The organism is Pantoea sp. JZ29, from assembly GCF_035190385.1.
GTDB lineage: Bacteria > Pseudomonadota > Gammaproteobacteria > Enterobacterales > Enterobacteriaceae > Pantoea > Pantoea stewartii.
The window spans coordinates 1786362-2247734 of record NZ_CP045241.1 but is presented as its reverse complement, the minus strand read 5'-3'; the positions used below and the strand labels follow the sequence as shown (position 1 = coordinate 2247734).

The 461373-nt window shown below is 53.7% G+C and carries 410 protein-coding genes, 3 tRNA genes, 1 other RNA gene, 8 pseudogenes and 1 other annotated feature (2 of these 423 running past the window's edge); of the genes and pseudogenes, 203 read left to right on the top strand and 219 right to left on the bottom strand.

What is annotated here, in order from left to right; translation table 11 throughout:
* Positions 1-521, bottom strand: partial view of a GlxA family transcriptional regulator gene (locus GC090_RS10430; protein WP_324019681.1) — the 5' portion only. Its footprint begins 451 nt before the window's first position; the window shows 521 of its 972 coding nt (coding positions 1-521); it begins with the start codon at positions 519-521; its stop codon lies off the left edge, out of view.
* A 134-nt stretch (positions 522-655) separates the two neighbouring features.
* Between GC090_RS10430 and GC090_RS10425 the strand changes: the two genes are divergently transcribed.
* Positions 656-1324 (top strand): cysteine hydrolase family protein, encoded by a 669-nt coding sequence (locus tag GC090_RS10425; protein ID WP_324019680.1) that lies wholly within the window; start codon positions 656-658, stop codon positions 1322-1324.
* 273 nt (positions 1325-1597) lie between these two features.
* Here GC090_RS10425 and GC090_RS10420 read toward each other — a convergent pair whose 3' ends face one another.
* A complete protein-coding gene (locus GC090_RS10420) occupies positions 1598-2143 on the bottom strand; it encodes a GNAT family N-acetyltransferase (RefSeq protein ID WP_324019679.1) in 546 nt (181 codons plus the stop codon).
* Positions 2144-2213: 70 nt separating this feature from the next.
* Here GC090_RS10420 and GC090_RS10415 point away from each other — a divergent pair, with 70 nt between their 5' ends.
* A complete protein-coding gene (locus tag GC090_RS10415) occupies positions 2214-2606 on the top strand; it encodes a VOC family protein (protein ID WP_110267504.1) in 393 nt (130 codons plus the stop codon).
* 132 nt (positions 2607-2738) lie between these two features.
* Positions 2739-3374, top strand: a complete 636-nt coding sequence (locus GC090_RS10410) for an aspartate/glutamate racemase family protein (RefSeq protein WP_262959071.1) — start codon at positions 2739-2741, stop codon at positions 3372-3374.
* Positions 3375-3401: 27 nt separating this feature from the next.
* Here GC090_RS10410 and GC090_RS10405 read toward each other — a convergent pair whose 3' ends face one another.
* Entirely contained in the window at positions 3402-4502 is a 1101-nt protein-coding gene (locus GC090_RS10405; RefSeq protein WP_324019678.1) for an NADH:flavin oxidoreductase/NADH oxidase, read from the bottom strand.
* Positions 4503-4786: 284 nt separating this feature from the next.
* The gene (locus tag GC090_RS10400; protein WP_033741649.1) at positions 4787-5098 is read right to left on the bottom strand and encodes a YdgH/BhsA/McbA family protein; all 312 of its coding nucleotides are present in this window, start codon (positions 5096-5098) and stop codon (positions 4787-4789) included.
* 583 nt (positions 5099-5681) lie between these two features.
* On the opposite strand from GC090_RS10400, the gene GC090_RS10395 reads away from it, so the two are divergent.
* The 3 genes from GC090_RS10395 to GC090_RS10385 all read left to right on the top strand — a co-directional run bounded on the left by GC090_RS10395 (position 5682) and on the right by GC090_RS10385 (position 8495).
* On the top strand, positions 5682-7295 hold the full coding sequence (locus GC090_RS10395; RefSeq protein ID WP_205950175.1) for an alkaline phosphatase: 1614 nt from the start codon (positions 5682-5684) through the stop codon (positions 7293-7295).
* A gap of 211 nt (positions 7296-7506) precedes the next feature.
* The gene (locus GC090_RS10390; protein WP_324019677.1) at positions 7507-7926 is read left to right on the top strand and encodes a hypothetical protein; all 420 of its coding nucleotides are present in this window, start codon (positions 7507-7509) and stop codon (positions 7924-7926) included.
* Positions 7927-7931: 5 nt separating this feature from the next.
* A complete protein-coding gene (locus GC090_RS10385) occupies positions 7932-8495 on the top strand; it encodes an RNA polymerase sigma factor (protein ID WP_205955424.1) in 564 nt (187 codons plus the stop codon).
* 55 nt (positions 8496-8550) lie between these two features.
* On the opposite strand, the gene malG is transcribed toward GC090_RS10385, so the two are convergent.
* From malG to malE, 3 genes are read right to left on the bottom strand one after another with little or no spacing between them, the layout of a single operon-like run.
* Complete coding sequence (gene malG / locus GC090_RS10380; protein WP_283786692.1) at positions 8551-9441, bottom strand: maltose ABC transporter permease MalG; 891 nt, start codon at positions 9439-9441, stop codon at positions 8551-8553.
* Positions 9442-9450: 9 nt separating this feature from the next.
* Positions 9451-10989, bottom strand: coding sequence for a maltose ABC transporter permease MalF (gene malF / locus GC090_RS10375; RefSeq protein WP_324019676.1), 1539 nt, complete (start codon positions 10987-10989; stop codon positions 9451-9453).
* A gap of 58 nt (positions 10990-11047) precedes the next feature.
* The gene (malE, locus tag GC090_RS10370) at positions 11048-12232 is read right to left on the bottom strand and encodes a maltose/maltodextrin ABC transporter substrate-binding protein MalE (protein WP_172912504.1); all 1185 of its coding nucleotides are present in this window, start codon (positions 12230-12232) and stop codon (positions 11048-11050) included.
* A 365-nt stretch (positions 12233-12597) separates the two neighbouring features.
* Between malE and malK the strand changes: the two genes are divergently transcribed.
* The 3 genes from malK to malM all read left to right on the top strand — a co-directional run bounded on the left by malK (position 12598) and on the right by malM (position 16066).
* A complete protein-coding gene (gene malK / locus GC090_RS10365; RefSeq protein WP_205950178.1) occupies positions 12598-13731 on the top strand; it encodes a maltose/maltodextrin ABC transporter ATP-binding protein MalK in 1134 nt (377 codons plus the stop codon).
* A 16-nt stretch (positions 13732-13747) separates the two neighbouring features.
* Entirely contained in the window at positions 13748-15049 is a 1302-nt protein-coding gene (locus GC090_RS10360; protein WP_324019674.1) for a maltoporin, read from the top strand.
* A gap of 96 nt (positions 15050-15145) precedes the next feature.
* A complete protein-coding gene (gene malM, locus GC090_RS10355; RefSeq protein ID WP_039340339.1) occupies positions 15146-16066 on the top strand; it encodes a maltose operon protein MalM in 921 nt (306 codons plus the stop codon).
* 560 nt (positions 16067-16626) lie between these two features.
* On the opposite strand, the gene malQ is transcribed toward malM, so the two are convergent.
* Positions 16627-18681: a 4-alpha-glucanotransferase gene (gene malQ / locus GC090_RS10350; RefSeq protein WP_324019673.1), complete on the bottom strand. Its 2055-nt coding sequence runs from the start codon at positions 18679-18681 to the stop codon at positions 16627-16629.
* Between the two features lie 5 nt (positions 18682-18686).
* On the bottom strand, positions 18687-21089 hold the full coding sequence (gene malP / locus GC090_RS10345) for a maltodextrin phosphorylase (protein ID WP_324019672.1): 2403 nt from the start codon (positions 21087-21089) through the stop codon (positions 18687-18689).
* A 279-nt stretch (positions 21090-21368) separates the two neighbouring features.
* On the opposite strand from malP, the gene malT reads away from it, so the two are divergent.
* On the top strand, positions 21369-24071 hold the full coding sequence (malT, locus tag GC090_RS10340; RefSeq protein WP_324019670.1) for an HTH-type transcriptional regulator MalT: 2703 nt from the start codon (positions 21369-21371) through the stop codon (positions 24069-24071).
* A gap of 36 nt (positions 24072-24107) precedes the next feature.
* On the opposite strand, the gene GC090_RS10335 is transcribed toward malT, so the two are convergent.
* The 3 genes from GC090_RS10335 to GC090_RS10325 all read right to left on the bottom strand — a co-directional run bounded on the left by GC090_RS10335 (position 24108) and on the right by GC090_RS10325 (position 27232).
* Positions 24108-25340, bottom strand: a complete 1233-nt coding sequence (locus GC090_RS10335) for an MFS transporter (protein WP_058701896.1) — start codon at positions 25338-25340, stop codon at positions 24108-24110.
* Between the two features lie 120 nt (positions 25341-25460).
* On the bottom strand, positions 25461-25898 hold the full coding sequence (locus GC090_RS10330) for a GNAT family N-acetyltransferase (RefSeq protein ID WP_054687733.1): 438 nt from the start codon (positions 25896-25898) through the stop codon (positions 25461-25463).
* Complete coding sequence (locus tag GC090_RS10325; RefSeq protein ID WP_110267494.1) at positions 25895-27232, bottom strand: glycoside hydrolase family 10-like protein; 1338 nt, start codon at positions 27230-27232, stop codon at positions 25895-25897. The genes GC090_RS10330 and GC090_RS10325 overlap by 4 nt, the downstream gene beginning before the upstream one ends.
* Before the next feature lie 113 nt (positions 27233-27345).
* Between GC090_RS10325 and GC090_RS10320 the strand changes: the two genes are divergently transcribed.
* From GC090_RS10320 to GC090_RS10305, 4 genes are all read left to right on the top strand, one after another.
* Complete coding sequence (locus GC090_RS10320; protein ID WP_072193741.1) at positions 27346-27510, top strand: DUF2256 domain-containing protein; 165 nt, start codon at positions 27346-27348, stop codon at positions 27508-27510.
* Positions 27511-27653: 143 nt separating this feature from the next.
* Entirely contained in the window at positions 27654-29984 is a 2331-nt protein-coding gene (locus GC090_RS10315) for an FdhF/YdeP family oxidoreductase (RefSeq protein ID WP_033741674.1), read from the top strand.
* 304 nt (positions 29985-30288) lie between these two features.
* Positions 30289-31002 (top strand): MgtC/SapB family protein, encoded by a 714-nt coding sequence (locus GC090_RS10310; RefSeq protein ID WP_033741675.1) that lies wholly within the window; start codon positions 30289-30291, stop codon positions 31000-31002.
* A gap of 253 nt (positions 31003-31255) precedes the next feature.
* Positions 31256-31789 carry a C40 family peptidase gene (locus tag GC090_RS10305; protein WP_006119158.1) on the top strand — a complete coding sequence of 178 codons (534 nt, stop codon included), beginning with the start codon at positions 31256-31258 and terminating at the stop codon, positions 31787-31789.
* A gap of 772 nt (positions 31790-32561) precedes the next feature.
* Here the strand turns inward: GC090_RS10305 and GC090_RS10300 are convergent.
* The 11 genes from GC090_RS10300 to GC090_RS10250 form a co-directional block, all read right to left on the bottom strand.
* Positions 32562-32948: a hypothetical protein gene (locus GC090_RS10300; RefSeq protein ID WP_058701894.1), complete on the bottom strand. Its 387-nt coding sequence runs from the start codon at positions 32946-32948 to the stop codon at positions 32562-32564.
* Positions 32949-33173: 225 nt separating this feature from the next.
* Positions 33174-33584, bottom strand: a complete 411-nt coding sequence (locus GC090_RS10295; protein WP_058701893.1) for a VOC family protein — start codon at positions 33582-33584, stop codon at positions 33174-33176.
* Positions 33585-33735: 151 nt separating this feature from the next.
* Complete coding sequence (locus GC090_RS10290; RefSeq protein WP_324019665.1) at positions 33736-34182, bottom strand: NUDIX hydrolase; 447 nt, start codon at positions 34180-34182, stop codon at positions 33736-33738.
* A gap of 44 nt (positions 34183-34226) precedes the next feature.
* Positions 34227-35423 (bottom strand): ABC transporter substrate-binding protein, encoded by a 1197-nt coding sequence (locus GC090_RS10285; protein ID WP_324019664.1) that lies wholly within the window; start codon positions 35421-35423, stop codon positions 34227-34229.
* 4 nt (positions 35424-35427) lie between these two features.
* On the bottom strand, positions 35428-36447 hold the full coding sequence (locus tag GC090_RS10280) for a CobW family GTP-binding protein (protein WP_324019663.1): 1020 nt from the start codon (positions 36445-36447) through the stop codon (positions 35428-35430).
* A gap of 20 nt (positions 36448-36467) precedes the next feature.
* The gene (locus GC090_RS10275; RefSeq protein WP_006119159.1) at positions 36468-36752 is read right to left on the bottom strand and encodes a hypothetical protein; all 285 of its coding nucleotides are present in this window, start codon (positions 36750-36752) and stop codon (positions 36468-36470) included.
* Between the two features lie 12 nt (positions 36753-36764).
* The gene (locus GC090_RS10270; RefSeq protein ID WP_033741687.1) at positions 36765-37511 is read right to left on the bottom strand and encodes an SDR family NAD(P)-dependent oxidoreductase; all 747 of its coding nucleotides are present in this window, start codon (positions 37509-37511) and stop codon (positions 36765-36767) included.
* A gap of 9 nt (positions 37512-37520) precedes the next feature.
* A complete protein-coding gene (locus GC090_RS10265; RefSeq protein WP_006119161.1) occupies positions 37521-38294 on the bottom strand; it encodes an SDR family NAD(P)-dependent oxidoreductase in 774 nt (257 codons plus the stop codon).
* A gap of 9 nt (positions 38295-38303) precedes the next feature.
* Positions 38304-39671 carry an MFS transporter gene (locus GC090_RS10260; protein WP_324019660.1) on the bottom strand — a complete coding sequence of 456 codons (1368 nt, stop codon included), beginning with the start codon at positions 39669-39671 and terminating at the stop codon, positions 38304-38306.
* Positions 39672-39700: 29 nt separating this feature from the next.
* The gene (locus GC090_RS10255) at positions 39701-40576 is read right to left on the bottom strand and encodes a polysaccharide deacetylase family protein (RefSeq protein ID WP_033741691.1); all 876 of its coding nucleotides are present in this window, start codon (positions 40574-40576) and stop codon (positions 39701-39703) included.
* Positions 40577-40595: 19 nt separating this feature from the next.
* Positions 40596-41972: an amidase family protein gene (locus tag GC090_RS10250; protein WP_324019658.1), complete on the bottom strand. Its 1377-nt coding sequence runs from the start codon at positions 41970-41972 to the stop codon at positions 40596-40598.
* Positions 41973-42256: 284 nt separating this feature from the next.
* On the opposite strand from GC090_RS10250, the gene GC090_RS10245 reads away from it, so the two are divergent.
* Positions 42257-43300 carry a GntR family transcriptional regulator gene (locus GC090_RS10245; RefSeq protein ID WP_205958469.1) on the top strand — a complete coding sequence of 348 codons (1044 nt, stop codon included), beginning with the start codon at positions 42257-42259 and terminating at the stop codon, positions 43298-43300.
* A 122-nt stretch (positions 43301-43422) separates the two neighbouring features.
* Here GC090_RS10245 and GC090_RS10240 read toward each other — a convergent pair whose 3' ends face one another.
* The 5 genes and pseudogenes from GC090_RS10240 to GC090_RS10220 all read right to left on the bottom strand — a co-directional run bounded on the left by GC090_RS10240 (position 43423) and on the right by GC090_RS10220 (position 48607).
* Entirely contained in the window at positions 43423-44073 is a 651-nt protein-coding gene (locus GC090_RS10240) for a hypothetical protein (RefSeq protein ID WP_050504985.1), read from the bottom strand.
* Positions 44074-44217: 144 nt separating this feature from the next.
* The gene (locus tag GC090_RS10235; protein WP_006119165.1) at positions 44218-44607 is read right to left on the bottom strand and encodes a RidA family protein; all 390 of its coding nucleotides are present in this window, start codon (positions 44605-44607) and stop codon (positions 44218-44220) included.
* Between the two features lie 9 nt (positions 44608-44616).
* Positions 44617-45948 carry an NAD(P)/FAD-dependent oxidoreductase gene (locus tag GC090_RS10230; RefSeq protein ID WP_054633748.1) on the bottom strand — a complete coding sequence of 444 codons (1332 nt, stop codon included), beginning with the start codon at positions 45946-45948 and terminating at the stop codon, positions 44617-44619.
* A 23-nt stretch (positions 45949-45971) separates the two neighbouring features.
* Positions 45972-47443: pseudogene (locus GC090_RS10225) on the bottom strand (aldehyde dehydrogenase family protein).
* Positions 47444-47476: 33 nt separating this feature from the next.
* Complete coding sequence (locus GC090_RS10220; RefSeq protein WP_324021563.1) at positions 47477-48607, bottom strand: alanine racemase; 1131 nt, start codon at positions 48605-48607, stop codon at positions 47477-47479.
* Positions 48608-48700: 93 nt separating this feature from the next.
* Between GC090_RS10220 and GC090_RS10215 the strand changes: the two genes are divergently transcribed.
* The 4 genes from GC090_RS10215 to GC090_RS10200 all read left to right on the top strand — a co-directional run bounded on the left by GC090_RS10215 (position 48701) and on the right by GC090_RS10200 (position 51754).
* Positions 48701-49615 carry a LysR substrate-binding domain-containing protein gene (locus GC090_RS10215; RefSeq protein ID WP_006119169.1) on the top strand — a complete coding sequence of 305 codons (915 nt, stop codon included), beginning with the start codon at positions 48701-48703 and terminating at the stop codon, positions 49613-49615.
* 334 nt (positions 49616-49949) lie between these two features.
* Positions 49950-50513 carry a fasciclin domain-containing protein gene (locus tag GC090_RS10210; RefSeq protein WP_006119170.1) on the top strand — a complete coding sequence of 188 codons (564 nt, stop codon included), beginning with the start codon at positions 49950-49952 and terminating at the stop codon, positions 50511-50513.
* Positions 50514-50555: 42 nt separating this feature from the next.
* Entirely contained in the window at positions 50556-51110 is a 555-nt protein-coding gene (locus GC090_RS10205; RefSeq protein ID WP_033741702.1) for an RNA polymerase sigma factor, read from the top strand.
* Positions 51107-51754: an anti-sigma factor gene (locus tag GC090_RS10200; protein ID WP_039340315.1), complete on the top strand. Its 648-nt coding sequence runs from the start codon at positions 51107-51109 to the stop codon at positions 51752-51754. Before GC090_RS10205 ends, GC090_RS10200 begins: the two co-directional genes overlap by 4 nt.
* A gap of 10 nt (positions 51755-51764) precedes the next feature.
* Here GC090_RS10200 and GC090_RS10195 read toward each other — a convergent pair whose 3' ends face one another.
* Positions 51765-53408, bottom strand: coding sequence for a methyl-accepting chemotaxis protein (locus GC090_RS10195; protein ID WP_324019648.1), 1644 nt, complete (start codon positions 53406-53408; stop codon positions 51765-51767).
* Between the two features lie 828 nt (positions 53409-54236).
* Here GC090_RS10195 and kup point away from each other — a divergent pair.
* On the top strand, positions 54237-56105 hold the full coding sequence (gene kup, locus GC090_RS10190; protein WP_033741705.1) for a low affinity potassium transporter Kup: 1869 nt from the start codon (positions 54237-54239) through the stop codon (positions 56103-56105).
* A gap of 59 nt (positions 56106-56164) precedes the next feature.
* Here the strand turns inward: kup and GC090_RS10185 are convergent, their stop codons facing one another.
* On the bottom strand, positions 56165-56788 hold the full coding sequence (locus GC090_RS10185) for an FMN-binding negative transcriptional regulator (protein WP_050504986.1): 624 nt from the start codon (positions 56786-56788) through the stop codon (positions 56165-56167).
* Positions 56789-56885: 97 nt separating this feature from the next.
* On the opposite strand from GC090_RS10185, the gene GC090_RS10180 reads away from it, so the two are divergent.
* Positions 56886-57302, top strand: coding sequence for a GFA family protein (locus tag GC090_RS10180; RefSeq protein ID WP_324019644.1), 417 nt, complete (start codon positions 56886-56888; stop codon positions 57300-57302).
* Positions 57303-57307: 5 nt separating this feature from the next.
* On the opposite strand, the gene GC090_RS10175 is transcribed toward GC090_RS10180, so the two are convergent.
* Together GC090_RS10175 and hipB are read right to left on the bottom strand one after the other, a co-directional pair.
* Entirely contained in the window at positions 57308-58411 is a 1104-nt protein-coding gene (locus GC090_RS10175) for a HipA domain-containing protein (RefSeq protein WP_324019642.1), read from the bottom strand.
* Positions 58411-58650, bottom strand: coding sequence for a type II toxin-antitoxin system antitoxin HipB (gene hipB / locus GC090_RS10170; RefSeq protein WP_033741710.1), 240 nt, complete (start codon positions 58648-58650; stop codon positions 58411-58413). The genes GC090_RS10175 and hipB overlap by 1 nt, the downstream gene beginning before the upstream one ends.
* A gap of 112 nt (positions 58651-58762) precedes the next feature.
* Here hipB and GC090_RS10165 point away from each other — a divergent pair, with 112 nt between their 5' ends.
* Positions 58763-59215, top strand: coding sequence for a GNAT family N-acetyltransferase (locus GC090_RS10165; RefSeq protein WP_324019637.1), 453 nt, complete (start codon positions 58763-58765; stop codon positions 59213-59215).
* Positions 59216-59253: 38 nt separating this feature from the next.
* On the opposite strand, the gene GC090_RS10160 is transcribed toward GC090_RS10165, so the two are convergent.
* On the bottom strand, positions 59254-61632 hold the full coding sequence (locus GC090_RS10160; protein WP_039340306.1) for a glycoside hydrolase family 3 N-terminal domain-containing protein: 2379 nt from the start codon (positions 61630-61632) through the stop codon (positions 59254-59256).
* 21 nt (positions 61633-61653) lie between these two features.
* Positions 61654-63033, bottom strand: coding sequence for an MFS transporter (locus tag GC090_RS10155; protein WP_164481968.1), 1380 nt, complete (start codon positions 63031-63033; stop codon positions 61654-61656).
* Positions 63034-63554: 521 nt separating this feature from the next.
* Between GC090_RS10155 and GC090_RS10150 the strand changes: the two genes are divergently transcribed.
* Positions 63555-64187, top strand: a complete 633-nt coding sequence (locus GC090_RS10150; RefSeq protein ID WP_006119202.1) for an acyl-homoserine-lactone synthase — start codon at positions 63555-63557, stop codon at positions 64185-64187.
* Here GC090_RS10150 and GC090_RS10145 read toward each other — a convergent pair.
* Positions 64159-64908, bottom strand: a complete 750-nt coding sequence (locus tag GC090_RS10145; RefSeq protein WP_039340302.1) for a helix-turn-helix transcriptional regulator — start codon at positions 64906-64908, stop codon at positions 64159-64161. The genes GC090_RS10150 and GC090_RS10145 overlap by 29 nt on opposite strands.
* A 610-nt stretch (positions 64909-65518) precedes the next feature.
* Here GC090_RS10145 and GC090_RS10140 point away from each other — a divergent pair.
* The gene (locus tag GC090_RS10140) at positions 65519-66412 is read left to right on the top strand and encodes an SDR family oxidoreductase (RefSeq protein ID WP_033741719.1); all 894 of its coding nucleotides are present in this window, start codon (positions 65519-65521) and stop codon (positions 66410-66412) included.
* A 50-nt stretch (positions 66413-66462) separates the two neighbouring features.
* Here the strand turns inward: GC090_RS10140 and ampC are convergent, their stop codons facing one another.
* Complete coding sequence (gene ampC, locus GC090_RS10135) at positions 66463-67605, bottom strand: class C beta-lactamase (RefSeq protein ID WP_110267479.1); 1143 nt, start codon at positions 67603-67605, stop codon at positions 66463-66465.
* 336 nt (positions 67606-67941) lie between these two features.
* Positions 67942-69123, bottom strand: coding sequence for a glycosyltransferase family 4 protein (locus tag GC090_RS10130; protein ID WP_058708124.1), 1182 nt, complete (start codon positions 69121-69123; stop codon positions 67942-67944).
* 269 nt (positions 69124-69392) lie between these two features.
* Between GC090_RS10130 and hpxO the strand changes: the two genes are divergently transcribed.
* Positions 69393-70550, top strand: coding sequence for an FAD-dependent urate hydroxylase HpxO (hpxO, locus tag GC090_RS10125; protein WP_039340296.1), 1158 nt, complete (start codon positions 69393-69395; stop codon positions 70548-70550).
* Between the two features lie 34 nt (positions 70551-70584).
* On the opposite strand, the gene dcp is transcribed toward hpxO, so the two are convergent.
* The 5 genes from dcp to guaD are packed head-to-tail and all read right to left on the bottom strand — an operon-like array spanning position 70585 to position 78572.
* Positions 70585-72627: a peptidyl-dipeptidase Dcp gene (gene dcp, locus GC090_RS10120; RefSeq protein WP_324019626.1), complete on the bottom strand. Its 2043-nt coding sequence runs from the start codon at positions 72625-72627 to the stop codon at positions 70585-70587.
* A gap of 60 nt (positions 72628-72687) precedes the next feature.
* Positions 72688-73464, bottom strand: a complete 777-nt coding sequence (xdhC, locus tag GC090_RS10115) for a xanthine dehydrogenase accessory protein XdhC (RefSeq protein ID WP_054633734.1) — start codon at positions 73462-73464, stop codon at positions 72688-72690.
* Positions 73461-75818: a xanthine dehydrogenase molybdopterin binding subunit gene (gene xdhB, locus GC090_RS10110; RefSeq protein WP_324019625.1), complete on the bottom strand. Its 2358-nt coding sequence runs from the start codon at positions 75816-75818 to the stop codon at positions 73461-73463. Before xdhB ends, xdhC begins: the two co-directional genes overlap by 4 nt.
* Positions 75808-77247 carry a xanthine dehydrogenase small subunit gene (gene xdhA, locus GC090_RS10105; RefSeq protein WP_033741730.1) on the bottom strand — a complete coding sequence of 480 codons (1440 nt, stop codon included), beginning with the start codon at positions 77245-77247 and terminating at the stop codon, positions 75808-75810. Before xdhA ends, xdhB begins: the two co-directional genes overlap by 11 nt.
* The gene (guaD, locus tag GC090_RS10100) at positions 77244-78572 is read right to left on the bottom strand and encodes a guanine deaminase (protein ID WP_058701872.1); all 1329 of its coding nucleotides are present in this window, start codon (positions 78570-78572) and stop codon (positions 77244-77246) included. Before guaD ends, xdhA begins: the two co-directional genes overlap by 4 nt.
* 381 nt (positions 78573-78953) lie before the next feature.
* Between guaD and ydfG the strand changes: the two genes are divergently transcribed.
* A complete protein-coding gene (gene ydfG / locus GC090_RS10095; RefSeq protein ID WP_033742210.1) occupies positions 78954-79700 on the top strand; it encodes a bifunctional NADP-dependent 3-hydroxy acid dehydrogenase/3-hydroxypropionate dehydrogenase YdfG in 747 nt (248 codons plus the stop codon).
* A gap of 28 nt (positions 79701-79728) precedes the next feature.
* Here the strand turns inward: ydfG and GC090_RS10090 are convergent, their stop codons facing one another.
* The gene (locus tag GC090_RS10090) at positions 79729-80055 is read right to left on the bottom strand and encodes a YnfA family protein (RefSeq protein ID WP_033742212.1); all 327 of its coding nucleotides are present in this window, start codon (positions 80053-80055) and stop codon (positions 79729-79731) included.
* 156 nt (positions 80056-80211) lie between these two features.
* Between GC090_RS10090 and GC090_RS10085 the strand changes: the two genes are divergently transcribed.
* Positions 80212-80511, top strand: a complete 300-nt coding sequence (locus GC090_RS10085; RefSeq protein ID WP_232368641.1) for a DUF1283 family protein — start codon at positions 80212-80214, stop codon at positions 80509-80511.
* A 45-nt stretch (positions 80512-80556) separates the two neighbouring features.
* Entirely contained in the window at positions 80557-80853 is a 297-nt protein-coding gene (locus GC090_RS10080) for a DUF1161 domain-containing protein (RefSeq protein ID WP_324019623.1), read from the top strand.
* A gap of 88 nt (positions 80854-80941) precedes the next feature.
* On the opposite strand, the pseudogene GC090_RS10075 reads toward GC090_RS10080, so the two are convergent.
* Positions 80942-82404 (bottom strand): annotated as a pseudogene (locus tag GC090_RS10075) (MDR family MFS transporter).
* 377 nt (positions 82405-82781) lie between these two features.
* On the opposite strand from GC090_RS10075, the gene GC090_RS10070 reads away from it, so the two are divergent.
* Genes GC090_RS10070 through osmV form a run of 4 tightly spaced genes read left to right on the top strand, consistent with a single transcriptional unit; the run spans position 82782 to position 86217 of the window.
* Positions 82782-83498, top strand: coding sequence for an ABC transporter permease (locus GC090_RS10070; RefSeq protein ID WP_006119222.1), 717 nt, complete (start codon positions 82782-82784; stop codon positions 83496-83498).
* 14 nt (positions 83499-83512) lie between these two features.
* The gene (locus GC090_RS10065; protein WP_324021561.1) at positions 83513-84424 is read left to right on the top strand and encodes a glycine betaine ABC transporter substrate-binding protein; all 912 of its coding nucleotides are present in this window, start codon (positions 83513-83515) and stop codon (positions 84422-84424) included.
* A gap of 9 nt (positions 84425-84433) precedes the next feature.
* Positions 84434-85081 carry an osmoprotectant ABC transporter permease OsmW gene (gene osmW, locus GC090_RS10060; RefSeq protein WP_006119224.1) on the top strand — a complete coding sequence of 216 codons (648 nt, stop codon included), beginning with the start codon at positions 84434-84436 and terminating at the stop codon, positions 85079-85081.
* Positions 85081-86217, top strand: coding sequence for an osmoprotectant ABC transporter ATP-binding protein OsmV (osmV, locus tag GC090_RS10055; protein WP_039340279.1), 1137 nt, complete (start codon positions 85081-85083; stop codon positions 86215-86217). Before osmW ends, osmV begins: the two co-directional genes overlap by 1 nt.
* A 109-nt stretch (positions 86218-86326) precedes the next feature.
* Here the strand turns inward: osmV and bioD are convergent, their stop codons facing one another.
* From bioD to GC090_RS10040, 3 genes are all read right to left on the bottom strand, one after another.
* Positions 86327-87025, bottom strand: coding sequence for a dethiobiotin synthase (gene bioD, locus GC090_RS10050; RefSeq protein ID WP_054633728.1), 699 nt, complete (start codon positions 87023-87025; stop codon positions 86327-86329).
* A gap of 115 nt (positions 87026-87140) precedes the next feature.
* A complete protein-coding gene (locus GC090_RS10045; protein WP_033741739.1) occupies positions 87141-88358 on the bottom strand; it encodes a sugar metabolism global transcriptional regulator Mlc in 1218 nt (405 codons plus the stop codon).
* A 118-nt stretch (positions 88359-88476) separates the two neighbouring features.
* Entirely contained in the window at positions 88477-89379 is a 903-nt protein-coding gene (locus GC090_RS10040; protein ID WP_324019618.1) for a LysR family transcriptional regulator, read from the bottom strand.
* Positions 89380-89477: 98 nt separating this feature from the next.
* Here GC090_RS10040 and GC090_RS10035 point away from each other — a divergent pair, with 98 nt between their 5' ends.
* The 6 genes from GC090_RS10035 (at position 89478) to GC090_RS10010 (ending at position 93914) form a co-directional block, all read left to right on the top strand.
* A complete protein-coding gene (locus GC090_RS10035; protein ID WP_033741741.1) occupies positions 89478-90725 on the top strand; it encodes a multidrug efflux MFS transporter YnfM/SxtP(Kp) in 1248 nt (415 codons plus the stop codon).
* 164 nt (positions 90726-90889) lie between these two features.
* Entirely contained in the window at positions 90890-91147 is a 258-nt protein-coding gene (locus GC090_RS10030) for a hypothetical protein (RefSeq protein ID WP_033741742.1), read from the top strand.
* Between the two features lie 203 nt (positions 91148-91350).
* Positions 91351-91896: a cytochrome b561 gene (cybB, locus tag GC090_RS10025; RefSeq protein WP_006119234.1), complete on the top strand. Its 546-nt coding sequence runs from the start codon at positions 91351-91353 to the stop codon at positions 91894-91896.
* 165 nt (positions 91897-92061) lie between these two features.
* Positions 92062-93246 carry a sugar transporter gene (locus tag GC090_RS10020; protein WP_039340269.1) on the top strand — a complete coding sequence of 395 codons (1185 nt, stop codon included), beginning with the start codon at positions 92062-92064 and terminating at the stop codon, positions 93244-93246.
* Between the two features lie 220 nt (positions 93247-93466).
* Positions 93467-93790 (top strand): hypothetical protein, encoded by a 324-nt coding sequence (locus GC090_RS10015; RefSeq protein ID WP_006119236.1) that lies wholly within the window; start codon positions 93467-93469, stop codon positions 93788-93790.
* Between the two features lie 25 nt (positions 93791-93815).
* Positions 93816-93914: a YoaK family small membrane protein gene (locus tag GC090_RS10010; protein ID WP_015700245.1), complete on the top strand. Its 99-nt coding sequence runs from the start codon at positions 93816-93818 to the stop codon at positions 93912-93914.
* Positions 93915-93916: 2 nt separating this feature from the next.
* On the opposite strand, the gene GC090_RS10005 is transcribed toward GC090_RS10010, so the two are convergent.
* Together GC090_RS10005 and GC090_RS10000 are read right to left on the bottom strand one after the other, a co-directional pair.
* Positions 93917-94183 carry a DksA/TraR family C4-type zinc finger protein gene (locus tag GC090_RS10005; protein ID WP_006119238.1) on the bottom strand — a complete coding sequence of 89 codons (267 nt, stop codon included), beginning with the start codon at positions 94181-94183 and terminating at the stop codon, positions 93917-93919.
* Between the two features lie 100 nt (positions 94184-94283).
* Complete coding sequence (locus GC090_RS10000; protein WP_039340267.1) at positions 94284-95879, bottom strand: ABC transporter substrate-binding protein; 1596 nt, start codon at positions 95877-95879, stop codon at positions 94284-94286.
* Positions 95880-96006: 127 nt separating this feature from the next.
* Here GC090_RS10000 and pepT point away from each other — a divergent pair, with 127 nt between their 5' ends.
* The gene (pepT, locus tag GC090_RS09995; protein ID WP_033741746.1) at positions 96007-97260 is read left to right on the top strand and encodes a peptidase T; all 1254 of its coding nucleotides are present in this window, start codon (positions 96007-96009) and stop codon (positions 97258-97260) included.
* Positions 97261-97300: 40 nt separating this feature from the next.
* On the opposite strand, the gene GC090_RS09990 is transcribed toward pepT, so the two are convergent.
* Complete coding sequence (locus GC090_RS09990) at positions 97301-98983, bottom strand: methyl-accepting chemotaxis protein (RefSeq protein ID WP_172912536.1); 1683 nt, start codon at positions 98981-98983, stop codon at positions 97301-97303.
* A gap of 171 nt (positions 98984-99154) precedes the next feature.
* On the bottom strand, positions 99155-100672 hold the full coding sequence (locus GC090_RS09985; protein ID WP_324021500.1) for a carboxylesterase/lipase family protein: 1518 nt from the start codon (positions 100670-100672) through the stop codon (positions 99155-99157).
* Positions 100673-100858: 186 nt separating this feature from the next.
* Between GC090_RS09985 and GC090_RS09980 the strand changes: the two are divergent.
* Positions 100859-101292: pseudogene (locus GC090_RS09980) on the top strand (DoxX family protein).
* A 32-nt stretch (positions 101293-101324) separates the two neighbouring features.
* Here GC090_RS09980 and GC090_RS09975 read toward each other — a convergent pair.
* Together GC090_RS09975 and GC090_RS09970 are read right to left on the bottom strand one after the other, a co-directional pair.
* The gene (locus GC090_RS09975) at positions 101325-102665 is read right to left on the bottom strand and encodes a 2-oxoadipate dioxygenase/decarboxylase HglS (protein ID WP_054633717.1); all 1341 of its coding nucleotides are present in this window, start codon (positions 102663-102665) and stop codon (positions 101325-101327) included.
* Positions 102666-102732: 67 nt separating this feature from the next.
* Positions 102733-104073 (bottom strand): MFS transporter, encoded by a 1341-nt coding sequence (locus GC090_RS09970; protein WP_033741755.1) that lies wholly within the window; start codon positions 104071-104073, stop codon positions 102733-102735.
* Between the two features lie 314 nt (positions 104074-104387).
* On the opposite strand from GC090_RS09970, the gene GC090_RS09965 reads away from it, so the two are divergent.
* Positions 104388-105308 carry a LysR substrate-binding domain-containing protein gene (locus GC090_RS09965; protein WP_033741756.1) on the top strand — a complete coding sequence of 307 codons (921 nt, stop codon included), beginning with the start codon at positions 104388-104390 and terminating at the stop codon, positions 105306-105308.
* Here the strand turns inward: GC090_RS09965 and smrA are convergent.
* Entirely contained in the window at positions 105305-105871 is a 567-nt protein-coding gene (gene smrA, locus GC090_RS09960) for a DNA endonuclease SmrA (RefSeq protein ID WP_033741758.1), read from the bottom strand. The two genes, GC090_RS09965 and smrA, sit on opposite strands and share 4 nt — an antisense overlap.
* Before the next feature lie 318 nt (positions 105872-106189).
* Here smrA and GC090_RS09955 point away from each other — a divergent pair, with 318 nt between their 5' ends.
* Together GC090_RS09955 and uspE are read left to right on the top strand one after the other, a co-directional pair.
* Positions 106190-106930, top strand: a complete 741-nt coding sequence (locus GC090_RS09955) for a fumarate/nitrate reduction transcriptional regulator Fnr (RefSeq protein ID WP_006119246.1) — start codon at positions 106190-106192, stop codon at positions 106928-106930.
* Positions 106931-107048: 118 nt separating this feature from the next.
* Positions 107049-108002 (top strand): universal stress protein UspE, encoded by a 954-nt coding sequence (gene uspE, locus GC090_RS09950; RefSeq protein ID WP_006119247.1) that lies wholly within the window; start codon positions 107049-107051, stop codon positions 108000-108002.
* Between the two features lie 46 nt (positions 108003-108048).
* Here uspE and pntB read toward each other — a convergent pair whose 3' ends face one another.
* Both pntB and pntA read right to left on the bottom strand, forming a co-directional pair.
* On the bottom strand, positions 108049-109437 hold the full coding sequence (gene pntB / locus GC090_RS09945; RefSeq protein ID WP_324021497.1) for a Re/Si-specific NAD(P)(+) transhydrogenase subunit beta: 1389 nt from the start codon (positions 109435-109437) through the stop codon (positions 108049-108051).
* 3 nt (positions 109438-109440) lie between these two features.
* Entirely contained in the window at positions 109441-110973 is a 1533-nt protein-coding gene (gene pntA, locus GC090_RS09940; protein WP_205950217.1) for a Re/Si-specific NAD(P)(+) transhydrogenase subunit alpha, read from the bottom strand.
* Between the two features lie 533 nt (positions 110974-111506).
* Here pntA and ydgH point away from each other — a divergent pair.
* Together ydgH and GC090_RS09930 are read left to right on the top strand one after the other, a co-directional pair.
* Positions 111507-112460: a DUF1471 family protein YdgH gene (gene ydgH, locus GC090_RS09935; protein ID WP_006119253.1), complete on the top strand. Its 954-nt coding sequence runs from the start codon at positions 111507-111509 to the stop codon at positions 112458-112460.
* Positions 112461-113317: 857 nt separating this feature from the next.
* Positions 113318-114706 carry a basic amino acid/polyamine antiporter gene (locus GC090_RS09930; RefSeq protein WP_205955336.1) on the top strand — a complete coding sequence of 463 codons (1389 nt, stop codon included), beginning with the start codon at positions 113318-113320 and terminating at the stop codon, positions 114704-114706.
* Here GC090_RS09930 and GC090_RS09925 read toward each other — a convergent pair.
* Positions 114703-115113, bottom strand: a complete 411-nt coding sequence (locus GC090_RS09925) for a hypothetical protein (RefSeq protein WP_006119255.1) — start codon at positions 115111-115113, stop codon at positions 114703-114705. The genes GC090_RS09930 and GC090_RS09925 overlap by 4 nt on opposite strands.
* 174 nt (positions 115114-115287) lie before the next feature.
* Between GC090_RS09925 and rstA the strand changes: the two genes are divergently transcribed.
* The 9 genes and pseudogenes from rstA to GC090_RS09880 all read left to right on the top strand — a co-directional run bounded on the left by rstA (position 115288) and on the right by GC090_RS09880 (position 124308).
* Positions 115288-116013, top strand: coding sequence for a two-component system response regulator RstA (gene rstA / locus GC090_RS09920; RefSeq protein ID WP_006119256.1), 726 nt, complete (start codon positions 115288-115290; stop codon positions 116011-116013).
* Positions 116010-117311, top strand: a complete 1302-nt coding sequence (gene rstB, locus GC090_RS09915) for a two-component system sensor histidine kinase RstB (protein ID WP_324021495.1) — start codon at positions 116010-116012, stop codon at positions 117309-117311. Before rstA ends, rstB begins: the two co-directional genes overlap by 4 nt.
* Before the next feature lie 413 nt (positions 117312-117724).
* Positions 117725-118600 carry an MrpH family fimbial adhesin gene (locus tag GC090_RS09910; RefSeq protein ID WP_324021493.1) on the top strand — a complete coding sequence of 292 codons (876 nt, stop codon included), beginning with the start codon at positions 117725-117727 and terminating at the stop codon, positions 118598-118600.
* Between the two features lie 222 nt (positions 118601-118822).
* Positions 118823-119188: pseudogene (locus tag GC090_RS09905) on the top strand (ATP-binding protein); the annotation flags it as partial.
* Between the two features lie 413 nt (positions 119189-119601).
* The gene (locus tag GC090_RS09900) at positions 119602-120477 is read left to right on the top strand and encodes an MrpH family fimbial adhesin (RefSeq protein ID WP_324021491.1); all 876 of its coding nucleotides are present in this window, start codon (positions 119602-119604) and stop codon (positions 120475-120477) included.
* A 218-nt stretch (positions 120478-120695) separates the two neighbouring features.
* Positions 120696-121061, top strand: a pseudogene (locus GC090_RS09895) (ATP-binding protein); the annotation flags it as partial.
* Positions 121062-121079: 18 nt separating this feature from the next.
* A complete protein-coding gene (locus GC090_RS09890; RefSeq protein WP_058701851.1) occupies positions 121080-122567 on the top strand; it encodes a carboxypeptidase M32 in 1488 nt (495 codons plus the stop codon).
* 167 nt (positions 122568-122734) lie between these two features.
* The gene (asr, locus tag GC090_RS09885) at positions 122735-123220 is read left to right on the top strand and encodes an acid resistance repetitive basic protein Asr (RefSeq protein WP_006119259.1); all 486 of its coding nucleotides are present in this window, start codon (positions 122735-122737) and stop codon (positions 123218-123220) included.
* Positions 123221-123498: 278 nt separating this feature from the next.
* On the top strand, positions 123499-124308 hold the full coding sequence (locus GC090_RS09880; protein ID WP_006119261.1) for a trypsin-like serine peptidase: 810 nt from the start codon (positions 123499-123501) through the stop codon (positions 124306-124308).
* Between the two features lie 76 nt (positions 124309-124384).
* Here the strand turns inward: GC090_RS09880 and hrpA are convergent, their stop codons facing one another.
* Positions 124385-128284, bottom strand: a complete 3900-nt coding sequence (gene hrpA / locus GC090_RS09875) for an ATP-dependent RNA helicase HrpA (protein ID WP_324021489.1) — start codon at positions 128282-128284, stop codon at positions 124385-124387.
* A 247-nt stretch (positions 128285-128531) separates the two neighbouring features.
* Here hrpA and azoR point away from each other — a divergent pair, with 247 nt between their 5' ends.
* On the top strand, positions 128532-129131 hold the full coding sequence (azoR, locus tag GC090_RS09870) for an FMN-dependent NADH-azoreductase (protein WP_006119264.1): 600 nt from the start codon (positions 128532-128534) through the stop codon (positions 129129-129131).
* 72 nt (positions 129132-129203) lie between these two features.
* Here the strand turns inward: azoR and GC090_RS09865 are convergent, their stop codons facing one another.
* From GC090_RS09865 to GC090_RS09855, 3 genes are read right to left on the bottom strand one after another with little or no spacing between them, the layout of a single operon-like run.
* The gene (locus GC090_RS09865; protein WP_033741770.1) at positions 129204-129524 is read right to left on the bottom strand and encodes a YdbL family probable chaperone protein; all 321 of its coding nucleotides are present in this window, start codon (positions 129522-129524) and stop codon (positions 129204-129206) included.
* Positions 129525-129535: 11 nt separating this feature from the next.
* On the bottom strand, positions 129536-129724 hold the full coding sequence (locus GC090_RS09860; protein WP_006119266.1) for a YnbE family lipoprotein: 189 nt from the start codon (positions 129722-129724) through the stop codon (positions 129536-129538).
* Positions 129721-132342: a YdbH family protein gene (locus GC090_RS09855; protein WP_324021487.1), complete on the bottom strand. Its 2622-nt coding sequence runs from the start codon at positions 132340-132342 to the stop codon at positions 129721-129723. The genes GC090_RS09860 and GC090_RS09855 overlap by 4 nt, the downstream gene beginning before the upstream one ends.
* Positions 132343-132495: 153 nt before the next feature.
* On the opposite strand from GC090_RS09855, the gene GC090_RS09850 reads away from it, so the two are divergent.
* A complete protein-coding gene (locus GC090_RS09850; protein ID WP_006119268.1) occupies positions 132496-133488 on the top strand; it encodes a 2-hydroxyacid dehydrogenase in 993 nt (330 codons plus the stop codon).
* A 32-nt stretch (positions 133489-133520) separates the two neighbouring features.
* On the opposite strand, the gene GC090_RS09845 is transcribed toward GC090_RS09850, so the two are convergent.
* Positions 133521-133796, bottom strand: a complete 276-nt coding sequence (locus GC090_RS09845) for a putative hemolysin (RefSeq protein ID WP_006119270.1) — start codon at positions 133794-133796, stop codon at positions 133521-133523.
* A 183-nt stretch (positions 133797-133979) separates the two neighbouring features.
* Here GC090_RS09845 and GC090_RS09840 point away from each other — a divergent pair, with 183 nt between their 5' ends.
* The gene (locus GC090_RS09840) at positions 133980-134636 is read left to right on the top strand and encodes an MgtC/SapB family protein (RefSeq protein WP_324021485.1); all 657 of its coding nucleotides are present in this window, start codon (positions 133980-133982) and stop codon (positions 134634-134636) included.
* 481 nt (positions 134637-135117) lie between these two features.
* On the opposite strand, the gene GC090_RS09835 is transcribed toward GC090_RS09840, so the two are convergent.
* The 7 genes from GC090_RS09835 to GC090_RS09805 all read right to left on the bottom strand — a co-directional run bounded on the left by GC090_RS09835 (position 135118) and on the right by GC090_RS09805 (position 145658).
* Positions 135118-135870, bottom strand: coding sequence for a DUF3658 domain-containing protein (locus GC090_RS09835; RefSeq protein WP_324021483.1), 753 nt, complete (start codon positions 135868-135870; stop codon positions 135118-135120).
* A 217-nt stretch (positions 135871-136087) separates the two neighbouring features.
* Positions 136088-137167 carry a DUF2891 domain-containing protein gene (locus GC090_RS09830; protein ID WP_282499044.1) on the bottom strand — a complete coding sequence of 360 codons (1080 nt, stop codon included), beginning with the start codon at positions 137165-137167 and terminating at the stop codon, positions 136088-136090.
* A 190-nt stretch (positions 137168-137357) separates the two neighbouring features.
* Positions 137358-138815, bottom strand: a complete 1458-nt coding sequence (gene tldD, locus GC090_RS09825) for a metalloprotease TldD (protein ID WP_324021481.1) — start codon at positions 138813-138815, stop codon at positions 137358-137360.
* Between the two features lie 17 nt (positions 138816-138832).
* A complete protein-coding gene (locus GC090_RS09820) occupies positions 138833-140182 on the bottom strand; it encodes a TldD/PmbA family protein (protein WP_324021479.1) in 1350 nt (449 codons plus the stop codon).
* Positions 140183-140208: 26 nt separating this feature from the next.
* Positions 140209-141465, bottom strand: coding sequence for a thioredoxin family protein (locus GC090_RS09815; RefSeq protein ID WP_324021477.1), 1257 nt, complete (start codon positions 141463-141465; stop codon positions 140209-140211).
* 19 nt (positions 141466-141484) lie between these two features.
* Entirely contained in the window at positions 141485-143185 is a 1701-nt protein-coding gene (locus GC090_RS09810; protein WP_324021476.1) for an ABC transporter ATP-binding protein/permease, read from the bottom strand.
* Between the two features lie 28 nt (positions 143186-143213).
* The gene (locus GC090_RS09805) at positions 143214-145658 is read right to left on the bottom strand and encodes a TonB-dependent siderophore receptor (RefSeq protein ID WP_324021474.1); all 2445 of its coding nucleotides are present in this window, start codon (positions 145656-145658) and stop codon (positions 143214-143216) included.
* Positions 145659-146336: 678 nt separating this feature from the next.
* On the opposite strand from GC090_RS09805, the gene GC090_RS09800 reads away from it, so the two are divergent.
* The 6 genes from GC090_RS09800 (at position 146337) to ttcA (ending at position 152050) form a co-directional block, all read left to right on the top strand.
* On the top strand, positions 146337-146870 hold the full coding sequence (locus GC090_RS09800) for a sigma-70 family RNA polymerase sigma factor (RefSeq protein ID WP_309299389.1): 534 nt from the start codon (positions 146337-146339) through the stop codon (positions 146868-146870).
* Positions 146871-146880: 10 nt separating this feature from the next.
* Positions 146881-147837: a FecR family protein gene (locus GC090_RS09795; RefSeq protein WP_324021472.1), complete on the top strand. Its 957-nt coding sequence runs from the start codon at positions 146881-146883 to the stop codon at positions 147835-147837.
* A 173-nt stretch (positions 147838-148010) separates the two neighbouring features.
* Positions 148011-148790, top strand: coding sequence for an energy transducer TonB (locus GC090_RS09790; RefSeq protein WP_324021470.1), 780 nt, complete (start codon positions 148011-148013; stop codon positions 148788-148790).
* A 51-nt stretch (positions 148791-148841) separates the two neighbouring features.
* Entirely contained in the window at positions 148842-149594 is a 753-nt protein-coding gene (locus tag GC090_RS09785; protein ID WP_282498858.1) for a MotA/TolQ/ExbB proton channel family protein, read from the top strand.
* A gap of 26 nt (positions 149595-149620) precedes the next feature.
* Positions 149621-150055, top strand: coding sequence for an ExbD/TolR family protein (locus GC090_RS09780; RefSeq protein WP_282498859.1), 435 nt, complete (start codon positions 149621-149623; stop codon positions 150053-150055).
* A 1059-nt stretch (positions 150056-151114) separates the two neighbouring features.
* A complete protein-coding gene (gene ttcA / locus GC090_RS09775; protein ID WP_054633709.1) occupies positions 151115-152050 on the top strand; it encodes a tRNA 2-thiocytidine(32) synthetase TtcA in 936 nt (311 codons plus the stop codon).
* A 54-nt stretch (positions 152051-152104) separates the two neighbouring features.
* Here the strand turns inward: ttcA and GC090_RS09770 are convergent, their stop codons facing one another.
* From GC090_RS09770 to GC090_RS09760, 3 genes are all read right to left on the bottom strand, one after another.
* Positions 152105-152233, bottom strand: coding sequence for a hypothetical protein (locus GC090_RS09770; protein ID WP_255421282.1), 129 nt, complete (start codon positions 152231-152233; stop codon positions 152105-152107).
* 288 nt (positions 152234-152521) lie between these two features.
* Positions 152522-153505, bottom strand: coding sequence for a zinc transporter ZntB (gene zntB / locus GC090_RS09765; protein WP_006119281.1), 984 nt, complete (start codon positions 153503-153505; stop codon positions 152522-152524).
* A 116-nt stretch (positions 153506-153621) separates the two neighbouring features.
* Positions 153622-155241, bottom strand: coding sequence for a peptide ABC transporter substrate-binding protein (locus GC090_RS09760; RefSeq protein ID WP_324021467.1), 1620 nt, complete (start codon positions 155239-155241; stop codon positions 153622-153624).
* A gap of 154 nt (positions 155242-155395) precedes the next feature.
* Here GC090_RS09760 and mpaA point away from each other — a divergent pair, with 154 nt between their 5' ends.
* Positions 155396-156103: a murein tripeptide amidase MpaA gene (gene mpaA / locus GC090_RS09755; RefSeq protein ID WP_039340227.1), complete on the top strand. Its 708-nt coding sequence runs from the start codon at positions 155396-155398 to the stop codon at positions 156101-156103.
* Here mpaA and ycjG read toward each other — a convergent pair.
* Positions 156078-157061: an L-Ala-D/L-Glu epimerase gene (ycjG, locus tag GC090_RS09750; RefSeq protein WP_006119286.1), complete on the bottom strand. Its 984-nt coding sequence runs from the start codon at positions 157059-157061 to the stop codon at positions 156078-156080. The two genes, mpaA and ycjG, sit on opposite strands and share 26 nt — an antisense overlap.
* Positions 157062-157213: 152 nt before the next feature.
* On the opposite strand from ycjG, the gene tpx reads away from it, so the two are divergent.
* Positions 157214-157717 (top strand): thiol peroxidase, encoded by a 504-nt coding sequence (gene tpx, locus GC090_RS09745; RefSeq protein ID WP_006119290.1) that lies wholly within the window; start codon positions 157214-157216, stop codon positions 157715-157717.
* A gap of 42 nt (positions 157718-157759) precedes the next feature.
* On the opposite strand, the gene tyrR is transcribed toward tpx, so the two are convergent.
* The 7 genes from tyrR to pspA all read right to left on the bottom strand — a co-directional run bounded on the left by tyrR (position 157760) and on the right by pspA (position 163572).
* Positions 157760-159331: a transcriptional regulator TyrR gene (tyrR, locus tag GC090_RS09740; RefSeq protein ID WP_058701845.1), complete on the bottom strand. Its 1572-nt coding sequence runs from the start codon at positions 159329-159331 to the stop codon at positions 157760-157762.
* Positions 159332-159555: 224 nt separating this feature from the next.
* The gene (locus tag GC090_RS09735) at positions 159556-160617 is read right to left on the bottom strand and encodes a YcjF family protein (protein WP_110267459.1); all 1062 of its coding nucleotides are present in this window, start codon (positions 160615-160617) and stop codon (positions 159556-159558) included.
* Entirely contained in the window at positions 160614-162011 is a 1398-nt protein-coding gene (locus GC090_RS09730) for a YcjX family GTP-binding protein (protein ID WP_058701843.1), read from the bottom strand. Before GC090_RS09730 ends, GC090_RS09735 begins: the two co-directional genes overlap by 4 nt.
* Positions 161992-162240 carry a phage shock protein PspD gene (pspD, locus tag GC090_RS09725; RefSeq protein ID WP_324021465.1) on the bottom strand — a complete coding sequence of 83 codons (249 nt, stop codon included), beginning with the start codon at positions 162238-162240 and terminating at the stop codon, positions 161992-161994. The genes GC090_RS09730 and pspD overlap by 20 nt, the downstream gene beginning before the upstream one ends.
* 54 nt (positions 162241-162294) lie before the next feature.
* Positions 162295-162645 (bottom strand): envelope stress response membrane protein PspC, encoded by a 351-nt coding sequence (gene pspC, locus GC090_RS09720; protein ID WP_324021464.1) that lies wholly within the window; start codon positions 162643-162645, stop codon positions 162295-162297.
* Positions 162642-162869, bottom strand: coding sequence for an envelope stress response membrane protein PspB (pspB, locus tag GC090_RS09715; protein WP_006119299.1), 228 nt, complete (start codon positions 162867-162869; stop codon positions 162642-162644). Before pspB ends, pspC begins: the two co-directional genes overlap by 4 nt.
* A 37-nt stretch (positions 162870-162906) precedes the next feature.
* A complete protein-coding gene (gene pspA, locus GC090_RS09710) occupies positions 162907-163572 on the bottom strand; it encodes a phage shock protein PspA (protein ID WP_006119300.1) in 666 nt (221 codons plus the stop codon).
* Positions 163573-163735: 163 nt separating this feature from the next.
* Between pspA and pspF the strand changes: the two genes are divergently transcribed.
* The 8 genes from pspF (at position 163736) to GC090_RS09670 (ending at position 172604) form a co-directional block, all read left to right on the top strand.
* Entirely contained in the window at positions 163736-164749 is a 1014-nt protein-coding gene (gene pspF / locus GC090_RS09705; RefSeq protein WP_033741793.1) for a phage shock protein operon transcriptional activator, read from the top strand.
* A 345-nt stretch (positions 164750-165094) separates the two neighbouring features.
* A complete protein-coding gene (gene sapA, locus GC090_RS09700) occupies positions 165095-166723 on the top strand; it encodes an ABC transporter substrate-binding protein SapA (protein ID WP_039340216.1) in 1629 nt (542 codons plus the stop codon).
* A complete protein-coding gene (gene sapB / locus GC090_RS09695; protein WP_324021463.1) occupies positions 166724-167689 on the top strand; it encodes a putrescine export ABC transporter permease SapB in 966 nt (321 codons plus the stop codon).
* Positions 167676-168566: a putrescine export ABC transporter permease SapC gene (gene sapC, locus GC090_RS09690; protein ID WP_033741800.1), complete on the top strand. Its 891-nt coding sequence runs from the start codon at positions 167676-167678 to the stop codon at positions 168564-168566. The genes sapB and sapC overlap by 14 nt, the downstream gene beginning before the upstream one ends.
* The gene (sapD, locus tag GC090_RS09685) at positions 168566-169561 is read left to right on the top strand and encodes a putrescine export ABC transporter ATP-binding protein SapD (protein ID WP_006119309.1); all 996 of its coding nucleotides are present in this window, start codon (positions 168566-168568) and stop codon (positions 169559-169561) included. Before sapC ends, sapD begins: the two co-directional genes overlap by 1 nt.
* 1 nt (position 169562) lies before the next feature.
* Positions 169563-170366, top strand: coding sequence for a putrescine export ABC transporter ATP-binding protein SapF (gene sapF / locus GC090_RS09680; protein WP_039340210.1), 804 nt, complete (start codon positions 169563-169565; stop codon positions 170364-170366).
* Positions 170367-170507: 141 nt separating this feature from the next.
* A complete protein-coding gene (gene fabI / locus GC090_RS09675; RefSeq protein ID WP_006119311.1) occupies positions 170508-171296 on the top strand; it encodes an enoyl-ACP reductase FabI in 789 nt (262 codons plus the stop codon).
* A 198-nt stretch (positions 171297-171494) separates the two neighbouring features.
* Positions 171495-172604 (top strand): carboxymuconolactone decarboxylase family protein, encoded by a 1110-nt coding sequence (locus tag GC090_RS09670; RefSeq protein ID WP_324021559.1) that lies wholly within the window; start codon positions 171495-171497, stop codon positions 172602-172604.
* Here GC090_RS09670 and GC090_RS09665 read toward each other — a convergent pair.
* From GC090_RS09665 to GC090_RS09655, 3 genes are all read right to left on the bottom strand, one after another.
* The gene (locus GC090_RS09665) at positions 172601-173497 is read right to left on the bottom strand and encodes a LysR family transcriptional regulator (RefSeq protein ID WP_324021557.1); all 897 of its coding nucleotides are present in this window, start codon (positions 173495-173497) and stop codon (positions 172601-172603) included. The two genes, GC090_RS09670 and GC090_RS09665, sit on opposite strands and share 4 nt — an antisense overlap.
* Before the next feature lie 253 nt (positions 173498-173750).
* Complete coding sequence (locus GC090_RS09660) at positions 173751-173888, bottom strand: hypothetical protein (RefSeq protein ID WP_162835482.1); 138 nt, start codon at positions 173886-173888, stop codon at positions 173751-173753.
* Between the two features lie 228 nt (positions 173889-174116).
* Complete coding sequence (locus GC090_RS09655; RefSeq protein ID WP_324021460.1) at positions 174117-175703, bottom strand: PTS transporter subunit EIIC; 1587 nt, start codon at positions 175701-175703, stop codon at positions 174117-174119.
* A gap of 251 nt (positions 175704-175954) precedes the next feature.
* On the opposite strand from GC090_RS09655, the gene GC090_RS09650 reads away from it, so the two are divergent.
* The 5 genes from GC090_RS09650 (at position 175955) to pdeR (ending at position 184975) form a co-directional block, all read left to right on the top strand.
* On the top strand, positions 175955-178258 hold the full coding sequence (locus GC090_RS09650; RefSeq protein WP_039341548.1) for an FdhF/YdeP family oxidoreductase: 2304 nt from the start codon (positions 175955-175957) through the stop codon (positions 178256-178258).
* 111 nt (positions 178259-178369) lie between these two features.
* Positions 178370-180301, top strand: a complete 1932-nt coding sequence (locus GC090_RS09645) for an exoribonuclease II (RefSeq protein WP_324021458.1) — start codon at positions 178370-178372, stop codon at positions 180299-180301.
* Between the two features lie 182 nt (positions 180302-180483).
* Positions 180484-182550, top strand: a complete 2067-nt coding sequence (locus GC090_RS09640; RefSeq protein WP_033741806.1) for a carbon starvation CstA family protein — start codon at positions 180484-180486, stop codon at positions 182548-182550.
* Positions 182543-182833 (top strand): YbdD/YjiX family protein, encoded by a 291-nt coding sequence (locus GC090_RS09635; protein ID WP_039340200.1) that lies wholly within the window; start codon positions 182543-182545, stop codon positions 182831-182833. The genes GC090_RS09640 and GC090_RS09635 overlap by 8 nt, the downstream gene beginning before the upstream one ends.
* A 156-nt stretch (positions 182834-182989) precedes the next feature.
* Positions 182990-184975: a cyclic di-GMP phosphodiesterase gene (gene pdeR, locus GC090_RS09630; RefSeq protein ID WP_039340199.1), complete on the top strand. Its 1986-nt coding sequence runs from the start codon at positions 182990-182992 to the stop codon at positions 184973-184975.
* A gap of 12 nt (positions 184976-184987) precedes the next feature.
* Here pdeR and GC090_RS09625 read toward each other — a convergent pair whose 3' ends face one another.
* On the bottom strand, positions 184988-185854 hold the full coding sequence (locus tag GC090_RS09625) for a crotonase/enoyl-CoA hydratase family protein (RefSeq protein WP_033741810.1): 867 nt from the start codon (positions 185852-185854) through the stop codon (positions 184988-184990).
* A 269-nt stretch (positions 185855-186123) separates the two neighbouring features.
* Complete coding sequence (gene araD, locus GC090_RS09620; protein WP_006119322.1) at positions 186124-186822, bottom strand: L-ribulose-5-phosphate 4-epimerase; 699 nt, start codon at positions 186820-186822, stop codon at positions 186124-186126.
* A gap of 344 nt (positions 186823-187166) precedes the next feature.
* Here araD and osmB point away from each other — a divergent pair, with 344 nt between their 5' ends.
* Positions 187167-187382: an osmotically-inducible lipoprotein OsmB gene (gene osmB, locus GC090_RS09615; RefSeq protein WP_006119323.1), complete on the top strand. Its 216-nt coding sequence runs from the start codon at positions 187167-187169 to the stop codon at positions 187380-187382.
* Between the two features lie 80 nt (positions 187383-187462).
* Here osmB and yciH read toward each other — a convergent pair whose 3' ends face one another.
* The 5 genes from yciH to pgpB all read right to left on the bottom strand — a co-directional run bounded on the left by yciH (position 187463) and on the right by pgpB (position 191083).
* A complete protein-coding gene (gene yciH / locus GC090_RS09610; protein ID WP_006119324.1) occupies positions 187463-187786 on the bottom strand; it encodes a stress response translation initiation inhibitor YciH in 324 nt (107 codons plus the stop codon).
* The gene (gene pyrF, locus GC090_RS09605) at positions 187783-188496 is read right to left on the bottom strand and encodes an orotidine-5'-phosphate decarboxylase (RefSeq protein ID WP_006119325.1); all 714 of its coding nucleotides are present in this window, start codon (positions 188494-188496) and stop codon (positions 187783-187785) included. Before pyrF ends, yciH begins: the two co-directional genes overlap by 4 nt.
* 206 nt (positions 188497-188702) lie before the next feature.
* Complete coding sequence (lapB, locus tag GC090_RS09600; RefSeq protein ID WP_006119326.1) at positions 188703-189872, bottom strand: lipopolysaccharide assembly protein LapB; 1170 nt, start codon at positions 189870-189872, stop codon at positions 188703-188705.
* A gap of 6 nt (positions 189873-189878) precedes the next feature.
* Positions 189879-190190, bottom strand: coding sequence for a LapA family protein (locus tag GC090_RS09595; RefSeq protein ID WP_033741817.1), 312 nt, complete (start codon positions 190188-190190; stop codon positions 189879-189881).
* A 128-nt stretch (positions 190191-190318) separates the two neighbouring features.
* Positions 190319-191083 (bottom strand): phosphatidylglycerophosphatase B, encoded by a 765-nt coding sequence (pgpB, locus tag GC090_RS09590; RefSeq protein ID WP_033741819.1) that lies wholly within the window; start codon positions 191081-191083, stop codon positions 190319-190321.
* 229 nt (positions 191084-191312) lie between these two features.
* Here pgpB and ribA point away from each other — a divergent pair, with 229 nt between their 5' ends.
* The gene (gene ribA, locus GC090_RS09585; RefSeq protein WP_006119329.1) at positions 191313-191906 is read left to right on the top strand and encodes a GTP cyclohydrolase II; all 594 of its coding nucleotides are present in this window, start codon (positions 191313-191315) and stop codon (positions 191904-191906) included.
* A 33-nt stretch (positions 191907-191939) separates the two neighbouring features.
* Here the strand turns inward: ribA and acnA are convergent, their stop codons facing one another.
* From acnA to topA, 5 genes are all read right to left on the bottom strand, one after another.
* Positions 191940-194621 carry an aconitate hydratase AcnA gene (gene acnA, locus GC090_RS09580; RefSeq protein WP_324021456.1) on the bottom strand — a complete coding sequence of 894 codons (2682 nt, stop codon included), beginning with the start codon at positions 194619-194621 and terminating at the stop codon, positions 191940-191942.
* A gap of 402 nt (positions 194622-195023) precedes the next feature.
* The gene (locus GC090_RS09575; protein WP_226374488.1) at positions 195024-195170 is read right to left on the bottom strand and encodes a YciX family protein; all 147 of its coding nucleotides are present in this window, start codon (positions 195168-195170) and stop codon (positions 195024-195026) included.
* Positions 195171-195206: 36 nt separating this feature from the next.
* Complete coding sequence (locus tag GC090_RS09570; protein WP_006119333.1) at positions 195207-195365, bottom strand: YmiA family putative membrane protein; 159 nt, start codon at positions 195363-195365, stop codon at positions 195207-195209.
* A 495-nt stretch (positions 195366-195860) separates the two neighbouring features.
* Positions 195861-196835, bottom strand: coding sequence for an HTH-type transcriptional regulator CysB (gene cysB / locus GC090_RS09565; RefSeq protein WP_033741825.1), 975 nt, complete (start codon positions 196833-196835; stop codon positions 195861-195863).
* Between the two features lie 189 nt (positions 196836-197024).
* Complete coding sequence (gene topA / locus GC090_RS09560) at positions 197025-199622, bottom strand: type I DNA topoisomerase (protein WP_006119337.1); 2598 nt, start codon at positions 199620-199622, stop codon at positions 197025-197027.
* A 371-nt stretch (positions 199623-199993) separates the two neighbouring features.
* On the opposite strand from topA, the gene GC090_RS09555 reads away from it, so the two are divergent.
* Entirely contained in the window at positions 199994-200242 is a 249-nt protein-coding gene (locus tag GC090_RS09555; protein ID WP_033741829.1) for a DUF2498 family protein, read from the top strand.
* A gap of 28 nt (positions 200243-200270) precedes the next feature.
* Here GC090_RS09555 and sohB read toward each other — a convergent pair whose 3' ends face one another.
* Entirely contained in the window at positions 200271-201317 is a 1047-nt protein-coding gene (sohB, locus tag GC090_RS09550) for a protease SohB (RefSeq protein WP_324021454.1), read from the bottom strand.
* 173 nt (positions 201318-201490) lie between these two features.
* On the opposite strand from sohB, the gene GC090_RS09545 reads away from it, so the two are divergent.
* The 3 genes from GC090_RS09545 (at position 201491) to GC090_RS09535 (ending at position 204585) form a co-directional block, all read left to right on the top strand.
* Positions 201491-202252: a YciK family oxidoreductase gene (locus tag GC090_RS09545; RefSeq protein WP_324021452.1), complete on the top strand. Its 762-nt coding sequence runs from the start codon at positions 201491-201493 to the stop codon at positions 202250-202252.
* Positions 202252-202842, top strand: a complete 591-nt coding sequence (gene cobO, locus GC090_RS09540) for a cob(I)yrinic acid a,c-diamide adenosyltransferase (RefSeq protein ID WP_054633695.1) — start codon at positions 202252-202254, stop codon at positions 202840-202842. Before GC090_RS09545 ends, cobO begins: the two co-directional genes overlap by 1 nt.
* A 429-nt stretch (positions 202843-203271) precedes the next feature.
* Positions 203272-204585: a CitMHS family transporter gene (locus tag GC090_RS09535; protein ID WP_039340186.1), complete on the top strand. Its 1314-nt coding sequence runs from the start codon at positions 203272-203274 to the stop codon at positions 204583-204585.
* A gap of 88 nt (positions 204586-204673) precedes the next feature.
* Here GC090_RS09535 and rluB read toward each other — a convergent pair whose 3' ends face one another.
* A complete protein-coding gene (gene rluB / locus GC090_RS09530; protein WP_006119347.1) occupies positions 204674-205558 on the bottom strand; it encodes a 23S rRNA pseudouridine(2605) synthase RluB in 885 nt (294 codons plus the stop codon).
* Between the two features lie 1078 nt (positions 205559-206636).
* Between rluB and GC090_RS09525 the strand changes: the two genes are divergently transcribed.
* Positions 206637-207278 carry a hypothetical protein gene (locus GC090_RS09525; RefSeq protein WP_006119348.1) on the top strand — a complete coding sequence of 214 codons (642 nt, stop codon included), beginning with the start codon at positions 206637-206639 and terminating at the stop codon, positions 207276-207278.
* 5 nt (positions 207279-207283) lie between these two features.
* Here the strand turns inward: GC090_RS09525 and GC090_RS09520 are convergent, their stop codons facing one another.
* Positions 207284-207904, bottom strand: coding sequence for an L-threonylcarbamoyladenylate synthase (locus GC090_RS09520; protein ID WP_039340183.1), 621 nt, complete (start codon positions 207902-207904; stop codon positions 207284-207286).
* Between the two features lie 12 nt (positions 207905-207916).
* Positions 207917-208801: an RNase RNM gene (rnm, locus tag GC090_RS09515; protein ID WP_324021450.1), complete on the bottom strand. Its 885-nt coding sequence runs from the start codon at positions 208799-208801 to the stop codon at positions 207917-207919.
* 154 nt (positions 208802-208955) lie between these two features.
* Positions 208956-209058, top strand: a sequence feature (Trp leader region).
* A 23-nt stretch (positions 209059-209081) separates the two neighbouring features.
* Between rnm and GC090_RS09510 the strand changes: the two genes are divergently transcribed.
* From GC090_RS09510 to GC090_RS09485, 6 genes and pseudogenes are all read left to right on the top strand, one after another.
* Positions 209082-210644, top strand: a complete 1563-nt coding sequence (locus GC090_RS09510) for an anthranilate synthase component 1 (protein ID WP_058701825.1) — start codon at positions 209082-209084, stop codon at positions 210642-210644.
* A pseudogene (gene trpD / locus GC090_RS09505) lies at positions 210644-212237 on the top strand (bifunctional anthranilate synthase glutamate amidotransferase component TrpG/anthranilate phosphoribosyltransferase TrpD). The gene GC090_RS09510 and the pseudogene trpD overlap by 1 nt, the downstream one beginning before the upstream one ends.
* Before the next feature lie 2 nt (positions 212238-212239).
* Positions 212240-213601 (top strand): bifunctional indole-3-glycerol-phosphate synthase TrpC/phosphoribosylanthranilate isomerase TrpF, encoded by a 1362-nt coding sequence (gene trpCF, locus GC090_RS09500; RefSeq protein ID WP_058701822.1) that lies wholly within the window; start codon positions 212240-212242, stop codon positions 213599-213601.
* A 44-nt stretch (positions 213602-213645) separates the two neighbouring features.
* Positions 213646-214836, top strand: coding sequence for a tryptophan synthase subunit beta (gene trpB / locus GC090_RS09495; protein ID WP_033741842.1), 1191 nt, complete (start codon positions 213646-213648; stop codon positions 214834-214836).
* Positions 214836-215639 carry a tryptophan synthase subunit alpha gene (gene trpA, locus GC090_RS09490; protein WP_054633692.1) on the top strand — a complete coding sequence of 268 codons (804 nt, stop codon included), beginning with the start codon at positions 214836-214838 and terminating at the stop codon, positions 215637-215639. The genes trpB and trpA overlap by 1 nt, the downstream gene beginning before the upstream one ends.
* Before the next feature lie 149 nt (positions 215640-215788).
* Complete coding sequence (locus GC090_RS09485; protein ID WP_006119359.1) at positions 215789-216103, top strand: BON domain-containing protein; 315 nt, start codon at positions 215789-215791, stop codon at positions 216101-216103.
* Positions 216104-216150: 47 nt separating this feature from the next.
* Here GC090_RS09485 and ompW read toward each other — a convergent pair whose 3' ends face one another.
* Positions 216151-216783: an outer membrane protein OmpW gene (gene ompW, locus GC090_RS09480; RefSeq protein ID WP_205953220.1), complete on the bottom strand. Its 633-nt coding sequence runs from the start codon at positions 216781-216783 to the stop codon at positions 216151-216153.
* A 252-nt stretch (positions 216784-217035) separates the two neighbouring features.
* On the opposite strand from ompW, the gene GC090_RS09475 reads away from it, so the two are divergent.
* From GC090_RS09475 to yciA, 4 genes are read left to right on the top strand one after another with little or no spacing between them, the layout of a single operon-like run.
* Positions 217036-217452 carry a YkgJ family cysteine cluster protein gene (locus tag GC090_RS09475; protein WP_033741845.1) on the top strand — a complete coding sequence of 139 codons (417 nt, stop codon included), beginning with the start codon at positions 217036-217038 and terminating at the stop codon, positions 217450-217452.
* A gap of 27 nt (positions 217453-217479) precedes the next feature.
* On the top strand, positions 217480-218214 hold the full coding sequence (locus GC090_RS09470) for a YciC family protein (protein ID WP_039342998.1): 735 nt from the start codon (positions 217480-217482) through the stop codon (positions 218212-218214).
* 56 nt (positions 218215-218270) lie between these two features.
* The gene (locus GC090_RS09465; RefSeq protein WP_006119363.1) at positions 218271-218810 is read left to right on the top strand and encodes a septation protein A; all 540 of its coding nucleotides are present in this window, start codon (positions 218271-218273) and stop codon (positions 218808-218810) included.
* Between the two features lie 60 nt (positions 218811-218870).
* On the top strand, positions 218871-219293 hold the full coding sequence (gene yciA, locus GC090_RS09460; RefSeq protein WP_033741850.1) for an acyl-CoA thioester hydrolase YciA: 423 nt from the start codon (positions 218871-218873) through the stop codon (positions 219291-219293).
* Between the two features lie 103 nt (positions 219294-219396).
* Here the strand turns inward: yciA and tonB are convergent, their stop codons facing one another.
* Positions 219397-220167: a TonB system transport protein TonB gene (gene tonB, locus GC090_RS09455; RefSeq protein WP_324021443.1), complete on the bottom strand. Its 771-nt coding sequence runs from the start codon at positions 220165-220167 to the stop codon at positions 219397-219399.
* 198 nt (positions 220168-220365) lie between these two features.
* Between tonB and GC090_RS09450 the strand changes: the two genes are divergently transcribed.
* Both GC090_RS09450 and GC090_RS09445 read left to right on the top strand, forming a co-directional pair.
* Positions 220366-220662, top strand: a complete 297-nt coding sequence (locus tag GC090_RS09450; RefSeq protein ID WP_006119366.1) for a YciI family protein — start codon at positions 220366-220368, stop codon at positions 220660-220662.
* 40 nt (positions 220663-220702) lie between these two features.
* Positions 220703-220876 (top strand): hypothetical protein, encoded by a 174-nt coding sequence (locus tag GC090_RS09445; RefSeq protein WP_006119367.1) that lies wholly within the window; start codon positions 220703-220705, stop codon positions 220874-220876.
* A 29-nt stretch (positions 220877-220905) separates the two neighbouring features.
* On the opposite strand, the gene GC090_RS09440 is transcribed toward GC090_RS09445, so the two are convergent.
* Positions 220906-221079 carry a YciY family protein gene (locus tag GC090_RS09440; RefSeq protein WP_006119368.1) on the bottom strand — a complete coding sequence of 58 codons (174 nt, stop codon included), beginning with the start codon at positions 221077-221079 and terminating at the stop codon, positions 220906-220908.
* A 162-nt stretch (positions 221080-221241) separates the two neighbouring features.
* Between GC090_RS09440 and cls the strand changes: the two genes are divergently transcribed.
* Positions 221242-222702, top strand: coding sequence for a cardiolipin synthase (gene cls / locus GC090_RS09435; protein ID WP_033741857.1), 1461 nt, complete (start codon positions 221242-221244; stop codon positions 222700-222702).
* Positions 222703-222746: 44 nt separating this feature from the next.
* Positions 222747-223070 (top strand): HI1450 family dsDNA-mimic protein, encoded by a 324-nt coding sequence (locus GC090_RS09430; protein WP_006119371.1) that lies wholly within the window; start codon positions 222747-222749, stop codon positions 223068-223070.
* A 47-nt stretch (positions 223071-223117) separates the two neighbouring features.
* Here the strand turns inward: GC090_RS09430 and oppF are convergent, their stop codons facing one another.
* From oppF to GC090_RS09395, 7 genes are all read right to left on the bottom strand, one after another.
* The gene (oppF, locus tag GC090_RS09425) at positions 223118-224116 is read right to left on the bottom strand and encodes a murein tripeptide/oligopeptide ABC transporter ATP binding protein OppF (protein WP_039343011.1); all 999 of its coding nucleotides are present in this window, start codon (positions 224114-224116) and stop codon (positions 223118-223120) included.
* Positions 224113-225126 (bottom strand): ABC transporter ATP-binding protein, encoded by a 1014-nt coding sequence (locus tag GC090_RS09420; RefSeq protein WP_006119374.1) that lies wholly within the window; start codon positions 225124-225126, stop codon positions 224113-224115. Before GC090_RS09420 ends, oppF begins: the two co-directional genes overlap by 4 nt.
* Positions 225127-225137: 11 nt before the next feature.
* The gene (gene oppC / locus GC090_RS09415) at positions 225138-226046 is read right to left on the bottom strand and encodes an oligopeptide ABC transporter permease OppC (protein ID WP_006119376.1); all 909 of its coding nucleotides are present in this window, start codon (positions 226044-226046) and stop codon (positions 225138-225140) included.
* A 14-nt stretch (positions 226047-226060) separates the two neighbouring features.
* A complete protein-coding gene (gene oppB / locus GC090_RS09410; RefSeq protein ID WP_006119378.1) occupies positions 226061-226981 on the bottom strand; it encodes an oligopeptide ABC transporter permease OppB in 921 nt (306 codons plus the stop codon).
* Positions 226982-227066: 85 nt separating this feature from the next.
* On the bottom strand, positions 227067-228707 hold the full coding sequence (oppA, locus tag GC090_RS09405) for an oligopeptide ABC transporter substrate-binding protein OppA (protein WP_039343014.1): 1641 nt from the start codon (positions 228705-228707) through the stop codon (positions 227067-227069).
* Positions 228708-228862: 155 nt separating this feature from the next.
* Positions 228863-230482, bottom strand: a complete 1620-nt coding sequence (locus GC090_RS09400; protein ID WP_324021440.1) for an ABC transporter substrate-binding protein — start codon at positions 230480-230482, stop codon at positions 228863-228865.
* A gap of 585 nt (positions 230483-231067) precedes the next feature.
* Positions 231068-231715 (bottom strand): YchE family NAAT transporter, encoded by a 648-nt coding sequence (locus GC090_RS09395; protein WP_006119393.1) that lies wholly within the window; start codon positions 231713-231715, stop codon positions 231068-231070.
* A 425-nt stretch (positions 231716-232140) separates the two neighbouring features.
* On the opposite strand from GC090_RS09395, the gene adhE reads away from it, so the two are divergent.
* A complete protein-coding gene (adhE, locus tag GC090_RS09390) occupies positions 232141-234825 on the top strand; it encodes a bifunctional acetaldehyde-CoA/alcohol dehydrogenase (protein ID WP_324021439.1) in 2685 nt (894 codons plus the stop codon).
* A 239-nt stretch (positions 234826-235064) separates the two neighbouring features.
* On the opposite strand, the gene tdk is transcribed toward adhE, so the two are convergent.
* A complete protein-coding gene (gene tdk / locus GC090_RS09385) occupies positions 235065-235685 on the bottom strand; it encodes a thymidine kinase (RefSeq protein WP_006119396.1) in 621 nt (206 codons plus the stop codon).
* Between the two features lie 406 nt (positions 235686-236091).
* On the opposite strand from tdk, the gene hns reads away from it, so the two are divergent.
* A complete protein-coding gene (gene hns / locus GC090_RS09380) occupies positions 236092-236499 on the top strand; it encodes a histone-like nucleoid-structuring protein H-NS (protein WP_033741865.1) in 408 nt (135 codons plus the stop codon).
* 92 nt (positions 236500-236591) lie between these two features.
* Here the strand turns inward: hns and GC090_RS09375 are convergent, their stop codons facing one another.
* The 5 genes from GC090_RS09375 to rssA all read right to left on the bottom strand — a co-directional run bounded on the left by GC090_RS09375 (position 236592) and on the right by rssA (position 242104).
* On the bottom strand, positions 236592-237599 hold the full coding sequence (locus GC090_RS09375; protein WP_006119398.1) for an NAD-dependent epimerase: 1008 nt from the start codon (positions 237597-237599) through the stop codon (positions 236592-236594).
* Positions 237600-237613: 14 nt separating this feature from the next.
* A complete protein-coding gene (locus tag GC090_RS09370; RefSeq protein WP_006119399.1) occupies positions 237614-238954 on the bottom strand; it encodes a UDP-glucose dehydrogenase family protein in 1341 nt (446 codons plus the stop codon).
* A 24-nt stretch (positions 238955-238978) separates the two neighbouring features.
* Entirely contained in the window at positions 238979-239881 is a 903-nt protein-coding gene (galU, locus tag GC090_RS09365; protein WP_324021437.1) for a UTP--glucose-1-phosphate uridylyltransferase GalU, read from the bottom strand.
* A 195-nt stretch (positions 239882-240076) separates the two neighbouring features.
* Positions 240077-241093, bottom strand: a complete 1017-nt coding sequence (gene rssB / locus GC090_RS09360) for a two-component system response regulator RssB (protein ID WP_039343034.1) — start codon at positions 241091-241093, stop codon at positions 240077-240079.
* 99 nt (positions 241094-241192) lie between these two features.
* The gene (rssA, locus tag GC090_RS09355) at positions 241193-242104 is read right to left on the bottom strand and encodes a patatin-like phospholipase RssA (RefSeq protein ID WP_172912560.1); all 912 of its coding nucleotides are present in this window, start codon (positions 242102-242104) and stop codon (positions 241193-241195) included.
* A gap of 97 nt (positions 242105-242201) precedes the next feature.
* On the opposite strand from rssA, the gene GC090_RS09350 reads away from it, so the two are divergent.
* From GC090_RS09350 to xthA, 6 genes are all read left to right on the top strand, one after another.
* Entirely contained in the window at positions 242202-242657 is a 456-nt protein-coding gene (locus GC090_RS09350; RefSeq protein ID WP_006119404.1) for a YchJ family protein, read from the top strand.
* A gap of 56 nt (positions 242658-242713) precedes the next feature.
* A complete protein-coding gene (gene purU, locus GC090_RS09345) occupies positions 242714-243562 on the top strand; it encodes a formyltetrahydrofolate deformylase (RefSeq protein ID WP_006119405.1) in 849 nt (282 codons plus the stop codon).
* Positions 243563-243706: 144 nt separating this feature from the next.
* Positions 243707-243791: transfer RNA gene (locus GC090_RS09340), tRNA-Tyr, on the top strand.
* A 35-nt stretch (positions 243792-243826) separates the two neighbouring features.
* Positions 243827-243911, top strand: a tRNA-Tyr gene (locus GC090_RS09335).
* Between the two features lie 41 nt (positions 243912-243952).
* Positions 243953-244080: non-coding RNA, RtT sRNA (locus GC090_RS09330), on the top strand.
* A gap of 265 nt (positions 244081-244345) precedes the next feature.
* Positions 244346-245152: an exodeoxyribonuclease III gene (xthA, locus tag GC090_RS09325; RefSeq protein ID WP_054633684.1), complete on the top strand. Its 807-nt coding sequence runs from the start codon at positions 244346-244348 to the stop codon at positions 245150-245152.
* 39 nt (positions 245153-245191) lie between these two features.
* On the opposite strand, the gene GC090_RS09320 is transcribed toward xthA, so the two are convergent.
* The 3 genes from GC090_RS09320 to GC090_RS09310 form a co-directional block, all read right to left on the bottom strand.
* A complete protein-coding gene (locus GC090_RS09320) occupies positions 245192-245482 on the bottom strand; it encodes a YnjH family protein (RefSeq protein ID WP_006119407.1) in 291 nt (96 codons plus the stop codon).
* On the bottom strand, positions 245482-247398 hold the full coding sequence (locus GC090_RS09315; protein WP_324021435.1) for a DNA topoisomerase III: 1917 nt from the start codon (positions 247396-247398) through the stop codon (positions 245482-245484). Before GC090_RS09315 ends, GC090_RS09320 begins: the two co-directional genes overlap by 1 nt.
* Positions 247399-247645: 247 nt before the next feature.
* Entirely contained in the window at positions 247646-248197 is a 552-nt protein-coding gene (locus GC090_RS09310) for an NAD(P)H nitroreductase (RefSeq protein WP_006119410.1), read from the bottom strand.
* A gap of 172 nt (positions 248198-248369) precedes the next feature.
* On the opposite strand from GC090_RS09310, the gene sppA reads away from it, so the two are divergent.
* The 3 genes from sppA (at position 248370) to pncA (ending at position 251959) form a co-directional block, all read left to right on the top strand.
* Positions 248370-250235, top strand: coding sequence for a signal peptide peptidase SppA (gene sppA, locus GC090_RS09305; protein WP_164482011.1), 1866 nt, complete (start codon positions 248370-248372; stop codon positions 250233-250235).
* Positions 250236-250320: 85 nt separating this feature from the next.
* Positions 250321-251334, top strand: coding sequence for an asparaginase (gene ansA, locus GC090_RS09300; protein WP_033741878.1), 1014 nt, complete (start codon positions 250321-250323; stop codon positions 251332-251334).
* A 16-nt stretch (positions 251335-251350) separates the two neighbouring features.
* Entirely contained in the window at positions 251351-251959 is a 609-nt protein-coding gene (gene pncA / locus GC090_RS09295; RefSeq protein ID WP_006119415.1) for a bifunctional nicotinamidase/pyrazinamidase, read from the top strand.
* A gap of 84 nt (positions 251960-252043) precedes the next feature.
* Here the strand turns inward: pncA and GC090_RS09290 are convergent, their stop codons facing one another.
* Positions 252044-252325 (bottom strand): YeaC family protein, encoded by a 282-nt coding sequence (locus GC090_RS09290; RefSeq protein WP_006119416.1) that lies wholly within the window; start codon positions 252323-252325, stop codon positions 252044-252046.
* Between the two features lie 2 nt (positions 252326-252327).
* Positions 252328-252738 (bottom strand): peptide-methionine (R)-S-oxide reductase MsrB, encoded by a 411-nt coding sequence (msrB, locus tag GC090_RS09285; RefSeq protein WP_006119417.1) that lies wholly within the window; start codon positions 252736-252738, stop codon positions 252328-252330.
* Positions 252739-253078: 340 nt separating this feature from the next.
* Here msrB and gapA point away from each other — a divergent pair, with 340 nt between their 5' ends.
* Both gapA and GC090_RS09275 read left to right on the top strand, forming a co-directional pair.
* A complete protein-coding gene (gapA, locus tag GC090_RS09280; protein WP_006119418.1) occupies positions 253079-254077 on the top strand; it encodes a glyceraldehyde-3-phosphate dehydrogenase in 999 nt (332 codons plus the stop codon).
* Between the two features lie 72 nt (positions 254078-254149).
* Positions 254150-255025, top strand: a complete 876-nt coding sequence (locus tag GC090_RS09275; RefSeq protein ID WP_039343042.1) for a D-hexose-6-phosphate mutarotase — start codon at positions 254150-254152, stop codon at positions 255023-255025.
* A gap of 7 nt (positions 255026-255032) precedes the next feature.
* On the opposite strand, the gene GC090_RS09270 is transcribed toward GC090_RS09275, so the two are convergent.
* Both GC090_RS09270 and GC090_RS09265 read right to left on the bottom strand, forming a co-directional pair.
* Positions 255033-255884 (bottom strand): aldo/keto reductase, encoded by an 852-nt coding sequence (locus GC090_RS09270; RefSeq protein ID WP_324021431.1) that lies wholly within the window; start codon positions 255882-255884, stop codon positions 255033-255035.
* Positions 255885-255957: 73 nt separating this feature from the next.
* Positions 255958-256707 carry a MipA/OmpV family protein gene (locus tag GC090_RS09265; protein ID WP_006119421.1) on the bottom strand — a complete coding sequence of 250 codons (750 nt, stop codon included), beginning with the start codon at positions 256705-256707 and terminating at the stop codon, positions 255958-255960.
* A 422-nt stretch (positions 256708-257129) separates the two neighbouring features.
* Here GC090_RS09265 and yeaG point away from each other — a divergent pair, with 422 nt between their 5' ends.
* From yeaG to GC090_RS09235, 6 genes are all read left to right on the top strand, one after another.
* Positions 257130-259064, top strand: coding sequence for a protein kinase YeaG (gene yeaG / locus GC090_RS09260; RefSeq protein ID WP_006119423.1), 1935 nt, complete (start codon positions 257130-257132; stop codon positions 259062-259064).
* A 93-nt stretch (positions 259065-259157) separates the two neighbouring features.
* Positions 259158-260432 carry a YeaH/YhbH family protein gene (locus GC090_RS09255; protein WP_324021429.1) on the top strand — a complete coding sequence of 425 codons (1275 nt, stop codon included), beginning with the start codon at positions 259158-259160 and terminating at the stop codon, positions 260430-260432.
* Between the two features lie 248 nt (positions 260433-260680).
* Positions 260681-262408, top strand: a complete 1728-nt coding sequence (locus GC090_RS09250; protein ID WP_033741886.1) for a potassium/proton antiporter — start codon at positions 260681-260683, stop codon at positions 262406-262408.
* Between the two features lie 77 nt (positions 262409-262485).
* Positions 262486-262719 (top strand): DUF1480 family protein, encoded by a 234-nt coding sequence (locus GC090_RS09245; RefSeq protein WP_054633678.1) that lies wholly within the window; start codon positions 262486-262488, stop codon positions 262717-262719.
* Between the two features lie 379 nt (positions 262720-263098).
* Positions 263099-264565 (top strand): undecaprenyl-phosphate galactose phosphotransferase WbaP, encoded by a 1467-nt coding sequence (wbaP, locus tag GC090_RS09240; protein ID WP_033741889.1) that lies wholly within the window; start codon positions 263099-263101, stop codon positions 264563-264565.
* A 121-nt stretch (positions 264566-264686) separates the two neighbouring features.
* Positions 264687-265880: a multidrug effflux MFS transporter gene (locus GC090_RS09235; protein WP_033741891.1), complete on the top strand. Its 1194-nt coding sequence runs from the start codon at positions 264687-264689 to the stop codon at positions 265878-265880.
* Here GC090_RS09235 and dadX read toward each other — a convergent pair.
* Positions 265873-266943: a catabolic alanine racemase DadX gene (dadX, locus tag GC090_RS09230; RefSeq protein WP_006119432.1), complete on the bottom strand. Its 1071-nt coding sequence runs from the start codon at positions 266941-266943 to the stop codon at positions 265873-265875. The genes GC090_RS09235 and dadX overlap by 8 nt on opposite strands.
* Positions 266944-266962: 19 nt before the next feature.
* Positions 266963-268264, bottom strand: coding sequence for a D-amino acid dehydrogenase (locus GC090_RS09225; RefSeq protein ID WP_006119433.1), 1302 nt, complete (start codon positions 268262-268264; stop codon positions 266963-266965).
* Positions 268265-268765: 501 nt separating this feature from the next.
* Between GC090_RS09225 and GC090_RS09220 the strand changes: the two genes are divergently transcribed.
* Entirely contained in the window at positions 268766-270301 is a 1536-nt protein-coding gene (locus GC090_RS09220) for a SpoVR family protein (RefSeq protein WP_058701813.1), read from the top strand.
* A 39-nt stretch (positions 270302-270340) separates the two neighbouring features.
* Here GC090_RS09220 and fadR read toward each other — a convergent pair whose 3' ends face one another.
* Complete coding sequence (gene fadR, locus GC090_RS09215; protein ID WP_033741897.1) at positions 270341-271060, bottom strand: fatty acid metabolism transcriptional regulator FadR; 720 nt, start codon at positions 271058-271060, stop codon at positions 270341-270343.
* Positions 271061-271425: 365 nt separating this feature from the next.
* Here fadR and dsbB point away from each other — a divergent pair, with 365 nt between their 5' ends.
* Positions 271426-271956, top strand: a complete 531-nt coding sequence (gene dsbB / locus GC090_RS09210; RefSeq protein ID WP_039343052.1) for a disulfide bond formation protein DsbB — start codon at positions 271426-271428, stop codon at positions 271954-271956.
* Between the two features lie 41 nt (positions 271957-271997).
* Here dsbB and GC090_RS09205 read toward each other — a convergent pair whose 3' ends face one another.
* From GC090_RS09205 to GC090_RS09195, 3 genes are all read right to left on the bottom strand, one after another.
* Complete coding sequence (locus GC090_RS09205; RefSeq protein ID WP_033741898.1) at positions 271998-272444, bottom strand: cysteine cluster protein YcgN; 447 nt, start codon at positions 272442-272444, stop codon at positions 271998-272000.
* Between the two features lie 63 nt (positions 272445-272507).
* Positions 272508-273167: a fumarylacetoacetate hydrolase family protein gene (locus GC090_RS09200; RefSeq protein ID WP_058701812.1), complete on the bottom strand. Its 660-nt coding sequence runs from the start codon at positions 273165-273167 to the stop codon at positions 272508-272510.
* Between the two features lie 295 nt (positions 273168-273462).
* A complete protein-coding gene (locus GC090_RS09195) occupies positions 273463-273738 on the bottom strand; it encodes a YcgL domain-containing protein (protein ID WP_006119443.1) in 276 nt (91 codons plus the stop codon).
* Between the two features lie 154 nt (positions 273739-273892).
* Between GC090_RS09195 and minC the strand changes: the two genes are divergently transcribed.
* The 3 genes from minC to minE are packed head-to-tail and all read left to right on the top strand — an operon-like array spanning position 273893 to position 275710.
* Positions 273893-274591, top strand: coding sequence for a septum site-determining protein MinC (minC, locus tag GC090_RS09190; RefSeq protein WP_006119444.1), 699 nt, complete (start codon positions 273893-273895; stop codon positions 274589-274591).
* A gap of 33 nt (positions 274592-274624) precedes the next feature.
* Positions 274625-275437: a septum site-determining protein MinD gene (gene minD / locus GC090_RS09185; RefSeq protein ID WP_006119445.1), complete on the top strand. Its 813-nt coding sequence runs from the start codon at positions 274625-274627 to the stop codon at positions 275435-275437.
* Positions 275438-275440: 3 nt separating this feature from the next.
* Positions 275441-275710, top strand: a complete 270-nt coding sequence (minE, locus tag GC090_RS09180; RefSeq protein ID WP_006119446.1) for a cell division topological specificity factor MinE — start codon at positions 275441-275443, stop codon at positions 275708-275710.
* A 49-nt stretch (positions 275711-275759) separates the two neighbouring features.
* Here minE and rnd read toward each other — a convergent pair whose 3' ends face one another.
* The 6 genes from rnd to GC090_RS09150 all read right to left on the bottom strand — a co-directional run bounded on the left by rnd (position 275760) and on the right by GC090_RS09150 (position 282482).
* Complete coding sequence (rnd, locus tag GC090_RS09175; protein ID WP_033741901.1) at positions 275760-276881, bottom strand: ribonuclease D; 1122 nt, start codon at positions 276879-276881, stop codon at positions 275760-275762.
* A gap of 99 nt (positions 276882-276980) precedes the next feature.
* Positions 276981-278657: a long-chain-fatty-acid--CoA ligase FadD gene (gene fadD / locus GC090_RS09170; RefSeq protein ID WP_152999658.1), complete on the bottom strand. Its 1677-nt coding sequence runs from the start codon at positions 278655-278657 to the stop codon at positions 276981-276983.
* A gap of 206 nt (positions 278658-278863) precedes the next feature.
* Entirely contained in the window at positions 278864-279457 is a 594-nt protein-coding gene (locus GC090_RS09165) for a Slp family lipoprotein (RefSeq protein ID WP_324021426.1), read from the bottom strand.
* A 60-nt stretch (positions 279458-279517) separates the two neighbouring features.
* Positions 279518-280216: a tRNA (adenosine(37)-N6)-threonylcarbamoyltransferase complex dimerization subunit type 1 TsaB gene (tsaB, locus tag GC090_RS09160; RefSeq protein ID WP_006119451.1), complete on the bottom strand. Its 699-nt coding sequence runs from the start codon at positions 280214-280216 to the stop codon at positions 279518-279520.
* 44 nt (positions 280217-280260) lie between these two features.
* The gene (locus GC090_RS09155; protein ID WP_110267436.1) at positions 280261-282171 is read right to left on the bottom strand and encodes a DNA repair helicase YoaA; all 1911 of its coding nucleotides are present in this window, start codon (positions 282169-282171) and stop codon (positions 280261-280263) included.
* 143 nt (positions 282172-282314) lie between these two features.
* Positions 282315-282482 carry a hypothetical protein gene (locus GC090_RS09150; RefSeq protein ID WP_006119453.1) on the bottom strand — a complete coding sequence of 56 codons (168 nt, stop codon included), beginning with the start codon at positions 282480-282482 and terminating at the stop codon, positions 282315-282317.
* A 151-nt stretch (positions 282483-282633) separates the two neighbouring features.
* Here GC090_RS09150 and GC090_RS09145 point away from each other — a divergent pair, with 151 nt between their 5' ends.
* Complete coding sequence (locus GC090_RS09145; RefSeq protein ID WP_006119454.1) at positions 282634-282978, top strand: RidA family protein; 345 nt, start codon at positions 282634-282636, stop codon at positions 282976-282978.
* A 16-nt stretch (positions 282979-282994) separates the two neighbouring features.
* Here GC090_RS09145 and GC090_RS09140 read toward each other — a convergent pair whose 3' ends face one another.
* Entirely contained in the window at positions 282995-283177 is a 183-nt protein-coding gene (locus GC090_RS09140; protein WP_006119456.1) for a YoaH family protein, read from the bottom strand.
* A gap of 108 nt (positions 283178-283285) precedes the next feature.
* Here GC090_RS09140 and pabB point away from each other — a divergent pair, with 108 nt between their 5' ends.
* The 4 genes from pabB to GC090_RS09120 all read left to right on the top strand — a co-directional run bounded on the left by pabB (position 283286) and on the right by GC090_RS09120 (position 288537).
* On the top strand, positions 283286-284644 hold the full coding sequence (pabB, locus tag GC090_RS09135; protein ID WP_324021424.1) for an aminodeoxychorismate synthase component 1: 1359 nt from the start codon (positions 283286-283288) through the stop codon (positions 284642-284644).
* Positions 284645-285208 (top strand): CoA pyrophosphatase, encoded by a 564-nt coding sequence (locus tag GC090_RS09130; protein WP_324021422.1) that lies wholly within the window; start codon positions 284645-284647, stop codon positions 285206-285208. It begins immediately after the preceding gene.
* Positions 285209-285393: 185 nt separating this feature from the next.
* Positions 285394-286758 (top strand): L-serine ammonia-lyase, encoded by a 1365-nt coding sequence (locus tag GC090_RS09125; RefSeq protein ID WP_033741913.1) that lies wholly within the window; start codon positions 285394-285396, stop codon positions 286756-286758.
* A gap of 216 nt (positions 286759-286974) precedes the next feature.
* On the top strand, positions 286975-288537 hold the full coding sequence (locus GC090_RS09120; RefSeq protein ID WP_324021420.1) for a cyclic di-3',5'-guanosine monophosphate phosphodiesterase PdeD: 1563 nt from the start codon (positions 286975-286977) through the stop codon (positions 288535-288537).
* Between the two features lie 62 nt (positions 288538-288599).
* On the opposite strand, the gene GC090_RS09115 is transcribed toward GC090_RS09120, so the two are convergent.
* The gene (locus tag GC090_RS09115; protein ID WP_324021418.1) at positions 288600-290168 is read right to left on the bottom strand and encodes a TerC family protein; all 1569 of its coding nucleotides are present in this window, start codon (positions 290166-290168) and stop codon (positions 288600-288602) included.
* Positions 290169-290669: 501 nt separating this feature from the next.
* Here GC090_RS09115 and manX point away from each other — a divergent pair.
* From manX to GC090_RS09095, 4 genes are all read left to right on the top strand, one after another.
* The gene (manX, locus tag GC090_RS09110) at positions 290670-291641 is read left to right on the top strand and encodes a PTS mannose transporter subunit IIAB (protein WP_039343077.1); all 972 of its coding nucleotides are present in this window, start codon (positions 290670-290672) and stop codon (positions 291639-291641) included.
* 43 nt (positions 291642-291684) lie between these two features.
* Positions 291685-292485: a PTS mannose/fructose/sorbose transporter subunit IIC gene (locus tag GC090_RS09105; RefSeq protein WP_033742216.1), complete on the top strand. Its 801-nt coding sequence runs from the start codon at positions 291685-291687 to the stop codon at positions 292483-292485.
* Between the two features lie 15 nt (positions 292486-292500).
* Positions 292501-293346 (top strand): PTS mannose transporter subunit IID, encoded by an 846-nt coding sequence (locus GC090_RS09100; RefSeq protein ID WP_006119465.1) that lies wholly within the window; start codon positions 292501-292503, stop codon positions 293344-293346.
* Positions 293347-293419: 73 nt separating this feature from the next.
* Positions 293420-293878: a DUF986 family protein gene (locus tag GC090_RS09095; protein WP_324021416.1), complete on the top strand. Its 459-nt coding sequence runs from the start codon at positions 293420-293422 to the stop codon at positions 293876-293878.
* Here GC090_RS09095 and rlmA read toward each other — a convergent pair.
* The 5 genes and pseudogenes from rlmA to GC090_RS09070 all read right to left on the bottom strand — a co-directional run bounded on the left by rlmA (position 293875) and on the right by GC090_RS09070 (position 297009).
* Positions 293875-294684, bottom strand: coding sequence for a 23S rRNA (guanine(745)-N(1))-methyltransferase (rlmA, locus tag GC090_RS09090; RefSeq protein ID WP_006119468.1), 810 nt, complete (start codon positions 294682-294684; stop codon positions 293875-293877). The two genes, GC090_RS09095 and rlmA, sit on opposite strands and share 4 nt — an antisense overlap.
* 136 nt (positions 294685-294820) lie before the next feature.
* On the bottom strand, positions 294821-295030 hold the full coding sequence (gene cspE, locus GC090_RS09085; RefSeq protein WP_001062678.1) for a transcription antiterminator/RNA stability regulator CspE: 210 nt from the start codon (positions 295028-295030) through the stop codon (positions 294821-294823).
* Between the two features lie 36 nt (positions 295031-295066).
* Positions 295067-295185, bottom strand: a pseudogene (locus GC090_RS09080) (DUF2627 domain-containing protein).
* 529 nt (positions 295186-295714) lie between these two features.
* On the bottom strand, positions 295715-296719 hold the full coding sequence (locus tag GC090_RS09075) for an MBL fold metallo-hydrolase (RefSeq protein ID WP_324021415.1): 1005 nt from the start codon (positions 296717-296719) through the stop codon (positions 295715-295717).
* 17 nt (positions 296720-296736) lie between these two features.
* Positions 296737-297009 (bottom strand): YebO family protein, encoded by a 273-nt coding sequence (locus GC090_RS09070; RefSeq protein ID WP_185199370.1) that lies wholly within the window; start codon positions 297007-297009, stop codon positions 296737-296739.
* Positions 297010-297227: 218 nt separating this feature from the next.
* Between GC090_RS09070 and GC090_RS09065 the strand changes: the two genes are divergently transcribed.
* Positions 297228-297467 carry a YobH family protein gene (locus GC090_RS09065; protein ID WP_033741931.1) on the top strand — a complete coding sequence of 80 codons (240 nt, stop codon included), beginning with the start codon at positions 297228-297230 and terminating at the stop codon, positions 297465-297467.
* 31 nt (positions 297468-297498) lie between these two features.
* Here GC090_RS09065 and kdgR read toward each other — a convergent pair whose 3' ends face one another.
* Positions 297499-298293, bottom strand: a complete 795-nt coding sequence (kdgR, locus tag GC090_RS09060; protein ID WP_006119473.1) for a DNA-binding transcriptional regulator KdgR — start codon at positions 298291-298293, stop codon at positions 297499-297501.
* A 184-nt stretch (positions 298294-298477) separates the two neighbouring features.
* On the opposite strand from kdgR, the gene GC090_RS09055 reads away from it, so the two are divergent.
* Positions 298478-299851, top strand: coding sequence for an MFS transporter (locus tag GC090_RS09055; RefSeq protein ID WP_039343096.1), 1374 nt, complete (start codon positions 298478-298480; stop codon positions 299849-299851).
* 37 nt (positions 299852-299888) lie between these two features.
* Here GC090_RS09055 and htpX read toward each other — a convergent pair whose 3' ends face one another.
* The 4 genes from htpX to GC090_RS09035 form a co-directional block, all read right to left on the bottom strand.
* Positions 299889-300770: a protease HtpX gene (gene htpX, locus GC090_RS09050; protein WP_033741934.1), complete on the bottom strand. Its 882-nt coding sequence runs from the start codon at positions 300768-300770 to the stop codon at positions 299889-299891.
* Positions 300771-301015: 245 nt separating this feature from the next.
* A complete protein-coding gene (gene prc, locus GC090_RS09045) occupies positions 301016-303061 on the bottom strand; it encodes a carboxy terminal-processing peptidase (RefSeq protein WP_033741935.1) in 2046 nt (681 codons plus the stop codon).
* Positions 303062-303080: 19 nt separating this feature from the next.
* On the bottom strand, positions 303081-303785 hold the full coding sequence (proQ, locus tag GC090_RS09040) for an RNA chaperone ProQ (RefSeq protein WP_006120309.1): 705 nt from the start codon (positions 303783-303785) through the stop codon (positions 303081-303083).
* A gap of 96 nt (positions 303786-303881) precedes the next feature.
* Positions 303882-304382: a free L-methionine (R)-S-oxide reductase MsrC gene (locus GC090_RS09035; protein ID WP_039343102.1), complete on the bottom strand. Its 501-nt coding sequence runs from the start codon at positions 304380-304382 to the stop codon at positions 303882-303884.
* 209 nt (positions 304383-304591) lie between these two features.
* On the opposite strand from GC090_RS09035, the gene yebS reads away from it, so the two are divergent.
* The 3 genes from yebS to rsmF all read left to right on the top strand — a co-directional run bounded on the left by yebS (position 304592) and on the right by rsmF (position 309953).
* Entirely contained in the window at positions 304592-305836 is a 1245-nt protein-coding gene (gene yebS / locus GC090_RS09030) for a membrane integrity lipid transport subunit YebS (protein WP_033741942.1), read from the top strand.
* The gene (locus GC090_RS09025; protein ID WP_033741944.1) at positions 305805-308444 is read left to right on the top strand and encodes a PqiB family protein; all 2640 of its coding nucleotides are present in this window, start codon (positions 305805-305807) and stop codon (positions 308442-308444) included. Before yebS ends, GC090_RS09025 begins: the two co-directional genes overlap by 32 nt.
* A gap of 81 nt (positions 308445-308525) precedes the next feature.
* Positions 308526-309953 (top strand): 16S rRNA (cytosine(1407)-C(5))-methyltransferase RsmF, encoded by a 1428-nt coding sequence (rsmF, locus tag GC090_RS09020; RefSeq protein WP_039343108.1) that lies wholly within the window; start codon positions 308526-308528, stop codon positions 309951-309953.
* Positions 309954-310097: 144 nt separating this feature from the next.
* On the opposite strand, the gene GC090_RS09015 is transcribed toward rsmF, so the two are convergent.
* The 3 genes from GC090_RS09015 to GC090_RS09005 all read right to left on the bottom strand — a co-directional run bounded on the left by GC090_RS09015 (position 310098) and on the right by GC090_RS09005 (position 314061).
* Positions 310098-310316 (bottom strand): DUF1272 domain-containing protein, encoded by a 219-nt coding sequence (locus GC090_RS09015; protein ID WP_185199368.1) that lies wholly within the window; start codon positions 310314-310316, stop codon positions 310098-310100.
* A 79-nt stretch (positions 310317-310395) separates the two neighbouring features.
* Complete coding sequence (locus GC090_RS09010) at positions 310396-311775, bottom strand: MFS transporter (protein ID WP_054633658.1); 1380 nt, start codon at positions 311773-311775, stop codon at positions 310396-310398.
* A gap of 255 nt (positions 311776-312030) precedes the next feature.
* Complete coding sequence (locus GC090_RS09005; protein WP_054633657.1) at positions 312031-314061, bottom strand: choline transporter; 2031 nt, start codon at positions 314059-314061, stop codon at positions 312031-312033.
* Between the two features lie 258 nt (positions 314062-314319).
* Here GC090_RS09005 and betI point away from each other — a divergent pair, with 258 nt between their 5' ends.
* From betI to GC090_RS08975, 6 genes are all read left to right on the top strand, one after another.
* Positions 314320-314913 carry a transcriptional regulator BetI gene (gene betI, locus GC090_RS09000; RefSeq protein WP_006120302.1) on the top strand — a complete coding sequence of 198 codons (594 nt, stop codon included), beginning with the start codon at positions 314320-314322 and terminating at the stop codon, positions 314911-314913.
* 17 nt (positions 314914-314930) lie between these two features.
* Positions 314931-316403 carry a betaine-aldehyde dehydrogenase gene (betB, locus tag GC090_RS08995; RefSeq protein ID WP_006120301.1) on the top strand — a complete coding sequence of 491 codons (1473 nt, stop codon included), beginning with the start codon at positions 314931-314933 and terminating at the stop codon, positions 316401-316403.
* A gap of 23 nt (positions 316404-316426) precedes the next feature.
* A complete protein-coding gene (gene betA / locus GC090_RS08990) occupies positions 316427-318109 on the top strand; it encodes a choline dehydrogenase (protein ID WP_205955367.1) in 1683 nt (560 codons plus the stop codon).
* A gap of 405 nt (positions 318110-318514) precedes the next feature.
* Positions 318515-318859, top strand: a complete 345-nt coding sequence (gene mdtJ, locus GC090_RS08985; protein ID WP_205955368.1) for a multidrug/spermidine efflux SMR transporter subunit MdtJ — start codon at positions 318515-318517, stop codon at positions 318857-318859.
* A complete protein-coding gene (gene mdtI, locus GC090_RS08980) occupies positions 318846-319175 on the top strand; it encodes a multidrug/spermidine efflux SMR transporter subunit MdtI (protein WP_033741950.1) in 330 nt (109 codons plus the stop codon). The genes mdtJ and mdtI overlap by 14 nt, the downstream gene beginning before the upstream one ends.
* A gap of 309 nt (positions 319176-319484) precedes the next feature.
* Entirely contained in the window at positions 319485-320618 is a 1134-nt protein-coding gene (locus tag GC090_RS08975; protein WP_033741951.1) for an acyltransferase family protein, read from the top strand.
* A 42-nt stretch (positions 320619-320660) separates the two neighbouring features.
* On the opposite strand, the gene GC090_RS08970 is transcribed toward GC090_RS08975, so the two are convergent.
* On the bottom strand, positions 320661-320855 hold the full coding sequence (locus GC090_RS08970; protein ID WP_006120296.1) for a hypothetical protein: 195 nt from the start codon (positions 320853-320855) through the stop codon (positions 320661-320663).
* 548 nt (positions 320856-321403) lie between these two features.
* On the opposite strand from GC090_RS08970, the gene GC090_RS08965 reads away from it, so the two are divergent.
* The gene (locus GC090_RS08965) at positions 321404-322948 is read left to right on the top strand and encodes a methyl-accepting chemotaxis protein (RefSeq protein WP_324021408.1); all 1545 of its coding nucleotides are present in this window, start codon (positions 321404-321406) and stop codon (positions 322946-322948) included.
* A 56-nt stretch (positions 322949-323004) separates the two neighbouring features.
* Here the strand turns inward: GC090_RS08965 and GC090_RS08960 are convergent, their stop codons facing one another.
* The 4 genes from GC090_RS08960 to copC form a co-directional block, all read right to left on the bottom strand.
* Positions 323005-323463, bottom strand: a complete 459-nt coding sequence (locus GC090_RS08960; RefSeq protein WP_058701798.1) for an MEKHLA domain-containing protein — start codon at positions 323461-323463, stop codon at positions 323005-323007.
* A 357-nt stretch (positions 323464-323820) separates the two neighbouring features.
* Positions 323821-324168 carry a YebY family protein gene (locus tag GC090_RS08955; protein WP_324021406.1) on the bottom strand — a complete coding sequence of 116 codons (348 nt, stop codon included), beginning with the start codon at positions 324166-324168 and terminating at the stop codon, positions 323821-323823.
* 28 nt (positions 324169-324196) lie between these two features.
* Positions 324197-325072 carry a copper homeostasis membrane protein CopD gene (copD, locus tag GC090_RS08950; protein ID WP_033741956.1) on the bottom strand — a complete coding sequence of 292 codons (876 nt, stop codon included), beginning with the start codon at positions 325070-325072 and terminating at the stop codon, positions 324197-324199.
* A 4-nt stretch (positions 325073-325076) separates the two neighbouring features.
* Complete coding sequence (gene copC / locus GC090_RS08945) at positions 325077-325451, bottom strand: copper homeostasis periplasmic binding protein CopC (RefSeq protein ID WP_033741957.1); 375 nt, start codon at positions 325449-325451, stop codon at positions 325077-325079.
* A gap of 150 nt (positions 325452-325601) precedes the next feature.
* Between copC and GC090_RS08940 the strand changes: the two genes are divergently transcribed.
* Positions 325602-325832, top strand: coding sequence for a DNA polymerase III subunit theta (locus GC090_RS08940; protein WP_006120290.1), 231 nt, complete (start codon positions 325602-325604; stop codon positions 325830-325832).
* Positions 325832-326500 (top strand): exodeoxyribonuclease X, encoded by a 669-nt coding sequence (gene exoX / locus GC090_RS08935; RefSeq protein WP_033741958.1) that lies wholly within the window; start codon positions 325832-325834, stop codon positions 326498-326500. Before GC090_RS08940 ends, exoX begins: the two co-directional genes overlap by 1 nt.
* On the opposite strand, the gene GC090_RS08930 is transcribed toward exoX, so the two are convergent.
* A complete protein-coding gene (locus GC090_RS08930) occupies positions 326484-328556 on the bottom strand; it encodes a prolyl oligopeptidase family serine peptidase (protein ID WP_033741960.1) in 2073 nt (690 codons plus the stop codon). The genes exoX and GC090_RS08930 overlap by 17 nt on opposite strands.
* 117 nt (positions 328557-328673) lie before the next feature.
* Positions 328674-329318, bottom strand: a complete 645-nt coding sequence (locus tag GC090_RS08925) for a tellurite resistance TerB family protein (RefSeq protein ID WP_324021401.1) — start codon at positions 329316-329318, stop codon at positions 328674-328676.
* A gap of 172 nt (positions 329319-329490) precedes the next feature.
* Between GC090_RS08925 and purT the strand changes: the two genes are divergently transcribed.
* Positions 329491-330669: a formate-dependent phosphoribosylglycinamide formyltransferase gene (purT, locus tag GC090_RS08920; protein ID WP_205956619.1), complete on the top strand. Its 1179-nt coding sequence runs from the start codon at positions 329491-329493 to the stop codon at positions 330667-330669.
* A gap of 37 nt (positions 330670-330706) precedes the next feature.
* Here purT and GC090_RS08915 read toward each other — a convergent pair whose 3' ends face one another.
* Both GC090_RS08915 and zwf read right to left on the bottom strand, forming a co-directional pair.
* Complete coding sequence (locus tag GC090_RS08915) at positions 330707-331345, bottom strand: bifunctional 4-hydroxy-2-oxoglutarate aldolase/2-dehydro-3-deoxy-phosphogluconate aldolase (protein WP_033741962.1); 639 nt, start codon at positions 331343-331345, stop codon at positions 330707-330709.
* 189 nt (positions 331346-331534) lie between these two features.
* Positions 331535-333010 (bottom strand): glucose-6-phosphate dehydrogenase, encoded by a 1476-nt coding sequence (gene zwf / locus GC090_RS08910; protein ID WP_006120280.1) that lies wholly within the window; start codon positions 333008-333010, stop codon positions 331535-331537.
* 803 nt (positions 333011-333813) lie between these two features.
* Between zwf and pyk the strand changes: the two genes are divergently transcribed.
* Together pyk and GC090_RS08900 are read left to right on the top strand one after the other, a co-directional pair.
* Positions 333814-335256 carry a pyruvate kinase gene (pyk, locus tag GC090_RS08905; RefSeq protein ID WP_033741964.1) on the top strand — a complete coding sequence of 481 codons (1443 nt, stop codon included), beginning with the start codon at positions 333814-333816 and terminating at the stop codon, positions 335254-335256.
* Positions 335257-335340: 84 nt separating this feature from the next.
* A complete protein-coding gene (locus tag GC090_RS08900) occupies positions 335341-336573 on the top strand; it encodes an MFS transporter (RefSeq protein ID WP_033741967.1) in 1233 nt (410 codons plus the stop codon).
* Positions 336574-336601: 28 nt separating this feature from the next.
* Here the strand turns inward: GC090_RS08900 and lpxM are convergent, their stop codons facing one another.
* From lpxM to znuA, 3 genes are all read right to left on the bottom strand, one after another.
* Positions 336602-337576, bottom strand: a complete 975-nt coding sequence (gene lpxM, locus GC090_RS08895; RefSeq protein ID WP_039343145.1) for a lauroyl-Kdo(2)-lipid IV(A) myristoyltransferase — start codon at positions 337574-337576, stop codon at positions 336602-336604.
* Between the two features lie 113 nt (positions 337577-337689).
* Complete coding sequence (gene mepM / locus GC090_RS08890; protein WP_033741971.1) at positions 337690-339021, bottom strand: murein DD-endopeptidase MepM; 1332 nt, start codon at positions 339019-339021, stop codon at positions 337690-337692.
* Positions 339022-339035: 14 nt separating this feature from the next.
* Positions 339036-339983: a zinc ABC transporter substrate-binding protein ZnuA gene (gene znuA, locus GC090_RS08885; protein WP_039343147.1), complete on the bottom strand. Its 948-nt coding sequence runs from the start codon at positions 339981-339983 to the stop codon at positions 339036-339038.
* Positions 339984-340060: 77 nt separating this feature from the next.
* On the opposite strand from znuA, the gene znuC reads away from it, so the two are divergent.
* Together znuC and znuB are read left to right on the top strand one after the other, a co-directional pair.
* Entirely contained in the window at positions 340061-340816 is a 756-nt protein-coding gene (gene znuC / locus GC090_RS08880) for a zinc ABC transporter ATP-binding protein ZnuC (RefSeq protein WP_033741975.1), read from the top strand.
* Positions 340813-341598, top strand: coding sequence for a zinc ABC transporter permease subunit ZnuB (gene znuB / locus GC090_RS08875; RefSeq protein WP_033741977.1), 786 nt, complete (start codon positions 340813-340815; stop codon positions 341596-341598). The genes znuC and znuB overlap by 4 nt, the downstream gene beginning before the upstream one ends.
* Here znuB and ruvB read toward each other — a convergent pair whose 3' ends face one another.
* From ruvB to aspS, 6 genes are all read right to left on the bottom strand, one after another.
* Positions 341599-342603: a Holliday junction branch migration DNA helicase RuvB gene (gene ruvB / locus GC090_RS08870; protein WP_006120271.1), complete on the bottom strand. Its 1005-nt coding sequence runs from the start codon at positions 342601-342603 to the stop codon at positions 341599-341601.
* An 8-nt stretch (positions 342604-342611) separates the two neighbouring features.
* Positions 342612-343226, bottom strand: coding sequence for a Holliday junction branch migration protein RuvA (gene ruvA / locus GC090_RS08865; RefSeq protein WP_006120270.1), 615 nt, complete (start codon positions 343224-343226; stop codon positions 342612-342614).
* A 96-nt stretch (positions 343227-343322) separates the two neighbouring features.
* Positions 343323-343850 carry a crossover junction endodeoxyribonuclease RuvC gene (gene ruvC / locus GC090_RS08860; RefSeq protein ID WP_033741979.1) on the bottom strand — a complete coding sequence of 176 codons (528 nt, stop codon included), beginning with the start codon at positions 343848-343850 and terminating at the stop codon, positions 343323-343325.
* Positions 343851-343886: 36 nt separating this feature from the next.
* Positions 343887-344630: a YebC/PmpR family DNA-binding transcriptional regulator gene (locus GC090_RS08855; protein WP_006120268.1), complete on the bottom strand. Its 744-nt coding sequence runs from the start codon at positions 344628-344630 to the stop codon at positions 343887-343889.
* Between the two features lie 268 nt (positions 344631-344898).
* On the bottom strand, positions 344899-345330 hold the full coding sequence (gene nudB, locus GC090_RS08850) for a dihydroneopterin triphosphate diphosphatase (protein WP_054633641.1): 432 nt from the start codon (positions 345328-345330) through the stop codon (positions 344899-344901).
* Entirely contained in the window at positions 345330-347111 is a 1782-nt protein-coding gene (aspS, locus tag GC090_RS08845; RefSeq protein ID WP_033741983.1) for an aspartate--tRNA ligase, read from the bottom strand. Before aspS ends, nudB begins: the two co-directional genes overlap by 1 nt.
* A 220-nt stretch (positions 347112-347331) precedes the next feature.
* On the opposite strand from aspS, the gene GC090_RS08840 reads away from it, so the two are divergent.
* From GC090_RS08840 to cmoB, 4 genes are all read left to right on the top strand, one after another.
* Positions 347332-348153 (top strand): DUF72 domain-containing protein, encoded by an 822-nt coding sequence (locus GC090_RS08840; RefSeq protein WP_324021398.1) that lies wholly within the window; start codon positions 347332-347334, stop codon positions 348151-348153.
* Positions 348154-348205: 52 nt separating this feature from the next.
* Positions 348206-348601, top strand: coding sequence for an MAPEG family protein (locus GC090_RS08835; RefSeq protein ID WP_324021396.1), 396 nt, complete (start codon positions 348206-348208; stop codon positions 348599-348601).
* Between the two features lie 80 nt (positions 348602-348681).
* A complete protein-coding gene (cmoA, locus tag GC090_RS08830; protein ID WP_039343163.1) occupies positions 348682-349410 on the top strand; it encodes a carboxy-S-adenosyl-L-methionine synthase CmoA in 729 nt (242 codons plus the stop codon).
* A complete protein-coding gene (gene cmoB / locus GC090_RS08825) occupies positions 349407-350375 on the top strand; it encodes a tRNA 5-methoxyuridine(34)/uridine 5-oxyacetic acid(34) synthase CmoB (protein WP_006120261.1) in 969 nt (322 codons plus the stop codon). The genes cmoA and cmoB overlap by 4 nt, the downstream gene beginning before the upstream one ends.
* A gap of 3 nt (positions 350376-350378) precedes the next feature.
* Here cmoB and GC090_RS08820 read toward each other — a convergent pair whose 3' ends face one another.
* Positions 350379-351002, bottom strand: a complete 624-nt coding sequence (locus GC090_RS08820; RefSeq protein WP_006120260.1) for a LysE family translocator — start codon at positions 351000-351002, stop codon at positions 350379-350381.
* 146 nt (positions 351003-351148) lie between these two features.
* Here GC090_RS08820 and GC090_RS08815 point away from each other — a divergent pair, with 146 nt between their 5' ends.
* Positions 351149-352246 (top strand): glycerol dehydrogenase, encoded by a 1098-nt coding sequence (locus GC090_RS08815; protein WP_033741989.1) that lies wholly within the window; start codon positions 351149-351151, stop codon positions 352244-352246.
* A 3-nt stretch (positions 352247-352249) separates the two neighbouring features.
* On the opposite strand, the gene GC090_RS08810 is transcribed toward GC090_RS08815, so the two are convergent.
* Together GC090_RS08810 and cutC are read right to left on the bottom strand one after the other, a co-directional pair.
* Entirely contained in the window at positions 352250-353095 is an 846-nt protein-coding gene (locus tag GC090_RS08810; protein WP_058701778.1) for a hypothetical protein, read from the bottom strand.
* A 243-nt stretch (positions 353096-353338) separates the two neighbouring features.
* The gene (gene cutC, locus GC090_RS08805; RefSeq protein WP_033741990.1) at positions 353339-354091 is read right to left on the bottom strand and encodes a copper homeostasis protein CutC; all 753 of its coding nucleotides are present in this window, start codon (positions 354089-354091) and stop codon (positions 353339-353341) included.
* 86 nt (positions 354092-354177) lie between these two features.
* Here cutC and GC090_RS08800 point away from each other — a divergent pair, with 86 nt between their 5' ends.
* Positions 354178-355320, top strand: a complete 1143-nt coding sequence (locus tag GC090_RS08800; protein ID WP_039343170.1) for a MalY/PatB family protein — start codon at positions 354178-354180, stop codon at positions 355318-355320.
* Here GC090_RS08800 and GC090_RS08795 read toward each other — a convergent pair.
* Positions 355317-355877: a VOC family protein gene (locus tag GC090_RS08795; RefSeq protein WP_006120255.1), complete on the bottom strand. Its 561-nt coding sequence runs from the start codon at positions 355875-355877 to the stop codon at positions 355317-355319. The two genes, GC090_RS08800 and GC090_RS08795, sit on opposite strands and share 4 nt — an antisense overlap.
* A gap of 630 nt (positions 355878-356507) precedes the next feature.
* Here GC090_RS08795 and argS point away from each other — a divergent pair.
* Positions 356508-358238, top strand: coding sequence for an arginine--tRNA ligase (gene argS, locus GC090_RS08790; RefSeq protein ID WP_006120253.1), 1731 nt, complete (start codon positions 356508-356510; stop codon positions 358236-358238).
* A 322-nt stretch (positions 358239-358560) separates the two neighbouring features.
* Positions 358561-359256 carry an aquaporin Z gene (aqpZ, locus tag GC090_RS08785; protein ID WP_205950397.1) on the top strand — a complete coding sequence of 232 codons (696 nt, stop codon included), beginning with the start codon at positions 358561-358563 and terminating at the stop codon, positions 359254-359256.
* A 98-nt stretch (positions 359257-359354) separates the two neighbouring features.
* Here the strand turns inward: aqpZ and flhE are convergent, their stop codons facing one another.
* The 17 genes from flhE to otsB all read right to left on the bottom strand — a co-directional run bounded on the left by flhE (position 359355) and on the right by otsB (position 378786).
* Entirely contained in the window at positions 359355-359747 is a 393-nt protein-coding gene (gene flhE / locus GC090_RS08780; protein WP_324021393.1) for a flagellar protein FlhE, read from the bottom strand.
* Positions 359744-361837, bottom strand: a complete 2094-nt coding sequence (gene flhA, locus GC090_RS08775; RefSeq protein WP_033741997.1) for a flagellar biosynthesis protein FlhA — start codon at positions 361835-361837, stop codon at positions 359744-359746. Before flhA ends, flhE begins: the two co-directional genes overlap by 4 nt.
* Positions 361830-362981 (bottom strand): flagellar biosynthesis protein FlhB, encoded by a 1152-nt coding sequence (flhB, locus tag GC090_RS08770; protein ID WP_162285809.1) that lies wholly within the window; start codon positions 362979-362981, stop codon positions 361830-361832. Before flhB ends, flhA begins: the two co-directional genes overlap by 8 nt.
* Before the next feature lie 190 nt (positions 362982-363171).
* Complete coding sequence (gene cheZ, locus GC090_RS08765; RefSeq protein ID WP_324021391.1) at positions 363172-363813, bottom strand: protein phosphatase CheZ; 642 nt, start codon at positions 363811-363813, stop codon at positions 363172-363174.
* A 9-nt stretch (positions 363814-363822) separates the two neighbouring features.
* A complete protein-coding gene (cheY, locus tag GC090_RS08760; RefSeq protein WP_006120246.1) occupies positions 363823-364212 on the bottom strand; it encodes a chemotaxis response regulator CheY in 390 nt (129 codons plus the stop codon).
* A gap of 39 nt (positions 364213-364251) precedes the next feature.
* Positions 364252-365301 (bottom strand): protein-glutamate methylesterase/protein-glutamine glutaminase, encoded by a 1050-nt coding sequence (locus tag GC090_RS08755; RefSeq protein WP_006120245.1) that lies wholly within the window; start codon positions 365299-365301, stop codon positions 364252-364254.
* On the bottom strand, positions 365301-366173 hold the full coding sequence (gene cheR, locus GC090_RS08750) for a protein-glutamate O-methyltransferase CheR (RefSeq protein ID WP_006120244.1): 873 nt from the start codon (positions 366171-366173) through the stop codon (positions 365301-365303). Before cheR ends, GC090_RS08755 begins: the two co-directional genes overlap by 1 nt.
* Positions 366174-366255: 82 nt before the next feature.
* Complete coding sequence (locus GC090_RS08745) at positions 366256-367932, bottom strand: methyl-accepting chemotaxis protein (protein ID WP_039343223.1); 1677 nt, start codon at positions 367930-367932, stop codon at positions 366256-366258.
* 109 nt (positions 367933-368041) lie between these two features.
* Complete coding sequence (locus GC090_RS08740; RefSeq protein WP_054633636.1) at positions 368042-369604, bottom strand: methyl-accepting chemotaxis protein; 1563 nt, start codon at positions 369602-369604, stop codon at positions 368042-368044.
* Between the two features lie 254 nt (positions 369605-369858).
* Positions 369859-370356, bottom strand: coding sequence for a chemotaxis protein CheW (gene cheW / locus GC090_RS08735; protein WP_006120241.1), 498 nt, complete (start codon positions 370354-370356; stop codon positions 369859-369861).
* 23 nt (positions 370357-370379) lie between these two features.
* Positions 370380-372371: a chemotaxis protein CheA gene (cheA, locus tag GC090_RS08730; protein WP_205953259.1), complete on the bottom strand. Its 1992-nt coding sequence runs from the start codon at positions 372369-372371 to the stop codon at positions 370380-370382.
* A gap of 11 nt (positions 372372-372382) precedes the next feature.
* Positions 372383-373642, bottom strand: coding sequence for a flagellar motor protein MotB (motB, locus tag GC090_RS08725; protein WP_033741999.1), 1260 nt, complete (start codon positions 373640-373642; stop codon positions 372383-372385).
* On the bottom strand, positions 373639-374526 hold the full coding sequence (gene motA, locus GC090_RS08720; RefSeq protein ID WP_006120238.1) for a flagellar motor stator protein MotA: 888 nt from the start codon (positions 374524-374526) through the stop codon (positions 373639-373641). Before motA ends, motB begins: the two co-directional genes overlap by 4 nt.
* A 131-nt stretch (positions 374527-374657) precedes the next feature.
* Positions 374658-375236 (bottom strand): flagellar transcriptional regulator FlhC, encoded by a 579-nt coding sequence (gene flhC / locus GC090_RS08715; protein ID WP_033742000.1) that lies wholly within the window; start codon positions 375234-375236, stop codon positions 374658-374660.
* Positions 375236-375586 (bottom strand): flagellar transcriptional regulator FlhD, encoded by a 351-nt coding sequence (gene flhD / locus GC090_RS08710; RefSeq protein ID WP_006120236.1) that lies wholly within the window; start codon positions 375584-375586, stop codon positions 375236-375238. The genes flhC and flhD overlap by 1 nt, the downstream gene beginning before the upstream one ends.
* A 978-nt stretch (positions 375587-376564) precedes the next feature.
* On the bottom strand, positions 376565-378001 hold the full coding sequence (gene otsA, locus GC090_RS08705) for an alpha,alpha-trehalose-phosphate synthase (RefSeq protein WP_033742002.1): 1437 nt from the start codon (positions 377999-378001) through the stop codon (positions 376565-376567).
* Positions 377998-378786 carry a trehalose-phosphatase gene (gene otsB, locus GC090_RS08700; protein WP_054633632.1) on the bottom strand — a complete coding sequence of 263 codons (789 nt, stop codon included), beginning with the start codon at positions 378784-378786 and terminating at the stop codon, positions 377998-378000. The genes otsA and otsB overlap by 4 nt, the downstream gene beginning before the upstream one ends.
* Positions 378787-379632: 846 nt before the next feature.
* Between otsB and pmrA the strand changes: the two genes are divergently transcribed.
* The 6 genes from pmrA to GC090_RS08670 all read left to right on the top strand — a co-directional run bounded on the left by pmrA (position 379633) and on the right by GC090_RS08670 (position 385590).
* Entirely contained in the window at positions 379633-380319 is a 687-nt protein-coding gene (gene pmrA, locus GC090_RS08695; protein ID WP_033742008.1) for a two-component system response regulator PmrA, read from the top strand.
* On the top strand, positions 380316-381383 hold the full coding sequence (gene pmrB, locus GC090_RS08690; protein ID WP_324021387.1) for a two-component system sensor histidine kinase PmrB: 1068 nt from the start codon (positions 380316-380318) through the stop codon (positions 381381-381383). The genes pmrA and pmrB overlap by 4 nt, the downstream gene beginning before the upstream one ends.
* A gap of 388 nt (positions 381384-381771) precedes the next feature.
* Positions 381772-382311: a peptide-methionine (S)-S-oxide reductase MsrA gene (msrA, locus tag GC090_RS08685; protein ID WP_006120229.1), complete on the top strand. Its 540-nt coding sequence runs from the start codon at positions 381772-381774 to the stop codon at positions 382309-382311.
* Positions 382312-382508: 197 nt separating this feature from the next.
* Positions 382509-382596 (top strand) — tRNA-Ser (locus GC090_RS08680).
* Positions 382597-383927: 1331 nt separating this feature from the next.
* The gene (locus tag GC090_RS08675; protein ID WP_324021386.1) at positions 383928-384095 is read left to right on the top strand and encodes a hypothetical protein; all 168 of its coding nucleotides are present in this window, start codon (positions 383928-383930) and stop codon (positions 384093-384095) included.
* A gap of 7 nt (positions 384096-384102) precedes the next feature.
* Entirely contained in the window at positions 384103-385590 is a 1488-nt protein-coding gene (locus GC090_RS08670; RefSeq protein ID WP_324021384.1) for a glucosyltransferase domain-containing protein, read from the top strand.
* Positions 385591-386179: 589 nt separating this feature from the next.
* On the opposite strand, the gene GC090_RS08665 is transcribed toward GC090_RS08670, so the two are convergent.
* The 4 genes from GC090_RS08665 to GC090_RS08650 all read right to left on the bottom strand — a co-directional run bounded on the left by GC090_RS08665 (position 386180) and on the right by GC090_RS08650 (position 390502).
* Entirely contained in the window at positions 386180-386368 is a 189-nt protein-coding gene (locus GC090_RS08665) for a hypothetical protein (protein ID WP_262959153.1), read from the bottom strand.
* Positions 386369-386773: 405 nt separating this feature from the next.
* Complete coding sequence (locus GC090_RS08660; RefSeq protein ID WP_324021383.1) at positions 386774-386941, bottom strand: hypothetical protein; 168 nt, start codon at positions 386939-386941, stop codon at positions 386774-386776.
* A 627-nt stretch (positions 386942-387568) separates the two neighbouring features.
* Complete coding sequence (locus GC090_RS08655) at positions 387569-388516, bottom strand: sulfonate ABC transporter substrate-binding protein (RefSeq protein WP_324021382.1); 948 nt, start codon at positions 388514-388516, stop codon at positions 387569-387571.
* Positions 388517-388612: 96 nt separating this feature from the next.
* Positions 388613-390502: a sigma-54-dependent Fis family transcriptional regulator gene (locus tag GC090_RS08650; RefSeq protein ID WP_324021380.1), complete on the bottom strand. Its 1890-nt coding sequence runs from the start codon at positions 390500-390502 to the stop codon at positions 388613-388615.
* A 274-nt stretch (positions 390503-390776) separates the two neighbouring features.
* On the opposite strand from GC090_RS08650, the gene ssuD reads away from it, so the two are divergent.
* The 5 genes from ssuD (at position 390777) to GC090_RS08625 (ending at position 397704) form a co-directional block, all read left to right on the top strand.
* Positions 390777-391949, top strand: coding sequence for an FMNH2-dependent alkanesulfonate monooxygenase (gene ssuD, locus GC090_RS08645; RefSeq protein ID WP_039343204.1), 1173 nt, complete (start codon positions 390777-390779; stop codon positions 391947-391949).
* Between the two features lie 15 nt (positions 391950-391964).
* Positions 391965-393377 (top strand): FAD/NAD(P)-binding protein, encoded by a 1413-nt coding sequence (locus GC090_RS08640; protein ID WP_110267411.1) that lies wholly within the window; start codon positions 391965-391967, stop codon positions 393375-393377.
* 71 nt (positions 393378-393448) lie between these two features.
* Positions 393449-394858, top strand: a complete 1410-nt coding sequence (locus tag GC090_RS08635; RefSeq protein ID WP_033742023.1) for an LLM class flavin-dependent oxidoreductase — start codon at positions 393449-393451, stop codon at positions 394856-394858.
* Positions 394859-395054: 196 nt separating this feature from the next.
* The gene (locus GC090_RS08630; RefSeq protein WP_054633624.1) at positions 395055-396509 is read left to right on the top strand and encodes an MFS transporter; all 1455 of its coding nucleotides are present in this window, start codon (positions 395055-395057) and stop codon (positions 396507-396509) included.
* The gene (locus tag GC090_RS08625) at positions 396502-397704 is read left to right on the top strand and encodes an acyl-CoA dehydrogenase family protein (protein WP_205950341.1); all 1203 of its coding nucleotides are present in this window, start codon (positions 396502-396504) and stop codon (positions 397702-397704) included. Before GC090_RS08630 ends, GC090_RS08625 begins: the two co-directional genes overlap by 8 nt.
* A gap of 79 nt (positions 397705-397783) precedes the next feature.
* Here the strand turns inward: GC090_RS08625 and phoH are convergent, their stop codons facing one another.
* The 5 genes from phoH to putP all read right to left on the bottom strand — a co-directional run bounded on the left by phoH (position 397784) and on the right by putP (position 404114).
* Complete coding sequence (gene phoH, locus GC090_RS08620; protein ID WP_006120221.1) at positions 397784-398572, bottom strand: phosphate starvation-inducible protein PhoH; 789 nt, start codon at positions 398570-398572, stop codon at positions 397784-397786.
* A gap of 578 nt (positions 398573-399150) precedes the next feature.
* The gene (gene efeB, locus GC090_RS08615; protein ID WP_110267410.1) at positions 399151-400437 is read right to left on the bottom strand and encodes an iron uptake transporter deferrochelatase/peroxidase subunit; all 1287 of its coding nucleotides are present in this window, start codon (positions 400435-400437) and stop codon (positions 399151-399153) included.
* Between the two features lie 2 nt (positions 400438-400439).
* Positions 400440-401561 (bottom strand): iron uptake system protein EfeO, encoded by a 1122-nt coding sequence (gene efeO / locus GC090_RS08610; protein ID WP_033742027.1) that lies wholly within the window; start codon positions 401559-401561, stop codon positions 400440-400442.
* A gap of 50 nt (positions 401562-401611) precedes the next feature.
* On the bottom strand, positions 401612-402439 hold the full coding sequence (efeU, locus tag GC090_RS08605; protein ID WP_033742028.1) for an iron uptake transporter permease EfeU: 828 nt from the start codon (positions 402437-402439) through the stop codon (positions 401612-401614).
* Between the two features lie 190 nt (positions 402440-402629).
* The gene (gene putP, locus GC090_RS08600) at positions 402630-404114 is read right to left on the bottom strand and encodes a sodium/proline symporter PutP (RefSeq protein WP_033742030.1); all 1485 of its coding nucleotides are present in this window, start codon (positions 404112-404114) and stop codon (positions 402630-402632) included.
* A 441-nt stretch (positions 404115-404555) separates the two neighbouring features.
* Between putP and putA the strand changes: the two genes are divergently transcribed.
* Entirely contained in the window at positions 404556-408500 is a 3945-nt protein-coding gene (putA, locus tag GC090_RS08595; protein ID WP_324021376.1) for a trifunctional transcriptional regulator/proline dehydrogenase/L-glutamate gamma-semialdehyde dehydrogenase, read from the top strand.
* 210 nt (positions 408501-408710) lie between these two features.
* Here the strand turns inward: putA and GC090_RS08590 are convergent, their stop codons facing one another.
* The 9 genes from GC090_RS08590 to GC090_RS08550 all read right to left on the bottom strand — a co-directional run bounded on the left by GC090_RS08590 (position 408711) and on the right by GC090_RS08550 (position 417429).
* Positions 408711-409790: an acyltransferase family protein gene (locus tag GC090_RS08590; RefSeq protein WP_164482088.1), complete on the bottom strand. Its 1080-nt coding sequence runs from the start codon at positions 409788-409790 to the stop codon at positions 408711-408713.
* A gap of 402 nt (positions 409791-410192) precedes the next feature.
* Positions 410193-411275 (bottom strand): acyltransferase family protein, encoded by a 1083-nt coding sequence (locus GC090_RS08585; RefSeq protein ID WP_164482089.1) that lies wholly within the window; start codon positions 411273-411275, stop codon positions 410193-410195.
* A 237-nt stretch (positions 411276-411512) separates the two neighbouring features.
* On the bottom strand, positions 411513-412265 hold the full coding sequence (gene tcyN, locus GC090_RS08580; protein ID WP_006118892.1) for an L-cystine ABC transporter ATP-binding protein TcyN: 753 nt from the start codon (positions 412263-412265) through the stop codon (positions 411513-411515).
* Positions 412262-412930, bottom strand: coding sequence for a cystine ABC transporter permease (gene tcyL, locus GC090_RS08575; RefSeq protein WP_033742036.1), 669 nt, complete (start codon positions 412928-412930; stop codon positions 412262-412264). The genes tcyN and tcyL overlap by 4 nt, the downstream gene beginning before the upstream one ends.
* Complete coding sequence (gene tcyJ / locus GC090_RS08570) at positions 412930-413730, bottom strand: cystine ABC transporter substrate-binding protein (protein WP_033742037.1); 801 nt, start codon at positions 413728-413730, stop codon at positions 412930-412932. The genes tcyL and tcyJ overlap by 1 nt, the downstream gene beginning before the upstream one ends.
* 132 nt (positions 413731-413862) lie before the next feature.
* Complete coding sequence (locus GC090_RS08565) at positions 413863-414849, bottom strand: D-cysteine desulfhydrase (protein ID WP_324021374.1); 987 nt, start codon at positions 414847-414849, stop codon at positions 413863-413865.
* A 191-nt stretch (positions 414850-415040) separates the two neighbouring features.
* Positions 415041-415544 carry a flagella biosynthesis regulatory protein FliZ gene (gene fliZ / locus GC090_RS08560; protein WP_039342604.1) on the bottom strand — a complete coding sequence of 168 codons (504 nt, stop codon included), beginning with the start codon at positions 415542-415544 and terminating at the stop codon, positions 415041-415043.
* Between the two features lie 50 nt (positions 415545-415594).
* On the bottom strand, positions 415595-416317 hold the full coding sequence (locus tag GC090_RS08555) for an RNA polymerase sigma factor FliA (protein WP_133745289.1): 723 nt from the start codon (positions 416315-416317) through the stop codon (positions 415595-415597).
* Between the two features lie 143 nt (positions 416318-416460).
* Positions 416461-417429, bottom strand: a complete 969-nt coding sequence (locus GC090_RS08550) for an HNH endonuclease signature motif containing protein (protein ID WP_324021372.1) — start codon at positions 417427-417429, stop codon at positions 416461-416463.
* Positions 417430-417771: 342 nt separating this feature from the next.
* Here GC090_RS08550 and GC090_RS08545 point away from each other — a divergent pair.
* From GC090_RS08545 to GC090_RS08515, 7 genes and pseudogenes are all read left to right on the top strand, one after another.
* Positions 417772-417900 (top strand): annotated as a pseudogene (locus GC090_RS08545) (sugar phosphate nucleotidyltransferase); the annotation flags it as partial.
* Positions 417898-418089, top strand: coding sequence for a dTDP-4-dehydrorhamnose 3,5-epimerase family protein (locus GC090_RS08540; protein ID WP_226374530.1), 192 nt, complete (start codon positions 417898-417900; stop codon positions 418087-418089). The pseudogene GC090_RS08545 and the gene GC090_RS08540, both read left to right, overlap by 3 nt.
* Positions 418089-418955, top strand: a complete 867-nt coding sequence (gene rfbD, locus GC090_RS08535) for a dTDP-4-dehydrorhamnose reductase (RefSeq protein ID WP_054633615.1) — start codon at positions 418089-418091, stop codon at positions 418953-418955. Before GC090_RS08540 ends, rfbD begins: the two co-directional genes overlap by 1 nt.
* A 12-nt stretch (positions 418956-418967) precedes the next feature.
* Complete coding sequence (locus GC090_RS08530) at positions 418968-419810, top strand: WcbI family polysaccharide biosynthesis putative acetyltransferase (RefSeq protein ID WP_324021370.1); 843 nt, start codon at positions 418968-418970, stop codon at positions 419808-419810.
* A 427-nt stretch (positions 419811-420237) separates the two neighbouring features.
* Entirely contained in the window at positions 420238-421380 is a 1143-nt protein-coding gene (locus tag GC090_RS08525; RefSeq protein ID WP_324021369.1) for an ATP-grasp domain-containing protein, read from the top strand.
* A gap of 9 nt (positions 421381-421389) precedes the next feature.
* The gene (locus GC090_RS08520; protein ID WP_033742051.1) at positions 421390-422499 is read left to right on the top strand and encodes a Gfo/Idh/MocA family protein; all 1110 of its coding nucleotides are present in this window, start codon (positions 421390-421392) and stop codon (positions 422497-422499) included.
* Between the two features lie 33 nt (positions 422500-422532).
* The gene (locus GC090_RS08515; protein ID WP_110267402.1) at positions 422533-423639 is read left to right on the top strand and encodes an FkbM family methyltransferase; all 1107 of its coding nucleotides are present in this window, start codon (positions 422533-422535) and stop codon (positions 423637-423639) included.
* Positions 423640-423881: 242 nt separating this feature from the next.
* Here the strand turns inward: GC090_RS08515 and GC090_RS08510 are convergent, their stop codons facing one another.
* From GC090_RS08510 to GC090_RS08485, 6 genes are all read right to left on the bottom strand, one after another.
* Positions 423882-425024 carry a DegT/DnrJ/EryC1/StrS family aminotransferase gene (locus GC090_RS08510; RefSeq protein ID WP_039342620.1) on the bottom strand — a complete coding sequence of 381 codons (1143 nt, stop codon included), beginning with the start codon at positions 425022-425024 and terminating at the stop codon, positions 423882-423884.
* 76 nt (positions 425025-425100) lie between these two features.
* A complete protein-coding gene (locus tag GC090_RS08505; protein WP_324021366.1) occupies positions 425101-428574 on the bottom strand; it encodes a glycosyltransferase family 2 protein in 3474 nt (1157 codons plus the stop codon).
* A gap of 130 nt (positions 428575-428704) precedes the next feature.
* A complete protein-coding gene (locus tag GC090_RS08500) occupies positions 428705-432397 on the bottom strand; it encodes a glycosyltransferase (protein ID WP_324021364.1) in 3693 nt (1230 codons plus the stop codon).
* 185 nt (positions 432398-432582) lie between these two features.
* Complete coding sequence (locus tag GC090_RS08495) at positions 432583-433488, bottom strand: flagellin N-terminal helical domain-containing protein (protein ID WP_039342628.1); 906 nt, start codon at positions 433486-433488, stop codon at positions 432583-432585.
* A 179-nt stretch (positions 433489-433667) separates the two neighbouring features.
* On the bottom strand, positions 433668-434597 hold the full coding sequence (locus GC090_RS08490; protein WP_006119482.1) for a flagellin N-terminal helical domain-containing protein: 930 nt from the start codon (positions 434595-434597) through the stop codon (positions 433668-433670).
* Between the two features lie 402 nt (positions 434598-434999).
* Positions 435000-435929, bottom strand: a complete 930-nt coding sequence (locus GC090_RS08485; RefSeq protein WP_006119482.1) for a flagellin N-terminal helical domain-containing protein — start codon at positions 435927-435929, stop codon at positions 435000-435002.
* A gap of 252 nt (positions 435930-436181) precedes the next feature.
* On the opposite strand from GC090_RS08485, the gene fliD reads away from it, so the two are divergent.
* From fliD to amyA, 4 genes are all read left to right on the top strand, one after another.
* Positions 436182-437579 carry a flagellar filament capping protein FliD gene (fliD, locus tag GC090_RS08480; protein WP_058708341.1) on the top strand — a complete coding sequence of 466 codons (1398 nt, stop codon included), beginning with the start codon at positions 436182-436184 and terminating at the stop codon, positions 437577-437579.
* Between the two features lie 14 nt (positions 437580-437593).
* The gene (gene fliS, locus GC090_RS08475; RefSeq protein WP_054633605.1) at positions 437594-438004 is read left to right on the top strand and encodes a flagellar export chaperone FliS; all 411 of its coding nucleotides are present in this window, start codon (positions 437594-437596) and stop codon (positions 438002-438004) included.
* The gene (gene fliT / locus GC090_RS08470; RefSeq protein WP_033742064.1) at positions 438004-438363 is read left to right on the top strand and encodes a flagellar protein FliT; all 360 of its coding nucleotides are present in this window, start codon (positions 438004-438006) and stop codon (positions 438361-438363) included. The genes fliS and fliT overlap by 1 nt, the downstream gene beginning before the upstream one ends.
* A 104-nt stretch (positions 438364-438467) precedes the next feature.
* Positions 438468-439949, top strand: coding sequence for an alpha-amylase (gene amyA, locus GC090_RS08465; protein ID WP_033742066.1), 1482 nt, complete (start codon positions 438468-438470; stop codon positions 439947-439949).
* A gap of 82 nt (positions 439950-440031) precedes the next feature.
* Here the strand turns inward: amyA and yedD are convergent, their stop codons facing one another.
* The gene (gene yedD / locus GC090_RS08460; protein WP_006119487.1) at positions 440032-440490 is read right to left on the bottom strand and encodes a lipoprotein YedD; all 459 of its coding nucleotides are present in this window, start codon (positions 440488-440490) and stop codon (positions 440032-440034) included.
* Positions 440491-440731: 241 nt separating this feature from the next.
* Here yedD and GC090_RS08455 point away from each other — a divergent pair, with 241 nt between their 5' ends.
* Complete coding sequence (locus tag GC090_RS08455) at positions 440732-441055, top strand: DUF6388 family protein (RefSeq protein ID WP_006119488.1); 324 nt, start codon at positions 440732-440734, stop codon at positions 441053-441055.
* A 130-nt stretch (positions 441056-441185) separates the two neighbouring features.
* Here the strand turns inward: GC090_RS08455 and iraP are convergent, their stop codons facing one another.
* The gene (iraP, locus tag GC090_RS08450; protein ID WP_006119490.1) at positions 441186-441482 is read right to left on the bottom strand and encodes an anti-adapter protein IraP; all 297 of its coding nucleotides are present in this window, start codon (positions 441480-441482) and stop codon (positions 441186-441188) included.
* A 175-nt stretch (positions 441483-441657) separates the two neighbouring features.
* On the opposite strand from iraP, the gene GC090_RS08445 reads away from it, so the two are divergent.
* Positions 441658-441897, top strand: a complete 240-nt coding sequence (locus GC090_RS08445; protein ID WP_033742070.1) for a DinI-like family protein — start codon at positions 441658-441660, stop codon at positions 441895-441897.
* 37 nt (positions 441898-441934) lie between these two features.
* On the opposite strand, the gene GC090_RS08440 is transcribed toward GC090_RS08445, so the two are convergent.
* Positions 441935-442201 carry a hypothetical protein gene (locus GC090_RS08440; protein WP_006119493.1) on the bottom strand — a complete coding sequence of 89 codons (267 nt, stop codon included), beginning with the start codon at positions 442199-442201 and terminating at the stop codon, positions 441935-441937.
* Positions 442202-442450: 249 nt separating this feature from the next.
* Here GC090_RS08440 and GC090_RS08435 point away from each other — a divergent pair, with 249 nt between their 5' ends.
* Complete coding sequence (locus tag GC090_RS08435; RefSeq protein ID WP_006119494.1) at positions 442451-442648, top strand: hypothetical protein; 198 nt, start codon at positions 442451-442453, stop codon at positions 442646-442648.
* 255 nt (positions 442649-442903) lie between these two features.
* Here the strand turns inward: GC090_RS08435 and GC090_RS08430 are convergent, their stop codons facing one another.
* On the bottom strand, positions 442904-443194 hold the full coding sequence (locus GC090_RS08430) for a hypothetical protein (protein WP_033742072.1): 291 nt from the start codon (positions 443192-443194) through the stop codon (positions 442904-442906).
* Positions 443195-443952: 758 nt separating this feature from the next.
* Positions 443953-444264: a flagellar hook-basal body complex protein FliE gene (gene fliE / locus GC090_RS08425; RefSeq protein WP_006119561.1), complete on the bottom strand. Its 312-nt coding sequence runs from the start codon at positions 444262-444264 to the stop codon at positions 443953-443955.
* A gap of 233 nt (positions 444265-444497) precedes the next feature.
* Between fliE and fliF the strand changes: the two genes are divergently transcribed.
* From fliF to GC090_RS08350, 15 genes are all read left to right on the top strand, one after another.
* Entirely contained in the window at positions 444498-446216 is a 1719-nt protein-coding gene (gene fliF / locus GC090_RS08420) for a flagellar basal-body MS-ring/collar protein FliF (RefSeq protein ID WP_033742074.1), read from the top strand.
* Entirely contained in the window at positions 446213-447205 is a 993-nt protein-coding gene (gene fliG / locus GC090_RS08415) for a flagellar motor switch protein FliG (protein WP_006119564.1), read from the top strand. Before fliF ends, fliG begins: the two co-directional genes overlap by 4 nt.
* Positions 447198-447893, top strand: a complete 696-nt coding sequence (fliH, locus tag GC090_RS08410) for a flagellar assembly protein FliH (protein ID WP_033742075.1) — start codon at positions 447198-447200, stop codon at positions 447891-447893. The genes fliG and fliH overlap by 8 nt, the downstream gene beginning before the upstream one ends.
* On the top strand, positions 447893-449254 hold the full coding sequence (fliI, locus tag GC090_RS08405) for a flagellar protein export ATPase FliI (RefSeq protein WP_033742076.1): 1362 nt from the start codon (positions 447893-447895) through the stop codon (positions 449252-449254). The genes fliH and fliI overlap by 1 nt, the downstream gene beginning before the upstream one ends.
* A 28-nt stretch (positions 449255-449282) precedes the next feature.
* Positions 449283-449726, top strand: coding sequence for a flagellar export protein FliJ (gene fliJ / locus GC090_RS08400; protein ID WP_033742078.1), 444 nt, complete (start codon positions 449283-449285; stop codon positions 449724-449726).
* Positions 449723-450991: a flagellar hook-length control protein FliK gene (locus tag GC090_RS08395; RefSeq protein ID WP_324021360.1), complete on the top strand. Its 1269-nt coding sequence runs from the start codon at positions 449723-449725 to the stop codon at positions 450989-450991. The genes fliJ and GC090_RS08395 overlap by 4 nt, the downstream gene beginning before the upstream one ends.
* Before the next feature lie 129 nt (positions 450992-451120).
* A complete protein-coding gene (fliL, locus tag GC090_RS08390) occupies positions 451121-451606 on the top strand; it encodes a flagellar basal body-associated protein FliL (RefSeq protein ID WP_006119574.1) in 486 nt (161 codons plus the stop codon).
* Between the two features lie 4 nt (positions 451607-451610).
* Positions 451611-452618 (top strand): flagellar motor switch protein FliM, encoded by a 1008-nt coding sequence (gene fliM / locus GC090_RS08385; protein WP_006119575.1) that lies wholly within the window; start codon positions 451611-451613, stop codon positions 452616-452618.
* Positions 452611-453024 (top strand): flagellar motor switch protein FliN, encoded by a 414-nt coding sequence (gene fliN, locus GC090_RS08380; protein ID WP_006119577.1) that lies wholly within the window; start codon positions 452611-452613, stop codon positions 453022-453024. Before fliM ends, fliN begins: the two co-directional genes overlap by 8 nt.
* Before the next feature lies 1 nt (position 453025).
* Positions 453026-453424, top strand: coding sequence for a flagellar biosynthetic protein FliO (gene fliO / locus GC090_RS08375; RefSeq protein WP_033742082.1), 399 nt, complete (start codon positions 453026-453028; stop codon positions 453422-453424).
* Positions 453424-454155 (top strand): flagellar type III secretion system pore protein FliP, encoded by a 732-nt coding sequence (fliP, locus tag GC090_RS08370; protein ID WP_033742230.1) that lies wholly within the window; start codon positions 453424-453426, stop codon positions 454153-454155. Before fliO ends, fliP begins: the two co-directional genes overlap by 1 nt.
* Before the next feature lie 26 nt (positions 454156-454181).
* Positions 454182-454451, top strand: a complete 270-nt coding sequence (gene fliQ / locus GC090_RS08365) for a flagellar biosynthesis protein FliQ (RefSeq protein ID WP_033742083.1) — start codon at positions 454182-454184, stop codon at positions 454449-454451.
* Positions 454451-455236, top strand: coding sequence for a flagellar biosynthetic protein FliR (gene fliR, locus GC090_RS08360; protein ID WP_006119583.1), 786 nt, complete (start codon positions 454451-454453; stop codon positions 455234-455236). Before fliQ ends, fliR begins: the two co-directional genes overlap by 1 nt.
* A gap of 627 nt (positions 455237-455863) precedes the next feature.
* On the top strand, positions 455864-456499 hold the full coding sequence (gene rcsA, locus GC090_RS08355) for a transcriptional regulator RcsA (RefSeq protein ID WP_006119584.1): 636 nt from the start codon (positions 455864-455866) through the stop codon (positions 456497-456499).
* 136 nt (positions 456500-456635) lie between these two features.
* Positions 456636-458342: a methyl-accepting chemotaxis protein gene (locus GC090_RS08350; protein ID WP_324021357.1), complete on the top strand. Its 1707-nt coding sequence runs from the start codon at positions 456636-456638 to the stop codon at positions 458340-458342.
* Positions 458343-458448: 106 nt separating this feature from the next.
* Here the strand turns inward: GC090_RS08350 and dsrB are convergent, their stop codons facing one another.
* Together dsrB and GC090_RS08340 are read right to left on the bottom strand one after the other, a co-directional pair.
* Positions 458449-458643, bottom strand: coding sequence for a protein DsrB (gene dsrB / locus GC090_RS08345; RefSeq protein ID WP_006119586.1), 195 nt, complete (start codon positions 458641-458643; stop codon positions 458449-458451).
* A gap of 62 nt (positions 458644-458705) precedes the next feature.
* Positions 458706-458864 carry a YqaE/Pmp3 family membrane protein gene (locus GC090_RS08340; RefSeq protein ID WP_006119587.1) on the bottom strand — a complete coding sequence of 53 codons (159 nt, stop codon included), beginning with the start codon at positions 458862-458864 and terminating at the stop codon, positions 458706-458708.
* Positions 458865-459170: 306 nt separating this feature from the next.
* Between GC090_RS08340 and GC090_RS08335 the strand changes: the two genes are divergently transcribed.
* The 3 genes from GC090_RS08335 to GC090_RS08325 all read left to right on the top strand — a co-directional run.
* Positions 459171-459401, top strand: a complete 231-nt coding sequence (locus tag GC090_RS08335; protein WP_033742085.1) for a DUF2525 domain-containing protein — start codon at positions 459171-459173, stop codon at positions 459399-459401.
* Positions 459402-459766: 365 nt separating this feature from the next.
* Positions 459767-460552: a mannosyl-3-phosphoglycerate phosphatase-related protein gene (locus GC090_RS08330; protein WP_289367336.1), complete on the top strand. Its 786-nt coding sequence runs from the start codon at positions 459767-459769 to the stop codon at positions 460550-460552.
* 40 nt (positions 460553-460592) lie between these two features.
* Positions 460593-461373, top strand: partial view of a glycosyltransferase family protein gene (locus GC090_RS08325; protein ID WP_033742089.1) — the 5' portion only. The gene runs 440 nt beyond the window's last position; the window shows 781 of its 1221 coding nt (coding positions 1-781); its start codon is at positions 460593-460595; its stop codon lies beyond the right edge, outside the window.

Below are 461373 nucleotides of genomic sequence, written 5' to 3'. Positions count from 1 at the left end.
TGCAGGCAGCAATCAAGACCGGCGGCCGTCCCGGCAGAGGTAACCAGCCTGCCGTCATCCGCATCCTGATACAACACATCTTGCATCAGCTTGATTTTGGGAAAATGCTGCGCGAAATACGGTGCTGCGCTCCAGTGTGTAGTCGCTTTGTGTCCATCCAGTACGCCAGCCTCTGCTAATACAAACGCACCCAGGCACAACCCCACGACCGTAGCACCGCGCTGTCGTGCCATTCGTATCGCATGCAGCATAGCGTCCGACGGACGCTCCTGTGGGCTACGCCAGGAGGGAACAATTAAGACATCCGCGTCTGTTGCATCTTCGAGCGTCAACTCACTTTTCAGCATAAAACCCGCACAGGTACGGATTAAATCACCGCTGGCGGTCTCGGCTGCGCAAACCCGCAGGTTAAAAGCGGGCAGGCCATGTTCGGTACGGTTTTCAAAAACCAGACAGGGCACTGAAAGATGAAAAGGACTGATGTCATGAAAAGCCAGTACAGCGATATTTTTGCACGACATGATCATTCTCCATAACGATGGCCCAATACTTTCGTGCGTTGTCTTTCGGGACGCTGTTGCTGAGATTATCGTCGGGTGAAGATGGTGTCTACGGCTTTACGCTCTGTAGAGCCACTAATCTGAGGAATTTGGCTATGACCGTTTCCGCTTTACCTCAACGCGCGCTTATTGTCATTGATGTACAGAATGAATATTTCAGCGGCGCGTTGCCGATTGAATATCCACATCCGCAACATTCACTGGAAAACATCGCGATTGCCATGGACAGGGCGAGTGCGGCAAACATACCGGTAATCGTGGTACAGCATACTGCGCCCGCAGAATCACCGCTTTTTGCGATTAACAGCGATGGCTGGCAGTTGCATCCCGTTGTCGCTTCACGTCCCCGAGCGCTTCTTTTGAGTAAAAATCGGGCCAGCGCTTTTACCGGAACGGGACTGGCGCACTGGTTAGCCGATCACGCCATTAACACGCTGACGGTAGTGGGCTATATGACTCACAACTGCAATCTTTCTACCATTAATCATGCGTGGCATAACGGCATTGCTGTGGAATACCTCAGTGATGCTTCAGGTTCAGTTCCTTACCAAAATCAGGCAGGGCGCGTGAGTGCAGAAGAGATTCATCGGGTATGCTGTGTAGTGCTGCAGTCAAACTTTGCGGCCGTGCTGACTACTCAGCAGTGGACAGCCTGCATTGAGAGCGGCACCGTACCGGTGCGCGATAGCATTCTGCGCTCCAACCAGCGCGCCCGGGGGGGGCTGTGTGATGCAGCGCCATGCCTGGACGGAAATGTGGTCTGAAAGCAATACCGGTGACAGTGGTAAATGCCTTCGACTGTTACTGTGTCAGGGACACCACCTCAGGCGGCCCGTCCAGTAAAAACGTAGAAACCAGCAAATGCACCCTCATGCAGAATCCCATTTACACGGGTTCTGCGTGTGAATCGACAATCATCGCGGGGCGCCTTTCAGCAAGTCGTCTTGACAAATCCTCTGGCGATCACCGTTACGATAAGTACACATCCTGGTGCGTTCTCATTCGTCTGCGCACAGGTTAATTAGCAGCTCACCCTGCTAATATTTACGTTCCGCTGAGGCCTGCCACTGCTCACGCGTGATCGCATAACACAGGCTTGGCGGGGCATTTTCGACGTCATAAATCTCTTTGATGTAGCGCAACCCGCTTTTCTCCAGCACGTGAATTGACGCCTGATGATGACGTCGTACCGAGGCGGTCACGGACGCCAGCCCCAGCTCGTTGAAGCCGTAATCCAGGGCAAAACGTGACAGCTCAGTAGCATAACCTTTACCCCATGCCTGGGTGTCAAAGCGATAGCCGAGATTATTGGTCAACTCACCGGCAAACTTACGTACGCTCAACCCACCAAAGCCAATCAGCGTATCGGGCGCATCTCGCGTCGATATCGCCCAGCTTTCAAACCCGTACCGTTCAAAAGCGGCCAGCCTCTCGGCCAGCTTCTGCTGCGCGAACGCCAGGCTCGGATACGGGCCCGCCGGGTTAAACGTGTTGGTCGCAGGATCGCCATAAATACGGAACAGATCCTTGTCGTCGGAAGGGCGCATAGCTCTGAGCAACAAACGTGCTGACTGCAGAAACATTATAAACCTCACTGTTATGTCGTTATCCACGCTCACTATTAATAGCCTTTTTACAGAATCAGGAGAAGCAATGGTGATACAACAACTGCGCATTGCGCGCCCGGTCAGTGACCTGACCGCGAGCGCAGACCTGTACTGCACTGGCCTTGGATTGCATAAACTGGGGGAATTCAGGGACCATGACGGATTCAGCGGCATTATGCTGGGCGATAAGACCTTGCCCTGGCATCTGGAGTTTACGTCTTGTCAGCACCATCCTGTCCAGCCCGCGACAACGGTTGACGATCTGCTGGTGCTGTATCTGCCGGACGCGGCGTGCTGGCAGCAACGTTGTCAGGCAATGACGCGTGCCGGGTTTACTGAAGTGACGTCTTTTAACCCGTACTGGGCAAAAAACGGCGCAACCTTTCAGGACAGGGACGGCTATCGGATCGTTATCCAGCATGCCGCATGGCAGGCCTGACGGCATAAGTAATAAGCAGGCGCTACCACACGGGCTGGTGGGTTGGCGTGCGGCTCTCTCTTACAGAGGAGACGTTTGAATCTGGCGTCGCCCATGGCATGATGAAAACCTGTTTTTACGCCGAGCCCACACATGATCGCCATTGCCTGTTTACATACTGCGGCCAGCAATATTTGCATCTTTGACGATGCAGCGAGCCAGTTGCCGTCGGGAGATCTGCAACTGAGTCATCTGGTGATGCCGCACCTGCTGGCGGAGGCCGAAGCCAGTGGCGGACTGACGCCTGAACTTCATGCACGGATCGGCGCGTTGCTGGCGAGTCTGCAACCCCATTTTGACGCCATTCTGATGACCTGTTCCACGCTCGGACCGGTGGCTGAAAGCTTTACAAACGCATCTTCGCCGTGCGTGGTCTGGCGCACAGACAGCATGCTGGCAGAGGCGGTCCGCGAAAATCCCAGGCAAACGGTCGTGCTTTGTGCGGCTGAATCCACGCTGGGCGCCACGCGGGCACTGTTTCACGGTGTCAACGGGTGGGCAGAGGTCGTTCTGATTCCGGGGGCCTGGCAGAAGTTTAAAGCGGGGGATCAGACCGGCTATCTTGCCTGTGTAACAGAAGCGGTTGAAGCGGCCTGGCAGCAGGGCGCGGAGCAGGTTGTGCTGGCGCAGACGTCAATGGCACCGGCGGCGGCGCATTTCGCATCAACACGTCAGCCCCTGACCGGCCCGCATCTGGCGCTACAGCGTTGTCTTCAACACTATCAGTAAGGCCGCACGCCGTGCGGCCATAACGGTTTACTCGTCCGGCGTCAGTGTTCCTTTTGCGCCGTGAGGTTCAGAACGCAGATACTGCGGCGGCGCTTTCACCGTTGCATCGAATGCGGCAGCGGCGTGCCATGGCCAGCGTGGGTTATAAAGCATACCGCGCGCCAGCGCGACCAGATCCGCTTCCCCCTGCTGCAAAATATCTTCGGCTTGCTGCGGCTCGGTAATTAAGCCTACCGCAATCACCGGGATACCGATTTGCTGACGAATATCCCGCGCGAAAGGGACCTGATAGTTCGGGCCGACGCTGATCTGCTGCTGTTCTGACAGGCCCCCGCTGGAAACGTGGATATAGGCGCAGTTCAGCGCTTCCAGCTGTTGCGAAAAGGCAATGGACTGGCTTACATCCCAGCCGCCCTCAACCCAGTCGCTGGCAGAAATACGCACGCCCACCGGAATGGCGGCCGGGACGGCCTCACGTACTGCTTTAAAGACCTCAAGCGGAAAACGCATTCGGTTCTCCAGTGAGCCGCCGTATTCATCATTGCGGGCATTGGAAAGCGGCGACAGAAACTGGTGCAGCAGATAGCCGTGCGCGGCATGCACCTCAATGAGTTCAAGGCCAAGACGAACGGCCCGCTTTGCCGTAGCGACAAACGCCTCTTTGACACGCGCCAGCGCGCTGGCGTCCATTGCCCTGGGCGGATGATCGCCTTCACTGAACGGCAGGGCGGAAGGGGCCACGGTTTGCCAGCCACCGTTCTGAGGCGAGATGTGTTCGCCGCCTTCCCACGGCACGTCGCAGGATGCTTTGCGCCCGGCATGACCCAACTGAATACCAATCGGCATATCGGAATAGCGACGGATGTCCGCTAATACCGCCGCCAGTGCGGCTTCGGTTTCATCATTCCATAACCCCAGGTCGCCGTAGGTGATACGACCAATATCTTCTACCGCGGTCGCTTCAATGATTAACAGTCCAGCCCCTGAAAAGGCGAGCTGCCCCAGATGGATACGATGCCAGGCGGTTGCGCAACCCTCTTCAGCGGAATACTGACACATTGGCGCAATAACAATTCTGTTATCGAGCGTTAATTCACCGAGTGAAAAAGTGGAAAACAGCGTGCTCATAAAAACCTCATGTCTGAGAATCAATACGTTGAAAAACTATAGTGGCTGAATGCAAAACAGGGGCGACAGGCGGCAAAACAATTTATCCCTTAACTGATATTAGTTACATCATACAGTTAAGTTTCTGATTTACACCGCACGATGAGACACCGGAGAAATGTTTAAAAATGCAGACTATGCCGGCGTTGGCAGCAGGAAAAGGATCAAAAAACCCTGCTGTTATCATCCGGATAATCAGCAGGGTTCGGAAGGGCTAAAAACGCGTTGCGAAGATGGAGATGTCACTAGTGTGCTCTCTGCAATGCCTTCTCATCCAGCGCATACAGGGTCGCGGTCGCTTCCAGAATATGCTGCTGGTCATTACCGGGTTTGTGAGAATCAACCTGGGTAATGTGGTAACCCACAGCACCGGCCTCGGTGGCTTTGCGCAGCAGCGCATCAGTCACTTCCTGCATTGAGGTCGCCCAGGTCACCGTCGTTACGCCCATCGGGGTGATGGCATTTTTTTCTTCCTGAGATAAGCCGCTACGGATAAACACAGGGCTGACTGTCTGAGGAGAGAAGATAGACAAAAGATCCTGAACAAGTGCTTTCATTTTAATGCTCCTGAATATCGGAATGTATCGCTATCACGGGCAAACGACGCGACAGTGATCGTTACGGGTTTGCTATGTGCTTACGTTTTATTGCCGTGTTAAATACTGTCGGCAGAAGTTATCAAATACCTTTTCAAGTAAATGAATTTGGCTTTTCTTGCTAATCAGAGGCTTATGAAAGCTTCCGCCACACTTGAGCTGAAATTTGGCAGGATTTTTGTGTCTGCTTACAGGTTGTGAAATTAAGACACAAAATCCCAACGTCAAATTAACAAACAAAGTCGGCACGCCCTGGCATTAACGTTGGGTCATCCGTGTGCTCACTTACAGAGCTTTACACAGCACGCTTTCTGCAGCAGGTTTTTTAAAGTGATGCCTCAATGCATTGATATAAAAGCTTTTTATCCGTTACGCCGCAAGCGATGGTCAGACAGGGGGGAAACAGAGGGGGATTTTCTTCATAAAACTGTCACACGTCGCCGTAATACTGCGCAGCCATCAATGTTACAAACAGACATTGTTTGACATGGGTTGAAACCTGGCTTGTCTGTCAGGGGCTTGCCGCAATGATAGGGAGAGTTTTATGTCACGCAAACCACGTCTTTACCGTACCGCTGCCGCGTTTTCTCTGGGTAAACTCAGTCTGCTTATGCTGGCAATGGGCGGTATGACCGCCAGCTCCGCCGTGCTGGCGGCAGAAGTGAAAGCCAAAAATGTGATTATCATGATTAATGACGGGGCAGGCTGGGGCACCTGGGATGCAACAGCCTACTGGCAGTATGGCAGCCGTGAAAGTACGCCGTATGCCGCGTTTCCGGCAAAATATGCCATGACAACCTATCCCCTGAATGCCTCAAAAAAAGCCACGCACAATAATGCCTCTCTGGTTAATTACGATCCGCAGAAAGCCTGGGATACAACCCGAACAGATAATAAGGATCTGCCGTTCAGGGGTTACGACTATCTGGCGGTGAATCCAACGGACAGCGCCGCCGCCGGCACAGCGCTGGCGTCAGGAATTAAAACCTATAACAATGCCATCAACGTCGATAACAACGGACAACCGGTTGATTTTGTCACACTAACGGCGAAAGCCATGGGCAAAGCGACAGGCGTCGTCACCAGCGTGCCATTCTCTCACGCCACGCCCGCCGCCTTTGGCGCACAAAACGCGTCGCGTAACGATTATCACGCGATTGCGAAACAAATGCTGACGTCAGGGAAACTGGATCTGATTATGGGAACCGGTTTGCCGGGCTTTAACGCCAACGGCACCGACTGTCAGCATCTGGCTTCAAACGAAACCACCGTGGGGTGCGGAGAAGATGCGCACCGTTACCTGTCTGAAGCTGACTGGACATTGCTCAATGCTGGCAAGCTGGCCCCTGCGGGTGGTCAGCCGTGGAAAGTGGTGCGCAGTACTGAGGCGTTTGCCCGCCTCGCCAGTGGCGCGCTGGTTCATAGCGGCCCGTTACTGGGATCGCCGAACGTTGCCCCCAACGGCACGTTGCAGCAGGGCCGTCAGGCCGCCATTGTTGGTAAAGATGCGGCGAATCCGTCCGGGGATGCGTTTATTGCCACGGTACCGACCCTGAATACGATGACCCGGGGAGCCATTCAGCACCTGAGTAAAAACCCCGACGGCTTTTTTATGATGGTCGAAGGCGGTGCGACTGACTGGTCCGCGCATACCAGCAATGCCTGTAGCGAAAAAGGCGACTGGGGGAATTCCTACAACCCTAACTGCGTCGGCGTGGAATATGGTCGCCTGATTGAAGAAAGTGCAGACTTCAACAACGCTGTGGCCTCCGTGATTGAATGGGTAGAGAAAAACAGTAACTGGAACGAGACGCTATTGATCGTGACGACCGATCACGACAACGGCATGCCAATGGGACCCGATGCGCAGAACATCCCTTTCCAGGCCGTCATTAATAAAGGGAAAGGCATGATGCCCGGCATCTCATTCCGTCCAACCGGCAACCATTCCAACGCGCTTGTGCCGCTGTGGGCAAAAGGCGTTGGGGCCGATGCCTTTGCGGAGCGCGTGCGTGGCATCGATGCGGGCTATGCTAAGCATGTAGGCTACAACCAGGGCGACTATATTGATAACACCGACGTTTTTACCGTTGTGAAGGCGGTGCTTGAAGGCAGGGCGGTCGAAAAAGTGACGCCTGACCAAGTAAGTAAATCATGATGTGACGTTGTCACCATGAGCGGGATTTTCTGTCCCGTGGTTTTAACCTCTTGCCCGTTGCCGGTCGGCCTGTGCTGATCGGCAGCGCGGTTTTATGCCAGAACTGACCGCCACCTTTCACACTCAACAAATTTTTTTTAACGAGCCAGCAATATTTTGCGGGCTCATTCGTCTACCTCATCATGTTAATCACTGCTGAGGTCATACAACTATGAGAAATGTCGATAATCACCCGTTTCACCCTTCTCGCGGCATTGGCAGGCACCGCCTGCCAAAGGCGTTCATTGTCGGGGGCGTGTTAATTGTCGTGCTGTGTCTGCTGGTCATGACACTATGGAATGCCATACTGCCTGCCATTACAGGCGTTAAAACAATTGGTTTCTGGCAGGCCGCCGGACTGCTGTTGCTGTGCCGGATTCTGTTTGGCGGCCTGGGCATCAGACCGGGGATGTTTGGCAAGGCGCGGCGGCGCATGCATGAGCGCTGGATGCAGATGACACCGGAAGAACGGGATGAATTTATGAAGCAACGGCGTGAAGGGTTCGGCCATCGTGCTCACCACCGTCGGGACAGATGCCGGGAAGAGCAGCCACCGTCTGCGGACACTCATTCTGACACCCGGACAGAGTAATGACGATGAAGGCCAGCGCATTGCAAACCGCATCACTGGTAAAAGCGCTTGAACGCTGCAAAACAAAACTCCACGCTTTTATCCGGGGTCGCATCGCCGTTCGCGATGAGGCTGAGGATATTTTGCAGGAAGTGACCTGTCAGCTGATCGGGGTAGAACAACCTGTAGAGAATATCTCGGCGTGGTTGTTTCGGGCGGCGCGTAATGAAATGACCGACCGGGCGCGTAAGAAACGAGAACTGCCGCTTTTTCCTTATGAGCAGGATGATGATGAGGAGGAGGCGGTAGACGTCGAACTGGCGGAAACCCTGTTTGGCACGCCGCAAACGCCCGAAGACGATTATCTCCGGGGGCTGCTTTGGGAAGCCCTGGAAGCGGCACTGTCTGAACTGCCGCCAGCGCAGTTCGAGGTGTTCGATAAAACAGAACTGCAGGGCATAAGTTACAAAGCACTGTCTCACGCCACCGGCGTAAGCGTTCAGACTCTGTTGTCGCGCAAGCACAAAGCCGTGCTGTATCTGCGTATGCGACTGCGTGCCGTTTATGACGATCTGACAGACGACAATTAAAAAAGGCGGCCAGTGGCCGCCAACACGAGCACAGCAGTGGCAAATGATGAAGCTGTCAGCCTTTAACGCCACCGGCGGTCAGGCCATTAACCAGCCAGCGTTGCGCCAGCAAAAACACCAGGGTAATCGGAATGGCAGAGAGCACGGCAGCGGCAGCAAAATCCCCCCACAGATAATTTTGCGGATTGAGGTACTGCTGCATCCCGACGGCCAGGGTATAGCTGTTCACGTCGCGCAGCAGTAAAGACGCTACCGGCACTTCCGTCACGGCGGCAATAAAAGCCAGAATAAACACGACGGCTAAAATGGGCACGGACAGCGGCAGCAGCACCAGACGAAATGCCTGCCACGGCGTGGCACCGTCAAGGGCAGCGGCCTCCTCCAGCGATCGGTCAATCGTTTCGAAATAGCCCTTAATCGTCCAGACATGCAGCGCAATACCGCCCAGATAGGCGAAAATCACACCGCCGTGAGTATTCAGGCCGATAAACGGTACGTATTGTCCAATGCGATCAAACAGGGCATAGAGCGCCACCAGGGACAGTACCGCCGGGAACATCTGAAAAATCAGCATGCCTTTCAACATGCTGGCGCGGCCTTTAAAGCGCATACGAGCAAAGGCATAGGCGCAGGTGGTCGACAGCGCCACAATGCCCAGTGCGCTGATCGCGGCAATTTTCACGGAGTTCCAGAGCCACAACAGCACCGGAAAGGGCGGCGGCGTAACGGAACCGTCGGCGTGCTGGACGCTGAACCCCAGCGCCAGCCGCCAGTGCTCCCACGAGATCTGATCGGGGATCAGGCTGCCGGTGGCAAAGTTACCGGCGCGCAGCGAGATGGCCACGACCATCAGCAGCGGAAAGACGATTGCCGCGATAAACGTCAGCAGCAGCAGATGCGTCAGAAGCAGACGCAACCGTTGCGATTTGGGTTGCACCATAGCCATAACGTCTCCTTAATCAAATTTCATTCGGACAGCTTTCAGATTCAGCACCGCCAGAGCGCCAACCAACAGGAAAATCAGCGTCGCAATCGCGGCCGCCAGACCAAAATCCTGCCCGCCGCCGCCTTCAAACGCGATGCGCCATGTGTAGTTCACCAGCAGGTCGGTGTAACCGGCCGGTGTGGTCGTGCCGAGTCGGTCAGGTGCGCCATTGGTCAGCAACTGAACCAGTACAAAGTTATTAAAGTTAAAGGCAAAACTGGCAATCATCAGCGGCGTTAACGGCTTCAGCAGCAGCGGCACCGTAATTAAAAAGAAATTTTGCAGCGGGCCCGCACCGTCCATCGCAGAGGCTTCATACAAATCCTCTGGGATCGCTTTCAGCAGTCCCATGCACAGGATCATCATGTAGGGGTAACCCAGCCAGGTATTCACAATGATCAGCATCGTGCGGGCCAGCGTCGGATCGCTAAACCATGCCGGTTTGATCCCAAACAGCGTACTGAGCAGCACATTGATTTCGCCGAAGCTCTGATTAAACAGCCCTTTGAAAATCAGGATGGAGATAAACGCGGGCACGGCATACGGCAGAATCAGCAGGACGCGATAAATCGCTTTGCCTTTCAGCGCCTCCCATTGCACCAGACAGGCCAGCACCATGCCGACAGCGACCGTCAACACCACCGTCAGTAAGGAAAAGATCATCGTCCAGCCGAAAATCGCCAGGAAGGGCTTTTGAATCCCCTCATCGGTAAACACCCGCACAAAGTTTTTCCAGCCCGCGCTTACGGTGAAGCCGGGACTTAACTGTTCATTTCCCCATTGCCCCTGCGCAGTGATCGCCTGGTAGAAGCCCGTTTCGGGGTTTGCCCGATAGCGAAGGCCGCTTTGCTGATTTTTCAGCGTGTCACCATCCACCACCTGATACAGCGGACGTGTGCCGGAAAACTGACGCAGCGAACTCATCACCAGTTCACGCCCATCCGGCATTTCAGCGCGGATCTTCCCCAGGGCCTGACGATGCGTCGTAATGACACGGAGCGACGCGCGCGTTCCGTCTGGAATCGGCCCACTGACCATCTTCAGGTTTCCGACCGCCGCAAAGGAAAAGGGCGCGGAAACCCAGGACTGATTATCTGCGCTGTTCGTCAGGACCAACTGCCAGCGATCGTTTACCGCAAACAGCGAAAAATTCAGACCTGCGCCGTCCTGATAGTGTCGGCTGAGTAAGACCTGCTCCGCCCGTTCCTGACTCAGCTGATGGGTGCTGCTGTAGTTGGTGAAAGCAATGCCCACCGTGCAGGCCAGGGGAAACAACACAAACAGTGTCATTCCGGCCAGGCCCGGATAAACATAGCGCCAGGCGTAAGCCCGGCGCTGGCTGTAAATCCCGATCCCCAGTCCGCTGATCACCAGCGTGAGCAGGGCGAACAGGTATTCCCCCTGGGCGTACATCAGCACTAACAGGTAGCCGACCAGCAGGCAGCACATGCCCACCACCAGACCTTTCAACAACGAACGATGCCGTCCCGCTTGCGGTTTTTCTGACATGACCCGATTTCCTCAACGGCAAGAGGCGGACCCGTTTTACCGGCCCGCTTTATAAGGTTTATTTATTCAGACGTGACTGCGCATCCTTTAGCGCGGCATCGACGGTTTGCCGACCGCTGAGGGCGTTAAGCGTGGCGGTGCGCATGGCGTACCAGAAGGCCGCCATCTGCGGAATATTGGGCATAATCTCGCCGTTTTGCGCATTGTTCATGGTGGCGGCGATACGGGTGTCTTTTTCCAGTTTTTGCTGGAAAGACTTCAGCGCCACCGCGCCCAGGGGTTTGTCTTTGTTGACGGTTTCCAGACCCGCATCCGTCAGCAGGTAGTTTTCCAGAAATTCTTTTGCCAGCTCTTTATTAGGGCTGGCCGCATTGATGCCGGCGCTCAGCACGCCAACGAAAGGTTTAGACGGTTTACCGTTTAACGTTGGCAATGCCGCAACGCCGTAGTGAATACCGCTTTTATCAATATTGCTCCAGGCCCAGGGGCCGTTAATCGTCATGGCCGTCTGGCCTTTATTAAAGGCGGCTTCAGCAATGGAATAGTCGGTATCCGCATTCAGGACCTTTGCCTTGACCTGATCGACCAGAAACTGCAAACCGGCTTTCGCCCCGGCACTGTCGACGCCCGTGTTGTTGACATCGTAATGGCCCGCGTTTCCTTGATAGGCATAAGCGCCACCGGCGGCCAGCAGAGGCCAGGTGAAATAGGGTTCCTGCAGATTAAACATGATGGCGCTTTTGCCTTTTGCGCGCAGTTGCTTATCCAGCGCGGCCATCTCTTCCCATGTTTTCGGCGGCGTTGGCAACAGATCTTTGTTATAAATCAGCGACAGTGATTCCACCGAGACCGGATAGCCGATCAATTTGCCATTGTAGCGAACCGCATCCCAGGTGAAGGGGAAGATCGTTTGCTGAAAGGTCGCGTCCGGCGTGACTTCGGCTAATAAACCCGACTGGGCATAGCCGCCAAAGCGATCGTGCGCCCAGAAAATAATATCCGGGCCATCACCCGTTGCGGCAACCTGGGGGAATTTTTCTTCCATCTTATCCGGATGTTCGACGGTGACGTGGATACCGGTTTCCTGCTCAAACTTTTTCCCCACCTCGGCCAGGCCGTTATAGCCTTTGTCACCGTTGATCCAGATGACCAGTTTGCCTTCTTCAATTTTTGCCATGGCTGAGGCCGAGAACAGCACAGCCGCAAGGGCTGACAGAGCCAAAATCTTTGCGCCGGTTTTCATCTTTAACACTCCATCCTGTTAGCGGAAACACATCTGTTGCCTGCGCCACATTGTGGGTGTTCTGTCGGGCTTCTCATCCTCCTGCGGTCTACGCCTGCGCCAGCCGGGCCGTGATCGCCGTAGCAAAATAAGCGCGTTATCACGGTACAGCTCACACAATGGCCCCCACCAGACTGCGTTATCCATCACAAAAAACGGCGCGATGGCACGCAGTCCGTCAAGGTCGCCATGTTCTCCTCCTCCCGGCTCCTCCCCCAGCAAAAGCGCGTTTGCGGAGGATGTGACGGGGTAAGGCTCTGCGCATAGTAAACGCCAGAATTTTCCGCTGCCGTGCAGGCCGCATTCGTGAGTGAGAGGAAAGCACTATGGCAAGCGTCGTATTACGCAATGTCACCAAAGCCTGGGGCGACACGGTGGTGTCGAAGAACATTAACCTGGAGATGGCTGAAGGGGAGTTCGTGGTCTTTGTCGGGCCGTCGGGGTGCGGCAAATCCACACTGTTACGCATGATCGCCGGGCTGGAAACCATCACCAGTGGAGAATTGTTGATCGGCGATCGGCGAATGAATGATGTCCCACCCGCTGAACGCGGGATCGGGATGGTGTTTCAGTCCTATGCGCTTTATCCCCATCTCTCTGTCGCTGAAAACATGTCTTTCGGCCTGAAGCTTGCGGGCGTGAAGAAAGCAGACATTGAACAGCGCGTGACGCAGGTCGCCGAAGTGCTGCAACTGGTACATCTGCTTGACCGCCGCCCCAAAGCGCTCTCCGGCGGGCAACGTCAACGTGTGGCCATTGGCCGCACTCTGGTGGCAGAGCCGCGCGTCTTTTTGCTGGATGAACCGCTCTCTAATCTGGATGCCGCGCTGCGGGTGCAGATGCGCATCGAGATCGCCCGTCTGCATAAGCGCCTCGGACGCACGATGATTTATGTCACCCACGATCAAATCGAAGCGATGACGCTGGCCGATAAGATCGTCGTGCTGGACGCCGGACGCGTCGCACAGGTTGGCCGACCGCTGGAGCTGTATCACTATCCGGCCAACCGCTTTGTCGCAGGGTTTATCGGCTCGCCCAAAATGAACTTTCTGCCCGTCAAGGTCACGGCGACCGCCATTGAGCAGGTGCAGGTGCGCCTGCCCAATAACCAATTTGTATGGCTGCCGGTCGACAGCACCGGTGTGCAGGTCGGCAGCAACATGTCTCTGGGCATCCGTCCCGAACACCTTCTCTCCAGCGAGATCGCCGACGTTACGCTGGAAGGTGAAGTCCAGGTTGTCGAGCAACTGGGACATGAAACGCAGATCCACATCCAAATCCCCGCCATCCGTCAAAACCTGGTGTACCGCCAGGAGGACGTGGTGTTGGTAAAAGAGGGCACCACGATGGGTATTGGCTTGCCGCCCGAGCGTTGTCACCTGTTCCGCGAGGACGGAAGCGCGTGCCGCAGGCTGCATCAGGAACCCGGTGTTGAGCCCGCCAAATACAAAAAGCAATAACCTCAGGAGATCGAAAATGTTAACTCTGCGCAAGCTTTCCCTCGCCGTGGCCGTGGCGACAGGCACGCTGTCTGCGCCGCTTATGGCGGTGGATTTTTCCGGTTATGCGCGCTCCGGCATCGGCTGGACCGGTAGCGGCGGCGAGCAGCAATGCTTTCAGGCAACCGGTGCACAAAGTAAATACCGCCTCGGCAACGAATGCGAAACCTACGCGGAACTGAAGCTGGGTCAGGAAGTGTGGAAAGAGGGCGATAAGAGCTTCTATTTTGACACCAACGTGGCGTACTCGGTTTCTCAGCAAAATGACTGGGAATCCACCTCACCGGCGTTTCGTGAGGCCAATGTCAAAGGCAAGAACCTGATTGATGCGCTGCCGGGTTCTACGATCTGGGCCGGTAAGCGTTTTTATCAACGCCACGATGTACACATGATCGACTTCTACTACTGGGATATTTCGGGACCGGGGGCGGGCCTGGAAGATGTCGATCTGGGATTTGGAAAGCTTTCTTTTGCGGCAACCCGTTCCTCAGAAGCGGGCGGTTCGTATACATTCTCCAGCGATCGAATCCGCAATTACGCCACCAGCACAGCTGACGATGTCTTTGACGTGCGGCTGGCCGGACTGGAAACCAACCCCAATGGCGTGCTTGAGCTGGGCGTGGACTATGGTCGTGCCAATGCCCGTGACGGTTATCGCCTGGACGAGGGCGCCTCAAAAGATGGCTGGCTGTTCACCGCAGAACATACCCAGAGCATGCTGAAGGGCTACAACAAGTTTGTGCTCCAGTACGCCACGGACGCGCTGACGTCACAGGGCAAAGGGTTAGCGCAGGGCAGCAATATCAATAACAACGGCCGGCTGTACCGGATCCTGGATCACGGCGCAATCTCGCTGGCAGAGCGCTGGGACATGATGTACGTCGCGATGTACCAGAACACCGACCTCGATAACAACCGGGGCAACGAGTGGTACACCGTGGGCGTGCGGCCAATGTACAAATGGACACCGATCATGAGCACCCTGCTGGAAGTCGGCTATGACAACGTGAAGTCTCAGGAGGTCGGCGAGCGCAATGGCCAGTACAAAATCACGCTTGCCCAGCATTGGCAGGCAGGTGACAGCATCTGGTCGCGCCCGGCGCTGCGTCTGTTTGCGACCTATGCCAAATGGGACGAGAAGTGGGGCTACAGCAAAGATGCGGCGGGCGATCTCACTACGCTGGCCGCACGTGACAGCAGTGGCAACGGCCTGTTCACCAACAGTCGTGGCAACAATGACGAGTGGACCTTTGGCGCCCAGATGGAAATCTGGTGGTAAGGCGATCCCCGGTTAACGTTCTCTAACCGCATTCTTTTTTTCTGGTAGCGGCTGCTATTGCCTGGCGGTGCCGCTGCCGGTTCTGCGAGGTTCACAATGAAAATGCATAAAGTCGGATTAGCGCTGAGCCTGAGCGCAATGCTGCTGGCAGGGCACAGCGCTACTGTCCGCGCCGAAATCAATCTGATGCCGCAGGATGTCTCTGCCGCACCACACTTTTCACAAACGAGTCTGCAAAGCCTGACCTGGCAGCCGCTGGATACTTCACGCGCTCAGGTGACAGTGCTTGATGGCAGCCATTCACGATGGAATGTCCCGGGGATGACGGGCCCGGTCGCGGCTTACAGCCTGCCTGCGACGCTGGGAGAGCTGACCATTACCCTGAGCAGCGAGGTGCAGAACAACCAGGTATTTGCCCCCAATGTGCTTGTCCTGGATGAACATCTCCGTCCGGCCGCCTGGTTTCCGAGCCGCTGGTTTACCTATCAGCAACCCGGCGTAATGGCCGCTGACCGGCTTGAAGGCGTAATGAAACTGACGCCCGTGCCGGGGCAGCAGAAAATCTATCTGTTAGTGTTCACCACAGAAAAGGATCTGACACAAACCACTACGCTGTTGGATCCGGCAAAAGCCTATGCCAGGGGAACCGGCCACGCGGTGCCGGATATTCCCGATCCCGTTGCCCGCCATAGCCTCTCGGGCAGGCTAAAAATCAACGTCAGCACCAGTTCCGCCTCCTCGATACTGGTCGGGCCGCTGTTTGGCGCTTCCCGTTCAACGCCCGTGACGGTCGGACAAACACAACCTGCCGTGCAGGCCGCGCAACCCACTGCTGCGCCTGACACAAAATCGCAGCCCCTTGTCACCGATACCGAAAGCTATTTTAACCAGAGCATCAGGCAGGCAGTGGCCCAGGGCAATATTGATAAAGCGCTTAAACTGCTCGACGAAGCAGAGCGGCTCGGTTCACCTTCCGCACGAAAAACATTTATCAGCAGTGTTAAAGGCAAGGAGTAATCACTCCACAGTGCTGATTTGCTCCACCTGGTGCGCTGAGGCGCACCTTTTTTTGTCAGTCAGAGAAGTAAATACGAATGTCGGCCGGAAAATTGAACGACTATTCGAAATGATGACATGTTAAGCCATGCTGAAATACTCTCGATGGGTTGTCTTTTTCTGAGGCGGGCCTGCAACTTTCACAATAACTTTGAAGACCTTGAGGATTATTTATCGTTTCACGCGCGGGTGTGGTTCCAAAGTGATTAGGCGTCTGAAAGTAAATATGCTGCCGTCCGTGTGTCACAGAGCATTTCGGGCAACTTTTATATTCAACGTTGTTTTTGACTTTGGGAAGCCCCCTGTTTAAAGCAAGACCGCAACACTCACAGCAACCGATCATCGCACCCTCTCAATATATTAATAAATCTGATTAATATCTTTGCCAGTGTGCAAGTTTCGGTCCAAAGGTAAATTGAACCCGGCCACAGAAATGACATATGAAGCGTAGCCAACACCCAAATTCATTTAACAGTCCATATCGGCATTGTATTTTGGTTGATATGGACCGCATTATTTTCTTATCCGCGCTTCTGCGTCATGGTCGCCAGCAGCCCGTTAATCCGCGCATCGGCAAACATCGCCTCCAGCGGCAGGCTGAGCTTACGTCGCCAGTTCGGATAGGTCTCCACCGTGCCGGGTACATTGACCGGAGAAGCCATATCCAGCCAGTCTTCGGGCTGCAAGCCCAGCAGGGCGCTGTTGCAGTCAGCCAGATAGTAATGAAGCGCGGTATTCAACACCAGACTCATGCGCGGGCTGTTGGCCTGCACCAGTGCGCCGTTCTTCAGATAACCCTGGCGCTGCAGGCTCTGCAACAGCGCCGCGCGGGCTGTCCTGCGCTGGCGATGGAGCCCGGCCAGCACCGCGTTGTCAGGATAGAGTCCCAACTGGCTGCCGAGCGTCAGATCGTCGTGTTGCCACCAGCCGCGCAGCGTTGGCATATCATGGGTGGTGGCTACCGCCATGGCCTGCGCAGGCCATGCGGCAGGCGGACGAAAGGCGCGTTCAGCGGTTCGTTCAAAGTAGAGCACTTTGTAGGAGTAAACGCCGGCATCACGCAGTTTCGCCACGATGGTATCCGGTACTGTACCCAGATCTTCTCCGATCACCATGCAGCGGTGACGCTGGCTTTCCAGCGCCAGAATGGCCAGCAAATCGTCGACAGGATAGGTCACATAGGCACCTTCCGCTGCCGTTTCACCCGCCGGAATCCACCACAGACGCAGTAACGCCATCACATGGTCAATACGCAGTGCGCCACAGTCACGCATATTCGCACGCAGCAGGGTTATCCAGGGTTCGTATGCCCGGTCATACAATTCCCCGGGATGCAGCGGCGGTAATCCCCAGTTCTGGCCCAGCGGTCCCAGAATATCCGGCGGCGCGCCCACGCTGGCCGCCAGGCAATACAAGGCGCGCTGGCTCCAGGTTTCAGCCCCATTAGCGGCCACGCCGACGGCGAGATCCCGATAAAGCCCCAGCGTCATCTGTAGCCGCTGGCTGTCCTGCCAGCAGGCCGCAAACTGTCGGGCGGCAAGCCATTGTAACCACTGATAAAAACGGATCTCATCGCCGTGTTCGATGCGAAAGGCGTGCACGGCGGCGCTGTCCGGCTGTTGATACGCAGCGGGCCAGGTATCCCAGCCGTGACAGGTTGGATCCTGACCCACAAACCAGGCCTGTAAGGCATCGAAAATGCCCTGATGCAGCAGGCTTTCACCACCCTGAAGGACAAACGCCTCGAATGCGACAACCTCACTGTCCTCGTTATCACGCTGCAAAAACTGCGCCCATGCAAACCGCAGTGCGGTGAGCTTGAGCGACGCGACAGCGGGATAATCCACCCATTGTGCCGCGCGGGCGCGCTGGAGAACGTCCTGCGTTTCTGCCGCGAGCCACCAGGCCTGTGCGGCGGCGCTCAGCGTAAAATCAGCCACATCGGGCACGCTGATATACAACACATTCAGCCAGCGCCGGGAAGAGGGACTGTAAGGACTGGCCTGATCGGGCAGCGCGGGGAACAGCGCATGTAACGGATTCAGACCGATAAAGGCGCCGCCTCGCTGACCGGTCTCGTTCACCAGTTGCCGCAGATCGGCAAAATCGCCCATGCCCCAGTTGCCCGCTGAGCGCAACGAATAGAGCTGCACACAGGTTCCCCAGCGCCTGCGCCCCTTAAGCAACGCCTCCGGCGCATAGCAACGTGACGGCGTCACAATTATCTGGCAGATAACCCGTTGCATGCCTTGCGTCAGGCGCAATTGATGGTAGCCATCAGGCAGTTCCGGTAAGCACAACGGTTTATCCGGCTCACATTGCCCCGACCAGTGCTGCCCGTATTCGCTTGTTAACTGCCAGCGCGTGGGACCGGTCAGCACAGGCGTTAACACTATCGGTTTACCCTGCGCGATAACCCATACGGGGGGCAATGGTGTGGATGGGGCCGACTCGCGCGCCATCGCCGTCAGCAAACGCTGACGCGTGAGGGCAGAAACCGTCTGCACCGTTCCATGCGCATCCACATATTCCGTTGCAATGCGGCCCGTCTCCTGAGGGGGGTGAAAAGGCGTCATTGTAATTATCCTTTACGCTGCCAGATGCGCTGCTGGTAATGGCGAATCGCACGGTCCGCACTGAACATTCCGCAGCGGGCGGTATTCAGGATGGCTGCGCGCGTCCACGCCTGCTTATCGGCCCATAAGGCTTCGGCACGTTGCTGAGCATTCAGATAGTGACGGAAGTCAGCCAGCACCCGCCAGGGATCGCCGTTCTCAGGACCGAGACTGTTTAACAGCAGGTCAAACGCGTGCGTATCGCCCGCGCTAAAGGTGCTGTTTTCCAGCGCCTGTAAGGCCTGGTCGAGTTGGACGTCGTTGGTGCGCCACTGAACAGGATCGTAATGCCCGGCCTTCAGCGCCTGCACCTGCTCCACGGTGTGGCCAAAGATAAAGATATTGTCTTCACCGACCTGTTCGGCAATTTCGACGTTGGCACCATCGAGCGTACCTATCGTAAGCGCGCCGTTCAGGGCCAGCTTCATATTGCCGGTGCCGGACGCTTCTTTGCCCGCCGTTGATATCTGCTCTGACAGGTCCGCGGCAGGGATCAGCCGTTCAGCAACAGAAACGTTATAGTCCGGAATAAACACCACTTTCAGGCGATCGGCCACGCGCGGGTCGTGATTTATGACCTCAGCAACCTGATTAATGGCGTAAATGATGTTTTTGGCCAGCGCATAACCGGGTGCCGCTTTGGCCCCGAAGATCACCACGCGCGGACACAGGTTCGCCTGTGGATCGCGACACAGCATCTGCCAGAGGGCAATGATATGCAGCAGCGTCAGATGCTGCCGTTTGTATTCATGCAGTCGCTTGATTTGCACATCGAACATCGCCGCGGGATTAACGACAATGTCGGTCCGCTCAGCAATCCACGCGGCCAAATCCTGCTTGTTTTGCTGCTTGATCTGCTGATAGTCGGCACAAAAACCGGCGTCATCCACCCAGTTTTCCAGAGAGGCGAGCGCGTCCAGATCGTTGATCCACGGCCGCTTCAGCGTGTGGCTTATCAGGCGGGCAAGGCGGGGATTGCACTGGTTGATCCAGCGGCGTGGCGTAATGCCGTTAGTGACGTTATGAAACTTATCAGGCCATAGTGCGACGTATTCCGGGAACAGTTCTTCTTTGACGAGTCGGGAGTGCAGCGCGGCGACGCCATTTACGGCAAAGCAACTCATTACACACAGGTTAGCCATGCGGAGTTGCTTATGATGTACGATCGCCAGTCGGGCCCAGACCGCGTCATCGCCCGGCCAGCGTGCATCCACTTCTGCCTTTAGCTGGGCATTGAGGCGGTGGATGATCAACATATGGCGCGGCAGCAGGGCGCGGACGATGCCGGTATCCCAGCACTCCAGCGCTTCAGGCAACAAAGTATGGTTGGTATAGGCAAATGTGCGCTGGGTGAGGGTCCAGGCGCTGTCCCAGCTGAATTGGTGCTCATCGATCAGCAGCCGCATCATTTCGGGGATCGCCAGCGTGGGATGCGTGTCGTTTAGCTGAATCACTTCGTAATCGGCCAGGCTGTCGAGCGAACGGCCCGCCTGCAGGTGGCGGCGAAGGATATCAGCCAGCGAACAGGCGCACTGAAAATACTGCTGCATCAGGCGGAGTTTTTTGCCGGCCTGATGATGGTCGTTAGGGTAAAGGACTTTCGTCAGCTTCGCCGCATCCATGCCCCGTTTTTCAGCCCGCATAAACGCCCCGTTGTTGAAGGTTTGCAGGTCAAATGGCTGCGCATGCGTGGCCTGCCACAGCCGCAACGGCTGCGTCACGCCATTTTCAAAGCCCACCACCGGCAGATCCCAGGCTTCGCCCTTGAGGTAAAACGCGGGCTGCCAGCGGATTGTGCCGTTTTCGTTGCTGACTCTGCCGCCTAAGCCCACCTGGACATCCCGCCGGGCATTGTACGTAAACCAGGGATAACGCTCGCGCTGCCAGTCGTCGGGTTGTTCATCCTGCGCGCCGTCGACAAAACGCTGACGAAACAGACCGTACTGGTAATTCAGGCCATAGCCGGTAGCGGGCTGACCGACAGTGGCCATCGCGTCCAGAAAGCAGGCTGCCAGACGCCCTAAGCCGCCATTACCCAGCGCCGGATCGCGCTCGTTTTCCAGTACGTCACTGAGTGACACATCCCATTGCGATAAGGCGGCAGCGACAGCGTTATACCAGCCCAGGTTGAGGAGGTTATTGCCGGTCAGTCGTCCGGTCAGAAACTCCATCGACAGATAATTGACATGGCGTTGATCGCCGGAAGCGGGCCGGGCAGGGAGCGCGCGCAGCATTTCAGCCAGCGCACCACTCAGTGCGTGCCACCACTGATGCGGCGTCATCTCGTGTGCCTCTTGCAGGCCAAACTGTTGCCACTGGCGCGCCAGCGCAGCGTTAAAAAGCGATTGATCAAAGGGATGCTGTGTCATAGCCGAAAATCCTGTTTTAAGGAGAAAAGGGAATAACCCATAGTGTGCTTTTGCGTTTCGGCGCGCGCCTCCTCCCGGCAGAATTTCGCGCAGGCGGAGCCGCAGGGTGGAGAGCCTGAGGGAAGTCCGAAAGTTTTACTTAAGTGTGATTAGATTCGCTTTTGTGAAGATTCACTTAAGCGTCTGCTTGCTTTATCAGGAGGGATAGCTGAACGTGTGAAGAATAATTACGAAGCGTAAAAAAATGATGCGCCGAAGCAAATGGAGAAGCGTGCGTCTATGTTAATTCCCTCAAAACTCAGCCGTCCTGTCCGGCATGAAACCACGGTGAAACGCGAGCGACTGATACGAAAATTATCCGCCGCCGGTAACTATCGCCTGGTGCTGGTGACCAGCCCCGCTGGCTACGGTAAAACCACCTTGATCTCCCACTGGGCAGCCGATAAAGCCGAGCTGGGCTGGTATTCCCTGGATGAAAGCGACAACCAGACGGAGCGCTTTGCGGATTATCTGGTAGCGGCCCTGCAGCAGTCCACGCAGGGATGCTGCCGCCGTAGTGAAGTGCTGGCGCAGAAGCGGCAGTACGTCAACCTTAACGCACTTTTTACCCAACTCATTAACGATTTGCAGGAATGGCATAAGCCGCTGTGGCTGATCATTGATGATTACCATCACATCACCAATCCGGCGATTCATGATGCCATGCGCTTCTTTCTACGCCATCAACCTGAAAACGTCACGCTGGTCGTGCTCTCGCGTAATCTGCCGCAGTTAGGCATTGCCAATCTGCGCGTGCGCGAACAGCTGCTGGAACTCAGCAGCCAGCAACTGGCCTTTACCCATCAGGAAGCGCAGGCGTTTTTTGCTGCCCGGCTGCCCGCACCGCTGGCGTCCGACGAAACCGGGCGCCTGTGCGATGACGTCGCAGGCTGGGCAACGGCTCTGCAGCTGATCGCCCTGTCGGCCCGGCAGGGCGCAGGCGCGGCGCAGCATTCGGCCCGACGTCTGTCGGGTATTAATGCCAGTCACTTAAACGACTATCTGGTCGAGGAAGTGCTGGATAACGTGACGTTGCCCACCCGCCATTTCCTGTTAAAAAGCGCGCTGCTACGTTCGCTCAATGCGGCGCTGATCGCCGAAGTCACCGGTGAGGAGAACGGCCAACGCTGGCTGGAGGAGATTGAGCGCCAGGGGCTGTTTCTGCAACGCATGGATGATTCCGGTCAGTGGTTCAGCTATCACCCGTTATTTGGCAGCTTCCTGCAACAGCGCTGCCAGTGGGAGCTGGCTGCAGAGCTTCCCGCCCTGCATCGTGCGGCGGCAACCAGCTGGATGGCGCAGGGCTTTCCGGGTGAAGCCATTCATCATGCGCGCGCCTCAGGCGATGCTGAGATGCTGCGGGACGTGCTCATTGAGCACGCCTGGTCTCTGTTTAACCAGAGCGAGCTGCCGTTACTGGAATCGTCGTTGAAAGCACTGCCCTGGAGTATGCTGCTGGCGCATCCCAACCTGGTGTTATTGCAGGCCTGGCTGATGCAGAGCCAGCACCGCTTCACAGAGGTGAACAGCCTGTTGGCCCGGTTTGAGCAGGAGAGCCGTTGCGAAATCGATGCGGTCCTGCGCGGCGAGTTTAACGCGCTACTGGCGCAGGTGGCGATCAATGACGGTAATGCGGATGAGGCCGAGCGTCTGGCGATGCTGGCGCTGGACGCGCTGCCTGAAAGCCGCCACTACAGCCGGATTGTCGCGACCTCGGTGCACGGCGAAATTCTGCATTGTAAAGGCGAACTCAGTAACTCGCTGGCGCTGATGCGCCAGACGGAGCATATGGCTCGCCGGGAAGATGCCTGGCACTATGTGCTGTGGAGCCTGATTCAGCAAAGCGAGATTCTGTTTGCCCAGGGCTTTCTGCAAACCGCGTATGAAACCCAGGAGCGGGCCTTCGCGCTGGTAAAGGCACAGCATTTGTCTCACTTCCCGTTGCATGAGTTTCTGCTGCGCATCCGCGCCCAACTGTTATGGGCCTGGGGACGGCTGGATGAGGCGGAGCAGGCCGCGCGCGACGGCATGAAAGTATTACAGGGTTTTCAGCCGCAGCAGCAGATCCAGTGCCTGGGCTTACTGGTGCAGAGCGCCATCGCCCGTGGCAACCTTGATAACGCGCGCACCTTATTAAATCGCCTGGAGAACCTGCTGAACAACGGCCGCTGGCATCATGACTGGCTGGCCAATGCAGATAAAGTGCGGGTGCTGTACTGGCAGATGACCGGCGACTTGCAAAGCGCGCGTGACTGGCTGCGTCAGACGCCAAAACCGGCCAGTGCCAGTAACCATTTTTTACAGGGACAGTGGCGTAACGTGGCGCGGGCGCAGATTCTGCTGGGGCAGTACACTGAGGCCGAGGTGATTCTGGACGAGCTGAATGACAACGCCCGGGCGTTGCAGCTAATGAGCGATCTCAACCGCAATTTGCTGTTGCTGAATCAGATCTACTGGGAAACGGATCAGCGCGCAAAGGCCCAGCAGGCTTTACTCAGTGCGCTCAATCTGGCACGCAGCACCGGCTTTATCTGCCATTTCGTTGTGCAGGGTGAAACTATGGCGCAGCAGCTCCGTCAGCTGTTACAGCTGAATACACTTGATGAGCTGGATCACCATCGGGCGCGGCGCATCCTGAACGAGATCAACAAATATCACCGCCACAAGTTTGCGCATTTTGATGAAGGCTTTGTCAGCCGGTTGCTGAACCATCCGGACGTACCGGAGCTGATCCGCACCAGCCCACTGACGCAACGTGAATGGCAGGTGCTGGGATTAATCTATTCCGGCTACAGCAACGAGCAGATCGCGGCCGAGCTGGATGTGGCCGCCACCACCATCAAAACCCATATCCGCAACCTGTATCAAAAACTGGGCATCACCCATCGGGCGGAAGCGATGACGCAGGCGCAGTCGATGCTGAAAATGATGGGGTACGTGTAAGAAAAGCAACAGGCAGCCGGGTGCTGCCTGGACGTTTTACGCTTTTTTGTTTCGCGTGTCAGGCATCAGTAAGGTCACAAAGCCAAGCAGCGGTAAAAAGCCACAGGCGTTGTATACCGTGGTAATACCGTACCAGTCCGCAAATTTCCCCAGTGCGGCCGCGGCGATACCGCCAATCCCAAACATCGTGCCAAACATGATCCCGGCCACCATGCCCGTGCGACCCGGCAGCACCTCCTGGGCATAGACGACCAGCGCGGCAAACGCCGATGAAAACACCAGGCCAATGCAAACGGTTAACACCGCGGTCCAGAACAGGTTGGCGTGCGGCATCAGGAGCGAGAAGGGAATGACGCCCAGAAAAGAGATCCAGACCACCGCCTTACGTCCGATACGATCGCCCACCGGGCCGCCAACCAGCGTCCCAATCGCCACCGCGGCCAGAAAGGTAAACAGGTAAATCTGGGCTTCCGGCACCGGTAACTGGAAGCGCTCAACCAGATAAAAAATGTAGTAGTTGCTGATCGAGGCGATATAGGTGAATTTAGCCAGTAACAGCACGCCCACAACGGACAGCGCCAGCTTCACATCGCGCGACGACAGGGCGCGTAGTGACCGCTGGTTGTGCTTTTTCATGTGGGCATGACCGTGCTTCACCGTCCAGCGGCTGATACCTGACAGAATGATGACCGCAAACAGCGCGATCAGCATCAGCCAGCCCACCGCCAGCTGTCCGTGCGGGATGATCAGCATCGCGGCGACCAGCGGCGCAAAAGCGGTACCGACATAGCCGCCGACCTGGAAGGTGGACTGTGCCGTCCCAAATTGCCCGCCCGAAGCCATCCGTGCCACACGCGACGCTTCCGGATGAAACGTGGCTGAACCTACGCCGATAAGCGCCGATGCCATCAACACCACTGAGAAATGCGGCGCGATGGCCAGCAGCCCGATGCCGATGAGTGTCGCAACCATACCAGACGGCAGTAGCCAGGGCTTGGGATGTTTGTCGGTATAAAGACCAATCCACGGCTGCAGCAGCGAGGCGGTCATCTGATAAATCAGCGTGATCAAGCCAATCTGGGCGTAGCTGAGCGCGAAGTTGGTTTTCAGCAGCGGATAAATGGACGGCAGCATGGCCTGGATAAAGTCATTACAGCAGTGGGAAAAGGCCACTGCGCCCAGTATCGACATCACAATTTTCTGACTGTCATCAACGTTGGCGGCCAGTCCGGGCTGACTGGTTTTCACTTCACTTGAGTATTGAGACATGCGCATTTCCGTGTGGGAGGACTTTACGTTTATTGACGTATATTACGCCACGCAGCGAATGCGGTGCTGACAAAAGTGCTATTTTGGGCTGAATAGTAAAATATTTGTTAATGATTTGCGTCAGAGGGCTTTGATCAGACACACAGAAGCGGGCTTATCGACATAAGCGCCGTAAGGGGCGGTTTCCTGAAAATGGCAACGATGATAAAACGCCACTGCGCGGGTATTCACCCGGCGCGTTGAGCACCGCAGCGCGCGATAGCCGCGCGCGCGGGCAATCTGCTCAAGCGCGGCCAGCACGGCCGCGCCCGTACCGGGGATATCGCGGGTGGAAAACATGCGCTTCAGTTCGGCTGTCTCAGAGGAGACATGCACCAGCGCCCCACAGCCAATTGCCTTGCCCTGGCTGTCACGGGCCAGCACCCAGGTCGCCGCCTCAGGCGCGCTGAAGTGCTGTGTCCCCGCATCGCCAGTAAGGGCAGACAGTTCCGCTGACAGCCGGGCCGTCAGGACCTGTAACGCCGGGGTTGCTGCCTCGACAACCGCCACGGTTATCACGGCTGTTGCCCCCAGCGGCTGCGCAGGTAATTCACTGCTGGCTGCGTTTGTGGCTGATTCAGGTAGTCTTCCCGGAACAAAATCGTGCCGCTGACCTGCGGCAGGGAAGCGTTAAGGTCAAGCTGCCGTTTCAGTTCCGGCACGCCGCCCTGAATCGTCCATTCCGGCTCGTTTTTGGCGGGCACCCCGACTTTGTATAAGGCGATACCGATGTACAGACGCGTTTTAGTCGGCTTAACAACGTTAGCCCACCAGTTCGCCAGCACATCGTAACGGGCGGCGCTGCGTGAGAAGGGCCAGTAAATCTGGGGCGCAATATAATCCAGTAAGCCGTCCTGTACCCAGCGGCGCGTATCCGCATAGGACTCATCGTAGGCCGCCGCGCCGCGCGTATCTGAGCCGGCAGCATCGTGCGAACGGTTACGCCAGACGCCCGCCGGGCTGACGCCGAACTCCACCTGCGGCTTGAGCTGCTTGATCGTGTGAGAAACCTGCTCGATCAACAACTGTGTATTATGCCTGCGCCAGTCTGCCTTCGAGGCAAAGCCCTGACCGTATCGAATAAACGTCTGACTGTCGTTCAGGGGCGAGCCGGGCGACTCGGCGTAGAAGTAATCATCAAACTGCACGCCATCGATATCGTAGTGTTTTACAACTTCAGCCACGATGCTGGTTATCCAGTCACGCACATCCGGAATGCCGGGATCGAGCACGTAACGATCCCCCGACGTGCGAATCCAGTCACGATGCAGAACAAAGACGCTGGCAGGCTGCTGTGACAGGGTGCGGTTCAGCTCGGCGACCGTTGAGGGTTTGGTATTCACGGAAACGCGGTAGGGATTAAACCAGGCATGCACGCGCATACCGCGCTTATGGGCTTCATCCAGCATAAACTGCAAAGGATCAAAGCCTGGGTTCTGACCTGTTTCGCCTGTCATCATGTCTGACCAGGGCAGGATCTTCGATGCCCACAGTGCGGTGCCATCCGGTTTGACCTGAAAGAACACCGTATTGATTCCCAGGCTTTTCAGCTTGTCGAGTTTATCGGTCAGCGCACGCTTTTGCTGACTGACGCGCAGCGCCTCATCGCGGATATTCACCGAGGCGATCGGTGGCCAGTCGAGACGGGAAACCGTCGTCAGCCAGACGCCGCGTACAGGCACATTCTCCCGCACCGGTTGGCTGGTTACCGGCGGTTTACTGACGGTCGGAAAGGGCGTGACCAGCGATTTTGGCGGTTCCGACGAACAGCTGGCTAATAACAAAGCCGAGGCGGCGAACAGGCCGGCTCGGCGTCCCGTACGGGCGCGATAAACGTCGCGAAAAGTGGCGATGATAAACTCCGTGTCGCGTAGTCCTTAACTGGAACAGTATTCTGATCCTATTTGGCGTAAAGTCAATCAACCCGGCCTGTCTATACTTATCACCTGATGACAGGGGGCAGACGATGCACACTTTTAAAGGAAATAAACAGGGGCTACCGGTGCGCTACTGCAGGCAGTGCCATAAACCCATGACCTGGCGTAAAAAGTGGGCAAAATGCTGGGATCAGGTACTGTACTGCTCTGAACGTTGCAGGCGACAGCGTCGAAATACCGCTGACGGAGCATAACATTTTCGCGCGCCGCCTGGCTTTGCCGCCTCGGTGAAACATTTAGCAAAAGTTAACCTGAATTTTACACGACTGTTCTCACGCGCCGTTGCGATTACTGTACCAGGCTTAATAAAAACAAAAACAGTCAGTCTGGAGCAGCAATGAAAGAGCAAAACAGGACGGAAGGTGTGAAACCCTATGATGGCGCAGCGGGCGGCTGGGGTGCCCTGAAAGCGGTAGCAGGGGCGATTCGTGGTCAAATGGCCGTGAAACAGGACGTGATTGCCTTATTTAAAGTTAACCAGCCTGAAGGCTTTGACTGTCCCGGCTGTGCCTGGCCCGATCCCAAACACACGTCCTCCTTTGAGTTCTGTGAAAACGGCGCGAAAGCGGTGTCATGGGAAGCCACCAGTAAACGCACGACACCTGAGTTTTTCGCGGCCCATCCGGTCAGCGAATTGTGGCAGCGCAGCGCTTACGAGCTTGAAGGCGAAGGCAGGCTGACGCATCCAATGAAATACGATCCGGTAACGGATACCTATCAGCCCATCGAGTGGCAAACCGCCTTCAATGAAATTGGTGAGCGGCTGCGCAGTTATCACAATCCCGACAGCGTGGAATTTTATACCTCAGGACGTGCTTCCAACGAGGCCGCCTTTCTGTGGCAGCTGTTTGCCCGCGAATTTGGCACCAATAACTTCCCCGACTGTTCCAATATGTGCCACGAGCCAACCAGCGTCGGCTTACCTGAATCGATTGGCATCGGCAAAGGCACGGTAGAGCTGGATGATTTTGACCATTGCGATCTGGTGATCTGTATCGGTCATAACCCCGGTACAAACCATCCGCGCATGCTGGCCACGTTGCAGGAGGTGTCGAAACGCGGTGCGAAAATCGTCGCGATCAATCCGTTGCGCGAACGGGGACTTGAGCGTTTTACCGCCCCGCAAAATCCGGTACAGATGGTGACGCTGAGTTCAACGGAACTGGCGTCAACCTATTACAAAATCCGGGTTGGCGGTGATGCGGCCATGCTTAAAGGCGTGATGAAGTGCCTGATGGCGATGGATGAAGAGGCCAAAACCCGCGGCAATCCTGGCGTGTTTGACGCCGCGTTTATCGCTGAACATACGCAGGGCCTGGATGCCTTAAAAGCCGACCTTGAGGCGACGGACTGGGCGCATATTCTTAACGTTTCGGGTATGTCACGCGAACAGATTGAGCATATCGCGCAGCTTTACGCTAATGCTGAACGCACGATCATTTGCTATGGCATGGGAATTACTCAGCATCAGTACGGCACGCAGAACGTGCAACAAATTGCGAATCTGCTGCTGTTACGCGGCAATATGGGCAAGAAGGGCGCGGGCATTTGTCCGTTACGCGGTCACTCGAATGTGCAGGGCGATCGTACCGTTGGCATCACCGAAGTTCCCTCCGAAAGCCTGCTGAAGCGCATCGAAGCGGTCTTTGGTTTCACGCCACCGACAAAACACGGACACAGTGCCGTTAAGGCCGTTCAGGCCATTCGCGATGGTGAGATAAACGCGCTGCTGTGCCTGGGCGGTAATCTGGCCGAAGCCATGTCGGATCCACAGCAAACCTTTGCTGCGATGCGCAAGCTGGATATGGTGGTGCACATGGCCACCAAACTGAACCGCTCGCATTTGTTGCTGGCAAAACACAGCTATCTGTTCCCGGTGCTTGGCCGCACCGAGATTGACCAGCAACAGTCTGGCGCACAGAGCGTGACGGTTGAAGATTCCATGTCGATGGTGCACGCCTCACGCGGCACGCTCGATCCGGCGTCGCCTCATCTGAAATCCGAACCCGCGCTCATCGCGGGCCTGGCCAAAGCCACGTTGCCGGACACGGTCGTGGACTGGGACACGTTGACAGGCGACTACAGCCTGATTCGTGACGCCATCGAAGCGGTGATTCCGGGTTTTGACAACTTCAACGAACGTATTCAGCAGCCGGGCGGGTTCCGTTTACCGAATGGCGCGTCTGAACGTGTCTGGCATACGCCATCGGGCAAAGCACAATTCCTGGTGATGGAGGGCATCAATGAAGATCCGCGCTCGTTGAAATGTCATGATCTCGTTCTGACGACACTGCGCAGTCACGATCAGTACAACACCACGCTCTACGGGCTGGATGACCGCTATCGCGGCGTTTCAGGCCGCCGCGACATTCTGTTTATCAGTGAAAACGAGGCGGAGAAAAAGGGCGTTCGCATGGGCGATCAGGTTAACATCATTGCGCTGGACCCGGACGGCAATCCCACTCATCGCCGTCTCGATAATCTAACTATCGCAGTGCATGATATGGCCGAAGGATCGGTAGCGGCCTATTATCCTGAAGCTAACGTGTTAATTCCCTTAGACAGTTACGACACAAAAAGCGGTATTCCCTCCTATAAAAGCACACCGGTGAGGATGGAGCTGGCCCGCGCCGACGTGCCGGTTGAGGCGTCCGCAACGCGCCGTTAAACGTCCGTCCAGCTAAACCAATCCTGAACGAAGCGCCATCTGAGTGGAAATCCGCCCTCAGATGGCTATACAATCGCCGCGAATTTTACGCAAGAGGCAACCTACATTGGACACAAGTCCCGAACGATTACACCAGGCTTCTGCAGTAAGATAGTTTTGGCTGTCTTAACTGCACGTTAAGACGGCGGCTGTATCAACATCCTTCCCTGACGTGATGCGCTTTGCATCAACGCCCGCTGTAATCCATTTTATTCATCTTTGTTTTTCCGTACTGCGCCTGCCGCGCGGCGGAGAGAGGTTTATCATGGACTGGAAAATCTTTTTACTGCGCGTATCGGCCGCGCTGATTCTGGGTGCGCTCATCGGCAGCGAACGTCAGCTGCGTCAACGCATGACCGGCTTACGTACTAACGCGCTGGTCAGCACCGGCGCCTGTTTGTTCGTTCTGATGACGCAGTGTGTTCCCGGCATTGCCACCGACGCCACTCGCGTTGCCGCCTATGTGGTTTCCGGTATCGGCTTCCTGGGTGGCGGTGTGATTATGCGCGACGGATTAAACGTTCGCGGCCTGAATACCGCCGCCACCTTGTGGTGTACCGCGGCCGTCGGCGTCCTGTGCAGCATGGGGTTGTTACTCGAAGCCGCGATAGGTTGCATGGTGATTCTCTGTGCCAACATTCTGTTGCGTGAACTGGCGCTGGGCATTAATCGCCAGTCCATCGTGTCGGCCGACGAGGCAGTACAACATTACAAAGTGCAGATCGTTTGTCTGGCGCAGGATGAAGTTCAGGTGCGCAGTTTGATGCTGCATAGCCTGGGCAACAGCGGCCTGCGCCTGCAATCGCTCCACAGTGAAGATTTGGATCCGCCACATCGCATGGAAGTGAATGCCGAAGTGATGGGCCAACCCAGCATGACCGGACAGCTGGAAAGTCTGGTAAGCCGCATTAGCCTGGAGAAAGGGGTCAGTTCGGTGCGCTGGCAGGTATGCGGTCTGGATGCGAGCGAAAACGGATAGCACAAAAAACAGGCGCTGCTACGTGAATTCTGATAAAAGAGCAGGGGAGTTATGCGTCAGATTTCGCGTAGCGTTGTTATTTATTCGCGAAAATCCGTTTCCAGGTGCGCTTTTTTACGCTATATAAAGAGAGCCTGCCGTTTGAGTGTAAGGTTAAGTAAAGCAGAGCGTAGATATTTCTATAAGCGATTGAATGGGTTATAAAAGCCCTTAGCGTTGCTCACCTTGTTATCTTTACTGTGCGGATTATTCGATGAAGCGTAAAACCTCATTCTTTTTTCTTTCCGGCCTTATGCTCCTGCTTTCTGGTTGCAGTCATCATCACTCAGATGAACCCGAGGACACCGCCGCCGCCGACGCATCGCAAAACCCGGATTTGATTCCTATCGTCGCGGCGTTGCATGACCAAATGCACACCTGGCATGATACGCCGTACCAATGGGGCGGCACACAGCTGTCTGGCGTGGATTGCTCGGGCTACGTCTGGCGAACCTTGCACGATCGTTTCAATCTGCCAATGGACCGCGTCACCACAGCCGATCTGCTGCATATGGGCGTTCGTGTCACACCGGAACATCTGCAACCAGGCGATCTGGTGTTTTTCCGCATTGGTGGCGGCATGCACGTAGGCTTCTACGATACGGATAATCAGTTTATTCACGCGTCGGCCAGCAAGGGCGTGATTCGCTCATCACTGAACAACCCATACTGGAAATCGGTTTATTACCAGGCGCGTCGTCTGACGCGAGAATACGGGGCGCAGGTGACACTGAACAGAGCCAGCTAAGCGTGAATTATGCCAGGCAACGCTACGTGAAATCTGCCAATCCAGCACAGGGATAAGCGCCAGTTTTTTACGTAGCGTTGTTGTGATTTGTGGGTACAGAAGCGGACAAAAAGAAGCGGTGAGGCAGGAAAGGCGTAAACGGGCTGGCTGAGTGCGTAACTGGATATCTCATTTAACATAATATACATTATGCGTACTTTTATACATCAGGCTCCGATATGGGTTGTTCTGCGTCTTTTCCGGTTTTGCACCATTTTCTCTGCTTTTTCGCTTTGTCTTCGCTTCGCCTGATTATGTGCTCTCATATCTCGTCTTCAGGCCACATCAAAATCTGATGCCGTGCGCGTTGCCAGTTTAAGCAGATAACCGAGTCACCGCTGCAACTCATGTCTGTCACCCGAAACGCGCATCAGCCGTTCTTGATGACAACTCACCTGACGTTGAGAAAACATCTTACAGGCAGTGAATACCGGAAAGCGGCGACGTGATGTTTTGCCTGGTTCCATCGCTGAGGCTGATCAGCCACGAACTGACCTCTGCAACCTGAACTGACGCGGCTACGTAAAAATTAGCGTACTGAGGTACCGAAATCCCCACAACATTCACCCATATCGATTAATACGAAACGCTGTCTGATATCGGTACCCACAGATCTATGATGCCTGATGAAGGATATTAAAAGCCAACCCAGGGCCTGGCCCCGAATTTAGCAGTTTGCAAGGTGCTCACGTTGACTATTAACATCTCCATTGGCCTTCCAGGCAATGAATATTTAAGGATGTTTGAAAATTTGCGTCACATAAAACTGCGCGGATAATTGCGAGACGGGTTGCGGCAAAAGCGGATCAAAAAACAGACCATCGTGGTAAGCAATCCAGTGACGTGTCCCGGTTTTAACGTTATTCCAGCGACCATGAAAAATACCACAATCCGTCGGTACGCTGGCCCCGTTGTGTCTTTTATACGATACGTTCTCTAATCCCTTATAACCCAGAAATCTTTTCATTTGCGCGAGATTGACACGTTTCTTCTTGTCGCAGAAGCCATTTTCCATAGCAATTGACAACATCTCATCATAACTTTTTTGATGTAATCGGGCCATAACCGCGATACCACATCCTTCGTCGTCTGATGGCTGTTTAATATGCAAATACGTCATTTTAGGTTCTCCTTAACGCAATAGCTGATGTGAATTAACTAATATCGGCTTCTAAAGACGTTTCTTGAAAAAAATAACGATGTCGCGGTGTAATCACAACGCGTGTTATCAAAATATGGCGTGCCTCGAAAAAAGACCGCCCTTTTCTTTTTTATTCTGCGTTTAATGAGCATAGAGAGTGATGGTCAGTCTCAATTAACGTTACCGGACAAGGCAAGTGCCTGTTTATGGCCGATGCACGCTGTCCTCAAATATCGCCAGGTTTTCCTTCGCTTCCGCGTACTGATAAGACGTCAGTTCAATCTGATTTCCGTCAGGATCGCAAAAATAAACGGACATCGACACCTGATGATCGCTGACTGTATAAGGTATGGATTGCGCGACCAGGATGCGTAATAACTGACAGAAACACGTGGCATCCAGGCTAAATGCCACGGTGTTACCCGGCGGCTGATGGGTTCTTAAAAACAGCGATATTACGGCAGCATTATTTTTCAGCACCAGTGGACCGCCCTGCGTAAACCAAAACAGCAACGATTCATCGCGTGAAAAACCCAGCACCCGTTTATACCAGTGTTCTGCTTTCTTCAGGTCATGCACATAAATATGGACGTGGTCGATCTTGAGTAAGTTCACTTTCACCTCTTTGGTCAGGCGTAAAGAGAACCAGCATTAAACAGATTATGCCGTGATGCAAAAGCACGCGCACATAATAGCCTGCTATTTAACATAAATCAGAATTGCAAAAAAAAACGAGGCGAATTAATCAGAGCCGGTCAGAATGCATTCAGGTATATTGCAGAGGCAACAGGCTCATAATATTGGCGGGATAAACCGTTTCGGTTGTTTCACTGAGTGCTTTGAAGGTCCACCAGCGCGAACTGGCAATGACTGATTTCTCATTTTCACTCCAGCCCAGTGTGTTAATTTCGTTCCCTGCGGCAGTAACAATAAAGAACCGCTCATGTGCCTGCACGATCTCGCCCGAAGGCAGCGTCATGGCAAAGCATCGCTCACCGACAGACGGACCCACATCGGCCCGGTGAATGCCGGTTTCTTCATACAGTTCCCTGACCGCCGCCTGCTCAAAAGATTCGCCCTGCTCTACGCCGCCGCCGGGCGTTGCCCAGTATGCGCTGCCCGCCAGCGCATACTGCGAATGCACAAAACGAAACAGCAACACCTCATGGGAAGCATTCAGGATCAGTAACCGGGCCGAGCGGCGCGTGCGCATAGTCTCTTCCTTTTATTGGTGGCGTGCTCACGGATAAAGATTTTTCAACGGGGCCGCAAAAAATCCTGCCAGCGGCGCGTCAGATAGTTATGTTCATCCATCACGGCGTTCCAGACGGCAATGTGGCTCATCCGTTGCTCGTAACTTCCGCCATCGCGCACTTCCCCCTGGGGAATCAGCGGTGCGCCCCAGGCATCCAGCAGCACTTCGCGTGCGGGTTGACCACCGTACCAGAAATCCCATTCCGCTGCCGACAGATGCGTCCGGCTGCGTTCCGCGTTAGAAATGTAATAACCCTGCCGCGCCATGACCGCACCGGGCCAGCCAGACTGCCACCAGTTAAGGTAGTCGTAGGCCGCATCTTTGATTTTGCCGGTCGCACAGCGTGAAAGCGACATGCCGCCGTACCACGCACGGTAGCCTTCACGTGGTCGCGCCATTTTATAGCCGCGCTGATGGAAATGATGACGAAAATAGATGGGTGCCCAGAGACTTTGTACTTCAACCTGCTGATTGGCAATCAGGTCGCATGCCTCATCCTGCGATGCCCAGAAGGCCGCAAAATGGCCGTTACGGTGAAGGCGCGCCAGCTGTTGTGTTAACAGGTCGATCTCATCAAGCGTCAGATTACCGATATTCGCAAAGCGTGCCAGCCCGGCCCCCTGCATGGCCAGCGCCGCATCAATACCGCCCATGGCCGCATCTTCCTGTAGCGCCACCTGCCCCGTCAGCGAAGGATGTACCAGCCAGCCCCAGCTCTCTTCCTGCTGTTGCAGCACCGCAGGCAGCCGGTCGGCATGATAGGCAAAACTGTCCACGTTATGGGTAAGCGGCAACATGCTGATATGGTCACTCGCGTGGCTGCCTAAATGCATATCGCGCTGAACATACAGTCGCTCCGAAGGTACACTGCCATCGGCTAACGGCAGATCGGGACCTAGCCTGCCGGTTTTGGCCAGCGGCGTAATCTCGTCCCAGTATGTCAGTCGCTTGATTTCCAGCGGCTGGATTGCCCGGGCAGGCCAGACAAAATCGATATTGTGAAACCACTGATCGTAAAGGTCATAACTTTCCGGATGCATGACCGCAATGCGCTGGGCATCTTCCACGCTGTGCAGCAGATACTCGATGCGAATCCCCAGATCGCTTTCCGCACGGACACGCAACATTTCAAGCAGCGTGACCGAGGTGCCCAGTACGCGCAATGTCAGTTGATCGTTAACTTTCGCCGCAGCGTTCATTGTTTTACTTATCCTTTACCGCCTGCTGAAAACGGTTGAATCCCTGTTTCAGTCGCTCGGGATCCAGTCCGCGCAGAATAAACACCAGTTTTGAGGTATCGACATCGCCGGGCCAGTCATTCAGGTGAACGGGCGGATGTAACGTATGCTGTACGCCATGAATCACAACGGGTGAACTGCTGCCGCTGAAACGTAAGATGCCTTTCATTCTCAATACAGACTGACCATGGCTATGTAACAGCATTGACAACCAGATAGCAAACGCGGGCCAGTTCAGGGCGTTCTCTAAGGTGATCACGCAGGTTTGCGTAAGCGGATGCGGATTCTCGTCATGGGGTGCAAGACGATAACCGGACGCACCGGCTGCGCCAAGCCAGCGAAACCGCTGTTGCCCGCTGCCTTTTGCCAGGCGCAGGCCAAATAAGGGGTCCGGATCGGCCAGCGCCTGCACGGTGTCACTCAGTTCCGCCATAGGGTTCAGTCCGGCAATCCAGGCCTGAAGCGCCACGCGTTCGGTCTGTCCGATACGGTCGCATTTGCTGAGCAACAGCTTATCCGCCGCGCTGACCTGGGCTATCCATTCCGGTTGATGCATCGACTGCTGCCGGGCATGCTCGGCATCGACCAGCGTCACCAGCATGCCCTGACTGAAGTGATGTTTAAGCTGGGGATCGTGCAGCAATGTTGAGAGGATGGGCGCAGGATCGGCAAGGCCGGTGGTTTCCAGAATGACCTGGCTGAACGGCGGCAGCATGCCGCGCACGCGCCGTTCATAGAGATCCAGTAACGCCGTTTTCAGTTCGCCGCGAATCTGGCAACAGACGCAGCCGCTGGGCAGCAGCACCGTATCGGGCGCGACTTCATTCAGCAGATGATGGTCGATGCCCACCTCACCAAATTCATTAACCAGCAATGCAACGTCGTTCAGATCTTGCTGCGCCAGCCAGCCTTTCAGCAGCGTGGTTTTGCCGCTTCCCAGGAAACCGCTCAGGATATGCAGCGGCAGTTTTTGATCGTGCAGCATAGCCGCTCCTCTTGTATGCCTTACAGCGCCGCCAGCCAGGCTTCATCCAGTGGATCAAGCGGGCGTTTGGTGATCTTCTCGACCTCTTTCCACAACAGGTCCAGTGAATTCACCATCACCTGCTGACCGGTTGGGCTGGAGAGCACCCAACTGGCATGAAACTCAGTCAGCGTGAGCCGCCAGGGTTTAAGCGTTCGGTTGAGCAGCGCCAGCTGCTTTAACCGCAACTGGCGCTGGGGCAGATCGTTTTGTAGCGCATCGCTCCATTGCGGACCGCTGTCCAGTAAACCACAAACGCCGCACATATCGGCTTCTCCTCAGGGCATGACATCGCCGGAATTAGGGCCAAGCGTCTGGCCAACAAACAGGTTACCGCCGGGCTCACTTGCCAGCAGTAACGCTACCGGCGCGACCTCTTCCGCCCGGCCAAAACGTCCCAGCGGCAGTTCGGCTGCCTTGGCCGTTTTCCATGCCTGATTGATGCCATCGATAAGCGGCGTTTCAATCGGACCGGGCGCGATGGCGTTCACCAGCACATTATCTGCGGACACCTCCAGCCCCAGCGAGCGGGTAAAGCCTAATACGCCGGCTTTGGCCGCCGCATAATGGCTGAGTTCGGCACCACCTTTGATACCGAGCTGCGACGCGATGTTGATCACCCTGCCCCAGCGCTGTGCCAGCATGGACGGCAACGCCCGTTGCGTCGCCAGGAAGACACTACGTAAATCCACAGCCATCATCTCTTCCCACATGGGTAGCGTGATATCGGTACAGCGCGCCTGGGTCAGCATTCCGGCGTTATTCACCAGAATATCGATTCCGTCGAACTGCGCCAGGCAGGCATCCACGCCCGCCGTGGCACCTTCCACCTCGCCGACATCGGCCACAATGCCAAAACACGGCACGCCAGACTGGCGACAGTGATCAACCACCGTCTTGAGCTTTGTACTGTCGCGGTCAGTGAGTATCAGATGGGCACCTTCGCGGGCGAACAGCATCGCGATGGCCGCCCCGATGCCGCTGGCCGCGCCGCTGATTACACAACGTTTCATCCTGAGTTGCATGGGTTCTCCTTAATCCGGCCAGCGAACGGTGAGTCCACCGTCGACAATCAGACTCTGTCCGGTGAGGTAACTGCTCTCGTCGCTGGTGAGAAACGCGATGACTTTCGCCACTTCCTCGGCGCGTCCGACGCGGCCCAGCGGAATCGCCTTCGCCGCCTTCGCCAGCCCTTCCGGGCCAAGCGAATTATCCTTATCCAGCGACTGCGGCGTTTCAATCAGCCCGGGGATGATGGCATTACATCGCACCCCGCGCGGCGCGAGTTCGACGGCCAGCGAGCGGCAAATGCCGGGCACCGCCGCCTTCGCGGCGGCATAGTGCGCATGCGCCTGCCAGCCATATACACCGCCCGCAATCGACGACACCGCAACCAGGCTGGCCCCCGACTGAAGGTGGGCGGCAGCGGCACGGAACAGGCGCATCACGCCGGTCAGATCGACATTGAGCATCTCATCCCAGCGTGCGTCGCTCATCTCCTCAATCTCTGCCCGACGCAGAATGCCCGCATTGGCGACGACCGCGTCAAGCCGTCCAAAGTGCTGTACGCCTTGCGCAATAAACGCGTCCACCGAGTCGGTGGATCCGACGTTAAGCGGCAGCCAGAGCGCGTCACCGCCCGCCGCTTCAATCTGCGCGGCCGCGACGGCCGGATCGTGGGGATCCTGCGGATAATAGCCCGCTATCACCCGCACGCCTCTCTGGGCATACAGCGTTGCCAGCGCCAGTCCAATCCCACTTGCGGCTCCGCTGATCGCGGCAACCGGGGCTGTGTTTGCATTCTGCATAGGGTTTCCTTAGGCCTGAGGTTGAGTGGAGGCGGCGATGTGCGTATTCAGTTGCGTGACCGGCCGGGCGAACAGAATAATGATGCCCGAGACAAAGCACGGAACCGCACCAAACCACAGTGCCGCCTCCTGCCAGTGTCCACCCTGACTCAGCACTGAGGTAGTGCCGACACCGGCCACAATTGCGCCCACCGGTCCCATCGCCATAATTAATGCGCCCGCAGTAGCACGAATGGCGGTCGGGAAACTTTCACTGATAAAGAACAGTGCGGCCGCATACGGACCAATCAGGAAAAACAGACCGACGCTGTACAGGGCCACGATGATGGCAAAGTTGTCCGGGCAGAACAGCATCGCGGCAAAGGCGATACCGCCCAGCATCCAGCCGGCCGCGATGGTGTTGCGACGACCGATGCGGTCACCGAGCCAGCCGTGTGCCAGATAGCCGCAATAGCCCACCAGGTTAGACAGAATCAGGATCAGTAAAGAGTTATTGAATGAGACCGCGTGGGTTTTGGTAATTACCGTGGTGCCCAGCACGCTGAAGATCTGAATGGCGAACCAGTTCAGCAAAATGGCAACACCCAGTACCAAGGTTGAGCGCAACGCCGTGCCGCGAAATGCCGAGGCAAAACCTGACTTCGGCTGATCTTCATACGGAACCTGATAGTCGTCTGCGACCTGGCGTGCATCTTTCTCTTTACCCTGCTCCCGCAGCGTTTTGATTTTCTTCTGCACTTCAAACTGAGGCGTTTCTTTCAGCTTCAGCGCCAGTAGCGCGATCACCAGCGACGGAAAGGCTGCGAAGATAAAGCTGCCCTGCCAGCCGATAATCGGCAGCAGAATCGCGGTCAGCGCCGAGGCCACCAGCGCACCGACCGGCCATCCGCCCTGCACCAGGCTGTAGACAAATCCCTTCCGTTTGTTGAGTTTGGGATCGTCCAGCGCAGTATAGAGTTCTGATAAATAGGTGGCGTTAACCGTTTGCTCTGCATAACCCAGACCGGCAACGGAGCGAATGGCGGTCAATGCGCCCTTACCCCATAATCCCCCTATTGCGGTCAGCAGCGAACACAGGGCCGCGCCTCCCACGGTAATAACGATGCCCATGCGCCGTCCCAGGCGATCCACCAGCGGGCCAATGGCCAGAGCGATCACTGCCCCACCAAACGCGACCCAGGTAGCAATTTCAGACTGTTCAACTTCGCTCCAGCCAAAATGACCGCCGATCTCCGGCAGCAAGGTGCCGAAAAGGATGAAGTCATAGACGGCGAAGATCCAGGCGAAGAAGGCGATCCATGTAGCGAATTTGACATCCCTGGTGGTTAACTGCTGGGGCTGCCAGCCGTTAACGGATTTTTTTTTGTAGATGCTCATGTCGTGATCACTCTGCAAGAGGAAAAGGCTTAACGCGGCTGGCGCGCTAAGAAGTCGTCGGCAATTTCGTCGAAAGTGACGAAACGCACGCCCTGGTGACTCTGGATGTACTTAATCAGGCGTTCCAGCATCAGCAGCACCTGCGGACGGCCTGATACGTCGGGATGAATCGTCATGGTAAAGACGGCATAGTCGTTTTCGCGATATACCCAGTCGAACTGATCGCGCCAGATCTCCTCCAGATGGCGCGGATTGACAAAACCGTGGCTGTTCGGTGACTTCTTGATAAACATCATGGGTGGCAGATCATCCAGATACCAGTTAGCGGGGATCTCCACCAGGTCGGTCTCTTCGCCGCGCATCAGCGGCTTCATCCAGGTGTCCGGATGCTGGCTGTAGTCAATTTTGGTCCAGCTGTCGCCTACGCGAACGTAGTAAGGATGAAAGTCGTTGTGCATCAGGCTGTGATCGTATTTGATGCCTTTTTTCAGCAGCAGCTCATTGGTCACATTGCTGAATTCCCACCAGGGCGCGACGTAACCGGTTGGACGTTTACCCGCAAGCTGCGTCACCAGTTCAATACTGCGATCCAGCACCGCCTCTTCCTGCGCGGGCGTCATGGCAATCGGGTTTTCATGGCTGTAGCCATGCACGCCAATCTCGTGGCCGGCGTCAACCACCGCTTTCATCTGCGCCGGGAAGGTTTCGATTGAGTGGCCGGGAATAAACCAGGTGGTGCGCAAATTATGTTCAGCAAACATTTTCAGCAAACGCGGTGCGCCCACTTCTCCGGCGAACAGCCCGCGTGAGATATCGTCAGGGGAATCTTCCCCGCCGTAAGAGCCGAGCCAGCCGGCAACAGCATCCACATCCACACCAAATGCACATAAGATTTCTTTCGCCATCTTTTCTTCCTCTGGAGCGTTAAGCGCAGACCGAATCGTCTGCGGTAAAAAGACCTGCCAGTCGGCTGGCAGCGTGAAGGAGCCGGCGATCTTCGCCAGCCGGTAGAGAGAAAAGCAGACTGGTATGCAACCCACGGTCATCGGTACCGCTCGGCAGGGCGATGCCCGGCATATCCAGCAGGCTGCCCGGCATGGTCAGGCGCAGCGTGGCCACGTTGGTCTGGGCGAACAGCGCGCTGTCCTGCATCAGCGGACCCAGTTCCGGTGCGGTATGGGCCACCGTGGGGGTGATCAGTATTGCGCCCGCCAGCTCCGCCGCCAGGGCCTGTTGCCACTGCTGACGTTGGGTCAGAAAGGTATCGAGCACGGCCGGGTCCTGCTCGCTGGCGGCAAGCAGACGTTCGCGCACTCTGGCATCCATGCGTTCTGCGTCAGGTGAGGCTAATAAGAGGCGATGCAGCAACCAGGCTTCGCGCCCACCCGGCCAGCCTTTTTCAGCGATCCAGTCAAGCGCCTGCGTAAACGCGGTAAGCGGCTGGCGGTCAATGGCAAAGCCGGCCGCGTCGAGACGATCCAGCATTCTCAGGCCGTTATCGCGAACGGCGGGCTGGCATGTCATGAGGAGCGCGTCGTCAACCCGGAAACGGGGTTCAGGAAAGGCGGTGGTATCCGGACCGCACAGGATGTCATCAAGAGCGATAGCATCCCGGACGCTGCGGCATAACGGGCCGAGGGTATCCAGCGAGCGGGCCAGCGGAAAAACGGCGTCCATGGCATAACGGCCACGGCTGGCGCGGTAGCCCGTAATGCCGCTGAATGCGGCCGGAATACGAATGGATCCGCCGGTATCGGTGCCAAACGCGATACAGGCCAGGCCTTCCGCGATTGCCCTGCCTGCCCCGCTGGACGATCCGCCCGGCGCGTGCAGGCTGCCCGCTGATGACCGGATAACCGGTGTACCAAACGCGGGATTCAGGCCGAGTCCGGAAAACGCAAATTCGCTGAGATTGGTTTTGCCGATCGTGACCATGCCCGCCGCCGCGCACCGGGCAACGACGGGTGCATCCTGTCGGGCGGGCGAAACGTGTTGCCGGGTGGCCGAACCGGCGGTGGTCTGGCAGTCCTGAAGGTCGAACAGGTCTTTCCAGGCCACCGGAATTCCATCCAGTGGACTCAACGGCTGGCCCTGCCGCCAGCGCTGCATAGAGGCTTCGGCCTCTTCACGGGCGCGCGCCGGGGTGAGCGAAATAAACACCGAAGGTACATTTTCTGCGGCGGTCAGGCAGGCCTCAGTAAACGCCAGAGGTGAAAGGCGGTGCTGTGCATAAAGCGCACTGATTCCCAGCGCATCGATCTGACCCTGAATGTATAACTGACGGACGGTATCTGGCTGCACACGCTTACCTTTAAATGTATATTGCAATTTAATGTACATTTTAAGATAGCAATAACGATGCCAGGAAAAGGACTGTTAAGTTACATATTTGTGATCTTATCGATCATAAAATAATTTAAATCAGTAATAACAAAAGCTTAAATTGGGAGTGGTGACGGACATTTGTGCAGGCGGAGTAAAATCCTGTCTTTGTATTAAATGTACTAATTTATTTATGATCCATTTTAGAGCGCTGTGCACTAACGCAGTGCTGTGCGCGGGCAGCCGTCGTTATTTCCTCAGATGTGATAATCTGGCGGGCAGGATGGGAGCGGAAAAAGACAATGCGAAACATAATGAATGGAGCAGACATGGATGACGCCGGTTCTGCGCGTTATGAAATCATCCGCCAGGTGCTGCTTAACGTGCTGCAGCAAAACGCTGTTCCTAAAGGCCTGGTGTTGCTGGAAGGTCCGTTAGCACAGCTGTTCGGCACCAGCCGCGTGCCGGTCAGGCGGGCGTTAAGTATGCTGCATGAACAAGGCTGGATTGCCCGCTTTGAAGGCCGGGGCTTTATCGTGGCCCGTGACGACGAAGACGTCGAACCCGTGCGCATTGCCCTGACGCGCGAACTGTTGGGGCTGGCGCATCATGAGGAACTGGTCGACACCCGCAGTACGGGTGAAAAAGTGCTGGAGCACCTCCAGGGTGTGCTGTCGACCGCGATGATCTTTGGTTGCTATCAGGTGGATGAGCAGGACGCGGCACACTATTACACCACCAGCCGGGGCGTGATTCGTGAGAGCTTAATGCGCCTGCGTGATAAAGGCCTGGTGGAAAAAGAACCCTATTCCCAGTGGCTTACCGGTCCGTTAACGGCGCGCGAGCTGGGCGACCATTTTGAAATCCGGGCCAATCTTGAACCCGCAGCGCTGCGTAAAGCAGGCGAACGGCTGGACGTCGACTGGCTGAAGTCGCGGCTGGATAACGCGAAAAAATCGCAGGGTAAGCAGTTAACGGCCATTGAACTGGAAACCCTGGAAGAAGATCTGCACATTCGCTGCCTGGAGCCTGCCGGTAACAAGCTGATGATGCAGATACTGCGACAGCACCAGTCGCCCTTTATCGTCACGCGCATTTTCTATGACCTGCTGCGTATCCCTGTCGACAGTGCCATGCTGGATGAACACTGCCTGGTCTATGAATTTTTGCTGAAACGGAACTGGGAACTGGCGGCCGCCTGCATGAAGGATCATCTGGAGCGCGCGCAGGTTCGCACGTTGCAGCGGCTGAAAGTGTTATCTGTGCTGCCTGTTCCGGCCTTTCCGGATTTTATGGCACGGCGCTAGTCGCTTATAAAGGTGACGCTGTCACGTAAAAAGCGACGTCTTCTCCTCCTGTCACACTAGCCCGTCACCGGTTCCCTCTTCAGTGCTGAACGCGTCATGTCGGACATGGTGACTCAGCCTCTTTACCGACGCGCGTAAAACGCTTGAAAAACAGTCACCGGTGCGCTGACCGCCAGCGGCTGAAGCGGAAAACCGGTCGCCAGGCGGGAAGGATGAAACTCGCCCTGAATATGCTGATACAAGTGCGACGCACGTTCTGCTCTGAGGCTACCGTCCCAGCGCAAAAACTGTCCCCAGAGCGGCATATTACGGTAGCGGTCCGTGACCGGCATGGCCGAACGCAGGTACGCGGGCGGAAACAGCCGACGATAGCGGTGATGATGGTAGAGCCACGACAGCCCACGAAGGGTTTTTATCGCGGGCGTGAGGGTCACTATCTGCGCCAGTAAACCGCACAATTCGCGCTGACGCGCGGCGACCTCGCTGTCACACAGGGGCGAAACCGTTCCGTCAGTGCGGTCAAAATGAATGCGTGCGGACCGATCCGTTTCCAGACTGAATGAGAAACAGCCCGAACGCCCCACCACATCGGGTGGGGCAACAGGCGGCCGGGATTGCCAGACAGCCAGCGTATACTCAGCATCTTTATCGGGGTTGTGCCGCAGGCCGCGAATATAGTCTGACCAGGCAGGAAGCTTACGATCGAACCGCCGCCCGCACCCCAGACGAATAAAAATGTTTGTGTAATCCATAATCGCGTTGGCCAGCGGCATGCCTGTGCCTGACGCCACCCAGGTCGCGAAACCGGTATCCTGAAGAATTCTGCGGTGAGCTTCATGCCTGGCGGCCTTCTCCTGACGAGCATATGCGCATTTTACCATCCCTTAGGGCGACGCGCCGCGGGCAAAGCGCGCCGTTCAACGCGTCTGCACCGCCGTCGCTTCAATCTCTAACAGGACACCATAATGCAGTCCGGAAACCGGCACCACAGCGCGGGCGGGTTTCCAGCTCCCCAGCCACTGCGCGTAAAGCGCATTAAAATCATCCCATAATGCGATGTCAGCCAGATAGACTCTGACCATCACCAGTTGCGATCGGGTAAGGTTCTCCTGGCGCAGGCAGGTATCCAGACTGGCAAAGACCTGCAGGACCTGATCGGCAAAGGGCGCGGCGCTGAGCATCTCCCCTGCGGGCGTGGCCGGTAACAGACCCGAAATAAACATCATTCCTGCCCCCAGACAATAGTGGGAGTAATGACCGGGATGCGGCTGGTCATTGATATCACGCGCCTGCAATCGCTGAAGCATATTTTCTCCTTACATCATGCCAGGTTGTTTCAGGGCGCTGCCATCGCGGAAACGGCTGTAACGGAACGCCGTGGGGTCCACGATGGGATCATCCCCGGTCACCAGATCGGCCGTCAGGCGGCCGGCACCGGGCCCGATGCCAAAGCCATGCCCACTGTAGCCCGCCGACAGAACCAGACCGGGAAGCTGTGGCACGGTGGAGATGACCGGTATATCGTCAGGCATACAGTCGATGACGCCGCCCCAGGCCTGCGTGACTCGCAGCCCGGCCAGCGCAGGATACTCACGGCCGATGGCCATCAGCCCCTTTTCTACCACGCCGTCCGACACCGTCGGGTCCAGAATGCGGATTTTTTCAAAGGGAGACGGGCGCTCCATTGACCAGCGCGCCAGCGACTCCGGTCCCTGTAAAAAGGAGGTCAGGCGGATTTTGGTTTCCAGATTGAGCCGACGTGCTTTGTATAACGGGAAGAACTGACGGGCATATTTCAGCCCCTGAATGCCGGGCTCAAGACGACCCGTGCCGGACAGTGCGATGGTATAACCGCCGTCCGATCGTGGCCGACAGGCAAACGCATCCGTATAGAAAGGCCGGGTAATCACCTGTTCGACGGGATAAGTACGAAACGCACTGCCGATGACATTACCTGCAGGTAAATCGATGCCGTGCCGGCGACAAAACAGCGATGTCCAGGCACCTGCGGCGCAGACCACGCGCGAGGTTTTAATCAGACCTCTTTCCGTGATCACCCCGCTCACCTGACCTGCCGAAATATCCAGCCCGCGCACCGCACAGCGCTGAAACAGAAAGGCGCCTTTTTTCACCGCCGCCTCCATCAGGCCTGGCGCGGCGAGTGCGGGATCGGCATAACCGTCATCGGGTGAATGCACGCCGCCTTTCCACGCTGTGCGGCTACCGGGCGTCATGGCTTTTGCCTCTGCGGCATTGAGAATCTGGCTACGAATACCGTATTGCTTCGCCATTTTCCCCCAGTTATCCCAGTTGCGGATGTCCTTTTCCGTGCACGTTGCATAGACCAGCCCGGTGGCGCGGAACCCCACGTCCATGCCGATTTCCTTGCTCAGCTCATGCCAGCGTTGCAGCGCATGCAGGATCAGCGGGATCTCCCGTTCATCCCGGTTAAGCTGGCGGCACCAGCCCCAGTTACGGCTTGACTGTTCAGCCCCGACCAGGCCCTTTTCGATCACCGCCACCCGATAGCCTTTTTGGGTGAGCGCCCAGCAGGTTGCCGCGCCGACAATGCCTGCCCCAATAATCACTACATCCACCGAGTCGGGAAAATGCGTACTGTCCTGAACCAGCCTGAGCGGTGCGGGCATAATATCTGCTCTCCAGCGAAAGATTAAAAATCGATTAATACACTTTTATAGCGCTGACAGGCTTCAAAGGCCTGGCGGCCCAGATCTTTACCAAAGCCGGATCCCTGAAAACCGCCGGTAGGGATAATGAAATCCCAGGTGCGGCGATAGCGGTTAACCCACACCGTGCCGCTGTCCAGCGCGCGCATTAAGCGCATCGCCCGTGGCATGTTCAAGGTGTGGACGCCCGCGCACAGACCAAAGACCGCATGCTGCGCCAGCGCCAGGGCTTCTTCCTCATCGGTAAAGGTCTGAATGGTCAGCACCGGTCCAAAAATCTCTTCGTGCAACGCCACGTTATCCGGGCCGACGTTCTCCAGCAGTGTGGGCTGCCAGAACCAGCCTTCTTTCGTATTGTCGTAGCGTTTTCCACCCACCAGCACCCGCGCCCCCTGAGCGACGGACTGCGCAATAATCGTGGCCACTTTTTCACCCTGGCGTGCGTCAATCAGCGGACAATACCGTGTTGACGCGTGCCAGGTCATGCCGGGCACGGGTTTCTGACAGCGTGCAATCAGCTTTTCTGTCACACGTTCAGCAATGCCTTTTTGAATAATCAAACGTGTTCCGGACACGCAGGCCTGACCGGCATTCACTGTGAATCCCAGAAAGAGGCGCTCGGCAATCTCGTCGGCGTCACCGGCGTCATCAAAGACCAGCTGCGGGCTTTTGCCGCCCAGCTCCAGCGTGACCGGTTTAGTGCCGTGCAGGGCCGCCTGGCTCATAATCGCCGCACCGGTGGCAGTGGAGCCGGTAAAGGAGACCTTGCGCACCAGCGGATGCGTTACCAGCGCATTACCGGTGACCTTGCCGCTGCCCTGGATCACATTCAGCACACCGGATGGGATCCCCGCCTGCACCGCCAGTTCGGCCAGACGGGCCGTTGAAAACGGCGTCAGTTCAGACGGCTTCAGCACCACCGCGTTGCCTGCCGCCAGAGCCGGGCCGCATTTCCAGGAAGCCATCGACAGGGGAAAATTCCACGGCGTGATTGCGCCGATCACCCCATAGGGCTCAGGCACCAGCATGCCCAGGCTACTGTGCTGCGTTGGAAACACGTCACCGCTGTATTTGTCCGCGCATTCGGCATAAAAACGCAGGGCCGCCGCGGTAAAGGGGACTTCGATATTGCGCGCATCGGTGACGGGCCGGGTCGATCCGACGGCTTCCAGCTGCGCCAGGTATTCACTGTCTTTTTCGATTAAGTCTGCCCAGCGCGAGAGGGCTGCACCCCGTTCTCGTGGCGAACAACCCGACCAGCCGCTCCTGATGCGCCGTGCTTCGGCCACGGTCACGGCATCGTCGACGGTAGGGCATCCGCCTCATGGATCTCTGCATAATGCTGACCGTCAGAAGGCCGTTTAATGCCCATAGCCTGACCGCTGGCGGATACAAATTGTCCGTCGATAAAGTGTCCGCTGGACAGGTGAACGTCATCGGGGTTGAAATCAGTCATACGTGCCTCTTAAAAAAAGAAAGGATCGGGACATCACCAGCCGGTGACGCGATGCCAGACTTCGTGTTTCCCGCTCTGGCTGTCCATCACCTGATACCGGGTGTGCATTCCGGCAGTGGCGCAGGCGTGATTGGGCAAAATCCGCAGCCGGGTCCCGAGCGAGAAATCCGTGACCTGGTGACCGCTGTCGGGCGGAATGGCGATAATGCCGTGTTCCTGATTGGTGGACGACAGCAGGAGTCCGGTGGATCGCCCTTCGCTGTCACATACCAGGCCGTAGGCATAGTCGGTTTTTTGCGAGGCGGTACCACGGTCGCGCGACATCGCCATCCAGCCTGCATCGACAAACAGCCAGCCTTTCTCAGCGTTGTGGCCAATTACCGTGGTGACAACAGAAAGCGCGATATCGTCGGCGGTGCAGACGCCGAGGTTGGTCATAAACAGATCGAAAGTGGAAAACACCCCGGCGCGCACTTCCGTTACCCCGTCTAAATCCCTTACGGCATGGGCCGTGGGCGTCGATCCCACGCTCAACACCGGACAGGTCACGCCAGCCGCGCGAAGGCGCTTAGCCGCTTTGATGGCGGCCTGGCACTCCGCCCGTGCCGCCTGTGCAATCTCGTCCTGCGTACGACAGTGATACGATTCCCCCGCGTGAGTTAACACTCCTTCGACATGCATTCCGTTCTGCTGCAAATACGCGCCAATGTCGGTCAGGGCGCTGTCGTCCGGTTTTATGCCGCCCCGATGACCGTCGCAGTCAATCTCGATAAACACGCTAAAGGCCACCTGATGCTGCTGCCCGTATGCAGATATGGCCTGCGCCTGTGTCAGACTGTCGAGCAGAAGATGCACCTGGGCACCCTGACGAAGACAGGCCGCGATGCGCGGCAGCTTGTCCGGCGCAATCCCCACGGCATAAAGGATATTGCGGTAACCTGCGGCAGCAAACGCCTCGGCTTCAGCCAGTGTGGACACCGTGGCCGGTGAAGCCCGGTCACGCAGTAGCCAGGGGGCCGACTGTACCGTGCGTAGCGTTTTCAGATGGGGGCGAATCTGACAGTGCAGGCTATCAATATGATCGTAGAGCCTGCGGATATTCCGCCTGAACTTTACTTTGTCCAGCAGCAGATACGGCGTTGTCAGTGAGGGATCGTTAAGCATCATTGTCTGTCCTGAGGGATTTACTGGATGCTCTCATCAATGCATTTAGTTTAAAATGCAGACACACCCAATTAATGATTAGGTTTGAACCTAATGATCAACAGTGACGATCTGCGGTTTTTTCAGGTGATCTCCGCCAGCGCGACCCTGGCCGCCGCCGCCCGCTATCTGGATATCACACCACCGTCCGTGACCCAGCGGCTGCAGCACATTGAACAAAAAATGGGCATCAAGCTTATTTTGCGTCCGGCAAAACGGATCATTCTGACCGACGAAGGTGAAGCGTTATTAGCACGCGCGCGGCTGATTTTGCATGAGCTGGACCAGCTACAGGATGTGATTGACCAGACCCGAAACCGGATAAGCGGCACGTTGCGGGTACTGGCTCCGCTGGGATTTGGCTCGGAATATATCGCGCCCTTGCTCTCCGATTATGTTGACCAGCATCCCGATCTCAGCGTGGATCTGATGCTGTCAGATAACCCGAACTGGATGCAGGCCGATAAATGGGACGTGGCTATCTATATTGGCAACCTGCGGGACTCGTCGTTGTACAGCACCCGAATTGCACCTAACCGCCGCGTGCTGTGCGCTTCGCCGGATTATCTGCAGCGCCACGGTGTGCCCACGCATCCCGCTGAACTCACGCAGCACCACTGTCTGGTTATCCGTGAAAATGCTGAGGACGTGACTCGTTGGGTGTTTGCGCATCAGCATGACCCGGTCACCGTCAAAATTACGCCCCGTCTGGCAAGTAACGATGGTCGGGTGATTAAACGCTGGGCCCTGCAAGGCAAAGGGATTATGGTGCGCTCAATCTGGGACATCAGCAGTGAAATTAAACAGGGGCGACTGGTCCCACTCCTGCCTGAATTTATGCTGCCGCCCGCCGACATTGCCGCGCTGACCAGCATGCCAGAAATCAAACGCCTGCCCCGTACTCAGGGCTTTATTACGTTACTGAAAACCACCTTTAGCGCGCCGCCGTGGATGCAGAACGAACAGTAAGCCACAGGTCTTGTTGGGGGGACAGGTGTGCTTCGCGGTCCATAAGGCTTATCAGCCGCTCACGCCAGCTGTTGCGAACGGCATGAGGTCTGAAGCACACAGGAAACGGGTTGAGTGTGCTTGAATCGCTTTGTGTTAGTGACGGTATCGCCTGGCCGGACAGCCCGTGAAAATTGTGCTTAAACGGCCAGGCGTGCTTGACCGTACCCGTGCGCCCGCCTCCAGCGGATAAATCTTCGTAAAAAAAATTATTTTTTTCTGCATCCAGTGACGCCCCTGCTCTCGTATCTCTCTTTGCAAGACACTTACCCACTCTCTCTTATGAGGATTTACGATGAAAAAGTTCTTCGCTGTTGCCGTAGTTTCAAGCGCATTCCTGTTTACTGCCGCCTCATTTGCCGCAATGGAGTCGGGCTCCGTGATGGTCGGTGGCGCTGCGATGTACCCTCAGAAAAATATCGTTGAGAATGCGGTGAATTCGAAAGATCACACCACGCTGGTGGCGGCGGTGAAGGCGGCCGGTCTGGTTGACACACTACAGGGTAAAGGGCCGTTTACCGTCTTTGCCCCAACCAATGCCGCGTTCGCGAAACTGCCCGCCGGTACCGTCGATAATCTGCTTAAGCCGGAAAACAAAGCGCAGTTGACCAGCGTCCTGACCTACCATGTTGTGGCAGGCAAATACGACATGAAAGCGCTGGAGAACAAGATTAAGCAAGGCGGCGGTCATGCTGAACTGAAAACCGTTAACGGCCAGCCGTTGTGGATTATGAATAATGGCCCACACAATATTCAGCTGAAAGATGCACAGGGTAACGTGGCTAATATCAGTACGTATGACGTCAACCAGAAAAACGGCGTGATAGATGTGATTGATACCGTATTAATGCCAAAGTAATTCTCTATACTCAAACGGAAAATCACATCATTCAGGATGATTATGGACAAGGTGCGGGCAGTGGAGCAGGTAACCCTGATGCAGGCGATCGTGAAAGGCGATCGCCTGGCGTTCGAAAAACTGTATCGGCAAACCTCGCCGCACCTTTTTGCCATTGCCTTACGGATGTTGCGCCATCGCCCCTGGGCGGAAGAAGTGCTGCATGACTGCTTTCTCACCATCTGGAGCAAAGCGGAGACCTATGATCCAGCGCTGAGCGCGCCGATGACCTGGATGACGCAGATCGTTCGTCATCGTTGTATTGACTGGTTACGTAGCGGACAGGCGCGCATGGCCAGTACAGAAGAACCGCATGATGATGCCCTGCTGGTCGTCGATACCGACGAACCGGACAGCAGGCCCGATGATGCCCAGGCTGCGCGCCTGCGTCGCTGTATGGAAAACCTTAGCAGCGAGCAACGGCAGAGCGTTACGCTGGCCTATTATCAGGGCATGTCACACAGCGATATTGCTCACTGGCTACAGCAGCCGGTAGGTTCGGTGAAAAGCTGGATCCGCCGTGCCATGGCCCACCTTCGGGAATGTGTCGGACTATGAACAGACAACAACGTGACGATGCACTCTCTGCCGAGTACGCCATTGGTACGCTGCGTGGCCCTGCCCGGTTACGCTTTCAGACGCGCCTGCTGACCGAGCCAGAGCTGGCCGAACAGGTTGCCAAATGGCAAACGTTACTCGCTGGGCTGGACAGTCAACTGATACCCGAAATCCCGCCGGATCGGGTCTGGAAGAAAATTGTCCTGAATCTGCCCGCAAAACCCTCTGCCCGCCCTGCCCGCCGCGCCGCACTGGGCTGGATGGTAGCGGCGGCCATTGCGGTCCTTGCCCTTTTTTCCTGGCGCATGTTTTACGTGCCAGAGTTTACCCCGCTTACCGTCATGAGTGACGCTCAGCAACACAGCCAATGGGTGGTCAGCGCCGACCACGATTTAACCCAGTTACGGGTGACGCCATTGCAACCGGTAACGGCTGACAGCCACACCAGCCTGCAGTTATGGCTGATTCCAACAGGCAGTCGTCCCATTTCGCTGGGGTTACTTAACGCTGAACAGGCCACCCAACTGGCACTGAAACGGCAAGATTCCCTGAAAAACGCGGTGGTCGCCATCAGCCGGGAGCCGCGGGGCGGCTCACCGACCGGGCAACCCACCGGGCCCGTACTCTACAGTGGTAAAATATAGGCCCGACACATCAGAAATGTTGCCAGTTTGCGTCCTGATTTGATGCCGATGCGCTCGCCATCGCGAAGGCGGGTTTGAGCGGCGCCACCGTGCGCGCCTGTACAGCGGGAGCCTCGGTCAGCACGAAGGCGGCAACAAGATCATTCAGTGCGCCTGCCTGATCCATCAGCGAGCGCGATGCTGATGACGCTTCCTGCACCAGCGCGGCGTTCTGTTGCGTAACGTCATCCATCTGATGCACAGCCTGATGGACCTGACTGATGCCCAGCGACTGCTCCTGAGACGCAATGGCAATCTCATCAACCAGATCGGTGACCTGGCGAATTGCATCATTCATGCGCCCCATATTTTCCCCGACCTGCTCTGCCTGGCTGACGCCCGTTTCCACATAACGCATCGACGATTCGATCAGATCTTTAATCTCCCGTGCGGAGGCCGACGAGCGTTGGGCAAGATTACGCACTTCACCGGCCACCACGGCAAAGCCACGCCCCTGCTCGCCGGCACGGGCGGCCTCAACGGCGGCGTTGAGTGCCAGGATATTGGTCTGAAACGCCACACCTTCAATCAGCGCGATGATGGCGGTGATTTTCTCCGAACTCTGTTTAATATCGGTCATGGTGCCTAACATGGTGTGCACTTTGTCAGAGCTGTCACTGGATATCTCACGCGCGTTTTTAGACAACTGGCTGGCAAGACGGGTATTTTCAGCCGTCTGACGAACCGTTTCGCTCAGTTCAGACATGCTGGCCGCCGTTTCCTCAAGCGACGCGGCCTGCTGTTCGGTTCGTGAGGAGAGATCTTCGTTACCGGCTGAAATTTGCGACGAGGCCGTGCTGACCGAGTGGGCGGACCGTTCGACGGCAGACAAAGACTGCGCCACATTCTCCACCAAAGCATTAAATGCTTTTGCCGTTAACCCGATTTCATCTTTACGTGCGTCATCGGCACGCAGCGTTAAATCAAGCCGCTCGCTGGCGTGCTCCATGGTTGTGCGCATACCATTCAGATGGCGACGAATGCTTAATATAGTACGAACAGATAACGCGCCCAATATCAGGATAATGACGCTGGAACCGGCGATTAAGGCCCATAAGGTTTGATGATAAACGCGGTTATTCTCTTTTTGAAAAGCCGCGCCCACCTGCACATTAAACTGCAGTTGGTTCTGATAACTTTCAATGAGATCACGGATAGACTGCCCCACGCCGTCCGGGCCTTGCAACGCGGAAAGAGAATGAGCGTCATCATGCGAACGCGAGTATTCAAGGAAGGCAGGTAAGCGCGTCTGGATCTGTTTAATCAGTGCCAGCGCATGTTCACTTAACTGCTTATCCTGATCGTTGGTAATTTCATTTTTTAAATAGAACAGTGTCAGGCCTTTCAACGTATCCATCTTCGCAGCGATTTCTTTTTCGAACTCAACCTGCTTAGCCGAATCTTTGGCACTCTGGTGGCGGTAAAGCGATACGTTAACCCGATTACTGCCGTTGACCATTTTATCAAGGTCTACAATTGAAGGTAGCGTGTTGTCTTGCACGTACTGAAAACGCGACTGAAAGCCTGCTAACACCATGATGACGATCACTACCATCGCGACCATGGCGGCGGAGAGTAGAGAAAACGTCAGGAAAAGTCGCTGTGTAATAGTCATATTAAAACCCCGAATATTAAGACGGTAATTCTGTAAGTAATGCTGAATAACGCCAGCAATAAATATATCGACGCTTCAGGCATTAGCATTAATGTCAGATGGTGCTGTGTCGCAAAGATATCAGGGCAACACGTTTATTTTCATAAAAACAGATTAGCCCGCTGAATGAGAGTTTGACTATTAAAGGCAGAAAGGAAAATTAAAAAGAAGAAGTGATAATGATTAAAAATAAACAAAATTTATTTTCAGCCATCGTTTATCCAACCTTATTTAAAACGACACACGACATTAATCAGTAAAAGTTGGCTAAAGACAGCGCAAAATCGTCTTCACTCCCTGCCCACGACACCGTATTTGTCTTTTATTTTTTGAAATTAATTAGCCTTAAAAAATCGCCTGCCGCATTAATCATAAATAAGGACTATTAAAAAATATTTTTTTAAAACGGCAGAGGCTGCGTGGTGTTTCCTGTACGGGCTGATTACACTTTGAGGAACTGTTCTGAGCGTGCTCGGACGCGTCCGCATGCTGTTACGAGGGAGGCAGCGTTGAGATGAGACCTTATCCGCGTGTGTTGACCTGGCAGGCGAATCACGCGTCAGGGGGAAACGGTAGCGGTAAAGGGTCAGCGTCAGGCCTCACTGCCGGATAAATCGACAGTTGTATAAAAATGCCGTAAAAATAAAGCGTAAAGCTGTAAAAATGCAGTACATAACATCACCAGCTACTCCCTAATTCACAGCAAAACGCGTAATGTCATGCTCAGCGTCAACCGGTGTAACTGTCGGTTTGAAGCTTATGATGACGTGAAATACAACAGGACATTAAATGGCCCAGTCTGAAAAGCAATCCCTTCCAGCCGGTATGCTGGCAGCAGCAGGGATCGTATTTGGTGATATCGGTACCAGCCCGCTTTATACCTTAAAAGAGTGTCTTTCTATCCTTCCTTCTGGCGCGGTCACCGAAGAAGCCGTGATGGGCTTTCTGTCGCTGATCTTCTGGGGACTGATGCTGATTGTGACGGTAAAATATGTCATGTTCATCATGCGCGCCGATCACGATGGCGAAGGGGGAATACTGACCTTAATGTCGCTGGCCCGGCAAAATGTTGGCGCCACGCTCAGCCGCGTCATTGTGCTTGCCGGTTTGACGGGCGGCGCCTTTTTTTACGGCGACGGCATTATCACGCCGGCCATCTCAGTGCTGTCTGCCGTTGAGGGGATCGAGGTTGTTGCACCCGCGCTGGATCGCTATATCGTGCCGCTGGCTGTGGTGATTCTGACCCTGTTATTTGTGATTCAAAAACACGGCACTGAACGGGTCAGCCGCGTCTTTGGGCCGATTATGCTGGTGTGGTTTATCACCCTGGCGATACTGGGCGTGCACGGAATTCTGATGAATCCCCATGTTCTTCATGCGCTCAACCCGGCATTTGCGCTGAAATTTCTGCTGAATCATGAAGCCCTCTCTTTCGCAGCTTTGGGCATGGTGGTGCTGGCGGTGACCGGTGCGGAGGCCCTGTATGCTGACATGGGACATTTGGGGAAAACCCCCATCAGGCTGGCGTGGCTGATCATTGCCCTGCCTGCTCTGGTGCTGAACTATTTCGGTCAGGGGGCGCTGGTGCTGGCCAGTCCTGCCGCGATACAAAACCCGTTTTATATCCTGGCCCCGGTCTGGGCGCAGATTCCGTTAATCATTCTGTCGACGCTGGCCACCGTTATTGCGGCTCAGGCGATCATTAGTGGGGTTTATACCCTGACACATCAGGCAATTCGTCAGGGCTTTTTGCCGCCGATGCGCGTCATTTTCACCTCGGCAACCGAATCGGGACAAATCTACATTCCGGTAGTGAACTGGTTACTTTTCGGTGCGGTGACCGTCGTCATCCTGGCCTTCCGTCAGTCCTCGGCCCTCTCTTCGGCGTACGGCATCGTGGTGACCGGCACCATGGTTCTGACAGCCTGCCTGGCCGGTATCGTCGCCTTTAAAAACTGGAAATGGCCACTGCCCGTGGCGCTGGTTTTCCTGCTCTGTATGTTGGCGATCGACGTTCCGTTGTTTATTTCCAACCTGATGAAACTGCTGTCGGGCGGCTGGGTCCCCGTGTTGCTGGCGATGACGATGCTGATGCTGATGCTGATCTGGAGCGGAGAGCGTTCAAGGCTCATTCGTCGTCTGACTGACGATCCCGTCAGGTTAAAAGCCCTGATTAGCTCGCTGGAGGCTTCGCCCCCGATGCGGGTTGGCGGTACGGCAATTTTTCTGACCCGCAAAGAGTATGAAATTCCGCAGGCGCTGCTGCATAACCTGAAACACAACCGGGTGCTGCATGAGCGGACGGTTCTTCTGCATATCAAAACGGTTGACCTGCCGCGTGTTCATAACCAGAAGCGCATCGCGCTACGTCAGCTTTCGCCGTCCTTCTGGCAGGTGACGGCCGAATACGGCTGGCATGAACGGCCTTCCATGAAAGATGTGTTGCACCTGTGCGGGCTGGAAGGATTTGGCTGTACGTTAAATGAGGCGTCGTTTTTCACCTCTCACGACACGCTGGTGATGAAGAAACGACGCGGTCTGGCACATGCCCGTGGTGCCATCTTCCATTTCTTCCAGCGCAATGCGTTACGTGCCCATGAACAGTTTATGATCCCGCCAAACCGCGTCATTGAGCTGGGTGGGCAAAAAGAGTTTTGATTGACGTACCCGGGCAGCCTCTTCATGTGACGCTGCCTGGTTTATTCTCTCCTCAGCCTTTACGCGCCGTGGTGACGGGTCAGTACGTCTGGCCGGAAGCGGCTCAGCCAGTCCTGAGCAAAGCGCGCATAATCCGCATACGCACCGCCCTGGGCAGCCAGTTGCTGGAAAACATTAAGCTGTTCGGGTGGACGGCGATGCTGCCCAAGCTTCAGCGTGCCGCTGATGTGGCTAATCTCTATCCTGACACCGGTGATGCCCTGCATCAGTTTTTGTTGATAATCATCGGGAAGCCGTTGTTTATCCTGCCTCAGGCCCGGTTGAAACGCGGCTAACATTCTGTCCAGCGACTGGCCCAGTTCCGCCTGCGTCATCAGCCTGCTGATGCCTTTCACGCTGACGGCGGCATAGTTCCAGGTTGGAACGGCAGGTGAGGCCAGATAGTAATCCGTACTGATAAAGGCATGCGGACCCAGAACGCTCAGCAGGCACGGCTGCTGCGCCAGCGCAACCCGTTGCGGATTATTGCGTGCCAGATGTGTTTCAAGAACGTTTTCACCGTTGAAGCAAAACGGAATATGGCTGATTTGCAGATCGCTGCTCACCAGGGTTCCAAACGTGTGCTGCGTGAGAAAATGTCTGCACTCTTCCGGCGTCATGCTGGTGTCTTTTACGTTAAGCATTCACAATATCCTGGCTGAATTCCCTTTCGTCTTTATGCCATTAACCCCTCATCTCTGTCACGCTGCGAAACGTGACAGGATGAAAAAGGAGCAAGCGATGTCAGAAATCACTTCAGGACAGTGCCACTGTGGTGCGGTTGCGTTTACTGTTGAACTGCTGGATGGACTGAATAAGGCCCGACGCTGTAACTGTTCATTTTGTCGGATGCGCGGTGCCGTGGTGGTGTTTGCCCCTGCTTCGGGGCTGACGATCCACAAAGGGAAAGCGGCGCTGAGTGAATACCGCTTTAATTCCGGACAGGCGGTGCATTATTTCTGCTCGGTTTGTGGTATTTACACCTTCCACCAGAGCCGCTCTAATCCCGAACAGTTCGGGGTTAACGCGGCGTGCCTGACAGGCGTTTCCCCTTTTGATTTCGCCTCCGTTCCCGTGACGGATGGCATGAACCATCCCAAAGATGGGGGCAAAGGCGGCGTGGCGGGACATCTGATTTACCAGCCGGAAACGTCATGATCCCTTCAGGTCAGCGAACGGACCTGTTCGAGCATCAGCAATGAATGGCTGAAAATCGCATCGGCCACCACCAGAGAAACCTCTTCTGGCAGGCTGTCACGTACCCGGATCATCGCAGCCGGTAAAGCAGACACAAAGCCATTCAGGATAGCGTGCATCTGCTCCTCACTGAACCGCACGCTGCGGGCACTGGCCAGAAAGTGTGAGGGCGCGATCTGCGTGATGCGATGCAGCTTGCCCGCCGGGCCAGTGACACCAAGGGGTAACTGGATGTCATCGCGGTCCATTTTGCGCTGAGAGCGCGCGGGCCAGGCGGAGACCAGACACCGAAACGGTGCCAGCCGAAAACTCCCCTCGCGCTCGATGAACAATCTGATATGTCGGGCATCCAGACTGGTGATGCCTGTTAACCACTGAAATACCAGGCAACGCATTATCGCTTCGCGATCGGTAAGCGCGCTGCGCGATCCCATCAGTAATCCCATCAGTGCCTCAAGGCCCGGACCGCCCGATTGTTCATGACTGCATGCGGGCGAGAATCCCAGCGCCTGGCACAGGTTTTCGGTGGGAAGGCGGTAGCAATGCGTCCGGTCCGCATTCCAGCGACGGTCGTCACGCGTGATGCACAATTGCCAGCCCCCGCCTTCCTGGCGAAGCGGCCTGGCATCCGGTACAGGCAGGCCCAGTTCACGCGCCAGCGCAAGACACAGAAAGGCGTTGTCGCTGTCGGCATGTGCGCTGGCCATGTCGGACATTATGGATTCGTCATCCAGCTCAACGGGCTGCTGGTTTACCGGCAGCATGATGAGTGCACCCGGTAACCGGTATCCCACTTTTTGCAATACGGCGAAAACCCCACAGGATTTTGTCTGGAAAGCTTCGTTCTTTTCCTTTTCTGTCAACGGGATGGGGCTTAGTAGGTTTTCGAAGAAATAGCTCACCCTGACTGAGTGGTGGGCGGCGCGTTGCAGCGGCAGTGACAGTGAGAGAGGCCGGGTGAGCGGATGCTGAAGCCAGCTGGCAGCGTACTGGAAGCTCAGCGTCCCGTCATGATGCTGCATTAACGTTCCGACCCGCTCACCGTTCATCCAGGCGATGAGTTTTGCCATTACCAGGCATCCTCCGCTGGCGTGGTCGGGGGCGTTTTGATCTGCAGCGCCAGAGCAATATCCAGCGCCTGCAAAATTTTAAACAGCGTTTCCAGTGAGGTAGACTCAGGATAATTTTCAAAATGAGACAGCGTTGCCTGTTTCAGGCCCACGCGTTTGGCCAGGTCGGTTTGGGTCCAGCCCTGCTGCTGACGCAGGCGTTTCAGCTGATTAGCTAACTGCCGGGGACTGTAAATCATCTTGCGCGCTCCATCATTCATCAGAATTTATCCCTTGGAGGGGATATTTATAGCGTAGATGCCCCTTTTGATAACGGCAATATTATCCCTTACAGGGGATATAAGGACAAAAATGTGCAGGCCCGTTAACACCACTTTTTCGCTGACCGTGACTCACACGCTGAGTGAGCAGGACAAGCAGGATCTCTTTACCGGGCTGCGTGCCTGGAATCATCAGTTTATTGACACGGCGTTATGGGGACCGCTGTCGGTCATGTGTCGTCACGATCAGGGGCCGTTACAAGGCGGGCTGGCTGGCAGCATTAAAGGCCGCTGGCTGTGTATTGATTACCTGTGGGTCAGTGAAGCCCAACGTGGTGCGGGCCTGGGCGGTGAGCTGATTCGTGCTGCGGAACAGGCGGCTGTGGCCAGAGGCTGCCACAGCGCACAAGTGGATACCTTTAGCTTTCAGGCCCTGCCCTTTTACCAGAAACAGGGCTATGTCCTGAAAATGTCGCTGCCGGATTTTCCCGAAGCCGGTATGCAGCGTCATTACCTGACGAAAACGTTGTGCGAGCACACCTAAACGCGCCTGCCCATCCGCTTAATGGGCAGGCGAAGGCCTCAGTCGGCAACGTTGACCGAGCAGGTGCTTAACATCCGCCAGTGTGTCGGCAGCACACGCGTTTCTCCCGTTACCGTTACGGTGCTGACGCCATGAATATCACGGCACGAGGAACCTGTCTGCAACTCGAACTCACCCGGTTCGACAATACGTTTACCATCGCCACGGGTAAAGTTGAGCATATCGACAGGAAGCGTAAAGCACAGTTCGGCTGACGCGCCTGGCGCCAGCGTGACGCGCTGAAACGCTTTCAGTTCCTGAAGCGGGCGTACCCGGCTGGCGATTCTGTCACGAACATAGAGCTGGACCACTTCACTGCCCTGCCGTTCCCCCCGATTGGTCACGGTGATCCGCAGGCGGATCTCGCCATCGATCGCGACCTGATCCTGTTCAGGCTGAGGCGCGCCCCAGTCGAACGTCGTCCAGCCCAGACCGAAGCCAAACGGATAGCGTGCGCCAAAATGAAACGCGATGGGCGTTCCACCGCTTTTCAGTTTGTGGTTGTAATAGAACGGCATCGCGCCGACGTTTTTCGGGATACTGACCACCAGTCGCCCCTGCGGTTCTGCCCGCCCCGTCAGCACATCGGCAATCGCCCAGCCGCCTTCCTGGCCCGGCGCCCAGGCGAGCATAAAGGCCGCGACCCGCTCCTCCAGTCCTTGCAGGTTGTAAGGTCGCCCACCCGTCATCACCACAATCAGGGGCTTACCTGTGGCGGCCAGCGCCTCCAGCAGCGGCTGCTGAACGCCGGGCAGAGTCAGGCTGTCGGTATCCGATCCTTCGCCTACGGTGCCGCTTTGAAACAGCCCCGCCAGATCCCCCACGCAGGCAATCACGACATCGCTTTGTCGGGCAACCTCAACCGCCTCGTCAATCAACCCGGTATCCTGAGACACCGGCGACTGCTGCATTGGTTTCGCCCCGCTGTCACCCGGGAAAACCGGCGCACCGGCGGTGCGGGTTTCAATGATATGGCACCCTTTGGCATAGCGGACCTGCTGCTCACCCAGATAGTGTTGCAGTGCGGCCAGCGGCGTAGTGACCTGTGATGTTTCTTCCAGCATATCGCTGATGATCAGGTGAACCGGAAAACTGTAGCCGCTCAGCAAAGCCAGCGGATCGTCAGCACAGGGCCCGACTACCGCCACGCGCGCGCCGGTTTTCAGCGGCAGAATCCCGTTATTTTCCAGCAGCGTAATCGACTGTGTGGCGACCGTACGCGCTACCTGACGGGTTTCCTCGTGCTGAAGACAAATGTCCGCTTCACGGATGTATGGATCGTCGAATAACCCCAGGCGAAATTTTTCTGTCAGGATACGGCTGACAATACGGTCAATCGTCTCCATCGACAGCAGTTGACGGGATACCGCCTCGGCCAGATGACGCGCGCAGTCATCCTTAGGCAGTTCGACATCCAGACCGGCATTAAACGCCAGTGCCGCCGACTCCGCCGCATCCTGCGAAATGCCGTGATGCTGATGTAGCAAACTGACGCCACCATAGTCCGCCACGATAAGGCCATCGAATCCCCACTGCTCCCGAAGCACGTCGGTCAGTAAAAAACGATCGCTGTGGCTGGGTTGATTATCGATGTCATGGTAAGCGGGCATGACCGAGCCGGCATTAGCCAGCTTTACGGCCATTTCGAACGGCAGCAGGAACGTGTCGTTCAGTTCGCAAAAACCGAGATGGACAGGCGCATGATTGCGCGCACCTTCGCTAAATGAATGGCCTGCATAGTGTTTGAGCGTAGCCAGCAGATCGCGCCGCTCGCCCTGTAAACCTTCGACATAGGCCGTTGCCATCACGCCCACCAGCCAGGGATCTTCTCCAAAGGTTTCTTCCGTTCTGCCCCAGCGGACATCCCGTGACACATCCAGTACCGGAGCCAGCCCCTGCTTACAGCCAACGGAACGCGCTTCGGCACCAATATGCTGTGCCGCCCGTTTCACCAGCCCGGCATCCCAGGTAGAACCGTAGTTAAGCGAGGACGGAAAGAGCGTAGCGCCTTTGCAGAGTAAACCCACGAGGCACTCCTCATGAAACAGGGCCGGGATGCCAAGGCGCGAGCCTTCAACCAGGTCGCGTTGTAAACGGTTCGCGGCACGCACGCCAGTGACGGCATCAACAATGTGCGTGCCCAAAGGACGGGTAATCTGACCAACGCCGTGCGTTAACCGCGCCTTCAGGATGGTGTGTTCGCTGACGCCCGTGAAGTCATCGCTCAAATCGCTTCGCGGCTGATGATTGCCCTGTTCATCCAGGATGAGCCAGTAGGCGTGCATCTGGGCGAACTTCTCTTCGGCCGTCATGCGCGACAACAGATCGTCTACGCGTACGTCAATGGGCTGATGAGGATCCTTATACATCTCGGTCATGTTTCTCTCCTTTCGCTGAGATCAAATTGTGTTTTCAGCATCGTGTCGGGCTTCTGCGGCGCGTTTTGCCGCCAGCGCTTCGGCAATCGCATTGACTCGCGGGCTGTTAAGTTGATAGAAAAAAAGCAGAAGCAGCATGGCGATAAACAGCACGCCGGGGATGATGTTATGCATCAGGTTGATGGTGGTAATGACCTGGGGTGACTGTGCAGCGACGCCGGGTTGGTAGTGCACCAGACCGAGGATCCAGCCCACGACGGCACCGCCCATGGCCAGGCCAAATTTGATGGCAAATAAGGCGGTTGAGAAAACCAGGCCGTCGAGACGTCTGCCGCTGCGATGTTCTTCATAATCCACGACGTCAGAAAACATATTCCATTGAACAGGCGTGGTCAGATTCTGAACAAAGCCAAAAACAATATTCAACCCAATGATTAACCAGACCTGGGACGGTGGAATTAAATAAATGACCGTCAGAAAGAAAACAAAACTGACAAGACAGACCTGATAAGCACGAATGCGGTCGAATTTTCCTAATATACGTTCTGATAAAAATGCACCGCATAATGCGGCTATCATGCCCGTCACAATAAAAGTAAAGACCAGGTCAGGTCGCCGTAAGACATAATTCATGTAATACAGGGTCGATGAGCCGCGCGTCACGACGGCGGTCAGGAGCAGGATGTTAAAAATAATAATGATGCGCCACTGATTGTTTTTAGCGAGCAGCTTGAGATCCGACCACATTGACCCCGCTGTATCGTTGTGGGGTAAATAACGCTCACGCGTCATAAAGAAGCAGCAGTAGATTAACACCACGCCCAGAAATCCCATCAGGCCCATGGCGTAAAGGTAACCCTTTGCCTTGTCTCCCTGCCCCAGCCATTCGACCAGCGGCAGGCCGATCACCGTGACCACCAGTCCGCCGATAAACGCACAGGCAAACCGCCAGGATTGCAGCGAATGGCGCTCGCGTGGATCCAGGGTCAAGGCTCCGGGCATCGCGCAGTAAGGCACATTGACAGCAGAATAAATAAAACTGAGAATTGCATAGGTGACGCAGGCATAGACAATTTTGGCGGTCGGGCCGGCATCCGGCACGTAAAAGGTGATCAGGCAACTGACGCCGAACGGAATCGCGAACCACATGAGCCACGGGCGAAAACGGCCATGACGGGTTCGGGTACGATCGACCAGTGCCCCAATACAGGGATCGACAAACGCATCGGCCAGGCGCACCACTAAAAACATGGTGCCCATAATCGCGGCCGGTAAGCCGAACACATCCGTGTAAAAATAGGCCAGAAATAAGGTGGCGGTTTGCCATACCATCGAACTGGCGGCATCACCGATGCCGTAACCCAGTTTTTCTTTCGTTTTAAGCTCAGAGGATATAGTCATTATAATTCGCCTTATAATTCGGTAATTACCTGTCTTAATCAGCTATCCCTGGCCCACGCGCAGGCAGGCCCGGCTCAAGTATTAGTAAACTGCGCCAGGTCAACAATTACCGAAATTAACAGCCAAATTATGATTTTTAGTTTTTTCTGTGGTTTGTGATACAGGACATATTGATTACTCTCTAATATAAAATTTTACGCGAACCGGGGATGAAAAATAGCGATGCGCATCTGGCATTAATCTGTTAAATGCCCCTTTAGCACAAACCGACTGGGAAAATATGCATTTTTGAAATAGTATTGTTTAGTTACTATTTGTATTGTGTTCTGCCGCGTTATGACAAATAATATCCCTTCAGGGACAGTTTTACCGCTTGAGACGCTTTATCCTGCCCATTGACAGACAGAAAACGACGCCATTCGCTCGAATAATGGTTAATTAACTGAACGTCATAGTGAAAAGCTTGTAAAATCAGTGCAGGATAACCGCGAGGGCCGCAGTAACTTTTAAGAGGAAATGGAATGCTTGAACTGTTTGACGTCAGTTACGAAGAACTGCAAACCACCCGTTCAGAAGAACTTTATAAACTTCGCAAGAAAACATTTAGCGATCGTCTGGGATGGGAAGTCATTTGCAGTCAGGGAATGGAGTCCGATGAATTTGATGGGCCCGGTACACGTTATATTCTGGGAATCTGCGAAGGACAATTAGTGTGCAGCGTACGTTTTACCAGCCTCGATCGTCCCAACATGATCACGCACACTTTTCAGCACTGCTTCAGTGATGTCACCCTGCCCGCCTATGGTACCGAATCCAGCCGTTTTTTTGTCGACAAAGCCCGCGCACGCGCGCTGTTAGGTGAGCACTACCCTATCAGCCAGGTCCTGTTTTTAGCGATGGTGAACTGGGCGCAAAATAATGCCTACGGCAATATCTATACGATTGTCAGCCGCGCGATGTTGAAAATTCTCACTCGCTCTGGCTGGCAAATCAAAGTCATTAAAGAGGCTTTCCTGACCGAAAAGGAACGTATCTATTTGCTGACGCTGCCAGCAGGTCAGGATGACAAGCAGCAACTCGGTGGTGATGTGGTGTCACGTACGGGCTGTCCGCCCGTCGCAGTCACTACCTGGCCGCTGACGCTGCCGGTCTGATAAGATCCAGTTCTACACCCAGTCTGATAGCCTGTCGGGCGTTACTGACGCCCAGTTTCACGACCACATTCTTGATGTGAAACTTCACGGTACTCACAGAAATGCCCGTAATAGCGGCAATCTCAGCATAGGTTTTGCCCATACTCGCCCAGTACAACACCTCATTTTCACGCGAGGAAAATATCGTTTTGTCCGCGCTCTGATTTAACGCCGGGGCTCGCTCGCCTTCGGTACCGGCCAGGCGGTACATCTGCTCGTTAAAATCAATCAGCAGCATCTGCATCGTGCCCTGTTCGGCAGCAAGGCGTTGCTCCAGCGCAGCCTGATCGTTGCCTTTAATGATCACGGACAACAGAGCAAGGTTGTTCATGTGGTCATGCAGGACATAGGTAAAGCCGTTAACGATGTTGTATTGCTTGGATAAAGAGAAAATTTTGGTGAACCGCAGGTCGGACATCAGCGTAATATTCTCATCCCAGGCAAACGGCGAGGTGCGTTTAAAGGCCGTGAGAATAACCGGATCGGTCAGCTGAAAGTTGTTAGCGCGGTATAACCTAATCCATTCGTCAGGATAACTGGAAATAATCAGAACATTTGAAGGATTTTTTTTGCTCACAACAGTGTAAGCGTAATCCGGACTACCCAGCGGAGATAACTTTCTCTGTATGTAAGTCTGAAGCGTATCCGTTATTGTTTGATTTTCAAGGAAAAAAGAAAACATTCAGGCTCCATGCTGCTTCTTTTACTTAACGTGGACTTAACCTGCACTATAGTACAGGTAAGATGATACTTAAGAGTAACTTACAATGAATCATTCAGAGGTTACAATGGCTTCAGTTGTTTAGCGGTAAAAAAAAACCTGACCTGTACGGCCAGGTCGCTAAAACAGCCAACACCAGGGAAAACGTCCGGCCAGACGTCACAAAATATAAAGTGATGCTGGCCGGGACACTCATAGTAACATCTTTGAAACATTTGTACAAACATTCACGGTTACTCAATCTGCAGCAATTCTCCCCCTTAATGACTGTTAATACAATCTCTTATTTTCTCCCGTAATAACTGCTAGTTTCTCAGCTACTTAGGCGCTATTCCTCTTTCGTGCACGCCCTCTCTGTTTCCTGTCAGACTGGTCTGCGCCCCTGAATGCGGCCCCTCTAGCCCTATATTCCACTGTTTCCGCTGCGCTTATCGGTAAATTCAGGGGATTAAAAACGTCTTTTTGCCGTTTTTTAACTGCCTGAGCACAAATAATAAGCATTTGAATGTGACAAAAATCACATCTGTGCCAGGCTTAAGTTCTCTGACACGACTGTTTAAGGAGCTTACGCATGACAACGTCAAATAAGGCTATTCTCGATCCCGATCGTTTCCCGAAGCCGCCGTTCAGACAGCAGCCGCAGCAGGCACCCGGCCTGGCGAGCGAAATGGACCCGCCACCCGACCACGGTGAAACCAGCTATCGTGGTCACGGTCGTCTGACTGGCCGCAAAGCACTGATCACAGGGGGAGATTCCGGTATCGGTCGCGCTGTGGCCATCGCCTATGCACGTGAAGGTGCAGATGTGGCAATTAACTATTTGCCAGAAGAAGAGTCCGATGCGGCTGAAGTGATTAAACTGATTGAAGCCGAAGGCCGTAAAGCCGTCGCCATTCCCGGCGATCTGCGCTCTGAAGCCTTTTGCCAGAAACTGGTGAATGAAGCCGCCGACAAACTGGGCGGACTGGATATTCTGGTCAATAATGCCGGACGCCAGCAGTTTAATGAATCCATTCGTACGCTGAGCACCGAAGATTTCGATGCCACCTTCAAAACGAATGTTTACGCGCCCTTCTGGTTAACAAAAGCGGCGCTGGCTCACCTGCCGCGCGGTGCAGCGATTATTAATACCTCGTCTGTGCAGGCGTTTAAACCCAGCGATATCCTGCTGGATTATGCGCAGACCAAAGCCTGTAATGTGGCCTTTACCAAAGCGCTGGCAAAACAGCTGGGGCCGGAAGGCATCCGCGTGAATGCCGTTGCGCCAGGTCCGTACTGGACACCGCTGCAGCCCAGTGGCGGCCAGCCGCAGGAAAAAGTGGAACAGTTTGGTGCTGATGCGCCACTGGGCCGTCCCGGTCAACCGGTTGAAATCGCACCGCTCTATGTCACTCTGGCTTCCGATGAGTGCAGTTTTGCCTCCGGTCAGGTGTGGTGTTCAGACGGCGGTACAGGCACTGTGTAACGCATCGATCTCCGTCGATATGATGGCCGCCCTGTGCGGCCATTTTTAGTTCAGTCCGATGCCAGCATAGCCATGATGGCAACCGCCGCTTTGATACGCTCCGGATTGGGATAGTTTTTATTGGCCAGCAGGATTACCCCGCTGTTTTGTTGCGGGACGAACGCGATATAGGCACCAAAGCCCTTTGTGGAGCCGGTTTTATGCACCCAACTGGCGCGATCCATGGGTTGAGCCGGGTTCAGAATGGTCGCGGGCTGTGTGGACAGCGCGGCCTGAGTGTCACTGGCGGTAACGATCGTCTGGCTGTCAATGGGCCAGGGGTAAATTTCCCACCCCAGCCCCTGATACCGTTCACCTGCGCGCAGGTAACGAGACTGCGCGGTCAGAATGCCATTTCGCAATGCCGTATTCCCGGACGACAATCCATTGGGATTCGCATTGGCCTGCATAAAAGCCATCATGTCGCGCGCGGTGGACTTCACGCCGCTGGTCTCTGCTGAGAGCATACCCGGCGAGACGCGTACCGGTTTACCGTCCTGATAACCCCAGGCGTAATCAAACATCATCGACGGGGGCACCGTATAAAAGGTGCGTGTCAGCCGCAACGGCGTGATAACGTCCTTTTGCATCGCCTCCTCAAATTCCCCCTTCACCATCAAATAGCCCAGCAGACCAATACTGACATGAGAATAGTGACGCTGTGTACCCGGCGCGGCGTCCGGTTGCCACTGCTGCGCGTAAGCCAGTAGTTCATCCTGACTGGTTACCTCATCGGGCAGATGTAACGGCAGTCCGCCTGCGCTGTAGGTGGCAAGATGGACCATCCGTCGGCTTTGCCACTGCGGGCCGTTTAACGCGGGCCAGTAGCGGGAGACCGGATCGTTCAGACGCAGCGCACCGTTACGAATCAGCACGCCCGCCAGCACGCCCGTGAATGTCTTACTGACGGACCCCAGTTCGAACAGCGTATTTTCTGTCACCCGGCGTTCGCTCGCGGTATCGGCCACACCAAAGTTAATGTACTGAGGGCGACCTTTATACAGCACGCCGACCGACATGCCGGGAATGCCCTGCTGCGCCATCAGCGGATCAATCACGCTTTTTACCCGTTCGGCGATGGTCTGAGACGACAAGTCAGCCGCCTGGGCGCTGGCGGTAAACGCAATCAGTAATGCAGTGAGAAAAGATTTCATCAGTACTCATTCAGGTGACAGGTTATTGACACTGTGCCGCACAGGATTGCACACAGAGCTGTGCCTGAGTACTGCAGTCACTTGAGTTTCGCGTATTACAATGAGATTGCTCAACATAACAGCGAGTCTGACAGCTGGAGAGATCACATTTCGCCGCGACGGGCGTGAGTTGCGGCAACGGTGTGCGAGGGGGAAACGTGTGAGCGGGCTGCGCCAGGGCGCTGCTGCCCATGAAGCAGGTCAGCAACAGAGCATACAAGTTTTTCATAACCGATCTCCAGAGATATGCGTCAGACAAGTATGATGACTCTGACGCATAACGTCTGGTAAATCTTGCTAAATTGAGAGCGCGGGCGGATGTTCCACGGCCTGGACCACGCCACGGCGATAAATATCGTTCAGTCTGGCGCAATACTGACGCGGATCGTGCTGCTGCTTGATGCGCAGAATCGCGCCCTCGCCTTTTTCCGTTAACTGCTGTGGCTGCGCAAGAATGTCCAGCAGGGTTGTCTTAATGCCGTCTATTAATGCCCGACGTAGCCGGTGTTTCTCGGCTTCGCTGTTGACCTGATATTCGCGGTCATCGTTGAGTTCGCCATCAATCAGCCAACCGGCGGTGGGCGGATTAATTTCAGGCAACGCACGAACGTTACTGGTCAATACCGGACAGCCGCTGGCCTGCATTTCCAGTACGGAAAACCCGTAGGTTTCCTGCCAGGTCGGCAGCAACCCCACATCGCTTTGCTGGAACAACTGCATCAGTTCACGATTATCCTTGCGGGAATGGTGCGTGAAGCAGGCATGGCGCTTGATGCGATCTTCAATGTCCCGATAAAAGGCGTCGTTATCCTGGAAAGCGCGATGGGCAACATTATGACGTTTCGTCAGCTCACCAATCAACTGAACGTCGAGTTGGCCAGCATCAATCTGTCCCGTTTCAATCAGCTCACTGATGGCCAGCACGACTTCTGCGCCGCCTTTACGGTAAAACTCGTTGCCAACAAACACCAGGCGGAGTTTATCGCTTTGCCGTGGGCGCTTCTGTTGCGTAAACAGGGTTTGCGGTGGATGCATCACCAACGTTTTTGCGCGAATTTTCGCGGCGACATCGGGTTTAAACAGCTTCATCTGAATATGTAAGGTGGCATCGGAAATGGCGATCAGGCCAAAACAGTTATCCTTGAGCAAATACGGAATCAGTTGTTTGAGTTCAGGATTATCCTGCTTGGCGACGCCCGCTACAGGTAGAACACGCGGCAACTCAGTTTCGAAGGTCGCGACCCAGTTCATGGGCGTAATGGCGACTTCATTAAACAGATGCAGGATATCGGGCTTCTCCCCTATTGCGAAGGGCACGGGGACAAACACAAAGCGTTTATTCTTCTTGAGTAAACGTGTACGCAGCGGATTGAGGAAATAAAACAGATTGCGTTTTTTCAGGTTGATGTAGTGATTGTCCGGATTCACCAGGATATTGCGCTGCTCCGGATAGTGCGTATTGCTGATGCCAATTTTCATGAAAGATTCCGAAGTCGTTGTCGTAGGGCGTGATCTATATCACGCTCTGAATTGCATGTTTCATAGGCAACATCTTAAAAGCGCGTGGTTTATGTGGTTTACAGAATATTCCTGCACTGGCGCGGTGCGGCCTTTTGCACGGTTTGCGTGCAGGCTGGAAAGATTATTCCTCAATATCAGTGAGTTGCGCCCTGTTCATGCGGGTTGCCGCCTTTTCATCGCCTGGAACAAAAATTGCAAGATATGACGCAATGCAAAGGAGAGAACATATGAAAGCGATCGTTATCGGTGGCGGAATGGGCGGCATGACGGCGGCCCTCGCGCTGGAGCAACAGGGTTTTCAGACGGAAGTCTATGAGGCGGTAAAAACCATTCGGCCCGTCGGCGCTGCGATTTCGGTCTGGCCAAATGGCGTGAAATGCCTGAATTCGCTGGGCCTGAAAGACAAAGTCCGCGCGCTGGGCGGTAATATGGCCTTTATGGCCTATAAGGATGCATTGTCGGGTGAAACCCTGACACGGTTCAGTTTATCGCCGCTGGTGCAGCAGGTAGGTGAATTCCCCTATCCGATTGCCCGCGCCGAGTTGCAGGCCATGCTACTGGATGCCTACGGCCGCGACAGAGTGCATTTTGGTAAACGTATCGTGCAGGTGGAACAGCACGCCACGGGCGTTGTCGCCACCTTCGAAGACAACAGCCAGGCTGAAGGCGATTTTCTGGTCGCGGCAGACGGCACGCACTCTGTTGTGCGGGACTATGTGCTAGGGGAAAAGCTGCCACGCCGTTACGCGGGCTATGTGAACTGGAACGGTCTGGTGAACATTGATGAGTCCATCGCGCCTGCGGACCAGTGGACAACCTTTGTAGGGGATGGCAAGCGCGTATCGTTAATGCCGGTAAGCGGAAACCGCTTTTACTTTTTCTTTGATGTCCCGCTGCCTGCGGGGCTGGAACAGGACCGCACTACCGCGCGTGACGATTTGCGCCGCTATTTCAGCGGCTGGGCAGCCCCGGTGCAAAAACTGATTGCGGCCATTGATGTGGACACCACCAACCGGGTTGAAATTCACGATATCGAGCCGTTTCAGCGCTTCGTGAAAGGCCGGGTGGTGCTGCTTGGCGATGCCGCGCACAGCACCACGCCGGATATTGGTCAGGGCGGCTGTGCCGCGATGGAAGATGCCATTGTACTGGCTTCAGCCCTGGCTGCGCATTCGCTTGGCATCGAAGATGCGCTGCTACGTTATCAGGCGCGCCGCGTTGACCGTGTCAAAGACCTGGTTCTGAAAGCGCGCAAGCGTTGTGATATCACGCATGCAAAAGATCCGGTGATGACGTCGGAGTGGTATCAGTCATTAAGAAATGAAACCGGCGAGCGCGTACTGGCGGGCTTGTGCGAGACCATTGAAGGCGGTCCGCTGGGGTAAAAAAACAAAGGGCGGATTCTCCGCCCTTTGTTGCTCAGTCGGCCAGGCCGCGATTTTTTAACATCGGCTCAAGCTTCGGTTCGCCCCCGCGCCAGGCTTCATATAACGCTTTGAGATCACTGCTGTTGCCGCGAGACAGGATTTGCTGGCGGAAAATATCGCCATTTTTGCGCGTCAGCCCGCCGTTTTCGACGAACCACTGGTAGCCGTCATCCGCCAGCATCTGCGTCCAGATATAAGCGTAATAACCCGCGGCATAGCCACCGCCCCAGATGTGCTGGAAATAGCTGGAGCGATAGCGCGGCGGGACGGCCGCCATATCAAGATCATCACTGCGCAGCGCCTGTTGCTCGAATCCGTCAACGGACTGTACCGGCTGACCGCCATCCAGGCTGTGCCAGTGTAGGTCCAGCAACGCGGCGGCCAGCAGCTCGCTCATCTCGTAGCCTTTATTAAACTTGCCCGCCCTGATGATTTTTTCATGCAGCTCGGCGGGCATCGGCTCACCCGTCTGGTAATGGCGGGCATAATGACGAAACACCTGTGGCTCGCTGGCCCAGTGCTCGTTGATTTGTGAAGGGAATTCAACAAAATCACGTGGCGTAGCTGTGCCGGACAGGCTGGGATAACGCTGGCTGGCAAACAGGCCGTGCAACGTATGCCCGAACTCATGAAACAGGGTTATCACCTCATCCCAGCTCAGGAGCGCGGGTTCCCCCTCCGCGGGTTGCGTGTAGTTGCAGACGTTGTAAATCACGGGTTTGCTGTCGAGGAGGGTGGACTGATTAACAAAGTTGCTCATCCAGGCGCCACCGCCTTTACTGTCGCGTTTGAAGAAGTCCGTGTAAAACAGCGCAAGCCCACTCCCGTCAGCATCGAAAATTTCGTACACCTGTACATCCGGATGGTAAACCGGCAGATCGTGACGTTGCGCGAACGTAATACCATAAAGCTGCGTGGCCGCCCAGAAAACGCCCTGTTCCAGTACCGTGTTGAGCTCAAAATAGGGCTTGATCTGATTCTCATCTAAATCGTACTGCGCTCGCCTGACCTGCTCGGCGTAGAAATTCCAGTCCCAGGCGCTGAGGGTAAAATCCCCCTGCTGCTTGTCGATCGTTTGCTGAATCGCCGCGGCTTCGTGTTCGGCCCTTGCCCGGGCGGCAGGCACAATATTACGCATAAACGCCAGAGCGGCCTCGGGCGTTTTGGCCATCTGATCCTGCAGTTGCCAGGTCGCAAAACTGGCGAATCCTAACAGCCTCGCCTGTTCGGCACGCACCTGTGACAGCCGAAGCACTAACTGTCGGGTATCGTTATCATCGTTTTTCTCACTGCGCGTCAGGGCCGCATGAAACAGGGCCTGGCGCGTTGCGCGCACCTTCAGCGATTGCAGCGCGGGCTGTTGCGTCGTGTTTTGCAGCACCAACAGCCACGCGTTTTCCAGACCGCGCGCCTTCGCGGCGGCCCTGGCGACGGCCAGATCGGACGCGCTCAGACCGGCTAACTGTTGCACATCCTCGACGACCAGACCGCCGGCCTTCGTGGCCGCCAGCAGCTTATTCGTGAACTGGGTACTGAGCCGCGCCGCCTCCTGATTCAGGGTTTTCAGTTGCTGTTTCTGCGCTTCGGGCAGATTGGCACCGGCAAGCTGAAAGCGCTGCCAGAGAATTTCTACCAGACGTCTGGATTCGGCATCCAGTTGGTTTCGTTGCACATAGACCTGATCGATGCGTGAAAACAGCGGACGATTCAGCATGATCTCATCATTAAGCGCGGTCAGTTGCGGCGTAATCTCTTCATCGATCTGTTGTAAATAGGGGCTGGTATTCGCCGAGGTCATGGCATTAAACACCAGGCTTACCCGGGTCAGCAGTTGGCCACTTTTCTCCAGCGCTTCACAGGTATTCTGAAACGTCGGGGCATCAGCGGATGTCGCAATGGCCAGGACTTCCTGACGTTTCTCTTCGATACCGGCCTGCAGCGCGGGCAAAAAGTCCGTTTCCTGAATCTGGTCAAACGGTGGCGTGTGATAAGGCAGACTGCTGACGCTAAAGAAAGGGTTTTGACGGGCGTTCATAGGCGCTCCTGATAGTCTACACAGTGTTTCATAGTGGCAGGTCGCCTCGGGCAGAACAACCTATCCGCGTTGTTGCTGGTACACCGCAATTATCTCACCCGCAATCGCCACGGCGATTTCGGCGGGCAGTTTCCCTTTTACATCGGGTAAGCCCACCGGGCAGCGCAGGCGCGCCAGCCGGACGTCGTCGATGCCTTTGCCGGCCAGACGATAGCGAAAGCGCTGGCTTTTTGTCTGCGAGCCAATGACGCCCGCGTAATGGAAATCTCCCCGCTTGAGAATGGCTTCACAGAGCGCCAGATCCAACGGATGGTGGTGCGTCATCACGATATAATAGCTGCCAGCGGGCGCCTCAGCCACTGCGTCCAGCGGATCGTCAGGCTGCTGGATGCGCACCCCGGGCGGCACGGATAAAAAAACATTTTCCCGGCTGTCAATCCAGTTAATGTGACAGGGTAACGTTGCCAGCACATTCACCAGCGCCTGGCCCACATGGCCCGCGCCAAACACCAGGATTTCCGGCTGTGCCTGCAACAGGGGTTCGAATAACATGGTGGTCATGCCGCCGCAGCACTGGCCCAGCCGTGCCCCCAGACTGAAATCCTCTGTGTGCGGGCTGGCCTGCCCGCTTTCCAGCAGTGCGCGGGCCTGCGCGATACACTGAAATTCCAGATGTCCGCCGCCAATTGTTAAAAAGGTTTCCTTCGCCGTCACCACCATTTTAGCGCCGCCGTCCCGGGGCACCGAGCCACGATCGCGCAGCACAGTGACCAGTACGCAAGGCTGGCGCGTTTCACGGAGATGGTGCAGGATGCTTATCCAGTCATGGAAAATCATCCGCGCCTCCCGGCCATACGCTGTGCGCCCCAGAATACCCGCTCCGGCGTAGCAGGCGCGTCCAGCCCCGGATGTTGGCGATAGTCCGCGAGACTGGCGACCGCATCCTGTAATGCGCACCAGGCGGCGATCCCCAGCATGAAAGGCGGCTCGCCCACTGCCTTGGAATGGAATACCGTATCCTGCGGATTCTTACGGTTTTCGGCCAGTGTGACGCGCATGTCGGCGGGCACATCGCTGATTGCCGGAATTTTGTAGCTGGCCGGACCGTTCGTCATCAACTGGCCTTTGTCATTCCAGACCAGTTCCTCACAGGTCAGCCAGCCCAGCCCCTGCACGAAGCCGCCCTCGACCTGACCGATGTCAATGGCTGGATTCAGTGAGGCCCCGACATCATGCAGAATATCCGCCCGTAATAACCGGTATTCGCCCGTCAGCGTATCCACAATCACTTCGCAACAGGCGGCCCCGTAAGCGAAATAGTAAAACGGTTCGCCCCGACCAGCCTGACGATCGTAGTGGATGCCAGGCACACGATAATATCCCGTCGCGGAGAGCGGCACCTGATTAAGCCAGGCAAGCTGGGCGACCTGAGCGAACGTGTAATAGTGATCGCCTGCGCGCACCACGCCGTTGTTGAAACTTACCGCCTCGGGGAGACAGTTATGCAGCGAACACAGCATAGTGCGCATGCGTTCACGCAGGATTTCCGCCGCATTTTGCGCCGCTTTGCCGTTCAGATCCGTACCACTGGAAGCCGCGGTCGGCGATGTATTGGGCACTTTGCCGGTGTCTGTGGCGGTGATCTGGATCTTATCGATATCGATTTGCAGCACCTGCGCGACAATCTGCGCCACTTTGGTATTGAGCCCCTGGCCCATTTCCGTTCCGCCGTGGTTGAGTTGTACTGTGCCATCGGTGTAGATCAGAATCAGCGCACCGGCCTGGTTGAGAAAACTTGAGGTGAAAGAAATCCCAAACTTCACCGGCGTCAGCGCAAGACCGCGTTTTAGCAGCGGACTGCTGGCGTTAAAGGCCGCGATGGCTTCCCGCCGCGCGTGGTAATCACTGCTGATTTCCAGCTGTTCCGTGATCTCATCCAGCAGATTATCTTTTACCTGCTGGTGGTAATGCGTGATATTGCGCTCGTGTTTACCGTAGTAGTTCCGTTTACGCAGCGTCAGCGGATCGATTCCGCGCTCGCGGGCGATATGGTCCATAATCTGCTCTATCGCCACCATGCCCTGCGGGCCGCCAAACCCGCGAAACGCAGTATTGGACGCGGTATTGGTGCGGCAGCGGTAACCGGTAATCCGCGCATCGCCGAGGTAGTACGCGTTATCGGCATGAAACATTGCCCGATCCACAATCGATCCGCTGAGATCCAGTGAGTAACCACAGTTACCTGCCAGATCGATTTTCACGCCACACAAGCGGCCGTCATCCTCAACCCCCACGTCGTAGCGCACAAAAAACGGATGCCGTTTGCCGGTAATACGCATGTCATCACGCCGCGCGAGGCGCATTTTCACGGCGCGCCCGGTCAGCCTGGCGGCGACAGCACACAGGCAGGCAACACCGGCGGCCTGGGTTTCCTTGCCGCCAAATCCGCCGCCCATACGCCGCATATCAATCGTGACCTTGTTCATGGTGATGCCCATGACTTCGGCCACCAGCTTTTGAATTTCAGTGGGGTTCTGCGTCGAACAAAAGACCTGCAATGCGTCGTCTTCGCCGGGAATCACCAGGGCGGTTTGCGTTTCCAGATAGAAATGCTCTTGTCCGCCAATGTGGAACGCCCCCTGAACCCGATGCGGCGCGCGCGCCAGTGCCGCCTCAACGTCACCGCGCTGATGAATATGGGGTTCCTGCACGAAGCTGCCCTGCTTCAGCGCGTCTTCGACATCCAGCAGCGCCGGAAGACTGGCGTACTCAATCATCGCCGCGTTAGCGCCCTGACGCGCCGCTTCGGGCGTTTCGGCCAGTACGGCAATCACAATCTGGCCCACATAGTGGACGATATCCTGTGCCAGAAGCGGATCGCCTGGCTGCAAGGGCCCGATATCATTGACGCCGGGCACATCCTGCCAGGTCAGTACGCGTACTACGCCCGGAACCGCGTAACAGGGTTGCAGATCGACACGTGTAATACGCGCATGCGCGTGGTCGCTCAGACGCGGACAAAGGTGCAGTAAGCCCGGCTGTTCTGCTTTATCATCAATATATTGCGCTTCACCGGAGACGTGTTTTTCCGCACTTTCGTGTTTTTGACTGCGTCCTACGCCCGTGGTCATATTGCTGGCGAACAGGACGGGTAACGCAGATTCAGGCAATGCCGGACGATTATGAGACATAGCGGCTTACCTCTGTGATGGCGAGTCCGTTTGAACGGTAAACATAACGACGCAACAGGTTACAGGCGACCTGCAAACGGTAATCTGCGCTGGCCCGGAAATCGCTCAGCGGCTGAAACGTCGCTTCCAGCGCCTGACAGGCTCTCGCCAGCGTTTCCGGCGATAAAGCGGCACCACACAGCGCCTGTTCACAGGCGACCGCACGAAGCGGCGTTGCCGCCATACCGCCGAATGCAATATGCGCACGCGTGACGATGCCGTTATCGGTATGAATATTAAAGGCGGCAAACACCGCTGAAATGTCGTCATCAAGTCGTTTTGAGACTTTCCAGGCCACGAAATCCGGTGACACCGTCACTTTAGGAATCAGAATGGTGTGAATAAACTCCCCCGGCTTTAGCACTGTCTGTCTGTAGCCCGTGAAAAAGCCATCGAGCGGCACGGTACGTTGCGTGTCGCCGTGCTGCAGCAGTAGCGATGCATTAAGTGCCAGCAGCGTAGGCGAAGCATCACCAATCGGCGAAGCGTTTGCAAGGTTGCCGCCCAGCGTGCCGAGTTGACGAATTTGTAGCGAGGCAAAGCGCGTCAGCATCCCGGCAAAACCCGGAATGCGCGTCGCCATAAAATCGGCAATGTGCTCCAGCGACGCAGCGGCACCCAGTTGATAGTGTTTATCGTCCTCGCCGCAGGCTTTCAGTGCGTCAACCTGCCCCAGGGCAATCATTTTGGGGAGATGCTGGTCGCGCTGGGTAATCAGCAGGCTGAGATCGGTGCCGCCCGCCAGCAATGCGGCATCAGGATGGGCGATACAGCATTCGGCAAGCTGCTGCACGGTTTTCGGGATAAAACAGGTGCGACCGTTCTTTTCCAGCGTCTGGATAGCCTCGTGTGTCAGGTTCATCAGCTGTTCAGTTACCTGCTGTGCCTGACGATCAAAGCTGTCGGGCTGAACATCGCTCAGGCTTTGCTCGGCAGCCGCCATGATGGAACGGTAACCGGTACAGCGGCACAGGTTACCCGCCAGCGCATGTTCGGCCTGCTGACGATTCCACTCAGGCTGGTTTTTTTGCAGACTGAACAGCGACATGACAAAACCCGGCGTACAGAATCCACACTGCGATCCATGGCAGTCCACCATCGCCTGCTGTACCGGATGCAGGCTTTTTCCCTGGCGTAAATCCTCAACCGTAATGAGTTGCTTACCCTGTAGCCCACTGACCAGCATCAGGCAACTGTTCACGGTCTGATAGGTGAGCTTCCCGTCTACGACACTGCCCAATGTGACGCTACACGCGCCGCAGTCGCCGGAGGCACAGCCCTCTTTGGTACCGCAGCGACGCTGATGCGTACGCAAATACGACAGGACCGTCAGATTGGGATCGAGCTGCTCTTCTGTCACGGGACGGTCATTAAGCAGGAACTGAATCATGCGGCGTTCTCCTTTGCTGCGGATTGCCAGACCGGGCGACCGTTAACCCAGGTTTGTACGATATTTCTGTCATCGCCGAGCGTCATCAGCACAAACAGTTTTTCCCAGATATCTTTACTGTTTGCCATGCGTAACCTCTGCAAGGCGGACACAGCGGGATCCAGCACCACAAAGTCCGCTTCTTTGCCCGGGGCGAAGTTACCGATGTGTTTGTCGAGATCCAGCGCATGGGCGCCGCCCAGTGTGGCGTGATAAAACGCTTCTGCGGCGCTCAGTTTGTACTGCTGCAGTTGCCCCACTTTGTAGGCTTCTCCCAGCGTTTGCAGCATATTGAAGGTGGTGCCGGCGCCTACGTCGGTGCCGATGCCCACCTTAACGCCCTGCTGCCAGCTCCGCTGGATATTGAACAGGCCGCTGCCCAGAAACAGATTTGAGGTGGGGCAAAATGCTATGGCGGAGTTCGTATCATGCAGGCACTGCCACTCCTGTGTTTCCAGATGCAGACAGTGCGCGAATACGCTGCGGCGCCCGGTCAGCTGATACTGATGATACACATCCAGATAACCGTTATGGTCAGGAAAAAGCTGCTTCACCCAGGCCACTTCGTGGGGGTTTTCGCTAAGGTGCGTATGAACCCAGACATCCGGGTGACGCTGGCGAAGCGCCTGAACTTTCTCCAGCAGCGCCGGAGAAGAGGTCGGAGCGAAACGCGGCGTCAGCGCATAATTAAGGCGGCCGCGCTCGTGCCAGCGCGCAATCAGCGCCTCCGTCTGGGCATAGCTCTCTTCTGGCGTTTCTGTCAGGTAGTCCGGCGCATTGCGATCCATCATCACTTTGCCTGCGATAATACGCATATTAAGCGCCTCGGCTGCGCTGAACAGCGCGTCTACCGACTGCGGGTGCACCGTGCCGAAAATCAACGCGCTGGTCGTGCCGTTCGCCAGTAACTGCTGCAGGAAAAATGCCGACATCTGCGCGGCATGATCCGGGCAGTGATACTGCGCTTCCACGGGAAAAGTGTACTGATTCAGCCACTCCAGCAGTTGCTCGCCAAAGGCACCGATCATTTCCGTTTGCGGATAATGAATATGGCAATCGACAAAGCCCGGGATGATCAGCTTACCGCGCAGGTCAATCATGCCGCCTGCATTCAGGCTGTCTGTGCTCTCCTGCCAGGGACGCAGATCGACAACACGCCCTTCACGCAGCGTCAGCACGCCATCGTCCAGATAGCGTGCCTGCGCCAGTATCGATTCGGGATCGTGTGCCACTGCGGCAAAATCGAAGAAGCTGGCGCGAATCGCCGCGTCCGTATATGTCAGCATAATGTTTCCTCTGCCGGGCGGGGTAAATGTCGCCCTGTGCCTTAACCTTGGTCTCTGTTTGAACATTTTGCAAGAGTCATGCCAGCCTTGCTTATAAAATAAAAACTTATATATCAGCAACTTAATCAAAAATATTCGTTGCGCAACGAAAAAACGTCTTAATACACGACGCAAACGGTTGCCATTCTTTCGCAATCGGTTGCCTGCATAATGATGGCCAAAATGCGCCCTGCCGGCCTGACGCGTTTGCACAATAACGGGGCGGGCTGCACGAAAACGGCGCAGACCGTGGGCGACCGTGCACGTAAAATTCAGCGGACATCGCCAAAAATGCCGTGTTAAGGTGAAAGGAACACCATGAAACGGAATAAGGGAAACACGATGATTATTTTTGTTACGGGGGCAACGGCAGGGTTTGGTCAGAGCATTACCCGCCGGTTCATCGAAACAGGACACAAAGTGATCGCAAGCGGCCGTCGCGCAGAACGTCTGAAAGCGCTGAAAGACGCGTTGGGCGACAACCTGTATACGGTGCAACTGGATGTGCGCAACCGGGCCGCCATTGAAGAAGCAATTGCACACCTCCCTGCAGAATGGCGCGACATTGATGTACTGGTCAATAACGCGGGTCTGGCATTAGGCATTGAACCGGCGCACCGGGCAGATGTGAATGACTGGGAAAATATGATCGACACCAACACGAAGGGGCTGGTGTATATGACGCGCGCCGTCTTGCCTGCGATGGTTGAGCGCAACGTCGGTCATATCATTAATATCGGGTCGATTGCCGGAAGCTGGCCCTATGCGGGCGGTAATGTGTATGGGGCCACCAAAGCCTTTGTTCGTCAGTTCAGCCTGAACCTGCGCACCGATTTGCACGGCACCGCCCTGCGCGTAACGGATATTGAGCCAGGCCTGGTTGGCGGCACCGAATTCTCTAACGTGCGCTTTAAAGGCGACGATGACAAGGCTGATAAGGTCTATGAGGGCGCGACGGCACTGACGCCGGAAGATGTGACTGAAGCGGTTTACTGGGTGGCAACCCTGCCTAAACACGTCAACATCAACACCCTGGAAATGATGCCCGTCAGCCAGACGCTGGCAGGCCTTAAAGTGCATAAACCCTGATTAAGAGGCCAGCCCTCGGGCTGGCTTTTTACGCTTTGCCCCAGCCCAGCACGATAATCAACATGCCGCTGAACGCAATCAGCGCACCACTCCAGTCCCAGATACTCAGCTTCACCCCGTCTACGATGCGCAACCAGACCAGCGCCGTGAGAACATAAACGCCGCCGTAAGCCGCGTATACGCGTCCACTTGCCGCCGGATGGAGCGTCAGCAGCCAGACAAACAGCGCGAGACTCAATACGGCAGGCACTAACAGCCAGGCCGACGCGCCCTTTTTCAGCCACAGCCAGGGCAAAAAACAGCCTGTGATCTCTGCCAGGGCGGTAATAAAAAACAGTAATGCAGTCTTGATCAGCACGTTAATCTCTCAGGCAGGTAAACGACATGCACACTGCTGGTGAGCATCTGAGCGGCAATGGTATACTATTGCGCACAGGCTGCAAAAGTTTACCCACAGGTAAGCCCGTGTTAACTGAAGGATATTACGATGAAAAAATTGCTTCCGGTTCTGATGGTGGCCCTGCTTTCTGTCACGGCATTTGGCGTGAGTGCAAACACCGATCGCCTGATAATTGAAAATGGCAGTAGCGCGCTGAATAATGAAGCGGCCCGTCAGAGTAAAGAGCAGTGGAATGACACGCACATGCTGCGCAATAAAGTGAACCGCCGGGTGGAAAAAGAGTTTGATAAAGCGGACCGCGCGTTTGATACCCGCGACAAGTGTGAGCAGAGCGCTAACCTGAATGCCTACTGGGAACCCAACACGTTGCGCTGTCTGGATCGCCGCACCGGTCGTCCGGTACTGCCGTAATTTTCAGCTATAGTAATGACTGACGCATGACAAAAGGAAAAGGTTATGAAGATGAAGCATGCATTACTGACAGTGACGTTTTTGGCATTCCCGCTGCTGGCGCAGGCCTCCTGTGAATCCGTAAAAGCGGATATCAGCCAGAAAATTATCCAGAACGGTGTGCCCGAATCAGGCTTTAGTCTGGATGTGGTGCCCAACGATCAGGCCGACCAGGCGGGCGGACAGGTTGTCGGTCATTGCGATAACGACACACAGAAAATCGTTTATAAAAAGCAGGGTCGCGATGACGGGGCGGCGGTCCCTGACAGCGCGGGTAGCTCGCAGGACACCTCAACGCAGTAACGTTCAGGGCGACATTGTCGCCCTTCTCTTTTTCGTTTTCTCTCCTGTTGCCGTCCGAATCGCACCCTGACGACTAAACGGTCCGGTATCAGTCGGCCTGTTGCGGCTGCTGACGCGGCATTTTTCCGGCGACCCACATCGCCGATAACGCGATAACCAACGCCACGATAAACACCCAGTGCAGTGAGGCAGCAATCGCCTGTAACAGGTGCTGCAGCTCATCCGGGGCCAACTGGTCGCGGGTTGTCTGCGACATAATTTGCTGCACCGGATCCTCTGCATGTGGCAACCGCCACTGCAGGTTGAGGTTTAGCACGGCGCCCATCACCGCCGTTCCCAGCGCGGAGCCAATCATACGGCTGAACATTACCGACGCCGTGCAAATACCGCGAATGCCATATTCGGCATGATTCTGCACAGACACCAGAAACGTCGTGCTGGTCATCCCCATGCCGGTGCCGATGAGGAATGAGGTGAAGCCCGCCTGCAGTAGTGAACTTTCTCTGTGTAACAGCAGCAGTAAGGCGCTGCCTGCAATTAACAATAATGCGCCCAGCTGGGCGGTAAAACGATAGGAAGTGAACAGCATCAGGCGGCCACTCACCGTACTGGCCAGCGGCCAGCCGATGGACATCATCGCCAGCGCGGTGCCGGCCTGAAGTGGCGAACCGCCCGTGACGCCCTGTATCCATGTCGGTAAAAACGCGCTGACGCCCATCATGGTCGCCCCAATCACCAGGTTGCCTATATTGCCGGCAATAATCAGCTTACTCTGCCAGAGACGCATCGGAAACAGGGGCGCCTGTGTCTGCTGTTCATGGCGGGTTAACTGCCAGCCGGCCAGCCCGCCCACGAGTAAAAACAACAGGAGCCAGTAGCCCAGTTGTTCTGCCTGTAACAGGGCAATCAGTACGGCGCTGATGCACAGCGTCAGCCAGCCACTGCCAATCAGATTCAGTGACGGGGCCGGCTGTTTCTGTGGATGTGTTGGCAGCAGGATGGCCAGCAACAGCATACTGATGATGCCAATCGGGACATTGACCCAGAAAATCACCGACCAGTTGAAGTGCTGGACCAGCCACGCGCCCGAGAGCGGCCCGACAATCGCCGCCACGCCCCAGACGCTGGACAGCCAGCCCTGCACGCTGGCCCGCTCTCGGGGGAATAGATATCGGCCACAATCGTGGACGTCAGCGGCATGATGGCCCCCGCGCCCAGGCCCTGAAAGGCGCGGAACACGATGAGCCAAAACATGCTGTGCGCAAAGCCGCATAACACCGACCCTGCCAAAAAAAGCGTGATGCCCAGAAACAGCATCCTCTTTCTGCCCCACAGATCCGCCAGGCGCCCATAAAGCGGTACGCTTATGGCCTGCGTCAGCAGGTAAACCGAAAATACCCAGCCAAACTGCGCAAAGCCCCCCAGCTCGGCGACAATTGTTGGCATCGCGGTGGCCACAATAGTGACTTCGATGGCGGCCATAAACATGGCGAGCATGCAGGCGAAAAGAATCCAGTTGCGGCGCAGCGGCGCGGAAGTGCTGTTGATCATGATGCTCCCTTTTTGCGTTCCCTAAGGCTAGCGCAAATCTGCACATCCAGGAATCAATTCAGCGCTTTTGTGACATTGTCACGTAAATCGGGGTAAATCAGGTAGTTTCGCTGTTAAACCAGTTGTAGTAAGGGCTGCGGCGATTTTGCCCCCATGCTATCTCCATGATTTTACCGATAAAAGCTGGCGCGCTTCGCTTGACGTTGCTATAGGTTTAAAACTGCGTTGACTGTGATTAACGAAATTACGCAGAAATTCGCAAACGTTTTACACGTTTAACAATCGGCATGGTTTTGGACGCGGCGGCCCTTTTTGTGGCGTCTGTCATGTCGGTTCAGGGTTTGATAACAACAGATTGGTCTACAGGGAGAATCCGTATGCATAACGCTTCGCTGGCCAAACGTGCCGGTCTGGCGCTGCTTGCTGTGATAGCAGTGTTGGGCGCACTGGTTTGGGGGCTGGGCTGGGATACACTGGTCGCCCGCCGCGTTGATCTCATCTATCTTGGCCAACAGCACCTGTTTTTAGTGTTCTGGTCAATGCTGTTTGCCCTGCTGGTCGGTATTCCCAGTGGGATCCTGCTAAGCCGTCCCTTTGCCCGTCGCTGGGCAGAATATGTCATGCAAATCTTTAACGTGGGCAATACGTTGCCGCCGCTGGCCGTACTGGCGCTGGCCATGGTGGTGATCGGCATTGGCGATAAGCCGGCGCTGTTTGCCCTGTTTCTGGCCTCGCTGCTCCCCATTGTCCGCAACACCTATGCCGGACTGAGTGCCGTTCCGCCCTCACTGATTGAAGCCGCTAACGGTATTGGCATGACAAAATGGCAACGCTTGCGTCAGGTTGAGCTGCCGAATGCGCTGCCGGTCATTCTGGCAGGCGTGCGCATTGCGACAGCCATTAACGTTGGCACCGCCCCGCTGGCCTTCCTGATTGGTGCCAGCAGCTTTGGCGAGCTGATTTTTCCGGGGATTTACCTCAATGACTTCCCGGTCCTGATTCTGGGCGCGGTGGCAACGGCGTTAGTGGCCCTGATACTGGATATGTTGCTGGCGACGTTAGGCCGTTATCTGAGTCCGCACGCTGCGGCATAAAACAGGAGTTGATGATGCTTACGCGTTGGATTAAGCACTGTACGCTGGCCCTGACGGCGACGCTGGCGCTCAGCCAGAGCGTTCAGGCTGCCGCCCCGCTGGTGCTGGCGACGAAAAGTTTTACGGAACAACACATTCTTTCTGCCATGACCGTGATGTGGCTGCAAAAGAAAGGGTTTCAGGTTATCCCTAAACGCAACATTGCCACGACAATCAGTCGAAATGCCATGATTAACAAGCAAATCGACATGACGTGGGAATATACCGGTACCTCACTGATTATTTTCAACCATATCAACAAGCCCATGTCCTCACAGGAAGCTTACCAGACCGTTAAAAATCTGGATGGCAGGCTGGGGCTGATCTGGCTTAATCCAGCCCCGATGAACAACACCTATGCTTTTGCCATGCAGCGGGCGCGGGCGGATAAAGAAGGTATTTCTACCCTGTCGCAACTGGTGGCCAAAATTGATCAGGTGCGCAAAACCGACCCGAAACATAACTGGCGACTGGGGCTGGATCTGGAGTTCTATGGCCGTTCGGATGGGATGAAGCCGCTGCAGAAGACCTACAACCTCACGCTGGACAGATCGCAAATTCGTCAGATGGACCCGGGTCTGGTGTACAACGCGATCCGCGACGGTTTTGTTGATGCGGGCTTGATTTACACCACGGATGGGCGCGTAAAAGGATTCGATCTCAAGGTGCTGCAAGATGATAAGCACTTCTTCCCCAGCTACAACGTGACGCCGGTCGTACGCAAAGATGTGCTGGAGAGCCATCCCGGCCTTGAGGCGGCGCTGAATCAGCTTTCACCGCTGATTACGGATGAGGCCATCACCGAGATGAACAAGCGCGTGGATATCGATCATCAGTCACCGGAACAGGTGGCGCGCGATTTCCTTCAATCCAAAAACATGCTGTAAGGAGGCATCGTGGATACCCTTCATTACATCATTGATAACTGGAATAACCTGCTCACGCTGACCTGGCAGCATACCTGGCTGGTGCTGGTCGCTGTGGGCTGCGCCATTCTGGCCGGCGTGCCGCTGGGCATTTTAATTGTCCGCATTAAATGGCTGGCCACGCCGGTACTGGGCATCGCCACCATCGTGTTGACCATTCCGACCATCGCCCTGTTTGGTCTGATGATCCCGCTGTTTTCGCTGATCGGTCAGGGAATCGGTGCGGTGCCTGCCATCACGGCGGTGTTCCTGTATTCCCTGCTGCCGATTGTACGTAATACCCATACCGCGCTGGAAAACCTGCCGGATGGCTTGCGTGAGGCCGGTCGGGGCATTGGGATGACGTTCTGGCAGCGTCTGCGCTGGGTTGAGATCCCCATGGCCCTGCCCGTCATTTTTGGCGGTATCCGCACCGCCGTCGTGATGAATGTCGGCGTTATGGCCATCGCGGCGGTGATCGGTGCGGGCGGACTTGGCCTGCTCCTGCTTGATGGCATCAGCGGAAGTGACGTGCGCATGCTGATTGCCGGCGCACTGATGATTTGCCTGCTGGCGATTGTTCTTGACTGGCTGCTGCACCGTTTGCAGCTGGCGCTGACTCCTAAGGGAATTCGATAATGATAAAACTTGAAAATCTGACGAAAACCTTCAGCCAGAAAAATGGCACGCTGATGAAAGCGGTGGACAATGTAAGTCTTGAGGTGCCGGCGGGCGAAATGTGCGTACTGCTGGGCCCTTCCGGCTGTGGGAAAACGACCACACTGAAAATGATTAACCGCCTGATTCCGGCCACCAGCGGACGTATTCTCATCAACGGTGAGGACACCAGCACCCAGGACACGACCACGCTGCGCCGCAATATTGGCTACGTTATTCAGCAAATTGGTTTGTTTCCTAACATGACGATTGAGGAAAACATTACCGTCGTGCCGCGCATGCTGGGCTGGGACAAAAAACAGTGCCGCGAGCGGGCCACCGAATTGATGAGCATGGTGGCACTGGATCCCACGAAATTTCTGCATCGCTATCCGCGTGAAATGTCGGGCGGGCAACAGCAGCGTATTGGCGTTATTCGCGCGCTGGCGGCGGATCCACCGGTTTTGCTGATGGATGAACCTTTTGGTGCGGTGGACCCGATTAACCGTGAAGTCATCCAGAATGAGTTCCTGGATATGCAGCGTCAGTTAAAGAAAACGGTCATGCTGGTCAGCCACGATATTGACGAGGCGCTGAAACTTGGCGATCGCATCGCCGTATTTGGCCAGGGCAAAATTGTGCAATGCGCCAGCCCGGATGAATTACTGGCGACGCCAGCGAATGATTTTGTCGGGTCGTTTGTCGGTCAGGACCGCACTCTGAAACGTCTGCTGCTGGTGCAGGCGGGTGATGTGACCGATCAGCAACCGACCATCACGGTAAAACGTTCGACGCCACTGATGGATGCGTTCAGCACTATGGACGATAACGATATGCGTTCCATTACCGTCGTGGACGACGATGGTAAACCGCTCGGGTTTGTTAAACGTCGCGAGGCGCGTAGCGCCAGCGGTCGCTGTGAGGATATCCTGCACACCTTCCGGGTAACCGGCAAAGCCGAGGAGAACCTGCGCGTGGTGCTGTCAAAGCTGTATGAACACAACACGGTGTGGATGCCGATTGTGGATGAAGAAGGCCGTTACAGCGGGGAAATTTCGCAGGATTATATCGCGGACTACCTCAGTTCCGGCCGTACGCGTCGCCGTCTGAATCCCTGAAAAATCAGGGCCGCACCCCGGTTGCGGCCCTTTTCCATCGAGCGGGTTTCGTGTTTCGCATCCTGTGTCACTGTCTTTCTTATTAGCGTGTGTTTTCAGATGAAGGGCGTCAGGCTATTTTCGCCTTTGCAACCGGCAGCTTGTCGGCATCGAGCAGGGAGATATCCAGGTAGCGGGACACATCACGCTGCTCAACACGCGGCAAATAGGGCAACTCACCCAACAGCGGCGCAGGAAGCTTGTCACGCAGGACTGAAATGATCTCCGCATAGTGCGCCAGCCCCGGATTGATCCGGTTTGCCACCCAGCCTGCCAGCGGTAAGCCATCACCCAGAATAGCCTCGGCCGTCAGCAACGCATGGCTGATGCAGCCCGTTTTAATCCCCACGACCAGGATCACCGGCAACTGTTGTTCCACCACCCAGGCCGATAACGGCTGGGCATCATTCATCAGGCTGCGCCAGCCTCCTGTGCCCTCAACCACGACGCGATCGGCCAGTTGATGCAGGTTCTTTAACCCCTGACTGATTCGCGCATAGTTAACCTCACAAGGCGGATAACCCCCGATTTCTTCTTTTTCGAAAATAACGGGATTCACAGCCTGATAAGGCAACGTCATGGACGAGGCGCTTTGTAAAAACAACGCATCTTTATTTCTCAGGCCCTCTTCCGTTTTGACACCACAACGGGCAACGGGCTTGTAGCCTGCGGCACTGAAACCGGCCTGAATAAAACTCTGTAACAGGGCGCGCGACACAACGGTTTTTCCCACTTCGGTATCTGTTCCCGCAATAAATAGCGTTTTCACTCGACGTCTCCTTCACCAGCGGCTTCGACTCATCGGCGATGAGTCTTTCGTGCGAACAGACATTCTAAGGAAGGAAAAGCACAGGCAGATTGCGTTAGCGCAAGGTTAGTGTTGCTTAACCTTGTAGTAACTTCACTAACAGGTAACCGCTATAGAGCGAATCTTTAATGAGCGCCGCCGCACCGAGTGTGCCAGGCTCAGTAAACTCAGTAGGTGCAAGCTGAATGCCTGCGCTGTAAGCCGGTAACGACTGCTGATGAATGGTGTTTTGTACCGCCGGGAACAGGATGTCCGCCGCCTGATTTAGCGGTGAACCGATAAGAATATGTTGAGGATTGAAGATGTTTACCATCATGCCAAGCAGCCTGCCCACATGATGCCCTACCGTGGCGATGGCATCGCGGGCCAGCCTGTCACCCGCCTGGGCCGCCTCACAGACCGCCTCCAGCGTTAAGGTTTGATGATGTAACAGGCTGTCGGGCTGTCCCGGCAGACGCTGAGCAACAAGGGCCAGCAGACTGCCGGTACTGGCCACCGTTTCCAGGCAGCCATGATTCCCGCAGTAACATTGCTGACCATAGGGATCGACCTGCGTATGGCCCACTTCGACCAGCGCACGTCCGCTTTTGTGCAGTAACTGTCCGTCCGTGATCACGCCCGCCCCCACGGTTTCATCAATGACAATCTGAATGACATCCTGCGCACCGCGCGATGCGCCAAACAGGGATTCTGCCAATGTCCAGGCCGAGATATCATGCTGGATAAACACCGGCAGGCCGGTTCGGGCCGCCAGGGTGCTGCCCAGTGGCATATCATGGCAGGTATAACCGGGTAACCGGTGCACCACGCCTGATGCGACGTTGATCAGCCCCGGCAACGTGATAGCAATGGCGGTCAGCCTTTCCAGCCGCTTTTGATGGCGGATAAAAAACGCATCAACATGGTCGGTCAGTGTGGTCAGTAAGGATTGGGTGGGATCATCCGGGAGGGGCAAATGGTCTTCAACCAGCGCCCTGCTGCTCAAATCGCGAAGCGTCAGGGTTAATGTGCCACGGTGCAGGCGAAGGGCCAGGTAGTGCCAGGCCTCCGTGTCCAGAATTAACCCGATAGCGGGACGACCACGCGCGCCCGGATCCTGGAATTCGGTTTCCTGAACCAGATGGGCATCCAGCATTTCCCGGACAATTTTGGTAATACTGGCTGGGGCTAACTGGGCGCGCCTGGACAATTCAATGCGCGAGACGGGGCCATGCTGATCAATTAATCGGTAAACGACGCCAGCATTGATTTGTTTAATTTGGTCAATATGGCCAGGTTGGCTGTCCGAACTCACACCCTGCTCCGGTTATTTTCGCGCTTCTAAATAAATATCCGCTATGGTGCGGCAGATTCACCTTTTGCGGCAAATATTTGCTTAGATATGTGATTTATCACACATAATTTTTCCGCCTTTAGCGAGAGCGTTCGTTTTCCCGCCGCAACAGCGCCATCATATGGGCCATCTGCGCGCTCATTTCCCGTTGCGCAGACCAGACCAGCCACATTTCCGAAAGTGCATCCGGTTCCTCAAGCGGCAGCCAGACGACATTCGTCAGGCGGGCATGGCTGAACGATGCCGGTAAAATAGACACGCCTAAACCGGTCGCGACCAGACCGAGAATTGTCATCGCCTCGCCCACTTCCTGAGTGATATAGGGTTTGATCTGATAGCGTTGCAGTAAATCGAGTATTTCGCTGTAAAGCGCCGTTCCCACCTGCGGATCGAAAAAGACAAAAGGCTCACTGGTCAGCGCCTGTAAAGAAATCTTCCCGGCGGACGCCAGCGGATGGGCTTTGTGCACCACCGCGCATAGCGGCTCCTGTAACAGGAGCTGATGATGCAGATCCGCAGGCAGCGGCGTGTTGCGCATCACACCCAAATCGAGTTTCCCTTCATGGAGCGGCGTCAGCTGCTGCCGGGTATTGATTTCCTGCATCTGAACATGAACATCAGGCCAGCGCTGGCGAAACAGATAGAGCGCATCCGAGACGACACCAATAAAAGCGGCAGACGAGGTAAAGCCAATGCGCAGTTCCCCTTCTTCTCCCCGATGTAGTCGTGCCGCACGCTGGGTCGCCTGCTCAACCTGCAACAGAATGGCGCGCGCATCCTGCAAAAATTGTTGCCCGGCCGGCGTGAGCTGCACGCTGCGGTTGGTGCGGTTAAACAGCTGCGCCCCGGTTTCTGCCTCAAGGTGCATGATTTGCTGACTGAGCGGCGGCTGAGAAATATGCAGCCGCTGCGCCGCGCGGCCAAAATGCAGCTCTTCTGCAACAGCAATAAAATAACGCAGGTGACGCAGCTCGATATTCATAGGTTAAAAATATTATTTGAGATTATTAATATATTAGACAACCTAATCCGCTTTTCCTAGCCTTACGTTATTCGTTGTTTTTACTCATAAGGATTACTGTGAATCGCTCTTCATCGGCTGTCGCCCTGGACAGAAATGTGGCGCAGCAGCCTGCATCACCTTCTCAGGCGTGGATCGTGCGCGGCACTCCGCCCTTTATGCGCGTGACACTGGCGCTGTTTTCGGCCGGGCTGGCCACCTTTGCGCTGCTGTATTGTGTGCAGCCGCTGCTGCCGGTCCTCTCTGCACAGTTTGGCGTGTCACCGGCCGCCAGCAGTATTTCCCTGTCGGTCTCCACCGCGACACTGGCGCTGGGCTTACTGATTACCGGCCCCTTGTCCGATGCTGTCGGTCGCAAATCTGTCATGGTCACCGCGCTGATGCTGGCTTCCGTCTGCACGCTGATTTCGGCCACCATGACAAGCTGGCACGGCATTCTGCTGATGCGGGCGCTTATTGGCCTGTCGCTCAGCGGTGTAGCGGCCGTCGGGATGACTTATCTCAGTGAAGAAATCCATCCCAGCGTAGTCGCCTTTTCGATGGGGCTGTATATCAGCGGAAATTCGATTGGCGGGATGAGCGGTCGCCTGATCAGCGGCGTATTAACCGACTTTTTCTCCTGGCGCGTCGCCATTGCCGCCATTGGCTGTTTTGCCCTGGCGGCCGCCCTGATGTTCTGGAAAATTTTGCCCGCCTCGCGGCATTTTCACCCGACATCCCTGCGCCCCCGCCATCTGGCCATTAACTTTCGCCTGCACTGGCGCGACGCGGGCCTGCCATTGCTGTTCGCGGAAGGCTTACTGCTGATGGGGGCGTTCGTCACCCTGTTTAACTATATCGGCTATCGCCTGCTGGGTGCGCCGTGGCATTTAAGCCAGGCCCTAGTGGGACTGCTGTCCGTGGTTTACCTGACCGGTTCGTGGAGTTCGCCCAAAGCCGGCGCGTTAACCAGTCGATATGGCCGGGGGCCGGTGATGCTGGGCGCAACGCTTATCATGCTGACGGGCCTGCTCCTGACCGCCTTTCATGCGCTGGTTCTGATCTTTATTGGGATGATGCTGTTCAGTGCTGGCTTTTTCGCCGCACACTCCGTGGCCAGCGGCTGGATTGGGCCACGCGCGCGTCGCGCAAAAGGCCAGGCGTCTTCACTGTATCTGTTCAGTTATTATGTGGGGTCTAGCGTGGCGGGTACGGCAGGGGGCTTTTTCTGGCATCAGTTTGGCTGGCCGGGCATTACCGTGTTTATCTCTACCCTGCTGCTGCTGGCCCTGGCGGTCGCGTGGCGGCTGCATCAACGCAAACTCTAGCAAAACTTAACAAATTTTCCGGGCACAATGCGGCCCGGAAAATCCGCTGTACAAGAATTGTCCGTATTATCAGTATCATTGCTAACTACCGGTGTTTCCCCGCTATAATCGGTTTAATCCCAAAGATTAATGCCATCTTTGAATTCACTGTTAGGGGAGACCTCATGGCGCATTACTATTACGTCAATAAACAATCCGGTTACAACGATAACCACGTGGTACACGCCAAAGGCTGTCGCTACCTTCCGGGTCTGGAAGACCGACTGTTTCTGGGCACGTTTTACTCTGCAACAGCGGCTATACAGCAGGCCCGAAAATATTATGCCAGCGCATTAGGCTGCGACGACTGTTGCCCGGTTATGTCTGCTCAAACCCCACCCCTGCATGACAGCGTTGGACTGAAGCACGGTATCGATTTCTGATCACAGCGCATGCCTTTGCGATCCCATTCAGCCGCGTTTTTCCTGAGGATGGCGGAATATCGCCGCCATCTGCCCTGCCAGCCCGCCGTTCAGTTGCTGCCGACCTGCCCCTGTAGCCGTCCCGCTTTAAGTCGCCAATTCGTTAAGCATTTTGCCTTTTTTCCGTTATCTTAGAGGCCTTACTCTTAATACAGGGATTTAACATGCGTGATAAATATGCGGCGTCTCAAATTGCCCTTCACTGGCTGACCGTGCTGCTGCTGATTATTGTCTATGCCACGATGGAGCTGCGCGGTTATGTGGAACGGGGCTCCTGGCAGCGCTTTGTGATGACCGTGACACACTTTAGCGCGGGCGCAACCATTCTGGTGGTGATGCTGTCACGGTTACTGCTGAAAATTCGCCATCGCAGCCCTGCGATTACGCCACCCGTACCGCGCTGGCAAACGGGCCTGGCACACCTGACGCACACGTTGATTTATGCCTTATTTATCAGTCTGCCGGTGCTGGGCATCGCCTCACGTTACCTGAAGGGCCGTGAGTGGTTATTATTCGGCATTCCCATGCCGGTCGCTGCGGAACCTGATTTCGATCTCTCTGATACGCTCGTCGACTGGCATGAAACCCTGGCGCCACTGGGCTACTGGCTCATCGGCTTACATGTCGCTGCAGCCCTGTTCCATCACTATGCGCTGAAGGACAATACGCTGCTGCGTATGATGCCGGGACGCGGGACGCGCCAGCCCTGATTCCCTGAGGCTGCACATCGGGCTAAAAAAATCACCATAATCTGCGCCAGGTGGTTCCACCCGGCGCTTGATTCCTACACAATAGCCACTAAATTGTGACGCAGGTCACTTTCGTGGGATGATCGTTGTCATCCTCTTTTGACGCACAGACAGATTTAACTTCTCATGCCTTTAACAACTGTTTCCCGTAAAACGGCCTGGCTACGCGTGGTGCTGCTGGCCATCGCCGCTTTTGTTTTCAATACCACTGAGTTCGTACCGGTGGGTTTACTGTCGGATATTGCTGCCGGGTTTTCGATGAAAACCGCTGAAGTGGGCATTATGCTGACGATTTATGCCTGGGTGGTGGCGCTGCTGTCCCTGCCGTTAATGCTGCTGACGCGTAATGTTGAACGGCGGTTACTGCTTACGGTACTGTTTAGCCTCTTTGTAGCCAGCCATGTTCTTTCGACATTCGCCTGGAGCTTCAGTTCGTTAATCGTTTCCCGCATTGGCATTGCGCTGTCACATGCAGTGTTCTGGTCCATTACCGCCTCACTGGCCATTCGTGTGGCGCCTGCCGGTAAAAAAACGCAGGCGCTCAGTATGCTGGCAACCGGTACGGCACTGGCCATGGTGCTGGGGGTGCCCATTGGTCGCGTTGTGGGGCAGGCGCTGGGTTGGCGCACCACCTTTGGCGTGATCGGGCTGTCAGCGTTGATCCTGATGATTATGCTGGCGCGCGTCTTGCCGCGTCTGCCCAGTGAACACACCGGTTCATTAAGCAGCGTACCGCTGTTGTTCCGCCGCCCGGCCCTGGCAGGCATGTACCTGCTGGTTACACTCATTGTGACCGCGCACTATACGGCTTACAGCTATATTGAACCCTTTATGCAACTGGTGGCGAATGCCAGCGAAAGTTTTACCACCCTGCTGCTGTTACTGTTTGGTTCTGCCGGCATTATTGGCAGTCTGCTGTTCAGTTCGCTGGGTAAACGCTTTCCCTCAGCGTTGCTGATCAGCGCCATCGCCCTGGTCACCTTATGCATGGGGCTGTTAATTTTTGCCGCCGTGCGTCCTGGCGCGATTATCACCCTCTGCGTCGTCTGGGGAATGGCGATGATGATGATTGGCCTGGCGATGCAAATCCGTGTCCTGTCACTGGCACCCGATGCCACCGACGTGGCGATGTCGCTGATGTCCGGCATTTATAACATCGGCATCGGTGCGGGCGCGTTACTGGGCAGTCAGGTGAGCGTATATATGAGCCTGTCTGACGTCGGTAACGTGGGGGCGATGATCGGCCTGGTCGCGCTGCTGTGGTGCGTGTATATTTTCCGGCGCTACCCACAGTTACGCTCTAATGGTTAACTGAAGCAGGCTTCTGCGCCTCGCAGAAGCCTGCCGATGCGTCTTCGTCTGCTATCATGCACTGCGGCACTGAACGGCCAGACGACCTGTTCCGGCGCCCGAAGGGGCAGCGCGTCAGAAAGGTGCTAAACACACCCGATAACCGCTTATATTGTCAGAGGATGCCCTTCTACCTGACTCATCCATTACATCCGTTAACCTCGAAAAAGGATCAACGTTCATGACGAGAAAGTGGTTAACGCTGTACCTGTCGCGTAGCGTCAGCCGGGTGATGTTGCAGGATCTCCAGGCCATCTTACCTGCTGAGGCGGTGAAAATTTTCACGAATGATTTAGACGACGTTCGCTACGCTACAGTAGAATGCGTGCAGGCAGAAACGACCTGCGCCTTGATTGCCTCGGCGATCATCGTCTGGCGTCAACTGGGGCATATTCATCTGCTGCTGTATACGCAAGGTGAAGTGCAGCGTCAGATCACGGACGCCACGCAGTTTGAATTATTTACTTTGCTGAAGAACAACCGTGCCGCCTTGCGGCTGGCCTGACGTGGCGTAACCTCACAGGATAATTATGAGAATTGGTCTGCTGTTCCCCATCGCTATCATTGTGGCAGGTATTGGCTTTCTCGCCTGGTTCATCGGCAGCGGCCTGGCGATGCCTGGCTCCTGAGATCAGCGTAGCTGGCTGTCTTTACTTCCACGCCGGTTGTAGAGACTGCTCTCTTTTTTCTGCTTATCGATCTTTTCCTGACAGGAAACGCAATAACGCACACCTTTGAGTGCCTGACGGCGGGCTTCGGGAATCGGCTCGCCGCACAGTTCGCATTCTGTGGCACTTTCCCCCTGTCCCAGTGACTGACGCACACGTTCGATACCGTCATTAACGGTGCTGTCGATTTGCTCCTGTACTGCCCCTTCTGCTGCCCAGCCGTTTGCCATTTTTGTGCTCCACTTCATTACCTGTACAGGTTAACTGTACAACATATCAGGGATTTTGCAGGCAAACCGACTCACCTCCCTGTGAAGCCGGTGACGGACATTACGGCTTAATATCGACCTGATAAAAGATATGTTTGCCGAAGGGATCCACTTCGTAACCGGTCACCGATTTGCGGATCGGTTCGAAAATGGTGGAATGGGCAATCATTACGGCCGGCATCTGGTCGTGCATGATTTGCTGCGCCTGCAGATACATGACCGTGCGTTTGGCTTGATCGGGTTCGGCACGGGCGGCGGTAATCAGCTTTTCAAAGGGCTGATAGCACCATTTTGATGAGTTCGATCCCCCTTTCGCCGACGTGCAGCTGTAAAGCGGACCAAAGAAGTTATCCGGATCCCCGGTTGCCGTCGTCCAGCCCATCAGGGCCGCCTGATGTTCACCGCTGCGCACACGTTTCAGGTATTCGCCCCATTCGTAACTGACAATATTGGCTTTGATGCCCACTTTTGCCCAGTCTGCCTGGATCATCTCCGCCATTCTGCGTGCGTTGGGATTATAGGGACGCTGTACCGGCATCGCCCAGAGCGCAATTTCCGTCCCTGGTTTCACGCCTGCCTGTTGCAATAACGCTTTCGCTTTTTCCGGATCGTAATCGTAATCCTTCAGGTCTTTGTCGGCACTCCAGACGCCGGGGGGCAGAATGTTTTTCGCCACCACGCCAGTGCCTTTAAAAATCGCCTCGATAATAGCAGGCTTGTTGATCGCCATGGCCAGCGCCTGGCGAACCTGCACATTATCGGTCGGGGCTTTGGTGGTGTTAAAAGCCAGGAAACCGGTATTCAGTCCCGCGGCCTGTTTCAGCGTGATGTCCGGATTTTGTTTCATTTTTTCGAGATCGGCAGGATTCGGGAACGGCATGACCTGACACTCATTTTTTTCCAGTTTGGCGTAGCGCACGGCCGCGTCTGGCGTGATGCTGAAAATCAGCCTATCCAGTCTGGCCTTGCCCTGCCAGTAGTCCGGAAACGCCTTATACAGAATGCGTGAGTCTTTTTGATACTGAACCAACTGGAAAGGCCCTGTTCCGATGGGATCGCTATCCACTTTTTCCGGTGTGCCGGCTTTCAGCATCTTGTCTGCATATTCTGCCGAGTGAATGGAGGCGAAATACCAGGCCAGATCGGCCAGAAATGGCGCTTCCGGGTGCGCCAGCGTAAAGCGCACGGTGTGATCGTCAACGCGGTCAATGTGGGTGATTAACGTGGCCAGTTCAAGACTGTCGAAGTTGGAATAGTGCCCGCCCGAGACGTTGTGATAGGGATGGTTGCTGTCCATCTGGCGCATAAAAGAGAAGATGACGTCATCCGCATTAAAATCACGACTGGGCGTAAACAGCTTATTGCTCTGAAATTTAACGTTATGCCGAAGATGGAACGTATAGACTTTGCCGTCGGGACTGATCTCCCAGCGTTCTGCAAGGCCTGGAATTAATTCTGTGGTGCCGGTTTTAAAATCAACCAGGCGGTTAAACACCGGCACGGCACTGGCATCCACGCTGGTTCCCGAGGTGTAAAGTTGCGGATTAAAGTTCTCCGGTGAGCCTTCTGAGCAGTAGACCAGCGTCGTCGCGTTAACACTTCCTGCCAATGCGATACCGGCCGTCAGCAATCCCAGGGTTGTAAACCTGTTTCTCATTATTATCCTCGCTTTATGTTGACTTCTATATATCAGACTCTCTAAATAAACGGTGCAAACAGTGGATTGATAGCATGAATCTTCACCATAGCGAACCCCGCATGTAGTCAACTAATAAGGATTAGTGATGACCGACAAACTTCAGACGCAGTTGATCACGCGTTTTTTCCGTTATCTGGCGGTGAGCAGTCAGAGTGATGCAAAGTCCAGCACCTTACCGAGCACCCCGAGTCAACATGCGATGGCGGCGCTGCTGGCGGATGAATTGCGCGAACTGGGGCTTGAACAGGTCGTCGTTGATGAACAGGCGACGGTAACGGCAGTTAAACCGGGCAACTGCCCTGACGCGCCACGCATTGGGTTTATTACGCACATTGATACGGTTGACGTCGGTCTGTCACCTGATATTCACCCGCAGATCCTGACCTGGCAGGGCGAAGATCTGTGCCTTAATCCCGAACAGAACATCTGGCTGCGCCGGGATGCGCATCCTGAAATTGCCCCTTATATGGGCCAGGACATTATTTTCAGCGACGGGACCAGCGTGCTGGGCGCCGATAACAAAGCGGCGGTCAGCGTCGTTATGACGTTAATGGAAAACCTGCAGGATCAGCACGGTGATGTAGTCGTCGCGTTTGTCCCCGATGAAGAGATTGGCCTGCGCGGTGCCAAAGCGCTGGATCTTAACACCCGCTTTAATGTGGACTTTGCCTGGACCATCGACTGTTGTGAACTGGGTGAAGTGGTCTATGAAAACTTCAATGGCGCGGCGGCAGAGCTGCGTTTCACCGGGGTTCCCGCCCATCCGATGTCCGGTAAAGGTGTGCTGGTCAACCCGCTGCTGATGGCCCATGACTTTATCAGTCACTTCGACAGGCAGGCGACGCCCGAACACACGGAAGGCCGTGAAGGCTATATCTGGTTCAATGAAATGCAGGCCAATGCCAGTGTTGCGACGCTGAAAGCATCAATTCGCGATTTCGATCTGGCGAGCTTTGCCGCGCGCAAAGAACAATTGCAGCATGTTGCCAGCCTGATTGCTGAACGCTATCCCACCGGACAGGTCGAGATAACGATTCACGATATTTACAGCAATATCAGCAATGCCATGGGCGACGACCGCCGGGCGCTGGATCTGATTTTTGCTGCCATGCGCGATCTGGACATTACACCCAAAGTGATTCCCATGCGCGGCGGTACCGATGGCGCGGCCTTATCTGCCCGCGGTATTTTCACCCCTAACTTTTTCACAGGCGCGCACAATTTCCATTCACGTTTCGAATTCCTGCCGGTGAAGTCGTTCGTTAAGTCGTATCAGGTCGCGGAGAAACTGTGTTATCTGGCGGCGCAATCGGGGAGTACGGCAAAGACAGGCAGTTGAAACATCACCGCCTTCATGATGAAGGCGGTAGTCATATTGATTAGAAGGTGACCCAGTCGCCGTTCTCTGCCGTGGCGGCTTTTGGACGCAGTACAGGAGACGGTGCTGTTGCAGGGCCTGCAGACGCCGCTGGCGGCCTTCTGTCCTGTGTCAGCGCTACCGGCGCATCGCTCGATAACCGGAACTGTGCAACAGAAGCCTGAAGCGCTTCCGTCTGCAGCGCCAGCGCGCTGGCGGCGGCAGAAACCTCTTCAACCAGAGCCGCGTTTTGCTGCGTCACACTGTCCATTTCCGTCACGGCCGTACCAACCTGAGAAATGCCCTTGCTCTGCTCTTCCGAGGCGGCGGCGATCTGCTTCATAATTGCATCCACATCCTGGACGGATTTTAAAATGCCGCTCATCGTGCCGCCGGTGGTACCCACCAGTTCCGCGCCCTTTTCCACGCGCTGCACAGAATCGGCAATCAGCCCGGCGATTTCTTTCGCCGCACCGGCGCTGCGCTGTGCCAGATTGCGCACTTCACTGGCGACGACGGCAAAGCCTCGCCCTTGTTCACCGGCACGCGCGGCTTCTACGGCCGCATTCAGTGCCAGAATGTTGGTCTGAAACGCAATGCCGTTAATGACGTTGGTGATCTCAGCGATTTTCTTCGAACTGTCGGAAATACCGTTCATGGTGGTCACAACTTCATCCACCAGGTTGCCGCCCTGCTTCGCCGTCAGCGTTGCCGCTTCGGTCAGTGCACTGGCCTGACGGGCATTTTCCGCGTTAAATTTCACGGTCGCGGTCAGCTGTTCCATACTGGCGGCGGTTTGCTCCAGCGCGGCAGCCTGCTCTTCCGTACGGGAGGACAGATCGTTATTACCAATAGAGATTTCGGCGGCACCGCGCGAGATATTCTCTGTGCCGCTGCGAATGGCACTGACCGCATCACGCAGGCTGTCCTGCATCGCACTGAGCAGCGGAACCAGTTTACCAACGCAGTTACGGCCCATATCCTGAACGGGTTTACTGAGATCCCCTTTGGCGATTACGGCAAAATGCTCGCGAATCTTCTCCAGCGGTTTGACCAGCATTGTGACCAGATAACGATCGGTAAACAGCAGAATCAGCAGACCAATCACCACGGTGGCTGAAATCATCGTTTTAGTCACGGCGGTCAGGCGATCCACTTCAATACGGGTTTGTCCCAGTTTCTTGTTGGCCACGTTGTTAAACGCTTCGGTGCTGGCACCGAAGGCGCGGCTGAGCGCAGGTGTGACGTCATTCGCCTGTTGACGATAGGCATCCAGCGAATCCTGACGGGCACGCTGCAACTGCACGGTGACGCCCTGATCCAGCAGTTGCTGCCATTTATCAATGACCTCATTCGTCACGGCCGCGTCCATGGGTCCGGGTGACAGCTGTTTAAACAGCGCCAGTTGATGACGCATGTTATCTAACGCCTGCTGTACCGGAGCAAAGGCGGTGTCATCCTGGGCGACACCGGCGGCCTTTTTCTCCATCACACGCGACAAACGCGTAATCATACGAAAATACTGGTCGTTACCCTGACTTAACGCGGTCATCTGCTCAACGATATGGCGATCCACATCATTGCCATCACTGAGGGAGTTAAGCGAATGAATGCTGAACAGCCCAATGCCGCTCCACAACAGACTAAACAGCCCCAGAATGGTCAACATAACCGTGCGAATAGTGAAATTTTTAAGCATACCCATACAGAAATCCCTTGAACGTTAATCCGTAAAACCGGACACAGGAGATTTATCGGCAGCTCGCGGGAAAATGTAACGGTCTTGTTATTTTTTTTCATCCACCCGCACAGATAATGTGCGGGTGGAAATGTGCAGGCCGGCGTACGTCTGGCGCGCACCGCGCTGGTTCACCCTTTACAGTCGCACCAGGCGGGACATCATCAAACGGAACAAAGCGAGGCGGCGGCGCATAAAACCCGGTAACAGTTTGAGAGCCGCTTGACCCTGCCATCCCAGTGACATTGTCACGTCATGCTCTTTGCGCCAGGCGGGCCAGCGTTGTTTGCCTTCAATCATCGTCGTGTGCGGGGTTACATCACGTGCGAAGCGAAACCAGTAATCGCAAACCTGTTGAGAAAAAGCATGGTCTGCGGCGGTAAAGGTGCGGTCGTCGTCGGCAGGCGGCATCATCGCCAGCGTATTCATCACGTAAGGGATTTCATTACCATGCCAGGTGCCGTGCGGGTAGAGATCGCGCGATCGTTCTGAAACGTAGTCGAACCAGTAGCGCCAGCCCGGCATGCCCGCTTTCTCCTGCGCACGCATGATCAGCCAGGGCACAATGCTAAACGTCATATCCCGCGCGACAGCCCGCCCCAGCAGCGCATCATCCCCGGTACGGTAAATCCAGCGCAGTAACCGATAATGAAAATGGTTATTACGCCGTAGCTGTCCCACCACGGCGGCAGCCTCCACGCCAAACCAGACCAGTACGCTCGCTTCATCGCTGTTACTGCCCGCCATCAGCGGCAGGCGGTGCTGTTTTCCCGCCATCAACGTTTTCAGGACCGGCTCGGGCAGCACCGTATCACCGGCAATGGCCACCGGACCGAGGCCCAGCGAGCTGTCCAGCGTCCAGAAGGCGTCCGCAGGCAGCTCACGCAGCTGCGCCATGCTGGCATCCGCCGGTAAACCCAGCGCGGTCGCCACCATAACGCCTTTTTCACGTGCCGCGTCGCGGGTGACGTCTGGCAGGCTATAGGCACTTTGCACGATCCCTTTGTGGAACAACCCCCGGGACAGCGGTGAGCAGCAAAGCGAAAGCACACTGCGGGCGCCCGACGATTCGCCAAACAGCGTCACGTTGCTGGCATTCCCGCCAAACGCGGCGATATGCTGCTGTACCCATCGTAATGCCGCGATCTGATCAAGCAGCGCGAAATTGTTGATATGGCCCGTGTCAGCCTGCTCTTTTTCCAGTGCGGGATGAGCAAAAAAACCCAGATGTCCCAAACGGTAATTAAGGGTCACCACCACCGCACCCCGCGAGGCTAAGGGTTTTCCACTATAGGGTGCCAGCCCACCTGAACCGATCGTAAAGCCACCGCCGTGAAGCCAGACCATGACCGGGAGTGGAACCTCTGGCTGCAGCTCTGGCGTCCAGACGTTGAGGTACAGGCAGTCTTCACTGAATACACCAGGATCGCCTCCGCCAATCGCCAGGCAGTAGTCACGATTCTGCCAACTCGCTGCAGAAAAGTGCTGTGCATTGCGTACACCGTGCCAGGGCTTAACCGGTTGTGGCGCGCGCCAGCGATACGCGCCGACAGGCGGTGCCGCATACGGAATGCCCTTGAATACAAAGATCCCGTCATCAAGGGTGCCCTGCAGTTCTCCGTCAGTCAGCGCGATTTTCAGGCCGTCATTTTTCATGCAGTGTTCCTTGTTAGCGTGCCTTTTCATTATTTCAGGCAATCTGATGTTGTCCAGTTCTGACGCGTTGTTAAGCAAAACGTTAAATGCGCTGAAAAATCGCCCGAAGGCGTCGCCGTGATTGACCCCTGTCATGAAAATGTTTTTAGTGGAGAGCGTAACGAAAACGCCTTTGAGGAACTGACAATGTTTAGCGGTATCAATCAGGTTTTTGTGCGCATGACCGATCATCCCGATCTCGGCAAACTGTTGCTACGTCTGACTCTGGGGGATTATTGCTGTTTCATGGTGAGTTTAAGCTCGTGCATGGCGTGGGCTGGATTGCCCATTTGCTGCGACAACACGGTCTGCCGGGCTTTATCGCCTGGGGTGCCTGGATAGGGGAAATGATTGCGCCGCTGATGCTGATCGCAGGCTTCATGACCCGGCCAGCGGCGTTTATCATTGCCGTGAATATGGTTGTCGCCACGCTGCTGGTAAAAACCGGCGCAGTATGGCATCGCACCGATGTCGGTGCCTGGGCACTGGAAACGGAAGCACTTTACCTGTTCGGCGCTCTGGTGGTGATGTTTCTGGGGGCGGGAAGATTTACGCTGGTCCGTGATACGCGCCTGCAGTAAAGAAAAAACGGGGCAGTTCCGCCCCGTTCATATTATAAGGTGATGCCGCAGCGCTGTAAGGACGCCCGCTGCCGCTCTGCATACAGCACCATTTCATCCTGCACGGGGCAGCCCAGTGCGGTTTCAAAGCTGCTCCGGCTTGCCTGTCCCGCCGAACGTGTCGGCGTTTTGTCCCCGAGATTAGACTGAAAAATCCCTGCCGCACTGACAGGCAGAAAATCTTCATAAATAACAGGGTCCGCCAGAATCCGCCCCTGCTCAATCAGGCTTGCCAGTGATTCCCCACGCTGCGGCGGTTCCGCTCGCCCTTTTTCGCTGAGCCGATAAGTAAACCAGGCTAAGCCGGCTTCACGTAATGCGTTTTCATCATCCGGGAAAGCCGCAAAGGTCGCCGTGAGCTGCTGCTGGTGCTGCTGATTATCCGCACCGCTCCCGGCTTCGCTGAGCAGACGATCGTAAAGCGCGCGGCCCTGCGGCGTTAAGGCCGCGCCGCGCTGTTCGATCTCACCGAAGCGCGCCGTGTGCGTGCCCTGAAAACCATCCGTGAAAATGACGGGTTCTTCCAGTGCCTTGAAGCTGGTCTGACGTAACAAAACAGGCACCTTGCGCCGGGGCGGACCTTCGATCACCGTTTTGGGATCAATGCCATACGTCGGCATCAGCGCCTGAACACGATCAATATCCAGCGTGCGTGGCGTAAGATGATTGATATGGCAGGCCGGAAAACATACCACATCCGCGATCAACCGATGTTGTTGGTTCAGCGCCTGATAGGTGCGGCTCTCCACAAGGCTGTGTGAATGCCAGCGGAAGGTTTCCAGCGCTTCGTTGATAAACGCCTGCGCCTGGGGCGCCGTCAGTCCGCCCTGCTGTTGATGCAGCGCGATAAGGTTTCGGCATTCCGGCGTGAAAATATCGCGCGAGGCTAAAATCCGTGCGGCTTCATCCCGAAGCGCCGGGTCGGCAATCAGCTCCAGCCGTAACAGCGAGGTAAAAATACGAAAAGGATTGCGCTGCAGCGCTTCATCATCAATGGGGCGAAACGCGGTGGAGTGCACCGGTACGCCCGCCTGCGACAGATCATAATAGCCCACCGGAAACATGCCCATGACGGCAAACATCTGGCGCAGCATGGCAAGCTCGTCCGCGCTACCGACGCGAATGGCCCCGTGGCGCTCCAGACTGAGGCGGCTGAGTTCATCGGCCTCGGTCAGCCGTTGCTCTAGCACGCTATCAGCCGCAAGCGTTGCCTCATTAACCGCTTTCACCAACTGCATCAGCGTCCCGTAGAGCGGCACTTCCTGCTGATACATGTCCGACATGGCCTGGGAGAAGCCCGTGCGAATCGTATCCGCACTGATAAAGTTATCCATATTTACCACCTGACAGCATGAGCGTTGCAGCTACTGTAATCCAACGCGCTGCGGTCAGCGGAAAATATCATGAATTTGTGATCGGCTTAAAACCGTAGCGATTTTTCACCACCAGCATCACGGTGGTCAGCAGTGCCGGTATGGCGAGCAGCAAGAAAATAACGCTGAACGACCAGCCGAGTGACAACATTTCAGCCCCGACAAAGGCACTGAGGATGGCACCGATTCGGCCCACCCCGTGCATCCAGCTGGAACCGGTTGCGCGGGCATGGGTAGGATAGTAGCTGGCGGAAAGCGCATTCATGCCGGTATTCGCTCCGTTAAAACAAAAACCGCTGCAAAAGGCAATGGCGCTCATGATAACGACCTGCGGCGGTGAAAAACCCAGCGCGACAATAGCGATACCGCCGCAGAAGTAGATCACAGCCAGCGACAGACTGGCATTGAAGCGATCCATCAGCCAGCCGGCAAACAGCGATCCCAGCGTGCCGCCTGCCTGGTACATCGCGGTGATTATCGCCGCTTCCGTCACGGACATTCCCTGTGTATTGACCAGGGATGGCAGCCAGCTGCCGATCAGATACACCAGGAACAGCCCCATAAAATAGCCGCCCCAGAGCATCAGGCTGCCGATGCGGTAGCGAGGAGAAATGACCGTTGCGATGGCGCTGTGTTCAGCAGGTGATTTTTCCGCTTCGGTCGCATGGAAATGCGTATCCGGGCTCGTACTGCCGGGAAGAATACGTTCAAGAATGGCGCGAATGTGCTGCGCGGGCGCACCGCGACTAATCAGGAAACGTACCGATTCAGGAAGCTGACGGATCAGGACCGGCAGGACCAGCAAAGGAAGAATGCCGCCCAGCAACAGAACGGAATGCCAGTCGTAACGCGGTAACAACCATGACGCGGCAAAGCCGCCGCTGGCGGCCCCAAAGGTAAAGCCACAAAACACCACGGTGATAATGAATGAACGGCGGCGCTCCGGCGCATATTCAGCCACCAGCGTACTGACGTTGGGCATGGCCGCTCCCAGCCCCAGCCCGGTCAAAAAACGGAACAGGATCATCTGTTCGATACTATGGGAAAATGCGGTCACCAGCGTCCACAGACCAAAAAACAGGACGCTGAAAATGATCATTAACCGGCGGCCAAAGCGGTCGGCCAGCGGCCCGGCGACCATCGCCCCCAGCGCCAGACCAATCAGCGCTGCACTGATCACGACACCCAACTGATGAGTACTGACGTGCCAGGCGGTTTTCAGCGTCGGCGCGATAAAACCCATCAGGGCAATATCCATACCATCGAGCGCAACCACGATAAAACAGAGTACAATTAACCGAATTTGGCCACCACTCAGAGTACCCTGATTAATTAACTGGCGAACATCTACCGCCTCGACACTGCTCACGGGTAAACTCCTCAACGGCTGACTTAAACAACTATCAGATTTGGTAAAAAAAACGGCACTTATGATAGCTGATCGTTAACGATAAAACGCATGAAATTTCCGGCCGAAGCAGAAGCAATGCGGTAAGTTGATGTTTTTTCAGCAACCGTGAAAAACGCCCTGTCAGGCAAAAAAACAACGCCATCATTAATAATCAACCACTTAAAACGCTCCGCTGCAAAAAGTACACATTGTTAATAAAAATTTGCAGCAAAGTTAACAAAATCCAGCTTAAATAGTTGCCTGTCACCTGGCAATGTCATTAAGTTGGGTAAATGGAAAAAAATATCCTTTTCAATCAGCGCATTCGCTTGCGCCATTTACATGCCTTTGTTGCCGTCGCGCAGCAGGGAACCCTGGGGCGTGCAGCCGAGACCTTAAGTCTCAGTCAACCTGCGCTTTCTAAAACCCTCAACGAACTTGAAGAACTCACCGGCGTCCGCCTGTTCGAACGCGGTCGGCTGGGCGCACAACTCACCACCATGGGAGAACAGTTTCTTATCCATGCGGTAAAAGTGTTAGAAGCGCTGAATCATGCCGGCCAGAGTTTTAATGAACAGATTAACGAGCGTCCGGTAGTCATTCGTCTTGGTGCCTTAACCACGGCGGCGATGGGCATGTTGCCACAGATTCTTGACCGTTTTCACCAACTGCGTCCAAACACGACCATTCAGGTTGCCACCTTACATAATAATGTGTTGCTGGCGGGGCTGAGAGCGGGCGAGTTTGATCTGGGCATCGGCCGAATGGCGGATAAAGAGATGATGACCGGCCTGACCTATGAACTGCTGTTTCTGGAGTCATTAAAGCTGGTCGTCAGACCGGAGCATCCGCTTTTAAGTGACAACGTCACGCTTTCACGTGCCATGCAGTGGCCTGTTGTGATTTCCCCGGAAGGCACCGCGCCGCGCCGCCTGGCACAGCAGATGCTGGATGAGCAAGGGTGCTGTCTGCCGCCCCATTGCGTCGAAACGTCTTCAACGTCGCTGGCCCGTCAGCTGGCGCTGCGCTATGACTACATCTGGTTTGTGCCTTCCGGGGCCGTCAAAGAAGATCTCAGCCACAATGCCCTGATATCGTTGCCCATCACCTCTCCCGGCCCGGGTGAACCCGTAGGGATAATCACGCGCACCGGTAACACCTTAAGCCTGAGCGCCGAAGTGTTGATGAGTACCATTCGTAAGTTTCACAGCTAACGACTGCGTTTAGCATGGCGCTCCCAGTTTTCCTGACGCGCTTTTTCCGTTTTGCGTAGACCGACATAGAGCGCACCGGAGCCGCCATGCTGCTTCTGTGCGACACAAAAGGTCTGGACGTCGTCAAATTCACGCAACCAGCGGTCAAGATAGCTGCGCACAATGTTGGCATGAGAGTCATTGTCCCGGCCTTTGCCGTGAATAATCAGCAGGTTTCTGTAGCCGGCTTTACGGACATCCTGCATGAAGGTAAACAAATTTTGACGGCAGGTTTCAACAGGCTGGCGTAGCAGATTCAGGCTGGCATCCAGCGCATATTGCCCCTTGCGTAATTTATCCAGCACGCCCTGCTGGATGCCTTCAGCTTTAAACTCAAGTTGCTGCTCAAGAGGAATGATGTCCAGGTAACCGCGGGTTAAAAAGTTTTCGTCTTCAGGTTCTGGTGACCGAGGCGGCACTTTTTTGCTGGCAGCGCTGTGATTCCAGCGCGTATTTTCTGCATCTTTGAGTGGCGTAACGTCATTCATCGCGTCACGAAACAGATTGTCATCGTCAAGGTTCATGGCTCGCCCCTGGTAAATGATATGACGCAAAATTGACTTGAAACCAAATAGTAGCAAAATCGGTAAAGCCTGCGCTAATCCCGTTTTTATCGTCCCTTCTGGCCTTTCAGATTAAGATAAATTCTGTATGAGATCAAAAATCCGTAAAGATTTGTTTACGATCTTAATAAGATGACATCAAAAAACCCTGTCATAACAGCCTTTAGCAGTATTGCGGAAACCACACTTTTTGTATGCCTAAAAACTGCTCGGATGAGTTCCCTTACACCGAGAAAATGGTAAAATTGACCCCAGTCAATTATCGTCGAGCAAACTACTATGTTCCCTGAAAAACGTATTCAGTCAGGCGGTTGTGCGATTCACTGCCAGGATTGCAGCATCAGTCAGCTATGCATCCCTTTCACCCTTAATGAACATGAGCTGGATCAGCTTGATAATATTATTGAGCGAAAAAAACCCATTCAAAAAGGCCATACGCTGTTCAAAGCGGGTGATGAGCTGAAGTCGCTCTACGCAATCCGTTCCGGCACCATTAAAAGCTATACCATCACCGAGCAGGGAGATGAACAAATCACCGGTTTTCACCTGGCCGGCGATCTGGTGGGATTTGACGCCATTATGAACGCCAGCCATCCCAGCTTCGCCCAGGCGCTGGAAACGGCGATGGTCTGCGAAATTCCTTTCGATACGCTGGATGACCTGTCCGGCAAAATGCCTGCCCTGCGTCAGCAGATGATGCGCCTGATGAGCGGTGAAATTAAAGGCGACCAGGACATGATTTTGCTGCTGTCCAAGAAAAATGCGGAAGAGCGCCTGGCCGCCTTCGTCTGGAACTTATCCCGCCGCTATGGCCAGCGCGGCTTCTCACAGCGTGAGTTCCGTTTGACGATGACGCGCGGCGATATCGGGAACTATCTGGGGTTAACCGTTGAAACCATTAGCCGACTGCTGGGGCGTTTCCAGAAATCGGGTATGCTGGCCGTAAAAGGCAAATATATCACCATTGAGAACCACGCGATGCTGGAAGCGCTGGCCGGTCAGAGTCACCAGGCGGCGTAATCCTCAGGCCGGGTTAACAAATCTTATTTTGTTGATCCGGCTACATCTTTTCACTTTCTTAGTGCACTTAACATAGGCTATCTTTAAACCAGTCGCGTCGGTCTAAGGAGAGTAGCCTATGTCCCAGTATCAAAACATTCTGGTCGCCATTGATCCTCAGCAGGATGACCAGCCCGCGCTGCGACGTGCGGTCTATCTCAACCAGCTTATCGGCGGCAAAATCAAAGCATTTCTGCCCATCTACGACTTTTCATACGAAATGACCACCCTGCTGTCACCAGATGAACGCACCGCGATGCGTCAGGGTGTGATCAGCCAGCGCTCGGAATGGATTCGTGAACAGGCGCAGGCTTATCTGGATGCTGGTGTGGATATAGACATTAAAGTCATCTGGCACAACCGGCCCTATGAAGCAATCATCCAGGAAGTGCTGGCGCATCAACATGATTTAGTGCTGAAAATGGCGCACCAGCACGACAGGCTGGAAGCCGTTATTTTTACACCGACAGACTGGCACCTGTTACGTAAGTGCCCTTGCCCGGTGTGGATGGTTAAGGATCAACCCTGGCCCGAAGGCGGCAAAGCGCTGGTGGCGGTCAATCTGGCCAGCGAAGAACCGCACCACGATGCGCTTAATCAGAAACTCATTCGCGAAACCGTTAAACTGGCCGAAAGCGTCAATCATACCGAAGTGCATCTGGTGGGCGCCTATCCGATTACGCCAATCAACATTGCTATCGAACTGCCCGATTTTGATCCCAGCGTCTACAACGATGCCATTCGCGGCCAGCATCTGGTAGCCATGAAGGCCCTGCGACAAAAATTCTCCATCAGTGAAGAGTTTACCCACGTTGAAAAAGGCCTGCCGGAAGAAGTGATCCCGGAATTGTCCGCCCACCTTGGCGCGGGCATTGTGGTGTTAGGGACGATTGGACGGACCGGACTGTCGGCAGCTTTCCTGGGGAATACGGCTGAGCAGGTGATCGATCACCTGCGCTGTGACCTGCTGGCGATTAAGCCGGATGATTTTGTCTCGCCCATTACGCTTGACGACGAAGACGAGCACGATTAACGCGGCCCTCAGTAAAAAGGGCGACGGTTATCGTCGCCCTTTTCTTTTACAACGCTTTCAGAATACTTTCTACGCTGGCTTTGGCATCCCCAAATAGCATGTGAGTATTTTCTTTAAAGAACAGCGGATTTTGCACACCGGCATAGCCCGTATTCATTGAGCGTTTGAACACAATAACGTTTTGCGCTTTCCACACTTCCAGCACCGGCATACCGGCAATCGGGCTGCCCGGATCATCCTGCGCCGCAGGATTAACCGTGTCGTTGGCCCCGATAACCAGTACCGTATCGGTATCGCTAAAATCATCGTTGATTTCGTCCATTTCCAGCACCACGTCATAAGGCACTTTCGCCTCTGCCAGCAGAACGTTCATATGGCCGGGCAAACGGCCGGCGACCGGATGAATACCAAAACGCACGTTGATGCCGCGGGCGCGGAGTTTTTCCGTGATTTCCGCTACCGGATACTGTGCCTGTGCAACGGCCATGCCGTAGCCGGGCGTAATGATCACGGAACGAGAAGATCGGAGCATCTCTGCCGTTTCTTCTGCGCTGATTTCACGATGTTCGCCGGTCTCATCACTTGCCGTTGAAGCTGTGCCATCGCTGCCAAATCCACCGGCAATGACGCTGATAAACGAGCGATTCATGGCCTTACACATTATGTAAGAGAGAATTGCCCCCGAGGAACCAACCAGTGCACCGGTCACGATAAGCAGATCGTTACTGAGCATAAACCCTGCCGCTGCGGCCGCCCAACCGGAATAAGAGTTGAGCATCGAAACAACGACCGGCATGTCTGCACCACCGATGGAGGCCACCAGGTGCCAGCCAAACGCCAACGCAATGATAAGCATGATCACCAGCGCAAACACCTGCGCACCGAGACTTTGCGTGTTGACAAACCACAGTAGCAGTAAAAACGAGACGACCAGCGCCAGCAGATTCAGCTTATGCCGCTGAGGCAGCATTAAGGGCCGCGACGAGAGTTTGCCACACAACTTGCCAAAGGCGACCAGCGAGCCCGTAAAGGTGACCGCACCGATAAAGATGCCGATAAAGACTTCGCTGAGATGGATGTTTTCAATAACTGCCGGCAAGCCAGGAGCATGATCGATATAGCTGTTAATGCCTACCAGTACGGCGGCCAGGCCGACGAAGCTGTGCAGTATCGCCACCAGCTCGGGCATTTCGGTCATTTCTACCCGTTTCGCCAGCCGAATACCGATGGCACCGCCAATAACCATGGCCAGTAAAATCCAGACAACATGACTGCTGTCGGGACCAAATACAGACGCGATCAGCGCAATCGCCATGCCGCTGATACCAAATATATTGCCCTGTCTTGAGGTCTCATGTTTTGAAAGACCCGCCAGACTCATAATGAACATAATTGCAGCAACGATATAGGCTGCCGTCACTAATCCGCCAGACATAGCTTACCCCTTACGAAACATTTTCAGCATACGCTGCGTGACGGTGAAGCCACCGAAGATATTGATGCTGGCGATCAATACGGCAATAAAAGAAAGAAAACTCACCCAGCCGCCGTGCCCCATTTGCAATATTGCCCCTACCACAATAATGCCCGAAATCGCATTGGTGACTGACATGAGCGGCGTATGCAGCGCATGACTCACATTCCAGACCACGTAGTAGCCCACCACACAGGCCAGCGCAAAGACGGTGAAATGTGACAGGAATTCACTGGGGGCAACATTCGCGAGGCAGGCGAAGAGTACGACAGCGCCTGCCAGCAGCCCATATTTACGCCGGGGGGAAACGGGTGCCGCCGGGCTTTTCGTTTGCGCCGGTGCAGCGGCAGCCGCGGTCTTCGGCGCGGCGGAGACCTGAACTGGCGGCGCAGGCCAGGTGATCTCGCCGTCTCGAATCACCGTGACACTGCGGATGACGACGTCATCAAAGTCAATGACGATCTCGCCATTCTTTTCTTTACAAAGCAATTTCATCAGGTTGACGAGATTGCTGCCGTAGAGCTGAGATGATTGCGTCGGTAACCGGCTGGGCAGATCCGTATACCCGATAATTTTTACGCCGTTGTCCGTTACAGTGACCCGATCGGCGACGGTAAGCGCACAGTTGCCGCCGGTTTGTGCCGCCAGGTCAACAATGACGCTGCCAGGCTTCATGCTGGCCACCATTTCCCTGGTGATCAACGTCGGCGCAGGTTTACCCGGAATCAGCGCCGTGGTGACAATAATATCCACCTCCTGGGCCTGCTGAGCGAAAAGCGCCATTTCTGCTTTAATAAAAGCATCCGACATGACTCTGGCGTAACCATCACCACTGCCCGCCTCTTCTTTGAAATCCAGTTCAAGGAACTCTGCGCCCATACTTTGCACTTGTTCCTTCACTTCCGGACGCGTGTCAAAGGCGCGAACAACCGCGCCCAGGCTGCCTGCGGCACCGATTGCCGCCAGACCCGCCACGCCCGCACCAATCACCATCACTTTGGCAGGCGGGACTTTCCCGGCAGCGGTGATCTGACCGGTGAAAAAGCGACCAAATTCGTGTGCCGCCTCCACGATGGCCCGATAACCTGCAATATTGGCCATTGAGCTCAGCGCATCCAGCGACTGCGCACGGGAAATACGGGGCACGGCGTCCATCGCCATAACGGTGACCTTACGCGCAGCCAGTTTATCCAGCAGTTCAGGGTGCTGAGCAGGCCAGATAAAACTGACCAGCGTGCTGCCCTCGCGCATCAGTGCAATGTCGTCTTCACCGGGTGCATTCACTTTCAGCACAATATCGGCTTGCCAGACCTGCTGGCGATCGGTCAGCGTGGCGCCGGCGTTGACATAGCTGTCATCATCAAAACTGGCAGGCTTACCCGCACCCTGTTCAATCGTGACGCTAAAACCCAGCCTGATGAGTTGTTCAACGGTTTTCGGCGTGGCAGCCACGCGCGACTCATTGGCTGACCGCTCTTTGGGTATTCCAATTAACATAGTGTTCCCTTTCATCGATTAAAGGATGATGACCCTTGTGGTACAGACTGCTCTGACGTCATCCGCGTTCAGGCGGTGTGAATAAATGCAAGGGCATAATCGTGTCTAAACCTACTGAAAATGTTACAGGTTATCTACTGCACAGACGCACCAATGTCACATTCGCGGTAATATCCAGTTTTGGCCTCGTTATGCCGCATAACGTCACTGTCTGATCGCATCACTGGCAGATAATTAACTAACTAAGCGCCCTTCGATACGAATATTCCTTTCGTAAAAACCTAAATTTAACAACGCATTAACGGTTTTGATAAAGCTACGAACGTTTATTTCATCTGCCTGTCTTAAGCGTAAGGTAAAATACCGAGTCGTGACGCCGTGATAAAAAAAACCGGATCACAACGAGAGAGAAATCGCAAAAATTGGCTGCGACAGCGTGTTTATAACATGTAATAATCAGCAGCTATTCTGTTATACATCAAGAGTCCAGCACGTTTTCGTACTCATTTTGCGTAAGGCGAAGGATCATTTTTATGAAGCTGAAGAACACTATTCTGGCATCTACATTGTTATCTCTGCTGGCGGGAAATGCGTTTGCCGCTAAAGAGCTGACGCCAGAACAAGCGGCCGCGTTGAAGCCATTCGAACGTATTAATATCACCGGTCGTTTTAATGCAATTGGCGATGCGGCGGATGCCGTCTCCAAACGTGCTGATGAACTGAATGCAGATTCGTATTACATTCAAGGTATTAACGACAGCAACGGTAACAGTGGTAACTGGCGCGTAACCGCGGATCTGTATAAGGCGAATGCGCCTAAAGCGAGTCAGGAAACCGACTACCGGATGTTTAATGGCCTGAAAGAGCTGCCGAAAGCGGAAGCCTATCGCCTTGAACCTTTTGATACCGTGACGGTGACCGGCTTTTTCCCCAGCCAGCCCGATGTGAACGAGGCAATTTCTAAAGCCGCGAAAGAAAAAGGCGCTGCGTCCTTCTTTATTGTGCGTCAGGTTGATGCCAATACCGGTGGCAACCAGTTCATTACCGCTTACATCTATAAGGCGGATGCAAAACAGCGCGCCGTGCAGAGCCCGGATAGCATTCCGGCTGATTCTCAGGCAGGTAAAGCCGCGCTGGCCGCAGGCGGTGCTGAGGCGAAAAAAGTCGAGATTCCGGGCGTTGCCTCCTCTGAAACCCCAAGCAATGCCGTGGGCCGCTTCTTTGAAACGCAGAGTTCAACCGGTAAACGCTATTCTGTGACGCTGCCAGACGGCCGGGAAATCCAGGAGCTGAACGCAGTCACCGCGGCACAGATGCAGCCGTTTGATACGGTCACCTTCAGCGGCCATTTCGGCACACCAACCGAAGTCTCACAGGAAGCCGCCAAACGTGCGGCTGGCAAAGGTGCGAAGTTCTACCACATCACACGCCAGTGGCAGAACCAGAGCGGGGGTAACCTCACCGTGACCGCCGATCTGTTCAAATAAGCAATTAAGGGCGGCGCAAGCCGCCCTTAACTTTTTAATATTATTGTATTTTTAATAACCTCACTACACATAATTTACCTCATCTCTAAGCCTGAAATTTGCAGGGCTACACGACCTTATCAAGATCTTACCTTATACCTTATTGCAACTCACTGACTTCCCTTTACGGTCTGTTTCGGGGCTCACGCGTATAATGTATGTATTCGAAATAACAATCATCGCAACATTCATCATCTATAGCCATTAGCCTAGAGATTATTGAGCGTTTTACTTTACAATACCTACAGATTTTTGAAGCTATAAACATTATGTTCTACCTTCGGCAACTTAAAGTTAACCTTAACTTTCAAATAGTTATGCCAGACAAAATAAAACATGATGCATGAAAGTTATTTATTATCGATCAAACCTGCAGCATAAAGCTGATCTGCCTGACGAAAAATAATTTACAAGAGACCTTTTCTAAATAAGTTGCAAATCAAAGCGCGAACTAACAGAACTAACTCGTTGTTATAATGGTTAAAAAAGCCGAAAACGCTCGATGATATTTCAGTTTGCGACGAGATCTCCACATAAAGCACTCAGAGCTTTTAAAAAAGTCAGCGAACCAGACGCTTAACCGTGCTGAATGTAAACCCGTAGTACGACAAAATGCCTGGTGCAGTGTAGGTTAGCCCCAACTGTTTGCATAATCCCTGCGCAATTTTGCATAGTCACGCATTGCCATCCTTCACCGCACTCCGTAAAATCCTCCGCCTGTTTTTCAGCGTATTACACGCGATTTACGCAACACAACACCGATATAATAGGGTGTTTATGCTGGTCACCCAGCCACTTATGCTCGCAGGAAGAATGTTTTGGAGAAAAAATTAGGCCTCAGTGCCCTGACCGCGCTGGTACTCAGCTCCATGCTGGGTGCGGGTGTTTTCAGCTTGCCACAAAATATGGCGGCGGTCGCAGGTCCGGCCGCGTTGCTGACTGGCTGGCTGATCACCGGCGCAGGGATTATTTTCCTGTCGCTGGCGATGCTGCTGCTGACGCGACTCAAACCCGATCTGGATGGCGGTATCTTTACCTACGCCCGCGCTGGATTCGGTGAGTTGACGGGATTTTGTTCCGCCTGGGGTTACTGGCTGTGTGCGGTTATCGCCAACGTGTCCTATCTGGTTATTGTTTTCTCTGCCCTGAGTTTCTTCACCGATACGCCGGACAGGGTTATTTTTGGTAACGGGAATACCTGGCAGGCGATGCTGGGCGCATCCATAGTGCTGTGGCTGGTTCACTGGCTGGTATTGCGGGGCGTTCAGACCGCCGCCAGCATTAACCTGCTGGCGACACTGGGCAAACTGGTGCCGCTGCTGCTGTTTGTGGTGCTGGCCGTCATGGCCTTCAATTATGACCGCTTCCATTTTGACTTTTCCGGGCTGAGCCTCGGCGTTCCGTTATGGCAACAGGTCAAACAGACCATGTTAATCACGCTGTGGGTTTTTATCGGCGTGGAAGGTGCTGTAGTGGTCTCGTCGCGTGCTCGCCATAAAAAGGATGTCGGACGGGCGACGCTGCTGGCCGTGCTGGCCGCCCTGCTTGTTTATCTGCTGGTCACCCTGCTGTCGTTAGGGATCGTGCCGCGCGCGGCGCTGGCTGAAATGCGTAACCCTTCGATGGCGGGCCTGATGACGCAACTGACGGGAAGCTGGGGTAACGCAATCATTGTCGTGGGCTTGATTATTTCTGTCTGCGGTGCCTATCTGAGCTGGACCATTATGGCGGCAGAAGTGCCGTTTATTGCCGCGCAGCAAGGTGCTTTCCCCCGCAGTATTGCCCGCCAGAACGTCCGTAATGCGCCAGCCGCCTCACTGTGGCTGACAAACGGTAGTGTGCAGGTTTGCCTGATCCTGATCGCCCTGACCGGTGCGGATTACAACATGCTGTTGACCATTGCCTCAGAAATGATTCTGGTGCCCTATTTGCTGGTGGGATTGTATTTGATCAAGGTGGTCAAAGGGCAACATAAACCCTGGGCGCTCGTGACAGGCATTGGTGCCAGCGTGTACGGCATCTGGTTGCTGTATGCATCCGGTCCACTACATCTGTTTATGTCTGTCGTGCTCTATGCGCCGGGCATTTTGCTGTTTATGTTCGCACGTCGGGGCGGACATGCGGTGGCACTGCGGCCCGTTGAGCGGGTTGCCATGGTCTGCATCATGGTGGCAACCCTGCCTGCGATGTGGGCCCTACTGACTTAGTGAGACTGACCGAGAACCACGCACAGCAGGTCATCCTGCTGTGTCAGCGTCACGGGCTTACGGTACTCTTCATGAATCGCCTCCAGTTGTTTCTCTGACAGCGGATACGGAAGCTGGATATCCACGCGGGCAATGTGCTGCTGCTCGGCTAACGTAATCAGGCGGGCGATGTTGATTTCGTCGCTGACCTGGGTTGATATGATTTGTAAGGCTAATTCTTTCAGGTGATCTTCACTTGCCTGTAAACTGTGCGCAGATTTGCGTGTCACCATGCCGAATATGGGCAGTACGCCATAGATGGCATCCACAAAGCTCCAACGTTTTTTGCAGGATGCCGACAGGAAATCACTGTAGTTAAAGCGGATGCGATCACGGTATACCGCTGATGCCAGCTCTTTATCAAACACTTTGGCTCCTCAAGGTGATCACAATGAATCCGGAACTCATATTAAACGCAGGGTTAATGATTGCATATTTTGCGGATTATATACCAGTTACTCAAGGATATTTCGTGTGATTGGATAGAGCTCTGCGCCAGGAAAAGTTATGCTTTATCCCTCCTTTTTACGTTAGTGTGAATTATGCATAAAATCGTTTACGTAGAAGATGAACCGGAGGTCGGTTCGCTCATTGCCGCCTACCTGGGACGTCATGATATTGAGGTGATTGTTGAGACGCGCGGCGATCGGGCTGAAGCCACCATTGCCGAACAGCAACCCGACCTGGTCATGCTCGACATCATGCTGCCCGGCAAAGATGGCATGTCAATCTGCCGTGACTTACGGGCAAACTGGCAGGGGCCGATCGTGCTGCTGACCTCCCTTGACAGCGATATGAACCATATCCTCGCGCTGGAGATGGGCGCGCAGGACTATATTCTGAAAACGGCTCCCCCAGCCGTTCTGCTGGCGCGATTGCGTCTGCACCTGCGTCAGTCACAACAGGTGCAAAGTGAAGAAGCCCCTGCGCCGACAAAAAATACACGCATGTTGCGCTTTGGCTCACTGACCATCGATGCCCTGAATCGCCAGGTCGTGCTGTTTGAAGAAAATATCGCCCTGTCCACGGCGGATTTTGATCTGCTTTGGGTGCTGGCCAGCCATGCCGGACAAATTCTTAACCGTGATGCCTTGCTGAAAACCTTACGCGGCGTCAGTTACGATGGCATGGATCGCAGTATTGATGTTGCCATCTCGCGTTTGCGTAAAAAACTGCACGACAGCGCAACAGAGCCATTCCGTATCAAAACCATCCGCAACAAAGGCTATTTGTTTGCGCCGCAGGCCTGGGACACGCGTTCGGTATGAAAAAACTTTTTATTCAGTTCTACCTGCTGCTGTTTGTCTGTTTTCTGGTGATGTCGCTGATGGTCGGGCTGGTCTATAAATTTACCGCCGAACGCGCAGGCCGCCAGTCCATGAACGACTTGATGGCCAGCTCGCTCTACCTGATTCGCAGTGAACTGCGTGAAATCCCGCCGCGCGACTGGAATAAGACGATCAAAAGTCTGGATCTCGGTTTGTCATTTGAGCTGCATATTGAGCCCATGAGCCGGTTCGAACTGGATGAAAATGAGTTACGCCGTCTGCGTGCGGGCGAAATCGTTGCGCTGGATGACAAATACACCTTCCTGCAACACATTCCGCGCAGTCATTATGTCCTGACCGTCGGACCTATACCTTACCTTTTTTATCTGCATCAAATGCGCCTGCTGGATATGGCACTGGTCGTATTTATTGGCATGTCGCTTGGGCTGCCGGTATTTATCTGGCTGCGTCCGCACTGGAAAGAGATGCTGCGACTCGAACATGCCGCTCAGCGTTTTGGTCAGGGGCAACTGGACGTGCGTACTCATTTCGACAGCACCTCCAGCCTGTTTCGCGTTGGCGTCGCGTTTAACCAAATGGCTGAGAATATCAATACGCTCGTCGCCAGCAAGAAACAGCTTATTGATGGTATCGCTCACGAGTTGCGTACACCGCTTGTGCGGCTGCGCTATCGTCTGGAGATGAGCGATAACCTGAGCGAAGCCGAATCTGCGGCGCTGAATCGTGATGTGAGTCAGCTGGAAAGCCTGATTGAAGAGCTGCTGACTTATGCCCGTCTGGATCGTCCACGCGTCGACCTTAATTTGCAGTCGCTGGATCTGGCCAGCTGGTTGCGTGAACGCATGGAAGACTTTCAGGCCATCAACCCGGATACGCAGATTGAGCTGGATTTACCCCAGCGGGAAAACTACGGCGTTTCAGACACCCGGCTTATGGAGCGCGTGCTGGACAATCTTGTCAATAACGCGCTGCGCTATGCAAACCAGCGCCTGCGGGTCAGCTTATGGTTTGACGGCGCAGTCGGTAATTTGCAGGTCGACGATGACGGTCCGGGGATCCCCCATGAAGAACGTGAACGTGTATTTGAACCCTTTGTCCGGCTCGATCCGAGTCGCGACCGCGCAACGGGCGGCTGTGGACTTGGCCTGGCCATCGTTCACTCCATCGCCCATGCGCTCAGCGGCCGGGTTTCCGTTGAAACCAGCCCGCCTGGCGGTGCCAGCCTGCGTTTTAGCTGGCCGCTCGATCTCCCCTTTCGGGAACTTCCACGACGTTAACGCATTCAGGAGCTTTGTGTGGCTTCAGCCTGCCCCGTCAGGAATGGTTTCAGAACCCTCAAGGGATGGATATGCAAAAGGAACGGGTACGTTCAGTTATCAGTTCCACTGACCAGATTGTTTTTTTAGACAGAGTAAAACATCAGCCCAGTTAGCTTCCAGTGGCTATACCTTTGGGCTGATAGAGCTATAAGCTAAAAAAAATCTACGCTTTCTTCAGGCTGAGGCTCAGGTATTTATCACCCGCATTTTTATCGCGAAAAAAAATCTCACAGTGAATAATATCGTTTACATAATATTTTAATCATATCTCTGCATTTAATTGATTTGAGTCTAGACATGTTATTTTTTTTGCATACCATTGAACCTGCATTGCTCAATAGGTCGAGCTAAACAATATCCAGGTATATCAAATGAGAATAAAAAATCGAATTAGTCATTTTATTAGCTTGTTGTTTTCATTCTGCCCATTTGAATGCATGGCAGAAGTAATTCATCTACCAGTGATTACATCGCTCACATGGCCAACTTCGCTCAGTACTAAAACGACTTATTCGCCTCAACTGATGACTGTAGATGACAGTCTCGCCAATCAGCCATTGACAAAGCAAGATGGCCTGCGAATAGGGTATGTTGATATAGTGAAAAAACCTTATCGTGGAGTTATGCCGTCGAATAACAAAGAACAATATTCTATTTTGCCCTTAGCGAACGATGGGGAAAAGCTCAAAGACTATGTTGAGCGTGTTTATAATGCGGGGCTGATGTCTGGAAGTTTTGTTCTCTCATGGCATAGTTCCGCCGGTGTAGACAAATGTCAGGGGTTTGTCTTATCCAACGGAGCTTCAACACACACTGCCACGGGTTCATCAGTTCAGGATGCCTGGTCAGCAGCAACAGCCGGAGCAATCCTTAATGTGCAACCAGTTTGTTCTCAAATACCACCCGCTGCAGCGAGTTGTCATATCGAAACGGCTGAGATAAATTTTGATTTTGGCATTGTAACTAAATCCGCATCGACTAATACCGCCATTAGTGAAGATATCTATATATACTGTACTGATGCAACAAAAGTCAGTTTGAGTGAAGCTAACAGAGGTATTATAGCGCTTTCCAACGGTGGCTCAGCAACCGTTACTGATGATTTAAAAGCTCTGGATGGAATATCATCGATGCATAATATACCCTCAGAAAGTCGTCGTTCAGTAAAATTAACAGCAAAAATAACAAATCCGGGTAAAACGGGTTCCTTTTACGGCTCATCAGTCATAATGCTGAACTATCCTTAGGTATCACAGGATATATTGGAGGCGGTTATATGAAAAAGGACCAGCGGTGATAATAATCAAGAAATCGTGAACGTTACTTGCGAACCTCTATGAATCTCCCCCAATATTAAATGAAACAGTCATTACGTGATGTGGCTTTGTTGACCGTCATCTACTATTTCGCCCGCCTACTGCATACGCCGCTGTTGTCAGATAATTTGCTGGGGGTTAAGGTAGCTGGCGGGCATTTCAGATACCCGGCTTATGGAGCGCGTGCTGGACAACCTTGTCAATAATGCGCTGCGCTATGCAAACCAGCGCCTGAGGGTCAGCTTAGGGTTTGACGGCGCAGTCGGTAATTTGCAGGTCGACGATGACGGTCCGGGGATCCCCCATGAAGAACGTGAACGTGTATTTGAACCCTTTGTCCGGCTCGATCCGAGTCGCGACCGCGCAACGGGAGGCTGTGGACTTGGCCTGGCCATCGTTCACTCCATCGCCCATGCGCTCAGCGGCCGGGTTTCCGTTGAAACCAGCCCGCCTGGCGGTGCCAGCCTGCGTTTTAGCTGGCCGCTCGATCTCCCCTTTCGGGAACTTCCACGACGTTAACGCATTCAGGAGCTTTGTGTGGCTTCAGCATGCCCCGTCAGGAATGGTTTCAGAACCCTCAAGGGATGGATATGTAAAAGGAACGGGTACGTTCAGTTATCAGTTCCACTGACCAGACTGTTTTTTAGACAGAGTAAAGCATCAGCCCAGTTAGCTTCCAGCGGCTATACCTTTGGGCTTATAGAGCTATAAGCTAAAAAAAGTTACGCTTTCTTCAGGCTGAGGCTCAGGTATTTATCACCCGCATTTTTATCGTAAAATAAAATCCAGCAGTGAATAATATCGTTTGCATAATGTTTTAATTATATCTCTGCATTTAATTGATTTGAGTCTAGATATGTGAGTTATTTTTTGCATACCATTGAACCTGCATTGCTCAATGGGTCTATATAAACAATATCCAGGTATATCAAATGAGAATAAAAAATCGAAATGGTCAGTTTATTAGCTTGTTGTTTTCATTATGTTCATTTGGATCTATGGCAGCAGTAATTCATCTACCAGTGATTACATCGCTCACATGGCCAACTTCCCTCAGTACTAAAACGACTTATTCGCCTCAACTGATGACTGTAGATGACAGTCTCGCCAATCAGCCATTGACAAAGCAAGATGGTCTGCGAATAGGGTATGTTGATATGTTGAAAAAGCCTTATCGTGGAGTTATGCCGGCGAACACCAAAGAAAATTATTCTATTTTACCCTTAGCGAACGATGGGGAAAAGCTCAAAGACTATGTTGAGCGTGTTTATAATGCGGGGCTGATGTCTGGAAGTTTTGTTCTCTCATGGACTAGTTCCTCCCTAGTAGACAAATGTCAGGGGTTTGTCTTATCGAACGGAGCCTCAGCACACACTGCCACGGGTTCATCAGTTCAGGATGCCTGGTCAGCAGCAACAGCCGGAGCAATCCTTAATGTGCAACCAGTTTGTTCTCAAATACCACCCGCTGCAGCGAGTTGTCATATCGAAACAGCTGAGATAAATTTTGATTTCGGCATTGTAACTAAATCCGCATCGACTAATAGCGCCATTAGTGAAGATATCTATATATACTGTACTGATGCAACAAAAGTCAGTTTGAGTGAAGCTAACAGAGGTATTATAGCGCTTTCCAACGGTGGCTCAGTAACCGTTACTGATGATTTAAAAGCTCTGGATGGAATATCATCGATTCATAACATACCCTCAGAAAGTCGTCGTTCAGTAAAATTAACAGCAAAAATAACAAATCCGGGTAAAACGGGTTCCTTTTACGGCTCATCAGTCATAATGCTGAACTATCCTTAGGTATCACAGGATATATTGGAGGCGGTTATATGAAAAAGGACCAGTGGTGATAATAATCAAGAAATCGTGAACGTTACTTGCGAACCTCTATAACTTTCCCCCCACTATTAAATGAAACAGTCATCACGTGATGTGGCTGACCTTCATCTTCTATTTCGCCCGCCTACTGCCTACGCCGCTGTTGTCAGATAATTTGCTGGGGGTTAAGGTAGCTGGCGGGCATTTCAGATACCCGGCTTATGGAGCGCGTGCTGGACAACCTTGTCAATAATGCGCTGCGCTATGCAAACCAGCGCCTGAGGGTCAGCTTAGGGTTTGACGGCGCAGTCGGTAATTTGCAGGTCGACGATGACGGTCCGGGGATCCCCCATGAAGAACGTGGACGTGTATTTGAACCCTTTGTCCGGCTCGATCCGAGTCGCGACCGCGCAACGGGAGGCTGTGGACTTGGCCTGGCCATCGTTCACTCCATCGCCCATGCGCTCAGCGGCCGGGTTTCCGTTGAAACCAGCCCGCCTGGCGGTGCCAGCCTGCGTTTTAGCTGGCCGCTCGATCTCCCCTTTCGGGAACTTCCACGACGTTAACGCATTCAGGAGCTTTGTGTGACTTCAGCCTATCAACACCTTTGTAAGACCTTCCAGCGCCTGTCGCGTTTCAGTCATCTCAGCGCCATCGCCGGATGGGACATGCAAACCATGATGCCCGCCGGCGGCAGCGCCGCACGAGGCGAAGCGCTGGCGGAAATGAGTGTGCTGCAACATCAGATTCTGACGGATAAACGCATTGGCGACTGGCTGGATCAGGCAGAACAGCAATCGCTGAATGATGTTGAACGCGCCAATCTGGGCGAAATGCGCCGCGCTTATGTTCAGGCAACATTACTGCCTGCTGAACTGGTCGAAGCCAAATCCATTGCGGGATCGCGCTGTGAGCATGCCTGGCGCACACAGCGTCCGGCAAACGACTGGCAGGGTTTTGCGACCAATTTGAAAGAGGTCGTACGCTTAAGCCGTCAGGAAGCTGAACTGCGTGCGCAAGCGAACGGCTGCTCCCGCTATGACGCGCTGCTTGACGTGTTTGAACCGGGCATGACCAGCGCCACGCTGGATCATACCTTCGGGCAGTTAAAAACCTGGCTTCCACACTTGTTGCAGCAGGTCGTCGAAAAACAGGCTCAGCAGCCGGTGATCACGCCACAGGGACCGTTCCCGATAGCCTCACAGCGCGAACTGGGTTTACGCGTGATGGCCGAGCTGGGGTTTGATTTTAACCATGGCCGCCTGGACATTAGCGCGCACCCTTTCTGCGGCGGCGTGCCCGAGGATGTGCGTATTACTACCCGCTACAATCAGGATGAGTTTCTGAGCGCCATGATGGGCGTCATTCATGAGACTGGCCACGCGCGCTACGAACAGAATTTGCCTGAGCAATGGCGCGGTCAGCCGGTTGCGCTGGCGCGATCCACGGCGATCCATGAGTCACAAAGTCTGTTTATGGAAATGCAACTGGGACGCAGCGCACCTTTCCTGCAGCGTATCCTGCCGCAAATCATCAGTCAGCTCGGTGACCAACCCGCCCTTCAGGCAGATAACTTTGTCCGGCTGACGCAGCAGGTTAAACCGGGCCTGATTCGGGTGGATGCGGACGAACTGAGCTATCCGGCGCACGTCATTCTGCGCTACGAGATCGAACGCGCGCTGATTGAAGGCGAGATTGAGGTTGAAGACATTCCGGCGCTGTGGGATGAGAAGATGCAACAATCCCTGGGTCTGGATACGCGCGGCAACTACCGCGATGGCTGCATGCAGGATATTCACTGGACCGATGGCGCCTTCGGCTATTTCCCGACATACACACTCGGGGCGATGTACGCTGCGCAGCTGTTCCAGGCGTTACAAAACGCAATTCCGCAATCCGCCGAGCTGATACAGCATGGCGACCTGCAGCCGGTATTTGACTGGCTGCAGCAGAATATCTGGCAACATGGCAGCCGTTTCACCACCGAGCAGTTGATTGTCAATGCTACTGGCGAAGCGCTCAACCCAGACTATTTCCGCAAACATCTTGAGCAACGTTACCTGAACAGTTAAGGTAGCAGGCGGCCTGAGGGCCGCCTTTTCCTCCCGTACATCCCCTTTGTACAATCGGTTACACAGCGATACCAATCACCCACGGACGCGCCAGTTTTATTTTCATATAGTCTTCTCACCGGCCCCGCAGTGGGCTACACATGAAAAAATAGTCCGAGGATTTTGCAATGAAAAAATTATTTGCACTGGTAATCGCCGCTGCTATGGGTCTGTCTTCAGTTGCTTTCGCTGCTGAGACAACTGCCGCTCCTGCAACTGCTGCTCCAGCGGCTGCGACCACCACCGCTGCACCTGCTAAAGCTGAGCACAAAGCTGCTGTCCATAAGAAGCATCATAAAGCTGCACAGAAAGCGCAGGCTGCTAAGAAACACCACAAAAAAGCTGCCCAGAAAGCGCAGGCCGCTAAGAAGAAAGTAGCGAAGAAAGACACTGCACAGAAAGCGCAGGCTGCTAAGAAACACACCAAAAAGCCAGCTCAGAAAGCCCAGGCTGCTAAAAAACACCACAAAAAAGCTGCCCAGAAAGCTCAGGCCGCTAAAAAGCACCACAAAAAAGCAGCCCAGAAAGCTCAGGCCGCTAAAAAACACACCAAAAAGCCAGCTCAGAAAGCCCAGGCAGCTAAAAAGCACCACAAAAAAGCCGCTAAAAAATAAGGTCGCCCTTTAGGGTCCGAGTAAGCGTTAATAATTAAAAACACCCGGTTCTGCCGGGTGTTTCTTTACTGGAGTGGCTAATATGGTCCGTCGCTATCGCTTCGAAATTATTCTGATTGTGATGATCTTATGTGGCGTTATCGCGGCCAGTTTTTTTATTTAGTCGCTGTAGCGTACTGATTCACTGAAAAAACTCCCTTTTTCACGCCTCACTGACTATAGTTATGTCACTTTAGTAATAACAAAAACGTTTTCTTTTTCTCGCTATTGAGAGTTCTATGCGCCTGGCTACCCTGTTAATCGTTGGACTTTTCAGTTTCACCGCGTTTGTTCATGCTGATGATAATGATGATTCACCGACACCCGCCGAAATTAAAATGTTGTTTTTTGGCAAAGATCATCGCCAGGCCATTACCGATGTCAGCGCGGCCCCCTGGGATGCGATAGGACAACTGGAAACCGAAAGCGGTAATCTGTGCACCGCCACGTTAATTTCTCCCCATCTTGCCCTGACGGCGGGCCACTGTTTACTGACACCTCCAGGTAAATTTGATAAACCCGTAGCGCTACGTTTTATGTCTACCAAAAAAGGCTGGCGCTACGAAATTCATGACATCGATGCGCGCGTTGAACCGTCGCTGGTGCATAAGCTGAAAGCGGATGGCGAAGGCTGGATCGTCCCCAGCAATGCAGCGCCGTTCGATTACGGTTTGATTATTTTGCGCAATCCCCCTTCTGCCATTACGCCGATTCCGCTGTTTGAAGGTTCGCGTAGTGACTTAACCGAAGCGCTGAAAGCGGCGGGCCGCAAGGTGACCCAGGCAGGTTATCCCGCCGATCATCTCGACAGCCTGTATTCACACAGCGACTGCCTGATTACCGGCTGGGCGCAACGGGCGGTTTTATCGCATCAGTGCGATACCTTGCCTGGCGACAGCGGTTCTCCGCTCCTGCTGAAAGGCGATAAGGGCTGGCAACTGATAGCGGTGCAGAGTTCTGCCCCGGCGGCGAAAGACCGTTATCTGGCTGACAACCGCGCGATTGCCGTGACGTCATTTAAAGACCGGCTGGAAGCGCTGGCGCAGTAGCTCTCACCGTTACACAAAAAAGCCCGCATTCTTAAATGCGGGCTTTTTTATTCTTACAAGACCCTGTTTGCCGCCGTCAGGCGGTGATCTGCTCCATCGCCTGCATGATGCGCTTATCTGAAATGGGATAAGGCGTGCCAAGCTGCTGCGCGAACAGACTGATGCGGAGTTCTTCCAGCATCCAGCGAATATGCAGCACATCCTCATCATCCTGACGCTGCGGCGGCAGTTTGTTGCGCCAGGCCTGCCAGGCCTGTTCAACGGCCTGAACCCGGAGCATACGGGCGCGGTCGCTGTGGGGATCAACCGGCAATTTTTCCAGCCGACGCTCAATACCGTGCAGGTAACGTAAGGTATCGGCCAGATGCCGCCAGCCATTTTGGGTCACAAATCCCCGGTACACCAGCCCATTCATCTGCGCCTTAATATCGGCCAGCGCCAGTGCCAGTGTCATATCAACCCGACCTTTAAGGCGCTTATTGATATTGAAGACCGCCGTCAGAATCTGCTCAACCTGCTTTGCTATCTCCACCACGGTATCATTCAGCTCGGCGCGGACCTTCTCGCGCAGCGCATCGAAGGCCGCCTGTTCCCAGGTCGGTCCACCCGCCTCGGCAATCAGCTTATCGATACCGCAGGCAATACAGTCATCGATCAGCTCCATCACTTTGCCATAGGGATTGAAATAGAGGCCCAGCTTGGCTTTGTTCGGCAATTTTTCGTGCAGATATTTCACCGGCGACGGAATATTCAGCAACAGCAACCGACGCTGACCGCGCCACATCATTTTCTGCTGCTCATGCTCACTATCGAATAACCGGATGGCCACACTGTCTTTCTCATCGACCAGCGCGGGCCAGGCTTTTACCTGGTAGTTGCCGCGTTTTTGCTCGTAGCTGCGAGGCAAATCGCCAAAGCTCCAGAGGTGTAAACCGCGCTGTTCCAGACCATCATCCGCCACGTTGGACAGCGTTTCCTGCACCTTGCCTTTAAGCAGCACTTTCAGCGCCGCGAGATCTTTACCTTCCTGCAGCTTACAGTTGTGTTCGTCTACCACCCGGAAGGTCATTTTCAGATGATCGGGCACCTGTTCCCATTGCCAGTCGTCCCGCTCCAGCGTCACGCCCGTCATCCGGCGGAACTCGCGCGACAGGGCATCAAGCAGCGGCATTTCCATTGCGGTCACGCGGCCTAAAAACGCCTCGGCATAGTTTGGCGCGGGCACCAGATGACGACGCAGCGGCTTCGGTAACGATTTAATCAGCGCAATAATCAGTTCACGCCGTACACCGGGAATCTGCCACTCAAAGCCGGCTTCATCGACCTGGTTCAGCAGCGGAAGCGGAATATGGACCGTCACGCCATCGGCATCCGCACCGGGTTCAAACTGATAACTCAACCTGAGTTTGAGATTTCCCTGATGCCAGACATTGGGATAGTCGAGCTGGCTGACCGTATCGGCGCCCGCTTTGATCAGCATCTGCTTATCAAAATTGAGCAGTTCCGGGGTGGTTTTGCTGACCTGTTTCCACCAGCTGTCAAAGTGGCGTGCGGAAACCACCTCTTTCCCTACACGTTGGTCGTAAAAGGCAAACAAGGTTTCGTCATCTACCAGAATGTCGCGGCGACGCGATTTATGTTCCAGGTCTTCCACTTCACTGCGCAGCTTCTGATTAGCACGGAAAAATGCGTGGCGCGTTTGCCAGTCGCCTTCCACCAGCGCGTGGCGAATAAACAATTCGCGACTCAGCGTAGGATCGATCGCGCCATAGTTGACCTTGCGCGCGGCCACAATCGGCAAGCCGTACAAGGTGACTTTCTCACTGGCCATGACGGCGCCCTGCGATTTCTCCCAGTGCGGTTCACTGTAGCTACGTTTGATCAGATGCTGTGCCAGCGGTTCTATCCATTCCGGATCGATACGCGCGGCAATACGACCCCAGAGTCGGCTGGTTTCCACCAGCTCCGCCACCATTGTCCACTTGGGCGGTTTTTTGAATAAACCTGAGCCCGGAAAAATGGCAAAGCGCGCATTGCGTGCACCGGTAAACTCCTGCTTTTCCGCATCTTTCTGGCCGATATGCGACAGTAAACCGGTCAGTAACGCACAGTGGATCTCGCGATACTCCGCCGGTTCGCTGTTCACCGGAATACCAAGCTCACGGACCACCTGACGCAGTTGGGTATAGATATCCTGCCATTCCCGTACGCGCAGGTAGTTAAGGAAATCGGCTTTACACTGGCGACGGAAGACATTGCCGGACAGCGCTTTTTGCTGCTCGCCCAGGTAGTTCCACAGGTTAACAAAGGCCATAAAATCAGACTCTTTGTCAGCAAAACGCCGGTGTTTTTCATCGGATGCCTGCTTCTTCTCTGCCGGGCGTTCGCGCGGATCCTGTATCGACAAACCTGCCGCGATAATCATCACTTCGCGCACACAGCCGTACTGCCGTGCAGCCAGCACCATGCGCGCCAGGCGCGGATCCACCGGCAGTTGCGCCAGCTGGCGGCCGGAGCCGGTGAGCTTATAATGGCCTTCTTCGCTCAGGGTCAGCGCGCCCAGCTCCTCCAGCAATCTTACGCCGTCCTGAATATGGCGTTTATCCGGCGCTTCCACAAACGGGAACGCCGCAATATCGCCCAGTCCCAGCGCGGTCATCTGCAGAATGACTGAGGCCAGATTGGTGCGCAGAATTTCGGGATCGGTAAAGGCCGGACGGCTCAGGAAATCCGCTTCAGAATATAACCGGATACAGATCCCTTCCGATACGCGGCCGCAACGTCCTTTACGCTGATTCGCGGAAGCCTGAGAAATGGGCTCTATCGGCAGACGCTGAACTTTGGTGCGGTAGCTGTAGCGGCTGATGCGCGCCGTGCCCGGATCGATGACGTACTTGATGCCCGGCACGGTGAGCGAGGTTTCGGCAACGTTCGTCGCCAGCACGATACGTCGCCCGCTGTGTGACTGAAATACCCGATTTTGCTCACTGTTCGACAGACGCGCATACAGCGGCAGCACTTCGGTATGCGGCAAATCGCGCTTCATCAGCGCATCGGCGGTATCGCGAATCTCCCGCTCGCCGCTCATGAAGATCAGAATATCGCCCCGGCCCTCCTGGCTCAGCTCATCAACCGCATCAAATATCGCCTGAAGCTGATCGCGTTCCACATCGTCCGCCTCTTCGACGACCGGACGATAACGGACTTCCACCGGATAAGTCCGGCCCGATACTTCAATGACCGGCGCGTTGTTAAAGTGGCGGGAGAAGCGCTGCGGATCGATAGTCGCCGAGGTGATAATGACTTTAAGATCCGGACGGCGCGGCAGCAGCTCACGCAAATAGCCCAGCAGGAAGTCGATATTCAGGCTGCGTTCGTGCGCTTCATCGATGATGATGGTGTCATACTGCATCAACAGGCGATCCTGCTGGATCTCCGCCAGCAGAATCCCGTCGGTCATCAGCTTAATCTGCGTGGTTTCACCGACCTGATCATTAAAGCGCACTTTGTAGCCGACGCAGCCGCCCAGCGACGTTTCCAGCTCTTCGGCAATGCGGTTCGCGACGGTGCGCGCCGCAAGACGACGAGGTTGCGTATGGCCAATTAAACCGGTGATACCGCGTCCCAGCGCCAGGCAAATTTTGGGCAACTGGGTGGTTTTTCCCGACCCGGTTTCACCTGCCACGATCACGACCTGATGAGCGCGAATCGCATCCGCGATATCCTGCTGTTTCTGACTGACCGGAAGATTATCCGGGAACGTGATGCGCGGTGTGGCGGCAATACGCTGGGCCACGCGCTGTTCAGCCGCGAGAATATCCTGCTCCAGTTCGGCGGCAATACCGTGTTGGGCATCAGGATTTTTCACTTTTCTGGCACCGTGCAACCGGCGTTGCAGCCGCTGCCGGTCGCGCAGCATCAGGGCATCAAGCCGCGACCAAAGCGGCGTTAAGGGAGATGAAACCGGAGAAGACATAGTAATGACGTACCTTACTCAGGCGGTGTGGACTCAGCGTACAGTGCTAAGATAACCCGCTGATTAACGATAATAATTGCGCCTATCATAGCACATTCCCGTTTGCCGCGCGGACCTCGCGCATGACGGGTTGTTCAATTAATTCGAATATAGCTCTCGAAATATTGCGCTTTCCCGCTCCGTTCAATGTTTGTAAAGTGTAAGCCATTGAGCGGGAAGCCTTCCGCGTAACAGACAGGAAACTACGATGAGCAAAGTATTAGTTCTGAAATCAAGCATTCTTGCAGGCTATTCACAATCTGGTCAGCTGGCTGACTTCTATGCTGAGCAGGCAAAGGCCAAAGGCGATCAGGTGACCGTGCGTGACCTGGCAGAAAACCCGGTACCGGTGCTGGATGGTGAGTTAGTGGGCGCGCTGCGTCCTTCCGATGCGCCGCTGTCACCGCGTCAGCAGGAAGCTTTGTCACTGTCTGATGCGCTGATTGCAGAGCTGCAGGCACATGATGTGGTGGTGATTGCTGCCCCAATGTACAACTTCAACATTCCTACGCAGTTGAAGAACTATTTCGACCTGATCGCCCGTGCTGGCGTGACCTTCCGTTATACCGAAGCCGGCCCGGAAGGCCTGGTCAAAGGCAAGCGCGCCGTGATTCTGTCCAGCCGTGGTGGCATTCACAAAGATACCGCTTCTGACCTGCTGACTCCTTACGTCAAGCTGTTCCTGGGCTTTATCGGTATCACTGATGTCGAGTTCGTGTTTGCTGAAGGCATTGCCTATGGCCCGGAAGTCGCGACAAAAGCCACCGCCGAAGCAAAAGACGCGATCAAACACATCGTTGCGGCCTGATTCGCCGCTCTTATCTGGAAAACCGGGCTGAGCCCGGTTTTTTTATGCCTGCCGTACAACGTTGTCGCCCGGCTATTTCCTAAGCCACTGTCCGTTGATGCCGCGTACATATTCCCCCGCTGCGGCACGGTTTACCAGCTTCTGTCCGGCGATTCTGGCCACCTCATCCGTTGTCAGGTTGTTCTGCTCTGCCAGACGTTGATACTGTGCAGCACGACCGTCATTAATGCGTTTAACCAGTGCCAGCGTGTCGCTGTCATCTGCGCGCGGCGCAATATATCCTGACAGTGTTTCTCCCACCCGGCCTGACTGACGGGCTTCATCCAGCGTCAATGCCCAGGCGGGCAGGCTCATCGTAAGGGCCAGTAAGCATGTGATGCCGATGCGTTTCATGCGGGCTCTCCTCAAAACAGGTCGCTCTGATTTTTCAGTAACGCTTCCACATCCTTGTCCACTTTAATGTGGATCTCATGCTCGATTTTCACATTCATGTTGATGGTAATCGGATCTTTTGGCGCGGCAACTTCGATGCGCGGTACACAGCCCGTCAGCGGGAGTCCGGCTATCAGCAGCAGTAAGGCCCTGAGGCTCATGGTGAGGGTTCCTTTTTCGACGGCAGAGTGGCATTTTCCTCCACCCAGGATTGCAAATTATCGCCAAAGCGCAGGCTGCGCCACAACTGGAACAGGTTTTCCTGATGACGATAGTTTAAATTTACGGTCTGGTTGCGGTTGCTGAAACGGCTGGTGCCCTGCACCTGCGCGACCATGGTCAGTTCGCCCAGATTATCCAGATTCAGCGTGGCCCAGGAACGCGAAATCTCCATATAGCGCAGCCAGTCCATCGCGGCGCCTGCCGCAATATTATTTTGGGTGATGGCATCGGCCATGTCTTTATCCATCCGGAAGGTCAGCGGCCCGCTGTTGGCAATCCAGCCATTTTCGATGATCCAGCGCGCATTCGTGATCCACAGCGGTAATTCGCCATTCACCCTGCCCGACATCGCGAACTGCCTGGGTTTAATCGCGCTGACGAGTTTACTCAGGCTGATATCCCGAAGCGACACGCGCGCCGGGCTGTGCTGTGGCATCCGCAGAGACGGCATCGTAATTTTCCCGCCCAGCAGATCCATGCTGACATCCTGCAACCAGAGCGGATCGTTTTCCCGCCATGGCCAGGCGCCTTGTAAGTCAGCCTGAATATTCTGCATGGCAAACTGATTCTTGATTTCTGCGATGCGCAATGAAACCGGCCCACGTAAGCCAAAATGCCACTGTTGGTTTTGCAGACGGAATGGCAGCGAGAAATCGATGCCGTTAATCTGGCTGTCTGGCGTCCAGACGCTGCCGTTTTTCACCGTCCAGTGTCCGCCCGCGTGAAAACCCTGCTGAGCGGCGGCAGAAAACGCCACCTGAGCGCGCAGTTCGCCCGCGCGAATTTTCATTTTCAGATCGGGGCTGAGCAACGGCTGAAAAACCGTCAGCGACTGCGTGGGCCACCAGGCCTGACCGCGCAGGCGCTCGCCATCCCAGCGCCCGTTAACCCGTACCGGGCCGACCTTGCCGGCTTTCAGTTCGCCGCCCCAGACAAAATGACCGGGATCGCGCCCGCGGGCGGCAAAATCCAGCGTTGAGTGAGCCAGCCAGCCCCCGTAGCTGAAGTGCGTCTGACCGGCCTGCATCTGAAATTTTCCGTCAAAGGAAGGCTTGTCCGCCTCTCGCTGCCAGTTCACCGGGGCAGTCAGGATTAAACGCGGCTTTTCCACCCGCACGCTGCCGTATTGCATCTGGTTAAAACCGGTCGACAAGGTATCAAGATGGATAAGCGTGCCGCGCCAGCCACCGGTTCCCCTGACATCCCATTTCGCCTGTAACGGATGCATCTCGCCTTCTCCCCAGTAGCGCCAGCGCCATTCACCCGTATCCGGCCAGAAGTCACGGGCCCCGCCGTCCAGATGCAGGGTGAAGCGGCCAAAGCTGGGATCGTGCGCGCGCAGAATGGCCTGCAGGCGTCCAGAAATGCCCCGGGACGATAAGCGCACCCCCGCCAGCGGCCAGCGCGCTTCATCCACGTTCAGCGTTGAAAGTAAACGCCCGCGCAGGCGCAACAGTGCGTTGGGTTTAACAATCAGTTCGGGATTCAGTAATGATCCGGTCAGTTGCCCAGGAATACTGCCGAACAGCTGCATGGCAGCAAATTTACTGTCGCCGGTCAGTTGTAACGGCAGCTGGCTTTGCGTCAGGCTGAGATGACCGGGACCTATGCCCAGAACGACATTGCCTTTGCCGCCCCGCCCCTGCGTCAGCAGGTTAAGGCGGCCAGTGACCGTTGTGGCATCCAGCCCGGCCTGCCAGTTATCCAGCGTCAGCGTCACAAAGCCCGACAAGGGTTGCGCCGTGAGTGGCCAGTAATATTCACCCTTCTCAATAGTGATGCGGTCACGGCTGGCCTGCCACGGAAGACGCAGCAAGGGACGGGCAGCATCCGCTGTGGTGATGTTCAGCAGGCCGCTTTCATGCTGCCAGCTCAGTGCCGCTTTTAGCGGTTGCGGAAACCCGTCCAGGGCCAGCGCGCCCGCGATCTCGCCGTTAACCGGCAGGCCGTTAGCGTATTGCGGCAGTTCAAAATGACCTTTGAGGCTGAGCGGCTCGGGAAGCGCCGGATGGGTGATCGTCAATTGTCTGACCATCAGCTGCTGACCTTCCAGCGTGGCCTCAAGCTGTAAATTATCGCCCCGGTAATGCAGCTGCTGGCTGGCTTTATTGAGGGTCAAATCCAGGCCACCGGCATAGTCCTGCCAGGGCGAGATCGTCAGCTTATCAATGTGAATATCTGCGCCCGGCAGCATGGCCTGCCACTCTGCCAGCGTTTTCGGTGCGGTTGAGGCGGTTTGTGATTCGGGCAGCTGTTGCAGGCATTCGCTTTGCAACGTGACCTGTTGTGCGTTGAGCGTCCAGCGCGACTGTTGCCGGCCCAGCGCCGCGTTTTTGACGCTCGCCAGGCGACAGTCACCGGCTAAATAATGAAGAGACGGAAAAATGAGTTGCCCGTCATGCCAGCGTGGGCTGTTTTCCAGTTCGACGCGCGTGCCTGCAGGTAGCCAGAGGCCCACCAGACGCGGCAGCCACTGTGTAAGAGTCAGCAGTAATCCCAGCAGCAATAAAATCAGCGCCAGAATCGCGGCCAGGCGTCGACGGAAACTCCGTGGCATGAAAACAAGACTCCTTTTTTTTCAATATCCTGGGCGTAATGATGGCACGTAACACGCCGAAGGTGAAGGTTTGACCGGTAAGGTTAAAGAGGTGTCAGCAAAAAGTAAGAGAAAACGTTATCCTTGTTGCATCCCTTTTCCAGGAGCACCACGATGAAAATCGCCGTATACAGTACTAAACACTACGACCAGAAATATTTTGAACAGGTCAATAAACAGTATGGTTTCGATCTGGTCTTTTATGATTTTTTGCTGAGCGAAAGCACGGCCAAGACTGCCGTAGACTGTGATGCGGTTTGTCTTTTTGTGAATGACGACGGTAGCCGCCCGGTGCTGGAGGAACTGGCGGAATTGGGGGTGAAATTTATCGCCCTGCGCTGCGCCGGATTTAATAATGTCGATCTGAAAGCCGCGGCTGAACTGGGTCTGGAAGTGGTTCGCGTGCCCGCCTATTCCCCGGAAGCCGTCGCTGAACATGCCGTCGGCCTGATGATGACATTGAATCGCCGTATTCATCGCGCCTATCAACGCACCCGCGATGCGAATTTTTCGCTGGACGGCCTGACCGGTTTTAATATGCATAACAAAACCGCCGGCATTATTGGCACCGGCAAAATAGGCATAGCCACCCTGCGCATCTTAAAAGGATTTGGCATGCGTTTACTGGCCTTCGATCCCTATCCTTCGGAACAGGCGTTATCGCTGGGCGCGGAATATGTCGATCTGAAAACCCTGTTTGCCGAGTCGCATGTGATTACACTACATTGCCCGTTAACGCCGGAAAACCATCATCTGCTTAATGCTAACGCGTTTGCGCAGATGCGCGATGGCGTCATGATTATTAATACCAGTCGGGGTGGGTTAATTGATTCTCAGGCCGCCATTGATGCACTTAAGCAGCAAAAAATTGGCGCGTTAGGCATGGACGTTTATGAGAATGAGCGGGATTTGTTCTTTGAAGATAAATCGAATGATGTCATTCAGGATGATATTTTCCGCCGCCTGTCAGCCTGCCACAACGTGCTGTTCACAGGCCATCAGGCTTTTTTGACCGCTGAAGCTCTGACGGCGATTTCAGAAACCACGCTGGAAAACCTCAGCCGGCTTCATCGTGGCGAAGACTGTCCGAACCGGGTGACGGCCTGATAACGCAGGCCGGTCACAGCCGGCCTCCGCGTTTAGCGGGCGCAGTTACCGCCGAGCAATGCCTGCTCGCTGCAGCGGCGTCCGTTGACTAACTGACACATGCCGATGCGCGAGCCGTCCAGTTGATTTGAAAACGCCAGCGTTCCCCCTGCATTGGTACAACTGGCCTCCGCCATTGCAGACATAACCACACGTGGCTGAACGTGGGCGGCGGTAGCTTGTTGTGGCGGCTCGTTGTCATCGCTGTTACTGCTGCAGGCAGACAATAACAACGCGGCACCAGCCAGCAGAAAAGTCGCGGCTTTCATCAATCAGACTCCGGGAAGGTGAGTTAAAGGCTAAGCAAGAATATGTCAGCCCTGACACGCGGTCGAGAGAAGAAATAGCTTTTTACAAAAAATATCCTGACCTATTACAAGCAGAATTATCCTGTTATCACATAGTCACGTGGCGGAATATAGTTTAACCATGATGTCGAACGGAGAAAAAGAATGTTAATGGATATGCTGATTCGTATCGCGCTGGCGGGCATTCTGGGCGGTCTGATTGGCCTGGAACGTCAGATGCGTGCCAAAGAAGCCGGATTACGTACTCATATTCTGGTCGGGATTGGCGGTGCGATGTTTATGCTGGTGTCTAAATATGGCTTTGCCGACATGTTGATGAAGGATCACGTTGCACTCGATCCCAGCCGCGTCGCGGCACAGGTTGTCAGCGGCATGGGTTTTCTGGGTGCCGGAACGATTCTGATCCAGAAACAGGTGGTTAAAGGCCTGACGACGGCAGCCGGGCTTTGGGTTACCGCCGCAATCGGCCTGGTCATCGGGAGCGGCATGTATGAAATCGGCATTTACGGCACCGTGCTGGCTCTGGTGGTGCTCGAGGTTTTCCGCCGTTTGAGTCATTTACTGATTGGTAAACACCATACGTTAATTGTTTATCTCAAGGCGAAAAGCGTGCCGCTGGTGCTGTTGGTCATGCAACGCGAAGGCATCCGCTATGGCAATATTTCGGTCATTAACCGGGACGAGGAAAGCGGTTTATGTGAATTAAGCGTTCAGGTTACCCTCTCCCGGAAATCCAGCGATGCGCATCTGTATGACAAAATCATGGAAGTAAAGGGCGTGCAGTCGCTGGAGATGATGTAGGACATCCCGCTCCCGCACGATAGATAAACATGGGGATCGTGCGGGAATGTCGCATGTCAATTTATCGCTCCCCCACCATCGCCATGAGATCGTCTTGATATAAGGCAAACAGGCGTAACGGTACAGGTAAGAGAAGCGAAAACATATTTTCATGTCAGTAAAGTAAAAAACGCTTAATTTACGTGTGCTCAGAACGGCATCAGGCATCGTCTGGAAACTTTAATGTGCCAGCGGTCAATTTTTTATTTTTATCATCCCATTTAGGATATCGCACTCACACTCAGACGACTCATACAAAACATAGTTACGGCAAGCGGCCTGGTGTTATAAATACTGCCAGTGCACATGCGTTTTACATATCAGGACTAAGGGATCTTTAATATATAGCATGATGCTCTTTACGTTTTATCCCTGATTCAACGCCCATGTACAGGCACTGACTTTTATCCCGTCCAGTGCGCAACCTTTATCTTATTTCCAGTCAATAAATTCGCATGAAAGCCATACTACTCCACCTGTGCGCTGAAAGTTTATCAAAGCAAATCTTCAGTTTCCCTGAATTTACAAGGAAATAAAGGCGATGAATTATCAAGTAGTCACCTGGAAGCATATAACCTTCCCCGTATAACCTGACAATAACTTCTGTCATGATTTTCATAGCGTTTTTAGGCGTATCTGAAATGCATTCAAGTACAGGGTTATCAAAATATTCGTACTTGACATTGACCAGTGAGCCTTGATATCGAATTCTTAATGAGCCGCCCTGGCTTTCCAGCTCTTTTTGGCGTGACCGTACTTTCAGCTTTTCAGCTTTCGCTAAAAAATGGCTATGCCGATATAGCGAATAGTAATAGTCATGGGTACTTTCTGAAGCCCTTTCTCTTCTTGATTTGGCTAAGTCTATAACCTTAACCCGCCTGGTTTCTAAGATTAAGAGAACCACTAGCATCAGGCATTCCTGATTTAAATGTAGCGAACTCGTCCATAAAACCACATCACTTACTTCCGAAATGTAACGATTGATTTTTTCTTCTAAATTTCTTTTCCTGGTAGCACAGCCTTGTGATACAGGGAATGTTAAGTATGCGTTACCTTCCTCATAGTTACTCTCTTCCGTTAGCTTTCCAAAACCAAAATCCTCATAAATATAAAAAAAAGGTGCTGGAATCTTTTCTTTCAAAAAGACGCTTGCAAACAGATATAGTGACTTATCCAAAAATAAGTGACCTTCCATTTCCCACGCTCTCGTTTAAGTTAATGCATCTGAATTTATCTATCATGCTGGAAGTTTGCTTTCAAGATAAAGGATTTTAAAAGGATCTCTTAAAATGTTTAACTGCTTCTACATTTGATTATTCATTCGGCAAGCTTTTCAGGCAAAGTCAAACGTTCATTCTTTGTGATGTAGTCTGCATGATAATGCTAAAGCCTGCTCTTCATGCTCAAACCCTTCATGTGGATTTGTATACCTTTTCCCCCAGCTTTTCAGCCAGATTTTCCGAAACGGAAAACGAGGCTCCCAAAATGCTTTCATTCTGTTCCAAAGCCAGAAACGCAAAACTGGCTAGCCAGTGTCCGCCGCTATAATGGCTGCCCACCACATGTGGAAGACTCACAGAGACATGGCGGACCGCGGCATCCTGAAACAGTGTAATCGCTGGATGGTCGCCTGGCAGCGCGGCTGCAATGTGTTTAAAACACCAGGCCCGACTGAGATTCAAACCGTCAAGGTGCGTAATGGCAGGATCGGTGCGATCGCTGACTTCAGCGGGGCGCAATAATGTGCTCAGGTTGCTCACATCCGGAAGAAATCTATCAAACCAACGTGTAAAGTCTGGTGAAATTTTACTCATCAACATGGCTTCAGTGAGCGCACCCGAAAGGTACTCATCTCCGCCGGGTTCATAATGTGCAGGATAGCCGACATCTCTACCGTAAAAGCGTTTTGCCGTGTCAACAATCACACGTTCCAGTTCACTGTCATCCATAGCACGTGCATAATCCAGGCCGGCCATCAGCGCGAACGCAGAATTAGTGTGTGTGCCCACCCGAATGGCATAAGTCAGCCTGGTGAAATAGTCGATGAACCGGTCACGCAGCATGTGTGTCAGGGGTTCCAGTATCCGGTACCACTGACTGGCCTGTGGCAAAGCGGATTGTTTTAGGGCCAGGGATAACGACAGCAGCCATCCGTAACCATAAGGACGCTCAAAAGCCGTACGAGATGGTGCAGTAAAATAAGCACGTTCCTGGGCAATATTTTCTTCTGTGAAATACGCATTAAAAAGCGTCACAATGTCATCGCGGCAGGACAATTCAGGATATATGCTCAGGCAACGCAGGAGTAACCAGTAACCATGCACCGCAGAATGCCAGTCGTAGCAGCCGTAAAAAACGGGATGCAGTTTACGTGGCGGTAAAGCATCACCGTCATCAAGCATCAAATGCACAAGTTGACTGGGATATTCTTGCCGCAAATAGGCTAGTGGCATACGGGCAAACGCCTCTGTCAGGGATTGCGTTAATTCCATCATTGTTCCTCCTGTAAGAAAGCGTTAGCCGCCTTACCTTTCAGGTATTGACGGGGCTTCATCTCTTACTCAAACAGCGTTGTCGTGCTTGTAACTGTGTTCGCGCCGAGGTTCCCCCCGACGCGAGGTCAATCGACGCTCTGGTGGCTACGTCTGTGATTGCACCGTACGGTTTAATACAGTTATACCTTTAACCCTGTCTTGTACCGCCGACTATGAGGTTATCCACTTTGAGTGTGGGTTGTCCTACGCACACCGGAACAGTCTGTCCCGATTTACCGCAGGTGGCTATGCCACGATCCAGAGCCAGATCGTTACCCACCATGCTGATTTGCTGCAGTGTTTCCGGGCCTTTGCCCGTCAGCGTGGCGCCTTTAACAGGGGATGTAATCTTGCCATCCTCAATCAGATAGGCCAGCGCAGTCTGGAAACTGTATTGACCACTGACGATATCCACCTGTCCACTGCCTAAATTGGCCAGGTACAAACCGCGTTTGACTGAGGCAATAATTTCCTCAGGTTCATACTGGCCGTTGCGCATGAATGTATTTGTCATGCGCGGCATGGGGAGGTGTGCGTACGACTGACGTCGGCCATTACCTGTCGGGGACAGTTTCATCAGCCTGGCACTGAGGCTGTCATGCATGTAACCTTTTAAGACTCCGTCTTCAATCAGCGTAGTGCACTGGGTTGGGTGGCCTTCATCATCGGTATTGAGTGAACCCCGCCGTCCCTGAAGTGTACCGTCATCAACGATATTGACGCCGCGTGGCGCAACCCGCTCCCCGATGCGTCCAGAATATACCGAGGTTCCCAGTCGGTTATAGTCCCCTTCAAAGCCATGCCCCATAGCCTCATGCAGCAACATACCTGGCCATCCCGCAGCAATCACAACCGGCATGCTACCGGATGGCGCCGCAACCGCCTCCAGGTTTATCAGCGCAGAATCGACCATTGTTCGTAAGGCGACATGCAAATCCTGTTCGTTAAACAGGGTGAAATCGCCTCGTCCGCCAATACCGGTTGTGGCCGACTCCCGAGCACCATGCTGCTCGACAATGACGCTGACCTGCAGCATGAGCATCGGGCGAATATCCGCGGCCTGAAAAAAGTCATGACGCAGCACATAATTGACGGAATGGGTTAATCCAAGGCTGGCAGTGACCTGAATCACCCGTGGATCAAGCGCGCGCGTTAATCGATTGATTTTTTCCAGCAGGCTGACTTTTTCAGCGGCCTCCCACGACAGTAAAGGATCACTTGCACCAAAATGGGTGGGTGATGGCCAGACGGTAAGAGACTGGGGCAGAGGAAGCCAGCTTTGCCGGGCGATGGTTCGCACTGATTTTGCCGCTTCGCGCAGATGCCTGAGGTCAATATGCTGAGAATAGGCAAAGGCAGTCTGATCGTGTTCAACTGCACGCAGCCCGAATCCCTGATCAGTAGTAAACGATCCAAAGTTAACGACACCGTTTTCCATCGACCAACTCTCCTGGCGCAGACGCTGCACATACAAATCGGCGTAGTCGACCCGGTGGACGAGCACCCGGCCCATGACATCCTCCAGCAATGCATCGCTGAGACCATAGGGTTCCAGCAATTGCTGTTTAGCCTGGTTCAGGCGGGAGGTTGTGCCTGTTTGACTCATAGTAAAACTCCTTTGACTCAACGTCCTGCCACCTGAAGATTATCGATTAATACAGACCCTGATGAGAATGCACCCTGAGTAAAGACATCGGCCCCGACCGCCACGATGTGGCGGTACAGATCAGCCAGGTTCCCCGCCACCGTGACACCCTCAACGGCGTAACGTATTTGCCCCTCTTCCGCCCAAAAACCACGCAGGCTTCGCGAATAATCGCCGTTAATCATCCGTGCTCCGCCACCGCTGAAACTGGTGACGATCAGTCCGGTATCGAGTTTTTTTACCATCGCGTCGAAATCATCGCTTTTCTGCGTCAGAGTACTGGTCATCGACAGATTTCCCGGCCCCCAGCCGCTCCCGGTGGGCACCATATCCAGATACCGCGCGGCATAGGCAGAGAGGAAAAAACCGGTCAGAGAACCACGATCAACGACCTGCCGGGCGGTGCCGGCAATGCCATCACCGTCGAATGACCGGCTGGCGAGTCCCTGCGGCGTAAAAGAATCTTCTTTAACGCTGATATGATGACTGAAAACCGCCTCACCCAGCCTGTTGGCGAGGAAGCTGTTGCGGCGATAGAGTACGCCACCACTCGTCGCCTGAACCAGATGTTCAAGCAGAGACAGCGCACATTTAGCGTCAAACAAAACCGGGCAACGTCGGCTGCCATGAAAAGGGACGGTCTCCAGAGCCGCTAACGCCCCGCTTCCCGCCCGGCGGCCGATATCTTCCGGCATCAGCAGTGACTGCGCATGCCGGGCACTCGAAATACAGAAATCCAACAGGCTGTGGCCCTGTTTTCTTCCCAGCGCACGGGCAACCATGGAATGATGAGTCTGGCGCTCGCTGCAGGTAAATCCACGGCTGTCCATCAGGAAACAGTCCGTCTTCCCGGAATGTACGGTGACGCCATCGCTGATAACACCGGTCCCGGCTGAAACAATGCCTGTCTCTATGCGCTGCGCCAGCACGGTTGCGCCAGCCTCGTCGATATCCCAGGGATGCCAGAGATCCAGCCCGTCCGATTCGCGACAAAAATAGCGTTCCGCCGCAAGTCCTGCGAAACGGTCTTCCCCGGTATAACCCGCAATCCGGCAAGCCGCCTGAACCGTTTCGCGCAGACTGGCAGACGAATAATTCGTCGAGCTGGTCGTCCCCTGATGATGCCCCCGGTACACGGTGAGAAACATGTTTGACTGACTGGCACGGGTTCGGGTTTTTAAGCGGCCCTGGCGCATCTCAATCAACAGACCTGTGTTTTCGTTAAATACGACCTGTGCATCAGATGCGCCTTCCTGTAAGGCCAGTCTGATGACACTGTCTGCCAGATCGGCCAGCTCGTCCCGGCTGTGCGCAAAAATATGCTGCATAACCTCCCCCTTTTTGCTAACCATCATCAAAAGTCCGGAGCGGCGGCAAGAAGCCGGTTCAGCGCGGTCTGGAGCTGGGTATAGACGGGCAACGCGAGTTGAGCCAGGTTCTGGTGAAGCGCATTCTCTTTACTGATAAATTCGCTATTGAGCGACTGCCACTCCTCTCTGAATTTTGCAATCTCCTCCGGGCTGAGCTTGCCCGCTATCGTTTCGCGTTCTTTCGCCATAAACCAGTTCATTCTCTCGGCTGGCGTGGCCCGTTCCTCATCACTCCATCCCGAATGAATTTGCATAATGTGGTAATGCGCCCAGCTGATGTTTTTTGAGATAATGCCCCACTGTTCATCACCGGTCGTAGCAGGTAACGGTGAAAGATGACTAAGCAACGTGGCGACAATTTTCTCAAGCTGTCGGTCTGGTAACGAGTAAAACCGCAGAAGTGAAGTTGCCTGATGGCTGATATCTGTCCAGGCTTGCGGACTTGTTTCTCGTACGACTAACCGATCAGTGCACAGGCTTTGCCACCGGGTTATTAACGTAACCAACTCAGGCGCGCGCAGATGTTTTTCCCAGAGAAAAAAATCGTCGCTCAGCCACCACTGCATAAATGTCGAGGGCACCAGTCGGTAATCTTTACCCGCGCGTAACGCCTTAAACAGAACCTCCACCTGTTTTAGCGAGAGATATTCACAGCGATCCAGCAGGTGTCCCAGCGCCGCTGGGAGTCCGGTAATGCGTTCAAAGGCTTCGCTGCCGGACTGATGCACCATAGCCGCCGCAAGCGTGCCTTTACCGTCGAGCCAGTACCTGCTCTGAGCCGTTATGATCTCCCCGGCGCTCGCATGCCGCAGCGCTCGGGCTGCAATGAAGGCGAGCAGTTCGTTATCATCGTAGAAACTCCCCCATTCCAGATTTTCATACTGCTTAACTTGTGCAGTGGGTGCCGACACGCTTACGTGATTATTCGTGAGCCACGCGTTGAGCTGGGCCAGCGACTGAGCGCCGACCAGCCGGACCGGATCTTTAGCGTTATTAAACAGCAGTAAGGTGGGAATTCCCCTTACGCCAAAGCGTTGCATAATGGCGGGGTATTGCTCGACATCAAGTTTGGCGACTAGCAGGTTGCCTGCAGTGTTACGGGCCAGTTTGTCAATCGTCGGTGACATGGCGCGACAGGGTGCACACCAGGGTGCCCAGAGATCAATAAGCACGGGCAACTCAGCGTCGGCCAGGAATACGTCCAGATCAGAGTCAGTTAATTCGGTGGGTTTATGCGTCATAGTAGTTCCTTTGCAAGCATTAGCGCCCGTTGACAGGCACGAGCGTGAGAATATGGTGATGGAAGTGTTCGAGCTCTTTACGGTGTGCCACACTGATGATCGTGGCGTCAGGTAACTGGTCGATAAGCGCCTGATAAAGGCGGTTTTCTGTCTGGGGATCGAGCGCGCTGGTCGCTTCATCAAGAAAAATCATCGCGGGACGGTGCAGCAGCACGCGTGCTATTGCCAGCCGCTGCTGTTCACCACCGGACAGGACCTGCTGCCAGCGATCAAATTGCGTTAATGAGGCCGTACGCGTTTCCAGACAGCTGTCAGTTAATGCCTGCTGACACTGCTGATCGGTGAAAACATCCGGCTCATGTGGATAGGCCAGCGCGCTTTTCAGTGTGCCAACCGGTATATAACTTTTCTGCGGTAAAAAAAGCGTACGAACTGATTCCGGGGTCGTAATCGCCCCCTCACCATAAGGCCAGAGCCCGGCGCAGGCGCGTAGCAGTGTACTTTTTCCACAGCCGGAACGCCCCTGCACCAGCCATCGCTCCCCGGCCTTCACCTCCCAGCGAGGCAAACAGGACAGGACCTTACCATCCGGCTTCTGTAGGATCAGATTCTCACAACATAGCTTTTCACCCTGCTGCTTCGTCACAATGCCAGAAGGTTTCGCCCTGGCTTTATTGAGTGCCCATAGTAAATCCCTGAGTCGGTTGGATAACGCCATCCAGTTGGTAAAAGACTGATAAGCCTGCGGAAAAAAAGAAAGTGTGCTGAGCAGCGTTCCATAGGCCATGGTGATCTGGGTCAGGCCGCCCATGGTTATTTTGCCCGACAGCAATAACGGCAGGGCCAGTAACGTGGGCAATGGAGAAAATATCTGTGAAAAAAAACTCTGATAAAAATTAAGCCTGAACGTCTTACGCATCATAAGCAGCGTATTTTCGCGCACCCGTTCGAAGCGTGAAAACAGACGGTGCCGTTCACGCTCTCCTCCATTAAAAAACGCGATTTGTTCCGCATTTTCCCGCACCTGCATACCGAGGAAACGGAAGTCTGCCTCCACTGTCTGTTTATTCATATTAATGCCGATCAGGACTTTGCCCAGCCAGTGGGCCAGCGCCAGGTGGGTAATCGAATATAAATAGACGGCAAACACCATATAACCTGGTATTGATAATGTCCTCCCACCCAGATTAATTGATAACGCGCCGGACAAGCCCCACAGTACAATAGTAAAGGTGATCATATTGACCACTACATTGATAATGTTGCTGGACAAATTAATTGTGACATCCGTGAAAAGATTAATATCTTCCGCAACACGTTGATCGCTGTTCGTGATGACATTATCCCGCTCCAACTGGTAATAAGCCGGATGTTCAGTCCAGCGCTCTACGAAGCGAGCGGTCATCCATGTCCGCCAGCGTAATGTCAGATAATTAATCGCCAGTACGCTTATCAACGGCAGAACTGTCGTTAACGCGCCGATAATGAGGCTTTCAACCATCGTATTGATGATCACCGCCCAGTTAAGGGCGACCAGCGCGTCGGTTAACTTGCCATGCAACTTATTCAGTGCAACAAACGCATAGGTCGTAGTGAAATTAATCGTCAGGATGACAGTCAGTAATAAGATGGCAAGCCATTTTTCTGAAGACATCCAGTAAGGGCGAATTAACTGCCATACGCCTGGCCGGTTACCATCCGACGGGATTTTCTTTACCACGTTATTTTACTCTGGTGATTGATATGAATCAGAACGAATAAGTCAGCGTCAGGCGCGCTGTCCTGTCAGGTTTAACGCTTATGAATTGAGGGGTTGAGGTGTAATAATAGAGCGTGCGGTTAAATATATTATTTACACCTAGCGTCACCGTATATTTAGGCTGATGATAGAAAACGGAGGCATCCGTTTGTGCCCAGCCGCCCTCTTTAAAGAAATTATTTCTGTAACCGTTCCAGGTGCTGCTCGCTGCCTGTATGCCTATACCTGCCCCCAGCCCCTGTAATTTACCCTGCTGAATTTCATAGGTTGTCCAGAGGCTTGCGGTATGCTTCGGTTGGCCGACGACTTTGCTTTGGTATCCCAGCAGAGCGCTGTTATCCGGGTCTTTAGACCGGGAAAAGGTATAACTGGTCGTGATGTTCCATCCTGGCACTATCTGACCATTTAAATCGAAATCGAAACCTTTGGTTTCACGTCCCTGCGTCCCAACGGGCTGACCAGCAAAATTCGTAATAATCAGATTTTTTTGAACAATATCAAAGGCAGAGGTCGTGATTGACAGGTTATCGTCGAGCAGGCTGAATTTAAAACCCGCCTCCTTCGATTTCCCTGTAGTGGGTGCAAAGGCACTTCCGGTACGGGGGTCCAGTAAGCCGCTTGTCTGGAAACTGTTGAGTAAATTGGCATAGACAGTGACCTCAGGCGTAATGTCATAACTTACCCCGTAACTGGGCACCCATTTCGTTTCATCAGAAAAGGTAATTAAAGTACGAGTCGGGGAAACATAGCCTGTGGATTTTGACGTCCATTGGGCCCGCTTGGCGGACAACTGCAGGTGCAGTTTTTTCCAGAAATCAATCTGGTCCTGAAGGATAATTCCCTTTTGTTGTTCGAGCGTATTATAGTTTTTGGCGGTAGGATCGGGGATCGGGGGAAATGAAAGGCTGTCAGGATTGTTATAATTTCCCGTCGCAAAAATACGACCGCGAGCCAGTTCCCAGTCTGTCGTTTCGGTATGCTGATAATCATAACCCAGCAGAACATTATGGGTTAACGGGCCCGTGTCAAACTTTCCCCGAATATCATTCTGCAGGCTTAAAGACGTAGTGTCCTGCCGGATACCCAGCTCGTGGCTCAGCAGACTGCCATTTGGCGCAGCATTATAAACTTCATGGACACGAAAATTATTTACGCTGTCCACATAAGTGGCTTTACTGTTGAACGACCAGTTATCCCACAAATCCTGCTTCAGTTCGTAATAGGTTGTTTTTGCATCAAGTGAAAAGTGATCATCCTTGTCCCCCAGCCGATACTCAGGCAGCTTCTGAATATGTCCATTCGTGTAAAGCGTTGCCGCCGGGCCAGACGTCCGTGAATTGGTGAATTCAGCACCTACTTTTACATGCGTTTTCTCGCCTTCCCACGCCAGAACGGGTGCAAAATAGTCAGCACGATTACCGTTGAAATCCGGGAAGCTGTTATCGGAGTGCATGGTTGAAGCATTAAGGCGGTATCGGAACGATTTATCATCGTTTAACGGCCCGCCAAGATCGATTGCGGTTTTGAGTTCACCATATTTCGCCACTTCGACTTTTATCGTATGCACGGGATAGGCGGTTGGTGCTTTGCGTACGACATTAACCGACCCTGCCGGTGAACTGTTTCCTGCTAATACCGCCTGCGGCCCTTTGAGGACTTCCACGCGCTCGATGCCATCAATGCTGGAATAACCTAATGTGCTGCCGTTCACCTGACTGCCTGGGTTGGCGACGCCGTCCGTTGAGCCAGAGCTTATCGTAAAACCGCGAATACTGACGCCGTTTTGTCCCCTGTTTCCTGAACTGAAACTGACGCCTCCTACATTACGCAGCGCATCTTCGACCGAGGTAGCCTGCTGATCGTCAAGGACTTTTCGACTGATGACCTGAACGGACTGCGCCGTATCCTGTAGCGACAGATTGGTACGGGTGGCTGAACTCGACATGGATGGATTGTATACCGTTTCATCTTCGCTTCGTTCAGCCGCGCCATTTACCGTAATGGTCGGCAGCGTCTGTCCGCTGTCGCGCGCGGCCTGTAAATCCGAGACTGCTTTAACCGGCGCAGTGGCATTCATCGAATAGATGGTCAGCGTACCATTGGGCGTGGTGGTAACGGAAAGTGGTGTTCCCTGCAACTGCTGCAAAATAGCCTGTTTCAGTGACAGTTTGCCGCTTACGGGTTTAGCCTGGTAAGGAGCCACCAGTTTCGGATCAAATGAGATAGTCTGGTGACTTTGTCGGGCTATTGCTAATAAGCCGTCTTCAAGGGAGCCCGCCGGGACAGAGTAATTAACCGTTGCGGGAGATGCAGCATAACCTTCCTGCAGAGCGACCAGCGGTAAAGCCGTCATAGCCAGGGCAATATTGATAGCCAGAGTCAGACGGCTATGGATAAAAAACGTTTTCTTAGCATGTTGCGGTGCTTCATTCATTGCTACAGCTCCAGCAGAAAAGGTAAAGGAGTGATAAATCGTATTGTTATGAGTTGATTATTCTTCTCAGTCTGTATGTGCAATGAAATTCAAAAAGTGACACCGGGATGGGAAAGTTATGTGAGAAAAATCACTCAACTTCACACATAAAAAATATTAACTGTTTAATTTAAAAATTAATTTATAAGTTATTCATCATTACGTAACTCAATCCGGGTTTGGCAACGCTACTTTAGTGCACCATTAACGTGCTCGTTTATATGCCACCGTTTATAAGATGGGGCCCGGATGCCCTGACTATGGCAAGAGTACGGTTTCATAAAAGCGCGAAGCGCGTTACTAACTAAAATTTCTACTCTTTTCTGTCGATCTTTTTTTTCTTTCTAAGTGGGGACGGAAGAACGGACGCACTACAACTGTGCAGCATGACAGGGATGCACTTTTACCGCGTAATGCGCGAGTGAATAACAGGGAAGAACAAGTGTGTGATGACACTTTCATAACAAGCTGAAAGTTAATGAAGAATTTCATAAAAATTATGAACAAAACAAAAGCTGGCCTTTTTCTTGCTAGTAAGCCAAACCATTTCAATTATAAAGTGCAGCGCAGAGTACGATTGAAATGAGGATACGTCTCTCGGTCTTAATTGGGCGCTGAGAAGGGTGTTGCGTTTTTCAGATGGGGGATAGTATGCCTGCCGACATGACCGATCGTTCAGATGTGTTAACGCTTATTTTCCGGAGTGATTACCGCTGGCTGACAGACAAATTACGACGACGTATCAGCTATGGCACCATGGCCGAAGATATTGCCTCTGAAGCATTTTTACGTCTGGCAGCAATTCCAGAACTCATGCATATTCGCGAACCGAGAGCCATGCTGACGACGCTCGCCCAGCGAGTTTTATATGAAAACTGGCGCCGTCGCGATCTTGAGCAGGCTTATCTTAATGCGCTGGCGAATAGCCCTCAGTTTTGCCACCCTTCTCCGGAAGAAAGGGAAATGGTGATCGAGTCGCTACTCGCGATTGATCGCGCTCTGGATGGTCTGTCAGTCAATGCCAGAAAGGCCTTTCTGCTTAACCAACTGGACGGTATGACCTATGCTGAAATCGCGCTAGAACTGGGCGTTTCTGTCAGTATGGTGCGTAAATATGTGGCTAAGGCGCTGACCAATTGTTATCTGGCAACCAGTGAGCCCCCCATAGACTGAACGGAAAAAAATGAAACTGACCTCACGTCCTGATGATACAGCGCAAAAAGCCATTGAATGGATGGTACTACTGCGTTCTGGCGATGCTTCTGAAGAAGATTTTCGTCAGTATGAATGTTGGCGTTATTCCGACGAACGTCATGATGCGGCCTGTCGAAAAATAGAAGCTACCCTGGGTAAAATCCAGTCCCTGAACCGGACCATGCCGTCGGAAAATCTGCGGCAGACCTTACTCGCGCCCTCTGGCCGTCGTAAATTCCTGCAAAAAGCCTGTGGCGTTGCTGTATTAGGCGTGTTCAGCGGGCTGTTATTGAACCAAAAATATCCTTTGCCCTACCTGTTATCCGATGCGTATACCGACACAGCACAGCGTCGCGTCATTCAGCTTGATGATGGAAGTACCCTGAATATGAACGCCCGTACGGCGCTTAATATTTCCATGAGCGACAGCTTGCGAAACATTGAACTGCGCACCGGCGGTATCATTGCTCAGGTGATTAACGATGAACGTCCTTTTACCATCACGACGCTTGCAGGGCGTATCCTTGCCCAGGAAGCACGTTTTCATGTGCGGCATGAATCCGGCGGCATTCATCTGGCTGTTCTAGACTCGGTGGTAAAAGTCAACACGCTGCACGGCACCAGTCAACAGGTCCAGGCCGGGCATGGTATATGGTTCGACAAGCGCTCACTCATCCCGTTGGGCATTTCCGCGTTCGAAGAAACCGCCTGGACTCAGGGCCGTCTTGAAGTCAAAGAGGCAACGCTGGGATCCGTGATCGACTCACTGAGAAACTACAGCCCTGCCGTTATTCGGGTCGCTCCTGGCGTTGCGAATCTGCGTGTCAGTGGTAACTTCCCGCTCGATGATGTGCCCTACACACTTGATGCACTAGCCCAAACCATGCCTATCGCCATCACGCGCACGACCGACTACTGGATCAGAATCGAACCTGCAGAAGTATAAATCCCATTTTTTTACTTCAGCAGGTGTCACTTTTTTATTCTCATTGCACATACAGGATAAGTCTTCAGGAAACTGCCGCAGAAAATCACGAGGCAGTAAAGATTTATCGCGAGGTCGTAGTGAAAGCAGAGCGCCTGATTTTCAAAGAACACTTTTCAGTGCCTGGAATGCCCATGGCTACCCTGAATGCTCCGCAAGGCGCGCAACGTTCGCTTAAAAAAAACCTGCCCAGGCTGGTGGTGAGCGCGGTGGTTTGCGTTCACCTGATAATCATTGCCATGGCTATCACCCACACCACGCAATATCATCCTCTGAATATTATTAACCCTGCCACACAAACCAGTATTGAAGCGACTATGGTTGAGGAACCTGACGAGCCGATCCCGGTGCCTGATGTTGTCAGTCAACCGCCCGTGTTAACGGCCGAAAACAGTACGCGCGAAATCGATCAAAATGATGCACAGCCAGCCGTAATCCCGCCAGTCCCCAAAGTTGTGCCACCTGAGCCACGACCTAAACCTAAACCGGTTATGCGACATAAAAAAATAATTGAAAAAACGCACCCGGTGGAGCCGGTTAAACCTTCTCCCGTACAAAATGCAAAAGTGGCGGACAGAACGGCGATTCCAGCCACATCGCAAGGACAAATGCTGAAAAGCGTGCCAAATGCTGCGCCTAAAAATGTCGCTACGGTAGGTTGCCAGGTACCGGCACCAGATTATCCGCGTCGGGCTAAACGTCTTCAGGAACAGGGCGAAGTGCTCGTTCGTCTGATCATTAATCCCGATGGCACGGTGAAGCACAGTGAAATTGCACGAAGCAGCGGCTTTGACGATCTCGATCAGGCTGCAATGGAGGCGGTTTCACGTATCCGTTGTCATCCCTACGTGGTAAACGGTCAGGCGATTTCCATTATGACTATTCAACCCATCACGTTCAAATTAGCCAGTTAACCGGCTGGGTGAGAGCGAACAGGTGATTTTCTTTCTAAGTGAGGATGTACTATGAATGAGTTTGGCATTGAACATGTATGGCAACAGGGCGATATCATTACCCGATCAGTGGCCATTGTCCTGCTGATCATGTCTGTCATGTCATGGTCAGTCATTATTATAAAATGCCTGCAAGGCGCAGGCATGAAGAAGATAGCTCAACGCACCAAGCATCTGTTCTGGAGCCAAAAAACACTGCCTGCAGCCATTGATACGCTTGGCAACAGCGGTAATAATCCGTTTCGCGACCTGGCTATCGCCGGGCATGCGGCGATGTCCCACCAGTACAATGTTGAAACAGGCATCAGCAATAATCTGGATATCAGTGACTGGCTGGCGCGAGCCCTTAAAAACAGCATCGACGACAGTTCAGCCAATCTGCAGTCAGGCCTCGGTATTCTTGCCTCTATCGGCAGTACCGCCCCGTTTGTTGGTTTACTTGGAACCGTCTGGGGCATTTACCATGCTCTACAGTCAATCAGCATAGCCGACCAGCCCGATCTCGCACATGTCGCAGGTCCAGTGGGCGAAGCGCTTATCATGACAGCATTTGGTCTGTTCGTAGCCATTCCGGCGGTCTTAGGATTCAACACCATCAGCCGGCGTAACCGTGCACTCCAGCATTCCATCGCGCGTTTCGCAAACGATCTGCATGCCTATTACCTGACAGGTTCACGCATCACGTCTAACGTAGAGGAACTGCATACCGGTGAGAAAGTACAGTCGGCCCCTGTCCAGCCCTTCCACGCCAGTCAGTCAGTGTAAGCCGGCGGACTCAGGAGACGCAAAAAATGAGCATGTCAGGTAAATCGCAGTTTGAATCAGACGACGATCCGCTGGTCAATGACATCAACATGACACCCTTCATTGATGTCATGTTGGTCTTACTGATTGTTTTTATGATTACCCTGCCCGTGATCAATCCGGCGGTAAAAGTCAACTTACCCAAAGCTAACGCCACGATGGTCGATAAAAAGGTTAAATCCATAAATATATCGCTGATGGCTAACGGCAACATTGCCTGGGATAAAGAGGCGATTGATGATGCAACCTTTAAAGCCCGCCTGCAGGACGCGGCGAAACTCCCTGAAGCCCCTCATTTACGTATTTATGCTGATCAGGGAACACCTTACGGGAGAGTGGCATTTGTGATGACAAGTGCGCAAAGTGTTGGTCTGACAAAGTTTGATTTCGTGGTAGATAAAAAGATATCGCCATCGAATTAATTATAAAATTTTTCAGATGAACAAGCTGGCGTCGCAATGTTTAATAGTATGGAATACTTATTATATTGAGGATTTTTTCAGGGAAATTGATTCAGATAAGCGTAGCAACACCCGTCTTCATTATTTTTGCGCGCTTTTTAATTAACTGGATGTTTGCCAAATCTAGCTTCGACGTTTGTGGGCGCAGCCCTCTGTATCTTATTTGAAATGGTGAACCGCGCGCTCTGTAAAAAACGCGTACTGTCTGACGCAGGTCCGTGCATTGTGTGACAGGTTCGCCAGACGAACGGGAACAGTAAGCTCGTAAACAACGTCAGAACACTGTCCATATGATACAGGTACGCTGTTTTGTCTGGTGCCTGACGGTAATGATGCCGACTGAATTTAATTTTTTCTCCTTACCGGCCGCCTTTACACAGATGCTTAACCGGCATCAGGATCAGTAATTTTCCCGGCGGGTCGATATCGGGCAGGTCGGAACACCGCTTTTTTGGCTCCATTTGGGCAGTATGGTTTACCGGCTTTGTCAGGTACAGGTATGGTGTAACCTTTCACTGACTGGCCCTATCGGCCCACAGTGCATAAGCTAAATGCAGTCCGTTCAGTCTTTTTGATCCCGCTGGACGCGCCTGGTACAACGGGAGCTCACAGACAGTTATTTCAGGTCAGGCGTCGTTTTTCACCGCCGCTAACCGGGCAAGGCGGAAACACAGCATTTGCATTTTGTTTTAAACTGCGCAGGTGCAAAGGGCGGCAAAAGTCACATCATTATTTATCGGGCAGCAGACATGGCCGAAACGCGGCAGTAAAACGTGCTGGCATTCGTCGCCGGAATCCGTACCATACGCGGCATACTTTTGTCTGCTGGCTGTCATCTGCTGGCGCGAATCCATTATATAGAAAGAATCAGACAAGGCATAACCGCGTAAAAGGTTTATAAGATTTTTGCTTCGCAGATATTGGGACAGGACGGCGAACATGTGCAGGTGATCAACTTAAAACTGCCCGCTGACGACGTTGCCCTCGATATGCCCTTTTTGGTTTCAGAGATTGATTAAAATGCTGCAAAATCAAGAAATTAACAAGAAAGAACAATACAACCTCAACAAGCTCCAGAAGCGTTTGCGTCGTCACGTAGGCGAGGCCATTGCCGATTTTAATATGATCGAAGAAGGCGACCGCATCATGGTTTGCCTGTCTGGTGGTAAAGACAGCTATACCATGCTGGAGATCCTGCGTAGCCTGCAGAAGAGCGCGCCAGTGAGTTTCAGTCTGGTGGCAGTCAATCTTGATCAGAAGCAACCCGGTTTTCCGGGGCATATCCTGCCGGAATATCTTGAGGCGCAAGGTGTTGAGTACAAAATTGTTGAGGAAGACACCTACTCTATCGTTAAAGAGAAGATTCCAGAGGGCAAAACCACCTGCTCGCTGTGCTCGCGTCTGCGTCGTGGCATTTTGTACCGCACAGCCACAGAGCTGGGCTGTACCAAAATTGCGCTGGGCCACCATCGCGATGACATCCTGCAAACGCTGTTTTTAAATATGTTCTACGGCGGCAAGATGAAAGGCATGCCACCGAAGCTGATGAGCGATGACGGGAAACACATTGTCATTCGTCCACTGGCCTACTGCCGCGAGAAAGATATCATTCGTTTCTCCGAAGCGCGTCAGTTTCCGATTATCCCCTGTAACCTGTGTGGTTCGCAGCCTAACCTGCAGCGTCAGGTGGTGGCAGATATGCTGCGCGACTGGGATAAACGCTATCCGGGCCGGATTGAAACCATGTTCAGCGCGATGCAGAACGTCGTGCCGTCACACATGGCCGACGTGAATCTGTTTGATTTTAAAGGCATTCAGCACGGGGATGCGGTGGTGGATGGCGGCGATCTCGCTTTCGATCGCGAAACCCTGCCGGTGAATCCGGTTGGCTGGCGCAGCGATGAAGACGATGCACCCGATGTCAGTGAACGCCTTGATGTTTTAGAGATTAAATAACGCTGCTGAATACATTAAAGGTAAAGGGCATGCGCGTAAACGCATGCCCTTTTTTTATACGTTGCGGTGAGGCGGCGGATCCATTATCGGCGGAAACTCCGGATCCGGTGGCGGATCGGGTTGCGGCTGAGGAATGGGGGGCGGATCGGTTGGAATCGGCTCGCTGTTATGTATCGCCTTCATACCGTGCTCCTCTGTAGCGAATGAACATTAAGCTTAGGAAAGATTAGGCCTTTCAGCCAGCAGGTAAAAAAAAAGCCGGCAACAAGGCCGGCGTAGGTCGAATCAACTGTACTATGCAGTTATTCAAAAAAAGGAAGTAAGACAATATGGAGCGCAACGCCCATCGCTTGACGTTGCATTCACCTGCGGGAGAGAGTTTGCGTCAGTTGCCTCCGGCAGGTATTGATGTCGATCAGCTTTACTTCTGTTAAGCCCTCTGTCACTAAGGCAATTCACAGGCTTTGTCTGTCAAAGCCAACGCCGCTTACGTAAATACCCCGCCACGCCTAACGCCAGTATGACCAGTAAAATACAGAACACGCTGAAGCCGTAGCGCCATCCGCCGCCGGGAATGCCGCCCAGGTTGACACCAAACAGCCCGGTTAAAAAGGTAGCGGGCAGAAAAATCATCGCCATCAGCGACATCGTATAGGTGCGGCGATTCATGGATTCGGCCATTACCGAGGCGACTTCATCGGCCAGCACGGCCGTTCTGGCTACGCCCGCGTCCAGATCGTCCAGGCCGCGCCCCAGCCGGTCGGCAATCTCCTGCATGCGGCGGCGCTCACTGTCGTCCATCCAGGGCAGTTTCTCACTGGCGAGCCGGGCAAAAACATCACGCTGTGGAGCCATGTAACGGCGCATCACAATCAGCTGTTTGCGCAGCAGGCCCAGTTCACCCCGCGGGGGAATGCGTTGGTCCAGTAAGGCATCTTCGAGCTCAATGATTTTGTCATGCAGATCTTCGATAAATTCGCTGGTGTGACCGGTTAACGCATCGCAGACCTCGACCAGCCAGCTGCCACAGTTGACCGGGCCGTTACCGTTTTCGAGATCGGTCAGCACTTCATCTACGGCAAACACTTTACGTCGCCGGGTGGACACAATGAGCTGATCGTTAATAAACACCCGCATTGCCACTAACTGGTCAGGGCGCGCATCGCTGTTATGGTTCACGCTGCGCAGGACAATCATAAAACCGTCCCCCAACCGGGACACGCGAGGCCGCATGCTTTCACCGGCCAGCGCATCACGCACGGCATCCGGGATCTGAGGCGTGGATTGCAGCCATTCAGCACTGCGGGGATGAGTATAATTGAGATGCAGCCAGCAGGGATGCTCATCGTGCAGCACCTGGGTTTCATCAATCGGTATCATGCCGCCCTTTCCATCCAACTGGCAGGAAATGATGGCATCTGTTACCTGAAGCGATTTTCCTTTCACACCGTCCACACCGTTACCCCGCTATCAAAATCAATATGATACAGTCTAGCGTGGCGGTGTTGAGTTGCAATCCTGAGCCTGTGTACAAAGATGTCAGAAGGCGGCCCGTGGCAGACCGCCTTAGATCAGTGTTTCTCAATCCACAGTTCACGGCTGTAGGCGACATCTTCCGGGTTGGTGATCGGATAGCCTTTCACCCACGGCTTGATCAGGCGGCCATTGGTGTACTGGTAAATGGGCGCGATGGGGGCCTGTTCCGCAATGATTTGTTCGGCCCGGTTGTAATCTGCATTGCGGGCCTGGTCACTGGTTTCCATGCTCGCCTTGGCGATCACAGCATCATATTCGGCATTTTTGAAGCGCGGGATATTACTGCTGTTGCCGGATGTCAGCAGAGTTAAAAAGGTCGACGGCTCATTGTAGTCCCCCACCCAGGAGGCGCGGATGACGTCAAAGCGTCCAGAGTTTCGGCTGTCGATATAGGTTTTCCACTCCTGATTTTCCAGCTTCACGTCCACGCCAAGATTCTTCTTCCACATGGATGCAACCGCAATGGCAATCTTCTGGTGGCTTTCAGACGTGTTATACAACAGCGTCAGCTTCAGGGGTTTCGCCGGCCCGTATCCTGCCGCCGCCAGCAACGCTCTGGCCTGCGCGTCCATCTCTTGTTGATTATGCTGTTGCTGCAAGGCAGGCAGCGGTGTAAATCCGGCGGTCACATCTGGTGTAAAGTGCCAGGCCGGTTTTTCACCCGTGCCCAAGACGTTGTCCGCGATAACCTGGCGATCGATACTCCATGACAGCGCTTTGCGTACGCGCGCATCGGCCGTAGGGCCCTGCTGCGTATTAAACGCGTAATAGTAGGTTCCGAGTTGATCCGGCGTATAAACCTGCCCCGGCAGCGTCTTTTTCAGCAGGGCATACATGTTTTTAGGAAACGATTCGGTAATGTCCACATCGCCCGCGCGGTAGCGCTTGGTGGCGCTGGATTCTTCGTTGATGGGCAAAAAGGTCACTTTAGTTAACACGGAGTGCGCGTTATCCCAGTAGCGGGGATTACGCACCAGTACGATTTTTTCGTTAACCACTCGGCTGTCAAGTTGGTAAGCGCCGTTTCCGACCAGCTTGCCGGGCTGTGTCCACTGATCGCCCTCTTTCTCAATCACGCGTTGCGGGACGGGATAGAAAGCCACATTAGACACCATGGCCGGAAACCAGGGCACCGGGCGCGAGAGCGTCACTTTCAGGCGGTGTTTATCCAGCGCGGTGACGCCCAGTTTGTCCGGTGTTGTCGTCCCTTTAGTGATAGCGTCCGCCTCACTTAAACCACTGAGCGCGACAAAAGAGGCCTGAGACGAACTGGTTTTAGGATCCACTACGCGCTGCCAGCTGTAGACAAAATCCTGTGCAGTGACGGGCTCGCCATCAGACCAGCGTGCATTATTGCGCAGGGTGAAAATCCAGACTTTGTTATCACTGCTGCTCCAGCTTTGTGCCACGCCCGGCACAATTTTCCCGTGAGCATCCTGGCTGGTGAGCCCTTCGTAGAGATCGCGCATCACCTGGATTTCGGGCAGTCCCACGGCTTTAGCCGGGTCAAGTGACGCAGGCTCATCTTTGATGTGACGGACAATCTCTTGTTTTGCGGCGAGCTGCGCGCCTGCGGGCACCTCTGCGGCCAAAACGGGTAAGGTGGCGCTAAGCAGACTCAGGGCGGTTAGCGTTGGAGAAAAGCGAATAATCATGTTCACCCCTTTACGATAAAGAAGTGCTGCATCAGCGTCTCACTGAGTCAGCCTGTTACCGGCCACTTTATCGCAAATTGCTGATTGATAAATAGCTATTTTCCCCCGGCGGCTTTTCCGCTACTTTTAAGGAAACCCTCTGGAGAATGTCACTATGCCGTCAATGCATCCCCGCTCACAGCGCGGAAAACTGGCTATTTCCTGGCAGCAATACGGGCGTTCCGTTCTGGGTGCCCCGCTGCTCTGGTTTCCCGCCAATCAGACTGACAGCAACAGTGGACTGATTCTGGCTGGCACGCACGGTGATGAAAACGCCGCGATTGCGGCCCTTTCTGCGGCGCTGCGCACCCTGCCTGACGGCCTGCGCCGTCATCACGTTGTTCTGGCGGTCAATCCCGACGGCTGCCAGCTGGGGCTGCGGGCGAATGCTAATGGCGTTGACCTGAACCGTAACTTCCCGGCGGCTAACTGGCAGTCAGGTGAAACGGTGTACCGCTGGAACAGCGCGGCAGACGCGCGGGATGTGACGCTTTCGACAGGGGCACATCCCGCCTCAGAGCCGGAAACCCAGGCGTTATGCAGCCTGATTCATCAGCTAAAACCGGCCTGGGTGGTTTCCTGGCATGAGCCGCTGGCCTGTATCGACGATCCGCATCACGCCGAGGTCGGTGCCTGGCTGGCCGCGCAGACGGGTTTGCCGCGCGTCAGCAGCGTGGGCTATGCCACGCCCGGCTCCTTTGGCAGTTGGTGTCACGACCTGAGTCTGCCGTGCGTGACCGCAGAGATGCCCGTCATTGCGGTAGATGAGGCGACGGAAACGTGGCTGGAGGTGATGGTTAATCTGCTACGCTGGCAGCCGTGATTAATGCCCCGTTCTGTACCTTCAGGGCGGGCTCGACATCAACAGCCAGCCAGGTGGCACCATCCAAATCGGCAAAGCGCACCATAGGTACCAGCGGCAAGGCGGCGCGAATCGCCCGGGACGTACAGATCATGCAGCCCAACATCAGCGTAAAGCCCTGATCGCGCGCAGCCTGTGCCAGCGCCAGCGCTTCCGTCAGCCCACCGGCTTTATCAAGTTTGATATTCACCATGTCGTAGCGCCCATGCAGCGCGGGCAGGCTTTCCCGCGTGTGGCAACTTTCATCGGCACAGATGGGTAAAGGGTGAATAAAATTTGCCAGCGCCTCGTCTTCTCCAGCCGGTAACGGCTGTTCCAGCATAGCGATTTCCAGATCGGCTAACAGCTGGCAGCGTGCCGCCAGCCCTTCGGCGTGCCATGACTCATTCGCATCCACGATTAACGTGGCGTCGGGCACAGCCGCACGGATCGCCATCAGGCGCTCGGTGATAAAGTTGTTGTCCATTTTAATTTTGAGCAGCGTTGCGCCATGCTGCCACAGTGCCTGGGCACTGCTGGCCATCGCCTCTGGTGTATCAATGCTGACCGTTTGTGCGGTGACCACTGACGCGATCGGTGCAATGCCGACGACCTGTTCCAGCGTGCGGTGCTGCTGCCGGGCGGCCAGATCCCACAGCGCGCAGTCAATGGCGTTCCGGGCGGCCCCTGCGGGCAACAGCGTTTGCAGTGCCTCGCGGGTCAGGCCCTGCTGAAGCTGGGGCATCACCGTCGCGATGTGCTCCAGCACCAGCGCTTCGCTTTCGCCATAGCGCGTATAAGGCGTGGCTTCTCCCGTGCCTTTTACTCCGTTTTCTTCAATTTCCACCACCACGACTTTGGCTTCAGTGCGGCTGCCGCGCGCGATGACAAACGGCGTATGCAACGGCCAGGCTTCGGGATAACATTTTACCGTCCTCATTAGCGCTCCTTGTTGTCAGCGATTCATCACTGTCATTTAAATTCAGGCAACAATTACACTCGTAAACCCTTAAAATTTATGTCATAAACAAAGGCTATATCTGTACTGATGCCCTATTTTTTTGTCAGATAACATCATTAGAAGGAATTCGTATGTCTCAGACTGTTCACTTTCAGGGCAACCCGGTAGCGGTTGCTGGCCAGTTTCCGCAGCCCGGCGATAGCGCTAAACCTTTTACGCTGGTGGCCAAAAACCTCGCGAATGTCTCACTCTCTGAGTATGCAGGAAAACGCAAGATTCTGAATATTTTTCCCAGCGTCGATACTGGCGTGTGTGCGTCTTCGGTACGTAAATTTAACCAACTGGCGGGCGAACTGAATAATACCGTGGTGTTATGCATTTCAGCCGATCTGCCGTTTGCTCAGTCGCGCTTCTGCGGCGCAGATAACCTGAATAACGTGGTCACGCTGTCCACGCTGCGCGGTGGCGAGTTCAAACAGGATTACGGGGTGGAAATTGCTGACGGTGCCCTGCAGGGCCTGACCGCGCGTGCCGTCATCGTGCTGGATGAGCATGACAACGTGCTGTACAGCCAGCTGGTGAATGAGATCACCACCGAGCCAGATTATGATGCTGCGCTTGCCGCACTGAAATAAGACGGGACACAGCGGATAAGCGCCCGCTTATCCGCTGTGTTGTTATTCGCCGTCGCTGTCCCCGCGTTTCTGCCCTAACCCGTATTCCCGCAACTTATTGGCAATCGCCGTGTGCGAAACGCCAAGCCGTTTTGCCAGTTTTCGCGTACTGGGATAAGAAAGATACAAACGCGTGAGGATGGAACGTTCAAAGCGACGGGTAATCTGATCCAGCGTCCCTTCCATCGCCTCTTCTCCCAGCGACACATCGAGCGCCTGTTCCGGCAGTACGATGTCCTGAGGGCGCAATTCGTGGCCTTCGAGCTGGGTCAGCGCCCGATACAGCGCGTTTTTCAACTGGCGCACATTGCCCGGCCAGTTGTAACGCACCAGAAACGCGTTGAGCTGCGAAGAAAGGCGTGGTCGGGGAATCCCCTGTTCATCGGCAAAACGCGCCACAAACATTTCCGTCAGCGGCATGATGTCCTGCACACGCTCGCGCAGCGGCGGCAGGTTAAGCGTCAGGACGTTAAGGCGATAGAACAAGTCTTCCCGGAACTCGCCACGCTGCACCAGTTCGAATAAATTCTTCTGCGTGGCGCAAATGACGCGCACGTTGACATGCACTTCATGCTCTTCCCCGACGCGACGGAAGGTGCCGTCATTCAGGAAGCGCAGCAGCTTGGTCTGCATCGTGGGCGACATTTCGCCAATTTCATCCAGCAGCACCGAGCCGCCATTGGCCTGTTCGAAAAAGCCCTTTTTGCCTTCCAGCGCATTGGGATACGCGCCCGCCGCGTGACCAAACAGCTCACTTTCCGCCACATCATCGGGAAGTGAAGCGCAGTTAAGTGCCAGAAACGGCATTTTTCCACGCGCACTGCGTAAATGGCAGGCACGGGCCAGCATATCTTTACCGGTGCCGGTATCACCAATAATCAGTAATGGCGCATCATGCATTGCCAGTTTACGTGCCTGCTCCACCACCTGACGCATTTTGGGCGTCACGGCGACGATATGATCGAACTCCGTTTCGTCCGTCACCACCAGGTTTTGTAACTGGCGCCCCATCCTGGCGGTGGACTTCAGCATTACCATCGCACCTACCAGTTGATCCTGCTGTTCGCTGTCGGCAGACAGATAGATGGGATGGGCTTCCATCAGAAAATCGCGCCCTTCAATAACCACATGCTGCGCCTGCGCCTGGACACGTTCGCTTTCCAGCCAGCGGCCAAAATTAAAACCGTTGATCAGGTGGTCGGCATTCACATTGCGGATCTTGTTCTCATCCAGATTAAACAGGTTTTGCGCGGCCGGGTTGGCCAGTTCTACCTTGCTTCTGAGATCAACAGAAAAAACCGGCTCGGGCATGGCAACCAGCAAGGCGCTCAGTACCCGATGCTCACGCTCTGAAGGCATATAGGGCACCGTGCGAACATCCGTTACGCCCGGCGTGCGACGGATTTCTGCCATCAGGTTACTGAACTGCTCAAACTCAAGCGTGGAGAAATTAAGATAGATGCGGCCTGATGAGGCCACTTCGATGCCGCGAAGATCGATTCCGCGCGCCACCAAAAGATCCAGTAATTCGCGCGCCAGGCCGATTCGGTCCTGACAAAACACTTCTAAACGCATTGCGTGGGCCTTATCCGTTTATTATCCGGCGATAATACGCTAAACCCCTACGCCGCAGAAAGGGGGCTGTCAGGAAAAGTTGACAGCCTTTATGCAAGCGCGTTTTTTTAAACGACAGGCTGTGGCGATGGCGGGAGAGCCCTGACGGTGACATTCGCTCAACGTTGTCAGGAGATAAAGCACAGAAGGCACAGCATCTGCACTCACGTTTCAGTGCACAGCCGTTACTGGCGTTTCTCTCCGCCCTTCTGCAACGCTTCTTTTATCTGGCCTATCAATTCACGACGGTAGTCGCCCAGGCGGGGTTTGTCGTTTTCCAGCCAGGGTAACGGCCGACACAGCTCCATGGCTTTAATGCCAAGACGTGCGGTCAGCAGGCCTGCGCCAATGCCCTGCGCGGCACGGGCGGACAGGCGCGCCGCGATATCCTGCGACATCCAGTCCATGCCCACTTCACGCACCAGCTCAGACGCGCCGGCAAATGCCATATTCAGCAGCACCAGCCGGAACAGGCGCAGTCGGCTGAAGTAGCCCAGTTCAATACCGTAAATAGCGGCAATACGGTTGACCAGCCTGATATTGCGCCAGGCAATAAAGGCCATATCGACCAGCGCCAGCGGGCTCACCGCAATCATCAGGGCGGATTCTGCGGCATGACGACTGATTTCCCGCCGGGCCTGGCGATCGAGCACCGGCTGCACCAGTTGGGCATACAACCGCACGGTTTCACCGTCATTATGGGTTTCATGGAGCGAAGCATGCCAGCGTTGTAACGCAGGATGCGCCTGATCGAGTTCGGCCTGGCGAGCCAGTTTTTCGCAAAAATCCCGCCCTTTACCCACGCTGTGGCTGTTAAGCAGTTCCCGACCCAGATCGCGCTCTTCTGCACGCTGACGCAGCTGATACAGTCGTCGCCACTCGCGGGTTAACGCGCCGACACCCGCGGCCACGATCAGTCCCCCGGCCATCCCGCTGCCCAGCGCAAACCAGTCGTGCGCCAGCCAGGCGTTGTGGCTCCACTGCACGCCCTGCGCCACGATGCTGATCCCAAACAGGCCCAGCCCGGCACCGACCATGTTGCGCCACAAACTGCGTTTGGGTTTCAGGGCCGCTTCGACGGCGCGCTCCCCTGCGCTTTCCTCTTCCACCGCCGTCTCGCTTTCTGCAACGGCTAAAAACGCGTTCCGGGCTTCCGCGTCGAAGGTTTGCGCCGGACGCAACACGTCATTCGGCTTGTCGTTCAGCGGCGTGGCAAAATCAATACGCGGCTTTAACGGATCGCTCATCGCAATTTATCTCCCAGTAAAAACTCCAGTGCCGCATCCATGCGGATGTGCGGCAGAGGACGATCGATATCCAGTTGCTGTGGGCGAAACTGCTCAAACTGAAAACCCTGTTGTTGCCAGAACGCCGCCCCCGGCAGGCGCGGGGGAACTTCACCCGGATAGACCGTCAGTGCCTCGCCATCCGCTAAGCGGTGCCCGCGCAACGCGGGGATTTTTTCACCCTGATGATCAACCTGTCCACTCTGTGTCGCCTGTACTGAAGCCAGACCAATACAGTCCATGCTGATACCTTCAAACGCGGCATTTTGCCAGGCATCCTGCACCAGTTGCTGTAACAGGGACACCATATTGCCGTGCTGGTCGTGAGTAATGTGATCGGCTTTGGTGGCGGCGAACAGCAGCTTATCGATCACCGGCGAAAAGAGACGGCGAAACAGCGTGCGCTGACCGTAGTGAAAACTCTGCATAAGCTGTGTGAGGGCTAACCGCATATCGTTAAAGGCCTGCGGGCCGCTGTTGAGCGGTTGCAGGCAGTCCACCAGCACAATCTGGCGGTCAAAGCGCACGAAATGGTTTTTATAGAATCCTTTAACAACATGCTGGCAATAGTAATGAAACCGCTGTTGCAGCATGGCGAAATTGCTGCCTTTGTCCGCCTGCGCCAGTTTCGCCGCTTGGGCATCGTCAGCAGCAGGCCACGGAAAAAACTGTAGTGCGGGCGCGCCCGCCATATCGCCGGGCAGCACGAAGCGGCCTGGCTGGATAAAGTGTAATCCTTCGGCTTTGCAGCGATGCAGGTAGTCAGTCCAGGCCTCGGCAATGTCGGCTAAACGGTTCTCGTCAGCCGGTGCCAGCGGATCGAGGCGCTGACACAGGTCGCGCCAGGGTTGCGCCCACAGGGCGCGATCGCCCTGCAACAAGCCGTTCATCTGGCGTGACCAGGTCAGGTAATCCTGTGCCAGCATTGGCAGATCAAGCAACCATTCGCCGGGGTAATCAACGATTTCAAGATAGAGCGTGGCGGTCTCTTTCAGATGACGCAGCAGCGAGTCATGCGGACGGTAACGTAACGCCAGGCGCATTTCGCTGACGCCACGCGTGGGCGTGGGCCAGGCAGGCGGTGAACCGTAAAGCTGCGCCAGCCCTTCATCATAGGTGAAACGGGCCGTGCCCATGTCACGTTGCGGCACGCGTTTCACCCCTAACAGGCGTTCATCACGCACAACGGAAAACAGCGGCAAACGAGCGCCGCTGTGGACAGAAAGAAGTTGGTTGACCAGCGAGGTAATAAAAGCTGTTTTACCACTGCGGCTGAGGCCGGTGACCGCCAGGCGAAGGTGGCGGTCGACGCCGCGATTCATTAATGCTATCAGTTCAGTTTGCAGTCTTTTCATCGTTTTCCCTGATGAAGCGCGACGCTACCCGGTTCATCACGCGTTTCAATAGCGGCTCAAGCGCCAGGCCAAGCAAAATGCGCAGTGGACGGCGCGCCACCGATTTGACGGCCCAGCCGGTCACACCGGCAGGCGCGTAAGTAACAGCATTGATAATGATGAATCTGGCGGCTGACTTCAATGCAGGTGTGGCACGATGGCGAAACGTTGCTGCGCGCGAAACGGTCATGAATACCTCCCGGTCATCAGCAGACGGGCCGGTCTGGCCCGTAGCAGACGATAATTAAATCTGACGGAAACGACTGCGCACACTAAACGTTTCAGAGGTGACGTAACGTTCTATATCGCGAACATTACGCTCATCCTGTTGCAGCGCGGTTTCCAGTTGGTCAAGCAGTTCGCTGGCTGTGGGCTGAGCTTCACCGTAGTCGACGCCAGCAGGTTTTACGTCCAGCACAAAACCCAGCGCAAAGTAGGCAATCACGGTAAACACAAACAGCCCAAAGAACAGCGATAACACCACAATGATACGCAGCAGCCGCACCGGCACATCCAGATACTCAGCCAGCCCGGCACAGACGCCCATCAGCTTTCCTTCGTCAGGCTTACGCCATAATTTACGGCCTCTTATCATGGCTGCCTCCAGTTAGGATGTTCTGCATCCAGGATCGCTTCTAACGCATCAATGCGTTCGCGCATGCGCTGAGCATCCCGGGTCACCTGTTGCAGACGCTGCATCTGACTCTGTGACAGCTCCGCTCCGCCGCTGCGCTTGTTACTGTAGTGTAACCACAGCCAGACGGGGGCCACGAACAGCACAAATATTGTAAGAGGTATCGCCAAAAATAGTGCGCTCATTGACTCTCCTTAATCCTTTCCTACTGTCAGCGGCGGTTTATTCGCTGCGGTTCATTTTGGCTTTCAGCGCATTCAGTTGCTGACTGATTTCGTCATCGGCTTTCAGCTCAGTAAACTGCTGATCCAGGGTTTTAGGTTTACCAAAACCGTGGCTCTCCGCTTCCGCTTCCATATGATCGATTCGGCGTTCAAACGATTCGAAACGCGCCATGGCTTCATCAATTTTACCACTGTCCAGCTGACGGCGGACATCACGGGATGACGAGGCGGCCTGATGGCGCAGCGTCAACGCCTGCTGGCGCGCGCGGGTTTCGCTCAGTTTTTTCTCCAGCTCAGCAATCTCACCTTTCATGCGCGTCAGCGTTTCGTCAACCTGTTCGACTTCGCGTTTGAGCGAGGCGATCAGATCGGTCAGCTTCTGTTTTTCGATAAGCGCAGAACGGGCCAGATCTTCTTTATCTTTGCGAATCGCCAGTTCTGCTTTTTCCTGCCATTCAGCCTGCTGCAGCTCAGCCTGCTCGATACGGCGTGACAGCTGTTTCTTTTCGGCCAGCGCGCGGGCTGACGTCGAACGCACCTCGACCAGCGTATCTTCCATCTCCTGAATCATCAGGCGCACCAGTTTCTGCGGATCCTCTGCGCGTTCCAGCAGTGAATTGATGTTGGCATTAACGATGTCAGCGAAACGAGAAAAAATACCCATAATGATGCTCCTCTTGATGGTCATAGTTTTAGCTTGCTGGTGAGGACTAATTCAAGATGCGTGCCAATTTTTATCTTATTGATTTTAATTACGATAATAAGCTGGCAGTTTTTTTTGCCTGACCTAATATAGTTAAATTGATTAATCAGTGGCGAAATTCATCATGTCTGTGAACAACGACAATTTGCTGGGCGAATCAAATAACTTTCTGGAAGTGCTGGAGCAGGTGTCTAAGCTCGCGCCGCTGGAGAAGCCTGTGCTGGTGGTGGGCGAACGCGGGACAGGTAAGGAGCTGATTGCCAGCCGTCTGCACTACCTTTCTGACCGCTGGCAGGGCCCTTTTGTCTCTCTTAACTGTGCGGCGCTGAACGAGAATCTGCTTGATTCTGAGCTTTTTGGCCATGAGGCAGGTGCCTTTACCGGTGCGCAAAAACGTCATCTGGGCCGCTTTGAGCGCGCGGATGGTGGCACCTTGTTTCTTGATGAACTGGCGACAGCCCCCATGCTGGTTCAGGAAAAACTGTTGCGGGTAATTGAATACGGCCAACTGGAACGCGTGGGCGGAAACCATGTTTTTCAGGTTAATGTGCGTCTGATCTGCGCCACCAATGAAGATTTACCCGCGCTGGCCGAAGCCGGTAAGTTTCGGGCCGATCTGCTGGATCGCCTGGCCTTTGATGTGGTGCAGTTGCCGCCGCTTCGGGAGCGCCGCAGCGACATTCTGGTCATGGCTGACCATTTTGCCATACAGATGTGTCGGGAGCTCAAACTGCCGTTGTTTCCCGGCTTTACGCCCCGCGCACAGCAAACCTTGCTTGAGCATCACTGGCCGGGCAACGTGCGCGAGCTGAAAAACGTGGTCGAACGATCCGTCTATCGCCATAACACCAGCGATACCGCGCTGGATGAAATCATCATTAACCCGTTTGCCCGCCGCAGTGAAGCCGCAGACAGGGCCGCGCCCTTGCCTGCTACCGAGTCGCCAACCGCCCTGCCTTCACTTCCGCTTGATCTGCGCCAGTGGCAGAACCAGCAGGAACGTGACGTGGTGGAAATCAGCCTGCAACAGGCAAAGTATAATCAGCGCCGCGCGGCCAGCTTACTGGGCGTCACCTATCATCAACTCCGTGCCATCATGAAAAAACACGGTATTCAGGCGCGCGACGGACAACATTAGCGGGCTTTTATATACGTACAGAAGCTGACAACGTGCCGGGGCATGCTGTAATGCATTCAGGCGGGTAAAAAAAGGGCCCGCCGAAGCGGGCAACTGGAAGCAATGTGAGCAATGTCGTGCTCTTCTTCGGTAGAGCCCCGTCGAAGTGCAACTGAATAATAATCATTCCTGTTTGCATATGTAAAGTGTTATTGAGAATTTTTCTCATCTCCACACCAACGCTGCGCCTTTTTGCCCGGGTCGTTTACACCTGCTGTACGAATCGTCGGCAATCGATGACGCAGAGTTGGGACCACGCGCGCTTTGCGATACACTTTGCCCAATGCCCGAGAATCGTTGAGTTCTATGTTAAAACTAATGCCTTCGCTGTTGCTGAGTCTCAGCGTGTTGAGCGCACCTGTGTGGTCCGCGCCCGCACCTGCCACGGATATTCGTCAAAGCGGCTTTGTCTATTGCGTCAACGGGACGCTAAATACGTTTAACCCGCAGATGGCCAGTAGTGGTTTAACGGTGGACACACTGGCGGCGCAGCTCTATGACCGCCTGCTTGATGTCGATCCTTATACCTATCGTTTACAGGCTGACCTGGCCGACAGCTGGGAGGTGCGTGATAACGGCGCGACCTATCGCTTTCACTTGCGTCACGGTGTGCAGTTTCAGCACACCTCAAACTTTACGCCTACCCGCACGATGAATGCCGACGATGTGGTCTTTAGCTTTGCGCGCATGTTTGACCGTAAACATCCCTGGCATGACGTTAATGGCGGCTATTATCCCTATTTCGACAGCCTGCAGTTCGCTGACGCCGTGCAGAGCGTGAAAAAGATCGATAACTATACGGTCGAAATTCGCCTGAACAGCCCTGATGCGTCGTTTCTCTGGCACATGGCAACCCACTATGCGCCCATCCTCTCGAAGGAATACGCAGACAGCCTGGACAAAACAGGTCATCAGGAAACGCTGGATCGGCTACCTGTGGGCACCGGCCCGTTTCAGCTGAGTGAATACCGCAGTGGGCAATATATTCGCCTGGCCCGCAATCCCTACTACTGGAAAGGCGTACCGCGCCTGCAACAGGTGGTGATTGATCTTGGCGCGGGCGGCACCGGCCGGTTATCGAAACTGCTGACCGGTGAGTGCGATGTGCTGGCCTATCCTGCCGCCAGCCAGATTTCCATTCTGCGCGACGATCCCCGGCTACGTATGACGTTGCGGCCCGGTATGAACATCGCCTATCTGGCCTTCAACACGCGAAAACCCCCGCTCGACAGACCGGAAGTGCGGCACGCGCTGGCGCTGGCCATTAATAATGAACGCCTGATGGAGTCGATTTATTACGGCACGGCAGAAACTGCGGCCTCGATTTTGCCGCGTGCCTCCTGGGCTTACGATACGGATGCCAGCATCACCGCCTACGATCCGAAAAAGGCCAGGGCTGCGCTGGAAGCGGCGGGCGTGACCGATCTTCACCTGCGTCTGGTGGTGCCTGCCGCCTCGCAGTCCTGGAACCCCGCGCCGTTGAAAACGGCAGAACTGATTCAGGCCGATCTGGCACAAATTGGCGTTAACGTCACTATCGTGCCGGTTGAAGGCCGTTTTCAGGAAGCACAGTTGATGGCGATGAACCACGACCTGACCCTGGCAGGCTGGGCAACCGACAGTAACGATCCTGACAGTTTCTTTCGTCCCCTGCTGAGCTGCGCGGCGATTGCCTCACAGACCAACTATGCGCACTGGTGCTCGCCTGCGTTTGACAGCACGCTGAAAAATGCTCTGCTGTCGCAACAGCTGTCCGGACGCATTGAGAGCTATGATAAAGCCCAGCAAATTTTAGCTCAGGAACTGCCCGTCCTGCCGCTGGCTTCATCCTTGCGCCTGCAAGCCTACCGGCATGATATTAAAGGCCTGGTACTGAGTCCGTTTGGTAACGCTTCCTTTGCTGGCGTTTATCGTGATGAGCGGGAGGATCGATAAGTGATCATTTATATTTTGCGTCGGCTGGTGTTACTGGTGATTACGCTGTTTTTTCTCTCGCTGGTGAGTTTCAGCATGAGCTACTTCACACCGAATGCCCCGCTCGAAGGCGCCTCACTGTTCGATGCCTGGTGGTTTTGGTTTAAAGGCATGCTGCAACTGGATTTTGGCGTATCCAGCACCAATGGTCAGGAAATTGGCCTGCAACTGCGCGAGGTCTTTCCGGCCACCATGGAGCTGTGCCTGATGGCCTTTACGCTTGCCTTAATCGTCGGCATTCCGCTGGGGATTTGTGCGGGTGCCCTGCGTCATAAATGGCAGGACAAAGTTATCAGCGCATTTGCCTTGCTGGGTTTTTCGATCCCCGTCTTCTGGCTTGCCCTGCTGTTTACCCTGTTTTTCTCGTTAACGCTGGGCTGGCTGCCGGTTTCCGGTCGCTATGATCTGCTCTATCCGGTCCAGAACATAACCGGTTTTGCTTTAATCGATGCCTGGCTCAGCCCTTCACCGTGGCGGCATGAAATGATGATCAGCGTGCTGATGCACCTGATTTTACCGGTGACCGTGCTGGCGATGGCCCCGACCACTGAGATTGTGCGTTTACTGCGCATCAGCACCAGCGATGTCGTCGATAAAAACTATGTTAAAGCTGCGGCGACCCGCGGGCTCTCGCGCTTTACCGTTATTCGCCGCCATGTGCTGCATAACGCCCTTCCGCCTGTCATTCCGCGCCTGGGTTTACAGTTCTCCAGCATGTTAACGCTGGCGATGATTACGGAGATGGTTTTTAACTGGCCTGGTCTGGGGCGCTGGCTGATTAACGCCATCCGTCAGCAGGACTATGCGGCCATCTCAGCAGGCGTAATGGTGACCGGTGGACTGGTGATTGTGGTGAATGTGCTCGCTGACATCGTTGGCGCGGCGCTGAATCCGCTGAAACATAAGGAATGGTATGCCGTCCGATAACATCTACGCCGAAAAACGCCTGCCCAGTGCGTTTCGCCAGAGCTGGCACCATTTTTATGGCGATATGCCGGCGATGATTGGCCTGTACGGCTTTGGCACACTGCTGCTGCTGTGTCTGTTCGGCCATTTTCTGGCCCCTTACAACATCGACCAGCAATTTCTGGGTTATCAACTGCTACCGCCCTCCTGGTCGCGCTACGGTGAGGTTTCCTTTTTTCTCGGGACGGACGATCTGGGGCGTGATTTACTGAGCCGCCTGCTGAACGGCGTGGCCCCCACGGTTGGATCGGCCATTCTCGTCACGCTGTTTGCCACCTTCTGGGCGCTGGTGCTGGGGATTGTGGCGGGCATGACGCACGGTGTGCGTTCTGCGGTGCTGAATCATGTCCTGGATACGCTGCTGTCCATTCCCTCACTCTTGCTGGCCATTATCGTAGTGGCGTTTCTGGGGCCGCGCCTGGAGCACGCATTACTGGCCGTGTGGCTGGCGCTGATGCCGCGCCTGGTGCGCGAAATCTACAGCGCCGTTCATGACGAACTGGAAAAAGAGTATGTGATTGCGGCTCGCCTGGATGGCGCCACCAGCATCAATATTTTGTGGCACGCCATTTTGCCTAACGTTTTGCCTATGCTGATCAGTGAAATTACGCGCGCGCTGTCGATGGCTATTCTTGATATCGCCGCACTGGGTTTTCTTGACCTCGGCGCGCAGTTGCCCTCGCCTGAGTGGGGCGCGATGCTGGGTGATTCGCTGGAGCTGGTGTATGTTGCGCCCTGGACTGTCATGCTTCCCGGTGCCGCGCTGATGGTCAGCGTGTTAATGGTTAATCTGCTCGGTGACGGCATTCGTCGGGCCGTCGAGGCAGGAGTGGAATAATGCCGTTACTGGATATTCGTAATCTGACGATTGAATTTATGACCGCTGACGGGCCGGTCAAAGCGGTAGACCGCATCAATTTATCACTGACTGAGGGCGAAATTCGCGGTCTGGTGGGTGAGTCGGGCTCGGGCAAAAGTCTGGTTGCCAAGGCGATTTGTGGCGTGACCAACGACAACTGGCGCGTCACCGCAGACCGTATGGTCTTTGATGACGTGGATTTGCTGCGTTTGTCACCGCGTGAGCGTCGCCGCATCGTAGGTCACAATGTGTCGATGATTTTCCAGGAACCGCAGTCCTGTCTTGATCCCTCGGAAAGTGTCGGCCGTCAGTTGATGCAGGCGATTCCGCGCTGGACGTACAAAGGACCGTGGATGAAGCGCTTTTGGTTCTGGCGAAAAAACCGCGCCATCGAGCTGCTGCACCGCGTCGGTATTAAAGATCACAAAGACATCATGCGCAGCTTTCCCTACGAACTCACCGAGGGCGAGTGTCAGAAAGTGATGATTGCCATCGCACTGGCGAATCAGCCGCGCCTGCTGATTGCCGACGAGCCGACCAACGCTATGGAGCCGACGACGCAGGCGCAGATCTTTCGCCTGTTGAGCCGTCTGAATCAGAACAACAACACCACGATTCTGCTAATCAGCCATGACCTGCGTACCCTGAGTCACTGGGCTGACAGGATCAACGTTATGTACTGCGGACAAACCGTGGAAACGGCGCAGAGTGAAGACCTGATGACCACGCCGCACCATCCGTATACCCAGGCGCTGATTCGTGCGATGCCAGACTTCGGCCGCCCGCTTCCTCACAAGAGCCGCCTGAATACCTTATCCGGCGCGATTCCATCGCTCGAAAGCCTGCCCATTGGCTGCCGTCTTGGACCGCGCTGCCCGTATGCACAGCGTAAATGTGTGGAAACGCCACGGCTGACGGGCTCCCGTTCGCATCTCTATGCCTGCCATTTTCCGCTCAACGTGGAGGGCCAATAGCATGGAAACGCTACTGGAAGTGCGCAATCTGAGCAAAACGTTTCGTTATCGCACCGGTCTGTTTCGCCGTCAGCATGTCGAGGCGGTGAAGTCCGTGAGCTTCACGCTGCGGGAGAAGCAGACGCTGGCGATCATCGGCGAAAATGGCTCCGGCAAATCAACGCTGGCAAAAATGCTCAGCGGCACCGTTGCCCCAACGGAGGGGGAAATCATTATTGACGATCATGCGCTGAGCTTTGGGGATTATGGCTACCGTAGCCAGCGCATCCGTATGATTTTCCAGGATCCTTCTACGTCGCTTAATCCCCGGCAGCGCGTCAGTCAGATTCTGGAGCTGCCGCTGCGCCTGAATACCGATCTTGACGCCGAGGCGCGCGAGAAACGCATCATTGGCACGCTGCGTCAGGTGGGATTACTGCGCGACCATGCCGGTTATTATCCGCATATGCTGGCACCAGGCCAAAAACAGCGTCTGGGCCTGGCGCGGGCATTAATTCTGCAACCCAAAGTGATTATTGCTGATGAAGCGCTAGCCTCACTGGATATGACCATGCGCTCACAGTTGGTCAACCTGATGCTGGAGCTGCAGGAAAAACACGGCATCGCCTACATCTACGTGACGCAACATTTAGGGATGATGAAGCATATCAGCGACAAAGTGTTGGTCATGCATCAGGGCGAAGTCGTGGAACGCGGCGGGACGGCCGACGTGCTGGCTTCTCCGCTGCATGATCTGACCAAACGTCTGATCAACAGCCATTTCGGCGAAGCGTTAACGGCCGAAGCGTGGCGACGCGAGCGTTGATTTTTCGGGGTTTTGTGGAAAACTGTGCGCAGTTTTCCTGATTTAAGGCAGACGTGCTAGAATCCGCACGTCGATTAACGTCGGTCGTCTATTATTTAAACAACGCGACCGCCAACTACCATGACCATAAGGATTACAGCTATGGGTTTTCTTTCCGGTAAGCGCATTCTGATTACTGGTGTTGCCAGTAAACTTTCCATCGCCTACGGTATTGCACAGGCGATGCACAAACAGGGCGCAGAACTGGCTTTCACCTACCAAAACGACAAACTGAAAGGTCGTGTGGAAGAGTTCGCCAAAGATTTGGGTTCTGACATCGTACTGCCATGTGATGTTGCAGAAGATGAAAGCATCCAGTCCCTGTTCGCTGAGCTGGCAAAAACCTGGCCGAAATTTGACGGTTTCGTTCACTCAATTGGTTTTGCCCCAGGCGACCAGCTGGATGGCGATTACGTGAATGCCGTAACCCGCGAAGGTTTCAAAATTGCGCACGACATCAGTGCCTACAGCTTTGTTGCCATGGCAAAAGAGTGCCGTGCGATGCTGAACCCTAACTCAGCGCTGCTGACGCTGTCATACCTGGGTGCAGAGCGCGCTATCCCTAACTACAACGTAATGGGCCTGGCAAAAGCGTCTCTGGAAGCAAACGTACGTTACATGGCCAATGCCATGGGACCAGAAGGCGTGCGTGTGAACGCCGTTTCTGCCGGTCCAATCCGTACACTGGCGGCTTCAGGCATCAAAGATTTCCGTAAGATGCTGGCTCACTGTGAAGCGGTAACCCCGATTCGCCGTACCGTGACCATCGAAGACGTGGGTAACTCTGCGGCCTTCCTGTGTTCCGATCTGGCGGGTGGTATCACCGGCGAGATCGTTCACGTCGACGGCGGTTTCAGCATCGCCGCGATGAACGAACTGGAACTGAAATAAGTTTCCTCATGGGCGAGCGCTGCTCGCCCTGTCCTTCCCCGCCTGCGCCCTCGTTATTCCTTATTGCTATTAATTATCACCGATCGGTCTTTTGCCGTGCCCTGCCCGTGGGCGAGGATAAGTCAGCCCTGCGGCCTGCGACCGGTTCACTGACTCTGTCCCGCATGTGCCGCATCAGATTTTGCAAAAGGACTGATGATGCAACAACGCCGCTATACTGGCCAGGATCACTGGTTTTACGAGAGCCAGACCTGTACGCGTACCGTTCCGGCTGCCCCGCTTTTTCCTGAAGCAGCGCATATCGACGATCGGTTCTTGTTGGGGTTAGCGCAGGAAACCTCTTCTGTTCAGCCGTTGTTGCAGGCCGGACAACCCGCCATTCAGATTGCTCATGAGATTGTTGACCTGCTGTTTCCCGACCAGGTTGACGTTACGCTGACCCATACGCTGACGCTTTACGATCGGTTAAGCAGCGCGCTGACCGTGGCGCAGGTTACGGGCATTCAGCGGCTCTGCAATCACTACTCTGCAAGACTCAATCCTCTGCCTGGCCCTGACTCGTCGCGCGAGAGCAATAACCGCCTGACACAAATTACCCAGTACGCCCGACTGCTGGCCATGCAACCCACTCTGATTACTGCCGACAGTGTGCGTGCCCTTCACGCCGCAGGTCTGAGCGAAGCCGATATTGTCACGCTTAATCAGTTAGTCGGCTTTGTCTGTTACCAGGCACGCGTGATCGCCGGTATTCATGCTCTGCTGAACATGCCGGTACGCTGGATCCCCGGCATGTCACCTGCACCGGATGCGCCAGCCACCGATGCCCCCGGCGTCTGGCAGCCGGTCCTGAAACCGCTTGAGCCCCGCTATGCCAGCGAGGCGCAGCATAAGGCCGTGGCGCAATGCCAGACATCGTCTGCGCCAGAGGACGCCCTCTGGTTGCTGGCGCACGCACCGGCGTTATTAGAGCATTGGTACAGGTTGAATCATCAGGAGGAGAAGGTCTTCACCGCCCGGGTTGAGGCTACAGCGGCCAGCCTGCTGGGAAATCGCTGGCGTCCACCGTCGTTAACGCCCTGTAGCGGCCAGTCTGGCACTGTTGATAATGCTAACCTGACCGACGCTGACCGGGCGGTCAGCGCGTTAACCGCCCTGCTGACCCGCCAGCCAGAACGTTTTTGCGCCGCCGATCTCCAGCCATTGCAAGAATCCGGCTGGTCCGTTGCCGATCAGTTCGCGCTTATCCAGGCCATCGCGCGGGCAAACTGGAACAGCCGTTTATTTTATGCCTGTGGTGAGGCGCGCTAAAGATCCAGATGACTGCGCGCTTCGTCATAGAAGTGCTGTGCCAGCGGCGTTGCCCGACCCGGTTCAGCGACCACCAGGGCCGCCTGGCGCGCCATCTTTGGCATTATGACAGGTCGCTGTTCCAGTCCGTGTAAAGACGCGGGCATCAGATGACCGCGTGGCGAAACCAGTACGCCCAACCCGACCTGCGTACACTGCAGCAGTTGCATAATGGAGGCGCTTTCTACCACCACGCGCGGCATCAGCGACATCTCCCGCAGCGCCATATCCAGATAGCGACGAAAATAGCGCGTGGGTTCAGCCAGACACAGCGGCTGACGGGCCAGCGTTGGCAGATCCAGGCTTTCAACCTCGCCTAAGTGCTGAAAATGTCCGGGATGAAACACCGCTTCAACGCCACGGTCCGCCAGCAACGCGGCCTGAAAATGCAGTTCACGCAGCGTCGCCATTTCAAAAAAACCAATCCCGACATCGACCGTATGACTGTTCAGCGCCTCCAGCAGCTGGTCGGCGCTCAGGACGGCAATACGGTAATCGAGTTGTGGATAGCGCACCTGAACCGCTTTGAGCAGCTGGGCCAGCGACACGCTGCACTGCGGTACCACACCCAGCCGCAATGTGCCGTTAACGCCGTGTTTCAGTGACTCGACTTCCAGCTTCAGCCCCTGATAAACGGAGACGATTTCCCGCGCCCAGGCCAGCACCCGATCCCCTTCTGGCGTGAATCCGGCAAAGTTATTGCTGCGGTTGATCAGGGATAACCCCAGTTCGCGTTCCAGATTTTTTAACCGCATTGATAAGGTAGGCTGGCTGACAAAACTCGCCTCAGCGGCACGGCCAAAATGGCGTTCGCGTTCGAGGTTACAGAGGTAGATGAGTTGCTTAATGTCGATTTTTTGTGCCCGCCATAACGTCGCTCAGTTGAACGTCTATTATGTGCCGAGGGTGCAACAGAATGCCAGTCAGTGTGCGTTCAGGACTCTGGCACAGGCAGAGTGCAGTAATACAGCCCGAGTGTCCGGCTGACAGGAGATACTTTTGGGGGCGAGACGAAAGGCGTAATGGGCGCGCAACAGGCCGGACTCTTTCAGGTCAGGCTGGCAGAATTATTATTTTTTATGGTGTTTTCCCTGGTGTTGCCCGTTGTTACTTCGTTGGATAAGGCCAGGCGTGATCAATGCCCGTTGACGACAGTACGCCCGTCGCCAGTAAATAGATCACGACAAGTGTGAAAACAACAATTGCCGATATTTCAACGACTTTAACTAACCTGTTTTTCGCCATAAATAACCCCCTGTTAATTGCGTGTATTGCACTTTCCACCTCTTACCATAGAGTGTTACCGGTAAAATTCAAGCACAGATCACAAAATGAAACATAAAGCATTGCTTATATTTTTTGTATTAATCGTGAACGTGAGGGGAACGGATAAAAACGGAGCTTAGAACGGAACGGAATGCCGTAATATGTCAGACAGGGAGGGCGCACCTGCTGCGCCCAGTGAGGCCGCCGTCAGCCGACGCCAAGCGTCGACTTCACTTCCTGCGCAATCTTTTCGACCTGAGGACCGTAAATCACCTGAACATCCTGCTCACTGACGCGATTCACCCCATTCGCGCCCGTACTCATCAGGGTGTGATCCACCACCTCTTTCATATCTTTTACCCGCACCCGTAAGCGCGTGAAGCAGCAATCGATGTCCTCTATATTGGCAGCCCCACCCAATCCACTGATAATGACCTGAGTGCGTTCACTGCCATCAACGACCTGCGGTTTTTCCTCCTCGGTTTCCCGTCCCGGTGTTTCAACATTCATGCGGGTAATGACAAAACGGAACCCGTAGTAATAGATCGGTGCGTAGATCACGCCAAGCACCAGCGTCCACCACCAGTGGGTTTTACTGCCACCCAGCACACCGAAGACCACCAGGTCGATAATGCCGCCCTGCACGTTGCCAATCATCAGATGCAGCATTGACATCAACATAAATGAAAGGCCGGTCAAAAACGCATGCAACACATAGAGCACGGGCGACACAAAAATAAAGCAGAACTCCAAGGGTTCGGTGATCCCGGTGGTAAAGGAGGTCAGCGCGCCGGCCAGCACCAGCGCTTTCACGCGTTGTTTATGCTCCGGACGTGCGGTGTGATAGATCGCCAGTGCTGCAGCAGGCAGCCCGAACATCATCACCGGTATTTTTCCCTGCGCCAGGAACTGGGTAGCCGTTCGCAGCGTGGCATCCGGGATGAGGCCAGGATGTGTCAGCGAGGCATTGAAAATATTCAATGCGCCGACAAGGGTCTGTCCGTCCACAACCGCCATACCGCCAATCGGCGTAAAGCGGACCGTTTCATTGAGAATATGGTGCAGCCCGGTGGGAATCAGCAGGCGTTCAGCCGCCCCCAGCAGAAATGCACCGTACTGACCACTGTGGCCAATCATCTGCCCCACCCAGGCGATGCCCTCTCCAAGAGTTGGCCAGATCAGCGCCAGCAATACACCTACCAGCGGCAGAACCACGACGGTGACAATGGGCACAAAACGTCGGCCGCCAAAGAAGCTGATCGCTGTAGGAAGTTGCTGCGTATAAAAACGATTGTGCAACATTACGGTGAGCAGGCCGGCCACCACCCCGCCCAGCACGCTCATGTTGTAGGTAAAAATCCCCAGCATCTGGATATATTCCGCCGAGGTCATCATGGCGGTCGTTTGATCCAGTCCCGCCTGTTGCAGCGCCTGAGGCGTCGTGGTGGCCGCCGTTATGCCTTTTGCGGCCAGCGTCGCATTAATCCCCACGTTCATGGCGATATAGCCAATCACCGCCGCAAAGGCGGCGGTCGGTTTCTCGGCTTTTGCCAGACCAATCGCACTGGCGACGGCAAAGAACAGGGGCAGATTGGCAAACAGCGCTCCTGCGACTTTGCGAATAAAACCGATAATGAGCTGGGCCACCTGCATTTGCGCAAAGGCTTCCCCCGTCACTGCGGGGTTCTGCATGGCCGCGGCCAGCCCCAGAAAAATACCGGCTGCCGCGATCACCGAAATAGGCATCATCAACGCCTTGCCAAATGCATGAATCTGGCTGGTCATGTGTTTCATGGTTTCGCGCCTTTTTGTGTCATAAACAGCAAGTATTAGCGCGATGTGCCGATAACACCTGATACGGAGAAGTTATGAAAGGGTAAAATATGAACAGCATCACAGTTGTTGTGCCGTCACGATAAACGCGACCTATCGCACCATTAAGTCAATCAATTAGACAAGCTATGTCGTCGAACGCACACTAATCTTCACTATCAGGATATATCCTTGCAACATTCGTCCAACAAAAAAATAAGCCTGCACCTATGATGAAATTTAAGCGCCAAATTAAACCATACCGCGCCGCCGCGGGTGGCTGGGGTTCACTGGAAGCCACGACACGTTTTGTTTTCGACAGTAAAGCTGCCCTGAAAAACCTGCGCAATCTCATGCGCATGAACAAGGCGCGTGGCTTTGACTGCCCGGGCTGTGCCTGGGGCGATGACAATAAAAGTACTTTCAGCTTTTGTGAAAACGGAGCGAAAGCGGTAACCTGGGAAGCGACACGCCGCGTTGTGGATGCCGACTTCTTTGCGAAACACAGCGTGACCACGCTCTATGCTCAAAGCGATTATTTTCTGGAGTATCAGGGCCGCCTGACGCATCCCCTGCGCTACAACCGTGAAACCGATCACTACGAGCCCATCAGTTGGGATGACGCCTATGCGCTTATCGCGCAGCACATCAAAGCGATGGACAATCCAGACCAGATGGAGCTTTACACCTCAGGTCGCGCCAGTAATGAAGCGTCATGGCTTTATCAGCTGTTTGGCCGCATGCTGGGCACCAATAACTTCCCTGACTGCTCGAACATGTGTCACGAAGCCAGCGGTGCGGGACTGAAGCGCAGCATTGGCGTGGGTAAAGGCACGATTCGTCTGGATGATTTTGACCACGCGGATGCGATTTTTGTTTTTGGACAGAACCCGGGCACTAACCATCCACGCATGTTGCACAGCCTGCGTCACGCTGCCGATCACGGTGCAAAAATTGTGACCTTTAATACGCTGCGCGAACGCGGTCTGGAACGGTTCGCCGATCCGCAGAAGCCGCTGGAAATTGTGACCTCGAAAGCCGGTACCATCAGCTCGGCCTATTATCAGCCGCACCTGGGTGGCGATATGGCCGCGGTGCGCGGCATGGTTAAAGCCCTGCTGGAAACGCATCGCGCGCGCATTGCGGCAGGCGAAAGCGGCCTGTTCGATCAGGCGTTCCTGAATGCCAAAACGCACGGCGTTGAAGCCTACTTTGACGCCGTGGATAACACCGACTGGATGCAGATTGTGGCGCAGTCCGGCCTGACTGAAGCGCAGATCCGTGAAGCGGCAGCGATTTACCAGAGCGCCGATCGGGTCATCTGTACCTGGGCGATGGGTATCACTCAGCACAAACACTCCGTCGATACCGTGCGCGAAATTACTAACCTGCAGTTGCTGTTTGGCCAGTTAGGTAAAAAAGGTGCGGGTCTGTGCCCTGTTCGTGGTCACAGTAATGTGCAGGGTAACCGCACCATGGGCATTGATGAGAAACCGGCAAAACCGTTCCTGGATGCGCTGGGTCAGCACTTCAATTTTGAGCCACCGCGTGCGGCAGGTCATAACACCGTTGAAGCACTGAATGCCATGCTGCGTGACGAAATCAAAGTGCTTATCGCGCTGGGTGGCAACCTGGCGGCGGCGGCACCGGATTCACCGCGCACCGAAGAAGCGCTGTCACGTTGTGGCCTGACCGTGCATATCAGTACCAAACTGAACCGCAGCCATCTGGTTCCCGGTCATGAGGGCCTGATTCTGCCTACGCTGGGCCGCACCGAGCGCGATTTGCAGGCGACGGGCAATCAGTATATTACCGTGGAAGATTCCTTCAGCATGGTGCACGCGTCTGAAGGCGTGGGTATTCCGCTGGCGGATACACAACGTTCAGAAACGTCGATTGTCGCCAGCATTGCGCATGCGGTACTGGGCGATGAAAAGGTGAAGTGGCTGGATCTGGCGGCGGACTACAACCTGATTCGCGATCACATCGCAGCCACGATTCCTGGCTTTGCCGACTTTAACAGCAAATGCGATCAGCCTGGTGGGTTCTATCTGGGTAATGCCGCCGCCGAACTGCGCTTCAACACGCCGACCGGTAAGGCCGAGTTCAGCCCTGCCGCGCTGCCTGACTCGCTGTTTCCGCAGTTGGATCAGGAGGTGCCCTTCACGCTGCAAACCCTGCGTTCGCACGATCAGTACAACACGACGATTTACGGCCTTGATGACCGCTATCGCGGCGTTTACGGTCAGCGTGAAGTCGTCTTTATCAACCCGGACGATATGGCGGCATTAGGCTTCAGCGAAGGCCAGAATGTTGACATTGAAACCCTGTGGAATGATGGCGTAACACGTCGCGTGAGCGGCTTTAAGCTGGTGCCTTACAACATCCCGCGTGGCAACCTGGCGGCCTATTATCCAGAAACCAACCCGCTGGTTCCGCTGAACAGCTACGGTGATATTAGCGGTACGCCAACCTCGAAATCGGTGCCGGTTAAGCTGGAATTGTCGCAGGCAACGGTCACCCAACGCATTGCCTGATTCAGGCTTTGCTCCAGGCAAAAAGCCGGTTCGTCCGGCTTTTTGCCTTGCCGCGGGACCGCGATTCGCGTAAAACTGTCAGCCGCTATTAGGCCACGAAACGTAAAAATCATGTTCCAGGATAATCCGCTGCTTGCGCAGCTTAAAGAGAAGCTCCATTCACAAACGCCGCGTGCAGAAGGCGTTGTAAAAGGCACCGAAAAGGGATTCGGCTTTCTGGAAGTCGATGCACAAAAAAGTTATTTCATCCCGCCCCCGCAGATGAAGAAAGTGATGCACGGCGACCGTATTATTGCCGTCATCCACACCGATAAAGATCGTGAAAGCGCAGAACCAGAAACGCTGGTCGAGCCTTTCCTGAGCCGTTTTGTAGGCCGTGTGCAGAAAAAAGACGATCGTCTTTCTATCGTGCCCGATCATCCCCTGCTGAAAGAGGCCATTCAGTGCCGTCCGGTACGTGGGCTGACCCACGATTTCCAACAGGGCGACTGGGCCGTCGCGGAAATGCGACGTCATCCGTTAAAGGGTGACCGCGGCTTTTATGCCGAACTGACCGAATTTATTGTCAGCGCAGACGACCACCTTGCGCCGTGGTGGGTGACACTGTCACGTCACAATCTGGAGCGCCAGGCCCCTGAAATGGGTTTTGGCGAGATGCTGGACGAAAACCTGCAGCGTGAAGACCTGACCGCGCTGGATTTCGTGACCATCGACAGCGCCAGCACAGAAGATATGGACGATGCGCTCTACGTTGAGGCGCTGGAAGACAATGCCCTGCGCCTGACAGTCGCCATTGCCGATCCGACCGCTTACGTGGCTGAAGGCAGCGAGCTGGATAAGCTGGCCGCGCAACGTGCGTTCACCAACTACCTGCCGGGCTTTAATATTCCGATGCTGCCGCGCGAGCTTTCCGATGATGTCTGCTCCCTGCGCCCTGATGTGCGTCGCCCGGTACTGGCCTGTCGCGTCACCGTGGCGCAGGACGGCAGCCTGTCTGATGTGCACTTCTTCGCGGCCTGGATCGAATCGAAAGCCAAACTGGTCTACGACGAGGTTTCTGACTGGCTGGAGAACAGCGGCGAGTGGCAGCCGCAGAATGACGCGATTGCGAATCAGATCCGCCTGCTGCATCAATTGTGCCTGTCTCGCGGCGAATGGCGCCAGGCCCACGCGCTGGTGTTTAAAGATCGCCCGGATTACCGCTTCCTGTTGGGCGAGAAAGGCGAAGTGCTGGATATCGTCGCTGAACCGCGTCGCATTGCCAACCGAATCGTTGAAGAAGCCATGATTCTGGCCAACATCTGTGCGGCCGAGGTGCTGCGCGATAAGCTGGGCTTTGGGATCTATAACGTCCATGCAGGCTTCGATACTGCCAACGCCGAGCAGGCCGCCGCCGTGCTGTCGACACATGGGATTACGGCAGATCCTTCAGCGATTACCACGCTGGACGGTTTCCGTGTGCTGCGCCGGGAGCTGGATGCCCAGCCGACCCAGTTCCTGGACAGCCGTATTCGTCGTTTCCAGACGTATGCGGAAATCACCACCGAACCTGGCCCGCACTTCGGTCTGGGCCTGGAAGCCTATGCGACCTGGACCTCACCGATTCGTAAATTTGGCGACATGATCAACCATCGCCTGCTGAAAGCCATCGTGCGTGGTGAGTCGATCGCCCGGCCCGATGACGCTGTCACGGTCACCATGAGCGAGCGCCGCCGTCTTAACCGCATGGCCGAGCGTGACGTGGGCGACTGGCTTTATGCCCGTTACCTGTCACCTTTTGCGGCGACAGATCGTAAATTCAGCGCGGAAATTATCGATATTTCCCGTGGTGGCATGCGCGTGCGTTTGCTGGAGAATGGCGCAGTGGCGTTTATCCCTGCTCCGTTCCTGCACTCCGTTCGTGACGAACTGGTATGCAGCCAGGAAAGCGGCACAGTGCAGATCAAAGGTGAAGTGGTTTACCGCGTGACCGATGTGATCGACGTGACCATCGCCGAAGTGCGTATGGAAACCCGCAGCGTCGTCGCTCGCCCCGCAGCCTGATTATTATCCAGCGGGACAGGATAGCCTGTCCCGCTCATTCCTGACGTACCGCTTCCGCACACGCTAAATTTGCACTGCGCTTCACAGTTCTCTCCTTATTAACTTTCACTTACATTCCATTACATTAACGTTAGCTCGTTGTATTCGATCGCCTTCCATTCGGTCTCTACAAGGAGTGAGTTATGAAGAACGTCAAAACCGGCGTGATCTGGTTAGCGGTGGCGTTAACTGGCGCGGGCGCGTTCGCGATGCTGGCGCTTAATCGCGGCGAACACGTCAACGCAGTCTGGCTGGTGGTTGCCGCAGTCGCCTGTTACAGCATTGCCTATCGTTTTTACAGCCTCTTTATCGCCCGCAACATTTTCGAACTCGACGATCGTCGCCTGACGCCTGCTGAACGTCTCAGCGACGGTCTGGACTACGTCCCCACCAACAAATGGGTGCTGTTTGGTCACCATTTTGCCGCTATCGCCGGTGCGGGCCCGTTGGTCGGTCCGATTCTGGCCGCGCAGATGGGCTTTTTACCTGGCACGATCTGGATTCTGGTCGGCGTGATGCTGGCCGGTGCGGTTCAGGATTTCCTGGTGCTGTTTATCTCGACCCGACGCGATGGCCGTTCACTGGGCGAAATGGCCCGTCAGGAGCTGGGGGCCTTCGCTGGCGTCATCACTATGCTGGGTGCGCTGGGCGTGATGATTATTATCCTTTCCGCGCTGGCGCTGGTGGTGGTGAAGGCACTGGCGAACAGCCCCTGGGGCCTGTTTACCATTGCCGCAACGATCCCTATCGCGCTGTTTATGGGCATCTACATGCGCTTTCTGCGCCCCGGTAAAATTGCTGAAGTCTCACTGATTGGTTTTGTGCTGATGATGGCGGCCATTATTTACGGTGGCGATGTCGCACAACATCCCTACTGGGGGCCGTTCTTTACCCTGAAAGGCACGTCACTGACCTGGGTGCTGGTCATTTATGGTTTTATCGCATCGGTATTACCGGTGTGGCTGCTGTTAGCACCGAGGGACTACCTCTCGACCTTTCTGAAAATTGGCGTCATCGTTGGTCTGGCTGTAGGTATCGTGTTCGCCATGCCAGAGATGAAGATGCCCGCCGTGACCCGCTTCATTGACGGCACCGGCCCGGTCTTCTCAGGGGCTCTGTTCCCGTTCCTGTTTATCACTATTGCCTGCGGGGCGATTTCCGGCTTTCATGCGCTGGTTTCCAGCGGAACCACCCCAAAACTCGTGGAGCGGGAAAGCCACATTCGCTTTATTGGCTACGGCGCGATGTTGATGGAGTCGTTTGTCGCCATAATGGCGCTGATTTGCGCCTCAGTGCTGGACCCCGGCGTATATTTTGCAATGAATGCCCCGGCGGCGCTGATTGGCACCACCGTTGAAAATGCCGCCCAGGTGATCAACGGCTGGGGCTTTGTCGTTACACCGGAGATGTTAAGTGGAATTGCACGGGATGTAGGTGAAGCCTCCATTCTGTCCCGTGCTGGCGGCGCACCGACGTTCGCCGTCGGTATGGCCCATATCATTACCGAGGTGGTTAACAGTCGCGCCATGATGGCCTTCTGGTATCACTTTGCCATTCTGTTTGAAGCCCTGTTTATTCTGACTGCCGTCGATGCCGGTACGCGTGCCTGTCGGTTTATGGTGCAGGACCTGGTGGGCACCGTGGTGCCGTCGATGGCCAATAACCGCTCCTGGCTGGGTAACCTTGCGGGTACGACCGTTGCGGTGGCAGGCTGGGGATTCTTTGTGTATCAGGGCGTGATTGATCCGCTGGGCGGCATTAATACGCTGTGGCCATTGTTTGGCATCGGTAACCAGATGCTGGCCTCCATGGCGCTGATTCTGGGCACCGTGGTGCTGTTTAAAATGAAGAAGCAGCGTTATGCGTGGGTGACCATTCTGCCAACGATCTGGCTGTTTATTACCTCAATGACCGCGGGATGGCAGAAGATTTTCCACGAAAAACCGTCCATCGGCTTTCTGGCGCAGGCCAATAAATTCCGTAAAGGTCTGGATGAAGGCGTGATTATCGCACCGGCGAAAACCGTCGCCGATATGCACACCATCGTTTTCAGTAACCAGATTAACGCGGCCCTGTGCGGGTTCTTTATGCTGGTCGCCGTCACCATGCTCATTGCGGCTTTTTTTGTGATTCGTCGTGCCCTGCGCAGTGAGGTGCCTACCACGCATGAGTCCGCGACCACGTTGCGGAAGGAGATTCGCCATGTCTGACAGCATTCATCGTGTAACACGGCCAACAGGGACGTGGCAAATTGTGCGCTGCGAATTACGCTATGCTCCCGTCCGCCCTGGCTTTCGCTGGCGGGCATTCTGGCAGGGGCTACAGCAAAGCTTTCGTCTGATGGTGGGCGTTCAGGACTACCAAAAATACCTGCAGCACATGCGGCAGCATCATCCAGACCTGCCGCCGATGAGCGAGCGTGACTTTCATCGTTATTGTCTGGACGCCCGCTTTCCCAGTCAGGCTGGAAAACTGGGTAAATGTCCGTGCTGAACCGCCTGCCGGCCCCGCTTCGGCGGGGTTTTTTGTTCCTGTTTTTTCTGGAAAGTAAAATAAATACACTTTCATCTTGTGCTGACATCAGTAGATGAATACTGTTGCTAAAATAATGAGATAACGTCAGCTATGGACTTCCCGGAGGGAGTGATCATGACCGATGAACAAGGGCAATCATTGTTGTATACCTTGTTTGGTACAACCAGCCCTCATTGGCGGTTAAGCGCGGACAGCGATGCGCTGCTTTTTGCCTTAGATGAATCATCGAATACGAGTGTTGCTGTGCCGCTGACGCCTGGCCAGTGCAGTTTACTGCGAGCTATGCCAGTGATTACTTCCAGTATCAACCTGACGTTAACAATCCATGGTGAGCAGGTGGCCATGCATTTTGTCGGACGGCGCATCAATCAGTCCGTCTGGGCCGGTACCGCATCCGCCTGGGGCGATACATCGGCGGTCGCACGCGATCTGACGCTGGGGCTGTCCTTTGCGGAACAGGTGGTTTCAGAGGCCAATTCCGTTATCGTCATTCTTGACCAGCGGGGCAATATTCAGCGCTTTAACCGACTCAGCGAAGAGTACACCGGCCTGTATGAGCAGGATGTGATTGGCCGGAATGTTTTTCAGCTGTTTATGACCAAGCAGGAGGCGGCAGCGTCACGTCGCAACATTGCGGGCTTCTTCCGTGATGGTAACTCTTATGAAGTCGAACGCTGGATCAAAACGATGAAGGGACAGCGACTCTTTCTGTTTCGTAATAAGTTTGTTCACAGCGGCAGCGGAAAAAATGAAATTTTCCTCATCTGTTCCGGAACGGATATTACCGAAGAACGTCGCGCTCAGGAGCGACTGCGTGTCATGGCCAATACGGATGGTATTACCGGCCTGCCCAACCGCCACGCGATACATCAGCAAATCAGTCAGGCGCTGGAACGGGCGGAAGGCAGTGAAACCGGTGTGGTCTATCTGGACCTGGATAATTTCAAAAAAGTGAATGACGCTTATGGCCATATGTTTGGCGATCAACTGCTGCAGGCGGTGTCGCTGGCTATTCTGAGTTGTCTGAGTAAGAACCAGACGCTGGGACGCCTTGGCGGTGATGAGTTTGTAGTGCTGGCAGAACAGACCAGCCAGGCGGCGCTGGAAGCGATGGCGACGCGCATTCTGGATCGGTTACGTCAGCCCTTCCGCATTGGCCTTATCGAAGTTTACAGCGGCTGCTCCATCGGCATTGCCATCGCGCCGCTGCATGGGGAAGATCGTGAATGCCTGATCCGCAATGCCGATACGGCGATGTATCACGCCAAAGAGAACAATCGCGGTAAATATTGCGTCTTTGCTGAAGAGATGAACCGGCGGGTATTTGAATATCTGTGGCTTGATACCAATCTTCGCAAAGCGCTGGAGCAGGACCATTTACTGGTGCACTACCAACCCAAGGTGGACACGGACGGGAAAGTTCGCAGTGCCGAAGCGTTGGTGCGCTGGCATTCACCCGAGCGCGGACTGGTCTCGCCTGCTGACTTTATCCCCTATGCTGAAGATTCAGGACTGATTGTGCCGCTGGGGCGCTGGGTGATGCTCAATGTGTTGAAACAAATTATCGCGTGGCGCCAGCAGGATATTCATCTGCGCGTGGCCGTCAACGTCTCCGCGCGCCAGTTGATGGATCAGTCGATCTACAGCGATCTGAAGCAGGCGCTGACTGACGCCGGTTTAACGGAAAGCCCGATCGATATCGAACTCACGGAGAGCTGTCTGATTGAGAACGAAGCGGAAGCGCTGAAGTTAATGCATAAGTTCCAGGAGCTGGGTGCCCAGGTCCATCTGGATGATTTTGGTACCGGTTATTCCTCGTTATCACAGCTGGCACGAGTGCCTATTAACGCCATTAAGCTGGATCAAAGTTTTATCCGCAATGTGAATAAACGCCCTGTCTCCCAGTCGCTGGTACGCGCGATTGTTGCGGTTGCCAAGGCGCTGGATTTACAGGTTATTGCCGAAGGCATAGAAACCGCCGATGAAGAGGCCTTCGTGCTGAAGAATGGCGTCGATGGTCGACAAGGCTATTTCTACGCAAAACCAATGCCCGCCGAACAGTTTGGGCATTGGCTGGCTCAGCATCCTGCCCGCAAGTAAACGCTTAAGTCCCTAACCCGCTTTACGCAGTGATGCGGTGTGGCGGTTTTGTAACTGGACTAAACGCTCCATATAGGCGATATCTTTTGCTTCAAGCGAAAAGGCGTAATCGACCCAGTCTTCCGTGATGTCCATTAACTCGGCGCGGGAAAGCTGCAATACGCGCTGGCGCGCCTTCAGCATAGCGCGCACTCCATTGAGTTTGGGCCGCAAGGTATCAATGAACGTCCGGGTGGCACGGTAGCTGTCGCCAGGCTGAAACACTTTGTCAACCAGTCCCCGCGTTTCGTACCACTCTGCGCTGTGGGATTCGCCTTCGATGATCAGCTCCTCCGCCAGCTTCATGCCCGAACGCCGGGCGACTAATGAATAGCCGCCCATACCCGGAAACAGGTTAAACGCAATCTCCGGAAAACCCATACGGGCGTTGTTTTGCGCCAGGATAAAGTGATGCGCCAGCGCTGCCTCAAAACCGCCGCCCAGTGCACTGCCCTCAATCATTGCCAGCGTCACGGCTCCGGTGTCAAAGCCACGCGCGGCAGAATGAATGCAGTCAACACAGGCGCGCGCATAGGCACGCAACGCTTCCCGGCGATTATTACGGATACACTCCACAAAGAAGCGCAAATCACCACCAGCATTAAACATTTGTGGCACTAACGAGCCGGTGACCCAGAAGTCGATGGGCAAGCCAGAACGCTGGGCCGCGTAACTGAGATTCATGATTTCTTCAATCAGTTCATGATTAAAGCTGGGGCGCGGTTGGGCGCGTAACATCATCCACATGGTACGTCTCCCTTCTTCGTAATAAGCCACTAACTGCGTGGTTTGTCCGGCTTCGGAAAACAGTCTGCATGTGGGTTGGTTAATCACGGTCATTGTCTCATCCTCTGTTATTTTGATGCGCTAATTGCGCCACATCAGCCTAATCCAGAGTAAGGCCAGACCAAATGAGAGATTGATTTACAAGATAAATTCCAGAGTGATCCCTGATGCACGACATTTAATTGATTAGTATGATTTCTTGATAGCACGCGACTCGCTGGCAGAACTGCGCCAACCGATAACGGGCACTGAAGAGACTTTCACGTCACGTAAGCCGTGAGTAACGCGCAAATCAGGACGCAGACCAGGCTGCGCCCTCAACCTTATTTCTGGCCGTACCAGGCATTTTCACCATGCTTGCGCAAGTAATGCAGATCGAGCAGGGTTTGCTGGATGGGGGGAAGACCGGCCGTCAGCTGCTGACTGAACAATCCCATATACGCCACCTCTTCCAGCACCACCGCGCTGTGCACCGCCGCATGGGCATCTTTGCCCCACGCGAAGGGGCCATGTGAATTCACCAGCACGGCGGGAATCGCAGTGGGAGAAAGCCCACGCTGCGCAAAGGTTTCAATAATCACTTCACCCGTATTCCACTCGTATTGCTGTTGAATCTCCTCGTCACGCATGGCGCGGGTACAGGGAATTTCACCGTAGAAGTCGTCCGCGTGTGTGGTTCCCCAGGCCGGAATGGCACGACCGGCCTGCGCCCAGATGGTGGCGTGGCGTGAGTGCGTATGGACAATTCCACCTACTTCGGGCCAGGCCAGATAAAGCGCCCGGTGCGTAGCCGTGTCAGAGGAAGGACGTTTTGTGCCTTCGATAACCTCTCCGCTCGCCAGATCCACCACTACCATGTCATCCACTTTCATTACATCGTAACTGACGCCGGAAGGCTTAATCACCAGCAAACCCTGCTCACGATCGAGGGCGCTGACATTGCCCCAGGTGAAGGTAACAAGGTTATGTTTAGGAAGATCGAGATTGGCTTCCAGAACCTGTTGTTTCAGATGTTCCAGCATTTTTTTCTCCTGCTGAATAAGGTCTTAACATTTTGCGGAGCAGGCAGAAAAAACGTTATGGAGCAAATGGCTAAAAAGCAGCGGAAAATAGCTATGAATGGAAAATTGTGCTGAGAATTAAGAATTATCCCTCTTCGGAAAACCTTCAAAATGAATAGAATTCTGTCAGGCGTCGGGCAGGTCCACCTGCTACTGGTGCTTTTCAGCCGCTACAAACAGATCGTCCATGGTGTCCGCGTTTTTATACTAAAAGGATGCGGTAATAATGCGGCACAGGCGGCCTGAAAAAATTTCAAAGCTATACTTAGTGTGTTGCCTCTGCAAACACAATAAAGGAGAAGTTTATGACAATTACAATGAAAAAATTGACCGTTGCGGTCTTAGCGACCACCCTGGTTGTGGCGTTAAGCGGCTGTTCTAACTGGTCTAAGCGTGACCGCAATACTGCGATTGGTGCAGGTGCGGGTGCCATTGGTGGTTCAGTACTGACCAACGGCAGCGCGCTGGGTACAGTCGGCGGCGCCGCAGTAGGTGGCATTATCGGTCATCAGATTCACTAAGAACCGCAATTAAAATAATTAACGGCTACGCAGCGCATCTACACCATAAGCCGGGCTACACAAGTCGCCCGGTTTTTTATTTAACCGCCCGCCAGTTTTACTTTCATACCTTTGGCTTCCAGCAGGCTTTTAAGTAAATCACGTTTGTCGCCCTGAATTTCAATCACACCGTCTTTCACCGATCCGCCGCAACCGCATTTCTTTTTTAGCTCGGCAGCCAGCAGATTCAGTGCACCGTCATCCATGTCCACACCAGTTATCAGGCAAACGCCCTTGCCTTTCCGGCCGCTGGTCTGGCGCTGGATACGGACAATGCCGTCCCCTTTAGGACGTTCCACTTTCTGTTCGGGTTGCACAATGCGGCCTGAATCTGTGGAATATACAAGTGGGTTGTCACGACTCATTTTACCGCCTCCAGATCATTGATTATGGCTTTCAGCGTCGCCGCCGGGTTAGCAGACTGTGTAACCGGGCGGCCAATGACCATATAATCCACCCCGGCGAGCTTCGCCTGCTGCGGCGTCATTACGCGACGCTGATCGCCGGCGTCGCTGCCGGCCGGGCGGATGCCTGGCGTGACCAGCGTGAAGTCCCTGCCAATGACCTGTTTAAATCGGGCGGCTTCGTGGGCGGAACAAACCACACCATCCAGGCCACATTCGTGGGTCAGCTTTGCCAGGCGCTCGGCCTGCTCTGCCGGCGAAAGCGTGATACCCAGACCCAGCAAGTCATCTGCATTCATACTGGTCAGGACGGTGACGGCAATCAGTAACGGCGCTTGCTGCCCAAAAGGCACTAACGCTTCCCGGGCGGCGTTCATCATACGCGCACCGCCGCTGGCGTGCACATTCACCATCCAGACACCAAGATCGGCGGCGGCGGCGACAGCATGGGCCGTTGTATTGGGAATATCATGGAATTTCAGGTCGAGGAAGATTTCAAAGCCGCGTTGTTGCAGCGTTTTGACCAACTGAGGGCCAAATAAGGTGAACATTTCTTTGCCCACTTTCAGGCGACAGCTACCTGGCTCTATCTGATCAACAAAATGCAGCGCGCTGTTTAAATCGTGGTAATCAAGCGCCACTAACACGGGTGAAGTCGGGGATAAGGCCATGCTATTTCCTCTGCGGTAGGCACCTGCTGGCGCGTTAGACAAACGGCACGCATTCTACCTGCCCGCATTTCCCATCACAATCCCTGTTATCCTGCGAGGCGATATTCGCACGGTGCTGATGCAGGCTGGTGAAGAGGCTTTTTATAGTATGTTGTAACTAAATTAGGCACCAGAAAGACAGGCAACAGTGCGCATCGCGTGCGCAGTTATTGCCCGTCGAGTCCCCGAATCGGTTTGACCGATGACCAGGTGCGGCAGGAAGGACAATGCCAGTAAAGCGCATGGGCAGTAAACCCACATTTCTGGCAACGGTAGCGCGGCTTGGTCCGGATTTGTTCGCCGACCAGGTCGCGCAGGACCATCAGACTCTCTTTGGCGCGACCGTCTTCCGCCTCATGCAGGTGAAACTCCATCAGGCGATGAAATACGCGCATATTGGGATGACGCTGTAACTGATGATTAATGTAATTTTGTGCGGCTTCCGCGCCCTGCTCTTGCTCCAGAATCGCGGAAAGATAAAGTTCTGCGGCGGCGCCGGTATTTTCTTCCACGCAGCGTTTGAGAAAGGCAGCCCAGGCGTCGGGCTGATTAAGTCGCTGAAAACAGGTCTCCAGCATCGGCAGCGTTTCACTGACCAGTTCTTTGTCCTGATCCAGTACACGTTGCAGATGCTCAACCGCTTTGCCGTACTCCCCTTTCTCCATCAGAATGCGTCCCATCATAATGGAGACTCGCGCGCTCTGGCGATCTGCCGCCTCGCCCTTTTTCAACAGCGTCATTGCGCGGTCAAGATCGTCGCTGCTCATCGCCTGCAAAGCCAGTTCACAGTAGAAATGCGCGATCTCGCCCTTCTGCTTGTCTTTGCCTAATTTCACCAGGCGCTCAGCGACCTCAATCGCCTGAAGCCAGTCGCTGGTCGCCTGATGAATAAGCAATAACTGCTGCAGGGCACCAATGCGGAAATCCGTTTCATCGGTGAGCTGTTTAAACATGTCTTCTGCGCGGTCATAAAGCCCCGCGGCCATGTAATCGCGCCCCAGTTGCTGGATAGCTAATAAACGCTGCTCATAGCTCAGAGAGGCACTTTCCATTAACGACTGATGGATTCGAATTGCACGGTCGACTTCACCGCGGGAGCGGAACAGGTTTCCCAGCGTAAGATGCGCCTCAACGGTGCCGCTGTCTTCCTTCAGCATATCAAGGAACAGATCGACCGCTTTATCCTGTTGGTTAGACAGCAGAAAGTTAACGCCCGCCACGTATTCGCGTGACAAGCGGTTGGATTCCTGTTGCTTGTCCTGCTGCGCACTACGGCGTCCCATGTACCAGCCATAGGCCGCCGCAACAGGCAGTAACAGAAACAGCAGTTCTAACATGGAATCTTATTCCTGCACGGTTGGCGGCAACGGTTTACCACCTGTGCCAGGCGCATTCTGATCAACCTGAGCCTGCAGACGTTTAATTTTACGTTGGGCGTTCGCCAGCGAGACGCGAACACGCAGCCAGAACAGCCCACAGATGACCCAGCCCAGCAGGAAGCCCACGCCGAACAACGTTGCCAGTAAGGTGGAGATACGGAAATCGCCCTGCGCCAGCAGATAGTTAAAGGTGATAACCTGGTCGTTGTGTGCGCCAAGGGTCACAGAAATGATAAAAATGACCAAAACCACTAAAAAAATCAGCAAATATTTCACAGTGCATCCTGTTGTGAGGTTGTCGAATCAAAGTATGCCAAAATTACGGCAGAAATACTGCTCCTTGCAGCATCAGGCGAAGCACTTTTGCGCGGTTCAGTCGCAAGATATGAGGCTGAACGGCGCAATTACAATCCCTGGTCGCGTTCTGCCACTTCCTTTTGCTCGTCGGGGGGCAACGTCAGCGGTCCACAAAAGCGCTGGGCAAGCCAGGTGGCGATGACCACCAAAAACCAGGACAGCACGGTGGCAACGGCAAGATCGCGCGGCCAGTGCATACCCAGTAACAAGCGGCTTCCCATAACGCCCACCGCCCAAACGCCGACCAGCACTATCGTTTTATAATGCCGGCGCGGCCATAGCAGGCCAATGACCAGTAATGCCCAGCTCGCCGCGAACAAGGTATGACCTGACGGGAAGGCGAACCCTGTTTCAAACGCCCAGTGCTTTTTCAGCCAGACCGGAATATGCGATTCATCCGCAATCAGTGCGGTAACGCGTTCACCACGCTGGGTGCGGTTTAACTGATAGAAGGTTTTGTCATCCAGACCGTGCGTTTTCTCCAGCCATACCACATAAGGTCGGGGTTCCTGCACCCGCTCTTTAATGAATGATTTGGTATACTGGCCCGCCAGAATCGTGACATTCATGATCAGCAACAGCAGCAATGCCGGTTTAAGCCGAAAGCGAAGACACCATAATACCCAGGCACTTAACACCAGGCTGGTCAGTATGCCCCATGGCCGGGTCACCGTTTCTGTCATCCAGAACAGGACTCTCAGAAACGTGTTACTTTCCTCGGGTTGCCATTGCCAGCCGGACAGCCACACGGCTAATGGCATCATCAGCAGTAACACCATCCCTGCTGTGGTACGTTGCAAAATTTTAACCATCCCTTTTCCCTTTTTGCTGATGAAAAGCCGTCATACCGGTAAAACTTTAGCTTAAAAAAGAATAACATAACCTTTACGGATTAGATAATCGTGCTTTATCACAACAATCGTTTACACAGATTAACAGCCAACCTCGCGGTTGTGGCACAATATTGCACGTTTGTCGGGCCACATCGGCCTGTGCACTATCATGATGATAGTGCATCCTCTGATGGTTCTGGAGAGTCACATGCAGCTTAAACGGGTGGCAGAAGCCAAACTGCCAACGCCATGGGGAGATTTCCTGATGGTAGGTTTTGAAGAACTGGCAACCGGTCACGACCACGTTGCTCTGGTCTTTGGCGATATCAATGATAACGAACCGGTCCTGGCGCGCGTTCATTCGGAATGTCTTACCGGTGATGCGCTGTTCAGCCTGCGTTGCGATTGCGGCTTTCAACTTGAAGCTGCGCTGAATGCCATTGCCGAAGAAGGACGTGGTGTATTGCTTTATCACCGCCAGGAAGGCCGCAATATCGGTCTGCTGAATAAAATTCGCGCTTACGCTTTGCAGGACAAAGGGTATGACACGGTTGAAGCTAACCATCAGCTCGGTTTTGCCGCTGATGAACGCGACTTCACGCTCTGCGCAGATATGTTTAAGCTCCTTGGGGTGAACGAGGTTCGTCTGCTTACGAATAATCCGCGGAAGGTTGAAATCCTGAGCGAAGCCGGTATTAACATCGTCGAACGTGTGCCGTTGGTGGTGGGACGGAATCCCAAAAATGCGCACTATCTCGATACCAAAGCCGAAAAAATGGGCCATCTGTTGCCGAAGCAGTGAATAAAAAAGCCGGGTTTCCCCGGCTTTATCGTATCAGTTGAGCATATTTCGAATCACATAATGCAGAATACCGTCGTTGCGGTAATAGGTCAGCTCATTACCGGTATCAATGCGACAGCGGGTATTCAGCTTCTCTTTGCTGCCATCGGCACGCGTGATTGTCACTGGCACGGTGCAGCCCGGCGTGAGCTGTGACAGGTTCTCAACGTCAACCGACTCATCCCCTTTCAGTCCTAATGTTTTACGCGTTACGCCCTGCGGGAATTCCAGCGGTAAGATCCCCATACCGATCAGATTAGAGCGGTGGATACGTTCGAACGATTCGGCGATCACTACGCGAACGCCCTGCAGACGCGGTCCCTTAGCTGCCCAGTCACGACTCGAACCTGACCCGTACTCTTTACCGGCAATGACGGCCAGCGGCACGCCTTCGGCCTGATATTTCATCGCGGCATCGTAAATGGCCAGTTGTTCACCACTCGGATAATGTTTGGTATAGCCACCCTCAACGCCCGGCACCATTTCATTGCGGATACGAATGTTGGCAAAGGTTCCGCGCATCATGACTTCGTGGTTACCACGACGCGAGCCATAGGAGTTGAAGTCATCGCGCTCGACACCATGCGCCAACAGATAGCGCCCTGCCGGGCTTTCTGCTTTGATGCTGCCTGCCGGTGAAATATGGTCTGTTGTGACCGAATCCCCCAGAATAGCCAGCAAACGCGCGCCACGAATGTCTTCGACCGGTTTGGGCGTTTTTTCCATGTCATCAAAGAACGGTGACAGACGGATATAGGTTGATCCTTCGTCCCAGTCATAGGTCGCGGCTTCGCTGACTTTGATGGCCTGCCATTCGGGCGTACCGTCAAAGACTTCCGCATACTCTTTGTGGTACATATCGCTGGTAACCTGCTGTACCGCTGTCGCGATTTCTTCAGGCGAAGGCCAGATATCTTTCAAAAAGACCGGCTTGCCATCCCGATCCTGTCCGAGCGGATCAGTTTGCAGGTTGATCTTCATATTCCCCGCGAGCGCATAGGCCACCACCAGCGGCGGTGAAGCCAGCCAGTTGGTTTTAATCAGCGGATGAATACGGCCTTCGAAATTACGGTTACCCGACAGCACGGCCCCCACAGTGAGGTCGCCCTCTTTAATCGCCGATTCGATCGCATCCGGCAGCGGGCCGGAGTTACCGATACAGGTTGTACAGCCATAGCCGACCAGATTAAAGCCCAGTTTATCGAGGAACGGCGTCAGTTGTGCGACGGCCAGATAGTCGGAAACCACTTTAGAGCCCGGAGCAAGAGATGCCTTGACCCACGGCTGGCGTTTCAGGCCCCGCTCTACCGCCTTTTTCGCCAGTAAACCTGCGGCCATCAGGACACTTGGGTTTGAGGTGTTTGTACATGAGGTAATCGCCGCAATGGCCACCGCGCCGTCGGTCAGGGTATGGGAAAGTCCGGTATCGCTGTCCGTGTAGGTGACTTCTTTATGAGGTTTCTGCGCGTGGTTGACTTCCAGTTCATTGCTGGCGTCGAACGCCGCCGGGACATCGCCCAGGGACACGCGATCCTGTGGGCGTTTTGGTCCGGCCAGACTTGATTCAACATCATTCATGTCCAGCGCAAGACTGCTGGTGAAGACAGGTTCATCGCCCGCATTACGCCACATTCCCTGGCGTTTAGCATAATGTTCTACCAGCGCAACCTGTTCGGCATCGCGTCCGGTTAAGGTCATATAGCTCAGTGTCACTTCATCGACAGGGAAGAAACCGCAGGTGGCGCCGTATTCCGGTGCCATATTGGCGATGGTTGCGCGATCCGCCAGCGGCAGATCGGCCAGGCCATCACCATAGAATTCCACAAATTTGCCCACCACGCCGTGCTTACGCAACATTTGCGTCACCGTTAGCACCAGATCGGTCGCGGTAATGCCCGGCCGCAGTTTGCCAGTGAGTTTGAAGCCCACGACATCCGGGATCAGCATAGACACTGGTTGCCCCAGCATCGCCGCTTCGGCTTCAATCCCGCCGACGCCCCATCCCAGCACGCCAAGCGCATTGATCATCGTGGTATGAGAATCCGTCCCGACTAAGGTGTCCGGCCAGGCATAGGTTTCGCCGTTTATCTGCTGCTGCCAGATTGCTTTCCCCAGGTATTCAAGGTTTACCTGATGACAGATCCCGGTCCCCGGTGGCACCACCCGGAACTGGTCAAAGGCTTTCTGGCCCCAGCGCAGGAAGACGTAACGCTCATGGTTGCGTTCCATCTCCAGCCGCACGTTCTCTTCAAAGGCATCGTCGTCGCCAAAATGGTCAACGGTGACGGAGTGGTCAATGACCAGATCGACCGGGGACAGTGGGTTGACTTTATTCACGTCTCCGCCCAGTCGGTTCACCGCTTCGCGCATCGCGGCTAAATCAACAACGGCGGGTACGCCGGTGAAATCCTGCATTAAAACACGGGCCGGGCGGTAAGCAATTTCCCTGTCGGCGTGGCCGGTTTTTTGCCAGTCAACCAGCGCCTGGATATCTTCCTCAGTGACTGAGTCGCCATCCTGCCAGCGCAACAGGTTTTCTAACAGCACTTTGAGGGATTTAGGCAACCGATCAATGTTACCGAGATGTTGTGAAGCGCGAGGTAGACTGAAGATGTGATAGTTGTGATTATCTACCTGCAGTGTTTCCTGACTCTGCTCGCGTAGGGATGACGACATAGCTCCTCCTTTATAATACATGGTCTTTAAACCTCAGAGACAACAAGGTTTAGTATAAAGATAGACCACTTTTTTGTTAACGTTTTGATTACAACACAGATTGCTACAATCGGACGCAAACAAAAATGCCCCGCAATGTTGCGAGGCATTATTGAGAAAGAGACACGTTTAAATTATAGCGCTGCCCAGAGCGCTGCCATCCACACGGTAAATGAGAACGCATAAGCACTAAACCAGGTCATTTTAATCATATTCATAGCAATACTCCTGCGTAGAAAGGGCAATAAAAGCCGTACTCGCATCCTGATAAGGGATGACATCATTTATGCAACGTGTGAAGAGCGCTTAATTAAGTAAGTCTGAAAGACAGAAGAAATGTCGAAAGAAAAACGCGATGTAAAATTATTTTGTTTTCGGGTCCAGAAAGGACTCGATGAAATTACGCTGATGCTCGTTCAGATCCCAACTTTCGGGGATAGTCACTTTTTCCGCCTTTGCAACCGGCTCTTTCGCTTTATAGCCAGAGAGACGATGCTGACGAGTCGTCATGGTGTGCTTATGGCAGAGTGCGTTTGCCCACATGGCTTAACCCCAGATGCGCCAAATCATTAATGCTACAACCACCCAGAACAGCGCTGAGGCAGCGAACACAGTTAACCAGGCATTGCGACGAGTGTTACCTGTACGCTTAACCTTGGTGCTTTTAGCCGGGAAGCCCGGATCAACAGTCAGTCTCGTAGCCATAGTTTTTGATAATCACTCTCAATAAAACGATTGATAACATCGATTAAGATTTAGGAGGAATCCTAAACCCGTTAAGGCCAAAAATCCAGTCATTTTTATTGCACAAAACGATTAACGCAATTTATCAAAACTGTAAAATTACTTAAGTAACGATTAATGACTTATTACCCATACTATTAAAATCCGCCTGACAAAAATTTGAGTTAATTTAACTTCAGATCCAGTCATTACTAAAGACCGTGTTAACTAACCCCTAAATAAAAGCTTCTCCATCAAGCGTTAACTGGAGTATGGGAATAATCCTGGCAGCCCGCAAAGAAATCGCGTCAAAAATGTGTCGTATTTCGCATTTAAGATACAGCAAGCTTTAAACATGTGATCGACGTTACATTTACAAAAAGATAATGAAACTTCTCAATATAAACATGGCGCTAACATTCTTGCATAAAAAAGGCTGCACTAAGCAGCCTGAGAATACGCGACGACAGATAACCGTTACTTAAACGGCAGCTTGATATCTTTAAACATGGCCTCAATGTCCTCGTTGGAACGCAACGCTACTGCCGTATCCACGACATCGCGCGTCAGATGGGGGGCGAAGCGCTGGATGAAGTCATACATATAACTGCGCAGGAAGGTGCTGCGGCGGAAACCAATCTTCGTCGTACTGTTGGTGAAGATTTCAGAGGCTTCAATTCTGACGAGGTCAGGATCAGCAACGGGATCCACCGCCATACTCGCAATCACCCCTACGCCCAGCCCCAGGCGAACATACGTTTTAATGACATCGGCATCCGTTGCGGTAAAGACGATACGTGGCGTCAACCCCGCGCGCATAAAGGCGGTATCCAGCTCGGAGCGTCCGGTGAAGCCGAAGGTATAGGTTACCAGCGGAAAATCGGCCAGCTCCTCTATCGTCACCTGCCCTTTTCCCGCCAGCGGATGGTCTGGCGTGACCACGATAGCGCGGTTCCAGTGATAGCACGGTAGCATAATGAGATCGTCGTAGAGGTGGAGCGCTTCCGTGGCAATTGCAAAGTCTGCGTTGCCTTTAGAAACCGCCTCGGCAATCTGCGTTGGTGAACCCTGATGCATATGCAGCGAGACACGTGGATAACGTTCGATAAAGCCCTTAATCACGCCGGGCAGCGCATAGCGCGCCTGAGTGTGCGTAGTGGCAACATATAACGAGCCTTTATCCGGCCAGGTATGTTCACCTGCGACAGATTTAATGGCATCCACTTTGGAAAGCACTTCGCGCGCAATGCGAATGATTTCTTCACCGGCGGGCGTAACCTGCGTCAGGTGCTTACCGCTACGGGCGAAAATCTGCACCCCAAGCTCATCCTCCAGCATACGGACCTGCTTACTGATGCCCGGCTGCGAGGTGTAAAGCCCTTCTGCTGTCGATGAAACATTCAGGTTGTGGTTCACGACTTCTACGATATAGCGCAACTGCTGTAATTTCATATCTGTTGTTATCCTGGTCGGTTACAGAGTCGCATCCCCGGGTGGCGTACTGTCGCCCAGGCGGGTGAAAGGTGCTGAGCAGAAAGAAGGGATCGGAAATGCTATAACCACTATAGCATTTTAAGTATCAATGTAGAACGGAATGATATAAGGCGGGGAAAAAAGGCCAGCAATGCTGGCCTTACAGGGTTACTTTTTCGCTTCCTGCCACTTGCCGTCAATGTAAAACGCTGACCAGCCTGTCGCTTTGCCGTCTTTTTCAGACGCCACATACTGCTGTTTCGTTTTACGGCTAAAGCGCACCAGCGTCTTGTTGCCTTCCGGATCGGTTGCTGGCGCTTCGGCCAGATATTTCAACTTCTCAGGTAAACGGTCGTGGAAACGCTGCAGCTCTTCCACCAACGGTGCGCGGGTTTCACGCGATTTGGGGAAGGTATTGGCGGCCAGGAACACACCGGCAGCACCGTCACGCAACACAAAATACGCATCCGATTTTTCACACGGCAGTTCGGGCAGCGGCACGGGATCTTCTTTCGGCGGGGCGACATCGCCATTACGCAAAATCTTACGGGTGTTCTTACAGTCATCATTGGTACAGGCCATGTACTTACCGAAACGCCCCATTTTCAGGTGCATTTCAGAACCACATTTTTCGCACTCGACGACCGGACCATCGTAGCCCTTGATACGAAACTCCCCTTCTTCGATTTCATAACCATCGCACTCAGGGTTGTTACCGCAAACGTGCAGCTTGCGTCCGTTATCAATCAGATAGCTGTCCATCGCTGTGCCACATTTCTGGCAACGACGACGGGCACGCAGCGCGTTGGTTTCGGCATCGTCCCCTTCCAGAATATTCAGAACTTCATTTTCCGGAATCAGATTAATGGTTTGCTTGCAACGCTCTTTCGGCGGTAACGCATAGCCTGAACACCCCAGGAAAACACCGGTGCTGGCTGTCCGAATCCCCATTTTACGGCCGCAGGTTGGGCAGTCGATGGAGGTCAGGACCATCTGATTCGGCTGCATTCCGCCTTCTTCCGGATCTTTCTCAGCCTGTTCCAGCTGCTGGCTGAAATCGGAGAAGAAGCGATCCAGAACCGCCTTCCACTCCGCCTGATTGTTGGCGACCTGGTCGAGGCTGTTTTCCATGTGAGCGGTAAAGTCGTAATTCATCAGCTCGCGGAAGTTCTCTTCCAGACGATCGGTGACAATTTCGCCCATTTTTTCAGCGTAAAAGCGGCGGTTTTCCACCCTGACGTAGCCACGATCCTGGATAGTGGAAATGATGGCCGCATAGGTCGAAGGACGGCCGATACCGCGTTTTTCCAGCTCACGGACCAGTGAAGCTTCACTAAAGCGGGCCGGTGGCTTGGTAAAGTGCTGGCTGGGTAACAGGTCCTGCAGGCTCAGCTCATCGCCAACGTTAACCGGTGGTAAAGTACGATCCTCATCATTCTTACGCAGCGCAGGCATGACTTTGGTCCAGCCGTCAAAGCGCAGCGTACGCCCTTTGGCCTTCAGTTTGTAATCCCCTGCCGTGACTGTCAGCGTGGTCGAATCGTACTGTGCCGGTGTCATCTGACAGGCGACAAACTGACGCCAGATAAGCTGATACAGTTTCTGCGCATCCGCTTCCATATCTTTGAGCTGCTCGGCCAGCACTTCCACATCTGATGGACGGATGGCTTCATGCGCTTCCTGCGAATTCTCTTTGCTGGCGAAGGTATTCGCCGCATCGGGCAGGTACTTTTTACCAAAATGGCCTTCAATGTAGCCGCGCACCATCGAAACCGCATCCTGGCTCAGGTTCGTGGAATCGGTACGCATATAGGTGATATGGCCCGCTTCATACAGGCGCTGCGCCATCATCATGGTCTTTTTCACGCCAAAGCCCAGCCGGGTACTCGCCGCCTGCTGCAACGTGGAGGTAATAAACGGCGCGCCGGGTTTGCTGCTGGTTGGCTTGTCTTCACGGTCCGTGACCGCAAAGCGCGCTTTTTCCAGCAGAGCCAGCGCGGCGTGCGTCTGGTCGTGATTGACCGGACGGAACGGTTTATCGCCCGCATGAGTGACGTCCATCGTCAGCTCATCGCCCTTCGGCGTGGTCAGGTTAGCGCTCAGTTCCCAGTACTCTTCGGGCACAAAAGCTTTGATTTCACGCTCACGCTCAACCACTAACCGGACAGCAACAGACTGCACGCGACCGGCAGACAGGCCTCGCGCGATTTTTTTCCATAATAACGGGGATACCATGTACCCCACGACACGGTCCATAAAGCGGCGTGCCTGCTGTGCATTGACGCGGTCAATGTTGAGTTCGCCCGGCGTTTCAAACGCCTGGCGAATCGCATTTTTGGTGATCTCATTGAACACCACGCGGCTAAAGCGCTTATCGTCACCCCCGATCACTTCCCGCAGGTGCCACGCAATGGCTTCCCCTTCGCGGTCAAGGTCGGTTGCGAGATAGATATGGTCGGCGTTCTCGGCTAAAGCTTTGAGTTCCGCTACCACTTTCTCTTTATTGGGCAGGATTTGATAATCCGCTTCCCAGCCGTGATAGGGATCAACGCCCATACGACTGACCAGCGCGGCTTTCTCATCCTTCTTAACTTTTTTGGCTTTCTTATCTGTCGGGGTTTCAGCACTTTTTTTGGCGGTTGAACCACTGGTCGGCAGATCCCGGATATGGCCCACGCTGGATTTCACCACGTAGCCACTGCCGAGGTATTTATTGATTGTTTTAGCCTTTGCCGGGGACTCAACAATAACGAGTGCTTTACCCATATTTACCTTTACCTAATGAATACATCCTGCTCAACGGGAGAGGATTGGACGCCCTGAAAACCCATCGGGTTCAATATTGCTACGCCTGTTTGGTATTTCAAGACGTGGGGCTCAATCTCTGGTCAGTCGATTCTTTACAGTGCAACTTTATGATAAAAATCGCTTTTTCTGCCTGACTTAATCGCACTTCCCGGTGCAATATCCCTGGAATCTGAAACGCCCACACTGTACCTGATAAAATCTGTTACGCAACTTAATTAGCATCTGGTGTGAGGAAAGCCCTTTTTTTACCCCTGCCCACGATTTGTCGAACAGTGCAGTACGGAAGTAATATAGAAAGAATTATCAGACTGTCAAAAAGGCACAGACATATGCAGAATCTGACTGAGGGAGTGTCGTCCCAGGCACTGTTAGACATCGCTAACGCGATGCTCAGGGAACATGATGATTTTATCGCCGGTATTGAAGCTACTGCCGTCAGCCAGCAGGGCGACGTGCTGGTGTTTAAAGGACCGTACTTTTTGGACGCGGAAGGCCTGCCGACCGCAAAAACCACGGCGGTGTTCAACCTGTTCAAACACCTGGCCGTTCTGCTGTCACCCCGTTATCACCTGGTATAAAAAACCCGGCCTGAGCCGGGTCGATGCATCACAAAAACCGTTTGTCGCTGCGCTGCCACCATTTGAGCATAATGCGCTCAAGCACCTGCCCTGCGCTTTGCGTCAGGCGATCGATTTTTGAACGACGTCGTACATACGTCACGCCCAGTACCGTGAATTTCGCCATATTCGCGATAATGAGATCGTCACTGGTCGAAATGCGATCGATAAGGCCCAGTCCAAGCGCCTGCCGGCCATACCAGTGCTCGCCGGTTGCCACCCGGTCAATGTCGAGGGAAGGACGCATTTCATGAACAAACTGTTTAAACAACAGGTGGGTTTCGTTCAAATCCTGCTGAAATTTTTCACGTCCTTCTTCGGTGTTTTCACCAAACAGCGTCAGCGTACGTTTGTACTGACCCGCCGTGTGTAACTCAACGTCAATGTCATTACGTTTCAACAGACGGTTGAAGTTAGGGATTTGCGCGACAACCCCGATGGAACCGATGACGGAAAAAGGCGCGGCCACGATGGTATTGGCCACACAGGCCATCATATAGCCGCCGCTCGCCGCCACTTTGTCCACGGCCGCTGTCAGGTTCAACCCGGCATCACGCAGGCGCTGCAATTGTGACGCCGCCAGGCCATAACCGTGAACCATGCCGCCCGGGCTTTCCAGACGCAGTAATACTTCATCGCCCGGCTGGGCAACCGCCAGAATGGCTGAAATTTCTTCGCGTAGCGATTTCACTTCACTGGCATCGATGCTGCCATTGAAATTAAGCACGTACAACGTGGGTTTAACGGTGTCGACATTGCCCTGCTTCGCGTCGCGTTTCTCTGCTTTCGCCTTCTGTTTTTCAGACTTTTTATGGTTTTTTAACCACAGTTTTTGCGCCTGCGGTTTCATTTTCTCAAGCTGCAACGCCTCTTTCATCTTGTTGTAATCGTCATCTAACCGCGTTAATCGCAGTTGTCCGCCCGGGTGACGTTTACGCTGAGCGGCATGCACAACAATCATGACGATGGCAGCAATGGCAACGACCACCGTCACCGCTTTTGCTAAAAACAATCCATAACTCAAAAGAAGATCCATCGTGTCGCCTTATTAAACAGAGGATTACTGACAAGCGCCTAGTTTAACGGGTTTATGCTACTGCGTCGCCTGAAATGCCAGCATCTGGCACAGATTGTCCCTATTGCTAATTGCGTCGTGCCCTGAATTAGGGCATAAAGCGAAAAATCCAGACGTTGCGGGAGGTTCCCAACATGCATTATCAACCGAAAGATGATCTACTTGCCCATCGTATTATCCTGGTGACGGGTGCTTCTGACGGCATTGGACGCGAAGCGGCCCTGACCTACGCACACTTCGGCGCGGAGGTGATTTTACTGGGGCGCAGCGCTGAAAAGCTGCAGCAGACAGAAGCGTTGATAAACCAACTGAACAAGCGCCCTGCCCATTCGGTGGTATTGGATCTTTCAGACGCCACGCCGGCACGCTGTGCGCAGCTAGCGCAGGAACTGGCGCAAACATTCTCCCGTCTGGATGGTGTGTTACATAACGCCAGTATCTTAGGTGAGATTGTTCCGCTGGCCGACCTGGATCCGCAAATCTGGCAACAGGTCATGAAAATTAATGTTGATGCCACGTTTTACCTTACCCAGGCGCTATTGCCGTTGCTGCTCAAGTCCGAAAGCGGCTCGCTGGTATTCACGACGTCAAGTGTGGGCCGTACCGGGCGCGCGGGTTGGGGTGCCTACGCGGTATCAAAGTTCGCCACAGAAGGCATGATGCAGGTGCTGGCCGACGAGTATAAAAATCAGGCATTGCGGGTTAACTGTATTAATCCTGGCGGTACGCGTACGAAAATGCGCGCCAGTGCGTTTCCTCAGGAAGACGCCGGTAAACTCAAAACGCCTGCCGATATCATGCCTCTTTACCTCTATTTAATGGGCGATGACAGCCGCCGTAAAACCGGTATGAGCTTCGATGCGCAGCCAGGCAGAAAACCCGGGGCCGCAGAGTAATGACCAGCGATCGTCATCAACAGCGGCAACAGCGTCTGAAAGAACAGGTGGATGCCCGCATTGCTGCCGCTCAGCAAGTCAGAGGCATTTTGATGGTGTTTACCGGAAACGGTAAAGGGAAAACCACCGCTGCGTTTGGCACGGCTCTACGCGCCTGCGGGCATGGCAAACGTGCCGCGGCCATTCAGTTCATTAAGGGAGAATGGCCCAACGGCGAACGCAACCTTCTGGCCCGGCACGGGGTGGAGTTTCAGGTAATGGCCACGGGTTTCACCTGGGAAACGCAAAATCGCCAGACCGATACAGCGGCCTGCCTGGCCGTCTGGGAACATGCCAGACGCATGCTGTCGGATGACACGCTTGATTTAGTGATTCTGGATGAGATCACCTACATGATCAGTATGGATTATCTGCCACTCGACGAGCTGGTAACCGCTCTGCAAGGCCGTCCTGCCCACCAGAGCGTCATCCTTACGGGTCGGGGTTGCCATCGCACCTTACTGGATATGGCTGACACCGTGACGGAAATGCGTCCGGTGAAACATGCCTTTGACGCCGGTATCCAGGCACAGCAGGGAATAGACTGGTAGCCTTTACCGTAGGCTGGCTGCCCTTATGCATCCGGCCTGCTTATCTTACGCAGTGTGCATGCCCGCTTATTGTCATTGCAGCCTGGCACAGCTGGTCCTCAGGGCTTTTCCCGCTTTTATTTTCCATTCATGTTAATTTTGCGAAACGTTTTACGCGCCTTTTCCAGAAACCCTGCCTGAAAACCGGCGTCATCCGCCGCCGCCATGATTGATCTCAATCACATATTTTTACCGTTGAGAGACGTAAAACCGATCGGGATCACTCTTCAATGTTAAATAAATGATAAAAAATATTTAGCTTTAATATCATCCCATTGCGCGTGGTTAATCAAATCAACAGGTTAATCATTGCCGTACTAATCGATTTCATAATTAAATGTTCTTTCTGATAACAATTGAATAACTTTTGCCAATAAGAGGGCTCTTATTTTGCTGACCATACTGGGCTTTACGATGGTGGTTTGTTTCATGTATCTGATCATGACCAAACGCATGTCAGCGCTAATCGCGCTCATTCTTATCCCGACGCTTTTTGCGCTTATCGGCGGGTTTTATCACGGACTTGGGGAAATGATGCTGAACGGGGTCAAAACGCTGGCTCCGACGGGTGTGATGCTGACGTTTTCTATTCTCTATTTCGGCCTGATGATCGATGCCGGACTGTTTGATCCGCTGGTGCGTTTCATCCTGAAAATTGTGCGTGGCGACCCGCTTAAAGTGCTGGTCGGTACCGCTGTATTAACCTTGCTGGTCTCGCTGGATGGCGACAGTTCCACCACCTACATGATTGCTATTGCCGCGTTTCTTCCCCTCTACCGGAAACTGGGCATGAATGTGCTGGCAATGACCTGCCTGGTTAACCTGGCCAGCGGCATCATGAACCTGTCGCCGTGGGGAGGCCCCACTGCCCGCGCGGCGGCCGCGCTGCGCATTGATGCGCTGGATATTTTCATTCCCATGCTACCGGCCATCCTTATCGCCTGTGTTGCTCTTGTCGGTCTGGCCTTCATGTTTGGGCTACAGGAACGTAAACGTCTGGGCGTCATGCGCATTAGCGACGACCATCTGAATAATATCGAACTGGGCCTGGGTGATGCAGACGAATGCGCAGCAAATCGCCGGCCCAAAATGTTCTGGCCAAACTTTATTCTGACCACGGTACTGCTGGTGCTTCTGGTGGTGGGAGCCATGCCCATCCAGATTCTGTTTATGCTGGCTTTTGCAATTGCCGTCATGCTTAATTACCCCTCGCTTGAGGAGCAAAAAGCCCGTATCGGTTCACACGCCAGTAATGTGCTGGCGGTGACTGCCTTGATTTTTGCGGCAGGTATTTTTACCGGCATACTGTCAGGTACCGGCATGGTGGACGCCATGGCGAAAAGTCTGCTGGCCTTTATTCCGCACAGTTTCGGACCTTATCTTGCGCTATTTACCGCCCTGATCAGTCTGCCGTTTACCTTTTTTATGTCCAACGATGCTTTCTACTTTGGCATTCTGCCTGTCATCGCGCAGACGGCCGCCAGCTATGGCATTTCAGCAGAAGAAATTGCCCGAGCCTCCATTGTGGGCCAACCCTTCCATCTGCTGAGTCCACTGGTGCCGTCGGTCTATCTGTTAGTCGGTCTGGCCAAAGTGGATATCGGTGACCATCAACGTTTTGCCATAAAATGGGGGATTTTGATTAGCCTGGTGCTGATGGCGGGCGGCTTAGTAACCGGCGCGTTTCCCCTCTTCCACCGGTAAGATGTCCGGGAGCGTCAGCCAGAAAGTAAAAAGCCGCAACAGACGATGTTGCGGCTTTTTTATAGCCTTATATCAACCCGGCAGGCACTCAGGTTGCGTTGCGTTTGCTACTGGCATTACGACGAGCGGGTCTGCCACTGGCCTGGCTGTGACGTTTCACGGCCCGACGAATCTGATTGGCTTTTGTACGACGGCGATCTTTCTCAACCGCCAGTTTGGTGACGGTTTCGTCATCCATTCCTACCAGATTGCGCAGATAATTGACCGCTGGCAGATCCAGTTCCATCCAGCCACCGCGTGGTACACCTTTTGGCAAGGTGATGTCGCCATAGCGGACACGCATCAGGCGGCTGACCTGCACACCCACGGCTTCCCATAAACGGCGAACTTCACGGTTGCGTCCTTCAGTCAGGGTGACGTTGTACCACTGGTTGATGCCTTCTCCACCCGCAAAACGCAATGTTTTGAACGCTGCCGGACCATCTTCCAGTTGCACACCTTTACTGAGCTGACGAATTTTGTCATCGTCAACCTGGCCAAACACGCGCACCGCGTATTCACGTTCCACTTCCCGGCTGGGATGCATCAGGCGGTTAGCCAGTTCACCATCCGTTGTAAAAAGCATGAGTCCACAGGTATTCACGTCAAGGCGGCCAACGGCAATCCAGCGCGAACCGCGCAGGCGCGGCAGACGATCGAAGACCGTAGGCCGCCCTTCAGGATCGCTGCGTGTGCAGAGTTCACCTTCAGGTTTATAATACGCCAGCACACGGCACACTTCTGTTGCAGATTCAGCAATCGATACCAGATGGCCATCAATACGGATTTTCAGGGCTTTATTGTTTTCGATGCGATCGCCGAGTGTGGCAAGCTTACCGTCAACGCTCACGCGTCCGGCCGCAATCATCGCTTCAATTTCACGACGCGAACCGTGACCGGCACGCGCTAAGACTTTTTGTAACTTCTCGCTCATGGAGCTACCTCATTGTCGCCTTCCCAGGCGTCGGATGGATTAGGCAATTAAACCTTTAAAATCAATAGGTTATATTTTCCTGTTGGCCCCATTATACAGCATGTCTGAGGCATTGTAACCCGTAATGTGCCGCCCGGAAGCGGCGTACGGGGCCTGGCTGCTGACCCGTGCCTTACGACACCTGTCCCGGGCGTGACGATCCCTACGCGCTCACGCCAGGTCCGGTTAAGATCTGGTCGAATTAGATGGCTGCGTTGCGTCCTGGTGATCGCGCGAGAAGATCATTATAAGCACACACGTTTATTTAGGGTAATTAAGTCAAATGACACAACCGTAACAGGGGGAGGATATTATCTGAATGTCACACTTGGTTACTTCATTTTAATTAATGTTACTTATCGCAGCTATTGGCTTTATTTCCGTCTTTACTCCCTCTTATAAATCATTTCCTGCCAAAACCGGTAGCGCATTAATGATTAAGTCTCCAGGTATCTGGTCTGACACTTTTCATTAACGGCTCACACTCAGTCGGCGCGCTAAACAGTTTTATTTTTGTGGCTGTTTACAAAAAATAAAAACAAAACACCGCTACTTAAGTCAAATAAAATCATTGTGGGCCCGACAGCCCTCTGTTAGCCCGCCTCGCATCTTCAATGCACCCTGTTTACTCTATTATCAACAGGTTGCGTCGGGAAAAGCTATACAACATAAAAATCACTGTACAATTTTATTCATCAGCCGATAATGAAAGAATAAGAAGGTGGTCATCACTCTGTTTTTTATCATTAAGTCCGCAATGGCTTTTTTTTCTACCCTCGTAAAGTTAAAAAAAATTGGACTATTGCAATCTATTGCCGATAACACATTATGCGACCGGACAGTGAGCAGATTTTAATCCGTACGGTGTCAGTTATTTCTGACCCAGGCATTAAATTGCAGCACGCTAAAGGGTTGTTATTAATCTTAATACTGGCGCATCGGGAAACGCTGCGTTAATACGGCTCACGATGAGCTTTAATTTGCATGTCCTTAATCTTCACCAGGGATTTTACTGGCATGCTTAAGCGAAGACACCACCATGAAAAAACGTTTTGTAAGTTCAGCGTTGATTGCGTTGGCGCTGAGCGGTTGTTCCGTGGGCCATACCGAGTACAGCCGAACGGCAATGCAGCACGTGGATATGAGCGTGACAGGCATTCCGACGATTCTGGGTTTAGGCACGCTGGGCACCACTATTCCGTTGACGCCTGAATACAGCCTGACTGCCGCGCATGTGGCAAAATTTGCCGTGCAGCGCGTGAAGTCTTATCACCCTTACTGCGACCTTGCGATTATTTATCACAAGAATCCGCCGGATACGCTGGCTCACTTCCGCAGCACCGATATTGGCGATCACGTAAAGATGTACGGTTACAGCTATATTTCGGCGCTACCTGTTGAATCAAAGGGTGTGAATCTCGCACGCACCGCCATTCGTAACCTCTGGAATAAAAGTCCGTGCATCGCGATGGCTTCCAATGCTGGCGTGGTTCAGGGGATGTCTGGCGGTGGGGTCTTCAATAGTGACGATACCATCGGCGGCGTGATCGTCGGGTATTCCGATTCAATTAAAAATGGCCGTAGCGGGAAAGTGATACTGAAAGATGTGTCACTCTATATCCCTTACGGCCAGTTTAAAAACTGGTTACAGGCGACGATTCCTGACACCCGTAAAACCTGACGGTCTTACATAAAAGGCGTTGTGTCGCCAGCGCCTTCACGGACAATTTCAGGGGCATCACTGGTCAAATCAATCACGGTGGTAGGCTGCTGTCCCAGCGTGCCGCCGTCAATGATTAAGTCCACCAGCTTACCAATACTGTGCTGAATGTCTTCCGGATCAGATTCAGTGAAATCATTGCCTGGCAGAATCAAGGATGTCGACATCATCGGTTCATTAAGCGCTTCCAGTAACGCCAGGGCCACTGGATTAGACGGGACACGTAAACCAATGGTTTTACGTTTCTCGTTCATCAGACGGCGCGGAACTTCTTTCGTCGCCTTCAGAATAAACGTGTAATTGCCCGGCGTGTTATTTTTAATCAGGCGGAACGCGCTGTTGCCCACCTGTGAATACACCGACAACTCAGACAAATCGCGGCACATCAGTGTGAAATTATGATGGCCATCCAGTTGCCGTATACGGCAAATGCGCTCCATCGCGCCTTTTTCTTCCAGGCGACATCCCAGGGCATAGCCTGAATCGGTCGGGTAAACAATCACGCCACCTTTGTTCAGGTACTCCACAGCCTGGTTAATCAGACGCGGTTGCGGATTATCCGGATGAATATGAAACAGTTGACTCATAAAAACCTCTTGTCACCTTTCCGTGCATTCAGCAGCCGGAGCCAGTACGGGAAAGCGTTCCCAGACGGGTTCTACGGCTGCGGGTAACCACAGTTTGCGGCCTAACTCAATCCACGGGCAGGGTTGATGAAAATCAGAACCTTGCGATGCGGCCAGATCGTTATCCCGGGCGTACCCGGCTAACGTGGTACGCTCATCGGGTGCCTGCTGACATTGTGCCACCTCGATAGCATCACCCCCCGCAGCGCGAAAATACGCGATCAGGCGTTTCAGCCATTTTGCCGACAATCCGTAGCGTCCCGGATGAGCCAGCACCGCACAGCCACCAGAATGGTGAATGGCATCAATGGCTTGATTAATTGTACACCATTGCGGCGGCACGTAGCCGGTTTTGCCTCGGGCCAGATAATTTTTGAATACCTGCGCCATAGTGCTCGCTTTGCCAACCTCAACCAGATAGCGGGCAAAATGTCCCCGCGTGATCATTCCCCCTTCGGCTAAACGCAGGGCGCCCGCCAGTGCATCGGGAATCTGGGCTTTTTCAAGCCGCTCAGCAATGCGTTGGGCGCGTTCCAGTCGCGTCGTATACTGACCAGCAAGGAACTGCGTCATCACGGGATGATGAATATCGATATTTAATCCAACAATATGGATCTCATGATTTTCCCACAGCGTGGAAATCTCGACGCCGGCTATGACATTGACTGGCAACGAAGCACGTAATGCGGCCTGCTGTGCCTCGGCGACGCCCGCCACGGTATCGTGATCGGTAATGGCCAGCACACCTACGCGCATTTCAACCGCACGCTCGACCAGCGCCTGCGGGGATAGCAATCCATCGGAAGCCCGTGTATGACTATGTAGATCGTAAAGCGGAAAACGGGCGATATCGCTCAAAACAACTCCTGCTGGCGATGGAACAGGTCAGCATGATAACGATTTTATGGGTCACTGAAAAAGTGTATTGACATTTTTGTCACGAACCAGTTAACTAGTACACAAGTTCACCGCAGACGGGTATGTGTTTATGAAAATGGTTATTACGCTTTTCACTGGTTGGTGGCGCAATGTTTCCCGGTCGGGCGGCGTTGTCGTGCACACTTAGCGTAAACCTGTGCAGATACCTGAGCCCGCCAACAAGCGGGCTTTTTTTTGGACGACATTCAGAGAAATCATCATGCTCAATGCAAAACCTACAGTGAAGTTAATTACCGGTAACGCCCCTTATCGGGAAGATCCCGCCGCGGTTTTTCATCAGTTATGCGGCGCGCGCCCGTCAACGCTGCTGCTTGAATCTGCGGATATCGACAGCAAGGAAAATTTAAAAAGTCTGATGATCATCGACAGTGCCCTGCGTATCAGCGCGCTGGGTAACTGCGTCACTGTGCAGGCCCTGTCTGATAATGGTCGGGCGCTGCTGCCGCTGCTGGACGAGGCGCTTCCCGCCGAAATCAAAAATGAATCGCGCCCTGATGGCCGGGTGTTAACATTTACGACGACCCACGATCAGCAAGATGAAGACTCTCGCTTACGCGCCCTGTCGGTGTTTGATGCCCTGCGTGTGATTCCGCAGTTAGTGAACTCGCCCGCCAATGAGCGCGAAGCCGTGTTCGTTGGCGGCCTGTTTGCCTATGATCTGGTCGCGGGTTTTGAGGACCTGCCGACGCTCAGCAGTGAGCAGCGCTGCCCTGACTACTGTTTCTATCTGGCGGAAACCCTGCTGGTGCTCGATCACCAGGCACACAGTGCCCGCCTGCAGGCCAGCCTGTTCTGTCCGTCCACCCACGAATTCCAGCGTCTGCAAAGCCGTATTGAGCAGTTACACGGACAAATGCTGCAACCTGCACCTGCGTTGCCCGTCAAGCCGGTCGAAACGATGACGCTGACCACCAGCCAGAGCGATGAGGAATACTGTAATGTGGTGAGGAAGATGCAGGATGCTATTCGTATTGGTGAGATCTTCCAGGTCGTGCCATCACGTCGCTTCTCACTGCCCTGCCCGTCGCCGCTGGCCGCTTACGATACGTTAAAACGCAGTAATCCCAGCCCGTATATGTTCTTTATGCAGGATCAGGATTTTTCGCTCTTTGGCGCCTCGCCGGAAAGCTCGCTCAAGTACGACGCCGCCTCACGACAGATCGAAATTTACCCGATTGCCGGAACGCGTCCACGCGGTCGACATGCGGATGGCTCGCTGGACCGCGATCTGGACAGCCGTATCGAACTTGAAATGCGCACCGATCATAAAGAGCTGGCCGAGCACCTGATGCTGGTCGATCTCGCACGCAATGACCTGGCGCGCATTTGTCGTCCCGGAAGCCGCTACGTCGCGGATCTGACCAAGGTTGATCGTTATTCCTTTGTTATGCACCTGGTCTCCCGCGTGGTGGGGACATTGCGTGAGGATCTGGATGTGCTACATGCCTACCGCGCCTGCATGAATATGGGCACGCTGAGCGGCGCGCCTAAAGTTCGCGCCATGCAACTGATCGCTGAAGCAGAAGGCACCCGACGCGGTATTTACGGCGGCGCTGTCGGCTATTTCACCGCCAACGGTGATTTGGATACCTGTATTGTGATCCGCTCAGCCTACGTGGAAGACGGCGTGGCCACTGTACAGGCCGGCGCGGGCGTGGTGCTCGATTCTAACCCACAGGCCGAGGCCGATGAAAGCCGCAATAAAGCCCGCGCGGTGCTGCGCGCTATCGCCACTGCTCATCACTGCAAGGAGATCTTCTGATGGCTGACATCCTGCTGCTGGATAACATCGACTCATTTACCTACAACCTTGTCGATCAACTGCGCACCTTTGGGCACAACGTGGTGATTTACCGCAACAACGTACCGGCCGCTTTGCTGACTGAACGTTTGCAGAGCATGGACAATCCTGTCCTGATGCTGTCACCCGGCCCTGGCGCGCCGAAAGACGCGGGCTGTATGCCCGAACTGCTGCGTGCGCTACGCGGAAAGTTACCGATTATCGGGATCTGCCTGGGCCATCAGGCGATTGTGGAAGCGTATGGCGGCCATGTCGGTCAGGCCGGTGAAATTTTGCATGGCAAAGCGTCATCCATTATCCATGACGGCGAGGCGATGTTTTCCGGACTGAGTAATCCTCTTCCCGTTGCCCGTTACCACTCACTGGTGGGCAGCAATACACCAGACGAATTAACGGTCAATGCCAGCTACAACGGCATGGTGATGGCCGTCCGTCATGAACACGATCGGGTTTGCGGATTCCAGTTCCATCCTGAATCCATTTTAACCACTCAGGGCGCACGTCTGCTTGAACAGACACTTGCCTGGGCGCTGGCGAAGTAACAGGGAGAACGCAATGCAACCGATTCTGGAAAAACTTTACCAGTCGCATAGTCTGACGCAGGCAGAAAGCCACCAGCTGTTCAGCGCCATTATTACCGGCCAGCTTGAACCTACCCAACTGGCGGCGGCGTTGGTTGCGATGAAAGTCCGGGGCGAGAACCCGGAGGAAATCGCCGGGGCAGCCTGTGCCTTACTTGAAGATGCCAAACCGTTTCCGCGTCCGGATTATGCGTTCGCCGATATTGTGGGCACCGGCGGGGATGGCAGTAACAGCATTAATATTTCAACCGCCAGCGCCTTTGTCGCCGCTACCTGTGGTCTGAAGGTGGCAAAACATGGCAATCGCAGCGTATCCAGCAAATCGGGGTCATCCGACCTGCTGGCCGCTTTCGGGATTAACCTGGATATGCCCGCTGAGCTGGCGCGGCGCGCACTGGACGATCTGAATGTCTGCTTCCTGTTCGCACCGCAGTACCACACGGGCTTTCGCCATGCTATGCCGGTGCGTCAGCAGTTGAAGACCCGCACGTTGTTTAACGTTCTGGGGCCACTGATCAACCCTGCGCGCCCACCGTTAGCCGTTATTGGCGTGTACAGCCCTGAGCTGGTCTTGCCGATTGCTCAGACGCTGAAAGTATTAGGCTACCAGCGTGCAGCCGTGGTACATGGCGGCGGCATGGATGAGGTTGCCCTGCACGATGTGACACAGGTGGCCGAGCTGCGCGAAGGGGAAATCACCCGCTATCAGTTAAGTCCGGAGGATTTTGGTTTCGGATTTCATCCTAAAGACGCGCTAGCAGGCGGCACGCCCGAAGAAAACCGTGACATTCTGACACGTTTACTCCAGGGTAATGGCGAGCAGGCCCATGAGGAGGCGGTTGCCATGAATGTGGCCATGCTCCTGAAAGTGTTTGGTAATGAAGATCTCCGTGAAAATGCACAGCGTGCGCTTAACGCCATCCGTAGCGGTCAGGCTTATGAGCGCGTGGTGGCTCTGGCATCAAGAGGATAATCATGCAGGGTACAGTGTTAGATAAAATCGTGAAAGACAAAGCCGTCTGGGTTGAAGCGCGTAAGCAGCAGCAACCGCTGGAGAGCTTCCAGCCGCGCATTGTTCCTTCCAGCCGTAGTTTTTATGACGCACTGCAGGGCACCCGCACTGCCTTTATTCTGGAATGCAAAAAGGCTTCGCCTTCAAAAGGGCTGATCCGCGATGATTTCGATCCCGAAATGATCGCCGGGGTGTATCGCCATTATGCTTCTGCCGTTTCGGTATTAACCGACGAAAAATATTTCCAGGGCGACTTTGCCTTTTTGCCCGTCGTCAGTGCTGCGATTACGCAGCCGGTGCTGTGTAAAGACTTTATCATCGACCCTTATCAAATTTATCTGGCGCGTTTTTATCAGGCTGACGCCATCCTGCTGATGCTGTCGGTCGTGGATGATGAGCAGTATCGTCAGCTTTCCGCCATCGCACACAGCCTGCAGATGGGCGTTTTGACTGAAGTCAGCAATGAGCAGGAGCTGGAACGCGCTATTGCGCTGGAAGCCAAAGTGGTCGGCATTAATAACCGCGACCTGCGCGATCTGTCGATTGATCTCAACCGGACGCGTCAGCTTGCGCCGCGCCTGGGGCAAGGTGTGACCGTTATCAGCGAATCGGGCATCAACAATTACCGCGATGTGCGTGAACTGAGTCATTTTGCAAATGGCTTCCTGATTGGTTCGGCATTGATGGAAGAAGAGGATCTTCATGCTGCGGTGCGACGTGTCACCCTGGGCAGCAACAAGGTATGCGGACTGACGCGCCCTGAAGATGCCTGCGCGGCCTGTGATGCCGGCGCTATTTACGGCGGAATTATTTTTGCCGAGGGCTCGCCGCGTCAGGTGGATACCGAGAAAGCACGTGCCGTGATAGCCGGTGCCCCGCTTAACTATGTCGGTGTGTTCCGCAATGCGGCAATAAGTGACATTGTCACTAAAGTGCAATCATTGCAGCTGTCTGCTGTGCAGTTGCATGGCGATGAAGACCACGCTTATGTGGCTGCGCTTTATCAGGCACTGCCTGAACAGGTACAAATCTGGAAAGCGCTCAGCATCAGCGACGCGTTGCCAGAACGTAACTGGCCGCATATTGACCGTTACGTTTTCGATAATGGTCAGGGCGGTTCGGGCCAGACCTTTGACTGGTCGCTGCTACACGGGCAGGACCTGAAGAATGTTCTGCTGGCCGGTGGGCTGAGCGCGGATAACTGTGTGGAAGCCGCACAGTTGGGTTGTGCAGGACTCGATTTTAATTCCGGTGTAGAAAGCGCGCCAGGCATCAAAGATGCCAGCAAAATTGCGGCGGTGTTCCGAACGCTTCGCGCCTACTGACTGGACTGGCCCGCCTGAAGGCGGGCACACAAAAGGATAGATCCATGACTTTACTTAATCCCTATTTCGGCGAGTTTGGCGGCATGTACGTGCCACAAATTCTGATGCCTGCGCTGAAGCAGCTTGAAGAAGCCTTTGTCAGCGCCCAAAAAGACCCTGAGTTTCAGGCTGAATTTACCGACCTGTTGAAAAACTATGCCGGCCGCCCGACAGCCTTAACCCTGTGCGGTAACCTGACCAAAGGCACTCAAACCCGCCTATACCTGAAACGTGAAGATCTGCTGCACGGCGGCGCGCACAAAACGAACCAGGTACTGGGACAAGCGTTGCTGGCTAAACGGATGGGCAAAAACGAGATTATAGCGGAAACCGGAGCCGGTCAGCATGGTGTGGCTTCAGCCCTGGCCTGTGCGCTGCTGGGCATGAAATGCCGCATCTACATGGGCGCCAAGGATGTTGAGCGTCAGTCACCTAACGTCTTTCGTATGCGCCTGATGGGTGCCGAAGTGATTCCGGTTCACAGCGGTTCCGCCACCCTGAAAGATGCCTGTAACGAGGCGCTGCGTGACTGGTCGGGCAGCTATGAAACCGCCCACTATATGCTGGGCACCGCGGCCGGCCCGCACCCCTTCCCGACCATCGTGCGTGAGTTCCAGCGCATGATCGGTGAAGAGACGAAAAAACAGATTCTGGAAAAAGAAGGACGTCTGCCAGACGCCGTCATCGCCTGCGTCGGCGGCGGCTCCAATGCGATTGGCATGTTTGCCGATTTCATCGAGGAAGAGAGCGTCAAACTGATTGGCGTTGAGCCAGCGGGCCACGGTATCGAAACCGGTGAGCACGGCGCACCGCTGAAACACGGCCGGGTCGGCATCTACTTCGGGATGAAAGCCCCGATGATGCAGACCAGCGAAGGGCAAATCGAAGAGTCCTACTCGATTTCTGCCGGCCTCGATTTCCCGTCAGTCGGCCCTCAGCACGCCCATCTGAACAGCATCGGCCGCGCGGACTATGTTTCCGTCACCGACAATGAAGCGCTGGCAGCCTTTAAAACGCTGTGTCGTGCGGAAGGCATTATCCCTGCGCTTGAATCCGCCCATGCGCTGGCCCATGCGTTAAAAATGGCGAAGGCGGAGCCGGAGAAAGAGCAGCTGATTGTGGTGAACCTTTCTGGGCGGGGTGATAAAGATATCTTCACCGTTCACGATATTCTGACTGCGCAGGGAGAAATTTGATGGAACGTTATGATCGACTGTTTACGCGTCTGGCGGCGAAGAAAGAAGGTGTGTTTGTCCCTTACATAACGCTGGGTGATCCTTCTCCTGAGCTATCGCTACGTATTATTGATGCCCTTGTTGAAGGTGGCGCCGATGCACTTGAACTCGGTATCCCCTTCTCGGACCCTCTTGCTGACGGACCGACAATTCAGGGAGCGGGCCTTCGTGCTTTTGCCGCTGGCACCACCACTACACAATGCTTTGAGATAATTGCGAGCGTTCGCCAAAAATATCCTGACCTGCCGATTGGCTTGCTGATGTATGCAAATCTGGTCTTTAATAATGGTATCGACGCATTTTATCAACGCTGTGAACAAGCGGGCGTTGACTCTGTATTAATTGGCGATGTCCCTGTGGAAGAGTCTGCTCCCTTTCGACAGGCTGCTATGCGTCATAATATTGCTCCTATTTTCTTCTGTCCGCCAAATGCAGACGATGAACTTCTGAGACAAATTTCTTCACATGGTCGTGGATATATCTACGTGCTTTCACGTGCTGGCATCACCGGTGCTGAAAATCGTGCTAATCTGCCTTTGAAGCATTTGATCGATAAAATGCGTGAGTACCATGCACCGCCTTCTCTCCAGGGCTTTGGTATATCCGAGCCCTCTCAGGTAAAAGAAGTCATTGATGCCGGCGTGGCGGGGGCTATTTCTGGTTCTGCCGTGGTAAAAATTATCGAGAAAAATTTAGCGCAGCCCGAAGTGATGCTGACTGAATTAAAAGAATTTGTCTCCCGCATGAAAGCCGCCACCCGCTAACAGCCTTCACCTTATGCCTTACCGCCCGGTAAGGCATGATTTCGCTGTTTTTTTTCGCTGTCCGTTTGCCCATTTCGGATTTTCTGCACCACAATTAACAGGCGCCGTTATGTTAACGACGTATCCTATTTGTGACAGGGAGAGAAGCAATGAAATGGTTTAAAGTGCTGGCAAGTGCCATGGTCGCGGCTGTTGTTGCATTAACACTCAGCGCCTGTGCGCCAACGCCAACGAAAGAAGGCACCGGCGGTTACATTGATGACACCGTGATTACCACCAAAGTGAAAGCCGAATTGTTAAAAGATGAGTCACTGAAATCAACCGAAATCAACGTTGAAACCTTTAAAGGTAAAGTGCAGCTCAGCGGCTTTGTCAGCTCACCACAAATGGCTAACCGTGCTGTTCAGGTGACCCGAAGCGTTGCTGGGGTAAGATCCGTCGTAAATAACATGCAAATTAAATAACGCCGTTTTAAACCCAAAAGGGCCACGCATTGCGTGGCCCTTTTTCTTCAGAAGCGATAACCTGCGCCAAAGAAGAATACCCAGGGGTCAACACGCATATGAATATTTTGCTGCTGATCGCCCGCTTTAAATTTCACGTTCGTATCAATATCCATGTACCACAATGATGCATTCAGCAGCCAGTCACGGTTAATCTGATAATCCAGCCCTACCTGACCGGCAATGCCCCATGAGTCTTTCACACTGAGATCACTTAATCCCGCATCACGACCGGTCTGATTAAACTTTGCATCGTAAAACGTCGTGTAGTTAATGCCGACGCCGACATAGGGTCGCGCTTTGCTTTGGCTGTCAAAGAAGTAGTACTGTGCCATCAGTGTGGGCGGCAATTGCCGGACCGTCGCCAGCGTGCCCGTTGGTCCAAGGCCAACTTTATGGCGGAACGGTGTGGCGGCCAGTAGCTCGACGCCAATATTGTCTGTCGCCATATAGGTGAACGTTAAACCCAGTTGGGTATCATTACTGGCACTGAATCCGCCCATACCCAGTACGTTATCCGAGCCTTCGTTAGGTCGAACGGTGGCGCTACCTGCGCGAATAAAAAAATCACCTGCCTGGTGGGCCAGTGCCAGTTGAGGTAACGCAAGCGCCAGCAGCATGGCGCATTTAGCCAGTTTCATAGTCACTCCTGTGAGAAAGTAAGGTGCCTGCACTGAATCATTTTTTTGTGCGCACAGGTTTAGCGCGATTTTTTTATAAATGCATCTAAATCAAGACGGAAAAATGATTTAAAAAACAATGGATTGACTCAGATCAATTTTATGCCCGTATCCCGGACACAAATAGTGCTTGCCGAAAAAATGGAGCGGCATTACTTTGCTCATCTCCCCCTGTGATTTTGGTTCGATGCCTTAGAGGTGGCGGGCGATCAAATGAGTGAAACTACAAACCCCTGTATTAGCTGTGGTGCCTGTTGTGCCCACTTCCGCGTCTCGTTTTACTGGGCTGAAGCCGACGATGCGGGCGGCCCCGTTCCCACAGAATTAACGGAACCTTTAAGTCTGATGATGCGAAATATGCGTGGGACGAACGATCGTTCGCCGCGCTGTATTGCGCTTGAAGGGGAAATCGGCCACTGCGTGTCGTGCAGTATTTATGAGAACCGCCCCTCGCCCTGCCGGGAGTTTGCTATGTCCGGCGAAAACGGGATCGGGAATGAAGGCTGCGATCGGGCCCGGGCACGCTATGGCCTTCCCGCACTGTTTCACCCATCTTTACCTGTTATGACAGAAAGTTATCCGGTTGCGGGTGCCAGCGAGCCGCCAGAACATGTACAATCGACGGGTTAATTAACCCGGTTCTTTCAAGGAGTGTACATGTCTATCACGGCAAGCTCGTTATACCGTGACACAGGAAATTTTTTTCGTCATCAACTGATTACCCTGGTGCTGATGTCACTGTTGACCGCGTTTGTCACAGTGATGCTTTTACATGCCTTCACACCGGGTGACGATCAAATGGCGATCCTGCAGCAAGGCGATATCAGCAGTGCCTCGCTGTTTGAAATGGTGCAGAGCATGTCACCCGAACAGCAGCAGGTTCTGCTGCGTGCGTCTGCTGCGGGTACTTTTGCAGGCCTTGTCGGCAATACGCTGCTGTTGGGCGGTATGCTGTGCCTGATTCCGCTGGTATCGTCTGGCCAGCGCGTGAGCGCGCTGCGTGCCATTGGTACATCCGCGCCTTTATTACCGAAACTGCTGCTGCTGACCTTTTTGATCACCCTGGTCGCCCAACTGGGTTTTATGGTTCTGGTGGTGCCTGGCGTGCTGCTTACCATCGTGCTCTCGTTGTCGCCAATCATTCTGGCAAATGAAAAACTGGGCGTTATCGCCGCCATGCGCGCCAGCATGCGCATGGCCTGGAAAAACGTCAGACTGATTGCGCCAGCCATTATTCTGTGGCTGCTGGCAAAACTGGCAGTGATGTTTTTCTTTACCTCGTTAGTGGTGCTGCCGATGAACGTGTCGACGGTGATTTTCACCGCTATCGGGAATCTGATTTCAACCCTGTTAGTAATTTACCTGTACCGGCTTTATATGCTGTTACGTTGATTGTCCGTGCGCCTTCGGGCGCACTGGCCGGGAATACCGCCTTAACTGGAATGACTATGAAGCAGTTACTCGACTTTCTTCCCCTTGTGGTTTTCTTTATTTTTTATAAGTTGTACGACATCTTCGTCGCCTCAGGAGCCCTGGTTGTCGCGACCGGTCTGGCGCTGGTGGCAAGCTGGGTGCTCTATCGCAAGCTTGAAAAAATGACCATTTTTACGTTTGTGCTGGTGGCGGTGTTTGGCACGCTCACCCTGGTTTTCCATAATGATGAATTTATTAAATGGAAAGTCACGGTGATCTACAGCCTGTTTGCGCTGGCGTTACTGTTCAGCCAGTGGTTTATGAAACAGCCGTTAATTCAGACCATGTTGGGAAAAGAGCTGGAGTTACCCAACACCGTATGGCGCAATCTGAATATTGCCTGGGCCCTCTTCTTTTTATTGTGTGGTCTGGCGAATATCTATGTGGCATTTTGGTTACCTCAGTCAGTCTGGGTTAACTTTAAAGTGTTTGGGCTGACCGGCCTGACGCTGCTCTTTACCTTACTGAGTGGGCTCTATATCTGGCGTAAAATGCCGCAACAACAGCAAAAATAAACCTGCTGCCCGTCTGTGCGGGCAGACTTTCTTTCATTCATTACATAAGAAAACAACGCAATGGACGAAAAACATAAATTGCCCCAGGGCGAAATGGTCATGCGGACGCTCGCGATGCCTGCGGATACTAACGCAAACGGCGACATCTTCGGTGGCTGGTTAATGTCGCAAATGGATATGGGCGGTGCCATTCTGGCAAAAGAAATCGCCGAGGGCCGTGTCGTCACCGTCAGAGTGGATGGTATGACCTTTTTAAAACCCGTCGCGGTCGGCGATGTTGTCAGTTGCTACGCACAGTGCATTCGCACGGGCAACAGCTCAATGACGATCAATGTGCAGGTATGGATTAAGAAAGTGTCGTCTGAGCCTATTGGTCAGACCTATTGCGCAACCGAAGCGGTCTTTATTTATGTTGCGGTGGACAATGAAGGCCATCCCCGTCAGCTGCCTGCGGGACGGGATAATCAGTCAGCCCCTGCCTGAGTGCGGTTCAGCCTGACATCGCAGACAGGCTGAATCTGAACCGGACCCGGGCGGGTCCGGGCCCGCTTAGCCGACTTCACATTGCTGAAACGCCTCACAAGCCTTATTCAAGGCTGGCCCCGCCGTTAATTTTAAACACAATATTCATCGTCAGACCGGTACCGGGCTTACCGCTTTGATAGCGCCACGAACGCATGGCCTGTTTGACGCTGCGCTCAAACATGTTGCGCGGTTCCGCAGACAGAATATCAATGTTGTCGACCCGTCCGTCACTGTCCACATCAAATTTCACTCTGACACGGCCTTCTACTCGCAGGGCCGCCGCGCGTGGCGGATAGGCTGGCTTGCTGATATTCAGCGCTTTTGGGCCGGTTGAGGCCGTCTGCGCAGGTGTTGCTGACGGTGTCGCTTTCGGCGCTGTCGCAGGCTTAGTCTGTGTTGCAGGCGCATCCTGCTTAAAGGGGTTGGCCTGGGGCTTCGCTTCCTCACGCGGTTTTACTTCGCGTTTTGGCTGTGTATGTTTGGGCTGGTGCCGCGGTCTGGGTTTTGGCTCAGGTTTGGGTTCCGGTTTGGGAATCGGCACTGGCTCAGCTTTAGGCGGTTCCGGGGCGGGTTTCGGCTCGGCCACAGACTCGGGGGCTGGCTGGGGTTCCGGTTCCGGTTCCGGTTGCGGTGTCGGTTGCGTGATTGCGGGTTCAGGCTGAACCTCGGGCGCGACCATTGTCACACTGATTGGCTGGGATGCTTTGGGCAGTTCTCGGGTTTGATGAAAAGACGCATAGAGAATACCGGCAATGACTGCACCATGGAGCACAACGGACAACATCATGGCGACAGGCGTGCGTTTCGGTAAAGGCATAGTCAGCGTGGTCATAACAATCGCAGTTATCAAATGAAGCCCTGATTTTAAATGCAAATAGCAATCAGTTTCAATAATCACCTTAGTGCCGGGCGAAAAAAGCCCCTTTAGCCCATTATGCTCAGCACGTTATTGACGCAAGGTTTCGTTTGCACTCTACTTAACTATCCCTTACCGTGTTGCAAAATTTATAGAGTCAATGGGAGCGCCCTAGTGCTTTACGTCATTTATGCTGAAGATAACGCCGATTCTCTGGAAAAACGCAACGCGGTGCGCCCCGCTCACCTTGCGCGTCTGAAGCTGCTGCATGAAGAAGGCCGTTTGATCGTTGCAGGCCCCATGCCTGCGGTTGACAGTAACGATCCTGGCGTAGCCGGTTTCACCGGCTCCACGGTGATTGCAGAGTTCCCGTCACTGGAAACGGCCCAGGCCTGGGCAGCGGACGATCCCTATATTGCGGCGGGTGTTTACAAACACGTCAGCGTCAAGCCGTTTAAGCGGGTTTTCTGAGCCCGCCGACAACACTGACGCTTCTACAGAGATAGTCTGAATGCATGCCATTATCATGGCCCTGCTGCTGGTCATCACCCTGCTTGTGGGTGGCGCGTTGTATCTGTGGCGAAAGCACGGCTGGCGAAACAAAAAGCACCTGATCGTCATGCTGATTGTACTGGCGGCAGCCGTCCAGTTGGTTAACGTCAACTTATTGATGACCGGACAGTAATTTAACAGCCGCTTCGCGCGGCTGCGTCATCAGAGATTTTGTGTGATAAACAGAATGGAACGACGTTGCTGTTGCGCCAGTTGATGGCGAATCCCGTGGATGCGTTTATAGCGGCGTGACTGCCCTTCCAGCCAGCGCGAACGTCGACGCTGCACCTGACGCAACATTCTCCAGCGGGCCACTTCGTTTCTGCTTCGTCTCATAACTTCCTCTCTGACATCTGACTCACGCGCACGCATTATAGAGATCTCTGCGCTAATGCCAAATCGGATCTCGCATTGACATACCACGATGATTAAGGGTTTCACTCCCTACCATCTCCACGTAAACTTCTCAGATTCAAGCGCGAACAGGATGTCCACTTAATGACGACGTTTTATACGCTTATCAGTTGGTTATTGGTATTTGGTTACTGGTTATTGATTGCAGGTATTACCCTGCGCATTCTGATGAAGCGACGAGCCGTAACCTCGGCAATGGCATGGCTGCTGATTATTTTTATTCTGCCACTGGTTGGCATTATTGCTTATCTGTCGTTTGGTGAATTGCATCTGGGTAAACGCCGGGCTGAACGCGCGCGAACGATGTGGCCCTCTACCGCCCGCTGGCTGAATGATCTTAAAAAGCGTACCGAAATCTTTGCCACCGATTACAGCGATGTCGCGCAGGCGTTATTTCAGTTGTGCAACAACCGTCAGGGCATCGCAGGGGTGAAAGGGAATCAGTTACAGCTGTTGACCAGTTCGGACGATGTAATGAAAGCCCTTATCAGGGATATTCAGCTGGCCCGGCACAATATTGAGATGGTGTTTTATATCTGGAATCCGGGGGGACTGGCGGATGAAGTCGCCGAATCCCTGATGGCCGCGTCGCGTCGCGGCGTTCACTGCCGCCTTATGCTGGATTCCGCAGGCAGCGTCGCCTTCTTCCGCAGCCCGTGGGTCGGGATGATGCGTAATGCGGGTATTGATGTGGTTGAGGCGCTACAGGTCAGCCTGCTGCGTGTCTTTCTGCGTCGTATGGATTTACGTCAGCATCGCAAAATGGTGCTGATTGATAACTATATTGCCTATACCGGCAGCATGAATCTGGTGGACCCGCGCTTTTTTAAACAGGACGCGGGCGTGGGTCAGTGGGTCGATCTGATGGCGCGTATGGAAGGGCCGGTATCAACCGCCATGGGGATCGTTTACAGCTGTGACTGGGAAATTGAGACCGGCAAGCGTATTCTGCCCCCACCGCCCGACCGCAATATTATGCCGTTCGAACAGGAAAGTGGTCATACCGTTCAGGTGATCGCTTCCGGTCCCGGTTTTCCCGAGGATTTAATTCATCAGGCGTTGCTTACGGCGGTCTACTCTGCCCGCGAACAGCTGATCATGACCACGCCTTATCTGGTGCCCAGTGACGATCTGCTGCATGCCATCTGCACGGCTGCGCTACGTGGCGTCAATGTGAGTCTGGTGGTTCCCCGGCACAACGACTCTCTGCTGGTAAGCTGGGCCAGCCGCTCGTTTTTTAGTGAGCTGCTTGAGGCCGGCGTTAAGATCTACCAGTTTGAAGATGGCCTGCTGCATACCAAAAGCGTGCTGGTCGATGGTCAGTTGAGTTTAGTGGGGACCGTAAATCTCGATATGCGCAGCTTATGGCTGAATTTCGAAATCACACTCGCCGTCGATGATGCCGGATTTGGCAGCGATTTGGCCTGCGTCCAGGACGACTATATTGCCCGTTCGCGTCTGCTTGACGCCAGACGGTGGGCAAAACGTGCCTGGTGGAAGCGGATTGTCGAACGACTGTTTTACTTCTTTAGTCCTTTACTGTAAAACGAGCGAAATTACGAACCGCCCTCAGATAAACGGGACCGAAAATGGATCTGAACAACCGCCTGACAGAAGACGAAACGCTGGAACAGGCCTACGACATTTTTCTTGAACTGGCAGGTGACAACCTTGACCCTGCTGACATTATTCTTTTCAATCTGCAGTTTGAAGAGCGTGGCGGCGCAGAACTGTTTGATCCGGGTGAAGACTGGCAGGAGCACGTGGACTTCGATTTGAACCCCGACTTTTTCTCTGAAGTGGTCATTGGTCTGGGCGAAGCAGACGGCGAACCTATTACCGATGTGTTTGCGCGCGTACTGCTGTGTCGGGAAAAAGATCACAAGCTGTGCCACATTTTGTGGCGTGAATAGTCCTCACCTCGTAACGAAAACGCCGGGCAACAGCCCGGCGTTTTCGTTTAAAGCGGATCCACCTTCAGGCAGGACACCGCATGGCGGAAGCTGCCTTCGAGCAGCGGCCGCGTTTTGGCGCATTCCGGTCCGGCAATCGGGCAGCGGGTGCGGAAAACGCACCCGGATGGCGGATTGATCGGCGACGGTAACTCCCCTTCCAGCAACTGAATCTGCTTATTTTTTTCCAGATCCGGATCGGGAATCGGTACGGCTGACATCAGCGCTTTTGTATAAGGATGCTGCGGATGGGTATACACCTCATCGTAGGTGCCCAGCTCCACCGCGTGCCCCAGATACATCACCAGTACGCGATCCGAGATGTGCTTCACCACCGCCAGGTCGTGGGCGATAAAGATCAGCGACAGCCCCATTTCTCGCTGCAGTTGCTGTAGCAGGTTGACCACCTGCGCCTGAATGGACACATCCAGTGCAGAGACCGGTTCATCACAGATGATCAGTTTAGGCTCAAGAATCAATGCACGCGCAATGCCGATACGCTGACACTGACCGCCTGAAAACTCGTGCGGATACCGGTTAATCAGGTTAGGCAACAAGCCCACTTTCATCATCATCGTTTTGACGCGATCTTTGATGTCCTGGCGAGAAAGCTCAGGGTGATAGGTGCGTAAGGGCTCGGCGATAATATCGCCGATGGTCATGCGCGGGTTAAGCGAGGCCAGCGGATCCTGAAATATCATCTGGATATCGCTACGCGCCTTACGCCACTCTTCCTCACTCTGCCCCAGCAGGTTACGGCCAAGCCAGGTGACACGGCCTTCCGTGGCTTTCACTAACCCGATAATCGCACGTGCCAGCGTGGATTTACCGCAGCCGGACTCGCCCACCACACCCAGCGTTTCCCCTTCGTACAGGCGCAGACTGACGCCATCCACGGCCTTCAGCGTTTTTGGCGGCTGCCAGAACCACTGCTTGTCATCCTTGATGTCGAAATGAACTTTCAGATCGGCAATTTCGAGTAGGACTTTTTTTTCTGCCAGGCTCATACGAGTTCCTCCACCGGCTTAAAGCAGGCGCGTAAGCGCCCTTCTGCAAACGGTAACAGCGGCGGTGCTTTGGAACAGATATCCATGGCATGCGGACAGCGCGGCTGGAACGGACAACCCTGCGGCAGACGCAGCAGGTTTGGTGGATTACCCGGAATGGTGGTCAGGCTTTCACCTTCTGCATCCAGTCTTGGCACCGCATTCAGGAGACCAATCGAGTAGGGGTGAGCCGGCTGATAAAACACATCGCGCGCGCGACCGTATTCCATGGTGCGGCCTGCATACATCACCAGCACTTTATCGCAGATCCCCGCCACCACGCCCAGATCGTGGGTAATCATGATGATCGCCGTATTGAACTCGCGCTTCAGCTCATTCAGCAGCGTCATAATCTGCGCCTGCACCGTAACATCCAGCGCGGTCGTCGGTTCATCCGCAATCAGCAGCTTAGGCCGGCACAGGAGCGCCATCGCGATCATCACGCGCTGACGCATCCCGCCTGAAAACTCATGTGGGTACATCTTCATGCGTTTGCGGGCTTCAGGCATTTTTACCGCGTCCAGCATTTTCACCGACTCTTCAAAGGCCTGAGCGCTGCTCATGCCTTTGTGCAGTTTCAGCACTTCCATTAACTGTTCGCCGACCCGCATATACGGATTCAGTGATGTCATGGGATCCTGAAAAATCATCGCGATTTGTTCAGCGCGCAGCCGGTTTAACTGTTTTTCCGGCAGATTAAGAATCTCTTTACCGTTGAACAACGCAGAGCCGCCAATGCGGCCATTGCTGGCCAGCAGGCCCATCAGCGCAAACGCGGTTTGCGATTTACCCGAGCCTGACTCACCGACAATGCCCAGGGTTTCCCCGGCACGCAGTGAGAAATTGAGATCGTTCACGGCGGTGACATCACCGTCATGGGTGCCGAACGTAACACGTAAGTCTTTCACTTCAAGCAACAGGTCGCTTCCCGCGCGTGCAGCCTGAGCAGGCTGAAATTCATGAATAGTCATCGGGAAACTCCTTAACGATCTTTGGGGTCGAGGGCATCACGCAGGCCATCGCCAATAAAGTTAAAACAGAACAGCGTGACCACCAGGAAAATGGCCGGGAACAGCAACAGCCACGGCGAAACTTCCATGGAGTTAGCCCCATCGCTCAACAGCGCCCCCCAGCTACTCAGCGGCTCCTGGGTGCCCAGGCCGAGAAAGCTCAGGAATGATTCGAACAGAATCATGCTGGGCACCAGCAGCGAGGCGTAAACCACCACCACGCCCAGTACGTTAGGCACGATATGGCGCGTCACGATTTTCCAGGTCGAAACGCCGCCGACATGCGCCGCTTCAATAAACTCTTTACGCTTCAGGCTCAGAGTTTGTCCACGCACGATACGCGCCATGTCCAGCCACGACACCATACCGATAGCAGCAAAAATCAGCAGGATGTTACGGCCAAAGAAGGTGACCAACAGAATGACGAAAAACATAAACGGGAAGGAGTTAAGGATTTCCAGAATACGCATCATCACGGAGTCGATTTTTCCACCAAGGTAACCGGCAATGGAACCGTAGAGCGTTCCCACCACCACGGCGATCAACGCGGCGGCAATGCCCACCATTAACGAAATACGACCGCCAATGGCGACGCGCACCAGCAGATCACGCCCCGATGAGTCGGTGCCAAACCAGTGTCCGGACGTGGTATCTGGCGGGGATGACATCATTCCCCAGTCGGTATCGAAATAAGAGAACGGTGACAACATGGGCGCGAAAATTACAAACAGCGTGATTAACATCAGCACCATCAGGCTGATTAACGCGGCCCGGTTATGAATAAAACGGCGACGGGCATCCTGCCACAGGCTACGCCCTTCGACTTCCAGTTTTTCACTGAATGCATCAAGAGCTTCGCTATTTTTCTTACTTAACATCATGGCGAACTCCAGAATCAGTAGCGAATTTTCGGGTCGATAACGGCATAGAGCACATCGACGATCGCGTTAAACAGAATGGTCAACAGCCCCACCAGAATCGTCAGGCTCAGTACCAGCGAGTAGTCACGGTTAAGCGCGCCGTTGACAAACAGCTGACCGATACCGGGCAGTCCGTAAATAGATTCAATCACCATAGAGCCAGTAATAATGCCCACAAATGCCGGTCCCATATAGGAAATAACCGGCAACAGTGCTGGCTTGAGCGCGTGACGTAAAACGATACGACGTAACGGCAACCCTTTGGCTCGCGCGGTACGGATAAAGTTGGAATGCATCACCTCAATCATCGAGCCACGAGTGATACGCGCGATACTGGCAATGTAAGCCAGGGATAACGCCACCATCGGCAGCAGCATATAGTTCCACTGTCCACCGTTCCAGCCGCCACCCGGCAGCCATTTCAGCGTAATGGCGAAAATCAGGACTAACAGCGGGGCAACCACAAAACTCGGTATGACCACGCCGGTCATTGCCACCCCCATGACGACGTAATCCCACAAGGTGTTTTGCTTCAGCGCGGCGATAACCCCTGCCGTCACGCCCAGTACTACGGCCAGGATAAAGGCAGCCAGCCCCAGTTTGGCCGACACCGGAAAGGCATGACCAACCAGGTAGTTTACCGAATAGTCTTTATATTTAAACGAGGGGCCAAAGTCGCCATGGGCCAGTTGAATCAGGTAATCAACATATTGCTTGCCAATGGGATCGTTGAGGTGATATTTCGCCTCGATATTCGCCATCACCTCTGGCGACAGCGTACGCTCACCCGTGAACGGACTGCCGGGGGCCAGTCGCATCATAAAGAAGGAGATAGTAATAAGGACGAAAAGCGTCGGGATGGCTTCAAGTAACCGACGCAAAATGAATTTTAACATTGCCGTACCTACCAGGCTGGTGCTTCACATTGCATTAAAAAATACAGGCGGCGCTCATGGCGCCGCCGCTGTTCTTGGTGTTCTGTTAGTGCTTAATGATGTACAGGTTTCTGTCTGCGACGTTATCCAGCGGATCTTTACCGGTATAACCACCGACATACGGTTTCACCAGACGGGTGTTCACGTAGTAGTACAATGGCACGATGGCAGAGTCTTTATCCAGCTGCTGCTCAGCTTTTTCATAGTCAGCCGACCGGGCTTTATCATCGGTCGTGGCCAGGGCATCTTTCATCAGCTTGTCGAAGGCCGGGCTCTTGTAGTGCGCGGTGTTGTTACTGCTGTCAGACAGCATGGTATTCAGGAACGACGTCGGTTCGTTATAGTCTGCACACCAGCCTGCACGTGCAACGTCGAAGTTGCCCTGATGACGCGTATCCAGGAAGGTTTTCCACTCCTGGTTCTCCAGCTTCACTTTCACACCCAGATTTTTGGCCCAAATCGACGAGGCGGCAATGGCCAGTTTTTTATGCAGATCGGAGGTGTTGTACAGGAGCGTAAACGTTAACGGTTTGTCTGCCGTGTAACCGGCTTCAGCCAGCAGCTTTTTGGCTTCAGCATTACGTTTTTCCTGTGACCAGGTAAACCACTCTGGCTTCACCAGCTCCATACCATCTGTTGCTGGTGGCGTGTAGCTATAGGCTGGCTTCTGGCCCTGCGCCAGCACTTTATCCACGATAATGTCGCGGTCGATACCCAGTTTCAATGCGGCACGTACGCGCGGATCGGTGAAAGGCGCTTTCTGGTTATTAATTTCGTAATAGTAGGTGCACAGATAAGGGTCAACATGCAGCTCTTTACCGTTGTCACGCTGTAATTTTTTGAACAGCTCAATCGGCAGATTGTTATAGGTCATGTCACTGCCGTTATCAGAGAAGTAACGGTTAACATCACTGACTTCTGACGAAATGGGCAGGAAGGTGACTTTGTTCAGAACGGTATGCGCGTTATCCCAGTAATCAGGGTTGCGCACAACGGTAATACGTTCGTTAATGACGTGAGATTCCAGCTTAAAGGCACCGTTGCTGACGATATTTTCAGGCTGGGTCCACTTATCACCGAATTTCTCAATAACCGCTTTGTTTACCGGCGACATTGAGGAGTGAATCAGTAATTTATAGAAATACGGAACCGGCTCGCTCAGGGTCACTTGCAGCGTATGATCGTCAAGCGCCTTCACACCCAAATCTGTTGGCGGTTTCTTACCGGCGATAATATCGTCAACGTTGGCCAGGTGACCGTATTGCAGATAGCTGGCATAAGGAGACGCGGTTTTCGGATCGGCCAGACGCTGCCAGCTGTAAACGAAATCCTGAGCAGTCACCGGCTCACCGTTTGACCATTTGGCATTTTTGCGCAGATGGAAGGTCCAGACTTTAAAGTCTTTATTATCCCAGCTCTCTGCCACGCCAGGAATCGGATGGCCGTTGGTATCGCTGATCACCAGTCCTTCAAACAGGTCACGGCTGACGTTCGATTCCGGTACGCCCTCAATTTTGTGCGGATCCAGCGACTGAACCTCGCTACCGTTTCCTTTTACCAGCTCTTGCTTCGCGGCCAGCTCAACCCCGGCAGGGACCGTGGCGGCGATAACGCTGTTGGCTGTGAGCGCACTCATCGCTGCAAAGACGCTGGCAGCAATCAGGGTTTTCTTCGTGATGTTGTTCATTCTTAACTCCAGTTTTTTTATTTTCACCGAGGGTGTTTGCGACCTCAGTGTTCCCCGTATTCGGGCCCCGGTGTTTTCACCTGGGGAGCATTGACCCTGTAGCGTGGTCAGCACGGTAACGCCCTTCCCGGCTGTGCCGCCGGATAAGCGCGTTATCAGTGTTGTTTAATGAAATAATATTTCAGATCTGTCATGTCCTGCGGATCGTGGCCGGTAAACCCGCCAACCCAGGGTTTAACCAGCCTCACGCTGACGCGGTAGTAAACTGGCACAATTGCCGAGTCTTTGTCGAGTTGTGTTTCAGCCTGCTGATACAATGCCGCGCGGTCAGCATCCTTTGTGACGCTTAGCGTGTCTGCCATCAGCCGATCAAAGGCCGCACTACGATAAAACGCGGTATTGGTCGACGACTGACTCAGGAACATATTCAGGAAAGTAGAGGGCTCGTTATAATCCGCGCACCATGTAGCCCGCACCACGTCATACTGTGCCTGATGACGCGTTTCCAGCAGCGTTTTCCATTCCTGATTTTGTAAGGTGACCTGCGCCCCGAGGTTGCGCTGCCACATTGACGCTGCAGCAATCGCCTGGGTTTTATTTTGATCGGAGGTGTTATAGAGCAGCGTAAAACGCAAAGGATTTTTACTGTCAAAACCCGCTTCCGCCAGCAGTTTCTTTGCCGCCTCATTGCGCTGCGACTGGGACCAGGTCATCCATTCCGGTGTGGCTAACGCGGCCCCATTGGTATAGGGCGGTGTAAAACTGTAAGCCGGAATCTGGCCCTGTCCCATAATCTTTTTGGCGATAATGTCGCGGTCCAGCGTCATCTTTATAGCCGCGCGCACGCGCGCATTAGTAAAAGGCGGCTTTTTGTTGTTGATTTCATAATAAAACGTACACAACAAGGGGCTGACTTTGACTTCGTCGCCGATGTCCTTACGCAGCTTCGCGAACATATTGGGCGGGATGGCGCTGTTGGTCATATCCAGGCCACCGCTGCGATAGCGATTAATGTCGCTGTTCTCAGAACTGATCGGCAGAAACGTCCCCTGCTCAATCACGGTTTGCGCGTTGTTCCAGTAAAGCGGATTGCGCTTCAGGACAATTTTTTCGTTGACGACCCAGTCACTTAAGGTATAAGCACCATTACCAACATAATGCCCGGGTTGAGTCCACCACTCGCCCCATTTCTGGATAGCGGGCGCATACACGGGTTTCATAGCCGTATGCGCCAGCATGGCAATCAGATAGGGAACGGGCTCTGTTAAAGTGACCTGTAAATGGTGATCGTCAATCGCTTTTACGCCCAGTTGGTCTTGTGCCGCTTTACCCGCAATAATCTCGTCGGCATTGGCAATATGCGCCGCCTGCAGATAACTGGTGTAAGGAGATGCAGTTTTCGGATCGGCCAGGCGTCGCCAGCTGTAAACAAAATCGTTAGCCGTTACCGGTTCGCCGTTGCTCCATTTTGCATCGTTGCGCAGCGTGAAGGTCCAGATTTTTCCTTGCTGATTTTCCCAGCTCTCAGCCACACCGGGGACAACCTTACCGTTATTATCTGTATTAACCAGCCCGTCCAGCAGATTCAGGATAATATTGGATTCCGGCACACCTTCCGTCTTATGCGGGTCAAGCGAGGCCACTTCGGAGCCATTATTAATGACAATTTGCTGCTGTGGCGATAAGGTCACGCCGGCGGGTACGCTGGCCGCACAGACGGGTAAAGCAGTCATCACACCTAGTGCCAGACAAGACCAATATTGCTGAGCGTTCATTTACCACACCTTGTTGACCTGCCCGTTTTTATTCTGCAATCCCGTCTGCATCAAGAAAAAAATCTTGCTATTTCGACCTTCGGGAAAACATGCTCAATGCGCCGAAAATTAGCAGAAGCTGAATGACGGCGCCAAAACTAAATAGTTAAAATGTTATCTGTTTCTCTTTTATCATGAGATTTTTCCCAGTGGAAGTGTTAATTTTTAGCCTAAAAATACATTAACCTACTGAATTATAAAAATATTCATAGATTTGATGCTATTCTAACCAGAATATTACATTCACCGATTTTGACTGCGTTGTTGTAGCGTCATTCTTTCCCGATGTGCCATTTAAAAAGGCATTAATGGGCCTTTACCAGCATTAATCATGCCAACATGCATCGTCAAAGCAGAATATAAGGTGAGATTGATGACAGGAAGGCCAGGCGCGTACTATCGGGACGCGCACTGAGTATTAGGGAAAGTGATAACCCGGAGGGGATATACAGCGGTGCAAATAATTGCCCGTTTAGAGTGCAATATTGTGTCGCATTGCACTCTTTTGGTGCCTGTCTTTTTATGTTTGTTAAAATAAGTGGGTATTCAGCTTACCAGCCCTGGAAAAATCGCTTTAATGCCCGTTACCACAAATTCGATGCCCAGCGCCATTAACAGCAGCCCCATGATACGGGTGATGACGTTGATGCCCGTTTGCCCCAGTACTCTGACCATAATGGGGGCGGCACGAAACAGTAACCAACAGCTGAAGGCAAAAATGGCCACTGCCACGGTAAATCCCAGCAGATTTAACCAACTGTGATAGCGCGTACTCCAGACGATAGTTGAGCTGATTGCGCCGGGCCCGGCCATCAGCGGTAAAGCCAGCGGAACAACGCCAATACTTTCGCGAATCGCGGTTTCTGTTTTTTCCTGCTTGTTTTGTTTATCTTCGCCCAGCTTTCCGCTGATCATCGACATCGCTATCGTGACAACCAGAATGCCCCCGGCAATACGGAAAGAATCAATTGAGATACCAAACACATGCAGAATGGCATCCCCTAAAAACAGCGACGTCCAGAGAATAATGGCCACAGCAAGGTTTGCGGTGAGATTCGTTTTATTACGTTCTGCCACGCCCTGATAACGCGTCATGCTGATAAACACCGGAATGATGCCAATGGGATTCACCAGTGCAAACAGGCCTACGAAAAACTTGATATAGCCAGAAAGATCTAACAGCGCAGGATTCACGGTTCACTCCCCATCCCAGATGAAAAACGCGCCTAATGTAAGGTAAAAACGCCGCGCACGCCAGTTGAAGCGAGAGTTATTTATTCTGTTAATTTACTTATAGTTTAGGGCGTTAAACCAGCCATTCCACAAAGGCTGGCAGATGTTACTTTTGTTACCGCTTTTAACCTCATCGCCCTCCCCCTCATGAACCGCAGGCTGAAAGGTGTCAGCTGTGGTTTAAATTGATTTGGATCATCATTGCTGTCCCCTAAACCCGATACTCTTTTGTTGTCAGCCACGATACCACCGGAGAAAAAGAATTCTTTTAGTAAACAACTGAAAAACCGCACTTTCATGCTCCGTGATTGAGCGGTTTTTACCCTGGCTATACTTTCCGTTCAGGCTTGTTTCCTAAAAAAGTTTAACTTCCTCAGGAGATCACAATGGCCGTTACTAATGTCGCTGAACTCAATGCACTGGTTGAACGGGTAAAAAAAGCCCAGCAAGCGTTCGCCAGTTTTTCTCAACAACAAGTCGATGCTATTTTCCGCGCAGCCGCACTGGCCGCTGCTGATGCCCGTATTCCCTTAGCGAAGATGGCGGTCGCAGAATCGGGCATGGGCATTGTCGAAGACAAAGTCATCAAAAATCACTTTGCGTCCGAATATATTTATAACGCCTATAAGGATGATAAAACCTGCGGCGTACTGGAAACCGATGATACCTTTGGCACCATTACGATTGCCGAACCCATCGGCCTGATTTGTGGGATCGTCCCGACCACCAACCCCACCTCTACCGCCATCTTCAAAGCTCTGATCAGCCTTAAAACCCGCAACGGTATTATCTTCTCGCCGCATCCTCGCGCCAAAGATGCCACCAATAAAGCCGCCGATATTGTGCTGCAGGCCGCGATTGCTGCTGGCGCCCCTAAAGACATTATCGGCTGGATCGATGCGCCCTCTGTTGAGCTGTCGAATCAGCTGATGCACCACCCGGAAATCAATCTGATTCTTGCCACAGGTGGACCGGGCATGGTGAAAGCCGCTTACAGTTCCGGCAAACCGGCTATTGGTGTCGGTGCCGGGAATACACCTGTCGTGATTGATGAAACGGCAGATGTTAAACGCGCGGTGGCGTCCATCCTGATGTCGAAAACGTTTGATAACGGGGTGATTTGTGCCTCAGAGCAGTCCGTTATTGTTGTCGATGCGATCTACGATGCCGTTCGGGCACGTTTCGCCAGTCATGGTGGCTACCTGCTGCAGGGCCATGAACTTCAGGCGGTTCAGAATATTATCCTGAAAAATGGCGGCCTCAACGCCGCGATTGTGGGCCAGCCCGCAGTAAAAATTGCTGAGATGGCGGGCATTACGGTACCAACCGATACCAAAATTCTGATTGGCGAAGTTGAACGGGTCGACGAATCCGAACCTTTTGCCCATGAAAAACTGTCGCCAACGCTGGCGATGTACCGGGCTAAAGATTACGAAGACGCCGTCAGTAAAGCGGAAAAACTGGTCGCCATGGGCGGCATTGGCCACACCTCCTGCCTGTACACGGATCAGGATAACCAGTCCGCACGCGTCCACTATTTTGGCGACAAAATGAAAACGGCCCGTATCCTGATTAATACCCCCGCTTCTCAGGGTGGGATTGGCGATTTATATAACTTCAAACTCGCGCCTTCGTTGACGCTGGGTTGTGGCTCCTGGGGAGGTAACTCAATTTCCGAAAACGTCGGACCTAAACATCTGATCAATAAGAAAACCGTCGCCAAGCGAGCTGAAAATATGTTGTGGCATAAACTTCCGAAATCTATCTATTTCCGTCGTGGGTCATTGCCTGTCGCCTTAGAAGAGGTCGCCACCGACGGCGCGAAACGTGCATTTGTTGTGACTGACCGCTTCCTGTTCAATAACGGCTATGCCGACCAGGTTACCCGCGTCCTGAAATCCCACGGTATTGAAACGGAAGTGTTCTTCGAGGTCGAAGCAGACCCAACACTGAGCATTGTTCGCAAAGGCGCAGAGCAAATGCACAGCTTTAAACCCGATGTGATCATTGCGCTGGGCGGCGGCTCGCCAATGGATGCGGCGAAAATCATGTGGGTGATGTATGAGCATCCCGAAACCCACTTCGAAGAGCTGGCATTACGCTTTATGGATATTCGTAAACGTATCTATAAGTTCCCGAAAATGGGCGTCAAAGCCCGCATGGTAGCCATCACCACTACCTCCGGCACCGGTTCAGAAGTGACCCCGTTTGCGGTGGTCACGGATGATGCCACCGGTCAAAAATATCCGCTGGCAGATTATGCACTGACCCCGGATATGGCCATTGTGGATGCGAACCTCGTGATGGATATGCCGCGTTCACTCTGCGCCTTTGGCGGTCTGGATGCGGTTACCCATGCACTGGAAGCCTATGTTTCCGTTCTGGCGAATGAGTATTCTGATGGTCAGGCACTGCAGGCGCTTAAGTTGCTGAAAGAGAACCTGCCCGCCAGTTATGCCGAAGGCGCCAAAAATCCGGTTGCGCGTGAACGTGTGCACAATGCCGCCACCATTGCCGGTATTGCCTTTGCCAACGCCTTCCTCGGCGTATGTCACTCGATGGCCCATAAACTGGGTTCCGAGTTCCATATTCCCCACGGACTGGCTAACTCGCTGCTGATTTCCAACGTCATTCGTTATAACGCAAATGACAACCCGACCAAACAGACTGCATTCAGTCAGTATGATCGTCCACAGGCGCGCCGTCGCTATGCGGAAATCGCCGATCATCTTGGTTTGACCGCCACAGGCGATCGTACTGCTCAGAAAATTGAGAAACTGCTGGTCTGGCTGGATGAAATTAAAACGGAACTGGGTATTCCCGCCTCGATTCGTGAAGCTGGCGTGCAGGAAGCGGATTTTCTGGCGAAAGTGGACAAACTGGCTGAGGATGCGTTCGACGATCAGTGTACCGGTGCTAACCCACGTTATCCGTTAATTGCTGAACTGAAACAGATCATGCTGGACAGTTACTACGGCCGCAAATTTGTTGAGCCTTATGCCCAGGTTGAACAGCCCCTGAATCAACCCGTCAGCGATATCAAAGCCGCTAAAAAGGTCAAAAAAGCCTAATCAGGAACAAGCCCGTTAGCGCGGGTGCGCCATCCCCCTTGTGGCTCGGTCACAAGGGGGGTTTTTTATGGCTGTTGAGGATAAGCAGGCTGTTCGCCCGCTGTCAGTGAATGTGCAATAGTGCAATCGCTACCACACACGAACAGACCGACACCCAGGTCGCCATAAAGATAAAGAGACGAATGAGGTTCACCAGGAAAGATTTTTGCGACTGCGTGAACCTGAGGTGAGGAACAGGATTACGCGACTGGCGTTTGCGCGCCGTGGATAGCCTGCAAACAGCCCTGCTCAATCGCTTTTTTATAGTGCTTACGGCACACCGAGATATAGCGCTCATTGCCGCCAATCACCACCTGCTCCCCTTCCCGGAAGGGTTTGCCTTCGCTGTCGAGACGTAGCACCATGCCCGCTTTACGTCCGCAGTGACATACGGTTTTAAGCTCCACCAGTTTATCGGCCCAGGCCAGCAGATACTGGCTACCGGTAAACAATTCTCCCAGAAAGTCGGTTCTTAACCCATAACACAGCACCGGAATATCCAGATTATCCACCACGTCAGACAAGGCCTTCACCTGTTCCCGTGTCAGAAACTGACTTTCATCCACTAACACACAGTGTACGGGCTGGCGCGCATGCTCTTGTGCAATTTCCACATCCAGCTGGCTTTCGGCATTATAAAGAACGGCCGGTGATGACAAGCCAATGCGTGAACTGACTTTACCGGTACCAAAGCGATTATCAATCTCAGCGGTATAAACCAGGGTCCGCATACCGCGCTCCTGATAATTATAGGAAGACTGCAAAAGCGCGGTTGATTTACCCGCGTTCATTGCCGAATAGTAGAAATAGAGTTGAGCCATTGGCACGATATCCCGGTGTGGATGAAACAAAATAAGTGCGATTTTACCATATCTGACCGGCAATGCCGTGTTGATTTTCAGCCCGTTACGTTCAGACGAGAGCCAGCGTCGGGTATTGCCTGTCCTGCAACGGCAGCGCATTATTTTTGACTATATGAATATTAAAGACAGTATAGCGTTAAGCTTTATTTTCATTGAACCGTGTCAGGGCTTTATAGGTTGCCGGTTAAACATCAACGTTTCATTGGTCCTTACATCGCGCTTTATCTGGCGGAATTTATAATTTAATAAATTCATCTTTGAACTTTTAAAGCTAAAAATTAATTTAATGTTGAAGTTATTTCCCCCCACCACTACTATTAGCGGGCAGAACAACTCTCCTATTCATTATTCAGAGATCAGGACAATGAGCGAAGCACTAAAAAATCTTAATAATATCCGCACGCTGCGTGCCCAGGCCAGAGAGTGTTCTTTGGAAACACTGGAAGAAATGCTGGAAAAGTTTGAAGTCGTAGTAAATGAACGCCGCGATGAAGCGTCACATTCTAAAGCAGAAACGGAAGAGCGTGCGCGTAAACTTGAGCAATATCGCGATATGCTTTTAGCGGATGGAATCGATCCCAATGAGTTATTCAACGCATTGTCAGAGTCCAAAACGTCTGGCAAAGCCAAACGTGCTGCCCGCCCTGCCAAATATCAGTTTGTTGATGAAAACGGGGAGACCAAAACCTGGACCGGTCAGGGACGTACACCAGCAGCAATCAAAAAAGCCATGGAACAACATGGTAAGCAGTTAGACGACTTTTTGCTGTAAATCCTGGCGTGCTTTAGGCTTTGCTGGCTTCATTTTAGCGACCTGATTACCAATACCAGAAAAAAAAGGAAGCGGTCGCTTCCTTTTTGTTTTTATACCGAATAAAAGTTTCGGTACCAGTCAACAAAACGTCTGACACCTTCATCCACGCCTGTTTGCGGTTTAAAGCCGACAGCGTTAAATAAATCGCTAGTATCTGCGCTGGTAGCTAACACGTCACCGGGTTGCATTGGCATCAGATTTTTATTTGCCGTTACACCTAATGCTTTTTCAATCGCTTCAATATAGCGAATCAGGCTCATCGGCTGACTATTGCCTAAATTGTAAATACGATACGGCGCTGAACTCGACGCGGCAGACCCGCTCTCTACTGTCCAACTTTCATCCGGCTGCGGAATACGATCCTGCAGACGAATAATGGCCTCGACAACATCATCGATATAGGTGAAATCGCGTTGCATTTTACCCTGGTTATAGACGTCAATTGCCTCACCCGCAATCATAGCCCGGGTAAATTTAAACAAGGCCATATCGGGGCGTCCCCAGGGACCGTATACAGTGAAGAAACGTAAACCGGTGGTGGGTAACTGATACAGATGCGAATAGGTGTGCGACATCAGCTCATTGGCTTTTTTGGTCGCGGCATACAATGACACCGGATGATCGACACTGTCTTCCGTAGAAAACGGCAGCTTACTGTTCAGTCCATAAACGGAGCTGGACGACGCATAGAGCAGATGTTCAACACGATGATGACGGCACCCTTCAAGAATATTCAGATGCCCAATAACATTGGCATCCACATACGCATGCGGGTTTTCAAGTGAATAGCGCACACCAGCCTGAGCGGCCAGGTGGATAACGCGCTGAAATTTGTGCTGTTCGAAAAGTGCTGCAATGGCCTGACGGTCGGCCAAATCGGTTTTAACAAACGTAAAAGATGGGTTGTCGCCGATCAAATCAAGACGGGCTTGTTTGAGGCTGACATCATAATAGTCATTCAGGTTGTCAATACCGACAACCTGGTGACCGGCGGCCAACAGGCGTTGGCTCACATGGAAGCCAATAAAGCCTGCTGCGCCGGTTACCAGAAAATTCATAAATCCCTCATTAATCACACAGCCTGGATGGACGCTCCGCGGCCAATAGCGTAATAAACGAAGCCGCGTTTGCTGAGACGCTCTGGATCATACAGGTTACGTCCATCAAAAATCACGGGTTGTTTCAGTGCATTTTTGATCACGTCGAAGTCAGGGGCACGGAAATTTTGCCACTCAGTGCAAATTACCAGGCCATCTGCGCCCTGTAATGCTGATTCTTTGGTGCCCATCAGCTTCAAATCGTCGCGGTGACCGTAGATGCGTTGTGCTTCATCCATCGCTTCCGGATCGAAAGCCTGTACAGACGCACCTGCTTCCCACAGCGCTTCCATCAATACACGGCTCGATGCTTCACGCATATCGTCGGTATTCGGTTTGAACGACAGTCCCCACAGCGCAAACGTCTTCCCTTTCAGATCGTCACCAAAATGACGTTTGATAAAGGCGGGCAGCTTAGTTTTCTGGCTGTCATTGACGTCTTCCACCGCTTTTAACAGACGTGGTGTATAGCCAATGGATTCCGCCGTACGAATGAGCGCCTGCACATCTTTCGGGAAACAGGAACCGCCATAACCGCAGCCAGGATAGATAAAGTGATAGCCGATACGTGAGTCAGAACCAATCCCCTGGCGCACTTTTTCGATATCCGCACCTAAACGTTCCGCGAGATTGGAAATTTCATTCATAAAGCTGATTTTGGTCGCCAGCATACAGTTGGCAGCGTACTTCGTCAGCTCTGCACTGCGAATATCCATCAGGATCATACGATCGTGGTTGCGGTTGAAGGGCTCATAGAGCTCACGCAACAGTTCCACGACAGCATCATTATCCGTGCCGACAACGATGCGCTCGGGACGCATACAGTCAGCAACCGCCGCCCCTTCTTTCAGGAACTCGGGGTTGGATACTACATCAAAGCTGATATTGGCATCACGCGCCTGCAGGGTTTCCGTCATGACCGCACGGACTCTGTCAGCCGTTCCAACCGGTACGGTAGATTTATCGATGACCACTTTATGATCGGTCATATGCTGAGCAATGGTGCGTGCCACGGCAGTAACATATTTCAGATCGGCCGAACCATCTTCATCAGGCGGTGTGCCTACGGCGATAAACTGCATCACGCCATGGTTAACGCCCAGTGCAGCATCGGTGCTGAACTTCAGGCGACCGGATTCATAGTTAGACTTAACCAGCGGCGTCAGGCCCGGTTCAAAAATAGGAATCTGACCCTTTTTGAGGTTCTCAACCTTTTTTTCATCGACATCAATACAGAGAACGTCATGTCCGACTTCGGCCAACACCGCAGCCTGAACCAGACCGACATAGCCGATACCAAATACAGTGACTTTCATTACGCTATCCTGTGTTTTAAATTTTTAATCGCTAACGGTTTTATTGAGCCACTCAGAGAACTCTTTGCCCAGCACCGGATGGCGAACACCATATTCGACGAAAGCCTGCATGTATCCCAGTTTGTTACCGCAGTCATGGCTGACCCCTTTCAGGTGGTAAGCTTCAACGGTCTCTTTTTCCATCAGCATGGCGATAGAATCCGTGAGCTGTACTTCACCGCCTGCACCTGGAGGCGTTTTTGCCAGCAGTGGCCAGATATCTGCGGACAGAACATAACGCCCCACCACAGCCAGATTAGAAGGCGCTTCAGACGCTTTTGGTTTCTCAACCACACTGACCATCGGTGCGCTGTCGCCCGGGTTCAGTTCTGCGCCCTTGCAGTCAACAACACCATAAGCGGTTACATCACTGACAGGCTCAACCATGATCTGGCTGCGGCCAGACTCTTCATAACGGCTCAGCATTTCTGCCAGGTTATCTTTGGTTGGGTTTGATTCATATTCGTCGATGATCACATCAGGCAGGATGACGGCAACAGGCTCATCGCCGACCAGCGGGTGCGCGCACATTACCGCGTGGCCCAGGCCTTTAGCGATGCCCTGACGGACCTGCATGATGGTCACGTGTGGAGGGCAGATGGACTGAATTTCATCCAGCAACTGACGCTTAACGCGTTTTTCCAGCATCGACTCCAGTTCGAAACTGGTATCAAAATGGTTTTCAATGGCGTTCTTAGACGAGTGGGTTACCAGCACAATTTCATTGATACCCGCAGCAATACACTCGTTAACGACATACTGAATTAACGGCTTATCAACCAGCGGTAACATTTCTTTTGGAATCGCTTTCGTCGCAGGAAGCATACGCGTACCCAAACCTGCTACCGGGATTACCGCTTTTTTAACTTTGGTCTTATAGGCAGACATCAAAATACCTCTCTTATAGGCCGTTCAAGTTTTAATGCTTGATATGTCGGTTTAAATTCGGAAATGAGTATATCAGTTACTCGCGAACGGATTTATCCTGGAAGGCATCTATCCGTAGAATTTAAGACTATTACCCAAGTGTAAAGCTAACTTCTGGCACTGTCTTGCGGGTAAGTATAAATTACCCTTCGGTGTTTATTGCTCAGACGATAACATCAGTCGTATACGGCCCCCGGCGCCCCAAATATGGCACTGCCAGTCGTCCGCACGCTGGCTAATCTGGTTAATATGCGTACTGCCCATAGTGCCAAGCGGAACGCCATTACTGAGTTGAATTTGATGGGCCTGAACATGTAATGTGGCATTCAGGCCAGCAGAAACCAGCACCAGGTTTTTTAATCCGCGATGGTAGTACCCAACTAACAGAGGGAACTGTCCGGTTAAATTCGCCTGCCGTAGCAGCAGATTAACCTGTCTGAGTAAACTGCTTAACTCAGGTAATCGCTGTTTCTGTCCTGATAACTGTTCTTGTAATAATCCGTTAAACAGGGCGCGCAATAATAAAGCCGCCAGCACGCCGTTGTCGCCCGCACGGGTGACATCGAGACAATAAAAAGCCAAATCTTTGTCAGATAACGCCGCAATATCCAGCACCAGCCCGGGCTGCTCTGCCATGGTTAACTGGCGATAATTTACCCGACAATGGGCAATGCGCTGCTGGACCGGGGGCTGCAGTTCTTTCAGTAATTTTGCCGCAGCGGAAGGATCGCGCACCAATGCATCCCAGTCCTGAAACAGCTGTTCATCTTCCTCGACTTTCGAGGTAAACATCGACGGATAGAGGCATTCGTATACCGCTTCACGGAAACGTTCAAAATTCTTCAGGGGTTTTAGCAACACATCCTGTACGCCCAGACGTAAAACCTGCGCGATGTCGGACATATTTTCGGTCGCGGAAATTATCAGAATGGGCAGGGTATTGCCGTGGCTGCGCAGATGTTCGACAAACTGAATTCCGTTCATGCGCGGCATTTCCAGGTCACAAATCACCAGTTCGACGGCATGTTTATCCAGTTGCTCAATAGCTTCCAGACCATCTTCAGCCTCAACAGTGACGGCCCCCATTGATGTTAAAAACTGGTTTAAAAGCGAACGGAAAACGGCCTCATCTTCGACAATGAGTATCTTTTTGCCGATCAGTGGTTTTTCCATTCCATCCCCCTGCGTACCCGATAAATCAATAGTGGTTCATAAAACGCAGTTGCGCCTTTCAGAATAGACCGAAGTAACATCTGTGCGTGAACAACCAGATTATCTTCTACGGACCAGCGGTAATAATTCATCCATTTGTTTCTCAACGGCAACCTTCCCAGCCGCAATTGCTTCTTCTGCACGATGAAAATCCAACGTGGATATCTGTGGACAAAATGGCTGGATAAGCACATCAGGCGGATCGCCTGCCATCCGGTTTCGCTTCAGGCGATTTTCCAGCACCTGGATGGACGTGGCCATGATCTCCATGGCGCCCGGCATTTGCGAGGCCCGGCGCTGCGTAAAATTGACCAGACGCTGTCGCAGTTTCCCACGCCAGTCGAGATTGAGCGCCACAGCCGCCGCATGTTCTTCTGAACTCTGGGGCGTCAGCGCCATCGCATTCTGCGGCATCAGATGCGCGTCGTGCTGAAGATCGACAGCAATCACGATATCCGCCCCCAGCGCGCGCGTCAGGGAGATCGGTACCGGATTCACCACCGCACCATCCACCAGCCAATATCCATTGTAGCCGACGGGCGGTAATAAACCTGGCATACTGCAGGACGCACGTACCGCCTGATGTAATTCACCCTCGGTCAGCCACAGCTCGCGACCGGTACTTAAATTGGTTGCCACCACACCAAACGGCTTTCCGCACGATTCAATCGCGTCGTGCATAATGAGTTGCCGGACATGGTTGAATACCCGTTCTCCGCGTAACAGTCCGCCTCGCTGCCAGGACAGATCCATCAGACGGATGACATCCCAGTAGCTAAACGCACTCACCCACTTTTTCATGTGCGGGAGACGATGATTGACGTAAGCTGCGCCCACCAGTGCACCGATGGAACAGCCTGCCACGACATCAATGTTGATACCTGCGCTCTCCAACGCTTCGATAACGCCAATATGCGCCCATCCTTTGGCGGCACCGGAACCCAGAGCCAATCCAATTTTTTGCTTTCTCATCTTACTCGGGTCCTGGCGTCAATACATGGCATCACACGCGTGGGTCGGATAAAGTAAACGATATCATTAACAATCACTGTTATTAACAGGAGAATGTGTGTCCGAATCTTGCCCATGCTGTAGCGGCAAGCAGTATAGCCTATGTTGTCAGCCCTTTGTTAAAGGAACAGAAATTCCCTTATCAGCTGAACAACTTATGCGCTCCCGCTACTGCGCTTATGTCAAACAAGACGTCGATTACCTCGTCGCCACCTGGCATCCCACCAGCCGCGTTCCGGCGCTGGCTGACTTAGTGACTGAAAGTTTCGCGGGTACTGAATGGCTCAGCCTGAACATCACACGTTGTGATGAGGGGCGCCACAAAGACGAATCTTTCGTCACTTTTTTTGCACGTTTTGCTGAAAACGGTGTTAATCGGGCGATGTACGAGCGTTCACGCTTTCTTCGCGAGGACAGTCGCTGGTACTATGTCGACGGAATGACGCCCGCCATCGGGCGCAACGATCGCTGTCCATGTGGCGCCGACAAAAAATACAAAAAATGTTGCGGTTAAGGCAGTTGCCTGCGTAACGGTTTTACCCTTAATGCTTTGACAGGACTCTGATTGAGATGCAAGCGCAAACCATGCAAAGAAAAGTTTTACGAACCATTTGTCCCGATGCAAAAGGTCTGATCGCCAAAATCACCAATATTTGTTACAAGCACGAACTGAATATCGTGCAAAACAATGAGTTTGTTGATCATCGCACCGGGCGTTTTTTCATGCGCACAGAGCTGGAAGGGATTTTTAACGACAATACTTTACTGGCCGATCTCGACAGCGCCCTTCCTCAGGGCTCGGTACGTGAACTGCACAGCGCAGGCCGTCGCCGCGTCGTTATTCTGGTCACCAAAGAAGCCCACTGCCTGGGCGACCTGCTGATGAAGAGCGCGTTTGGCGGGCTGGATATGGAAATAGCCGCCGTCATCGGTAACCATGAAACGCTGCGCTCGCTGGTCGAGCGTTTTGATATTCCGTTTGTGTTGGTCAGTCATGAAGGGCTTTCGCGGGAAGAGCATGATAATAAGATGGCGGACGAAATTGATCGTTACCAGCCAGATTATGTCGTGCTTGCCAAATATATGCGCGTGCTGACGCCGGGCTTCGTCCAGCGCTACCCGAATCAGATCATCAATATTCATCACTCGTTCCTGCCTGCCTTTATCGGCGCACGCCCTTATCACCAGGCTTATGAACGCGGCGTTAAAATCATTGGTGCGACGGCGCACTACGTTAATGACAACCTGGATGAAGGTCCGATCATTATGCAGGACGTCATCAACGTCGATCACAGCTATACAGCAGAAGAGATGATGCGTGCCGGACGTGATGTAGAAAAGAATGTGCTGAGCCGCGCGTTAGATAAAGTGCTGGGTCAGCGTGTGTTTGTTTACGGCAACCGTACGATTATTCTTTAACCGCCACGGGCGCTGGACTGGCTGACATTCCAGCGCTACGCGTAAAAAGTGGGCAAACGGTTCGTGATTTACCTGAGTCCGCTTTACAGTCTGAATCCATTTGGTATGATGCGCCCCGCTTCAGAGCACAACAATTCAGTCCCTGGTGGGATTCCCGAGCGGCCAAAGGGAGCAGACTGTAAATCTGCCGTCACAGACTTCGAAGGTTCGAATCCTTCTCCCACCACCATCTGAATCTGCTGCCTGAGCCTACAAATCATCCCCGGTGGGATTCCCGAGCGGCCAAAGGGAGCAGACTGTAAATCTGCCGTCACAGACTTCGAAGGTTCGAATCCTTCTCCCACCACCATCTCGCATTTAGCAACTTCATTCCGACATGCAACTCAGTCAGCCTGTTCTGCATGGAGAGGGATGAGAACCTTCGACCAGGGTTCGCGTCGGGCACCGCGAGACAACGCGCATTAGCGCGGCCCGTAGGGTGAGGCGCAACGCGCCGAATCATCCTTCTCCCACCACCATCTCGCATATAGCAACTTCATTCCGACATGCAACTCAGTCAGCCTGTTCTGTGCGAAAAGGGATAAGAACCTTTGTTCAGCGTTCGTGCCGGGCATCGCCTGAGTAAACGCGTCTGGAAACCACTCTGGTTTTCTGTTCCCGCTGACCGTGTGTCGTGCTCTCTCGCCCGTGCTGTCCACCACTCGCTGAAATTGCCCTGCTCTGTCATGACATTTCCGGCAAAAATCGCTACCATCCTGCCTATCATTCGCTGAAGGTTATCTCATGAAATTTATTTCATTCAATATTAACGGCTTGCGGGCACGTCCCCATCAACTCGAAGCACTGGTCGAGAAGCATCAGCCTGACGTCATTGGTCTGCAGGAAACGAAAGTCCATGATGATATGTTCCCGCTCGAGGATGTGGCTAAGCTGGGCTACAACGTGTTTTATCACGGTCAGAAAGGCCATTACGGTGTGGCACTGTTGACCAAGGTTCAGCCGGTCTCCGTGCGTCGGGGGTTTCCGGGCGATGGCGAGGATGCGCAGCGTCGCCTGATCATGGCTGAAATCCCCAGCCCGATTGGCGATATTACCGTGATAAATGGCTATTTTCCGCAGGGCGAGAGCCGCGACCACCCGACAAAGTTTCCGGCCAAAGAAAAATTTTACCGCGATCTGCAAAGCTATCTGAGCGAGAGTCTTACGGCGGATAAGCCCGTGCTGATCATGGGCGATATGAATATCAGCAGCACCGACCTGGATATTGGGATTGGCGAAGACAGCCGTAAACGCTGGCTGCGTACCGGTAAGTGTTCTTTCCTGCCCGAAGAGCGGGAATGGATGGACAGGCTGTTAAGCTGGGGGTTGGTCGATACCTGGCGTGCGCATAATCCCGATACCTGTGACCGTTTTTCCTGGTTCGATTACCGTTCTAAAGGGTTCGATGACAATCGCGGTCTGCGCATTGACCTGCTGCTGGCCAGCACCGGGCTGGCCTCGCACTGCATTGAGAGCGGTATCGACTACGATATTCGTGGCATGGAAAAACCCTCTGACCATGCCCCGGTCTGGTCAACCTTCCGCTTCTGATAGCGCTGACGCGTGGTGCGCCCGCCCACCACGCGTTTTCTATTTCACTATTTTCCAGATCAGGTTGTTCGTCCCCAGCGATTTTTCGTCACGCGCGCACTGTAACAGGACGCCTTCTGATTTCACGACTGCGCCCTCGGTATAATTACGGTTTTCGAAAATACAGCACTGCATACAGTTCTGCTGATTATTTTGTCCCTGAGTCCAGGCTTCCCGCGGCATATCAACAATCACATCCGTATTAGTTCCGCCTGTAGACGGATGATAATTCGCCTGGGCCGGCCCACAGACAATCAGTGCGGCCAGCATGAGCAGTGCAGTTTTACGCATTATTCGGTTTCCTTAGTTTTACGCCGTGCTTTGCGCTGCGGACGTTTTTGTCCGGTGGACGGTAACCCACGAAACGCCTGTCCCGGCGGTTGCTGCCGTGCATGATGAATAAGCCCACTCAGCGTGTGCACCAGCGGTTGCATAAACTCATCATAACGGCAGGCCTTTTCACTAATCCGTGTCAGTGTCGATTCCCACTGGGCGGTCATGTCCGGCCGGGCTGCCAGATCCGGTAACGAATGGATCAACGCCTTACCCGTGTCGGTAGAATGAATATAGCGCCCTTTCTTCTGTAAAAATGATCGGCGGAACAATAATTCTATGATCCCCGCGCGCGTGGCTTCCGTTCCTAAACCATCGGTCGCACGAAGCACTTTCTTTAATTCTTTATCCTGAACAAAACGCGCGATACCGGTCATGGCTGACAGAAGCGTGGCATCCGTAAAATGGCGAGGTGGCTGCGTTTGCTTGGCCAGCACCTCGCCGTGCTCACACAGCAGGACGTCCCCTTCCGCCACGGCCGGCAGCGGCATGCCGTCATTTTCTTCATCACGCTCTTTACTGCCCAGCAAAGCACGCCAGCCCGCCTCAGCCAGAAAGCGGGCCTTCGCCACGAATTTACCGCCCGCAATATCCAGTTCAATAGTGCATTTACGAAACATCGCATCCGGGCAGAACTGCATCAGATACTGACGCGCGATCAGGCCATAAACCTGCTGTTCATTGTCATTCAGCCTGACAGCGCTGGCGCGTGCTGTGGGAATAATGGCATGGTGCGCATCCACTTTTTTGTCGTCCCAACAGCGGTTTTTACGATCGGCATCAAACTCCGCAGGCGGCGTCAGATCGGGCTGGTGAACCTGAATGGCATTCAGCACTGCGTGACGACCAGCAAAATGCTCATCGGGCAAATAGCGACTGTCGGAACGGGGATAGGTAATCAGTTTGTGGGTTTCATACAACCGCTGACAAATATCCAGCACCGCCTGCGCGCTCAGGCCAAAGCGTTTTGCCGCCTCAATCTGCAGTGCCGAGAGCGAAAACGGGAGTGGCGCAGTGTCGCTTTCGCGCTTATCACTGTATGCGGTGACACGCGCAGGCTGACCGGTAATGCGGGCAACCACATGCTCTGCCAGACTCCGCTTGAGTAAGCGCCCTTCTTCATCCTGCCAGGGCTCACAGGCTTCACTGGGGACCCAGTTGGCAACGAAGCGGATGTCATCTGGCGTCACGATATGCGCTTTAACTTCAAAATAGTCTTTCGGCACAAAGTTTTCGATCTCTTCGTCGCGGCGCACCACCAGCCCCAGCACGGGTGTTTGCACCCGCCCCACCGACAATACGCCATCGTAACCGGCATTACGGCCCATTAACGTCCAGGCGCGGGTCATGTTGATGCCATACAGCCAGTCCGCCCGGGCGCGAGCCAGGGCGGAAACACACAGGGGGATAAACTCACGGTTTTCACGCAGGCGACTGACTGCGCGTTCGACCGCCTGAGGATTGAGATCGTTGATCAGGCAGCGCTGCACCTTACTGCGTTTCTCGGCGGGCAGTTGCAGGTAATCCAGCACTTCGTCCACTAACAGTTGCCCTTCCCGATCCGGGTCACCGGCGTGAACCACTTCGTCCGCCTGCGCCAGCAACCCCTCAACCACTTTAAGCTGCTTAGCGACAGAGGGCCGCGGCTGCAGGCGCCACTTTTCAGGAATAATGGGCAGATCGGCCAGTGACCAGCGTGCATAACGGCCGTCATAAGCATCGGGCTGCGCCTGCTCAAGTAAATGCCCTACGCACCAGGTGACGACCTGATCATTGCCACAGGCAATGAATCCGTCACCGCGGCGGTGCGGTTTAGGTAACACATCGGCAATGGCCCGTCCGAGGCTGGGTTTCTCTGCTATAAACAAACGCATTAAATCGGGTAATCCTTAACGTCAGCGAACAACAATGATGGCAGCGCCTGCCCCGTGCGCGACGACAGTGCAGGATCACGGCCTGGCGCCATCGGATGCAGGCAGCCGGTTTCCCCGGACACAGCACGTGGCGCTGCCAGTGAAGACAGCGCTATAGTAGCCTGGCGGCACGCTGCTGATAAGCGTGCCGGATTTGCGAGGAAACGCTTCGCTCATTACGTGCGCAGTTTACCGCGCATCGCGCGGTTCAGAAATAGCGGACGAAGGGTGCCGTGTCGGGATGAACCACGGTGGTGCTGGACTTAAGCTGCGGCGTGCCCAGATAGAGGAAGCCCACAATCGCGTCCTGCTCACGGCAGCCGAACGCCTCACGCACCTGCGGATCGTCGGTCCAGACGCCGCTCCGCCAGATGCCATTAAAGCCCTGGGCGACAGCAGCCATCTGCATCGCCATCACGGCACAGCTGGCAGAGGCGATTTGTTCCCAGCGCGGCACCTTGTGATTGATCTCGCAGTGCGCCACGACGGTGATGATCATGGGCGCACGGAACGGCGCCTGACTGGCTTTATTGATGGCTTTCTCATCCATCTGGTTGTCCCGCGCCGCTTTTTCCAGTAGCTGACTCAGGCGATCGCGGCCTTCATTTTCAACAATAATAAATCGCCAGGGTTGCAGGCCGCCGTGATCGGGTGCGCGCATGCCCGCGCGCAGGATGTTATCCAGCGCTTCACCGCTGGGGGCCGGTTCCGCCAGACGCGAGGCCGAACGACGATTAACCAGTAATTCTAGTGCGTCCATGTTTTTCTCCTGACAGTAAAAGCACGGGTAATCCTGGCACAAGTGGATTTTTTGTAACAGTCCAGGGTGATTTCCTGCTGACTTTTGTTTCGCTGCTCTTTAGGATGAGGTCGTTAACGGAGACCTGGCCCGCCTGGTGGCTATTTCCGGCTATATCAAAATGGAGAATGTGATGCGCACACTGTGGCGAATAATTGCGGGTCTGTTCCGCTGGACCTGGCGAGTGTTGAATTTTATCAGGGAATGTATTCTCAACCTGTTTCTTGTTTTCTTAATTATTGTCTGTGTGGGGATCTGGCTTCAGATCAGCGGCTCAGGCAGCCGTTCCTCCGCCCCGGTACAGCAAGGTGCGCTAAAAGTGGATTTGACCGGTGTGCTGGTCGACAAACCCTCCGTCAGCAACCGTCTGAGCAAAATTGGTCGTCAGTTATTAGGCACCAGTAGCGATCGTCTGCAGGAAAACTCCCTGTTTGATGTAGTGGATGCTATTCGTCAGGCCAAAGGTGACAGCAATATTAAAGGTCTGGTTTTAGACCTGCGTGATTTTGCTGGCGGCGATCAGCCTTCTCTGCAATATGTAGGTAAAGCGTTACGCGAGTTCCGCGACAGCGGTAAGCCTGTTTACGCCTTAGGCGACAGCTATAGCCAGGCGCAGTACTACCTTGCCAGCTATGCGACGAAAATCTATCTGTCGCCACAGGGCACCGTTGATTTGCACGGCTTTGCCACCAACGGTCTCTACTACAAAACGTTGCTCGACAAGCTGAAAGTCAATTCACACGTTTTCCGCGTGGGCACCTATAAATCAGCCGTTGAGCCCTTCCTGCGTGACGATATGTCGCCAGCGGCGCGTGACGCAGATAGCCGATGGATTGGCCAGCTCTGGCAAAATTACCTGAATACCGTGTCTGCTAACCGCCAGATTACGCCTGAGCAGTTGTTCCCTGGCGCTGCCGCTATTATCGCAGGTCTGCAGGCCGTTAAGGGCGATACCGGAAAATATGCGCTGGATAACAAACTGGTCGATGTGCTGGGCTCACGCGCTGACGCGGACCAGGCGCTTATCCAGGCATTTGGCTTCGATAAGCAAAACAACGATTACCGTAACGTCAGCATTTATGATTACAACGTTAAACAGGATGCCAGCCAGCAAAAAGGCAACATTGCCGTGATCCTTGCCAGCGGTGCCATCATTGATGGTGATGAAACGCCGGGTAATGTGGGCGGCGATACGACAGCGGCGCAGATTCGCGATGCCCGACTGGATCCCAAAATCAAGGCCATTATTTTGCGGGTGAACAGCCCGGGCGGCAGCGTTACGGCGTCCGAAGCGATTCGTTCGGAACTGGCCGCAGCGAAAGCGGCAGGCAAACCGATTGTGGTCTCCATGGGCGGTATGGCAGCCTCGGGCGGCTACTGGATCTCGACGCCAGCCAGCTACATTATTGCCAGCCCCAGCACGCTGACCGGCTCTATCGGCATCTTTGGCGTGATTAACACGCTGGAGAACAGCCTGGCCTCGATTGGTGTGCATACCGATGGCGTCGCGACCTCACCCCTGGCAGACGTCGCAAGCACCAAAGCGCTGCCTGAGGAAGTGCAGCAACTGATGCAGTTGACCATTGAAAACGGCTACCACAACTTCGTGGGACTGGTGGCGACATCGCGCCATAAAACACCGGAACAGATCGATGCCATCGCGCAGGGGCACGTCTGGACGGGCAGCGATGCCAAAGCCAATGGTCTGGTCGATGCGCTGGGCGATTTTGACGATGCGGTGAAAAAAGCGGCTGAGCTGGCGAAGGTTTCCCAGCCAGAGCTTGACTGGTATCAGGAAGATCCCGGCTTCCTTGACGTGATGCTGAATCAGATGAACGCGTCTGTTCAGGCCGTACTGCCTGACACGATGAAAGCCTGGCTGCCTGCGCCCATGTACGATGTGATGAGCGCGATGAAGAATCAGCCCGGCCTGTTTGACAATCTGAACGATCCGCAAAACCGCTATGCCTTCTGCCTGAACTGCGGCGAAGTGCGATAAACCTCTCAGCCCGACTGCTTGTCGGGCTGCTTTTCCCTGCTGTTCCCCTTATACTGCCCGTTTTACGGCAAGTCTGAGTTTACCTATGCAAAAGAAAAATATTTACGTTGCCTACACGGGCGGTACCATCGGTATGCAACGTTCTGCTCAAGGTTATATTCCGGTTTCTGGTCATCTGCAGCAGGAACTGGCGAAGATGCCTGAGTTCCATCGCCCGGAAATGCCTGACTTCACGATTCATGAGTATCAGCCTCTGATTGACTCTTCTGACATGACCCCGCAGGACTGGCAGTCGATCGCCGAAGATATCCGGCTGAACTATGATCGCTATGATGGTTTTGTCATTCTGCACGGCACGGATACCATGGCATTTACCGCCTCTGCCCTGTCGTTTATGCTCGAAAATCTGGCTAAGCCGGTCATCGTTACGGGCTCACAGATTCCGTTAGCCGAACTGCGTTCCGATGGCCAACAAAACCTGCTTAATTCCCTTTACGTCGCTGCGAATTATCCCATCAATGAGGTGACGCTGTTTTTCAACAACACACTCTATCGCGGTAACCGTACCACTAAAGCGCACGCGGACGGTTTCAACGCTTTTGCGTCGCCCAACCTGTCAGCCTTGCTGGAAGCCGGGATTCATATCCGTCGTCTTAATACGCCGCCTGCACCTCAGGGCAAAGGCGAGCTGATTGTTCATACCATTACCCCGCAACCTATTGGCGTGGTGACAATTTATCCGGGCATCTCTGCAGATGTCGTGCGTAACTTTTTACGTCAGCCGGTTAAGGCGCTGATTTTACGCTCGTACGGCGTCGGTAACGCGCCGCAAAACGCCGAGTTTCTGTCTGAACTTCAGCAGGCCAGCGAACGCGGCATTGTGGTCGTCAACCTGACCCAGTGTATTTCTGGCAAGGTCAATATGGGTGGCTACGCCACCGGGAATGCTCTGGAGCACGCTGGCGTCATCAGCGGCTTTGATCTGACGGTTGAAGCGGCGCTGACGAAACTTCACTATCTGTTGAGCCAGGATCTGTCCAGCGATCAGATCCGCGCCAAAATGCAGCAGAACCTGCGTGGCGAACTGACAGACGACTAAGATGGAGTCAACGGCAATGAAACGGGCATTAATCATTATCGACATCCAGAACGACTTCTGCCCCGGCGGCCCAATGGCCGTCAAAGAAGGCGATCATACGGTCGAGGTTGCTAACCGCTACGCCCGTGCTTTTCATGAGAATGGTGAGTGCGTCGTAGCCCTGCAGGACTGGCATCCAGCCGATCACGGTAGTTTTGCTTCCGTATCCGGCGAACCTGTCTATACCCTCGGTGAACTCAACGGCCTGCCACAGATCTGGTGGCCGGATCATGGCGTGCAGCATTCTGCGGGGGCTGATTTTCATCCCGGACTTGATCGCAGCCTGTTCGACGCGGTTTTCCATAAAGGGCAGGATCAGGACGTAGACAGCTACAGCGCCTTTTTTGACAATGGACACCGACGCAAGACAGAACTGGACAGTTGGTTACGCGCACGCGATATCACGCATCTGGTCATGCTGGGCCTGGCGACGGATTACTGCGTGAAGTACAGCGTGCTGGATGCACTTGAACTGGGTTATCAGGTCGAGGTCGTGGCGGCAGGCTGCCGTGGCGTTAATCTCAACCCAGAAGACAGCGACATCGCGCTGGCGCAGATGGCGGCTCAGGGCGCCGTCATTATCTGAAAAAGTGCTGGCTACGCGCCAGCCCTTTTTGCTCTTCCATACCATGCCCGCCTGCGCGTGGCTGACTGGCGACTTACCGCGCCATTAATGCAGATGAATGCGCGTGACGTCCGGTTCGATACCAAACTCTTCTTTTAACTGCTTTTTCGATTTGGTCACCATTTCGCCATTTTTGCCGATGGTCATATGCTGTGGTGCATCATTATTGCGCGCCTGCCACATCATAACCAACTGCAGGCTGTTATCACGCTGTTGCTGCGTCAGCGCCACTCCATCCGGCCATTTTCCGGTTTCAACAGCCGTCATCAGGCGTTCATAAATTTCGGGTGTCATAGCATCAAGCATGGCTTCAAGTTGCTGTTTCATTGTTAGCCCTTAATCTCGTCGCCTTGTGGACTGGTGAAGTTCAGCGAGGCTGAGTTCACACAGTAACGCTCACCGGTCGGCTGCGGCCCATCAGGGAAAACATGGCCGAGATGAGAATCACAGTTGCCGCAGCGGATTTCAATACGCTGCATACCGTGCGAGTTATCTTCCAGATAACGAATAGCCTCATCGCTGACGGGCTCATAAAAACTCGGCCAGCCACAGCCTGAATCGTATTTCGTCTCTGAAAGAAACAAGGGCGCGTTGCACACCAGGCAGTGATAAATCCCTTCCTGCTTGTTATGCAGCAGCGCACCGCTGTACGGCGGCTCCGTGCCACGCTGTTGCGTGACATAGCGCTGCATCTCAGTTAACTGGGCGATTTTTGCGTCGGGTGCGGTTTCTTTAGGCATTTGAGCAATTCCGGGATGTCATTCTGAAAAAATCGACTAGTATTCTAACAAATGATCAACATTAGTCGGGTCTTTTTTTGTGCTCTGCCCTTCGGTCCGTATCTTACAAGGTGGATTTGTGATTTTGATCACCTTTTCTCTGGCATATCCCTATATATTCGGCGAAGGTTTCAACAGAGCACGATGTTCGCGGAAGCGCGCAAGCGGTTGCGCGTCAAATAATTCCTGTTCGGTGGATTGACCTGTCGCAACAATTGACACGATTCCGCTTGACGCCTGGTAAGGTTTTTGTAATTTTACAGCCAACCTTTTATTCACTAACAACTAGCTGGTGGAATATATGACTATCAAAGTAGGTATCAACGGTTTTGGCCGTATCGGTCGCATCGTTTTCCGTGCTGCTCAACAGCGCTCTGACATCGAAATCGTTGCTATCAACGACCTGCTGGACGCTGACTACATGGCGTACATGCTGAAGTACGACTCTACTCACGGCCGTTTTGACGGCACCGTTGAAGTACAGGACGGCGCTCTGGTTGTTAACGGTAAGAAAATCCGTGTTACCGCTGAGAAAGATCCGGCTAACCTGAAGTGGGGCGAAGTGGGCGTTGACGTCGTTGCTGAAGCAACCGGTATCTTCCTGACCGACGAAACCGCACGTAAGCACATCACTGCTGGCGCGAAAAAAGTGGTTCTGACCGGTCCATCTAAAGATGACACCCCAATGTTTGTTCGTGGTGCTAACTTCGACAAATACCAAGGCCAGGACATCGTTTCTAACGCCTCTTGTACCACTAACTGCCTGGCACCGCTGGCAAAAGTCATCAACGATAAATTTGGTATCGTTGAAGGCCTGATGACCACCGTACACGCCACTACCGCAACGCAGAAAACCGTTGATGGCCCGTCTCACAAAGACTGGCGCGGTGGTCGTGGTGCATCACAGAACATCATCCCGTCTTCTACCGGCGCCGCTAAAGCGGTAGGTAAAGTGCTGCCAGAACTGAACGGCAAACTGACCGGTATGGCATTCCGCGTACCTACGCCTAACGTTTCTGTTGTTGACCTGACCGTTCGTCTGGAAAAAGCTGCGTCTTACAAAGAAATTTGTGCCGCTATCAAAGCCGCGGCTGAAGGCGAGATGAAAGACGTGCTGGGCTACGTTGAAGATGACGTGGTTTCTACCGACTTCAACGGCGAAGTTCTGACCTCAGTATTCGATGCCAAAGCCGGTATCGCGCTGAATGACAACTTCGTTAAACTGGTTTCCTGGTACGATAACGAAACCGGTTATTCAAACAAAGTTCTCGACCTGATTGCGCTGGTTGCTGCTAAATAAGGCAGCCAGACACGAGACAATAAGGGTGACTTCGGTCACCCTTTTTTTGATCCCTTCACTATGGAGTCAGGCATGCAAGACAAACTCTTTTCCCTTCCCGTGGTTAAACAAATCACGCCTTATCTGTCGCAACGTCAGGTGGGTGAACTCCCGGTTATCATTGTCAGCCATCCGCGTGTACGGGCGGCCGTGACCTTACAGGGCGCGCATCTGATTGCCTGGCAACCGAGCGGTGAGAAGCCCGTCATCTGGCTGAGCGACAAGAGCCCTTTCCTGCCTGGTAAGGCGATTCGCGGCGGTGTACCGATTTGCTGGCCCTGGTTTGGACCGGCAGGAGAGCCTGCCCATGGCTTTGCCCGAAATCAGTCATGGACGCTCTCTGCGCATGATGAAAACGAAGACGGCGTGCTGCTGACATTTGTGCTGGAAAGTACCCCACAAACGCTGAAGCTGTGGCCGCATGACTTTACCCTTATTGCCCGCTTCCGTCTGGGCCAGCATTGCGAAATTGAGCTGGAAGCCTACGGTGATTATGAATCGACAGCCGCCCTACACAGCTATTTTAACGTGGCGGACAGTGCGAGCGTTGAGGTCACCGGACTGGGTGAACATTACATCGACAAGGTCAAAGATAACCAGCCGGGTCAGAGCGAGGGTAAACAGCGCTTTACCGAGCGCGTGGATCGTATCTTCACTGCGCCAAAAGACTGTTCAGTTATCAACGATCTGGCTGGAAAACGGCAAATTGAAGTGTACCACCATCACCATAGTGACGTTGTCACGTGGAATCCCGGTGTGGCGCTGTCGTGTAGTATGGCGGACATGCCAAATGAGGGTTATAAAACGATGGTGTGTGTTGAAACCGCGCGCATCAGCAAACCGTTGCGCAGTGCAGGCGACAAGCCTGCCCGACTGGCGACGACAATACGTTTGAAAAATAAGGCCTGAGGCGCGTTCAGACCACATCCAGCGGCAGTTTGTGTTGTGGCGGCGGAAAAGCCCTGTCGAGTCTGAGACAGTCCTCCTCGCTCAGGGTAATGTCCAGCGCAGCCGCATTTTCACGAACATGTACCAGTGAACCGGCTTTAGGGATGGCAAGGACATCGCCATCCCGAATCGCCCAGGCCAGCAGAAGCTGTGCCACGGTGATGCCTTTTTGGCGGGCAATTGCGTTCAGAGCGGGGTCGGTAAACAGCTGACTGCGTAACCGACCGGCCTGTGCCAGGGGACAATACGCCATGACCGGCATCGCGCGCTGGCGACAGAGCGGTAGCAAATCGTATTCAATACCGCGGGAACCCAGATGATAAAGCACCTGATTGGTGGCACAATTTTCGCCACCCGTTTCGGCCCACAGGGCGTCCATGTCCTCGTTGTCGAAGTTTGAAACACCCCACGCACGAATTTTGCCCTGCTGCTGCAAAGTCTGCATCGCGCTGATGGTTTCGTCGAGTGGCACACTGCCGCGCCAGTGCAAAAGATACAAATCAATTCGATCCGTTTGCAGACGACGCAGGCTGGCCTCGCAGGCGGCGATGGCATCCTGTTTCCCGGCATTCCATGGATAAACTTTCGATACCAGCAGGGCCTCATCACGCCGTCCCTTCAGGGCATCGCCTACCACTTCTTCGGCGCCACCCTCTGCATACATTTCAGCGGTATCCACCAGCCGCAAACCGGCATCCAGCCCTGCCTGAAGCGCGCTGATTTCCTGTTGCCGGCTGGCGGGATCCTCCCCCATATACCAGGTGCCAAGACCGATTGCCGGAATCTGACGCTGACCTGCAATATCGATATATTTTGTCATCGGGTTCTCCTGCACTGAATGGGGGCATATGCACCCTGAGAGCGCACAGCCTGCACTCCCGGGGTGCGCCGCATCAGAAGGTATAGCTGACGCCTGTCCAGACCGTAAACTGTCCGCTTTTATCAACCATCGGACTGTCTTTGATTTCGCTGGCAAAGCGGGTGTAACGCCCTGAAAGACTGGCATTCCACTGCGGGGTAATGCTGTAGCTGGCGTTCATTTCCACATAAGGCGACCAGCTGTCATCCGGATGATAACGACGAATTCCGGTCCGATCGCTTTCGTTACCCGATACGCCATAGTAGTAGCGGTTTTGATTCGCGCTGTTCCACAATGCACCAATTCCCGGCGTAAAGGTAAAGTCGCCAAAGCTGAAACGGTAAAGATAGGTCAAATCCCAGACGATACCGTTGCTGTTGTTAAGCACATCGCCTAACAATGAGGTCCGTATAATGCCCCAGTCATCCGTGTGCCGGTAAGTCACCCCGCCCATCAACGTCATTCGGCGCTTATCCAGCCCCTTCATATCCCCCAGATCGTTGTCATCCGGGTCGTATTGCTGCGGCGAACCCAACAGCGACAGAGAGAGCTGATCCTGTGGGTCTTTCCACACGTAATAGCCACCCTGCAGGGTGTTAAACCAGAATTTTTCCCCTTCGTAATTGATGATGGGAACAGGCAAATAGCGGTCCTGTCCACCACGATAAGGTGACTGCGCATAAATCACTGATGCACCGAGCGATAAGGGTGCGGCTTGTACTGACTGGCCCAGAAAATAACAAGGGATAAGTGCAATAAGCACGTTAAGTTTGAATTGGTTCACAATTTATTCATTCCATAAATATAACAATCACACATAGAGTCTAACGCTTTTTACAGACTGAATTAACCTTATATCAAAATCATCTACCGCGTTTGCCGCAGAATGTGGCATAACCGGGTTGAAGGCATCACAGAACGGGGGTTAACTGAGGAAAAACGTTTCGCAACAAAATGATTTTGTTATTGATATGTGGCTCACTAATCAAAAATCTATGATGAAATTTCCTGAATGCCTTCTACAGTTAAACTTAATACCCGAGTTTTTGTACTTACCAAGTAACCATAAAAGTTGTGCATCCCGATAAGAACGATCAGGTTGGCATAAGGGTTGCTGTAGTAAACAGATTAATATCTTCCGGGAGCTGTACGAGCACTGATTATTGCTCCTTTACCTGTGCTAAAAACGAAAGGACGGGCATCGCTATGAATATATTCGATCACTATCGTCAGCGTTATGAAGCTGCCAAGGACGAAGAGTTCACACTGCAGGAATTTCTGACTATCTGTAAACAGGATCGCAGTGCATACGCCAACGCAGCAGAGCGACTCTTAATGGCTATTGGTGAGCCAGTAATGGTCGACACTGCCCAGGAGCCACGCCTTTCCAGAATCTTTTCTAACCGGGTTATGGGACGTTACCCAGCGTTCGAAGAGTTTTACGGTATGGAGGAAGCGATTGAGCAGATCGTGTCCTATTTGAAACACGCAGCGCAAGGCCTTGAAGAGAAGAAGCAGATTCTCTATTTACTGGGTCCGGTGGGTGGCGGTAAGTCCTCCCTGGCTGAGCGCCTGAAATCCCTGATGCAACGCGTCCCTATCTACGTGCTCAGCGCCGACGGCGAACGCAGTCCGGTCAACGACCATCCGCTGTGCCTGTTCAACCCGCAGGAAGACGCTAACATTCTGGAAAAAGAGTACGGCGTACCGCGTCGCTACCTTGGCACCATTATGTCGCCCTGGGCCGCCAAACGTCTGCATGACTTTGGCGGGGATATTACACGCTTTAAAGTCGTTAAAGTCTGGCCATCGATTCTTGAGCAGTTAGCCATCGCCAAGACAGAGCCGGGCGATGAGAACAACCAGGATATCTCTGCGTTGGTCGGTAAGGTCGACATTCGCAAACTTGAAAACCACGCGCAAAACGATCCTGATGCCTACGGTTACTCTGGCGCACTGTGCCGGGCCAACCAGGGCATCATGGAATTCGTTGAGATGTTTAAAGCGCCGATTAAGGTTCTGCACCCCCTGCTTACTGCCACGCAGGAAGGAAACTACAACGGTACGGAAGGGATTTCAGCCCTGCCGTTTAACGGCATCATCCTGGCGCACTCAAACGAATCCGAATGGGTGACCTTCCGCAACAATAAAAACAACGAGGCTTTCCTCGACCGTGTTTACATCGTTAAAGTGCCTTACTGCCTGCGCGTGTCTGAGGAAATTAAGATTTATGAAAAGCTGCTGAATCACAGTGAGCTGTCCACTGCGCCTTGTGCACCTGGCACGCTTGAGACGCTGGCGCGCTTCTCTATCCTGTCGCGTCTGAAAGATCCCGATAACTCGAGCATCTACTCCAAAATGCGCGTGTACGATGGTGAAAGCCTGAAGGATACCGACCCGAAAGCGAAATCCTGGCAGGAGTACCACGATTATGCGGGCGTGGACGAAGGCATGAATGGCCTGTCAACGCGTTTCGCCTTTAAAATCCTGTCACGCGTATTTAACTTCGACCATGCTGAAGTTGCCGCCAACCCGGTGCACCTGTTCTATGTGCTGGAACAGCAGATTGAACGTGAGCAGTTCCCACAGGATCAGGCGGAAAAATACCTTGAGCATCTCAAAGGCTATTTAATTCCTAAATATGCGGAGTTTATTGGCAAAGAGATTCAAACGGCTTATCTGGAATCCTATTCCGAATATGGTCAGAATATTTTCGACCGTTATGTAACCTATGCGGATTTCTGGATTCAGGATCAGGAGTATCGCGATCCGGATACCGGACAATTATTTGACCGTGAATCGCTGAATGCCGAGCTGGAGAAAATTGAGAAGCCTGCCGGGATTAGTAACCCTAAAGATTTCCGTAATGAAATTGTCAATTTTGTGCTGCGTGCAAGAGCGCATAATAATGGCAGAAATCCCAACTGGACCAGCTATGAAAAACTCCGTACGGTCATTGAGAAAAAGATGTTCTCCAATACCGAAGAGCTGTTGCCGGTTATCTCGTTCAATACCAAAACCTCTACGGATGAGCAGAAGAAACACGACGATTTTGTCGATCGCATGATGGAAAAAGGCTATACCCGCAAACAGGTTCGCCTGCTGTGTGAATGGTATCTGCGCGTGCGTAAATCGTCCTGATCAAAGTCTGTAAGCAAACCGGTGCGGGACAGCACCGGTCATATTAAGGTCGGGTCAGCCCGGCCTGCTTGCAATGTAGTTTGGGGGAACAACATGGCCTATTTTATCGATCGCCGACTGAACGGTAAAAACAAGAGTGCGGTTAATCGCCAGCGCTTCTTACGTCGTTACAAGTCGCAGATTAAGCAGTCGATTTCCGAGGCCATTAACAAACGCTCGGTAACCGACGTCAGCAGTGGCGAATCCGTCTCTATTCCCGTAGATGATATCAATGAACCCATTTTTCATCAGGGGCGGGGTGGACAACGTCATCGCGTTCATCCAGGCAATGATCACTTCGTGCAAAATGACCGTGTTGAACGCCCACAAGGCGGGGGCGGTAGCGGTTCAGGTCAGGGAAATGCCAGTCAGGATGGTGAAGGTGAGGATGAATTTGTTTTTCAAATTTCCAAAGATGAATATCTGGATCTGCTGTTTGAGGATCTGGCGCTGCCCAATCTGCGGAAAAATCAGCACCGCCAGTTGAATGAGTACAAAACGCACCGTGCCGGATTTACCTCGAATGGCGTCCCCGCCAACATCAGCGTGGTCCGTTCTTTACAAAATTCCCTGGCCCGACGTACTGCGATGACGGCAGGTAAGCGCCGCCAGCTCCATGAGCTTGAGGATGCCCTCAGCGAAGTAGAAAAGTCAGAGCCCGCTCAGTTACTCGAAGAGGAACGCCTGCGCAAGGAGATTGCCGAACTGCGCGCGCGCATTGACAAAGTGCCCTTTATTGACACCTTTGACCTGCGCTATAAAAACTTCGAGAAGCGGCCCGAGCCTTCCAGTCAGGCGGTCATGTTTTGCCTGATGGATGTCTCCGGCTCGATGGATCAGGCGACGAAAGATATGGCAAAACGCTTTTATATTTTGCTCTATCTGTTCCTCAGCCGGACTTATAAAAACGTCGAGGTGGTCTACATCCGCCATCATACTCAGGCAAAAGAAGTCGATGAGCAGGAGTTCTTCTATTCGCAGGAAACCGGCGGCACCATCGTCTCCAGCGCACTGAAACTGATGGATGAGGTTGTGAAGGAGCGCTACGATCCGGCGCAATGGAATATCTACGCCGCGCAGGCGTCGGATGGTGACAACTGGGCAGATGATTCACCGCTCTGCCACGAGATTCTGGCAAAAAACCTGTTGCCGGTGGTGCGTTACTACACCTACATCGAGATAACACGTCGCGCGCATCAGACCTTATGGCGCGAATACGAACATCTGCAGTCAATGTTCGACAACTTTGCGATCCAGCACATCCGGGAGCCCGAAGATATTTATCCTGTGTTTCGTGAGCTGTTTCACAAACAGGCAATGGAAGCCTGAGACACTAAGCCGACGCCCAGTCGGCTTTTTTTATTGTATTTATAACCTCTTAAAATGCGGTCTTGCCTGCTGCAAGCTATCTAACTCCCCTATTAGCCTTGTTAACTGGGATTATCCAGTGCATTAGCAATTAAGATAAATTGCAAAATGACAATGACAACTCATTGATAAAACATTATCTTGCAGACATAGCATGGATGTTTCTACACCTTAGTTAACATTGTCTGCCGTATCTCAGGAGACCGCGTTTGAACCACACTATTGTTTATAGTCTTTTCATTATTGGATCCGTGCTGGTTGCGTCGAGTATCTTGCTCAGTTCCTTTTCGTCCCGATTGGGCATTCCTATCCTGGTGATTTTTCTGGCGCTGGGCATGCTGGCCGGCATTGACGGTATTGGCGGCATCGCATTTGATAACTATCCGGCGGCCTACCTGATCTCTAACCTTGCCCTGGCAATCATCCTGCTGGACGGCGGCATGCGCACCAAAGCCAGCTCCTTTAAGGTGGCGCTCGGACCGGCCTTATCACTGGCAACCGTAGGCGTGATCATTACGGCAGGCCTGACTGGCATGGTCGCGGCCTGGCTGTTCAGGCTCGATATGATGCAGGGCTTCCTGATTGGTGCGATTATCGGCTCCACCGACGCGGCAGCGGTATTTTCCCTGCTCGGTGACAAAGGTCTGAATGAACGTGTCAGTGCCACGCTGGAAATTGAGTCCGGCAGCAATGACCCAATGGCGGTGTTTCTGACCATTACGCTGATCGAAATGATTGAGCAGGGACGAACCGGTCTGGACTGGATGTTCGTGGTGCATCTGATTCAGCAGTTCGGTCTGGGGATTGTCCTCGGTCTGGGCGGTGGCTGGGCCCTGCAGCAACTGATTAACCGCATGAATCTGGCTCCCGGCCTGTATCCCTTACTGGCACTGAGCGGCGGCATTCTGGTCTTTGCGCTGACCACCGTGCTGGAAGGCAGCGGCATCCTCGCCGTCTATCTGTGCGGCTTCTTACTGGGTAACAGCCCTATCCGCAACCGTTTCGGCATTTTGCAGACCTTTGACGGTATGGCCTGGCTCAGCCAGATCGGCATGTTTATCGTACTGGGATTGTTAGTCACGCCCTCCGACCTCTGGCATATCGCTGTTCCGGCAATGATTCTGTCCCTGTGGTTAATTCTGGTGGCACGTCCGCTGTCGGTGTTTATCGGCCTGTTACCGTTCCGTGGCTTCACGGCGCGGGAGCGTATCTTTATCAGCTGGGTCGGTCTGCGCGGAGCAGTGCCGATTATCCTGGCCGTCTTCCCGATGATGGCCGGTCTGGAGAATGCCTCGCTCTATTTTAATATTGCGTTTTTCGTGGTGCTGGTGTCCCTGATGCTACAGGGCACCTCGCTGGGCTTTGCGGCGAAGAAAGCCAAAGTGGTGGTTCCGCCTACCGCCTCTCCGATTAGCCGTATCGGGCTGGATATTCATCCGGAGAATCCGTGGGAGCAGTTCGTCTATCAGCTCAGCGCCGACAAATGGTGCGTGGGCGCGGCGCTGCGGGATTTACAGATGCCACGCGAAACCCGTATCGCCGCACTGTTTCGGGATAACGTGTTAATGCACCCCAACGGCGCAACGCGTTTAAAAGAGAATGACGTGATTTGTGTGATTGGCCGTGAGCGCGATCTGCCTGCGCTGGGCAAAATGTTCAGTCAGTCGCCGCCTGTCTCGCTGGATCAACGTTTCTTCGGCGACTTTATTCTGGATGCCGACGCGCGACTTCATGATGTCGCGCAGATTTATGGCCTTGAACTCGACGAAGATACGAACGCGCAACAGTCGCTGGGTCAGTTGATGATGAGTATGTTAGGCGGGGCACCTGTGGTCGGTGACCAGATAGAATGGAATCAACTGACATGGACGGTAGCGGAGAAAGAAGATAATCATATTGTTAAAATTGGCGTGCGCCCCAATGAAGACAAAGAATAATCTTATTTAAATAGCGCGGTTTAATTAGCTGAATTGCACTACGCTTTTATAACATTCAGTTAAAACGGGAGTTATCCATGAGTCACGTGGTTAAAATTGGTCGCTATGAAATTGTTGATGCGGAATTCAGCAGCGAAGACCCGGTGACGGTGAGTATTCCCTGCCACACCAATCCCGGCCTGAGTTATCAGCTTGACGGCTGGGATCAGGAAACCAGCGTACCGGCCTGGATCGACGGTAAAGAAGTGATATTAACGATCGGTCATTACGATAAACAACAAGACCGCTGGGTATTAAAAAAACCCGCGTAAGCCCGGAGGATTACCGCCAGTCAGCCCGTTTGGCGGTAATTCCTAAAAATGGACCTGAATATCTCCGTGCATCACGCTTATCTCTGATACAATATTCTGCATATCAATAACTTAAACAAAACCCGCGCGATTATCCCCTGACTTTTTAAGAATTATTCCGTATTAACTCTGTCAAACATCTCCTGCATACTCTTCTCCAGTGCTGCATTTTTACGTGACTTGTCTCACGTTTAGAGAATCTGTTTTTTGCAGCGTTAATGGCTCTAATGACTGTAACAAACTGAAAACGTCCCGGTTTCGGGTTTTCAGTCGTTAACCCCTGAACGCGTACTTGATTCTGGTCAGGCCATCTTTTACTTCATTAAAGAGAGCAGGTTTTATGGCAAGTACAATTGTAATGAACAATGCGACTCGCTCGTGGAGCGGTCTTCGTAAAAATATTCTTGTAAAGCTTGCGTTAAGTTTTTCAGATCTCATTGCGCTGAATTTAGCGCTGTTTCTCTCTGCCGCGACCGTGCAGGGAATTTGGGGCGACCTTGATGCCTTTATTCCACCCCATCAAATTGAGAACCGTTTTATTGCGCAGTTTATTATGTCGGTGCTTTGCACCGGTTGGTTCTGGATGCGCCTGCGTCACTATACCTACCGCAAACCTTTTTGGTTTGAACTGAAAGAGATTGTTAAAACCCTCGTCGTGTTCTCTCTGCTGGATCTGGCGTTAATCGCCTTCTCCAAATGGGACTTCTCCCGCATGGTCTGGGTGTTCAGCTGGAGCTATGCCCTGCTGTTGCTGCCGTTAATGCGTGCAGGCGTGAAAAGCGCGATTAACCGGGCCGGACAATGGCAAAAAGAAACCATCATCATTGGCTCGGGCCGTAACGCTACCGAAGCTTACGCCGCATTACAAAGCGAGGAGATTCTCGGGTATAACGTTCAGGCGTTTATTTCCGTTGAAGACGCACCGCTGCAGCAGAGTGTTAATGGTGTGCCTGTTATCTCCGCCAACGATATTAACTGGCAGACCATCGACCGTGACAATGTGCAGTTCATTGTGGCAATGGAATACGAACAGCAGCCTGAGCGCGACCGCTGGCTGAAATTCTTGTCTAAAATGAACTGCCGTTCCGTGTCGGTTATCCCAACATTACGCGGTGTACCGCTTTACGGCACAGACATGTCCTTTATCTTCAGCCATGAAGTGATGATTCTGCGCGTCAGCAATAACCTGGCGAAGCATTCGTCACGCTTCCTGAAACGGGGATTTGATATTGTGGTAGCTTCGCTGCTGCTGCTCTTCCTGGCACCGGTTTTTGCCTTACTTTGCTATATGGTGAAGCGTGATGGCGGTAATGCCATTTATGGTCACGAGCGCGTGGGTCAGGATGGCAAGAAATTTAAATGTCTGAAGTTCCGTTCGATGGTCACCAATTCCAAAGAGGTGCTGGAAAACCTGCTGGCGACCAGCGAAGAAGCGCGTCGCGAATGGGACAAAGACTTCAAGCTGAAAAATGATCCGCGCATTACCCGCATCGGGGGCTTCCTGCGCAAAACCAGCCTGGATGAGTTACCTCAGCTCTGGAACGTGATTCGGGGTGAAATGAGCCTGGTCGGCCCACGTCCGGTTATCGAAGCGGAACTGGAACGTTATGCCGGCGACGTGGATTACTATCTGATGGCGAAGCCCGGGATGACCGGCCTGTGGCAGGTGAGCGGACGTAACGACATTGACTACGATACCCGTGTCTACTTTGATTCCTGGTATGTCAAAAACTGGGCGCTGTGGACGGATATTGCCATCCTGTTTAAAACAGCCGGTGTGGTATTACGCCGCGACGGCGCGTACTGATTTAGCCTGCGATGCCTGTTTCAGACAGGCATCGCCATTTCGCTGGTAATTCGCTTTCCTTTTGCTTTATTAATCATTACCCTCTTCCCTCGCTTTATTGTACGTTTACCCTCTGGTTGCTATGCAAAAATATACCCTGTTGCTGTTAAGCCTGGTGCTCCTGGCGCCTTTAGGCATCGATCTCTATTTACCCACGCTGCCGCAGATCGCAGAAGGTCTGTCAACACCGGTGACGCTGATACAAACAACGATCCCCCTTTTCCTGCTGATAATGGGACTGGGTCAGCTGGTGAGCGGCCCGCTGGTCGATAACTATGGGCGTAAACCTATTGCGCTGCTGGGCCTGACGCTCTACATAGCGGGCAGCGCCATTGCGGCCACCGCCACCTCCTTCCCGCTGTTCCTGCTGGCCCGCGTCGTACAGGGCTGTGCGGTATGTTGTAGTGCCGTCGTTGCGTTCAGCGGCGTACGCGACCGGTTAAGTGGTGATGATGCCGCCCGGGCTTATGGCTTTCTGAATGGCGCACTGAATATCGTGCCCGCACTGGCACCGTTGCTGGGTGGACTGCTAGCTAGCGCCTTTGACTGGCGCGCGCCCTTCTGGTTCCTGTGTACTTATGCCGCCGTCGTGATGCTGATGGTCATTATCTGGCTGCCGGAAACCCGTCCGGCCGATACGCTGCGTGTAAAAGGGCTTCCCGTTAATCAGTATGCCGCCATTTTACGTCAGCCGCGCTTTCTGGCCTTTGCCTTCGCGAATGCGGGCGCACTGGGCATGGTGCTGACGTATGTTTCACTGGCACCCCACATTCTGATGACCGAGGGCGGCCTGTCGCCTCTGGCATTCTCTTTTGCCTTTGGCGCGAATGGCTTTTGGATCATGCTGGTGAGCGTGGTGGTAAACAAGGCGATTCGTAAGGCGGGCAGGCCATTTTGCCTGGCGATGGGTTGCCTGACCATGCTACTGGGTGCTGGCCTGCTGTTGGCCGGTATGACACTGCTGCCTGACAGCCTGCAGTCACACTGGGCGCTGTATATGTTCCCTGTCGCCGTGGCCGTGGCCGGACTGGCCTTCACCGTCGGCCCGGCCACCAGCTATGCGCTGGAACCTTACCAACAGCAGGCTGGTGTCGCATCGGCGTTACAGGGTTTTATTCAGATGGCAGGCGGTGCAGCGGGGAGTTTGCTTATTGTCGCCCTGCCACTGGCAGAGAAAATGTCGCTGGCGTTGATGATGCTGCTGGGTGCAGCGCTGGCGTTCCTCGCCTGGCGCTGCAGTAAAAATATGCACAGCCGGATTACAGCGATTAAATAACGTTCACCGGAACGCGTGGGGCCAGGGCACACATCAGCTCATAACCTACCGTTCCGGCCGCTTTTGCTACCTGATCGATTTTGACATTGTTTCCCCACAGCTCGACAGGTGAACCAATGCCCGCCTGTGGGCAGGGTGTTAAATCAACGGTAATCATATCCATCGACACCGCACCCACGACCTGCGTCAGCACGCCATCAACAAAAACCGGCGTCCCGTTGGGCGCATGGCGAGGATAACCATCGGCATAGCCACAGGCGACAACACCTATTCGCTGCGGCTGGGATGCCCGGTAGCGATAGCCATAACCCACGCCATCTCCGGCCTGAAGTTGCTGCACACCAATGATTTCACTGGACAGGGTCATCACCGGCTGAAGTCCACTGCTGGCCACGTCCTGCCAGTCACCGCTGGGTGACGCACCATACAAAATGATCCCCGGTCGCACCCAGTCCCGGTGCGCCTCAGGATGCCACAACGTACAGGCCGAATTGGACAGCGAGACCGGGCTGTCCAGCCCTTCGGTGGCGTCGGCGATTCGCTGTAGCGGCGCTACAATGCCGTCGGGATTCTCGGCATCAGCGAAATGCGCCATCAACGTAATATCCCCGACGTTTTCCAGCGCACGCAGTTTATGCCAGATGCCATTTACCTGTTCAGGGCGAAAGCCCAGTCGGTTCATACCGCTGTTTATCTTCAGGTAAATATCGACAGGCGCCGAGAGCGTCGCATTGGCCAGGGCATGAATCTGCCAGTTGCTGTGCACGCTGGTCGTCAGACGGTAACGATCGATTAAGGTCAGATCGTCAGGGTGAAAAAAGCCTTCAAGCAGCAGGATGGGTTTCTTCCACCCCTGCTCCCGCAGCAGAATGGCTTCTTCCATATTCAGTAACGCGAAGCCATCGGTGCTGGACAGACTTTCCCACACGCGGGCAATGCCATGGCCGTAGGCATTGGCTTTCACCACAGACCAGACACGTGATGCGGGGGCCGCACGACGCACAATGGCCAGGTTATGTCGCAACGCCTGTTGATTGATGGTTGCGACAATTGGACGTGACATACTTCCTCTCCCTGAAGGCTTAACGTGTAGCGTTAACGTTACGAAGCGGTGATCGGCTGGCCGCAAAACCAGGCAAATAACGGAAGACCGTGAGATCGTCCGATGCAATCGCTGGCGACGTGCCGGAAATGACATCAGCCAGTAACTGACCGGAGCCACAGGCCATCGTCCAGCCCAGTGTGCCGTGTCCGGTATTCAGATAAAGATTGGACAGCGGCGTCGCCCCGACAACCGGCGTACCGTCTGGCGTCATAGGACGCAGGCCTGTCCAGAAACTGGCCTGGCTGACATCACCCCCTTCAGGATAAAGATCTGTAACCACCATCTCCAGCGTTTCGCGACGCGCTTCAGGCAGTTTGGTGTTAAAACCCACAATTTCTGCCATACCGCCGACTCGAATACGGTTATCAAAACGTGTGACGGCCACTTTGTAGGTTTCGTCCAGGATGGTGGAGACGGGTGCCGCATCGGCATTCGTCACCGGAATCGTTAAGGAATAGCCTTTCAGAGGGTAGACCGGGATATCCACAATATTTTTCATCAACGCGGTGGACCAGGAGCCCAGCGCAACGACGTAGCTGTCGGCTTTAATCACCTCATCGCCGCACTTCACACCGTAAATCCGGTTACCGTCGCGCAGCAACTGATCGATGGGTGTATTGAAGCGGAAGACCACACCGGCTTCCTCAGCCATTTTGGCCAGACGCTGGGTAAAAAGCTGGCAGTCGCCGGTTTCATCATTTGGTAACCGCAGACCGCCGGTAAGTTTATGCTGCGTCGCCGCAAGGGCAGGCTCAACGCTGGCCAGCTGATGCGACTCCAGTAATTCATAGGGCACGCCGGCCTCGCGCAGAACGGCAATGTCTTTGCTTGCGCTCTCGAATTGCTGTTGCGTACGGAATAACTGGAGCGTGCCGCCCTGTCGGCCTTCATAGGCAATGCCCGTTTCGGCGCGGAGGGCCTTCAGGCAATCGCGGCTGTATTCAGCAAGCCGGACCATGCGACTTTTATTCTGCTGGTAGTGCTGCATGTCACAGTTACGCAGCATATGCCACATCCACTCAAGCTGAAAGCGGCTGCCATCCAGCCGGATGGCCAGAGGCGCATGACGCTGAAACATCCATTTCATCGCCTTAAGCGGCACACCGGGTGCAGCCCAGGGCGCCGCATAGCCTGGCGAGATCTGCCCGGCATTTGCCGCGCTGGTTTCCATGGCGGGTTGAGGCTGACGATCGATCACGGTGACCTGATGGCCGGCGCGCGCCAGATACCACGCGCTGGTTACGCCCACAACCCCACTACCAAGAATAACTACGTGCATAAGTCCCCCGCGAAAATAAAAAGCATAATCCACTATTCACCGGTTAACATTCAGAGTGATCACAAAGTGGAAACATCCTTTACACAATCCATCCATTTCACCTCTTTTTGCGCCTACAGGTAACTAAAATCATTTCACGCCCTCAAATTCAGAGAATTATGCGTCCTTTATTAAAAAATCAGGCATAAATGACACCAGTTCTGGTTAATTATGCCTTTCACAGGAGAATCCTTCATAATCTCCCTCCTGCAAAAAACCAGCATTTAATGCTGAAAAGTAACAGCTATTCAGTGTGTAGAGCTATTTAATCCCAGCGCGGTAAACCTGAAATGATTTTTCTGCCAAAGAATTCGTTTGAGTTCCCGGATCGGATAAGCGACAGTGAACTATCATTGATCTGTTCACTCAGTTTTTTTGGGTTCCTTTCTCAGGAAGAGCCTTAAATAAATCGTAACGGGCAACGCGTCAGGGTGAGTCCGTTCGCCAAAACAGAGGTGCGCTATGACAACAATCTTTGACGATTCCATCATGGACAGCAAACGACTCAGCGACGGGCCCGACTGGACATTCGAGTTACTGGATGTCTATCTCGCTGAAATCGACCGCGTAGCGAAACACTACGGTCTGGATACCTACCCGCACCAAATTGAAGTGATTACCTCCGAGCAGATGATGGACGCCTACTCCAGCGTCGGTATGCCCATCAACTATTCGCACTGGTCGTTTGGCAAAAAATTTATTGAGACTGAGCAACGTTACAAGCATGGGCAGCAGGGTCTGGCTTATGAGATCGTGATTAACTCTAACCCCTGCATCGCCTATCTGATGGAAGAGAACACCATGACCATGCAGGCGCTGGTTATGGCGCACGCCTGCTATGGGCATAATTCCTTTTTTAAAAATAACTACCTCTTCCGCAGCTGGACCGATGCCAGTTCCATTGTGGATTACCTGTTATTTGCCAGAAATTACATTGCCGACTGCGAAGAACGCTATGGCGTTGAAGAAGTGGAGCGCCTGCTCGATTCATGTCACGCCCTGATGAATTACGGTGTGGACCGCTATAAGCGCCCGCAAAAAATTTCCCTGCAGGAAGAGAAGGCCAGGCAAAAAAGCCGCGAAGAGTATCTGCAAAGCCAGGTCAATACCTTATGGCGCACCTTACCGCGGCGTGAAAAAGAAGCCACGCATTTTGAAGCGGCGCGCTACCCTTCTGAACCGCAGGAAAACCTGCTCTACTTTATGGAAAAGAACGCGCCGCTGCTGGAGCCGTGGCAGCGTGAAATTCTGCGCATTGTGCGTAAGGTGAGCCAGTATTTTTACCCGCAGAAACAAACTCAGGTGATGAATGAAGGCTGGGCGACCTTCTGGCATTACACCATCCTGAATCACCTCTATGATGAAGGCAAAGTGTCAGAACGCTTTATGATGGAGTTCCTGCACAGCCATACCAACGTAATCTATCAACCGCCCTATAACAGCCAGTGGTACAGCGGTATCAATCCGTATGCACTGGGCTTTGCCATGTTCCAGGATATTAAACGTATTTGTCAGTCGCCGACGGAAGAGGATCGCTACTGGTTCCCGGATATTGCCGGTTCTGACTGGCTGAAAACCCTGCATTTCGCGATGCGTGAATTTAAAGATGAAAGCTTTATCAGTCAGTTCCTGTCGCCTAAGGTCATGCGTGACTTCCGGCTGTTCACTGTGCTGGACGACGACCGCAACAATTATCTGGAAATCGCCGCGATCCACGACGAGTCCGGCTATCGGGCCATTCGGCAGCAGCTTTCGGCACAGTACAACCTGAGTAATCTGGAGCCCAATATTCAGGTTTACAATGTGGACTTACGGGGTGATCGTTCCCTGACGCTGCGCTACGTGCCACAAAGCCGTGCACCACTCGATAAGAGCCGTCGGGAGGTGCTTAAGCACGTGCACCGCCTGTGGGGCTTTGATGTGATTCTGGAACAGCAGAATGAAGATGGCAGCGTCGAACTGCTGGATCGCAATCCGCCGCGCAATGTTCCCCTCTAAAACAGGCATAAAAAAACCGGACGCGCAGTCCGGTTTTTTTTAGCGCTTAGCGCCTAAGTCGTTCGGCATACTCTTTTGCATCGAATGCCAGATATCTCCACTCTGGCGTCCGTAATGCCGGACACACTCCACGATTTCATCCTGAGTGGGCTGTTTGTCACACAGGTCGAGCAGTGTCAGATAAAACTCGCGGGCGACTTTACGGGCTTCCGGATTGGAGAAATAGTGCCGCCCAACGCGCGTATACAGTCCTTTCAACCCATTCAGGATCAGGCCATAAATCGGATTGCCCGAGGCGAACGCCAGGCCGCGAAACACCCGATAATCGAGTTCCGTGTAACTGTCCACCTGATCGTCGGTTTGCGCGACGGCCTGCAGCACCTCACGCGCCTTCTCAGGATAGTGGCGCAGCGCGCGGCTGATAAAAATAGAAGAAATATTGGTGCGCACCGACAACAGGTTATCGATCAAAGCCGGTACACTATCGTGGTCCAGACGCGCCAGGGTTTCCAGAATGTTCAGACCCGACGTTTCCCAGAAATCGTTAACGCGCGTGGGCTTGCCATGCTGAATGGTTAACCAGCCGTCTCGCGCCAGGCGTTGTAACACTTCACGTAACGTTGTACGCGTTACGCCAATCAGTTCAGAAAGCTCACGTTCGGCAGGAAGGATCGATCCGGGTGGAAAACGGCTGTTCCAGATGCTTTCAATAATATACTCTTCAGCAAATCCGGCTGGACTCTGCGCCTTAATAACCATAACTGTGTGTTCTCATTGCTTTCTGGATCGTAATGGGCACTCATCATACCAGAGCGCCTATAGCGGATATAGCCTTGTCAACGATTAAAAATGCGGTTCAGCACAAAAATAAGACAGATTACCGTGCTGCGCCATACGTGCGAGGATGCCTTAGGTTAAGCCCTGAAAACCGCCTCGGGCAGCAGCGCGTTGATGAATAATCCGCCGAATGAGGCAGAAGGTGTCAGCCGCATTCGCAAACAAACAAAGAATTAATCTGGATCAGGGCCAGGTTAGGTTTGCACACGATTTTTTCTTACCACAGGATGGCGCGCCGCGTCTTTTGGTTTACACTGCGGGGCATTAACGTTTACAGGGAATGCACTATGTTGCGATATTTAAACCAATGTTCGCGTGGTCGCGGTGCCTGGTTATTATTGGCCCTTTCCGCTCTGGCGTTGGAACTGACAGCATTATGGTTTCAGCATGGTCTGGGCTATAAACCCTGCGTCATGTGTATTTACGTGCGTTGCGCGCTTTTTGGCGTGATGGGCGCAGGCATCCTTGGCTTCCTGATGCCACGTTCGCCGGTTCGACTGGTGGCAATTGTGTTATGGATATACAGCGCATGGGAAGGCCTGAGACTTTCTTACGAACACACCATGATCCTGCTGCATCCGAATCCCTTTGTAACCTGTGACTTTGCCGCCCGCTTCCCCGCCTGGTTGCCGCTGGATAAATGGTTGCCATCGGTATTTGTCGCCAGCGGCGATTGTTCGGAACAGGCCTGGCGCTTCTTATCACTCGCCATGCCACAGTGGATGATCGGCATCTTCGCGGCTTATCTGCTGGTGGGTGTGCTGGTGTTGCTTGCTCAGCCGTTTAAACCTAAACGCCGCGACTTATTCGGTCGTTAATCCGTTAAAAGGCTGCCAGGGGCAGCCTTTATCGTCAGGACTTAGCCATTCCGGTCAGGGCGATCGATAATATGATCTTCCCAGTCGCGCACTTCACTTTCCCGCACTGCAATGTAACGTACAGAAATTCGCTGCGCATGCATCGCATTTTTTGAGCCCGTCAGCAGCGGATGCCAGGCAGGCAGCGGCTTCCCCTCGCCCAGTAAACGGTAGGCACAGGTGCGCGGTAACCAGTCAAAGGTGGTCAGATTTTCGCGCGTCAGCTTGATACAGTCTTCTTCATATTCAAAGCGACGCGCATAGTTACGGCACTGGCAGGTTTTGATGTTGAGCTGATTACAGGCGACATTGGTGAAATAAATTTCATCCGTGTCCGCGTCCTGAAGTTTGTTCAGACAACACTGACCACAACCATCACACAAGGATTCCCATTCCTCATCGCTCATTTGTGCCAGGCGTTTGTGTTGCCAGAAAGGGGTTTCAGTCATGATGATTGTCCAGATTTAGCGTAAACCGCACCTTATAAAGCGATCAGCACGCTGATGCAAGTTTTACAACACGCGCGTACTGATTCCGTGACCGGCAAAGGAGACTTCCAGCGTGTCGCCTGACCGCATTGGGCCCACCCCTTCTGGCGTACCGGTCAAAATGACGTCGCCAGCATGTAGCGTAAAATACTGACTCATATGGGCAATCAGCGGCAGGATTTTGTGAATCATATCTGACGTATTGCCATCCTGACGGACTTCCCCGTTTACCACCAGCTTCAGATCGGTATTCTGGGGATCGCCCGCAAACTCCGCGACCGGTATGAAACCTGACAGCGGACAGGCGTTATCAAACGCTTTTGCTTTTTCCCAGGGTTGTCCGGCTTTTTTTAAGCCCGCCTGCAGATCGCGCAGCGTCAAATCCAGCGCCACACCATAACCGGCAATGGCTTTCGCCACGTGCGCTTCGCTGGCCTGTTTTAGCGTGGTGCCGATCAACACCGCCAGCTCGACTTCATGATGCACTTCACCAAAGGCATCAGGAATGGATAAAGGCTGCCGCAGATCGCACAAGGCCGAAGCCGGTTTAATAAAGATAACCGGTTCGGTCGGCGTCGCACTGCCCATTTCTTTAATGTGTTTCGCATAGTTGCTGCCCACGCAAACCACTTTGCTGACGGGATAATCTAACAAAGCGCCTTGCCAGTTACGATGCTGATACATGCTAATCCCCTGTTTCATGATGCCGGACGGTCAGTCTCCGACGGTTAAAAGCATACAGGGCAGCACCGCACAGCGCTCCCCTGCGTAGCCATTGCGATGATTTAACCTGACAGATGCGCAGGAATTGTCAACCTGCCCGCCAGGCTATTTGTGCGTCAGTACAGGAAAACGCGGTGCGGCAGGTTACCGGGAAGGGAAAAACAGCGGCGCTGCACAATTAATATTCAGCGCGGGTGCAAAATATAAATTTGCCGTTCACTGCCGCACATCAATAATATTAACGGAACAATCCGAGTTAATCTTTTTTGTCCGCCTCAAGATGGGTTTTTAACAAACTTTCAATCGGCGGAGGAATTTGCAAATAATATCCCTGCTCGCTTAACCCCTGCTTAACTTTATTGATGTCGGCGTTGGCCAGCTTGTCGCGTTGGGCAAGGTTAATCACCATGGCCAACTGCGGTTTACCAAAGCCTTTCAACAGCGCGTCAGGCACGCGCGAAAAATCGTCTTTTTTTTCAACATAAAGATAAGTCTGGTCACGGACGGGACTTCTGTAGATCACACAAAACATATTTTTTACTCGAATTAACCCGCGCTGAGGCTTGTTTGAATATAGCGCTAACTATAACATGCTTGCAGTACTTCGAATATTCGCCGATCGCGCTTTAACGATGCTTTTATCATCGCTTAGCACAGGGTAGTAAAACAGGACTGAGTCGGGACAGATGCCGCAATCGCCAATCGAATTTAAGGGAAGCAGTTTTACCTTGTCTGTTGTTCATTTGCATCACCATGAGCCAGAGGTGATCCGCAAAGCGCTTCAGGACAAAATTGACCAGGCACCCGATTTCCTGAAAAACGCACCAGTGGTGCTGAATGTTGCGGCACTCAATGCCGCCGTAAACTGGAAACAGATGCTGCAGGCGGTAAGCGCTACGGGACTGCGTATTGTCGGTGTCAGTGGCTGCAAAGACGAGGCGTTGAAAAAGCTGATCGCCCGTGCCGGTCTGCCGGTGCTGGCAGAGGGGAAAGAGAGCCAGAAACGTGAGGAGCCAAAACCTGAACTCAAACTGGTTGCTGCGGAACCTCTGGCCGCGAAGACACGCATCGTCAATACACCGGTCCGTTCAGGCCAGCAAATCTATGCCCGTAATGCGGATTTGATTGTGACCAGTAGCGTCAGTGCCGGTGCAGAACTGGTCGCTGACGGCAATATCCATATTTACGGCATGATGCGTGGTCGGGCGCTGGCAGGCGCCAGCGGCGACAGAGAATGCCAGATTTTTTGTACCAACCTGTCCGCAGAGTTGGTTTCTATCGCCGGGGAGTACTGGATTATGGATCAGATCCCCGAAGAATATTTTGCTAAAGCAGCGCGGCTTTGCCTTCAGGATGGCGCGCTGACTATCCAGACACTTAATTAGGCCCCTTTTCTTTCGTTAAGGAAATCAATATTTATGGCACGCATTATTGTAGTTACATCCGGTAAAGGGGGCGTTGGTAAGACCACGTCAAGCGCGGCCATCGCCACCGGTTTAGCGCAGAAAGGCAAGAAAACGGTTGTCATCGACTTTGATATCGGCCTGCGTAACCTTGATTTGATCATGGGCTGCGAGCGCCGGGTTGTTTATGATTTCGTGAATGTTATTCAGGGTGATGCCACGCTGAATCAGGCCCTGATTCGCGACAAGCGCACTGAGCAGCTGTATATTTTGCCTGCCTCACAAACCCGTGACAAAGACGCGCTGACCCGCGAAGGCGTCGAGAAAGTCCTGAATGATCTTGCGGAGATGGAGTTCGATTTTATTGTTTGTGACTCCCCTGCGGGCATTGAAACCGGTGCGTTAATGGCGCTCTATTTTGCCGATGAAGCCATCATCACCACCAACCCGGAAGTCTCTTCGGTTCGCGACTCTGACCGTATTCTCGGTATCATTTCGTCCAAATCACGCCGTGCGGAAACCAGCCAGGAGCCGGTTAAAGAGCATCTGCTGCTGACCCGCTATAACCCGGGTCGTGTTAACCGTGGCGATATGCTGAGCATGGAAGATGTGCTGGAAATTCTGCGCATACCGCTGGTCGGCGTCATCCCGGAAGACCAGTCTGTGCTGCGTGCCTCAAACCAGGGTGAACCCGTGATTCTGGACGCGGAGTCCGATGCGGGTAAAGCCTATGCCGATACCGTTGAACGGTTGCTCGGTGAAGTTCGCCCCTTCCGCTTTATTGAAGAAGAGAAGAAGGGTTTCCTGAAACGCCTGTTCGGGGGATAAACCATGGCATTACTTGATTTCTTTTTATCCCGGAAGAAGAACACTGCCAACATAGCCAAGGAACGGCTGCAGATTATTGTGGCAGAACGGAGAAGGGGCGACAGTGAGCCCCACTATCTTCCGCAACTCAAGCGCGACATTCTGGACGTGATTTGCAAGTACGTGAAGATTGATCCGGACATGGTGACGGTTCAGCTTGATCAGAAAGGAGATGATATCTCGATTCTGGAACTGAACGTCACCTTACCTGAAACGGAAGACGTAACGAAATGACGCGTCTGGTTTCCTGAGATTCCCCTGCGCAGTAGCAGGGGAATTTTTTTTATATCTCGGCAAGTATCTCGCTAATGCCGGGTTTCAGAAGCGCACCGCGCCAGCCTGCCAGCAGTTCGGGCTCACGGTTCTGTGGCTTTAATCCCCAGTGCTGACTCAACACCTGATTAATCTGTCGACGTGATGCCAGCAGTTCCTGGCTTAATCCGCTCTGTTCACTGACCTGCTGTACCAGTGCTTTAATCGCTTTAAAAGCCCGTTTGTAATGCACGTGATCCACCAGATTCGCTAACGGCGGCGGTAACGCACTGTCCTCCAGCGCGGCGGCTTCAGCAACCCGCGCCAGCATTGCCCTGCCGTGGAAACGGATCTCGTGACCGGACAGGCCCAGATGGTCTAACTCCCCTTGCGAGCCCGGCATAAAGCGCGCCACTTTCCACAGGTTTTCTTCACGCACCACAAAATTGACCGCCATGTCTTTTTCGCGGGCAACGTTAAGCCGCCATGCCGCCAGGCGCTGCAGCGCGGCCAGTTGACGCGGACGCAGTTGCCAGGCGTTGGTGATGTCCCGCCATGCGTCCTCGGGATCAAGCACATCTAAACGGCGCTGACACAGGTTTTCACATTCGCTCAGTGCCGCCGTCACGTTCCCCACCTGCTCCACCTGCGCCATCAGCTGATGCGCAATGGGCAGCAGGTAATGCACATCCGCTGCGGCGTACTGACACTGCCGCTCAGTCAGCGGACGGGCCAGCCAGTCGGTCCGGGCTTCACTTTTGTCTAATTCCACCTGAGTGAAATGCGCCACCATTGAGGCAAAACCCCAGGAAAGTGGCTGACCGCTGAACGCCGCCAGAATCTGTGTATCGATCATGGGCTGTGGCAGTACCCCAAAGCGGTGCAGGAACACTTCCAGATCTTCCCCCCCGGCGTGCAAAAATTTGGTCACGCGGGTATCCGTTAAGAGCGCAATAAACGGTGACCAGTCACGGACAGGTAACGGATCGATCAGGACTAACTGCTCGCCATCAAACAGCTGGATTAACCCCAGCTGAGGATAGTAGGTTCGGGTACGGACAAATTCGGTATCCAGGGCGACAGCCGTATGCTGGCGTGCTTTTTGACACACCTCGGCCAGGTGATCATCGTTATCGATCAGAGAATAGTTCACGTTCAGTTTCCACCGCAGCTGACAACGTGCGGTGCTCCATGTTAAAAGCAATAAAAACGCCGGACAGTGCCGGCGTTCAACCTGAATCCTGACGGCGAATCAGCTTGCGCTGGTTTTCACCTCGTCGCGCAGTTCACGACGCAGAATTTTTCCTACATTCGTTTTAGGCAGTTCATCACGAAACTCAACAATCCTGGGCACTTTGTAGCCTGTCAGTTGACGGCGACAATGGTCCAGCAGCTCTTCTTTGGTCAGCGACTGATCTTTCTTGACCACACAAACCTTCACCGCTTCACCGGACAACTCACTCGGCACACCGATGGCTGCCGCTTCACGCACTTTCGGATGCTGCATCAGGACATCTTCTATCTCATTAGGATAGACGTTGAAGCCCGAAACCAGAATCATATCCTTTTTGCGGTCAACGATGCGGATAAATCCTTCGTGATCAACGGTAACAATATCGCCGCTGTGGAGCCAGCCATTTTTCAGGACCTCTGCCGTGGCCTCCGGATGCTGCCAGTAACCCAACATTACCTGCGGCCCACGAATGCATAATTCGCCGGGCTCACCAGTGGGGACTTCATTACCGTTTTCATCCAGAATAATGACATCCGTTGAGGGAACCGGCAAACCAATACTGCCGGTGTGGCAGTTAATGTCGTAGGGATTAACCGACACCAGTGGGGAACATTCCGTCAGCCCATAGCCTTCCAGCAGATAGTGCCCGGTCAGTTTTTCCCAACGTTCCGCCACTGCTTTTTGCACCGCCATCCCCCCGCCCGCGGACAGACGTAACGTCGAGAAGTCAAGTTTGTTAAAATTATCATCGTTGAGTAAGGCATTGAACAGCGTGTTCACGCCGGTTATCGCCGTGAAAGGATACTTCGCCATTTCTTTCACAAAAGCGGGAATGTCGCGCGGATTGGTGATCAATACGTTTTGCCCACCCAGTTCCACGAACAGCAAGCCGTTCACGGTCAGCGCAAAGATATGGTAGAGCGGCAAGGCCGTCACGACGCACTCTTTGCCGTCGCGGAGTAACTTGCCATACGTCGCCTTGGTCTGCTCAAGGTTTGCCTGCATGTTTCGGTGCGTCAGCATCGCACCTTTCGCGACGCCGGTCGTCCCGCCCGTGTATTGCAGGAATGCCAAATCATCATTACTGACCTGTGGACGTCGATACGGCATTGACGCGCCCGTTTCCAGCACATGGCGAAACGATATCGCCCCCGGCAAATGATACTTGGGCACCAGCCGCTTCACATACTTCACCACAAAATTCACCAGCGTGGCTTTTACCGGTGCCAGTTGATCCCCCATCCGGGTCAGCACCACATGTTTGACCGCCGTCTCAGCGACGACTTTTTCCAGCGTATGTGCAAAGTTCGACACGATGACGATCGCACTGGCACCGCTGTCATTTAGCTGATGCTTCAGTTCACGCGGGGTATAAAGCGGATTGACGTTAACCACGACCATGCCGGCCCGGAGCACACCAAACAGCGCGACCGGGTATTGCAGCAGGTTCGGCATCATGAGTGCGACGCGCGCGCCCGGTTGTAACCTGAGTTCGTGTTGCAAATATGCCGCAAACGCCCGGCTTTTCTCGTCCAGTTGGCGGTAGGTCATTTTTTGACCCATGTTGTAAAATGCGGGCTGTCCGGCGTAACGCACGACAGCCTGCTCAAATAAATCGACCAGAGACGTATAACGATCAGCATTAATTTCGGCAGGGACGTCTGCCGGGTAGCGTTTCAGCCAAACCTTATTCAAGGATTCACCCCGATAATCTTGTTGTGTACTCATCGCCGCCTCAACAATCGTATTTGTTAACAATATTTTAACTGATTGTACCAGTTTGCTCTTATTGGCATGTTGAGGTTGCGAAGCCCATCACTAAATTTCGTGTTGGTTAATGATGCAAATAAAAAGCCCGGTTGCGAGCACCGCGACCGGGCCTGTTCAAAACGGATGTCACACTATTGCGTGAGGATGGTCTCGACCTGAGCCGGACCGGGGTTGTACATGCCCCAGTAAGGATTCGGACCCCAGTAACCACCACGATGGCGCGTGGGGCCATACCAGATCCAGGGATCGAGAGGCTCTGGCGGTGACACGATCTGACGGGTCAAATGCCAGCGCTGGTAACCCCGAACATCAACGACCACAAACGAGTAGTTTGCTTCGCCGATTTTACCGGGCTCCGTTCCCTTAATCGTGCCGAGAACAGTGACGTACTGGTCTTTGACATCCGTCGGGTCAACAAAACCGGGAATGTCGGCATAGATACGCCCTACCGAGCTGGCCCCCAGCACCGGGCGCGCGCCTTCATCCAGCGGCTGGGTCGCAATTTCCAGCCGGGTTTTGCCATTGCGGTTAATTACGTTGACCACTTTACCGCCAAAGCGCGACTCCTGGCCGACATAGAGGGCCGGATTGCTCATCACCCGCAGTAAATCCTGCTGGGGCAACGCTGAGTGACCTTTAATCGTATCCGGTACGGAAACACAACCACTTAACACCAGGGCGCAGACCAACATCACACCGGCAACGCCTCTACGACACATTGACATAGACATTCTCCTGAAGGTTGATGTTTAGAGTGCCCCGATAACAATAAGTTGCGTTGCCTGTCAGCGGCCCGGCAGTTTTTTCCATGCCACTTCATTACGCAGATAGGTTGGCTCTGCCTGTTCGGGCAACACGGTTTGCCCCTGTGCTAAGGCGCGCGCCGCCAGGGGCAACATGTCCTCAGCCGCTGGCAGCAAAACGCCGCTGTCTTTGAGCTGGAGTGCATGGCCCTGCTGCAGTACCGGCCAGGCCTGCCATCCGGTACCGGCGGTATACCACTCCCCGCTCAGCGCCTGCATGCGCTCCAATGCGGCCTCGGGCGTAAGCACGCTTTCCGTTGCTTCACCTTGCCAGATACCGTCCTCATCGCGCTGATATTCTGCCCAGTACACTTCACCCATGCGCGCATCAATCGCGGTGAGTACCCGACAGGCACCGTGCTGACGCCAGGCGCCCTGCGCCAGCGTGGCCAGGGTGGAAATACCCGCCATCGGTAACGCCGCGCCGAGTGCCAGCCCCTGGGCAATACCAATCCCGATACGCACGCCCGTAAAACTGCCGGGCCCGCGACCAAAGGCCAGCACATCGAGTTCGGTGAGTTCCAGTTGCTGAGCCTGCAGCAGCTCGGCGACCAGCGGCAAAATGCGCTGTGTGTGATCGCGCGGCGCAATTTCAAAACGTGCGTCACTCTCTTGCCCGTTAAGCAATGCCGCAGAACAGGCTTCTGTCGCTGTATCCAGCGCTAAAATTCGGACCGACATATCGACCTCTGAAGATTCAAAACGGCGCGCATCTTAGCACACAATTACGCGCCAGGTTGCTGATGAATAAAGGCAATAGCTTGCGCAAGATCACGCGTGCGTGGTGTGGGCGGCAGACTGCTCAGAAAAAGTGCGCCGTAGGGCCGTGACACCAGCCGCTGGTCGCAGATGACCAGAACGCCGCGGTCGTCCGTATCACGAATCAACCGGCCCACGCCCTGTTTTAGCGTAATCACGGCATCCGGCAGTTGCACATCGCTGAAGGGATCGCCGCCGCGGATGCGGCAATCTTCCATCCGGGCCTTAAGCAGCGGGTCCTCTGGCGACGTAAACGGCAGCTTATCGATAATGACCAGCGACAGCGCATCTCCCCGCACATCCACGCCTTCCCAGAAGCTGCTGGTCGCCACCAGCAAAGCATTCCCTTTATCGATAAACTCTTTGAGCAACTGTCCTTTGCTGGTTTCGCCCTGCACCAGCACCGGCAATGTCATGGAGGCCCGGAACTCGGCGGCCAGCTCACGCATCATCAGATGAGAAGTACATAAAAAGAAGCAGCGGCCTTTGTTCGCCTCGATCAGCGGCTTCATCATTTTTGCCAGCTGACGCGCGCCACCGGGGCGATTGGGCTCAGGCAGATTGCGTGGCACACACAGCAGCGCCTGCCGCGCATAGTCAAACGGGCTGTTGAGAATCAGGTTTTTTGCCTGACTGACGCCCAGTCGCTCGGCAAAGTGATCCATCTTTTCATCTACAGCCAGGGTGGCAGAGGTAAAAATCCAGGCCGCTTTACGGTTATCCATGACCTCGCGGAAACGTTCGGCAACCGATAAAGGCGTCAGCGCCAGCACAAAGTGACGCGATGTACATTCATACCAGTAGCTAAAGCCCGGTTCGCTGATGGCACGAATCCGTTTCAGTCGCGTGCGATAGAGCGCCGCGCGCTCAAAGGCCGCATCCAGCAGGGCAGAACGTCCAAGCGAAAGTTTGATCACGTCGTAACAGAGTTCCAGCGCATCATCCAGCAGCGTAAACATGCGCATGATGTTGTTATCGCTGAGGAGGTCGCGCAGGTTGCCGCGGTAGCCCGGTTCTCCCAGCGTCAGGCGAAAGTCCTGGGCACACTGGGCCAGACGGTCAGCGGATTTTTGCAACTGCTGAACGTCCCGCACTTCCGTGCGGTAGGCGATAATGATGTCTTTGGCGAGATCGGCTAACTGACGACTCGACAGCTGCTGACCAAAATACTGACTGGCGATATCCGGCAGTTGGTGCGCTTCATCAAAAATCATGACGTCCGCTTCAGGGATCAGTTCCCCGAATCCGCCCTCTTTTACCACCAGATCGGCCAGGAAAAGATGGTGGTTGACCACGACGACATCGGCGTCCATCGCTTTTTTACGTGCTTTAACGACGAAACAGTCTTTATAAAGGGGGCAGTCGCTGCCCAGACAGTTGTCGTTGGTGCTGGTAACCAGCGGCCAGAGCGGACTGTCTTCGGTGACGCCGGCACAGGTACTGATATCGCCATCCGGGGTTTGCGAGGCCCAGCTGCGGAGCGTGACAAAATCCGTGAGAGCCTGAACGCTCATATCGGCCCCGGTCGCGGACTGCTGCTCCATACGCTCCAGGCACAGATAGTTTGACCGGCCTTTAAGCAGCGCAGTTTTACCGGTAAACGTAAGCGCTTTCGCAATGGTGGGAAGATCGCGCGCGTAGAGCTGATCCTGCAGGGCTTTTGAGCCCGTTGACACGATCACCTTTTTCTTCGCCCGCAGCGCCGGGGCAAGATAAGCGTAGGTTTTACCGGTGCCGGTCCCCGCTTCGACGACCAGTTCACCCTGATTCTGTACCGCCTCGGTGACCGCCTGCGCCATTTCACGCTGGGCCTCACGCGGTTTAAAGCCCGCAATGCCTTTTGCCAGCGCGCCATCAATTGCAAAATCGTCTGCCACGTACCCTCTCAATTACGGCCGAAAACACTGTATATTATGTCAGCATTGCAGCCCCGAAGGAAATCACAAACGGCAGCATTCTGCATGAAGTCTGCTGACCGGATGCGTTCAGTCAGTCTGACGGGCCAGGCCGCCCGTTATCGTCACGGGCTGATGTAGAGCGCACCCGCAACCAGTATCGCCATCAGGACGACAAGCGTAAAAAAACCGTGTTTTGCGGTACGCGACATACCGACAAACGTGGCGATCACAATAAACAGCAGCGTCAGTGCCCCGAACATTACCCAAAAGAGATAGTGCGTATTGGCCATGCGTTAATCCTGATTGTTCTGAACAAGTAAGCGACGCTTTATACCACTTTTCGCTGACGGTTGCGCGACTGACGGCGACCGTCTTCTGCAAGGGATGACAATCGTACCGGGAATATGTCAGGCTAGGCGTTCAGAAAATCAGGAGAAGAAAATGAGCATTACGCGCGTTGATCCCGAACACCGTATGTCCGAAGCCGTTATTCATAACGACACCATTTATTACACCAGTGTGCCCGAAAACCTCGACGCTGATGCCGAGGCGCAAACGGCTAATGCGTTAGCGGTGATCGATGCCCTGCTGACGCGCGTAGGCAGCGACAAAAGCAAAATCCTTGACGCTACCATTTTTCTGGTCGACAAGGCGGATTTTGCCGCGATGAATCGCGCCTGGGATGCGTGGGTTTCACCCGATAACGCCCCGGTTCGCTGTACGGTCCAGGCCGGGTTGATGAATCCGAAGTATAAAGTTGAAATAAAAATTATCGCGGCCCGCTGATCCCGAGCCCCGGGCGTCAGCCTTCATCGTCCTCTTCGAAGCGCGCCCGGATCATTTCACCTGTGTGGCTTTCACGTATCTCCTGTGCCACAACGGTAATCGCTTCACCGCTGGACATCCCTTCGGCCATTAACTGTTGAATGCGCTCTACGGCGCGCTGCTGCTGATCGTGTGAGAGTGCGGGTAATCCTGTCATCATCATTTTCTCCTGTTAAGGGCTGTCATTATTTCATGGGGAACAAACAGGTGCCAGTCAGGGAAAAATATGTCAGTCTAACGGCCTTACTGATGTCAAATTTCGTGCTCAATGATCGTTCAAACTCATAACCTGTGTTATTCGCCCGACGCCATCACCCACTATTTTTCGCGCATTGCGCATTTACCCTGGGCGATGCTGCTTTCGTCCGGCCAGGCCAGTCACAGTGATAACCGTTTTGATATTTTGACGGCGGACCCGCTTACCACCCTGACAACCCGTGGCAGCATAACAGAAATTCAGCAGGGCGATCGCGTTGAAACGCGTACTGACGATCCGCTCTCCTTATTACAACAGGAGTGTGACGCGCTGGGCGCTAAGCCACCGCGTCACCCCGATTTGCCCTTTCAGGGCGGGGCGCTGGGGCTGTTTGGCTATGATCTGGGGCGACGCTTTGAAACGCTGCCCGACACCGCCCTTCACGATCTGACTACGGCAGACATGGCCGTGGGCATCTATAACTGGGCACTGATTGCCGACCATCACCTCGGTAAACTCACCCTGGTCGCCCTGGACGATATCGTCTCGCGCCTTGCCTGGCTGGAAAACTGGCCCGAACGTGACGCGGCGGCGTTTTCCCTTACCAGTGACTGGCAGTCAAACCTCAGCATAGACGACTACGCGGAACGTTTTAATAAGGTACAGGCCTATATTCAGGCCGGTGACTGCTATCAGGTCAATCTGGCACAGCGCTTCAGCGCCAGCTATCAGGGGGATGAATGGCGGGCATTTTGTATGCTCAACCAGGCCAATCGCGCCCCGTTCAGTGCATTTTTGCGCCTGCCCGACAGCGCCATTCTGAGCCTGTCTCCCGAGCGCTTCCTGGCACTGGATCAGCAGGTTATCACCACCCGTCCCATCAAGGGTACGCGTCCGCGTGCGGCCGATCCTGAGGCGGATGCGGCCCAGGCTGAAAGTCTGCGCACGGCGGCGAAGGACCGCGCAGAAAACCTGATGATAGTCGACCTGCTGCGCAACGATATCGGTCGGGTCGCCGTCGCGGGCTCCGTGCACGTGCCCGAACTGTTTGTGGTCGAGCCGTTCCCGGCAGTCCATCATCTGGTCAGCACTATTCAGGCCACGTTGCCGGATCATCTTCATGCCTGCGATCTGCTGCGTGCCTGTTTTCCCGGCGGCTCGATTACCGGTGCGCCTAAAATTCGCGCCATGGCGATCATTGATGAACTGGAGCCTCACCGCCGCAATGCCTGGTGCGGCAGCATTGGTTATCTCAGTGTCTGCGGCAGAATGGATACCAGCATCACCATTCGTACGCTGATTGCTGAGCGTCAGCATCTTTACTGCGCTGCGGGCGGCGGCCTGGTCGCCGACAGTGATATGGCCTCGGAATATCAGGAAACGCTGGATAAGGTCAGTCGCATTCTGCCTGCACTGGAAAAAGGAGCCTGAATGGCGCTGACGCTGGCTGATTTTCGCACCCGTTTTATCCTGCAGCAGCCGCTGCATAACGCCCAGCCGCTGTTGGGGCGACATGCCGCTGTGTTAATCCCCGTCGTTGCCCGTCAACAGCCCGGCTTGCTGCTGACGCAACGTTCGCACGCCTTACGTAAACATGCCGGTCAGGTGGCCTTTCCCGGCGGGATGCAGGATCACGACGACAGCTCACTGGTGGCGACAGCGCTGCGAGAAGCGCAGGAGGAAGTGGGCATCGCACCCGATCGGGTTGAGGTGCTCGGCTGCCTGCCTCCGGTGACCAGCAGCACAGGTTTTCAGGTCACACCGGTGGTCGGCATTGTGCCTGCAACCCTCGAATTGCGCCTTAATCCTGATGAGGTTCAGAGCGCCTTCGAAATGCCCCTGACCGAAGCGCTTCGTCTTAGCCGCTACGCCGAACTTGACTATTATCGTGCCGGCATTCGCCACCCGGTGTGGCTTTCCCATTATCAGGGCTATCTGGTGTGGGGAATGACAGCAGGCATTATTCGTGCCCTGAGCCAGCAAATTGCATTTTAGTTGAGGGCGAGCCCATTTCTGCGCCTGAATTCAGCCTTTTGCGCCATGTCACACTATAATTTTTTCTGGTGGAATTAATTAGTTTATTTCATGCGAAAAGCAGCACGTTTACCCTGCCTCGCCGTTTACTATTAGCGCCATTAACTGCCACGGCAGTCTGCAAGTTTTTGTGAGGAGTGTCACCCATGATTTCGGTTTTTGACATGTTTAAAGTGGGCATCGGCCCATCCAGCTCTCATACGGTCGGTCCGATGAAAGCGGGTAAACAGTTTGTGGAGTTGTTGTCTGAACAAGGCAAGCTGCATGAGGTGACACGCATTGCGGTCGATGTCTATGGTTCCCTGTCGCTGACCGGTAAAGGTCACCATACGGATATAGCGATTATTATGGGCTTAGCCGGCGAATCGCCTGACAGCGTCGATATCGACGCCATCCCCGCGTTTATTAAGGATGTGCAACAACGTGAACGCCTGCCCCTTGCCAAAGGCGCGCATGAAGTCGATTTTCCGCGTGAAGGCGGTATGGTGTTCCGCAGCGAAAATCTCTCCCTGCACGAAAATGGCCTGCGCCTGCTGGCGTTCTCCGGCGACCTGCTGGTGCTGTCTAAAACCTATTACTCTGTCGGCGGCGGCTTTATTGTCGATGAAGAGCATTTTGGTCAGTCGGCCCTGGACGAAGTCACGGTACCCTGGCCCTTCCACTCGGCCAAAGAACTGCTGGCCCACTGTCGCGAGACCGGACTTTCCCTGTCCGGGCTGGTGATGAAAAACGAGCTGGCACTGCACTCACGTGAAGAGATCAATGCATATTTTGCGACCATCTGGCAAACCATGCAGGCCTGTATTGACCGTGGTCTGAATACCGAAGGTGTGCTGCCCGGGCCGTTACGGGTACCGCGCCGGGCGGCGTCACTGCGGCGTTTGCTGATCTCCTCAGCCAAACACTCTAACGATCCGATGGTGGTGATTGACTGGATCAACATGTTTGCGTTGGCGGTTAATGAAGAGAACGCGGCGGGCGGTCGGGTGGTGACCGCACCGACCAACGGAGCCTGCGGTATCGTCCCCGCCGTCCTGGCTTACTATGATCACTTCATTGAACCCGTCACGCCCGACATTTTTATTCGCTATTTCCTCGCCTCCGGTGCCATTGGCATTTTGTATAAAATGAATGCCTCTATTTCCGGCGCGGAAGTCGGTTGTCAGGGGGAAGTCGGCGTTGCCTGCTCAATGGCTGCGGCAGGTCTGGCCGAACTGCTGGGCGCCAGCCCTGAGCAGGTGTGCGTGGCCGCCGAAATCGGGATGGAACATAATCTGGGTTTGACCTGCGATCCGGTTGCCGGCCAGGTTCAGGTGCCCTGTATTGAACGTAACGCAATCGCCTCGGTGAAAGCGATCAACGCGGCACGTATGGCCCTGCGCCGTACCAGCGAACCGCGTGTCTCACTGGATAAGGTCATTGAAACCATGTACGAGACCGGCAAAGACATGAACGCGAAATACCGCGAGACATCACGGGGCGGACTGGCGATAAAAGTTCAATGTGACTAATCATTCAGCCTATTTATTTTTAAATTGCGCCCGTTAAACAGTGCATTAGCAAGTCCTGCCTGATATAAATATTAACAACGCTAAAGCGACCCGACAGTCGCTTTAGCGCGTTCTTCACAGCCTTTCATTTTACGCACCGGTCCTAAATTTGCTCCAGGCCGTGCCGATAACAACCCAGCTATATCTATTTTTCTGGTTTTGGGAAGGTGATTCTTGATGTTCATGGCCCAGCAATATGTTGGACAGTACAGACGTAAGCGTTTGCTTATTGCTGTGGTGATTGCTTCTATTGTTCTTACGTTAACGCTGGCTTTGCGCTATTTCGAAGAAAAATCACGGATTCAGCAGCGTGCAATTAGCTTTGCCGATAACGCGATTACGCGTTTTGATCGCATGTTTTCTCCGCTGGATGTGGCAGCCAATAACACGCTGGGTTTAGTGGGCATGCCCTGTGAGGACGCGCGTTTTCCCTTAATCGAAAAGATTGCGTCCTTACAAACCGTGCGGGCGATTCTGCTGGTGAACGATGACTTACTGTACTGCTCCAGTATTTTCGGCTCACGGGATATCACCTTTAGTCAGACCTACCCTGAACTGGCGCTTAACGATAAGCGCATGATCCTGTCTACAGATGACTATCTGCTTAAAGGTTCGCCGGTCTTATTACTCTGGACGCCAACAACGCTGGATAACCGCTCAGGCATCCTGCAGGCCATCAACATTGAACTGATGAGCAGTTATCTGCTGGAACCGCAGTCGCCCTGGGTGGAACGCGCCATCTTTAACGTCAACGGCAAGAGCCTGGAATACGGCAATCCGCTTATTGAGTCGGCGGTCCCTTCGGAAGATGAAGTCACCTATAACGAAGCGTCACTGCGTTATCCCTACACGGTAACGCTTTATGGCCCTTCCCCATCCCGTCTGGCACTGGCCTCGTTGCCTTCTCAGTTGCCGCTGGCGCTAATGCTGAGTTTGTTAATAGGCTATGTCATGTGGCTGGCAACCGCCAACCGCATGAGTCTGAGCTGGCAAATCAGCTATGGCATCACCGCCAGGGAGTTTATTGTTTACTGCCAGCCGCTCAACAATGCCCGAAACGGTCAGTGTGACGGCATTGAAATCCTGCTGCGCTGGCATAACCCGCGCCAGGGCTGGATCCCGCCCGATGTGTTTATTCCGCTGACTGAGCGCCAGAATCTGATTAAACCTTTAACCCGTTTCGTGTTAAATCGCGTTGTCGAAGCCTTGCCGGATCTGCCTCACAGCCCGGATTTTCACATTGCTGTGAACGTCGCCGCCAGTCATTTTCGTGACCGCGCCATTCTGGAAGATCTGCAAACTATCTGGTGGCCTGCCAATCCGGTGCCAAAGCTGGTCGTCGAGCTTACCGAACGTGATGCGCTGCCGGTGGTCGATCAAACGGTCATTTCACAACTACATGAGATTGGCGTACGGCTGGCAATTGATGATTTTGGCACAGGCCACAGTTCACTGTCTTACCTGAAGGACCTGCAACCGGACGTGCTGAAGCTGGATAAAATCTTCACCGCCTCGATCGGCACGGATGCGATTAACGCGACCGTAACGGATATGGTTATCTCACTGGCGCAACGGCTGAATATCAGCCTGGTGGCGGAAGGCGTGGAAACCCCGGAGCAGGCTGACTATCTGCGCGACCGCGGCGTGGATCACCTGCAGGGCTACTATTTTGCCCGCCCCATGCCGCTGGAGGATTTCCCCGCGTGGCTACGGCAACATCAACTGACCAGCGACCTGTAGTGCCATGCCTGGGGTAAAAAAAACGCATCACAGTGTGATGCGTTTTGCGTTTTCCGGGGAGGTTAACCTTCTTCGTCCTCGTCATGCTGCGGATCGCGCGTCACACGAACCAGATCAATGCGATATTCTGTCGCTTCAATAATTTGGAAGTGAAGCGGCGCGATATCAATGACGTCACCCGGCTTCGGTAATTGTCCTTTCTGAGCAATCAGCAACCCTGCCAGTGACGCATGATCGTCGTCCGGTTTCACCAGCTCATGAAAATCAAGCAGCTGCTGGAGCGAGTGGAGATCGGTTCCCCCCTTCACTAACCAGCCGTCGCCGTCCATGATGATATCCGGCGTTTCGTCTTCATCCGGGAATTCACCTGCTATCGCTTCCAGCACATCCAGCGGGGTAATCAGGCCCTGTACCACACCAAACTCGTTGGTGACGATCACAAAGCTCCCTTTGGCACGACGCAGTACGCCCAGCAGGTTAATCGGATCGAGCGTTTCCGGCACCACGATAATCGGCGTGTTTGCCGCAAAGGTGGCAACATCCACACCATGATCCAGTGCGACCAGCAGCTCTTTGGCCCTGACAACGCCGATAATCTCGTCCAGTTCTCCCCGACAGACCGGGAACAGACTGTGCGGTGTGTCCAGCAACTGGATACGAATCTCGTCTACCGGACGACTGGCATCCACCCAGGAGATATCGCCACGCGGCGTCATGATGCTGCGAATTGAACGGGAAGCCAGCGTCAGTACGCCGTTAATCATATAGCGCTCTTCATCCTTAAAGGCTTCCTGTGGGATCGCGACGGCTATCGCCTGCTCTTCAGTGCTGGCCGGGGCCGTCTGTACCCGGTTGCGGCCCCCCATCAGGCGCAAAATGGCCTCAGCGGTACGCTCACGCATAGGACGATGCGACTGATGGCGAAGAAAGTTGCGACGCGCAATCTGGTTAAACAGCTCGATCAGGATCGAGAAACCAATCGCCGCATACAGATAGCCTTTAGGAATATGGAAGCCAAACCCTTCCGCCACCAGCGACAGACCGATCATCAGCAGGAAACTGAGACACAGGACAACGACCGTAGGATGGGCGTTAACAAATTTTGTTAACGGTTTAGAGGCCAGCAACATCACAATCATGGCGATCACCACCGCCGTCATCATGACCGGCAGGTTATTCACCATCCCCACGGCCGTGATCACCGCATCCAGTGAGAAGACCGCATCAAGTATGACGATCTGTGCCACAACGGCCCAGAAGCTGGCATAGCTGCGGTTGCCGCTGTTTTCCAGCTGACGGTTTTCCAGCCGCTCATGCAGTTCCATCGTGGCTTTAAAGAGCAGGAAGATACCGCCCGCCAGCAAAATAAGATCGCGTCCGGCGAAATTAAACCCGCCCACGCTAAACAGCGGCCGCGTCAGTGTGACCATCCAGGAGATCAGCGACAGCAGGCCCAGACGCATAACCAGCGCCAGCGAGAGGCCAATCAAACGCGCTTTATCGCGCTGCTTCGGCGGTAACTTATCGGCCAGGATGGCAATGAATACCAGGTTATCAATGCCGAGCACAATCTCGAGCACGATGAGCGTGAGCAATCCCGCCCAGATTGAGGGGTCGAACAGAAATTCCATTAGTGACTCCTGAAAAAGGATGTGATTACGCTAAAACGTACCAGCGTCTGACGACGTGACGGTGAGCAAGGTGTAAAAGCAAAGAAAACGCGGTCTGGCGTAAATTGACGCGCTGAGGAGCGCAAAGACAAGGTTAAGCAACGTCGGTGACGGTCCATAAGGGTGGGCTGAAGCCCATTACTCCTGAATAATTAACAGATCGCTAATGTATCAGTTCGGTCAACAAGGTCAAAAAATTTTCTTATTTTTACATTCTGTCATCACTTCGTTTATGCGCCATTAAAACGTAATTTCACGCTTTTATGCTGTAAATAGCCAACCGACATCACAAAATTTATTTTTTCGGTCACTAAAATAAATCCGGCATGCACGTAGTGAGTTGGTTATCCCTGCAATGTGGATATCGGGCCGGCAGGCTCAATAAAGAAGTCAGCATTGTTAACGCGATAATTCTTAACGGTTCCTCACCTTATGGAATCAACAAGCGAACGGAGGTAGCACGTGACCATTGCTCTGATCATTGGTACACACGGCTGGGCAGCAGAACAGCTGCTTAAAACGGCAGAGATGCTTTTAGGCGAACAGGAAAACGTCAAATGGATTGATTTTGTACCGGGCGAAAATGCAGAAACGCTGATTGAAAAATATCAGGCAAAGCTGGCCGAACTGGATACCTCAAAGGGGGTGCTTTTTCTGGTAGATACCTGGGGCGGAAGTCCTTTTAATGCGGCAAGTCGGCTGGTCATGGATCACGACAGCTATGAGGTCGTGGCCGGGGTGAATATTCCCATGTTAGTGGAAACCCTGATGGCGCGGGATGACAATCCAACCTTCGATGAGCTGGTGGCGATTGCGGTTGAAACTGGCCGTGAAGGCGTCAAAGCGCTGAAAGCCCAACCTGAAGTCAAACCCGCGCCCGTTGCTGCCGCACCGACTCCACCTCCCACCCCTGCCGCTGTCAGACCCCTCTCGCCTGACGAACACATGATTATCTGCCTGGCCCGTATTGATGACCGCCTGATTCATGGCCAGGTCGCCACACGCTGGACCAAAGAGACCAATGTCAGCCGCATCATTGTCGTCAGTGATGAGGTGGCAAACGACAATGTGCGCAAGACACTCTTAACCCAGGTCGCGCCGCCGGGCGTGACCGCGCACGTGGTTGGCGTCGATAAAATGGTGCGCGTCTGGAATAACCCCAAATATGCCCGTGAGCGCGTCATGCTGCTGTTCACCAATCCCACCGATGTCTTGCGGGTTGTGGAACAGGGCGTCGATATCAAAAGCGTCAACATTGGCGGCATGGCCTTCCGGCAGGGCAAAACGCAGGTCAACAATGCCGTGTCCGTTGATGAGAAAGATATCGCCGCGTTCCAAAAGCTCAATGAGCGCAATATCGAGCTTGAGGTACGCAAGGTTTCAGGTGATCCCAAACTGAAAATGATGGATCTGATAGCCAAAGTAGGCGCTTAACGGGCCAGCACTCTTTTCTATCCTGTAGAGGACACGAAGTATGATGGAAATAACCACACTTCAAATTATTTTGATCTTTATTATCGCCTGTATTGCCGGTATGGGATCCATCCTGGATGAGTTCCAGTTTCACCGCCCTCTGGTGGCCTGTACCCTGATTGGGATCGTACTGGGGGACATGAAGACAGGCATCATCATCGGCGGAACGCTGGAGATGATTGCACTGGGCTGGATGAACATTGGCGCGGCGGTCGCCCCTGATGCGGCGCTGGCGTCCATTATCTCCACCATTCTGGTCATTGCAGGTGGGCAAAGCGTCGGCGCCGGTATCGCGCTGGCTATTCCCCTCGCCGCCGCCGGCCAGGTGCTGACCATTATCGTGCGCACGTTGACCGTGGCATTCCAGCATGCGGCGGACAAAGCCGCAGAGAAAGGCAATCTTACGGCCATTTCGTGGATCCATGTCTCCGCCCTGCTGCTTCAGGCCATGCGCATCGCCATTCCGGCGTTGATCGTTGCGATTTCGGTTGGCACGGACGCGGTGCACTCTCTGCTCAGTTCGATTCCTGAAGTCGTGACGAACGGACTCAACATTGCGGGCGGCATGATTGTGGTGGTGGGTTACGCCATGGTCATCAATATGATGCGGGCCGGTTACCTGATGCCGTTCTTCTATCTCGGTTTCGTGACGGCGGCTTTCACCAGTTTCAACCTGGTTGCGCTGGGGGTGATTGGCGTGGTGATGGCCGTGCTTTATATCCAGCTCAGTCCGAAATATAACCGTACCGCCGGTGCGCCTGCGGCCTCGCCGTCAGCTAACGATCTTGACAACGAACTCGATTAAGGAACAGGTGACAACATGGTTGATATAACAAAAGTCGAAAAGAAACTGACGCCAGGCGATGTCCGTGCTGTTTTTGTACGCTCAAACCTGTTCCAGGGTTCCTGGAACTTCGAACGTATGCAGGCGCTGGGATTCTGTTTTTCTATGGTGCCGGTGATTCGCCGTCTCTATCCTGAAAACAACGATGACCGCAAGCAGGCGATAAAACGTCACCTTGAGTTCTTTAACACACATCCTTATGTTGCGGCCCCGGTCCTGGGCGTGACCATGGCGATGGAAGAGCAGCGCGCCAATGGTGCCGCAATTGATGATGGTGCAATAAACGGCATCAAAGTGGGCCTGATGGGGCCGCTGGCTGGCGTAGGTGACCCGATTTTCTGGGGAACGGTTCGTCCGGTGTTTGCCGCCCTGGGTGCGGGCATCGCAATGAGCGGCAGTTTGCTCGGTCCATTGCTGTTCTTCATCCTGTTTAACCTGGCCCGTCTGCTCACCCGTTATTACGGTGTGGCCTACGGTTACCGTAAAGGGATTGATATCGTCAGCGATATGGGCGGTGGCTTCCTGCAAAAACTGACCGAAGGTGCCTCTATCCTTGGGCTGTTTGTCATGGGCGCGCTGGTCAATAAGTGGACGCACGTCAATATTCCGCTGGTGGTGTCACGCATTACCGACCAGACCGGCAAGACCACAGTCACTACCGTCCAGTCGATTCTGGATCAGTTAATGCCCGGCATCGTCCCGCTCCTGTTGACCTTTGCCTGTATGTGGCTGCTGCGGCGTAAGGTCAATGCCCTGTGGATCATCGTTGGTTTCTTTGCTATCGGTATCTTCGGCTACTGGATCGGCCTGCTTGGGCTGTAATCCTGACGCAATCGGGAGCAAGGCTCCCGATTTTTTTGGCGGTAACATCCACTGAAGCTCGAAAGGAAGCCCCATGTCATTGACGGACATCATCATCGCTCTCTGCATCGCTGCTCTGCTGGTGTTTGCGATCTACGACGAGGCGATTCTGCCACGACGTAAAGGCCCGACGTTGTTACGTGTGCCGCTGCAGCGCCGTCATAAAGCCGACAGCCTGATTTTTATTGGTTTACTGGTCATCCTGCTCTGGAACAACGTCACGCATCAGGGACCCGTGCTGACCACCACACTCTTGATGATGCTGTGCTTTTTGTCCTTCTGGCTGTTCTGGCTCCGCCGCCCCACGCTGGTCATGAAACGGGAGGGATTGTTCTTCGCGGGTATCTGGATCGCCTATTCCCGTATCCAGAGCATGAATCTGTCTGAAGACGGCATTTTAGTCATCCAGCTTGAGCAGCGGCGCTTACTGATCGCCGTGCAGCAGCTTGACGATCTTGAGCTGATTTATCAAACCCTGGTCGAAGCGCGTTAGTCGCGTTGCCACAGGGTTATCACAAAATCCGCTTCGCAGTGAAACTGCGCGCTTTCGGCTAACGTCTGCCAGACGTCTGGCCGCGCGCGCCAGGCAAAGGGCGTCATCTGCAATAATGTGGTGGCGGCCTGTCCGGTAAGGGCCATCGGATAGGTTAATGCATGCCGGGCACGTTGCTGAAAGCCCTGATACACTTTCCCTTCCGGTGCGTGCAGCTGAACATCGCGATAGATCAGCGCTTTGAACTGCGCCAGATGGTGCGGGCCCGGCGTAACCGTTAACAGGTATCCACCGGGTTTGATGACGCGATTAAGCTCCGCTTCATTACAGGGCGCATAGATGCGAACCACTGCATCAAGGGAATGGTCCGCAAACGGCAGACGCTGACTGGAGGCGACACAGAACAGGACCTGCGGATAGCGCTTCGCCGCGAGCCGAATGGCCATTTTGGCCACGTCCAGGCCAAAGACCTTGCCCGCTGGCGCAAAGTTATCCGCCAGCGCACCAGTGTAGTACCCTTCCCCACAGCCTGTATCCAGGATCTGAGCGGCCGGTACCTGCAGATGCTGATTCAGCACGTCAACCACCTTGTCCCGCAGGGGCTGATAGTAACCGGCCTGCAAAAAGTCACGTCGCGCCTGCATCATCTCCGCGCTGTCGCCCGGCTCGCGGGAGCCTTTATGTTGAACGGGCAGCAAATTGACATAGCCCTCTTTCGCCTGATCGAACTGATGGCGATTTTCGCAACACCAGCTGCGTTCGGTCAGGTTCAGGGAAGAGTGACAAAGTGGGCAAATCAAGGACATATGGCGCTCCGGCATCTATCGACGCGCAGCAGTGTACTCGACAGGGAACCCGAGCGAAAGCGTAAAAAAAGCCTCGGCCAGAAGGCCAAGGCTTTAATATCTGAGACCGGGCGCAGGGCACCCGTCTGAGGCGAAATCAGATAGCAGTAACGTTAACAGCTGCCGGGCCTTTCTGGCCGTCCTGAATTTCGAACTCAACGTTTTGGCCTTCGGCCAGCGTTTTGAAGCCGTTGCCCTGAATAGCAGAGAAGTGTACGAACACGTCTTTGCTACCGTCAGCTGGAGTGATAAAACCGAAGCCTTTAGACTCGTTGAACCACTTAACCTGACCTTTAATCTTTGCCATTTTACTAATTCCTTAAAGTGTTTATTTGCCCGGAGGCTAACCTACAGATAAAACAGAGACATTACTGAATGAGGCACTGATTAAAGTTCGGCAAGGAAGCGGTATTCAACGTCAACGTCTTTACTCGTAACTTCTTTACTGAAGATGCCATACATAAACAGAACTGTACCTCGTTTAACCCACGAATTGTTATCACATATCCGCTAAATAATGGCAAGCCATTTTTAATATGTCGATCGTTAGTTTTTGCATAATTGCAGGGTAGCTCCCAGAGAATGTACTTTATGGTACAAAATGCTGCGAACCGAAACCCAGCGACCGTCATAACTTCACGATAAAATAAAGGCTTCCTGCATCCCGGATGGGATAACGCACTACTTTTCCTGCTTTTATCATGATGTATGACAATAAATAAATTACATTGCACTAATATGGCAATAATGCACCAAATAAAGGAATGGATAAGGGGAACGGTAAACCCGGACGGCTTCAGCTTGTACAGCTTTTATTATTTCGTACAAATATAAAAATTATTATTAGTAAAATCAAAAGTTGAGACTTCCCCTCCGCACTAATCATTTTCTTGACAGCTGACGTTTGAATTACCCCGAGCGCGTAAAAGAAATAAAAAGCGAATACGCCGGAGCCTTGCCGTTTCACAAACACAGGGCCCCGTATTTCGGATTAGGTCGGATTGAGATCGCTCAGACTGTGGCTCGCCCCAATTTTCCAGGGCGCAAAATTTTGCTGACCCTCGCCGCTCTGCGCGAGTGCTCGCTGGAGTTCAGCCGGGGGCGCATCCAGTGACTCATCCGCCAGTTCGAAAACGCCCCAGTGAATGGGAAGGGTCAGTGGCTGACCTATCGCGCGCCACAACGCCACCGCCTGCTGGGGATCCATGTGTTGTGCCCCCATTAACCAGCGCGGAGCATAAGCGCCTATCGGCAAAGCGGCCAGATTAAAGGGGCCATAATGCTGCGCAATCGCCAGAAGACTGTCGCTGTAGCCGCTGTCACCGGAAAACCAAAACCGCAGCGAAGCGGTCCTGATCACCCAACCGCACCACAGGGTTCGGTTGCGATTAGTAACGGTGCGCATGCTCCAGTGGCGCGCAGGGACCGCATCAAACTGTATTCCCGCAAACACTTTCTGTTGCCACCAGTCAAGCTCATGCACCTGTTTGACCCCATGACGCTTACACCACTCCGCCAGCCCCAGCGGCACCAGAAAAATAGTGTCCGGAAAGCGGCGCACAATCTGTTTGATGGTGGGCTTATCCAGATGATCGTAATGATTATGGGATATCAGGACGTAATCCAGCCGCGGTAACTGGTCAATGGCCAGCGGAGACGGCGTTTTACGTTCAGGTCCGATAAACGGCAAAGGGGAAGCCCGCCGGGACAGCGCGGGATCAATCAGAATATAGTGTTGGTTTATGCGCATCAGCAGCGCCGCATGGCCCAGCCACCAGAGACGGTCATCCTCCCCGTTCAGATCGGCAGGTTGCCACCACTGCGTAATAAACTGGTCATAGCCCTGACGAGGCGGATGGGGTAATCCCTGGGCTTTGCGTTCACGTCGCCAGCGCTGCAGGTCACCTTGCTGGCGGCTGTCGGGCTCAGGGTTACGAAACCCCTCAGCGGTGTGATGGGGTTTACTGCTGTCATACCAGGGATTTTTCCAGGCCATCCGGCCTCCATGCAGGGTTAACGTTCCGGGATTAAACGAATCAGTCCGTCGTTTTCCGACGGCGCTTCGGGGGACGGCTCATCTGCACCATTCTGCGCCTCAATCATCCGCCGCAGCAGTGCATTCTGTTTCTTTTGCTCTTCTAACAATGACGTCAATAACGCAACCTGTTCGTTCGCCCGAACGCTGGCGCGATTAACGTAAAACCACAGCATTAATGCCACAATCAGCGCCAGCAGAAAAACGCCGTAACAGATTACCGGTCCCGCATTCGCGGCTAACTCATTCATAACTGCCTCAAGATACCTGATGAAATCACAAAAAAAGAACGACCGTCTATTCTACTCCGCGCCGCCGCAAAAGATAATGGTGACGTCAGCGATATAGCGCTTTCTGCGCTTTCAGTTATCTCTGATCGCATCCTGCCTGAAAGCGAGGCATGCTAATCCTGTACATCATGTTAAGCAGCAGTCACTGGAACGCTGCGTGGGTATCATAAGGAGATACAATGAAACTCTTCATTCGGGCGATTATCGTTATCGGCATCCTCTGGCTGGCTATGCTGTTCACGGGTTACGGCGTGCTGGCGGGCAGCAACAAGAATGCCGCGGGACTGGGGCTGAAATGTAACTATCTGACCGCAAGAGGGATGGTGACCGCGCAATATCTGCATACAGACAGCGGCGTGGTGGGCGTGACGGATTGCCCGCTGCTAAAGAAAAGTAGCGAAGTGGTCGACAACGGATAACGGAGGAGCGGGCCAACTGGCCCGCTTTTTTTTAACCCCCGTCATTGCCGGTATAGCCCAGCTCTGACGAAAGACGTTGGCCCGCTTCACGTAACAGCGTCACATACTGTTGCTTGTTCGCGGCAGAAAAGCGCAGCGTGGGAAAGGAAAGGCTCAGTCCGGCGACGGCAACACCAAAGCGATCAAAAACGGGCACGGCGATGCAGCGCACGCCCACCTCCTGTTCTTCGTTATCCTCACCATAACCCTGTGCCCTGACCTGACCCAGTGCTTCGCGTAACGCGCCTGCGTCCGGTAAGGTGTTGGCGGTGTTAATAGTGAACGTCATACGCTCCAGAATGGCATTCACCTCCTCCCGACTGCGCCAGGCCAACAACACTTTTCCCAGTGCGGTGGAGTGCAGTGGATTGCGGTGACCAATACGTGAGGCCATACGCAGGTTATACAGCGAGTCAATTTTATGCACATAGACCACGCTGTCATCATCCAGCGCGCCCAGATGGATTGTCTCTTTGGTCAGACGCGATAACTCGCGCATGTGTACATCGGCGCTACGGATAAGATCGCTATGCTGCAACGCGTTGGATCCCACCTCAAACAGTTTCAAGGTCAGCGAATATTTCTCACTTTCCCCTTCCTGCGCGACATAACCTAATGCTTTCATGGTTTGCAGGAATCGGTAGACCGTACTTTTGGACATCATCAGCCGTTGTGCCAGCTCGGTAATACCGTGATCGCGCTCTTCGCTTAACGCCTGCAAAATCCCGAATACTTTTTGCACCGAAGAGACGGCATCCGGCTGTTTATCCTTTTCGTCAGCGGCCATTTGTCACCCTGAATACGTGTTTCAAAAAAACTGGAACAGAGTTGCAGTATAGAGTGACAGCGCCGATCCCGGCAATCTTCCGGGTTTGAAACATCTCTAAAATATATTTTTTCCGTGGGTACGATGCAATTTGGCGGCCAATTGATTAGCATGATGATATTCACACTCTTTAATATTAGCCTCTATGTCACTTTCCTCTTCTGACGGCGGACTCGCAGTACCCCAACGCTACTGGGCTATTCTGACGATCGCCATCGGCCTTATCATGGCGGTACTGGATGGATCGATTGCCAATGTCGCGCTGCCAACCATCTCACGTGAGCTACAGGCCAGTCCGGCCCAGTCAGTCTGGGTGATTAATGCTTATCAGATTGCCATTGTCGCCTCGCTACTGTCGTTGTCCTTTTTAGGCGATATCGTCGGCTACCGCCGCGTGTACCAGGCAGGGCTGGTGGTGTTTGCCATCACGTCGGTGTTTTGCGCCCTTTCGCCCTCCCTTCCCCTGCTTACGCTGGGCCGGGTGCTTCAGGGCCTGGGGGGTGCGGCGATCATGAGCGTTAACACCGCTCTGATTCGTATCATTTATCCCCCACGTTATCTGGGCCGCGGCATCGCGATCAACGCCCTGCTGGTGGCGATCTCGACGGCGGCCGGCCCCACGGTTGCGGCAGCCATCCTCTCATTTGCCAGCTGGCGCTGGTTGTTTCTGATCAACCTGCCACTGGGCGTTGTCACGCTCTGGCTGGCGTTACGTTATCTGCCGGATAACCCGCAACGGGCCAAAACACAGAAGTTTGATGTCACCAGTGCGGTAATGAATGCGCTCTTTTTCGGCCTGCTTATTTCGGCGCTGGGTGGCTTTGCCCAGGGACAATCGATCTGGCTTATCGCAGGAGAACTTATCACGCTGCTTGTGGTGGGCTACTTTTTTATCCGACGCCAGCTGACGATGGCCGTGCCGTTGCTGCCGGTTGATTTGCTGCGCATCCCTATTTTTGCCCTGTCGATGTGCACCTCCGTCTGCTCTTTCTGCGCGCAGATGCTGGCGATGGTATCACTGCCCTTCTACCTGCAAAGCGTGCTGGGGCGTACAGAGGTCGAAACCGGTTTATTGCTTACGCCGTGGCCGCTGGCCACCATGCTGCTCTCACCGGTCGCGGGACGTTTAATTGAACGAGTGCATGCGGGCTTACTCGGGGGATTAGGGCTGGCCCTGTTTGCCATCGGGCTTTTTCTGCTGGCTCACTTACCTGCGAAGCCAGACGACATGGACATTATCTGGCGCATGATGCTGTGCGGGGCGGGCTTTGGCCTGTTTCAGTCCCCGAATAACCACACCATTATTACCTCCGCTCCGCGTCAACGCAGCGGTGGTGCCAGCGGTATGCTGGGCACGGCACGGTTACTGGGTCAGAGCAGCGGTGCCGCAATGGTAGCGCTGATGTTCAACTGGCTGGGCAATGACGGCACCCATGCGGCGCTGTTACTGGCGGCTGGATTCTCAACCGCAGCGGCCCTGCTCAGTCTGTCGCGCATAAAAACACCGCGCGTACAGTGATAAAAAAAGGCGACTTCTCAGTCGCCTTTTTGCCGGGTTACTTCAGGTATTCGCCGCTACGCAGCGCTTCAATACGTTTATCTAACGGGGGATGCGACATAAACAGCTCGCTGAATGACTTCCCTTTACCGTTGATACAAAACGCCATCATGCTGCTGGGCTCCTGCGGCTCGTAGCTGGTTTTCAGGCGCTGCAGTGCCGCAATCATCTTCTCACGGCCCACCAGTTTCGCTGAACCGGCATCCGCATGGAACTCACGGTGACGAGAGAACCACATGGTAATGATGCTGGCAAGGATACCAAACACCAGTTCCAGCACCATAGAAACGGCAAAGTACACCAGCGGATTACCGTTGCTGCTTTCTTCCCCATCGCGGTTACCAGACATGAAGCCTGCCGCAATCTGCGCCAGAATACGCGAAACGAAAATCACAAAGGTGTTCACGACACCCTGAATCAGGGTCATGGTGATCATATCGCCGTTGGCAATATGCGCGACTTCGTGCGCCAGCACCGCTTCAGCCTCGTCGCGGCTCATGTTTTGCAGCAGCCCGGTCGATACAGCCACCAGTGACGCATTACGGCGGGCACCGGTTGCAAAGGCGTTGATGTCAGGCGCGTGGTAAATCGCGACCTGCGGCATCGCAATACCAACCTGCCGGGCCTGCTGGCTAATGGTCTCTAACAACCAGCGCTCGGTTTCGTTGCGTGGTTGTTCAATCACTTCACCGCCGACCGAACGCAACGCCATCCACTTCGACATCAGCAGTGAGACAAACGCACCGCCGAAGCCAAACAGACCTGCCATAATCATCAGGCCCTGAACACTGCTTGACTGAATTCCTGTCAGGCTGAGAATCAGCCCGAATACCAACATCACTGCCAGGTTGGTCAGCAGGAAAAGAGCAATACGCATCATAACGGTTAATCATCCTCAGTAGTTCATGCGCTCATGCGCGGATACATATCCTATGAGCATTGTGCGGGTTTTCAAGCGACCTTAACGTTTAAGTGTCTAAAAAGACATAACTTTACAATATGACATAACCTTTACCGCAACCCTACTGAATGCGCGCAGTACAACACATTAACGTGACGCATCCTTGCCAGACTTATCATAAAAAAAGCACCGCAGTGCGGTGCTTTTTATTAAACCAGAACGTATCAGTTGCTTTTCGCTGCGGACGCGTCGGGAAGCGTCTTTTCCAGCTGCGCCAGATCGTTGGCAATCTTGACGGTTTCATCCAGATAAGGATCGGGTTCTTTGTAATCCTTAGGCAGGTCATCCAGGCTCTTCAGCGGCTTTTTGCCTTCGGCCTGATAGCGCGCATTAATGCGTTCCAGACGCAGCGCATCGTCTTCGTGGTTCTCTTTCTCGCGTTGAGCAAGATTGAGCGACACGATATTGCGCTTGTCCTTCATGGCATTAAAGCGGGCAATGTCCTTCATGATGTACTGGAACTCACGATCTTTCGCGATACGTTCATCATGTTCTTTCGTCAACTGCGGCACCAGCGCTTTCACATCTCCGGTTTTCGCGTAGGTGGCAGCCGTGATGCTGTCCCACGGTAAGGCGTTATCTTCAAACTTCTCGCCTGTCTCCGCCGCTTCAACGCCGGTAGGCATCAGCAGATCGGGGGTGACGCCTTTACGCTGTGTACTGCCACCGTTAATACGGTAGAACTTCTGAATCGTGTACTGAACCGATCCCAGCGCAGGCCATTCCGGACGCAGCATCTGATCGTAAATGCGGTTCAGCGAGCGATACTGCTGAACGGTGCCTTTACCAAAGGTCGGCTCGCCAACAATCAGCGCACGCCCATAGTCCTGCATTGCCGCCGCAAAGATTTCAGAGGCAGACGCACTGAAGCGGTCAACCAGCACCACCAGCGGCCCTTTATAGTACACAATGCCGTCGTTATCGCTGTCCTGACGGATGCGACCGTTATTGTCGCGCACCTGCACCACGGGGCCACTTGGGATAAACAGGCCAGACAGTGAGACCGCCTCGGTCAGTGCGCCACCGCCGTTGGTCCGCAGATCAATCACGATGCTGTCGACATTCTGCTTTTGCAGTTTCTGCAACTGCACTTTGACATCATCGGTCAGGCCCACGTAGAAGCCCGGAATATCCAGTACGCCGACTTTCTGTTTGCCCACATTGTGAATACTCATCTTAACGGCGCGATCTTCCAGACGGATTTTCTCACGCGTCAGTGTCACAATGCGGGTTTTAGTACCTTTACCGGCAGGCAGGATTTCAAGGCGAACCTTACTGCCTTTCGGTCCTTTAATTTTGGCGACGACATCATCCAGACGCCAGCCAATCACATCTTCCATTGGCTTGCCTGGCTCACCGACGCCGACAATACGATCGCCAACGGTGATGGCTTTACTTTTCGCCGCCGGGCCACCCGCGACCATAGAATTGATCACGGTATAATCGTCATCCATCTGCAGTACGGCGCCAATCCCTTCGAGCGACAGGCTCATTTCAGTATTGAACTGCTCGGTATTGCGCGGCGACAGATAGTTGGTGTGCGGATCGATTTCGTGGGCAAATGCATTCATTGCCAGCTGGAACACATCTTCGCTGTTGCTCTGTGCCAGGCGACGGATGGCGAAGTTATAGCGTTTGGTCAGCACGTCACGAATTTCTTTTTCGTCTTTACCGGCCAGCTTCAGGCTCAACTCATCGTATTTCACCTTGGCATCCCACAGCGCATTTAATTCGTTCTGGTCTTTCGGCCAGGGCGCTTTGGAACGGTCAATATCGATGGTGTCATTACCGGTAAAGTTCATCGGGCGAGCCAGGACCGTGAGCGCGTACTGATAGCGTTCGAAGCGGCGTTTCTGGGCCAGATTATAAAGATCGTAAAAAATATCCAGCTTACCGCTACGCAGTTCGTCACCCAGCTGTGTTTTCTTGCTGGCAAACTGTGCTACATCCGACGCCAGCAGCACGTTGTGGCTGTAGTCGAGCATGTTGAGGTAGCGGTCAAAAATTTTGGCGGAAAACGCCCCGTCCAGATCGAACTGACGATAGTGAGAACGCGTGAACCGTGAGGTGACGCGCTCGCTGACGGTAGGATCCTGGGGATCTTCATGCAACTGAGGAATTTGATCGGCACGAGTGATGTTCTCGGCGGCAAAGGAAGGGCCTGACAACAGCAGGCCCGCGATCAATCCAACTTTTAACAAGGTGTTCATGCCGGGGTCAGCCTCCGTTTCAGAACTGCAGGTGTTCTGCGCGCACAATCATTGCCATGCCGGAAGCGAGCTGTACCCGGACGCCGTCTTTAGAAACTTCCAGAACGGTTGCGTCCATTGCACTTTTGCCTGCTTTAACTTTAATACTCTGGCCGGGTTGCAAAGTTGAGGTATCAGTGATGGGTTTAGCCTGCTGCTGCTCCGGACGGGGTGCCGGTTTGCGATGCTGCGATGCAGTAGGACGCTCAGCAGACTGCGGACGCGGCTTACGCGCGGCGTCACCCTCTGCGGCTTTACGCGGAGCAGGTTTGCGTGGACGACGTGGCGCGCTGGCCCCTTCTTCGCCCTCACCGGCTTCACGACGCGCGGCCCGCTGCTGATCGCGTTGCGCCTGAACACGCGCTTTCGCGTCTTCCAGCTGCTTGCGGGCATGCTCAACGTGCTGCTCATCGAGAACACCGCACGGATTGCCGTCGAGATCCACGCGGGTCGCACCCGCTTTAATACCGTACAGATAGCGCCAGCTGGAGGTATAAAGACGTAATGCTGAACGTAACTGTGTTTTGCTCAGGTTCATTTCGCCCTGAACGCGCTCGACCAGATCCTGAAAGATACCGATTTTGAGCGGACGCGCTTCACCTTCAGCGCTAAAGCAGTGCGGAAAGCGCTCCGCCAGAAAGCTGATGACTTCTTTACTGCTATTCAACTTAGGTTGATTTTCCATGAAATTTCCTGATTACTACGGGTTTGCCGACCAGAGCAGGCATGAACAGGCGACATTATAATGACAACATCGCTAAATGCCATGCAATCCAGTCGATTAGCTACGCGTCAGCTGCAAATATTTTTCTAAGTCCGTGTTCGCGAGCACGTCGCAAAGCCCGTCAGTCAAGGCTACCAGCCCTTTTTCATCATCACTATCAAAGCGATTGTATTCCACACTGTCGATATCCAGCACGCCCACAACGTGACCGTTTACTTTCAGAGGAATCACAATTTCAGCATTACTGGCCGCATCGCAGGCGATGTGCCCCGGAAACGCATGCACATCATCCACACGCTGGACCTGATTTTCCGCCAGCGCTGTACCACAGACACCTTTACCCACGGGGATGCGCACACAGGCAATTTTACCCTGGAACGGGCCAAGAACCAGTGTGTCTGCTTCCGTCAGCAGGTAGAAGCCTGCCCAGTTCACGCCTTCGAGACGTTCATACAACAGCGCGCTAAAGTTACCCATCGCGGCGAGGAACGCCGTTTCTCCCGCCAGCAAGGCGCGCATATCGCGATCTAAATCGGCGTAAAAGGCAGTTTTGTTCATTATTCAACCGTTACCAGTGACATCCGGGCGGCTAACCACTCCGCCAGTTAAAAATAAGCACTAAAAATCCATAGCCATAAGGTGAATCATAGCGTTAGTTACTATAACCTTAACATTCTGTGGATCGAAGCTTGATACCCGAAACAGGTACACAGCAATGTCTTAACAACCCTTTGCGTAAATAACAATAAGCGAACCCTGCACTCTTTATGAAAATTCACGCGATTAGCGAGACATTGCCCCACGCACGTTATCAGCGTTGTCCGCAATGCGATACCCTTTTTTCCTTACCAGATGTGAAATCGCATCAGTCGGCACATTGCCCCCGTTGTAATGCGCAAATTGTCAGCGGCTATGACTGGTCGATGACGCGTCTGCTGGCGATGGCGGCCACCATGCTGGTCCTGATGCCGTTCGCCTTCAGCATGCCGTTGATTGATATCCGGCTGCTGGGTATGCGCATTAACGCCAGCCTGCTGGAAGGCATTGTGCAGATGACGCTGCAGGGCAACGTGTTAACGGCCTCCATGGTGGCGTTCTGTACTATCGGTGCGCCCGTCACGCTTGTGGCCGGCATTGGCTACCTGGCGCTGGGCCAGCGTTTGGGCATGAATCTGCGCCCGGTTCTGCTGATGCTGGAGAAGCTGAAAGAGTGGGTCATGCTGGACATTTTCCTGATTGGCATCGCGGTGGCGTCGATTAAAGTTCAGGAATACGCCGATCTCGAAATGGGCTACGGTCTGGTGGCCTACATTGCCCTGACCGTCCTGAGCGTGATGACGCTGATTCATCTCAATATTGAACAGCTATGGGAACACTTTTATCCGCAACAGCCTCAGGTGACGCGACGGGAGGATCTGCAGGTTTGTCTCAACTGCCATTATACCGATGTTCCCGACGCACGAGGCCGTTGCCCCCGCTGCCATACACCGCTCGACTTCCGTCGCCGTCACAGCCTGCAAAAATCCTGGGCTGCGCTCATCGCCTCCATTGTGCTGCTGATCCCGGCCAATCTGCTGCCCATTTCGGTGGTGTACCTCAATGGCTCGCGGCGGGAAGATACGATCTTCTCCGGCATTCTTTCCCTGGCATCCGGTAATATTCCGGTCGCCGCCATCGTCTTTATCGCCAGTATCTTAGTGCCCTTTACCAAGGTTCTGGTCATGCTGGCGCTGCTTCTCAGCATTCATTTTCGCTGCGAGCAAGGCCTGAAAACCCGCATCCGTCTCCTGCGTTTTGTAACCTGGGTCGGTCGCTGGTCTATGCTGGATCTGTTTGTCATTTCGTTAACCATGTCACTGGTCAATCGTGACCAGTTACTGGCTTTTACCATGGGACCTGCCGCGTTTTACTTTGGCGCGGCTGTGATCCTGACCATTATGGCCGTTGAGTGGCTGGATAGCCGCCTGCTCTGGGATGCACATGCAACAGGAAACGCCGACTACACCGACTAATGCTACGCTGCGTAATAAGCGTAAAATTTCCCCTTTTTGGCTGCTGCCCGTTATCGCCATGCTGATTGCGGGCTGGCTGCTATGGACGAATTTTCAGGAGCGCGGCACCACAATCACCATTAATTTCCAGACGGCAGATGGGATTGTGCCCGGGCGCACGCCTGTGCGCTATCAGGGCGTGGAAGTCGGTACCGTGCAGGGCATCAACCTGAGCGACGACTATCGCAAGATCCAGATCAAAGCCAGCATCAAAAGTGATATGCGTGATGCGCTGCGTGAGAATACGCAATTCTGGCTGGTGACACCGAAAGCCTCGCTGGCCGGGGTTTCCGGCCTTGATGCGCTGGTCGGCGGTAACTACATCGGCATGATGCCGGGCGATGGTAAAGAGAGCGACACCTTCACCGCCCTGGATACGCAACCGAAATACCGTGTTAATACCGGCGAGCTGATGATCCACCTTCATGCACCGGATCTGGGCTCGCTGAATACCGGCTCACTGGTCTATTACCGCAAAATTCCGGTAGGCCGCGTGTACGACTACAGTATCAACGGTCAAAACAACGGCGTGTCAATTGACGTGCTTATCGAACGTCGCTTCGTCAACCTGGTGAAAACCAACAGCCGTTTCTGGAACGTGTCCGGCCTGAACGCTGATGTCAGCCTGAGCGGTGCCAAAGTGCAGTTGGAAAGCCTGGCGGCACTGGTCAATGGCGCGATTGCCTTTGACTCGCCCGAAGGCGCGGAAGCCGCAAAGAGCGACCAGAATTACACCCTCTATCCTGATCTGGCTCACAGCCAGCGCGGTGTGCTGATTAGCCTCGATCTGCCCAACGGCGATAACCTGTCGGCTAACCGAACGCCGCTGATGTACCAGGGTCTGGAAGTCGGTACGCTCACCAAACTGAATCTGCAGGACGGCGGCAAAGTCACCGGCGAGATGACGGTTGATCCGTCTGTGGTCGGCCTGATGCGCGAAGGCACACGCATTGAAATGCACAGTCCGAAACTCAGCCTGACTGACACCAGCCTGAGCAGTCTGCTGACCGGCAATACCTTTGAACTGGTGCCCGGCGACGGTCCACCCGTACAGCATTTTACCGTGGTTGCGCCTGACAAAACGCTGCTGCAGCAACCCAATGTGCTCACCGTAAAACTCAGCGCGCCGGAGAGCTATGGCATCGATGCGGGGCAACCGCTGATGTTATACGGTATGAAAATCGGCCAGGTCATCTCGCGCGATCTGGATGAAAATGGGGTGAATTTTGTTGTGGCAATCAATCCTGACCACCGGCAACTGGTGCACAGCGACAGTAAATTCATCGTGAACAGTCGTCTTGATGTGAAATTCGGTCTGGACGGCATGCAGGTGCTGGGAGCCAGCGCACGTGAATGGGTCGATGGCGGTATTCGTCTGGATCCCGGCAAGCGCGGCGCGCCAAAAGCCGCCTATCCGCTGTTTGCGGATGCGGAACGTGCGGAGGAAGGTATTGTGGGTGACGGTCCGTCGACCACGCTGATGCTGACCGCGAAAAGTCTGCCGGATGTTCAGGCGGGATCTGTCGTGCTGTACCGCAAGTTCCAGGTGGGCGAAATCACGAAAGTCACACCGCGCGCGGATGCGTTTGATATCGCCGTTCATATCAAACCGGAATACCGTAAGCTCCTCACCAACGAAAGTGTCTTCTGGGCGGAAGGCGGCGCACGCGTGCAGCTTAACGGCAGCGGATTAACGGTGCAGGCCTCCCCGCTGAACCGGGCTTTAAAAGGCGCGATCAGCTTTGACAACCTGACCGGGGCCAAAGTGGATAAAGGCGTAAAACGCGTGCTTTATCCGTCCGAAACGGCCGCTCGCGCGGTGGGCAGCCAGATTACCCTACACACCTATGATGCCAGCAAACTGTCCGCGGGCATGCCGATTCGCTATCTGGGCATTAACGTGGGTCAGATCGAATCGCTGTCGCTGAGTGACGACAATAATCAGGTGGTGGCCAAAGCCGTACTTTACCCGGAATACGTGCAGAACTTCGCGCGCGTCGACAGTCGTTTCTCCGTGGTGTCGCCCGAGATTTCGGCCGCCGGGGTGAATCATCTGGAAACGATCCTGCAGCCTTACGTTAACGTTGACCCGGGTAAAGGACGCGGCGCGCGGACCTTTGAGCTGCAGGAAAGCACCATCACCGACTCGCGTTACCTCAACGGCCTGAACATCTATGTGGATGCCACCGAAGCGGGTTCTCTGTCATTAGGGACGCCGGTCCTGTTCCGGGGCGTCGAAGTCGGTACCGTGACCGGCACCTCGTTGGGTAATATGGCGGATCGCGTGCAAATCGCCCTGCGCATCAGTAAGAAATATCAGCATCTGGTACGTAATAACTCGGTGTTCTGGCTCGCCTCCGGCTATAACCTGGACTTTGGGCTGATTGGCGGTGTGGTGAAAACCGGTACCTTCCAGCAATTTATCCGCGGCGGCATTCAGTTTGCTACGCCACCGACGGTCCCGCTGGCCCCGCAGGCGAATGCGAACAAGCACTTCCTGCTGCAGGACGAACCGCCGAAAGAGTGGCGTAACTGGGGTACGGCCATTCCTGACCCGAACCAACCTTAATCCTTCCAAAACGGGCAGCCAGGCTGCCCGTTTTCTTTCCGCGTGTTACACTCCCGCCTTTGCCTCAAAGAGAACTTATCCGTGTCCGACGCCGCTTCACGTTTTCCTGCCGATTTCCTTGACCTTATGCGCCAGAGCCTGCCCGATGAGGCCAGCCTGCAGCAGTTTATCGACATCAGCCAGCAGCCGTTACGCCGCAGCCTCCGAGTCAATACGTTAAAAATCAGCGTCAGCGCGTTTCTGGCCCAAACGGCTCACTACGGCTGGCAGCTTACGCCGGTGCCGTGGTGTGAAGACGGCTTCTGGATCAGCCGGGAGGATGAAAGTTTACCGTTGGGTAGCGTGGCAGAGCATCTGAGTGGCCTGTTTTATATTCAGGAAGCCAGCTCGATGCTGCCGGTGACGGCGCTGTTTGATGCCTGTCCCGATGCACAGCATGTCATGGATATGGCGGCCGCCCCCGGCTCGAAAACAACACAGATTGCTGCCCGAATGCACAACCAGGGAATTGTCCTTGCTAATGAGTTCTCTTCCAGCCGGGTAAAAGTGCTGCACGCGAACATTACCCGCTGTGGCGTGACCAATACCGCGCTGACTCACTTTGACGCCCGCGTCTTTGGGCCTGCGCTGCCGGAACAGTTCGATGCGATCCTGCTGGATGCGCCCTGCTCTGGCGAAGGCGTGATACGTAAAGATGCGGATGCGCTGAAAAACTGGTCGCTTGCCAGCACCCACGATATCGCCCAGACCCAACGCGATCTGATTGACAGCGCGTTTCATGCCCTGAAGCCTGGCGGTACGCTGGTGTACTCCACCTGCACACTCAATCCGATCGAAAACCAACAGGTTGTGGCCTGGCTGCTGGCGCGCTACCCCGCAGCCGTCGAGGTTGCGCCGCTGACGACGCTGTTTCCAGGCGCAGAACAGGCAGCCACGCCCGAAGGTTACCTGCACGTCTTTCCTCAGCTGTTTGACAGTGAAGGCTTCTTTGTCGCGCGGTTACGCAAAATCGCCTCTGTTGAGCGGCTGCCTGCGCCGACATACAAAGTCGGCAAGCTCCCGTTTACCCCCGTAAACCGCAAACTGGAAAACGATATTGTTCAGGCGGCCGCGAAGGTGGCGCTTCAGTGGGATGAGCGCCTGCAACTGTGGCAACGCGATAAAGAGATTTGGCTGTTTCCCGCCGACATCGTCCCGCTGTTAGGACAGGTCCGTTTCTCGCGGATTGGCCTGAAACTGGCTGAAACCTTTGCGAAGGGTTATCGCTGGCAACATGAGGCCGTTGTCGCGCTGGCGTCACCGCGTCCAGCGCAGACAGTGGAACTGAATGAGGCGGAAGCGGAAGCGTGGTTTCGCGGTCGCGATATCTACCCTGAAAACCCGCCCACCGTTGATGAGATGATTGTGACCTATCAGGCTCAGCCGCTGGGGCTGGCAAAACGGGTTGGCAGCCGGATTAAAAACAGCTATCCGCGCGAACTGGTGCGCGACGGTCGGCTGTTCCGTTAAGCCGTCACACCCCGAAAGTGACACTGTCACATATTCGGCGCTGTTTTGCTGATATCAGCGCCAGAACCGTCGTTCAGCGCGGACGGACCTGCACAAGCGGCAGGCATCGCGCCGGCGCATTCTGGCGCGATGCATGCTGATAACTCAGGCGGTGCGCGCTTTCGCCGGATGGGTCAGCAATTTGGCGGCGGGCCGGATGGGCCGTCGCACTAATTCTCCCCCGCAGTTGGGACAATGCCCCTGCAGATGCTGCTCAGCGCAGGTCGCGCAGTAGGTACATTCGAACGAACAGATGCGCGCATCACGCGATGCCGCAGGCAGATCGATATCACAACGTTCACAGTTTGGGCGCAGTTCTAACATGACATTCTCCCTTGCGGTAACGGCTTTCAGCGTGGCAAAACCCATGCTGCTTGTCGAGGATTTTCATCGCCCGTAACGCTTATCCGTCAGGAGATGTGGAACCCGACGTGGCCCTGCTGCGGCTTTCATCGTCGCGCGCCTGGGTCACGTCGCCTTCGTCCTCATTCTCACCCTCGTCCTCTGCGCCCTCCTCATCACTGGTGACCATCGCCGCCTGAATCGCCTCGTCTTCCAGCACCGGGTTAAGCGCCGCGCCTAAAGGCGAGGTAGCCAGGCTGTCCGGTAACACCACGTGGGGCAAGGGTACCTCGGTAGTCGGTAACGGAAGCGGCGCTTTCTTCACATAGCTCAGCACAGCAATCAACAGGGTGCACACCGTGAAGAACAGATAAAGCATGTTACTGCCGAAAGGCTGCATCAGCGAGCCCACCAGCAACGGGCCGATACTGGCTCCGATACCAAACGCCATCAGCAGACAGGCCGTCAGTGAAACGCGCTGCTCCGCCGCCACCTGATCGTTTGCCAGCGCCACCTGCAAAGGATAGAGGGCAAACTGCACCATGCTGGCAAGAAAGGCGATGCCGAGCACCCAGTGAAATGACAGCCTGGGCAGCAACACCAGCGGCAAACAGGCCAGCGCCAGCAGCGCCGCAATATAAAACAGCAGCCGCTGACGATCGTAACGGTCGGACAGCCAGCTTAAAGGAAACTGCGATACCAGCCCGGCAAAGATCGTCAGGCTCATAAAAATACCGGTCTGCGCATCGCTGAATCCCTTGCTGCTGGCATACACCGGCGCCAGGCCATAAAAGGCGCCGACGACCATACCGGTTAATAAGGTGGTGCTGAGCAATTTAGGAATGGTGCGAAGAAAGTAGCCCAGCTCCATCGGCGCAGGTGACATCGCGCGAACATGCGTGCGCGTCGTCAGCGCAATCGGCACCAGACAGAGGGCAAAACAGAGCGCCACGATTAACAACGTCTGAAGACCAAAGTCACTTTGTAAGGTCAGCACCACCTGACCGCTACTTAAGCCAAGGTAGGTCGCCACCATATAGAAGCCAAAGATTAGCCCACGCTGTGACGATTCCGCCTGGTCGTTAAGCCAGCTTTCCAGCACCATGTACTGGCACATCATGCACAGCCCGATGATCAGGCGCAGGAAAACCCAGAGGGGGATAAAATCTGTCAGCCCGTGTCCGATCACTGACGCCGTGATAATGCCGGCACAGGCTACATAGGCACGAATATGACCGACGCGCGCAATCAGGTTGTGACCCACCTTGCCACCGATCACCAGGCCAATATAGTTTGCCGCAATGATGGCCCCAATCAGCGCACCATTAACCTGATCATGGGCCAGACGCAGTGACACGTAGGTAGTGAGTAACCCTGAGCCCAACAGCATCAACAACGTGGTGGTGTAAAGCGGCAGAAATGTTCTGAGAATTTTTCGCATACGACTCCCTGTCCACAACAGTCATTGGTGTCCTGTAAAGTTTAAAGATAGTTGAATTTGCCCCGCTTTAGGTCGGGACAATTCCGACAGTAAACTCCCGTTGTCACGTGGACGGCAGTGATGACACATTTCCCTGTCCCCGGATGAATCGTAGGCCTCCGGCAAAACCTGACTGGCTGTGGACCATGTTTACGCGGCCGGGTTTTCCGTCAGCCATAAAAAACCCGTTAACCTGGCGGCTAACGGGCTGTGGGATCAGGCGCTGGGGAACGTAATGTTGCTGCCCGGTGCCTCTCGATGCAGATGAATAAAGTTCAAGTGGCGCTCATACTGATCTAGTATATCGATGATCACCTGCTCTTTGCTGTAATCCATCAGGTCATTACCCTGACTGCCCTCCAGCAGGAACGTCTCCAGCCGGTAATAGGTAGATTTCCCGCTGCGCGCGCGGTAGGTAAAGCCCGGAATGGAATACTGCTGTGGCCAGACCTGATAGAGGAAATCCTGCTCCTCGCCCAGCTGTACGCGCAGGTCCAGATAACCCAGAGGATGCTCCCCGTCGGCGGCCACGCGGTCCAGCGTGACGCGCGCGCCACGCAGCTCCAGCTCTTTTGCCACGTCCTCCATGGCGGGAAAGATCGTGTCATCCATCATTTTCAGGGTGTAGCGCGAGCCAGGATAGTTCATCAGGCGCGACAGCCGTTTTTTCCAGGTCAGACGGTCAGTAGCATGTGCCAGATAAGGCGCCGTATCCCGCGTCGCACTCACGCGGCGATAATCTTCCACCTTGAGCGATTTATACAGCCCTGCCATCACGAAGAAGATGACGAAACTGAACGGCAGCCCCATGATGACCGTGGTATTTTGCAGCGCCGTAATGCCGTTGGTCATCAGCATACTCAGCGTCAGGACGCCGATGGCGACTGACCAGAATATACGCAGCCAGTTCGGCGCATCACTGTTGATGTCTTTCAGTTTGGAGGTGAAATTACCCAGCACCAGCGAACCGGAATCCGCCGAGGTCACATAGAACAACATACCGGTAATGGTCGCGACGGAAGCACTCAGCTTGAAGGCCGGGTACTGCGCCAAAAGACTGTAGAAACCGCGTTCCGCATGGCCCATCACTTCCTGTGCAAAACCCGCATCGCCATGAAGGATTTCATACAGGGCCGCGTTACCGAAGACCGACAGCCACAGCAGCGTAAAGGTAAAAGGAATCACCAGCGTACCGAGCACAAACTCACGGATGGTACGGCCACGGGAGATACGTGCCAGAAACAGGCCCACGAACGGCGACCAGGCCACCCACCAGGCCCAGAAAAACAGGGTCCAGCTGTTCATCCACTCTGTTGGCCGGTCAAAGGCAAACGTATTCAGCGTCATGCCCATAAAGCGATTGATGTAATCCCCTACGTTGAGCACCAGTGCGTTAAGCAGGAAGCCGGTATTGCCAGCGAACAGGACGAACAGAATCAGGCCGAGAGCCAGTGCCACATTCAGTTCCGATAAAATACGAATGCCTTTGTCAACGCCCGACGTCACGGAAATGGTGGCAATGATCACCGACAGAATAATCAATGCCGTCTGTGCCGTTAATCCTTCCGGAATATCGAACAGGACCTTCAGCCCATAGTTTAACTGCACCACACCAATTCCCAGCGTGGTAGCGATACCAAAGATCGTCCCAATTACCGCGGCAATGTCTACGCTGTGGCCGATGGGACCGTTAATGCGTTTACCAAAAATGGGATACAGGGCGGAACGGATGGTTAAGGGCAGATTGTAGCGGTAGCTGAAATAGCCAAGGGCAATCCCCATCAGGGCGTACATTGACCAGCCGGTTAAGCCATAGTGGAACAGAGTCCAGACCATCGCCTGACGGGCCGCTTCAAGCGTTTGCCCTGCCCCTTCCGGCGGCTGCATATACTGCGAAACCGGTTCCGCCACCGAGAAAAACATCAGGTCTATCCCGATACCGGCGGCAAACAGCATTGCCGACCAGCTCAGTATGCTGAATTCCGGTTTCGACTGCTCAGGCCCGAGTTTGATTGAGCCAAAACGGGAACAGGCGATATATACCACGAACACGATATAAAGCGTGGCGGCCAACATGTAATACCAGCCAAACGCTTCGGACACCCAGTTTACCGCCCTCAGTATCCAGTTGGCGGCTTCGCTGCTGAATAAAATAGTGATGAGTGAAAAGGTCAGAATCAATCCTGCGGAGGTGTAGAACACCACGGGGTTGATTCTGTCTTTTTCACTCGCTGGTGGACTCATCATCGTTTACCTCTGGTTGTTGGCTTATCAATTTTGCAAGAGTTCAAACCGGTAAAAACATCCGGTGTCCCGAGGGGTAAGTGTTTTTTACGCTTCGTTTCCTGCCGTTACATTCTGGTCAAAACTAACGAATCTGCCACACTTACCGCTTCACTTACTCAACTTTTAAGACACAGCATCCTAACAAGGTTTCTATTTATATTGAACATCCAATCAAAAAAAGATTAAATAGGGGACTGATTTTGGGTGGGAGCGAACGCAATGCCAAAGGTAGGGATGCAGCCAATACGACGTCGACAGCTGATCGATGCGACGCTGGCAACGATAAATGACGTAGGTATTAATGATGCCACCATTGCTCAGATTGCCCGACGCGCGGGCGTGTCAACCGGCATCATCAGCCACTATTTCAAGGACAAGAACGGATTGCTGGAAGCCACGATGCGCGACGTCACCCGGCAACTACGTGAGGCAGTTGCCCGTCGCCTGCAGCCGTTAGCCAACGCCCCCGCCGAAGAACGACTGCGCGCAATCGTTGAGGGAAACTTCGACGAAAGTCAGGTCGAACGCGCAGTGATGAAAGCCTGGCTGGACTTTTGGTCAAGCAGTATGCACCAGCCTCAGCTTCAACGTCTGGAACGGGTCAGTCATCGCCGTCTTTTTTCATCGCTGGCCGTGGAGTTCCGCCGCCAGTTGCCCAGGGACAGGGCCAGGCTTGCCGCTCACGGGCTGGCCGCCATGATTGATGGCCTGTGGCTACGCGCAGCATTAAGCGGCAAGCCCTTTGACCCGACGACAGCACGGACACTGACCACTCAATTTATTCGCCAGCAGTTAGCCGGCGAACACGCGTAACGGAACCAGGAGAAATTATGTCCCGATTCACCGAACAACACCTCTACATCAATGGTACTTATGTTGCCGCGACGTCTGGAGAAACCTTCCAGACAATTAATCCGGTCAACGGCGAAGTACTGGCTGATGTCCAGATTGCCGGGCGCGAGGATGTCGATCGCGCTGTGGCGGCGGCCAGAAAAGGGCAAAAAATCTGGGCAGCCATGACCGCCATGGAACGCTCACGCATTCTGCGTCGGGCCGTAGATATTCTGCGCGAGCGCAATGATGAGCTGGCTGAACTGGAAATGCTTGATACCGGTAAGCCGTTCAGTGAAACCGCCAGCGTCGACATCGTTACCGGTGCCGATGTGCTGGAGTATTACGCTGGGCTGATCCCTGCGCTGGAAGGCCAGCAAATTCCTCTGCGTGATACCGCGTTTGTGTATACCCGCCGTGAACCCTTAGGCGTGGTCGCCGGTATTGGCGCGTGGAATTACCCGATTCAGATTGCCCTGTGGAAATCTGCCCCGGCCCTCGCCGCAGGCAATGCCATGATTTTCAAACCCAGCGAGGTCACACCGCTGACGGCCCTGAAACTGGCTGAGATTTACACCGAAGCCGGTGTGCCGGACGGCGTTTTCAACGTGCTGCCCGGTACCGGCGCGGTTACCGGTCAACTGCTTACCGAGCATCCGGGTATCGATAAAGTGTCATTTACCGGCGGTGTCGTCAGCGGCAAAAAAGTCATGGCAAATGCGGCAGGATCGACCCTGAAGGACGTCACCATGGAGCTGGGCGGCAAATCCCCGCTGATCATCTTTGATGACGCCGATCTCGATTTGGCCGCCGACATCGCCATGATGGCTAACTTCTACAGTTCCGGCCAGGTATGTACCAACGGTACCCGCGTTTTTGTCCCGGCCGCATTGCAGTCTGCGTTCGAAGCCAAAATCGTAGAACGTGTTGCCCGTATCAAAGCGGGCGATCTGCGCGATCCCGAGACGAACTTTGGTCCGCTGGTCAGCTTTAGCCACCGTGACAACGTGATGCGCTTTATTGAGTCCGGTATTGCAGAAGGTGCCCGTCTGCTGTGTGGCGGTAAACGCTTAACCGGTGACGGGTTTGATCAGGGCGCGTGGGTGGCACCAACCGTATTCAGCGACTGCCGCGACGACATGAAAATTGTCCGTGAGGAAATTTTCGGGCCGGTGATGTCGATCCTGAGTTACACCTCGGAAGAGGAAGTGATACGTCGCGCTAACGATACCGAATATGGTCTGGCCGCGGGTCTGGTGACCCGGGATCTGAATCGTGCGCACCGCGTCATTCATCAGATTGAAGCGGGCATCTGCTGGATTAACACCTGGGGTGAATCTGCCGCTGAAATGCCTGTCGGCGGTTACAAGCATTCTGGCGTCGGTCGTGAAAACGGCTTGATGACGCTGCAGAATTACACCCAGGTGAAGTCGGTTCAGGTTGAGCTGACGCGCTTTCAGTCTGTCTTTTAATCCCCTTACCTGAGGAGCGACGAATGGAATTTGATTACATTATCATTGGAGCCGGATCCGCAGGGAATGTGTTGGCCACCCGACTGACTGAAGACAGTAGCGTGAATGTTCTGCTGCTGGAAGCGGGTGGGCCTGATTATCGTTTCGATTTTCGGACGCAGATGCCAGCGGCCCTGGCGTACCCTTTACAGGGAAAACGGTATAACTGGGCGTATGAAACTGAGCCTGAGCCGTATATGAACAACCGCCGCATGGAGTGTGGTCGGGGTAAAGGCCTGGGCGGTTCTTCGCTGATCAACGGCATGTGTTATATCCGGGGTAACGCGATGGATCTGGACAACTGGGCAAGCATGCCCGGCCTGGAAAACTGGAGCTATCTGGACTGTCTGCCCTACTATCGCAAGTCAGAAACGCGCGATACCGGTGCCAATGACTACCACGGCGGCGATGGTCCGGTCAGCGTGACCACGCCGAAGAAAGGCAACAACGTGCTGTTTGAAGCAATGATTCAGGCAGGCGTTCAGGCCGGCTATCCGCGCACAGATGACCTGAATGGTTATCAGCAGGAAGGCTTTGGGCCGATGGACCGCTTCGTCACGCCAGAAGGTCGACGTTCCAGCACCGCGCGCGGTTATCTTGACCAGGCGAAACGCCGTCCGAACCTGAAAATCGTAACCCATGCCACCACTGACCGTATTTTGTTTGAAGGCAAGCGTGCAATTGGCGTGGAATATATGATCGGTGACAGTAATACGCTGCACACCGTTCATGCGCGACGCGAAGTGCTGCTGTGTGCGGGTGCCATTGCTTCGCCACAAATCTTACAGCGCTCGGGTGTGGGATCGTCCGCACTGTTACAGCAGTTTGACATCCCGGTCGTCCATGACCTGCCGGGCGTAGGTGAGAACCTGCAGGATCACCTTGAAATGTACCTGCAGTATGAATGCAAGGAGCCCGTCTCTCTGTATCCCGCACTGAAGTGGTGGAATCAGCCGAAGATCGGCGCAGAGTGGCTGTTTAACGGCACGGGCGTGGGTGCCAGTAACCAGTTCGAAGCGGGTGGCTTTATTCGCAGCCGTGAAGAGTTTACCTGGCCGAATATTCAGTACCACTTCCTGCCGGTAGCGATTAACTACAACGGCTCGAATGCGGTCGATGCGCACGGTTTTCAGTGTCACGTGGGCTCAATGCGTTCACCCAGCCGCGGACATGTGCGCCTGAAGTCCCGCGATCCGCGTCGCCATCCCGCAATTCTGTTCAACTATATGTCGCATGAACAGGACTGGCATGAGTTCCGTGATGCGATTCGTATCACACGTGAAATCATCAATCAGCCCGCGCTGGATAAATACCGTGGCCGTGAGATCAGCCCGGGCATTGAATGCCAGACGGACGAGGAGCTGGATGAATTCGTGCGTAACCATGGCGAAACGGCTTACCATCCTTGCGGAACCTGTAAGATGGGTAACGACGAGATGGCGGTGGTTGATGGCGAAGGCCGCGTACATGGACTGGAAGGTTTGCGCGTGGTCGATGCATCCATAATGCCATTAATTATTACGGGCAACCTGAATGCGACCACCATCATGATCGGTGAAAAAATCGCCGACTGCATCCGTGGTCGTCAACCGCTGCCGCGCAGTACCGCAGACTACTATGTTGCAGGCGATGCACCAGTGCGTAAGGCACCTGAGCGGTCAGCCTGATCGCCTCCCTGACCTTAAGCCGGACAACTGTCCGGCTTATTTCTTTTTTCTGCACTTATCACCTACATTAATCAGAATAATAAGCATGATTGCTCTGATTTATGTCAATTCAACTTACAATATCGCGCTGTGCTTTTAACGCCGGTGGTGGTATAAAGTGTGGGTGTTTATTACCGGAGGCTTTACCCGTCCACTGAAGAGAAGCAATAACGTGGATGCATTGTGAAATTATGAGCAGGATGTTCATTCCCCGTTTTACCGCCCTTTCGTTCCTCGCATTACTCAGCGTTAACGCCCTCGATCAGCACTGGCGCAGTGCGCTTTAGTCCCCTTTCCGCTCGTTTATTCCTTTCTGCCGTGGCATCACGGTGGGTTAATTACGACGCTAGTTGTGGAGAAAAAACCATGCGCGCATGGGGATTATTAGCACTCGCTATTGTTGCGGAAATCATGGGTACCCTGACCATGAAATGGTCCAGCCTGAATCAAAGCCAGAGCGGCTATCTGATTATGCTGGGCATGATTGCCTGTTCGTATATCTTCCTGAGTTTTGCCATCAAACGTATCGCACTGGGGGTCGCTTATGCCCTCTGGGAAGGTATCGGCATTATGCTGATCACGCTGTTTAGCGTGCATCTGTTTGATGAAACCGTATCGCCGCTGAAAATCTGCGGTCTGGTCACCTTGATTGCCGGCATTCTGCTGATGAAAACCGGCAGCAAGAAGGAGGCCGATCATGACCCTGCCTGATCTGATTCATTTTGCCTGGCTGGCACTGGCTGTCCTGCTGGAAATTGCCGCCAATATCATGCTCAAGTACAGCAACGGTTTTAAAAAGCCCCTGCCCGGCATCGCGTCGTTGGGCTGTGTGCTGCTGGCATTCAGTGCGCTGTCGCAGGCCGTGAAAGGTATCGATCTTTCCGTGGCTTACGCGCTCTGGGGCGGGTTTGGTCTCGTCGCCACCGTTGCTGCAGGCGGCATTCTCTTTGGTCAGCGCCTGAACCGCAAAGGCTGGGCGGGCCTGGCTCTGCTGTTGCTGGGCATGGTTATGCTGAAACTGGCCTGAGAACAGGGGACGCAGACGTCCCCTTTCCGCCCTTTACCCGTACGTCTGCAATGCCGTCCTGCCCTGCTGTTTATGAAAATACGTCCCTCTTATCCGCAGTGGCAGGCCCGTCAGAGAAAGGGGTTGACCTTTGTCATCGACAGTCACTTCTGAGCCACTCAAAGGTGTGTGTATTATCACGCAGATCGATTATTCATCATAATGTCAGAATCCTCTTACTTTTATCATTGCAGGTGGACTTGATCCGACTGTTAGGGCTTAGTGATGCCTTTGGATCCAGTATAAATAATTGATTAACGAGGTTTTACCATGTCTGCAACGCGAGGATGGTCCACGGAACTGGAAGGGTTACGGGGGATTGCTTCTCTTTGGGTACTGCTGGGACACATAAGCTTGCTTATCCATTGCCATATCACTTTACTCTCTTCTCCGGGGATTGGCGTGGATCTGTTTATCCTGCTTTCGGGCTACCTGATGGCAAAAAACTATGTCGAACGTCAGGAAAAAGAGCCGTGGCAAAGCCCGGAAACCATCAAGAAATTCTGGCTACGGCGTTTTTTTCGCATCGCCCCGCTTTACTATCTGCTGCTGGCGGTCGCGCTCATCTCTGGCCCCTGGTTTGGCGAGATGCGCGACACGATCGCACATGTTTATTCGGGCACAGCGACCGATGCCTCACGCTATGCCGATCAGTCACTCATGAATGTCGTGACGCATTTCTCTTTCCTGTTTGGCGTCCTGCCCGCCTATGGCTTTAACACCACGCTGCCCGACTGGAGTATCGGGCTGGAAATGCAGTTTTATCTGCTGTTTCCCTTTATCATGCTGGCGGTTATGCGCTTCGGTTATGCCCCGGCATTGCTGTGCATCATGGCGCTGAGCTGTGCCGGCCGTTATCTGCTGCCTGACTATTACGAAGCCTTTGAAATGCCGTCCATGATTCTGATTAAACTCAATATGTTTATTTCGGGCATGCTGCTGGCGGAGGCCGTACGGCGCAAGTCCCTGCTCTATGTGGTCTTTGCCCTTGCTGGCCCGCTGGTCAGTGTGTTTATCGGGTTAGGCGCGATCAAACTTCAGGTGGTGATGGAAGCCTTGATGATTATCGGCATGGCGGCGGTGCTGTGGCAGTATCAGGAAAACAGTCTGATGGCGCGGCTCATTCAGCTTCCACGTAAGGTGTTAAACAACCGCCTGAGTACATGGCTGGGCGATGTCTCTTTTTCCGTGTATTTGCTGCATCTGTTGATTGTGATTCCGGCTATCGCGCTGTTGCTGAAACAAACGGATATTGCTTACCAGAGTGATGTCACGCGTTTCCTGATTGTCTGTGCCGTATCTCTGCCGCTGACATATGGCCTGGCCTCTTTGCTGTACCAGTATGTTGAGAAACCGGGCATCAGACTGGGCAAAAAAGTGCTGGCTCCCAAACCAGCCCTGTAATACCAATATGGCTCGCCGGGGCGAGCCATTTTTATCCTCACATCATAATGCATTGCCTACATCATGCTGCTTTTCCCTCACATGCTCATCCGGTGATTCCGGCGTATCGGCAAGGCTACTGTACGTTTTCAGTCCGACGAGATGCGTCGGATCGTGCCTGCTGTGTACCAGGCTTTGTGCGGCAGAACCAAACGAGACAATCAAAAACATCCAGGCCACTGCTAATGATTTCCGCATTGTGCTATCCCATGCTGTGAATGGAGTCGCTATGGTGAAGAAATCAGGGTAAGGGAGTGTCTGATAAACTTAAAATTTTCGTCAATATTGTTACCTGCCTCACATATTTTTAGTGATCCAGGGAAACGCATGACGGTCGCGGCCCTGTGCGGGCTCGGGACAATCGCCCCTCATGCTTCAGCAAAAAGACAAGCGCGTGCCCCTTACGCATCGCAAAAACGTGCTGAGCTTAACGTTTTTCGGGTCCGGATTCGGCCCAGGCTGTGCGGCGCATCAGAGTTAGGGAGGAATCACCACTTATATTTATCTATCACCTCAAAAACACATGCTTTCCCGATGTAATACATAAAGAAATTCTTTGTTTTTTCATCATTTATCCCCTCCTTCGCAATGAAATCCTTTTATCTGACCATTTATTGATTAAGATCATTTTCAATGGTGCAAAATAAAATATTAACGATATTTATGTAAATTTTGCATTTTCCATTAATTATTTATGCTTCTGATGCCGATAGAGAACGAAACCGCTCCTTATCAGGAATCTTATTATGAAAATCTCTACACGGCTTGCGACGGGTTTCGGCCTGCTCATTCTCCTTTTGATCCTCTGTACTGCCGTTTCTCTGACCTCCCTGCATCATGCCAAAACAGGCATGGACGATGTCGTGAACAGCAAAATGAGAAAATACCAACTTATTCTGGATATGCGTGGCGGACTGCGCGATCTGGCGATAGCCGTGCGAAACCTGGCCCTGCTCACCGACGAAAAAGAAATGCAGCCAGAGTTACAGCGCCTTAATACGCAGAAAGCATTGTTCATTCAAAACCGCGAGACGCTTGAAACCATGATGCAGACTCAGTCTACAGCAGAAGAACAGGCTGCCCTGAATCATATCAGGGAACTTGAAGCACCGATGATGGCGTCCTTCGTGACGGCCGGGCAACTGGGACTAAAAAATGAGCAAACAGAAGCGACGCGCTATCTCATGACGACCCTGCGTCCACTGCAGCGAAATATGCTGGATGCGCTTAATAAAGCCACCGATATTCTGATGTATAGCAGCCGTAACGCCGTAGAAGTTAACAGCCAGTCCACCAGCCGGGCGTCGGTAACGCTGGTGCTGTTAGCCGTGCTTTCTGTCCTGTTCTCGGTAGCAACCGGCTATGTGATTACGCGTGTGCTGATGCGTCAACTGGGCGGTGAGCCCGCCCAGGCGCAGGCGCTGGCCGCTGCAATTGCGGCGGGTGACCTGACATCCAGCGTTTCGCTGCGTCGCCATGACACCACCAGCCTGCTTGCGTCCCTGGATGGTATGCAGGCGAAGCTGCGCGGGCTGGTCTCAGAAATTAAACAAACGTCGGGCAATGTTGCCCTGGCGGCAGAGGAAATCGCCCAGGGAAATACCGAACTCTCCTCGCGTACTGAACAGCAGGCTGCTGCCTTGCAGGAAACGGCGGCCAGCATGGAGCAGTTAACTGCGACGGTAAAAAGTAATACCGCCGGTGCTCAAACTACGGCCTCAACGGCGCGTGAAACGGCAGAGCTGGCCCGCAGCGGTGAGAGTGATGTCCACCGGATGTCAGAAACCATGAACGATATTTCCCTGAGCGCCGCCAAAATTCGCGATATCACCGGCGTGATAGAAGGCATTGCTTTTCAGACCAATATTCTTGCGCTGAATGCCGCCGTTGAAGCCGCGCGGGCGGGTGAACAGGGACGCGGGTTTGCGGTCGTGGCAGGCGAAGTCCGCACGCTGGCCCAGCGCAGCGCCACTGCCGCAAAAGAGATAAAATCCCTGATTGAGCAGGCGGTGGAGCAAGTGGGAAGCGGCGTCAAAGTGGCCAACGGTACGGGTGAAAGTATCCTGAAAATTGTCAGCATGGTGGGCGACCTCGCGAGTGCGATGGATGAAATTTCCCTTGCCTCCGCCGAACAGATGCAGGGCATTTCACAGGTCAGCGTCGCGGTGAGTCAGATGGACAGCGTAACGCAGAATAACGCGGCACTGGTGGAAGAATCGTCTTCGGCTTCACAATCTCTGTCCGAGCAGGCCCATGCGCTGCGCGGCATGGTAGAAGCCTTCCGCGTGTAACGCACGCCATTGCGCCACGTCATCGCAGGTAAGGTATGACGTGGCACAACGTTGTTTTACTTTCTGGACTGACGGGGACGAGGCCAGAACAAGGCAGCCTGCCCCCAGTCCGCTTCGTGTTCTTCTGACTGCCAGACTTCACCCTCGTAGATGGTGAAGGTCTCACCCTGTTTATTGACGCGCGGGCCACTATAACCTGTGGCGATGCCATTGCGCCTCACACTGTCCAGCAAACGCTGCCGCTCCGCCCTGTCGGCAGGCCCGGCGCTGAGCCGTGAGGGCAGTTGCAGCATCTCCGCCAGGCTGTAGTGAAAACAATCCAGCGCACAGCGGTTAGCATAGACAAAAACCGGATCGGCCTCGCGGTTATGCGCGAGAATACTGTACGGCGCATCCTCGTGGAGCCAGCGGTAACGATCGGCTACGTGCTCAGGACAGTATAATCCGTTGCCAGTCAGCATCCGGTAGCGGTCATCAATGCGTTTCAGTAAGGCGATTTGCTGTTCAGACGACATGCTTCTCTCCGTAACGAAAATCAGAATGCGAAACGCTAATGTGGCGGGATTACAGGGGGAGATCAAGGGCGGGAAGATGACAGCGCCAGGTGCGTTTTGGCTGTTTTGCGGCCGGGATGGATATTAAGACGCGTCGGGTATAAAAAAAGACCGAACACTATTCCAGGTATTCGGTCCAGGGAAAGGGCTCTCAAGGAGCCGTGCGCTAAAAGTTGGCATTCGTTCAGGCTTTCGCCTTGCCTGTAAAGCGTAGGCCAAGACAGGAGATTTTCCAGCCAGCGCAGCGGCGCTGTGCAAAAAACCGACAGGTTTGTGATCGGCTAAACAATTTTGCTGACAACTCTGCCGTATCGCGTGTTATTTCGCGCACAGCGCCTGAGCACGTTCGACGATGGGCTGCAGACTCATCATCTGATCCGGATGGGCTTTATCCGGGGCCTGAATCACGCTGATCGGCTGCGCTTTAACCTGACCGGCCTTGAACTGCGCATCCGCTTTGTCGTTGAGGGGATACTGCATCAGCGTGCTGGGGTTAATCGCAAACAGCGCGCCGTCTTTCTCGCAGGTTAACATCACCTCTTCCCGGTTAAAGGGCCATTTGTCTTTGCCAATTTCGAAGCGGCTGACGGTGATAATTTGTGACGCCAGCGCCTGGCCAGCCAGTGTGAATAACAGCAATGCAGGGATCGCTTTTTTCAGCAACATAACGTTCCTTTCTTGAATGTCGATCATTTCAGGTTGGCGACAGCGTAGCAAACACACTCACCAACCCCACTACGCCGCATGCCAGCACAATTTCCAGCTGAGTCATGCGAATAAACTGCTGCTGTGCGCCCAGGCCAGCGACATGAAAACGCGGAACTAATCGGTAGCGGTTCCAGAGCGCAATCATCACCATAAGGCCCACCAACGCGACTTTACAGAGCAACAGTACAACATAACGGTTAAGCGACCAGTCACCCGGCCAGCCTGCAATCAGCAGGCTGTTTACCAGTCCGGTGACCAGCGTCAGGGCCACAGCCAGATGCCCGTAGCGGGAAAAACGCATCATCGTGCGGATTGCGGTGGTTCGGAAGGCAATGTTCCGTGCCATCTGCATCAACACCAGTAACGGCACCAGGCCACCCGTCCAAAAAGATGCGGCGATCAGATGTACAACGTGATTACCTTGTTGCGCGATGCCAGCTAACCCCTCCCGCATCGCGGCATGGCCGATGAGCGCCAGACAACCACACTGTAGCAGACTGGTCAGCCACCCGATCCACTGCCGCTGCGGGTCACGCATCAGGATAGCGGCTACGCTGCACAACGAAAAGAGGAGTTGCCATTGCCACACCGCGCCCCAGTGTGTAGACAGCACCGCCATCCATACGTCCGGCACGGCCAGGTTGTGCCAGTCGCCACTCATCAATGCCGTCTGCGCGGCCAGCATACACAGCGCAGTCAGGAGTGCCAGGATTGCACTGCCTGTCATCAGGCGTGACAGGCGCGATATCAGCGCCGCCCGTAACGAAACGGGCGCCAGCAGCGTCGTACAAAAATGGCTGCCGACCAGTACTATAACCGCCGTAAAATGCAGTGCCCGCAGCACCACCCACAGTGTCGTCACAGGATTACTTCACGGTGAACGTATAATTTCCGTTTGTTTTATGCCCGTCCACGGACAGCACATGCCAGTTTACCTGATACGCGCCCTGAGTCAGCGGCTGAGCGAAGTTAACCCGTAACTGGTTATGCCGGGCTTTATCGCGGCTGATCTTGCCCGCAATCGTTTTATGCTGAGCATCCACCACCTCAACGCCGCTGAACGCGGGCTCAACATCTTCCGTAAAATTCAGGGTTATCTGCTGCGGCGCGGGCGATATTTCGGCTTTTGCGGCGGGGACAGAGGACGTAAGATGCGCGTGCGCCAGCGCGAACGGACTAAAAGCCAGTGTCGAGGTCGCAAACGCGATCATTGCGCCATGCGAAAGTAATGTTTTCTTCATAACATCATCCTGTTAACGCCTGGTAAGGCCATAAACGTGGCGCAAGAATACGCCGCTGCAATTTAACTGTCGAGGCCAGCAATGCTATCCTTTACCTTGCGTATGGCGGAGGAAAACATTACTTTTGCGCACGCATATCAGGAGAATATCATGAGTCATAACCTTGCCTTGCTGTCGCAGGAAGAGAAAGACAAAGTCAACGTTGATCTGGCGGCGGCAGGCGTTGCATTTAAAGAACGCTATAACATGCCTGTGGTGGCTGAAATGGTGGCCAGTGAACAACCCGAAGCCCTGCGCGACTGGTTTCGTCAGCGCTTGATGCACTATCGCCAGGCCTCTCTGAATCTGTCCCGCCTGCCCTACGAGCCTAAACAGAAATAATGTTACGTGTCATTGATACAGAAACCTGCGGGCTGCAAGGCGGCGTTGTCGAAGTGGCATCCGTGGATGTGATTGACGGCCAGATCGTCAATCCTATGAGCGATTTGGTTTCACCCGACCGCCCTATCAGCCGCCAGGCGATGGCCGTTCATCGCATCACTGAAGCGATGGTGATGGGTAAGCCGCCGATTGAAGATGCCATTACGCGCTACCACGGCAGTGCATATTATGTCGCGCACAATGCCAGCTTCGACCGCCGGATGTTGCCTGAGATGGCCGGCGACTGGATCTGCACCATGACGCTGGCACGCCAGCTGTGGCCAGGCATCAAATACGGGAATCAGGCGCTGCGGCACAGTCTGAAGCTGGAAGTGACGCCGCCCGCAGATTTACATGCTCACCGCGCACTTTACGACTGCTATGTTACGGCGGCCCTGTTGATCCGCATTATGGACCTGTCTGGCTGGAGCGCCGCTGAAATGAGCCAGCGCTCTCAGCCTGCCGCCCAGCGCGATGATGTACTGCCGTTTGGTAAGTATCGCGGCCAGGCGCTGGCCGTTATTGCCCGCAAAGATCCGGGTTATCTGAAATGGATGCTGGAGAACGTCAAAGATTTGCGCCCGCCATTGCGACAGGCGCTGCGTAAATATCTCAGTCAGCTTCCCTGAGGTCAGGCGGGGGCAGACTCCCCTGGGCCAGTGCAATGATAAAGGTCAGCTCCAGCGCGACGCCTTCGTAGGCTTTATAACGCCCTGACTTGCCCCCGTGCCCTGAGTCCATATCGGTACAGAGCAGGAGCAGTGTGTCATCCGTTTTATGTTCACGCAGTTTTGCGACCCATTTCGCCGGTTCCCAGTACTGCACCTGTGAATCGTGCAGGCCTGTGGTAACCAGCAGATGAGGACAGGGCCGGGCGTCAATATTGTCGTACGGGCTGTACTGACGAATAGCGTGGTAATACTTCGCCTCATTTGGGTTGCCCCATTCGTCATACTCGCCCGTGGTCAGCGGAATTGATTCATCAAGCATGGTGGTTAACACATCGACAAACGGCACCTGCGCAACGACGCCGTGATACAGGGTCGGTGCGAGATTGATGACCGCCCCCATCAGCAGTCCGCCCGCACTGCCGCCCATGGCATAAAGCCGGTCCGGGTGCCCGAAACCCCTTGCCACCAGTTCATGGGTAACGTCAATAAAATCGGTAAAACTGTTCATCTTATTGAGCAGACGACCGCCGTCATACCACTGTTGCCCCAGCTCACCGCCGCCACGCACATGCACAAGTGCATAGACGAAACCGCGATCCAGCAAACTCAGCCGGCTGACGCTAAAGTCCGCATCCATGCTGCTGCCATAGGCACCATAACCGTAAACCAGCATCGGGTTCTGTCCCTTCTGATAGTACTTGCGGTTATAGACCAGCGAGACCGGCACTTCGGTGCCGTCAGTCACGGTAATCCAGTGATGTTCACTTTTGTACTCATCCGGATTGAAGTCTTTGACGCTGCTCTGCTTTAAAATACGGCGTTCACCCGTGTCCATATCCAGTTCGAACAGCGTGGCAGGCGTGGTCATGGAGGAGTAGCCATAGCGCAGTTTACTGGTGCGTGGCGTGGGGTTGTAAGCCAGCCAGGTTACGTACGTAGGATCGTCAAATGCGATACCGCTGGTTTCGCCCGTGTGCCAGTTCATTTGCCGCAGGCTGGTAAGGCCGCGCTGGCGTTCCTCGACAACCAGCCAGTCACGGAAGAGCTGAAAGTCTTCCATCACCACATGGTCACGCGCGGGGATCACGGTTTCCCAACGCGATTCGTCGAGGTAACGCGTGCGGTACAGGCCAAAATTTTTGCCTTCACGGTTTGAGCGTATAAAAAACGTATAGTCATAGTGATCGAGGCTGTACTCGTGATCGCGTCGCCGTGGCAGAAAGACCTGTGGGAGGGCGTCCGGCAAATCGGCGTCCAGCAGCTGAATTTCACTGGTATTGGTACTGTCCAGTACGATCAGGATGAACTGTTTTGAGGTGGTTTTATGAATGCTGAGGTGAAAGGTATCATCCTTTTCTTCATAAACCAGCTGGTCATCGCTTTGTGGCGTGCCCAGTTCATGCCGCCAGAGCTGGTAAGACAGCAACGTTTGCGGATGCTTGCGCACATAGTAGAGCGTGCGTGAATCATTCGCCCAGGCAAAGCTGGAAGAGGCATCATTCAGCACCTCAGGATACCAGCTCCCGTTTTCCAGATTGCGAAAGCGAATGCCGTACTGGCGGCGGGAAAGGAAATCTTCAGCCAGGGCCATGACCTGATTGTCCGGGCTGATATGCAGCGCGCCCATAGTATAAAAATCACTGTGTGAAGCCCGCTGATTGGCATCCAGCAGCAACGTCCATTCATCAGTTTCCTGATAACTGGCAGGCTGCCGGTAATAGGCGGCATATTCATTACCACTTTCATAACGGCTTTGGTAGCGGTAGCCATTTTTTACGTAGGGAACGGAATGGTCCTGAGGCGGCAGTCGGTCAATGATCTCGTGGAGAATACGGTTTTGTAATGGCTCCTGTGACGCCATGATTTTCTGACCATAGTTGTTCTCAGCACGCAGGTAGTCCAGCACATCGCTGTTTTCGCGTTTGTCATCGCGCAACCAGTAGTAGTTATCGACCCGCGTCTCGCCATGCAGCGACATCTCGTAAGGTATTTTTTTCGCGTCAGGTGCTTTCATATCATCCATCCTGCTGAACATCATCAACATTAAGGGTGGCACTAATGTCTTCAGATGCCAAGTCAGGGATAGTGAGTATGAGCGTGTTCAGGGCCCTGTTACGGGCCCGGACATGGGTTAACTGGCCTTCTGCTGATCAATATCCTGCTGGATACCTTTTCGGACATCCTGCGGAATTTTTAGCGCGTCGCCCAGTGCCGACAGGTAGCTGCGCTCCATAAAATGATCAACATCAATGGCGGCACAGCTGAGAAAATAGAGTTCCAGTGCTTCTTCTTCATTTTTAACATCCGCCGCCAGCCATTCGGGGTCCAGCGGCCGCTGCATGGCCTGCTGGATCAGTTTCTCCGCATCCTGACCATAGCCTGCCTGATGAATGTTCTGCTCAATCGTCGCACGTTCACGGTCATCAATATGCCCGTCGCTTTTGGCGGCAAACACCAAGGCCGTGACCAGTCGTTCTGCGCGCTGATCAACCGGCGTCTGTAACTCACCAAAACCCGGTTCGTTCTGATGGGTTTCACGCACCCGCTGTTTGTATTTGTTCCACAACACCGCGCCCGCTGCTGCCCCGCCGCCGATGATTAAGGCTTTGCCGCCATATTTAGTTAACAGCTTGCGTGATGATTTACTGGCCACCAGCAATCCCGCCAGGCCACCCAGCGCACCGGGGGCCAGCATCTCACTCAGCCCGCCGCCGGATTTGCCGTCACCGCTCTTTTTTGCCAGTACTGATTGAATCTGTTGCAGCCAGTTATTCATTATTTACTCCCGTTACCATTCAGAAACATCATCATTACCAAAAAGATGTCAGGAAACGTCAGAGCAGGAAAAGTAGCGCAAACGAGATGAAATGTGCGCAAGGGGTGAGAACGCAAACCTTTTCGTTTATACTGCGCGCGAATTTTGACTGGTTGACTGCTTAGGTGAAATGATGACGACTCTCGGAACTGCGCTACGCCCTGCTGCCACGCGCGTCATGCTGTTAGGCTCAGGAGAACTGGGCAAAGAAGTCGCGCTGGAATGTCAGCGTCTGGGTGTGGAAGTGATTGCGGTTGACCGCTACGCCAATGCGCCTGCGATGCATGTAGCGCACCGTAGCCATGTGATAAATATGCTGGACGGCGACGCACTGGCCGCCGTTATTGCCCAGGAGAAACCAGACTTCGTGGTGCCTGAGATTGAAGCCATCGCAACAGAGAAACTGCTGGAGCTGGAGCAGCAAGGTCAGCGCGTCGTGCCCACTGCCCGCGCTGCCCGCCTCACCATGAACCGCGAAGGCATTCGTCGTCTGGCCGCAGAGGAGCTGGCACTGCCCACTTCAACCTACCGCTTTGCCGACAGCAAAGAAAATTTTGTCGCTGCCGCCGCCGGGATTGGTTTTCCCTGCATCGTCAAACCCGTTATGAGTTCATCCGGCAAAGGCCAGAGTTTTATTCGCGATGCCAGCCAGCTGGATAAGGCCTGGGATTATGCGCAACAAGGCGGTCGCGCCGGGGCGGGACGCGTTATCGTTGAAGGCGTGGTGAAGTTTGATTTTGAAATCACCCTGCTGACCATCAGGGCCGTTGACGGCATTCATTTCTGCGCCCCTATCGGTCATCGCCAGGAAGACGGCGATTACCGTGAGTCATGGCAGCCGCAGCAGATGAGCGACCTGGCGCTACAGCGTGCCCAGCATATCGCGGAAACCGTGGTCAACGCACTGGGTGGCTATGGATTATTTGGTGTGGAGCTGTTTGTATGCGGCGATGAAGTGGTATTCAGTGAAGTCTCTCCGCGTCCGCACGACACCGGCATGGTGACGCTGATCTCGCAGGATCTGTCAGAATTCGCCCTGCATGTCCGCGCGTTCCTGGGGCTGCCTGTAGGGGCCATTCGCCAGTACGGCCCTTCTGCTTCAGCCGTTATTCTGCCGCAGTTAACCAGCCAGAATGTCCGGTTTGCGAATGTAGAAGCAGCACTGGGGGCGGGTTTGCAGTTGCGCCTGTTTGGCAAGCCCGAAATTGAAGGTCATCGTCGTTTAGGTGTTGCTCTGGCCTGCGCCGAGACAACGGAAGAGGCTGTTGCGCGCGCGGTAGCCAGTGCGGCTGCCGTCAGCGTTCAGGGTTAAGTGAATGCGGTGAGCCTGCGGGCTCACCGTCTGCCCGTTAGCGGGCCCCCGCGACGGCCTCGCTGGCCAGTTGCGTAATACGCTGCCAGTCCCCTGCTTCCAGGGCCTCGTTCGGCACCAGCCAGGAGCCGCCGATACAAAGTACGCTTTTCAGCGCCAGATAATCACGGTAATTCGCTGGTGAGATACCGCCCGTCGGACAGAAACGCACCTGAGGGAAAGGCCCACCGATGGCCTGTAGCGCTTTTACCCCGCCGTTGGCTTCGGCCGGGAAAAATTTAAACTCTCGCAGACCGTAATCCATGCCGGTCATTAATTCTGACACCGTGCTGATGCCGGGAATAAGCGGAACTGGTCCTTCAACGGCGGCCTTGAGTAAGGACTCGGTGATACCAGGGCTGATTACAAACTGTGCGCCCGCTTCCGTCACTTCCTGGAGCTGCTGTGTGTTCAGCACCGTTCCCGCACCGACAATAGCCTCTGGCACCTGTTTGATAATGGCGCGTAAGGCATCCATCGCCACGGGCGTGCGTAAGGTCACTTCCAGCACCCTGACGCCGCCGGCGACCAGCGCCTGAGCCATGGGAACCGCATGTTCCAGCTTGTTAACCACGATTACCGGCACGACCGGTCCGGTTTTCAGAATCTGTTCTGCACTCGTTTTCCAGTTTTTCATCACTTCCCCTGGTAAATAACATTGTGATCACTGCGCCGAAGCCTTTACAGCGCCAGTCCGGTTAACAGCACGACTACCATACAGGATTCTCCGTTTCACCGTCCATCAACGGATAAAATTTTTAAAACAGCAGTTCATTTTTGAGAGGTGGTGCAAAAAAAAGCCCGCATTATGCGGGCTGGGAAGGGATTATTCGAATTCATTCCAGGAACGGCCGTCTCGCGTGATCATCGCGACGGACGCCACCGGTCCCCAGGTGCCGGCCTGATAAGGTTTGGAGGAATCACCATCTGCGGCCCAGGCGTTGATGATGGAGTCAACGTAAGTCCAGGCGGCTTCCACCTCGTCACGGCGCACGAACAGTGCCTGAATGCCGCGCATCGATTCCAGCAGTAAACGCTCGTACGCATCCGCCAGATGAGACTGGTTAAAGGTTTCTGAGTAACTCAGATCCAGCTTGGTCGTCTGCAGTTTGTGTTTGTGATCCAGACCCGGCACCTTATTCAGGATCTCAATGTCCACCCCTTCATCCGGTTGCAGACGGATGGTCAGTTTGTTCTGCGGTAACTCGGAGTAAGAGTCTTTAAACAGGTTCATCTCCGGGTTTTTGAAGTACACCACGACTTCAGAACACTTGGTCGGCAAACGCTTACCGGTGCGCAGATAGAAGGGCACGCCCGCCCAGCGCCAGTTATCGATATCGACGCGAATGGCCACAAAGGTTTCCGTAGAGCTGGTTTTGTTGGCGCCCTCTTCTTCCAGGTAGCCGGGAACTTTTTTGCCCTGCACAAAGCCGGCGGTGTACTGACCCCGCACCGTTTTCTCACGCACATTCGTCTGATCGATAGGACGCAGCGAACGCAGCACTTTCACTTTCTCATCGCGTATGCTGTCGGCACTGAGATCGGAAGGCGGAGACATTGCTATCATGGTCAGCACCTGTAACAGGTGGTTCTGGATCATATCGCGCATCTGCCCGGCTTTATCGAAGTAACCCCAACGGCCTTCAATGCCCACCTCTTCAGCCACGGTAATCTGCACGTGATCGATGGTGCGGTTATCCCAGTTGTTCACGAAGATGGAGTTTGCGAAACGCAGCGCAAGCAGATTCAGAACCGTTTCTTTCCCCAGATAGTGGTCAATACGGAATACCTGACTCTCATCGAAATACTCGCCTACGCTGTCGTTGATTTCTTTTGACGTTTCCAGCGACGTGCCGAGCGGTTTTTCCATCACCACGCGCGCCGGTTTCGCATTGAGCTTGGCCATGCCGAGGCCCTGACAAATGGCCCCGAAGGTGCTGGGCGGCATGGCGAAATAGTTAATCGTGGTGCGGTTTTTCTGATCCAGCATCTTACCCAGTCTTGGGAAATGCGAGGTATCGTTAACATCAAGGTTACAGAAATCGAGACGGTTACTGAGCTTATCCCAGAGCGCTTCGTCAATCTTTTCCTTCATGAAGGTTTCTAACGCCTCACGCACCACTTTGGTGTATTCAGCTTTATCCCACTCTGCACGGCCAACGCCGATAATCCGGGTTTCTTCATGAATCTGACCCGCTTTCTCTAACTGATACAGCGAGGGCAACAGTTTACGACGGGCGAGATCGCCTTTGGCGCCGAAAATTACCAGATCGCATGCCTGGGCTATTTGTGTTACCGCCATTTTCCTCTCCTCGTTGCAGGATAGTCCCGGTGGCGATGCATCCTGAGCACCGGGTCCATGTTGTTATTTACTTTCAGCACAATGTACTTTTTTCCCCAGGCCAGGTAAACCAGCCCGCGGCGTCACCCTACTTACTCTGCGCGTAATTCGCGTCTGTGGTAGGTTGACCCGTGCGCTTTCGCTTATTTTTCTGTGTCAAAAATTGTCTGGCTGCAGCCAGTGCGACGCTGATTATGGCAAAAAAAGGGCCAGCCGACTTATCAGACCTTGCCCCGCGGCTGATTCTACAGGGTCACCCCGGCAGCATTGTCTTTCTTCTCAGCATTTATCCATTCTAACAGATATTTACTCCCTATCCGGTCGGGATAATGCGCCGGTGCAACACTTGCCGCTTTACACTTTTCGCTGTTTACACCGGTTTCGTGGGCCAAACAACAGACGATGCCTTCCCCACCGGCAAACGAACGACCGCAACAGCCTGGTCTGTTACGCGCGGCCCGGCTGTAACTACGATACAGATGAACGGGCTGTTCAGCCTGCCGCGTCGTGACACGCAGAATGGCTGCGTCACTTGCGTCTGGTCAATTAAGCTGGCGCTAGCGTCGAAGGGGGGATGACTTCCTCGGTGAGTCTCAGTATTGTATCTGACAAAAGCGCCTTTACTGGACGTCTTCCGGGCGCAGTGCCACAGTTCTGACACACTCGAATGTATAATAATACCTCTGTGTGGTAATCAGTATCTGACGGGCTAATACCTTAAAAAGTGACGATTCAGCTCAGTTCCAAAATTCAAAGGAATCTCTATGTCCCGACGTTTAAGAAGAACCAAGATCGTAACCACTCTCGGCCCAGCCACTGACCGCGACAACAATCTCGAAAAAATCATTGCTGCTGGTGCCAACGTTGTGCGTCTTAACTTTTCACACGGTACGCCCGAAGATCACCAGATGCGTGCCGATAAAGTGCGTCAGATTGCGGCAAAACTCGGTCGACATGTGGCCATTCTGGGCGATTTGCAAGGCCCTAAAATTCGTGTATCCACCTTTAAAGAAGGTAAAGTCTTCCTGAACGTGGGCGACCGGTTCCTGCTTGATGCGGCACTGGGCAAAGGCGAAGGCGATAAAGAACGCGTTGGCATTGACTATAAAGGTCTGCCCGAGGATGTGGTACCCGGCGATATCCTGCTGCTGGATGATGGTCGCGTCCAGCTGAAGGTGCTGGAGGTTCAGGGCGTCAAAGTGTTTACCGAAGTAACAGTAGGTGGCCCACTTTCTAACAATAAAGGCATCAACAAACTGGGCGGAGGCCTGTCGGCTGAAGCCCTGACGGAGAAAGACAAAGCCGATATTATCACGGCCGCCAAAATCAACGTGGACTATCTGGCGGTGTCCTTCCCGCGTTGTGGTGAGGACATGCACTATGCACGCCGTCTGGCGCGCGATGCGGGCTGTGACGCGTTAATGGTCGCGAAAGTAGAACGTGCCGAAGCGGTCGCCTCGCAGGAAGCCATGGATGACATCATTCTGGCCTCTGACGTGGTGATGGTTGCCCGTGGCGACCTGGGCGTGGAAATTGGCGATCCGGAACTGGTCGGGATTCAGAAAGCCCTTATACGCCGTGCGCGCCAGTTGAACCGTACCATCATCACCGCGACACAGATGATGGAATCAATGATCACCAATCCTATGCCGACGCGCGCTGAAGTCATGGACGTCGCCAACGCCGTGCTGGACGGCACCGATGCGGTAATGCTGTCAGCCGAAACCGCTGCCGGTCAGTATCCGGCGGAGACCGTTGCCGCCATGGCAAAAGTCTGTCTGGGTGCCGAGAAAATCCCAAGCGTGAACGTCTCTAAACACCGTCTGGATGTGCAGTTCGATAATATCGAAGAAGCGATCGCCATGTCAGCCATGTACACGGCGAATCACCTGCAGGGCGTGACCGCCATTATTACCATGACGGAATCCGGTCGTACGCCATTGATGACCTCACGTATCACATCAGGTTTGCCGATCTTTGCCATGTCGCGCCACGAACGTACGCTGAATATCACCGCGCTGTATCGCGGCGTGACGCCCGTGTTTTTCGACAGCGATAACGAAGGCGTGGCCACCGCCCATGACGCCGTTAATCTGCTGCGTGACAAAGGCTTCCTCGTCTCCGGTGATTTAGTAGTCGTCACGCAAGGGGATGTGATGGGGGCAACCGGCACGACTAACACCGGCCGGGTGCTGCGCGTCGATTAATACCGCTTTTCATACACATCTGTATTACCATTTAAACGCGGCTGCCTTGCAGTCGCGTTTTTTGTTTTTTCATAAGGAGGCCAGATGGCCCGTTATCAACCCATCCGCCAGTTGACCGGACGCGTGATGCTGTTTCCGCTGGCGATGGTGCTTTATGAGTTCGCCACCTATATTGCTCACGATATGATCCAACCCGGCATGTTGCTGGTCACCGCCGAATTCGACGTAGGCGATCAGTGGGTTTCTACCTCTCTCACGGCCTATTTGCTGGGTGGCGTGGTTTTACAATGGCTGCTTGGCCCGTTGTCCGATAAATATGGCCGCAGGCCCGTGCTGCTGTCCGGCATTCTGTTTTTTGCCGCCGCCTGTATTCTGACTACCTGGGTCAGTGACATTGAGCAGTTCGTCAGTCTGCGTTTCCTGCAGGGAATTAGCCTGTGTTTTATTGGTGCGGTCGGCTATGCAGCCATTCAGGAAGCGTTCGAGGAAGCACTGGCCGTGCGCATTATGGCGCTGATGGCGAATGTCGCCCTGCTGGCACCGCTCGCCGGGCCTCTGGCCGGCGCCGCCTGGCTCACGGTCGGAAGCTGGCGCAGTATGTTCTGGCTGTTTGCCGCCTGCAGCGCCGTGGCGTTTATCGTACTCTGGCGGGTCATGCCTGAAACCGCCGGCGATCGTCACCAGTCCATTGCGCTGCCGGTGCTGGCGCGCAATTATGGCCGACTGATAAAAGATCGTCAGGTGATGTTTGGTTCCTTTGCCATCGGACTGGTTTTCATTCCCATTCTGACCTGGGTGGCCCTGTCCCCGGTCATCCTGATGCGTGATGAAGGGCTTTCACGAATGGAGTACGCCCTGCTCCAGCTGCCGGTATTTATGGCAATGATTGCCGGTAACCTGACCCTGAGTAAACTGGTTGGCCGGATGCCGATTGAGCAACCCGTGAAATTTGCCGCCTGGCCCATATTACTCGGGTTAAGCCTTGCTTTATTTGCCACGCTGATAAACACACACAGCTATTTGTTGATCACCGCAGGATTAAGCCTGTACGCGTTCGGCGGCGGGATGGTGAATGCCGGACTTTACCGGCTGACGCTCTATGCCAGCGATGAAGGTAAAGGCAGCGTCGCGGCCATGCTGGGCATGATCAGCATTTTGACACTGGCTACCGGCATTGAGCTGGCGAAGCACTTCTATTTTAGCGGTGGGGTGATCTGGTTTAGCCTGATCAACTTTATCAGTGGTGTCCTGTGGTTTGGCCTGGTGCTGATGTTTCTGCGGGAACGCAGGCGTCACGCCAAAGTAACGCCCGTCTAAATCAGAAAGGCCGCCATGCGGCCTTTCTTTATTTACGAGGATAAAGCTCGTCTCGCGAGTAGGGTTCGACATCACCCGCTTTTCGGGTTTTAAGCAGTTTCAGTATCCAGGTATATTGTTCCGGATGCGGACGCACAAACACTTCTACCTCTTCATTCATCCGGCGCGCCAGTTGACGGTCATCCGCTTCGAGTAAGTCATCCATCGGCGGACGAACGTAAATTTCCAGCTTATGCCTTGCTCCGTTATACACCGGAAACAGCGGCACGACGCGGGCGCGACAGACTTTCATCAACCGGCCAACGGCGGGTAAGGTAGCTTTGTAAGTGGCAAAGAAGTCGACAAACTCACTGTGTTCCGGCCCGTGATCCTGGTCAGGCAGATAATAGCCCCAGTAGCCCTGACGGACCGAACTGATAAACGGCTTAATGCCATCGTTGCGCGCATGCATACGACCACCAAAACGACGGCGGACACGGTTCCAGACATAGTCCACCAGCGGATCGCTCTGGTTATGGAACATCGCGGCCATCATCTGTCCCTCTGAGGCCAGCAGCATGGCCGGAATGTCCACAGCCCAGCCATGCGGCACCAGAAAAATCACGTTCTGCTTGTCGGCCTGCAGTTGATCAATGATTTCCCGACCGTGCCACTCAACCCGCTGTCGGATCTGTGCCGGATCGCGCATACCCAGCTCGGCCATCATGGCCATGGCTTGCGGTGCGGTGGCAAACATCTGATCGACGATCGCGTCACGCTGAGATTCGCTTAATTCAGGCAGGCAGTAATAGAGATTGATGAGCGCACGGCGACGCGCGCCCTTCGCCAGCTTACCAGCAAACTTGCCGAGCCCTCCCAGAAGCGGATCGCGCACGCGAGGCGGCATCAATGCAATACCCGCCAGCGCGCCAATGGCCAGCCAGCTGCCCCAGTATTTTGGCTTTAAAAAAGAACGTTCAAAAACGGGAATAAATTCAATGTTATTTTTTTTACGGGTTTCCATGCACTCGCCTCAATCAATGACGGGCTAATGATAGTGGCGACGAGTAAATTTGCAATCATCCTGCGCCAGAGATAAAAAAGTCGACGGCCATGCCGTCGACGTTATCAAAGTATTTACTTCATCCCCAACTGCGGTAACCAGCCTTTGACCTGAGCAAGATACTGCGAACGATCTTTGCCCGTCAGACCTTCCATGCGCGGCAGCTTGGCCGTCAGGGGATTAACAGCCTGATTATTAATCCAGATCTCAAAATGCAGATGCGGTCCGGTTGAACGGCCGGTATTGCCGGAGAGCGCAATACGATCGCCACGCTTTACCTTTTGCCCCGGTTTCACCAGCACTTTTTTAAGGTGCATGTAACGCGTCATATACTGACGGCCGTGACGGATGGCCACATAGTTACCGGCGGCACCGCCGTTTTTGGCCACCACGACTTCGCCATCGCCCACAGCCAGCACAGGCGTACCAACCGGCAGCGCGAAATCGACACCTTTGTGTGGTGCAATTCGGCCCGTCACCGGATTAAGACGGCGCGGATTAAAGTTCGACGAGACACGATACTGTTTCACAGTGGGGAAACGCATAAAGCCTCGCGCCAGGCCCGCACCGCTGCGGTCGTAATATTTGCCGTCTTCGGCCCGGAACGCGTAATAATCTTTGCCGCCGCTGCGCAAACGCACACCCAGTAGCTGGCTTTGCGCGCTCTTGCCTTCCAGCATTTCGCGCGACATCAGCACGCTGAATTTATCGCCCGCGCGTAACTTACGAAAATCCATCTGCCACTGCATGGCTTTGATCACGCTGCTGGCCTCTGCACTGCTTAAACCGGCACGCATAGCGCTGGCGGCGAAGCTGCCGCGGACTTCGCCCTGAATCACACTGTTGCGCCATTCACCCTTTTGCATCTGCGACTGCATGCTAAAGCCACCTTTATCGGTGCGCGTATAGGTGCGGGTTTCACGACGCGAGATTTCCCAGGTAAAGGTATCCAGTGCGCCGGCATCATTGAGCGTCCAGCTGAGCTGCTGACCGACCTGCAAATTACGCAGATCTTTATCGCTGGCCACCAGCGCATTAATGTCGCTCATGTCGATGCCATACTGGTTCAGTGCGCTGCTGAGCGTGTCACCAGAGGAGACGGTGTAATCGTGCGTGCCTGCCGTATCGGCGACATCCTGATCGACGTCGTCTGAAGGCAGTTCTTCATCGGGTTCGGGCGTGGTTTGATCGATAGGTTCACTGGCTTCAGGAAGCAGTGTGCGAAACTCGTTTTTGTCTAACTCAATGGCTTTGACGATGGGCGTAACATCATCATTCGGATGGTAAACATAAGGCCGCCAGACTGCGACGGCCAGAGTAACAACGGTTAACGATCCCAGCATAACGCGGTGGGGGCGCGGCAAATTATTAAATGCGAGGGCGACAGAGCGGGCTATCTGCTGCACGTTAAACTATTCCTCTATGCTCCTTTCAGGCAGGTCTCATACTGGCTCGACAGCTGTGAGAGGAATTTCACATAGCTGTCTTTTCCTAAGCTGATGTCTGTGCCCAGTGGATCGAGCGTGCCTTTACGCACCTGCGTTCCACGGGCAACAGCATCGATGACCGCCGGCCTGAATTGTGGCTCAGCAAAGACGCAAACGGCCTTTTTCTCAACCAACTGTGTTCGAATTTGATGTAAGCGCTGTGCACCCGGTTGAATTTCTGGGTTAACGGTAAAATGCCCGGTGGGCGAGAGACCGTAGTGTTTTTCAAAGTACGTGTAAGCGTCGTGAAAAACGAAATACCCTTTATCTTTAACGGGGGCAAGCTGTGAGATAATGCGCTTATCTGTGTCCGCTAATTCTGCCTCAAAATGCTGCAGGTTGGCGTCAAGTTTGGCTTTATCCTGCGGCATAAGTTCCAATAATTTTTCATGGATTGCAACCGCGGTTTTTTGCGCGATTTCAGGTGACATCCACAAGTGCATATTAAACTCACCGTGATGGTGATGATGCTCTGCATCGTGATCGTGCTCTGCTGCCTCATGGTCATCGTGATCATCGTCTTCACCGCCCCGCAGCAGCATCGTTTTTACGCCGGGAATTTGTACTATCTCAAGATTCTTTTTTTCTGGCAGGGCGGCGGCTGATTTGGTCATAAACGCTTCCATTTCTGGTCCCACCCAGACCACTAAGTCCGCGTTTTGTAAGCGTTTTACATCAGACGGACGCAGGGCATAATCATGTTCGGATGCGCCATCAGGCAGCAAGACCTCCACCGGTGTTACCCCGTCCGCAATCGCAGAGGCAATGAAGCCAACAGGCTTAATGGAGGCCACTACATTGGCATGAGCGGGCAAAGCAACGGCGGTAGCAAAAGCAAGCGCAGCCAGGGTAAAACCCACCCCTTTTTTATTATGTAACATAATGCGTCATTCCTTCGTCATCAACAGATTGGATGTGATATTATAACATTCGAAATTCTGCGCAACCTGTAAATCTTATGCCATCACTTGTCACACTTGAAAATGTCTCCATCCAGTTTGCTCAACGCACCGTCCTGTCTGGCGTGAGCCTGGCGCTTCATCCTGGTAAAATTTTGACGCTGCTGGGTCCCAATGGCGCGGGTAAATCGACGCTGGTGCGCGTGGTACTCGGCCTGCTCGCGCCCTCATCCGGTCAGGTGCATCGCAGTGCGAACCTGCGTATTGGTTATGTGCCCCAGAAACTGCACATCGATCCGACGTTACCGGTCACTGTCGAGCGTTTTATGCGTTTGTCACGTGGTGCACGTCATCAGGACATTCTGCCTGCGCTCAAACGCGTTCAGGCCGGTCACCTGCTGACCTCTCCCCTGCAGAAACTGTCCGGCGGCGAAATGCAGCGCGTCCTGCTTGCGCGTGCGCTGCTTAATCAGCCACAGTTGCTGGTGCTGGATGAGCCGACACAGGGCGTGGACGTCAATGGTCAGGTCGCGCTCTATGATTTGATTAACCAGCTTCGTCATGAGCTGAACTGTGCGGTATTGATGGTCTCTCATGATTTGCATCTGGTCATGGCCAAGACAGACGAAGTACTGTGCCTCAATCATCATATCTGCTGTTCCGGCACGCCCGAGGCTGTCTCCCAGCATCCGGAATTTATTGCCATGTTTGGGCCACGCGGCGCGCAGGAACTGGCTATCTATCGTCATCACCATAATCATCGTCACGACTTAAAGGGACGTATCGTACTTCGCAAGGGACCGGGTCCACTATGATTGAATTATTGCTACCGGGCTGGCTGGGCGGCGTCATGCTGGCGCTGGCTGCCGGTCCTCTGGGTTCGTTTGTCGTCTGGCGCAAGATGTCTTACTTTGGCGACACGCTGGCGCATGCCTCACTGCTGGGCGTTGCGTTTGGTTTAATGCTGGATGTAAATCCTTATTATGCCGTGATTCTGGTCACGGTTTGTCTGGCGCTGGGGCTGGTCTGGCTGGAACGCCGACCGCATCTGGCCATTGATACCTTGCTGGGCATTATGGCGCACAGTGCGCTGTCACTGGGACTGGTGGTCGTCAGCCTGATGTCGAATGTGCGGGTCGATTTGATGGCCTACCTGTTCGGCGATTTGCTGGCGGTCACCCCTGCCGATCTCGGGGCAATGGCTGCGGGCGTAGGTTGTGTTTTAGCGGTCATGGCCTGGCAGTGGCGCGCGTTGCTGTCGATGACCATCAGCCCCGAACTGGCGCAGGTCGATGGGGTGAATATTCAACGCACCCGGTTAATCCTGATGCTGGTGACCGCGCTGACTATTGGCGTGGCGATGAAATTTGTCGGGGCGCTGATCATCACCTCGCTGCTGATTATCCCGGCTGCGACGGCGCGACGCTTTGCACGTTCACCGGAAATGATGGCCGCAATTGCGGTGCTGATCGGGGTAATGGCAGTGACCGGCGGGTTAACCTTCTCGGCGTTTTATGACACGCCTGCGGGGCCGTCTGTGGTGCTGTGCGCAGCCATACTGTTTATCGTCAGTATGGTGCGCAAACCGGCGCTGTGATTACGCCTCTTTGGTGATACCGAAATGACGGTAAGCATGCTGCGTGGCCATCCGGCCGCGCGGTGTGCGTTGAATAAAGCCCTGCTGAATCAGGAAGGGCTCGATGACATCTTCAATCGTTTCCCGCTCTTCACCAATCGCCGCCGCAAGGTTATCCAGACCCACCGGCCCGCCGGTGAATTTATCAATAATCGCCAGCAGCAGTTTACGATCCATATAGTCGAAACCTTCGCTGTCAACGTTAAGCATGTCCAGCGCGGTCACTGAGACTTCGCCGCTTAAGTTACCGTTTGCCCGCACTTCTGCAAAATCACGCACCCGGCGTAACAGTCGGTTAGCAATACGCGGCGTGCCGCGAGAGCGACGGGCGATTTCTAGGGCTCCCTCCTCGCTCAGCGCCAGACCCAGACAGGCGGCACTGCGCCCGACAATATGCTGCAAATCTTTCACCTGATAGAATTCCAGCCGCTGCACGATACCAAAACGATCTCGCAGGGGCGACGTCAGTGAGCCCGCGCGCGTAGTGGCACCAATCAGCGTAAACGGCGGCAGATCAAGCTTAATCGATCGCGCTGCCGGACCTTCGCCAATCATGATATCCAGCTGATAGTCTTCCATCGCCGGATACAGTACTTCTTCAACGACCGGTGACAGGCGGTGAATCTCATCAATAAACAGCACATCATGCGGCTCAAGGTTGGTCAGCATCGCCGCCAAATCGCCCGCTTTCTCCAGCACCGGACCGGAGGTGGTGCGCAGATTGACGCCCATCTCATTAGCCACAATGTTCGCCAGGGTGGTTTTTCCCAGCCCGGGTGGGCCAAAAATCAGCAAATGGTCCAGCGCATCGCCACGCAGTTGGGCCGCTTTGATAAAAATTTCCATTTGCTCCCGCACCTGCGGCTGGCCGACATACTCGGTCAGCATCTTAGGCCGGATGGCGCGGTCGAGGCTCTCTTCTTCGCTAACGCTGGCGGCGGAGATCAGGCGATCGGCTTCAATCATGAATTACCTCAAATAGCGGCGCGGAGCGCTTCGCGAATTAATGTTTCACAATCCGCGTCAGGGCGACCCACTTTGCTGATCATGCGGCTCGCTTCCTGCGGTTTATAACCCAGGGACACCAGCGCTGCAACCGCTTCCGCTTCGGCGTCGTTGGTTTCGGGTTCCGGGCCCGGCGTGGTCAGCGTAAAGGCCGAGTCACCGCCAAACAGATCGCCATGCATCCCTTTAAAGCGATCCTTCATCTCGACAACCAGACGCTCGGCGGTTTTCTTGCCCACACCCGGCAGTTTGACCAGTGCGGCAATCTCTTCTTTTTCCACCGCCGTGACAAACTGCTGAGCGGACATGCCCGACAGAATAGCGAGCGCCAGTTTCGGCCCAACGCCGTTGACTTTTATCAGTTCACGAAACAGGGCACGTTCCTGTTTGCTGTTAAAGCCGAACAGCAGTTGCGCGTCTTCACGAACCACAAATTGCGTAAAGATTATCGCTTCGTGATTAAGCTCAGGCAGTTCATAAAAACAGGTCATTGGCATATGGACTTCATAACCAACGCCATGCGCCTCCAGCAGGACCAGCGGTGGCTGCTTTTCCAGAATGGTTCCCCGTAAACGACCTATCACCTGATGCCTTCCTTATTTAACGTATGTGGCGGAATTTATACCATAAAAAAGGCTGGATGAATATCCAGCCTGACGGGCATATTGCGGGGGTTGCCGTTAGCGCTGCCGCAGCCGGCCGCGGGTCAGCACCAGCGTGTTCTCACTCATGCGCGCGGCATTCTGTGCAACATGGCAGTGCGTAATCGCGATAGCCAGCGCATCGGCGGCATCAGCCTGCGGACTGGCTGCAAGCTTCAGTAAAGATTTGACCATATGCTGAACCTGACTTTTTTCTGCCCCGCCGGTTCCGACAACCGTCTGCTTCACCTGACGTGCGGCATATTCGAACACCGGCAGGTCATGGTTTACCGCCGCGACGATGGCGGCACCGCGCGCCTGGCCAAGCTTCAGCGCCGAGTCGGCGTTCTTCGCCATAAACACCTGCTCGATGGCGAAAAAATCAGGCGAAAACTGCGTGATAATTTCGCAAACGCCAGCATAGATCAGCTTCAGGCGCGCCGGCAATTCTGTCGTATTGGTGCGGATACAGCCGCTGCCCAGATAGGTGAGCTGGCGGCCGGTCTGACGAATCACCCCGTAACCGGTGACGCGTGAACCGGGGTCAATCCCCAGGATAATAGACATGACGCGTCTCCAGCCAGCGATGAAAGCGGTACAGCATTACAGCGTTTCCGCCACCTCATCGGAGATCTCACCGTTGTGATAAACCTCCTGCACGTCGTCGCAGTCTTCCAGCATATCGATCAGACGCAGCAGTTTCGGTGCGGTTTCCGCATCCATTTCCGCTTTGGTTGACGGAATCATCGCAACTTCCGCCGTATCCGCTTTCAGACCGGCGGCTTCCAGCGCATCGCGCACGGTGCCCATCTCTTCCCAGGCGGTGAAGACATCGATAGCGCCATCATCATACGCCACCACGTCCTCTGCACCGGCTTCCAGCGCGGCTTCCATCACCGCATCTTCATCCTGGCCTGGCGCGTAAGAAATCACGCCTTTTTTGCTGAACAGGTAAGACACGGAGCCATCGGTTCCCAGGTTGCCACCGGTTTTGGTGAACGCATGACGCACTTCACCCACCGTACGGTTTCGGTTATCACTCAGGCACTCGATCATGATGGCCGATCCCCCCGGACCGTAACCTTCATAGATGATGGTTTCCATGTTGGAATCATCTTCGCCGCCCACACCGCGTGCAATCGCACGGTTCATGGTATCGCGTGTCATGTTATTAGACAGCGCTTTGTCCATGGCAGCACGTAAACGTGGGTTAGAACCGGGATCGCCCCCACCCAGTTTCGCGGCGGTCACCAGCTCGCGAATGATTTTGGTAAAGATTTTACCGCGCTTGGCATCCTGAGCAGCCTTGCGGTGCTTGGTATTCGCCCATTTACTATGTCCAGCCATCTTGCATATTCTCCGATCTTAACAATCGCACGGGCTATCTGACTTACGATCCGCCTCCCGACAGTGCCTGCCATCCTCACGTCGTTATAAACGTTCCGGTTGCGCTGCACTGACAGTCGCGGCTTCGCGATACCGATGATGCCCGACTCTTCAATTTTAACGGCGCCGGTTTATCACCGGCACCCGGTTTAGGGAACGAAGGATGAGCTTCGTCGAATTCGTGAAATTTAACGTTACTGCCGCCTGAAAAACGCGTTACGGCAGGCATTCAGATAAATTCCTCAATCGCCTGGCGGTTACTCCAGGACTTGGTCAGGGCAGCAGCAGCGGCGGGCTCAAGCCAGCACGCGGCAAGATGCTCGGTAAGCACCAGGTCGCGCTCTGCGGGTAACGCCAGCCTGAACCAGTGTTCACGGTTATGCGTGATGCCCGGTGCGTAACGGTGGCGATAGTGCGGGAAAATTTCAAACTCGATCTGTTTGTGACAGTCTTCCAGCACTAACTTTTCGTCCGCAATGTTGATGGACAGCTCCTCTGACACCTCACGCTCGGCCGCCTGGCGTGGGGTTTCCCCGACTTCCAGGCTGCCTGTGACCGACTGCCAGAAGCTGGCATCATCACGTCGCTGCAGCATTAACACCCGGCCAGTATCTTGCGCAAAAATCACCACCAGCACCGATACCGGATGTTTATTGCCCATTACTTGTTCTCTGACTTTTCTTTCTTCGGCGCCACCAGAATGCCCAGATCCAGCAACGCGGCAGGATTGGCTTCGCTCGGTGCTTCGGTCATCATGCACGCGGCGGCGGTGGTTTTCGGGAATGCGATAACATCGCGAATGTTATCGGTGCCGGTCAGCAGCATCGTCAGGCGATCCAGACCAAATGCCAGGCCCGCGTGCGGTGGTGTACCGTATTTCAGCGCGTCAAGCAGGAAGCCAAACTTCAGGCGCTGCTCCTCTTCGGTGATCCCGAGGATACTGAACACCGTCTGCTGCATTTTGCTGTTGTGAATACGCACGGAACCGCCGCCCACTTCGTAGCCGTTAATCACCATGTCGTAGGCATTTGCCACCGCCTGAACCGGATCGCTGGCCAGCGCCTCTGCGGTCATGTCTTTCGGTGAGGTGAACGGATGGTGCATCGCAGCCAGACCGCCCTCTTCATCTTCCTCAAACATCGGGAAGTCGATTACCCACAGCGGTGCCCAGGCGTTTTCGTCGGTGATCCGCAAATCGCGGCCGACTTTCAGGCGCAGCGCACCCAGCGCATCCGCCACGACTTTCGCGCGATCGGCACCGAAGAAGATCAGGTCGCCATCCTGTGCGCCCGTGCGGTTCAGTATCGCTTCCACGATGTCGGCACTGAGGAACTTGGCCACCGGACTCTGCACGCCCTCGAAGCCGTTGGCACGTTCGTTAATCTTCATCCACGCCAGCCCTTTGGCCCCGTAGATTTCAACAAACTTGCCGTATTCGTCGATTTGCTTACGCGTCAGCGCCGCACCGCCGGGCACACGCAGCGCAGCTACGCGGCCTTTCGGGTCATTAGCGGGACCCGCGAAGACCTGGAATTCGACGCTTTTCAGCAGATCGCCTACGTCCACCAGCTCCATCGGGTTGCGCAGGTCAGGCTTATCCGAACCAAAGCGATGCATGGCTTCGGCAAAGGTCATCTGTGGAAACGCCCCCAGATCCACCCCTTTGATGTCCATCCACAGTTCACGAATCAGACGCTCCATCTTCTCACGCACCTGTTCGGCGGTCATGAAGGAGGTTTCAACGTCGATCTGGGTAAACTCTGGCTGACGATCAGCACGCAGGTCTTCATCACGGAAGCACTTAACGATCTGATAATAGCGGTCGAAGCCGGACATCATCAGCAGCTGCTTGAACAACTGCGGTGACTGCGGCAGCGCATAGAACTTCCCTTTGTGCACACGGCTGGGCACCAGATAGTCGCGCGCGCCTTCTGGCGTTGCTTTAGTCAGCATCGGCGTTTCAATATCCAGAAAGCCTTCGTTATCCATAAAGCGACGCACAAAGCTGGTGATTTTCGCACGGGTTTTCAAACGCTGCGCCATCTCCGGACGACGCAGGTCCAGATAGCGATACGTCAGACGCGCTTCTTCGCTGTTGGTCTGGTTAGAATCCAGCGGCAGAGGGTCAGCACGGTTGATGATGGTCAGCGCGTGGGCGAACACTTCCACGTCGCCGGTCGCCATGTCGCTGTTTCGGTTCTTTTCGTCACGGGCACGGACGGTACCGGTGATCTGGATACAGAATTCGTTACGCAGTTCAGATGCCAGCTGGAACGCCTCTTGATGATCGGCATCGAAAAACACCTGGGCGATGCCTTCACGGTCGCGCATATCGATAAAGATCAGGCTTCCCAGATCGCGACGGCGATTGACCCAGCCGCAAAGCGTAACTTGCTGACCCACATGAGACAGATTGAGCTGTCCACAATACTCTGTACGCATAACACTATCCTTTTAACTTCGCCGCTGCAGCAGACAGCACCAGGCCGCGTAACCTTATCAGGTGCTGTCGCAAAAAAGGCCGCTATTATAATGGAAAAAGGCTGACAGGATAAGTGGAGCCACGCTAAAGCACGGCATTTCCTGTTCCCTTTTCACCGGGTTGCGTCAATATACTGCCTTACAGGATAATTACCATCACACTCAACGACAGGAGTCAGGCGTGACACTTCGTATCGGTTTGCCGCAATGGCACCACGCACACTGGAAACGCTGGGGAATTGAAACTCTGGCGGACTACGCGCGTTATTTCCAGACCGTTGAGGGCAATACCACGCTGTATGCACTGCCGGATCCCGAAACCGTGTTGCGCTGGCGGGATATGACGCACGATCAGTTTCGCTTCTGTTTTAAATTCCCCAGCACAATCAGCCATCAGGCAGCACTGCAAAACACCGATGACTTACTGACCGACTTTTTTCGCCTGATGCATCCGCTTGCCGATCGCATCGGTCAGTACTGGCTCCAGTTGCCTGCCAGCTTTTCTCCCGCCCAACTCAGCGATCTGTGGCGTTTTCTGGATAGTCTGCCCGCCTCTTTTTCCTATGGCGTGGAAGTGCGGCATGCCGTTTTTTTCGCGAAAGGTGAGGCTGAGCGCGCGCTGAATCGTGGCCTGCTCCAGCGCGGCGTCAATCGTGTGGTGCTGGACAGTCGTCCGGTTCACGCCTCAACGTCACAAAGCGCGGCGGCGCTGCACGCCCGCCAGCAAAAGCCGCGCGTCCCGCCGCATGCGCTGTTAACAGGACCGCGCCCGATGATCCGCTTTGTCGGCAGCGATAGTCTTGAAGAAAGCCTGCCGCTGTTTCGCATCTGGCTGACGAAACTGGCTGAATGGCATACGCAAAGTGAACCGCTGGTCTTCATTCACACGCCCGACATGGGCCAGGTCTTTCCGCTGGTGCAGGCCTTGTGGCCTGAACTGCAAAAAATTGATGCCAGCATCGGTCCCGGGCCGGACTGGCCGCAACAGGATTCGCTATTCTGATAGCGACCGGCAGCATCACACCTCTGGCAAAAGTAAAAATAAGGAATCAATAATGATAAGCGCGTTATATATGGTGATCGGGGCCTTACTGATCATGAAATTTACCCTGAATGTTGTGCGCTTACGGCGACAGCATCATGTGGCTTATGGCGATGGCGGTCATCACGATTTACATATGGCCATCCGGATTCACGGCAATGCCATTGAAACGATCCCGCTGGGGTTATTATTGCTGATTGTGCTGGAGATGAACGGCGCGAATATCTGGATGGTGCACCTGACCGGCATCCTGTTTTTCATTGGTCGGGTGTTGCATGCACAGGGCCTGCGCAACGATGTCATGAGCAAACGCAAATATGGCATGATGCTGACGCTATTCTCGCTGTCCGGTATGGTAATTTTTAACCTGATTTACCTGCCCTGGCCACTCTTGCTCAGCTTGCGTTAATGTTAACGGCGTAAAGGGTGCAGGCCGCGGCAGTTTCTGCCAGAATAGCGCCCTTTCCGCCGTCTCTTCGGATTTTCGTTATGTCTGATCGCGATCAACTCTTTTCTGCGCCCATTGAAAAACTGGGCGACTGGACGTTTGACGAGCGCGTGGCTGAAGTGTTTCCCGACATGATTCAGCGCTCAGTGCCGGGCTATTCCAACATCATTTCGATGATTGGCATGCTGGCAGAACGTTTCGTCCAGCCCAACAGCCAGGTATTTGACCTGGGCTGTTCACTAGGCGCTGCCACGCTCTCGGTGCGCCGCAATATTCACGTGCCCGGCTGTCAGATTATTGCTGTGGATAATTCGCCGGCCATGGTGGAGCGCTGCCGCCGTCATATCGATGCGTTTCGGGCGGCTACGCCGGTTACGGTCGTCGAAGCGGATATCTGCGATATCGCCATTGAGAATGCGTCACTGGTGGTGCTCAATTTCACCCTGCAGTTTCTTGAACCGCCAGCCCGCCTGACGTTGCTGACCAAAATCTGGCAGGGGCTGAATCCCGGCGGCGCGTTGGTGCTCTCTGAGAAGTTCAGCTTTGAAGATCGTGACGTCGGTGAACTGTTGTTCAACATGCATCATGACTTTAAGCGCGCCAACGGCTACAGCGAACTGGAAATCAGCCAGAAACGCAGCATGCTGGAAAATGTGATGCTCACCGATAGCGTAGAAACGCACAAGGCGCGCCTGAAACAGGCCGGCTTTTCTCACGCTGAGCTGTGGTTTCAGTGTTTTAATTTTGGTTCGTTGGTGGCATTAAAATGATCGACTTTGGCCGTTTTTATCAGCAAATCGCCGTGGGTCCCCTGGCAAAATGGCTGGAGGTGCTGCCTGCGCAAATCAGCGAGTGGCAGCGTGAAAATCTGCACGGGCACTTCCGTGACTGGTACAAGTCGCTGGAATATTTACCCCAGCTGGAACCTCAGCGGCTGGACCTGCTGCACAGCGTCAGCGCCGATCGGGACGATATCAGCGATCGGCACCGTCAGGGCATTGAGAAACTGCTGCGTAATCTGATGCCCTGGCGCAAAGGCCCCTATTCGCTTTACGGCACCGAAATTAATACGGAATGGCGCTCAGACTGGAAATGGGATCGCGTGCTGCCACACATCTCCTCGTTAGCCGGACGCACTGTACTGGATGTGGGCTGTGGCAGTGGCTACCATATGTGGCGCATGATCGGGGCAGGCGCGCACCTTGTGGTCGGTATCGATCCCATGCAGCTGTTTCTGTGCCAGTTCGAAGCCGTCCGCAAGCTGTTAAATGACGACCGCCGCGCCCACCTGCTGCCGCTCGGCATCGAACAGCTGCCGGTGCTTCAGGCGTTCGATACCGTGTTTTCCATGGGCGTGCTTTATCACCGCCGTTCGCCGCTGGATCATCTGATGCAGCTGAAAAATCAGTTAGTGAGCGGCGGCGAACTGGTCCTGGAAACGCTGGTGATTGAAGGCGATGTGAATCAGGTGCTGGTGCCGGGCGAACGCTATGCTCAGATGCGCAACGTCTACTTTATCCCCTCCGCCGAGGCGCTGAAAAGCTGGCTGGAGAAATGCGGCTTTGTCGATGTGCGCATTGTGGACTTTGCCGTAACGACCACAGATGAACAGCGCCGGACCGACTGGATGACCAGCGAATCGCTGGCGGAATTCCTTGATCCTGCGGACAGCAGTAAAACCGTTGAAGGTTATCCCGCACCGCTGCGTGCGGTGCTGGTCGCCACCAAGCCGTAATGCTCAGCGGCGAGACAGCGCCAGTTTCGCCGCGAAGCCAATAAAGACACAGCCCGTCAAACGATCCATGATTGTCAACACGCGTGGCTTCCTGAGCTGTGCCGCAAAATAGTGACTGCTGCCAATCAGCACGCTGCTCCAGATCAATCCAGTCACCATATGTGTCAGGGCCATCAGGGTGCACCAGACCGGGACCGAGCCGCCCTGAGGGATAAACTGCGGTAAAAATGTTACGTAGAAAACGCCCACTTTAGGATTCAGCAGATTCCCCAGTAACCCACGCAGAAAGCAGGCCAGATGCGTTTGCTGCGACGGCGTTTCGGCGGGCAGCGCTGCATTCTGGCGACGCGGATGCCACAGTAACCTGACGCCCAGCCAGAGCAGATAGGCTGCGCCAGCCCACTTCAGCAGGTTATACGCCGTTTCCGATGCCAGCAGCAGCGCCCCCAGCCCCAGCCCGACCGCAATGCCCCACGACAGACAGCCCGTCGCCACGCCCAGCGCGGTCGCACTGGCTCGTCGCCAGCCCTGTGCCGCCGCCGATCGCAAAATTAATGCCGTATCGAACCCCGGCGTCAGGGTCAAAATGATGATCGCAAACAGAAAAGAGAGGAATGAAGTCGTCACAGGCGTACTCCTGATTAGAAGTGCTTAACAATAACAAGCGTTTTTCACGCTGTACAGACAGCCAGGCGCGATTAACTGCTACGCTTTTTAGTGGCGTTATTAGCGGGCCGGTAACGGTCTCAATTGAAAAACCAGGAGCTACGATCATGAGTAAATTTATTTTCTCTTCGCCTCGCAAATATGTACAGGGTGCGGGCGTGCTCGATGAACTGGGAGAGTATGTCACGGAATTGGGCAATCACGCTTTCGTGGTGGCTGACGATGTCGTCTGGGGGCTGATTGGTGAGCGGGCGCAGTCTACGCTGGAAAAAGCGGGCATTACCCTCAGCCGTCAGCAGTTCAATGGCGAAGCCTCCAGTAATGAAATTACCCGGTTAAGTCAGCATGCGCAGCAGCAGGGCTGTAACGTGGTGATTGGTTTGGGTGGCGGCAAAACGCTGGATACGGTAAAAGCCGTGGCCGATGAACTCAAACAGCCGGTAGTGATTGTGCCCACCATTGCCTCAACCGATGCGCCCTGTAGCGCGCTGTCTGTTATCTATTCCGACAGTGGCGTTTTTGAAAGCTACCGTTTCTACAGTAAAAATCCCGATCTGGTGTTAATTGATACCGCCGTGTGCGCCGCCGCGCCCGCCCGCCTGTTCGCGTCCGGCATCGCCGATGGTCTGGCGACCTGGGTGGAAGCCCAGGCGGTGGCCCGTAGCCATGCGAAATCGATGGTCAATGGCGATCCGACTATTGCCGGTCTTGCCATTGCCCGGGCCTGTGAAGAGACGCTGCTGACGTGGGGCTACAGTGCCTATATCGCCGTCTCGGAAAAACGCGTCACGCCAGCGGTAGAAGCGGTAGTGGAAGCCAATACATTGCTGTCCGGTTTAGGCTTTGAAAACGCCGGTCTGGCAGGTGCGCACGCGATTCATAACGGATTCACCGCGATTGACGGCGATATCCACCATCTTACTCACGGTGAAAAAGTGGCCTACGGTACGTTAACTCAGATGGTGCTTGAGCAGCGTCCCGATGAAGAAATTGCCCGCTACATCCGCTTCTACCGTTCGATCAATATGCCGACCACGTTAAAAGAGATGCATCTGGACGGGGTGAGCTGGGAAGATCTGGTAAAAATCGGCGCGCTGGCGAACAGCGAGGGCGATACGCTGAAAAACCTTAATCCTAACCTGGCACCGGAACAGATCGCCCATGCGCTGCTGGGCCTGGATGCGTTCAGTAAAACGGTAAAATAGGGGCTATTCCGTCGCCTCAGTAGGTTTGTCCCAGTACTGATACTTATAAACCGCACTGAGGTGACGCTGCACCGTGCCTTTCTCAAAAACTTCGGTTTCATTCAGGTAACTCAGGGTGCAGTTGCCCTTGTCATCCCAGAACTGGCATTCATCCACGGTGCGCAGAGTGCTGACGTCGGTTGATGCCGTGCCGTTCAGGCGCAGCTCCCGCCCTTTATCGTCATAGGTATAGGTGTCTTTTCGCCGGGCAGAGGTGGTGCGGGTGACAAGGCCCTGCGGACTCCACGCGTAACGGTATTCCCCGTTGCTGACGGGATCGGTTCCGCGCGCAATGCTTTTCAGCAAACGATAGTGTTTATCGTAGCGGTACGTGGTGTCCGTGAATCCCGATTTGCCCATGCTGATGAATTTGTCTGAAGCGCTGATAATATTGCCGTTTTTTCCCTTGTGCCAGTTGATGGTGCCTTGTCGGTTATCCACCACCACTTCCTTTCCCTGTTTCAGCACTTTTACCAGATACGCATATTCGGCCACCCAACCTTCCTGCACACGCACCAGATGTTGTTCCATGCTCAGAATGACGTTACGCTCATTTTTGTCATAACTGATATCCGCCACCAGCAGGTCGCCACAGGGATCAAACTGCCCCAGCACTCGCTTTTGCGAATTGACGTCTTTGCCAAACTCCCCTGCGACAACCTGACGTACCGCCCCTTTCGCACTGCCGCCCAACAGAATCCAGTTATTACTGTCAGAGACCGCTTTACTGTTTGATTTGCACGCGGCAAAGGTTAAGGGCGCATGGCATCCCATCACGGTGAGAACAGCGGAAAGCAGAATGCATCGCATGGCAGGGCCTCTGACATCAATGTCGATTAGGGTTAAGCTGATGACCCGCAACCGGGGAACAGAACAGGGAAAGCAAAGCCGCGTTGACGGCAAACGGCGACACAGAATGCACGCAATGCGTTGTTTCATCCTCCACTATAGCGGAATACCGGACAAAAAATACCCCAGCAAATGTGCTGGGGTTTGGTACTTGCAAACATCACGTCATCAATCGGCGTGCTGCGCGGCAAAACTGGTTATGAGTCAGGCCACCCGGGCGGTATTCATTTGCATGACACTTTTCATTGCCTCTACAACATCACCATCGACGCAGTAACGGCTGAACTCATCAATTTCGGCTTCGGAACACATGGAAACACCCGCTTTGCGGTAACGCATCGGTGATGCCACCAGGTGGCTTGCCGAGCTGTGTACCTCACGAATATCTGCATCAAGAAACTTTTGCAGGTTACTTAAACGAACACCAGCACCTGCCATAATGATAGGACCGCTGCTGTATTCATTAAGTTCCCTCAATAATGCAATTCCGTTTTCTGCGCTCTGCTGCTGCCCGGAAGTGAGGATACGTTTCACGCCAAAATCGGTTAAAACATCGAGCGAACGTTTTGGCCGGTGGCAGAGATCGAAGGCGCGATGGAAGGTCACCGCCATGCCGTCGCACAGCGCCATGATCTGCCGCATCTGCCCCACATGAATATGGGCATCTTCATCCAGCATCCCTAACACTACGCCCGGAAAGCCCAGTTCGCGAATCCGCGCGACATCCGATTTCATTGCCTCGAACTCCCGGCTGGAATAGCAAAAATCTCCGCCGCGCGGGCGGACAATAGGATGCACCGGAACAGAAATGTCACGACGGGCGACTTCCAGCATGCCAGCAGAAGGTGTCAGGCCGCCTTCACGCGGTGCCGCACAGAGTTCAATTCGATCGGCCCCCGCCTGTTGAGCGGTTAAGGCACAATCCACCCCATAGCAACAAATTTCCAGTGTGGTCATTCTCTTCTCCTTTACATGACGTCCTGTTCACGCCAAATTCGTCAGGTATGCTTATCCCTTAGAACAGTTTACGTGGAAAACTAACTATGACATTCAATTTTGACCAACGGATAGACCGCCGTCACAGTGATAGCCTTAAATGGCACAAATATGCGGGCCAGGATATTCTGCCGTTGTGGGTAGCGGATACGGATTTCCGTTCGCCTGCCCCCATCATTGAGGCCATTAAAGCCCGCGTTGATCATGGTGTTTTCGGCTATGGCGATAAGCCTCAGGGATTTATCGATGCGCTGATTGCCCGCTGTAAATCACGCTATCGCTGGGAAGTTAAACCGGAATGGGTGGTCGTGTTGCCCGGCGTAGTCTGCGGGTTAAATCTGGCCGTGCGGGCGTTTACCGCGCCGCACCAGGGTACCGTCGCGCCGCATCCCATTTATCCCCCTTTCCGTTCAGCCGCGAAGCTGGCTGAACGTGATCAGTTGAATCTGCCTCTGACGTTGCAGGAAGGCCGCTGGGTCATGGATCTCACTGCAGCAGACGGCCACATGCAGGACAAAACGTTGCTGATGCTTTGCAATCCGCAAAATCCTGGCGGCACGGTTTACCGCCGGGAAGAACTTGAAGCGCAGCTGGCCTTTGCGCAGCACCATGATTTAATCGTCTGCTCTGACGAAATTCATTGCGATTTACTGTTAACGCCGGGGCTGCAACATATCCCCTTTGCCTCCCTGAGTGATGATGCGGCCCAACGGAGCATTACGCTGCTTTCGCCATCCAAAACCTTCAATATTGCCGGGCTGGGCGCTTCCGTCGCTGTGATCCCGGATCCTGAACTACGGGCGCGATTCACCGCCGTGCGCCAGGGCATTGTGCCCTCAGTCGATATTCTGGCCCTGGTTGCGGCGGAAGTCGCCTGGCGGGCCTGTGATGACTGGCTTGATGCCCAGCTTGATTATCTGCGCGGCAACCGGGACTGGCTGGTTTCCGAAGTCAATGCGCTGCCCGGCCTCAAAATGACCTCTCCGGAAGGCAGTTATCTGGGCTGGATCGATGCGCGTGAACTCCAGGTTGCCAGCCCGGCGCTGTACTTTGAAAAACACGGGCTTGGCTTCTCGCCGGGGCGCGACTTTGGTGATGACGGCTTTGTACGGATCAATTTCGGCTGTCCCCGCGCCTTGCTGGAAGAAGCCGTCAGACGGCTCAGACGCGCGGTTGAAGCCCGGGGCTAACGCTGTTCACTGGCCACAATCTCGTCCAGTCGCCATGGGTGAAACTTAATCGTGGTTTCCCCATCGGTCACTGCCAGCGTAGGATTCGGCAGACGCTCGTTTTCCCCTTTCGGTGAGCTGGTTTTGAATGAAATACCCGGCTGTGTGAGCGCCTGATCGGACAGCAGCGCCATGGCACGCATGCCCAGTGTTTCAGGCTCGCCTCGTAATACCACCTCAATATGTTCCCAGCGCTCGTGGCGGTAGCGTTTTTCACCCGGCCAGGGCAGCTCAACGACGTCTATCGCCCAGCCGGCAATCATTAACGGTTGGTGCAGCTTAAATAAACATACCGGTCGTCCGTTAATCATCGCCGCCGAGAACTGCTCCCCGAGTTGCAAAAACCCTTTTTGCCAGCGTTCGGCCGTCGCATTCTGATGACACCGCACGGCCACATGATCGACGTCGAGGTCTGTGGGGTTTAATCCCAGACGCTGTGAAAAATTTTGTAACCGTTCTTCGAAAGCCGCTAAATCGGCCTGTAAATCGTCCAGTTCGGGTGGAAATATCATGCTCACCGTAAGCTGTCTCCTCACTTTTTTATGACCAGGGAATGCCGTAACTCATTGTTACTGAACTATCGTAATGAACAAAAGGGTAAGATTCATCTTATTTGGCTGGCGTTTTACGAGAAAAGCAAAAAATTAACGCTTTTAATTCAGATTAATCTTCTGGTTAGATCCACCTTTTCGTTGACAAAATTAACTTAAGTTACTGTTTTGTTTGGTTATCATTAACACAATAAGATAAGTCTTACTTAACAGTGGCATGATTGCAGCCTGCATAGCTTTCTATTAAATTTGCATTAACACTATTATAAGGAAAGTTTTTATGACGATGCTCATCGTAGTTGCCATCTTAATTGCACTGATGGGGTTTGCCCTTGCGCGCCACTGGAAGGTGCGTGCAGACAAAAGTGTTAAAAACGCGCGCCGCGCGCGTCGTCGCTAATCTCTGCGGGAAACATCTTCGGCTCTGTTTCCCTGCCTTTATCCCGCTACTGACTCACGCTGACAATTCACGTATACTTTTTCCCTCATTTTTTCCTTTTGCCGGGCCAGGACCTGTGGTCATTGCACCCGGCAGAATCATGACGACAGCCCGCTGCCCAAATAGCGTGCTTTTCTCTGCATATGTAAGGTAACCCGGTGAATATTCAGGCGCTTCTTTCCGCAAAAGTCAGTCAGGCAATGGTGCTGGCTGGTGCTCCCTCCGATTGTGAACCTCAGGTTCGTCAGTCGGCTAAAGTTCAGTTTGGTGATTATCAGGCTAACGGCATCATGGCCGTGGCGAAAAAACTGGGCCAGGCGCCACGACAATTAGCTGAAACCGTGATTCAACATCTGGACCTCACTGGCATTGCCAGCAAAGTGGAGATCGCGGGGCCGGGCTTTATCAACATTTTCCTGGATCGTCAGTGGCTGGCCGACCATGCCCGGCAGGCGCTGAATCATCCGCGCCTTGGCGTGAACCCGGTCGAACCACAGACAATCGTCGTGGACTACTCTGCCCCCAACGTGGCGAAAGAGATGCACGTCGGCCATGTGCGTTCCACTATCATTGGCGACGCCGCGGTGCGCACCCTCGAGTTCCTGGGCCACAACGTGATCCGCGCGAACCATGTGGGCGACTGGGGTACGCAGTTCGGCATGCTGATTGCGTTTCTTGAAAAACAGCAAAATGAAAACCACGCGGAGATGGCGCTGGCGGATTTAGAAGGTTTTTACCGTGAAGCCAAGCGCACTTACGATGAAGATCCTGAGTTTGCAGAGCGTGCGCGCGGCTATGTCGTGAAGTTGCAAGGCGGTGACGACTACTGCCGTCAGATGTGGAAAAAGCTGGTTGATATCACCATGACGCAAAACCAGCATATCTACAACCGTCTGAACGTCACCCTGACGCGTGATGATGTGATGGGTGAGAGCCTCTATAACGACATGCTGCCGGAAATTGTGGCCGATCTGAAAGCCAAAGGTCTGGCCGTCGAGAGTGAAGGCGCCACCGTGGTATTCCTGGAAGAATTCCAGAATAAAGAAGGTGAGCCGATGGGCGTGATCATCCAGAAAAAGGATGGCGGCTATCTTTACACCACCACCGATATTGCCTGTGCCAGGTATCGCTATGAAACCCTGCATGCGGACCGCGTAATTTACTACATCGACTCACGTCAGCATCAGCATTTACAGCAGGCGTGGACCATTGTCCGTAAAGCCGGCTATGTGCCTGCGTCCGTTCCACTTGAACATCATGCGTTCGGTATGATGTTGGGCAAAGATGGCCGTCCGTTTAAAACCCGCAGCGGCGGCACCATCAAGCTGTCAGATTTGCTGGATGAAGCCTATGAACGCGCGTACACGCTGGTACGCGAGAAAAACCCGGACATGACGGAAGAGGAAGTCAGCACGCTTGCGGAAGTCGTCGGCATCAGCGCCGTGAAATATGCCGATCTGTCAAAAAGCCGCACCACTGATTACATTTTTGACTGGGATAATATGCTGGCGTTTGAGGGCAATACGGCGCCTTACATGCAATATGCTTATACGCGCGTGCTGTCCGTGTTCCGTAAAGCCGGTATCGACGCCGATGCGATTCAGGCAGAAATCGTGCTGACGGATGACCGTGAAGCCCTGCTGGCAACGCGTTTGCTGCAGTTTGAAGAGGTCATTACGCAGGTGGCACGCGATGGCACACCGCATGTGATGTGTGCCTATTTGTACGATCTGGCGGGCCTGTTCTCCGGTTTCTACGAGCACTGTCCGATTCTGGCCGCAGAGGACGACGTGACGCGCCTGAGCCGTTTACAGATTGCGGCACTGACCGCAAAAACCCTGAAACTGGGCCTGGATACGCTGGGCATCAAAACGGTCGATCGCATGTAATCTGTTAAGGCGCTGAGAGCTGTCTGTTCTCAGCGCCTGCCTCAACCTCGCCCTTCCCGCTCTGCCCGTCACCCGCACAATTTTCCTTCGTGTAGCGTCATCTTTGCCATTGCCCTCCCTGTCTCCACGATACAAAGACGTTAATTCGTATTTCAGCACCAGAGATGATCGCAGCACGCGCCGTGCAAACCCGCTCAGGCAACCCTGATGTCGCGTATATCAAGGTCCTGTCGGGACAAGATTCTTTTCTTATTCCCGCGCTCTACTATAAGCCCGCGTTTTATCAGGTTTAACGTGTTAACGAGAAAGGAAGAATAAGTTGATGTTAAGAAAAGCGTTTGCCGAGCTGTTCGGCACCTTCTGGCTGGTATTCGGAGGCTGCGGCAGCGCCCTGCTCGCCGCGAATTTTCCCCAAACCGGGATTGGGTTTGTGGGCGTGTCTCTGGCATTTGGCCTCGCCGTACTGACAATGGCCTTTGCGGTAGGCCACATTTCGGGCGGTCACTTTAATCCCGCCGTCACCCTGGGCTTATGGGCCGGTGGCCGCATCGACAGCAAGACCATCTTGCCCTACATCGTGGCACAGATGGCTGGCGGTATTGCGGCGGCGGGCGTGCTGTATCTGATCGTCAGTGGTCAGGCTGACTTTACGATGGCAGATAAGGGTTTCGCTGCCAACGGCTTTGCGGCGCACTCGCCAGGCGGCTATTCCCTCTGCGCGGCCGTCATCACTGAACTCGTACTCAGCGCGTTCTTCCTGGTGGTTATTCAGGGTGCGACGGATAAACGCGCGCCGGCGGGTTTCGCTCCCATTGCGATTGGTCTGGCATTAACGCTCATTCACTTAATCAGTATCCCGGTAACCAATACCTCGGTGAATCCGGCACGCAGTACCGCGATGGCTGTTTTTCAGGGAGGCTGGGCGTTACGGCAGCTGTGGGTTTTCTGGCTGGTACCGATAGCGGGTGGCGTTGCAGGGGGATGGCTTTACCGCTTTCTGCTGCAAAAAGACGCGTAGCCTGAACCGCGTTATGACATCGGGAGTGATCGGGCAGACCGACAGCATCAGTCTCTTGACGATGCTTGTCAGTCTGCCATGAACAGGTCGAAAAAGGCTTAGTGGTAGTTGACCGTCACCGCTGTGCTGACGACCTTCAGCCCCGGCGGCAAACTTCCGCCACCGGCGAAGCCAAACACCATATGTAACGTTTCACCGGCGGCGACCTCAGCCAGACCGCGTGTGCTGCCGCTGGCACCGTCCAGTTCGGTACAACGCTGTTCTGCACAGAGCCGGACCTGTAAACCGGAAGGCACCGGTTGGGTAAACTGATAACGCCAGTTCACCACGGTGATCGCCCCACTGACCTGACCTGGCGGGGTCAGCGGCTGCGACGACTGCCAGCTTCCCCGGTTCGCCATCAGTGGACCCACCGCGCTGGCGCTCCAGGCACCGTCAGCGGCCTGAGCAAACAGCGGAAGCAGCAGCGAAAACAGCATTAGCGATCTCATTGTTTGCCACCGATGGTTGCGGTCATGCGAATCTGACGGTTATCGCTTAATTCCATATTGGACAGCACCACCAGCTGCGGCATGTTACGGCGCAGGAAGCGTGCCAGTAAAGCGCGTAACGGATGATTGACCAGCAGGACAGGCGGCGCGCCCATCATTTCCTGCCGTTGCAGGGCCTCCTGCGTCTGGGCTAACAGCCGATCGGCCAGGCCTGGCTCAAGTCCGCCACCGCCCTGCAAGGCCTGCAGCAGCAGGCGCTCCAGTGTCGCATCCAGGCCAATCACCTGCACTTCACCCGTGCCCGGGAACCACTGCTGCGTAATCGCTCTGCCCAGCGCCACGCGCACCACGCTGGTGAGTTCCTGCGGATCGCTTTGAACCGGCGCATGCTCTGCCAGCGTTTCAATAATGGTGCGCATATCACGAATCGAAACGCGCTCAACCAGCAGGTTCTGCAGGACTTTGTGCAGCGTTGTCAGCGTAATCACGCCAGGCACTAAATCTTCGGTCAGTTTCGGCATCTCTGAGGAGACGCGGTCCAGCAGTTGCTGCGCTTCCTGACGGCCAAACAACTCACTGGCGTACTGGCCAATCAGATGATTAAGGTGCGTCGCCACAACGGTACTGGCTTCTACTACGGTAAAGCCCTGAATCTGGGCCTGCTCTTTGAGCGCACCGTCAATCCACACCGCCGCCAGGCCAAAGGCAGGATCGACGGTTGCTTCACCCGGCAAGGTACCCGCGGCTGTGCCGGGGTTAATCGCCATCCAGCGTCCGGGATAGGCATCACCGCTGCCAATCTCCACGCCTTTCATTAAAATGCGGTAGCGCGCGGGTGGCAATTCCATGTTGTCACGGATATGCACCACCGGCGGCAGAAAGCCAACATCCTGCGCCACTTTTTTACGGATACTGCGGATACGACCAAGCAACTCACCGTTCTGGTTGTGATCGACCATCGGAATCAGGCGGTAACCCACTTCCATGCCCAGCGTGTCTTCAAGCTGCACATCAGTCCAGGAGGCTTCGGCAGAGGCAGGCGTTTCCATGGATTTTGCGATGCTGCTCGGCGATTCGACATTCTTCTTCGGCTGCATCTCGCGGCCACGTAACCACCACGCCAGCCCCAGTAAGGCCGCCGTAAACAGCAGGAACACAAAGTTAGGCATGCCCGGCACAAGCCCCAGCAAACCGATTACGCCGGCACTCAGCATGAGGACGCGCGGATCTTTGAACAGTTGCCCGACCATCTGCTCGCCGACGTCCTGGTCGGTTGCCACGCGCGTCACGATAACACCCGCCGCGGTAGAGATGACCAGCGCAGGGATCTGTGCGACCAGACCGTCACCGATGGTTAACAGCGTATAGGTTTCTGCCGCGTGGCCCGCATCCATACCATGCTGAACGATCCCCACCAGTAAACCACCGATCACGTTAATGACCATGATCAAAATACCGGCGATGGCATCCCCGCGTACAAACTTACTGGCACCGTCCATCGAACCGTAAAAGTCCGCTTCCTGAGTCACTTCGGCGCGACGACGCTTCGCTTCATCTTCGCCAATCAGACCCGCATTCAGGTCGGCGTCGATAGCCATCTGCTTACCCGGCATCCCGTCAAGCACAAAGCGCGCACCCACTTCGGCGATACGGCCCGCACCTTTGGTGATAACCATAAAGTTGATGATCACCAGGATGATAAACACCACGATCCCGATGGCGAAGTTTCCGCCAACCAGGAAGTGGCCAAAGGCTTCCACCACCCGTCCCGCCGCCGCGGCACCGGTATGCCCTTCCAGCAAAATAATACGCGTAGAGGCTACGTTCAGCGACAGGCGCAGCAGGGTCGAAAACAGCAGAATGGTGGGAAAGGCCGCAAACTCCAGCGTGCGCTGGGTAAACATGGCGACCAGCAGCACCATAATCGACAAGGCAATGTTAAAGGTAAACAGCAGATCAAGGATAAACGGCGGTAAGGGCAGAACCATCATCGACAAAATCATGATGATCAGCACCGGACCCGCAAGGACCTGCCATTGCATGTCTTTGAAGTTGCCTGGAAGGCGTAGTTTAGCGGCCAGATTAGCCATCGTTTTTGCTCTCTCCTGCAAAGTCCATCTCTGCCGGGACCGGCAGGTCTTTAGGTTTTACGGGCACCAGGCCACCTTCGCGCTTCCAGCGGCGAAGCTGCCAGACCCAGGCCAACACTTCCGCGACGGCCGCATAAAGGGCGCCAGGAATGTGTTGTCCGATTTCGGTATGACGGTATAACGCACGCGCCAGCGGCGGTGCTTCCAGAACCGGAATGCGGTGTTCTGCGCCCAGTTCACGAATGCGTAAGGCGATCTCGCCAGCGCCTTTGGCAATAACCTTGGGCGCACTCATTTTCTTCTCGTTATATTGCAGCGCAACCGAATAGTGTGTTGGGTTGGTAACGATCACGTCGGCCCTGGGCACATCGGCCATCATGCGACGACGGGCTGCCGCGCGCATCTGCTGACGAATGCGCCCTTTCACGTGCGGGTCACCTTCCTGCTGCTTGTGCTCATCGCGAATTTCCTGACGTGACATCCGCAATTTTTTAAAGTGGCTGTAAAGCTGCCAGAAAACGTCGTATCCCACCATGGGGATCAGGCCGAGCATGACCAGCGCACAACAGATAGCGATCATGTCCATGCCATGGATCAGGGCTGTGGTCGGCGACTCGGCAATCAGCCGAAGCATATCGGGCCAGTGCGTCCAGATGTACCAGCCTGCCACGCAGCCCACCAGAATGGTTTTCAGAATGCCTTTAAACAGCTCCGTCCAGGCCTGCGCGGCGAACATGCGTTTGAAGCCTGGCAACGGGTTCAGCTTGCTAAAATCCACTTTGATGGATTTGCCGCTGATGACCACGCCGCCCAGCAGCATCGGTGAGGCAATGGCCACCAGAACCAGCCCGCCCAGAAGCGGCAGAAGCGCGGCAATAGCCTGCATGATCAGATTACCGACGTGGGCGATGATAATTTTGTCATCGGTCACCATGCCGTGGTCGAAACTGAGTCCGGTTGACACCATTGCCGCCAGTCGATGGGCCATTGCCGTTCCGCCAACCCATAAAATCATGATGCCTGCCAACAGCATCAATAGTGAGGTTAACTCGCGCGAACGCGGAATCTGGCCCTCTTCACGCGCTTTTTCAAGTCGGTGGGCCGTGGGTGATTCTGTTTTGTCCTCATCACTGTTTTCTGACACCACAAACCTCGGTTGGCAGGAATTCTGAGCATAGAATGCCAAATTTGAGTTTGGTTAAAGCGTGGATAAAACGTGAAAAACACGTGCTCTTTCACGGATAGCAAAAGAGAAAAGCGGAGTGGCCCGCGGTGAGCAGGCCACTTTTCAGAAGGGACCATCGCAACGTCGCGATGGCGAGACAGCCAGGTGATTAGAAACCGAGGCTGTCCAGCAGGTCATCCACCTGATCCTGGTTCGCAACAATGCCAGGGGCGGCAGCGTTAACCTGAGGACCGTTAAGCAGCGTAGTGCCAACCTGACGTTTTTCGGCGCTCACTTCTGGCATGTTTTCCAGCAGCACCATCAACAGCTGGCGCTCGATCTCCTGAATCACATCCATCATGCGTTTGATCACCTGACCGGTGAGGTCCTGGAAATCCTGCGCCATCATGATGTCGAGCAACTGCTTGTTAGTAAAAGAGGTGTGCTCAGGCACTTCCCCTAAATACTGACGCGTATCCGTCACCAGCTCGCGCGCATCGGCAAGTTCAATAGGATTCTCAAACCATGCATCCCAGCGTCCTTTAAGCACAATCGCTCCCGCTTCCATTTTGTCCTGGTGCGGTTGCGCTGCTTCGACGCTGTTCAGCGCCCGGTCGGCCGCCTGAGCGGTCTTTTGCACTACATAGTCCAGACGATCACGGGCGTCAGGAATGGCTTCAGCAGCTTCTGCAATGGCCTGATCCAGCCCCAGCTCACGCAAACTATCACGCAGCATGCGTGTCAGTGAACCGATGCGGGAAATGATATCTTGTGCCGCGGCTTGCTCAGCTGATTTCGGAAGGTCGCTCATCACATCTCCTTACATACCCAGTTTTTCAAAAATTTTGCCCAGCTTCTCTTCAAGCGTGGCGGCCGTAAACGGCTTAACGACATAGCCGCTTGCACCCGCCTGAGCGGCAGCAATGATGTTTTCTTTTTTCGCTTCAGCCGTCACCATCAACACAGGCAGACTGGCCATGGCCGCATCTGCGCGAATGGTCTGCAGCAGTTGCAGGCCATCCATGTTAGGCATGTTCCAGTCGGAGATAACGAAATCGAAACCACCTGCCTTGAGTTTGGTTAACGCATCGACGCCGTCTTCCGCTTCTTCTACGTTATTGAAGCCCAGCTCTTTCAGCAGGTTACGGACAATACGACGCATCGTATTGAAGTCGTCCACCACTAAAAAGCGCATATTTTTGTCAGCCATATCTACTCCTGTGTTATCTCGCCCGGCAGGACGGGCCTGTTAAATACGCAATGCCTGTCCGGCGCTAATTTTCGCCAGCATGTGCTGGCTGATGTTGCTTAAATCCACTACTTCGCTCACACCGCCGCTGGCTATCGCCTCGCGTGGCATGCCAAAAACGACACAACTTGCTTCATTTTGCGCGATGGTCCAGGCGCCGGCACGATGCATTTCCAGCATGCCTGCTGCCCCATCGTTACCCATACCGGTCAGGATCACGCCAACGGCATTTCGCCCGGCGTTGATCGCCACCGATTTAAACAACACATCGACTGACGGTTTATGACGGTTAACTGGCGGACCGTCGTTCAGCTTCACGACATAGTTCGCACCACTGCGACCCAGCTCCATGTGCATCGCGCCGGGCGCGATATAAGCATGGCCAGGAAGAATACGCTCACCATCTTCGGCCTCTTTCACCGTAATCTGGCAGAGCTTGTTTAGCCGCTCGGCAAACGAACGGGTAAATCCCGGTGGCATATGTTGCGTAATCAGCAGCGCAGGGCTGGTGGCCGGTAGCGGCTGCAATACGTGGCGGATGGCTTCTGTACCGCCCGTCGATGAACCAATCGCAATCAGCTTTTCACTACTCAGCAGCGGACCGGCTTTCAGCGTGACCGGGGCAGGCATGGTGGTGCGCACATGCAGACGTGCCCGGGCAGCCGCGCGAATTTTATCGCCAATCATCTGGCTGTAAGCCAGCATACCTTCACGAATGCCTAACTGTGGTTTGGTCACGAAATCCACCGCACCGAGCTCAAGCGCACGCAGCGTGATTTCTGAACCCTGTCCCGTCAGTGATGACACCATCACGACCGGCATCGGGCGAAGACGCATCAGTTTTTCAAGAAAATCCAGTCCATCCATGCGCGGCATTTCAACATCCAGCGTCAACACCTGCGGATTAAACTGTTTAATTAAATCGCGGGCCACTAATGGATCCGGGGCCGTCGCCACCATTTCCATATCAGGATGACTGTTGATGATTTCTGTCATCAGTTGCCGCATCAGCGCAGAGTCATCTACGCACATCACGGTAATTTTGCTCATCATCTTTCCTTCGTCAGTCCATAAACGGTTTGCCCACGCAGCCAGAACTCTTTACTAATCTGGCTAAAGTTTTCTGAGTGTCCGGCGAACAGGATGCCGCCAGGCTTAAGCAGTGGAACAAAACGACGTAGAATTTTTTCTTGTGTTTCTTTATCGAAATAGATCATTACGTTACGGCAGAAAATGGCATCGAACGGACCCGGCAGGTTCCAGTCGTTGGCCAGCAAATTCAGCTGACTGAAATTCACCATATTCGCCAGTTCGGGGCGCACACGCACCATGCCAGCATGCGGGCCCGTACCCCGTAAAAAGAAACGTTGTAGCTGTGCAGGCGACAGCGTCCGTAATTCTTCCTGGCGGTAAACGCCCGCCACGGCTTTTTCCAGAACCTGGGTATCGATATCACTGGCATGGACCTGGAATTTACCGGGTCCGGTTCCCAGCGTTTCGGCCAGGGTAATCGCGATAGAGTAAGGTTCTTCGCCCGTTGAGGCGGCCGTGCTCCAGACGCTGAAATTGCCCTGACGTTTACGTGCATGTTCCGCCAGGATAGGAAAATGGTGCGCCTCGCGGAAAAAAGCGGTCAGGTTAGTGGTCAGAGCGTTGATAAACGCCTGCCACTCAGCACTGTTAGGATCGTTCTCCAGCAGGGCCAGGTAGCGACCAAAATCATCAATATTCAGCGTGCGCAGACGACGTACCAGACGGTTGTAAACCATCTCGCGCTTATGATCGGCCAGCACGATACCCGCGCGCTGATAGATGAGCTGGCTGATACGGCGAAAATGGGTATCGGAGAGGGGCAGCCGCTGCACCATCTGTGAGAGCAGCGTTGTCGCCTCTGGTTGATCTAATAACGTCGATTTCTTCATCTTTGCACCTGGCCTGAACTACACCTGTTAAACGTCTGCTGCTATGCCCAACCGCACATCAGCGGTTGGGCCATCCAGGCAATTAGAAGGTTTCCCAGTTCTCATCACTGCGTGATGAGGGTTGGCGAATGCCCTCTGACGGACTTTCTAAACGTAAACTTTTTGCCGCCGTTGTCTTGTTAACGGCCTGCGTGACAATTTCTTTACCAATATTGAAGACAGAAACCGCTTGTTTTAAGTTGCTGGCCTGATCTTCCAGTGCCGCAGCGGCGGCGGCCGACTCTTCAACCAGCGAGGCGTTCTGCTGTGTCACGCGATCCATCTCGGTCACGGCCAGGCCAACCTGGTCGATGCCACGGCTCTGTTCGTCTGAAGCAGAGGCAATCTCTCCCATGATGTCGGTGACGCGCGTGACGGCGCTGACGATTTCGTTCATGGTATCGCCTGCGCTTTCAACCAGGACTGAACCGGTATTCACACGACTGACGGAGTCCTCAATCAGCCCTTTAATCTCTTTCGCCGCCTGTGCACTGCGCTGTGCAAGATTGCGCACCTCACCGGCAACCACCGCAAAGCCACGGCCCTGCTCACCTGCGCGTGCCGCTTCCACGGCCGCATTCAGTGCCAGGATATTGGTCTGGAAAGCAATGCCATCAATCACGCTGGTGATATCGGCAATTTTTCTGGAACTGCCCGCAATTTCTTTCATCGTGGTCACGACACCGTCCACCACTTTGCCGCCCTGCTGTGCGGTTTCAGAGGCATTCAGCGCCAGCGTCGACGCCTGACGGGCGTTTTCAGCATTTTGCTTCACGGTCGCGGTAAGCTGTTCCATGCTGGCAGCGGTTTGCTCCAGCGAAGCCGCCTGCTGCTCTGTTCGCGACGACAGATCGTTATTCCCTACGGCAATTTCGCTGGCGCCGGTATAGATCGCATCGGCCCCATCACGGACGGTGCTGACCGTACGGACCAGTTCACGTTGCATCTCCTGCAGAGACGTCAGCAAATCGCCAATTTCATTACGTACGGTAATGGCGATAGGCTGCGTCAGGTCACCCCGTGCGATATGCTGGATATGATCGATGCTCTGTTTTAACGGGCGAATCAGCAGGCTGCGCATAAGATTCCACACCAGCACGATCACCAGCAGCGTAACGACCAGCGTCCCCGCAACCAGCATAATCATGCGCTGATAAGCGGCATTATTGGCATCGATGCCTTTCTGGCTCAGTACCAGGTTGTAGTTAAGCCAGTCGTCATAATCTTTTTGGAATTTGTCCTGATAACTTTGTGTCGGCTGATCAACAAACCCTTTAAAGTTGCCGTTGCCCAGAAACACAATCAGTTCCGCCAGACCATCGTGGAATTGTTTGTAATTGGCCTGTAGCGTCAGCACGTTAGCCGCACTTTTTCCTTTCTCTGACAGGTTGGCATTGAATAATTCATAGCCCTTTTCAGCCTGTTTCAGCTCACTGTCAGCCAGCGCCACCAGCTCTTTTACAGTGGCTCCCGAACCTGCCATCTGCCCATCCTGCAAATAACGAATGCCCGCACGGTTTAAGGTATTACGTGCCTGGACAAGCGCAACCCATGACGTTCCCATGGCGCGTTGCAAGGTGCTAAGACGCTGGTTATAAGCAAAGTTTTCTTTATCTTCCGTAACCGTTTTGAAAAATACCCCACCCGAGAAAACCTGCAGCAAGGCAAAAAGCCCCAGTACACACAGGAGGCCGGTGACAACGCGTACTCGACTAAACATAGAAACCTCATTCATTAGCAATTCGATTCTGTTTATCGGCCCGCGCAGGCGGAACTTTACTGACAGCGTGAATTGATCATCACGCTGGCAGTAAAAACTGTCAGAACGCTTAAGTACGGGAGATTTTGAAGACGGAAACGGCCTGGGACAGTGAGCTCGCCTGTTGCTCCAGCGCGGCGGCGGCGGCAGCAGATTCTTCCACCAGCGAGGCGTTCTGTTGCGTCACGCGATCCATTTCTGTCACCGCCTGCCCCACCTGATCGATACCGCGGCTTTGTTCATCCGATGCCGAGGCAATTTCACCCATGATGTCGGTCACGCGGGTGACGGCACCCACAATATTATTCATGGTGCTACCCGCGCTCTCGACCTGCTGCGAACCACTGTCAACACGAGCAACAGAATCTTCAATCAGCCCTTTAATCTCTTTGGCGGCCTGCGCACTGCGCTGCGCCAGGCTACGTACTTCGCCGGCGACAACCGCGAAGCCACGGCCCTGCTCGCCTGCACGCGCCGCTTCGACGGCGGCGTTCAACGCCAGGATATTCGTCTGGAAGGCAATACCATCGATCACACTGATAATGTCAGCGATTTTCCTGGAACTGTCTGCAATTTCTTTCATTGTGCTGACGACGCCATCCACAACTTTGCCACCCTGCAAGGCGGTTTCAGATGCGGTATGGGCGAGTTGTGAAGCCTGACGCGCATTATCCGCATTTTGTTTCACCGTGGCGGTCAGTTGCTCCATGCTGGCGGCGGTCTGCTCAAGCGAGGCCGCCTGCTCTTCCGTGCGTGCGGACAAATCGTTATTGCCCGCGGCGATTTCGCTGGCACCCGTAAAGATCGCATCGCAACCGCTGCGGACTTCACCCACCGTTGTCACCAGAGATTGTTGCATCTCACGGATCCCGGCGGCCAGTTGGCTCATCTCATTACGGCCTTCTACCTTCACTGGCTGCGTCAGATCACCGGAGGCAATCGTGCGGATATCCACCAGCAGACGTTGCAGAGGATAAATCAGCACCTGGCGCAGGCCAAACCAGCAACCGATGATCACCACGACCACCAGAGCACCGACCATGCCCAGCAACCACATCATCTGAGTAAAGGCTTGCTGGTTTTGTTCTGCACCATGCGAAGACAGCTCGCTCTGCTTAAGACGCCAGGCCGTATAGGTGGCCTGCATGGCCTGCTGCTTCTGTTCAATGTTCTGTTTGAACATGCCTTCCAGATCTTTGGCTTTCAGGCTGGCGATCATCCCGCGCAGACCGGTCAGATAGGCGGCAAAATGGTTTTGTAACTGATCGCGCATTTCGGTATCCGCGCCTGGCGTTTCCGGAATGGCATTAAACTCGGCAAGATACTGCTCACCTTTATTGGCTTCGCTAATGGCTTTGTCCGTCAGGCTGTCCAGCTGACCGCCGTTCATTTGCGATGCCAGACTGGTTTGTAACCGCAACATGGCGCGGTTGAGCGTAGTACGTGACTGGTTCAGAGCCATATAGGCATCCGTCATGGCAGCCACGTTGCGTGTTGAAATCTGCGACAAGGCAAACGCCGCTTTATCATTATTGAGCGCTGACCAAAACAGGCTGCCTGACAGCAGTTGCAGGGCACCGAAAAGCATCAGTACCGTAATCAGACTGGTCACCACTTTTATCCGTTTTAACATCTTTTTCCCCGACTAAATAAGTAACGTGCAGGGGCTGTATCGGCGGCAACGCAGGATGTTTTAGCCATTTCGCTTTTAAAAAGGGGTTCAAATGACTTTTGTAATTATTGAAACCAGAGCAATATGCTAATCCTGGAGCAGGATCACAGACAGCGTGTTTTTGAAAGGTCGACGGGTGAATCAAAGGCGGTGATGACGGGTTCGGCGTGCAGAATAACAACACGGGCCAGCGTTGGCTGGCCCGTGTTTAACGATTACGCGGTACGCAGGTTGTCGACCAGCGCCATCTCTTCGCTGCTCAGCAGCTTTTCGATGTCGACCAGAATCAACATGCGCTCGCCCAGTGCACCCAGACCTGTCAGGTACTCTGTTGACATAGTCACAGCGAACTCAGGTGAAGGACGGATCTGTTCCTGCGTCAGCGACAGGACATCAGACACACCGTCAACCACGATACCGACGACGCGGTTTTCGAGATTCAGCACGATCACCACGGTATTTTCGTTGTACTCAACGTCTGGCTGTGAAAACTTCACGCGCAAATCGATGATTGGCACGATAACGCCGCGCAGGTTTGTCACGCCGCGAATAAAATCGGGCGTGTTGGCAATGCGGGTTACCTGATCGTAACCACGAATTTCCTGAACCTTCAGAATATCGATGCCGTACTCTTCATCACCCAGCGTGAAGACCAGGAACTCCTGTCCAACGGTTTCGCCAGCAATTTTTGTCACGGTTGCCATTCCACTCATGTTATTTACCCTTTCGTTATCAATCAGGCGGCAGCGCCGGCCACACGTTTTTCACGGTTAAGTGATTGCAACGCCGAAACGTCCACAATCAGCGCCACGCTGCCATCGCCGAGGATGGTGGCGGCTGAAATACCTGGAACTTTGCGATAGTTGCTTTCCAGGTTTTTGACCACAACCTGGTGCTGACCGATTAACTGGTCCACCAGCAAAGCGTAACGCTTGCCCGCGCTCTGCAGAATCACCACAATGCCCTGCGTCGCTTCGGTTTTCGCCTCTTTCACGTCAAAGACGTTCCACAGTTCAACCAGTGGCAGGTATTCGCCGCGCACTTCCAGAACACATTCGCCGCCCGCCAGGGGTTTCAGCTCTTCAGCACGCGGCTGTAACGATTCCATCACCGCATTCAGCGGCAGAATAAAGACTTCGTTCGCTACGCGCACTGACATGCCGTCCAGAATCGCCAGCGTCAGCGGCAGAAGAATACGGATGGTGGTGCCTTTGCCTTGTTTTGAGGCAATTTCAACATGGCCACCCATTTCCTGAATGTTACGTTTCACCACATCCATGCCCACACCGCGGCCAGATACGTCGGTGACCTGCTCTGCCGTTGAGAAACCTGGCGCGAAAATCAACATGCCGACTTCTTCATCGCTCATGTTTTCATGCACCGGCAGGCCCGATGACAGAGCTTTTGCCAGGATACGTTCGCGGTTAAGGCCCGCACCGTCATCTGACACTTCGATACAGATGTTGCCGCCCTGGTGTTCTGCTGACAGTGTCAGATTACCTGTGGCAACCTTACCTGCCGCAATACGTTTCTCCGGGGTTTCGATGCCGTGGTCAAGACTGTTACGCACCAGGTGCGTTAACGGATCGATGATACGTTCGATCAGGCTCTTATCGAGTTCCGTCGAGCTACCCAGTAACGTCAGTTCAACTTCTTTGCCCAGCTTGCTGGCCAAATCACGCACCAGACGTGGGAAGCGACTGAAGACGTACTCCATAGGCATCATACGAATCGACATCACAGATTCTTGCAGGTCACGCGCATTACGCTCAAGCTGCCCCATGCTGTTCAACAGTTCGCCGTGCGCGACCGGGTCCAGTTCACCTGAACGCTGTGCCAGCATTGACTGGGTAATCACCAGTTCACCCACCAGGTTAATCAGCTGATCGACCTTCTCAACCGCAACACGGATGCTGCTTGATTCGCTGGTCTTCGCGGGCGCGGCAGCGCGTTTGCTTTCGCGTTTTACTGCGGCAACCGGCAATTCGGTCACGGTCGCAGTCTGAACATCGGCAACCGCAGGCGCATCCACGCTTTCGGCTACCGCCGCGGCAGCGTCAGCACCCGGGAAGCGAATCTGCGCTTCATCAATAACGAAACACAGCACAGCAATAATGTCGTCTTTGCCTACGCCGGTAATGTGGCACTCAAGCGTATTGCTGCCTTTCTTCACGTTGCTGAGCGTGCCAAGATTACCCAGCTCTTCCAGCATCAGGTCGATATCTTTTTCTTTCAGGTCGACCAACTGCAGGTGAACACCTTCAGCATCAGAGGGGGCGGATTCTGCCTGACTGACAGGCGTTTCAAGCGCAACCACGACCGGTGCTTCAACCGGCTGACCTTTCGCCTCTAACGCCAACTGGCGTAATGCTTCACAGATATACTTGAAGCTTTCCGCGTTAGGCTCTTGCGCGGTTTTATAAGCATCTAGCTGTTCCTGCATAATATCTTTAGTTTCCAAAAACAGATTGATGATGTCGGTGCTGAGCTGCATCTCGCCGCGACGAGCACCATCCAGAATGTTTTCCAGGATGTGGGTTGTTTCCTGTAAAACCGTAAAACCAAAGGTTCCGGCTCCGCCTTTAATCGAGTGGGCGGCGCGGAAGATGGCGTTAAGCTGTTCAGAGTCTGGCTCCTGGGGATCGAGTCCCAACAGGTGTTGCTCCATATCCGCTAACAGCTCATCGGCTTCATCAAAAAACGTCTGGTAAAAATCGCTGATGTCCATGCTCACGGGAATCACCTCGGCTGTGAGGGGGCTGCTGTATTCACCGCACCTGCCGAAGACGCTGGCGGTGCGGAGGTTGTTTTCGTTGCATCCGCCGGTAGGGCTGACGGTGCAGGCGTTATTGTTGTTACCGCACGAACCGAAGAGGTTGACGTCGCGGAGGTCGCTGTTTTCGCCGCGACCGCCGGTGAGGCTGACGATGCGGAGGCTGCTGTTTTCACCGCGCTCGTCGATGACGCTGACGAGGCGGCGGTCGCGGCTTTCTCTGCGCTCGTCGATGCGGCTGACGGTGCGGAGTTCGCTGTTTTCACTGCATCCGCCGACGTGGCAGTTGCAGGTTTGGAAGATGTTTTATCAGCCGCATTACTGCCGGGTGCTGACGGCGCGGTCACTTTTTCCAACGCAGAGGGATCGCTAATCTGAACCGCGTCACTTTCTGCGTTCTCTTTCTCAATCGCGGCTTCGGTATCATGGTTCAACACCAGCAAACTGATACGACGGTTAACGGCATCATCGCCGCCGCGATTTTTCAGTTTCATGGTATCCGCCATGCCGACGATACGCAGAATCTTTCCACCATCCAGCCCACCAATCACCAGTTCACGACGTGACGCATTGGCACGGTCCGCTGACAATTCCCAGTTGCTGTACCCTTTATCACCGGTCGCATACTGAATGTCATCCGTATGGCCCGCGATACTGATACGGTTAGGGATGTCATTCAAAATCGGTGCAATCGCGCGCAAAATATCACGCATATAAGGTTCAACTTCTGCACTGCCGGTCTTGAACATCGGGCGGTTCTGGCTGTCGATGATCTGAATACGCAGCCCTTCATCAACCATATTAATAATCAGGTGCGGACGCAGCGCTTTCAGGCGCGGATCAGCTTCGATTAACTGGTCGAGCTTTTCACGCAGGCGGTTGAGGCGAATTTCATCCAGCTTGCGTTTCTGCGCATCCATATCCACAACCTTTTTGACTTCACCTTCTTTCTTCGTAGCATCGTCTCCTCCGCCTGGGATCGGGCTGCTACTGTCGCTACTTCTCTGTCCACCCGTCAGCGCCACTTTTAAGGGCGTCTGAAAATACTCTGCTATCTGGATAAGCTGTTGTGGGCTGGCGATCGACAGCAGCCACATCACCATAAAAAATGCCATCATCGCCGTCATAAAGTCGGCATAGGCGATTTTCCATGAGCCATGTCCTCCTTCATGTTTTTTATGTTTGCGCTTTCTAATCAGCACAATTGGGCGATTGCCATGTTTCATGAGGTCTGATCCGAAGTCTGTTTAGCCGGGTTCTTCGCGTTGCGAACGTGTTCTTCCAGTTCGCTGAACGATGGACGCTCAGCTGAATAAAGCGTTTTACGACCAAACTCGACGGCGATCTGCGGTGCATAACCGTTCAGGCTGGAAAGCAATGTCACTTTCACGCACTGCATCATCTTGGTCGTTTCAGCACACTTCTGACGTAATACCGACGCCAGAGGCGAAATAAAACCGTATGCCAGTAAAATCCCGAGGAACGTTCCCACCATGGCATGTGCCACCAGTGCCCCCAGCTCGGCGGCTGGACGGTCAGCTGACGCCAGGGCATGAACCACGCCCATTACCGCGGCAACGATACCGAAAGCGGGCAGGCCATCGCCGACGGCAGCGATACTTTGTGCCGGCACTTCACACTCGTGTTCATAGGTTTCAATCTCTTCATCCATCAATGCTTCGATTTCGAAAGCATTCATGTTGCCGCTCACCATCAGGCGTAAATAATCGGTGATGAAGTCGACTAACTGTTTATCGGCTAAGATGCGGGGATAATTAGCAAAAATTTCACTCTGGGCGGGATCTTCAATATCACGCTCAAGCGATAACATGCCTTGCTGGCGAGATTTCGCCATCAGCCGGTAAAGCAGTGCCATGAGATCCATGTACACCGCTTTGTTGTATTTCGAGCCGCGGAACAGGAGCGGCAGAGCTTTGAGGGTCTTCTTGATCGATTTACCGTTGTTGCCCACCAGAAACGCGCCGACGCCCGCCCCGGCGATCATCAGCAGTTCTGCAGGCTGGTAAAGCGCGCCAAGATGGCCGCCCACTAAAGCGTATCCGCCCAACACGGAACCTAATACAACGATGTAACCTAAAATTATCAGCACAGAAAAATCCTTACGTCCGTAACGTGTTGGTCGACGTTAAGCCAGAGAAACCGGAGATGTTCACCCTGTGGAGGCAAAAAAAAAGCAGCGGGATTAACCGCTGCTGGATGACTTCCACATTGCGAACAAATTTAAACGGCGTGTTTAACCTGTTCATCCAGCAGTTGTGGAAAGATATCGGCAGTATCTGCAGAAAGTTTACGTCTTTTTACGGCACGTGATGGTGGCTGGCACAGGCTGCAGACAAAGCTGCCAACAGGCTGATGTGCATGATTAATAAAGCTGCCGCTGCAGCATTTACAATCTGATAATTCCAGCATACCGCTTTCAACGAATCGCACCAGGGTCCAGGCGCGTGTTAGCGCCAACAGCGGGCCCTCGTCCGATTGCGGGCACTGCTCGAGATAAAGGCGGTAGGCTTTAATCACCGCATCAATCCCTTTGCTCAAACCGGTTTTCAGTAAAAACGTCCAGGCATTACAGAACATTGAGGCATGAATGTTCTGTTCCCAGGTCATGAACCAGTCAGTCGAGAATGGCAACATACCTTTAGGGGGTGGACTGCCACGCAACTCTTTATAGAGTTTGATCAAGCGACCGCGGCTCAGCTGCGTCTCGCTCTCCAGCATTTGTAAGCGCGCACCCAGTGTGATCAGCTCCATAGCGAGCTGAATATCACGCGCTTCCTGGACAATACTTTTCTCACCCATTATACCGCCCTCTTTTTAGTAGGCGCGGCGTCTTTCGACGCACTGCGTAATAAACGGCTGGATAAAAGAATCCCGGTATGGATTTGTTGTAAATCATCCACACGTGATTCCTGCGTCAGGCGATTAATAACGGTGCTATCGGTGAAACGAAACTGACACACAAGTTGGTTGGTCTCAGCTAATTTCACCATTTCAGGTAAGGTTAATTCAGACAATGCGTCAGCCATCTTTTCATCGATCCCGAGGCGAAACATCGCAGAAGCTTTTTCCTGGTTAATTAATCGCTGCGCGAGCAGTAAATATGACAAGTTGATATCGTAAATATGTTTTAGTAATTCAGATGTACCCATTTTTCCATCCTGAGAGACGCGACGTAACTTACCGCAGATGACATCTCTGCGTATCGAGCTGCTGGTTGGTAAATCTAAAGATGGCAAAATAATTAAACATAAAAAGCAATGGTTCTGAGTTCTGCTTCTTTTTGCGACCCTGTCTTTCCGGTCAGAAGTCAATCTTTTCAGTCCACCTTATTCTTAAGTCGATAACCTTCTTCCCTGAGGCTTGCTTGCTTTTTTTAAGACTAATCCGAAAACAAGGCAAATCTATATCGGATGATCCTTACATACAACGACAGTTCGGTGAAATTTTAGATAAAGTGTGACGCAGATCACACTTTTTCCTCTATTTTCTTCAGTAACGCTTTATTATCCCTTCCTCACTGTCTGTTTTTTGCGCAATTTGACGTTTTTTTTACAGGGATTTGTCCTGAGCTGGACTTAATTGGCTACAAAAATCAGGGATGATTCTGTAAGGCAGGCAGAATTCCTGTTTATCTCAATGAATGGAATTTGCACCCTATTTAGAACCAGCTAAAACCATAAAACCAGTGGAATATGCTACCCATGGCGCGCATTATTTGTATTTAAATTAGTCAGTTAGGTGATAAGACAAAAAGAAGGGAAAACAGGGGCAGAAGGCCGACAACTCTGATTACGCGCTTTCTGACAATCCGTCGTAAAGGCTGAAAGCAACCCGTTTAGAGAGCGTACACCGATGTAACAAGGAGTTACATTAAGGATATGAATGAATTGCAGGCAGGAGAGTTTTATGCATTTTAACTATCGGCAGGAATGAAGAGAACTTTAGCTTAAACAGGTAAAGAAAGTGAATGGTGGTGTTAATTGCACATTTTTACGCCACTTTGCCGTCAGACGGACGCCTGGCGACGCAAAAGCGCTTTTGAGTTAGGGGACAATCATTAGCAACAGCGTGTATGCAAAAGCGGCGGGATGTAACGCACAGCAAGCCTTCCCTGGCTTGCTCTGCTGTCAGGCGAGTTTCGGAAAGGTGGCAACCTTATTTGCCATGCCGTGATCGGCACTCCGCGGGGCAATCTTCTCAAGATCACGCAGGAAGTTTTCGCGCCATGCGGTGATGTCGTTTTTACGCAGTACCGCCATCATATCGTTATAGCGTGAGATACGCTCGGTACGGGGCATGGTAATCGCTTTATCCAGCGCCGCGGCCACTTCATCGCGGTCATAAGGGTTCACGATGAGCGCGGACGTCAGCTCGTTAGCCGCACCGGCAAAACGGGACAGTACCAGCACACCCGGATCGTCCGGGTCCTGCGCCGCCACGTACTCCTTCGCCACCAGGTTCATCCCGTCACGCAACGGCGTCACTAAGCCGACATCCGTTAAACGGAAAATTTTCATCAATAAACGACGGTCAAAGTGCTGGTTAAGATAATAGAGTGGCGTCCAGCCCAGGGTGCCGTATTTACCGTTGATGCGCCCTGCCTCGGTTTCTAACTGATGACGAATATCCTGATAGGCCTGCACATCGCCACGAGACGTTGGCGCAATCTGCGAGTAACGAATCTTGCCGTGATGCTGCGGGTAGTTTTCCAGCAGCGCTTCATACGCCAGGAAGCGTTCCGGCAGGCCTTTCGAGTAATCCAGACGTTCGCAGGCAATGATATTGCGCACATCGCCCAGCTCTTTCTTCATCGCCGCCATTTTGGGTGGCAATGGCCCTTCAGCCATCTCTTTAATGCTGTCAGGTTCGATCCCTATCGGGTACACCTCCGTCATAAAGGTATTGCCATAGGCGCGATGTTTTTTGTCACCTTTATTCTGCAACTGCGTCAGCTGGCTCACACTGTCGAGGAAGGCGACGCGATCAGATTCCGTCTGGAATCCTAACAGATCGTATTCGCACAACATTTCCAGCAGTTCTCTGTGCGGCGGCAGCGCATTGAAAATTTCGGGCGTCGGGAAAGGAATATGCAGGAAGAAACCGATGCGGTTGTTGATGCCTGCCCGGCGCAGCGCGGCGGCAAACGGCAGGAAGTGGTAGTCATGAATCCACAGAATGTCGTCAGGCTTGATCAGCGGTTTCAGTCGCTGCGCGACGGCATCATTAACTTCGCAGTATCCTTCCCAGGCTTCACGCTGGAACTGCACGAGATCTAAACGGTAATGGAAAGCAGGCCAGATAACGGTATTAGAAAACTGACAATAATAGAGATCGTACTCGTTCTGGCTCAGCGGGAAGGAGGCATATTCAATACCATCATGCTCCGTTACCGATACCGGGTTTTCTTCCTCACCCGAAAATTCACTTATCTCACCGTTCCAGCCAAACCACAGTCCACCCGTGCTTTTCAGCGCATCCAGGATGCCAACGGCAAGGCCGCCCGCGCTGGTTTTGTTCCCATTTGGCATGGCGATACGGTTAGATACAACAACTAAACGACTCATAACCTAAACTCCTTACCAACGTTATCTTGCTCTAATTGTAATCGTGTTCTTTCCAGCCAGGCATAGACATCCGTAACGTCATGTAAACGATAACGTGCCTGGCTTTCGCCTTCTCCCACTTTCACGGAAATCCCGTGCATGGCATTGACGGCGGCAAAGCCTTTCTCATCGGTCAGATCGTCACCGATGAACACCGGAATACGTCCCGCGAACGGGGCTTCCTGCATAAATGCCTGCACAGCCGCGCCTTTATCAATGCCGGTCGGTTTAATTTCAACCACACACTTTCCGGGCTGCAACGTCAGACCCGAGAAACGTTCGACGGCGGCCTGCGCAAGGTGCAATATGTCCTGCTCATGTGCCATCGCCCGACGATAATGGAGGGCAAACGCCATCCCTTTCGCTTCAAGCTGCGTATCTGGCCAGTGGGCCATTTCGGCTTCCAGCATCTGTTTTAGCTGACGTTCAGTCTCTTCGGGCAGTGACACGCGGTGCACCCTGCCCTCCGCGTCACGACGTTCAGCGCCATGCACGCCGGCAGCCGGCGCGTGCAACGGTGCCGCAAGCGCATCCAGTTGCTCAACAGGACGACCTGATACCAGCGCCAGCGCGCCGTGGCATAAAGAAGAGAGGCGTTGCAGCTCTGCTACAACCTGTTCTGGAATGAAAGCGGCATCCGGCTGGGGCTGTATCGCTGCCAGCGTGCCATCAACATCAAAAAAGAAGGCATACAGACCGCCGCTCAATGACGGAAACGAGGCATTACTTTCTGCCGTCTGGGTCACGTGTCTTCTCCTGTAAACGGGTTCATCATCAGGACATCGCAGCAGAGAGCGTTCAGCAAGAGGTCGGCGCAAGGCCGAATGAAGTAAGGAGACTGCGCGGTAAAACCCTGCAATTCGGTAACTCTTTCTCCAAAAACATACGCGTTAAGTGCTGAAAAACTCACTGACTGTCGTTGTCGCCCCATAAAGTGTAGACGCAATCCTGCATTCTGCCAGAAATATGCATTTCCTGTGCCAGCCGTCACGCTTAATTCTGCTGCTGGCAATAACGGCGATTACCGGCCTGCTCACGCCGACTTATTTTGCGCCCGCAAAAAAGAAATAAAAATGTAATAAATGGTCCTGTTTAAGGTTTTCCTAATCTTTCTTATCCATACTGTTCACTTATTACCGTCTGACTTTCATTGTTGCGCGTTAATGCGAATGTATTAGCGCAATAATAATGGAGACATTCACTAATGATTCAACCCGGATAAAATAACATTTTTTATTATTCCGCCTTTATATTAATAGTCCGCCCGTCATGTTGCCCTTTCGCATTTGATAAAACGTCTTATTACGGGTTAAGGCATTATGCCGGGCGAGACGAAAAGGGGCTGATTTGCAGCCCCCTTTATCTCATCTTTAATTAACGTTTCCGCTGAGCTAAGTTGAGTGACAACATTCGTCATGTCAGCAACAATCACGGCATGTTTGCCCAAAGCAGGCACAGCCGACGAAACCGGGACGGCCTGCCTTATCCACTTGCCGGACAAGGTTGTCAAGGTGAGTTCGCGCAAGAGCGACCCGCTATTGCTGTGTCCGGTCATCGGTACTGATACAAAAGAGGTATCCTGTTAAGCGCTTATGAAAATATTAATTGTTGAAGACGATGCTCTGCTGCTGCAAGGTCTTGTTCTGGCGCTGGAAGGCACGGGCTATGTCTGCGATGCGGTTTCAACGGTCCGTTCCGCGGAAGCTCATCTTGCCAGCGGGCTTTACAGTTTGATCGTGCTGGATGTCGGCCTGCCGGATGAGGATGGACTGCACTTTCTGCAGCGTCTTCGCCGTCAGAAGCAGATGCAGCCTGTATTGATTCTTACCGCGCGTGACACGATTGATGAGCGCATCGCCGGGCTGGATGCAGGTGCCGATGACTATCTGATCAAGCCTTTCGCGCTGGATGAACTGCTGGCAAGGATTCGTGCCCTTATCAGACGTCATGTTAACCAGGGGGATACGCGCGTGGAGGTGGGCAACCTGTCGCTGGATATGACCCATCGCCAGATTCATCTGGATAACGCCTTGCTTGATCTCACCCCTAAAGAGTTTTCGATTCTGTCTCGCCTGATGCTCAAAGCGGGCCATCCGGTGCACCGCGAATTGCTGTATCAGGATATCTACAATTTTGATAACGAGCCTTCGACCAATACGCTGGAAGTGCATATCCACAACCTGCGTGACAAGATCGGCAAAAGCATGATCAGAACGGTTCGCGGCTTCGGCTATGCCCTGTCCCCCTCCCAAACTGATAACGAGATGCCCGAGACATGAATACTGACCGCACCGGGACGACCATGCGTTTTCGGCTGCTTCTCACGATTGGCCTCATTATGCTGTTTTTCCAGCTCATCAGCGTGGCCTGGCTCTGGCATGAAAGTCAGGAACAGGTGCAATTTTTAGTTGAGGCGCATCTGCAGAACCGCAACATGGACCGGCATGTGCATAAAGAAGTCCGCGAAGCCGTGATGAGTCTTGCCCTGCCCAGTCTGGTGATGATTACGCTGACGCTGCTCCTGTGCTATCAGGCGGTACGCTGGATTACCCGCCCGCTCTATCAGTTGCAGCGTGAACTGGAGAACCGGAGCGAGGTAAACCTGGAACCTATCACCTTTTCCGGATCGGTGCAGGAGATTGACGCTGTTACGCACTCTGTGAATCGCCTTGTCGCACGTCTGACAGACAGTCTGGAACGTGAACGCCTGTTTACGGCCGATGTGGCCCATGAGCTGCGAACGCCGCTGGCAGGTTTACGCTTACATCTTGAGTTGCTACAACGAAATCAGGCCGTCGATACGCAACCTTTATTACATCGTCTGGATCAGATGACAGGAAATGTCGCCCAGTTGCTGCAGCTGACCCGTGCCGGCCAGCAGTTTACCTCGGGCAGCTACCAGCAGGTTGCCCTCATTGATGAAGTGATTGTGCCTATGGAAGCGGAGTTGAGTGCGATGCTTGCCGTGCGTCATCAAACGTTAACCCTTGATGTTGAGCACAGCTTCAGGGTGAAAGGCGATGCGATCCTGTTACGAATGCTTCTGCGCAATCTGGTGGAAAACGCCCACCGTTACAGCCCATCTGAAAGCAATATCACCGTGCGGCTTGAAAACACACCAGGCCCGGCGCTGATCGTGGAAGACGAAGGTGACGGCATTGATGAAAGCAGGCGCGGCGAGTTAAGCAAAGCCTTTGTCCGCATTGACACGCGCTATGGTGGCATTGGGCTGGGCCTGAGTATCGTCAGTCGGATTGTGCAGTTACATCATGGACAGTTTCTGCTGGAAAATCGCCCTGACCGTTCAGGTTGCCTGGCCAGGGTCCTTTTCGCGGTGGACTGATTCAGTTCACAAACCAGCAGGCCAGAAAGCTGATGACAGCGCTGACGGCAAGAATAACGGCAACGTACTCGCTGAATGGGCGTGATACGAAAGAGGTGGCGGTAACAGTCGTGGTTTTCATAGCGTCTCCTGTAGAATCCACCTCAGTATCGCTGCCCTGTGTTAAGGAAACATTAAGCGCTACATTCCCTGTCGCTGCTTAAACCTTCCCGACAGGGTGCCCACCGCTTGCCCTGTTCCCTGCTACGCTAAACGCATCGTGTGACAAAAAGGCCCCACATCAGACGGCGTTTAACGCGGCTCTCTTTACGCTGACGTCTTCAGAGATGTTGAAAATGCCTGACGTCATCCCCACCTCTTTCCTTCAGACCAGACAGGAGTAACATTTATGGCAATCGAATATGCAGTAATCGCAGGCGGCTGTTTCTGGTGTACAGAAGCGGTTTTTAAAGACGTGATTGGCGTTGAGTCAGTCGAAAGCGGTTACACCGGCGGCGAGCGCCCTAATCCGACCTATGAGCAGGTCTGCAGTGGCGCCACCGGTCATGCAGAAGCCATTCGCATTGGCTTTGATCCTGAGAAGGTCAGCTATGGCGATTTGCTAGACATCAGTTTTGCCACGCATGATCCAACACAGCTTAATCGCCAGGGCAACGACATCGGCACTCAATATCGCTCCGCCATTTTCCCCGAAACACCCGAGCAGGAAGCTGAAGCCCGTGCCGCGATTGCACGCGCTCAGCAGGATCATGATAAACCGATTGTCACAACCATTGAGCCATTAAAGGCCTGGTATCCGGCAGAAGGTTATCATCAGGACTACTGGGAAGGTGCCGGCCAGCGAAACGGCTATTGCATGGCGGTGATTCCCCCTAAACTGCAAAAGCTACGCAAGAGTTTTGCCAGCCGGGTTAAAACCGCCCAGTAACCGCCTGCCGCTGAGCGGACTTTACACTGCGTAAAAACGGGCGTTTTGTGATTAAAAAACCCGATTTTGCGCAGCCTTAACGCGATTCGTTCAGAGCTTAAGCGAATAGAAAAAAAGAAAAAAATAGTGCTTGACCGTTTCAGGTCGACTCCCTATAGTAGCGCCCCGTTGACCCAGCGCGGTCAGCAACAATTTGCGGTGAGGTGTCCGAGTGGCTGAAGGAGCACGCCTGGAAAGTGTGTATACGGCAACGTATCGGGGGTTCGAATCCCCCTCTCACCGCCACATTCAAAGAAGAGTCCAGACTCACCTCTGGACTTTTTTTTTGCAGGTTCTCCTGAGAGGGGGATGAGAACCCCCGACCGGGGGGCGACAAAACGGCAACGCCGTTTTGCATGGCCGCCAGGCCACCCGAAGGGCGAGCGCAGCGAGTGAATCCCCCTCTCACCGCCAGATTTGAAGAAGCGTCCAGACTCACCTCTGGACTTTTTTTTGCCTGTTCTCCTGAGAGGGGGATGAGAACCCCCGACCGGGGGGCGACAAAACGGCAATGCCGTTTTGCATGGCCGCCAGGCCACCCGAAGGGCGAGCGCAGCGAGTGAATCCCCCTCTCAACGCAACCTATATTATGACGTTGCAGAGACAAAGCCGGATTTAGAGGCTACATAGAGATACTGGCACTACAAAAAAGCACACAATAATGTACGTGAAACGTCCACGCAATTTGAGGCAAGGAAAAATCCTCTGATTGACGTCATTAACTTTTCAGTTATGTATCCAATAAAACTACTTATTTTGTTCATAACCCATTAACTTTTGGCTACTTAAAGGGTCTTGTCTTAATCTGCTTAATCAACTATTTTTTATACTGGCAGCCATTCAGCTTCATACACTGACAGGATTTTGTGCGTAACCCTTCAATCATCACTACACCTTTCAGAGACTCCCTTCAATCGTCTCACAGCCTTCAGTAATAATTGCGTGCCTGAAGTATTTTCCCACCATAGGGTAGCCATTAACTTGCCAGACGATCTCATTGCCCGTTACCAGCGTGATGTTATTGTCTACCAGCGCAAACCTTCGCGGCGTTTCGATGCGAATCGTTGAGGATAAGCGCAGAAGCGTCAGCTCTTTCAAATGAATGCAACTTTAAACGAAGCCTGCCGCCGGTGAAAGAAATCCTATATCAGTATACTCCCCGTGGTTATAGAAACCTGCCAGATCATGTTTTCGCACTCTTCCAGCGATGGATCGAATAAACACGTTTGCGCTGTCCATTCGTTGGCCTGCTTGTTTCTGAACTCCCAACTACGCTTTGCAAGTTCTACAACAAAGTCAGTCATGGACACCGTGACGCCGTACTTATGGTTGCGCCATATAGCCTCATGGAATGAAACCTGTATGTCGCCGTAACGTGGCATGAGGAGGACTCATATAAATACTGTACATAATCACAGTTATATCGTTCAACATAACTGATCAAGTGGGTGTCACAGGGAGATTTGTAAAGGCATTGGCAGGAAAGCGTTTATGTTTAGCATGTAGTTTATAGCTAAATGCATTGTAAGAATGCTCCCAAAATAGCATTATAGTCCCAATTTTTTCAGGAGATAAGCATGGTTATGAAACGCTTCTTAAGCGTCAAAGCGCTAATGATGGCCTTTGTTATAGCCGGGATTTACGTTTACTCGATTCTAAATGCAAGAAATGCCCAGGTTGATGAGCCTCAGGAATGCATCCTTAAAGAAGGTAAGTGTGTAAATGTTACAGAGTTTTCAAGGTAAGTTTTCTATGAATAAGTATCGGGACGCGGTTTTTTCAGGGAGCACAGGTAAAGGTTTATTAAATAACGCTTTATTCCTTCCTTTCATAACAACCTTTATTTGTAGTGTTTTTATCTATTGGTTTGAGTTAAGCAACTTCACGCTTTCAATTGATGAGGAGTTTACAGATAACTTCTGCCAGACTCTGATGATGAACAGGTGGTTTCATGCCATACTCAGAAGGTGGATTTTCCCCGAGCCATTCACTCCATTTGCATCACTTTTCCTCGGGATAATCTTTTTATCTTTTGCATCATCATTTATGTGTAAATCTTTAAATATTAACAAAGAGTCTTCAATTGTTTTTTCTTTGTTAATGGCTTCAATTCCTCAGTTTGCGTATCAAGCAGAGTTCTCCAACCAGGTTGATACAGTCGCATTGTCTGTGCTGTTAGCATCCATTTCATTTTGTGTTTTTACGCTCAATCAATGCAGAGTTTTTTCATTGAGTTCTTTGTATGGAGTTATTCTTTTAACACTTTCAACATCCATATATCAGTCTTCACACTTCATAACCTATCCTTTAACGATTGCCGCATGCGCTATAAATTTAAGCAATGGGGATGGGCGAAAATCATTCAAACCTTTATATTTTTCTGTGATTTCAATTGCGGCAGTAACTCTTTATTATGTCAGCGCAAAGTTAGCTCAAAAAACTTTTGGCGTTGGTGACTACAAGTATTTCTCTCAATTATTAGCCTGGGGTAAAACTTCCACTACGGAAACGATATCAAATATTTACTCTTCTGTTTCTTCATATTTTACAGCAGACAGTTATTTTGGGTTGTCGGCATATTCATTAATTCCAATATCTTTTATAATGCCATTTTTCTTAAAGGGTAGAACTTTTAACGTAAGAGCGGGAGTTGCCATCCTTGTGTTCTTGTGTGCACTAAGTCCGATGCTAATGATACTGGTAATGGGAACAAATCAGCCTGCGAGGGTTATGATGTCATTGCCTGTTGCTTTTGCGTGCGCATTCACTCTAATTTATCATTTTAACTTATTTAAAAAAACAATTTTAATAGCTGCGTGCATATTAGTACTGATATCATGCGTTAATGTAAGTAAGTTATTCTACTCGGACAAAATGGCGCGTGAAGCAGATAACTCTTTCTACAATGATGTGATCAGCACGGTAAGGTTAAAGAATCCTTCTTTTTCTCCATACAGAAATAAGATTTACTTCTATGGACCTTATAATGTTCATAATAACTGGAAATTGCAAAATGCTGACGTGTTCGGCAATTCATTCTTCTTCTGGGATGGAGCAAGCAATCGAAGAATTTTAGCCATGCTGAAAACAAGCAATATTGCTGACTTCATACCACTCAGCGAGAACGAGGAGAAGAAAGCGAAACAAATTGGGAAGGATCTAAAGAACTGGCCTTCCGTTGATTCGGTGGGAACATTTGACAATGTGGTTGTCGTGAGACTTGGCGACCCGTGGTTTTAAACTAGTATTCAGCCTGGCCTTACTGGCCAGGCTGAATCATTAAGTATATTAGCATCTATTGATTGCAAAAATTTAATGTATCCAAACCCAAAAGTTAAACTCTTTTAATTCTCCCCCCTCTTACTCTTGGTAGTAATTCAGTTTGCCAAAGACTTATATTTTACTGACTTCATTTATTAATAAAGAATTCTCCCTTATATTTATTGCAAGAATATCTGCTTTTCTTTTAAACCCCGGTTATCAGTTACAACCTATAGTGCTTTTTTATCGATTTTGTGTTAATAACCATCAGAAGGATAGGGTATAAGTTTTTCCGAAATATTGTGTCGCCAATCCTAGCGGTGAAATCTTGGCTAAGGTTTATAACCGTATAGTCTGGGAATATCTCGACAGCATCTCAAACCCTATCCCAAATAACAATATTGCCAACATACCTGTCTTTGATTAATACGTAAACAGAAATTATGAATACTCCCAAACGATCAAAACTCCCTTGCTTCCAGTTCCACTAGCCTGTGGGCTGTATTGGACTAAATGGTTAAAGCTATTCCTCCTTAGCCGTACTACTATACCTTCACCGCCGAGGTCGTTAGATGCTCCAAAGCCACCATATCTCAAAAAAATTGGTCACACCACCAACGTTACGGCCATCAGCATTTATCATATAACCAGGCGATCCTACTGCTGCATCAAACACCAGCACAGCGTTGACAAGTAATGAAATGCTTACGGTGTTACCACCAAATCCCTTTTGCCGCACATCCAATTGAGAACACATCGTTAGCGGTTCCAGACGTACCGCCTCCACCTCCGACTCAATAAAGTTACTACCTGAAGCCCCTCGCGGTGGCTTCTTCCCCACCACCTCCAGTGCACACTGACTCTACGAAGATTTTTTGTTTCAGAAGTCAGAACATATGTGCTGCTATCTGTCAGGATCTGAATATTAAGCAAGCGGCCGGGACCAACCAATGTATACAAAGCCGCCAGCAGTTGCGCTCTATTTTTAGGATCGGTCGCCATTCCTGTCGCTGTGAGAGTATTAACAAGAGCGTCCTTTATTGCATAAAACCTGCCTGACATTATGCGTGTTGGCGTCTCTCCGCCTGCGACGGCCCGTCGGTGCAGTGCCCGTCGGCTGTTGCTGTCAGCGTTAAATCATTTATTTTGAGCATGAAAACCCTTACCAGGCGGCAATAATGAAGGAGAAAAAGAGTGCCTGACAGGCGTAGTTAAACAACAGAATCAGGTGCGAGGATGCGAGCTTGTTAAGCTGACACTCCAGCTGTTTGTTATTCCAGGAAAGCAGCGGATTGACGGAATAGCTGATTCCTGCCTCGGCAGATTTCATGGTCTTCTGCGGTGCATTGTAAGCCAAACAAATGGCCAGTCGTCATCGTTCAGTGGGTCCCCGCATACCGGCAGCCCGCTTAAGGCCGGGTGAAACAGCCTGATGGTGACCGTATAATCCAGCGTGACGACCATCTGCACATAATAATTAGTTTTGAAACAACAGCGGCCTGTCGATTGCTGATTGCTATTTATCTTACTGACGGCACAGTCGTCTGGCAGGCCCAAAATGTTTTCCACCTCATTAATATCACAGTTGCTGTCGGCAAAGGCTCCTGAGAATAAAAGCCTGCCGACGCAGTCAGTTATTTCATAATGTCACTCTGTCACGCGCAGGTTTTAAAAGCTGGCTCAGTGCGACTAACTAGTCACCTGCGCTGTAATGGCTCATGTAAAGGTCATTTTGCCCCGAACAAAAAATCCACCGATACCAAAAAAAATATCGGCGGAGGCCGCACCAGTATGTAATGCATGATTTCGTCCATGTCATCGATCGACATCGAAATGACTGACAGGCCACCCGAAGGGCGAGCGCAGCGGGTGAATCCCTCTTTATCTTCCTCTGTCGCACCCAATAAAAAAGGCCTGCCGGTTCACCCGCAGGCCCTTAAAGCCTCGCGCTCACGCGTTACTGCTTATCCCGTGCCCACGTCGCGCTGCTGACATTCACCTTCACCGGCAACAGACCGATCTGGGTAAATTTATCGGCCAGCGCCTGCTGTTCGTTAAACACGTTGGGCGTCATACGTTCCGCCCCAAACGGCATGCGGGCCAGCGCGCGCTGCCAGATGGGTACAGGCAACCCCGTGGAGCCGGAAAGGATTTTTGCGGCGTCAGCCTGATGACTGTTTGCCCAGGTGCTCAGCTGACTCAGCGCGTTCAGCACCTGTTTCGCCGTCTCGGGATGACCATCAGCAAATTTGCGGCTGGCCAGAAAAAAGGTGTAATGCGGCACTAAGCCTTCGGCATTTTTCAGCAGGCGCGCATGGGCCGTGGTTTCGACTTCGGCCAGATACGGATCCCAGATAACCCAGGCGTCGACAGCACTGCGCTGGAAGGCGGCCCGGGCATCGGCAGGCGGAAGATAAACCGGCGTAATATCTTTATACGTCAGCCCCGCCTGCTCCAGCGCAGTCACCAGCAGATAATTAACATCCGATCCTTTGTTCAGCGCCACGCGCTTGCCTTTCAGATCCTTGACACTTTTGATCGTGGAATCGGCCGGCACCACAATGGCCTCGGTCTGCGGGTTGGCCGGCGAGTGGCCAAGGTAGACCAGATCGGCCTGTGCCGCCTGCGCGAAGACAGGTGGCGCATCGCCGGTGGCCGCCAGATCGATACTGCCTACGTTAAGCCCTTCCAGCATCTGCGGGCCTGCCGGGAACTCCACCCAGCGCACATCAATGCCCTGCTTTTTAAATTCGCTGTCGAGCGTGCCACGGTATTTCAGCAGCGCAAAAATATTCGCTTTCTGGAAACCGATATTCACGACCTGGGGTTTGTCTTCCGCCTGTGCTGTCACGAAGGTGCCAAGATGAGCGAGCGCAATCAGTGCGCTTATCACTATTTTTCTCATTTTTTTTTGTCCTGAACGAAGGTGTTGTCAGCGCAACATAACAAATCCGTGCCTGAGGGCTTAATGCGTATAAGTTCTGTCCTTAGTCATAAAACGTCATTGCGGCCAGACTCTGTCCCGGACGTTGATGGCGCGGGGAAACAGACCGAGCGCATAGAAACGATCGGCGATTCTCTGCTGCTCGCGAATAATCGCTAAGTTCATCGCCTGAGTTCGATGACTACGCCGCGCCAGCGCCTGACGTAATGCGCTGTCGGACATGCCCAACTCCTTTGCCAGTAACCCGGCAGCCTCGGCCGGATGGGCATCGATATACTGGCCAGTCTGCTCCAGCGCGGTCATCAACAGGCGCAGTAAATCGGGTGAATGCGTAGCAAACTGGCGATCCGCCAGATAGAACTGATGGTTGCTGACCCGGCCCACGCCATCGGCAATGACGCGCAGTTGATCGCCACGTTCGGCCTCACTCAGTAAAGGGTCCCACATCATCCAGGCATCGACCGCATTCAGGTCGCTGGCGGTTAACGGATATTTCGGTGGGGCATACACGATACGCACGTCGTCCAGCGTCAGGCCTGCTTCATCGAGGATCTGCAGCAGCAAAAAATGGACGTTAGAACCTTTATTCACCGCAATGCGCTTGCCTTTGAGATCGGCAATCGTCGTGATGGCGCTGTGTCTGGCGACCATCAGGGCAACACTTTGCGGCGCAGGCGGTTCCCAGGCCACATAGACCATGGTGCCCTGATCGGCCTGGGCAAACAGGGGCGGAACTTCGCCTGTCGTACCAAAGTCAATTTCCTGATCGCGCAGGGCGTGCAGCAACTGTGGCCCCGCAGGAAATTCACTCCACAACACGCGGACATTCTGGCCCACCAGCTGCTGCTCAAGATGCTGACGGGCTTTGAGAATGCCAAGATTGCCGAACTTCTGGTAACCAATACGCAACTCGCGCTCCTGCACCACAGAGTCTGTCAAAACACGCGATGGCGCGATGGCGCTGCTGCGGCGCGGCTTAATGATGCCGCAGTGGCCCAGATGGGTGCGCAGGCTGTGACGGCTGATCCCCAACAGCGCTGCCGCCTGGAGCTGATTTCCCTGACTCAGCGCATAGGCATTCCGCACTAAGGATTCAATAATTCTGGGATACAGGGGCGTTTCACTGTGCTGCAGTTGCTGCCGGATAAACTGATCAATCACATCCTGTTCAGGCACCGGTACAGCCTCAGTCACGTGGCCCAGACGCAGATGCCCGGGGCCAATGAGTGTTTCCTGGCTGAGCAGAACAGCATTATGTAATGTGTTTTCCAGCTCCCGAATATTGCCCGGCCAGGCGTACCGGCTTAACGTCGCGATCGCCTCCTCACTCAGACGCAGCTGAGGTCGGCCCAGTCGGCGCGCATAGTGTTGCAGAAAATACGCGGCCAGCACCGGTATATCCTCACGGCGCTCGCGCAGAGGCGGCAGCGCCACGCTGGCCACATTCAGCCGGTAATAAAGATCCTCGCGGAAGCGCCGTTCGGCAATCGCACCGGTCAGGTCGCGGTTCGTGGCGGCAAGCACCCGAACATTTACCTTTATCGCCTGAGATGAACCTACCCGGGTAATCTCTCTCTCCTGCAATACGCGCAACAGTTTTACCTGGAGCGGCAAACTGAGTTCACCGATCTCATCCAGCAGCAGCGTGCCGCCCTGCGCCGCCTCGAACCAGCCACGATGACGTTCCTTGGCACCGGTAAACGCGCCCTTCTCATGCCCAAACAGTTCTGACTCGGCAAGACTTTCCGTCAGTGCGCCGCAGTTCACGGCGACAAAGGGCGCGCGGCGGCGCGGGCTGTGGTGATGCAGATAGCGCGCCATCACCTCTTTACCGGTGCCGGTTTCGCCAATGATTAACACCGTGGCATCCGTGGGTGCCAGGCGATCCAGGATACTTTTGAAGGCCAGAGAAGCCGGGTCAATTAAATCGGGACCAGCGTGTTCCATAGCGAATACCTGCAAAGTGACTGAGCGCTCACGATAACGCTAAGCGTGAAGGGAAACGAGCCACGGGCTGAGCCCCTGTGCTGCAAATGCAGCACTGAAGTTCAACGTCTGCTGCATGTGCAACAGCGCGTACCTGAACGCTGAATTCATAACGCTATAAATTCAAAGGAGAAAATGACCAGCCGCAGTTGGCACGTATTCTGCTAATGGCTTTATAACTGAAAGATTGCTTTTAATTTGCCAATTTCAAATATCGTTATAAAGGAATCTGCTAATGCCTGAAGCCTCTGAGAAAAATATTAATCTGTTCTGGTTTTTACCCACCCACGGTGACGGACGTTATCTGGGGACCACCCAGGGCGGCAGAGCGGTCGATCTGCCCTATCTGCAACAGGTCGCCCTGGCGGCAGACAATCTGGGTTTCTACGGCGTACTGATCCCCACGGGTAAAAGTTGTGAAGATTCCTGGCTGGTGGCGGCGGCTCTGGCCCCCATCACTAAACAGCTGCGTTATCTGGTGGCGGTCAGGCCGGGGTTGCAGCCGCCGAGCCTGGCGGCGCGCATGGCGGCAACGCTGGACCGTCTGTCAGACGGGCGCTTACTGATCAATGTGGTGACGGGTGGCGATCCGGTGGAAAATAAAGGCGACGGTATTTTCCTGAGTCATGCCGAACGCTATCAGGTCACGCGGGAGTTCCTGGAGGTCTATTCCCGTTTGCTGAAAGGCGAGAAAGTGGACTTCCACGGTGAACATATTCGTGTGGAGGGCGCTGAAATTCTGTTTCCGCCTGTGCAGGCCGACGGTCCACCGCTCTACTTTGGTGGTTCGTCGGACGATGCGGTCGACGTGGCCGCCAGTCAGGTCGATACTTATCTCACCTGGGGCGAACCCGTTGAGCAGGTTGCCGCCAAACTGGACGTTGTGCGCCAGCGGGCGCAGGAACGTGGCCGGGCGTTGTCCTATGGCATTCGACTGCACGTTATTGTGCGTGAAACCGAAGAGGAAGCTTGGGCAGCAGCCGATAAACTGATAGCTCATCTGGATGATGAAACCATCGCATCCGCTCAGAAGATCTTTGCCCGTATGGATTCGACGGGCCAGGCGCGCATGAGTGCACTGCACGGCGGTTCACGCGAAGGCTTACGCATCGGCCCCAATTTATGGGCAGGCGTCGGACTGGTGCGCGGCGGCGCGGGCACTGCACTGGTCGGCAACCCTCAGCAGGTGGCTGCGCGGATTCGGGAATACCAGGCGCTGGGGATTGATAACTTTATTCTGTCGGGCTATCCGCATCTGGAAGAAGCGCACCGGGTAGCCGAGTTACTGATGCCACTGCTGCCGCTGTCGACGCACGCCGGGAAAGCACAGCGCAGCGTGAATACAGGTCCCTTTGGTGAAACTATCGGTGGCGATCGTCGTCCCGAAAAAAGCGCCAGTGCCAGCTAACAAATGAGGCGGTTTATGTCAGAGCAGCATATTGTCATCGTGGGCGGTGGATTTAGCGGGACAGCGCTGGCCGTGCATCTGGGTCGTCTGGGCCAGGCCGGACTGCGTGTCACGCTCATCGAACCCCGGTCGCAGCTGGCGCAGGGCGTTGCCTACTCGACGGCCGATCCGGCTCACCGCCTTAATGTACCCGCGTCACGCATGCAGCTGGCGGGAGAGGAAGAAGGCAGCTTTGATCGCTGGTATCGCGCCTCTGATGCATATGTCAGCGATCCCGCCGCGCGCTGGCACGATGGTCATGTCTATCCTCAGCGCAGGCAGTTTGCCCGTTGGGTCAATGCACAGTTCGAGGCGGCACAACGTGAGTCGCCTGTCGTTCTGGCGCATCTGAAGGATCGCGCTGTGGCTTTCCGGGACGGCACGGTCAGCACCGCCGCCGGCAAACACCTTGCCGCCGACATTGTGGTCCTGGCCGTCAGTCATCCCGCGCCGTCGTTGCCTGGCGCGTTAACCGCACTGGCTGACCATCCCGCCATCATCGCCGATCCCTGGCAGGAGAACGCCCTCGCCTCTGTCGGTCCGGAGGAGCGCATCGCCATTGTGGGCAGCGGTTTAACGATGGCGGATATGGTGGCCACGCTGGATCGCCAGGGACACCGCGGCCCTGTCACCGTGTTTTCACGCCGTGGACAACTTCCCCGGCCCAATATCAGTCAGCATGACCTCAGTTGGTCGCTTGAAGGGCACCTTGCCAGGCCAGCGGGTGTGCGCTGCTGGTTACGGCGCATCCGCCAGGACATGCGTCTGGCGGCGGCGCGCGGGCTTCCGTGGCAGGTCGTCTTTGATGAGGTTCGTCGGCAGGGCCAGACCCTCTGGCAGAGCCTGCCACTGAATGAGCAACGGCGCTTTCTGCGCCATCTGCGGCCGTGGTGGGATGTGCACCGCTACCGCATTGCGCCACAGGCAGGCCAGGTGCTGAACGCGCGGCAGGAAAACGGATCGTTGCAGGTGATGGCGGCGCGGCTGACGGCGGCAGAGTCCAGCTATTCTGCGGTACGGCTGCATCTGCAAACTCGCTCGGGCGAAGTCGTGACGCGGGAGGTGGATAAGGTGATCGTGACCACCGGCCCGGCGCACGGGAAACTGGTACAACATGATGCCCTGCTACGCCAGTTGTGTGATGACGGCGTCATCCGGCCCGATCCTTTAGCGCTTGGCATTGATGTCAATGCCCTGTCGCAGACGCGAACGGCACAGGGCCACAGCAATTCCCATCTGTATGTGGTCGGTCCCGCGGCCCGCGGTCGGTTTGGTGAACTGATGGGCCTGCCGCAGGTGGCAATGCATGCGGAAGCGGTTGCCCGTCAACTGCTGAATCTCACAACCGCTACGCTAAACGAGCGATGTCCCCTTTCACTGACTGACTAATCACTTACCTGTTTATTATCCCCCTAAAAAGTGGGCGGCACCGGCGTGCCGCATCCGCTCAGGAGCCTGCTATGCCTAAACAACGTGAAATCCGCTTAAATGCCTTTGATATGAATTGCGTGGGTCATCAGTCACCCGGCCTGTGGGCGCATCCGCGCGATCGCTCCTGGCAGTACAAAGACCTGGAATACTGGACAGACTTAGCCGTGCTGCTGGAGCGCGGTAAATTTGACGGCCTGTTTATCGCCGATGTACTGGGCATTTATGATGTTTTTAACGGCAACAATGATGCCGCCCTTCGCAGTGCCTCTCAGGTGCCGGTTAACGATCCGCTGGCGCTGATCACCCCAATGGCGATGGTCACTCAGCATCTCGGTTTCGGCCTGACCGCCTCGCTTTCGTTTGAGCATCCTTATCCGTTTGCGCGCAGGATGTCGACGCTGGACCATCTTACCAAAGGGCGGATTGGCTGGAACATCGTCACCTCCTATCTGGAAAGCGGCGCACGCAATCTGGGCCAGGCCACGCAAACCCGTCATGATGCCCGTTACGATTATGCAGATGAGTATTTGCAGGTGGTTTATAAACTGCTGGAAGGCAGCTGGGAAGACGACGCCGTTATCCGCGACCGGGAGCGCCATATCTTCAGCGATCCGAACAAAGTCCATCCGATCAACCATCAGGGCACCTTTTTCCAGGTGCCGGGCATTCATCTGTGTGAGCCGTCACCACAGCGCACGCCGGTGTTATATCAGGCGGGTGCCTCCAGCCGCGGTAAGGCTTTTGCCGCGCAACATGCCGAGTGCGTGTTTGTTGCCGCGCCGTCTAAGGTGCTGCTCAGGAAAACCGTGGCCGATATTCGTCGGCGCGCAGAGGAGGCCGGACGCGATCCGCGCAGCATTCTCATTTTCAATATGCAAACCGTGATCGTGGGCGAGACCGATAAGCTGGCCCAGGCCAAATGGCAGGATTACAAACGTTATGTCAGCCACGAAGGTGCCCTTGCCCTGATTTCCGGCTGGACCGGCATTGACTTTAGTCAGTATCAACCCGATCAGGTGTTTAAACATCTTCATACCGATGCGATTCAGTCTGTTGTAGAGAGCTTCTCGACCGCCGATCCGCAGCGTGAATGGACGGTGCAAAACATGGCCGACTGGGTAGGCATTGGCGGCTTTGGGCCGTTGCTGGTGGGCAGCACCGAAACCGTGGCAGATGAACTACAGAGCTGGGTGGAGGAAACAGACGTTGACGGTTTTAATCTGGCTTATGCCGTTACCCATGAAACCTTTGCTGACGTCGTGAACCTGCTGGTGCCGGAACTGCAAAAACGCGGCGTATATAAGCAGGATTACCAGCCCGGCACGTTACGGGAGAAGCTTTTTGGGCTGGGCGATCGCCTTACTCATCCTCATCCTGGTGCCAGCTACCGACGCACGCCCTCGTCAGCGGGCCTGATCGTCCCTGCTGAAGCCTCATAACATAACGAGACGGCTTCGTTAGCCTGATTCACCCAACCCATACCGGAAGCGTGCCCACGTTTCCGGTCTTTTTCATGCCTGAGAATAAAAAATAACTTATTGAAATTAAAGCATTCCTTATCACTTTTTCTTGTTTGTTTACTGCGTATGCACTGCTTATAAAGGCAGCACCTGTACAGACAATAACGAGGAAAACATGAGCACTCTCAATATCGATGATGATGTGGCGATCCCCTCGCCGCCTTCCACACCGGTTCGCTCCGTCAACGATGTGGCCCGACTGATCAATACGCAAAGTGACAAAAACAGCTATGCGCGCTGGATCGTGTTTCTGGCGCTGGGCGGCGTTTTTCTGGATGCCTATGACCTCACGACGCTGTCCTACGGCATCGATGATGTCGTTAAGACGTTTAGCTTAACGCCAACCTTAACCGGGCTGGTCACCTCCTCCATTATGATCGGCACCATTGTGGGCAACCTGGCTGGCGGCTGGCTGACCGATAAATACGGTCGCTATTCGGTGTTTATGGCAGACATGCTTTTTTTCGTCGTTTCTGCCCTCGCTGCCGGTCTGGCTCCGAATGTCTGGGTACTGATCGGGGCGCGCTTTTTGATGGGCATTGGTGTGGGAATGGATTTGCCTGTGGCCATGGCCTATCTGGCCGAATTCTCGAAGTTTTCGGGTAAAGGCAACAAAGCTGCGCGACTGGCGGCCTGGTGCCCGATGTGGTATGCCGCCTCGTCGGTCTGCTTTTTCATCATCTTCGCCCTCTACTTCCTGTTGCCAGCCCAGCACATTGACTGGCTGTGGCGGGCATCGCTGTTGTTTGGTGCCGTGCCTGCCCTGCTGATTATTGCCGTGCGCAGCAAGTTTATGAACGAATCGCCTTTATGGGCGGCTAATCAGGGAGATTTACGCGGTGCGGTCCGTATTCTGCGTGAGTCCTATGGCATCCAGGCACATGAAGATAAGTCCCCTGCCATCGAGCCTGTCGCACCGGCGGTCAGTTTCCGCGTGCTGTTCCAGAAGCCATATCGCGAACGCACTATCGTGGCAGCGGTGATGAACGCCTGTATCGCTTTTGAATATACGGCTATCGCATTTTTCCTCCCCTCGATTCTGGCGCAGTTTCTGGGCGCGGGCGTGTTCGAAACCATTGCCGCCTCACTGGGACTTAATGCGCTGTTCGCCTTTACCGGCGGCCTGCTGGGCATGCGACTGGCCTGGAAATTTCCCTCTCGTCATGTGGCCATCGCGGGGTTTGCGCTACAGTTTATCGCCCTGATTTCACTGGCCTTGATCGGGCATCCTGAAGCCACTTACGGTGTGGTCTTTGCCATTCTGCTGCTGGGAGTGTGGCTGTTTGCCGAAGGGTTCGGACCCGGTGCGCAGTTAATGATCTATCCCGCCCTCGCCTATCCCACATCTATTCGCGCCACCGGCGTCGGATTTAGCCGTTCGATCTCTGGTGCAGGAAGCGCACTGGCGCTGTTCATTCTGCCGATATTGCAGGCGGCTTATGGCACCAACCTGTTCTGGATCGTGTCACTGGCCGCTCTCATCCCCATCATTTTCCTGCTTGTGGTGCGCTTTGAACCGACGCGCCACGATATTGATGACCCGTCAGCCCAAGGAGAACACCATGTCTGAACCTGATTACACCCGTCTGGCAGAACGCTTTCGTCCTGTTTTTGCCCGCATCGCCGACGGGGCCGCTGCACGCGAACGCGACCGGACACTGTTGCATGAGCCGATAAACTGGCTTAAGGCGGCGGGCTTTGGCACGCTGCGTATCCCAACGGCTAATGGCGGCCTGGGGGCTTCGCTGCCGCAGCTTTTTCGTTTGCTCACCGAGCTGGCAGAAGCGGATTCCAATCTGCCTCAGGCTCTGCGTGCCCATATGGCCTTTGTCGAGGATCGCCTCAATCAGCCTGACAGCGAAGACCGTCAACGCTGGTTTCGCCGCTTTGTTGATGGCGACATTGTCGGCAGTGGCTGGAGTGAAACGGGCAGCGTCAGGCTGGGAGACGTGAATACCACCGTTTCCCCTACCGGGCACGGTTGGCAACTGACGGGCGAAAAGTTTTACAGCACCGGCACACTCTATGCCGACTGGATTGATGTGTACGCTAAGCGCACCGACAACCAGCGCGACGTGATTGCGGTGGTGAGCACTCATCAGGACAGCGTTGAGCGGGACGATGACTGGGATGGATTTGGGCAACGCCTGACCGGTAGCGGCACTACGCGCTTTCGCGAGGCGCACGTGGAGCCTGCGCATGTGTATGACTTTAGTGAACGCTTTCGCTATCAGACGGCTTTTTATCAGCATGTCTTACTCGCCACCCTGGCCGGCATTGGTCGCGCTATTGTGCGGGATGTATCCCGGAGCGTTGCACAACGAAAACGCATTTACAGCCACGGTAATGCCCGCCAGGTCAAACAGGATGTGCAGGTGTTGCAGGTTGTCGGCCAGATAAGCAGTTGGGTCTGGGCGACAGATGCCGCCGTGCAGCAGGCCACGCCGTCCCTCCAGCTTGCGTTTGATGCGCACCAACAAGGGCAAGCAGAAAGCCTGATTCACGCCGCTAACGTGCAGGCCGAAGTGGAGGCCGCCAAAGCGCAGGTCGTCGCCGTAGAATGGATTACCCGCGCGGCCAGCGAGTTATTTAATGCGCTGGGCGCGTCCGATACGCGGGTGATAAACACGCTGGACAGGCACTGGCGCAATGCCCGAACCATCGCGTCCCACAATCCGGTGATCTACAAGAGCCGAAATGTCGGCGACTGGGAAGTGAACCGGCGCGATCCGACCTTTATCTGGCAGATCGGCAGCGGTGAATGATCGCGGCCAGGCGGCGAATCTGAGACACAAAAAAACCCGGCCGGAGCCGGGTTTGGTCGCTACATGACTCAATCGAACGCTAGCTGTACGCGTGCAGAGTGCGCTGACACAGCGCGGAACGCACACAATCCTCTTTGCCGAAACGGACAATGCCAACCATCTCGTCCTCTTCGAAACGCGCCAGCGCGTCTGCGAGACCGGAAGGCACCCCAGCGGGCAAATCGCACTGGGTAATATCGCCGTTAACAATCACCGTGACATTTTCGCCAAGGCGGGTCAGGAACATTTTCATCTGCGCAGCCGTCACGTTCTGCGCTTCGTCCAGAATCACTACCGCATTTTCAAAGGTGCGGCCGCGCATATAGGCGAAAGGCGCAATTTCCACTTTGCCGATTTCCGGACGCAGACAATATTGCATAAAGGATGCGCCAAGACGTTTAACCAGAATGTCGTAAACCGGGCGGAAATAGGGGGCGAATTTCTCTGAGATATCACCAGGAAGGAATCCCAGATCCTCATCCGCCTGTAGCACCGGGCGCGTAACGATAATCCTGTCGATATCCTTATGAATCAGGGCCTCTGCTGCTTTCGCAGCACTAATCCAGGTTTTGCCGCAGCCCGCTTCGCCCGTGGCGAAGATAAGCTGTTTTGTTTCTATGGCGTTAAGATAATGCGCCTGAGCTTCATTTCGGGCTTCAATCGGCGCCCGGTCACGCACATCGCGTGCCATGCCAATTGCATCGAGCCCACCCATTTGCACCAGCGAAGTGACCGATTCTTCTTCACGCTGACGATGACTGCGTGAGTCATTACGAAGCACTCGTCTTGCTTCTCGACGCGCTTTGATCACTGCTTTCTGTCTTCCCATAGTGGCACCTTACAGTTGGTTTCATTTCCCGCTTCAGGCAATACGCCCGTTGCGATTACGTGAACGCTTTAGAGGTTTCAGTTGGCTTCCTTTAGAGCCGTGACAGGCCATGACGATTGATATCCGGCAGCAAAACAGCCTGACCGTATACCGGTAAAAAAGGAGTGAAGTTGAAGAGAGAAAACACATTGAGATGTAAAAGCGGTTGAGGAAGAACGTCCCTCACGGGTGAGTGCGATATTGTTTACTGCTGAACGGCTGTAAAAACATCTATCCATGCGCGAACTCCAGTGTGAGACATCAACACGCCCGATTACGCTTTCATAGTAAAGTGAACCATCTTATTGGTATTTTGCAACAGTATTTTCACTTTCATGAAAAATAAATATTCAACCGACCGTTAACGAAGACCTTACTTAAATTAAATTACGTATTTATTACAGAGGGTTAGTATATTTTACGTCACGTTAAAAGGCGTGTTAAACGGGGCGATAAAAAAGCCGTACGGGGAAAAAACGGCAATATGAAAACACGGCACGCTGCGCTGTCAGACACAGAATGCCGCGCCTAAAATTTAATCAACTTTCCAGTAAGGACTGGCCTAAATAATGGTTTTCATTCACCACGCCGGGTAAGACAAAAAAGTAACCGCCGCCAAACGGACGTATATACTCTTCCAGCGCTTCGCCATTTAAGCGGTTCTGGACGGTAAGGAAACCCAATTCCAAATCATGCTGATAGCAGACGAAGAGTAATCCCATCTCCAGTTGACCTGAAGCGGAAACACCGGACGAATAACTGTATCCCCGGCGCAACATCAGGCTGCTTTCCGTGGCGGGCGTACGGGGGTTTGCCAGACGAATATGCGCATCCAGCGCAATTATCTGGCCATCCGGATCGTTACGGTAATCGGGAACGTCATGTTCATTTTTCATACCCAGCGGCGCGCCGCTCAGCTTTTCGCGACCGAAAATGGTCTGCTGTTCGCCCAACGGTGTGCGATCCCACATTTCCACGTGGAAACGAATCAACCTTACCGCCTGATAGCTGCCATTCCGCGCCCAGGCTGGCTCGTGCTGATCCTCGGTGACCCAGAGCAGCTTATCCATCAAGGCGTGATTGTGCGTGTCCGGATTTGCCGTGCCGTCTTTAAAGCCCAGCAGATTAATGGGCGTTTCTTTGCCCGCGCTGCGCGCGGCATGATCGGAGATAAACCCTTCCCGCCGCCAGCGTACGCCCAGCAGATCCGGCGTATGTTTGATGATATCGCGCAGCGCGTGGATCACCGTGTCCTGGGTATTGGCGCAAATCTGCAACAGCAGATCGCCATGGCACTGACTGGCATCCAGCGAATCATTAGGGAACCGGGTCATCGGCTGCAGTTTCGCGGGTTTGAGCGCAGCCAGACCGAAACGCCCGTCAAACAGCGCGTTACCGACTGACACCGTGATGGTCAGATTATCGGGGGCAATCTCGGCCCCCAGGATACCGGAATCCATCGGTGGCAGCTGTGGGTTGACCACGGCGGGGGCCTTGCCGCCCGCCGTTAAAAACGCAATGCGCTGTGTCAGCAGTTGAAACAACCGCTGCAGCTCACGCCTGTCGCTGGTCAGCACATCAAACGCCACCAGCATCATGGCGGCCTGCTGTGGGGTAATAATGCCCGCCTGATGCACGCCATAGAAAGGCTGTCGTTGCTGACGCGCGTTCGGCGTAACCGTGCCCGGTGCAAAACTGTCGGGCTGCTCAGCAGCCCCGGCATGAAACGGACAGCCCGCGCCTACCGCAGCCGCGCCGCCCAGCATGCCCAGCCCTTTTAATAAACGCCGCCGCGCGGGCTGCTGTAATTCCTGATCCTTGTCCATGATTAGTTCAGGCCCAGTGTGCCACGCAGTAGGGAAAGATCTTCCGCCAGAGCGGTGATCGGCCCTTTCAGCGCCGTGCGGTCAGCCTGGGTCAGTTTTTCATAGGATTCATAACCTTGCTGCGTGCGGTATTTATCCAGAATCGCATCCACTTTACTGAAGTTAGCGTCTATTTTTGCTAAAAGCTGTGGGTTCGCCTGCTGCAGTACCGGACGTAAAAGTGTGACAATTTTTTGTGCGCCATCCACATTCGCGCGGAAATCCCACAGATCCGTGCGGCTGTAGCGATCCTCTTCGCCAGAGATTTTGGTCGCCGCCACCTCTTCAATCAGCCCGGCGGCTCCGCCCACCACTTTCGCCGGAGGAAATGCCAGTTCACTCACGCGTTGTTGCAGGTCATGCACATCGTGATTTAACTGGTCGGCATAGCCTGCCATGTCTTTCGTCGTGTTATCTGCAAACAGGGCTTTTTCGAGACGATGGAAGCCGGTAAATTTCGGATCGTCGGCTTTTTTCTCGTAATCATCTTCGCGGGCATCAATACGACCATCAAGGTCAGAAAACAGCTCCGCGATCGGCTCAATGCGCTCGTAGTGCTGACGGGTGGGCGCAAATAACGCTTTGGCTTTAGCCACATCACCGGCTTTCACCGCATCCGTAAACGCCTGCGTGCCGGATACCAGCTGACTCACTTCCTCAGTGACATAGGCTTTATAGGCATTAATGGGGCCCGCCAGTTGCATCAGTTCGGGTTTGCCTTGTTGCGCACTTTTGCTCCCGGTGCCCTGCACGATCAGTTTGCCTTTCGGGTTCGTCAGCAGGCCACAGGTCATGTCATATTCCCCGGCTTCCAGGTTGGCCGTCAGTTTCTGGCTAAAGCCCGGCGCAATATTTTCGCGCTCTTCGACCACCATCACGCCTTTGAGAATTTCCCATTCCAGCGCTTTTTGGCTGTTATTTTTAATCAGAAACTGAGTTTTACCGGCCTGTACCGTAACTGACATGGGCTCACACTGTTTGTCCGTCACAGTGACGCTGACCTGCGGAATGGCTGCAGCCAGTGAAGAGCCAGAAAACGCCAGCAGAGAAGCCAGTACCGCATTACGGTTAAAACGCATCATCATATTTTTTCCCTGTTCAGTCAGAGGCGCGGCTGACGCGCCGGGTAAACGCGTTAGCGCGCAGCTGCTGAGGTATCAGCGCGTGCAGGCATAACAAACAATAATAAAGCGGGGATCAGATAGAGCAGCCAGACAGCGACTTCACTGACGCTGGGCGCTTCCTGATAGCCAAGCATGCCTTCCAGCACTGTGCCAAACAGCGAATGCGTGGACAAGATCGGGCTCATATCAAAGGCCACCTGCTGAAAATGGTTCCACAGCCCTGCCTCATGAAAAGCGCGAATAGCCCCTGCCGCCAGGCCTGCTGCCACCAGCAGAATGAAAATACTGGTCCAGCGGAAAAAGTGCGCCATATTGAGCCGCAGGCCGCCCCAGTAGATCAGCATGCCCAGCACCACCGCCGTGGCCAGCCCCAACACCGCACCCAACGGCGGCGCATAACCGACATCCTGTGTGAACGCGGCCAGCAGAAAGAACACTGATTCCAGCCCTTCGCGTGCGACGGCCAGAAACACCATCATCACCAGCGCCAAGCCGCCGCCGGCCGATTTATGCAATGCCTCGTCGACGGCGTGTTCAAGTTCCCGTTTGATATTGCGCGCGACCCGGCGCATCCAGAACACCATCGAGGTCAGGATAACGACCGCGATTACCGCCACGATACCTTCAAACAGCTCTTGCTGTTTCTGCGGAAACTCACCCGTGGTCTGGTTGATAAAGATACCCAGCCCAAGGCAGAGTGCGGCGGCAATAAAGACGCCTGCCCACATCGCAGGAAACCACTGAGTGCGCTGAGTGCGCTTTAGATAACTGGCGATCAGGCTGACGATCAACGCGGCTTCAAGCCCTTCGCGCAGCATAATGAGAAACGGAACGAACATCGCCAACCTCTTAAATGTTAACCGGCGTCAACGACGCGTAAAGTTACGTAAAAACGAACGATACCGATTATCATTACCACTCAAAAAAATACAAGTTCCACAACGAAATAATTTCGTAACTGTCTGTGCCAGATAACGCGCAAAAAAAAGCCTGCCCTCACGGGGGCAGGCGGTGGAAAAAAGAAGGCGATTACTTCGTCTGGAACTCGGCCTCAGCGGCATCGAAACGTGCCATCGCCTGGGTTGACGGTGCGCGACTCGCCAGGCTAAAGACGACGATGGCGAGACTGGCCAGGATAAAGCCCGGGATGATTTCGTACAGACCGAGCCAGCCATACTGCTTCCAGACCACCACGGTCACCGCACCGACAACCATGCCCGCTAATGCGCCATTGCGGTTCATACGTTTCCAGCACACGCCGAACAGCACAACCGGCCCGAACGCCGCACCAAAGCCCGCCCATGCATAGCTGACCAGGCCTAATACCCGGTTTTCAGGGTTGGCGGCCAGCGCGATGGCAATCAGCGCGACCAGCAGCACCATCAGGCGACCGACCCAGACCAGTTCTTTCTGGCTGGCATTTTTGCGCAAAAAGCCTTTATACAGGTCTTCGGTCAGGGCGCTGGAGCACACCAGCAGTTGGCAACTGAGTGTCGACATGACGGCCGCTAAAATGGCTGACAGCAGAATCCCGGCAATCCAGGGGTTAAACAGAATACGTGCCAGCTCAATGAAGACACGCTCGCCGTTTTGAGTTACACCAGCGGCCTCGCCCGGGTTGTTCTGGAAATAGGCGATACCAAAGAAGCCAACCGCGACGGCGCCGGCCAGACACAAAATCATCCAGGCCATACCAATACGGCGCGCGGTACGAATTGACCGGTGTGAATCCGCCGCCATAAAGCGGGCCAGAATATGGGGCTGGCCAAAATAACCTAATCCCCAGCCCAGTAGCGACAGGACCGCAACCACATTCAGTCCTTTGAACATATCCAGGTTTTCCGTGCTTTTAGCCTGAATGACTGCGAGCGAATCGCTTAAACCGCCGACGGCCATGATGACGATAAGCGGCGTCAGAATCAGGGCGAAGATCATCAGGCTGGCCTGAACCGTATCTGTCCAGCTTACCGCCAGGAATCCGCCCACCAGCGTATAGAGAATGGTCGCCGCCGCACCGGCCCATAAGGCCGTGGCGTAGTCCATTCCAAAGGTGCTTTCAAACAGGCGCGCACCGGCAACCACACCGGAAGCACAGTAAATGGTGAAAAACATCAGGATGACGACCGCAGAAATCACACGCAGAATTTTGCTGCGATCTTCAAAGCGGCTGGTGAAAAAGTCGGGCAAGGTTAAGGCGTTATCATGATGTTCTGTCTGGACGCGTAAACGACCCGCGACAATTTTCCAGTTAAGCCAGGCACCAATAATCAGACCAATGGCGATCCAGCTTTCTGAAATGCCGGAGAGAAAAATGGCACCGGGTAAGCCCATCAGCAGCCAGCCGCTCATGTCAGAGGCACCCGCTGACAGCGCGGTAACCACACTGCCCAGGCTGCGACCGCCCAGAATGTAGTCATCAAAGTTTTTGGTTGAGCGCCAGGCAATAAAACCGATGAGCACCATCCCGAGGATATAAATTAAAAAGGTCACCAGCATGGGTGTACTTACTGTCATGTGTTTCTCCGTTATTATCCGATCTCTTAAGAGAAATCTTTTCCTGCGCCACCGGAACGGGGTAGCGTCAGCGTATTACCGCATCGATAAAAGTCCCGTTTCCCTTAAGGCGCGGTATCCTGCCGTAAAGGCACGTTCTACACAATGCATTTAACACATCCGTTACATCAGTTTCACCTCTCTCCCTGTTTTAAATGTTCACAGGTTGCGCCCGCTCACACTTAAGTTGCACCTTTCCCACCACAACCCTGTTTAAATTGAAGGGGGTTGCAACATTGGCGAGTTTCTTGCAGCAAGATTTGTGCCGCTTTTAAATGTTAATGGCAAAAGCGGCGGTAAAGTATGGAAGCAAGGTCACATTTAACACGGTTGCACAAAGTTGCAACATGAGTGATAGTGCAGCCCTTGCTCTGGTAAAAAACGTTTTAAGGAACAGAAATCATGGGAACAACGACCATGGGGGTGAAGCTGGATGAAGCCACCCGCAGTCGCATTAAACTGGCGGCACAGAAAATGGATCGCACGCCGCACTGGCTGATTAAACAAGCGATCTTTAACTATCTCGTGCAGTTAGAAGCCGGTGAAACAGTGGAAGAGATTCCCCTGCAGCTCAACGAATCGGCTTCTGATGAGGTCGCTGCGGACGAGATGGTTCAGCCGTTCCTTGACTTCGCAGAGCACATCCTGCCGCAGTCGGTAGCCCGTTCGGCCGTGACGGCCGCCTGGCGTAGACCGGAAACCGATGCCGTTCCCATGTTGCTGGAGCAAGCCCGCCTTCCCGCTCCGCTGGCTGAAAAAACCCGGCAGCTCGCCTTTACCCTGGCAGAGAAGCTCAGGCACCAAAAAGGGGCAACCGGACGCGCCGGTATGGTGCAAAGTCTGCTTCAGGAGTTTTCATTATCTTCACAGGAAGGCGTGGCGCTGATGTGCCTGGCGGAAGCGTTGCTGCGTATTCCGGATAAACCGACGCGCGATGCGCTTATCCGTGACAAGATCAGTAACGGCAACTGGCAGTCGCATCTGGGCCGCAGTCCGTCCATGTTTGTTAACGCCGCCACCTGGGGCCTGTTATTTACCGGCCGCCTGGTCTCAACGCATAACGAAGCGAATCTGTCGCGCTCGCTCAACCGGATCATTGGCAAGAGTGGTGAACCGCTGATCCGTAAAGGCGTGGATATGGCGATGCGCCTGATGGGTGAACAGTTCGTGACAGGTGAAACCATCGCCGAAGCACTGGCTAACGCCCGTAAGCTTGAAGAGAAAGGTTTCCGTTACTCTTACGATATGCTGGGCGAAGCCGCCCTGACCGCCAGCGATGCGAAAGCCTATCTGGTTTCGTATCAGCAGGCGATTCATGCGATTGGCAAAGCCTCCAATGGCCGCGGCATTTATGAAGGCCCGGGCATTTCAATTAAGCTCTCTGCCCTGCACCCGCGCTACAGCCGTGCCCAGTACGACCGGGTGATGGATGAGCTGTATCCGCTGCTTAAGTCGCTGACGCTACTGGCCCGCTCTTACGACATCGGCATTAATATTGATGCAGAAGAAGCCGACCGCCTGGAACTCTCTCTTGATATGCTCGAAAGGCTGTGTTTTGAGCCTGAACTGGAGGGCTGGAACGGTATCGGCTTTGTCATTCAGGCCTATATGAAGCGCTGTCCGTTTGTTATTGATGAGCTGATCGACCTGGCGCAACGTAGCCGCCGCCGTTTGATGATTCGTCTGGTGAAAGGCGCTTACTGGGACAGCGAAATTAAACGCGCCCAGATGGAAGGCCTGGAAGGCTATCCGGTGTACACGCGCAAAGTGTATACCGACATTTCGTACCTGGCCTGCGCGCGCAAGCTGCTGGCGGTGCCGAACCTGATCTATCCGCAGTTTGCCACCCACAATGCGCACACCCTGGCCGCCATTTATCAGCTGGCAGGCAATAACTACTATCCGGGTCAGTACGAGTTCCAGTGCCTGCACGGCATGGGTGAACCGCTGTATGAACAGGTGGTCGGCAAGGTCACAGACGGTAAACTTAATCGTCCCTGCCGTATTTATGCCCCGGTCGGTACGCATGAAACGCTGCTCGCCTATCTGGTGCGACGCTTACTGGAGAACGGCGCGAATACCTCCTTCGTTAACCGCATCGCCGATACGTCCCTGCCCATCGACGAACTGGTCGCCGATCCGGTTGCCGAAGTGGAAAAACTGGGTCTCAGCGAAGGAACACTGGGCCTGCCGCACCCGAAAATTCCGTTACCACGTGACCTGTATGGTGAGGACCGCGTGAACTCCGCCGGTCTTGATATGGCGAATGAACATCGTCTTGCGTCACTGTCCAGCGCGCTGCTGAGCGGTGCTACCGAAACGTATGTGGCGCAACCGCTTATCGACGGCCCTTTGACGGGAGGGGAAAGCGAGCCAGTGCTCAATCCGGCCGTCCCTGCGGATGTGGTGGGCACCGTGCGCCAGGCATCCGAACAGGAGGTTTCCCTGGCCATTGAGGCCGCCGTTAATGCCGGCCCTATCTGGTTTGCCACGCCGCCGCAGGAGCGTGCCGCCATTCTGGAGCGCGCCGCACAGCTGATGGAAAGCCAGCTACAGCAACTGCTGGGTCTTCTGGTGCGTGAAGCCGGAAAAACCTATAACAACGCCATTGCCGAGGTGCGTGAAGCGGTCGATTTCCTTTATTACTATGCCGGCATTGTGCGCCATGATTTCGATAACGAAACCCACCGCCCGCTTGGCCCGGTAGTCTGCATCAGCCCGTGGAACTTCCCGCTGGCCATTTTTACCGGCCAAATCGCCGCGGCTCTGGCGGCAGGTAACAGCGTGCTGGCGAAACCCGCCGAGCAAACGCCGTTAATTGCCGCACAGGCCGTCAATATTTTACTGAGCGCTGGCGTGCCCGCCGGTGTACTGCAACTGCTGCCGGGTCAGGGCGAAACCGTGGGGGCACAGCTCACCGGCGACGAACGGGTGCGCGGCGTCATGTTTACCGGCTCTACCGCCGTTGCCACGCTGCTGCAACGCAATCTGGCGGGCAGACTCGATCCGCAGGGCCGTCCGACACCGCTGATTGCGGAAACGGGCGGAATGAATGCCATGATTGTGGACTCCTCCGCGCTGACCGAACAGGTGGTTGTCGACATCGTGGCATCGGCCTTTGACAGCGCGGGACAACGCTGCTCCGCCCTGCGTCTGCTCTGCGTGCAGGAAGACGTCGCAGACCACACGTTAAAAATGCTGCGTGGCGCGATGGCGGAATGCCGCATGGGCAACCCGGAACGCCTGTCCACCGACATCGGTCCGGTGATTGATCAGGAAGCCAAAGCCAACATCGAACGCCATATTCAGGCCATGCGTAATAAAGGCTTTAAGGTCTACCAGACGGCACAGGATAACCCACATGACAGCAAAGAATGGGCCACAGGCACCTTTGTGAAACCAACGCTGATTGAGCTGGATAAGGTCAGCGATCTGACCCAGGAAGTGTTTGGTCCTGTCCTGCACGTGGTGCGTTTTACCCGCAGCAACCTGCCGCAGATCGTTGAGCAGATTAACGCCACAGGCTATGGCCTGACCCTGGGTGTTCATACGCGCATCGACGAAACCATCACGCAGGTCACCGCCAGTGCCAAAGTGGGTAACCTGTATGTTAACCGCAACATGGTCGGCGCGGTCGTCGGTGTGCAACCCTTTGGGGGCGAAGGCCTCTCAGGTACCGGTCCAAAAGCGGGCGGCCCACTGTATCTTTATCGTCTGCTGGCTAACCGCCCGGATGAGGCGCTGAGCACCACCCTCGCCCGTCAGGATGCGGAACGTCCCGCAGACAACAGTCAGCGTCAACGCATGTTAGCGCCGCATCAGGCACTGACCGACTGGGCAAAAGATAAGCCACAGCTGTCTGCGCTGTGTCAGCATTATGAACAGCTGGCGCAGGCCGGTACGGTTCGTCTGCTGCCGGGCCCAACAGGAGAGCGCAACACCTTCCTGTTACTCCCGCGCGAACAGGTGCTCTGTCTGGCAGATAACAACGACGATGCGCTGATTCAGCTGGCTGCGGTAACCAGCGTCGGCAGTCAGGCCCTGTGGCCGGATGATGACCTGCATCGTACGCTGCTTAATACCTTACCGGCAGCAGTGAAGAGCCGTATTACCCTGGCGAAGGATCCGCTGACCGCGCAGTTTGATGCCGTGATTTATCATGGTGATGCCGACCAGCTCCGCAGCCTGTGCGAGCAGATTGCGGCGCGTGAAGGTGCGATTGTCTCGGTACAGGGATTTGCCCGCGGTGAAACCAACCTGTTACTGGAACGCCTGCTGATTGAACGCTCTTTGAGCGTCAACACCGCCGCCGCGGGCGGTAACGCCAGCCTGATGACGATCGGTTAACTGTCGGCGCGTTTCATTCTGGTTGTGATCAAGGTTCATGCCTGGCATGAACCTTTTTTTATGACGGATGAAAAACCCGCGGCCGTTGAGCGCCTCAGCAGTGGAGAAGTGCGAAGGGATTCGCGCTACCAGGTGGTCTCTGCGCGCACATCCCCCTCATACGCAATCCGGACGCGCCGCAGAGACAGGTGGCTGACATGCGTACAACGGTCAGGCTGCCGGAATGGAAGGCCGTTTCATCAGGTGTGGCAAGCGAAACAGCGCGCGTCCCGGTCCCCGATTCAGCAATGACCAGACCGCCATGGAGCACAAGGCGCAGATCGTAACCATCACCGGAGGATAGAGACAGGCCCAAAGCCATGAAAAGCCTGTCAGCTCAAAAAGCTGGTGACGTTGCGCATATAAAATCGCCGTCATCCCGAAATATTCAATGAAAATACGGTGAATAACGTAAAGGGGTAAGGTATGGCGGCCTGTCCAGTTCAGCCAGGCCATACAGCCCAGCTGGCTTAACCATCGGCAGGCGGCCACGCTGGCCAGGATGGCAATCAGACAGAGAAAAAGACGGCTGTTCAAATCAAGCAGGCCCTGTAGTACAGCCAGCAGTCCCAGTAACAGCCACGGCAACCTGTTCTCCCGTCGCCCTTCGCTCAGTCGTAGCATGGGTGCCCACCAAAATGCGCCCAATACAAAAAAGATAAAATACTGCGCCAGACTTTGCGGTCCCCAGAACGGAATACTCTTTTCGACCGCCAGATAGTTCAGCACAGCGGCTACGATAAGCAGCGGGATTTTGTAATGTTGAAACCATTTGGCGCACAGGAAATAGAGTGCCAGACCATATAAATACCAGGCGGTACTCATGGCGAGAAAGGTCAGTCTGAGAAATTCTGAAAACGAACCGGCATAGGCCGCATTAAGATTTTGCGAAATACGCTGTCCGGTAATTTCCGTCGCGATGCCGGAAATGGATCCCCACTGAATAACGCCCCATAACAGATAAAGGTAAAACAGATTCATAATGCGGCTGGTGGCGACAGACTGCCAGGGCCGGTGAAGAATGGCATGACTGGCCAGCAGACCCGATACAAAGAAAAAGGCGGGCATGCGCAGCGGCGACAGTAGCAGGTTAAACCGGACCCACAGTTCAGCCGGGAGCAGGCCCGCGGTCAGATGTGTTACCGTATCATCAAAGCCGGGTAATACCGTGTGATACAGAATAACCAGCAGGATACACAGGCCTTTGAGTGTATTAATCCAGGCAATTTCTTCTTTTTCTTTGCTCATCATCGGCACATTTCCGCTGCGGTGAAACGGCAATTCACATCGCCTTCTCTTGTGCGAAAAGTATTCCGTATGTTCTTTCTGCTGAATGTAGCGAAAGTCTTAAATACCCGCGTTGCGGTGCGTTTCGAACCGTACTTTACACTTAAAGGGATTTATTGACACTGCGCCCGGCAAGCGCGTTTTCCTTTCCTGTCTGGTTATCCTTATGACATAAACCGAGGCCCTGCTCTGCTTTCAACAGGCGTACCTTTGGGACTGACGTAGGCGCTTTTATCCCGTTTTCCCGATAAAAAATGGCTTCACAGTCAGGCGTGCGCTGACCTGGCTCCGGGCTCGCGGGCATGACGGGCAACGGAGAAGTGATCTGGCGGATGAAAAAAGGGGCCAGCACGCTGGCCCGGATCTTCAGGATAAGGTTTGCGTTTCAGGCTGACGCTGACTGACCAGGCATGGATGGAGAAACAACATACGTCCTGGCCCGCGATTAAGTAACGACCAGACCAGCAGCGACAGCAGTGTGCATACCGCCACACCGGTCACCGGCATCAGCAGCGCCCAGGCCCAGCTAAAGCCGGCATTGCCGAACCAGCCGAAATGCAGGGCCAGTGTGATAGCGCTCAGTCCGAGCAGTTCGATAAAAATGCGGTGTAACACATAGATTTGTAATGTATTTCGACCGATAGCGTTCAGCCAGGTCATTCTGAAATGCGCATTGAGAAAACGACACAGCACGATGCCAAACACGATCGTCAGCAGGCTGTAAAACGGGTTTTTATAGATGCCACCTGCATGATGGGCGATGCCGACAAGTGCAATCGCGCCAAGCCACAGCCAGTGACGTCCCTTAAGGGCGCTCAGTTCAATTAGCCTCGCGCTGAAAAATACGCCCAGCAGGAAATACAGATAGTTCTGCGCCACGCTGGCCGGGCCCCATCCGGGGATCAGGTTAAACTGCGCAGCGTAGTTCGCCGCTATCGCCGCCGCCAGCAGAACCCTTTTCTGTTGATGGAAAAGCTTCGTCACCAGGAAAAACCCTGCCAGCGCGTACAGGTACCACAGGCTGGTCATCGACAGCATCAGCAGCTTGATAAACTCAAGAGGCGAATCCGCATAGGCGGCATTTTTGCTACTGGACAGCCGTTCGCCTAAATGGGTGGAAATGTAGTGGATACTCAGCCACTGAATCACGCCCCACAGCAGGTAGAGGTAAACAATATTGCTGAATTTTTTCGTAAACACTTCCTGCCAGCTTTTCTTCACGACCGCGTTAGCGGCCAGCAACCCAGACACAAAGAAGAAAGCGGGCATACGCAACGGCGAGAGCCAGGTATTAAACGCCACCCATCCTTGTGCCGGTAGCAGACCCGCGGTCAGATGATGAAGCGAGGGTGCGAACGTGGTGATGATGGCGTGATGCAGTACGACAAGTAAAATGCACCCTCCTTTGAGGGTATTGATCCAGAGGATTTCCTTCCTGGGGTGAGTCATTATAACGTCCCGACAGCGCGATGAATTTGTGAAGAATTATTAATATTTTCACTGTCACCTCAATCGGGGAGGTCTTAAAATTTACACTCTGTTACGTCATTGAAATATCATTCAGTATAACCGAAGCGATAACAACAGGTTAAGGAAAGACCAGCCGTAAATTTTCAGAAGAAACTGAGCGCGCAGGCAGGAAAAAAATAAATAAAACGCCGCCCGTCTCGGGCGGCATTTTGGGGATTATTGATTAAGAAATTTATCCAGAAACTGTCGGGTACGTGCCTGCTGAGGAGCGCTGAACAACGCTTTGGCCGGGCCCTGTTCTACCACGCGGCCCTGATCCATGAAAATCGCCCGGTCAGCGACATCACGGGCAAAGCTCATCTCATGGGTCACAATCACCATCGTGCGCTTTTCCTGCGCCAGCGCCCGGATCGTATTCAACACTTCGCCCACCAGCTCGGGATCCAGCGCCGAGGTCGGTTCATCAAACAAAATGACTTCAGGCCGCATGGCAAGCGCGCGGGCAATGGCAACACGTTGTTGCTGTCCGCCGGAAAGACGACGTGGATAGCTGTCTTCTTTACCCTGCAATCCCACTTTTTCAAGCAGGCCACGCGCCCGCGCAACCGCGTCCGCTTTGGTTTCGCCTTTGACGATGACCGGCCCCTCAATAATGTTTTCCAGCACCGAGCGATGCGGAAACAAATTGAAGTTCTGAAACACAAACCCCACCTGCTGACGGAGTTGGCGCACCTGTTCTTTCTGCTTATTGATCCCCAGACTGGCGTCAATCGTAATATCACCGACTTTGATGCGCCCGGCCTCAGGCACTTCAAGCAGGTTGATGCTGCGCAACAGCGTCGTTTTACCGGATCCGCTCGGGCCGATAATCGCCACAATTTCACCCGGCGCAACATCCAGATCGATGCCGTGCAGTACCGTTTGGCCGTTAAACTGTTTCACCAGTTGGCGTACTTCAATGGCACTCATTTCGCCTCCTGATCCTGACGGTTAACGTGTGCTTCGAGCCGGTTCTGTAAGGCAGACAGCACGGTAGCCATGATCCAGTAGATAACCGAGGCCGCCAGATACATCGTAAATACCTCCAGCGTACGTGAGGTAATCAACTGGGCCTGACGAAATAACTCCGGTACCTGAATGGTCGCCGCCAGTGAGGTATCTTTGACCAGGCTGATGAAGCTGTTACCCAATGGCGGTAAAGCGGTACGGGCAGCCTGAGGCAAAATAACCCTGCGCAGCGTTTGCCACGGCGTCATGCCAATGCTGGCCGCCGCTTCCCACTGGCCGCGCTCAATCGCCGCAATGGCACCACGAAGCGATTCCGATGCATAGGCTGCTGTATTCAGCGACAGGCCAATCATCGCGGAAGGAATTGGATCCAGCTCAATGCCAAACTGGGGCAGACCGTAGTAGATCATAAACAACTGAGCGATAAGCGGCGTGCCACGAAAAATCGACACGTAGATACGTGCCAGCCAGCTGATGGGCCAAAAGCGCGACAAGCGCATCAGCGCCAGCACAAAGCCCAGTATCAGCCCAAAAAACATCCCGCCAATACTGAGCTGAAGCGTAAACAGCGCGCCTTTAAGAAGGAATGGTGCTGAATCCAGCACCAGTTGTAAACTTTCCTGCATTATTGCGTAACGTCCGCGCCAAACCATTTCTCAGACAGCTTTTTGAGCGTGCCGTCTTTCTGCATCTCTGCAATCGCCTGGTTAATGGCTTTCAGTAAATCTTCGTTACCTTTACGCAGTGCAACGCCCGCTTCAAGACGCGAGAACGCAGGGCCAGCGACGGCCATCGTGTCACCGGTTTTCTTCACCAGATCCAGTGCCGCCAGACGGTCCACCAGAATCGCATCAACGCGACCTGAACGCAGATCCTGGTATTTGGTAGGATCGTCATCATAGGTACGAACATCGACACCTTTCACGTTTGCACGTAACCACTGCTCGTAGTTGGTGCCCAGACCGACGCCCACTTTTTTACCTGCCAGATCTTCGGGGCGGGTGATGCTGCCGGCATTTTTCTTCAGCGTCAGCGCCTGCACGCCCGAAATGGTGTACGGCGTGGAGAAGTCATATTTCTTTTTACGCTCATCGGAAATGGTGACCTGATTAATCACCACATCGATACGTTTGGAATCCAGCGCGGCCAGCATGCCATCCCATTTTGTCGGTTTCAGCACGGCTTTCACACCCATGTGTTTCGCCAGGTCCTGGGCGAACTCCACCTCAAATCCGGTCAGCTTGCCTTTTTCATCCTGGAAACTGAAAGGCGGATAGGTGCCTTCCAGGCCCACACGCAGTTCGCCTTTACTTTTCACTTGCTGCAGCAAATCTTCTGCGGCAAAGGTTTTAACACTAACGCCAGCAACCAGCGCAACCGCCATCATTCCCGTCACCAACTGGCGACGAATCTGTGAGAAAGCCATGTGTACCCCATTTATTATTCGTGAGTGTGCTGTTGAGCGGCTAAACCCCGTTTGCCGCTCTGTCATTATGGGCGTTATTTACCTGAGACAGCAAAATAACGGCCGGATTATAAACCTTTTTTTCGCGACGTCTCAGACCGAAGGGTGATAAGCAAATAACGCGGGCGCACCGCCGGTATGCACAAACAGGAGCGGTCCTTCGCGGCGGAAACGATTCTGACTGATCCCGTCAATTAACCCCGCCATCGCTTTGCCAGTATAAACCGGGTCGAGCAGCAGGCCTTCCAGCCGGGCCAGCAGCTTGATCGCCTCTATGCCCTCTTCATTTGGCTCGCCATAGCGTGGCCCAAAGTAGTCATCCCACAGCGTCACCGGGGCCTTTGCCTCTACCGACAACTGCGATGCCAGCGCCTGACGAATAGCATCCACTTTCGGCAGCTGTTCATCACGCTGACGCGATACGGTCACGCCCACCAGCTCGGTTTGCGGCATGAGGTGTTCCAGCCCAATGGCCAGCCCCGCATGCGTTCCGGCACTGCCAGACGCGACGACTACCGCAGCAAAGTCCACCACGCCTTCACTTTGATGCACGATCTCCTGGGCGCACTCTACGTAACCCAGCGCGCCTAGCGCGTTTGATCCACCAACAGGCAGGGTATAGGGTCGAAAACCCTGCGCCTCAAGGCGTTCCGCCTGTTCCGCCAGTTGTGCGGCAGGATCGGTCAGTGCCTCAACCATCACCACGTCAACGTCCATCAGTTCCAGCAGCAGCCGGTTACCGTTAGTGAGGTAATTCTCGCTCTGGGTCGCGATGGGGTTTTCGAGTAATGCCACGCATTTCAGCCCAAGTTTGGCGGCGACCGCAGCGGTCTGACGCACGTGGTTGGACTGGATCGCACCGGCGGTGAGCAGCACATCGGCCCCCTCACGCAGCGCATCGGCCGCCAGGAACTCCAGCTTGCGCAGTTTGTTGCCGCCCAGCGCCAGCGGCGTTACATCGTCGCGTTTGATAAAAATGTCACGACCTAAGAAGTCCGACAGACGGGGCAAAAATTCCAGAGGCGTGGGCGCACCCAGAAGTTCAATACGGGGAAACTGATGAATAAGATGTAAAGACAATGCGGCCTCCAGTCAGGCACAGAGCAGTTATCATTACAGTGTTACAGAAGATGAAGAAAGGATCATCCTGAATTGAGGTCAGGAACGTGGAAGACGGGAATGCACAACATCCCCACGTTTCTTCCGATGGTGAGAAGAAACGTGGGGCGGGAAATCGACTGACCGTGCATCCTGTGCCCGGCATTTTTCCCTTAACGTTGCTGCCAGCCTAAGAACTGGTCGTATTTGCGCAGCGCAATTCGATAATTATTGTTGCCTGCATCGGGTAAATCTTCTTCCAGGCATTGATGCCAGCTATTGCCTTTCAGTTTTTCTGCCGGAAAATTTCGCGCCTTCAGCATATCGTCAAGCCGACGTAACCGAACCACATACTCACGAATCGTGCTTGGGCTCATTTCCGTCTGCTCGAACAGATATTGTTTAAACGCCATAATGTCAAAATAGTTAGGATGTGTATTACAAAAAATATCGCTGCAAAAACGACAAAGTGCCGTTAATTCTGGCTGCAGTTTTAGCCAGAGTGGCTCATCAATCATTTGGTCCATCCGTGCGATGGCCTCTTTATTGATGATCTGGCCACGAAAAACCAGCGCCATTCGGTCTAGTACTTTGCCACAGTGTGAACAATTGGTTTGGCTGTGTTTATAGTCTTTAAGATAGCGACTTAAAGGTCTGGCTTTGGTTTTGGCTCCCACTGTTGAGTCCCCGATTTCTTATATTTATAGATCTCCAGGAACTGAGCCTTCTAGCGCGCTCCCGTAAGTCGGGCACGCAAGCGTTTAATCGCCTGACTGTGCAGTTGGCTGACCCGGGATTCCCCGACATCAAGTACCGCGCCAATCTCTTTAAGATTCAGTTCTTCCTGGTAGTACAGTGTCAGCACCATTTTCTCGCGCTCAGGCAACGCCTCGATCGCTTCTATGACGCGTTCACGCAGACTCCCTTCCATTAACTGATGAAGTGGATTGGCCTCTTCGTGCCCTTCCGTCACCAGCTCCGCACTGTCACCGTGTTCTTCCCGATACTCGTCGTATGAAAAGAGCTGACTGTTGTTGGTATCCAACAGAATCTGCCGGTACTCTTCTATCGAAACATTCAACTGTTGCGCGACTTCCAGCTCGGAAGCGGCCCGACCCAGCATCTGCTCAACCTGATGCATGGCTCCGGCTACCTCACGTGCATTACGTCTGACGCTGCGTGGCGCCCAGTCCCGGCTGCGAAGCTCATCAAGCATTGCGCCACGAATGCGCTGGACTGCATACGTGGTAAAGGCGGTACCCTGAAGCGCGTCGTAGCGCTCCACCGCATTCAACAGACCAATGCCCCCGGCTTGCAGCAGATCGTCAAGTTCCACACTGGCAGGCAGGCGAACCTGCAAGCGCAGTGCTTCATGACGCACCAGTGGGACGTAGCGCTGCCAGAGCGAATGTTTGTCCATCACGCCTTCGGCGGTATAGAGATCGTTCACGTTGACTACCCTGCGTTAATGAAGTTATCGGCATGATTATGCAATTCTGTAGGACTTTCGATTGGCAGAATAGGCGGGATAAACCGAGGTTATTTCAAATTTGTGATGTTTCAGAGCGGAAGATTCCGCTCTGTCTCAACAGGCTAACCTAATGACAGTAAACGTTGACGAGTGGCGGAGGGCACGCGGTCCCATAAAGCACAAATCTGCCCTTCCATTTCCTGATAAAAAGGGCTAATGCTTTCGCGGGTTTTTTCATCCCCATTAAAACGGACTTTGCCGGAATCACCATCAATACTAATCATTCGGTTAACAAAAAGTCGCTGTAAATCGCTGCGCAGGAACAATCCGTTATCCACACTGTTATCCGCCAGAAAACCTTCATCATTCTCTCGCGTATCAATATGGCAGGCTTCCACCCATGGCCACTGATGCTGATCGATCAGGCTGGTGCCGGTAATGACACAGGCACCATAACGGGCTTTCACGGCGGCCATAAATTCGGCCTGGCTGGCTCGCTGCAGCACTTTAGCCTTTACCCGCCGCCCGACTTCAGTACCAGGCATCACTGCGGCGGGTGTTTTATGTCCGGGTGTACTCAGTACCACAATAAACTGGATACGCTGTGATTGCGGAAAGCACGGGTTGGAGTGCATGTTAAACAACTGCCACCAGGCATCGTCGCCGTCTTCTCGCATCAGCACCAGTTTGTATCCCCGGCTGTTAATCAGGTTCTGCGCCTGTGCTGAATGGGGATCGATCATGGCATATACGTAGCTTTGGCCAATCACTTTCCACAAATTCTCCGCTTTGTCCTGCTCTCCCCGGCGGAAATAGTAAAAAGGAGCCTGCTGCTTCAGGTAATACTCAAAACGGCGCAGGTAATTTTTACGTTCATTGTCGTTCGCAATAAATAACAGGTCTTCCAGCGGACTGTTGCTCTCTTCCTGTGCGAAGACAGCACGAATCTTTAGCGTCCGAAAGCTGGTCGAAGGACTCAGCAGCGCTCGCGCTGTTAATTCTTTCTCATCAGGGTATTGCTGTGCATAGCGCCGGGCGATCTCCTCGAAGGAAAGCCGTTCACCCGGTAGCAGGTCATAGTTGAAGCGCATAACCACCCCAGAACACGCGAAGTTGTAGCCAAATTAAACTTATCCTGAAGAGTGTTATCGGCACCATCTGTATGAACTGTAACGTTTATCCAACTTTTATCGCGCCGAAAACTCTAATCCACAATCACTTCCTTCTGGTTGACGCGATTTGCATTACTGCGCGATAAAATGTGCCCGCTTCGCTTATGCTGATTTATTTCATTAGCCGCTATGGATGCGGGGACGGACTTATCCTTGACTTTACCCGCTTTTTTGTCGGTTATTCGTGCCATTACTTTTACTCGAACACTCGTATTCTTTCACCATCACGCTGCACGCGCAGACGAGTTATGAAGGAAGCGAATGATGAAAGGCATAGTACTGGCAGGCGGAACCGGTTCCCGACTGCATCCGGTGACCTGTGGCGTCTCTGAGCAACTGCTGCCGGTCTATGACAAGCCCATGCTCTCTCTTCCCCTTTCACTCTTGATGCACTTGCATCCATTCGTCTCGCGCCCGGACATTGCTGATTTTGAATATACCTGTCCTCACTATGACAATCCTAAGGATGAAGCCTGCCTGATGTGGAATGCCCCTGATGTTGCGATTCAATGGTCTGTCGAACAGCCGATATTATCGGTGAAAAATCAACAAGGACTCTCATTGCAGGAGTTGGTGTAATGCGCGTTTTACTTACAGGTGCTTATGGTCAGTTGGGGCGCTGTTTACTGGATCGTTTTCCCGCCGACTGGATTACGCTGGCGTGTGGTTCGGCGGAACTGGATATTACCGATCGCGTTGCCGTTGTGCGCGTGGTTAAAAAATTTAAGCCCGATGTCATTATGAATGCAGCGGCTTATACCGCCGTTGATAAAGCAGAAACCGACCGGACACGTGCCTTAAAGATCAATGCGATTGGCCCTGAAAATCTGGCTCAGGCCGCCAAAATGATCGGGGCGCGTTTCATTCATATTTCCACAGATTATGTTTTCGACGGGGTGAAAAGAACGCCCTATACCGAACAGGATCCGCCCTGCCCGATTAATTTTTACGGCCTGAGTAAGTGGGAAGGTGAAAAGCGCGTCTTTGAGGTCCTGCCCGAGGCGATCGTGATCCGTACTTCATGGATGTTCAGCGAATACGGTAATAACTTCGTCAGTACCATGCTTCGTCTGGCGCAGACACGTTCCGAGTTACATGTGGTGAACGATCAGTATGGTTGTCCGACCTACGCGGGTGATTTAGCCCAGGCCATGATCACGCTCGCCGACATGCCCGAAAAGCATGGTCTTTACCATTATTGTGGCGACGTTGCCGTCAGCTGGTGCGAATTCGCTCAGACAATCTTTGTCGCGGCGCAACAGGACGTGGTCGTGCATGGCATTATCAGCTCGCACTATCCGTCTGCGGCGATTCGGCCGGCGCGCAGTGTGATGAACAGCGACGCTCTCAGCACCATCGGCATCCCCCCCTCAGACTGGCAGGATAAACTTCGCCTCTGTCTGAATCACCTGGCGACCCCCTTTCCCTACGCGAATACTTTATAAGGAGATAATGTAATGAAAGTAGCAACGATTGGTAACTGTCAGCTCGAAGTCGTTGGTCAGTTATTAAGTAATTATTCTGAGCTTCATCGTGGCGCAATAACACACGTTGTTAATACACCTCTGTATAAACTTGATGCTCAGCGAGACATTATCAATCTGATGCACGAACTTGAAAGCTGCGATCATATTTATATGCAGTATCATTCTGAACGCTGGGGTTTGCTGTCAACCGCGAAACTGACCGAGTATTTCGATATCCGCATATTACCCACAATGGAATCAAGCGTATCAGCACCGCAGCTAGGGTATTATTCTGCTGCCGTGCCCGATTTAATGGTGTATGTTGATTACCGTTTTTTGCATCTCTATTTGACCGCACATGCCTGTGCGGATGCCGTTGCTGCGTACCACAATGTCAGTTACGACGAGGCCAGGCAGCATAACATGATCATGGACGACGCTAATCGCTACCAGCGGTTGTTCAAAGAAGGTAAGGTGGCGTTTGATTATTCAGACTTTTATCGGGACGCCCTGTTAAAAGATAAACATTGCTACAGCACGGTAAGCCACCCCAATAACAAACATTTAAGCATTTTCTTTAGTGCAATCTTTTTTGATTTATTTAAAGAGAATAAGAACTTCGATCTTGGCGGCAACGATTTGCTTAAAAACTATATTGCTCCAGAGGTAGGCAGTGGCGAACAGCATTATTTCATGATGCGCGAAACAGGGCTTTCTCTGGCCTGTAAAATTAACTATCACTTCTTTTCTTCACAACCGCGTGAACAACTCTCAGAAGCCTTACTGCGTTCCACTTATTATCGTAGCCTGAAATCCGACTATCAAAACCTCTGAGCCTTTGCTGTAAGCCTGAAGATGCATCTTATCGATCAGGCTTGTCAGCACACAAAACAGTACCATTCAGTCACGGCGGCAATGCAATCAATACTGCGATGTTGCTTTACTGTATTAATACAGCGTTATATCGCTTTGTGGCGTCTGCCTGTCTCTGCCATTCCGGTCATTATGACTCTGCATAAAACATTCACGTTGCCGCCAGAAAGAAGCGCGGTTCCTGACGAGCCTGCCTGTCCCCGTTTGCGTTAAATACACACTAAAAAGGGCTTTATTTACGGCATCAGTTCGGCCTGCCGGGATTACAATCTGCTATAAAAGCGCGCCTGGCACCCCATCCATACCAGGAAAAAACTTTGCCAGCTAAACAATGTGTTAGCTGCACCACCTCAGGCAAATCATAATGAGCAGTAATAAAAAAGCACTTATGCTGGATGCCGGTTTTGCTGCCATGCCTCTTTTGATGGCACTTAAGCATTCCGGTTATGAAACAGCTGTATGCAGCGGCAAACCGCAGGATCCGGGTCATCAACTCGCGACCCACTCTTTTTGCCTGAATTATGCCAACGTACAGGACGTACTGACCCTGGCGAAATCACTCAATATTACTTCACTTCTGCCTGGTGTTACTGATGTGTCTTACCTTACGGGTGCCAGTGTCGCTGAAGCAATGGGCTTACGCGGTTTTGATCGCCCTGATGTAGCAGAAATTATTTTTAAAAAAGACGTTTTCCGCCAGTGGGCACAGAATAAGGGTTATCCAGTCCCTGTGGCCGTGAGCTGTCCTGAAGAGGCGGCGCAACTTCCGTTACCGTTGATGATAAAACCTGTCGATTCCTACAGCGGATTAGGGATTTCACTGGTGACTGAGCGCGAACACATCTCCGCCGCCTGGCGAGACGCCTGTGCGGCATCATCCTGTGGCCAGGCACTTATAGAGCGCTGGATAGCTGGCGATTTACACAGCCACTCCGCTTTTATCGTGAATGGAAAAGTGGCGGTCGAATATTTTGTCGATGAATTTTGTACTGTTTACCCCTGGCAGGTAAACAGTAGTAGCCTCAGCCTCAATCTTCCTGCGTCGATAAAAGACCAGGTCAGCGACTGTATACAGGCACTCGTTGATGAGCTCGGGCTTTGTGATGGTTTACTGCACACTCAGTTTATCTCGGATGGTAAAAGCTTTTCTCTGATAGAAATGACACGCCGATGCCCGGGTGACCTGTATAATCAACTCATTGAATATTCTACAGACACGCCTTATTCACTCTGGTTCACCCATGCCTTTACCGGCACACCTTTTACGCCAGCCAATCGGCGTCCCGAACATGTCAGATTAATCGCTCGCCATACTGTGTCTGTTGATCAGGAACAAACCTTTACCTCCGTCAGCTTCGCAGCATTACCGGCCAATATCCTTTCTTTTCTGCCACTTAAGAAAACAGGCGAGAGAATCCAGCGCGCGCCTCACGATCGCGCCGCGCTTATTTTTGCTGAATTCCACCAACGTGATGAACTGGCCCGCTTCACACCACAGTTAAAAAATTTTTTTACGCTTGGTAAGTACTAGGAAACCGATATGAAAAAACGACTACAACTTGGTTTTATTGGCGGTGGCGCGAATTCGGCTATTGGTCTTACCCATAAAATTGCCTCACAGCTCGACGGGGATTTTACGCTTGTGGCGGGCTGTTTTAGCCGCAATCCTGAGCAGAATCGTCACACGGGTGAGAGCTGGAATATTCATCCTGAACGTATTTACGAGAGTATTCAGGCGTTTATTTTGCAGGAGCGCCATCATCTTGATGCAGTTGCGGTGTTAACACCCACCCCTGACCATCATGAAATTATCACCGCCTGTTTCGAAAACGGTCTGGCTGTAATTTGCGAAAAGGCGATGGTTGAAAGCCATCAAAGCGCTTTGCACATCATGAACAGCGAGCACCAACATCAGGCAAAATTGTTTGTCACTTACAATTACAGTGGCTATCCCATGGTGCGCGAACTGCAAAAGCGCGTACAGCGCGGCGATTTCGGGGCCATTCAGCAGGTCATGGTTGAAATGCCTCAGGAAGGTTTTGCACGCCATAATCAGCATGGCGATGTGCCAAAACCGCAGAGATGGCGGCAGCAGGATGCCGTCATTCCAACCGTTTCGCTCGATCTTGGCGTTCATGTTCACCAGCTTATTGAATTTATCACCGGGGATCACGCCGTCGATATTTATGCGATCAATGATACGTACGCCAAAATTCCCGGCGTTATCGACACCGTACATATCTTATCGCGTTATCAAAGCGGTATGACGTGTAATTACTGGTATGGCAAAGCCGCTCTGGGATACCGAAATGGCCTGCGGATTCGCGTCATGGGAAGTCAGGGCAGCGCAGAATGGCTCCAGATGGATCCTGAATTCCTGTATGTCAGCGGTTTGCAAGGCAGTCGTTCTGTTATTGATCGCACAGCCAATGACAACATTGTTGCTGCTGATGCACGTTACTGCCGTTTTAAAGCGGGTCACCCTGCTGGCTTTATTGAAGCATTTGCCAATTATTATGCTGACATTGCCTCTGCATTGAGAGGGGAACCTAACGATTACGTGATGGGTTCAGACGTTGCGGCTCGCGGGCTTCACTTTCTTGAAAGTGCCGCGAAAAGTGCAACAAGTCAGCAAAAATGTACCCTTTAAACAATAAAAAGATAAAATATAACGGAGTTCCTCATGAGTTTTCTTAGTGAAATAGTCGAGAAAAATAACCATTTTCTCGTTACGCTGGAGAAAATGTACCAAAACGGTAATCCGGTAGTCCTCATTGGCGCAGGCTGTCTGGCTACCAAGACCAGTGAATATATGGCGCGTAATCACTTGCATATCGATTATGTAGCGGTCAATGAAATGTATTTTTCTCCTGGTCAAACGTTAAACGAACTGACTGTTGTGCCTCTGGAAAGTTTGCTCAACACCAATAAAAAATATAATTTTATTATTGCACTACAGTATGTGGATCCGGCGTTTTTGAATTCATTATCAGACGTTCAATCTGAAGTGCTGGTCTATGACCCCTCTTTTACGGGCGTAAACACCGAAGATATTATTTCCTATGATTTTTGTCAGACCCATGCTGACGCCCTGCATTCCTTATATGAAAGTCTTGGTGATGATAAATCTCGCGAGACGTTTATCGCATTCATGAATCAGCGTATTAGCGCACGCCCTGACTATATTAAAACAGTGTATGATGAGAACCATTACTTCCCAACCGACATTGTCGCGTTGAGTAAGTCCGAGGTTTTTGTTGACTGTGGCGCTTATAATGGTGACAGCGTGAATGCTTTCGAAGCCGCACTGGCCACCCGCGGACTCCCTTCGCCGAAAAAAATCTTTGCCTTCGAACCTGACAACGTCAATTATCCGTTGCTGTGTGCCGCTACAGCGGATAAAGCGTATTGTGAATGCCACCAGGCAGGCGTATGGAGTGAAGAGACAACGCTGTATTTCGACTCAGGAAAAGCGTTGGATTCAAAAATTACTGAAAAGGTCACGACTAACAGTATCGCATTAACCACACTCGATAGCGTTATTGCGGACAGTAAGGTGACATTTATCAAAATGGATATTGAAGGCGCTGAGCTTTCTGCGCTGGAGGGGGCGAAAAACAGTATTCAACGCTGTTACCCACTGTTGGCAATCAGCGCTTATCATAAACCGGATGATCTTATAAAGATTCCTGCTTATATCAAAAGCATTATGCCCGGGTATCGATTTTATCTCCGCGCCCATCATCCTGTTCATGCTTTTGAACTGGTGTTGTACGCGATTCCTGCCTGATTTTTTTTTGCATCAGCCCGGCTCTCGCGTATCAGCCGGGCAGAATTGTTCTCATTACCTGTATCCGTCGTCTGTGCCCTTCCCGTTTCTTTTTCGATATACCGCTGTCAGCAACGATTTTTGAGATGAGAAACGGTTAAGAAAGCAAGATCGTGCAGATGGAAAGCATGTGAGATGTGCAGCGTCAGGCAAAAGCATGTTCCCTTTTGCCTGACGGGCTTATAAAGATCCGGATTGAAGGCTTACGCAGCATTCACATTGCTGGCACGCATAATAATGTTAATAATCTCATCCTGATCCGCTTCCGCCAGGTTCGGATGCACCGGTAAACACAACACCTGCTGAGAAATTTGACTGGCCACCGGCAAATTTGAAGGAGCCGATGATTCATAGCCTTTATACATCGGGAAATCGGAGATGAGCGGATAAAAATACCGTCTGACATAAATATTTTGGCTTTTGAAGTGATGATACAGTTCATCACGCGTCATCGGGAATAATCCCGCGTGAACAAAGACCGGGCAATATGCATAGTTCCAGTCGGTTTCATCAACGAGCGGTAGTAGCGTAAGTCCGTGTATATGCCCTAATGCCTGCTGATATTTTTCGTAGATGACTTTACGCTTAGCCAGCGCTGAATCCACATGCTTCAGTTGGAGTAATCCAAATGCCGCCTGAACTTCATTCATTTTGCCATTGATACCCGGCGCAACCACCGTGGTTTCATCGGCAAAGCCAAAATTCTTTAAATAATCAATACGTCGTTTGATTTTTTCATTCGGGCAGATAATGGCGCCGCCTTCAAACGTGTTAAATACCTTTGTCGCATGGAAGCTTAAAACAGAAAGATCGCCGTGATTCAGGATACTGACGTTTTTTTGTTTAACACCAAAACAGTGCGCGGCATCGTAGATGACTTTCAGACCGTAGTTGTCGGCAATACGTTGAATGCGGTCGACATCGCAGGGAATGCCATAGCAGTGAACGGGTAAAATTGCACTGGTGGTAGGCGTAATGGCGGATTCGATTTTTTCAGGATCGATATTGCAGGTAACAGGATCAATATCGACGAATATGGGTTTTATGCCGTTCCATAATAAGGAATGGGATGTCGCGACGAAAGAATAGGGAGTGGTAATCACCTCCCCCGTTATTCTGAGCGCCTGTAGCGCCGTCACCAGCGCCAGGGTACCGTTCGCGAACAAACTGAGGTGCTCGACACCGAGATAATCGGCAAGGGCCCGTTCCAGCTCCTGGTGATACGGACCACCATTTGTGAGCTGTTTACTGTCCCAGATACGTTCTAGATAAGGCAGGAACTCTTCCAGGGGCGGCAGAAGAGGACTTGTCACCAGCACATTTGATGAGGGTTTGTTTATCTTCATCGGATAACTTCCTGACCTTAAATAATTGTTGAATGCGTACAGGGCTTTTATCTGGCGCGTTGTCTCTGCACGTCCTTTATGCCTGAGTGGCTTCAGATAACGCCTGTATCCGGCCGAAAAGTGTCATAAGCGCGTCCTGGTTTACCTCGTTATACGCTTTTTCTTTCAACTGCTGACTGAGCGTGTCACTCAGCGACGTATCAGCACAAAGCGTTGCGATAGCCTCTTTCCAGGCGTTCGGGTTATGTTTTACTCTCCAGCCGGGAACGGACTCACCGAATGTAGGATGATCGCTATACATCGCCGGTATCCCCATTACCGCTAACTGCATGAGTACGTTGTTATCTTTGTAACGGTTTTCATCATTGTTGCAGCGCGGAAGCACGGCGATATCGGCGTCACAATGCAGCAACTGCGCGACCAGGCGGGCCTCAGTCTGAAAACGGTACGTTTCCCTGATATAAGGCAGCCATTCCGGCGGACAATGTCCAATGACAATCCAGTCAAGCTTTTCCGCACTTGCCGTTATCGCTGGAGTCAGTAATTCACAATCTTTCTTCCTGAGATCGTATGTGAAACACACGACACGGCATTTGTCTTTTTTCTGCTTAACCCTATCCTGACAGGGTTGCACTAAAACATTGGGAAGAATAACGACAGGTTTATGGCGCTTTTTGAGCCAATTGGCCAGTGCATCGCTGTACGTTAGCCAGTTATCGATAACATTATCTTCAATTAATTTTTTATATTTCCGCGCATTCGGATCGTCCTGAATAAGATAATGAACACGGCAGGTTATGGCGTTTTTGAGTTGCCTGATTGTCTGGCAGGCGAGATCCGACAGTTCGCCGCTGATAACGAGCTCGTCAGGATGATGCCGCAATAATTCTGGCGCGGAGGGTATCTGTTCAAGAAGCACGCTTTTGACGCCACCGGCATTCGTCAGCCTGTCCAGCGCGGTGGTAAATCGCTGCACGCCAGTATCATTCTGATCCTGCGCGATAAAAATGACGGTGCGTGTTTCGCCAGGTTTGAGCGGGCTCCAGCCCGTGACTAACGTGCTGTCTGCGGTAAAAAGGGTTCTGTTCAGGCTTAAATTTTTATTATAAGCCGGATCATCTGCCAGAACAGGGAGCCAGGCGTGATAGAAACGGTCAAGTTCCTGTGAAGGCGACAACGCATATTGTGGCGGAAAGTCCGTCACGGCTTCCTGTTTCGCTACAACGCTGTAAGGTGTGCATATTGCCCGACCGCCCAGCTGAACCAGTCGCAGATTCAGGTCCAGTCTGGCCAGCAGAGGTTGTGTATAAGCCGTATCAAATCCACCGACCTCCAGCCATCTGTCTTTTCTGATTAACAGACAGTCTGTGGCCAACGTCGAATAACTACAGTCGCTTTGATAGCGTGACAGGTAGCCTGCATTGCCCCATCTTTCGGCATAACCAACGGGGAAGGCCAGGCCCCTGACCCCAAGAATTTCTCCGGCACATAAGATCTGACTGTCCAGGTTGATAATATGAGGCGCGACGCAGACAACATCATGCCGAAGGGCATGACATGCCAGCGCCTCCAGCCAGCCGCGGCTGACAAATAAAACACGGGGATCCAACAACAGCAGAAACTCGCCTTCTGCCTGCCCTACTGCCTCATTAATCGCCGCTTCCTGGGTTTGGCTGCCATGACTTTTCAGGATGTTGATGTTAACCGACGCTGTTGACAAATTTGTCGTCAGCCAGGCCGTGATGGCCTCAGAGGTCGCCGGCGTCACAATAACAATCAACTGGCATACCGGTTGATGGGTTTGTTCAAATAACGTAGTGATGCAACACTGCAGTTGATGGATATCTGTGCCAGCGACAAGTATGATGCTGAGCGAAATAACCGGCTCCGTGCTGTATTTTAACCGCCACGGCTTACCCGGCTGGTGCTCCACTACACCCTGGCTGAAGCCCTGCTGCTGAAGATAAGATTGCAACACAGCATGTTCCTGCTGCAGATCCTGTGCCACACAGCTGTTCAGAGGCGTCACGGTAAAGACCTCTGAAACATGACCAAACACGTTGCTATCGCGCGTAGCTAACAGTCGCGTAATCGCATCCAGCTCATAGCACGCGGATAAATCAGCATTAAACCCGCCGATAGCCATCAAGGCGTTTCGCGCGAAGATCCCGCGCTTAAGGTAGAGTGAAGGCTGACTCAGAAAAAGGTCCGGGCAAAATACAGGCTTAAAATGAGGATGAATTTTCCCTTCCTTGTCAGAGAGGCCTTCATCCGCGTAAACAAAGGCGCATCCCGTTCTGCTGTGCAAGGCCTCAGCAAGGAGTCGTAAACTTTCCGCTGTAAACTGACACCCGGCAGGAACGACGTATATCCAGTCGTAAACGTTCTGCTCCAGATGACAATTCATTTCATTCAGCCACACATCAGACCGAATCTGAAAGACACGATCGTCAGAAACGTGGCACGTTTCCTGCGGCGTCGCCAGTAAAACGGCGCATCCTGTTACCTGATCTAACTGAGGCAATAAGGCATTCAGCGTCGAGGTCCTGTCCGCTTCGCTGCCTGGCTGGACGGCAATCAGCATTCTGAGGAGTGGCAGTGATGAAGGACTCTGCACCTCTTCAGCAGGAGCCGGAAGTTGCCGCTTATACAGCCAGTCATTCAAAGCGTGTCGCTTATCCTGCGCGGCACGTTGTTCGGCCTTTTCTTGTGTCAACGTAACGAAGTTTTCAAACTGTTGCTGACTTCGCGCGCGTCGGACCAGAAAATAGTCTCGCATCTTCCATAAATTCTGGCGCTCGGTATCAATAGCTTCCTGGGTGTTTTCCCAGCAAAATCCAGCGCCACCGTTGTCACGCACGGTTTCCTGCGTAATGGCATACTTTTCATAACCCGGTGCGGTTAACGCAACTACAGGACTTCCGCATAAAATCGCCATTGCGCAGGTGCCCGAGGACTCATACGAATAAAATACGCGCGTACGCTTGAGCACAACGGCAAGTTCTTTCAGCGTCAATGGGTTTGCCATGGACAAGATTTTGGTATCCGCGGGTAGCTGGCTGAAATCAACGACCGACTCAGGCACACGATTCAGGTAGAGGATATTCAGGTCTTTCTGCGGGTTGTCGTCACAAAATAATTGCAGATCAAAGGATTCGATTCCCAATATTTGTGGGTCAACGGCTTTTTCAGCAAACTCATTGCGGTACCAGAAAAATAAATCATCCGGTCCTTCATGGATCCGGTTATTCATGATCACGCCTTCCCGGTTCAGCATATAGCGAACACATACGGGCGCGGAAAGAGGATTACCCGATACGATTTCAGGGTAAATGGCAATCCAGGGTTGCCCGCTGTTTTGAATAACTTTCCAGTCTTCACTGTTTATCACCGGCGTATTCCATTCTGGATTCACGCGGCAATTAACCATCCAGGCTTTACCGCCCTGTTCATTAATCATGTGACAGAGCTGATGGATAACCTGAACGCCGGATGAAGATTCGATGTAATCCGGTGCCAGAAGTAAGTAAGGAAAGGTGAACCCACGCATAACAGCCTCTTTTTCTACAGGCGCGACAATGAAAAGCTGGCGTTGCCTGAACGTTGTGTGTCTCTATGGAGACGTTATGTCCGGTCATGTAACGACGGCGTCATCATCAGGACGACGCGCCGCCACTGTCTCAGGCAGAAAGCCAACCTCTCTGCCATTCGTTTAATCCCTGCTCCCTCAGGTACCAGTCCTGATGGACCGCCGCGCGAAGTTGATCGCCCAGACGACGAGTGGCATCCATATCCGCAAGGTGCGCGCGTATAGCGCCCATCCAGTCTTTAAAGCGGTTTTCAACGAGCGTGACGGGCAGGCCACAACGATAGGGTTCGATACTGGTGGCAATGATCGGCACGCCACAGGTGCCGATCTCCAGTAACCGCAAATTACTTTTGCATTCATTGAACTGGTTGACTTCGAGTGGCACCAGCGCCAGATCCAGGTTCAGGCTGGCCAGCTTTTCGGGGTACATATCAAACGGCACGCCAGTGTGGAACTCACAGTGCACGCCCCGCGGTTTCATTCCCATGAAAACCCATTCAACCTTGTCTTCCAGCTCCTTGATAAGCGGCAGCAAAATTTGCAGGTCACCGGCATGTGTACTGCCGCCCGCCCAGCCGATACGCACTTTACGCCCCACGCCGCGCTGGCTGGTCAAATGGCCCCACTGACCTTCTGCGAGACGGTTCTGTGCAATGCGGATGTCATGATGGAAACGGCTGTAGGCATCCGCTAACGGTGCGGTTGACACAACCACCCAGTCCGCGCACTCCATTACTTTGCGAAGATTTTTGACAATCTGTTTAGGGAACTGGTTACGGTTGCCATTTTTTACCGGTACGTTGAGCAGGTAGTCGTCGTACTCAACCACAATTTTGGCATCGCAAACGTCGCGATATTGCGCCATGACCGACGGGAAACGGCCGCCACTCAGCGACTCCAGCACAATAATATCAGGCTGTAGAAGTGCGACTTCCATTACGCCGGGAATTTGCTGAGTCAGTCCGCCCTCAAGCAGCAACTGACTTTCCATGGCCTTGAACGGTTGCAGGATGCGGTGATTGCCACATCCCTGCCAGTCGACATGGTGTGCGAGCACGACAGGCAGTGGCCTGCCCGGCAGCGGCTGCTGAAAACGCGCCGTCCCTGCACCCAGCGTAAACGGTTTACCTGCCCGCTGCATCAGCGGATGGTTACTGGGATCCTTTAACAGCGTGGCGCGCCACTGCTGACGAAGCCGACTATAGTCATGCTGAAACGGCCTTTCCTGTACGTTGAACTTTTCTGGCATCAACCGCGTTGCACCGCCCATATGGCGAACACGCGACCACGGCGTCCAGACGTTTAAGTAACCTTGTTGCTGCGCACGTAACCCCAAATCGACATCCGCGAAGTAAAGCGGGAAATCGTTCTCAGCAAAGCCACCCAGACTAAAGAACACGTCTTTGCGGACCATCATGCAGGACGCACTCACTGCAGCAAGATTGTGCTCCGTTTGCAGATAGCTCTGGAAACCTCTGGCATGTTCCTGCATCCCCTCCCACGGACTGTCAACGCCGTTCTGTACACCCAGCAGATAACCGCCGTGCTGAACCCGGCCATCGTGGTATTCAAGGCGCGCCCCGACTAATGCGACCTCTGGCCGCAGTGCATGCTCCAGCAGCGCATCCAGCCAGTCAGGTTGCGTAATCTGGCAGTCGTTATCCAGGAACAACAGGACATCGCCCTTCGCCTGCTCTGCCGCGCGATTATGCATGGCGGCGAAATTAAACGGCGCGTCGTAACGCAGTACCTTAATCTGTTCGATATTGAGTTTGTCGAGATCGTTGAGAAAGGTACAGGCCTGCGCATCCACGGACTGATTGTCGACGATCAGTAATTCATAATAGGGGTAACGCGTTTTCTCCATCAACGTATCGATGCAGGCACGGAGTAAGGCGGCATGGTCACGCGTGGGGACGATAATGGAAATGAGAGGCTGCGTGTCCCACTGATAGCGCACCCGTGCAAAACCGGGATTCACGCCGGCATCAAGTGATACTTTTATCCCTAAACGCTGTAAATGCGCCTCGACAACGCGCCGATAGCCGGCTTCACAGGACTGCGCTTCATGCCAGCGCCCGTTCTCTTTTTGGCCTCTGACTACGACATCTGACACATGTCCAAGCGCGCCCGGTCCCTGATTTTCAATGCAACGCCACAGCCATTCATACATGATCAGAGGATTGACGGCATCCTCGCCCTTCCCCGCCGCCTGCACTTTCCGGCGGTCAAACAGCAACGTGCGGCCTACGTAAGGCGTACTTCTTAACAGATCGATATTGGGATCGGGACGAAGAATCGCTCCCGGCTCATTCATATCATCATTAAAGGTTTCATCGACATACCACACAGCCGTTTCCGGGCGTCGCAAACGCTGCTCTGCCAGCAACAGCAACGCGTCAGGCAAAAGCTCATCCCCTGCCATCACCAGCAGCAGCGCGGCTGGCCCGGTTTCGTGATAAACGACCTCGTTAAGTTCAGCGACCCAGCCTGAGGCACAGGCGCTTATCGTCCCCTCATTTAACGCAATATCGACATCGCTCAGTAACATGACCGTCGCGGGCGGAAATGTTTGCTGCCTGACGGCGGCAAGGGAACGTTCACAGGCTGCGGCATCGCCGTTTTCATCAATAATAACAATGCCGATATCGCTACTTTCGGGCACAGACTGAATAAATGACTGTAACGCTGCGCGTCGGGCTTCGGTAATTGACCTGTCTTTCAGCCACTGCTCAATAGAGTAATTTTTATCGGCCCAGGACAGGACGGACTGTCTGTGAAAGCGTAACGCATGTTGCGCCGGGTCATCCATGGACCAGCGTTTGGGCGCAGGGAGCTGGCTGAGAATAGTCTGGAGCGCAGCAGGCATCGTCCATTTATCGCCAAAGCGGCCCTGGTTCGCCCGGGTCCATGCCACGGCCTCACTGAAACCCCGTTTGAGTGCGGCGATCCACTCCTCCGTCTCCGGGCAAAACTGCAGATTCACCACGGTAAAATGCGATTGTTCAAACTCCTGAAGGTTATGCGCGTTCAGATAACCTTCCACGCCGGTTGTAGACGCTAAAAATACCGGAATCCCCAGTATTAATGCCTTGGCCACAATTTCATCGCCACCCATGACCATATCGTAGTTATCCAGCCACTCAGGCTCAATCCGACTCACAGGCTGGCTACAGTCGAACCATTCCAGCGTAATGGACTGACTTTTCAGTTGCTGTTGCAGCTCATACATTTCGGCGGAAATATCCGGGGCGTAATAAAGTATGCGTTTGAGCGCAGTGCGGGCATTACGAGATGGATAGCAACTGAATGCGGAAGGAACGGTAAACGGCAAAACAGCGATCTGACTGGATAGCAGTCCGTTTTGCAGCAAACGTTCTGACACCACAGGCGACAAACTCAATGACAGGGAGGCGAGCTGATTTTCCAGCTCAGCGCCCCACGGCATATAAATGTCATGATAATCATAAAAGTGGCGGAAAATAACCGGGGCCGTGCCTGTTAACGTTCCCAGCACGGGTAACAATTTTTGTGCAATAAAACCCTTATAGACCCAGATGAGGCTATAAGCATCAGCGAGCGTGCCTTGCTTATCACTGATAATGCGGAAAGCCGGGTTGGATTTGTACTTTTCCAGTTCAAACGACAGCGTTTTACCATAGGTACTGGTGACAATATCCACCTGCCATCCCCAGGGTAAAAAAACATCAATGATATCGAGCGCCTCATTCACGTGAAGAGAAAACTGCTCAACTCGGTCAATGCTTATTAAAAGCCTGTTCATCTGACATCCTCTGGTTGTGCATAGCACTATCCTGCACGTAAGTACCTTACCTGTTTCAGACTATTGTAAATTTTTGGGCATTAACTTAGGGCGGGAAAAGCTATAGCAAAGCGGGCTAATTAGACCGATTAAAAAAAACGCCCTCATTTCTGAGGGCGCTTTTAATCTGACGGGCTGTGCGGCGATTAACGCAGCAGAGACAGCATGGTCTGTGGCACCTGGTTGGCCTGTGCCAGTACAGAAGAACCGGCCTGCTGCAGGATCTGCGCGCGGGACATGTTTGACACTTCCGTCGCGTAGTCCGCATCCTGAATACGGCTGCGGGCAGCGGTCAGGTTGGTCACGGTGTTGTTCAGGTTGCTGATGGTGGACTCAAAACGGTTCTGAGACGCACCCAGCAGGCTGCGCTGGTTGTCGACCGCTTTGATGGCCGCATCGATGTCCGCCAGAGGTGAACCATCGGTGGTGCCACCGCTTGTTACGGTCCCGCTCATCACGTCAAAACCTTCAGCCGCGGTAGTACGCGCGTTGCCATTGATAGTCTGACCGGTTGTCTGAGCAGTCGCACCAGAGGTATTGAACAGGTTGAAACCGTTGCTTGCACTGATGGTGATACCGATGGTTTCGCCGTCTTTTGCGCCAACCTGGAAGTTATACGTCTGAGAACCTGAACCGGTATTCAACACTTTAATACCGTTAAAGTCAGTCTGCTGAGTAACGCGGTTGATCTCTTCCATGCGCTGGTTAACTTCCGCCTGGATTGAGTCAATGTCAGACGCTGAGTTAGAGCTGTTCTGCGCCTGAACGGTCAGGTCACGTACACGCTGCAGGTTGTTGTTCACTTCAGTCAGGGCGCCTTCAGCCGTCTGCGACAGAGAGATACCGTCGTTGGCGTTACGGGCTGCAACGGTCAGGCCGTTGATGTTAGAGCTGAAGCGGTTAGCGATAGCTTCGCCGGCTGCGTCGTCTTTTGCGCTGTTGATACGCAGGCCAGAAGACAGGCGCTCAATCGCCGTACCCAGTGATGACTGAGATTTGGTCAGGTTGTTCTGAGTAACCAGCGACAGGGTATTGGTATTAATGACTGCCATAATAATTATCCTTCATGATGATAGGGTTCAGATTTGGGCTGCGGCTTTATCGCCTTCATTATTGTTATCGTCGAACGGGGGACAAACTTTATACATTACTTAAATTTTTTTAACTGATTTGGCAAAAAAAAACGCCCTCATTTCTGAGGGCGCTTTTAATCAGACGGGCTGTGCGGCGATTAACGCAGCAGAGACAGCATGGTCTGTGGCACCTGGTTGGCCTGTGCCAGTACAGAAGAACCGGCCTGCTGCAGGATCTGCGCGCGGGACATGTTTGACACTTCTGTCGCGTAGTCCGCATCCTGAATACGGCTGCGGGCAGCGGTCAGGTTGGTCACGGTGTTGTTCAGGTTGCTGATGGTGGACTCAAAACGGTTCTGAGACGCACCCAGCAGGCTGCGCTGGTTGTCAACGGCCTTGATCGCCTTGTCAATGTCGGCCAGCGGTGTGGTGCCTGCTGCAGTACCGCCGGTACCGCCGGTTACTGCGCCTTTCAGCACGTCGAAACCGATAGCTGAAGTGGTACGCGCGTTACCGTTAACGGTCTGACCGGTTGTTGAGCTGGTGTTCTGAGTGGTGCCAGACTGGCCCGCTGCTGCCAGGTCAAAACCGTCGCTTGAGCTGATGGTGATACCGATGGTTTCGCCGTCTTTTGCGCCAACCTGGAAGTTATAAGTGGTGCTGCCTGAACCGGTGTTCAGAACTTTGATGCCGTTGAAATCGGTCTGCTTGGTGACGCGGTCGATTTCCTGCATACGCTGGTTAACTTCAGCCTGGATTGAGTCGATGTCAGATGCTGAGTTAGAGCTGTTCTGCGCCTGAACGGTCAGGTCACGTACACGCTGCAGGTTGTTGTTCACTTCAGTCAGGGCGCCTTCAGCCGTCTGCGACAGAGAGATACCGTCGTTGGCGTTACGGGCTGCAACGGTCAGGCCGTTGATGTTAGAGCTGAAGCGGTTAGCGATAGCTTCGCCGGCTGCATCGTCTTTTGCGCTGTTGATACGCAGGCCAGAAGACAGGCGCTCAATTGCAGTACCCAGAGAAGACTGTGACTTGCTCAGGTTGTTCTGGGTAACCAGCGACAGGGTATTGGTGTTAATAACGGCCATGATAATTATCCTTCATAAATAATGTCGGGGGTCAGGTGTTAATCCTGCGGCTTTATCGCCTTCACTATTGTTATCGCCCGTCGGGGCTAAAACTTTAGAGAGAATGACGGCTTTTATTTTAATGAGACAGGAAGGCATCCTGGCGGAATGGCGTGGTTATCAAAAAATAGTGCTGTCGCTATTACGCTTTCTGATGACATTAACTCAGCGCAAACAATCATTGCCCCATTGACAATAAGCATTGCGCGAACCTTAGCTTGTCAAACGACAGTCAGACAGCCCTGTGAGAGAGCTTCGGGCAGACTGTCATACCCGGAAAATACACCGTCTGCTGGATCCATCAACAATAAAAAAGCGCCCTCATCACTGGGGGCGCTTTTAATCAGACGGGCTGTGCGGCGATTAACGCAGCAGAGACAGCATGGTCTGTGGCACCTGGTTAGCCTGTGCCAGTACAGAAGAACCGGCCTGCTGCAGGATCTGCGCACGGGACATGTTTGACACCTCGGTCGCGTAGTCCGCATCCTGAATACGGCTGCGGGCAGCGGTCAGGTTGGTCACGGTGTTGTTCAGGTTGCTGATGGTGGACTCAAAACGGTTCTGAGACGCACCCAGCAGGCTGCGCTGGTTGTCAACGGCCTTGATCGCCTTGTCAATGTCAGCCAGTGGTGTGGTACCTGCTGCAGTACCGCCGGTACCGCCGGTTACTGCGCCTTTCAGCACGTCGAAACCGATAGCTGAAGTGGTACGGGCGTTGCCGTTAACGGTCTGACCGGTTGTTGAGCTGGTGTTCTGAGTGGTGCCAGACTGGCCCGCTGCTGCCAGGTCAAAACCGTCGCTTGAGCTGATGGTGATACCGATGGTTTCGCCGTCTTTTGCGCCAACCTGGAAGTTATAAGTGGTGCTGCCTGAACCGGTGTTCAGAACTTTGATGCCGTTGAAATCGGTCTGCTTGGTGACGCGGTCGATTTCCTGCATACGCTGGTTAACTTCAGCCTGGATTGAGTCGATGTCAGATGCTGAGTTAGAGCTGTTCTGCGCCTGAACGGTCAGGTCACGTACACGCTGCAGGTTGTTGTTCACTTCAGTCAGGGCGCCTTCAGCCGTCTGCGACAGAGAGATACCGTCGTTGGCGTTACGGGCTGCAACGGTCAGGCCGTTGATGTTAGAGCTGAAGCGGTTAGCGATAGCTTCGCCGGCTGCATCGTCTTTTGCGCTGTTGATACGCAGGCCAGAAGACAGGCGCTCAATTGCAGTACCCAGAGAAGACTGTGACTTGCTCAGGTTGTTCTGGGTAACCAGCGACAGGGTGTTAGTGTTAATCACTGCCATGATGTTTTTCCTTTAAAAAATTGAGCCATATTAGGCGTCTGAATTCGGCTAGCTTACCGACAACCTGATTATCGTCAGCCCTCGTTCAACCTTTAGAAAAAAAATTCAGTAATTTTTCGCCAGCCAAATCCGGGAAGACAATTAAAGAAAGGGGTTTTATTCAGCCATCAATTTTTTCAGAAACAGGCTAATCTTTTGCCACTCGCTGCCGATACCCATTTCACTTAACGTAAACTCGTAAAGGATTAAAGCATGGCAAGTGTAAGTTCACTCGGTGCTGGTACGAACCTCGACCTGAATACTCTCTACAGCAGCCTGGAATCCGCTGAGCAGACTAAACTGACGCCTATTACTAAGCAGCAGGCGTCCTATAACGCTCAGCTTACCGCCTGGGGCGTGGTGAAAACCGGCCTGTCAAAATTGCAGACCGCGGCGGCTGCATTGCAAAATGCCTCGACGATTGCGGCTACGAAAGTTACCAGCACGAATACCGCTTTCACTGCCACGCTGGCGAGCAAAGCCTCCGCCGGTAACTATTCTATTGAGGTTACTCAACTCGCCTCGTCGCAATCGCTGCTGTCAAAATCAGCCAGCAGTAAAGATACCGACTTAGGTGATCAGAGCCTGGCATCTCGTACCATTACGATTTCCCAGTCTGGGCAGAAATCGCCGCTCACGGTAACACTGAGCAAAGATCAAACCAGCCTGTCTGATATTCGCGATGCGATTAATAAACAGCAAGGCAGCGTAAACGCCAGTATTATTAAAGCAGACGATAATACCTATTATCTGTCTCTGACTGCACGCGACAGTGGCACAGCGAATGCGATGACGGTCAGTACGGACGACGGCACGCTGTCCCAGTATATTAATTACAGTTCGGGTGGCAGCAGCAACGCGATGACCGAACAGGTTGCCGCTAAAGATGCGCAGTTAAAAATTAACGGCGTGTCCATCACCCGCAGCAGCAATACCGTCACGGACGCGCCTGAAGGTGTCACGCTGAACCTGACGAAAACCACCGCTACAAATACACCGGAAACGCTGACCGTCGCCACAGACAATCAGCCAATGACGGCGGCAATTCAGGCTTACGTAGATGCCTACAACTCCCTGCAAACCACTATCGGTAACCAGACGAAATACACGGCGGTGAAAGCAGGTGAGTCGCAAAGTTCCGGTAACGGCGATCTGTTGGGTGATAATACCTTACGTAACATCCAGACCAGCCTGCGCAGTCAACTGTCCAGCGCACAAGCCAGCGGAAACCTGACCAGTCTGTCACAACTAGGGATCACGCAGGACGTTAACGGCAAGCTGACTGTGGACAGCACCAAACTGGACAAAGCCCTGACCAATCAACCGACAGATGTCCTGAACTTTCTGACGGGTGACGGTAAAACAACCGGGTTTGCCACACAGGCAAATAACAAACTGACGCAGATACTGGCCAGTGACGGACAGGTACAAAATGCCACTAACGGCATTAATACCTCACTGAAGAAACTGTCCGATCAGTACGACGAAGTAAACAGCCAGATTGCGGCGACCATGGCGCGTTACAAAACACAGTTTACCAGTCTGTCTACCCTGGTCAGCTCCATGACCCAGACCGGTAACTATTTGACCCAGCAGTTCGCCAAACTATAACAGGAGTGGTAAGCATGTACGCTAAGTCCGGTATTCAGGCCTATGCGCAGGTAGGTGTGGAAAGCGCCGTATTAAGCGCCAGCCCACATCAGCTGGTCGTGCTGCTTTTTGATGGCGCCCTGAGCGCCATGAAAAAAGCTGCCATTTTAATTGAGCAAGGCGATATTCCCGGTAAAGGTAACGCCTTATCTAAGGCCATTAATATCATTACTAACGGGCTGCGCGCAGGCCTGAACCATGAGGTTGGCGGTGAAATTTCCGCTAATCTCGACGATCTGTATGAATATATGACCCGTCGTCTGTTACAGGCTAACCTGAACAACGACCTTGAGGCCATTACGGAAGTCGAAAGCTTACTCAATAATATTGCGGATGCGTGGAAACAGATTGGCCCTAATTACCAGCCACAGCAGGATACCTTTTAATGAGTCATCCACTCGAGCTGCTAAAAGGATATCAACACTTACTCACGCTCAGTAATGCCATGCTGGAAAATGCCCGGCAGGGACAATGGGATGAGTTGCTTAGTTGCGAATCAACTTACGTTAGTAGCGTCGAGCGTGTTGCGCGTGATAACGATGCCAGTGCGCTGTCCGCATTACAGCGGGCACAAATTCGCCCGGTACTTGAGCAAATTCTGAAGAATGAAACCACGCTGAAGACGTTGCTGGGTGAACGTATGAGCGAACTGCGCTCGCTGGTCACGACCTCAACGCAGCAACACAACATTGTCTCTTCTTACGGCAAGATGGCGGGTAATATCCTTTACCCAAAAGACCAGTAAAGGCCGACTTATGCGGGTAAACACTCTTTTTTTAGTTTACCCGCGTAATTTCTTCACTCTTATCCCATACTTCCAGTTCCCTCTCCTCTGACTGGACGTTTGTCATGCACAACCCAACCCTTTTGCAGTTTTTCCACTGGTATTATCCCGATGGCAGCACGCTGTGGCCGGAAGTCGCAGAAAAAGCGGCCCTGCTTAATGACATCGGCATCAACATGGTCTGGCTGCCCCCTTGCTATAAAGGCGAGTCCGGTGGTTACTCGGTGGGTTATGACAGCTACGATCTCTTCGATTTAGGCGAGTTTGAGCAAAAAGGCAGCGTCGCCACCAAATATGGTGATAAGCAGCAGTTGCTGGCTGCCGTCAATGCGCTGCGCAGCCACAACATTGGCGTGCTGCTGGATGTGGTTCTCAACCATAAAATGGGCGCGGACGAGAAAGAACAGGTGAGCGTAAATCGCGTTAACCCGGATAATCGTGATGAAATTTATCCCGAGGTCGTGGAATGCGAAGCCTGGACAAAGTTTACGTTTCCGGCGCGGGCAGGCGAATACTCGACATTCATCTGGGATCATAAATGTTTTAGCGGGGTCGACCATATTGAAAATCCCGATGAAAACGGCGTGTTCAAAATTATCAACGATTACACCGCTGAAGGCTGGAACGACCAGGTGGATAACGAGTTAGGTAACTTTGATTATCTGATGGGCGCCAATGTTGATTTCCGCAATAAGGCGGTGAGCGAAGAACTCAAATACTGGGCGCGCTGGGTCATGGAGCAGGTCCCCTGCACCGGCTTTCGTCTGGACGCGGTAAAACATATCCCGGCCTGGTTTTACAAAGACTGGATCGAACATATTCAGGACGTCGCTAACGAACCGCTGTTTATTGTGGCGGAATACTGGTCCTTTGAAACCGAAAAGTTGCAGGAATATATCAATCAGGTGGAAGGCAAAACGCTGCTGTTTGACGCCCCGCTGCATATGAATTTTCATCAGGCGTCTAAAGCCGGCAGCGATTATGACCTGAGCAAAATTTTTGATAACTCGTTGGTATTAGCCGACCCGTGGCATGCCGTGACTATCGTGGCCAACCACGACACACAGCCGCTGCAGTCTCTGGAAGCGCCCGTTGAAGCCTGGTTTAAGCCGCTGGCTTATGCGCTGATTCTGTTGCGCGAGCAAGGCGTTCCGACCATTTTTTATCCGGACCTGTTCGGTGCCCACTATGAGGATGAAGGCGGAGACGGTGAAATGCATCAGGTCGATATGCCGGTCATTCCTGAACTCGAAGGGCTGATTCGTGCCCGTCAGCAATTTGGCTGGGGCGCGCAAACCGATTACTTCGACCATCCTAACTGCGTCGCGTTCAGCCGCAGCGGAACCGCTGAAAAGCCGGGCTGTATTGTGATCATGTCGAATGGCGAAGCGGGGGAAAAACAGATTTCAATGGGAGAAGGATATGCCGGGAAAGTATGGTATGACTATCTGGGACATCAATCCGATACCGTTACGACGGACGACGCCGGCAGCGCCGTGTTTCGCTGTAATGCAGGCAGCGTGAGTGTCTGGGTTGTTGAGGCATAAAACCACAGGTCCGCTGCTTTTTCTGGCGCGGTAACAGCCTGCGCATCAGCGCAAAGCGGTCTCGTGGACCGCTTTGCGTCATTTATTTGTTCAGAACCGGACGCATAATCTCAGGTTCGATATTCTGAATCACATCCACACCGGGATGTTGGGCCGCTTCCTGTAAAGCTTTCTGGCATTCCACCGTGGGTCGATCGACCTTACGCAACGTAAGCCCGTCGTAATCCAGCTCACCGCCATCCAGATCCAGTGTCATGATGCGTAACTGACGCGTAACATTGACATAATCGCCATTCAGCTGCGTCAATTTGCCTGGCTTCGCAATGACCCGTTGCCACTGCCGGCAATCCAGCGTACTGCCGTCCGCGTTGATAATCAGACTCCCAATCGCCTTGTCGCTAATCAGGTTACTCTGCGGCCCAACCGTCTGCCAGTTGCCTTGTAAATTTGCCGGGGCCGGCGTTTGCACCGCACTTTGATAACTGTTTATTTGTGCGCAGCCACTCAGCGCCAGTGTGGCAATCAGCATCCAGTTTTTCATCTTTGATCCCTAAATCCGGTTAATGGCGGCTACGTTATAATTTTTACCGCCAGATGTGCAAGATATCTGAGGGATGAAATCAACGTAAAGCGCGCTTTTCCTGGATTCATCACGCACCGGGTGATGTTTATTCCCTTCCCTGCCCGCTTTTATCGCTGTGAATGAACCTGTCCACTCCGGCCTGACAAGGGAGGCACAACAGGCTACACTGTCGCCCTGCATTACATCTCAGAGATTTGTCATGAAAACTCCAGAAGCTTATTATGCCCAGGCACGCCAAATGTTCTTCACTGCCCATGCCGATTTTCAGGCCGCACTCGATGAACTGACCGAACAGGATGCCCGTGCCGCCAATATGTCCCTGCGTGAATTGCGCGAGTGGCACGCCGAACGCATTTATGCCGCCTTTTTACGCCAGAAAAATCTTGATGGTATGATTTTTTCAATTCAACTGGCAGAGCCGGATAAAGCCGTCGCCGCCGAAGCCATCGAAGCCTATCTCCGATCGCATGCCGAATCTCTGGGAATGAGTTGGGAAGAATTTTGTATTAAGAACGAGCTCTAGCTATACCTCAGCTGTGCGGACAGGAAGAATAACGGCTATGGCGTTGCGCAGCGTCGTGACAACAAACGGTTAATGCCCCTGATACGGCCTCGCTGGCGGCAGAAAACCCCTCTGCCGCCAGCGTTAGCCATCACTCTTCTTGTTCGAGCTTTCCCCTCACCTCAACATACTTAGCCACGGCCAGTAATCGGTTGAGGTGCGTGAGCAACAGATCAATATCAGACTGCATGAACTCTGATGAGGAACGCGATGCCGTGACAATGGCATCCTGCACCGTCTCAGAAATCGTTAACGCATTATCTTGTTTCGCCTGGACTAATAAAGCGGCAACCAGCAATGACTGCGCTTCGACCTGAGCAGTCAGTTCCTTTGCATCGACATCCATTTTTGCCAGTTTAAGCAGAATATCAATAACCAATTGTCGCATTGCACTTCTCCCGGTGAGTGAGCGCATATATCGTTAAGAGCGCCCTCAGAGTAAACCAGATAAAAATGCTTTTCTACGCGGGACCTAAAAAACGGATTCATGCAAACATCAGCTTGATACTGTTTTTATTTACAGTAAAATGGCAACGCGATTTTGCCCTGAAGGGATGGTTATTATGTTTGTAGAGTTAATTTACGATAAGCGTAATGTCGCGGGCCTGCCAGGGGCGCGCGACATGATATTGGCAGAGCTTGAAAAGCGTGTGCATCGTGTTTTTCCTGACATCGAGGTCAAGGTGAAACCGATGGAACGTAACGCGATAGAAACCGACCTCAGCAAGAATGATAAAGCCACTGTCGCGCGTCTGGTGGAAGAAATGTTTGATGAAGCCGAGTTTTGGCTGGTGGCGGATTAATCCGTTAATCGCCACCCCTCAGTTAGCGGGAGATACCTTAACTCTCCTGCTCACTGTGGTTGATTTCAATTTCAATATCCTGAATGGCTTTCTCCAGATCTTCCAGCAACGTTCCCTGCTTATTCAGTAATGCGTCAATACGGGCCGCATTCCCTTCATCCTTGTATTCACCGGCATCAAAGGCTAACCAATGGGCGGAAAGCGTCTCAGTGTTCGTTTGCGCATAGTGGCGCATTTCTTTCAACTGGGATGCCACGTCACGCAGATAATCGGTTTTGCTTTTGGTTTCGATTGAATCACTCATGCTGTGTTTCCTTTTGGTTGTTTTTCCAATGAAAATATCGTCTGGAGATTTAAAGGTAGGACAATATAGCGGTTTTGCATTAGGAATAATCGGAAGTCACTTTTACAGGACATGGCTTCTCGCCGTAGTCAGGCGGAAAACGGCGGTGTCATACCCCGTCCTTACGTGATGATAAATATGCTGACGGGTCTCCGCTCACAGCTTTGTTGTGCTGGTCTAGACTTAGAGGACGACAAAGAGGAGCAAACGATGCACAACCAAAGTAACGATAAACGTAAGCATGAAGGCGATGTCAGCAAAGGATTACCCGAAGCCGCACCTAATGCGGGAAATGCCTACGAGGAAGATGATCATCCCGCAAACGATGCACCGAAAGATCACGGTGAAGTGCCCAGAAAAAATGATGACAGTCAGGATGATAAAAAGGATCCTTTCAAAGCATCATGACATGTCACCGTCTGCCCACTTAACCGGGGCAGACGGTGATCTGCACCATGCTTTGAAGCCGGTGCAGCCATTATTTTAAGGCCAGCAGGATGAGAAGCCATGCCTCCCTGCTCGTTAACCCAGCTGGGCTGGCATGTGGGCTGCTCGCCTGGCAACGGTCAGGGACGGGCGGGCAACAGGCTTTGGCCCTTTATTCACACGGATCGCAGGCGCAGAAAAACGCCGGATACGGGAGCGGGCCCCCTCTGCACGTGATCAGGCTTGCTGATTTAAATAATCGACCAGCATCTCAAGATTAATCCGGTGAGGGCCGTCTGGATAAAAAACATCCTGCGCCGGTCGATGGGCATCGAATAACGGTTGCAGATTCACATCCCGATCCAGCAACTGAATCGTCCCCTCAGTCAGTTTGTAAGAAATCACTGTGCAGGAACCTTCCGGAATTTTATCTATAAAATCTGACTTCCGGTTTTCCGAATAGACTTCATATTTAATCTGCTCACCACTTTTTGAGTTCGTGAGAAGTGTTTGAATTAAGTATCTCATGTTGATATATCCGTGAGCAGAATGAATGCTGACATTAATATCAGGCGACAGATTTAAACAGTTAAATATTTTAATTAGATTAGAAGAGGAATATTTCCGTTTGATGTGTAACCGGGGATACAAGCCGCGTGGTGCCTGTTACGCTGCTGTCGCAACCCGCGTCGCCGTTAAGGTAAACAGGTTTTGCTGGCTTACGAATACATACCAGATTACATCTTTTGCTTTCAGTATTTCATTTTTTACTTCCCACCTTCAGGGATATTTTTAGTTATTAAGCTAACTAATTTTGCTTTTAAAAGTCGTAGAAAAATTACAACATTAGATATGATATTTTTTGACGCAGGAACCGTGCTGAAAATACTTTAGCGGATGGCGTCATGCAGCCGTAACCGGCACAGCGAAAATGTCATAGTGAACGCCTGCACGGAAGCGAAGGATAAAGATGCAGGATATATTTTCTTTCGGCAAGAAAAGGAGAATAAACACCGACAGGTAGATGTCTGAAGTAAAGGGATGATGAGGCAGGTTGTGGTGCGATAATCGCGTCTCAGACGCTGCCTTGACAGGCCCAACTCGGCTACCGCGCGCGGCTGGCATGGCCTGAACGCATCAGGAAAGGTTATCAGGTGTACGATTGCATCGTTGAACACGTATAAAGCAACAAGAAGGCGCTTTTGGTAAAGCCACATTCTGTGTCGCTCTTGTCCCGACTCAACGCCGCCAGGCATATACCTGATAATAAAGACCCGTTTTCCCGACTACACCTGCATGTTCATGATGTCGGTATAGGCCGAAACCAGCTTGTTCCTGACCTGAATCCCCATCTGCATGGAGATAGACGATTTTTGCAGATCGACCATCACATCGTTTAAAGCGACACCGGGTTTCCCCATTTCGAACGCCTGCGCCTGGCTACGGGCGGTGGTCTGGGTTTCGCTGATTTTGTCCAGAGCGGCCTTCATGGTCGCGCCAAAATCGATATGGCTGTTGACCTCATCGCTTTTGTTATTGGCCTGAAGCGAGGTCATCTGTAACTGCTGTAAAACACCGTCGATTGCCTGAATTGACATGGTTGCTACCTCATTAAAAAAGATGAAGATTTTTGACGTGGGGAGAAGTTAACACATTGTCAATAAGACAAAGCCGCTAAATGACGCTAAAAACCGTGGCTTATTCACCCATCGAATTTTGCGTTTCATCAAATAATGCCAGGCATTGAAGTAGAAATTTTATTTAAGCAGGTCAGGGAGTCTGTTTTGCCATCACAACTAACCCGGTCAATTACGTCAGGCAGGAATCGGTCATGAATGCGAGTGCAGCCGCCACACAAAATGAAGAAACGAAAGGCTTTGGTGACCTTCTCGCTCGCCTGCGTGCCAATCCACGTATTCCGTTAATCGTCGCAGCCGCAGCCGCTATCGCTGTGGTTTTTGCGTTGGTGCTCTGGGCCAAAACACCGAACTACAGCGTATTGTTCAGCAACCTGTCCAATGAGGACGGGGGTGCCATTGTCACGCAGTTGACGCAAATGAATGTCCCTTATCGTTTCGCGGATAACGGCGGTGCATTAATGGTGCCGGAAGATAAGGTGCATGAGCTGCGCCTGCGTCTGGCTGAACAGGGCCTGCCTAAAGGTGGCAACGTCGGTTTTGAACTGCTGGATAAAGAAAAGTTCGGTATCAGCCAGTTCAGCGAGCAGGTGAACTACCAGCGCGCACTGGAAGGCGAGCTGGCACGTACTATCGAATCTCTGGGGCCGGTGAAAACGGCGCGCGTCCATCTGGCGATGCCTAAACCAACCCTGTTCGTACGTGAGCAAAAAGCGCCCTCCGCGTCTGTGACGTTAACTCTGCAGCCAGGCCGTGCGCTGGATGAAGGTCAGATTCAGGCCATCACGCACATGGTTTCCAGCAGCGTGGCCGGTTTACCGCCGGGGAACGTGACCGTAGTCGATCAGAGCGGTCATCTGTTAACCCGTTCTGACGCAGTAGGCCGTGATCTGAACGATGCACAGCTGAAATATGCCGCCGAAGTCGAAGCGCGTTACCAGCAACGTATCGAAGCGATCCTTAACCCGATTCTGGGCCAGGGCAATGTCCATGCGCAGGTAACGGCACAGATTAACTTCGATACCAGTGAACAGACGGATGAGAAGTACCAGCCGAACGGCGATCCGAAAAACGCGTCTATTCGCTCTCAGCAGACCAGCACCAGCGAGCAGACGGGCAGCCCTTATCCGGGCGGCGTACCGGGCGCACTGTCTAACCAGCCTGCGCCAGCCAATACGGCCCCGATCAATACGGCCAATAACAATGCGGCCAATGGCCAGAATGCCAATGGTCAGAACAATGCGGCCAATGGTCAACGGACCAGCACAGCCTCTACCAGCAGTGTACCGACCAACTCGCGCCGTGATGATACGGTGAACTATGAGCTGGATCGTACCATTCGTCATACCAAGATGAATGTGGGTGACGTGCAGCGCCTGTCTGTTGCCGTGGTGGTGAACTATCGCGAAGACGATAAAGGCAAAGCGATTGCGCTGAATGAGCAGCAGCTGAAGCAGATTGAAGACCTGACGCGCGAAGCCATGGGCTATTCACAGACACGTGGCGACACTGTCAACGTGGTGAACTCGCAGTTTAATACCACCGAGCCTGTATCAACTGAACTGCCCTTCTGGCAACAGCAGTCGTTCTTTGATCAGCTGATTAATGCAGGTAAATGGCTGTTGGTTGCGCTGGTGGCGTTCATCCTGTATCGCAAAATGGTGCGTCCGCATGTTCTGCGTAAGAAAGCCGCAGAGCAGGCCGCTGCAGAAGCTCAGGCTGCCCGTGCTGCTCAGCAGAACGATCAGGAAGCTTACAGCGTCCAGCTCAGCAAAGATGAACTTGAGCAGGAACGTAAATCTAATAACCGCATGAGCGCTGAAGTCATGAGCCAGCGTATCCGCGACATGTCTGAAAACGATCCGCGCGTTGTTGCGCTGGTGATTCGCGAATGGATGAGTAACGAACTATGAGTCTGACCGGTACTGAAAAAAGCGCCATTCTGATGATGACCATTGGTGAAGAACGCGCGGCGGAAGTCTTTAAGCACCTGAACCAGCGTGAGGTTCAGCATCTGAGTGCCGCGATGGCCAGCATGCGTCAGGTCTCGCATAAGCAACTGACCGAAGTGCTGCGTGAGTTTGAAGGCGATGCCGAGCAGTTCGCGGCACTGAGCCTCAACTCGAACGATTACCTGCGCTCCGTGCTGACCCGGGCGTTGGGTGAAGAGCGTGCGTCAAGCCTGCTGGAAGATATCCTTGAAACCCGCGATACCACCAGTGGTATGGAAACGCTCAACTTCATGGAACCGCAGGCCGCAGCCGATCTGATTCGCGACGAGCATCCACAGATCATCGCGACTATCCTGGTCCACCTGAAACGGGGTCAGGCTGCCGATATTCTGGCCTTGTTTGATGAGCGCCTGCGTCATGACGTCATGCTGCGTATTGCTACCTTCGGTGGTGTGCAGCCGGCAGCGCTGGCAGAACTGACCGAAGTCCTGAACAGCCTGCTCGACGGTACCAACCTCAAGCGTGCGAAGATGGGCGGCGTGAGAACAGCGGCCGAAATTATCAACCTGATGAAAACGCAGCAGGAAGAAGCGGTTATCGAAGCGGTACGCGACTTCGATGGCGAACTGGCACAGAAAATTATCGACGAGATGTTCCTGTTCGAAAACCTGGTGGAAGTGGACGACCGCAGTATCCAGCGTCTGTTGCAGGAAGTGGAATCCGAGCAGTTGCTGATCGCCCTGAAAGGTGCCGAGCAGCCGCTGCGCGAGAAGTTCCTCAAAAACATGTCAGCCCGTGCGGCCGATATCCTGCGCGACGATCTGGCCAACCGTGGTCCGGTACGTATGTCTGCGGTAGAGAACGAACAGAAAGCGATCCTGCTGGTGGTGCGTCGTCTGGCAGAGTCCGGCGAGATGGTAATCGGTGGCGGCGAGGAAACCTATGTCTGATGCATTTTCCGCCCGCCCCTGGCAACTGTGGCAGCCTGTAGAACTGGGGCGTCCTGAAGAGCCCGCGACGATTCAGGCTGAACCCGAAATCGAATTCTTCGAATCAGAAGAAGACGAACAGCAACAGCAGTTTGAGCAGATGCAGCAGCAGTTGCGTAAAGAAGCCCACGGTCAAGGCTACAGCGAAGGCCATCAGCAGGGGTTTAATGAAGGTCAGAAAGCCGGCTATGACGCGGGCTTTCAGCAAGGCCTTGCTGATGCGCAGCAACAGCAGGCTCCCTTACAGGCGCGAATGCAGCAGCTGGTGACGGAATTTCAAAATACTCTGGAATCGCTGGACAGCGTCATTGCTGCCCGCCTGATGCAGCTGGCTCTGGAAGCCGCGCGTTCGGTGATTGGTCAGGCCACCACGGTGGATGGCAGTGCGTTGCTGCGCCAGATTCAGGGCTTACTGCAGCAGGAGCCCATGTTTAGCGGTAAGCCGCAGCTTCGGGTGCATCCTGATGACCTGCTGAGGATTGAACAAACACTGGGGCCAACGCTTGATCTGCACGGCTGGCGTTTACTGGCTGACAATACACTGCACCCCGGCGGCTGCAAGCTCAGTGCCGAAGACGGCGATCTTGACGCGAGCGTGGCAACCCGCTGGCAGGAACTGTGCCGTCTTGCCGCACCTGGAGAGTTTTAATGACCACTCGTCTGAACCGCTGGCTGGGCTCGCTTGATGCCTTCGAAAGTCGTATTGCGCAGGTGCAACCTGTTCGTCGCTATGGACGGCTGACGCGTGCCACCGGCCTGGTTCTCGAAGCAACCGGCCTGCAGTTGCCGCTCGGTTCGACCTGTGTGATTGAACGTAATGACGGTAAAACGATTAGCGAAATTGAAAGCGAAGTCGTGGGCTTCAACGGTCAGAAACTGTTGATGATGCCGCTGGAAGAAGTGGACGGCATTCTGCCCGGCGCACGCGTTTATGCCCGTACCACCGGCGATAACCCTCATTCAGGTAAACAGCTGCTGCTGGGGCCACAGCTGTTAGGCCGGGTGCTTGATGGCAGCGGCCGCCCACTGGATGGCTTGCCTTCCCCGGAAACGGGCTACCGTGCCCCATTGAACACACCGCCGTTTAACCCTTTACAGCGTACCCCTATTACCGATGTGCTGGACACCGGCGTTCGGGCGATTAACGCCCTGCTCACCGTTGGCCGGGGACAACGTATGGGCTTGTTCGCCGGATCAGGCGTGGGTAAAAGTGTGCTGCTCGGCATGATGGCGCGCTATACCCAGGCCGATGTGATCGTGGTGGGCTTAATCGGTGAACGTGGCCGTGAAGTTAAAGACTTTATTGAAAACATCTTAGGTGCTGAAGGCCGCGCCCGTTCGGTCGTCATCGCCGCGCCGGCAGATGTCTCACCGCTACTGCGTCTGCAGGGTGCCGCTTACGCCACGCGCATTGCGGAAGATTTCCGCGATCGCGGTAAACATGTTTTATTAATCATGGATTCGCTGACACGTTATGCCATGGCGCAACGTGAAATCGCGCTGGCGATTGGTGAGCCGCCGGCCACCAAAGGTTATCCACCTTCCGTATTTGCCAAACTGCCCGCCCTGGTTGAACGCGCGGGTAACGGCATCGATGGCGGCGGCTCGATCACGGCGTTTTATACCGTGCTGACCGAAGGCGACGATCAGCAGGACCCGATTGCTGACTCTGCGCGTGCCATCCTTGACGGCCACATTGTGCTGTCACGTCGTCTGGCCGAAGCCGGCCATTATCCGGCGATTGATATTGAAGCCTCAATCAGTCGTGCCATGACGTCACTGATTGATGAAAACCATTATGCACGCGTGCGCCAGTTCAAACAGTTGCTCTCGAGTTTCCAGCGCAACCGGGATCTGGTCAGCGTCGGTGCCTATGCCGCCGGTAGCGATCCGATGCTGGACAAAGCCATTCAGCTTTATCCGCAGATGGAAGCCTTCCTGCAACAAGGCATTTTTGAGCGCAGTGAGTACGACGATGCCTGCCTGCATTTACATGCATTGTTCGGTTAATTCGCGCGTTTGATATGAGGACATCGTAATGAAAACAGTCAATGCCATTGACACTTTGCGTGACCTGGCGGAACAGGATCTTGAACGCGCCGCCGTGCTGTTAGGCGATATGCGGCGTGGCCAGCAGGCTGCAAACGAGCAGCTCAGTATGTTGCTTGACTATCAGGATGAATACCGCAACAAGCTGAACAGCGACATGTCCAGCGGTATTGCCAGCAACCGCTGGACGAACTATCACCAGTTCATTCAGACGCTGGAAAAAGCCATTGAGCAACACCGCAGTCAGTTGCAGCAATGGAATCAACGGCTTGAACAGGCACTGGTTAACTGGCGTGAAAAACAACAACGCCTCAATGCCTATCAGACGCTGATTACCCGGGCAGAAGAAAATGCATTACGACAAGAAAACCGTCTCGACCAGAAACGGATGGATGAATTTGCCCAACGGGCTGCACTGAGGAAAGGCGAATGATTACGCTGCCAAACATTGCGTTGACAACGAAAACAACCGGCACCGCTGAAACATCGGGGACAACCGATCTGCTGAGCGGTGGCGAGGCGCTACCGAAGGACTTTATCACTACGCTGGGAAATCAGTTGCTTTCCCTGGCGAAACTGCACAGTAAAACCACAGTTGCAGCAGAAAAAAATAGCGTCACTGATGACGACAGCAAGGTTGCCACGTCGTTGAATGCATTGATCTCTTCGCTGGAAAACCCGACTGCACTCAGTGCGCTGTTTAAACCGGAAAATATTAAAGCCGGTACAAAATCAGCCGATGATAAGGGTGACGCGAAAGAGGCCGCGCTGAACAGCAGCGATATGCAAAATATTCAGGCGCTGTTTGCCATGTTACCGGCAACCGGCTTGCAACAGGCCGTGAAAGACAGCACGACGACGCGTGACGTGGATATGCAACGCGATGCCGGACCGCGTTCGGCCTTATCGGCCCTGACGCAGGCGGTGACCACGGCACTGAGCGGTGATGACAAAGACGCGAAAAACAGCAAGGTGCAGGATGGCGGTCGCCTGGCCAGCAACGTTGACCAGGCCAGCCGTGGGGTAACGCCCGCAGCCACGACGCAAACCGCATCGACACCGGCACAGTTGACGACAGACGCCAGTTTTCAGCAGATACTGAGCAGCGTCAACAAGCAGGATGAGCGTCCGATAAACGCTGCAGCCAGCGATAATCAGACGATGATTGCCGCGCCGATAACCAGCGCCAGCAGCGTTATGCAACCCTTCACGGCCTCTGCGTCGATGAACACGCCGTCTACGCCGATGCTGAATGCCCACCTGGGTAGCAATGAATGGCAGCAGGCCCTGAGTCAACAAATTGTGATGTTCAGTCGTAACGGCCAGCAGAATGCGGAGTTACGCCTGCATCCAGAAGATCTCGGTGCGATCCAGATCAGCCTGAAACTGAATAACGATCAGGCACAGTTAAATATGGTTTCAGGTCACAGCCATGTCAGGGCTGCACTGGAAGCCGCGCTTCCTCAGCTGCGCACTGCGCTGGCTGAAAATGGTATTAACCTGGGTGAGAGTCAGGTCAGCAGTGACAGTTTCGCGCAAGGGCAAAGCTTCCAGCAACAGCAGGAGGCGCGTCGCGACGGACAGCACGGCAGCTTCTCTCTGACCCAGGACAGTGATAACGACATCACGCCGATTGCCGTACCGCAGGCTCTTCAGGCCCGGTTAAACGGTAAGGGCGCCGTCGACACCTTTGCCTGACAGCGACAAACGCTGAAGGTAAGCGTAAAACCCGTGTCTTTTCTTGCCATTGTTTGACTTAAGACACGCGATAATCTGTTCAGGTGAGCCGAGAGGCTCGCCCATAATTCACAGGAAGTAACTGCTAAAATGTCTGATAACGCGAAAGCTAAAGGTCGCAAACGTAAAATCCTGATTCCAGTGTTGCTGATCGTAACGCTGGCCGCTTGCAGCGTGGCAGGCTATGCAGTCTGGCGAATAATGAATAAACATGAGGGCGATAAGCCGGAGGTCGCGAAAGTTGAACCGCCTCCCGCCCCGGTCTTTTTTGCACTTGATACATTTACGGTTAACCTGGTCAATCCCGACAACGATCCAGACCGTGTACTGTACGTAGGGTTTACTCTGCGTCTGCCGGATGAAGAAACGCGTCGTCGGATGAGTGACTATCTGCCTGAGGTTCGCAGTCGTCTGTTACTGCTGCTTTCTCGCCAGAGCGCTGCTGCGCTGGCGACAGAGCAAGGAAAGCAAGCGCTTGTTGAGCAAATCAAACAGGCGCTGGCACCACCGCTGGTGAAAGGTCAACCTCCGCAGGTCGTAGACGACGTACTGTTTACCGCCTTCATTTTGAGGTGAATCAATGGGCGACAGCATTCTCTCCCAGGCTGAAATTGACGCGCTATTAAACGGCGACAGTGGCAGCGCGGAAGAAGAAAAGAAACAAAACGGGCCAGAGGGCGATATTCGCCCTTATGATCCCAATACCCAGCGCCGCGTGGTGCGCGAGCGTTTACAGGCGCTGGAAATTATTAACGAGCGTTTTGCCCGTCATTTCCGTATGGCGCTGTTTAACCTGCTGCGCCGTAGCCCGGATATCAGCGTGGGCGCGATCAAGATTCAGCCATACCATGAGTTTGCCCGCAACCTGCCGGTGCCAACGAACCTGAACCTGATCCACCTGAAGCCGCTGCGCGGCACGGCTCTGGTCGTGTTTTCACCGAGCCTTGTGTTTATTGCCGTTGATAACCTTTTTGGCGGAGATGGGCGTTTTCCGACTAAAGTAGAAGGACGTGAGTTCACGCATACCGAGCAACGCGTCATTCGTCGTATGCTGAAACTGGCGCTTGATGGCTACAGCGATGCGTGGAAAGCGATTTATCCTCTGGATGTCGAGTACGTCCGTTCGGAAATGCAGGTGAAGTTCACCAACATCACCACATCGCCTAACGATATCGTCGTCAACACGCCGTTCCAGGTCGAGATTGGCAACCTTGTCGGTGAGTTCAACATCTGTATTCCGTTTTCGATGATTGAACCTTTGCGTGAAATGCTGGTGAATCCGCCGCTGGAAAACTCGCGGTCAGAAGATACACACTGGCGGGACAATCTGGTGAAGCAGGTTCAGCATTCTGAACTGGAACTGATTGCCCATTTTGCTGAAACGTCGTTGCGTCTGTCACGCGTGTTGCAGCTGAAACCCGGCGATGTTCTGCCGATTGAAAAACCCGAGCGCATTATTGCCCACGTGGACGGTGTGCCTGTTTTAACCAGCCAGTACGGTACACTTAACGGTCAGTATGCGCTGCGTGTAGAACATTTGATTAACCCGATTTTGAATTCGCTTAACGAGGAACAGCCCCATGACTGACAGCAAGAAACCGTCCGATGACACCATCTCTGCGGACGATCTGTGGGCTGAAGCAATGAATGAGCAGGTGGGCTCTGGTGCCAGCACCTCACAGAGTGATGACGTTTTCAAATCGTTTGAAAGCAGCAACACTTCAGGCTCATTGCAGGATATTGACCTGATTATGGATATCCCGGTAAAACTGACTGTGGAACTGGGCCGCACCAAGATGACCATCAAAGAACTGCTGCGTCTGACACAGGGTTCTGTGGTCTCACTGGATGGTCTCGCAGGCGAGCCGCTGGATATCCTGATTAACGGTTACCTGATTGCGCAGGGTGAAGTCGTGGTCGTTAACGACAAATATGGTGTGCGTATCACCGACATCATTACGCCTTCAGAACGTATGCGCCGTCTGAGCCGTTAATATGAATAACCAGAATCATACTGTCCAACCGGCTACACCGCAGACGCCCGCCATCTCAGCGGGCTCTGTACTGACTCAGGTAAGTGGTGTTCTGGTTGTTATTATCCTGTTGATTCTGGCATGCGCCTGGCTGGCCCGTCGTATGGGCTTTGCGCCGAAAAAAGTCGGCAGCCGTGAGCTGACGCTCACGGCCAGTGTCCAGGTCGGTCAGCGCGAGCGCGTCGTCATCGTTGATACGCCAGATGCCCGTCTGGTACTGGGCGTAACGGCACAGCAAATTACCCACCTGCATACGTTGCCACCGGGTTCACCCGATGTAGACACCGCGGAAAAGGCAGCACCGCAGGATTTTCGTCAGTTATTACAGAATCTGGTTAAACGTCCCGGAAAAAACCCATGATGCGTCGACTGCTCCCTCTTCTGCCGCTGCTGTTGCTGGCACCGGTTGCTCACGCCCAGTTACCAGGCCTGGTAAGCCAGCCATTAGCCAATGGTGGCCAGAGCTGGTCACTTCCGGTACAAACGCTGGTATTTATTACCTCATTGACGTTTCTGCCGGCCATTCTGTTAATGATGACCAGCTTCACCCGCATCATTATTGTTTTTGGTCTGCTGCGCAATGCGCTGGGCACGCCCTCTGCGCCGCCCAATCAGGTATTACTGGGCCTGACGCTCTTTTTAACTTTTTTTATTATGGCACCTACCTTTGATAAAATTTATCAGGATGCCTATCTGCCTTTCAGTCAGGATAAAATCAGTATGGATGTGGCCATTGATAAAGGCGCACAACCCCTGCGTGAATTTATGCTGCGTCAAACGCGTGAAGCTGACTTAGCGTTATTTGCCCGTCTGGCAAATACGCCTCCCATTGTCGGGCCGGAAGCCGTGCCGATGCGTATTTTATTACCTGCTTATGTGACCAGTGAATTAAAGACCGCCTTCCAGATTGGATTTACCGTCTTTATTCCTTTTTTAATTATTGACCTTGTCGTGGCCAGCGTATTAATGGCGCTGGGTATGATGATGGTGCCGCCGGCAACCATCGCCCTGCCCTTTAAATTAATGTTATTTGTTCTGGTGGATGGCTGGCAGTTGCTGGTTGGATCGCTGGCACAAAGTTTCTATTCCTGATCTTGTGAGTGGCACAGGAGATATTCATGACACCTGAATCGGTAATGGTAATGGGCCAGGAGGCGATGCGCGTCGCGTTGCTGCTGGCCGCTCCGATGCTGCTGGCCGCCCTGGTCAGCGGTTTACTGGTGAGCTTGCTACAGGCAGCGACCCAGATTAATGAACAAACGCTGTCTTTCATTCCTAAGATTATTGCGGTGGCGGCCACGGGCGTCGTTGCCGGTCCCTGGATGTTAAACGTCTTGCTGGATTATATCCGCACCGTTTTTTCTAACCTGCCCTATATCATCGGCTGATGATTACGCTCGACAGCAGCCAGCTTGTTCACTGGATAAGCCAGTTTTTCTGGCCGATGGTGCGCATTCTGGCGCTGATTGCGACAGCGCCGGTATTGAGTGAGCGCGCCATCAGCAAACGGGTGAAAATCGGCCTGGCGGCCATGATCACCTGGTTGCTGGTCCCGCTGTTACCGCCGGTGAACGTCACCCTGTTTTCGCCGGCCGGTTTCATGCTGCTGATTCAGCAAATGCTGATTGGTATCGCCATTGGTTTTACGATGCAGTTTGCCTTTGCAGCTGTCCGGGCGGCCGGTGAACTGATTGGTTTGCAGATGGGTCTGTCATTTGCGACGTTTTTTGATCCCGCCAGTCGGCTTAATATGCCGGTCCTTGCGCGTTTTCTCGACATGCTGGCCATGTTACTGTTTTTATCCTTCAACGGTCATTTGTGGCTTATCTCACTGTTGGCGGACAGTTTTCATACACTTCCTGTAGGTGGAACACCACTTGAAGCTAATGCTTTTATGGCGCTGGCAAAATCAGGCGGCATGATTTTCCTTAATGGCATGATGTTAGCGTTACCCTTGATCGTTCTGCTACTCACGCTAAACATGGTCCTGGGTTTGTTAAACCGTCTTTCACCACAGTTATCAATCTTCGCGATCGGCTTCCCGATTACCTTATCAGTCGGCATTTTGACGATTAGCCTGCTGATGCCCCTTCTCGCCCCGTTCTGTGAGCACCTGTTCGGCGAAATATTTGATCTTCTGGCCCAGTTCCTCACCGAACTGTCCCCCTCCTGAACATTAAGTATCTAACTATTTTTTCTTTTCCATACTTAAGAAATTCACAACTATCCGGGCATTTTTCAAACCATATTTTCCAGAAATCAACTAAGGATATTCTGATAAATGTGCGATAAGTCTTAAAATAATTCTTATTAAACCGCGCATCGCGTATTTTAGTCGGGCGGTACACAGAGTCATCGACAGGGTTGTTTTGGTGATAAAATCGGCAATGCATTGAAATTAAACAAGAAAAAATATTGTGTGATTTTTCTTGTCAGAAAATGTTTTTTCCGGCATTGTCAACTCACTCTTCAGCCTTACACTTTCGTGAAACAAATGTTTTTAAGACTTGTCCTATCAGAAAACTCTGGGTTTTCAGCGATAGTGACATTGCTCCCAAAAACGGTGTTTCGCGCCGGTACGACTTTACATCAATACCCGATGTGGATTCGACGCCAGGTGTGGGGCCAGAGTAAGAAAAAATTTTGCAGAACGGGTCAAGGAAGAAGACTTTTACGGGCGTTTGCCCGTTGCCACGCTGCATCAGCAGAATAAAAAAAAGCGCTTTGGAAATCTTCTCGTACCGCAACGCGTAATTCATCGTTGATTTAAACGGATAACAAATTGGTGAGGGTCGCTAACATGCCAACGATTATTATGGATTCCTGCAACTACACACGCCTGGGATTATCGGACTATATGTCTTCTAAAGGAGTGAAGAAGAAAAATATTACTTCTGTCTCCGATATTGAGCAATTACAGCAAAGATGTGAGCAGTTGAAACCAGGTGTTGTGTTTATTAATGAAGACTGTTTCATTCACGAAACCGACTCAAGCGAGCGCATTCGCAGCATTATTAATCAGCATCCCGAAACACTGTTTTTTATTTTTATGGCCATCAGTAATATTCATTTTGAAGAATATCTGTATGTCCGAAAAAATTTAATTATTACGTCGAAAGCCATTAAACCTTCAACGCTGGATTCTCTCCTTAGCACGTATTTGCAAAAGAAACTTAACATGTCTCCGCGTATTTCCTCAGGGCTGGACGTTCACCCTCTGACGTTGAGCCAGACTGAGTCAAATATGCTGAAAATGTGGATGTCGGGTCATGATACCATCCAGATATCCGACAAAATGCAAATTAAAGCGAAGACGGTCTCTTCCCATAAAGGAAACATTAAGCGGAAAATTAAAACGCACAACAAGCAGGTTATTTACCATGTCGTGCGCTTAACCGATAACGTGACCTCTGGTATTTACGTCAACGTAAGATAGTTTGCCGCCTAACAGAACTGGCCCAAAAGGCCGGTTTTTTTTAGTGATTAGCGATCAAGATCTCAATTTTCAGCATAAACCTTTTCCTGCTCCTGCCGATGTTTTTTTCATCAGGCCCCCTTAAGAGAGCAAGGAAATGAACACAACGCTGATTAATGAAGGACATCACAACGTCAGTTTTTGGCAAAATCTCAGACTGGTCCCGCTGTTTAGTTTGATTTTCGGCGGGATATTATTTTTGTTCGCACTCTGTATAGGCATTTCCAGCTACTTCCTCATCCTGAGTAATCAGTCGTTGAAAGATGCGACTGAGGAAATTCAGGTCCGCAACGGTCTGATCGACAGCTCCTCAAACCTCCGCTCAGCCCGACTGAATATCATCCAGGCCGGTGCGGCCGCGCGTATTGGTGAGATGGATGATTTCAATGCCAACCTTGCCGCAACGGATGAGCGTATTAAGCAGGCTGAAAATGGCCTCAACGTCTACCTGAACCGCAAGAATAAAACCCCCGAAGACGTCAGGCTGGACGAAGAGCTCACTACTCGCTTCAAAGAGTATGTTCAAAAAGGCCTGAAGCCGATGATTGATGCCGGTAAACAGGGCAGTTTCGAAAGCATCATTGCCCAGGAAACCGACACCACGCGTAAACTGGATAACGCTTATAACGCTGTGCTGGTCAAGGCGATCAAACTTCGGGATATCCGTTCTGATTTCATTAACGCCAAGGCTGCCGAACAGTCACGTATTGGTTTTATTTCCATGGGTGGTGCGTTTGTGGCTGCGCTGGTGCTGGTGCTGCTGACCTTTGTTTTTCTCCGTCGGGTCGTGATCACGCCTTTACGCAAATCGGTTGCCCATATTGAGCGTATCGCTCAGGGTGACTTAACCGCCCCTTCAGTACCGCACGGTCGTAACGAAATCGGCTTACTGCTGGATAATCTGCAGCGCATGCAGGAATCGTTAGTCAGAACGGTCGGTACGGTGCGTGAAGGCGCTATCGCCATTTATCAAGGCTCCAGTGAAATTTCAGCCGGTAACACCGACCTTTCCTCGCGGACGGAGCAGCAAGCCGCCGCCCTTGAGCAGACCGCAGCCAGCATGGAGCAGTTAACGGCGACGGTGAAACAGAACGCCGATAACGCGCACCATGCCAGCCAACTGGCAGCCGATGCATCAGATAAAGCACGCAACGGTGGCGACATGGTCAGTGGTGTAGTGAAAACCATGAACGATATTTCTGGCAGCTCGAAGAAAATTGCTGAGATCACCAATGTGATTAACAGCATCGCTTTCCAGACCAATATTCTGGCGCTGAACGCCGCCGTCGAAGCCGCGCGCGCAGGAGAGCAAGGGCGTGGCTTTGCGGTTGTTGCGAGTGAAGTCCGTAGTCTGGCACAACGCAGCGCCCAGGCCGCGAAGGAAATTGAATCCCTGATTGCCGAGTCTGTGAAGTTAGTCAGCAGTGGCTCGCATCAGGTTGGCGAGGCCGGCAGTACGATGGGTGAAATTGTCGAAGCGGTGCGTCGCGTGACCGATATCATGTCTGAGATTGCTGCCGCCTCGGATGAACAAAGCCGCGGTATTCAGCAGGTGAGCCAGGCGGTAACGGAAATGGATAACGTGACCCAGCAGAACGCCTCGCTGGTTGAAGAAGCCTCAGCGGCGGCGGCATCACTGGAAGATCAGGCGGGTAAACTGACGAAAGCGGTTTCCGCATTTCGCTTAGTCGACACACCGGTCGCGAAAACTCCCGATGTTAAAGACGTGGCACCGAAAGCGAGCTCACCCGTGCTACGTCCGGTAGCCACTACCTCTGGTCATGAAAACTGGGAAACGTTCTGACCCAAGCGGACGCCCCTGTCCTGTGACATGCGTGACAGGACAGATAAAAGTAAACGCCCGCGACATCCTCAGACATCGCGGGCGTTTTCATCAGACTGACCGATAATCAGGCGGGAACCCAGGGCTCGACAAAAACGCCGTCCCGGTGATTATTCTCGTTAAAAAACCAGATCCCCTGCGGGTAATCGTCCAGCGCCACCAAAAACATCGTCCCTTCGTTAAAAGGTTCTACCGCCAGGATCGTACCGATTCGCCGGGGTCCACCGTCGGTTTTAACGCTTACGCGATCGTCTACCTTCATCTGTTACTCTCCAGAAACGTTCCTGATAGCAGTGTAATGGAAGCGTAGGACGAATGCAGGCATTAACGACGGGCAATCACCCACACGGCATGGACGATGCCGGGAATGTAGCCGCACAAAGTCAGTAAAATGTTCAGCCAGAACGCGCCGCCAAAACCGACCTGCAGGAAAACGCCCAGTGGTGGAAGTAAAATAGCGATAAGAATTCGAAGTAAGTCCATAACCATTCCTTTAGGTACTGAGAAAAACCGTTTTGCTTACCAATATAGCCGTTTTCTGAAGGGTTACAGGAAAAGTCAGGTAAATCTGAGTCAGGGTTTTTTTCGTTTTCCTGACACTTCACAGCCGGACGTTTAACACGAGAATCGTTACACTTCATTGCGTTGCTTTCCTACCCCAGGAAAACAACACACCCAAAGTAACAAGGATTATTTTGCCCGCGCAGCGCGGGCTTTTTTTTACCCTTCCCTGCTGTCAGCCCGCCGTTCTATACTCAGTATTCACGTTGCTCTTTGGAGGCAGACTCTATGACGCATTTCCTCGCTTCAGATGAAAACCAAAGTGATCGGGACAGTGAAATGGATGCGCTTCTTCATGCCATCCAGCGTGACACGGCAGGACAGGTACAGGACTATTTTTCGCCTCAGGTTGCGCAGGCTGAAAAAAATGCTGGCGGGCCGACAGCCCCGTGCCGTGAACCTGCGGAGCAGTGTGAGATGGACATTCACGATTGCCGCTACAGTGAGATCAATCGCTAGCGGGATCGCTCGCCGGGCGGAATAGCAGGCAAAAAAATACCCGGCACAGGCCAGGCAAGTATTCAAATCGTTACACCAGGAAAGACATACTGCTTTCTCAGAGTAGCTGTTCCGGTAATGAAAACAAGCTTCTGCGATGCACGTTTCGCTCATCTTATTCTACTCCTGCTCTCCTCCTGCCTACGCAAGCCGCAGCGTGCGCGCCATGCGTCGTGCACATTCTGACCGCTCCCGCTTTTTGTCCTATCGGGTTTTAAGAATCCTCCTGGTTCTGTCTGCATGAGTACGGAACCTCGGGCCTTTTCAGGACTCAACTACACTAAACAGATGCCGTGGCTAACGTGAGCCGTGTGGAGGAGACCTGGATGCCCAACCTGAATGAATCGCTGATGATCGTGACCGACCTCGATGGATCGCTGCTTGACCACCACGACTACAACTGGGATGCCGCCACAGCATGGCTGGAGACCTTCAGCCAGCATCAGGTTCCTGTTGTGATTTGCTCCAGCAAGACGGCGGCGGAAATTCTGCCGCTGCAACGAAAAATCGGGATTAGCGGTACGCCGTTTATCGCCGAAAACGGCGCGGTTCTCTACTTCCACGAGGACAAACCCGTTCGTATCCCTGACGATAAGCTGAACTACGTCGCCATCTGTCGGATTCTTAGCGCGATGAAACAGCAGTTCCGCTTTAGCGGCTTTCAGGATTTTAGCGACAGTGACGTGTCGGCAATGACAGGTTTACCGGAAGCCGAGGCCGCGCTCGCCCGCCAGCGCGATGCTTCCGAAGTTATCGTCTGGCGCGATACCGACGAGGCGTTAGACCGTTTTCGCCATGCGCTGGCTGACTACCATTTGACGCTTACCCAGGGCGGCCGCTTCTGGCACGTGATGCCGGCCCGAAGCGGAAAAGGCCATGCCCTGCATAAATTACTGTCGCATTACAGCCATCAGGATTTGATCACGATTGGACTGGGTGATGGCCCTAACGATGCACCTATGCTCGATGCGGTCGATTATGCCATCGTGATTAAAGGCTTCAGCAAAAACCCTGTCACGTTAACGCGTAATGATGGGCAGGTTTATCATACAACGCATCACGGCCCTGAAGGCTGGCGCGAAGGTCTGGACCATTTTTTAACGCAGCCATGAACGGCTGTGGTTCCTCGGGCAACCCCATAAGGATGATGCAATGAGTGATTTCTTTCAGAATGGCGTAATTACTAACTTTCATAATCTCACGCACCGCAGCGTCGAATCGCTGGAAAAAGAGATGGTGCGTTTTGCGCGTAAACGCAAAATGGGGTTAATTCTGCCCTCCCTGTTTTCTGAGCTGGAAGGACCGGCACTGAGCAAAATCGTCGATGAACTGGCAAAAGTGCCGTATCTGAATGAAATTGTCATCGGCCTTGACCGGGCCGATCGCGATCAGTTCCTCCATGCCCGCGAGTTCTTTTCTCGCCTGCCGCAGCGCCATCGGATCTTATGGAATGATGGTCCCCGCCTGAAGGCGATCGACGCGGAACTGGACAAAGAAGGTTTGTCGCCGACGAATCCGGGCAAAGGGCGTAACGTCTGGTTCTGCACCGGCTATACGCTGGCCTCCGACCGCACCAGCTGTGTCGCACTACACGATTGCGATATTGTTACCTATGAGCGCGGTATGCTGGCACGTCTGCTTTATCCGCTGGCGAATCCCGCATTTCAGTATGAGTTTTGTAAAGGGTTTTATGCGCGCGTCGCCGACGGCAAACTCAATGGTCGCGTGGGCCGTTTATTAGTCGGGCCGCTGCTGCGTTCCCTGCAAAAAGTGTATGGTCACTCGGAATACCTTGATTACCTCTCCAGTTTCCGTTACCCGCTCTCCGGCGAGTTCGCCATGCGTACTCATGTCCTTAACGGGATTAAAATTCCGGGTGACTGGGGCCTGGAGATTGGCGTGCTCTCCGAGATCTATCGCAATTACACCACAC

Excerpts from the sequence above, each read along its gene's own strand:
- GC090_RS10425 (WP_324019680.1), top strand. The coding sequence starts at position 656 with ATGACCGTTTCCGCTTTACCTCAACGCGCGCTTATTGTCATTGATGTA.
- GC090_RS10420 (WP_324019679.1), bottom strand. The coding sequence starts at position 2,143 with ATGTTTCTGCAGTCAGCACGTTTGTTGCTCAGAGCTATGCGCCCTTCC.
- GC090_RS10415 (WP_110267504.1), top strand. The coding sequence starts at position 2,214 with ATGGTGATACAACAACTGCGCATTGCGCGCCCGGTCAGTGACCTGACC.
- GC090_RS10410 (WP_262959071.1), top strand. The coding sequence starts at position 2,739 with ATGATCGCCATTGCCTGTTTACATACTGCGGCCAGCAATATTTGCATC.
- GC090_RS10405 (WP_324019678.1), bottom strand. The coding sequence starts at position 4,502 with ATGAGCACGCTGTTTTCCACTTTTTCACTCGGTGAATTAACGCTCGAT.
- GC090_RS10400 (WP_033741649.1), bottom strand. The coding sequence starts at position 5,098 with ATGAAAGCACTTGTTCAGGATCTTTTGTCTATCTTCTCTCCTCAGACA.
- GC090_RS10395 (WP_205950175.1), top strand. The coding sequence starts at position 5,682 with ATGTCACGCAAACCACGTCTTTACCGTACCGCTGCCGCGTTTTCTCTG.
- GC090_RS10390 (WP_324019677.1), top strand. The coding sequence starts at position 7,507 with ATGAGAAATGTCGATAATCACCCGTTTCACCCTTCTCGCGGCATTGGC.
- GC090_RS10385 (WP_205955424.1), top strand. The coding sequence starts at position 7,932 with ATGAAGGCCAGCGCATTGCAAACCGCATCACTGGTAAAAGCGCTTGAA.
- malG (WP_283786692.1), bottom strand. The coding sequence starts at position 9,441 with ATGGCTATGGTGCAACCCAAATCGCAACGGTTGCGTCTGCTTCTGACG.
- malF (WP_324019676.1), bottom strand. The coding sequence starts at position 10,989 with ATGTCAGAAAAACCGCAAGCGGGACGGCATCGTTCGTTGTTGAAAGGT.
- malE (WP_172912504.1), bottom strand. The coding sequence starts at position 12,232 with ATGAAAACCGGCGCAAAGATTTTGGCTCTGTCAGCCCTTGCGGCTGTG.
- malK (WP_205950178.1), top strand. The coding sequence starts at position 12,598 with ATGGCAAGCGTCGTATTACGCAATGTCACCAAAGCCTGGGGCGACACG.
- GC090_RS10360 (WP_324019674.1), top strand. The coding sequence starts at position 13,748 with ATGTTAACTCTGCGCAAGCTTTCCCTCGCCGTGGCCGTGGCGACAGGC.
- malM (WP_039340339.1), top strand. The coding sequence starts at position 15,146 with ATGAAAATGCATAAAGTCGGATTAGCGCTGAGCCTGAGCGCAATGCTG.
- malQ (WP_324019673.1), bottom strand. The coding sequence starts at position 18,681 with ATGACGCCTTTTCACCCCCCTCAGGAGACGGGCCGCATTGCAACGGAA.
- malP (WP_324019672.1), bottom strand. The coding sequence starts at position 21,089 with ATGACACAGCATCCCTTTGATCAATCGCTTTTTAACGCTGCGCTGGCG.
- malT (WP_324019670.1), top strand. The coding sequence starts at position 21,369 with ATGTTAATTCCCTCAAAACTCAGCCGTCCTGTCCGGCATGAAACCACG.
- GC090_RS10335 (WP_058701896.1), bottom strand. The coding sequence starts at position 25,340 with ATGTCTCAATACTCAAGTGAAGTGAAAACCAGTCAGCCCGGACTGGCC.
- GC090_RS10320 (WP_072193741.1), top strand. The coding sequence starts at position 27,346 with ATGCACACTTTTAAAGGAAATAAACAGGGGCTACCGGTGCGCTACTGC.
- GC090_RS10315 (WP_033741674.1), top strand. The coding sequence starts at position 27,654 with ATGAAAGAGCAAAACAGGACGGAAGGTGTGAAACCCTATGATGGCGCA.
- GC090_RS10310 (WP_033741675.1), top strand. The coding sequence starts at position 30,289 with ATGGACTGGAAAATCTTTTTACTGCGCGTATCGGCCGCGCTGATTCTG.
- GC090_RS10305 (WP_006119158.1), top strand. The coding sequence starts at position 31,256 with ATGAAGCGTAAAACCTCATTCTTTTTTCTTTCCGGCCTTATGCTCCTG.
- GC090_RS10300 (WP_058701894.1), bottom strand. The coding sequence starts at position 32,948 with ATGACGTATTTGCATATTAAACAGCCATCAGACGACGAAGGATGTGGT.
- GC090_RS10290 (WP_324019665.1), bottom strand. The coding sequence starts at position 34,182 with ATGCGCACGCGCCGCTCGGCCCGGTTACTGATCCTGAATGCTTCCCAT.
- GC090_RS10285 (WP_324019664.1), bottom strand. The coding sequence starts at position 35,423 with ATGAACGCTGCGGCGAAAGTTAACGATCAACTGACATTGCGCGTACTG.
- GC090_RS10280 (WP_324019663.1), bottom strand. The coding sequence starts at position 36,447 with ATGCTGCACGATCAAAAACTGCCGCTGCATATCCTGAGCGGTTTCCTG.
- GC090_RS10275 (WP_006119159.1), bottom strand. The coding sequence starts at position 36,752 with ATGTGCGGCGTTTGTGGTTTACTGGACAGCGGTCCGCAATGGAGCGAT.
- GC090_RS10270 (WP_033741687.1), bottom strand. The coding sequence starts at position 37,511 with ATGCAACTCAGGATGAAACGTTGTGTAATCAGCGGCGCGGCCAGCGGC.
- GC090_RS10265 (WP_006119161.1), bottom strand. The coding sequence starts at position 38,294 with ATGCAGAATGCAAACACAGCCCCGGTTGCCGCGATCAGCGGAGCCGCA.
- GC090_RS10260 (WP_324019660.1), bottom strand. The coding sequence starts at position 39,671 with ATGAGCATCTACAAAAAAAAATCCGTTAACGGCTGGCAGCCCCAGCAG.
- GC090_RS10255 (WP_033741691.1), bottom strand. The coding sequence starts at position 40,576 with ATGGCGAAAGAAATCTTATGTGCATTTGGTGTGGATGTGGATGCTGTT.
- GC090_RS10240 (WP_050504985.1), bottom strand. The coding sequence starts at position 44,073 with ATGCCGCTGGCCAACGCGATTATGGATTACACAAACATTTTTATTCGT.
- GC090_RS10235 (WP_006119165.1), bottom strand. The coding sequence starts at position 44,607 with ATGCTTCAGCGATTGCAGGCGCGTGATATCAATGACCAGCCGCATCCC.
- GC090_RS10230 (WP_054633748.1), bottom strand. The coding sequence starts at position 45,948 with ATGCCCGCACCGCTCAGGCTGGTTCAGGACAGTACGCATTTTCCCGAC.
- GC090_RS10220 (WP_324021563.1), bottom strand. The coding sequence starts at position 48,607 with ATGCTTAACGATCCCTCACTGACAACGCCGTATCTGCTGCTGGACAAA.
- GC090_RS10215 (WP_006119169.1), top strand. The coding sequence starts at position 48,701 with ATGATCAACAGTGACGATCTGCGGTTTTTTCAGGTGATCTCCGCCAGC.
- GC090_RS10210 (WP_006119170.1), top strand. The coding sequence starts at position 49,950 with ATGAAAAAGTTCTTCGCTGTTGCCGTAGTTTCAAGCGCATTCCTGTTT.
- GC090_RS10205 (WP_033741702.1), top strand. The coding sequence starts at position 50,556 with ATGGACAAGGTGCGGGCAGTGGAGCAGGTAACCCTGATGCAGGCGATC.
- GC090_RS10200 (WP_039340315.1), top strand. The coding sequence starts at position 51,107 with ATGAACAGACAACAACGTGACGATGCACTCTCTGCCGAGTACGCCATT.
- GC090_RS10195 (WP_324019648.1), bottom strand. The coding sequence starts at position 53,408 with ATGACTATTACACAGCGACTTTTCCTGACGTTTTCTCTACTCTCCGCC.
- kup (WP_033741705.1), top strand. The coding sequence starts at position 54,237 with ATGGCCCAGTCTGAAAAGCAATCCCTTCCAGCCGGTATGCTGGCAGCA.
- GC090_RS10185 (WP_050504986.1), bottom strand. The coding sequence starts at position 56,788 with ATGCTTAACGTAAAAGACACCAGCATGACGCCGGAAGAGTGCAGACAT.
- GC090_RS10180 (WP_324019644.1), top strand. The coding sequence starts at position 56,886 with ATGTCAGAAATCACTTCAGGACAGTGCCACTGTGGTGCGGTTGCGTTT.
- GC090_RS10175 (WP_324019642.1), bottom strand. The coding sequence starts at position 58,411 with ATGGCAAAACTCATCGCCTGGATGAACGGTGAGCGGGTCGGAACGTTA.
- hipB (WP_033741710.1), bottom strand. The coding sequence starts at position 58,650 with ATGATTTACAGTCCCCGGCAGTTAGCTAATCAGCTGAAACGCCTGCGT.
- GC090_RS10165 (WP_324019637.1), top strand. The coding sequence starts at position 58,763 with ATGTGCAGGCCCGTTAACACCACTTTTTCGCTGACCGTGACTCACACG.
- GC090_RS10160 (WP_039340306.1), bottom strand. The coding sequence starts at position 61,632 with ATGACCGAGATGTATAAGGATCCTCATCAGCCCATTGACGTACGCGTA.
- GC090_RS10155 (WP_164481968.1), bottom strand. The coding sequence starts at position 63,033 with ATGACTATATCCTCTGAGCTTAAAACGAAAGAAAAACTGGGTTACGGC.
- GC090_RS10150 (WP_006119202.1), top strand. The coding sequence starts at position 63,555 with ATGCTTGAACTGTTTGACGTCAGTTACGAAGAACTGCAAACCACCCGT.
- GC090_RS10145 (WP_039340302.1), bottom strand. The coding sequence starts at position 64,908 with ATGTTTTCTTTTTTCCTTGAAAATCAAACAATAACGGATACGCTTCAG.
- GC090_RS10140 (WP_033741719.1), top strand. The coding sequence starts at position 65,519 with ATGACAACGTCAAATAAGGCTATTCTCGATCCCGATCGTTTCCCGAAG.
- ampC (WP_110267479.1), bottom strand. The coding sequence starts at position 67,605 with ATGAAATCTTTTCTCACTGCATTACTGATTGCGTTTACCGCCAGCGCC.
- GC090_RS10130 (WP_058708124.1), bottom strand. The coding sequence starts at position 69,123 with ATGAAAATTGGCATCAGCAATACGCACTATCCGGAGCAGCGCAATATC.
- hpxO (WP_039340296.1), top strand. The coding sequence starts at position 69,393 with ATGAAAGCGATCGTTATCGGTGGCGGAATGGGCGGCATGACGGCGGCC.
- dcp (WP_324019626.1), bottom strand. The coding sequence starts at position 72,627 with ATGAACGCCCGTCAAAACCCTTTCTTTAGCGTCAGCAGTCTGCCTTAT.
- xdhC (WP_054633734.1), bottom strand. The coding sequence starts at position 73,464 with ATGATTTTCCATGACTGGATAAGCATCCTGCACCATCTCCGTGAAACG.
- xdhB (WP_324019625.1), bottom strand. The coding sequence starts at position 75,818 with ATGTCTCATAATCGTCCGGCATTGCCTGAATCTGCGTTACCCGTCCTG.
- xdhA (WP_033741730.1), bottom strand. The coding sequence starts at position 77,247 with ATGATTCAGTTCCTGCTTAATGACCGTCCCGTGACAGAAGAGCAGCTC.
- guaD (WP_058701872.1), bottom strand. The coding sequence starts at position 78,572 with ATGCTGACATATACGGACGCGGCGATTCGCGCCAGCTTCTTCGATTTT.
- ydfG (WP_033742210.1), top strand. The coding sequence starts at position 78,954 with ATGATTATTTTTGTTACGGGGGCAACGGCAGGGTTTGGTCAGAGCATT.
- GC090_RS10085 (WP_232368641.1), top strand. The coding sequence starts at position 80,212 with ATGGTGGCCCTGCTTTCTGTCACGGCATTTGGCGTGAGTGCAAACACC.
- GC090_RS10080 (WP_324019623.1), top strand. The coding sequence starts at position 80,557 with ATGAAGATGAAGCATGCATTACTGACAGTGACGTTTTTGGCATTCCCG.
- GC090_RS10070 (WP_006119222.1), top strand. The coding sequence starts at position 82,782 with ATGCATAACGCTTCGCTGGCCAAACGTGCCGGTCTGGCGCTGCTTGCT.
- GC090_RS10065 (WP_324021561.1), top strand. The coding sequence starts at position 83,513 with ATGCTTACGCGTTGGATTAAGCACTGTACGCTGGCCCTGACGGCGACG.
- osmV (WP_039340279.1), top strand. The coding sequence starts at position 85,081 with ATGATAAAACTTGAAAATCTGACGAAAACCTTCAGCCAGAAAAATGGC.
- GC090_RS10040 (WP_324019618.1), bottom strand. The coding sequence starts at position 89,379 with ATGAATATCGAGCTGCGTCACCTGCGTTATTTTATTGCTGTTGCAGAA.
- GC090_RS10030 (WP_033741742.1), top strand. The coding sequence starts at position 90,890 with ATGGCGCATTACTATTACGTCAATAAACAATCCGGTTACAACGATAAC.
- cybB (WP_006119234.1), top strand. The coding sequence starts at position 91,351 with ATGCGTGATAAATATGCGGCGTCTCAAATTGCCCTTCACTGGCTGACC.
- GC090_RS10020 (WP_039340269.1), top strand. The coding sequence starts at position 92,062 with ATGCCTTTAACAACTGTTTCCCGTAAAACGGCCTGGCTACGCGTGGTG.
- GC090_RS10015 (WP_006119236.1), top strand. The coding sequence starts at position 93,467 with ATGACGAGAAAGTGGTTAACGCTGTACCTGTCGCGTAGCGTCAGCCGG.
- GC090_RS10010 (WP_015700245.1), top strand. The coding sequence starts at position 93,816 with ATGAGAATTGGTCTGCTGTTCCCCATCGCTATCATTGTGGCAGGTATT.
- GC090_RS10005 (WP_006119238.1), bottom strand. The coding sequence starts at position 94,183 with ATGGCAAACGGCTGGGCAGCAGAAGGGGCAGTACAGGAGCAAATCGAC.
- GC090_RS10000 (WP_039340267.1), bottom strand. The coding sequence starts at position 95,879 with ATGAGAAACAGGTTTACAACCCTGGGATTGCTGACGGCCGGTATCGCA.
- pepT (WP_033741746.1), top strand. The coding sequence starts at position 96,007 with ATGACCGACAAACTTCAGACGCAGTTGATCACGCGTTTTTTCCGTTAT.
- GC090_RS09990 (WP_172912536.1), bottom strand. The coding sequence starts at position 98,983 with ATGGGTATGCTTAAAAATTTCACTATTCGCACGGTTATGTTGACCATT.
- GC090_RS09985 (WP_324021500.1), bottom strand. The coding sequence starts at position 100,672 with ATGAAAAATGACGGCCTGAAAATCGCGCTGACTGACGGAGAACTGCAG.
- GC090_RS09975 (WP_054633717.1), bottom strand. The coding sequence starts at position 102,665 with ATGGATAACTTTATCAGTGCGGATACGATTCGCACGGGCTTCTCCCAG.
- GC090_RS09965 (WP_033741756.1), top strand. The coding sequence starts at position 104,388 with ATGGAAAAAAATATCCTTTTCAATCAGCGCATTCGCTTGCGCCATTTA.
- smrA (WP_033741758.1), bottom strand. The coding sequence starts at position 105,871 with ATGAACCTTGACGATGACAATCTGTTTCGTGACGCGATGAATGACGTT.
- GC090_RS09955 (WP_006119246.1), top strand. The coding sequence starts at position 106,190 with ATGTTCCCTGAAAAACGTATTCAGTCAGGCGGTTGTGCGATTCACTGC.
- uspE (WP_006119247.1), top strand. The coding sequence starts at position 107,049 with ATGTCCCAGTATCAAAACATTCTGGTCGCCATTGATCCTCAGCAGGAT.
- pntB (WP_324021497.1), bottom strand. The coding sequence starts at position 109,437 with ATGTCTGGCGGATTAGTGACGGCAGCCTATATCGTTGCTGCAATTATG.
- pntA (WP_205950217.1), bottom strand. The coding sequence starts at position 110,973 with ATGTTAATTGGAATACCCAAAGAGCGGTCAGCCAATGAGTCGCGCGTG.
- ydgH (WP_006119253.1), top strand. The coding sequence starts at position 111,507 with ATGAAGCTGAAGAACACTATTCTGGCATCTACATTGTTATCTCTGCTG.
- rstA (WP_006119256.1), top strand. The coding sequence starts at position 115,288 with ATGCATAAAATCGTTTACGTAGAAGATGAACCGGAGGTCGGTTCGCTC.
- rstB (WP_324021495.1), top strand. The coding sequence starts at position 116,010 with ATGAAAAAACTTTTTATTCAGTTCTACCTGCTGCTGTTTGTCTGTTTT.
- GC090_RS09910 (WP_324021493.1), top strand. The coding sequence starts at position 117,725 with ATGAGAATAAAAAATCGAATTAGTCATTTTATTAGCTTGTTGTTTTCA.
- GC090_RS09900 (WP_324021491.1), top strand. The coding sequence starts at position 119,602 with ATGAGAATAAAAAATCGAAATGGTCAGTTTATTAGCTTGTTGTTTTCA.
- asr (WP_006119259.1), top strand. The coding sequence starts at position 122,735 with ATGAAAAAATTATTTGCACTGGTAATCGCCGCTGCTATGGGTCTGTCT.
- GC090_RS09880 (WP_006119261.1), top strand. The coding sequence starts at position 123,499 with ATGCGCCTGGCTACCCTGTTAATCGTTGGACTTTTCAGTTTCACCGCG.
- hrpA (WP_324021489.1), bottom strand. The coding sequence starts at position 128,284 with ATGTCTTCTCCGGTTTCATCTCCCTTAACGCCGCTTTGGTCGCGGCTT.
- azoR (WP_006119264.1), top strand. The coding sequence starts at position 128,532 with ATGAGCAAAGTATTAGTTCTGAAATCAAGCATTCTTGCAGGCTATTCA.
- GC090_RS09865 (WP_033741770.1), bottom strand. The coding sequence starts at position 129,524 with ATGAAACGCATCGGCATCACATGCTTACTGGCCCTTACGATGAGCCTG.
- GC090_RS09860 (WP_006119266.1), bottom strand. The coding sequence starts at position 129,724 with ATGAGCCTCAGGGCCTTACTGCTGCTGATAGCCGGACTCCCGCTGACG.
- GC090_RS09855 (WP_324021487.1), bottom strand. The coding sequence starts at position 132,342 with ATGCCACGGAGTTTCCGTCGACGCCTGGCCGCGATTCTGGCGCTGATT.
- GC090_RS09850 (WP_006119268.1), top strand. The coding sequence starts at position 132,496 with ATGAAAATCGCCGTATACAGTACTAAACACTACGACCAGAAATATTTT.
- GC090_RS09845 (WP_006119270.1), bottom strand. The coding sequence starts at position 133,796 with ATGAAAGCCGCGACTTTTCTGCTGGCTGGTGCCGCGTTGTTATTGTCT.
- GC090_RS09840 (WP_324021485.1), top strand. The coding sequence starts at position 133,980 with ATGTTAATGGATATGCTGATTCGTATCGCGCTGGCGGGCATTCTGGGC.
- GC090_RS09835 (WP_324021483.1), bottom strand. The coding sequence starts at position 135,870 with ATGGAAGGTCACTTATTTTTGGATAAGTCACTATATCTGTTTGCAAGC.
- GC090_RS09830 (WP_282499044.1), bottom strand. The coding sequence starts at position 137,167 with ATGGAATTAACGCAATCCCTGACAGAGGCGTTTGCCCGTATGCCACTA.
- tldD (WP_324021481.1), bottom strand. The coding sequence starts at position 138,815 with ATGAGTCAAACAGGCACAACCTCCCGCCTGAACCAGGCTAAACAGCAA.
- GC090_RS09820 (WP_324021479.1), bottom strand. The coding sequence starts at position 140,182 with ATGCAGCATATTTTTGCGCACAGCCGGGACGAGCTGGCCGATCTGGCA.
- GC090_RS09815 (WP_324021477.1), bottom strand. The coding sequence starts at position 141,465 with ATGACGCATAAACCCACCGAATTAACTGACTCTGATCTGGACGTATTC.
- GC090_RS09805 (WP_324021474.1), bottom strand. The coding sequence starts at position 145,658 with ATGAATGAAGCACCGCAACATGCTAAGAAAACGTTTTTTATCCATAGC.
- GC090_RS09800 (WP_309299389.1), top strand. The coding sequence starts at position 146,337 with ATGGGGGATAGTATGCCTGCCGACATGACCGATCGTTCAGATGTGTTA.
- GC090_RS09795 (WP_324021472.1), top strand. The coding sequence starts at position 146,881 with ATGAAACTGACCTCACGTCCTGATGATACAGCGCAAAAAGCCATTGAA.
- GC090_RS09790 (WP_324021470.1), top strand. The coding sequence starts at position 148,011 with ATGGCTACCCTGAATGCTCCGCAAGGCGCGCAACGTTCGCTTAAAAAA.
- GC090_RS09785 (WP_282498858.1), top strand. The coding sequence starts at position 148,842 with ATGAATGAGTTTGGCATTGAACATGTATGGCAACAGGGCGATATCATT.
- GC090_RS09780 (WP_282498859.1), top strand. The coding sequence starts at position 149,621 with ATGAGCATGTCAGGTAAATCGCAGTTTGAATCAGACGACGATCCGCTG.
- ttcA (WP_054633709.1), top strand. The coding sequence starts at position 151,115 with ATGCTGCAAAATCAAGAAATTAACAAGAAAGAACAATACAACCTCAAC.
- GC090_RS09770 (WP_255421282.1), bottom strand. The coding sequence starts at position 152,233 with ATGAAGGCGATACATAACAGCGAGCCGATTCCAACCGATCCGCCCCCC.
- GC090_RS09760 (WP_324021467.1), bottom strand. The coding sequence starts at position 155,241 with ATGATTATTCGCTTTTCTCCAACGCTAACCGCCCTGAGTCTGCTTAGC.
- mpaA (WP_039340227.1), top strand. The coding sequence starts at position 155,396 with ATGCCGTCAATGCATCCCCGCTCACAGCGCGGAAAACTGGCTATTTCC.
- ycjG (WP_006119286.1), bottom strand. The coding sequence starts at position 157,061 with ATGAGGACGGTAAAATGTTATCCCGAAGCCTGGCCGTTGCATACGCCG.
- tpx (WP_006119290.1), top strand. The coding sequence starts at position 157,214 with ATGTCTCAGACTGTTCACTTTCAGGGCAACCCGGTAGCGGTTGCTGGC.
- tyrR (WP_058701845.1), bottom strand. The coding sequence starts at position 159,331 with ATGCGTTTAGAAGTGTTTTGTCAGGACCGAATCGGCCTGGCGCGCGAA.
- GC090_RS09735 (WP_110267459.1), bottom strand. The coding sequence starts at position 160,617 with ATGAGCGATCCGTTAAAGCCGCGTATTGATTTTGCCACGCCGCTGAAC.
- GC090_RS09730 (WP_058701843.1), bottom strand. The coding sequence starts at position 162,011 with ATGAAAAGACTGCAAACTGAACTGATAGCATTAATGAATCGCGGCGTC.
- pspD (WP_324021465.1), bottom strand. The coding sequence starts at position 162,240 with ATGACCGTTTCGCGCGCAGCAACGTTTCGCCATCGTGCCACACCTGCA.
- pspC (WP_324021464.1), bottom strand. The coding sequence starts at position 162,645 with ATGATAAGAGGCCGTAAATTATGGCGTAAGCCTGACGAAGGAAAGCTG.
- pspB (WP_006119299.1), bottom strand. The coding sequence starts at position 162,869 with ATGAGCGCACTATTTTTGGCGATACCTCTTACAATATTTGTGCTGTTC.
- pspA (WP_006119300.1), bottom strand. The coding sequence starts at position 163,572 with ATGGGTATTTTTTCTCGTTTCGCTGACATCGTTAATGCCAACATCAAT.
- pspF (WP_033741793.1), top strand. The coding sequence starts at position 163,736 with ATGTCTGTGAACAACGACAATTTGCTGGGCGAATCAAATAACTTTCTG.
- sapA (WP_039340216.1), top strand. The coding sequence starts at position 165,095 with ATGTTAAAACTAATGCCTTCGCTGTTGCTGAGTCTCAGCGTGTTGAGC.
- sapC (WP_033741800.1), top strand. The coding sequence starts at position 167,676 with ATGCCGTCCGATAACATCTACGCCGAAAAACGCCTGCCCAGTGCGTTT.
- sapD (WP_006119309.1), top strand. The coding sequence starts at position 168,566 with ATGCCGTTACTGGATATTCGTAATCTGACGATTGAATTTATGACCGCT.
- sapF (WP_039340210.1), top strand. The coding sequence starts at position 169,563 with ATGGAAACGCTACTGGAAGTGCGCAATCTGAGCAAAACGTTTCGTTAT.
- fabI (WP_006119311.1), top strand. The coding sequence starts at position 170,508 with ATGGGTTTTCTTTCCGGTAAGCGCATTCTGATTACTGGTGTTGCCAGT.
- GC090_RS09670 (WP_324021559.1), top strand. The coding sequence starts at position 171,495 with ATGCAACAACGCCGCTATACTGGCCAGGATCACTGGTTTTACGAGAGC.
- GC090_RS09660 (WP_162835482.1), bottom strand. The coding sequence starts at position 173,888 with ATGGCGAAAAACAGGTTAGTTAAAGTCGTTGAAATATCGGCAATTGTT.
- GC090_RS09655 (WP_324021460.1), bottom strand. The coding sequence starts at position 175,703 with ATGAAACACATGACCAGCCAGATTCATGCATTTGGCAAGGCGTTGATG.
- GC090_RS09650 (WP_039341548.1), top strand. The coding sequence starts at position 175,955 with ATGAAATTTAAGCGCCAAATTAAACCATACCGCGCCGCCGCGGGTGGC.
- GC090_RS09645 (WP_324021458.1), top strand. The coding sequence starts at position 178,370 with ATGTTCCAGGATAATCCGCTGCTTGCGCAGCTTAAAGAGAAGCTCCAT.
- GC090_RS09640 (WP_033741806.1), top strand. The coding sequence starts at position 180,484 with ATGAAGAACGTCAAAACCGGCGTGATCTGGTTAGCGGTGGCGTTAACT.
- GC090_RS09635 (WP_039340200.1), top strand. The coding sequence starts at position 182,543 with ATGTCTGACAGCATTCATCGTGTAACACGGCCAACAGGGACGTGGCAA.
- pdeR (WP_039340199.1), top strand. The coding sequence starts at position 182,990 with ATGACCGATGAACAAGGGCAATCATTGTTGTATACCTTGTTTGGTACA.
- GC090_RS09625 (WP_033741810.1), bottom strand. The coding sequence starts at position 185,854 with ATGACCGTGATTAACCAACCCACATGCAGACTGTTTTCCGAAGCCGGA.
- araD (WP_006119322.1), bottom strand. The coding sequence starts at position 186,822 with ATGCTGGAACATCTGAAACAACAGGTTCTGGAAGCCAATCTCGATCTT.
- osmB (WP_006119323.1), top strand. The coding sequence starts at position 187,167 with ATGACAATTACAATGAAAAAATTGACCGTTGCGGTCTTAGCGACCACC.
- yciH (WP_006119324.1), bottom strand. The coding sequence starts at position 187,786 with ATGAGTCGTGACAACCCACTTGTATATTCCACAGATTCAGGCCGCATT.
- pyrF (WP_006119325.1), bottom strand. The coding sequence starts at position 188,496 with ATGGCCTTATCCCCGACTTCACCCGTGTTAGTGGCGCTTGATTACCAC.
- lapB (WP_006119326.1), bottom strand. The coding sequence starts at position 189,872 with ATGTTAGAACTGCTGTTTCTGTTACTGCCTGTTGCGGCGGCCTATGGC.
- pgpB (WP_033741819.1), bottom strand. The coding sequence starts at position 191,083 with ATGGTTAAAATTTTGCAACGTACCACAGCAGGGATGGTGTTACTGCTG.
- ribA (WP_006119329.1), top strand. The coding sequence starts at position 191,313 with ATGCAGCTTAAACGGGTGGCAGAAGCCAAACTGCCAACGCCATGGGGA.
- acnA (WP_324021456.1), bottom strand. The coding sequence starts at position 194,621 with ATGTCGTCATCCCTACGCGAGCAGAGTCAGGAAACACTGCAGGTAGAT.
- GC090_RS09575 (WP_226374488.1), bottom strand. The coding sequence starts at position 195,170 with ATGACGACTCGTCAGCATCGTCTCTCTGGCTATAAAGCGAAAGAGCCG.
- GC090_RS09570 (WP_006119333.1), bottom strand. The coding sequence starts at position 195,365 with ATGGCTACGAGACTGACTGTTGATCCGGGCTTCCCGGCTAAAAGCACC.
- cysB (WP_033741825.1), bottom strand. The coding sequence starts at position 196,835 with ATGAAATTACAGCAGTTGCGCTATATCGTAGAAGTCGTGAACCACAAC.
- topA (WP_006119337.1), bottom strand. The coding sequence starts at position 199,622 with ATGGGTAAAGCACTCGTTATTGTTGAGTCCCCGGCAAAGGCTAAAACA.
- GC090_RS09555 (WP_033741829.1), top strand. The coding sequence starts at position 199,994 with ATGCAGAATCTGACTGAGGGAGTGTCGTCCCAGGCACTGTTAGACATC.
- sohB (WP_324021454.1), bottom strand. The coding sequence starts at position 201,317 with ATGGATCTTCTTTTGAGTTATGGATTGTTTTTAGCAAAAGCGGTGACG.
- GC090_RS09545 (WP_324021452.1), top strand. The coding sequence starts at position 201,491 with ATGCATTATCAACCGAAAGATGATCTACTTGCCCATCGTATTATCCTG.
- cobO (WP_054633695.1), top strand. The coding sequence starts at position 202,252 with ATGACCAGCGATCGTCATCAACAGCGGCAACAGCGTCTGAAAGAACAG.
- rluB (WP_006119347.1), bottom strand. The coding sequence starts at position 205,558 with ATGAGCGAGAAGTTACAAAAAGTCTTAGCGCGTGCCGGTCACGGTTCG.
- GC090_RS09525 (WP_006119348.1), top strand. The coding sequence starts at position 206,637 with ATGAAAAAACGTTTTGTAAGTTCAGCGTTGATTGCGTTGGCGCTGAGC.
- GC090_RS09520 (WP_039340183.1), bottom strand. The coding sequence starts at position 207,904 with ATGAGTCAACTGTTTCATATTCATCCGGATAATCCGCAACCGCGTCTG.
- GC090_RS09510 (WP_058701825.1), top strand. The coding sequence starts at position 209,082 with ATGCTCAATGCAAAACCTACAGTGAAGTTAATTACCGGTAACGCCCCT.
- trpCF (WP_058701822.1), top strand. The coding sequence starts at position 212,240 with ATGCAGGGTACAGTGTTAGATAAAATCGTGAAAGACAAAGCCGTCTGG.
- trpB (WP_033741842.1), top strand. The coding sequence starts at position 213,646 with ATGACTTTACTTAATCCCTATTTCGGCGAGTTTGGCGGCATGTACGTG.
- trpA (WP_054633692.1), top strand. The coding sequence starts at position 214,836 with ATGGAACGTTATGATCGACTGTTTACGCGTCTGGCGGCGAAGAAAGAA.
- GC090_RS09485 (WP_006119359.1), top strand. The coding sequence starts at position 215,789 with ATGAAATGGTTTAAAGTGCTGGCAAGTGCCATGGTCGCGGCTGTTGTT.
- ompW (WP_205953220.1), bottom strand. The coding sequence starts at position 216,783 with ATGAAACTGGCTAAATGCGCCATGCTGCTGGCGCTTGCGTTACCTCAA.
- GC090_RS09475 (WP_033741845.1), top strand. The coding sequence starts at position 217,036 with ATGAGTGAAACTACAAACCCCTGTATTAGCTGTGGTGCCTGTTGTGCC.
- GC090_RS09470 (WP_039342998.1), top strand. The coding sequence starts at position 217,480 with ATGTCTATCACGGCAAGCTCGTTATACCGTGACACAGGAAATTTTTTT.
- GC090_RS09465 (WP_006119363.1), top strand. The coding sequence starts at position 218,271 with ATGAAGCAGTTACTCGACTTTCTTCCCCTTGTGGTTTTCTTTATTTTT.
- yciA (WP_033741850.1), top strand. The coding sequence starts at position 218,871 with ATGGACGAAAAACATAAATTGCCCCAGGGCGAAATGGTCATGCGGACG.
- tonB (WP_324021443.1), bottom strand. The coding sequence starts at position 220,167 with ATGACCACGCTGACTATGCCTTTACCGAAACGCACGCCTGTCGCCATG.
- GC090_RS09445 (WP_006119367.1), top strand. The coding sequence starts at position 220,703 with ATGCATGCCATTATCATGGCCCTGCTGCTGGTCATCACCCTGCTTGTG.
- GC090_RS09440 (WP_006119368.1), bottom strand. The coding sequence starts at position 221,079 with ATGAGACGAAGCAGAAACGAAGTGGCCCGCTGGAGAATGTTGCGTCAG.
- cls (WP_033741857.1), top strand. The coding sequence starts at position 221,242 with ATGACGACGTTTTATACGCTTATCAGTTGGTTATTGGTATTTGGTTAC.
- GC090_RS09430 (WP_006119371.1), top strand. The coding sequence starts at position 222,747 with ATGGATCTGAACAACCGCCTGACAGAAGACGAAACGCTGGAACAGGCC.
- oppF (WP_039343011.1), bottom strand. The coding sequence starts at position 224,116 with ATGAGCCTGGCAGAAAAAAAAGTCCTACTCGAAATTGCCGATCTGAAA.
- GC090_RS09420 (WP_006119374.1), bottom strand. The coding sequence starts at position 225,126 with ATGACTATTCATGAATTTCAGCCTGCTCAGGCTGCACGCGCGGGAAGC.
- oppC (WP_006119376.1), bottom strand. The coding sequence starts at position 226,046 with ATGATGTTAAGTAAGAAAAATAGCGAAGCTCTTGATGCATTCAGTGAA.
- oppB (WP_006119378.1), bottom strand. The coding sequence starts at position 226,981 with ATGTTAAAATTCATTTTGCGTCGGTTACTTGAAGCCATCCCGACGCTT.
- oppA (WP_039343014.1), bottom strand. The coding sequence starts at position 228,707 with ATGAACAACATCACGAAGAAAACCCTGATTGCTGCCAGCGTCTTTGCA.
- GC090_RS09400 (WP_324021440.1), bottom strand. The coding sequence starts at position 230,482 with ATGAACGCTCAGCAATATTGGTCTTGTCTGGCACTAGGTGTGATGACT.
- adhE (WP_324021439.1), top strand. The coding sequence starts at position 232,141 with ATGGCCGTTACTAATGTCGCTGAACTCAATGCACTGGTTGAACGGGTA.
- tdk (WP_006119396.1), bottom strand. The coding sequence starts at position 235,685 with ATGGCTCAACTCTATTTCTACTATTCGGCAATGAACGCGGGTAAATCA.
- hns (WP_033741865.1), top strand. The coding sequence starts at position 236,092 with ATGAGCGAAGCACTAAAAAATCTTAATAATATCCGCACGCTGCGTGCC.
- GC090_RS09375 (WP_006119398.1), bottom strand. The coding sequence starts at position 237,599 with ATGAATTTTCTGGTAACCGGCGCAGCAGGCTTTATTGGCTTCCATGTG.
- GC090_RS09370 (WP_006119399.1), bottom strand. The coding sequence starts at position 238,954 with ATGAAAGTCACTGTATTTGGTATCGGCTATGTCGGTCTGGTTCAGGCT.
- galU (WP_324021437.1), bottom strand. The coding sequence starts at position 239,881 with ATGTCTGCCTATAAGACCAAAGTTAAAAAAGCGGTAATCCCGGTAGCA.
- rssB (WP_039343034.1), bottom strand. The coding sequence starts at position 241,093 with ATGGAAAAACCACTGATCGGCAAAAAGATACTCATTGTCGAAGATGAG.
- rssA (WP_172912560.1), bottom strand. The coding sequence starts at position 242,104 with ATGAGAAAGCAAAAAATTGGATTGGCTCTGGGTTCCGGTGCCGCCAAA.
- purU (WP_006119405.1), top strand. The coding sequence starts at position 242,714 with ATGCAAGCGCAAACCATGCAAAGAAAAGTTTTACGAACCATTTGTCCC.
- xthA (WP_054633684.1), top strand. The coding sequence starts at position 244,346 with ATGAAATTTATTTCATTCAATATTAACGGCTTGCGGGCACGTCCCCAT.
- GC090_RS09320 (WP_006119407.1), bottom strand. The coding sequence starts at position 245,482 with ATGCGTAAAACTGCACTGCTCATGCTGGCCGCACTGATTGTCTGTGGG.
- GC090_RS09315 (WP_324021435.1), bottom strand. The coding sequence starts at position 247,398 with ATGCGTTTGTTTATAGCAGAGAAACCCAGCCTCGGACGGGCCATTGCC.
- GC090_RS09310 (WP_006119410.1), bottom strand. The coding sequence starts at position 248,197 with ATGGACGCACTAGAATTACTGGTTAATCGTCGTTCGGCCTCGCGTCTG.
- sppA (WP_164482011.1), top strand. The coding sequence starts at position 248,370 with ATGCGCACACTGTGGCGAATAATTGCGGGTCTGTTCCGCTGGACCTGG.
- ansA (WP_033741878.1), top strand. The coding sequence starts at position 250,321 with ATGCAAAAGAAAAATATTTACGTTGCCTACACGGGCGGTACCATCGGT.
- pncA (WP_006119415.1), top strand. The coding sequence starts at position 251,351 with ATGAAACGGGCATTAATCATTATCGACATCCAGAACGACTTCTGCCCC.
- GC090_RS09290 (WP_006119416.1), bottom strand. The coding sequence starts at position 252,325 with ATGAAACAGCAACTTGAAGCCATGCTTGATGCTATGACACCCGAAATT.
- msrB (WP_006119417.1), bottom strand. The coding sequence starts at position 252,738 with ATGCCTAAAGAAACCGCACCCGACGCAAAAATCGCCCAGTTAACTGAG.
- gapA (WP_006119418.1), top strand. The coding sequence starts at position 253,079 with ATGACTATCAAAGTAGGTATCAACGGTTTTGGCCGTATCGGTCGCATC.
- GC090_RS09275 (WP_039343042.1), top strand. The coding sequence starts at position 254,150 with ATGCAAGACAAACTCTTTTCCCTTCCCGTGGTTAAACAAATCACGCCT.
- GC090_RS09270 (WP_324021431.1), bottom strand. The coding sequence starts at position 255,884 with ATGACAAAATATATCGATATTGCAGGTCAGCGTCAGATTCCGGCAATC.
- yeaG (WP_006119423.1), top strand. The coding sequence starts at position 257,130 with ATGAATATATTCGATCACTATCGTCAGCGTTATGAAGCTGCCAAGGAC.
- GC090_RS09255 (WP_324021429.1), top strand. The coding sequence starts at position 259,158 with ATGGCCTATTTTATCGATCGCCGACTGAACGGTAAAAACAAGAGTGCG.
- GC090_RS09245 (WP_054633678.1), top strand. The coding sequence starts at position 262,486 with ATGAGTCACGTGGTTAAAATTGGTCGCTATGAAATTGTTGATGCGGAA.
- wbaP (WP_033741889.1), top strand. The coding sequence starts at position 263,099 with ATGGCAAGTACAATTGTAATGAACAATGCGACTCGCTCGTGGAGCGGT.
- GC090_RS09235 (WP_033741891.1), top strand. The coding sequence starts at position 264,687 with ATGCAAAAATATACCCTGTTGCTGTTAAGCCTGGTGCTCCTGGCGCCT.
- dadX (WP_006119432.1), bottom strand. The coding sequence starts at position 266,943 with ATGTCACGTCCAATTGTCGCAACCATCAATCAACAGGCGTTGCGACAT.
- GC090_RS09225 (WP_006119433.1), bottom strand. The coding sequence starts at position 268,264 with ATGCACGTAGTTATTCTTGGTAGTGGGGTTGTGGGCGTAACCAGCGCG.
- GC090_RS09220 (WP_058701813.1), top strand. The coding sequence starts at position 268,766 with ATGACAACAATCTTTGACGATTCCATCATGGACAGCAAACGACTCAGC.
- fadR (WP_033741897.1), bottom strand. The coding sequence starts at position 271,060 with ATGGTTATTAAGGCGCAGAGTCCAGCCGGATTTGCTGAAGAGTATATT.
- dsbB (WP_039343052.1), top strand. The coding sequence starts at position 271,426 with ATGTTGCGATATTTAAACCAATGTTCGCGTGGTCGCGGTGCCTGGTTA.
- GC090_RS09205 (WP_033741898.1), bottom strand. The coding sequence starts at position 272,444 with ATGACTGAAACCCCTTTCTGGCAACACAAACGCCTGGCACAAATGAGC.
- GC090_RS09200 (WP_058701812.1), bottom strand. The coding sequence starts at position 273,167 with ATGTATCAGCATCGTAACTGGCAAGGCGCTTTGTTAGATTATCCCGTC.
- GC090_RS09195 (WP_006119443.1), bottom strand. The coding sequence starts at position 273,738 with ATGTTTTGTGTGATCTACAGAAGTCCCGTCCGTGACCAGACTTATCTT.
- minC (WP_006119444.1), top strand. The coding sequence starts at position 273,893 with ATGCCGCAATCGCCAATCGAATTTAAGGGAAGCAGTTTTACCTTGTCT.
- minD (WP_006119445.1), top strand. The coding sequence starts at position 274,625 with ATGGCACGCATTATTGTAGTTACATCCGGTAAAGGGGGCGTTGGTAAG.
- minE (WP_006119446.1), top strand. The coding sequence starts at position 275,441 with ATGGCATTACTTGATTTCTTTTTATCCCGGAAGAAGAACACTGCCAAC.
- GC090_RS09165 (WP_324021426.1), bottom strand. The coding sequence starts at position 279,457 with ATGTCAATGTGTCGTAGAGGCGTTGCCGGTGTGATGTTGGTCTGCGCC.
- tsaB (WP_006119451.1), bottom strand. The coding sequence starts at position 280,216 with ATGTCGGTCCGAATTTTAGCGCTGGATACAGCGACAGAAGCCTGTTCT.
- GC090_RS09150 (WP_006119453.1), bottom strand. The coding sequence starts at position 282,482 with ATGGCCAATACGCACTATCTCTTTTGGGTAATGTTCGGGGCACTGACG.
- GC090_RS09145 (WP_006119454.1), top strand. The coding sequence starts at position 282,634 with ATGAGCATTACGCGCGTTGATCCCGAACACCGTATGTCCGAAGCCGTT.
- GC090_RS09140 (WP_006119456.1), bottom strand. The coding sequence starts at position 283,177 with ATGATGACAGGATTACCCGCACTCTCACACGATCAGCAGCAGCGCGCC.
- pabB (WP_324021424.1), top strand. The coding sequence starts at position 283,286 with ATGATCGTTCAAACTCATAACCTGTGTTATTCGCCCGACGCCATCACC.
- GC090_RS09130 (WP_324021422.1), top strand. The coding sequence starts at position 284,645 with ATGGCGCTGACGCTGGCTGATTTTCGCACCCGTTTTATCCTGCAGCAG.
- GC090_RS09125 (WP_033741913.1), top strand. The coding sequence starts at position 285,394 with ATGATTTCGGTTTTTGACATGTTTAAAGTGGGCATCGGCCCATCCAGC.
- GC090_RS09120 (WP_324021420.1), top strand. The coding sequence starts at position 286,975 with ATGTTCATGGCCCAGCAATATGTTGGACAGTACAGACGTAAGCGTTTG.
- GC090_RS09115 (WP_324021418.1), bottom strand. The coding sequence starts at position 290,168 with ATGGAATTTCTGTTCGACCCCTCAATCTGGGCGGGATTGCTCACGCTC.
- GC090_RS09105 (WP_033742216.1), top strand. The coding sequence starts at position 291,685 with ATGGAAATAACCACACTTCAAATTATTTTGATCTTTATTATCGCCTGT.
- GC090_RS09100 (WP_006119465.1), top strand. The coding sequence starts at position 292,501 with ATGGTTGATATAACAAAAGTCGAAAAGAAACTGACGCCAGGCGATGTC.
- GC090_RS09095 (WP_324021416.1), top strand. The coding sequence starts at position 293,420 with ATGTCATTGACGGACATCATCATCGCTCTCTGCATCGCTGCTCTGCTG.
- rlmA (WP_006119468.1), bottom strand. The coding sequence starts at position 294,684 with ATGTCCTTGATTTGCCCACTTTGTCACTCTTCCCTGAACCTGACCGAA.
- cspE (WP_001062678.1), bottom strand. The coding sequence starts at position 295,030 with ATGGCAAAGATTAAAGGTCAGGTTAAGTGGTTCAACGAGTCTAAAGGC.
- GC090_RS09075 (WP_324021415.1), bottom strand. The coding sequence starts at position 296,719 with ATGGCCTGGAAAAATCCCTGGTATGACAGCAGTAAACCCCATCACACC.
- GC090_RS09070 (WP_185199370.1), bottom strand. The coding sequence starts at position 297,009 with ATGAATGAGTTAGCCGCGAATGCGGGACCGGTAATCTGTTACGGCGTT.
- GC090_RS09065 (WP_033741931.1), top strand. The coding sequence starts at position 297,228 with ATGAAACTCTTCATTCGGGCGATTATCGTTATCGGCATCCTCTGGCTG.
- kdgR (WP_006119473.1), bottom strand. The coding sequence starts at position 298,293 with ATGGCCGCTGACGAAAAGGATAAACAGCCGGATGCCGTCTCTTCGGTG.
- GC090_RS09055 (WP_039343096.1), top strand. The coding sequence starts at position 298,478 with ATGTCACTTTCCTCTTCTGACGGCGGACTCGCAGTACCCCAACGCTAC.
- htpX (WP_033741934.1), bottom strand. The coding sequence starts at position 300,770 with ATGATGCGTATTGCTCTTTTCCTGCTGACCAACCTGGCAGTGATGTTG.
- prc (WP_033741935.1), bottom strand. The coding sequence starts at position 303,061 with ATGAACACCTTGTTAAAAGTTGGATTGATCGCGGGCCTGCTGTTGTCA.
- proQ (WP_006120309.1), bottom strand. The coding sequence starts at position 303,785 with ATGGAAAATCAACCTAAGTTGAATAGCAGTAAAGAAGTCATCAGCTTT.
- GC090_RS09035 (WP_039343102.1), bottom strand. The coding sequence starts at position 304,382 with ATGAACAAAACTGCCTTTTACGCCGATTTAGATCGCGATATGCGCGCC.
- yebS (WP_033741942.1), top strand. The coding sequence starts at position 304,592 with ATGAAAATTCACGCGATTAGCGAGACATTGCCCCACGCACGTTATCAG.
- GC090_RS09025 (WP_033741944.1), top strand. The coding sequence starts at position 305,805 with ATGCAACAGGAAACGCCGACTACACCGACTAATGCTACGCTGCGTAAT.
- GC090_RS09015 (WP_185199368.1), bottom strand. The coding sequence starts at position 310,316 with ATGTTAGAACTGCGCCCAAACTGTGAACGTTGTGATATCGATCTGCCT.
- GC090_RS09010 (WP_054633658.1), bottom strand. The coding sequence starts at position 311,775 with ATGCGAAAAATTCTCAGAACATTTCTGCCGCTTTACACCACCACGTTG.
- GC090_RS09005 (WP_054633657.1), bottom strand. The coding sequence starts at position 314,061 with ATGATGAGTCCACCAGCGAGTGAAAAAGACAGAATCAACCCCGTGGTG.
- betI (WP_006120302.1), top strand. The coding sequence starts at position 314,320 with ATGCCAAAGGTAGGGATGCAGCCAATACGACGTCGACAGCTGATCGAT.
- betB (WP_006120301.1), top strand. The coding sequence starts at position 314,931 with ATGTCCCGATTCACCGAACAACACCTCTACATCAATGGTACTTATGTT.
- betA (WP_205955367.1), top strand. The coding sequence starts at position 316,427 with ATGGAATTTGATTACATTATCATTGGAGCCGGATCCGCAGGGAATGTG.
- mdtJ (WP_205955368.1), top strand. The coding sequence starts at position 318,515 with ATGCGCGCATGGGGATTATTAGCACTCGCTATTGTTGCGGAAATCATG.
- mdtI (WP_033741950.1), top strand. The coding sequence starts at position 318,846 with ATGACCCTGCCTGATCTGATTCATTTTGCCTGGCTGGCACTGGCTGTC.
- GC090_RS08975 (WP_033741951.1), top strand. The coding sequence starts at position 319,485 with ATGTCTGCAACGCGAGGATGGTCCACGGAACTGGAAGGGTTACGGGGG.
- GC090_RS08970 (WP_006120296.1), bottom strand. The coding sequence starts at position 320,855 with ATGCGGAAATCATTAGCAGTGGCCTGGATGTTTTTGATTGTCTCGTTT.
- GC090_RS08965 (WP_324021408.1), top strand. The coding sequence starts at position 321,404 with ATGAAAATCTCTACACGGCTTGCGACGGGTTTCGGCCTGCTCATTCTC.
- GC090_RS08960 (WP_058701798.1), bottom strand. The coding sequence starts at position 323,463 with ATGTCGTCTGAACAGCAAATCGCCTTACTGAAACGCATTGATGACCGC.
- GC090_RS08955 (WP_324021406.1), bottom strand. The coding sequence starts at position 324,168 with ATGTTGCTGAAAAAAGCGATCCCTGCATTGCTGTTATTCACACTGGCT.
- copC (WP_033741957.1), bottom strand. The coding sequence starts at position 325,451 with ATGAAGAAAACATTACTTTCGCATGGCGCAATGATCGCGTTTGCGACC.
- GC090_RS08940 (WP_006120290.1), top strand. The coding sequence starts at position 325,602 with ATGAGTCATAACCTTGCCTTGCTGTCGCAGGAAGAGAAAGACAAAGTC.
- exoX (WP_033741958.1), top strand. The coding sequence starts at position 325,832 with ATGTTACGTGTCATTGATACAGAAACCTGCGGGCTGCAAGGCGGCGTT.
- GC090_RS08930 (WP_033741960.1), bottom strand. The coding sequence starts at position 328,556 with ATGAAAGCACCTGACGCGAAAAAAATACCTTACGAGATGTCGCTGCAT.
- GC090_RS08925 (WP_324021401.1), bottom strand. The coding sequence starts at position 329,318 with ATGAATAACTGGCTGCAACAGATTCAATCAGTACTGGCAAAAAAGAGC.
- purT (WP_205956619.1), top strand. The coding sequence starts at position 329,491 with ATGACGACTCTCGGAACTGCGCTACGCCCTGCTGCCACGCGCGTCATG.
- GC090_RS08915 (WP_033741962.1), bottom strand. The coding sequence starts at position 331,345 with ATGAAAAACTGGAAAACGAGTGCAGAACAGATTCTGAAAACCGGACCG.
- zwf (WP_006120280.1), bottom strand. The coding sequence starts at position 333,010 with ATGGCGGTAACACAAATAGCCCAGGCATGCGATCTGGTAATTTTCGGC.
- pyk (WP_033741964.1), top strand. The coding sequence starts at position 333,814 with ATGTCCCGACGTTTAAGAAGAACCAAGATCGTAACCACTCTCGGCCCA.
- GC090_RS08900 (WP_033741967.1), top strand. The coding sequence starts at position 335,341 with ATGGCCCGTTATCAACCCATCCGCCAGTTGACCGGACGCGTGATGCTG.
- lpxM (WP_039343145.1), bottom strand. The coding sequence starts at position 337,576 with ATGGAAACCCGTAAAAAAAATAACATTGAATTTATTCCCGTTTTTGAA.
- znuA (WP_039343147.1), bottom strand. The coding sequence starts at position 339,983 with ATGTTACATAATAAAAAAGGGGTGGGTTTTACCCTGGCTGCGCTTGCT.
- znuC (WP_033741975.1), top strand. The coding sequence starts at position 340,061 with ATGCCATCACTTGTCACACTTGAAAATGTCTCCATCCAGTTTGCTCAA.
- znuB (WP_033741977.1), top strand. The coding sequence starts at position 340,813 with ATGATTGAATTATTGCTACCGGGCTGGCTGGGCGGCGTCATGCTGGCG.
- ruvB (WP_006120271.1), bottom strand. The coding sequence starts at position 342,603 with ATGATTGAAGCCGATCGCCTGATCTCCGCCGCCAGCGTTAGCGAAGAA.
- ruvC (WP_033741979.1), bottom strand. The coding sequence starts at position 343,850 with ATGTCTATTATCCTGGGGATTGACCCCGGTTCACGCGTCACCGGTTAC.
- GC090_RS08855 (WP_006120268.1), bottom strand. The coding sequence starts at position 344,630 with ATGGCTGGACATAGTAAATGGGCGAATACCAAGCACCGCAAGGCTGCT.
- nudB (WP_054633641.1), bottom strand. The coding sequence starts at position 345,330 with ATGGGCAATAAACATCCGGTATCGGTGCTGGTGGTGATTTTTGCGCAA.
- aspS (WP_033741983.1), bottom strand. The coding sequence starts at position 347,111 with ATGCGTACAGAGTATTGTGGACAGCTCAATCTGTCTCATGTGGGTCAG.
- GC090_RS08835 (WP_324021396.1), top strand. The coding sequence starts at position 348,206 with ATGATAAGCGCGTTATATATGGTGATCGGGGCCTTACTGATCATGAAA.
- cmoA (WP_039343163.1), top strand. The coding sequence starts at position 348,682 with ATGTCTGATCGCGATCAACTCTTTTCTGCGCCCATTGAAAAACTGGGC.
- cmoB (WP_006120261.1), top strand. The coding sequence starts at position 349,407 with ATGATCGACTTTGGCCGTTTTTATCAGCAAATCGCCGTGGGTCCCCTG.
- GC090_RS08815 (WP_033741989.1), top strand. The coding sequence starts at position 351,149 with ATGAGTAAATTTATTTTCTCTTCGCCTCGCAAATATGTACAGGGTGCG.
- GC090_RS08810 (WP_058701778.1), bottom strand. The coding sequence starts at position 353,095 with ATGCGATGCATTCTGCTTTCCGCTGTTCTCACCGTGATGGGATGCCAT.
- cutC (WP_033741990.1), bottom strand. The coding sequence starts at position 354,091 with ATGACCACACTGGAAATTTGTTGCTATGGGGTGGATTGTGCCTTAACC.
- GC090_RS08800 (WP_039343170.1), top strand. The coding sequence starts at position 354,178 with ATGACATTCAATTTTGACCAACGGATAGACCGCCGTCACAGTGATAGC.
- aqpZ (WP_205950397.1), top strand. The coding sequence starts at position 358,561 with ATGTTAAGAAAAGCGTTTGCCGAGCTGTTCGGCACCTTCTGGCTGGTA.
- flhE (WP_324021393.1), bottom strand. The coding sequence starts at position 359,747 with ATGAGATCGCTAATGCTGTTTTCGCTGCTGCTTCCGCTGTTTGCTCAG.
- flhA (WP_033741997.1), bottom strand. The coding sequence starts at position 361,837 with ATGGCTAATCTGGCCGCTAAACTACGCCTTCCAGGCAACTTCAAAGAC.
- cheZ (WP_324021391.1), bottom strand. The coding sequence starts at position 363,813 with ATGAGCGACCTTCCGAAATCAGCTGAGCAAGCCGCGGCACAAGATATC.
- cheY (WP_006120246.1), bottom strand. The coding sequence starts at position 364,212 with ATGGCTGACAAAAATATGCGCTTTTTAGTGGTGGACGACTTCAATACG.
- GC090_RS08755 (WP_006120245.1), bottom strand. The coding sequence starts at position 365,301 with ATGAGCAAAATTACCGTGATGTGCGTAGATGACTCTGCGCTGATGCGG.
- cheR (WP_006120244.1), bottom strand. The coding sequence starts at position 366,173 with ATGAAGAAATCGACGTTATTAGATCAACCAGAGGCGACAACGCTGCTC.
- GC090_RS08745 (WP_039343223.1), bottom strand. The coding sequence starts at position 367,932 with ATGTTTAGTCGAGTACGCGTTGTCACCGGCCTCCTGTGTGTACTGGGG.
- GC090_RS08740 (WP_054633636.1), bottom strand. The coding sequence starts at position 369,604 with ATGTTAAAACGGATAAAAGTGGTGACCAGTCTGATTACGGTACTGATG.
- cheW (WP_006120241.1), bottom strand. The coding sequence starts at position 370,356 with ATGAGTGGAATGGCAACCGTGACAAAAATTGCTGGCGAAACCGTTGGA.
- cheA (WP_205953259.1), bottom strand. The coding sequence starts at position 372,371 with ATGGACATCAGCGATTTTTACCAGACGTTTTTTGATGAAGCCGATGAG.
- motB (WP_033741999.1), bottom strand. The coding sequence starts at position 373,642 with ATGAAACATGGCAATCGCCCAATTGTGCTGATTAGAAAGCGCAAACAT.
- flhC (WP_033742000.1), bottom strand. The coding sequence starts at position 375,236 with ATGGGTGAGAAAAGTATTGTCCAGGAAGCGCGTGATATTCAGCTCGCT.
- flhD (WP_006120236.1), bottom strand. The coding sequence starts at position 375,586 with ATGGGTACATCTGAATTACTAAAACATATTTACGATATCAACTTGTCA.
- otsA (WP_033742002.1), bottom strand. The coding sequence starts at position 378,001 with ATGAGTCGTTTAGTTGTTGTATCTAACCGTATCGCCATGCCAAATGGG.
- pmrA (WP_033742008.1), top strand. The coding sequence starts at position 379,633 with ATGAAAATATTAATTGTTGAAGACGATGCTCTGCTGCTGCAAGGTCTT.
- pmrB (WP_324021387.1), top strand. The coding sequence starts at position 380,316 with ATGAATACTGACCGCACCGGGACGACCATGCGTTTTCGGCTGCTTCTC.
- msrA (WP_006120229.1), top strand. The coding sequence starts at position 381,772 with ATGGCAATCGAATATGCAGTAATCGCAGGCGGCTGTTTCTGGTGTACA.
- GC090_RS08675 (WP_324021386.1), top strand. The coding sequence starts at position 383,928 with ATGGTTATGAAACGCTTCTTAAGCGTCAAAGCGCTAATGATGGCCTTT.
- GC090_RS08670 (WP_324021384.1), top strand. The coding sequence starts at position 384,103 with ATGAATAAGTATCGGGACGCGGTTTTTTCAGGGAGCACAGGTAAAGGT.
- GC090_RS08665 (WP_262959153.1), bottom strand. The coding sequence starts at position 386,368 with ATGTGTTCTCAATTGGATGTGCGGCAAAAGGGATTTGGTGGTAACACC.
- GC090_RS08660 (WP_324021383.1), bottom strand. The coding sequence starts at position 386,941 with ATGAAATCTGCCGAGGCAGGAATCAGCTATTCCGTCAATCCGCTGCTT.
- GC090_RS08655 (WP_324021382.1), bottom strand. The coding sequence starts at position 388,516 with ATGAGAAAAATAGTGATAAGCGCACTGATTGCGCTCGCTCATCTTGGC.
- GC090_RS08650 (WP_324021380.1), bottom strand. The coding sequence starts at position 390,502 with ATGGAACACGCTGGTCCCGATTTAATTGACCCGGCTTCTCTGGCCTTC.
- ssuD (WP_039343204.1), top strand. The coding sequence starts at position 390,777 with ATGCCTGAAGCCTCTGAGAAAAATATTAATCTGTTCTGGTTTTTACCC.
- GC090_RS08640 (WP_110267411.1), top strand. The coding sequence starts at position 391,965 with ATGTCAGAGCAGCATATTGTCATCGTGGGCGGTGGATTTAGCGGGACA.
- GC090_RS08635 (WP_033742023.1), top strand. The coding sequence starts at position 393,449 with ATGCCTAAACAACGTGAAATCCGCTTAAATGCCTTTGATATGAATTGC.
- GC090_RS08630 (WP_054633624.1), top strand. The coding sequence starts at position 395,055 with ATGAGCACTCTCAATATCGATGATGATGTGGCGATCCCCTCGCCGCCT.
- GC090_RS08625 (WP_205950341.1), top strand. The coding sequence starts at position 396,502 with ATGTCTGAACCTGATTACACCCGTCTGGCAGAACGCTTTCGTCCTGTT.
- phoH (WP_006120221.1), bottom strand. The coding sequence starts at position 398,572 with ATGGGAAGACAGAAAGCAGTGATCAAAGCGCGTCGAGAAGCAAGACGA.
- efeB (WP_110267410.1), bottom strand. The coding sequence starts at position 400,437 with ATGGACAAGGATCAGGAATTACAGCAGCCCGCGCGGCGGCGTTTATTA.
- efeO (WP_033742027.1), bottom strand. The coding sequence starts at position 401,561 with ATGATGATGCGTTTTAACCGTAATGCGGTACTGGCTTCTCTGCTGGCG.
- efeU (WP_033742028.1), bottom strand. The coding sequence starts at position 402,439 with ATGTTCGTTCCGTTTCTCATTATGCTGCGCGAAGGGCTTGAAGCCGCG.
- putP (WP_033742030.1), bottom strand. The coding sequence starts at position 404,114 with ATGACAGTAAGTACACCCATGCTGGTGACCTTTTTAATTTATATCCTC.
- putA (WP_324021376.1), top strand. The coding sequence starts at position 404,556 with ATGGGAACAACGACCATGGGGGTGAAGCTGGATGAAGCCACCCGCAGT.
- GC090_RS08590 (WP_164482088.1), bottom strand. The coding sequence starts at position 409,790 with ATGATGAGCAAAGAAAAAGAAGAAATTGCCTGGATTAATACACTCAAA.
- GC090_RS08585 (WP_164482089.1), bottom strand. The coding sequence starts at position 411,275 with ATGACTCACCCCAGGAAGGAAATCCTCTGGATCAATACCCTCAAAGGA.
- tcyN (WP_006118892.1), bottom strand. The coding sequence starts at position 412,265 with ATGAGTGCCATTGAAGTACGCCAACTGGTGAAACAGTTTAACGGCCAA.
- tcyL (WP_033742036.1), bottom strand. The coding sequence starts at position 412,930 with ATGCAGGAAAGTTTACAACTGGTGCTGGATTCAGCACCATTCCTTCTT.
- tcyJ (WP_033742037.1), bottom strand. The coding sequence starts at position 413,730 with ATGGCTTTCTCACAGATTCGTCGCCAGTTGGTGACGGGAATGATGGCG.
- GC090_RS08550 (WP_324021372.1), bottom strand. The coding sequence starts at position 417,429 with ATGCGCTTCAACTATGACCTGCTACCGGGTGAACGGCTTTCCTTCGAG.
- GC090_RS08540 (WP_226374530.1), top strand. The coding sequence starts at position 417,898 with ATGCACTTGCATCCATTCGTCTCGCGCCCGGACATTGCTGATTTTGAA.
- rfbD (WP_054633615.1), top strand. The coding sequence starts at position 418,089 with ATGCGCGTTTTACTTACAGGTGCTTATGGTCAGTTGGGGCGCTGTTTA.
- GC090_RS08530 (WP_324021370.1), top strand. The coding sequence starts at position 418,968 with ATGAAAGTAGCAACGATTGGTAACTGTCAGCTCGAAGTCGTTGGTCAG.
- GC090_RS08525 (WP_324021369.1), top strand. The coding sequence starts at position 420,238 with ATGCTGGATGCCGGTTTTGCTGCCATGCCTCTTTTGATGGCACTTAAG.
- GC090_RS08520 (WP_033742051.1), top strand. The coding sequence starts at position 421,390 with ATGAAAAAACGACTACAACTTGGTTTTATTGGCGGTGGCGCGAATTCG.
- GC090_RS08515 (WP_110267402.1), top strand. The coding sequence starts at position 422,533 with ATGAGTTTTCTTAGTGAAATAGTCGAGAAAAATAACCATTTTCTCGTT.
- GC090_RS08510 (WP_039342620.1), bottom strand. The coding sequence starts at position 425,024 with ATGAAGATAAACAAACCCTCATCAAATGTGCTGGTGACAAGTCCTCTT.
- GC090_RS08505 (WP_324021366.1), bottom strand. The coding sequence starts at position 428,574 with ATGCGTGGGTTCACCTTTCCTTACTTACTTCTGGCACCGGATTACATC.
- GC090_RS08500 (WP_324021364.1), bottom strand. The coding sequence starts at position 432,397 with ATGAACAGGCTTTTAATAAGCATTGACCGAGTTGAGCAGTTTTCTCTT.
- GC090_RS08495 (WP_039342628.1), bottom strand. The coding sequence starts at position 433,488 with ATGGCAGTCATTAATACCAATACCCTGTCGCTGGTTACTCAGAACAAC.
- GC090_RS08490 (WP_006119482.1), bottom strand. The coding sequence starts at position 434,597 with ATGGCCGTTATTAACACCAATACCCTGTCGCTGGTTACCCAGAACAAC.
- GC090_RS08485 (WP_006119482.1), bottom strand. The coding sequence starts at position 435,929 with ATGGCAGTGATTAACACTAACACCCTGTCGCTGGTTACCCAGAACAAC.
- fliD (WP_058708341.1), top strand. The coding sequence starts at position 436,182 with ATGGCAAGTGTAAGTTCACTCGGTGCTGGTACGAACCTCGACCTGAAT.
- fliS (WP_054633605.1), top strand. The coding sequence starts at position 437,594 with ATGTACGCTAAGTCCGGTATTCAGGCCTATGCGCAGGTAGGTGTGGAA.
- fliT (WP_033742064.1), top strand. The coding sequence starts at position 438,004 with ATGAGTCATCCACTCGAGCTGCTAAAAGGATATCAACACTTACTCACG.
- amyA (WP_033742066.1), top strand. The coding sequence starts at position 438,468 with ATGCACAACCCAACCCTTTTGCAGTTTTTCCACTGGTATTATCCCGAT.
- yedD (WP_006119487.1), bottom strand. The coding sequence starts at position 440,490 with ATGAAAAACTGGATGCTGATTGCCACACTGGCGCTGAGTGGCTGCGCA.
- GC090_RS08455 (WP_006119488.1), top strand. The coding sequence starts at position 440,732 with ATGAAAACTCCAGAAGCTTATTATGCCCAGGCACGCCAAATGTTCTTC.
- iraP (WP_006119490.1), bottom strand. The coding sequence starts at position 441,482 with ATGCGACAATTGGTTATTGATATTCTGCTTAAACTGGCAAAAATGGAT.
- GC090_RS08445 (WP_033742070.1), top strand. The coding sequence starts at position 441,658 with ATGTTTGTAGAGTTAATTTACGATAAGCGTAATGTCGCGGGCCTGCCA.
- GC090_RS08440 (WP_006119493.1), bottom strand. The coding sequence starts at position 442,201 with ATGAGTGATTCAATCGAAACCAAAAGCAAAACCGATTATCTGCGTGAC.
- GC090_RS08435 (WP_006119494.1), top strand. The coding sequence starts at position 442,451 with ATGCACAACCAAAGTAACGATAAACGTAAGCATGAAGGCGATGTCAGC.
- GC090_RS08430 (WP_033742072.1), bottom strand. The coding sequence starts at position 443,194 with ATGAGATACTTAATTCAAACACTTCTCACGAACTCAAAAAGTGGTGAG.
- fliE (WP_006119561.1), bottom strand. The coding sequence starts at position 444,264 with ATGTCAATTCAGGCAATCGACGGTGTTTTACAGCAGTTACAGATGACC.
- fliF (WP_033742074.1), top strand. The coding sequence starts at position 444,498 with ATGAATGCGAGTGCAGCCGCCACACAAAATGAAGAAACGAAAGGCTTT.
- fliG (WP_006119564.1), top strand. The coding sequence starts at position 446,213 with ATGAGTCTGACCGGTACTGAAAAAAGCGCCATTCTGATGATGACCATT.
- fliH (WP_033742075.1), top strand. The coding sequence starts at position 447,198 with ATGTCTGATGCATTTTCCGCCCGCCCCTGGCAACTGTGGCAGCCTGTA.
- fliI (WP_033742076.1), top strand. The coding sequence starts at position 447,893 with ATGACCACTCGTCTGAACCGCTGGCTGGGCTCGCTTGATGCCTTCGAA.
- fliJ (WP_033742078.1), top strand. The coding sequence starts at position 449,283 with ATGAAAACAGTCAATGCCATTGACACTTTGCGTGACCTGGCGGAACAG.
- GC090_RS08395 (WP_324021360.1), top strand. The coding sequence starts at position 449,723 with ATGATTACGCTGCCAAACATTGCGTTGACAACGAAAACAACCGGCACC.
- fliL (WP_006119574.1), top strand. The coding sequence starts at position 451,121 with ATGTCTGATAACGCGAAAGCTAAAGGTCGCAAACGTAAAATCCTGATT.
- fliM (WP_006119575.1), top strand. The coding sequence starts at position 451,611 with ATGGGCGACAGCATTCTCTCCCAGGCTGAAATTGACGCGCTATTAAAC.
- fliN (WP_006119577.1), top strand. The coding sequence starts at position 452,611 with ATGACTGACAGCAAGAAACCGTCCGATGACACCATCTCTGCGGACGAT.
- fliO (WP_033742082.1), top strand. The coding sequence starts at position 453,026 with ATGAATAACCAGAATCATACTGTCCAACCGGCTACACCGCAGACGCCC.
- fliP (WP_033742230.1), top strand. The coding sequence starts at position 453,424 with ATGCGTCGACTGCTCCCTCTTCTGCCGCTGCTGTTGCTGGCACCGGTT.
- fliQ (WP_033742083.1), top strand. The coding sequence starts at position 454,182 with ATGACACCTGAATCGGTAATGGTAATGGGCCAGGAGGCGATGCGCGTC.
- fliR (WP_006119583.1), top strand. The coding sequence starts at position 454,451 with ATGATTACGCTCGACAGCAGCCAGCTTGTTCACTGGATAAGCCAGTTT.
- rcsA (WP_006119584.1), top strand. The coding sequence starts at position 455,864 with ATGCCAACGATTATTATGGATTCCTGCAACTACACACGCCTGGGATTA.
- GC090_RS08350 (WP_324021357.1), top strand. The coding sequence starts at position 456,636 with ATGAACACAACGCTGATTAATGAAGGACATCACAACGTCAGTTTTTGG.
- dsrB (WP_006119586.1), bottom strand. The coding sequence starts at position 458,643 with ATGAAGGTAGACGATCGCGTAAGCGTTAAAACCGACGGTGGACCCCGG.
- GC090_RS08340 (WP_006119587.1), bottom strand. The coding sequence starts at position 458,864 with ATGGACTTACTTCGAATTCTTATCGCTATTTTACTTCCACCACTGGGC.
- GC090_RS08335 (WP_033742085.1), top strand. The coding sequence starts at position 459,171 with ATGACGCATTTCCTCGCTTCAGATGAAAACCAAAGTGATCGGGACAGT.
- GC090_RS08330 (WP_289367336.1), top strand. The coding sequence starts at position 459,767 with ATGCCCAACCTGAATGAATCGCTGATGATCGTGACCGACCTCGATGGA.